The 458,222-nt window shown below is 60.3% G+C and carries 407 protein-coding genes, 14 tRNA genes, 20 pseudogenes and 1 riboswitch (2 of these 442 running past the window's edge); of the genes and pseudogenes, 264 read left to right on the forward strand and 177 right to left on the reverse strand.

Annotated features, from left to right (window positions below):
- The 9 genes from AB4N82_RS18980 to AB4N82_RS19020 all read left to right on the forward strand — a co-directional run.
- A protein-coding gene (locus tag AB4N82_RS18980; protein ID WP_032885957.1) for a fimbrial protein crosses the window boundary here: on the forward strand, positions 1-249 show its 3' portion. 312 nt of this gene lie to the left of the window's left edge; the window shows 249 of its 561 coding nt (coding positions 313-561); its start codon lies off the left edge, out of view; its stop codon occupies positions 247-249.
- A 20-nt stretch (positions 250-269) separates the two neighbouring features.
- A complete protein-coding gene (locus AB4N82_RS18985; protein WP_163034999.1) occupies positions 270-2,873 on the forward strand; it encodes an outer membrane usher protein in 2,604 nt (867 codons plus the stop codon).
- On the forward strand, positions 2,870-3,631 hold the full coding sequence (locus tag AB4N82_RS18990; protein WP_122680445.1) for a fimbria/pilus periplasmic chaperone: 762 nt from the start codon (positions 2,870-2,872) through the stop codon (positions 3,629-3,631). The genes AB4N82_RS18985 and AB4N82_RS18990 overlap by 4 nt, the downstream gene beginning before the upstream one ends.
- A 17-nt stretch (positions 3,632-3,648) precedes the next feature.
- The gene (locus tag AB4N82_RS18995; protein WP_032885954.1) at positions 3,649-4,230 is read left to right on the forward strand and encodes a fimbrial protein; all 582 of its coding nucleotides are present in this window, start codon (positions 3,649-3,651) and stop codon (positions 4,228-4,230) included.
- Between the two features lie 10 nt (positions 4,231-4,240).
- The gene (locus AB4N82_RS19000) at positions 4,241-4,735 is read left to right on the forward strand and encodes a fimbrial protein (protein ID WP_233896878.1); all 495 of its coding nucleotides are present in this window, start codon (positions 4,241-4,243) and stop codon (positions 4,733-4,735) included.
- A 25-nt stretch (positions 4,736-4,760) separates the two neighbouring features.
- A complete protein-coding gene (locus tag AB4N82_RS19005; protein WP_032885951.1) occupies positions 4,761-5,240 on the forward strand; it encodes a fimbrial protein in 480 nt (159 codons plus the stop codon).
- A gap of 11 nt (positions 5,241-5,251) precedes the next feature.
- Positions 5,252-5,788, forward strand: coding sequence for a fimbrial protein (locus tag AB4N82_RS19010; protein ID WP_032885949.1), 537 nt, complete (start codon positions 5,252-5,254; stop codon positions 5,786-5,788).
- A gap of 280 nt (positions 5,789-6,068) precedes the next feature.
- Positions 6,069-7,028, forward strand: coding sequence for a fimbrial protein (locus AB4N82_RS19015; protein ID WP_460102582.1), 960 nt, complete (start codon positions 6,069-6,071; stop codon positions 7,026-7,028).
- Positions 7,029-7,120: 92 nt separating this feature from the next.
- Positions 7,121-8,077, forward strand: a complete 957-nt coding sequence (locus AB4N82_RS19020) for a DMT family transporter (RefSeq protein WP_032885947.1) — start codon at positions 7,121-7,123, stop codon at positions 8,075-8,077.
- On the opposite strand, the gene AB4N82_RS19025 is transcribed toward AB4N82_RS19020, so the two are convergent.
- Complete coding sequence (locus tag AB4N82_RS19025) at positions 8,074-9,462, reverse strand: class II fumarate hydratase (RefSeq protein WP_032885945.1); 1,389 nt, start codon at positions 9,460-9,462, stop codon at positions 8,074-8,076. The two genes, AB4N82_RS19020 and AB4N82_RS19025, sit on opposite strands and share 4 nt — an antisense overlap.
- Before the next feature lie 179 nt (positions 9,463-9,641).
- Between AB4N82_RS19025 and AB4N82_RS19030 the strand changes: the two genes are divergently transcribed.
- The 7 genes from AB4N82_RS19030 (at position 9,642) to AB4N82_RS19060 (ending at position 17,314) form a co-directional block, all read left to right on the forward strand.
- The gene (locus AB4N82_RS19030; protein ID WP_032885944.1) at positions 9,642-10,157 is read left to right on the forward strand and encodes a DUF2059 domain-containing protein; all 516 of its coding nucleotides are present in this window, start codon (positions 9,642-9,644) and stop codon (positions 10,155-10,157) included.
- A 6-nt stretch (positions 10,158-10,163) separates the two neighbouring features.
- A complete protein-coding gene (locus AB4N82_RS19035) occupies positions 10,164-10,457 on the forward strand; it encodes a BolA family protein (RefSeq protein ID WP_032885943.1) in 294 nt (97 codons plus the stop codon).
- A gap of 101 nt (positions 10,458-10,558) precedes the next feature.
- Positions 10,559-11,500 carry an oxygen-dependent tRNA uridine(34) hydroxylase TrhO gene (gene trhO, locus AB4N82_RS19040; protein ID WP_122764614.1) on the forward strand — a complete coding sequence of 314 codons (942 nt, stop codon included), beginning with the start codon at positions 10,559-10,561 and terminating at the stop codon, positions 11,498-11,500.
- A 36-nt stretch (positions 11,501-11,536) separates the two neighbouring features.
- Positions 11,537-12,142 (forward strand): DsbA family protein, encoded by a 606-nt coding sequence (locus AB4N82_RS19045; RefSeq protein ID WP_179180049.1) that lies wholly within the window; start codon positions 11,537-11,539, stop codon positions 12,140-12,142.
- A complete protein-coding gene (locus AB4N82_RS19050; protein WP_122756963.1) occupies positions 12,132-13,934 on the forward strand; it encodes an ABC transporter ATP-binding protein in 1,803 nt (600 codons plus the stop codon). Before AB4N82_RS19045 ends, AB4N82_RS19050 begins: the two co-directional genes overlap by 11 nt.
- A 71-nt stretch (positions 13,935-14,005) precedes the next feature.
- Complete coding sequence (locus AB4N82_RS19055) at positions 14,006-16,468, forward strand: EAL domain-containing protein (protein ID WP_032885937.1); 2,463 nt, start codon at positions 14,006-14,008, stop codon at positions 16,466-16,468.
- 78 nt (positions 16,469-16,546) lie between these two features.
- On the forward strand, positions 16,547-17,314 hold the full coding sequence (locus AB4N82_RS19060; protein ID WP_185160056.1) for a TenA family transcriptional regulator: 768 nt from the start codon (positions 16,547-16,549) through the stop codon (positions 17,312-17,314).
- 20 nt (positions 17,315-17,334) lie between these two features.
- On the opposite strand, the gene AB4N82_RS19065 is transcribed toward AB4N82_RS19060, so the two are convergent.
- Positions 17,335-18,261: a GGDEF domain-containing protein gene (locus AB4N82_RS19065; protein ID WP_032885934.1), complete on the reverse strand. Its 927-nt coding sequence runs from the start codon at positions 18,259-18,261 to the stop codon at positions 17,335-17,337.
- Positions 18,262-18,542: 281 nt separating this feature from the next.
- The gene (gene lldD / locus AB4N82_RS19070; protein ID WP_122764616.1) at positions 18,543-19,685 is read right to left on the reverse strand and encodes an FMN-dependent L-lactate dehydrogenase LldD; all 1,143 of its coding nucleotides are present in this window, start codon (positions 19,683-19,685) and stop codon (positions 18,543-18,545) included.
- 101 nt (positions 19,686-19,786) lie between these two features.
- Here lldD and AB4N82_RS19075 point away from each other — a divergent pair, with 101 nt between their 5' ends.
- The 3 genes from AB4N82_RS19075 (at position 19,787) to AB4N82_RS19085 (ending at position 21,537) form a co-directional block, all read left to right on the forward strand.
- Entirely contained in the window at positions 19,787-20,683 is an 897-nt protein-coding gene (locus AB4N82_RS19075; protein WP_122764617.1) for a LysR family transcriptional regulator, read from the forward strand.
- A 60-nt stretch (positions 20,684-20,743) separates the two neighbouring features.
- Positions 20,744-20,819, forward strand: a tRNA-Asn gene (locus AB4N82_RS19080).
- 259 nt (positions 20,820-21,078) lie between these two features.
- Entirely contained in the window at positions 21,079-21,537 is a 459-nt protein-coding gene (locus AB4N82_RS19085; protein WP_032885931.1) for an Hsp20 family protein, read from the forward strand.
- A gap of 92 nt (positions 21,538-21,629) precedes the next feature.
- Here AB4N82_RS19085 and AB4N82_RS19090 read toward each other — a convergent pair whose 3' ends face one another.
- A complete protein-coding gene (locus AB4N82_RS19090) occupies positions 21,630-22,274 on the reverse strand; it encodes a TetR/AcrR family transcriptional regulator (protein WP_179178660.1) in 645 nt (214 codons plus the stop codon).
- 122 nt (positions 22,275-22,396) lie between these two features.
- Here AB4N82_RS19090 and AB4N82_RS19095 point away from each other — a divergent pair, with 122 nt between their 5' ends.
- From AB4N82_RS19095 to AB4N82_RS19110, 4 genes are all read left to right on the forward strand, one after another.
- Complete coding sequence (locus AB4N82_RS19095; protein ID WP_460102594.1) at positions 22,397-23,608, forward strand: MFS transporter; 1,212 nt, start codon at positions 22,397-22,399, stop codon at positions 23,606-23,608.
- 61 nt (positions 23,609-23,669) lie between these two features.
- Positions 23,670-24,104 (forward strand): hypothetical protein, encoded by a 435-nt coding sequence (locus AB4N82_RS19100; RefSeq protein ID WP_122764620.1) that lies wholly within the window; start codon positions 23,670-23,672, stop codon positions 24,102-24,104.
- Entirely contained in the window at positions 24,101-25,555 is a 1,455-nt protein-coding gene (locus tag AB4N82_RS19105; protein ID WP_032885925.1) for an ATPase domain-containing protein, read from the forward strand. Before AB4N82_RS19100 ends, AB4N82_RS19105 begins: the two co-directional genes overlap by 4 nt.
- A gap of 15 nt (positions 25,556-25,570) precedes the next feature.
- On the forward strand, positions 25,571-26,587 hold the full coding sequence (locus tag AB4N82_RS19110) for a sensor histidine kinase (RefSeq protein WP_460102598.1): 1,017 nt from the start codon (positions 25,571-25,573) through the stop codon (positions 26,585-26,587).
- Here the strand turns inward: AB4N82_RS19110 and AB4N82_RS19115 are convergent.
- Positions 26,584-27,645 carry an SDR family oxidoreductase gene (locus AB4N82_RS19115; RefSeq protein ID WP_122764623.1) on the reverse strand — a complete coding sequence of 354 codons (1,062 nt, stop codon included), beginning with the start codon at positions 27,643-27,645 and terminating at the stop codon, positions 26,584-26,586. The genes AB4N82_RS19110 and AB4N82_RS19115 overlap by 4 nt on opposite strands.
- 156 nt (positions 27,646-27,801) lie before the next feature.
- Between AB4N82_RS19115 and AB4N82_RS19120 the strand changes: the two genes are divergently transcribed.
- A complete protein-coding gene (locus AB4N82_RS19120) occupies positions 27,802-28,599 on the forward strand; it encodes a DNA/RNA non-specific endonuclease (RefSeq protein ID WP_032885922.1) in 798 nt (265 codons plus the stop codon).
- 9 nt (positions 28,600-28,608) lie between these two features.
- Here the strand turns inward: AB4N82_RS19120 and AB4N82_RS19125 are convergent, their stop codons facing one another.
- The 4 genes from AB4N82_RS19125 to AB4N82_RS19140 all read right to left on the reverse strand — a co-directional run bounded on the left by AB4N82_RS19125 (position 28,609) and on the right by AB4N82_RS19140 (position 31,293).
- A complete protein-coding gene (locus tag AB4N82_RS19125; protein ID WP_032885921.1) occupies positions 28,609-28,788 on the reverse strand; it encodes a DUF1289 domain-containing protein in 180 nt (59 codons plus the stop codon).
- A 34-nt stretch (positions 28,789-28,822) separates the two neighbouring features.
- Positions 28,823-29,728, reverse strand: coding sequence for a CDF family Co(II)/Ni(II) efflux transporter DmeF (gene dmeF, locus AB4N82_RS19130; protein WP_032885920.1), 906 nt, complete (start codon positions 29,726-29,728; stop codon positions 28,823-28,825).
- Positions 29,725-30,000 (reverse strand): metal/formaldehyde-sensitive transcriptional repressor, encoded by a 276-nt coding sequence (locus AB4N82_RS19135; protein WP_032885919.1) that lies wholly within the window; start codon positions 29,998-30,000, stop codon positions 29,725-29,727. Before AB4N82_RS19135 ends, dmeF begins: the two co-directional genes overlap by 4 nt.
- A 75-nt stretch (positions 30,001-30,075) precedes the next feature.
- Positions 30,076-31,293: an MFS transporter gene (locus AB4N82_RS19140; protein WP_032885918.1), complete on the reverse strand. Its 1,218-nt coding sequence runs from the start codon at positions 31,291-31,293 to the stop codon at positions 30,076-30,078.
- Positions 31,294-31,537: 244 nt separating this feature from the next.
- On the opposite strand from AB4N82_RS19140, the gene AB4N82_RS19145 reads away from it, so the two are divergent.
- Positions 31,538-32,749 carry a YeeE/YedE family protein gene (locus AB4N82_RS19145; protein WP_122764624.1) on the forward strand — a complete coding sequence of 404 codons (1,212 nt, stop codon included), beginning with the start codon at positions 31,538-31,540 and terminating at the stop codon, positions 32,747-32,749.
- A 1-nt stretch (position 32,750) separates the two neighbouring features.
- On the opposite strand, the gene AB4N82_RS19150 is transcribed toward AB4N82_RS19145, so the two are convergent.
- The 3 genes from AB4N82_RS19150 to AB4N82_RS19160 all read right to left on the reverse strand — a co-directional run bounded on the left by AB4N82_RS19150 (position 32,751) and on the right by AB4N82_RS19160 (position 35,426).
- The gene (locus AB4N82_RS19150) at positions 32,751-32,912 is read right to left on the reverse strand and encodes a DUF2986 domain-containing protein (RefSeq protein ID WP_081797666.1); all 162 of its coding nucleotides are present in this window, start codon (positions 32,910-32,912) and stop codon (positions 32,751-32,753) included.
- Positions 32,913-32,972: 60 nt separating this feature from the next.
- On the reverse strand, positions 32,973-34,199 hold the full coding sequence (locus AB4N82_RS19155; protein WP_032885915.1) for an MFS transporter: 1,227 nt from the start codon (positions 34,197-34,199) through the stop codon (positions 32,973-32,975).
- 186 nt (positions 34,200-34,385) lie between these two features.
- The gene (locus AB4N82_RS19160; RefSeq protein WP_122764625.1) at positions 34,386-35,426 is read right to left on the reverse strand and encodes an alpha/beta hydrolase family protein; all 1,041 of its coding nucleotides are present in this window, start codon (positions 35,424-35,426) and stop codon (positions 34,386-34,388) included.
- Between the two features lie 216 nt (positions 35,427-35,642).
- On the opposite strand from AB4N82_RS19160, the gene AB4N82_RS19165 reads away from it, so the two are divergent.
- The 4 genes from AB4N82_RS19165 (at position 35,643) to AB4N82_RS19180 (ending at position 39,775) form a co-directional block, all read left to right on the forward strand.
- Entirely contained in the window at positions 35,643-36,146 is a 504-nt protein-coding gene (locus tag AB4N82_RS19165; RefSeq protein WP_163034998.1) for a hypothetical protein, read from the forward strand.
- 287 nt (positions 36,147-36,433) lie between these two features.
- Positions 36,434-37,600 (forward strand): hypothetical protein, encoded by a 1,167-nt coding sequence (locus AB4N82_RS19170; protein WP_163034997.1) that lies wholly within the window; start codon positions 36,434-36,436, stop codon positions 37,598-37,600.
- An 826-nt stretch (positions 37,601-38,426) separates the two neighbouring features.
- Positions 38,427-39,065: a hypothetical protein gene (locus AB4N82_RS19175; RefSeq protein ID WP_460102610.1), complete on the forward strand. Its 639-nt coding sequence runs from the start codon at positions 38,427-38,429 to the stop codon at positions 39,063-39,065.
- A complete protein-coding gene (locus tag AB4N82_RS19180) occupies positions 39,062-39,775 on the forward strand; it encodes a hypothetical protein (RefSeq protein ID WP_460102613.1) in 714 nt (237 codons plus the stop codon). Before AB4N82_RS19175 ends, AB4N82_RS19180 begins: the two co-directional genes overlap by 4 nt.
- An 87-nt stretch (positions 39,776-39,862) precedes the next feature.
- On the opposite strand, the gene AB4N82_RS19185 is transcribed toward AB4N82_RS19180, so the two are convergent.
- The gene (locus AB4N82_RS19185) at positions 39,863-41,884 is read right to left on the reverse strand and encodes an FIST N-terminal domain-containing protein (protein ID WP_460102616.1); all 2,022 of its coding nucleotides are present in this window, start codon (positions 41,882-41,884) and stop codon (positions 39,863-39,865) included.
- 498 nt (positions 41,885-42,382) lie between these two features.
- Positions 42,383-43,288, reverse strand: a complete 906-nt coding sequence (locus AB4N82_RS19190) for a LysR substrate-binding domain-containing protein (RefSeq protein ID WP_099603087.1) — start codon at positions 43,286-43,288, stop codon at positions 42,383-42,385.
- Between the two features lie 89 nt (positions 43,289-43,377).
- Here AB4N82_RS19190 and AB4N82_RS19195 point away from each other — a divergent pair, with 89 nt between their 5' ends.
- The 3 genes from AB4N82_RS19195 (at position 43,378) to choX (ending at position 46,321) form a co-directional block, all read left to right on the forward strand.
- Positions 43,378-44,493: a TauD/TfdA family dioxygenase gene (locus tag AB4N82_RS19195; protein ID WP_241089590.1), complete on the forward strand. Its 1,116-nt coding sequence runs from the start codon at positions 43,378-43,380 to the stop codon at positions 44,491-44,493.
- Positions 44,494-44,517: 24 nt separating this feature from the next.
- Entirely contained in the window at positions 44,518-45,126 is a 609-nt protein-coding gene (locus tag AB4N82_RS19200; protein WP_241089453.1) for an HD domain-containing protein, read from the forward strand.
- A 259-nt stretch (positions 45,127-45,385) separates the two neighbouring features.
- On the forward strand, positions 45,386-46,321 hold the full coding sequence (gene choX / locus AB4N82_RS19205; protein WP_122764630.1) for a choline ABC transporter substrate-binding protein: 936 nt from the start codon (positions 45,386-45,388) through the stop codon (positions 46,319-46,321).
- A 349-nt stretch (positions 46,322-46,670) separates the two neighbouring features.
- Here the strand turns inward: choX and AB4N82_RS19210 are convergent, their stop codons facing one another.
- The 4 genes from AB4N82_RS19210 to AB4N82_RS19225 all read right to left on the reverse strand — a co-directional run bounded on the left by AB4N82_RS19210 (position 46,671) and on the right by AB4N82_RS19225 (position 49,572).
- Positions 46,671-46,880, reverse strand: a complete 210-nt coding sequence (locus AB4N82_RS19210; protein WP_460102622.1) for a hypothetical protein — start codon at positions 46,878-46,880, stop codon at positions 46,671-46,673.
- Positions 46,881-47,434: 554 nt separating this feature from the next.
- Entirely contained in the window at positions 47,435-48,412 is a 978-nt protein-coding gene (locus AB4N82_RS19215) for a saccharopine dehydrogenase family protein (protein WP_122764632.1), read from the reverse strand.
- On the reverse strand, positions 48,409-48,810 hold the full coding sequence (locus AB4N82_RS19220; protein ID WP_122764633.1) for a VOC family protein: 402 nt from the start codon (positions 48,808-48,810) through the stop codon (positions 48,409-48,411). Before AB4N82_RS19220 ends, AB4N82_RS19215 begins: the two co-directional genes overlap by 4 nt.
- Before the next feature lie 18 nt (positions 48,811-48,828).
- A complete protein-coding gene (locus AB4N82_RS19225) occupies positions 48,829-49,572 on the reverse strand; it encodes an SDR family NAD(P)-dependent oxidoreductase (protein ID WP_122764634.1) in 744 nt (247 codons plus the stop codon).
- A gap of 138 nt (positions 49,573-49,710) precedes the next feature.
- Here AB4N82_RS19225 and AB4N82_RS19230 point away from each other — a divergent pair, with 138 nt between their 5' ends.
- Complete coding sequence (locus AB4N82_RS19230; protein WP_122764696.1) at positions 49,711-50,607, forward strand: AraC family transcriptional regulator; 897 nt, start codon at positions 49,711-49,713, stop codon at positions 50,605-50,607.
- 235 nt (positions 50,608-50,842) lie between these two features.
- On the opposite strand, the gene AB4N82_RS19235 is transcribed toward AB4N82_RS19230, so the two are convergent.
- The 3 genes from AB4N82_RS19235 to AB4N82_RS19245 are packed head-to-tail and all read right to left on the reverse strand — an operon-like array spanning position 50,843 to position 53,618.
- Entirely contained in the window at positions 50,843-51,526 is a 684-nt protein-coding gene (locus AB4N82_RS19235; protein WP_122764635.1) for an HAD hydrolase-like protein, read from the reverse strand.
- A gap of 31 nt (positions 51,527-51,557) precedes the next feature.
- Positions 51,558-53,072, reverse strand: coding sequence for an MFS transporter (locus tag AB4N82_RS19240; protein ID WP_122764636.1), 1,515 nt, complete (start codon positions 53,070-53,072; stop codon positions 51,558-51,560).
- Between the two features lie 57 nt (positions 53,073-53,129).
- Positions 53,130-53,618, reverse strand: coding sequence for a GlcG/HbpS family heme-binding protein (locus tag AB4N82_RS19245; RefSeq protein WP_122764637.1), 489 nt, complete (start codon positions 53,616-53,618; stop codon positions 53,130-53,132).
- A gap of 111 nt (positions 53,619-53,729) precedes the next feature.
- Here AB4N82_RS19245 and AB4N82_RS19250 point away from each other — a divergent pair, with 111 nt between their 5' ends.
- The 3 genes from AB4N82_RS19250 to AB4N82_RS19260 all read left to right on the forward strand — a co-directional run bounded on the left by AB4N82_RS19250 (position 53,730) and on the right by AB4N82_RS19260 (position 56,684).
- Positions 53,730-54,653 carry a LysR family transcriptional regulator gene (locus AB4N82_RS19250; RefSeq protein WP_122764638.1) on the forward strand — a complete coding sequence of 308 codons (924 nt, stop codon included), beginning with the start codon at positions 53,730-53,732 and terminating at the stop codon, positions 54,651-54,653.
- Between the two features lie 974 nt (positions 54,654-55,627).
- Positions 55,628-56,029, forward strand: coding sequence for a GFA family protein (locus tag AB4N82_RS19255; RefSeq protein ID WP_122764640.1), 402 nt, complete (start codon positions 55,628-55,630; stop codon positions 56,027-56,029).
- Between the two features lie 115 nt (positions 56,030-56,144).
- A complete protein-coding gene (locus AB4N82_RS19260; protein WP_122764641.1) occupies positions 56,145-56,684 on the forward strand; it encodes an AAA family ATPase in 540 nt (179 codons plus the stop codon).
- 169 nt (positions 56,685-56,853) lie between these two features.
- Here AB4N82_RS19260 and AB4N82_RS19265 read toward each other — a convergent pair whose 3' ends face one another.
- Complete coding sequence (locus tag AB4N82_RS19265) at positions 56,854-57,141, reverse strand: DUF6124 family protein (RefSeq protein WP_241089594.1); 288 nt, start codon at positions 57,139-57,141, stop codon at positions 56,854-56,856.
- Positions 57,142-57,155: 14 nt separating this feature from the next.
- Positions 57,156-57,701, reverse strand: a complete 546-nt coding sequence (locus AB4N82_RS19270) for a hypothetical protein (RefSeq protein ID WP_122764643.1) — start codon at positions 57,699-57,701, stop codon at positions 57,156-57,158.
- A gap of 154 nt (positions 57,702-57,855) precedes the next feature.
- On the opposite strand from AB4N82_RS19270, the gene msrA reads away from it, so the two are divergent.
- Entirely contained in the window at positions 57,856-58,380 is a 525-nt protein-coding gene (gene msrA / locus AB4N82_RS19275; protein WP_122754079.1) for a peptide-methionine (S)-S-oxide reductase MsrA, read from the forward strand.
- 226 nt (positions 58,381-58,606) lie between these two features.
- On the opposite strand, the gene AB4N82_RS19280 is transcribed toward msrA, so the two are convergent.
- The 5 genes from AB4N82_RS19280 to AB4N82_RS19300 all read right to left on the reverse strand — a co-directional run bounded on the left by AB4N82_RS19280 (position 58,607) and on the right by AB4N82_RS19300 (position 62,392).
- The gene (locus AB4N82_RS19280) at positions 58,607-59,071 is read right to left on the reverse strand and encodes a hypothetical protein (RefSeq protein ID WP_122764644.1); all 465 of its coding nucleotides are present in this window, start codon (positions 59,069-59,071) and stop codon (positions 58,607-58,609) included.
- 128 nt (positions 59,072-59,199) lie between these two features.
- Positions 59,200-60,453, reverse strand: a complete 1,254-nt coding sequence (locus AB4N82_RS19285) for a flavin-containing monooxygenase (protein ID WP_122764645.1) — start codon at positions 60,451-60,453, stop codon at positions 59,200-59,202.
- 79 nt (positions 60,454-60,532) lie between these two features.
- Positions 60,533-60,973, reverse strand: a complete 441-nt coding sequence (locus AB4N82_RS19290) for a type II 3-dehydroquinate dehydratase (protein ID WP_122764646.1) — start codon at positions 60,971-60,973, stop codon at positions 60,533-60,535.
- 13 nt (positions 60,974-60,986) lie between these two features.
- On the reverse strand, positions 60,987-61,967 hold the full coding sequence (locus AB4N82_RS19295) for an NAD(P)H-quinone oxidoreductase (RefSeq protein WP_081797656.1): 981 nt from the start codon (positions 61,965-61,967) through the stop codon (positions 60,987-60,989).
- Positions 61,964-62,392 carry a RidA family protein gene (locus AB4N82_RS19300; RefSeq protein WP_032885897.1) on the reverse strand — a complete coding sequence of 143 codons (429 nt, stop codon included), beginning with the start codon at positions 62,390-62,392 and terminating at the stop codon, positions 61,964-61,966. The genes AB4N82_RS19295 and AB4N82_RS19300 overlap by 4 nt, the downstream gene beginning before the upstream one ends.
- 183 nt (positions 62,393-62,575) lie before the next feature.
- Between AB4N82_RS19300 and AB4N82_RS19305 the strand changes: the two genes are divergently transcribed.
- The 8 genes and pseudogenes from AB4N82_RS19305 to AB4N82_RS19340 all read left to right on the forward strand — a co-directional run.
- Positions 62,576-63,550: a LysR family transcriptional regulator gene (locus AB4N82_RS19305; protein ID WP_032885896.1), complete on the forward strand. Its 975-nt coding sequence runs from the start codon at positions 62,576-62,578 to the stop codon at positions 63,548-63,550.
- Positions 63,551-63,813: 263 nt separating this feature from the next.
- Positions 63,814-65,331, forward strand: coding sequence for an amino acid ABC transporter permease/ATP-binding protein (locus tag AB4N82_RS19310; protein ID WP_099603097.1), 1,518 nt, complete (start codon positions 63,814-63,816; stop codon positions 65,329-65,331).
- 27 nt (positions 65,332-65,358) lie between these two features.
- A complete protein-coding gene (locus AB4N82_RS19315) occupies positions 65,359-66,231 on the forward strand; it encodes a phytanoyl-CoA dioxygenase family protein (protein WP_032885895.1) in 873 nt (290 codons plus the stop codon).
- 27 nt (positions 66,232-66,258) lie between these two features.
- A complete protein-coding gene (locus AB4N82_RS19320) occupies positions 66,259-67,089 on the forward strand; it encodes an ABC transporter substrate-binding protein (protein WP_095185651.1) in 831 nt (276 codons plus the stop codon).
- Between the two features lie 50 nt (positions 67,090-67,139).
- Positions 67,140-67,871 (forward strand): class II aldolase and adducin N-terminal domain-containing protein, encoded by a 732-nt coding sequence (locus AB4N82_RS19325; protein ID WP_122764647.1) that lies wholly within the window; start codon positions 67,140-67,142, stop codon positions 67,869-67,871.
- A 10-nt stretch (positions 67,872-67,881) separates the two neighbouring features.
- On the forward strand, positions 67,882-68,559 hold the full coding sequence (locus AB4N82_RS19330; protein ID WP_032885893.1) for a DUF1028 domain-containing protein: 678 nt from the start codon (positions 67,882-67,884) through the stop codon (positions 68,557-68,559).
- On the forward strand, positions 68,556-69,707 hold the full coding sequence (gene argE / locus AB4N82_RS19335; protein WP_032885892.1) for an acetylornithine deacetylase: 1,152 nt from the start codon (positions 68,556-68,558) through the stop codon (positions 69,705-69,707). Before AB4N82_RS19330 ends, argE begins: the two co-directional genes overlap by 4 nt.
- A 5-nt stretch (positions 69,708-69,712) precedes the next feature.
- Positions 69,713-69,898, forward strand: a pseudogene (locus tag AB4N82_RS19340) (addiction module antidote protein); the annotation flags it as partial.
- Positions 69,899-70,071: 173 nt separating this feature from the next.
- Here AB4N82_RS19340 and gudD read toward each other — a convergent pair.
- Positions 70,072-71,397: a glucarate dehydratase gene (gene gudD / locus AB4N82_RS19345; protein ID WP_095185531.1), complete on the reverse strand. Its 1,326-nt coding sequence runs from the start codon at positions 71,395-71,397 to the stop codon at positions 70,072-70,074.
- Positions 71,398-71,416: 19 nt separating this feature from the next.
- Positions 71,417-72,778: an MFS transporter gene (locus AB4N82_RS19350; RefSeq protein WP_122764648.1), complete on the reverse strand. Its 1,362-nt coding sequence runs from the start codon at positions 72,776-72,778 to the stop codon at positions 71,417-71,419.
- 338 nt (positions 72,779-73,116) lie between these two features.
- Between AB4N82_RS19350 and AB4N82_RS19355 the strand changes: the two genes are divergently transcribed.
- From AB4N82_RS19355 to AB4N82_RS19370, 4 genes are all read left to right on the forward strand, one after another.
- Positions 73,117-73,827: a FadR/GntR family transcriptional regulator gene (locus AB4N82_RS19355; RefSeq protein ID WP_095185533.1), complete on the forward strand. Its 711-nt coding sequence runs from the start codon at positions 73,117-73,119 to the stop codon at positions 73,825-73,827.
- 13 nt (positions 73,828-73,840) lie between these two features.
- Entirely contained in the window at positions 73,841-74,533 is a 693-nt protein-coding gene (locus tag AB4N82_RS19360) for a tRNA (adenine(22)-N(1))-methyltransferase (protein ID WP_032885887.1), read from the forward strand.
- Positions 74,534-74,572: 39 nt separating this feature from the next.
- A complete protein-coding gene (locus AB4N82_RS19365; protein ID WP_032885886.1) occupies positions 74,573-74,863 on the forward strand; it encodes a DUF3144 domain-containing protein in 291 nt (96 codons plus the stop codon).
- 335 nt (positions 74,864-75,198) lie between these two features.
- Positions 75,199-77,256, forward strand: a complete 2,058-nt coding sequence (locus AB4N82_RS19370) for a methyl-accepting chemotaxis protein (protein WP_032885884.1) — start codon at positions 75,199-75,201, stop codon at positions 77,254-77,256.
- 3 nt (positions 77,257-77,259) lie between these two features.
- Here the strand turns inward: AB4N82_RS19370 and AB4N82_RS19375 are convergent, their stop codons facing one another.
- Positions 77,260-78,381 carry a lactonase family protein gene (locus AB4N82_RS19375; protein WP_095185534.1) on the reverse strand — a complete coding sequence of 374 codons (1,122 nt, stop codon included), beginning with the start codon at positions 78,379-78,381 and terminating at the stop codon, positions 77,260-77,262.
- Positions 78,382-78,595: 214 nt separating this feature from the next.
- Between AB4N82_RS19375 and AB4N82_RS19380 the strand changes: the two genes are divergently transcribed.
- Both AB4N82_RS19380 and AB4N82_RS19385 read left to right on the forward strand, forming a co-directional pair.
- Positions 78,596-79,054, forward strand: coding sequence for an REP-associated tyrosine transposase (locus tag AB4N82_RS19380; RefSeq protein ID WP_032885881.1), 459 nt, complete (start codon positions 78,596-78,598; stop codon positions 79,052-79,054).
- A gap of 750 nt (positions 79,055-79,804) precedes the next feature.
- A complete protein-coding gene (locus AB4N82_RS19385) occupies positions 79,805-81,541 on the forward strand; it encodes an OPT family oligopeptide transporter (protein WP_095185536.1) in 1,737 nt (578 codons plus the stop codon).
- A gap of 27 nt (positions 81,542-81,568) precedes the next feature.
- On the opposite strand, the gene AB4N82_RS19390 is transcribed toward AB4N82_RS19385, so the two are convergent.
- The 3 genes from AB4N82_RS19390 to AB4N82_RS19400 all read right to left on the reverse strand — a co-directional run bounded on the left by AB4N82_RS19390 (position 81,569) and on the right by AB4N82_RS19400 (position 83,944).
- On the reverse strand, positions 81,569-82,195 hold the full coding sequence (locus tag AB4N82_RS19390; RefSeq protein ID WP_032885879.1) for a glutathione S-transferase family protein: 627 nt from the start codon (positions 82,193-82,195) through the stop codon (positions 81,569-81,571).
- Positions 82,196-82,284: 89 nt separating this feature from the next.
- A complete protein-coding gene (locus AB4N82_RS19395) occupies positions 82,285-83,529 on the reverse strand; it encodes a hypothetical protein (RefSeq protein ID WP_095185537.1) in 1,245 nt (414 codons plus the stop codon).
- Positions 83,530-83,590: 61 nt separating this feature from the next.
- On the reverse strand, positions 83,591-83,944 hold the full coding sequence (locus AB4N82_RS19400) for a hypothetical protein (protein WP_032885876.1): 354 nt from the start codon (positions 83,942-83,944) through the stop codon (positions 83,591-83,593).
- Positions 83,945-84,054: 110 nt separating this feature from the next.
- Here AB4N82_RS19400 and AB4N82_RS19405 point away from each other — a divergent pair, with 110 nt between their 5' ends.
- Together AB4N82_RS19405 and AB4N82_RS19410 are read left to right on the forward strand one after the other, a co-directional pair.
- Positions 84,055-84,414, forward strand: coding sequence for a hypothetical protein (locus tag AB4N82_RS19405; RefSeq protein WP_143521261.1), 360 nt, complete (start codon positions 84,055-84,057; stop codon positions 84,412-84,414).
- A gap of 6 nt (positions 84,415-84,420) precedes the next feature.
- Positions 84,421-84,729 carry a hypothetical protein gene (locus AB4N82_RS19410; protein WP_122764649.1) on the forward strand — a complete coding sequence of 103 codons (309 nt, stop codon included), beginning with the start codon at positions 84,421-84,423 and terminating at the stop codon, positions 84,727-84,729.
- Here the strand turns inward: AB4N82_RS19410 and AB4N82_RS19415 are convergent.
- Complete coding sequence (locus AB4N82_RS19415) at positions 84,717-85,082, reverse strand: cupin domain-containing protein (RefSeq protein ID WP_032885870.1); 366 nt, start codon at positions 85,080-85,082, stop codon at positions 84,717-84,719. The two genes, AB4N82_RS19410 and AB4N82_RS19415, sit on opposite strands and share 13 nt — an antisense overlap.
- 91 nt (positions 85,083-85,173) lie before the next feature.
- Positions 85,174-85,782 (reverse strand): LysE family translocator, encoded by a 609-nt coding sequence (locus tag AB4N82_RS19420; protein WP_122764650.1) that lies wholly within the window; start codon positions 85,780-85,782, stop codon positions 85,174-85,176.
- 112 nt (positions 85,783-85,894) lie between these two features.
- Here AB4N82_RS19420 and AB4N82_RS19425 point away from each other — a divergent pair, with 112 nt between their 5' ends.
- From AB4N82_RS19425 to AB4N82_RS19435, 3 genes are all read left to right on the forward strand, one after another.
- Positions 85,895-86,752, forward strand: coding sequence for a LysR family transcriptional regulator (locus tag AB4N82_RS19425; RefSeq protein WP_122764651.1), 858 nt, complete (start codon positions 85,895-85,897; stop codon positions 86,750-86,752).
- A 74-nt stretch (positions 86,753-86,826) separates the two neighbouring features.
- Complete coding sequence (locus tag AB4N82_RS19430) at positions 86,827-87,555, forward strand: hypothetical protein (protein WP_032885867.1); 729 nt, start codon at positions 86,827-86,829, stop codon at positions 87,553-87,555.
- Between the two features lie 899 nt (positions 87,556-88,454).
- Entirely contained in the window at positions 88,455-89,015 is a 561-nt protein-coding gene (locus AB4N82_RS19435) for a hypothetical protein (protein ID WP_122764653.1), read from the forward strand.
- Positions 89,016-89,023: 8 nt separating this feature from the next.
- Here the strand turns inward: AB4N82_RS19435 and AB4N82_RS19440 are convergent, their stop codons facing one another.
- The 4 genes from AB4N82_RS19440 to AB4N82_RS19455 all read right to left on the reverse strand — a co-directional run bounded on the left by AB4N82_RS19440 (position 89,024) and on the right by AB4N82_RS19455 (position 91,578).
- Complete coding sequence (locus tag AB4N82_RS19440; protein WP_122764654.1) at positions 89,024-89,647, reverse strand: SMI1/KNR4 family protein; 624 nt, start codon at positions 89,645-89,647, stop codon at positions 89,024-89,026.
- A gap of 17 nt (positions 89,648-89,664) precedes the next feature.
- Complete coding sequence (locus tag AB4N82_RS19445; protein ID WP_095185544.1) at positions 89,665-90,360, reverse strand: DUF1963 domain-containing protein; 696 nt, start codon at positions 90,358-90,360, stop codon at positions 89,665-89,667.
- Between the two features lie 81 nt (positions 90,361-90,441).
- Positions 90,442-91,380 (reverse strand): hypothetical protein, encoded by a 939-nt coding sequence (locus AB4N82_RS19450; protein WP_122764655.1) that lies wholly within the window; start codon positions 91,378-91,380, stop codon positions 90,442-90,444.
- A 72-nt stretch (positions 91,381-91,452) separates the two neighbouring features.
- A complete protein-coding gene (locus AB4N82_RS19455; protein WP_277419724.1) occupies positions 91,453-91,578 on the reverse strand; it encodes a hypothetical protein in 126 nt (41 codons plus the stop codon).
- Positions 91,579-91,801: 223 nt separating this feature from the next.
- Between AB4N82_RS19455 and AB4N82_RS19460 the strand changes: the two genes are divergently transcribed.
- From AB4N82_RS19460 to AB4N82_RS19475, 4 genes are all read left to right on the forward strand, one after another.
- Positions 91,802-92,035, forward strand: a complete 234-nt coding sequence (locus tag AB4N82_RS19460) for a hypothetical protein (protein WP_032885861.1) — start codon at positions 91,802-91,804, stop codon at positions 92,033-92,035.
- 67 nt (positions 92,036-92,102) lie between these two features.
- Positions 92,103-92,666 carry a nucleotidyltransferase family protein gene (locus AB4N82_RS19465; RefSeq protein WP_032885860.1) on the forward strand — a complete coding sequence of 188 codons (564 nt, stop codon included), beginning with the start codon at positions 92,103-92,105 and terminating at the stop codon, positions 92,664-92,666.
- Between the two features lie 104 nt (positions 92,667-92,770).
- Positions 92,771-93,211 carry a tryptophan-rich sensory protein TspO gene (gene tspO, locus AB4N82_RS19470; protein ID WP_032885858.1) on the forward strand — a complete coding sequence of 147 codons (441 nt, stop codon included), beginning with the start codon at positions 92,771-92,773 and terminating at the stop codon, positions 93,209-93,211.
- Positions 93,211-94,131 (forward strand): alpha/beta hydrolase fold domain-containing protein, encoded by a 921-nt coding sequence (locus AB4N82_RS19475; protein ID WP_122764656.1) that lies wholly within the window; start codon positions 93,211-93,213, stop codon positions 94,129-94,131. The genes tspO and AB4N82_RS19475 overlap by 1 nt, the downstream gene beginning before the upstream one ends.
- Before the next feature lie 89 nt (positions 94,132-94,220).
- Here the strand turns inward: AB4N82_RS19475 and AB4N82_RS19480 are convergent, their stop codons facing one another.
- Positions 94,221-95,273, reverse strand: a complete 1,053-nt coding sequence (locus AB4N82_RS19480; protein WP_122764657.1) for an alkene reductase — start codon at positions 95,271-95,273, stop codon at positions 94,221-94,223.
- Between the two features lie 100 nt (positions 95,274-95,373).
- Between AB4N82_RS19480 and AB4N82_RS19485 the strand changes: the two genes are divergently transcribed.
- From AB4N82_RS19485 to AB4N82_RS19500, 4 genes are all read left to right on the forward strand, one after another.
- Positions 95,374-96,255, forward strand: coding sequence for a LysR family transcriptional regulator (locus AB4N82_RS19485; RefSeq protein WP_122764658.1), 882 nt, complete (start codon positions 95,374-95,376; stop codon positions 96,253-96,255).
- 137 nt (positions 96,256-96,392) lie between these two features.
- Positions 96,393-96,842, forward strand: a complete 450-nt coding sequence (locus tag AB4N82_RS19490; RefSeq protein ID WP_338105069.1) for a GNAT family N-acetyltransferase — start codon at positions 96,393-96,395, stop codon at positions 96,840-96,842.
- On the forward strand, positions 96,839-97,327 hold the full coding sequence (locus tag AB4N82_RS19495; RefSeq protein WP_122764659.1) for a GNAT family N-acetyltransferase: 489 nt from the start codon (positions 96,839-96,841) through the stop codon (positions 97,325-97,327). The genes AB4N82_RS19490 and AB4N82_RS19495 overlap by 4 nt, the downstream gene beginning before the upstream one ends.
- Before the next feature lie 511 nt (positions 97,328-97,838).
- Positions 97,839-98,006 (forward strand): hypothetical protein, encoded by a 168-nt coding sequence (locus tag AB4N82_RS19500; protein ID WP_163034995.1) that lies wholly within the window; start codon positions 97,839-97,841, stop codon positions 98,004-98,006.
- 137 nt (positions 98,007-98,143) lie between these two features.
- Here AB4N82_RS19500 and AB4N82_RS19505 read toward each other — a convergent pair whose 3' ends face one another.
- The 4 genes from AB4N82_RS19505 to AB4N82_RS19520 all read right to left on the reverse strand — a co-directional run bounded on the left by AB4N82_RS19505 (position 98,144) and on the right by AB4N82_RS19520 (position 102,872).
- The gene (locus AB4N82_RS19505) at positions 98,144-98,908 is read right to left on the reverse strand and encodes an ABC transporter ATP-binding protein (RefSeq protein WP_122764660.1); all 765 of its coding nucleotides are present in this window, start codon (positions 98,906-98,908) and stop codon (positions 98,144-98,146) included.
- A complete protein-coding gene (locus AB4N82_RS19510) occupies positions 98,905-99,921 on the reverse strand; it encodes a FecCD family ABC transporter permease (protein WP_032885850.1) in 1,017 nt (338 codons plus the stop codon). The genes AB4N82_RS19505 and AB4N82_RS19510 overlap by 4 nt, the downstream gene beginning before the upstream one ends.
- Positions 99,918-100,928 carry an ABC transporter substrate-binding protein gene (locus AB4N82_RS19515; RefSeq protein WP_122680513.1) on the reverse strand — a complete coding sequence of 337 codons (1,011 nt, stop codon included), beginning with the start codon at positions 100,926-100,928 and terminating at the stop codon, positions 99,918-99,920. Before AB4N82_RS19515 ends, AB4N82_RS19510 begins: the two co-directional genes overlap by 4 nt.
- Before the next feature lie 115 nt (positions 100,929-101,043).
- A riboswitch (cobalamin riboswitch) is annotated at positions 101,044-101,237 on the reverse strand.
- A 252-nt stretch (positions 101,238-101,489) separates the two neighbouring features.
- Positions 101,490-102,872, reverse strand: a complete 1,383-nt coding sequence (locus AB4N82_RS19520; protein ID WP_122764661.1) for an aldehyde dehydrogenase family protein — start codon at positions 102,870-102,872, stop codon at positions 101,490-101,492.
- A gap of 105 nt (positions 102,873-102,977) precedes the next feature.
- Here AB4N82_RS19520 and ptrR point away from each other — a divergent pair, with 105 nt between their 5' ends.
- Positions 102,978-103,850, forward strand: a complete 873-nt coding sequence (ptrR, locus tag AB4N82_RS19525) for a putrescine utilization regulator PtrR (protein WP_032885963.1) — start codon at positions 102,978-102,980, stop codon at positions 103,848-103,850.
- Positions 103,851-103,894: 44 nt separating this feature from the next.
- Here the strand turns inward: ptrR and AB4N82_RS19530 are convergent, their stop codons facing one another.
- A complete protein-coding gene (locus AB4N82_RS19530; RefSeq protein ID WP_032885847.1) occupies positions 103,895-104,104 on the reverse strand; it encodes a hypothetical protein in 210 nt (69 codons plus the stop codon).
- A gap of 98 nt (positions 104,105-104,202) precedes the next feature.
- A complete protein-coding gene (locus AB4N82_RS19535; RefSeq protein WP_122764662.1) occupies positions 104,203-105,399 on the reverse strand; it encodes an amino acid aminotransferase in 1,197 nt (398 codons plus the stop codon).
- Between the two features lie 343 nt (positions 105,400-105,742).
- Here AB4N82_RS19535 and uvrB point away from each other — a divergent pair, with 343 nt between their 5' ends.
- The 10 genes from uvrB to AB4N82_RS19585 all read left to right on the forward strand — a co-directional run bounded on the left by uvrB (position 105,743) and on the right by AB4N82_RS19585 (position 113,162).
- Complete coding sequence (gene uvrB / locus AB4N82_RS19540; protein WP_032885845.1) at positions 105,743-107,758, forward strand: excinuclease ABC subunit UvrB; 2,016 nt, start codon at positions 105,743-105,745, stop codon at positions 107,756-107,758.
- Between the two features lie 201 nt (positions 107,759-107,959).
- On the forward strand, positions 107,960-109,441 hold the full coding sequence (gene gltX / locus AB4N82_RS19545) for a glutamate--tRNA ligase (protein ID WP_122764663.1): 1,482 nt from the start codon (positions 107,960-107,962) through the stop codon (positions 109,439-109,441).
- A gap of 147 nt (positions 109,442-109,588) precedes the next feature.
- Positions 109,589-109,664 (forward strand) — tRNA-Ala (locus AB4N82_RS19550).
- A 78-nt stretch (positions 109,665-109,742) separates the two neighbouring features.
- Positions 109,743-109,818: transfer RNA gene (locus AB4N82_RS19555), tRNA-Glu, on the forward strand.
- Positions 109,819-109,868: 50 nt separating this feature from the next.
- Positions 109,869-109,944: transfer RNA gene (locus AB4N82_RS19560), tRNA-Ala, on the forward strand.
- A gap of 78 nt (positions 109,945-110,022) precedes the next feature.
- Positions 110,023-110,098 (forward strand) — tRNA-Glu (locus tag AB4N82_RS19565).
- Positions 110,099-110,281: 183 nt separating this feature from the next.
- Positions 110,282-110,821 carry a TetR/AcrR family transcriptional regulator gene (locus AB4N82_RS19570; RefSeq protein WP_032888304.1) on the forward strand — a complete coding sequence of 180 codons (540 nt, stop codon included), beginning with the start codon at positions 110,282-110,284 and terminating at the stop codon, positions 110,819-110,821.
- Positions 110,822-110,837: 16 nt separating this feature from the next.
- The gene (locus AB4N82_RS19575; RefSeq protein WP_032888301.1) at positions 110,838-111,671 is read left to right on the forward strand and encodes an alpha/beta hydrolase; all 834 of its coding nucleotides are present in this window, start codon (positions 110,838-110,840) and stop codon (positions 111,669-111,671) included.
- A gap of 41 nt (positions 111,672-111,712) precedes the next feature.
- Positions 111,713-112,147: an acyl-CoA thioesterase gene (locus AB4N82_RS19580; RefSeq protein WP_032888298.1), complete on the forward strand. Its 435-nt coding sequence runs from the start codon at positions 111,713-111,715 to the stop codon at positions 112,145-112,147.
- Between the two features lie 55 nt (positions 112,148-112,202).
- Entirely contained in the window at positions 112,203-113,162 is a 960-nt protein-coding gene (locus tag AB4N82_RS19585) for a tRNA dihydrouridine synthase (protein WP_122764664.1), read from the forward strand.
- A 748-nt stretch (positions 113,163-113,910) separates the two neighbouring features.
- Here the strand turns inward: AB4N82_RS19585 and AB4N82_RS19590 are convergent.
- A complete protein-coding gene (locus AB4N82_RS19590; protein ID WP_032888294.1) occupies positions 113,911-117,189 on the reverse strand; it encodes an EAL domain-containing protein in 3,279 nt (1,092 codons plus the stop codon).
- A gap of 66 nt (positions 117,190-117,255) precedes the next feature.
- Positions 117,256-118,146, reverse strand: a complete 891-nt coding sequence (locus AB4N82_RS19595; protein ID WP_032888291.1) for a LysR family transcriptional regulator — start codon at positions 118,144-118,146, stop codon at positions 117,256-117,258.
- Positions 118,147-118,285: 139 nt separating this feature from the next.
- Here AB4N82_RS19595 and leuC point away from each other — a divergent pair, with 139 nt between their 5' ends.
- The 19 genes and pseudogenes from leuC (at position 118,286) to AB4N82_RS19690 (ending at position 137,318) form a co-directional block, all read left to right on the forward strand.
- Positions 118,286-119,704, forward strand: a complete 1,419-nt coding sequence (gene leuC / locus AB4N82_RS19600; RefSeq protein WP_053128838.1) for a 3-isopropylmalate dehydratase large subunit — start codon at positions 118,286-118,288, stop codon at positions 119,702-119,704.
- A gap of 10 nt (positions 119,705-119,714) precedes the next feature.
- Positions 119,715-120,359: a 3-isopropylmalate dehydratase small subunit gene (gene leuD / locus AB4N82_RS19605; protein ID WP_095185553.1), complete on the forward strand. Its 645-nt coding sequence runs from the start codon at positions 119,715-119,717 to the stop codon at positions 120,357-120,359.
- A 129-nt stretch (positions 120,360-120,488) separates the two neighbouring features.
- On the forward strand, positions 120,489-121,253 hold the full coding sequence (locus tag AB4N82_RS19610) for a class I SAM-dependent methyltransferase (protein ID WP_032888283.1): 765 nt from the start codon (positions 120,489-120,491) through the stop codon (positions 121,251-121,253).
- Positions 121,254-121,305: 52 nt separating this feature from the next.
- Positions 121,306-122,388 carry a 3-isopropylmalate dehydrogenase gene (gene leuB, locus AB4N82_RS19615; protein WP_017530190.1) on the forward strand — a complete coding sequence of 361 codons (1,083 nt, stop codon included), beginning with the start codon at positions 121,306-121,308 and terminating at the stop codon, positions 122,386-122,388.
- A 64-nt stretch (positions 122,389-122,452) separates the two neighbouring features.
- On the forward strand, positions 122,453-123,565 hold the full coding sequence (asd, locus tag AB4N82_RS19620) for an aspartate-semialdehyde dehydrogenase (protein WP_032888280.1): 1,113 nt from the start codon (positions 122,453-122,455) through the stop codon (positions 123,563-123,565).
- A gap of 249 nt (positions 123,566-123,814) precedes the next feature.
- Complete coding sequence (locus AB4N82_RS19625; protein ID WP_122680518.1) at positions 123,815-124,825, forward strand: aspartate-semialdehyde dehydrogenase; 1,011 nt, start codon at positions 123,815-123,817, stop codon at positions 124,823-124,825.
- Positions 124,826-124,987: 162 nt separating this feature from the next.
- Complete coding sequence (locus tag AB4N82_RS19630) at positions 124,988-127,573, forward strand: FimV/HubP family polar landmark protein (RefSeq protein ID WP_122764665.1); 2,586 nt, start codon at positions 124,988-124,990, stop codon at positions 127,571-127,573.
- Positions 127,574-127,803: 230 nt separating this feature from the next.
- Positions 127,804-128,628 (forward strand): tRNA pseudouridine(38-40) synthase TruA, encoded by an 825-nt coding sequence (truA, locus tag AB4N82_RS19635; RefSeq protein ID WP_053128844.1) that lies wholly within the window; start codon positions 127,804-127,806, stop codon positions 128,626-128,628.
- Between the two features lie 63 nt (positions 128,629-128,691).
- Positions 128,692-129,312 carry a phosphoribosylanthranilate isomerase gene (locus tag AB4N82_RS19640; RefSeq protein WP_099603136.1) on the forward strand — a complete coding sequence of 207 codons (621 nt, stop codon included), beginning with the start codon at positions 128,692-128,694 and terminating at the stop codon, positions 129,310-129,312.
- 244 nt (positions 129,313-129,556) lie between these two features.
- Positions 129,557-130,476 (forward strand): annotated as a pseudogene (gene accD, locus AB4N82_RS19645) (acetyl-CoA carboxylase, carboxyltransferase subunit beta).
- Complete coding sequence (gene folC, locus AB4N82_RS19650; RefSeq protein ID WP_122764666.1) at positions 130,473-131,780, forward strand: bifunctional tetrahydrofolate synthase/dihydrofolate synthase; 1,308 nt, start codon at positions 130,473-130,475, stop codon at positions 131,778-131,780. Before accD ends, folC begins: the two are co-directional and overlap by 4 nt.
- The gene (locus AB4N82_RS19655; RefSeq protein WP_122752901.1) at positions 131,764-132,414 is read left to right on the forward strand and encodes an SPOR domain-containing protein; all 651 of its coding nucleotides are present in this window, start codon (positions 131,764-131,766) and stop codon (positions 132,412-132,414) included. Before folC ends, AB4N82_RS19655 begins: the two co-directional genes overlap by 17 nt.
- A 257-nt stretch (positions 132,415-132,671) precedes the next feature.
- Positions 132,672-133,229 carry a CvpA family protein gene (locus AB4N82_RS19660; protein ID WP_003192538.1) on the forward strand — a complete coding sequence of 186 codons (558 nt, stop codon included), beginning with the start codon at positions 132,672-132,674 and terminating at the stop codon, positions 133,227-133,229.
- Positions 133,230-133,270: 41 nt separating this feature from the next.
- Entirely contained in the window at positions 133,271-134,776 is a 1,506-nt protein-coding gene (gene purF / locus AB4N82_RS19665; RefSeq protein WP_032888260.1) for an amidophosphoribosyltransferase, read from the forward strand.
- 65 nt (positions 134,777-134,841) lie between these two features.
- Entirely contained in the window at positions 134,842-136,053 is a 1,212-nt protein-coding gene (locus tag AB4N82_RS19670; RefSeq protein WP_032888258.1) for an O-succinylhomoserine sulfhydrylase, read from the forward strand.
- 11 nt (positions 136,054-136,064) lie between these two features.
- Positions 136,065-136,828: pseudogene (locus AB4N82_RS19675) on the forward strand (SDR family oxidoreductase).
- Between the two features lie 100 nt (positions 136,829-136,928).
- Positions 136,929-137,004: transfer RNA gene (locus tag AB4N82_RS19680), tRNA-Val, on the forward strand.
- A 55-nt stretch (positions 137,005-137,059) separates the two neighbouring features.
- A tRNA-Asp gene (locus tag AB4N82_RS19685) sits at positions 137,060-137,136 on the forward strand.
- Between the two features lie 105 nt (positions 137,137-137,241).
- Positions 137,242-137,318, forward strand: a tRNA-Asp gene (locus tag AB4N82_RS19690).
- 157 nt (positions 137,319-137,475) lie between these two features.
- On the opposite strand, the gene AB4N82_RS19695 is transcribed toward AB4N82_RS19690, so the two are convergent.
- Positions 137,476-138,759, reverse strand: coding sequence for an NAD(P)/FAD-dependent oxidoreductase (locus AB4N82_RS19695; protein WP_122764667.1), 1,284 nt, complete (start codon positions 138,757-138,759; stop codon positions 137,476-137,478).
- 184 nt (positions 138,760-138,943) lie between these two features.
- On the opposite strand from AB4N82_RS19695, the gene AB4N82_RS19700 reads away from it, so the two are divergent.
- From AB4N82_RS19700 to AB4N82_RS19710, 3 genes are all read left to right on the forward strand, one after another.
- A tRNA-Val gene (locus AB4N82_RS19700) sits at positions 138,944-139,020 on the forward strand.
- A gap of 290 nt (positions 139,021-139,310) precedes the next feature.
- Positions 139,311-140,027: a DUF4339 domain-containing protein gene (locus tag AB4N82_RS19705; protein ID WP_122764668.1), complete on the forward strand. Its 717-nt coding sequence runs from the start codon at positions 139,311-139,313 to the stop codon at positions 140,025-140,027.
- Positions 140,028-140,165: 138 nt separating this feature from the next.
- Positions 140,166-140,597, forward strand: a complete 432-nt coding sequence (locus AB4N82_RS19710; RefSeq protein WP_032887002.1) for a hypothetical protein — start codon at positions 140,166-140,168, stop codon at positions 140,595-140,597.
- 29 nt (positions 140,598-140,626) lie between these two features.
- Here the strand turns inward: AB4N82_RS19710 and AB4N82_RS19715 are convergent, their stop codons facing one another.
- Positions 140,627-142,051 carry a DHA2 family efflux MFS transporter permease subunit gene (locus AB4N82_RS19715; RefSeq protein WP_122764669.1) on the reverse strand — a complete coding sequence of 475 codons (1,425 nt, stop codon included), beginning with the start codon at positions 142,049-142,051 and terminating at the stop codon, positions 140,627-140,629.
- Positions 142,052-142,408: 357 nt separating this feature from the next.
- Here AB4N82_RS19715 and AB4N82_RS19720 point away from each other — a divergent pair, with 357 nt between their 5' ends.
- Genes AB4N82_RS19720 through pcp form a run of 3 tightly spaced genes read left to right on the forward strand, consistent with a single transcriptional unit; the run spans position 142,409 to position 144,695 of the window.
- Positions 142,409-143,125: a DUF969 domain-containing protein gene (locus AB4N82_RS19720; RefSeq protein WP_032887001.1), complete on the forward strand. Its 717-nt coding sequence runs from the start codon at positions 142,409-142,411 to the stop codon at positions 143,123-143,125.
- Positions 143,122-144,072 (forward strand): DUF979 domain-containing protein, encoded by a 951-nt coding sequence (locus AB4N82_RS19725; protein ID WP_032887000.1) that lies wholly within the window; start codon positions 143,122-143,124, stop codon positions 144,070-144,072. Before AB4N82_RS19720 ends, AB4N82_RS19725 begins: the two co-directional genes overlap by 4 nt.
- An 8-nt stretch (positions 144,073-144,080) precedes the next feature.
- Positions 144,081-144,695 (forward strand): pyroglutamyl-peptidase I, encoded by a 615-nt coding sequence (pcp, locus tag AB4N82_RS19730; RefSeq protein ID WP_032886999.1) that lies wholly within the window; start codon positions 144,081-144,083, stop codon positions 144,693-144,695.
- A gap of 53 nt (positions 144,696-144,748) precedes the next feature.
- Here pcp and AB4N82_RS19735 read toward each other — a convergent pair whose 3' ends face one another.
- Both AB4N82_RS19735 and AB4N82_RS19740 read right to left on the reverse strand, forming a co-directional pair.
- On the reverse strand, positions 144,749-146,149 hold the full coding sequence (locus AB4N82_RS19735) for a heavy metal sensor histidine kinase (protein WP_122756863.1): 1,401 nt from the start codon (positions 146,147-146,149) through the stop codon (positions 144,749-144,751).
- Positions 146,146-146,817 (reverse strand): heavy metal response regulator transcription factor, encoded by a 672-nt coding sequence (locus AB4N82_RS19740; RefSeq protein ID WP_032886997.1) that lies wholly within the window; start codon positions 146,815-146,817, stop codon positions 146,146-146,148. The genes AB4N82_RS19735 and AB4N82_RS19740 overlap by 4 nt, the downstream gene beginning before the upstream one ends.
- 258 nt (positions 146,818-147,075) lie before the next feature.
- Here AB4N82_RS19740 and AB4N82_RS19745 point away from each other — a divergent pair, with 258 nt between their 5' ends.
- Positions 147,076-147,753 (forward strand): HAD family hydrolase, encoded by a 678-nt coding sequence (locus tag AB4N82_RS19745; RefSeq protein WP_122764670.1) that lies wholly within the window; start codon positions 147,076-147,078, stop codon positions 147,751-147,753.
- 46 nt (positions 147,754-147,799) lie between these two features.
- Here AB4N82_RS19745 and AB4N82_RS19750 read toward each other — a convergent pair whose 3' ends face one another.
- Together AB4N82_RS19750 and csrA are read right to left on the reverse strand one after the other, a co-directional pair.
- Complete coding sequence (locus tag AB4N82_RS19750) at positions 147,800-148,051, reverse strand: hypothetical protein (protein ID WP_099602674.1); 252 nt, start codon at positions 148,049-148,051, stop codon at positions 147,800-147,802.
- A 207-nt stretch (positions 148,052-148,258) separates the two neighbouring features.
- Entirely contained in the window at positions 148,259-148,453 is a 195-nt protein-coding gene (gene csrA, locus AB4N82_RS19755) for a carbon storage regulator CsrA (RefSeq protein ID WP_003192511.1), read from the reverse strand.
- Between the two features lie 261 nt (positions 148,454-148,714).
- Here csrA and AB4N82_RS19760 point away from each other — a divergent pair, with 261 nt between their 5' ends.
- A complete protein-coding gene (locus AB4N82_RS19760) occupies positions 148,715-149,080 on the forward strand; it encodes a penicillin-binding protein activator LpoB (RefSeq protein ID WP_081797711.1) in 366 nt (121 codons plus the stop codon).
- Positions 149,081-149,111: 31 nt separating this feature from the next.
- Here AB4N82_RS19760 and AB4N82_RS19765 read toward each other — a convergent pair.
- From AB4N82_RS19765 to AB4N82_RS19775, 3 genes and pseudogenes are all read right to left on the reverse strand, one after another.
- Positions 149,112-149,788, reverse strand: a pseudogene (locus tag AB4N82_RS19765) (endonuclease).
- Between the two features lie 4 nt (positions 149,789-149,792).
- A complete protein-coding gene (locus AB4N82_RS19770) occupies positions 149,793-150,044 on the reverse strand; it encodes a DUF1654 domain-containing protein (RefSeq protein WP_095185575.1) in 252 nt (83 codons plus the stop codon).
- Between the two features lie 256 nt (positions 150,045-150,300).
- A complete protein-coding gene (locus AB4N82_RS19775) occupies positions 150,301-151,389 on the reverse strand; it encodes an asparaginase (RefSeq protein WP_122764671.1) in 1,089 nt (362 codons plus the stop codon).
- Positions 151,390-151,942: 553 nt separating this feature from the next.
- Between AB4N82_RS19775 and AB4N82_RS19780 the strand changes: the two genes are divergently transcribed.
- The 7 genes from AB4N82_RS19780 to AB4N82_RS19810 are packed head-to-tail and all read left to right on the forward strand — an operon-like array spanning position 151,943 to position 158,910.
- Positions 151,943-152,902 (forward strand): sugar ABC transporter substrate-binding protein, encoded by a 960-nt coding sequence (locus AB4N82_RS19780; RefSeq protein ID WP_032886989.1) that lies wholly within the window; start codon positions 151,943-151,945, stop codon positions 152,900-152,902.
- A 57-nt stretch (positions 152,903-152,959) separates the two neighbouring features.
- Positions 152,960-154,513: a sugar ABC transporter ATP-binding protein gene (locus tag AB4N82_RS19785; RefSeq protein WP_122764672.1), complete on the forward strand. Its 1,554-nt coding sequence runs from the start codon at positions 152,960-152,962 to the stop codon at positions 154,511-154,513.
- The gene (locus tag AB4N82_RS19790) at positions 154,510-155,487 is read left to right on the forward strand and encodes an ABC transporter permease (protein ID WP_032886985.1); all 978 of its coding nucleotides are present in this window, start codon (positions 154,510-154,512) and stop codon (positions 155,485-155,487) included. The genes AB4N82_RS19785 and AB4N82_RS19790 overlap by 4 nt, the downstream gene beginning before the upstream one ends.
- Positions 155,488-155,490: 3 nt before the next feature.
- A complete protein-coding gene (locus AB4N82_RS19795) occupies positions 155,491-156,513 on the forward strand; it encodes a LacI family DNA-binding transcriptional regulator (RefSeq protein ID WP_032886984.1) in 1,023 nt (340 codons plus the stop codon).
- A 23-nt stretch (positions 156,514-156,536) separates the two neighbouring features.
- The gene (gene rbsK / locus AB4N82_RS19800; RefSeq protein ID WP_122764673.1) at positions 156,537-157,454 is read left to right on the forward strand and encodes a ribokinase; all 918 of its coding nucleotides are present in this window, start codon (positions 156,537-156,539) and stop codon (positions 157,452-157,454) included.
- Positions 157,451-157,855 carry a D-ribose pyranase gene (gene rbsD / locus AB4N82_RS19805; RefSeq protein WP_032886981.1) on the forward strand — a complete coding sequence of 135 codons (405 nt, stop codon included), beginning with the start codon at positions 157,451-157,453 and terminating at the stop codon, positions 157,853-157,855. The genes rbsK and rbsD overlap by 4 nt, the downstream gene beginning before the upstream one ends.
- Before the next feature lie 26 nt (positions 157,856-157,881).
- Positions 157,882-158,910 carry a nucleoside hydrolase gene (locus tag AB4N82_RS19810; protein WP_095185579.1) on the forward strand — a complete coding sequence of 343 codons (1,029 nt, stop codon included), beginning with the start codon at positions 157,882-157,884 and terminating at the stop codon, positions 158,908-158,910.
- 33 nt (positions 158,911-158,943) lie between these two features.
- Here AB4N82_RS19810 and AB4N82_RS19815 read toward each other — a convergent pair whose 3' ends face one another.
- Positions 158,944-159,156 (reverse strand): hypothetical protein, encoded by a 213-nt coding sequence (locus tag AB4N82_RS19815; RefSeq protein WP_032886978.1) that lies wholly within the window; start codon positions 159,154-159,156, stop codon positions 158,944-158,946.
- A 154-nt stretch (positions 159,157-159,310) separates the two neighbouring features.
- Here AB4N82_RS19815 and AB4N82_RS19820 point away from each other — a divergent pair, with 154 nt between their 5' ends.
- Both AB4N82_RS19820 and AB4N82_RS19825 read left to right on the forward strand, forming a co-directional pair.
- Positions 159,311-159,616 (forward strand): hypothetical protein, encoded by a 306-nt coding sequence (locus AB4N82_RS19820; RefSeq protein WP_032886977.1) that lies wholly within the window; start codon positions 159,311-159,313, stop codon positions 159,614-159,616.
- A 143-nt stretch (positions 159,617-159,759) separates the two neighbouring features.
- On the forward strand, positions 159,760-160,080 hold the full coding sequence (locus AB4N82_RS19825; RefSeq protein ID WP_032886976.1) for an I78 family peptidase inhibitor: 321 nt from the start codon (positions 159,760-159,762) through the stop codon (positions 160,078-160,080).
- Between the two features lie 68 nt (positions 160,081-160,148).
- Here the strand turns inward: AB4N82_RS19825 and AB4N82_RS19830 are convergent, their stop codons facing one another.
- Together AB4N82_RS19830 and AB4N82_RS19835 are read right to left on the reverse strand one after the other, a co-directional pair.
- Positions 160,149-160,361 (reverse strand): cold-shock protein, encoded by a 213-nt coding sequence (locus AB4N82_RS19830; RefSeq protein ID WP_003234260.1) that lies wholly within the window; start codon positions 160,359-160,361, stop codon positions 160,149-160,151.
- Positions 160,362-160,649: 288 nt separating this feature from the next.
- Positions 160,650-160,964 carry a hypothetical protein gene (locus AB4N82_RS19835; RefSeq protein ID WP_081797709.1) on the reverse strand — a complete coding sequence of 105 codons (315 nt, stop codon included), beginning with the start codon at positions 160,962-160,964 and terminating at the stop codon, positions 160,650-160,652.
- A gap of 365 nt (positions 160,965-161,329) precedes the next feature.
- Here AB4N82_RS19835 and thrS point away from each other — a divergent pair, with 365 nt between their 5' ends.
- The 9 genes from thrS (at position 161,330) to AB4N82_RS19880 (ending at position 168,785) form a co-directional block, all read left to right on the forward strand.
- Positions 161,330-163,252: a threonine--tRNA ligase gene (gene thrS / locus AB4N82_RS19840; RefSeq protein ID WP_032886975.1), complete on the forward strand. Its 1,923-nt coding sequence runs from the start codon at positions 161,330-161,332 to the stop codon at positions 163,250-163,252.
- Positions 163,252-163,803 (forward strand): translation initiation factor IF-3, encoded by a 552-nt coding sequence (gene infC / locus AB4N82_RS19845; protein ID WP_015884933.1) that lies wholly within the window; start codon positions 163,252-163,254, stop codon positions 163,801-163,803. Before thrS ends, infC begins: the two co-directional genes overlap by 1 nt.
- Before the next feature lie 60 nt (positions 163,804-163,863).
- Positions 163,864-164,058: a 50S ribosomal protein L35 gene (gene rpmI / locus AB4N82_RS19850; protein WP_002553160.1), complete on the forward strand. Its 195-nt coding sequence runs from the start codon at positions 163,864-163,866 to the stop codon at positions 164,056-164,058.
- Between the two features lie 29 nt (positions 164,059-164,087).
- Complete coding sequence (rplT, locus tag AB4N82_RS19855; RefSeq protein WP_003192488.1) at positions 164,088-164,444, forward strand: 50S ribosomal protein L20; 357 nt, start codon at positions 164,088-164,090, stop codon at positions 164,442-164,444.
- Between the two features lie 109 nt (positions 164,445-164,553).
- Positions 164,554-165,570 (forward strand): phenylalanine--tRNA ligase subunit alpha, encoded by a 1,017-nt coding sequence (pheS, locus tag AB4N82_RS19860; protein WP_032886973.1) that lies wholly within the window; start codon positions 164,554-164,556, stop codon positions 165,568-165,570.
- A 26-nt stretch (positions 165,571-165,596) separates the two neighbouring features.
- On the forward strand, positions 165,597-167,975 hold the full coding sequence (gene pheT / locus AB4N82_RS19865) for a phenylalanine--tRNA ligase subunit beta (protein WP_122764674.1): 2,379 nt from the start codon (positions 165,597-165,599) through the stop codon (positions 167,973-167,975).
- Between the two features lie 3 nt (positions 167,976-167,978).
- Positions 167,979-168,281, forward strand: coding sequence for an integration host factor subunit alpha (gene ihfA, locus AB4N82_RS19870; protein WP_002553164.1), 303 nt, complete (start codon positions 167,979-167,981; stop codon positions 168,279-168,281).
- Entirely contained in the window at positions 168,262-168,618 is a 357-nt protein-coding gene (locus AB4N82_RS19875) for a MerR family transcriptional regulator (RefSeq protein ID WP_003219935.1), read from the forward strand. The genes ihfA and AB4N82_RS19875 overlap by 20 nt, the downstream gene beginning before the upstream one ends.
- Before the next feature lie 90 nt (positions 168,619-168,708).
- Positions 168,709-168,785, forward strand: a tRNA-Pro gene (locus AB4N82_RS19880).
- A 78-nt stretch (positions 168,786-168,863) separates the two neighbouring features.
- Here AB4N82_RS19880 and AB4N82_RS19885 read toward each other — a convergent pair.
- The 4 genes and pseudogenes from AB4N82_RS19885 to AB4N82_RS19900 all read right to left on the reverse strand — a co-directional run.
- Positions 168,864-168,977 (reverse strand): annotated as a pseudogene (locus AB4N82_RS19885) (integrase); the annotation flags it as partial.
- Between the two features lie 663 nt (positions 168,978-169,640).
- Positions 169,641-169,967 (reverse strand): annotated as a pseudogene (locus tag AB4N82_RS19890) (site-specific integrase); the annotation flags it as partial.
- Positions 169,942-170,118 (reverse strand): hypothetical protein, encoded by a 177-nt coding sequence (locus tag AB4N82_RS19895; RefSeq protein ID WP_095185582.1) that lies wholly within the window; start codon positions 170,116-170,118, stop codon positions 169,942-169,944. The gene AB4N82_RS19895 and the pseudogene AB4N82_RS19890, both read right to left, overlap by 26 nt.
- Positions 170,115-170,552, reverse strand: coding sequence for a hypothetical protein (locus AB4N82_RS19900; protein ID WP_122764675.1), 438 nt, complete (start codon positions 170,550-170,552; stop codon positions 170,115-170,117). The genes AB4N82_RS19895 and AB4N82_RS19900 overlap by 4 nt, the downstream gene beginning before the upstream one ends.
- A 218-nt stretch (positions 170,553-170,770) precedes the next feature.
- Here AB4N82_RS19900 and AB4N82_RS19905 point away from each other — a divergent pair, with 218 nt between their 5' ends.
- Positions 170,771-171,286, forward strand: coding sequence for a hypothetical protein (locus AB4N82_RS19905; RefSeq protein WP_122764676.1), 516 nt, complete (start codon positions 170,771-170,773; stop codon positions 171,284-171,286).
- Between the two features lie 110 nt (positions 171,287-171,396).
- On the opposite strand, the gene AB4N82_RS19910 is transcribed toward AB4N82_RS19905, so the two are convergent.
- From AB4N82_RS19910 to AB4N82_RS19965, 12 genes and pseudogenes are all read right to left on the reverse strand, one after another.
- On the reverse strand, positions 171,397-172,311 hold the full coding sequence (locus tag AB4N82_RS19910; protein WP_032886969.1) for a transporter substrate-binding domain-containing protein: 915 nt from the start codon (positions 172,309-172,311) through the stop codon (positions 171,397-171,399).
- Positions 172,312-172,371: 60 nt separating this feature from the next.
- Positions 172,372-172,656: pseudogene (locus tag AB4N82_RS19915) on the reverse strand (aldehyde dehydrogenase family protein); the annotation flags it as partial.
- A gap of 85 nt (positions 172,657-172,741) precedes the next feature.
- Complete coding sequence (locus AB4N82_RS19920; protein ID WP_122752889.1) at positions 172,742-173,557, reverse strand: HpcH/HpaI aldolase/citrate lyase family protein; 816 nt, start codon at positions 173,555-173,557, stop codon at positions 172,742-172,744.
- Positions 173,554-174,398, reverse strand: a pseudogene (locus tag AB4N82_RS19925) (HTD2 family dehydratase). Before AB4N82_RS19925 ends, AB4N82_RS19920 begins: the two are co-directional and overlap by 4 nt.
- A 25-nt stretch (positions 174,399-174,423) precedes the next feature.
- Entirely contained in the window at positions 174,424-175,353 is a 930-nt protein-coding gene (locus AB4N82_RS19930; protein WP_099602684.1) for an electron transfer flavoprotein subunit alpha/FixB family protein, read from the reverse strand.
- A gap of 14 nt (positions 175,354-175,367) precedes the next feature.
- The gene (locus AB4N82_RS19935) at positions 175,368-176,117 is read right to left on the reverse strand and encodes an electron transfer flavoprotein subunit beta/FixA family protein (protein WP_122764677.1); all 750 of its coding nucleotides are present in this window, start codon (positions 176,115-176,117) and stop codon (positions 175,368-175,370) included.
- A gap of 63 nt (positions 176,118-176,180) precedes the next feature.
- Positions 176,181-177,382, reverse strand: a pseudogene (locus AB4N82_RS19940) (CaiB/BaiF CoA transferase family protein).
- Positions 177,383-177,456: 74 nt separating this feature from the next.
- The gene (locus AB4N82_RS19945) at positions 177,457-178,620 is read right to left on the reverse strand and encodes an acyl-CoA dehydrogenase family protein (RefSeq protein ID WP_095185589.1); all 1,164 of its coding nucleotides are present in this window, start codon (positions 178,618-178,620) and stop codon (positions 177,457-177,459) included.
- 66 nt (positions 178,621-178,686) lie between these two features.
- Positions 178,687-179,283, reverse strand: coding sequence for a thiamine pyrophosphate-dependent enzyme (locus AB4N82_RS19950; RefSeq protein ID WP_032886955.1), 597 nt, complete (start codon positions 179,281-179,283; stop codon positions 178,687-178,689).
- Complete coding sequence (locus AB4N82_RS19955; protein WP_003442221.1) at positions 179,271-179,810, reverse strand: thiamine pyrophosphate-binding protein; 540 nt, start codon at positions 179,808-179,810, stop codon at positions 179,271-179,273. Before AB4N82_RS19955 ends, AB4N82_RS19950 begins: the two co-directional genes overlap by 13 nt.
- Before the next feature lie 153 nt (positions 179,811-179,963).
- A pseudogene (locus tag AB4N82_RS19960) lies at positions 179,964-180,165 on the reverse strand (aminotransferase class I/II-fold pyridoxal phosphate-dependent enzyme); the annotation flags it as partial.
- A 191-nt stretch (positions 180,166-180,356) separates the two neighbouring features.
- Positions 180,357-181,733 carry an MFS family transporter gene (locus AB4N82_RS19965; RefSeq protein ID WP_095185591.1) on the reverse strand — a complete coding sequence of 459 codons (1,377 nt, stop codon included), beginning with the start codon at positions 181,731-181,733 and terminating at the stop codon, positions 180,357-180,359.
- A 506-nt stretch (positions 181,734-182,239) separates the two neighbouring features.
- Between AB4N82_RS19965 and AB4N82_RS19970 the strand changes: the two genes are divergently transcribed.
- A complete protein-coding gene (locus AB4N82_RS19970; RefSeq protein ID WP_095185592.1) occupies positions 182,240-183,163 on the forward strand; it encodes a LysR family transcriptional regulator in 924 nt (307 codons plus the stop codon).
- A gap of 725 nt (positions 183,164-183,888) precedes the next feature.
- Here the strand turns inward: AB4N82_RS19970 and AB4N82_RS19975 are convergent.
- A complete protein-coding gene (locus AB4N82_RS19975; RefSeq protein ID WP_099602685.1) occupies positions 183,889-184,215 on the reverse strand; it encodes a DUF2388 domain-containing protein in 327 nt (108 codons plus the stop codon).
- A gap of 139 nt (positions 184,216-184,354) precedes the next feature.
- Complete coding sequence (gene bamA, locus AB4N82_RS19980; RefSeq protein WP_460102712.1) at positions 184,355-186,721, reverse strand: outer membrane protein assembly factor BamA; 2,367 nt, start codon at positions 186,719-186,721, stop codon at positions 184,355-184,357.
- Between the two features lie 166 nt (positions 186,722-186,887).
- Here bamA and AB4N82_RS19985 point away from each other — a divergent pair, with 166 nt between their 5' ends.
- The 14 genes from AB4N82_RS19985 (at position 186,888) to fecE (ending at position 201,302) form a co-directional block, all read left to right on the forward strand.
- Positions 186,888-187,571 (forward strand): response regulator transcription factor, encoded by a 684-nt coding sequence (locus AB4N82_RS19985; protein WP_095185595.1) that lies wholly within the window; start codon positions 186,888-186,890, stop codon positions 187,569-187,571.
- Positions 187,568-188,848 carry a HAMP domain-containing sensor histidine kinase gene (locus AB4N82_RS19990; RefSeq protein WP_122764680.1) on the forward strand — a complete coding sequence of 427 codons (1,281 nt, stop codon included), beginning with the start codon at positions 187,568-187,570 and terminating at the stop codon, positions 188,846-188,848. Before AB4N82_RS19985 ends, AB4N82_RS19990 begins: the two co-directional genes overlap by 4 nt.
- A gap of 57 nt (positions 188,849-188,905) precedes the next feature.
- Positions 188,906-189,346, forward strand: a complete 441-nt coding sequence (locus AB4N82_RS19995) for a hypothetical protein (RefSeq protein ID WP_122764681.1) — start codon at positions 188,906-188,908, stop codon at positions 189,344-189,346.
- A gap of 226 nt (positions 189,347-189,572) precedes the next feature.
- Positions 189,573-190,241: a GntR family transcriptional regulator gene (locus AB4N82_RS20000; protein ID WP_032886938.1), complete on the forward strand. Its 669-nt coding sequence runs from the start codon at positions 189,573-189,575 to the stop codon at positions 190,239-190,241.
- Between the two features lie 64 nt (positions 190,242-190,305).
- A complete protein-coding gene (locus AB4N82_RS20005) occupies positions 190,306-191,112 on the forward strand; it encodes an ABC transporter substrate-binding protein (RefSeq protein WP_032886935.1) in 807 nt (268 codons plus the stop codon).
- 12 nt (positions 191,113-191,124) lie between these two features.
- Positions 191,125-191,901 (forward strand): amino acid ABC transporter permease, encoded by a 777-nt coding sequence (locus AB4N82_RS20010; protein WP_032886933.1) that lies wholly within the window; start codon positions 191,125-191,127, stop codon positions 191,899-191,901.
- Between the two features lie 2 nt (positions 191,902-191,903).
- A complete protein-coding gene (locus tag AB4N82_RS20015) occupies positions 191,904-192,683 on the forward strand; it encodes an amino acid ABC transporter ATP-binding protein (protein WP_095185598.1) in 780 nt (259 codons plus the stop codon).
- 22 nt (positions 192,684-192,705) lie between these two features.
- Complete coding sequence (locus tag AB4N82_RS20020; RefSeq protein ID WP_122764682.1) at positions 192,706-194,316, forward strand: gamma-glutamyltransferase family protein; 1,611 nt, start codon at positions 192,706-192,708, stop codon at positions 194,314-194,316.
- A gap of 204 nt (positions 194,317-194,520) precedes the next feature.
- Positions 194,521-195,003, forward strand: coding sequence for an Lrp/AsnC family transcriptional regulator (locus tag AB4N82_RS20025; protein ID WP_032886925.1), 483 nt, complete (start codon positions 194,521-194,523; stop codon positions 195,001-195,003).
- Positions 195,004-195,084: 81 nt separating this feature from the next.
- The gene (locus AB4N82_RS20030) at positions 195,085-197,490 is read left to right on the forward strand and encodes a TonB-dependent siderophore receptor (protein ID WP_122764683.1); all 2,406 of its coding nucleotides are present in this window, start codon (positions 195,085-195,087) and stop codon (positions 197,488-197,490) included.
- A 138-nt stretch (positions 197,491-197,628) separates the two neighbouring features.
- On the forward strand, positions 197,629-198,549 hold the full coding sequence (locus tag AB4N82_RS20035; protein ID WP_122756845.1) for a Fe(3+) dicitrate ABC transporter substrate-binding protein: 921 nt from the start codon (positions 197,629-197,631) through the stop codon (positions 198,547-198,549).
- A 2-nt stretch (positions 198,550-198,551) separates the two neighbouring features.
- On the forward strand, positions 198,552-199,541 hold the full coding sequence (gene fecC / locus AB4N82_RS20040; RefSeq protein WP_460102723.1) for an iron-dicitrate ABC transporter permease FecC: 990 nt from the start codon (positions 198,552-198,554) through the stop codon (positions 199,539-199,541).
- A complete protein-coding gene (locus tag AB4N82_RS20045; RefSeq protein ID WP_122764684.1) occupies positions 199,538-200,506 on the forward strand; it encodes an iron chelate uptake ABC transporter family permease subunit in 969 nt (322 codons plus the stop codon). The genes fecC and AB4N82_RS20045 overlap by 4 nt, the downstream gene beginning before the upstream one ends.
- A gap of 4 nt (positions 200,507-200,510) precedes the next feature.
- A complete protein-coding gene (gene fecE / locus AB4N82_RS20050) occupies positions 200,511-201,302 on the forward strand; it encodes a Fe(3+) dicitrate ABC transporter ATP-binding protein FecE (RefSeq protein ID WP_122764685.1) in 792 nt (263 codons plus the stop codon).
- A gap of 799 nt (positions 201,303-202,101) precedes the next feature.
- Here fecE and AB4N82_RS20055 read toward each other — a convergent pair.
- The 3 genes from AB4N82_RS20055 to AB4N82_RS20065 are packed head-to-tail and all read right to left on the reverse strand — an operon-like array spanning position 202,102 to position 206,544.
- Positions 202,102-203,031, reverse strand: coding sequence for a sulfonate ABC transporter substrate-binding protein (locus tag AB4N82_RS20055; protein ID WP_032887227.1), 930 nt, complete (start codon positions 203,029-203,031; stop codon positions 202,102-202,104).
- Positions 203,028-204,359 carry an LLM class flavin-dependent oxidoreductase gene (locus AB4N82_RS20060; RefSeq protein ID WP_122764686.1) on the reverse strand — a complete coding sequence of 444 codons (1,332 nt, stop codon included), beginning with the start codon at positions 204,357-204,359 and terminating at the stop codon, positions 203,028-203,030. The genes AB4N82_RS20055 and AB4N82_RS20060 overlap by 4 nt, the downstream gene beginning before the upstream one ends.
- Position 204,360: 1 nt before the next feature.
- Entirely contained in the window at positions 204,361-206,544 is a 2,184-nt protein-coding gene (locus tag AB4N82_RS20065) for a TonB-dependent receptor (RefSeq protein WP_122752874.1), read from the reverse strand.
- A gap of 207 nt (positions 206,545-206,751) precedes the next feature.
- Between AB4N82_RS20065 and AB4N82_RS20070 the strand changes: the two genes are divergently transcribed.
- The gene (locus AB4N82_RS20070; protein WP_122764687.1) at positions 206,752-207,780 is read left to right on the forward strand and encodes a LacI family DNA-binding transcriptional regulator; all 1,029 of its coding nucleotides are present in this window, start codon (positions 206,752-206,754) and stop codon (positions 207,778-207,780) included.
- A 34-nt stretch (positions 207,781-207,814) separates the two neighbouring features.
- Here the strand turns inward: AB4N82_RS20070 and AB4N82_RS20075 are convergent, their stop codons facing one another.
- On the reverse strand, positions 207,815-208,540 hold the full coding sequence (locus AB4N82_RS20075) for a M12 family metallopeptidase (protein WP_122764688.1): 726 nt from the start codon (positions 208,538-208,540) through the stop codon (positions 207,815-207,817).
- Between the two features lie 154 nt (positions 208,541-208,694).
- On the opposite strand from AB4N82_RS20075, the gene AB4N82_RS20080 reads away from it, so the two are divergent.
- Positions 208,695-209,309, forward strand: a complete 615-nt coding sequence (locus AB4N82_RS20080; RefSeq protein WP_032887231.1) for a TetR/AcrR family transcriptional regulator — start codon at positions 208,695-208,697, stop codon at positions 209,307-209,309.
- A 61-nt stretch (positions 209,310-209,370) separates the two neighbouring features.
- Here AB4N82_RS20080 and AB4N82_RS20085 read toward each other — a convergent pair whose 3' ends face one another.
- Complete coding sequence (locus AB4N82_RS20085) at positions 209,371-212,124, reverse strand: beta-glucosidase (RefSeq protein WP_122764689.1); 2,754 nt, start codon at positions 212,122-212,124, stop codon at positions 209,371-209,373.
- Positions 212,125-212,612: 488 nt separating this feature from the next.
- Between AB4N82_RS20085 and AB4N82_RS20090 the strand changes: the two genes are divergently transcribed.
- From AB4N82_RS20090 to AB4N82_RS20180, 19 genes are all read left to right on the forward strand, one after another.
- Positions 212,613-212,837, forward strand: a complete 225-nt coding sequence (locus tag AB4N82_RS20090) for a hypothetical protein (RefSeq protein ID WP_032887233.1) — start codon at positions 212,613-212,615, stop codon at positions 212,835-212,837.
- 92 nt (positions 212,838-212,929) lie between these two features.
- Positions 212,930-214,660 carry a type II secretion system ATPase GspE gene (gene gspE / locus AB4N82_RS20095; protein ID WP_095185609.1) on the forward strand — a complete coding sequence of 577 codons (1,731 nt, stop codon included), beginning with the start codon at positions 212,930-212,932 and terminating at the stop codon, positions 214,658-214,660.
- Positions 214,657-215,859, forward strand: a complete 1,203-nt coding sequence (gene gspF / locus AB4N82_RS20100; protein WP_122680549.1) for a type II secretion system inner membrane protein GspF — start codon at positions 214,657-214,659, stop codon at positions 215,857-215,859. Before gspE ends, gspF begins: the two co-directional genes overlap by 4 nt.
- A gap of 20 nt (positions 215,860-215,879) precedes the next feature.
- Positions 215,880-216,296, forward strand: coding sequence for a type II secretion system major pseudopilin GspG (gene gspG, locus AB4N82_RS20105; RefSeq protein WP_095185610.1), 417 nt, complete (start codon positions 215,880-215,882; stop codon positions 216,294-216,296).
- Between the two features lie 9 nt (positions 216,297-216,305).
- Positions 216,306-216,737: a prepilin-type N-terminal cleavage/methylation domain-containing protein gene (locus AB4N82_RS20110; protein ID WP_032887238.1), complete on the forward strand. Its 432-nt coding sequence runs from the start codon at positions 216,306-216,308 to the stop codon at positions 216,735-216,737.
- On the forward strand, positions 216,734-217,096 hold the full coding sequence (locus tag AB4N82_RS20115; protein ID WP_032887240.1) for a prepilin-type N-terminal cleavage/methylation domain-containing protein: 363 nt from the start codon (positions 216,734-216,736) through the stop codon (positions 217,094-217,096). Before AB4N82_RS20110 ends, AB4N82_RS20115 begins: the two co-directional genes overlap by 4 nt.
- Positions 217,093-217,722, forward strand: coding sequence for a prepilin-type N-terminal cleavage/methylation domain-containing protein (locus AB4N82_RS20120; protein WP_032887241.1), 630 nt, complete (start codon positions 217,093-217,095; stop codon positions 217,720-217,722). Before AB4N82_RS20115 ends, AB4N82_RS20120 begins: the two co-directional genes overlap by 4 nt.
- Positions 217,719-218,444, forward strand: a complete 726-nt coding sequence (locus AB4N82_RS20125; RefSeq protein WP_032887242.1) for a hypothetical protein — start codon at positions 217,719-217,721, stop codon at positions 218,442-218,444. Before AB4N82_RS20120 ends, AB4N82_RS20125 begins: the two co-directional genes overlap by 4 nt.
- On the forward strand, positions 218,441-219,484 hold the full coding sequence (locus AB4N82_RS20130) for a PilN domain-containing protein (protein WP_122764691.1): 1,044 nt from the start codon (positions 218,441-218,443) through the stop codon (positions 219,482-219,484). The genes AB4N82_RS20125 and AB4N82_RS20130 overlap by 4 nt, the downstream gene beginning before the upstream one ends.
- Positions 219,459-220,070 carry a type II secretion system protein GspM gene (gspM, locus tag AB4N82_RS20135; RefSeq protein WP_032887244.1) on the forward strand — a complete coding sequence of 204 codons (612 nt, stop codon included), beginning with the start codon at positions 219,459-219,461 and terminating at the stop codon, positions 220,068-220,070. The genes AB4N82_RS20130 and gspM overlap by 26 nt, the downstream gene beginning before the upstream one ends.
- Positions 220,067-220,591: a hypothetical protein gene (locus AB4N82_RS20140; protein ID WP_460102739.1), complete on the forward strand. Its 525-nt coding sequence runs from the start codon at positions 220,067-220,069 to the stop codon at positions 220,589-220,591. The genes gspM and AB4N82_RS20140 overlap by 4 nt, the downstream gene beginning before the upstream one ends.
- Complete coding sequence (gene gspD, locus AB4N82_RS20145; protein WP_032887247.1) at positions 220,588-222,807, forward strand: type II secretion system secretin GspD; 2,220 nt, start codon at positions 220,588-220,590, stop codon at positions 222,805-222,807. Before AB4N82_RS20140 ends, gspD begins: the two co-directional genes overlap by 4 nt.
- A 1,582-nt stretch (positions 222,808-224,389) precedes the next feature.
- Positions 224,390-226,783 (forward strand): TonB-dependent receptor plug domain-containing protein, encoded by a 2,394-nt coding sequence (locus AB4N82_RS20150; RefSeq protein WP_032887248.1) that lies wholly within the window; start codon positions 224,390-224,392, stop codon positions 226,781-226,783.
- A 16-nt stretch (positions 226,784-226,799) separates the two neighbouring features.
- Positions 226,800-227,765 carry an amino acid ABC transporter permease gene (locus AB4N82_RS20155; RefSeq protein WP_032887249.1) on the forward strand — a complete coding sequence of 322 codons (966 nt, stop codon included), beginning with the start codon at positions 226,800-226,802 and terminating at the stop codon, positions 227,763-227,765.
- Entirely contained in the window at positions 227,758-228,531 is a 774-nt protein-coding gene (locus AB4N82_RS20160) for an amino acid ABC transporter ATP-binding protein (RefSeq protein ID WP_032887251.1), read from the forward strand. Before AB4N82_RS20155 ends, AB4N82_RS20160 begins: the two co-directional genes overlap by 8 nt.
- A gap of 18 nt (positions 228,532-228,549) precedes the next feature.
- Entirely contained in the window at positions 228,550-229,473 is a 924-nt protein-coding gene (locus AB4N82_RS20165; protein WP_032887252.1) for an ABC transporter substrate-binding protein, read from the forward strand.
- A gap of 12 nt (positions 229,474-229,485) precedes the next feature.
- Positions 229,486-231,069 carry a flavin monoamine oxidase family protein gene (locus AB4N82_RS20170; protein ID WP_122765564.1) on the forward strand — a complete coding sequence of 528 codons (1,584 nt, stop codon included), beginning with the start codon at positions 229,486-229,488 and terminating at the stop codon, positions 231,067-231,069.
- Positions 231,070-231,080: 11 nt separating this feature from the next.
- A complete protein-coding gene (locus AB4N82_RS20175) occupies positions 231,081-231,503 on the forward strand; it encodes a RidA family protein (protein WP_032887256.1) in 423 nt (140 codons plus the stop codon).
- Positions 231,504-231,663: 160 nt separating this feature from the next.
- A complete protein-coding gene (locus AB4N82_RS20180) occupies positions 231,664-232,998 on the forward strand; it encodes an LLM class flavin-dependent oxidoreductase (RefSeq protein ID WP_032887257.1) in 1,335 nt (444 codons plus the stop codon).
- Between the two features lie 3 nt (positions 232,999-233,001).
- On the opposite strand, the gene AB4N82_RS20185 is transcribed toward AB4N82_RS20180, so the two are convergent.
- Both AB4N82_RS20185 and AB4N82_RS20190 read right to left on the reverse strand, forming a co-directional pair.
- Positions 233,002-233,559 (reverse strand): hypothetical protein, encoded by a 558-nt coding sequence (locus AB4N82_RS20185; protein ID WP_241089541.1) that lies wholly within the window; start codon positions 233,557-233,559, stop codon positions 233,002-233,004.
- Positions 233,556-234,470 carry a hypothetical protein gene (locus AB4N82_RS20190; protein ID WP_032887258.1) on the reverse strand — a complete coding sequence of 305 codons (915 nt, stop codon included), beginning with the start codon at positions 234,468-234,470 and terminating at the stop codon, positions 233,556-233,558. The genes AB4N82_RS20185 and AB4N82_RS20190 overlap by 4 nt, the downstream gene beginning before the upstream one ends.
- A gap of 184 nt (positions 234,471-234,654) precedes the next feature.
- Here AB4N82_RS20190 and AB4N82_RS20195 point away from each other — a divergent pair, with 184 nt between their 5' ends.
- Positions 234,655-235,143: an Hcp family type VI secretion system effector gene (locus AB4N82_RS20195; protein WP_122765563.1), complete on the forward strand. Its 489-nt coding sequence runs from the start codon at positions 234,655-234,657 to the stop codon at positions 235,141-235,143.
- A gap of 205 nt (positions 235,144-235,348) precedes the next feature.
- Here the strand turns inward: AB4N82_RS20195 and AB4N82_RS20200 are convergent, their stop codons facing one another.
- The 3 genes from AB4N82_RS20200 to AB4N82_RS20210 all read right to left on the reverse strand — a co-directional run bounded on the left by AB4N82_RS20200 (position 235,349) and on the right by AB4N82_RS20210 (position 239,502).
- Positions 235,349-236,680: an OprD family porin gene (locus AB4N82_RS20200; RefSeq protein WP_032887260.1), complete on the reverse strand. Its 1,332-nt coding sequence runs from the start codon at positions 236,678-236,680 to the stop codon at positions 235,349-235,351.
- A gap of 62 nt (positions 236,681-236,742) precedes the next feature.
- Entirely contained in the window at positions 236,743-238,284 is a 1,542-nt protein-coding gene (locus AB4N82_RS20205; RefSeq protein WP_122765562.1) for an MFS transporter, read from the reverse strand.
- A gap of 9 nt (positions 238,285-238,293) precedes the next feature.
- Positions 238,294-239,502, reverse strand: coding sequence for an aspartate transaminase (locus AB4N82_RS20210; protein ID WP_122765561.1), 1,209 nt, complete (start codon positions 239,500-239,502; stop codon positions 238,294-238,296).
- Between the two features lie 376 nt (positions 239,503-239,878).
- Between AB4N82_RS20210 and nac the strand changes: the two genes are divergently transcribed.
- From nac to AB4N82_RS20270, 12 genes are all read left to right on the forward strand, one after another.
- On the forward strand, positions 239,879-240,784 hold the full coding sequence (gene nac / locus AB4N82_RS20215) for a nitrogen assimilation transcriptional regulator NAC (protein WP_032887298.1): 906 nt from the start codon (positions 239,879-239,881) through the stop codon (positions 240,782-240,784).
- A gap of 114 nt (positions 240,785-240,898) precedes the next feature.
- Positions 240,899-241,306, forward strand: coding sequence for an acetyl-CoA carboxylase biotin carboxyl carrier protein (locus AB4N82_RS20220; protein ID WP_032887263.1), 408 nt, complete (start codon positions 240,899-240,901; stop codon positions 241,304-241,306).
- 33 nt (positions 241,307-241,339) lie between these two features.
- Positions 241,340-242,692, forward strand: coding sequence for an acetyl-CoA carboxylase biotin carboxylase subunit (gene accC / locus AB4N82_RS20225; RefSeq protein WP_099600911.1), 1,353 nt, complete (start codon positions 241,340-241,342; stop codon positions 242,690-242,692).
- Positions 242,689-243,345: a 5-oxoprolinase subunit PxpB gene (gene pxpB, locus AB4N82_RS20230; RefSeq protein WP_032887265.1), complete on the forward strand. Its 657-nt coding sequence runs from the start codon at positions 242,689-242,691 to the stop codon at positions 243,343-243,345. Before accC ends, pxpB begins: the two co-directional genes overlap by 4 nt.
- Positions 243,342-244,316, forward strand: a complete 975-nt coding sequence (locus AB4N82_RS20235) for a 5-oxoprolinase subunit C family protein (RefSeq protein ID WP_122765560.1) — start codon at positions 243,342-243,344, stop codon at positions 244,314-244,316. Before pxpB ends, AB4N82_RS20235 begins: the two co-directional genes overlap by 4 nt.
- On the forward strand, positions 244,313-244,708 hold the full coding sequence (locus AB4N82_RS20240; RefSeq protein WP_122765559.1) for a biotin/lipoyl-containing protein: 396 nt from the start codon (positions 244,313-244,315) through the stop codon (positions 244,706-244,708). Before AB4N82_RS20235 ends, AB4N82_RS20240 begins: the two co-directional genes overlap by 4 nt.
- Complete coding sequence (locus AB4N82_RS20245) at positions 244,705-245,478, forward strand: LamB/YcsF family protein (RefSeq protein ID WP_122765558.1); 774 nt, start codon at positions 244,705-244,707, stop codon at positions 245,476-245,478. The genes AB4N82_RS20240 and AB4N82_RS20245 overlap by 4 nt, the downstream gene beginning before the upstream one ends.
- A gap of 93 nt (positions 245,479-245,571) precedes the next feature.
- Positions 245,572-246,324, forward strand: a complete 753-nt coding sequence (locus tag AB4N82_RS20250) for an SDR family oxidoreductase (RefSeq protein ID WP_032887269.1) — start codon at positions 245,572-245,574, stop codon at positions 246,322-246,324.
- A 109-nt stretch (positions 246,325-246,433) separates the two neighbouring features.
- The gene (locus AB4N82_RS20255; protein ID WP_095185631.1) at positions 246,434-247,135 is read left to right on the forward strand and encodes an amino acid ABC transporter permease; all 702 of its coding nucleotides are present in this window, start codon (positions 246,434-246,436) and stop codon (positions 247,133-247,135) included.
- Between the two features lie 6 nt (positions 247,136-247,141).
- Complete coding sequence (locus AB4N82_RS20260; RefSeq protein WP_032887299.1) at positions 247,142-247,885, forward strand: amino acid ABC transporter permease; 744 nt, start codon at positions 247,142-247,144, stop codon at positions 247,883-247,885.
- 23 nt (positions 247,886-247,908) lie between these two features.
- Positions 247,909-248,637 carry an amino acid ABC transporter ATP-binding protein gene (locus tag AB4N82_RS20265; protein WP_177434288.1) on the forward strand — a complete coding sequence of 243 codons (729 nt, stop codon included), beginning with the start codon at positions 247,909-247,911 and terminating at the stop codon, positions 248,635-248,637.
- Between the two features lie 58 nt (positions 248,638-248,695).
- On the forward strand, positions 248,696-249,529 hold the full coding sequence (locus tag AB4N82_RS20270) for an ABC transporter substrate-binding protein (RefSeq protein WP_032887272.1): 834 nt from the start codon (positions 248,696-248,698) through the stop codon (positions 249,527-249,529).
- 52 nt (positions 249,530-249,581) lie between these two features.
- Here AB4N82_RS20270 and AB4N82_RS20275 read toward each other — a convergent pair whose 3' ends face one another.
- Entirely contained in the window at positions 249,582-250,790 is a 1,209-nt protein-coding gene (locus tag AB4N82_RS20275; protein ID WP_122765557.1) for a DUF1835 domain-containing protein, read from the reverse strand.
- Positions 250,791-251,059: 269 nt separating this feature from the next.
- Here AB4N82_RS20275 and AB4N82_RS20280 point away from each other — a divergent pair, with 269 nt between their 5' ends.
- Complete coding sequence (locus tag AB4N82_RS20280) at positions 251,060-251,563, forward strand: ANTAR domain-containing protein (RefSeq protein ID WP_032887274.1); 504 nt, start codon at positions 251,060-251,062, stop codon at positions 251,561-251,563.
- 12 nt (positions 251,564-251,575) lie between these two features.
- Here the strand turns inward: AB4N82_RS20280 and AB4N82_RS20285 are convergent, their stop codons facing one another.
- Entirely contained in the window at positions 251,576-252,652 is a 1,077-nt protein-coding gene (locus tag AB4N82_RS20285; RefSeq protein WP_032887275.1) for an aldo/keto reductase, read from the reverse strand.
- Positions 252,653-252,784: 132 nt separating this feature from the next.
- On the opposite strand from AB4N82_RS20285, the gene AB4N82_RS20290 reads away from it, so the two are divergent.
- On the forward strand, positions 252,785-253,462 hold the full coding sequence (locus tag AB4N82_RS20290; RefSeq protein WP_122765556.1) for an ABC transporter ATP-binding protein: 678 nt from the start codon (positions 252,785-252,787) through the stop codon (positions 253,460-253,462).
- Positions 253,459-254,250, forward strand: a complete 792-nt coding sequence (locus AB4N82_RS20295) for an ABC transporter permease (protein WP_460102763.1) — start codon at positions 253,459-253,461, stop codon at positions 254,248-254,250. The genes AB4N82_RS20290 and AB4N82_RS20295 overlap by 4 nt, the downstream gene beginning before the upstream one ends.
- Before the next feature lie 77 nt (positions 254,251-254,327).
- Here the strand turns inward: AB4N82_RS20295 and AB4N82_RS20300 are convergent, their stop codons facing one another.
- The gene (locus tag AB4N82_RS20300) at positions 254,328-255,380 is read right to left on the reverse strand and encodes an L-idonate 5-dehydrogenase (RefSeq protein WP_095185636.1); all 1,053 of its coding nucleotides are present in this window, start codon (positions 255,378-255,380) and stop codon (positions 254,328-254,330) included.
- Between the two features lie 14 nt (positions 255,381-255,394).
- Complete coding sequence (locus AB4N82_RS20305; RefSeq protein ID WP_032887279.1) at positions 255,395-256,168, reverse strand: glucose 1-dehydrogenase; 774 nt, start codon at positions 256,166-256,168, stop codon at positions 255,395-255,397.
- Between the two features lie 135 nt (positions 256,169-256,303).
- Between AB4N82_RS20305 and AB4N82_RS20310 the strand changes: the two genes are divergently transcribed.
- The 6 genes and pseudogenes from AB4N82_RS20310 to AB4N82_RS20335 all read left to right on the forward strand — a co-directional run bounded on the left by AB4N82_RS20310 (position 256,304) and on the right by AB4N82_RS20335 (position 261,361).
- The gene (locus tag AB4N82_RS20310) at positions 256,304-257,176 is read left to right on the forward strand and encodes a LysR family transcriptional regulator (RefSeq protein ID WP_122765568.1); all 873 of its coding nucleotides are present in this window, start codon (positions 256,304-256,306) and stop codon (positions 257,174-257,176) included.
- A gap of 106 nt (positions 257,177-257,282) precedes the next feature.
- A complete protein-coding gene (locus AB4N82_RS20315; RefSeq protein ID WP_122765554.1) occupies positions 257,283-257,915 on the forward strand; it encodes a glutathione S-transferase family protein in 633 nt (210 codons plus the stop codon).
- 18 nt (positions 257,916-257,933) lie between these two features.
- Entirely contained in the window at positions 257,934-258,842 is a 909-nt protein-coding gene (locus AB4N82_RS20320; protein WP_122765553.1) for a LysR family transcriptional regulator, read from the forward strand.
- Positions 258,842-259,726 carry a LysR substrate-binding domain-containing protein gene (locus AB4N82_RS20325; RefSeq protein WP_122765552.1) on the forward strand — a complete coding sequence of 295 codons (885 nt, stop codon included), beginning with the start codon at positions 258,842-258,844 and terminating at the stop codon, positions 259,724-259,726. The genes AB4N82_RS20320 and AB4N82_RS20325 overlap by 1 nt, the downstream gene beginning before the upstream one ends.
- Before the next feature lie 80 nt (positions 259,727-259,806).
- A pseudogene (locus AB4N82_RS20330) lies at positions 259,807-260,730 on the forward strand (flavin-nucleotide-binding protein); the annotation flags it as partial.
- A gap of 175 nt (positions 260,731-260,905) precedes the next feature.
- Positions 260,906-261,361: a hypothetical protein gene (locus tag AB4N82_RS20335; RefSeq protein ID WP_122765551.1), complete on the forward strand. Its 456-nt coding sequence runs from the start codon at positions 260,906-260,908 to the stop codon at positions 261,359-261,361.
- A gap of 32 nt (positions 261,362-261,393) precedes the next feature.
- Here the strand turns inward: AB4N82_RS20335 and AB4N82_RS20340 are convergent, their stop codons facing one another.
- The gene (locus tag AB4N82_RS20340) at positions 261,394-261,861 is read right to left on the reverse strand and encodes an Sbal_3080 family lipoprotein (RefSeq protein ID WP_460102769.1); all 468 of its coding nucleotides are present in this window, start codon (positions 261,859-261,861) and stop codon (positions 261,394-261,396) included.
- 607 nt (positions 261,862-262,468) lie between these two features.
- Here AB4N82_RS20340 and AB4N82_RS20345 point away from each other — a divergent pair.
- A complete protein-coding gene (locus AB4N82_RS20345) occupies positions 262,469-262,921 on the forward strand; it encodes a hypothetical protein (RefSeq protein WP_460102772.1) in 453 nt (150 codons plus the stop codon).
- A gap of 37 nt (positions 262,922-262,958) precedes the next feature.
- Entirely contained in the window at positions 262,959-263,363 is a 405-nt protein-coding gene (locus tag AB4N82_RS20350; protein ID WP_122765550.1) for a RidA family protein, read from the forward strand.
- Between the two features lie 328 nt (positions 263,364-263,691).
- Here the strand turns inward: AB4N82_RS20350 and adeC are convergent, their stop codons facing one another.
- Both adeC and AB4N82_RS20360 read right to left on the reverse strand, forming a co-directional pair.
- Positions 263,692-265,110 (reverse strand): AdeC/AdeK/OprM family multidrug efflux complex outer membrane factor, encoded by a 1,419-nt coding sequence (gene adeC, locus AB4N82_RS20355; protein WP_122765549.1) that lies wholly within the window; start codon positions 265,108-265,110, stop codon positions 263,692-263,694.
- Positions 265,110-265,904: a helix-turn-helix transcriptional regulator gene (locus AB4N82_RS20360; protein WP_122765548.1), complete on the reverse strand. Its 795-nt coding sequence runs from the start codon at positions 265,902-265,904 to the stop codon at positions 265,110-265,112. The genes adeC and AB4N82_RS20360 overlap by 1 nt, the downstream gene beginning before the upstream one ends.
- 488 nt (positions 265,905-266,392) lie before the next feature.
- On the opposite strand from AB4N82_RS20360, the gene AB4N82_RS20365 reads away from it, so the two are divergent.
- Positions 266,393-272,656 carry a non-ribosomal peptide synthetase gene (locus AB4N82_RS20365; RefSeq protein ID WP_122765547.1) on the forward strand — a complete coding sequence of 2,088 codons (6,264 nt, stop codon included), beginning with the start codon at positions 266,393-266,395 and terminating at the stop codon, positions 272,654-272,656.
- 12 nt (positions 272,657-272,668) lie between these two features.
- On the opposite strand, the gene arnT is transcribed toward AB4N82_RS20365, so the two are convergent.
- Positions 272,669-274,333, reverse strand: a complete 1,665-nt coding sequence (gene arnT / locus AB4N82_RS20370) for a lipid IV(A) 4-amino-4-deoxy-L-arabinosyltransferase (protein WP_460102779.1) — start codon at positions 274,331-274,333, stop codon at positions 272,669-272,671.
- 171 nt (positions 274,334-274,504) lie between these two features.
- Positions 274,505-275,185: a lipopolysaccharide core heptose(II)-phosphate phosphatase PmrG gene (pmrG, locus tag AB4N82_RS20375; RefSeq protein WP_032887292.1), complete on the reverse strand. Its 681-nt coding sequence runs from the start codon at positions 275,183-275,185 to the stop codon at positions 274,505-274,507.
- Between the two features lie 269 nt (positions 275,186-275,454).
- On the opposite strand from pmrG, the gene AB4N82_RS20380 reads away from it, so the two are divergent.
- The 6 genes and pseudogenes from AB4N82_RS20380 to AB4N82_RS20405 all read left to right on the forward strand — a co-directional run bounded on the left by AB4N82_RS20380 (position 275,455) and on the right by AB4N82_RS20405 (position 281,728).
- A complete protein-coding gene (locus AB4N82_RS20380) occupies positions 275,455-276,123 on the forward strand; it encodes an ATP-binding cassette domain-containing protein (RefSeq protein ID WP_122756820.1) in 669 nt (222 codons plus the stop codon).
- A gap of 1 nt (position 276,124) precedes the next feature.
- On the forward strand, positions 276,125-278,587 hold the full coding sequence (locus AB4N82_RS20385) for an ABC transporter permease (RefSeq protein WP_122765567.1): 2,463 nt from the start codon (positions 276,125-276,127) through the stop codon (positions 278,585-278,587).
- Positions 278,577-279,638 carry a lipocalin-like domain-containing protein gene (locus AB4N82_RS20390; protein ID WP_122765545.1) on the forward strand — a complete coding sequence of 354 codons (1,062 nt, stop codon included), beginning with the start codon at positions 278,577-278,579 and terminating at the stop codon, positions 279,636-279,638. The genes AB4N82_RS20385 and AB4N82_RS20390 overlap by 11 nt, the downstream gene beginning before the upstream one ends.
- Before the next feature lie 137 nt (positions 279,639-279,775).
- A pseudogene (locus tag AB4N82_RS20395) lies at positions 279,776-280,758 on the forward strand (hypothetical protein).
- Between the two features lie 2 nt (positions 280,759-280,760).
- Positions 280,761-281,141: a hypothetical protein gene (locus AB4N82_RS20400; RefSeq protein WP_095184343.1), complete on the forward strand. Its 381-nt coding sequence runs from the start codon at positions 280,761-280,763 to the stop codon at positions 281,139-281,141.
- A gap of 206 nt (positions 281,142-281,347) precedes the next feature.
- Entirely contained in the window at positions 281,348-281,728 is a 381-nt protein-coding gene (locus AB4N82_RS20405; RefSeq protein WP_032888179.1) for a hypothetical protein, read from the forward strand.
- Between the two features lie 317 nt (positions 281,729-282,045).
- Here the strand turns inward: AB4N82_RS20405 and AB4N82_RS20410 are convergent, their stop codons facing one another.
- From AB4N82_RS20410 to AB4N82_RS20440, 7 genes are all read right to left on the reverse strand, one after another.
- Positions 282,046-283,146 carry an SMP-30/gluconolactonase/LRE family protein gene (locus tag AB4N82_RS20410; RefSeq protein WP_122765544.1) on the reverse strand — a complete coding sequence of 367 codons (1,101 nt, stop codon included), beginning with the start codon at positions 283,144-283,146 and terminating at the stop codon, positions 282,046-282,048.
- Positions 283,143-283,820: a sterol desaturase family protein gene (locus AB4N82_RS20415; RefSeq protein WP_122765543.1), complete on the reverse strand. Its 678-nt coding sequence runs from the start codon at positions 283,818-283,820 to the stop codon at positions 283,143-283,145. Before AB4N82_RS20415 ends, AB4N82_RS20410 begins: the two co-directional genes overlap by 4 nt.
- Positions 283,821-283,896: 76 nt before the next feature.
- The gene (locus AB4N82_RS20420) at positions 283,897-284,760 is read right to left on the reverse strand and encodes a LysR family transcriptional regulator (protein ID WP_032888174.1); all 864 of its coding nucleotides are present in this window, start codon (positions 284,758-284,760) and stop codon (positions 283,897-283,899) included.
- Between the two features lie 69 nt (positions 284,761-284,829).
- Positions 284,830-285,591, reverse strand: a complete 762-nt coding sequence (locus AB4N82_RS20425) for an alpha/beta fold hydrolase (protein ID WP_122765542.1) — start codon at positions 285,589-285,591, stop codon at positions 284,830-284,832.
- Positions 285,592-285,697: 106 nt separating this feature from the next.
- Positions 285,698-287,110, reverse strand: coding sequence for an efflux transporter outer membrane subunit (locus AB4N82_RS20430; protein WP_122765541.1), 1,413 nt, complete (start codon positions 287,108-287,110; stop codon positions 285,698-285,700).
- Positions 287,103-289,073, reverse strand: coding sequence for a MacB family efflux pump subunit (locus AB4N82_RS20435; protein ID WP_460102789.1), 1,971 nt, complete (start codon positions 289,071-289,073; stop codon positions 287,103-287,105). The genes AB4N82_RS20430 and AB4N82_RS20435 overlap by 8 nt, the downstream gene beginning before the upstream one ends.
- Position 289,074: 1 nt before the next feature.
- On the reverse strand, positions 289,075-290,244 hold the full coding sequence (locus tag AB4N82_RS20440) for an efflux RND transporter periplasmic adaptor subunit (protein WP_032888167.1): 1,170 nt from the start codon (positions 290,242-290,244) through the stop codon (positions 289,075-289,077).
- Between the two features lie 260 nt (positions 290,245-290,504).
- Between AB4N82_RS20440 and AB4N82_RS20445 the strand changes: the two genes are divergently transcribed.
- The 4 genes from AB4N82_RS20445 (at position 290,505) to AB4N82_RS20460 (ending at position 294,552) form a co-directional block, all read left to right on the forward strand.
- Entirely contained in the window at positions 290,505-290,978 is a 474-nt protein-coding gene (locus tag AB4N82_RS20445) for a sigma-70 family RNA polymerase sigma factor (RefSeq protein WP_122765539.1), read from the forward strand.
- 119 nt (positions 290,979-291,097) lie between these two features.
- The gene (locus AB4N82_RS20450; protein WP_032888163.1) at positions 291,098-292,435 is read left to right on the forward strand and encodes a lysine N(6)-hydroxylase/L-ornithine N(5)-oxygenase family protein; all 1,338 of its coding nucleotides are present in this window, start codon (positions 291,098-291,100) and stop codon (positions 292,433-292,435) included.
- 66 nt (positions 292,436-292,501) lie between these two features.
- Positions 292,502-293,722, forward strand: coding sequence for a putative DNA modification/repair radical SAM protein (locus tag AB4N82_RS20455; protein WP_032888160.1), 1,221 nt, complete (start codon positions 292,502-292,504; stop codon positions 293,720-293,722).
- The gene (locus AB4N82_RS20460) at positions 293,719-294,552 is read left to right on the forward strand and encodes a TIGR03915 family putative DNA repair protein (protein ID WP_122765538.1); all 834 of its coding nucleotides are present in this window, start codon (positions 293,719-293,721) and stop codon (positions 294,550-294,552) included. The genes AB4N82_RS20455 and AB4N82_RS20460 overlap by 4 nt, the downstream gene beginning before the upstream one ends.
- A gap of 136 nt (positions 294,553-294,688) precedes the next feature.
- Here the strand turns inward: AB4N82_RS20460 and AB4N82_RS20465 are convergent, their stop codons facing one another.
- The 7 genes from AB4N82_RS20465 to ctlX all read right to left on the reverse strand — a co-directional run bounded on the left by AB4N82_RS20465 (position 294,689) and on the right by ctlX (position 300,626).
- The gene (locus AB4N82_RS20465) at positions 294,689-295,186 is read right to left on the reverse strand and encodes an Lrp/AsnC family transcriptional regulator (RefSeq protein WP_032888155.1); all 498 of its coding nucleotides are present in this window, start codon (positions 295,184-295,186) and stop codon (positions 294,689-294,691) included.
- Positions 295,187-295,191: 5 nt separating this feature from the next.
- Positions 295,192-296,022: an ABC transporter ATP-binding protein gene (locus AB4N82_RS20470; RefSeq protein ID WP_233896853.1), complete on the reverse strand. Its 831-nt coding sequence runs from the start codon at positions 296,020-296,022 to the stop codon at positions 295,192-295,194.
- 3 nt (positions 296,023-296,025) lie between these two features.
- A complete protein-coding gene (locus tag AB4N82_RS20475) occupies positions 296,026-296,739 on the reverse strand; it encodes an ABC transporter permease (protein WP_032888153.1) in 714 nt (237 codons plus the stop codon).
- Entirely contained in the window at positions 296,736-297,437 is a 702-nt protein-coding gene (locus AB4N82_RS20480; protein WP_032888150.1) for an ABC transporter permease, read from the reverse strand. Before AB4N82_RS20480 ends, AB4N82_RS20475 begins: the two co-directional genes overlap by 4 nt.
- Positions 297,438-297,604: 167 nt before the next feature.
- Positions 297,605-298,384, reverse strand: coding sequence for an ABC transporter substrate-binding protein (locus AB4N82_RS20485; RefSeq protein WP_032888149.1), 780 nt, complete (start codon positions 298,382-298,384; stop codon positions 297,605-297,607).
- A gap of 257 nt (positions 298,385-298,641) precedes the next feature.
- Positions 298,642-299,688 (reverse strand): ornithine cyclodeaminase, encoded by a 1,047-nt coding sequence (locus tag AB4N82_RS20490; RefSeq protein ID WP_122752836.1) that lies wholly within the window; start codon positions 299,686-299,688, stop codon positions 298,642-298,644.
- Positions 299,689-299,699: 11 nt separating this feature from the next.
- Positions 299,700-300,626, reverse strand: coding sequence for a citrulline utilization hydrolase CtlX (gene ctlX, locus AB4N82_RS20495; RefSeq protein ID WP_099600937.1), 927 nt, complete (start codon positions 300,624-300,626; stop codon positions 299,700-299,702).
- Positions 300,627-300,863: 237 nt separating this feature from the next.
- Here ctlX and AB4N82_RS20500 point away from each other — a divergent pair, with 237 nt between their 5' ends.
- Entirely contained in the window at positions 300,864-301,757 is an 894-nt protein-coding gene (locus tag AB4N82_RS20500; RefSeq protein WP_122765537.1) for a GNAT family acetyltransferase, read from the forward strand.
- A gap of 127 nt (positions 301,758-301,884) precedes the next feature.
- Here AB4N82_RS20500 and AB4N82_RS20505 read toward each other — a convergent pair whose 3' ends face one another.
- From AB4N82_RS20505 to AB4N82_RS20525, 5 genes are all read right to left on the reverse strand, one after another.
- Positions 301,885-302,904: a branched-chain amino acid aminotransferase gene (locus AB4N82_RS20505; protein WP_032888142.1), complete on the reverse strand. Its 1,020-nt coding sequence runs from the start codon at positions 302,902-302,904 to the stop codon at positions 301,885-301,887.
- A 220-nt stretch (positions 302,905-303,124) separates the two neighbouring features.
- Entirely contained in the window at positions 303,125-304,504 is a 1,380-nt protein-coding gene (gene lpdA, locus AB4N82_RS20510; protein ID WP_032888140.1) for a dihydrolipoyl dehydrogenase, read from the reverse strand.
- A gap of 4 nt (positions 304,505-304,508) precedes the next feature.
- Positions 304,509-305,765, reverse strand: a complete 1,257-nt coding sequence (locus AB4N82_RS20515) for a dihydrolipoamide acetyltransferase family protein (RefSeq protein ID WP_122765536.1) — start codon at positions 305,763-305,765, stop codon at positions 304,509-304,511.
- Entirely contained in the window at positions 305,766-306,824 is a 1,059-nt protein-coding gene (locus AB4N82_RS20520) for an alpha-ketoacid dehydrogenase subunit beta (protein WP_065884833.1), read from the reverse strand.
- 1 nt (position 306,825) lies between these two features.
- Positions 306,826-308,061, reverse strand: a complete 1,236-nt coding sequence (locus AB4N82_RS20525) for a 3-methyl-2-oxobutanoate dehydrogenase (2-methylpropanoyl-transferring) subunit alpha (protein WP_122765535.1) — start codon at positions 308,059-308,061, stop codon at positions 306,826-306,828.
- Positions 308,062-308,255: 194 nt separating this feature from the next.
- Between AB4N82_RS20525 and AB4N82_RS20530 the strand changes: the two genes are divergently transcribed.
- The gene (locus tag AB4N82_RS20530; RefSeq protein WP_015884756.1) at positions 308,256-308,738 is read left to right on the forward strand and encodes an Lrp/AsnC family transcriptional regulator; all 483 of its coding nucleotides are present in this window, start codon (positions 308,256-308,258) and stop codon (positions 308,736-308,738) included.
- A gap of 187 nt (positions 308,739-308,925) precedes the next feature.
- A complete protein-coding gene (locus AB4N82_RS20535) occupies positions 308,926-310,545 on the forward strand; it encodes a methyl-accepting chemotaxis protein (RefSeq protein WP_460105151.1) in 1,620 nt (539 codons plus the stop codon).
- A gap of 58 nt (positions 310,546-310,603) precedes the next feature.
- On the opposite strand, the gene AB4N82_RS20540 is transcribed toward AB4N82_RS20535, so the two are convergent.
- Complete coding sequence (locus AB4N82_RS20540; protein ID WP_032888127.1) at positions 310,604-311,467, reverse strand: MBL fold metallo-hydrolase; 864 nt, start codon at positions 311,465-311,467, stop codon at positions 310,604-310,606.
- Between the two features lie 94 nt (positions 311,468-311,561).
- Between AB4N82_RS20540 and AB4N82_RS20545 the strand changes: the two genes are divergently transcribed.
- From AB4N82_RS20545 to AB4N82_RS20570, 6 genes are all read left to right on the forward strand, one after another.
- Positions 311,562-311,897, forward strand: coding sequence for an ArsR/SmtB family transcription factor (locus AB4N82_RS20545; RefSeq protein ID WP_017527038.1), 336 nt, complete (start codon positions 311,562-311,564; stop codon positions 311,895-311,897).
- A 51-nt stretch (positions 311,898-311,948) separates the two neighbouring features.
- The gene (locus tag AB4N82_RS20550) at positions 311,949-313,193 is read left to right on the forward strand and encodes an NAD(P)/FAD-dependent oxidoreductase (RefSeq protein ID WP_122765533.1); all 1,245 of its coding nucleotides are present in this window, start codon (positions 311,949-311,951) and stop codon (positions 313,191-313,193) included.
- Positions 313,194-314,006, forward strand: a complete 813-nt coding sequence (locus AB4N82_RS20555) for a sulfite exporter TauE/SafE family protein (protein ID WP_032888123.1) — start codon at positions 313,194-313,196, stop codon at positions 314,004-314,006.
- Between the two features lie 157 nt (positions 314,007-314,163).
- Positions 314,164-315,339, forward strand: a complete 1,176-nt coding sequence (locus tag AB4N82_RS20560) for a porin (protein ID WP_032888121.1) — start codon at positions 314,164-314,166, stop codon at positions 315,337-315,339.
- A gap of 404 nt (positions 315,340-315,743) precedes the next feature.
- Positions 315,744-316,889, forward strand: a complete 1,146-nt coding sequence (nosP, locus tag AB4N82_RS20565; RefSeq protein WP_032888119.1) for a nitric oxide-sensing protein NosP — start codon at positions 315,744-315,746, stop codon at positions 316,887-316,889.
- A complete protein-coding gene (locus tag AB4N82_RS20570; protein ID WP_050442845.1) occupies positions 316,831-318,774 on the forward strand; it encodes a PAS domain-containing hybrid sensor histidine kinase/response regulator in 1,944 nt (647 codons plus the stop codon). The genes nosP and AB4N82_RS20570 overlap by 59 nt, the downstream gene beginning before the upstream one ends.
- A 1,871-nt stretch (positions 318,775-320,645) precedes the next feature.
- Here AB4N82_RS20570 and AB4N82_RS20575 read toward each other — a convergent pair.
- From AB4N82_RS20575 to AB4N82_RS20600, 6 genes are all read right to left on the reverse strand, one after another.
- Positions 320,646-321,311: a response regulator transcription factor gene (locus AB4N82_RS20575; protein ID WP_032889994.1), complete on the reverse strand. Its 666-nt coding sequence runs from the start codon at positions 321,309-321,311 to the stop codon at positions 320,646-320,648.
- Positions 321,312-321,326: 15 nt separating this feature from the next.
- Positions 321,327-321,875 (reverse strand): rhodanese-like domain-containing protein, encoded by a 549-nt coding sequence (locus tag AB4N82_RS20580; protein WP_122765532.1) that lies wholly within the window; start codon positions 321,873-321,875, stop codon positions 321,327-321,329.
- A 107-nt stretch (positions 321,876-321,982) separates the two neighbouring features.
- Positions 321,983-322,774 carry an ABC transporter permease gene (locus AB4N82_RS20585; protein ID WP_099600947.1) on the reverse strand — a complete coding sequence of 264 codons (792 nt, stop codon included), beginning with the start codon at positions 322,772-322,774 and terminating at the stop codon, positions 321,983-321,985.
- Positions 322,771-323,511 carry an ABC transporter ATP-binding protein gene (locus AB4N82_RS20590; RefSeq protein WP_122765531.1) on the reverse strand — a complete coding sequence of 247 codons (741 nt, stop codon included), beginning with the start codon at positions 323,509-323,511 and terminating at the stop codon, positions 322,771-322,773. The genes AB4N82_RS20585 and AB4N82_RS20590 overlap by 4 nt, the downstream gene beginning before the upstream one ends.
- A complete protein-coding gene (locus tag AB4N82_RS20595) occupies positions 323,508-324,467 on the reverse strand; it encodes a YVTN family beta-propeller repeat protein (protein ID WP_032889983.1) in 960 nt (319 codons plus the stop codon). Before AB4N82_RS20595 ends, AB4N82_RS20590 begins: the two co-directional genes overlap by 4 nt.
- A 30-nt stretch (positions 324,468-324,497) precedes the next feature.
- Entirely contained in the window at positions 324,498-325,679 is a 1,182-nt protein-coding gene (locus AB4N82_RS20600) for an ABC transporter substrate-binding protein (RefSeq protein WP_122765530.1), read from the reverse strand.
- Positions 325,680-325,831: 152 nt separating this feature from the next.
- On the opposite strand from AB4N82_RS20600, the gene AB4N82_RS20605 reads away from it, so the two are divergent.
- The gene (locus AB4N82_RS20605; RefSeq protein ID WP_122765529.1) at positions 325,832-327,094 is read left to right on the forward strand and encodes a sensor histidine kinase; all 1,263 of its coding nucleotides are present in this window, start codon (positions 325,832-325,834) and stop codon (positions 327,092-327,094) included.
- The gene (locus AB4N82_RS20610) at positions 327,091-327,717 is read left to right on the forward strand and encodes a response regulator (RefSeq protein WP_122765528.1); all 627 of its coding nucleotides are present in this window, start codon (positions 327,091-327,093) and stop codon (positions 327,715-327,717) included. Before AB4N82_RS20605 ends, AB4N82_RS20610 begins: the two co-directional genes overlap by 4 nt.
- 37 nt (positions 327,718-327,754) lie before the next feature.
- On the opposite strand, the gene AB4N82_RS20615 is transcribed toward AB4N82_RS20610, so the two are convergent.
- Positions 327,755-328,402 carry a pentapeptide repeat-containing protein gene (locus tag AB4N82_RS20615; protein ID WP_122752826.1) on the reverse strand — a complete coding sequence of 216 codons (648 nt, stop codon included), beginning with the start codon at positions 328,400-328,402 and terminating at the stop codon, positions 327,755-327,757.
- A 1,001-nt stretch (positions 328,403-329,403) separates the two neighbouring features.
- Positions 329,404-331,297 (reverse strand): annotated as a pseudogene (exaA, locus tag AB4N82_RS20620) (quinoprotein ethanol dehydrogenase).
- Between the two features lie 255 nt (positions 331,298-331,552).
- Here exaA and pedF point away from each other — a divergent pair.
- From pedF to AB4N82_RS20680, 12 genes and pseudogenes are all read left to right on the forward strand, one after another.
- Complete coding sequence (gene pedF, locus AB4N82_RS20625) at positions 331,553-332,014, forward strand: cytochrome c-550 PedF (protein ID WP_032889971.1); 462 nt, start codon at positions 331,553-331,555, stop codon at positions 332,012-332,014.
- A 3-nt stretch (positions 332,015-332,017) separates the two neighbouring features.
- Positions 332,018-332,893: a substrate-binding periplasmic protein gene (locus AB4N82_RS20630; RefSeq protein ID WP_032889969.1), complete on the forward strand. Its 876-nt coding sequence runs from the start codon at positions 332,018-332,020 to the stop codon at positions 332,891-332,893.
- Between the two features lie 9 nt (positions 332,894-332,902).
- Positions 332,903-333,652, forward strand: a complete 750-nt coding sequence (locus AB4N82_RS20635) for a quinoprotein dehydrogenase-associated SoxYZ-like carrier (protein ID WP_092490238.1) — start codon at positions 332,903-332,905, stop codon at positions 333,650-333,652.
- 16 nt (positions 333,653-333,668) lie between these two features.
- A complete protein-coding gene (locus tag AB4N82_RS20640) occupies positions 333,669-334,598 on the forward strand; it encodes a quinoprotein relay system zinc metallohydrolase 1 (protein WP_122765526.1) in 930 nt (309 codons plus the stop codon).
- 107 nt (positions 334,599-334,705) lie between these two features.
- Positions 334,706-336,481, forward strand: coding sequence for a PQQ-dependent methanol/ethanol family dehydrogenase (locus tag AB4N82_RS20645; RefSeq protein ID WP_032889964.1), 1,776 nt, complete (start codon positions 334,706-334,708; stop codon positions 336,479-336,481).
- A 122-nt stretch (positions 336,482-336,603) separates the two neighbouring features.
- A complete protein-coding gene (gene exaC, locus AB4N82_RS20650; protein WP_032889961.1) occupies positions 336,604-338,124 on the forward strand; it encodes an acetaldehyde dehydrogenase ExaC in 1,521 nt (506 codons plus the stop codon).
- 240 nt (positions 338,125-338,364) lie between these two features.
- The gene (gene pqqA / locus AB4N82_RS20655; RefSeq protein ID WP_010209364.1) at positions 338,365-338,436 is read left to right on the forward strand and encodes a pyrroloquinoline quinone precursor peptide PqqA; all 72 of its coding nucleotides are present in this window, start codon (positions 338,365-338,367) and stop codon (positions 338,434-338,436) included.
- A 127-nt stretch (positions 338,437-338,563) separates the two neighbouring features.
- Complete coding sequence (gene ercA, locus AB4N82_RS20660) at positions 338,564-339,727, forward strand: alcohol dehydrogenase-like regulatory protein ErcA (RefSeq protein ID WP_032889958.1); 1,164 nt, start codon at positions 338,564-338,566, stop codon at positions 339,725-339,727.
- Positions 339,711-341,081 (forward strand): ATP-binding response regulator, encoded by a 1,371-nt coding sequence (locus AB4N82_RS20665; RefSeq protein ID WP_032889957.1) that lies wholly within the window; start codon positions 339,711-339,713, stop codon positions 341,079-341,081. The genes ercA and AB4N82_RS20665 overlap by 17 nt, the downstream gene beginning before the upstream one ends.
- Before the next feature lie 79 nt (positions 341,082-341,160).
- Positions 341,161-342,639, forward strand: coding sequence for a DASS family sodium-coupled anion symporter (locus AB4N82_RS20670; protein WP_032889954.1), 1,479 nt, complete (start codon positions 341,161-341,163; stop codon positions 342,637-342,639).
- Between the two features lie 186 nt (positions 342,640-342,825).
- Positions 342,826-344,472: an MFS transporter gene (locus AB4N82_RS20675; protein ID WP_032889953.1), complete on the forward strand. Its 1,647-nt coding sequence runs from the start codon at positions 342,826-342,828 to the stop codon at positions 344,470-344,472.
- Positions 344,469-345,615: pseudogene (locus tag AB4N82_RS20680) on the forward strand (HlyD family secretion protein). Before AB4N82_RS20675 ends, AB4N82_RS20680 begins: the two are co-directional and overlap by 4 nt.
- Before the next feature lie 190 nt (positions 345,616-345,805).
- Here the strand turns inward: AB4N82_RS20680 and AB4N82_RS20685 are convergent.
- The 9 genes from AB4N82_RS20685 to copC form a co-directional block, all read right to left on the reverse strand.
- Positions 345,806-346,696: an aldose 1-epimerase gene (locus tag AB4N82_RS20685; protein WP_095184369.1), complete on the reverse strand. Its 891-nt coding sequence runs from the start codon at positions 346,694-346,696 to the stop codon at positions 345,806-345,808.
- Complete coding sequence (locus AB4N82_RS20690) at positions 346,696-347,976, reverse strand: TRAP transporter large permease (RefSeq protein WP_032889946.1); 1,281 nt, start codon at positions 347,974-347,976, stop codon at positions 346,696-346,698. The genes AB4N82_RS20685 and AB4N82_RS20690 overlap by 1 nt, the downstream gene beginning before the upstream one ends.
- Position 347,977: 1 nt before the next feature.
- Positions 347,978-348,505 carry a TRAP transporter small permease gene (locus AB4N82_RS20695; protein WP_032889944.1) on the reverse strand — a complete coding sequence of 176 codons (528 nt, stop codon included), beginning with the start codon at positions 348,503-348,505 and terminating at the stop codon, positions 347,978-347,980.
- Positions 348,506-348,568: 63 nt separating this feature from the next.
- On the reverse strand, positions 348,569-349,531 hold the full coding sequence (locus AB4N82_RS20700) for a TRAP transporter substrate-binding protein (protein ID WP_032889942.1): 963 nt from the start codon (positions 349,529-349,531) through the stop codon (positions 348,569-348,571).
- A gap of 56 nt (positions 349,532-349,587) precedes the next feature.
- Complete coding sequence (locus AB4N82_RS20705; protein WP_032889941.1) at positions 349,588-350,463, reverse strand: SMP-30/gluconolactonase/LRE family protein; 876 nt, start codon at positions 350,461-350,463, stop codon at positions 349,588-349,590.
- A 30-nt stretch (positions 350,464-350,493) separates the two neighbouring features.
- Positions 350,494-351,312 (reverse strand): NAD-dependent epimerase/dehydratase family protein, encoded by an 819-nt coding sequence (locus AB4N82_RS20710; RefSeq protein ID WP_095184371.1) that lies wholly within the window; start codon positions 351,310-351,312, stop codon positions 350,494-350,496.
- A gap of 224 nt (positions 351,313-351,536) precedes the next feature.
- Entirely contained in the window at positions 351,537-352,799 is a 1,263-nt protein-coding gene (locus AB4N82_RS20715) for an OprD family porin (protein ID WP_032889938.1), read from the reverse strand.
- 257 nt (positions 352,800-353,056) lie between these two features.
- Positions 353,057-353,914, reverse strand: coding sequence for a copper homeostasis membrane protein CopD (copD, locus tag AB4N82_RS20720; RefSeq protein ID WP_122765525.1), 858 nt, complete (start codon positions 353,912-353,914; stop codon positions 353,057-353,059).
- 3 nt (positions 353,915-353,917) lie between these two features.
- Positions 353,918-354,283, reverse strand: coding sequence for a copper homeostasis periplasmic binding protein CopC (gene copC / locus AB4N82_RS20725; RefSeq protein WP_460102828.1), 366 nt, complete (start codon positions 354,281-354,283; stop codon positions 353,918-353,920).
- Between the two features lie 116 nt (positions 354,284-354,399).
- On the opposite strand from copC, the gene AB4N82_RS20730 reads away from it, so the two are divergent.
- Positions 354,400-355,020, forward strand: coding sequence for a TetR/AcrR family transcriptional regulator (locus tag AB4N82_RS20730; RefSeq protein WP_032889933.1), 621 nt, complete (start codon positions 354,400-354,402; stop codon positions 355,018-355,020).
- A 184-nt stretch (positions 355,021-355,204) separates the two neighbouring features.
- Here the strand turns inward: AB4N82_RS20730 and preA are convergent, their stop codons facing one another.
- From preA to hydA, 3 genes are all read right to left on the reverse strand, one after another.
- Complete coding sequence (gene preA / locus AB4N82_RS20735) at positions 355,205-356,479, reverse strand: NAD-dependent dihydropyrimidine dehydrogenase subunit PreA (protein ID WP_460102832.1); 1,275 nt, start codon at positions 356,477-356,479, stop codon at positions 355,205-355,207.
- On the reverse strand, positions 356,479-357,846 hold the full coding sequence (locus tag AB4N82_RS20740; protein WP_122765524.1) for an NAD(P)-dependent oxidoreductase: 1,368 nt from the start codon (positions 357,844-357,846) through the stop codon (positions 356,479-356,481). Before AB4N82_RS20740 ends, preA begins: the two co-directional genes overlap by 1 nt.
- 155 nt (positions 357,847-358,001) lie before the next feature.
- Positions 358,002-359,441, reverse strand: coding sequence for a dihydropyrimidinase (gene hydA, locus AB4N82_RS20745; protein ID WP_122765523.1), 1,440 nt, complete (start codon positions 359,439-359,441; stop codon positions 358,002-358,004).
- A 590-nt stretch (positions 359,442-360,031) separates the two neighbouring features.
- On the opposite strand from hydA, the gene AB4N82_RS20750 reads away from it, so the two are divergent.
- Together AB4N82_RS20750 and AB4N82_RS20755 are read left to right on the forward strand one after the other, a co-directional pair.
- Complete coding sequence (locus AB4N82_RS20750; RefSeq protein WP_032889926.1) at positions 360,032-361,513, forward strand: NCS1 family nucleobase:cation symporter-1; 1,482 nt, start codon at positions 360,032-360,034, stop codon at positions 361,511-361,513.
- 25 nt (positions 361,514-361,538) lie between these two features.
- The gene (locus AB4N82_RS20755) at positions 361,539-362,822 is read left to right on the forward strand and encodes a Zn-dependent hydrolase (protein WP_122765522.1); all 1,284 of its coding nucleotides are present in this window, start codon (positions 361,539-361,541) and stop codon (positions 362,820-362,822) included.
- Positions 362,823-362,962: 140 nt separating this feature from the next.
- Here the strand turns inward: AB4N82_RS20755 and AB4N82_RS20760 are convergent.
- From AB4N82_RS20760 to AB4N82_RS20795, 8 genes and pseudogenes are all read right to left on the reverse strand, one after another.
- Positions 362,963-363,058: pseudogene (locus AB4N82_RS20760) on the reverse strand (REP-associated tyrosine transposase); the annotation flags it as partial.
- A gap of 205 nt (positions 363,059-363,263) precedes the next feature.
- Positions 363,264-363,341: pseudogene (locus tag AB4N82_RS20765) on the reverse strand (REP-associated tyrosine transposase); the annotation flags it as partial.
- A 222-nt stretch (positions 363,342-363,563) separates the two neighbouring features.
- Positions 363,564-363,659 (reverse strand): annotated as a pseudogene (locus tag AB4N82_RS20770) (REP-associated tyrosine transposase); the annotation flags it as partial.
- A 204-nt stretch (positions 363,660-363,863) separates the two neighbouring features.
- Positions 363,864-363,959 (reverse strand): annotated as a pseudogene (locus AB4N82_RS20775) (REP-associated tyrosine transposase); the annotation flags it as partial.
- Positions 363,960-364,163: 204 nt separating this feature from the next.
- On the reverse strand, positions 364,164-364,622 hold the full coding sequence (locus tag AB4N82_RS20780) for an REP-associated tyrosine transposase (protein WP_095184376.1): 459 nt from the start codon (positions 364,620-364,622) through the stop codon (positions 364,164-364,166).
- Positions 364,623-364,964: 342 nt separating this feature from the next.
- A complete protein-coding gene (locus AB4N82_RS20785; protein WP_122765521.1) occupies positions 364,965-366,383 on the reverse strand; it encodes an efflux transporter outer membrane subunit in 1,419 nt (472 codons plus the stop codon).
- Between the two features lie 7 nt (positions 366,384-366,390).
- A complete protein-coding gene (locus tag AB4N82_RS20790) occupies positions 366,391-367,557 on the reverse strand; it encodes an efflux RND transporter periplasmic adaptor subunit (protein ID WP_122765520.1) in 1,167 nt (388 codons plus the stop codon).
- The gene (locus tag AB4N82_RS20795; protein WP_122680600.1) at positions 367,547-370,768 is read right to left on the reverse strand and encodes an efflux RND transporter permease subunit; all 3,222 of its coding nucleotides are present in this window, start codon (positions 370,766-370,768) and stop codon (positions 367,547-367,549) included. Before AB4N82_RS20795 ends, AB4N82_RS20790 begins: the two co-directional genes overlap by 11 nt.
- Before the next feature lie 195 nt (positions 370,769-370,963).
- Between AB4N82_RS20795 and AB4N82_RS20800 the strand changes: the two genes are divergently transcribed.
- Together AB4N82_RS20800 and AB4N82_RS20805 are read left to right on the forward strand one after the other, a co-directional pair.
- Complete coding sequence (locus AB4N82_RS20800) at positions 370,964-371,374, forward strand: PA0061/PA0062 family lipoprotein (protein WP_095184380.1); 411 nt, start codon at positions 370,964-370,966, stop codon at positions 371,372-371,374.
- Between the two features lie 361 nt (positions 371,375-371,735).
- Positions 371,736-372,398: a C39 family peptidase gene (locus tag AB4N82_RS20805; RefSeq protein ID WP_081797819.1), complete on the forward strand. Its 663-nt coding sequence runs from the start codon at positions 371,736-371,738 to the stop codon at positions 372,396-372,398.
- A gap of 19 nt (positions 372,399-372,417) precedes the next feature.
- Here AB4N82_RS20805 and pbpG read toward each other — a convergent pair whose 3' ends face one another.
- Together pbpG and folD are read right to left on the reverse strand one after the other, a co-directional pair.
- On the reverse strand, positions 372,418-373,341 hold the full coding sequence (pbpG, locus tag AB4N82_RS20810) for a D-alanyl-D-alanine endopeptidase (RefSeq protein ID WP_460102842.1): 924 nt from the start codon (positions 373,339-373,341) through the stop codon (positions 372,418-372,420).
- A gap of 207 nt (positions 373,342-373,548) precedes the next feature.
- Positions 373,549-374,403, reverse strand: a complete 855-nt coding sequence (gene folD / locus AB4N82_RS20815) for a bifunctional methylenetetrahydrofolate dehydrogenase/methenyltetrahydrofolate cyclohydrolase FolD (RefSeq protein WP_460102844.1) — start codon at positions 374,401-374,403, stop codon at positions 373,549-373,551.
- A gap of 275 nt (positions 374,404-374,678) precedes the next feature.
- On the opposite strand from folD, the gene AB4N82_RS20820 reads away from it, so the two are divergent.
- From AB4N82_RS20820 to AB4N82_RS20870, 11 genes are all read left to right on the forward strand, one after another.
- Positions 374,679-374,755: transfer RNA gene (locus tag AB4N82_RS20820), tRNA-Arg, on the forward strand.
- 32 nt (positions 374,756-374,787) lie between these two features.
- Positions 374,788-374,863, forward strand: a tRNA-His gene (locus AB4N82_RS20825).
- Positions 374,864-374,920: 57 nt separating this feature from the next.
- Positions 374,921-375,005, forward strand: a tRNA-Leu gene (locus AB4N82_RS20830).
- Positions 375,006-375,081: 76 nt separating this feature from the next.
- Positions 375,082-375,157 (forward strand) — tRNA-His (locus tag AB4N82_RS20835).
- A 600-nt stretch (positions 375,158-375,757) separates the two neighbouring features.
- A complete protein-coding gene (tig, locus tag AB4N82_RS20840; protein ID WP_032889911.1) occupies positions 375,758-377,068 on the forward strand; it encodes a trigger factor in 1,311 nt (436 codons plus the stop codon).
- 91 nt (positions 377,069-377,159) lie between these two features.
- A complete protein-coding gene (clpP, locus tag AB4N82_RS20845; protein ID WP_003174822.1) occupies positions 377,160-377,795 on the forward strand; it encodes an ATP-dependent Clp endopeptidase proteolytic subunit ClpP in 636 nt (211 codons plus the stop codon).
- 112 nt (positions 377,796-377,907) lie between these two features.
- The gene (gene clpX / locus AB4N82_RS20850) at positions 377,908-379,191 is read left to right on the forward strand and encodes an ATP-dependent Clp protease ATP-binding subunit ClpX (RefSeq protein ID WP_003238279.1); all 1,284 of its coding nucleotides are present in this window, start codon (positions 377,908-377,910) and stop codon (positions 379,189-379,191) included.
- A gap of 173 nt (positions 379,192-379,364) precedes the next feature.
- Positions 379,365-381,761, forward strand: a complete 2,397-nt coding sequence (gene lon / locus AB4N82_RS20855) for an endopeptidase La (protein WP_032889909.1) — start codon at positions 379,365-379,367, stop codon at positions 381,759-381,761.
- A gap of 149 nt (positions 381,762-381,910) precedes the next feature.
- The gene (locus AB4N82_RS20860; protein ID WP_003174819.1) at positions 381,911-382,183 is read left to right on the forward strand and encodes an HU family DNA-binding protein; all 273 of its coding nucleotides are present in this window, start codon (positions 381,911-381,913) and stop codon (positions 382,181-382,183) included.
- Positions 382,184-382,413: 230 nt separating this feature from the next.
- Positions 382,414-384,288, forward strand: a complete 1,875-nt coding sequence (locus AB4N82_RS20865) for a SurA N-terminal domain-containing protein (protein ID WP_122680601.1) — start codon at positions 382,414-382,416, stop codon at positions 384,286-384,288.
- A 99-nt stretch (positions 384,289-384,387) separates the two neighbouring features.
- A complete protein-coding gene (locus tag AB4N82_RS20870) occupies positions 384,388-384,912 on the forward strand; it encodes a GNAT family N-acetyltransferase (protein WP_122765519.1) in 525 nt (174 codons plus the stop codon).
- Here the strand turns inward: AB4N82_RS20870 and AB4N82_RS20875 are convergent.
- Entirely contained in the window at positions 384,859-386,064 is a 1,206-nt protein-coding gene (locus tag AB4N82_RS20875; RefSeq protein ID WP_122765518.1) for an MFS transporter, read from the reverse strand. The genes AB4N82_RS20870 and AB4N82_RS20875 overlap by 54 nt on opposite strands.
- Before the next feature lie 118 nt (positions 386,065-386,182).
- Between AB4N82_RS20875 and AB4N82_RS20880 the strand changes: the two genes are divergently transcribed.
- Both AB4N82_RS20880 and AB4N82_RS20885 read left to right on the forward strand, forming a co-directional pair.
- A complete protein-coding gene (locus AB4N82_RS20880; RefSeq protein WP_122765517.1) occupies positions 386,183-387,079 on the forward strand; it encodes a LysR family transcriptional regulator in 897 nt (298 codons plus the stop codon).
- Between the two features lie 89 nt (positions 387,080-387,168).
- Complete coding sequence (locus AB4N82_RS20885) at positions 387,169-387,951, forward strand: DUF2242 domain-containing protein (RefSeq protein WP_032889899.1); 783 nt, start codon at positions 387,169-387,171, stop codon at positions 387,949-387,951.
- 1 nt (position 387,952) lies between these two features.
- On the opposite strand, the gene aceE is transcribed toward AB4N82_RS20885, so the two are convergent.
- Positions 387,953-390,613 carry a pyruvate dehydrogenase (acetyl-transferring), homodimeric type gene (aceE, locus tag AB4N82_RS20890; protein ID WP_122765516.1) on the reverse strand — a complete coding sequence of 887 codons (2,661 nt, stop codon included), beginning with the start codon at positions 390,611-390,613 and terminating at the stop codon, positions 387,953-387,955.
- Positions 390,614-390,758: 145 nt separating this feature from the next.
- Here aceE and AB4N82_RS20895 point away from each other — a divergent pair, with 145 nt between their 5' ends.
- The gene (locus AB4N82_RS20895) at positions 390,759-391,235 is read left to right on the forward strand and encodes a MarR family winged helix-turn-helix transcriptional regulator (protein WP_095184389.1); all 477 of its coding nucleotides are present in this window, start codon (positions 390,759-390,761) and stop codon (positions 391,233-391,235) included.
- 345 nt (positions 391,236-391,580) lie between these two features.
- Here AB4N82_RS20895 and AB4N82_RS20900 read toward each other — a convergent pair.
- Both AB4N82_RS20900 and AB4N82_RS20905 read right to left on the reverse strand, forming a co-directional pair.
- A pseudogene (locus tag AB4N82_RS20900) lies at positions 391,581-392,616 on the reverse strand (AraC family transcriptional regulator).
- 4 nt (positions 392,617-392,620) lie between these two features.
- Positions 392,621-393,751, reverse strand: coding sequence for a carbon-nitrogen hydrolase family protein (locus AB4N82_RS20905; RefSeq protein WP_032889892.1), 1,131 nt, complete (start codon positions 393,749-393,751; stop codon positions 392,621-392,623).
- A 212-nt stretch (positions 393,752-393,963) separates the two neighbouring features.
- Between AB4N82_RS20905 and AB4N82_RS20910 the strand changes: the two genes are divergently transcribed.
- Entirely contained in the window at positions 393,964-396,003 is a 2,040-nt protein-coding gene (locus AB4N82_RS20910) for an oxidoreductase (RefSeq protein WP_122765515.1), read from the forward strand.
- Between the two features lie 57 nt (positions 396,004-396,060).
- The gene (locus AB4N82_RS20915; protein WP_122765514.1) at positions 396,061-396,951 is read left to right on the forward strand and encodes a 1-aminocyclopropane-1-carboxylate deaminase/D-cysteine desulfhydrase; all 891 of its coding nucleotides are present in this window, start codon (positions 396,061-396,063) and stop codon (positions 396,949-396,951) included.
- Here AB4N82_RS20915 and AB4N82_RS20920 read toward each other — a convergent pair.
- The 3 genes from AB4N82_RS20920 to AB4N82_RS20930 all read right to left on the reverse strand — a co-directional run bounded on the left by AB4N82_RS20920 (position 396,941) and on the right by AB4N82_RS20930 (position 399,579).
- Complete coding sequence (locus AB4N82_RS20920; RefSeq protein WP_122765513.1) at positions 396,941-397,498, reverse strand: cytochrome b; 558 nt, start codon at positions 397,496-397,498, stop codon at positions 396,941-396,943. The genes AB4N82_RS20915 and AB4N82_RS20920 overlap by 11 nt on opposite strands.
- Before the next feature lie 114 nt (positions 397,499-397,612).
- A complete protein-coding gene (phnX, locus tag AB4N82_RS20925; protein ID WP_122765512.1) occupies positions 397,613-398,440 on the reverse strand; it encodes a phosphonoacetaldehyde hydrolase in 828 nt (275 codons plus the stop codon).
- Between the two features lie 29 nt (positions 398,441-398,469).
- Positions 398,470-399,579 (reverse strand): 2-aminoethylphosphonate--pyruvate transaminase, encoded by a 1,110-nt coding sequence (locus AB4N82_RS20930; protein WP_122753628.1) that lies wholly within the window; start codon positions 399,577-399,579, stop codon positions 398,470-398,472.
- 113 nt (positions 399,580-399,692) lie between these two features.
- Between AB4N82_RS20930 and AB4N82_RS20935 the strand changes: the two genes are divergently transcribed.
- Entirely contained in the window at positions 399,693-400,553 is an 861-nt protein-coding gene (locus AB4N82_RS20935; protein ID WP_122753629.1) for a LysR substrate-binding domain-containing protein, read from the forward strand.
- On the opposite strand, the gene AB4N82_RS20940 is transcribed toward AB4N82_RS20935, so the two are convergent.
- Complete coding sequence (locus AB4N82_RS20940; RefSeq protein WP_032889874.1) at positions 400,523-401,419, reverse strand: LysR substrate-binding domain-containing protein; 897 nt, start codon at positions 401,417-401,419, stop codon at positions 400,523-400,525. The genes AB4N82_RS20935 and AB4N82_RS20940 overlap by 31 nt on opposite strands.
- Before the next feature lie 258 nt (positions 401,420-401,677).
- Here AB4N82_RS20940 and AB4N82_RS20945 point away from each other — a divergent pair, with 258 nt between their 5' ends.
- A complete protein-coding gene (locus AB4N82_RS20945) occupies positions 401,678-403,003 on the forward strand; it encodes an MFS transporter (protein ID WP_032889872.1) in 1,326 nt (441 codons plus the stop codon).
- A gap of 108 nt (positions 403,004-403,111) precedes the next feature.
- Entirely contained in the window at positions 403,112-403,819 is a 708-nt protein-coding gene (locus AB4N82_RS20950) for a YebC/PmpR family DNA-binding transcriptional regulator (protein ID WP_032889871.1), read from the forward strand.
- A gap of 96 nt (positions 403,820-403,915) precedes the next feature.
- Here AB4N82_RS20950 and AB4N82_RS20955 read toward each other — a convergent pair whose 3' ends face one another.
- Both AB4N82_RS20955 and zapE read right to left on the reverse strand, forming a co-directional pair.
- Positions 403,916-405,217 (reverse strand): protein kinase, encoded by a 1,302-nt coding sequence (locus AB4N82_RS20955; protein ID WP_099601071.1) that lies wholly within the window; start codon positions 405,215-405,217, stop codon positions 403,916-403,918.
- 39 nt (positions 405,218-405,256) lie between these two features.
- Complete coding sequence (gene zapE, locus AB4N82_RS20960; RefSeq protein ID WP_460102862.1) at positions 405,257-406,351, reverse strand: cell division protein ZapE; 1,095 nt, start codon at positions 406,349-406,351, stop codon at positions 405,257-405,259.
- A gap of 214 nt (positions 406,352-406,565) precedes the next feature.
- Between zapE and AB4N82_RS20965 the strand changes: the two genes are divergently transcribed.
- The 7 genes from AB4N82_RS20965 to AB4N82_RS20995 all read left to right on the forward strand — a co-directional run bounded on the left by AB4N82_RS20965 (position 406,566) and on the right by AB4N82_RS20995 (position 412,854).
- The gene (locus tag AB4N82_RS20965; RefSeq protein WP_163034901.1) at positions 406,566-407,066 is read left to right on the forward strand and encodes a Csu type fimbrial protein; all 501 of its coding nucleotides are present in this window, start codon (positions 406,566-406,568) and stop codon (positions 407,064-407,066) included.
- The gene (locus tag AB4N82_RS20970; RefSeq protein WP_122680612.1) at positions 407,060-407,602 is read left to right on the forward strand and encodes a Csu type fimbrial protein; all 543 of its coding nucleotides are present in this window, start codon (positions 407,060-407,062) and stop codon (positions 407,600-407,602) included. The genes AB4N82_RS20965 and AB4N82_RS20970 overlap by 7 nt, the downstream gene beginning before the upstream one ends.
- A gap of 18 nt (positions 407,603-407,620) precedes the next feature.
- Complete coding sequence (locus AB4N82_RS20975; protein WP_122765509.1) at positions 407,621-408,163, forward strand: Csu type fimbrial protein; 543 nt, start codon at positions 407,621-407,623, stop codon at positions 408,161-408,163.
- Positions 408,163-408,654, forward strand: coding sequence for a Csu type fimbrial protein (locus AB4N82_RS20980; protein WP_122765508.1), 492 nt, complete (start codon positions 408,163-408,165; stop codon positions 408,652-408,654). Before AB4N82_RS20975 ends, AB4N82_RS20980 begins: the two co-directional genes overlap by 1 nt.
- A gap of 26 nt (positions 408,655-408,680) precedes the next feature.
- Positions 408,681-409,469, forward strand: coding sequence for a fimbrial biogenesis chaperone (locus AB4N82_RS20985; RefSeq protein ID WP_032889858.1), 789 nt, complete (start codon positions 408,681-408,683; stop codon positions 409,467-409,469).
- 71 nt (positions 409,470-409,540) lie between these two features.
- Positions 409,541-411,886: a fimbria/pilus outer membrane usher protein gene (locus AB4N82_RS20990; protein ID WP_122765507.1), complete on the forward strand. Its 2,346-nt coding sequence runs from the start codon at positions 409,541-409,543 to the stop codon at positions 411,884-411,886.
- A 47-nt stretch (positions 411,887-411,933) separates the two neighbouring features.
- Complete coding sequence (locus AB4N82_RS20995) at positions 411,934-412,854, forward strand: Csu type fimbrial protein (protein WP_050442866.1); 921 nt, start codon at positions 411,934-411,936, stop codon at positions 412,852-412,854.
- Here AB4N82_RS20995 and AB4N82_RS21000 read toward each other — a convergent pair.
- Both AB4N82_RS21000 and AB4N82_RS21005 read right to left on the reverse strand, forming a co-directional pair.
- On the reverse strand, positions 412,851-413,588 hold the full coding sequence (locus AB4N82_RS21000) for an anti-sigma factor family protein (RefSeq protein ID WP_122765506.1): 738 nt from the start codon (positions 413,586-413,588) through the stop codon (positions 412,851-412,853). The two genes, AB4N82_RS20995 and AB4N82_RS21000, sit on opposite strands and share 4 nt — an antisense overlap.
- Positions 413,585-414,091 (reverse strand): sigma-70 family RNA polymerase sigma factor, encoded by a 507-nt coding sequence (locus AB4N82_RS21005; protein WP_122765505.1) that lies wholly within the window; start codon positions 414,089-414,091, stop codon positions 413,585-413,587. Before AB4N82_RS21005 ends, AB4N82_RS21000 begins: the two co-directional genes overlap by 4 nt.
- A 169-nt stretch (positions 414,092-414,260) precedes the next feature.
- Between AB4N82_RS21005 and AB4N82_RS21010 the strand changes: the two genes are divergently transcribed.
- Both AB4N82_RS21010 and AB4N82_RS21015 read left to right on the forward strand, forming a co-directional pair.
- The gene (locus tag AB4N82_RS21010) at positions 414,261-415,343 is read left to right on the forward strand and encodes a catalase family peroxidase (protein ID WP_122765504.1); all 1,083 of its coding nucleotides are present in this window, start codon (positions 414,261-414,263) and stop codon (positions 415,341-415,343) included.
- Entirely contained in the window at positions 415,340-415,879 is a 540-nt protein-coding gene (locus AB4N82_RS21015; RefSeq protein WP_099600977.1) for a cytochrome b, read from the forward strand. Before AB4N82_RS21010 ends, AB4N82_RS21015 begins: the two co-directional genes overlap by 4 nt.
- A 21-nt stretch (positions 415,880-415,900) precedes the next feature.
- On the opposite strand, the gene AB4N82_RS21020 is transcribed toward AB4N82_RS21015, so the two are convergent.
- A complete protein-coding gene (locus AB4N82_RS21020; RefSeq protein WP_032889844.1) occupies positions 415,901-417,052 on the reverse strand; it encodes a M14 family metallopeptidase in 1,152 nt (383 codons plus the stop codon).
- Between AB4N82_RS21020 and AB4N82_RS21025 the strand changes: the two genes are divergently transcribed.
- The gene (locus AB4N82_RS21025; protein ID WP_460102868.1) at positions 417,030-417,362 is read left to right on the forward strand and encodes a hypothetical protein; all 333 of its coding nucleotides are present in this window, start codon (positions 417,030-417,032) and stop codon (positions 417,360-417,362) included. The two genes, AB4N82_RS21020 and AB4N82_RS21025, sit on opposite strands and share 23 nt — an antisense overlap.
- Positions 417,363-417,513: 151 nt before the next feature.
- Here the strand turns inward: AB4N82_RS21025 and AB4N82_RS21030 are convergent, their stop codons facing one another.
- Entirely contained in the window at positions 417,514-417,864 is a 351-nt protein-coding gene (locus AB4N82_RS21030) for a DUF6124 family protein (RefSeq protein WP_122765503.1), read from the reverse strand.
- 131 nt (positions 417,865-417,995) lie between these two features.
- On the opposite strand from AB4N82_RS21030, the gene AB4N82_RS21035 reads away from it, so the two are divergent.
- The gene (locus AB4N82_RS21035) at positions 417,996-418,631 is read left to right on the forward strand and encodes a LexA family protein (protein WP_095184402.1); all 636 of its coding nucleotides are present in this window, start codon (positions 417,996-417,998) and stop codon (positions 418,629-418,631) included.
- Here AB4N82_RS21035 and AB4N82_RS21040 read toward each other — a convergent pair.
- From AB4N82_RS21040 to AB4N82_RS21055, 4 genes are read right to left on the reverse strand one after another with little or no spacing between them, the layout of a single operon-like run.
- Positions 418,628-420,553: an acetyl/propionyl/methylcrotonyl-CoA carboxylase subunit alpha gene (locus tag AB4N82_RS21040; RefSeq protein ID WP_122765502.1), complete on the reverse strand. Its 1,926-nt coding sequence runs from the start codon at positions 420,551-420,553 to the stop codon at positions 418,628-418,630. The genes AB4N82_RS21035 and AB4N82_RS21040 overlap by 4 nt on opposite strands.
- Complete coding sequence (locus AB4N82_RS21045) at positions 420,550-421,356, reverse strand: gamma-carboxygeranoyl-CoA hydratase (protein ID WP_099600981.1); 807 nt, start codon at positions 421,354-421,356, stop codon at positions 420,550-420,552. Before AB4N82_RS21045 ends, AB4N82_RS21040 begins: the two co-directional genes overlap by 4 nt.
- Before the next feature lie 14 nt (positions 421,357-421,370).
- Complete coding sequence (locus tag AB4N82_RS21050) at positions 421,371-422,978, reverse strand: carboxyl transferase domain-containing protein (RefSeq protein WP_122765501.1); 1,608 nt, start codon at positions 422,976-422,978, stop codon at positions 421,371-421,373.
- An 11-nt stretch (positions 422,979-422,989) separates the two neighbouring features.
- A complete protein-coding gene (locus tag AB4N82_RS21055; protein ID WP_032889830.1) occupies positions 422,990-424,153 on the reverse strand; it encodes an isovaleryl-CoA dehydrogenase in 1,164 nt (387 codons plus the stop codon).
- A gap of 151 nt (positions 424,154-424,304) precedes the next feature.
- Here AB4N82_RS21055 and AB4N82_RS21060 point away from each other — a divergent pair, with 151 nt between their 5' ends.
- Positions 424,305-425,939 carry an AMP-binding protein gene (locus AB4N82_RS21060; RefSeq protein WP_460102871.1) on the forward strand — a complete coding sequence of 545 codons (1,635 nt, stop codon included), beginning with the start codon at positions 424,305-424,307 and terminating at the stop codon, positions 425,937-425,939.
- A gap of 81 nt (positions 425,940-426,020) precedes the next feature.
- Complete coding sequence (locus AB4N82_RS21065; protein ID WP_163034899.1) at positions 426,021-431,183, forward strand: NEL-type E3 ubiquitin ligase domain-containing protein; 5,163 nt, start codon at positions 426,021-426,023, stop codon at positions 431,181-431,183.
- Between the two features lie 549 nt (positions 431,184-431,732).
- On the opposite strand, the gene AB4N82_RS21070 is transcribed toward AB4N82_RS21065, so the two are convergent.
- The 3 genes from AB4N82_RS21070 to AB4N82_RS21080 form a co-directional block, all read right to left on the reverse strand.
- Positions 431,733-432,647, reverse strand: coding sequence for a hydroxymethylglutaryl-CoA lyase (locus tag AB4N82_RS21070; protein ID WP_122765498.1), 915 nt, complete (start codon positions 432,645-432,647; stop codon positions 431,733-431,735).
- Positions 432,648-432,663: 16 nt separating this feature from the next.
- On the reverse strand, positions 432,664-433,056 hold the full coding sequence (locus AB4N82_RS21075) for a MerR family transcriptional regulator (RefSeq protein WP_032889825.1): 393 nt from the start codon (positions 433,054-433,056) through the stop codon (positions 432,664-432,666).
- 115 nt (positions 433,057-433,171) lie between these two features.
- Positions 433,172-434,107: a LysR family transcriptional regulator gene (locus AB4N82_RS21080; RefSeq protein ID WP_095184407.1), complete on the reverse strand. Its 936-nt coding sequence runs from the start codon at positions 434,105-434,107 to the stop codon at positions 433,172-433,174.
- 166 nt (positions 434,108-434,273) lie between these two features.
- On the opposite strand from AB4N82_RS21080, the gene AB4N82_RS21085 reads away from it, so the two are divergent.
- The gene (locus tag AB4N82_RS21085; RefSeq protein ID WP_032889822.1) at positions 434,274-435,503 is read left to right on the forward strand and encodes an acyl-CoA dehydrogenase; all 1,230 of its coding nucleotides are present in this window, start codon (positions 434,274-434,276) and stop codon (positions 435,501-435,503) included.
- A gap of 133 nt (positions 435,504-435,636) precedes the next feature.
- On the opposite strand, the gene AB4N82_RS21090 is transcribed toward AB4N82_RS21085, so the two are convergent.
- Together AB4N82_RS21090 and xthA are read right to left on the reverse strand one after the other, a co-directional pair.
- The gene (locus AB4N82_RS21090) at positions 435,637-436,971 is read right to left on the reverse strand and encodes a substrate-binding domain-containing protein (protein ID WP_122765497.1); all 1,335 of its coding nucleotides are present in this window, start codon (positions 436,969-436,971) and stop codon (positions 435,637-435,639) included.
- A 142-nt stretch (positions 436,972-437,113) separates the two neighbouring features.
- Entirely contained in the window at positions 437,114-437,926 is an 813-nt protein-coding gene (gene xthA, locus AB4N82_RS21095) for an exodeoxyribonuclease III (RefSeq protein WP_099600987.1), read from the reverse strand.
- 168 nt (positions 437,927-438,094) lie between these two features.
- Between xthA and AB4N82_RS21100 the strand changes: the two genes are divergently transcribed.
- The 7 genes from AB4N82_RS21100 (at position 438,095) to AB4N82_RS21130 (ending at position 449,108) form a co-directional block, all read left to right on the forward strand.
- Positions 438,095-438,739: a GNAT family N-acetyltransferase gene (locus AB4N82_RS21100; protein ID WP_032889813.1), complete on the forward strand. Its 645-nt coding sequence runs from the start codon at positions 438,095-438,097 to the stop codon at positions 438,737-438,739.
- Between the two features lie 64 nt (positions 438,740-438,803).
- Complete coding sequence (locus AB4N82_RS21105) at positions 438,804-440,531, forward strand: autotransporter assembly complex protein TamA (RefSeq protein WP_122794280.1); 1,728 nt, start codon at positions 438,804-438,806, stop codon at positions 440,529-440,531.
- Positions 440,531-444,214, forward strand: a complete 3,684-nt coding sequence (locus AB4N82_RS21110) for a translocation/assembly module TamB domain-containing protein (protein WP_081797813.1) — start codon at positions 440,531-440,533, stop codon at positions 444,212-444,214. Before AB4N82_RS21105 ends, AB4N82_RS21110 begins: the two co-directional genes overlap by 1 nt.
- Before the next feature lie 228 nt (positions 444,215-444,442).
- Complete coding sequence (locus AB4N82_RS21115) at positions 444,443-444,913, forward strand: MarR family winged helix-turn-helix transcriptional regulator (protein ID WP_095184411.1); 471 nt, start codon at positions 444,443-444,445, stop codon at positions 444,911-444,913.
- Positions 444,913-446,364 carry an efflux transporter outer membrane subunit gene (locus tag AB4N82_RS21120; protein ID WP_122680625.1) on the forward strand — a complete coding sequence of 484 codons (1,452 nt, stop codon included), beginning with the start codon at positions 444,913-444,915 and terminating at the stop codon, positions 446,362-446,364. The genes AB4N82_RS21115 and AB4N82_RS21120 overlap by 1 nt, the downstream gene beginning before the upstream one ends.
- A gap of 15 nt (positions 446,365-446,379) precedes the next feature.
- Complete coding sequence (locus AB4N82_RS21125; protein WP_122765495.1) at positions 446,380-447,579, forward strand: HlyD family secretion protein; 1,200 nt, start codon at positions 446,380-446,382, stop codon at positions 447,577-447,579.
- Positions 447,579-449,108, forward strand: a complete 1,530-nt coding sequence (locus AB4N82_RS21130; protein ID WP_032889801.1) for a DHA2 family efflux MFS transporter permease subunit — start codon at positions 447,579-447,581, stop codon at positions 449,106-449,108. Before AB4N82_RS21125 ends, AB4N82_RS21130 begins: the two co-directional genes overlap by 1 nt.
- Positions 449,109-449,263: 155 nt before the next feature.
- Here AB4N82_RS21130 and lpxH read toward each other — a convergent pair whose 3' ends face one another.
- Complete coding sequence (gene lpxH, locus AB4N82_RS21135) at positions 449,264-450,013, reverse strand: UDP-2,3-diacylglucosamine diphosphatase (RefSeq protein ID WP_032889799.1); 750 nt, start codon at positions 450,011-450,013, stop codon at positions 449,264-449,266.
- Entirely contained in the window at positions 450,010-450,513 is a 504-nt protein-coding gene (locus AB4N82_RS21140; RefSeq protein ID WP_032889796.1) for a peptidylprolyl isomerase, read from the reverse strand. Before AB4N82_RS21140 ends, lpxH begins: the two co-directional genes overlap by 4 nt.
- Positions 450,514-450,773: 260 nt before the next feature.
- Here AB4N82_RS21140 and AB4N82_RS21145 point away from each other — a divergent pair, with 260 nt between their 5' ends.
- Entirely contained in the window at positions 450,774-452,474 is a 1,701-nt protein-coding gene (locus AB4N82_RS21145; protein ID WP_032889794.1) for a glutamine--tRNA ligase/YqeY domain fusion protein, read from the forward strand.
- 20 nt (positions 452,475-452,494) lie between these two features.
- Positions 452,495-453,883, forward strand: coding sequence for a cysteine--tRNA ligase (cysS, locus tag AB4N82_RS21150; RefSeq protein WP_122765494.1), 1,389 nt, complete (start codon positions 452,495-452,497; stop codon positions 453,881-453,883).
- 270 nt (positions 453,884-454,153) lie between these two features.
- Here cysS and AB4N82_RS21155 read toward each other — a convergent pair whose 3' ends face one another.
- Entirely contained in the window at positions 454,154-454,852 is a 699-nt protein-coding gene (locus tag AB4N82_RS21155) for a Type 1 glutamine amidotransferase-like domain-containing protein (protein WP_122765493.1), read from the reverse strand.
- A gap of 18 nt (positions 454,853-454,870) precedes the next feature.
- Entirely contained in the window at positions 454,871-455,431 is a 561-nt protein-coding gene (locus tag AB4N82_RS21160; RefSeq protein WP_122765492.1) for a dihydrofolate reductase family protein, read from the reverse strand.
- A gap of 312 nt (positions 455,432-455,743) precedes the next feature.
- Here AB4N82_RS21160 and AB4N82_RS21165 point away from each other — a divergent pair, with 312 nt between their 5' ends.
- Positions 455,744-456,526 carry an SDR family oxidoreductase gene (locus AB4N82_RS21165; RefSeq protein WP_122765491.1) on the forward strand — a complete coding sequence of 261 codons (783 nt, stop codon included), beginning with the start codon at positions 455,744-455,746 and terminating at the stop codon, positions 456,524-456,526.
- Here AB4N82_RS21165 and AB4N82_RS21170 read toward each other — a convergent pair.
- Together AB4N82_RS21170 and AB4N82_RS21175 are read right to left on the reverse strand one after the other, a co-directional pair.
- On the reverse strand, positions 456,523-456,852 hold the full coding sequence (locus AB4N82_RS21170) for a winged helix-turn-helix transcriptional regulator (protein WP_122765490.1): 330 nt from the start codon (positions 456,850-456,852) through the stop codon (positions 456,523-456,525). The genes AB4N82_RS21165 and AB4N82_RS21170 overlap by 4 nt on opposite strands.
- Positions 456,853-457,032: 180 nt before the next feature.
- Positions 457,033-457,211: pseudogene (locus AB4N82_RS21175) on the reverse strand (monovalent cation/H(+) antiporter subunit G).
- Between the two features lie 229 nt (positions 457,212-457,440).
- On the opposite strand from AB4N82_RS21175, the gene AB4N82_RS21180 reads away from it, so the two are divergent.
- Positions 457,441-458,222: the start of a M64 family metallopeptidase gene (locus tag AB4N82_RS21180; RefSeq protein ID WP_122765489.1), read on the forward strand. 2,152 nt of this gene lie beyond the right edge of the window; 782 of the gene's 2,934 nt are visible here — the first part of the coding sequence; it begins with the start codon at positions 457,441-457,443; the stop codon falls past the right edge of the window.

A 458,222-nucleotide genomic window follows, 5' to 3' on the forward strand; every position in this document is an offset into this window, starting at 1 on the left:
GTGACGTTTGACGGCCCCACCGACAGGCTAGGGCTCTCCTTTGCGGTGTTTGGCGACTCGCAGGGGGTCGCCCTGCACATTGTGGACGCCGCCGGCGAAGAGAGTATTCCGGGTCAGCGGATGGCACCGACACCGTTGGCGGAGGGCGATATGACACTCAACTACAGATTCTATCTGGTCGGCAATGGACTGCCGCTGGTGGCGGGACCCCACAGCGCCGCAGTGCGGTTCAAGTTGGAATATTTTTGAACATTGATGGGCAGGCATGCATGTTGAATACGGCGAAGATCAAAAATACGCTGCGCCCGGGCCTGTTTGGTGGGCTTATATCACTGGCGGGAAGTGCATTGGGCGCCGCAGATATCGAGTTTAATACGGACGTTCTTGACCTGATTGATCGCACTAATATTGACTTGTCTCAGTTTGCGCGCAGCGGGTTTATTTTACCCGGCACTTATTCGATGGTTGTGCAGATAAACGGTCAGCCTATTGCTGAACAACCGGTGGCGTTCTATCCGCCCGATAATGATCCCAAGGGTAGCCAGGCCTGTTTGTCCCACAGTCTTGTGGAACAGTTGGGCCTTAAAGTGTCCGAAGCCGACAAACTGGCATGGTGGAAAGGCGGCGAGTGCCTGGACATTCAAAGTTTGCCTGGCATGGACGTCCAGGGTGATCTGGCCAGCTCCACGCTGAGCATCAACTTGCCCCAGGCATACCTTGAGTACAGCGCCATCAACTGGGATCCGCCTTCACGCTGGGATGAAGGCGTGCCGGGGCTGTTGATCGATTACAGCCTGACGGCGCAGTCCAACTATCAACGAAACGACGGTAACCGCAAAAACCTCAGTGGCAATGGCACCGTGGGGGCTAACGCCGGTGCCTGGCGCCTCAGGGCGGACTGGCAAGGGCGCGTCGAGAGCGGCCGACAAGAAGCCGCAGGGCCTCAAAAGCTGGAGTGGAGCCGCTACTACGCGTATCGCGCTATTCCGGCGTTGAGAGCGCGCCTGTTAGTGGGTGAGAACTACCTGTATTCGGATCTGTTTGACAGCTTCCGCTTTACCGGTGCCGCGCTGAACTCTGATGAAAGCCAGTTACCACCCAACCTGCGTGGTTACGCGCCGGAAGTTGTCGGGGTGGCCAAAACCAATGCGAAAGTCATCATCAGCCAGCAGGGGCGCGTGCTCTACGAAACCCTGGTGGCGGCAGGCCCCTTTCGCATTCAGGACTTGCAGGACGCGGTGACGGGCAAGTTGGACGTGCGGATCGAAGAACAGGATGGCGTGGTAAACAGCTTCCAGATCGACACGGCGGGTGTTCCCTACCTGACGCGTCCGGGCCAAGTGCGTTACAAGCTGGCCGCGGGTCGACCGTCCAATCTGCAATACGGTGCGGATGGCGACTTTTTCGGTACCGGGGAGTTTTCCTGGGGGATTAGCAATGGCTGGTCGTTGTTCGGCGGCGGCATGACCGACAACAACTACCGAGCCGTGTCCGTGGGCGCAGGGCGCGACTTGCTGGCGTTCGGCGCCGTTTCGCTGGACGTGACGCAGTCGCGCGCCCATGTGTGGAACGAGACGCTCTCGGGTAAATCCTACCGCCTTCAATACTCCAAGAACTTTGAAGAGTATGACAGCCAAGTAACCTTCGCCGGTTACCGGTTTTCCGAGAAGAATTTCTTGAGTATGAGTGAGTACCTGGACGCCCGGCATTACGGGTTGAACGGCGAACTCGGCGGGCGCGGCGATTATCGCGATTCAAGCGAGGGCTGGAAGCCTATTGGCGGCAGCAAGGCGCTTTATACGGTGACGGTCAACAAACAGTTTCGTGACCTGGGCGCTACCGTCTACGCCAGTTACCACAAGCAAACCTATTGGGACCGGCCGGACACTCAGCGTTGGAACCTGTCGTTGTCGCGTTACTTCAATGTGGGCACGGTCAAGAATATGAACCTGTCCCTGAATATGTATCGCACCCAGGAATACAACTACAACGACAACGGCATGGCGCTGACGGTCAGCCTACCGTTTGGACGCACCGGCACCCTGTCGGCGGATGCCAATAGGGCCGCCGGCAAGAACACCTTTGCAACCCGCTACAGCGATCGGATCGATGAGCGCAACAGCTACCAGCTCAGTGCCAGCAATGCCTACGGCAGTGGGTATCTGAGTCATATGGGGGATCAGGCCGACATCGATATCAGCGCCAGTACGCAAGAGGGTGGCTACAGCAGTCTGGGTGTGTCTGCCCGTGGTGGTGGCACGCTCACGGCCCACGGTGCGGCTCTGCACCGTACCACCAGCACCGGCGGCACGCGCCTGATGATCGATACCGGTGGGGTGCCCGATGTCCCTGTTCGCGGTTACGGCTCACCGACTCGCAGTAACGTCTTTGGCAAGGCTGTCATCTCCGACATCAGCAGCTACCAGCGTACGGTGGCCAGCGTTGATCTGGAGCGCTTGCCGAGCAATGTCGAAGCGACTGAGTCGGTCACCCAGTTAACGCTCACCGAAGGAGCGATTGGTTACCGCACGCTGGATGTGATTGCCGGCGAAAAAGCCATGGCCATTCTGCGCCTGCCGGATGGCAGTTCACCGCCCTTCGGCGCGACGGTGAAGAACATGAAGCAACAGGACACCGGGATTGTGAATGACAGCGGCAGTGTCTACCTGAGTGGCTTGCGGGCTGGCGAGCAGATGGTCGTCAGTTGGGGCGGCGACGAACAATGCGTCCTTACGCTTCCCGCCATCCTGCCCGTTGATGGTTTGACGGACACCTTGCAACTGGGCTGCCACAGGATCGCCGCAACCCCATCCTTGCCCGGGCCAGCCACGCTGACCGGGGAACTTATCGATACGGAGAACACAGCCTCATGATGCTTGATATGCGCCTCACCCCTCCGGCTTTCGTGCTCCTGGCTCTGGGTTTGAGCCAGAGTGCCGGCGCCGCCGTCGGCCTGGACCGTACCCGCGTTATTTTTGATGGCGGCAAAGATGCCACCAGCGTGAGCATTACCAACAACAATACCCAGCTGCCGTATCTGGCCCAAGGCTGGATTGAGGATGAGGCGGGTAAAAAAATCACCTCGCCCTTGATCGTGCTCCCGCCGGTTCAACGCTTGGAGCCTGGTAAACAAAGCCAGGTGAAAGTTCAGGCTTTACCGGCAGCCAAGTCGTTACCGCAGGATCGGGAGACGGTCTACTACTTCAACTTGAGGGAAATCCCGCCGCGCAGCGATAAATCCAACACCCTGCAAATTGCATTGCAGACCCGCATCAAGTTGTTCTATCGACCACAAGCTATTACGCCAAGCCAGCAAGACCTGTCCAACCCCTGGCAGCAGAAACTGACCCTGACCCGCGAAGGCGATCAATACCGGGTTAACAACCCGACGCCTTATTACGTGACCCTGGTGGATGCGCGCAGCAGCAAGGACGGCAAAACCGCGCCGGGCTTCGCGCCGCTGATGATCCCGCCCAAAGACGCATTGACCTTGGGCCCCACGGCCAGCGCACTGGGTACGGCCCCTTACCTGGCCTATGTGAATGATTACGGCGGCCGTCCGCTTCTGGCCTTCACCTGCAATGGCAACACGTGCCAGGTGAACACGCAGGCCGCATTGCCGAAAGAGTAATGCGGCTGGAGAACGTCATGAAATCGAACAATGTGAAGGTCTTGGGCAGCTTGTTGTGGATCCTGGCGATGGGCGTACACGCCGAGGATGACGAGGATATTGAAGGTATGAGCGGGATGCTGAATGTGCTCGGGTCCATGCATGAATCGCCTTGCAGCCTGGAGATGGCGTCACTGCATCAAACGGTTGATCTGGACGCCGTGTCGAGCAGCCAGCTGCAGCGGCCCGGTGACCAGGCGACTGCTAAGGCTTTTCAACTGCGCTTTACCGATTGCCAGCGCACCGCCGGCCGTGTGCGCAGTGAACGCACCGGCAACCTGGTATGGAGTGCCTACCAACCCGTGCTGTCGGTGGCGTTTTCTGCGCCTGCCGATCCCGATGATCCACGGCTGGTCAAAGTGCAAGGCATCACCGGGATGGGCCTGCAATTGACCGACGCCCTGGGCCGGGACGTCCAGTTGGGTTCAAGGGGCGAAGCTTTGTTTCTGCCCGTGGGACGCAACATTCAGACCTGGCACGTACGGCCCACACGCACCGCTGCGCCACTGACCAGTGGCGCATTCAGGGCCGTGGTGGATTTCAGGCTCAACTATGAGTAAGGGCAGAGCGATGGATAGACCAATCAGCCCACGGGCCATTCTGATCGCTGTTTGCCTGATAGGGGCCGTCAGCCAGAGTGTGCAGGCACAGACCAATTTGACGATTCGCGCGGTCATCATTGCCCCTCCACCGTGTGTCATTAACAGTGGCAATACGCTGGACGTGCCGTTTGGCAATGACTTGCAGACGTCACGGGTGGACGGGGTGAATTATCGTCGCGATGTGCCGTACACCGTCACCTGCAGCGCTCCCCACAGCAATGCGTTGACCCTGGCGCTCAACGGCACAGGCGCCTCGTTTGACAGCCGCGTGCTCTCTACGCGCAAGGCGGACCTTGGGGTCAAGCTGTTCGTGAACGGCGCTGACTGGCCGCTCAACACCCGGGTGAACTTTACCTATCCCAATTTCCCGGTGGTGCAGGCGGTGCCCGTCAAACGCGCGGGCAGCCAACTGAGCGGCGGGGCGTTCGATGCCGCTGCGACCCTTGTGGTCGATTACCAATGACGGCGACCTATATGAGGAACGACCAATGAAGGTTTGGCCACAGCGAGCATTGCTCGCGCTGTGCTCCATCGGCCTGTGCAATGTTGCATCGGCCAACCTGACGTTCAGCGGTACGTTGAACGAGCCGCCACCCTGCACGATTGAAGGTGGCAAGACCATTGAAGTCGACTTTGGCGACGTCGGGGTCAAGCGCATTGATGGTGTGAAATACCGAAAAGGTATCGGTTACGCGATTAATTGCGGCACCGACACGTTGCCGTGGGCGTTGAAGTTGAGTGTCAACGGCACCCCCACCGCGTTTGATGGCTCTGCCGTGCAGACCAGCGTGCCGGCGTTGGGTATTCGGGTTTTTCAGAACAGCCTGCCATTGCCCCTCAATACGCCAATGGACATCACCCTGTCGTCACCGCCGACATTGGAAGTCGTTCCGGTGCAACAGCCCGGGGCAGTCCTGACGCCGGCCCGGTTTACGGCGGTGGCCACGTTGTTGGCCGAATACCAGTAGGAGCTGAGTCGATGCGATATGAAATTGTGCATAAGGGTGCGTTGGCAGTGCTGCTCGTCCTCGGCCTGACCCCCTTGGGGTATGCGGCGGACAACCTGAGCTTCAAGGGCAACCTGGTTGAAGAGGCCTGCACACTGCGCCCCGGTGATGAGGCCGTAACTCTGGAATTGTGGGACCTGACCAGCAAATACCTCTATCTCAACACGCGATCCGTGGGCAAGCGTTTCAGGCTGCACCTGGAGGATTGTGACACCACGATCGGCGACTCGGTGACCATCATGTTCGGCGGCACGGAAAACACCGCGCTGCCCGGTTTGCTCGCGCTCGATGGCGGCAGTGGTGCCTCGGGGATCGGGGTGGGCATGGAAACGCTGAGTGACAAGCCCTTGCCCTTGAATGCCGTCAGCGACAGGCAACTGCTGAGCGATGGCAGCAATGTCATTGAACTCAAGGCCTACGTACAGGGCGAGCCGAATGCGATCAGGGATCAAACCATCGGGCACGGCGCGTACACGGTGACCTCCACTTTTACATTGGACTATCCGTAATCGTTCACAGCTGAAAGTGGCCTTGGCTAACCTCCAGCGCCTCCGGGGGGGCTGCAAGGCACGGCGTGACGTGCGATGGGTATTCGGATTTTTCACGACAGCTTGCCAGTGCCCCTCATTACGTCAGTGGACATCACCTTTTCGTCACTGCCGACATTGAAGGTGGTGGCAGTGCACATAAAAAGCCTCAGGCGAACCTCAACGCTCTCTCGGGCGGCTTTGACGCACACGGTGAAAGCGCGTTGGGTCACGCGGGGAGACAGGCAAAGAGAGATTAGAAATGAAACGATTATTTGGAACCACGGTGCTTCTCGTCTTGATTGGCGTGACTACAAACTTGCGCGCTGCTGAGTGCCGGGTAGACGGTGGGGCGTGGATAGGCGGAAACCCTAACCTGCAGGTTCCCGTCATGGTTCAGGCGGATGCTGATAAGACACGTATCATGCTTGAGGGCGCGAATCTGGAGTGCAGGTTTAAACCCTTCCCGGGCTTTCCTCCCTCGAGAGAGGACTACTGGCGAACCTCGACCAGTGTCGGTTCGGCCTGGACTCCAGGCCCAAAGTTTGCCGCCCAAATCACCGGCCTTCGTATAAATGGAGCGTTTTACAACAATCCCGTTCCCAACGGCATTTATATCGCCACGATGCCCAATAACCTCATCGGTTATCCCATCAATGTGACCCCTTACATCATGCTGCGTAACAATCCCAGCAACCCCATCGACATTCGCGTAGGGGACGCCCTCGGCGTGCTGCGTCTGCAGCAGACAAACAATTACGACACATCCTCGGCGAGTCTGACGGTCACTTATTACGCCGCCAACAATTTCACCATCTCGCCCTCAACCTGCACGATCAACAATAACAACCCGATCGAAATCAACTTCGGCGACGTCCACCAACGGGCAATCGGCACCGATCCGCTGTCAACGTCCGTGGTCAGTAACCGCAGACTCACTTACTCCTGCCCGGACGGCGGAATCAACACACCGATCACCATTACTTATAAAGGCACGCGCTCCTCGTTCGACTCGCGGCTGTTGCTCATGAGCAATGCCGACGTGGGCACGGCGCTCGTGCGCGGCGGGGCTGCGGTAGCCGTTAACGGTTCATTCCTCACCCGAATCACCAACAGTGTGGGCGGAGACGATGTGACGTTTTCGCTGGTGCGGCGAACCGGCTCACTGCCGACTCCGGGGGCTATCAGCGGCAGCGGTGTACTGGTGATGGGGGTGCCATGAATCGGTCTGCGGCAGATGAATGATCGATACCCAAAACACACCGCATCGCCCTAGAATGCCAGCTCCTCCACCTCTGGTTTTTTGGGGCACTCATGCACATCTCTTCCGGCCGCTGGGTCTATGGCTTTGGCTTGACCCTGCTGACCGCGTTCCTCTGGGGCATTCTGCCGATCAAACTCAAGCAAGTGCTGCAGGTGATGGACCCGATCACCGTCACCTGGTTTCGCCTGACCGTGGCCGGCGGTTGTCTGTTCGTCTACCTTGCGGCCACCAAGCGTCTGCCCAGCCGCAAAGTGCTCGGCCCCAAGGGCGGTTGGCTGGTGGCGATGGCGGTATGCGGCCTGGTGGGCAACTACGTGTTGTACCTGGTGGGCCTGAAATCGCTCAGCCCCGGCACCGCACAGTTGGTCGTGCAGATGGGGCCGATCTTTTTGATGATCGCCAGCGTGTTTGTGTTCAAGGAGCGTTTCAGCCGCGGGCAAGTGGTGGGATTGGTCGTCTTGATCGCAGGCTTCGGCCTGTTCTTCAACCAGCGCCTGGAGGAATTACTGACGTCCCTCGGCACTTACACCGCCGGGGTGCTGACGATCCTGCTCGCCACCTCGATCTGGGTGTTCTATGCCTTGGGTCAGAAGCAATTGTTGACCGTGTGGAATTCGCTGCAAGTCATGATGGTGATCTACCTCACCTGCGCTTTGTTGCTCACGCCCTGGGCCCATCCGTTGGAAGCGCTGCAACTGAGCCCGCTGCAAGGCTGGCTGCTGTTGGCGTGCTGCATGAATACGCTGGTGGCCTACGGCGCGTTTGCCGAAGCCCTGGCCCATTGGGAAGCCTCGCGGGTGAGTGCGACCCTGGCGCTCACGCCGCTGGTGACCTTTGTAGCGGTCGCCTTGGCGGCCTGGCTATGGCCAGACTACGTGCAGGCCGAAGAGATCAACGCCCTGGGCTATGCCGGGGCGCTGGTGGTGGTGCTGGGGTCGGCGACTGTCGCGCTGGCGCCGTCGTTGCTCGCCGGGCTCAAGGCCCGGCGGCTGCGTTTGGCGTCTTAATGCCCGGCTTCGAGCATATTTTCCGGGCGTACCCACTGGTCGAACTCTTCGTCAGTGAGGTAGCCCAACTCCAGCGCGGCTTCCCGTAGCGTCAGCCCCTCGGCGTAGGCTTTCTTGGCGATCTCTGCTGATTTGTCGTAGCCGATATGCGGGTTGAGCGCCGTCACCAGCATCAGTCCGCGCTCCAGGTGTTCGGCCATTTTCTCAGCGTCGGGCTCCAGGCCGGCAATGCAATGCTCCTGAAAGTTATTGCAGCCATCGGCGAGCAGGCGGATCGACTCCAGCAGGTTGTGGATGATCACCGGCTTGTACACGTTCAACTGCAAGTGTCCCTGGCTCGCGGCGATACCGATGGTCACGTCGTTGCCCAGTACTTGGCAGGCGAGCATCGACAGCGCTTCGCACTGCGTCGGGTTGACCTTGCCCGGCATGATCGAACTGCCCGGCTCGTTGGCCGGCAGCTTCACTTCCGCAAGCCCAGCACGCGGTCCGGAACCGAGCAGGCGCAGGTCGTTGGCGATTTTCATCAGGGCCACGGCCAGGGTTTTCAGGGCGCCGTGCAACGTCACTAGCGGCTCATGGCCGGAGAGGGCGGCGAATTTGTTCGGTGCGGTGACGAATGGCAGCCCCGAGAGCGCTGCCAACTCGGCTGCAATGGCTTCGCCAAAACCATGGGGCGAATTGAGCCCGGTGCCCACGGCCGTACCGCCCTGGGCCAGTTCACACACTTGGGGCAGGGCACTGCGGATTGCGCGTTCGGCGTAGTCGAGTTGGGCGATAAACGCCGAGAGTTCCTGGCCGAACGTGATCGGCGTGGCGTCCATCATGTGCGTGCGGCCGGTCTTGACCAGCTTCATATGCCGCGCGGCTTGCTCGGCCAGACCGCCGGAAAGCGTAGCGATCGCCGGTAACAAACGTTGATGGACGGCCTGCACCGCCGCAATGCTCATGGCCGTCGGGAAGCAATCATTGGAACTCTGGGAACGGTTCACATGGTCGTTTGGGTGTACCGGGCTCTTGCCGCCGCGTTGATTGCCTGCCAGTTCGTTGGCACGGCCGGCGATCACTTCATTGGCGTTCATGTTGCTCTGGGTGCCGCTGCCGGTCTGCCACACCACTAATGGGAATTGGTCGTCATGGTTGCCGGCGAGGACTTCATCGGCGGCCTGTTCGATCAGGCGGGCGATGTCGGCGGGCAGGTCGCCGTTGCGGTCGTTGACCCGCGCGGCAGCCTTTTTGATCAGGGTCAGGGCGTGCAATACCGGCAAGGGCATGCGCTGGTCGCCGATGGCGAAATTCACCAGCGAGCGTTGGGTCTGGGCGCCCCAGTAAGCGTCATCCGGGACATGCACTTCTCCCAGGCTGTCGGTTTCGATACGGCTCATCGGGCACACTCCTTAGGTTCGTTTGCGCAGTTTAGGCCGTGATTGACCTAGTGGGTTCCCTAAAAGACTTTTCATCGGGCAATCCGCGCCCGGCAAGGCCTGGGGTTGAGCCGCGAGGTTTTTTAGGCGCAGAATGGGCGCCCTTGGGGTCTTACCTCGCCAGCTAGAAAGGAAACTCGATGACTCGTCTTCGTGCCATCTGTACCGCGGTTGCTCTGGTTTGCGCCAGCGGCCAGGTTTTTGCCGATACCGCCAGCCACAACGCCAGTGCCGAAGCCTTCCTTACCCTGGCCCATGCCGACAAGCTGGGTACCCCGGTGTACATGCAAGTGCAGCAAATGTTCGCCCAGCGTTTCGAGCAGACCAAGGCGCCTGCCGCCAAGCAGTCCGTACTGGACAGCTACCAGGCCAAGGCCAACGCCGCCCTGGACCAAGCTATCGGCTGGCCGAAGCTGAAGCCGGACATGGTCAAGCTCTACACCACCAATTTCAGCGAATCCGAGCTCAAGGACCTGGTAGCGTTCTACCAGTCGCCACTGGGCAAGAAAGTCCTGGAAAAAATGCCACAACTGACCCAGCAATCGGCCCAGATGACTCAGGCCAAGCTGGAAAGCGCCGTTCCGGTGGTCAACAAGCTGTTGGAAGACATGACCAACGAGCTGACGCCTAAAGCCGCTCCGGCCAAGAAGAAGTAAGCAGGAATGATCATGCAACAGCGTATCGAAACGGCGCTCGCCGCCCTGGACCCGCAACACTTGAGCGTGCTGGATGAAAGCCATATGCACAGCCGTGGGTTGCAGACCCACTTCAAGGCCGTGCTGGTCAGTCAGCAGTTCGAAGGGCTCAATCGCGTCAAGCGCCACCAGAAGGTCTACGCCACCCTGGGTGACCTGATGAGCGAGTTTCATGCGCTGGCGCTGCATACCTACACGCCTGAAGAATGGGCGACAATCGACGCAGCCCCGGCCTCGCCGACCTGCGCCGGCGGACATTGACGGGTTATCCCTGATAGAATCCGCAACGCGCCGCTTAGCCGGCGCGTTTTTTTTGCATCCGGTTCACCCTTTACGAGGGTAGCCACCTGGAGAGAACACCCATGACTCAACCGATTGTCGTGGCGGCACTGTATAAGTTCGTCACCCTCGAAGATTACGTCGCTCTGCGCGAGCCCTTGCTGCAGGCGATGGTCGACAACGGCATCAAAGGCACCTTGCTGATCGCCGAAGAAGGCATCAACGGCACCGTTTCCGGTAGCCGCGAAGGCATTGATGGCCTGATGGCCTGGCTGAAGAACGACCCACGCATGGACGACATCGATCACAAAGAGTCGTACTGCGAGGACCAACCGTTCTACCGCACCAAGGTCAAGCTCAAGAAAGAGATCGTGACCCTGGGCGTAGAAGGCGTCGACCCGAACAAAAAGGTCGGCACCTACGTCGACCCGAAAGACTGGAATGCCCTGATCAGCGACCCGGAAGTGCTGCTGATCGACACTCGTAACGATTACGAAGTGTCCATTGGCACCTTTGAAGGCGCAATCGACCCGAAAACCACCAGTTTTCGCGAATTTCCCGACTATATCAAAGCCAACTTCGACCCGGCCAAGCACAAGAAAGTCGCCATGTTCTGCACCGGCGGCATTCGGTGCGAGAAAGCGTCGAGCTACATGCTCAGCGAAGGTTATGGCGAGGTTTACCACCTCAAGGGCGGCATCCTGAAGTACCTCGAAGAGGTGCCTCAGGCAGAAACCAAGTGGCAGGGCGACTGCTTTGTTTTCGATAATCGCGTGACCGTTCGCCACGACTTGAGCGAAGGCGACTACGATCAATGTCATGCCTGCCGCACACCTGTGAGCGTCGAAGACCGCGCCTCCGAGCACTACGTGGCCGGCATCAGCTGCCCTCATTGCTGGGATAAGCTGCCGGAGAAAACCCGCCGCAGCGCGATCGACCGGCAAAAGCAGATTGAACTGGCCAAGGCCCGCAATATGCCGCACCCGATTGGCTTCAACTACAAGAAAACCCCTTCCGAGGCCTGACCTATGTCCGCGCGCCTGCTCTATGTAATGGATCCGATGTGTTCCTGGTGCTGGGGCTTTGCCCCGGTGGCGCAGGCGCTGGTTGAGCAGGCCCAAGCGGCCGGTGTGGACGTGCACCTGGTGGTGGGCGGCTTGCGCACCGGCAGTGGCGCGGCGCTGGAGCCGACGACCCGACGCTACATCCTCGAACACTGGCAGGCCGTCACTGAAGCCACGGGCCAGCCGTTCAAGCGCGAAGGCGCGCTGCCCGACGGTTTTGTGTATGACACCGAGCCGGCCTGCCGCGCCATCGTCACCGCCCGTAGCCTGGCGCCGGATTGTGCCTGGAAACTGCTGGGCCTGATCCAACGTGCGTTTTATGTGGAGGGGCGCGACGTGACCCTTGCCAGCGTGCTGGTTGAGCTGGCCGAGCAGGCGGGCATCCCGCGTATCGAGTTTGCCGGTGCGTTTGACCGCGCCGAGCAGCACGCGGCCACGGCGGCGGACTTTACGTGGGTGCAGGACCTGGGTATCGCCGGTTTCCCGACATTGTTGGCCGAGCGCAATGGTCAGTTGGCATTGCTCACCAACGGCTATCAGCCGCTGACGGAACTGTCGCCATTGCTCGCCCGATGGCTGGAGCGAGCAACCTGTGCAGGATGAGCCTAAACGCATTGACCGTCTGACCTGGGCGGAAATTCGCCGCCTGGCCTTGCGTCACAAGAAATCCCTGTGGATCGCCAATGGTGTTGCCGTGCTGGCGACCTTGTGCAGTGTGCCCATCCCCTTGCTGTTGCCGTTGCTGGTGGACGAAGTGCTGCTGGGCCATGGTGATGCCGCGCTCAAGGTGATGAATCACGCATTGCCCCTGGGTTGGCAGAAGGCCGCCGGTTATATCGGCCTGATGCTGGTGGTCACCCTGGCCCTGCGTTGCGGCGCACTGGTGTTCAACGTGGTACAGGCGCGGCTGTTTGCGCGGTTGGCCAAAGACATTGTGTACCGCATTCGCGTGCGTCTGATCGAGCGGCTCAAGCGCATCTCCCTGGGCGAATACGAAAGCCTGGGCAGCGGCACGGTCACCACTCACCTGGTCACCGACCTGGATACCCTGGATAAATTCGTCGGCGAAACCCTCAGCCGCTTTCTGGTGGCGATGCTGACGCTGATCGGCACGTCGGCGATCCTGGTATGGATGCACTGGCAACTGGCATTGCTGATCCTGCTGTTCAACCCGTTGGTGATCTACGCCACGGTACAGTTGGGCAAGCGCGTCAAACACCTCAAGAAGTTGGAAAACGACAGCACCTCACGCTTCACCCAAGCCCTGACTGAAACCCTCGACGCTATCCAGGAAGTCCGCGCCGGCAACCGCCAGGGCTTTTTCCTCGGGCGCCTGGGCCAGCGCGCCCAGGAAGTGCGTGACTACGCGATCCATTCCCAGTGGAAAACCGACGCGTCCAGCCGCGCCAGCGGGTTGCTGTTCCAGTTCGGCATCGACATCTTCCGCGCAGCGGCAATGCTCACCGTGCTGTTTTCCGACCTGTCCATCGGCCAGATGCTCGCGGTGTTCAGCTACCTGTGGTTCATGATCGGCCCGGTTGAACAATTATTGAATCTGCAATACGCCTACTACGCGGCGGGCGGGGCGCTGACGCGCATCAATGAACTGCTGGCGCGTGCCGACGAGCCGCAATACGCCGGGGGTGAAGACCCGTTTACCGGGCGTGAAACCGTCGGCATCGAAGTGCGCGGCCTGGATTTCGGTTATGGCGATGATCTGGTGCTCGATCAACTGAACCTGCAAATTGCTCCCGGCGAAAAAGTCGCGATTGTCGGCGCCAGCGGTGGCGGTAAAAGCACCCTGGTGCAACTGCTGCTCGGGCTGTACACGCCGCAGGCGGGCACTATCCGATTTGGCGGTGCAACCCAGCAGGAGATCGGCCTCGAGACTATCCGCGAGCACGTCGCGGTGGTGCTGCAACACCCGGCGCTGTTCAACGATACCGTGCGTGCCAACCTGACCATGGGCCGCGAGCGCAGTGACCAGGCCTGCTGGCAGGCCCTTGAAATTGCCCAGTTGGAGGCTACGGTTAAAGCGTTGCCTCAGGGTCTGGACAGCGTAGTGGGGCGTTCCGGGGTGCGTTTTTCCGGTGGCCAGCGTCAGCGCCTGGCGATTGCGCGCATGGTGTTGGCCGAACCCAAAGTGGTGATACTCGACGAAGCGACCTCCGCCCTGGATGCCGCCACTGAATACAACCTGCATCAGGCGCTGGCGCGGTTCCTCAGCGGGCGTACTACACTGATCATCGCGCACCGTCTGTCGGCGGTAAAACAAGCCGATCGAGTCTTAGTGTTTGACGGTGGTCATATCGCTGAGGATGGCGACCATCAGCAGTTGATTGCCGATGGTGGTTTGTACGCAAAACTGTATGGGCATTTGCAACAAGTACGTTGATTTAGCCTAGGCTGTGCTATCCGAATGAGTGTTTTGCGTGCGTATCCAGCAGTGCATATGCAAGGGAATTCATGAAGCAAAAGCGGACTCTAGGAACGCCTAGGCTGTTGGGCATTGTCTGGCCCTTTATCGCCGTCGTGCTGTTCCAGGCATTATTGGGCTGCGTCAGTCTCTACATGCTCTCAGCGGTACGAGGCTATGTGGGCGGCGAGAGCTTATGGTCCAAGGGCCAGAAGGACGCCATCTATTATCTGACGCTCTATGCCGACAACCGCGACCAAGCCACCTACCTCAAATACCAGCAAGCCATCGCCGTGCCTCAGGGCGGGCACGAACTGCGCATTGCCCTGGACCGCCCCAAGCCTGACTTGGAGGCCGCACGTCTGGGCATTCTCAAGGGCGGCAACCATCCGGATGACGTCAACAGCCTGATCTGGCTGTACCTCAACTTCCGACATTTCAGCTACCTGGAAAAAGCCATCGAACTGTGGACAGTAGGGGATGGCTACCTGGTTCAACTGGATGAGCTGGCCCGCGAGATGCACAGCGCAATCAGGGCCGATCAAGTCAACCCTAACGATGTGCGGCAGTGGAAGGCCCATATCACGGCCATCAACGAAGGCGTGACGCCGGCTGCCAAGGCCTTCAGCGATGCTCTGGGCGAAGGCTCGCGCATGATTCTGCGGTTGCTGCTGATCACCAACCTGGCAACCGCCCTGGGCCTGATCGTGCTGGCGCTGTTGCGTACCCATAAGCTGCTGACGCAGCGTCATGCCTTCGCCGATGCCTTGCAGGCCGAGAAGGAGCGGGCGCAGATCACCCTGGAGTCAATTGGCGACGGGGTGATTACCACCGATGTAGACGGTGCAATCACCTATATGAACCCCGCCGCCGAGGCCATGACCCACTGGAACTCTGGCCAGGCTCAGGGCCTGCCCCTGGCGGCGCTGTTCAACCTGCTGGATGACGACGCCCAACCCGATGGATTTACCCTGATCGAGCACATCGTCAAGGGGCAGTTTAAGGGGGGCAGCGAGCATTCAAAAACCATCCAGCGCCTGGACGGCAGTACGGTATCCGTCACCCTGGTGGGCGCACCGATCAGAAGCGCCGGCAAAATCAGCGGTGCGGTGCTGGTGCTGCACGATATGACCCAGGAGCGCCAATACATTGCCAACCTGTCGTGGCAGGCCACGCATGACGCCTTGACCGGCCTGGCCAACCGCCGCGAATTTGAATACCGGCTGGAACAGGTCCTGCACATGGCGCAGCAACCTGAGGGCGGGCGGCATGCGTTGATGTTCCTCGACCTCGACCAGTTCAAGCTGGTCAACGACACCTGCGGCCATGCGGCGGGAGATGAGTTGCTGCGGCATATCTGCGCGCTGCTGCAATCGGACCTGCGTGAGGGCGACACCCTGGCGCGCCTAGGCGGCGACGAATTCGGCATCCTGCTGGAGAATTGCCCGGCGGCTGCGGCGGAAAAAATCGCCGAGAGCCTGCGCCACACGGTGCAGAGCCTGCATTTTGTGTGGAAGGGCCGGCCGTTCATGACCTCCGTGAGCATTGGCCTGGTGCATATCTCGCAAACCCCGACCACCTTGGAGACTTCGCTGCGCGCCGCCGATATGGCCTGCTACATGGCTAAGGAAAAAGGCCGCAACCGCGTGCAGGTTTACCACGCTGACGACTCGGAGCTGTCCGTGCGTTTTGGCGAGATGGCCTGGGTGCAGCGCCTGCACATGGCACTGGAGGAGAACCGGTTTTGCCTGTACGCCCAGGAAATCTCACCGCTGGGAAACACCGATGCTGGCAACGGGCATATCGAAATCCTGCTTCGCCTGCATGATGAGGCGGGTCGAACCATCCTCCCCGACAGCTTTATCCCTGCCGCCGAGCGTTACGGTTTGATGACGTCCCTCGACCGTTGGGTGGTCGAGAACGTGTTCAAGATCATCGCCCGTTGCATGCACGAGCGTCCGGGCCGGCCTATGGCCATGTGTGCGATAAATCTGTCAGGAATCACCATTGGCGATGATGATTTTCTCGGGTTTTTACATGAGAAATTCGGCACTTACGGCATCCCGCCAGAAATGATTTGTTTTGAAATAACTGAAACCAGCGCAATAGCAAATTTAGGCAGTGCCATTCGCTTTATTAATGAACTCAAGGCCTTAGGTTGCCATTTCTCCCTGGATGATTTTTGCGCCGGGATGTCCTCGTTCGCGTATCTGAAACATTTACCTGTAGACTTCCTGAAGATCGATGGAAGTTTCGTAAAGGATATGCTGGACGACCCGATTAACCGCGCAATGGTCGAAGTGATCAATCACATCGGCCACGTCATGGGTAAGCGCACAATTGCCGAGTTTGTTGAAACACCGCACATCGAACAGGCGTTACTCGATATTGGTGTGGATTACGCTCAGGGCTACCTGATTGAACGACCGCAATTGTTTACCTTTGATAGTTTGCAGTGTCGACCTGTGCGGCCGCAGCCTCTGTTATTGAAGGCGCCCGGCACATTCCGCTGAAACATTTGCTGGTCTGTAAATCACACTTAAAAAGGAGCCTTAACAGTGATCGACACCTTCAACAGAACCGGCCCGCTTATGGAAGCCTCAAGCTACCCCGTCTGGGCTCAGCAATTGATCCAGGACTGTAGTGAGAGCAAGCGCCGAGTTGTCGAGCACGAACTGTACCAACGCATGCGTGACAACACGCTCAGCGCCAAGACCATGCGTCACTACCTCATTGGTGGCTGGCCTGTGGTGGAACAGTTTGCCTTGTACATGGCACAGAACCTCACCAAGACCAAATTTGCGCGCCATCCAGGAGAGGACATGGCGCGACGTTGGCTGATGCGCAATATCCGCGTGGAGCTGAACCACGCCGACTATTGGGTGCATTGGGCCCGCGCCCACGGAGTCAGCCTCGAAGAGCTGCAGGCCCAGAATGTACCGCCGGAGCTGCATGCGCTGAGTCATTGGTGCTGGCACACCAGCTCATCCGATTCGTTGATCGTGGCCGTGGCTGCGACTAACTATGCCATCGAGGGGGCGACTGGGGAGTGGTCGGCCGTGGTCTGTTCCACCGGTGTTTACGCGGCAGCTTTCCCCGAGGAAGACCGCAAGCGTGCGATGAAGTGGCTGAAGATGCACGCCCAGTACGACGACGCTCACCCTTGGGAAGCCCTGGAAATCATCTGCACCCTGGCCGGCATGAACCCGACCAAGGCGTTGCAGGCAGAGCTGCGCCAGGCCGTGTGCAAGAGCTATGACTACATGTACCTGTTCCTGGAAAGCTGCATGCGCTTGGAAAAAGACAAGCCAGCCACCGCCGTGCGTGAACGCCCGCTGCGCGTCGCCAGCGAAGCTTGATGTAACGCGATGGCGGGGTTCTACCCCGCCATTGCCAAGCGGTTACGGCCTTCGCGCTTGGCCACGTACAACGCGTTGTCGGCCCGGCGCAACAGGCTTTCGACCGACTCGGCGGCCAGCAAGGTCGAACAACCGAGGCTTACCGTCAATTCGATCCGCTTTCCATCCGCCCAGTAATCCTGAGCCTGTGCTGCCTGCCGCAGCCGCTCGCCCACCATCGCCGCCGCATCCCGGCCGGTGTTGGAGAGCAGGATCAGAAACTCCTCCCCGCCAAACCGAAACACCATGTCCACGTTACGCAACTGGGCCTTGATGGCCGCTGCGACGGTGCGCAGTACGGTATCGCCGGCCGCGTGACCGTGGGTGTCGTTGATTACCTTGAAGTGGTCGATGTCCAGCATCAGCAAGGACAATGGGTGCAGGTGCCGGCGCGCCATGTCTATTTCCCGTTGCAGAGTCTGGTCCATGGCAATGCGATTGCCCGTCTCGGTCAGCGGGTCACGCAGCGCGCTACGGGTCGCGGCGCGATAGAGCAGGGCATTGCGCATCGGGTAGAGCAGGGTGGCCAGCAGTGACTCAAGCTGACCGAGTTCGTCTTCGGCGAGGCGTTGGTTGCGACGGAAGATCAGCTCACCCAAGTGTTCGCCTTCATGGCTGAGGCTGTAATTCACCGAGTGGTGGCCGCGCTGGCCGAACTCCAGCCGCAGATCACTGGCCTGATGGCGATAGTGCAGGGCATCAAGGGGCACCAAGCGCTGGATCTCACGGAAGAACAACCCGAGGATGCGATCCGGCTCCAGGCTGGTCTGCAATTGCATTCCCAGTTGCTGGCGAAGTTGCGCGACGGTCGTCGGGCGGCGAGGCAGGAGCGATGGCTGGCCAAATCCCAGGCGTTGCAATTTGGCACTGTCGAAGTCAATTGCGTTGGTCTGGGTAGGTGTTTTCATAAGCGATCGGCCTCTAAGCTCTTAGCTGTCTTACAGGCTCGATGAGAGTGGCGAGTGCCAAGCGTCTAACTGTTCCTTCAGTTCCGTAAAACATTGGGAACAGTTTAGACCGCTTTGCAAAGCGTTATAACCCTTGGGTGCCCCCGCACGTCATGTCATCGCTTAGCCTGCTTGAACGTGGTTAGAGCGAGATTCATGCCATTTCGTTTACTTTAAAAATAATCCTTATGAATCAACGGCCTTTTTTCACGCAGCAAAAGGCCATCGGCGCATGACGTCAGTTATTTGGCTGATTGAACCAAAGTGGTGTGGTCAATTTGGTCAATTGATGTGACGCCAGTGAGTGTCATCGCCACGCGCATTTCCTTGGCAAAGATGTCCAGCAGGTTCTCCACGCCATGCTGCCCGTCGGCGGCCAACGCGTAGGCGGTGGCACGCCCCAGCAGGCAGGCCTTGGCACCCAGGGCCAGCATGCGCACCACGTCGAGCCCGGAGCGGATGCCGGAGTCCACCAGCACCGTCAGCTCATCGCCCACGGCTTCGGCAATCGGTGGCAACGCTTTGGCAGTGGACAACACGCCGTCCAACTGGCGGCCGCCATGGTTGGAGACCACGATGGCATCGGCGCCAAAACTCACGGCGTCCTTGGCGTCCTGGGGGTCGAGGATGCCCTTGATGATCATCGGGCCTTTCCAGAACTCGCGGATCCACTCCAGGTCTTTCCAACTGATGGACGGGTCGAAATTGTTCGCCAGCCAGCCGATGTAGTCTTCCAGGTGGGTAGGCTTGCCGAGGTATTTGGAGATATTGCCCAGGTCGTGTGGACGGCCCATCAAGCCCACGTCGAAGGTCCATTGCGGTTTTGTGACCGCCTGCAGCATGCGCCGTTGCGCCGCAAACGGCCCGGACATGCCCGAGTGGGCATCACGGTAGCGTGCGCCCGGCGTGGGCATGTCGACGGTGAACACCAGCGTGGTGACGCCGGCCGCCTGGGCGCGCTCCAGCGCATTACGCATAAATCCGCGGTCCTTGAGCACGTAGAGCTGGAACCAGATCGACTGCGAGCTCTGGGAGGCCACTTCTTCGATCGGGCACACCGACACCGTCGACAAACAGAACGGAATACCCTTGTTGGCCGCCGCCTTCGCCGCCTGCACTTCGCCGCGCCGCGCGTACATGCCGGTCAGGCCCACGGGGCTGAGGATCACCGGCATGTCCAGTTCCTGGCCGAATAGCGTGGTCTTGAGGCTCAGGTTGTCGACATTGCGCAGGATGCGCTGGCGCAGGCTGATCTCGGCCAGGTCCGAACTGTTCGCGCGCATCGTGTGCTCGGCGTAGGCGCCGCCGTCGATGTAGTCGAACAGGAAGCGCGGGAGCTTGCGCTTGGCGGCAGCGCGGTAGTCAGAGGCGGACGAAATGATCATGCACGGAATCTCGGCAAGGCAAGGTGCCTCCAAGATAGGCAAACTTCTGTCATGATAAAAACAACTTTTATCGCTAGTAGTCAGTCGAAAAAGGAATACTGATGAACCTGAGAACACTGCGTGCCTTTGTCGAAGTGGTTCGCCAAGGCGGTTTCTCTCAAGCCGCTGAAGTGGTGTCCCTGACCCAGTCGAGTGTGAGCAAGGCGATCAAAACCCTGGAGGACGAACTGGGCATGCCACTGCTCAACCGCCTTGGCCATCGCAATCAACTCACCGCCGCTGGCGAAATCGCCTACAGCCGCGCCCTGGTTTTGCTGGCCGAACACAACGATCTGGTCGCCGAGATCAATGACTTGCGTGGTCTCAGACGCGGTGTATTGCGCATCGGCCTGCCGCCGGTGGGCTGTGGCGTGTTGTTTGCGACGATGTTTGCCACCTATCGCACACGCTACCCCGACATCGACATCGAACTGACCGAGTACGGCAGTAAACGACTGCGTGAATGCCTGGAAGCAGGTGAGGTCGACCTGGCGGCCCTCTTGCTGCCCATAGACGAAGGTTTCGACTACCAACCCGTGCGTAACGAACCGCTGATGGCCGTCCTGCCGATCAGCCACCCCCTGGCCCAGCGCAAACGAATCGACTTCACCGACCTGGCAGATTCGCCATTTATCCTGTTCGAAGCCGGCTTCGCCCTCAACGCCAAAATCCTCGCCGCGTGCGAGCGCAAAGGCGTGCAACCGCGTGTGGCAGCGCGCAGCGGCCAGATCGACTTTATCGTCGACTTAGTATCCGCCGGCCTCGGCGCGGCCTTCCTGCCGCGCATGCTCGCGCACAAGCACCAACACCCCGGCATCGCCCTGATCCCCCTGGACGAACCTCATACCGACTGGCACATCGCCCTGGCTTGGCGAGCCAGCGCCCACTTGCCACCCGCCGCTCGGGCCTGGTTGGAATTGGCCAAGGAGTCACAGCTTTCAACCGGCCATCCGGATTAATCGCCCGGAATGTTATTGAAAGCTTGACTTCTCCTTTTCAATCAGTAACATACGGCGCATTCCGCGATAGCTCAGTTGGTAGAGCAAATGACTGTTAATCATTGGGTCCCTGGTTCGAGTCCAGGTCGTGGAGCCAGATAGAGAAAGCCTGCAGAGATGCAGGCTTTTTTTTGCCTTGGATTTCTCCGGGGCGATAGAAGCGCACAGCATGAGTGCATCTCGCGATGGCCTTGGCGCGCCGGTGCGTCAGCCGGTCTTCACGCAATCTTCGGTGCGAGTAAAATTTTTTTGTGGGCGCCGCTTGAAATTTTTCCCCTGATCCTACTTAGGTTTTACGCGATGCCGAATGCGGGTCGCGTATCAAATCACTTGGAGAAAACTCAGGAGATTTTGCAATGGCTACTACTCTCTCGTTGGCCCCTCTGTTCCGTCATTCCGTTGGTTTTGACCGGTTCAACGACCTTTTTGAATCGGCGCTTCGCAGCGAGGCCGGTACCACCTATCCACCTCACAACGTCGAAAAGCATGGGGATGATCATTACCGGATCGTCATCGCGGCCGCAGGACTTGTGGAGGATGACCTGGAGATCCAGGTGGAAAAAGGCGTGTTGACCGTCGCCGGTGGCAAGCGTGAACACGATGAGGGCATCACTTACCTGCACCAAGGCATTGCCCAGCGCGCGTTCCGTCTGTCGTTCCGCCTGGTCGACCACATCGAAGTGCAGGGCGCGCAACTCGCCAATGGGTTGCTGAGCATTGATCTGCTCAGGGTGGTCCCGGAGGAAGCGAAGCCTAAGCGCATTGCGATTGGCGGTGCGGCCAAGGCTGACGTGAAATCCATCAGCGAGCAGTAAGGCTGGAATGAATAAAGGCGCTCTTCGGAGCGCCTTTATTCGTATGGGCTAAAGATGGGGCAGGTGGGCTGCGACTTTTACCGGTGGTTGTTTTAGTGCCCGCCCCGGTGCCGAATGGGCGGCGCGATGGACGCGGCAATATCCCATGTCAGCATGAGCTGGCTGATCGCCCCATCGATCGTTGCATGCGGCACGCCATCGCGCGCCAATAGCGACACGCCCTGCAAAAAGCTGTCAAACACACTCGCCATCACCGCCGCCTCCGTCGTTTCGGGTAGCTGGCCTTCACGCTTTGCCCGCTCAACACACGCCACAATCCCCGCCCGTGTGCGCAGGCGCGACTGGGTCAACCCATCCGCCACCCGTGCATTCTCCGGGCTCGGTGCGCTCATCACACCCAGTGCCACCATGCAGCCCTTGGGGTGGCCGTCTTCACACTGCATGCGCGCCGATTGGCGCAGCGCCGTCTCGACGGCCTGACGCGGTGGCAGGGCTTGGTCCCACAGGCATTCGGTGACCTGGGCGTAGGTCGCGAGGTAACGCTGCACGCACTCATCGAACAGCGCCTCCTTGGAGCCGAATGCAGCATAGAAACTCGGCGCGGAGATCCCACCGCCCAGGCCAGCCTTGAGCTGGGCCAGGGAGGTGGCGTCGTAGCCGTGCTGCCAGAACAGGTGCAGGGCCTGTTCCACGGCCTGTTCGCGGTCGAAATTACGGGGGCGGCCCATTTGTGCCATTTCAGGTCTCCGGTGGGGAAAACGAGATAAATACTAGTCGATACATAAGTCGTTGACAACGCGCGCCGATCGCCCGCAACATCTGTATCGATCAGTATCTAAATCTTGCCTAGGAGTTTCTTGTGACCCCCTCACTCACTTTATCGGCCGCATCCGAGCGTTTGCCCATCGGGGCCTTGCTCGCCCTGGCGATGACCAGTTTTATCTGCATCGTCACCGAAACCTTGCCCGCCGGCCTGTTGCCGTTGATCAGCGACGATCTGGGCATTTCGCCGTCCATGGCCGGGCAAATGGTCACGGCGTACGCGCTGGGTTCGGTACTGGCGGTGATCCCCATGACCATCGCCACCCGTGGCTGGCGCCGACGCAACGTGCTGCTGCTGACCATCGTCGGCTTTCTGCTGTTCAATTCGATCACCGCGTTGTCGTCCCACTACGGCGTGACGCTGGTGGCGCGCTTCTTCGCCGGGGTGGCGGCGGGGTTGGCTTGGAGCCTGCTGGCCGGTTACGCCCGGCGCATGGTCGCGCCGCATCAACAAGGTCGAGCGTTGGCGCTGGCGATGGTCGGCACGCCGATTGCGCTGTCGCTGGGGGTGCCGCTGGGTACCTGGCTGGGTGGGCTGGTGGGGTGGCGTACCACGTTCGGCCTGATGTCGGCCGTGAGCCTCGTGCTGATTGCCTGGGTGCTGGTGAAAGTACCGGATTATGCGCCCCAGCCCGCGCATCAACGTCTGTCGCTGGGCAAGGTGCTGACCACTCCGGGCGTGCGCCCGGTGCTGGCGGTGGTCATCAGTTGGATGCTCGCGCATAACATCCTCTACACCTACATAGCCCCGTTTGTGGCCCAAGCCGGGTTGGCTGAGCGCGTGGAACTGGTACTGCTGGTATTTGGCATCGCCGCGTTGGCGGGGATCTGGATCACCGCCAAATTGGTTGAGCCGTTACTGCGCAATACCGTTTTAGTGAGCCTGGTGATGTTTGCGGCAGTGAGCCTGGTATTCGGTGTTCTTGGCGCAGTGCCCGCGGTGATCTACCTCGGCGTGGCGGTATGGGGCTTGAGCTTCGGCGGTGCGGCAACGCTGCTGCAAACCGCCCTGGCCGACGCGGCGGGCGAGGGGGCGGATGTGGCGTTATCGCTGAACGTGGTGGCGTGGAACAGCGCAATCGCCGGCAGTGGTGTGGTGGGCGGTGTGCTGCTGGATACCTGGGGCGTGGCCTCGTTTGCGTGGGCGATGCTCGTGTTGATCGGCGTGGCGCTGGCAATTGTCTGGGCGGCGCGTGCCCATGGTTTCAGGCCGGGGCGAAGGGCTGGTGTTGAGACAGCGACTCAATAAACCTTCGGTCGAGCGCCATAGGGTGTACGCTGGGTCTCAATTCATCGGATATAAGCCCGTCATGTCCACGCTAAGCGAAGAGAGCCGCCGGATCGTAGCTTCTCTGGCGCACCGTGTTGGTCCCAGCGCTGATACCGCGCGTATCGCCGAAGTGATCGTGTCGATACTGCAAGGCATGGATGCCGCACTGACGCCGATCATCGGCCAGCAGGGCGTTGTTGCGTTGACACGCCGCAGCATCCACCTGAGCGCCTCCATTCATCCCCACCTGACCAGCACGTTTGAACGTGCGCAGGCGGCGCCGGATCTGCTCGGCCTCAAATCCGTGCTGGTTGAGCAAAGTGAAGCGGATGCACTGCTTTTCGGTGAAGGGCTGCTGATCACCTTTTACACGCTGCTGACCACGCTGATCGGGCCTTCGCTGACCGCCCGTTTGCTGCGCGACGTGTGGGAACCTTCTTTGAGCGACACCCCTTCGCAGGAAAATTCGCCATGAGCACCAAAGTAACTATCAACCGCCTGGCTACCGGCGTGCCAGGGCTGGACGAGGTGCTGGGCGGAGGTTTGCCGGAGTTTTCGTTCAACCTGATCGCCGGCCCTCCCGGCTGCGGCAAGACCACGCTGGCGCATCAGATGATGTTCGCCCTAGCGACACCTGAGCGGCCCGCGCTGTTTTTCACTGTCTTGGGTGAGCCGCCGTTGAAGATGTTGCGTTATCAGCAGCAGTTCGACTTTTTCGACAACGATGCGATCAACCACTCGATTCGCTACATCAACCTGGCTGACGACACGCTGGCAGGTGACCTGGATGAAGTGCTGCGGCGCATCGTCAGCGAAGTGGAGGCGCATTCACCGTCGCTGGTGTTTGTCGATTCCTTTCGTTCGGTGGTGCTGGCTAGCCAGACTCAGCACAACCCCAACAACAACCTGCCGCAGTTCGTTCAACAACTGGGCATGTTGATGACCACTTGGCAGGCGACCACCTTCCTGATTGGTGAGTACTTCACCGAAACCGACACCAACCCGATATTCACCGTAGCTGACGGGTTGATCTGGCTGCGCCAGAGTGTTGAGCGCAATTCCATGGTGCGCAAGATGGAAGTCATGAAGATGCGCGGCCAACCGACTTTGCCGGGTTTGCATACCTTCCGCATCGCCAGTTCCGGCATCAATGTGTTCGCACCTGCGCCGCTCAACCCGGTCGAGATACCGATGACGCTGCCGATGCAGCGCTTGAAAATGGGCGTGCCACGCCTCGACGAAATGCTTGGTGGCGGTTTGCCTCGCGGCTATTCGCTGCTGGTGGCGGGGCCTTCTGGGTCGGGTAAGAGCATCCTGGCGGCGACCTTTCTGGCCGAGGGTGCGCGCAATGGCGAAACCGGCGTTATCGCGGTGTTCGAGCAACGGCCCAACCGCTCGCAAAACGCTACCCTGGCAGACCTGATCCAAAGCGGAAGGGTCAGCCTGGTGGACAGCCGGGCGCCGGATTTGTCCATCGACGAAATCGTCCAACTGTTGCTGAGCGAGATCAGCCGCTTGAACGCCACGCGGGTGGTCATCGATTCGCTGTCGGGCTTTGAGCTGGCCCTGGCGCCGACCTTTCGTGCGGACTTCCGTGAGTCGCTGTCACGCATGGTTACCGCGTTGACCCGCGCCGGGGTCAGTGTATTGATGACCTCGGAGCTGGAAGACCGCTACACCGATCTGCGCTTCAGCCCTTACGGCACGGCGTTCCTGACCGATGCGATCATCGTGCAGCGCTACATCGAAGTGCGCAGCCGCCTGTTGCGCATCATGGCCGTGGTCAAGGTGCGTGCCAGTGCCCACAGCGATGAGCTGCGCCAATATCACATCAATGACGATGGCCTGCAGATCGGCGAGATGCTCGCTGACCAGGAAGGGCTGCTCGGTGGTCGTCCGACTAGCCAGCCAATTAAGGAACGATAATGTCTGAGTTGACCCATGAGTAAACGCGCTGGAGAGGACGAGCGTGAAGCAGCCAATGCTGCCCACGAACTCTTCCTGCTCGGCCAGAAAACCGTTGAAGCCCGAGCGGTACTGGCCGCATTGCAGCAGCAACTGAGTGACGCCAACAGTCGCCTGGAGGATTCCCAGCACGTCGAGCAGTTGATCGAGGCCAACCAGCAGTTGGTGCTCGCCATACTCCTGGCCCAATCCGTACCGGTCGCCATGCCGGGCATGGAAGAGCAACTGTTTCAGGAAATGCGTGAGGCCAACGCGCAACTGGTCATCGCAGCGCTCGGCGCCCAGGACCTGCAGGCGACAGCGGAGCGAGCGTTGGACCAGCAGAAAGGCATCCTTGCGATGGTCGCCCATGAACTGCGTAATCCGCTGACCCCCATCAAGCTGATTGCCGAGCGAATGGTACGGCTGCCCAGTGATCAACTGCCGCGCATGCGCGAGTTGATCGAGGGCCAAGTCCAGCATATTTCTCAACTGGTCGACGACTTACTGGATGTCTCGCGCGCCAGCACCGGCAAGCTGCGTATCAACTGCAGTGAAGTGGACATGCTGCGTATTCTGAATGCCGCCGTCGATGCCTGTAGCCCGGTGATGATTGCGCGAAAGCAACAGTTTGATGTCGAGCTGCCTGACGCTGCTCTGATCGTCAACGGCGACCCGGGCCGACTCGCGCAGATTTTGCACAACCTGCTGGCCAACGCGGCCAAGTACACGCCCGTAGGCGGCACCATCAGCATGACGGCCACCGTGACCGCCAAAGTGCTGCGGATCAGTATTGCCGACAATGGCATCGGTGTTACCGCCAAGGCACTGCCGTTCATTTTTGACCCGTACGTGCAAGACACACACGCCATCGGCTTCAACGTGACGGGCCTGGGCATTGGCTTGACGGTAGTGCGTGAATTGGTCGAAGCCCACGGCGGTAAGGTGACGGGGATGAGTGATGGGCATGGCAAGGGCAGCGAATTTGTGGTGACGCTGCCCCTGGTGCGTTAAGGGATCAACCGTGCTTCGCGCAACTTATCGAACACCTCGAAAAATGCCTGGTCGCTCGCCTGGTAGGCGGTGAACCCCATCTTCCGGCTCTTGGACATGTCCGTGACCACCTCAATCGGGCGCCCCAAGTCAGCATCGGTGTGCCAGGGCGAGGCGAGGCGGCTGATGTCCGTTTCCTTCAGCCCATGCTCCGCAGCGAGCTGGCTCCAGGCTGCCTGATCGTCGGCCATCTGACTCTCAAGCGGCGAGGGTTTGGCCGGGAAGTCTGCGGGTACAAGGCCAAAATAATCGGCAATCTGCCCCCACATCCATTTCCATCGGAACACGTCGCCGTTAGTGATGTTGAACGCCTGGTTGGCCGCCGCCGGCGTGGTGGCGGCCCACAGCTGTTGTTGTGCCAATTGCCGCGCATCGGTCATGTCGGTGAGGCTGTCCCATTGCACGCGGGAACCTGGGAATACAAATGGGCGCCCAGTGTGTTTGCAGACGCTGGCGTAGACGGCAAGGGTGGTCGCCATGTTCATCGCATTGCCCACGGCCACGCCGGTGACTGTGTGCGGGCGATGCACGCTCCAGGTGAAGCCGTCCTTTTTGGCGGCGGCGAACACTTCGTCTTCCTGGGCGTAATAGAAGTTCTCCACATCCAGGCGGCCTTGCTCTTCGCGGAACGGGGTTTGCGGCAGGCTGCCCTTGCCATAGTTTTCGAACGGCCCGAGGTAGTGCTTCAAGCCGGTGACCAAGGCCACATGCTGCACGCTGCCGGCGGGGCGCACGGCATCCAGCACGTTGCGCACCATGGCGGCGTTGACGCGGATGTTCTCGGCTTCGGTGGCCTGGCGCGACCAAGTGGTGATGAATACGTGGGTGGGTTTCAGATCGGCCAAGGCCAGTTGCAGCGATGTCGGGTCCTGCAAGTCGGCGGCGACTGGAATCACGCCCGGCACCTGTGATGGCTGGCGGGACAGCGCGGCGACCTGCCATTGTTGTTCAAGCAGTAGCTGGGTGATGGCGCTGCCAACGATGCCGCTGGCGCCTACGACGAGTGCTGTCTGGGTCATAAAATTCTCCCGAGGATGTAGGCTTCTGAGCCCCTGCGTGTAGGAGAGGTTCAACCTTATCCGTGAGTCTCGCGGCACCAAACAGACGAATCAGGGTCCATAAGCCCCGCACGAACATTCGCGCTTCTCCGTTACCCTCACCATAAGATTTAAAGCATGTACCTACGCACTATCGCTGTCGGGCTGTCGGCCCTTGTTTTGTTTTCTACCGCTGTAGATGCCCGCAGTCTGGTAAACCCCTACACCCCCACCGAACAACGCGCCTCATTCGATGGCTGTGCCGATCTCTTCCCTGCCGCCGCCCCAATTAAGACAGCCACCGTTCCGGCGTCGATGAAACCCCTGGCGCTGTGTTCCGAGACGTTTGCGGTGCTCTACTCACAGACCAGCAAGACCCCGTTGGTGGTGGTCGAACGCCTGAACGCTGCGCAGTTGAAAGATGCCAAAGGCGAGGAGCGCACCAACCAGTTCTATGCCGACCCGCGAATTCCAAAAGGCGGCCGCGCGGAGCTGAGCGACTACCGCAGCCAGCACCCGGCCGTTGACCGCGGCCACCAGGCTCCGGCCGCCGATGCTCCCAACGCCCGCGCCATGGCGCAGTCGTTTGCGCTGTCGAACATGGTGCCCCAAGACCCCACCAACAACCGCAAGATCTGGAGCAAGGTCGAGGCGGACGTGCGCAAGTTTGCCAAGCGCGCCGGCGGCGATGTGTATGTGTTTACCGGGCCGCTGTTTGACCAGGGTTACAGCACCATCGGCGACAACAAGGTCTGGGTGCCGACGCGCCTGTTCAAGCTGGTGTACGACGCCTCCAGCCAGCGCGCCTGGGCCTACGTGCTGCCCAACGCTGAAACGCGCATCCAGAAGCCGATGGACTACGACACCTTCGTGAAAAGCACCGGGCTCAAACTGCTGGGTAATCTTCCGGTGTCGGGGTCGATTGGGCGCTCCTGAATACGCGGCTTACTTAGCCTTTTTCAACGCCTTCAAGCGTTGGGTTGCACGTTGCACCGCGGCCATTTTCTCGGGGCGTTTCATGCGTTTCCACTTGCGGATGTCGTCCTTGCTGCGTCCACAGCTGACGCACAGGTCGCCGCTGAGCTGACAGGTGGAGACGCAGGGGTTTTCGATGTCTTTAGCCAAGAGGTCACCTGGAGATGGGGTAAAGGGGGCGCACTCACGCCAAACGAAACTCAACGGTGAGGTGGCTCACTTCATGCACCGGCTTGAGTCGCTCGCGAATGCTGTCGGCATCCGTGCTCGCCTGGCCGACCACGCTCACAATCGCCGCGTGGGCGTCGGGGCCGACGCGCCACACGTGCAGGTCGGTAATCCTGGCGTCGCCGGGTTGCTCGACCAGCTCGCGGATTTCGGCGGCGACGTGCTCATCGGTTTGATCCAGCAGCACGCCGGCGGTTACGCCCATCAGGCTCCAGGCCCAACGCGCAATCACGATGGCGCCGACGATACCCATCACCGGGTCCAGCCACACCCAGCCCAGGTAGCGCCCGGCCAATAGCGCCGCAATGGCGAGGACGGAGGTCAGCGCATCGGCGAGCACATGCACATAGGCGGATTTCAGGTTGTTGTCGTTGCTGTGGTGATGATGCTCGTGGTCATGCTCGTGGCTGTGGCCGTGCCCCAGCAACAGCGCACTGACGATGTTCACCACCAGGCCCACGATGGCAATCAGAGTCGCGGTACCGAACTGCACCGCGGTGGGTTCAAGCAGGCGGATCACTGACTCGACGCCAATGCCCAGGGCCACTAGCGCCAGGATCAGCGCCGAGGCGAAGCCACCCAGGTCGCCCACTTTGCCGGTGCCGAAGCTGTAGTGCGGGCTGCGCGCGTGGCGCTTGGCATAGGCATAGGCTGCGGCGGCAATGCCCAAGGCACCGGCATGGGTCGCCATATGAAAACCATCAGCCAGCAAGGCCATGGAGCCGGTGACGTAGCCGGCGGCAATTTCCGCCACCATCATTACCACTGTCAGCATCACCACCCACAGGGTGCGCCTGGCGTTCTCTTCGTGGGCAGCGCCGAGGAACACATGCTCGTGGGCGTGATTTGTCATGAGCGTCATTTGGCGTAACGCCGGATGGCTTCGAGCAGTTCTTCGACACCCTTGTTGCGTTCTTCCTCGCTGAGGGAAGGATCCGCCACGTGCGCCCTGGCGTGCTCTTCGATGATCTCTTCCATCAAGCCGTTGATGGCGCCGCGCGTAGCGGCCACCAAGTGCAGGGTCTTGGCGCAGTCAGCGTCCGACTCCAGGGCTTTCTCCACCGCCTGAATCTGCCCGGCGATGCGTTTAACCCGTTTTATCAGGCTGTCTTTGTTGGCTGCGATATGGCTCACGATATACCCCCCTACCTATAGTGGGGCGGATGGTGCCATACCCCACCCCCCTATACAAGGACGCCGAAGCGAGGGTTACTTGGGCCGATCCAACCGATGCCGCAGGGTGTAGACCGCCACACCCACTGCCAGGATGCCCGACAACGCGCCAACACCCAGTGCCCAGCGCGGGCCCAGGTGGTCCGCGACCCAGCCGACGATAGGCGCACCGATCGGTGTGCCGCCCAAGGCCACGCCGACGCGCAGGGCAATCACTCGGCCGCGCATGGCGGGTTCGGTGGTGAGTTGCATCAGGCTGTTGGTGGTGTTGCTGAAGGTCATGGCACCGACGCCGATGATCACCAGCGCCACGGCGAACAACCAATAGTTCGGCGCCAGGGCCGCCAGCGTGCAGCCAATGCCGAAGATCGCCGCACCGTTGAGCAACGACTTGAACTGTGGCCGCTCGCGTCCGGCGGCCAGCAGGGCGCCGGCAATGGTGCCGATGGCCAGCGTCGAGGAAAGCAGGCCAAAGGCGCGCGCATCGGTATGGAACGCAGTTACCGCCATGGTCGAGATAAAAATCGGGAAGTTCATGCCGAAGGTGCCGATCAGAAACAACATCAGCAGGATCGCCTTCAAGTCCGGCCGTGCCCACACATAGCGCAGGCCCTCGGTCAGGCTGCCCTTGGTACGCAGCGCCCGCACCTTGGCGTGCTGTCCCGACACCCGTAGGAAAAAAAGCGAAACCAGCACCGCAAAGAAACTGCTGCCATTGAGCAGGAATGCCCAGCCGGTGCCCACCGAGGCGATGGTCAGGCCCGCCACGGCGGGTCCGATCATGCGCGCCATATTGAACGACGTGGAATTGAGTGCGATGGCGTTGGACAAATCCTTCTCGGCCACCAGTTCCGCGACGAAAACCTGCCGCACCGGCGCATCGAACGCCGACGCGCAGCCGGACAAAAACGCGAACACATACACGTGCCACAGTTCGACAAACCCGGTGACGGTGAACACCCCCAGCGTCAGTGCCAGCAGACCCATGAGCGCCTGAGTGACCATCAGCAATTTGCGCTGGTCGTAGTGGTCGGCGGCAAAGCCGGTCCATGGCAGCAACAGCAACTGCGGCCCGAACTGCAACGACATCACGATGCCAACCGCCGCAGCGTTGTGCGGGGTCAACTGGGTCAGCACCAGCCAGTCCTGCGCGGTGCGCTGCATCCAGGTGCCGACATTAGAGACCAACGCCCCGGCGGCCCAGATGCGGTAGTTGGGGCTGCGCAGGGAGCGGAAGGTACCGAGGAAACTCATAGCGGTATTCGTGACTCCTCAAACAGGGCGAGGTGATTTGAACAGGCGCTGCCGGCGCAGTACTCAGCCACAGTGACGGTCAATGTGGGAGTTGTCGAGCCCTGGCGAGGCTGCGATGGCGGCGGCATTGCCAACCTCCATGTTGCCTGACACACCGCTATCGCAGCCTCACTGAAGTCCGACAACTCCCACAGGCTATACTCGCCCGTTCGAAATCCCCCCTTCAAACAAACCGAGATACCCCATGAGCACCTCTCTCCCTATCACTCCCGCGCGCAAGCCTGTCGCGCCGTTGGTGGCCTTTGTCATCCTGGTGCTGGGCGCCTTGTTCCTGCAAAACAGCGTCGGTTCGCGCCAGGTGCTGTTGCTGGTGGTCGGCGCCGCACTGGGCTTGACCCTTTACCACGCTGCCTTCGGCTTCACCTCCGCTTGGCGCGTGTTCATCAATGAGCGCCGTGGCGCTGGCTTGCGGGCGCAGATGGTGATGCTCGCGCTGGCAGTGCTGCTGTTTTTCCCGGCGCTGGGGGCGGGCACGTTGTTCGGGCAGCCAGTGGTCGGGCTGGTGGCGCCGGCCGGGGTGTCGGTGGTGTTTGGCGCGTTTATTTTCGGCATCGGCATGCAGTTGGGTGGCGGGTGTGCCTCGGGCACGCTATTCACCGTGGGCGGCGGTAATGCGCGGATGCTGGTGACGTTGTTGTTCTTTATCTGCGGCTCGCTGATCGCCACACACCATGTGGACTGGTGGTTTGCGTTGCCGGCGTTCCCGGCGGTGTCCATCGTCAAGAGCTTCGGCGTAGTGCCCGCGTTGCTCGCCAGCCTGGCGATGTTTGCGCTTATCGCGGCCGTCACCGTGCGCCTGGAAAAGCGCCGCCACGGCCAGCTTGAAGAGGGCGTGACCAGCGAACATCAGGGCTTGCGCCGCTTCCTGCGTGGGCCATGGCCATTGGTGTGGGGCGCGATTGGTTTGGCGTTGCTCAACTACGCCACCCTCGCACTGGCCGGGCGGCCGTGGGGCATCACTTCGGCGTTCGCCCTGTGGGGCGCCAAGGTGGCGAGTGGTTTGGGTGTGGACGTAAGCGCTTGGGCGTTCTGGCAGATGCCGGGCAATGCCAAGGCCCTGGCGGCGCCGGTGTGGGAGGACATCACCAGCGTCATGGACATCGGCATCGTCCTCGGTGCGCTGTTGGCCGCCGGCCTGGCTAGGCGTTTCGCCCCCAGCCTGAAGATCCCGGCCCGCTCGCTGATCGCTGCGGTGATCGGCGGCCTGCTGCTCGGTTACGGTTCGCGCCTGGCGTACGGCTGCAACATCGGCGCGTACTTCAGCGGCATCGCCTCGGGCAGCCTGCATGGCTGGGTGTGGCTGGTGGCGGCGTTTATCGGTAACAGCGTAGGCGTGCGCCTGCGGCCGTTTTTCTTTGTGGGCGAGCGCCGTCAGGTGGCGCTGAGCGGCTGCTGAGTCAGTCTTGCGGGGAAACGCTTGGCGCCTGATCCGCTTCAGCCGCCAGCTTTTCCCGCTCTGCTTTGCTGATGTACCTGTCCTTGGATTTAGGCGCCAATTTGGCGCTGGCCTTTTTGGCCTTGGCCTTGAACAGCTGCTGCAGTTTTTTCTGGCGATTCATGGGTGTCTACCTGGGTTAAACGTGCCCGGATGATACCAGCTTAAAAATCGCAGCCAATGGCTAGCAAGGCTGCGCCGCCAAGCTGTTGCTGACCCTGCGTCCCAACACCAGCACCGTCACAAACCCGCAACCTACCAGCGCCGTGGCCAGGCTCAACAGCACCGCGCTGCCCATCTGGTCGACGATCTGCCCGCCAAAGAACGAGCCCAGGGCAATGATCACTTGGAACAACGCCACGAACAGCGGCATGCCGCGCTCGACATCCTTGGGCGCCACCACAAACATCCAGATACTCGCGCACGCCGGGAAGGCGCCAAAGGCAAAGCCCCACAGCGCGATCAGCATCGCCGCGCCGGTCATGCCGGTGGCGAAGTACGGGAACAGCGCGGTGCTGGTGCCGATCATCAACGCCACCAGCAGCAAGGTATTGCGCACGCTGCGGTTAGCCGCGAACCCGGCAAAAATATTGCCCATCACGCCTGCGACGCCGTACAGCAGCAACAGCGAACCAATGGTCGGCCCGTCGAAGCCAGAGCTGTGTTTGAAGAACGGCGCGACATAGGTGTAGGCCGCAAAGTGCGCCAGCCCGATCAGCAACACTGCGATCAAGCCGACCCGCGCTTGTGGGTTGATAAATAAAGCCGGCAGATCACTGATGCGAATGGCCTTCTCCGGCGTGAGTCTTGGCAGCAGGAACATCTGCGCCAACAGCACTGGAATGCCCACCAGCGCGGTCACCAGGAACGTCATGCGCCAGCCCATCAGGCCACTGAGCCAGGTGCCGACGGGCACGCCGAGTACGGTGGCCAGGGTCACGCCCATCATGATGATCGAAGTCGCCTTCGCTACGCCCACACCCTTGGGCGCCAGGCGACCGCTCAGGGCAATGGCCGTGGCCCAGAAACCGCCGATGCTGATGCCCAGCAACACACGGCCGAACAGCAGCAGGTTGAAGTCGCTGGCAAAGGCCACGACCGAGTTGGCGATGATCATGATCAGCGTCAGGCCGATCAGCAGATAACGACGGTCCATCGCGCCAATGCTCACCGACAGAAACGGTGCAGCGAGGGCGGCCATGATGCCGGGCAGCGTCACCATCAAACCCGCGTGGCCGGCACTGATACCTAGGTCGGTGGCGACATCGTTGAGCACGCCCACCGGCAGGAATTCACTGGTCACCAGGGCAAAAGCACCTACCGCGACCGAGAGAATCGCCAGCCACTGCTGTTTGACGCTTTGTTGATTATGTTCGGGACGGCCGCTGGAGGCCTGGCTCGCGCTTGGCATAGTGATGGGTTCCAAGAGGGGATGTCGCCTGAGGCCAGGCGCATGGGAAGAAGTGGGAAGCGATTATAGGAAGGGCCGTTGGTCGGCCTATAGGCGAGCGGTTCGATAGTAATCATCAGTGGTATCGATGTGAGGACCTTGGGCCGCTCCCATCCATACCACTTTGAGTTGAGTGTTCCGCCTTAATCAGTTCCGAAACGACCGACTCAAAAACCCAGTAATCAGCCCCACAACCTGCTGCTGAATCACTCCCCGCGCCCGAGCGCCTTCGCCATCCCGGCAAATCATGCCATCCCCCGGCGAGCTCTCTTCAATCAACGCAATCGCCCCCGGCTTGCAGATCGACATAAAGCTGAAGTGGGTAGCGTCGGCGATCTCCACATACTGCGTCGAAGCTTTTGCCATCCGCCGGACCATATCGGCGGACTCCAATTCAGGCGCCATATCTTCCGTTGGCACACCCCCCGCAATCACCAGCGCCGGCACCGGCAATGCGGCGAGGCTGGCGTCGGTAAAGCCGCGCGACAGGCCCAAGTCCAACGACACAATGGCGGTGACGCGTTTGTCGCTCAAGTCAGCGGCCAGCTTGGCCTTGCCCTCTGGCGTGGCAGCGGGATTCATCTCGTAGTAGCCAATGCAACCGCCCAGCTTGGGATAGGTGCTGCACTCCTTGACGAACAGGTCAGGATCGAAGCGTGCACCGGCGATTTCCAGCACGGTCCAGCCGCCGAGGGAATGGCCTACAGCGGCGATCTGTTTGTTCGCCACCGCGCCGAATTGCGTGGGCTGATCCAACACTGCATCGATAGCACGGCTCAAGTCCGCCGGGCGCTGCCATAACTGCGCGGCGGCTTGCGGGCTGCGGTCCTTGGTGGTGGTGCCGGGGTGGTTGACCGCCGCGACGATATAGCCCTGATGGGCCAACGCACTGGCCAGCCACGTCTGTTTACCCCAATTACCGCCGTAGCCGTGGGAGAGCACGACCAGTGGATGTTCGCCGCTGGCGGGTGGTGCATCGGGTACGGCGAGGGCGCCGATGAAGACTGCGTTGTCGGCGATCAGCTTGGGTTGGGTGGTGGTGGTAGCGGGGTACCAGACGACCAGTTCGAGTGGTCGGTTGTTTTGCGCATCGGGCAGGGTGGTGGTCTTGAAGCCGACGAGGTTTTCGGCGGCGAAGGCGGGAGCGGTGAGGCAAATCAGGAACAGGGCGCGTAGAGCGGTTTTCATTGTTGTTATCGTCCTTGAAATGAGCGGCGAAGCATGACCTGAAACAAGCGGTTTTGGTAGAGGGGAGGCGGGACTAGGACGTTACCGACGTATTCCTACTTATTAGTATTACAGATTGCTCTTTCGTGAATTTAGGACGTTGCTATCTTACTTCGGTTAAAAAAGCGTGCGACGGTAGTGCCGTACTTCCTACCGTTGATTAATAAGGTGAGGGTTATGAAAATTCCAATCGAGATGTTGACTTTAATGCTTGGTTTGAATGTTCGTAAGTTCATACTCGTTTTGTTTGCGCTCTTGCTGTTTGTGTCTGCTAGTTTGGCGTTGGCTGAAGAGCGATCTTTCACTAAAGATGATACGCCAAGTCCTGTGCTGGTTTTGTCCAATGAGGGTGTTGGATTAGCCAATTTCTACGCGAACTCGTTGGACTTTCCCAGTGGTACTTTGCCTGATCCGAAAGAGTTACTAGAGATCGCGTGGCGTACAACGTACTACCCTGAAAGTGCCAATTCAAAGGTCGAACTCTGTTACTTTCGCCCCTATAGTTCTCAACCTAATTGCGTGGATATCGCTCCTAACTCATCTGGCGTTATCTATGAGTTTAATGCCCAGAGTTTCAATCACGGATCACGTGTTGTCATCAAGCATTATGTCTTAGGGGGCACACCACCCTACAGTCGTCCTGCTGGCGTTGATACAGTGACTTTTCGATATAGGTACTAACTCGTAATACCGTGCAAGGGTCACTTATTACGGTGACCTCTGCTCTGATAAATAAAAAACGTGCAGTTGGTAAAATTTTAGCCGCCTCTACAGGGTGAATTCTCATGGCAACTATCCACGCTTATTCCTCAGTGCCTAACAATCGTTTGGCTAGCAGTCCGGTTAATGCCGCAACCTCACCAGCAATGCAGACAACGGCAGACACGGCTGGTGCATCTACCGCTACACACACTGATAGTGCGCCCCACACCGTATCGGTTTTGGCTCGTCAGCTGAGCGAAGCCTCAGTGCGCGCCGACACCCGCACCGCAGAGCCACTCGCCGATCCGCCGGACTCGATCATCGGCGACAGCTACCTTACGGATAAAGCGCAGCATGACGCCGAGGTGCCAGACACCGATCTTCCAGAGCTCCTGGCCCGCGCCCGACAGGCAACCGCCTTCATCAACGGTTCCGACAGCAACCCCTTCAAGGGCTTGGGACGTGATCAGTTGATCCTGATCGCCCATGACGACAGCGGCGCATTCACCACCAACGAACGCCGTGCCGCATGGCAAGAGATGGAATCTACGGCACCCGCCCAGGCGAGCAGCGCGAGTCAGGCATCGATTGACGGCTATGCTCTGATGGTCGCTCGCGTGTTCGGCAACTACGAGCCGCCGGTGGCCCAACCACCATTGACCTCCTACAACCTAACTCAGAGCTCTTATCATTTCCTCAACCGCGATGATCGTGCCGTGATCTCGCAGATGTACGCTTACGCGCAGGCTGAAGGTGCTGATCTGGCCTTCGTCGATGACTTGGCCTGGCAGCTCGGCCATTATCGACATCTCAGCGACGGCGGTCAGCAGCTGAGCCACAACAATGGCTATACCTCGGAGGGTTATCGCATCACCTTCCACTTCAAGGAGCAGGACGCGGCTATTGCCTCGCGCATTCTTAATGGTTCGGCCATCAACAGCACCCGTATCGACCCAGGCTTCTTAAGGCATATTCTGAACCCGGACTACGGATCTCTCTCCAACATCGGCGGAATACCGTTCCTTGAACAGATGGTGCTCAAGTTCTCTGCTGAAGGTGCTTCACAAGCCGCGCTCGGCAGCGAATTCGCCACCTTCAACCGGATCGAAAACAAGGACAATGTCCTGGTCACGACGAACACGGACACCAAACTGCCGCCCTCAAAGGTAGTTGCCACCAACGTTAATGGCGTGTGGAGTTTGACCGAACTGGGTAAGTCCGCTGGCTACACGCTGGACACCGCTACCGGCAAGCTGCATCGACCAACAATGCCTCCAGAGGATGAAGCTCAGCAGGGCTTCATCCTGGAAACCTCTGTTGGTTCCGCGCAGAGTCGCTCCCTTATGGATGCCCTTGCCGACAGCGACGATCCGCCCCCCAAGCGAGCGATCTGGATGAACAATCTGTTCAGCCTGCTTGACTCGCCTGAGTAGCCTTACAAAGCCCAAATTAAATAGCGGGCATGCGGGATTAGGAAAATACCTGCGTATTCCTACTTATTAGTATTACAGAGCTGTCCTTGAATGTTTTAGGAAGTGCGTGGGTTTCTACGGTTAATGAATCGTGCAATGGTAGAAGTGTGATTCTTACAGCTGGATCCATTGGGCTCTTACGTATTAACTTCTCAAGCGATGGTGGTGATTATGAGTGGCTCGATAGTGATTCGTTGCTCCGTAAATGCAAACAAGCCTATGCGTGCTCTTGTTACTGCTCTGCTGGTATTGGCCGGTGGGGTGGTCGTTGCGGAAGAAAGTTCTATTTCAAAGTCTGGGGACCCCAGTCCCGTATTGGTGTTATCCAATTCCGATACTCATCCGGGTGTAGGGTTTGCGAGTTTCAGTGTTGTTAGCTCGGACTTTCCCCCAGGAACGCTCATTGATCCCAAACAGTTAGTGGGAATTCAATGGAGTACAACGTTTTACCCTGACAGCATCAGGGAGGATGTGAGGCTTTGCTATTCAAGGCCCTTCAGCTCTCAAGAGGATTGCAGGAGAATCACTCCGCATTCGTCTGGCACAGTGCAGGATTTTAACACTCAGTCGTTTGGTAATGGCTCGCGAGTTAGAATCTATCATGATGTATACGGGGGCACACCTCGCTATACGCGTCCTGCTGGCGTCGATTCAGGCGTATTAAAATATAGCTATTAATCAACTGAAAAGTATTTTGTCAGTTTGGTTTTTGGGCTCTTTTACATGGAAAACAATGATATTGATGATGTGGCAGCGGCGCTGTCCTCCTATTTAGGAAGAGTGATCCATGATATCTATTAATCTTCATGCGTCGTCAGCCACTAATCGTATGGCAACAAGTAGTACTTCCAACGCCGAGCCCGTGTTTGCGGTTTCGTCAGATAAAGAAGAGCCCATTGCCGCGTCAACTTCGAACGGTGAAGTTACCAACAGCACCGTCTCAATCCTGGCTCACCAGTTGAGCGAAGCGGCAGCGCGTGCTGAAAAACGCGCGGGCTCGGAGAGCGAAAACCCGTTCCACTCGATTACCGGCGATAACTACATTGCCAACAAAAAACAACACGGTGCAGCGCTTCCCAATACCGATAACCCGGAGCTCCTGGCTCGGGCCCGGCAGGCCAACGGCTTCGTCGATGGCATTGACAGCAACCCTTTCAAAGGGCTTGCGCGCGATCAGCTCAGCCTAATTGCGAAGGACGTTGGCGGTGCCTTAACGCTCAATGAGCGACGTTCAGCGTGGGAAGAGTTGCAAGCAACCGCAACCCCAATGGCTGCCAACCCGAAATTGCTACCTGCAAGTGGGCGTGATCACCTGATTTCGCGTTTGTACGGGGGGGTGAACCGCCGGTCGCCAAGCCACCTGCCACCGTCTATAACGGCACTCAAAACCACGCCGATTTCCTCAACCCTGAGGATCGTGCCTTGATCTCGGATATGTACGCTTACGCCGCAGCGGAGGGTGCTGACCTGCGTTTTGTAGATCACGTGGCCATAGCACTCGGTACCTATCGTCATTACAGCGACGGCCTTCAATTCGGGGGGAGTAACGTTCGCTATGACGGGGAAGGGTATCAGGTGACGTTCGATTTCAAGCCAGAGGACGCCGCAATCGCGTCAAGCGTCCTGGAGGGTTCGGCGATCAACAGCACCCGTATCGACCAGGGTTTCTTGCGACACATTCTGGACCCGGCCCAAGGTGCGTTTACAAACATTGGTGGCATACCGTTCCTGGAGAAGATGGTAAAAAAATTCTCTAATGAAGGGGCTGATCAGCCCCCACTCGCCAGCCAGTTCGCCACCTACCACAAAGTCAGGTACGAGGACCATATTGTCCAAACCACCAACAAGGACGTCAGGCTACCGCCCTTCAAGGCACTCACGGATAACGTCAACGGCGTTTGGACCCTCACCGAACACGGCAAGGCAGAAGGCTACACACTGGACAAAACCACTGGCCGGATAAGCAAGCCGGTCGCCTCTTTCGACAGTCAGACGTCACAACGCTCAATCTTGGACGACATTGTTCGCCAATCGCCCAAACGCTACTTCCCGGACTTTGTTGCCGGTGACCGTGAGGCATTCGCCATGCGAAGAATCTGGCCCGGCCATTTTTTCATGCTGATGAAAAACCAATAATTATGAGGACTTGATAAGCGATGCCCTAAGGCACCGCACAGTCCTCATGCCTCAATGAGATTCCAAAGCTGACGATTTCAATAACGCCTACGCGTGCGTCAACCCCGTCAACGTATCCGCAATCGTCTTCGTCCGCTGCGCCGTGCCCTCGGTCGCACGGCTGGACGCTTCCAACGCGTCCAGCATCTCTCGCAGTGCGCCCACACCGGTGGACTGGTCTTCAATCTGCTGGGCTACCCGCTGGATCTCACTTGACAGCAGGTCAATATCCACGCCAATTTCCGCCGCATTCTTACGCGTGATTTCCGCCAGCTTGCGCACCTCGTCTGCCACCACTGCAAAGCCCCGGCCCAAGTCGCCCGCGCGCGCTGCTTCAATGGCCGCGTTGAGCGCCAGCAAGTTGGTCTGCCCGGCGATCTGCTGGATTACCTGCACAATCGACTGGATCCGCAAACTCGACCCGGCCAGCGTGCGCGCACCTTCCACCGCCACATCCGCCTGGCTCGACAGCCCCTCCACCGTGGCCCCGGCCTGGGCCGATACGCTGTTCTGCTGGTCGATGGTGCTGACCAAGTCATCCATCGACGCGTGCAACTCACCGGAATAATGCTTGAGCTGCGCCGCGATTTCTTCCTGCTGTTGCTCAGCCTGGGCCAGCACCTGGCCCAAGTCCGCCAGGCCTTCGAATACCGGCAGGATATTGTTGTCCAGCCCACGGGTGTTCAGGGTGTTGGAGAAATCATTGTTCTTGAACGCAGCAATCTGCTTGACCACCACATGGTTCAATCCCGCCAGCTTCTTCACCTGACGGCGTAGGAAAAATGCCTTGAACTCGCCGTAATGAGTGATGAAATTGTCCACATACTCGTCACTGAAACTTGCGCCCTTGGCCACCCGAAAGAAGAAAATTGCGGTCAGCGTCTGGTTCAGGTTCAGCCCCAGAATCTCCCCAAAGGTCGAGAATCCCGCCAACGGCACATCGCCAAACGTCCCCGCCATGCTGCCCAACTCGGCGCCGTTGTTCAGCCGACGCAAGATGCAGTCATTCAAAATCCCCGCCACCGGTTGGCCACCCTTGCCACGCAGGAACTGTTCATAGTCCAGGCGCGTCGCCTCACGCAACGGCGTACGCCGCACCATCACCAACTCCTCGCCCGGCGCCACGTCGCAAAACAACTGCACGATTTGCTGCTCGAAGTCGATACGCGCGATGGACCGCACAAACAACTCACTGCCCACCCGAATCGCAAACGAATAATCCGCCAGCTTCGACTCCAATGCCTGCGGCGCACAATTAAACGCATCACACAGCGCCTGCACCATGCTCTTGATATTGCCGGCGCTGTCGATCACCTGGTCAATCGTGCGGTCCTCCACCGAGGCCGTCAGCACACTGAAGGTCAAATCCGCCGGTTTGAAGTTCTGGCTTTTGAACACCCCAAATCGCACCTGCGCCGCCGTCTTCACAAACACAATCTGCGCATGATTCTGATAACTGCGCTGGCCGTCATGAATCAGCGTCTTCTGGAAATCCGACTTACCGCCGGCCGATCCCCCTACAAACAAACACGGAAACCGCCCCGACTCATACAACGCCTCCATAAAAAACGACTCCGACGCCGACAACCCATCGAACACCACATACGCCAACGTATCGCGATGATCGATCGGCGTACGCACCTGCACCCGCTTGATATGCCCCACCAACTTCGCAATGCGCTCCTGCATCCCCAACCGCTTACCGCCGCCACGAATGTCCTCACACTCCAGCGGCACCATCACCACCTCGGCCGAGGCGATCAGACTGTCGTCGAACAGCTGCAACACCACCCGATCCCAGCGCTCGCCGGTGGCGCAATACAGCGAATTGGGCGCATTGCAGAGTTCGCCGGAAGTGGTGCACAGGCTGATGGTGGATTGTGGGAAACGGCGTTTGAGCTTGGCGGCGACCTGATCGATATCCAGATGCGGCGAGATAAAACCGGTGATCAGAGTAGGGGTGATGCGCAGGGCGGTGAGGGCGGCGTCCAGGTCGTTGGCAGTGCTGGTGAGCGTGGCGGTGCCTTGACGATCGGCCCGGGCTTTTTTTAGAAGGGAGAGTGGGTTCATGTGGTGGACTCGATCGAGTGGTGATGCAGGGGTAGGCATGCGGTTAGTAGGGTTATCGGCAGGTTGGGTGGGGACTGGAGGGTGGGGGATGCGACGGATGGACGCGGGTGTGGGGAGTTTTCCTATTACTGATAGGCAGCTTTCGGCCAAAAGCAGACTGTCGTTCACCTCGGGAGCGGACAAGGTATCGTTCATGGATGTGATCTGCTAAAGAGATCATGGACAGGTTTCAATCAAAAAACTCAACAAACCACTCTCGGGAACGGTTGAAACTGTGGAAAAAATCAAGTTGATCAAAGCGATGATGAAAGCCGGCCGGGCTAAAGATCTACTGTATTGGTTTAATGAAACCGGACACCTATTTAGGCGAGAATGCTCGCCAGATAGACGAGTCTGATCCCTGGCGGGATCGGCATCGAGTTAATCTAATACCTCGCCAGCACGATTTTCAGCAGCGGAAACGGATTTGGCGGACATTCAACGGCGCAGGCTTCAAGGTCAGCTTGCCGCAATCAGCCACTGAAGGACATCCCTCACCAGAAGTGTCTCGTGATAGTTCGATCTCACAATGTAACCCCGGTGAGGCCGGTCTACTGAAGGCCCGAGAGCGATCAATTTGCCCGCCTTGATCTGCTCTTCGATCAGCCCAGCCCAGCCCAAGGCGATACCTTGACCCTCCTGCGCAGCGGTCAGCAGCAACGGATAGTTATTGAAGCAAAAAACTGGCGCTTCCTCTGGCGGAGTGATCTTCGCGTGCAGGCACCAGTGATGCCAATCCAGCCACCGGGAGTCATCGCTGTCCTTATGAAGCAGCGGTAGATCCTCGATACTGCTTATTTTCGTACCTTCCAGTAGCCCCAGTTTTTCAGCCAGGTCTGGACTGCATACTGGGAATACCGTCTCGGGGATCAGTAGCTTTTCAAATCGGAAGTCACCGTCGAGGGATCCAAACTGAATGGCGATATCGGCATCTTGAAGCATCGGATCATCGTCAAGGTTTACTGGGCGAATCTTGAATTGGATCTGGGGGAACTGGCCCTGGAGCGCAGGCAATTTCGGCATAAGCCAGAAATAGCAGAATCCAAAATTCGCAGCGATCGAGATGGTAGGTTTCTGCTTGTTGAAATGGCGACGCATGCGCTTGACCGCTGCCTTAATTTCACTCACCGGGGATGCTAGGCCTGAATAAATCTGCTGACCCTCATAGGTGGGTCGCAACAGCTTACCGTTACGTTCGAAGAGTACACACCCAAGCGACTCCTCCAAGGTGCGAATCCGCTGAGAAATCGCCGGTTGAGTAGTGCCCAATTCAACAGCTGCGGCCGTCATCGAACCCAAGCGGATTGTGGCCTCAAAGGCGACCAAAGATTTAAGTGGCGGGAGGTCCTGTTCGCTCGGCTCCATAACGTTTATGCATACCTCTAATAAGGGGATTGCGGGTGTTTATCCCCTGAGCACGTAAGGATACTGAGACCACCTATTTGGAGGTTCTCATGGTACAGGTCACTTTTGAAATCAAGCAACAACCGGCATCCGTGATCGCACAGTTGCCAGGGGAAACCATTGTGCTAGCGCCGCTGTGGTTGCGGGAGCGCTGCCAGGACGCTGTCAGTCTTGATGTCACTACTCAGCAAAGACTGTTTAACCCGCATAACCTTCCTGACGGCATCACTCTGGTTGAAGCAGAGGCCAAAGGCGTAGATCAGGCATGGCTGTCATTCAGTGATGGTTATGCGGGGCTGTATGACCTCACGGAGTTTCGTGCCGACTTCGATCCGTTGGATGGCCTGCCAACGCCCATCAGTTGGAAGAGCAACATTGACACCCAACTCATCTACATCGACTTCAACCGACTGACTGACTTCGATTATCGATTGGAGGCATTCAGCAAGTTTTTGACCTATGGGGTTGTCGTTATCCAGAACGTGCCTACCGAAGCCGAGTCAGTTCTGGATGTAGGCAGAATCTTTGGCCAGGTGCGCGAAACCAATTTCGGCAAGTACTTCGAGGTGTACTCCCGGCCGAACTCCAATGACCTGGCCTATCGCTCAATTCACCTCGATCCTCATACCGATAACCCTTATCGCGATCCGATGCCTGGCATCCAGCTTTTGCACTGCCTGATCAACGAAACATCGGGGGGGCTCTCTACACTCGTTGACAGTCTCGCGGTCGCAGAGCAGCTCAAGCTGGAAGATCCTGAAGGCTTCGAACTGCTGGCCAACGTGCCGGTACGTTACCGCCACGTCGACAGCGACGTGGAGTTGATTGAACGCCGGCCGATCATCATGACTGACGCGCTAGGCCGAATGACAGGTGTCAGCTATAGCCCGCGCCTCGACTATCTACCGCTGCTGAATGAACACGACATGGCCGTATTCCACCGTGCACGTCGTCGCATGGGTGAGCTCTTTGTGGATCCGGCATTTGAGCGACGTTTCAAGCTGGAGAAGGGCGAGCTGCAAATGTTCAACAACACCCGTGTCCTCCATGGCCGGACGAGCTTTGATACCAATGAAGGTCGCCGTCATCTGCAAGGTTGCTACATGGATATGGATGGCCCCAAAGGCATCTACAAAGCCATGAAAAGAAGCTTGAAAGCTCAATAAGATTCGAAAGCCTGAGGACTGATGATGGAAACCGTAGCTTTTACCCAGATGAAAGACGGCACCAAAGCCGAATATGAAATGCTGACCCAGCTGGAAACTGATTTCGCAAAAGAGCTTCCTGACCGGCTCCTCAAATGCCTGCGGGATCTGGAACACTCTCTAAGCGGTTACAAGGTGAGCAGGCTCGCTCATTCGCTTCAGACCGCATGTAGAGCTGAGGACGCTGGTGCAGATGAGGAGATGGTGGTTGCAGCGCTGATCCATGACCTGGGCGACGAGCTCGCCCCCTACAACCACTCCCAGTATGCAGCATCCATCCTTCGCCCTTATGTTCGTCCAGAGGTGACCTGGGTCATCAATTATCACGGCCTCTTCCAGAACTACTACTACGTGCACTTCTTCGGCGGTGATCGTAATGAGCGGGATCTATACAAGGATCACCCTTACTACGAGAGTTGTGTGCGCTTCTGTGAGGAGTGGGACCAATCATCCTTTGACCCTGATTACCCGACTCGCCCTTTGGAGCACTTCGAGCCTATGGTTCGGAGGATTTTCACTCGGCCAGCATTCGATCAAAAGTACGTTGGTGACCAGACTATGGGCCGCAGCGCGCTCGACCAACCTGTGGCCTAGGCACTTTACTTACGGTTCAAATTTGCGTCATAGCGGCAGCGTGCTGCCGCTATGACGTGCATATCCAGGTGGATCCCTCCCTACTGATCCATAAGAAAACCGCATGCTCCTCATAATAGAAACGCGGTTATGCCGTACTGGCGATTGGCCGATAATCGAAGCGGGAAAGGCGCAATTCATAAGCGTCAGCCACGTGCAAATTTGAGTCTGCCATCCAGATACGTCAAACAGAGTTAGTGCAACTCTAGAGGGGAGTCGGATGAACAAGTTTTACAAAACCGTGATCGCGGTAACCTTGGCATCTCAAAGCGTGTTGGTTATGGCTCAAGAACCCAGCAGTTGCCAAGTCATCAAGACGGCGAACGTGGGATGGCTCGATGGTATATCGACAAACGCATTGACTCAGGTGGTTGCCGAAGGCCTGGGCTATAAATTTGACGACAGCATGCTTTCACTGCCAATCGTTCTGAAGTCTCTTAGCGATGGCAAGCTGGATACGTTCATTAACTACTGGTCGCCATCTCAGGATCCTCTGATTACCCCCCTAAAGGACTCTTTGTCCGTTCTCCCAACCCCTAACCTCACAGGTGCAAAATACACACTCGCAGTTCCAAAATTTCTGGCCGATGAGGGGTTGAAGGATTTCAAGGACATAGAGAAATTTAAAGACCAGCTCGGAGGCCGCATTTACGGCATCCAGCCTGGTAGCGGCGGAAACACGTTGGTGCAGAAGATCATCAAGGACAACTCGTATGGTTTGAGGGATTTCAAACTGGTCGAGTCTGGTGAAGCAGGCATGATCCAAGAGGTAGGTCGCTCGATTCAACGCAAGAAGCCCATTGTGTTCCTGGCGTGGGCGCCTCACCCAATGAACGTGAACATGGACATCGTGTATCTAACGGGTGGTGATGATTCCTTCGGTCCCGATTTCGGCGCAGCAACGGTCAAAACCATCACATCCAAAGGCTATGCCGAGCGCTGCGGTAACGTTGGCAAGTTGTACAGCAATCTGAAATTCACGGTCGACATGGAGAGCAGCATCATGAACTCCCTTGACAAAAAGGAGCCCGCTTTGAGTGCAGCGAAAAAATGGCTGGCCGCTCATCCTGAGACTCTGGATAGCTGGCTGACTGGTGTAACTACCGTCGACGGTAGAGACGCGAAAGCAGCAGTATTAGCAAACATCTCCAAGTAAAGAAAAGCCGCTTCAGTGAAGCGGCTTTTGTTATCGAAAATCCGCAGTTGGAGGCTCGCTGATGGAGCCATATGTAGCCAGTTGCTAGGCGTTTACTCATCGCAACGTGCCTTAACCTGACGCTTACCCCGCATTTGACATATCTTGAGTTCGTGGGTTTCTGCGGGGCCATGTAGTTCCGAGTCCGAGCCCGTCGAGCCAGCACTCACGCGTGATGCGTTTATGGACCTCGGCAGTTGTTTGGATATTCAAGGTCCGCTTCTGGCCGATGACTGCCAATCGCCACCGGCAGCTATCGACCCAAAGCGGACGTCGAGGGCGAGCTTCTGAGAATGCTCGCTAAGACGATTTACGCGGCAAAAGTAAGCACTCTTGCCTCTTGAGTATCCGCTATGAACGCATTGACTTGCTCTTGCGGATGCGGGGAAAGTTCTGGGTATTCATCTGCAAGGTATTCGATGACCGTATCTTCTTCCCAAGGGCCGAGCGAAGTCATGTAGTCAGGGTACTGACTTTGAATTTCTCTCCATGATTGGTAAGGATGCTTGGAGAGCAACATGACTGTTCGGGTGTAGATAATATGAATCTGCACTAATCTATTTCCGTATGTTGACGTCTGGGACACCGCCAGGCGAGTTTAAATCCTTTTCAAGATTGCCTTCCTGTTTGCAGCTTCTGCCTGAAGAAAAGTGGTGGGCTGGACGTCCGCTTCTGGCCCAGAGTGTGTAAAAACGCTTCGCCAAAATTGAAGTGTCCGCGTCTACGTTAAATCTGAAATTTATCGGCACGTCTGCAGATGTGGATTTCGCCTAGAAACGCGATTTCCAGTCCGGTTTTGAGCACCTGACGTGCTCAAAAACGTTTTTACACAGCCTCGGCCGATTGCTGCCTTTGGCGGAGGGCAGATAACAACCCATAGCTGACGTTGGCGAAAGGCGAATATCGGCCAGAAGCGGCCGGTCACCAATACGGTGGGGTATAAAAGCGCCTCGTAATTCAACCGAGCGTACTCACGGCTATTTGGCCTGCCGTCTGCGTGCGATGCTGCGATATTTGGTCCAGCCGGCCTCCGCTACAGAGCGTACAGCGGCCATTTAAATCGCCAACACCACGTTAGAAGTCGGTAATTACCGTCCCGGCAATGCTCTCGGCAAATCCATCTCCGAAGACCGTGGCCGGTGTCGCAAATCCCGGGCGCCGTTCACCGTTCAATACCCGGCGCGCAGCTTCCACCGCTGCCAATGGCGTATAGGAATAGCCGTTCACGGTTTCGATCACAGACGTTGCGGTTACTCCATTAGCGTCTATGACCTCAACCACTGCGCGGGCGCGATGCGCATCCCGTTGCTCTGCCGTGGGTCCGTCAGGCAGTTGCGACAGATCACCTTCTGGAAACGCATCGCCCGCGATATGCACATACATCGCGATATTAGGAATGCCCGTCGAATGCCAGCCTGTGATCAGGTCACCGAAAGAAAGCGGCACGCAAAGGACCGGCCCCTGACCAAAGTCAAAGTCCCGTGGCGTCGCATCGGGCGCCATAACCAATTCGCCGTCCACCCTTGCGAGTAGGCCTGCACCGATGATCTCACTAACGCTCATGGCCGACCCACGGGACATTGATCCTGGGACCTGAAGTGCGATGCTCATTGCAAGCGGATTTTCAACGCGCCTAGCAACCTGCACCGCCAGCGAATCAGTGGGGACGACGTCCCAACCAACGCCTGGCAAAAGCATGACCTTATTGGCAGCGGCTTGAACGCCCAGTCTCTCAGCTAGCCGGTAAACGTTGATCTCGGCGGTGATGTCCAGATAGTCGACCCCAGACTTGATGCACGCGTTCATCAATGACTCTGCTGTTTGCGCGAATGGCCCCGCGAAGTTTAGTAATACCGAGATGCCAGACAGATCAGTTTTGAGAACTGCGCCAGCATCGAACACTCGATATGGCACGTCCAACTGCGCTGCAAGGATCGCAAGCTGCTGCTTGCTGCGCCCTGCGATTTCAAAATTCAGATCAAGCGCTTTTGCCCGCTTGACCGCCATACGACCGGTGTAGCCCGTGGCTCCGTAGATCAGAAGTGCGCTCATTGGACGTGTTGCCATTTTTTATAGACGAATTCCAGGCTGTACCCATCCGGGTCCAGGACATTGGCTGCGTAGTAATCGGGGTCGTAGTGTAAGCGGGCGCCCGGCGCGCCATTATCGATGGCGCCCTGCGCTATGGCCGCGGCGTAGGCAGCATCAACTTCTACCTTGTTGTTCGCGACGAAACCAACGTGCACAGCCCGCCCTCCAGATACACCTTCACGCAACCAGAAAAACATTCGGCCATTGCTGCCAAAACCGTTCAGATCTGGATGCCCCGGTGGGCCGTCCTTGCCGTCGTAGTCCAAACGCGCGGTGATACCCAGCGGCTTCAGTACAGCCTCATAGAAACTGATAGAGCGTGCGATGTCGCTTACCGACAAAAAAATATGATCAAGCATGGTGTACCCCCCGTATTTTCAGATGTTGTAGCCGCCGGCGACTTCAATAGTCTGGGCATTGATCCAAATGCCCTCTTCGGACAGCAGCATGGCAATAACCCGCGCAACATCTTCGGGCTCACCCACCCTTCCAAGCGCTGTTTGCGCCGCCAGCATCGCTTCGAACTCGTCGTTCAGCCCGCCGCCCAGCTCAGTACGGATAGCACCCGGTGATACAGCATTGGCCCGTATGTACCGCTCACCAAACTCTTTGGCCATATAGCGGGTGAGCACTTCGAGCCCGCCCTTGAACGCGGCGTACGGTGCAACTCCGGCGGTGGCTACACGAGTAGTGGCGCTGGTCAGGTTGACGATACTGGCGCCTTCCGCCAGCAGCGGCAGCAATACCTGAGTGAGAAAAAACGGGCCTTTAAGATGCACTTTGAACAAGTCGTCGAACTGCGCCTCGCTGACGGAGGCCAACGGGTTGAACAAGCCATAGCCGGCGTTGTTGACCAGGCCACTCAGCGTTGTGGCATTCCACGTCTCCCGCAGAGCTACCACTACAGATTCGCGAAATGCCTCGAAACTGCCAACATCCGAGACATCGAGCTTGAGCGCTATGGCTTTCCCACCTGCGTCTTTGATGTGCTCCACAACCGAAGCCGCCGCCTGGGGGTTGGCGTTATAGGTCAGGATGACGCCCATACCTTTTTTGGCAATATGCTCGGCGGCACTGGCACCGATTCCGCGGCTGCCGCCTGTGATCACGATGACGCCCATATCTGTTTCCTCTGTGGTTGGAATGTGCGTCCAGAGTAATAATCAGCGCCTAGGGGGGCATATCCGTTCCTACTCTAAACATGCCTGTTTCTGCTTTTTGCTTGCACGAGGAGTCGTTATACCTTCAGCATGCTAATCATGGACAACCAACTGAAAGAACTTAGATCACTGGCGGCCGGCGCTGAAAACCGCCGAACCGAAACAGGCATCCCGCGCGTAGCCATGGTTCAGGGCAAGATCCCAGAGCACCTGCTGGCGGCGGTCTATGACCCCATGATCAATCTGATTCTGCAAGGCAGCAAAAGCATGACGGTGGGTAACCGCACGCTTAGATATGATCCTGCGACCTACTTTGTCATGTCCATCGACCTACCAGCCGTGGGTTCAGTACATCCCGCCGCATCAGGCGAGCCGTATCTGGCAGTCAGTCTGACGCTTGATCCGGCAGTCCTGTCGACATTATTCGGCGACTTGCCCAAACCTGCCGTCCGCATGGAAAATAATCCCGGCTTTTCGGTGGCCTCAGTTACGACCGAGCTGATGGACGCTTGGATACGAATGCTCCGACTGATGGGCGATCCAGATGCCATCGCAGCTTTGGCACCGGTTTACGAGCGGGAGATCATCTTCCGCGTCCTACAGGGACCGCATGGGTGGATGCTCAGAGAGATCGCAGCGCCTGATACCGCAATGGCCCGCGTTAACATGGCTATTCAATGGATTCGCCGCGACTTTGCCAAGCCCATCGGCGTAGAACGCTTGGCAGAACGAGCATCGATGAGCGTCTCGGCATTTCATCGCCATTTCAAGGCTGTTACCAATTTAAGCCCTTTGCAGTATCAGAAGCGCGTGCGCTTGCTCCAGGCGCGAACACTGATGTTGGCAAATGCCAAGAGCGTCATGGCTGCGGCCTTCGAGGTTGGCTACGAAAGTGCCACGCAATTCAGTCGCGATTATGCTCGGGTGTTCGGGCTACCCCCTGCAAAAGATGCGGGGCGGATCCTCGGGGATACGAGAGACGTCAGGGTGACGTGAGCACTCAACTGAACCCTCCCGCGCAGTGCCGCACGGAGTCAATTGAAGCCAAATCAGTGAGCGGCAATTCTGGGACGAATATCGATGACGGAGTACTGTACCTGATCCACCCTTGTCCTCTCCTGAGGAGGACGAATCCACCATGAACACCATTGGAAACCTCTGACCTTGCTACCTGCTAAGAATCCGGAATTTAGTAGACCGAAGAGGATGGGAGTCGATCCTTAGCTGCCGCTCAGTGGCCAGGTAAGCCAACGATGTCGAGAATATCTCCGAATTCTGTGAGATTAAGGGCTTTGCAATCGTCAGGCAGAGATCCATAGCCCCAACTGGCAAAAGCAAACGGTATTCCGTATCCGCGTGCGACTTCAAAATCGTTCCTATTGTCTCCGATCATTATCTTGGGGAGCTTTCCGTAATCGGCACGCGCTACCAATGCCCCCAGGTGTCTGGGGTCAGGCTTCTTAAAGGACACGGTATCCCCGCCACAGACCACATCTATGAATTTCAACAGGTTGGTTTGCTTGAGAATATCGATGGCAATCGATTCGTCCTTATTCGTACAGACAGATATTTGCCACCCCGCTTCTCGCAACGCGCTAAGGGTTTCAATTACCCCGTCATAAGGTTTTGTCATCGGATGCTCAGTGTGTTCGTAACGCGAGATGAAGGTATCAATCGCTTCTTCCATGTTATTTATTCCACGCAAGTAGAACGCTCGCCTGGCAAATGACCGCATTCCGTCACCGAGGAATAATGAAGTTGTTGCGACCAAAATTGGCTCAAGATTCCGCTCGATCAGAATTGCGTTCAGTTGCGCTGTCATGTCGTCCACAGAGTCAACGAGAGTACCGTCAAGGTCAAAAATAATTGCGTCGGCCTGAATCGGGTGTGCAATTTTCAGTTCATTTATCGACATATATCTTTACTCCCGTTTTGCAGGGGTGTGGCTAGATGGCAGGGCTCGATCTATGGCTTTTTTTGCTACGCATCAGCACATACACCGCACCGGCTGCGAGTAGCGAGAACACAGCTGCAATCACAAATGCGCCCGCGAATCCCTGGCTGTAACTCTGCTGAGCGAGCCCATTCAGCGTTTTGGTTAAGTCGTGGGGATACATTGCAACAGCACGTTCGAAGTCGCCTGCCATCACGTATTCGGAAAATCCGGGTTTAGCAGACACTCCCGCGTCTATCAGCCTGCTTTCGATCGCCAATTTCACTCCGCTGGCGAGTACAGCTCCCAGCCCGGCGAAACCCAGCAATATGCCGGTAAATCTGGATGTGGTGCTGATGCCGGATGCCATTCCGGCGCGACTCCGAGGAACTGTGCCCATGATCGCCTTCTGGGTTTCGCCATTCAGCAATCCTCCACCAGTTCCCAAAATAGCCATGCCGGAAATCAGTAATAGTTCTCCCTGCTGAATGGCGGCGAACATCAGAATAAGGTTACCCAGTGCAACGATTAAGAGGCCCAGTGCCAGGATGCCCGCGCTGTCAAGGTAAGGCGAAAGTCGCCTACCTACTTGGGGGAAAATCAGCATCGCAATGGCAAATGGAAGCATGGCGATACCCGCTTGGAGTACTCCGTTGCCACGGCCATTTTGTAGAAAGAGCGGTAACAGCGATGCCATGACTTGCGCAGATGAGGCATAGGCTAGCATCGCGAGTACTGCGCCAACGAAGGGCCTGGCTGTGAACAATTCGAGATCAAGCATTGGGTGGGTGCGGCGTTTTTCGACCCAGACAAAGACTGCGAAAAACAGCAGGCCCCCGATCATGCTCACGAGGACAGGGATACTGGACCATCCATGACTGGGGCCGGCTATGAGTGCCCATGTGGCACTGAACATCCCTAGCGCGAAAAGCGCAATTCCCGGGATGTCCAATGTTCTCGGAATGGGGTCACGAGATTCATCCACCAGCGTCACGACCGCTGCCGCCAGCAATAAGCAGACTGGGATGTTGATATAGAAAGCCCAGCGCCACCCAAGTGAACTACTGATCACTCCACCAATGAGCGGCGACACAACCATTGTGAGTCCCATGATGCCGCCCCAGATCGCCCATGCGTGGCTGCGGGCTTTTTCATCGTGAAAAGTGTGTCCGATGATGGCTAGGGCAGGAGCAAGCAGGAAAGCGGCTCCGACTCCCTGTACCGCTCGCGCCAGATAAAGGCCTGACGCTGAAGGCGCCAAACCACAGGCCAGAGAAGAGACTGCAAAGAGCGCTATTCCGAACAGAAAGACGCGTCGTCGGCCATACCGGTCAGCGATGGAGCCAGCCGGAAGCAGGAGGGCAGCGAAGCAGAGCACGTAGGTGCTTATGACCCACTCGACCTCTGCAAACGATGCCTGAAGATCCCTGGCAATGGTTGGCAAAACAATGCCTACGACGTTCGTATCTAGAACTGTCATGGCACAGCCCGCCGACGCGACAACCAGTATGGCCGCTTCTTTTCTCATGGAATGACAGTCTCTTCTGATAACGGGAGCGGTAACTGCACTTTTTGAAACGGGCGTTTATTTGAATGCAGCTAGCCCGGCTTGAGCGATCTCTTCATCGTGCTGTGGTGTATCCGCAGATACCCCTACAGCCCCAACGGTGTGTCCGTTGATGATGATCGGAAAACCACCACGCATCAGCACAAAGCCTTGGGCGGTGATGACGGCAGGTCGGGTGCCGTTGACGGCATCTTCTAGCGCGCCGCTAGGACGTCGGAACAGAGCGGCTGTACGAGCTTTTCCGGGAGCCAGTTCTACACCCGCTGGGACAGCGGCGTTGTCCATTCGAGCGAGGAGAATAGGCAAACCAGCACTATCGACAACTGCGATCACGCACGGCCAACCAGCCTTTTGCGCTTGTGTTTGCGCTGCTGTGAGGATCTGTTGAGCGGCGGCAAGCGTCAGAACTGGCTGGCTAGGCAAATCCGATGCTGCTGCTGGCAGAGAGAGCAGAGCAAGCGTTCCAGAAAGAGCCAAGGCAGTCGCGATGTGAGGAAGGCGGAACATGGTGAACTCCTAATGTAGTGAGTCCAATGATTGGAACAGGAGGAATAATTCAGTACAACAAAGCTTGATGGCTTTATAATTCAGAAAAACTGAATATTAGGTTCCGCTGCCATGGACATTCGCCATCTCCGCTCTTTCGTAACAGTGGCGGAAAATCTACATTTTTCACGTTCGGCCGAGCAGCTGGGCGTTTCTGCCCCAACACTCACTGCGCAGATTCAGGAAGTGGAGAGCTTGTTAGAAGCTCGGCTTTTTAATAGAACAAAGCGATCTGTCGCTTTGACGCCAGCTGGGGAAGCGTTTCTGACAGAAGCCCGCGCTACTCTCGAACAATTCGAGAGAGCTGTTAACGTGGGCCAACGTGCAGGCCGAGGCCAGGTTGGCCGAGTGGAAATCGGATACGTGGGTTCAGCCGCCTTTTTCGGGGTACTTCAGGACCAGATCAAGCGCTTTCGCAATCAGTGGCCAGACGTCATGGTGAACACCAAGGAACTCCCTACCGAGCAGCTCACGGCACTTCTCGAGGACGGTCGGATTGACGTGGCCTTTGTACGGATGCCGGTGCATTTGCCTGACGCAATCTCCAGCCGTATTTTGGCCCGAGACCGATTCTGCGTTGCTTTGCCAGCGGACCATATCCTGGCAAAGACAGTTGATGACATTCGCCCGAGTGCGCTTGCTGGCGAGTTATTTGTGCTACCTGAACAAGGGTTAGGGTTGCGTGAAGTGGCCAAGCGCGGGAGATTCGATCCATACATTGGTTCGGCTCCCGGAAGTCTGGTCGCAGTGCTGACACAGGTGGCACTGGGTGTTGGTATAGCAGTCATTCCCAGCGTTCTGATTCAAACTGTTCAACTGCCAAATGTGGTCTTTAGGGAGATAGCTGGGCCTCCCATTTTTTCAGAGGTGGGAGCTTTGTTTCGCCGCCATGAGAGGCTACCAATTGTGTGCAACCTGATTAGCCAGATCCTTGAGACCGATGAGCGCGTGTGGAACGGTGATCCTCTGCGGAGGGCACAGAAAGAAATGCTCTGAAGGTTAAATTTCCCGTGGGCCATATGGCGAGATGGTTACTCCTCCACTGGATCAGTACAGGAGACACCAATCAGCGTGTCCTCATTCTCACCCAGCCCCTCAACCAAGGCTTTGCCCAAATCTCTGCTTGCACCGGCCAAGAGCGTTTAAGCGCGGGTTATGCGCTTACCAGTACAAGGTGCACTGGTAAGCCAGTGTAGGGGGCATTGGTTACCGCAGCCATTAAAAAAGGCCCCCACACCGGGCTAACGTGTAGGAGCCTTTTGAACATAAGCGGCGTTATGTCGACCTAGGCAATACGAAATTTTTTACTCGCTCAAAATTTCACGGAGGCGCTTCTCAAGCGCCCCTCTGAACAAGATTCGTAGATTGTCTGCATCAAGATTGGAAATAGTCTCCTCAAGTTGAAGCTTAAAAATAAGGTCATGCGTGCGAATCTCACGCCTCCGTGCTTCAAGTGTGGTGGGCGCGCACGCAATCCCGGCGAGTAAATGAGCCGACACGCTATTCGCGTGATGAACATCGCCCCTGGCAACAGACATCAATTCTTACCCTCGGTCTCAAAACGTTGAAGACACGCTTACGAATCTGCGCTCATCTCTAGGGAGTAGTGGGCCTAACACTAAGTTCATAAAGGAACGAAGTGCACCCGTCTTGCGAGTAAAAAACGCACCCAAAATATGCACCAGTTCCATGGTGGTCCCATGGGGCTATTTTTTTGGACGCCAAAAAACCACAAACCATCTATTTTCTATATAAAAATCATGGGATTGCGTTTTAAGAATGTGGCAATGAAGAAGAAATTCGAACCCTCAACAAGTCAAGAATCTACCGTATGCCACTCAGCGTCCACGCAATGACGGCTTTTGGCCGATAGCTGCCCTTCATGATAGCCAGTTACTAGCCACTACCTGTCAGTCGACTGATTAGACCGGGACGGTTACGCTGGCGTTTTAGCATGCACGGAAGAGCGTATGACAGAGGTGTACCAAGGAAGCTGTTTATGTGCCGCTGTCCGTTATGAGCTATCCACCACACCGCAAGCAGTGAGTCATTGTCATTGCAGCCAGTGTCGCAAAGGTCATGGGGCGGCATTTGCTTCTTACGGCAGCGTTCCGCGTAGCGCGCTGCAAATACTTAGCGGCTCCATCCATATCAAAACCTATGCTTCTTCAACGACGGTATCACGCGAGTTCTGCGTGCAGTGTGGCTCGGCCTTGTTCTGGTCACGGTCTCAAGGCGAGTTTGACAGTTGGGTTTCAATAGCATTGGGTACGCTCGATTCGCCGTTCTTCCCTCGAAAGCAGAAACACGTTCATCTCGACTCCGCAGCTCACTGGTACATACCAACCACCCCATGCCCTCCAGTTGATTGAAGTCTTCTGGGCGAAAGCTGCCTGTCGCTCTGACCCCTTGTTGTTGACCGATATAGGCATTGACGTAAAATCCCCACCCCCAAAAAATCAGCGTGCATAGCGAGAAGGAGCTTCGATGCAACGGGTGATGATTGTTGGTCAACCTGGGTCTGGCAAAAGCACTTTGGCGCGCGAGCTTGGTCAGCGCACGGGCTTGCCGGTCGTTCATATCGACACTATTCACTGGCAGCCAGGTTGGATAGAACGAAGCCGGGACGAGAAGACGCAGCTTTGTCTCGAGGTCGAGGCTCGTGATTGCTGGATATTCGAAGGAGGTCATTCAGCCACTTGGGACAACCGGATGGCCCGTGCAGATCTTTTGATATGGATTGATCGTTCGGCGACGCTTCGATTCTTGCGCGTACTGCGCAGAACGCTGCTCCAACGGGGTCAATCTCGGCCTGACTTGCCCGAGAACTGCCCCGAACTGCTGGCGAACCTGCCGGAGTTTTTTAGATTCATGTGGCGGACGAAAAAAACAGCGCGAGCAAAGATGCAGCAACTCGTGGCAACTGCACCATCAACCTGCCGCGTGGTTTATCTGCGGTCTAATCGAGAGGCCAGGATGTTTCTCGCGAGCATTGGAAATTCGGCTGGCCAAGGTTCGCGAGATTAATCGACGGCTGACTGCTTATCTACGGAAGCTGCCGATCACGAACTCGCGTTGAGACGGGTTAGGGAAGGGGTCTATTTATTCCTAAAGAAAATCGTCGAGTCTTCGTAAAGTGAGTCACAAAGACTCAGCGATCAATCGAGTGGGTAGAAGGTTAGCTGCCCGCTCCAGCTCACTCTCGTTCCATCAACTTACCCACCAACAAAACTCCCAATTCACTCAACGGGTGAATCGCCAACGCCACATCTCGTTGCTTCCCGGTCAGCTCATCCGATAGGTCCAGCAACAACGCAGTAATCGAAGAAAAAGTCTCATAGCTATTAGCAATCAACACTTCACTGCGAACATCGTCAGCAACGCTGAATAGCGTCGTCGTGTGCGGGGGAGGCGTCTCCAGCGGTTCTGCCCCCGCGTTGAGGTAGTGATCAATCGTACGATGCGCCGCTTGATTCAGTTTCAGGTCGGGACCGTTCCTCAGCCTTGCACCCGTGGTGGTGTGGAGTCGGATACTGGCGTTTCTGGTTCGTCAGTGAGTTGCATGGCCGACAGCGCTTTCAGCTTGTGATGGGGGCCGATGAAGCGTGTGTCGCCATCCAGTACCGTGAGCGTGATCCGTTCTGAAACGCACCGATGGAATGGGGTGAACATGCGTTTTTTTGGGTAGTAAACGCCTTCCGACGTCTCGGAATATTTTAAGGCGAGCATCGCTTTTTGCAGTGCAGCGGGGCTGATACGACTGGCAACGCGCCACTCGGCAAGTGCGGCGTCGCGGTACATGCTGTAAGTCCGCCCTATGCATGCGCCCAGGGTGCCGCCGTAAAGGACGTTGCTCTTGAATGTGTCGGTTATGCCCATGATGTGTGCAGCAAACAGCAGAATGGCCGTCGCAACAAAACAGAGGAGGATGCTTTCCAGTAGTGCCAATGCCTTGTAAGGGTCAGCGGCCAGTTGGTCTTTGAGCTTAAGTCGGGTGATGGCAGTGTCGGCGTGTTTTGGCGCGTGGGTGTTAAGCGGTTTCAAGCGTTACCCCTCCTGGGTTGAGTTTTCCTGATCGAGAACAACTCGCATTCTACGTAAAGTGAAGCGGCCACCCCCGTTTTTGCTCGATTCAACTTGGTATTTCCCAACATCCCCCCATAACTACCTCTGTCTCCATTAACCGCAAGGACAAACCATGACCAACCCAACCGAAACCGCCATCCTCGCCGGCGGCTGCTTCTGGGGCATGCAAGACCTGTTGCGCCGCTACCCCGGTGTTCTGCAAACGCGGGTCGGCTACACCGGTGGCGATGTGCCGAATGCCACCTATCGCAACCATGGCAACCATGCTGAGGCGATTGAAATCGTGTTTGACCCGGCGGTGATTTCCTACCGGCAGATTCTTGAGTTCTTTTTCCAGATCCATGACCCCAGCACGCCGAATCGGCAGGGCAATGATCTTGGGCCGAGCTATCGTTCGGCGATTTACTACCTGAGCGAACAGCAAAGGGATATTGCCGAAGATACCGCGGCTGATGTGGATGCCTCCAAGCTGTGGCCAGGACGTGTGGTCACGGAAATTGAGCCCGCTAGCGAGTTTTGGGAGGCGGAGCCGGAGCATCAGGATTATCTGGAGCGGATACCGAACGGGTATACCTGCCATTTCATCCGGCCGAATTGGAAGTTGCCCAAGCGGGCTTCATCGGGGTCAGCTCCCTGAGCGCCTGCGCCCAGCCAAGGACGAAGATGTCCAAGCCTCAAATGGCGCAAAAAACGCACACAGGGCATGCAGGATGGCCGGCGTTGTCATCACTGCCTACGTCCTTGTCGTCAGAAAAGTCGCCATTTCAGTGCTTTGGCCAAGTGCCATCGCTCGTTAGGTAGGAATGGCCAAGTCCGGTTGATTCAAATCCCTTCCTGCTCCATCAGCCTGGCCGACAGCGCTTTCAGCTTGAAATAGGGGCCTGCGAAGCGCGTGCCCCCATCCAGTGTGGTGAGCGTGATCCGCTCTGAATCGCACCGATGGAATGGGGTGAATATGCGTTTTTCGGGTAGTAAACGCCTTCCTGCGTCTCGGAATACTTCAAGGCGAGCATCGCGTTTTGCAGTGCAGTGGGGCTGATATGCCGGGCAATGCTCCACTCGGAAAGTGCCGCGTCGTGGTACATCCAGTACGTCGCGCCTATACATGCGCCCAGTGTGCCGCTATAGAGGGCGTTGCTCTTGAATGTGTCGGTTATGCCGACGCTTTGTGCAACGAACAGCATAAGGGCCGTCGTTACCAAACAGAGGAGGGTGCTTTCCAGCAATGCCAATCCCTTGTAAGGGTCTACGGCCAGTTGGTCTTTGAGCTTAAGTCGTGTGATGGCCGTGTCGGCGTGTTTTGGCGCATGGGTATCAAGCGGTTTCAAGCGTTACCCATCCTGGGTTGAGTTTTCCTGATCGAGAACGGCTCGCATTTTACGCAAAGTGAAGCGGCTGTGTAGGACGTTTTCCTTGGGCCCCATCTCTATCGTTTGCCGCCTCACCGGCTCCCCCTTCACTCCGGCTTCTTGTAGGCCTTGTACTCGTTCTGCAGCACGATATGGTCCGCCACGTATTTCGCGTCGTGCCACACCCCATAGATAAACGACGACGCACGGTTCACCAGATTCGGCAGGCCCAAAAAGTAAACGCCGCTTTGCGCCGAGATTCCGCGTTTGTGGAACGGCTCGCCTTTCTCATCAAACGCATCCACCTTCAACCAGCTGAAATCGAACTTGAAGCCGGTTGCCCAGAGAATGGTGGTTACACCGGCTTCAGCCAGGTTGAGGCTGAGGATCGGATCAAGCAGGCACTCCGGGTCGGGCAGCAGTTCCCAGGCTTGCGGTTCCAGCGGGAATGGCAGGCCGTTGGCTTCGATATACGCATCCGCATCACGCAGTACATCAAAATACGCACGATCCCCTTCGGCCACGTTTTCGGCCAGGCCCGGTTGGAAGGTCATGACGCCGTCCTCCCAATTCTGGGTAACGCCTACCAAGTGAATGCCTTGGTGCGCCAGTCGGCGGAAGTCGACGGTCTTGCCGCCTTCATAGCCACTCACTGCAAACGCCACGTGCTTTTTCTTCGGCTGGATTTTGACTTCGTCCCATAAACCCAATGCGCCCAGCCACCAGCAGTAGTCGCGGCTGCGGTAGGCGCGGGGTGGGCGATAGTGTTCGCCGACGGAGAGGTACACGGTTTTGCCGGCCTTTTGCAGTTCTTCGGCGATTTGTGAGCCTGAGGCGCCGGCGCCCACTACGAGTACGGCGCCTTCGGGGAGTTGGCCGGGGTTTTTGTAGGTGGACGAGTGCAGTTGGTGAATCGGTGCGGTGGTGGGGACGATGTTGGGGATTGAGGGGCGTTGGAACGGGCCGGTGGCGGCGACGATGTTGGTGGCTTCGATCACGCCGGCCGAGGTCGTGACTTTGAAGCCGGGGCGGCCGAGGTGGCGCTCTACTTGTTGCACTTCTACGCCAGTGCGCACCGGAGCCTGGAGTTTGTCGACGTAGGCTTCGAAGTAGTCGGCCATGCGTTCTTTGGGCGGGAAGGCTTCGGGGGAGAGGCCTTCGAAGGTCAGGCCGGGGAAGCGGTCGTGCCAGGCGGGGCCGTTGGCGACCAGGGAGTCCCAGCGTTCGGAGCGCCAGCGTTCGGCGATGCGGTGGCGTTCGAGCACGATGTGGGGCACGCCCATCAGGGACAGGTGTTCGCTCATGGCGACGCCGGCCTGGCCTGCGCCGACTACTAGGGTGTTGATGGTTTCGACGGTCATTGGCGTTTCCTGGAAAGTAAGAGGTTTATTAGCAACACCGAGGGTCCACATTGGGTCTGCTGTGTTTTCGAGTTCGCATTTAAGGCTTGAGCAACTCGGCCACCGCCGTCAGCGCCAATTCATATCCCAACGCCCCCAGCCCGGCGATCACACCGGTGGCGGCCCTGGACACGTAGGAGTGATGCCGAAAGCGCTCGCGCTTCCAGATATTGCTCATGTGCGCTTCGATGATCGGGCCGCCGAAGGCCAGCAGCGCGTCAAGGATCGGCACTGAGCTGTAGCTGAGGCCGGCGGCATTGATCACCAGGGCGTCGCTGTTCAGGCGCGCCTCTTGAATCCAGTCCACCATCACGCCTTCGTGGTTGCTTTGGCGAAAGTCCAGGGTCAGGCCCAACTCGCCGGCGTGGCGTTGGCAGCGGGCTTCGATGCTGGCGAAGCTTTCGTTGCCGTAGGTGCCGTGCTTGTCCAGCCCGTAGAGGTTGGCATTAGGGCCATTGAGGAAGTACACGCGGTGGGGCATGACGGGCTCCAGGTTATTCGGCGACGGTCAGCACGACTTTGCCGACGTTGGCGTTGGCTTCCAGCAGGCGATGGGCATCGGCCGCTTGAGACAGGGGCAACTGCGCGTGGATCTGTGGGCGCACCACACCGGCCGCCAGCCAGGGCAACACGCGCGAGCGGATACACGCCGCCAGGCGGGCTTTTTCAGCGTGGCTTTTGGGGCGCAGGGTGGAGGAGGTGAGGCTGAGGTTTTTGCGCATCAGCACCTGCAAGTCCAACTCGATGTTCGCGCCTTGCAGGAATGACAGGCTCACATGCCGCCCGCCCATGGCCATGGCCGCCAGATTGCGCGCGACATAGGGGCCGCCGACGTTATCCAGCACCACGTCGACGCCGCGTCCTTGGGTGCAGTCGTGCACCACCGCGACGAAGTCTTCCAAATGGCGATCAATCGCACGCCATACACCCAGCGCTTGCAGCATCGCGACCTTTTGCGGGCCGCCTGCGGTGGCGATCACCCGCGCCCCCGCAGCCTGCGCACACTGCACGGCAAAGCTGCCGACGCCACTGGCGGCGCCGTGGATCAGCACGCTGTCGCCGCTGCGCAGGCGCCCGAGCTCAAACAGGGTGTGCCACACCGTGAACGCCGCTTCCGGAACCGCAGTGGCAGCGTGCAGCGATAATCCCGCCGGCACCGGCAGGCAGTGCGCCGCCTGGGCCACGCAGTACTCGGCGTAGCCGCCGCCGTTGAGCAAGGCCATCACGCGATCGCCCACCGCACATTCATCCACGCGGCTGCCCACCGCGACCACAATGCCCGCCGCTTCCAGGCCCAGCACATCGGTAACGCCGGGTGGGATTGCTGAGCCGCTGCGTTGCATCAGGTCGGGGCGATTGACCCCGGCCGCCACGACGCGAATCAGCACCTCACCGGGTTGCAAAGCCGGCACAGGGCGTTCCACCACCTGCAGCACTTCAGGGCCACCGGGCTCACGGGCAATCACCGCTTTCATACGGATACGGTCCAGTCGTCCGGCACCACGGCGATCACATCGATCTCCATCAGCCACTCCGGCTGGCCAAGGCCGGAAATCACCAGGCCGGTGGAAATCGGGAACACACCTTTGAGCCATTTACCGACCTCCTGGTACACCGGCTCGCGGTAGCGCGGGTCGATCAAATAAGTGGTGGTCTTGACGATGTGCGACAGGTCCGAGCCCGCCTCTTCGAGCAGTTGCTTGACGTTCTTCATCGCCTGTTCGGCCTGGGCGCGCGGGTCGCCGAGGCCGATCAGGTTGCCGTCGAAATCGGTACCGATCTGGCCGCGCACATAGATGGTGTTGCCGGCGCGCACGGCCTGGCACAGGTCGTTGTCCAGCGCCTGGTTGGGATAAGTCTGTTTGGTGTTGAACATGCGGATGCGGGTGTGGGTAGGCATATCGAAGGGCTCGTCGTAAGCGGGATGAAACCAGCTTCACATCGCCCCCTCTCGGGCGAAACCAGCATTTGCGCGGGGTAGTGCTTAGGAAAAACCGAAGCCCCTGTAACTCATCGGCTCGCCCATGACCCGGCACGAACCCTGCAACGCTCGCCGTACAGTCATTGTTGAGGGGCAGGCGTCATGCTCAGTCGTATTACTCAGCGTCAACTGGAGTATTTCGTCGCGTCGGGAGAGGCGGGCAGCATCAGTGCTGCGGCCGAACGCATTCATGTGTCGTCGCCGTCGATCTCGGCGGCGATCACCCATATGGAAGCTGAGTTGGGCATCCAGTTGTTTATCCGCCACCACGCCCAGGGCATTTCCCTCACGGCGGTGGGGCGTCTGGTGATGCTGGAGGCTAAGCAGATCCTGGAGCAGATGAGCAACCTCTACACCATCGCTTCGGAGTCACTGAACACCGTGCGCGGGCCATTGCGGGTCGGATGCCTGGAGTCGCTGGCGCCGATGATCACGCCGGAATTGGTATTCGGTTTCGGCCGTGCGTTCCCCGGTGTGCGCTTGACCCAGGCCGAAGGCAATCATGAGGAACTGCTGGAAAAACTGCGCAGTGGCGAACTGGATATCGCCCTGACCTACGACCTGGTGACCAGTCCGGATATCGACTTCCAACCCCTCGCGCACCTGCCGCCGTATGTGATGGTGGGCGAGTATCACCCGCTGGCGAGCTTGCCCGCGGTCAGCATGCAAGACCTCGAGGCCTACCCGGTGGTGCTGCTGGATACGCCCTGGAGCCGCGACTATTTCCTCAGCCTGTTCATCCAGGCGGGCACCACGCCGAACATCATCATGCGTTCCACCAACCTCGAAACGGTGCGCGCCATGGTCGGCAATGGCATTGGCTATTCGTTTGCGAACGCGCGGCCCAAATCGAATATGTCCCAGGACGGCAAACGCGTGATCCGCCTGCGCCTGGCCGGTACACATCGGCCGATGAAGCTGGGTTACGCCACGGCGAGCAACACCCAGTTGTCCCGTGTGGTGTCGGCGTTTGCCGAACGCTGCCGCATGTTTGTCTCCGACCAGTACATCCCCGGCATGGCGCCGCCGAGCTTTTTTGACCCGCATGCGGTGCGGGTGTTGAGTGATGTGAGCTGAGATTGCACCAATAGATGGCGTGGGCGGGGAGGCGAATTCAGACGCGCACCATTTCGGCCAGTGCATGCTCTCTCCAGAACACAGCAGGGCAAATGTGGGAGCGGGCTTGCCCTCTCCCACAGTGGATTTTTGCTTCGTTCAGGACTGCATAGGTTCTGCCTACCCAGTGCCCCGGCTTTTACGAATTGACCCCAAGACCCCGCCGCCACGACTCTCATCCCATCGAGGCAGACCCACTTCATTTTTTGCAAGGCGCAGCGACGATGACATTCGACTGGAATTACATGTTTGGTTTGCTGGCTGATGCCGAGTTCTGGCGTGCGACGTGGACGGTGATCAAGCTCAGTACCCTGACCTGGGTGTTGAGCATCGGCCTGGGCTTTCTGCTGGCGCTGGCCAAGCAGTCCAAGCATGGCCTGCTGAGCGTGCCGGCGCGGGGGTATATCTGGTTGTTCCGCAGCCTGCCGCTGTTGGTGCTGCTGATCTTTATCTACAACTTGCCCCAGGCATTGCCGGGCACCTCGGCGGTGCTGGCCGACCCGTTCTGGTCCGGCTTGTTGGCGCTGGTGATCTGCGAAACGGCGTATGTGGCCGAGATCCATCGCGGTGGCTTGCTCTCGATTCCCAAGGGCCAAGGCGAAGCGGCGCGGGCGTTGGGGCTGAGGTTTTTCGGTACCCAATGGCGCGTGGTGATCCCCCAGGCGCTGCGTGTGGCGTTGCCGTCGCTGGCCAACGAATACATTTCCATCGTCAAGCTCACCTCGTTGGTGTCGGTGATCTCTCTGACCGAGATCCTGATGGTCGGCCAGCGCCTGTACTCGCAGAACTTCCTGGTGATCGAAACCATGGCGGCGGTGGCGTTCTTCTATGTGTTTATCGTCACGGTGTTCGACTTTTTGCTCAAACGCCTGGAGCGCTTTCTCGACGTCAACCAGCGCAATGTCTCCCGCGTGCCGGATGCACACGTGCTGGCCTTGGCTACCCAACAGCGCACCGCCCTGCAACGCCCGGAAAGTAACGGCGCTGCGGCGCTGCAAGCCTCGCGGTTGCACAAGGCCTACAACGACATCGAGGTGCTGGGTTCGGTCAACCTGCTGATTCAGCCGGGTGAAGTGGTGTCGGTAATCGGCCCGTCGGGCTCCGGCAAGACCACGCTGATCCGCCTGCTCAACGGCCTCGAGCAACTGGACAATGGTGAGGTTCATATCAATGGCCTGCCTTTCATCCACCTGAACAAGGTGGGCGCGCAAAAGCCCCAGTACATCGAGCACGCCGAGCATCGCCTGAACATCGGCATGGTGTTCCAGAGCTTCAACCTGTTCCCGCATTTGAGCGTGCTCGACAACCTGCTGATGGCGCCGAAGTACCACCGCCTGGGTCGCACCGACGCGCTCAAGCAACAGGCATACGCGCTGCTGCACAAGGTCGGCATGCTCGACCATGCCTGGAAGTACCCGCACCAGTTGTCCGGCGGCCAGCAGCAACGCGTGGCCATCGCCCGCGCCTTGATGATGCGCCCGCAAATCATGCTGTTCGACGAGCCCACCTCGGCCCTTGACCCGGAGAAAGTCAATGAAGTGCTGCAGGTGATCGAAGCCCTGGCCGGGGAGGGCATCACCATGGTGATCGTCACGCACGAGATGAATTTTGCGTTCAAGGTCTCTGATCGAATCGTGTTTATGGAGAAGGGGCGTGTGGTCTGCGATGACACGCCCGAGGTGTTGCGCCGCGGCCAGAACCCACGCGTGGAGGCGTTCCTCAAGGACGTCTCGCTGGCGTGATCTCTTTAACGTTCAGGAAAAAACAACATGATTGAGCAAGCACACATCGAACAATTCCAGCGCGACGGCTTCCTGGTGGTAGAAGGCGTGTTGTCGCTGGACGAAGTGGCCGCGCTGCAGCATGACTTCGACCAGTGGGTAGAAGAGAGCCGCAGCCATGACCAAGGCTGGGGCGCCACCGTGGATGGCCGCGCGCGCTTTGACCTGGAGGGTGACCACCGCGCCGATCACCCGTCGTTGCGCCGGGTGAGTTCGCCCACCGAGATTTCCCCGGCGTATCAGCGCGTGGCGTTGCACTCGCGCATGGCGGCGATTTCCGCGCAATTGGTCGGCGCCAGCGGCGCGCGTTTTCACCATAGCAAGATCAACTCGAAACTGCCCCACACCGCCACCCAGGTGAAGTGGCACCAGGACTTCCTGTTCACGCCCCACAGCAACGACGACATCGTCACCGCGTTGCTGATGGTCAGTGAAGTGACCCCGCAGAACGGCCCGCTGAATGTGATCCCCGGTAGCCACAAAGGCCCGCTGTGGTCGCACTGGCAGGATCAGCGTTTCACCGGTTCGGTGGACGATGCCGTGGTCGCGCAACACTGCCAGCATCCGGTCGCCTGCTACGGCCCGGCCGGTTCCGTGTGCTTTATGCACACGCGTCTTTTGCATGCTTCCAGCCCTAATGAGACCGAACTGCCGCGCACCCTGTTCATCAGCGTCTATGCCGCTGAAGACGCGCTGCCATTCGGCGAAAACCCGTTGCCCAGTACACACGCCGGCCTGCTGGTGGCCGGTGAAGAAAGTGGCTTGGTGCGTTCCACCAACAACCATATGCGCCTGCCACAGAAACCCCGTGGTGCGTCGTTCTTCGTGCAACAGGCCGGACAAGATTCTGCCACTGCCTAACCTCCTAAAACCTTGCGGGTAATGACCATGACAGCGTTTCGTAACAGTGTTCGTCCCCTTGCCGTGTGCCTGCTGGGCGCTGCGGTTGCAATGACCTCGTTGGCGGCTTCGGCGTTCCAGCAGGAAGGCAAGATCATCGCCGGTTCCGACGTGACCTTCTTCCCCTATGAGTACATGGATAACAACAAGCCTGCGGGCTTTGATATCGAGTTCATGGACGGCCTGGGCAAGGTCATGGGCCGCAAGGTCGAGACCCTCGACACGCGCTTCCCCAACTTGATCACCGGCCTGCAAGCCGGGCGTTTCGATGTGACCAACTCGTCGATGTACATCACCGCCGAGCGGGTCAAGGTCATCGACATGATCCCTTACCTCAAGAGCGGCGAATCGATCCTGGCCCTCAAGGACAGCGCCTTCCAGCCCAAGACTCCGGAAGAGTTCTGCGGCCACAAGATCGGCTCCATGGGCGCTACCTCGTGGCTGGCGCAGATGAACAAGCTGTCGGCCGAGTACTGCGTGGCCAAGGGCTTGAAGCCGATCCTGATCAGCGAATACAGCACTGACCCACAAACCACCCAGGCCCTGTTGGCCCACGCGGTGGAAGCGCAAATCACCGACGCCGCCGTGGCCCGCGGTGTGATCGACAAGCTCGGTAGCCGCGTGGTGATTTCCTCCGACACCCTGATCTATCCGGTGCTGAACGGCTTCGGTGTGAAGAAGGGCAATGACACGGTGAAGCAAGCCTTGCTCGACGGTCTGGAGAAATACCGCGCCACGCCTGAATACGCGGCCTTGCTGAAGAAGTACAACTTCGAGGCGCCGACTGAGGCCGACCTCGCGGCGCTGATGCCGAAGTAACCCTACCGCGCGGCCGCAGCCTTGCGGTCGCGCTCTGAGGAGTCCGATCCATGGCGTTATCCCTCGAAGAACAGACACGCATCGACCTGGCGGCGACCTTTCGCATCATCGCCCACCTAGGCATGCATGAAGCGGTGGCCAACCACTTCAGCGCCGCGGTGTCGGCCGATGGCAAACAGTTTTTGCTCAACCCGAAGTGGAAGCACTTCTCGCGTATTCGCGCCAGCGACCTGGTGCTGTTGAACGCGGACGATCCCGCCTGTGCCGACAACCAAAATGTGGATTCGACGGCCTGGTCGATCCATGGGCAGATCCATCGGCTGCTGCCGCACACCCGCGCCGTGCTGCATTTGCACCCGGTGTACACCACCGCGGTGGCGTGCCTGGCCACGCCGCATATCCCGCCGATCGACCAGAACACCGCACGCTATTTCAACCGCGTGGCGGTGGATGAACTCTACGGCGGCATGGCCGATACGGAGGCGGAAGGCGCGCGCCTGGCCGGCCTGCTTGATGGCAAAGCCCGGCTGTTGATGGGTAACCACGGCGTGATGGTGACCGCTGCGTCCATCGGTGAAGCCTTTGACGATATCTGGACCCTGGAACGCTCTTGCCAGATCCTCGTGACGGCCTGGTCCACCGGGCAGCCGCTGCGGTTGTTGTCCGATGAAGTGGCGGAGAAAACTGCGCGGAGCTGGGAAGGCATCGCGGATTTCTCACGTCGGCATTTTGAAGAAATGAAGCAAATGATGATCGACGCCGACCCCTCGGTACTCGATTGAGGAACGCCCCATGACCTTTTCCGTTGTCGCCCGCTGCGCCGAGACCGGCCAGTTGGGCATTGCGATCAGCTCGTCGAGCATTGCCGTGGGGGCGCGTTGCCCCTGGCTGCGTGCGGGTGTGGGCGCGGTAGCGTCGCAGAACATCACCTTGCCGAGCCTGGGGCCGCAAGTGCTGGATTTACTGGAGCAGGGCATGGCGCCGAGTGAGGCGCTGGCGGCAGTGTTCGCAGGGCAGGAGCACAGTGATTATCGCCAGGTGACGGTGATTGACCGCCAAGGCCGTACCGCGCACTTCAGCGGTGCGCAGACCTTGGGGATTCACGCGGCGGTCAGTGGTGAACAGTGTGTGGCGGCGGGGAATATGCTGGCCAACCCAGGCGTGATTGGCGCCATGGTGCGGGCTTTCGAACAGGCCTCGGGGCACCTTGCCGACCGACTGCTGGCGGCGATGCACACGGCGGTGGCTGAAGGCGGCGAGGCGGGGCCAGTGCATTCGGCGGCGCTGCTGGTGGTCGACGACGTGCTCTGGCCCATCGTCAACCTGCGCGTCGATTGGGCGGATAAAGACCCTATCGGCACGCTCGACAAACTCTGGCAGGCCTATCGCCCGCAATTGCAGGACTACATCGACCGCGCCCTCAACCCGCACATTGCTCCCGGCTATGCGGTACCAGGGGATGACCGATGACCAGCAGTCGCGACCTGCTGGCGCAACTGGTGCGCTTCGACACCACCAGTCGCGAATCCAACCTGGCCTTGATCGACTGTGTGCGCACCTATTTGCAGGACCACGGTGTGACCTGCGAGCTGGTCTACAACGAACACAAGAGCAAGGCCAACCTGCTGGCGACCATCGGCCCGGCTGATGTGCCCGGCATCGTGTTGTCCGGGCATACCGATGTGGTGCCGGTGGACGGCCAGCGCTGGAGCGTGGCGCCGTTCGAGCTGACGGAGAAAGGCGGCAAGTTGTACGGGCGTGGTACCGCCGATATGAAGGGCTATATCGCCTGCGTGTTGGCGTTGGTGCCGGCGTTGGTACAGGCGCCGCTGCGTATGCCGGTGCATATCGCGCTGTCCTATGACGAAGAGGTGGGTTGCCTCGGCGTGCGTTCGTTGCTTGAGCGTTTTCATGGGCAGGCGGTCAAGCCGTTGCTGTGTGTGATCGGCGAACCCACCGAACTCAAGCCGGTGCTCGGCCACAAGGGCAAGTTGGCGATGCGTTGTGACGTGCATGGCGCGGCCTGCCATTCGGCGTATGCGCCGTCCGGGGTGAATGCCATCGAATATGCCGCGCGGTTGATCGGTGAGCTGGTGCGGCTCGGCGAGTCACTCAAGGCACCGCGGCATCTGGATGAACGTTTTGATCCGCCGTTTTCCACGGTTCAGACCGGACTGGTCAACGGCGGCAAGGCGTTGAATATCGTCCCGCAGAATTGCACGTTTGATTTTGAAGTGCGCGCGCTGCCGGCCCAGGATCCCTGGCAGGTGGCGCAGCAGTTACGCGCCTATGCCGAACAGACTCTGCTGCCCGCGATGCAGGCGGTGAACGGGCAGTGCGCGATCAGTATCAGCGAGCTGTCCAGCTACCCGGGGCTGGCGACTTCTCTGGACAGCCAGGCCGCCGGATGGATCGCGCAGTTTTGTGGCTCGCGAGACTTCGGCACGGTTGCGTTTGGCACCGAGGGCGGGTTGTTTGATCAAGCTGGCATTCCCACCGTGGTGTGCGGGCCGGGGAGCATGGAGCAGGGGCATAAGCCGGATGAATTTATCAGCGTGGAACAACTGGAGGCCTGTGACCGAATGCTGGAGCGGGTGCTTGCGTTCGTGCGCCCGTAGGCGGCGGGGGAAATCGCGAGAGCCTGTATAAAACGCTGAAAGGCGGTTCTAAAACGCGCTATGAGACGATTCAGAAACTGATGCTGTCGTTAGGCGTGGAACTGACGGTGCAGCCGATTGCGGCGGTGGCAAGCAAGAAAACCGCCAGAGCAAAGCGGGCTGCGGCCGGTAAACCCTGCCACGTGGTTTAGCGAGCGACCACAACCCTGAAAACACCGAGGCCCCCTGTGGGAGGGGGCTTGCTCCCGATAGCGGAGTTTAAGTCGATACATTTCTGGCTGACACACCGCAATCGGGAGCAAGCCCCCTCCCACATTGGATTGATTGTGTTTTGGAGGTCGGGCCTCCCTTAGAACCCAGCTCTTCAGCGCACCAGGCAAGGCTGCTTGTTGTTAAAACTCCACCCCGGAATCAAAAACTGCATCGCCACGCTGTCATCCCGTGCGCCAAGGCCCATGCCTTTGTACACCTCGTGGGCCTTGGCCACGGCGTCCATGTCGATGTCCACGCCCAGGCCAGGCTTGGCCGGCACCTTCACATAACCGCCTTCGATTTTCAGCGGCTCCTTGGTCAGGCGTTGGCCGTCCTGCCAGATCCAGTGGGTGTCGATGGCGGTGATATCGCCCGGTGCGGCGGCGGCCACTTGGGTGAACATCGCCAGGGAAATGTCGAAGTGGTTGTTGGAGTGCGATCCCCAAGTCAGGCCCCAGTCGTTGCACATCTGCGCCACGCGCACGGAGCCCTGCATGGTCCAGAAGTGTGGATCGGCCAGGGGGATGTCCACCGATTGCAACTGGATCGCGTGGCCCATTTCGCGCCAGTCGGTGGCGATCATGTTGGTGGCGGTTTTCAGGCCCGTGGCGCGACGGAATTCAGCCATGACTTCGCGGCCCGAGTAACCATTTTCGGCGCCGCAGGGGTCTTCGGCGTAGGCGAGCACGTGGTGTTGATCGCGGCATAGGCGGATGGCTTCTTTGAGCGACCAGGCGCCGTTTGGGTCCAGCGTGATGCGTGCATCGGGGAAGCGTTCGGCGAGGGCGGTGACGGCTTCGATTTCTTCGTCGCCGCTTAAAACGCCGCCCTTGAGTTTGAAGTCGTTAAAGCCGTATTTGGCTTTGGCGGCTTCGGCCAGGCGCACCACGGCTTCGGCCGTCAGGGCTTTTTCATGGCGCAGGCGGAACCACTCGTCGTCACTGTCCGCCTCGTTGCGGTAGGCCAGGTCGGTGGCGTTGCGGTCGCCCACATAGAACAGATAGCCGAGCATCTTCACCGCGTCACGCTGCTGGCCCTCGCCGAGCAATGCGGCCACCGGCACTTCGAGGAACTGCCCCAGCAGGTCGAGCAGGGCGGCCTCCATCGCGGTGACGGCATGGATGGTGATGCGCAGGTCAAAGGTCTGCAGGCCACGGCCAGCCGAATCCCGCGAGGCAAACGTGCTGCGCATTTGGTTGAGGATGCGTTGGTATTGGCCGATGGGTTGGCCGATCACCAGGCTGCGGGCGTCTTCCAGGGTTTCGCGGATGCGTTCGCCACCGGGCACTTCACCAACGCCGGTGTTGCCCGAGCTGTCCTTGAGAATCACGATGTTGCGGGTAAAAAACGGCCCATGGGCGCCGCTGAGGTTGAGCAGCATGCTGTCGTGGCCGGCGACGGGGATGACCTGGAAGTGGGTGACGACTGGAGTATTCATGGCAAATTCCTAAATAGGCTCAAAGAGGTTTGCTGAGGGCCGCGCCGGTTGGCGCTACGTCTGGCGACGTCAATGGGGCAGAGGGCGTGGTCTTGGCGAAAAACACCAGGATCGCCGCCAGCACTGAGGTACCGGCCAGGCCGTAGAGGCCGCCTTGGATCGAGCCGGTGGTCTGCTCCAGAAAGCCGAAAGTGGTCGGCGCAACGAAGCCGCCCAGGTTGCCGATGGAGTTGATTAGCGCGATCACGGCAGCGGCAATGCGTACGTCCAGATAACCCTGAGGGATCGGCCAGAACAGCGAAGACGCCGACTTGAACCCGATGGCCGCAAAGCAGATCGCCACAAAGGCAAACACTGGCCCGCCGGTGGTGGACATGAACATGCCGGCCGCTGCAATCAACAGCGCCGCCGCGACCCAGGCCTGTTGGAACTTGAACTTGCCCGACAGCGATGCGAAGGCATACATGGCGATGATCGAGATCAGCCACGGAATCGAGTTGAAGAAGCCCACCTGCACATCACTCAAGTCACCCATCTTTTTGATGATGCTCGGCAGCCAGAATGTCGCCGCGTAAATGGTCAGTTGGATGCAGAAGTACAGGGCGCAGAACAGCAGGATCTGGCGGTCCTTGAGCAGCTTGCCAAGGGTCGGTTTGACGCTGGTCAGCGCCTCACGCTGGCGTTGCTCCTCGTCGATGGCGCCGACCAGTGCGTCCTGTTCTTCGCGAGTCATCCATTTGGCGTCGTGGGGCTTGGAGTCCAGCCAGAACCACACGAAGAAACCGATCACCACCGAGGCCAGGCCTTCGATGGCGAACATCCATTGCCAGCCGTGGAAGCCAAAGCCTTCGATCTGCAATAGCACACCCGACAGCGGGCCAGAGATCAACGAGGCCACCGCCGAGCCGCTGAGGAAAATCGCAATGGCTTTACCGCGCTCCGCGCCCGGCAACCAGCGTGTGAAGTAGTAGATCACTCCTGGGAAGAAGCCGGCTTCGGCCACGCCCAGCAGAAAGCGCAGGATGTAGAAGTGGGTTTCGTTTTGGATGAAGGCCATCATCGTCGCGACGATGCCCCAGGTGAACATGATGCGGGTCAGCCAGATACGCGCTCCGACCTTTTGCAGCAGCATGTTGGAGGGCACTTCGAACAGGGCATAACCGATGAAGAACAGCCCGGCACCGAACCCATAGGCCGCTGCGCCGATGCCCAAGTCGTGCTCCATGTGCGTGCGCACAAAGCCGATATTGACCCGGTCGATGTAGTTGAGGATGAACATGATCACGAACAGTGGGAGCACATGGCTCTTCACTTTGCGCACGGCGCGCGCGAGGACCGGATCACTGTGTGGTGCGGCAGATGCATGGCTTGAATTGTTCACAATTCAAAACTCCCCCTGATTATTTTTATGCGGGTTTGCGTGTTTTGTTGATAGACATCATACAAGTTGATTTCTGGAATTCGCAATCCAGTGATTGATGTTTTTGTGTTTATAAGGTCGTTGCTGGAATGATTTTTTTGTTATTAGCCAATTTTTATTGGGGTTTTTACCGGTTGGAGGGGTTGAAATGACTCCGTATCTAAGGTGCCGGTCACCGTGGCGCGATCCTGTCATCAGATTGGTTGTCATACAAGTTGGATGGTTTTTAAATCAACCTCGGCGGCGTCCTTTGTCTGGGTGTTAAGCTCGCTCCAGCCCAAACCCGTGGACTTGCAGTAATGCCCAATGAAACCCCAACCCCCGTGCGTAAACGCTCCACCAACCTGGCCCAGGGCGTGGTCGACGCCCTGACCCAGCGCATCCTGCTCGGCCAGTTGAAACCCGGCGAAAAGCTGCCGTCGGAATCCACCATCGTGCTGGAGCATGGCGTCAGCCGGACGGTGGTGCGCGAGGCGCTCTCCAAGTTGCAGGCTTCGGGGCTGGTAGAGACGCGTCACGGCATCGGCACCTTTGTGCTGGAGCAGAGCGCCCAACAAGGCTTGCGCCTGCATGTGGACACGGTCGCCAGCGTGCGCAACATGTTGGAACTGCGCCTGGGCCTGGAGGTGCAAGCGGTGGCGCTGGCTGCACTGCGTCGCACCGATGCTCAACTGGCACGCATGCGCGAAGCACTGGACGACTACCAGGCCTCTCTCGCCAACAACGACAGCTGCGTGGAAGAGGACAAACGCTTCCACCAACAGATCGCCGAAGCCACCGGCAATACCTTCTTCACCGAAATCATGTTGCACCTGGGTAATGCGATGATTCCGCGCACTCAGGTGAAGGTGGACGAACGTGGCGGGGCGGACTTTGCCAAACTCGGGCAATTGGCGAACCTGGAGCATGAGGCCATTTTCAATGCGATCAAACGCCAGGATCCGGACGCCGCACGCGCCGCCATGGTGTTGCATCTGACTAACAGCCGGGATCGATTTTCCGGGGAATGATAAGGAACACAGGTTGAACGAACACACCTTGTCCATGCGCCTGGAGCGCGTGGCAGCGCATGTGCCGAATGGCGCGCGTCTGGCCGATATCGGCTCGGACCATGCCTATCTGCCGGTGGCGTTAGTGCGCCGTGGCGTGATCGACGCGGCGCTGGCGGGAGAGGTCGCGACCACACCGTTCCAGGCGGCCGAACGGACCGTGCGTGACAATGGCCTGGAGCAGCAGATTACTGTGCGCCTGGCCGATGGCTTGGCGGCCATCGAGGCGCGTGACGGCATCACGGCCATCAGCCTCTGCGGCATGGGCGGTGAGACGATCCGCGACATCCTTGAGGCCGGCAAAGCTCATCTGAGCGGCGCTGAGCGGCTGATCCTGCAACCCAATGGCGGTGAGCAACCGCTGCGCCTTTGGTTAATGCGCAATGGCTATCGCATCGTCAGCGAAGAGCTGTTGCATGAAAACCGCTTTTACTACGAAATCATCGTCGCTGAGCGCGCAGACCCTGTGGTGTATACCGCCGAACAACTGTTCTTCGGCCCGTTACTGATGCAGGCCCGTAGCCCGGTGTTTTTGGCCAAGTGGCAGCGCGCGTTACGCCTGAGGCAGAAGACCTTGGCTGCCTTTGAGCGTGCGCAGGCGGTGCCCGAGGCGAAGCTCCAAGAGATTAGCCAGCAGATCCGGTGGATGCTCACACTGCTGGCTTGATACACACCCATTCAACCGTGATAAATCAGGAACCCCGCAATGGCAGACGCTACCGACCACGCCTTCTACGATCGCGCCGACGCGCACATCGAACTGTCGAACGAACAGCTGAAAACCTTCGAAGACCTCGGCCAAGTCAGCGCTTCAATGATGTTCGGCACGACGCGGTTCAACGCCTGGGCGTGCGCACGCAACTTCAAGTCCGGTGAGCACATGGCCGAGGAGCGCGAGGCGATGCTCAAGTATTTCTGTGATCAGTATCGGTTGATGCTTGAGGACAATCTGGACGATCACATCAAGAACTTCAGTCGCTACATGCAGGCCAAATAGTCATTGCTCACTGCCTCTCACATAAAGCGCGGCGCCCTTCAAGTTTGGCTGGTTTGCTGCCGATAGGATGCCTGTGAATAAAGGTGTTCTGGACTGCACCTGGGCCAGTCGTCTCCGGCGGTTACAGCAGTCTTGCCAACACTGAGTGCTTTTGCCCCATTTTCGAGCACTCCATCGGCTCCAAAACCGTGCCGCCCGCCCTGTTTCAGGGCTGTTGTTCAGCGGCCCGTATCTTGCTAGAGCCAAGCTAATCAATGACATGGCACTTTGCCGTTAGTCATTTCACGGCTTGGCCCACCGTGCACCACGTGGGTTGTTTGAGGGAGTAGTCGGACATGCACAGCTTGTTATCACCCGGTATCCGCCTGCTCGGACGTATGGGGTTTGCGCGCAAATTCCAAGTGTTGTTTTTCCTGTTCATGCTGCCCCTGGCTGGGAGCCTCTGGATGATCGGCCAGGACTATCGCGATAAATTAGGCGTGATTTCCACCGAGCAGTCCGGCGTGCGCCAACTGTTGGCCCTGGATGCACTGGACGGTCAATTGACGGCTCAGCGCAACCTGGCTGCGCGTTGGAAAGCGGCGGACATCCTGCACGCGCCGACGCCGGCGGCGAAGGCGGCGATGGACAAGGTCGATACGAATTTCCCGCTGATCCAGCAAAGCCTGCAAGCCTTGGGCGATGAGCTCAAAGCGCAGAACGCCAGCGCCGACATCCTCGCGCGCTACGAGGCGTTGCAGGCCACCGTCAAAGGCATGGACTCCGCTTCGCTGCGCACCGTGGGTTGGTGGCCGGATGGCTACGACCGTTTCACCTCGGCGCTGAGCGCGATGCAAACCCTGCGCGAACAGATCACCCTGGACGCCGGGCTGATCCTCGATCCCTGGCTGGAAACCTACATGCTCATGCAGATGGGCACACAGCAGACGCCAGACTTGATCGAGCGTATCGGTCGTATGGCGGGCGTCGGGCAGTCGTCCATTGCTTCGGGGCAGTTCACCTTGCAAAGCCGTTTGCAGATGCGCGACCTGCGCAGCCGCATTGGCGACGCGCGCGACCAGTTGGCCAAGGCGGCGGCTGCGCTCAAGGCCAAGCAATTCGACGGCATGGAGCCCTGGACGGCGCAGTACGACAACAGCCTGCAACTGTTGGATAACGAGCTTAAAGTGCTCGACGACGGCGTGTTCGGCGGCACCATCAAGCTCGATACCGCCGGTTTCGAGCGCAGTGTCGACGCCATGCTCGGTTCGCTCAGCGCTCTGCGCGTGCAGTCGCTGACCTCCCTGGACGAGCGCTTGAGCTACTACCACCGCAACGCGAACGAACGCTTCATTCCTCTGGCGATGACCTTCGGCGTGCTGGCCCTGGCCGCGCTGTACCTGTTCATGTGCCTGCAAGCCTCCATACAGCGCAGCGCAAGAGGCATCACCACCCTGGCCGAATCCTTGCGCGACGGTAACCTGTGCGTCGAAGTGGCGGTGGAAGGGCGGGACGAGCTGGCACTGATCAGCACCGCGCTGAACGTGGCGGTGGTGCAATTGCGCACCAGCCTGCTGGGGGTCAACCACGAAACCCAGCAGCTCGGCTCAGCGGTCCTCACCCTCAATTCGCAATCGGGCAGTACCCTCAGCGAAGTCGAAGACCAGCAGCATCAAATCAGCCAGATCGCCGCCGCCGCTACGCAGTTGGCCGCGACGTCCATGGGCGTCGCCAGAAGCTGTGAACAAGCGTCGGGCAGTGCCCAGCAAACACGACGCATCGCCGAAGACAGCAGCCGCGACAGCCAACGCACCACGGCCAGCATCCAGCAACTCAACCAACGCCTTACCGATACGGCTGATGCTTTGCAGCAAGTCAGTCAGCAGGGGCAGCAGATTCAGTCGGTGGTCGACACGATTCGCGGCATCGCCGAGCAGACCAACCTGCTCGCACTCAACGCGGCCATCGAAGCGGCCCGCGCCGGCGAGCAGGGCAGGGGCTTTGCGGTGGTGGCCGATGAAGTGCGCAGTCTGTCCCAACGCACCCAGGCCTCCACGGCGCAGATCGCCGGCACCGTCGACAGCCTGCGCGCGACCGTGAGCCAGGCCGTTACGCTGATGGGCGCCGCGTGCGAGCAAGCATTGACCGATGCCGAGTCCGTCACCGGCCTGGGCACGCGCTTGGGCGAGATTGCCGGCGCGGTGCAGAACGTCACCGACACCCTGGCGCAGATCGCCACAGCGGTGGAGGAGCAAGCGGCGACGGCGGACGAAGTGAGCGGCAACATCCAGCAAGTCGATCAGGCGGCAGGACGTTTGCTGGATGGCGCGCGAGCGGTCAACCGGGCGGCGGACACCTTGAGCAAGGGCAGCCAGGCGTTGAGTGACAACACCGCGCGGTTTCGTTTGAGCTGAGTGCTATTTGGCTGCGGTGCGCAGGACTTCAATCCACAGCGCACCTTTGCCTGAAGCCGCCTCACCCACGCGCTTCAACGCACCTGCGCCGCTGACCGCGTAGGTACCGACCTTGTCGCTTTTCTCGCCGGTCACCAGCAACCATTGGCCATTGGGAGAGAAGGCGATATTGCGCGGTTGTTTCTCTTCGACCGGGTAGTTGTCGAGAAACGTCAGGCCACCCGTAGCCGCATCCACCGCAAACGCCGACACCGAGCTGCTGGTGCGCTCGCTCATCAGCAGTAGGGTGCCATCTGGGGACAAACGCAGGTCGGCGGCCCAGATGCGTGGCGTCGGGTCGTCCTTCAAATCATTGTTGCGCGCGTCCCGCACTTCGCCGTGGGCCAGTTTCAAACGCGCGGGAATGCCGTTGGCTACGCCGATCTGCGTCAGCGCGCCGGTGCTGTCGTCAATGGAAAATGCAGTGACGGTGCCGCTCATTTCGCCGACCACATACAGGTATTTACCGTTGGCTGAAAACGCCAAGTGCCGAGGCCCGGTGTTAGCCGGCACGCTCACGTAGCCGGTGCCGATCGGCGTGAGTGCGCCGGTGTTTGCCTCGAAGCGATATTGCAGCACGTGGTCGTTGCCCAAGTTGCCGGCGTAGGCAAAGCGATTGCTGGGGTCGGTGCGCAGGGAGTGCGCGTGGGGGCCGGTCTTGTAGGTGAGGATCGGCTCGGGCTTATCGACGGGCTGCACACTGAGGGTGTCGGCCCCGTAAGAGGCCGCGAGCAGATAACGTCCGGCGCGGTCGGTGGCCAGGTAGGCCATGCTTTCTGCCAGCGGGGCCTTGGAGCGTGGCGTCAACCGCCCGCTGGCTGGATCAATACTGAAGCTCTGCACTTGAAACGGCTTGACCCGCAGCGCGGCATACAAGGTTTTACCGTCGGGGCTCAGGGCCATGGGGTTGACCTGATCACCGGCTGTTACCTGGTCAACCAGGCTCAACGCGCCGTTGCTCTCGTCCAGCCGGTACTGGGAAATCAGGCCATCGCCGGGGCTGGAAATGTACGCGAAGGTCGCAGCGTTGGCGTGTGCGCTGAGTCCGCAGGCAATGGCGGCGGCCATGAGGAGGGGTTTATTCACGAGTGAGCCTTTATTGTTATGTTTGTGATCAGTCATCGTATGACTGTATTTCTGTCTCCGCAATAGTTGGTTTTTGGGCTCACTTGGTTGTGTCTCTTGCGACGCACCGGTATGCCTGACCCACAGGGTTACATGTGGTCAACAAGTGACAGTGGCTCGTCCCCTGCGGCGCGCTAGCGTTAAGGCTCTTCAGGCATTTCACGTAGAGCAGCGGATGCGCCCCACACCTCAATCACACCGTCTGCGTCACGGCCGTTACTCGGAACACGGTCGCAGCTACCTCATCACTGCCGTGGTTCATCAGCGCCAGCGCTTATTCACTGACCTTTACCTGGGGCGCCTGCTGGTTGCCGAATTCCGGCAGGCTCATGAACTGGGACTGGTCGATTCACTGGCCTGGGTCGTCATGCCTGACCACATTCACTGGTTGTTTGAGTTGAAGCAAAAGGCGTTGGCAGACGTGGTGCGACGTATTAAGTCGCGCAGTACGCTGGTCATTAACCAGCGTCGTCAAAGTAAAGAGCGTGTTTGGCAACCCGGCTATCACGATAGGGCGGTGCGTGCGGACGATGATCTTCGCAAGATGGCGCGTTACATCATTGCCAACCCTTTACGAGCTGGCCTGGTGGAGCGGGTGGGGGATTATTCGTTGTGGGATGCGGCGTGGCTATGAATAAGAGGGGCGAACTCCTGTGTTTGGCAGACTTCCCTGGGGAGCAGGTTTTTGTGGTGGGCAGGCTTCTCTGGTGAGCAGGTTTCTGTAGTGAGCAGGCTTCTTATTGAGTGGTTTTTGTAGTGAGCAGGCTTCTTACGGTGAGCAGTGGCTTTTGTGGTGAGCGGGCTTGCCCCGCGCTGGGCTGCGAAGCAGCCCCAAAACCTGCCGGCGCGATCTACCTGACGAAACGCGGTGTTCTTGATGGGGCCGCTTCGCAGCCCAGCGCGGGGCAAGCCCGCTCACCACAAAAAGCTTTCTTGCCACCCACAAGCAGGCTGATCACAAAAAGCTCACTTGCCACCTAAGAACAGGCGAACTCCTGTGTTTGGCAGGCTTCTCTGATGAGCAGGCTTCTTACGGTGAGCAGTGGCTTTTGTGGTGAGCGGGCTTGCCCCGCGCTGGGCTGCGAAGCAGCCCTAAAACCTGCCAGCGCGATCTACCTGACGAAACGCGGTGTTCTTGATGGGGCCGCTTCGCAGCCCAGCGCGGGGCAAGCCCGCTCACTACAAAAAGCTTAGTTGCCACCTACAGCAGGCTGACCACAAAAAGCTTATGTGCCACCTACACGCAGGCTGACCAAAAAAAGCCCGCACATCACAAGAGCGGACGTGCTTTGCGCTGCTGTTCCTTCTTGCCGATTCAGGAACCTTCAGGGCCCACAGGGCTCACTTGTTAGGTCGCCCTGTTTCATTGCCGAAAGGAATCCGCATGCTGTCAGCCTCGCCAGCCATTCCCCAGTACGCCCCCGTCGAACGCGAACTCAGCCTGCGTGCCGTCGTCACCGGCACCGTGCTCGGTATTTTGCTCACACCATCCAATGTGTACGCCGGCTTGAAGATCGGCTGGTCGTTCAACATGTCGATCATCGCCCTGCTGGTGGGTTATGCGATCTGGCAAGGCTTGGCTAAGCGTTCCACCGAGCAACTGCCGTGGACCTTGCATGAGAGCAATATCAACCAGACCGTCGCCTCGGCCGCCGCTTCGATCATCTCTGGCGGTTTGGTGGCGCCGATTCCGGCCTACACCTTGTTGACCGGCAACCAGTTAGACGCGTTGCCGATGATCGCCTGGGTGTTCTCGGTGAGTTTCCTGGGCATTTGGATCGCCTGGTACCTGCGCCCCTCGTTGCTCAATGACAAGGCGCTGAAGTTCCCCGAAGGCATGGCCACCCTGGAAACCCTGCTGCACATCTACAACCACGGACGCGAAGCCGCGACACGTTTGAAGGTGCTGCTCAGCGCCGCGTTGCTGTCCGGATTGGTGAAGTGGGTGGACACCTTCATGTGGGCCTTTCCGCGCTGGTCGCCGACAGCCCCGTTGGAGCGTCTGACCTTTACCGCCGATCCTTCGCTGTTGCTGCTGGGGTTCGGCGGCATTATCGGTATTCGCGTCGGCCTGACTCTGCTGCTCGGCGCCTTGATTGCGTGGGGTGGCCTGGGCCCGTGGCTGCTGGCACAAAACCTGGTGACGTTGCCGGCAGACAGCAGCGGCCCGCAATTCGCTGCATTGGTGGAATGGTTGCTGTGGCCCGGTGTGAGCCTGATGGTGTGTTCCACCTTGGCCTCGCTGACGATTCGTTTGTGGGCGTTGCGCTCCTCCACTAAAGCTGACGGCGGCAAGATGTGGAGTGTGCCCAAGCCCGGGCCGGCCGCTGGTTTTATCCTGTCGATAGGCTTAGTAGTCAGTCTGCAAGCGCTGTTGTTCGGCATCAATCTGTGGATGGCATTGCTGACCATTCCCCTGGCGATCTGCCTCGCGGCCGTCGCCGCCCGCGTGGTGGGTGCCACCGGTATTCCGCCGATTGGCGCCATCGGGCAATTGTCCCAACTGAGCTTCGGCATCGTTGCTCCCGGCCAGGTGCCGATCAACCTGATGAGCGCCAACACCGCTGGCGGCTCGGCGGGGCAATGTACGGACTTGATGAACGATTTCAAGGTGGGCAAAGCGATTGGTGCTACGCCGCACAAACAAGTGATCGCGCAGATCCTGGGGATTTTCATCGGCAGCATCGTTGGCGTGTTTGCGTACCTGGCGCTGATTCCGGATCCGCAGTCCATGCTGCTTACCGAAGAGTGGCCGGCGCCCGCGGTGGCGACGTGGAAAGCCGTGGCGCAAACCCTGACCCATGGGCTGGATTCATTGTCGACGAGCATCCGCTGGGCGATTGCCATTGGCGGCGGTGCAGGCGTGTTGTTGGGCGTGCTCGACAGCCTGTTGCCGGCCCATCGTTCCCGCTACTTGCCGAGTGCCGCCGCGCTGGGGTTGGCTTTTGTCCTGCCGGCTTCGGTGTCGTTGATGATGGCGATGGGCGCGGTGCTGACCTGGTTGGTGAGCTGCCGTTGGCCAAGTATCACTGAGCGCTTTGCGATTACCGCAGCGGCGGGGTTGATTGCCGGGGAGAGCATTACCGGGGTGGGCGCATCGTTGTGGCAGATGGTGGGCTAGTCGCACACCCACCGTGCCCGGGTTTACTTAGTTGGCAAATGCATACTCGCCGCCCTGTTCCAGCGCCTGGCGATACGCCGGCCGCGCCTGAAACCGCTGCACCCACGCTGACAAGTGCGGGTACGCCTGCAACTTGCCCTGGGCCTTGGCGATTTCGCCGATGAAACTCATCTGGATGTCTGCACCGCTCAGCTCATCACCCAGCAGATACGGCGCGTGCCCCAGCGCATCGTTCAGATAGCCCAAATAGTTGGCGACCTCGGATTCGATGCGTGGATGCAACGGTGCACCGGCATCCCCCAGGCGTCCCACGTAGAGGTTAAGCATCAGCGGCAACATGGCCGAACCTTCGGCGAAATGCAGCCATTGCACGTATTTATCGTAGTCGGCCGAGGCGGGATCGGGTTGCAGGCGGCCGTCGCCATGGCGGCGGATCAGGTAGTCGACGATGGCGCCGGATTCGATCACCACATTGGCACCGTCTTCAATCACCGGGGACTTGCCCAGGGCGTTGATTGCCTTGAGTTCAGGCGGTGCGAGGTTGGTCTTTGGGTCGCGCTGGTAACGCTTGATTTCGTAGGGCAGGCCGAGCTCTTCCAGCAGCCACAGGATGCGCTGCGAGCGTGAGTTGTTGAGGTGGTGAACAATGATCATGGGAACTCCACGGGGCAGGGGGTGTGCATCAACAGACCGCTGGGCTGGCGCAGAGTGCCCCAGATCCCAGCGTCCTGGCGTTGGGCTGATCAGCGCACGACATCCAGCGCGGTGTATTGATTCACGTAGTGGAACTGGCTCGACGTCGACTCCAGCGTCAGCGCCACGCCCAAGTCCTCGATAAACGCACGCGAGGTCTTGTAGTCGCCCTGGTCGCACTCAAGCTTGATGGCGTCGCCGGTCAAGGAGGCAAACACCTGGCGCGCCGGGAAGCGCTCACCCACCTTGCAGATCAATGAGGTGTCGGTGGGGGTGTCGGTGGGCTTGGCGGGGACGTTCAGCATCTGCATGTCTGCGCGCAAGATCTGGCCAGGGGCCCAACTGCTCGGCACTTTCAACTCGACTGCGAGGGTTTGCAGCACTCGCCCATCGCCGACGCCGTTCATCTTCGACTTCAACTGGATCAAGTCGGCGAGCACCAGGCGATCGACGTTGAAGGCGTTGCCGTACACCTCATTCTTCTTCAGCAAGCCGCCGTCGGCGGTGAAGGTGACCGAAGTCGGGCTGTCCTGGCTGCCGTCGCCTTTCTTGGACAGGTAGGAGTAGCTCAACCTCTTGAACTTCGGCTGCAACAGCGGCGAATCAAGGCGTTGGAGCACGCTGGCAGGTACGTCGACATCGTTGATGCTGGTTTCTACCACGGTACGCGGGTAGTCAACCGGTGCAATGTCCGGCCGCAGCCAGGCCAGCAGCGCAGCATCGACGCCGCCCTGTACCGAGCAACTGACGCGTGTTTGCTCGCCATCGGGTTCGACGATCAGCACGCGCTCAACGTTGCGTGTGCCCGGTGCCTTGCCCGGTTGCGGTTTGATCGCCTGCCAGCGGTCGCCGACCTTGAGTTCACTGCGAATATAAGACCCGTCGATTTTTTGCAGCCGCGCGGGCACGTCCAGCAGTGGTGCCAGGTGCTGGGCTACCTCGTCCACACCGCCTTGCACGACAAAACCCCAGTAATAGTAGCGTCCCAACTGATCGAGGTCGGCGGCCTCGTCGGCGTACGACAACAGCTTCAGGCCTGCGATGGGCGGCGCGCTGACGGGCACCTGATTGGCTTGGCGGTCGGCACGGTTTTTAACGGCGATCCAAGTGAAGTCCTTGTCCTGCTTGAGCGGCGCATAGGCCTGCCACGCGGCGCGGTGCGTGTTCAGGCTGCTGAAGAAGGTTGCGTCGCAGCGCGTGAAGGCCTTGAGCGTCTCGGTCAATGCGGCGTCGTCGGCGTGGGCGATGGCGGGCAGCAACAGGGCAGAAGCGAGAAGCAGGGCGGGCGACTTCATTGAGCGGGATTTCCGTATCGGGGCGGGAGGAGGGCATTATCCAGAGATTACGAGGCAGCCACTAGCGTTGCAGGCGCACACGCCAATCGCCACCGTGCTGGCGCTGGCATTCCTCTTCAGAGTCAAAACGCACACAGCGGTCAACCTGTACGGGCGCTACCTCGGCGTCATCCAGCGCCGCAGCGGTCAATTCACGCATGCGCTGGTCGACACCGGTCGCAAGGGCGTGGTCCTTGTTTGCGCGCGTATCGAACACCCAGATCACCCGCAGGCTTTGGGGAAAGGCTGTGTAATCGACAGTGTGGGTCAACCATTCGAAGCCGGGGATTTCGGCTTTGGCGGTTTCGCAGGCGTCGGTCAGGGTGGCGACGAGTCGGCGCTCAATGCGGGCGCTGTCGCGTTTGGTCGGTGGCATAAGGGCTCCGGGGGCGCAGGAAAAACAAACAACGGCGCGACAATGGCAGAACCCCGGGCCCTTTTCCACGTCCAACCTCGCGACATTCACGCCTGAAGGATATGGAATCCGTGACCAAAGCTTTTGCCGCACTTGCCTTTCTCCTCCTCGGCGCTTGCACGCAGTACCGCTACATCCACCCTGAAACCCCACAGGGCCAGCAGTGCGTGGCCGAACTGGATGCCAACGTCAACGCCTGCGAACAGCGCGCAAAAGACAGCGCCGAGGGCCAGCGCGTGTTGGATGAGGCGCAAAGAAACAGCTACCAAACGTGCACTCATCAATTTTCGTCGAGCGCCTCGAACCCCGATCCGTGCTCCGGTTTGAAGCCGAGCGGCGTGGTGTCAGTGCAGAGCAACACCTGTCGTGAAGGCTATACCGACAAGTTCATCGCCTGCGGCGGACGGCTGGAAGAGATCAAGGACAAATAACCCGCAATGGACCAAAAAACCCAACTGATCCTACTCGCAGAGCAGGCCACCGAGGACCTGTTCCGCTTGAGTCGTTTTGTCGCCCATACCGAGTTTCTGTGGCAGGACATCACCCTGGTCACCGACGCTGACGCTTGGCAACGCCAGTGGTTTGAGCTGGAAATCGTCAACGGCCTGGCGCTATCTGAGTGGGAAGAAGACGGCCGACCGAATGATTGGTCGGCGCGCTGGCGTGAAGGCTATCAGCAGGAGGCGGTTGAGTTGGTGAATGAGCTACTGGGGTTGCTGGGGGCGGCGACGTTTCAGATCCACTGATCATTCTCGGCAGTGCGCTCACCCCCTTCATGCCCGGTGTTCAGGATGCCGCGTGGTTCGATCATCATCAGCTTGGCTTCGCCGTCGGCGGCCGTCCTGTGTTCGACGCCACGCGGCACCACGTACAGCTCGCCCGGAGCCACATACACCGGGCCATCCGGGAGGTCGATACGCAAAGTGCCTTCAAGCACCAGAAAGGCCTCATCGGTTTCCGGATGCGAGTGCCAGATGAATTCGCCTTCGATCCGCACGACCTTGAACTGGTAGTCGTTCATTTGCGCGACCACTCGCGGGCTCCACAGTTGATCGATGAGCGAGGCTTTTTGGGTGAGATTTACCGGGTGCTGGGCCATGGTGGATCCTCGGGTGGGGTGAGAGATCCAAGGCTACTCACGTTGCGGGTCAGTGGGCTTGTACGATCCTGCAAGGGCAACCATGAAGCTGTCAGGCACGAATGGGGAGCGCCAAGCCAAACAGCACAAAAAAACCACCACAGACTTTATTGAACCGGCGCCCGGTCCTCGCCAACCAAGGCCTGACCCGGTGCGCCGCGCTGGCGACCAGATACTCAACCACAAACTCCACCCCGGCGTAGGTCAGTGCGATGGCAGCCGTCTGGGCGATCAGGCTCTTGTGCGGATCCAGGAACGGTGGGATAAACGCGGTAAACAGCAGCAACGCCTTGGGATTTGAAAGGGCCGATACCAGGCCTTGGCGCAACAGTGACCAACCGCTGAAGCCAGCCGTATCGGCAGTCTCAAGCGTCATCGGCGCAGCCCGCCACAGTCCGAAGCCCAGCCAGATCAGGTACAGCCCCCCGGCCACCTTCAGCACGTTGAACCACGCGGACGACGCCTGAATCAGTGCGCCCAGGCCCAGCGCGCAAAACGAAAGCACCACCGCAAAACCGAGCACTCCGCCGGTGATGGTGAACAGCGTTTTGCGGCGCCCGTGAATGGCACCATGGGTCAGCACCAATAACGCATTGGGCCCCGGCACGACTGCGATACCGCAGCAGGTAAACACATAGAGCAACCAGGTCTCGAATGGCATGTTCAAATCCCGCAGTGGTGATTCAGGCGAATCATCATTAGGGCTGGGCGACTATCCTGAAAAGCGCATAATTCACATCGTAGTCATTCGATTAACGCATAGAGGTAGCCCCATGCTCGCCAGCGATCTGCAGATTGATTGGCTCAAGTGCTTCGTGGCGGTGGTGGATGCTGGTTCGCTGTCGGGCGCAGCGCACGAGGTGAACCGATCCCAGTCCGCCGTCAGTATGCAGATGAAAAAGCTTGAAGCCGCGCTTGGACGGCAACTGCTGAACCGTGGTCCGCGCCACCTGCAACTGACCGCTGATGGCCAGACGCTGCTGGGCTATGCCCGCCGCCTGCTCGCCCTGCATGCTGAAACCCAGGCGGCTTTTCATGGGGAAGCATTGACCGGTCGCATCCGCCTGGGCGTCGCCGAGGACTACGCGGCCAAGTACCTCACGCCGCTGCTCAAGCGCTTTGCACCGCGCTACGCAGGCGTGGACATAGAGCTGACCTGTGAACAGTCGACCACCTTGATCCCGCGTGTGCGAAGCGGCGATCTTGACCTTGCACTGGTGTCCAGGGACTCGCCGCAAAGCGGCACGTTTCTGTTCAAGGAACCCATGGTGTGGGTGGGCTCACCGCAGTTCGAACTGTGGCGTCGAGAGCCGGTGCCCATCGCTGTTTACGAAAGTGAAAGCCTGGCTCGGCGTTATGCGGTGGACTCACTGACCCGACAGGGCCGCCAATTCAAAGTGGTCTACAACAGCTCAAGCCTCGCTGGCCAAGTGGCCGCCGTCGAAGGTGGACTGGCAATTGCCGCGATCACTCAGTGCAGCGTGCCGGCATCGCTGCAGGTCTTGGGCAGTGAGCAGGGGTTGGGGAACATTGCGCCGATGGAGGTTTCGATCTTGCGCAGCCGAGCTTCTCGCGGGTCCAACGCCGTCAATGGTCTTCACGCGTTCATCATCAGTGCGCTGAGAGGCTAGGCGGGTCATTGAGCTAAAGGTTGCTCCAGCACCGTCGATAACCTTGAGGAACCCGCCAATCATGGACCGATTAAATGGCTCTCTCCGTCAGCTCCGCCTATCCCTCGCCGGCCAACGTCACCCTTGCGCCTTCCAACCAGACGCTTACGCCCCAGCCGCTGACGGATGTCGCCAAGGAAGCCCTGGCAAACGCCGCGCCAGCCGCCATCTACCATCCCAGTGAAGACACCAGCACCACGTCGAAACCACTGGAGGTCGTCGACGTCTGGGTGGGTCGCTCTGAATCGCCGGAGTACCCTCGGTTCGCCGAAATCTTCAAAGGTGCGCACAACACGTTGAAAGCCTCTTTCCAGGCCTTCCAGTCAACTCTGTCGACTACCGCGCCCGACCTTGCCAGCAAAAAATACGGCTTCACCGTCGACGCTGACGGCAGTCTGAAAGTGCTCAATACCGCCGGCCAGCTCAACAGCTCGGACACCCAGCGGCTCACGGATCTGCTCAACAAATCCCTGGGTCTCAAAACCGCAGCCGTCGCCTACCGAGATGCTGCCATCGACATGACGGACGCCAGCTCGCCCTGGTCCGGCAGCGTCATGGGTTACTACAGCCTGACCCAGGAAAACTTCGCCAGCTCCCTTGATCTGGCGCCGCTGTTCAAAGACACGCATAGCATGGTCCCAGCAGAGTTCAGGGATGCGAAGTTTTTGACGCAGTTGGCCTATAAGGGTGAGCGGGCGACTCAGGAGACGGAAGCGGCGATGTATGAGCGGCGTGCGGCGCAGCGGTTCAGTGCGCAGGCGTGAGTCGCTTGGGGTTTTTTTGGTGAGGGGCTTTCTGTGGTGAGCGAACTTTGTGTGTTGAGTAGGCTTTCTGTGGTGAGCGGGCTTGCCCCGCGCTGGGCTGCGAAGCAGCCCTAAAACCAGGCACTGCGGTTTTTCTGAGAAGTTGGGGTGGCCTTATTGGGGCCGCTTCGCAGCCCAGCGCGGGGCAAGCCCGCTCACCACAAGAAGCCCGCTCATCACAGAAGCCTGTTCATCACAGGAAAATCTGCTCACCACAGAGAGTCTGCTTACCGTGAGTCGCTTGGGTTTTTTTGTGCTGAGTAGGCTTTTTGTGGTGAGCGAACTTTGTGTGCTGAGTGGGCTTTTTGTGGTGAGCGAACTTTGTGTGTTGAGTAGGCTCTCTGTGGTGAGCGGGCTTGCCCCGCGCTGGGCTGCGAAGCAGCCCTAAAACCAGGCACTGCGGTTTTTCTGAGAAATTGGGGTGGCCTTATTGGGGCCGCTTCGCAGCCCAGCGCGGGGCAAGCCCGCTCACCACAAGAAGCCCGCTTACCACAGGAAAGTCTGCTCTCCACAGAGAGTCTGCTTACTGTGAGTCGCTTGGGTTTTTTTGTGCTGAGTAGGCTTTTTGTGGTGAGCGAACTTTGTGTGTTGAGTAGGCTTTCTGTGGTGAGCGAACTTCGTGTGTTGAGTAGGCTCTCTGTGGTGAGCGGGCTTGCCCCGCGCTGGGCTGCGAAGCAGCCCTAAAACCAGGCACTGCGGTTTTTCTGAGAAATTGAGGTGGCCTTATTGGGGCCGCTTCGCAGCCCAGCGCGGGGCAAGCCCGCTCACTACAAGAAACCTGCACACCACAGGAAAGCCCGCTCACCCTCCTGACCGACTTGGATGAAGTCGGCCCAATTCATAGCCAGGGAAAACCCAAGATGCGTGGCGCACTCGTTAACAGTCTGATGCTTCTCACCATGGCGATATCCGGCGCCGGATGCACCACCTACGCGTCCAAGCCAATCATCAACGACCGCGTTGAAGCCGCCAAAACCGAAAGCATCCCAAGCTTCACTTATGAAGTTGACGCGCCCTGGAAGGACAGCCGCTTCGGCAAGCGCGCCTACCAGGCCACACAAGAAATAATCCCAGCGGCGCAAGACATCAGCTCAGCACCGCTCGCGTCGTCGCGCCCTGTATTAGCCATAAAAATCTCGGAGTTTTCATCGGGCGGCGCGTGTCCGCAGGAGTACCTGACGGGCTTGAGTCTTGGCTTGATTCCCAGCTGGTGTACCCGGCCTACACTGTTCACGTTTCAGTTCATGCTCAATGGCAATCACGGCGTGTGCAGGCAGAAAACCTATTCAGTCAGTGCCCAGACGTTTTCACATATCACCGCGATTCCATTTGCCATGCTCGATACCCGGGACCAGCCACTCACGCTGTATCAGGCAGCGCTGAAAGACTTCCTCCAGCCAGCACAATGCGCGACGCCCTGACACCTGCTTCAAATAGGCCTGTCCACCACCCGCGCATTCCATAAGTCCCGATAGCGCTCCCGCCAACCGGTACTGCTTTGATCCAGCCACGCCAGCGTCGCGTCAATGGTGTCGTCGCTGATGACGAAGTGATTGATGTGCTCCGCGATCCGTTCCTGCGACACGTGCAGCAAGTCCAGGTAGGCATTGAACGAGTCCGCCAGCACCACATACTCATCGCCTTGCTGGCGACGCCCCGTCCAGGCGGGTAAACCTGCGACCATCGCCCCCACATCCTGGCGCCCCTCGCGCAGGTCAAGTAGCAACACGCTGGCGCCGCCATCGCGGCCGATCGGCAATAACCCTGTCGCGGGGAAGCCAGGTTGCTTGCGCAGTTGCTCCAGTTCAAAAGGGTTGGATTCATACTGCTCGCTTGGGTCCAGGCCATACAGCAAGAAACTCAGCAGCTCTTTATCGCCATTGCTCATGGTCGCCAGCACGTCGTATTCCACGGTGGCGCCGTTGCAGGTCTTGAGAAACTGCCGGTAATCGTCCGGCAGGCGGGCGCCGAGGGTGGCTTCCAATTGCGCGAGGGCGTGGTCGGATGCGCTTTCTCGGGTGTCGTCGAAGATCAATCCACGGTAGTCAGTCATTCAGGGCTCCCAGCACCTTAGTAAAAATCATAATAGAGTGCCCATTCTCCGGTTTGGTTGTGCTTCCAGAACATCAGGCTGCCACTGTCGATCACGTTGAGGTTGATCTTCGGGTCCGACGAAATCTGGAACACAAACTCGAAACCTTCACCCGGATCCACCCCCGACTGGCAGAACGAGGGGTAACCGCCGATCTTGTGTTCGTAAGTATGGGTGATCAAGTCGTAATAGCTCTGTATCTCGCCCGCGCGCTCCAGCGTGAGAATGGCTTGCTCAAGGTCCGCGGGGACACCACCGCCATCCCACAGTGGGAAGTCCTCCGGCACCGCTTCTGCCTTCAACGGGAAAGGTTTGAGAAATGTGCCCGGTACCGGCAGCGCCTTGCGCACCAATACGTCATCGGCGCCATATTCGCGGATCACCCAGTTATTTCCCATCGGCTCAAAGTCTTCAGGAAACGGGTCCGAGATAAACACCGTCAGCACACGAACCCCCGCCAGCAGCGGGCTGTTGAAGGGCAGGGCGGGCAGGTAAAACTGCGCGTAGGGCAGCAAAGGTTGTCCGGCCTGATTGGTGGGTACGCCTTCATCCGGGCGGAACAGGAAGACATTCCCCAGCCAGCTTTCTTCATCGGTGCCGAGAGGGCGAAAGCCGCCGGCCATGAACTTCACGGCTGGGCGGGCCAGGCGTTGCTTGATTTGTTGAATGTCCATGTCGCTGTAAACCTTCCTTTTGCTACAGGCACAAAGGCCGCAGATTAGCAGTGCGCGGGCGCGGTGCCCAATTGGCCTCCTTCACGAGTTGGATTTCAGCCGCCCCAGAATCGCCGTACGCAAACACCCCCAGGCGATCACGCCGATAATCAGCACCTCGGCGACACCCACCAGCACATTGAATGAAAACACCAGAGGTTGCTCGGCCCAATAGAAGCTCGTCGAACCCGATCGAATGCCACTGACCCGCAGCCGCCCGGTAAACAGCGCGCGCACCAACGCGATCACATGCGTCAGCTCCAGCACCGCCAGGAAAACACCCAGCAGGGAGAGCAGGGCGCGTGCGGGCCTGCCGAGTTTGTCGGTGGACTCAGCCACGGGTGCCGGCCCCTCGGATTTGCGCCGCCGGGCCACCTTCGCCGGTGATGGCGCAGGCCTGTAGGGCGCCGCGGCCGCCGACCCAACGTGCACCTCAGTGGGCACGGCCACGTTCAGATAGTCAGCCAGTTCTCGCAGCCACATATCGGTGCGTGTGCTCCCCGGTATCACGGGCACGTTGTCGGTGGTCAAGCGCTGCTCGGTGCCGTCGCGCATCACTAGCCACAACTGGGTGTTGGCCGGCTCTGCCTGTGGACGGCGGCGCAGTTCGAGGTGGTGGGCTTTATCGATGCTGAAGGTTGACTGCACACGCTCGCGGCCACCGAAAAAGTTTCGAGTGCGGCGCTTGCCTTCGCCGTTAGCCCGCGACAACAACAAGCTCTCGCGGATGCCGGTGTACACCATCAGCAGCAGGCCAAGGGCAGGAATGAGCAGCAGGCCGAGCACGATCAGCAGCGAGGTCAGCGGGTCCATGTCAGCCAACTGCGAGCTGCTATCGGTGAGCCAAAACACGACGAAGGCCAGTGGCAGGGTGAACGCCATTGCGCCTGTCAGCAGTACCAATGCGCTTTGCACCCCGTTGCGCGAGTGGATGTGCAAGTCACCCTGCGCGGTGCGCTCGAAGCGATGCCCAATCAATATGCAAATCTCCTGATGCGCCTTGAGGGGCAGCGATTGGCGGCCGAGGTCGGCATTAACGCCATGGAGAATACCTTAAGCCGAGAACGCCACGCGTTTCCCGGCCCGGAATGCCAGGTAGCGGTCATATTCAAGGGTGAACGCTGGGCTCGGTGTGTCGTTGGCGTGGGTGTAACGCACCACACTTATCGTGTCGCGCATTTGCCGTGCGTCTTCGCCCTTGAGTCCTCACACGATGCCTGCTCAGGCGCGCGGTGATGCGGTGCCGAGCGCTGCATGACAATGAAATGCCATGATGAAGGCATCTTGAGTTTTAAACCGGATGACTCGCAAACACCCCTTTGCAGGGCATATCGGTCTACCATGCCATCCCCCGGCAGTGGTTCCACGCGCTACCGATCTCTCTCTCGCAAGGTATCGCCTCATGTCCATCGACCAAATCAGCCTCCCCAAGGGCGTCGGCCCGCATGCCACCAAGCTGCTCGACGCCATCACCGGCGCGTCCACCCATGAAGAACTCAACCGCGCGGGCGGTAAGGCGGAAGGGTTTGTGTTGGGTCTGGAGGCTTCCAAGGCCATCAAGAGCCAGATCGCTGAGTCGCTGTATGTGGCTTATGACGATGCGGCGAGTCATCGGGCCAGTGAGTTGAAGGGGTAAACCTCAACGCCCTCCCTGATGTTGTACAGTCGACTTCCACCAAAGGGCTGATTAACTCAGGGATCCCATGACATTGACCGTCGACACCTTGCTCAACCTGGCCATGGCCAACCCCATCAACGCCGAAATCACCGCGCGTCTGCCCGACCTCGGTGTGGAGCAATGCATGCTCACGGCGGGATGTCTGTTCCAGGCGGTGTGGAATCATCAGTCCAATCTCCCTGCCGCGCAGGGCGTAAAGGACTACGACGTTTTCTACTTCGACACCGACTTGTCCTACGAGGCCGAGGACGCTGTGATTCGCAGGGCCGAGCAGTTGTTCCAGGATTTGGGCGTGAATGTTGAGGTCAAGAACCAGGCGCGGGTTCACCTCTGGTATGGGCAGCGGTTTGGCCGACCATATCCGCAGTTGCACTCGGCTAAACAGGGGGTGGACCGTTACCTGGTGGCGGGGACGTGCATCGGGTTGGAGATCGCCACCGGTGAGGTGTATGCGCCCTATGGGCTGGCGGATGTGGAGCAGGGGATTCTTCGGATTAACCCACTGCACCCGGAGCCGGAATTGTTTGCGCGCAAAGCCAGGAGTTATCAGGTGCGGTGGCCGTGGCTGAGGATTGTGGAGCCGGTTTGAGCACCGTGCAGTCCATTTTTGTGTGGTTGATTGAATTTATCTGCGGCGGTTTGAGTCACTGATGCTATGCGTGGTTTTCTTTCAACCGACCTCAAGGACCGACCATGACCTTCTTCATCTTCCTGCTCGCCTGCGCCGCCGCGGCCAGCACCGGCATCCTTTTCAAACCTGGCGCCTGGTATGAATCCCTCGTCAAACCCAGCTTCACCCCGCCCAATTGGCTGTTCCCGGTCGCGTGGACGATTATCTACCTGCTGCTGGCCTGGGCCGGTTATCGCCTCACACTGATCCCTGGCAGCGAAATGGTATTGGCGCTGTGGGCTGCGCAGATCGCATTGAATACGTTGTGGACCCCGGTGTTCTTCGGCGCCCATCGCATCTTTGCGGGGATGGTGATTATTGCGGTGCTGTGGGTAACGGTGGCGACGATGGTGGTGATGGCGGTGCGTCTGGACTTGATCACCGGCTTGATCCTGTTCCCGTATTTGGCGTGGCTGTGCGTAGCGGCGGCGTTGAATTTCTCGATCCTGCGGAATAACCGTTGATGGCCCACCAACCTTGGCCGGCCAGCGAGTCGGATTTGGCCCAGATGCGCCGCTTCAATCAAAAGCTCGCCTGGATGCCGCGCTTCAAGATCCGTAACCGCGTGACGCCTCGTTTGATCCAGGGGTTGTTGCGCGTCAGCCAAACGCTCAAGAAGGCGCCAGCGGCGCAGTGCAAGATCGTCGACAACGTCCCCGTACGCATCCTGCGGCCAGTCGGCAAGCCTAAAGGCGTGGTGCTGGATATTCACGGCGGCGGCTGGGTGATTGGCAATGCGCAGATGGACGACGATCTTAACCTCGGCATGGTTAACGCATGCGACGTGGCGGTTGTGTCGGTGGATTACCGGCTGGCGGTGGATACGCCGGTGGAAGGGCTGATGGAGGATTGCCTGGCGGCGGCGCGCTGGTTGCTCTGTGAGGATGAGTTCAAACAGCTGCCGGTCATCGTCGTCGGCGAATCGGCCGGCGGGCACCTTGCGGCGGCGACGTTGTTGGCGCTCAAGCAATGGCCGGAGTTGCTCCAGCGTGTGAGCGGCGCGGTGCTGTATTACGGTGTTTACGATTTGACCGGTACGCCGAGTGTGCGCAACGCCGGGCCTGAGACCTTGTTGCTGGACGGACCAGGAATGGTCGATGCGCTGCGCATGCTGACGCCTGATATCAGCGATGACGAGCGCAGACAGGCGCCGTTGTCGCCGCTGTATGGCGACTTCGACGGCCTGCCACCGGCGTTGATGTTTGTGGGTGAGTTGGACCCGCTCAAAGACGACACACTGTTAATCGCTGAACGGTGGCCACAGGCAGAGGCCCATCTGCTGCCGGAGTCGGCCCATGGATTTATCCATTTTCCAGTGACGATGGGCGAGGCGGTGTTGGCGTATAGCCGAGGGTGGATCTCGACGAGGATCAGTGGTGAATAGGTGTTTTGGTGGGGCAGCCCTGCTCACCACAACTGGACCCCCATTCACCAACCGTCCCGTATCAGACAAGTGGCTGAAGGTTCTACGCTTCAGAGTGCTGGGTAGTCGATGTAACCCTCGGCACCTGGCGTGTAGAAGGTGTCTTTGTCGGGCACATTCAAAGCGGCACCACTGAGAAAGCGCGCGGGCAGGTCCGGATTGGCCAGGAACGCGCCGCCGAACACCGCCGCATCGGCTTTGCCCTCGGCGATCAAGGTGTCGGCGCTGTCCCGTGTAAGGCCGCCGCCGATCAGGTAGCGGCCCTCGAACAATTCTCGCAATGCAGCGTGATAGTCGAAGCTCGCCCCGAACAGTGCCACATGCAAGTAGGCCAGTTTCAGCTCGCGCAGTTGCTTGACCAGGTAGGTGAAGGTTTCCTGCGGGTTGGCATCGCTGATGTCGTTGAAGTTCATCTCCGGGGAAATTTTGATGCCCACGCGATCGCTGCCTACTTCATCGACCATTGCGGCGAGCACTTGCAGTACGAAGCGGCTACGGTTTTCCACCGAACCACCGTACTGATCTTCGCGTTGGTTGCTGCTGCTGGAGAGGAATTGCTCGGGCAGGTAACCGGAGGCGGCGTGCAACTCCACCCCGTCAAAGCCTGCCTCGATTGCCCGGCGTGCGGCATGACGGTAGCTGTCGACCACGCCACCGATCTGCGTGACGCTCAAAGCATGGGGCGTGACGAAATCCTGCAGGCCGTTCGCGGTCCAGGTCTGGCCCGCCGGTTTGATCGCAGAAGGGGCCAGCGGCAGCGCGCCGTCGGGCAGCAGTGAAGGGTGAGAGACTCGCCCGCAATGCATCAGTTGCATGAAGATGTGCCCGCCCAGGGCGTGCACGGCTTGGGTGACAGATTTCCAGGCGGCCACGTGCTCGGCGGTTTCGATACCTGGAGTGCGGACGTAGCCTTTGCCCGACGCGTCGGGAAATACGCCTTCCGAGATGATCAAACCGGCGGTGGCGCGTTGGGCGTAGTAAGTGGTCACAAGGTCGGAAGGCACACCGGCGTCGTTGGCGCGCGAGCGTGTCATCGGCGCCATGATCAGGCGGTTGGCGAGGGTGTAGCGACCAAGGGAAAGGGGAGAGAAAAGAGCATTCATGGCGGTGTTCCTCATCAGTGATGGGGTTATGATTGATCAATCCGATTTCGGGATAAATGCCTGAAATACGAAATGACTAATCCACTGATGGGATAATGCTGTGGAATTTCTCAACGATATGGCGCTGTTTGTCGAGGTGGTGAAGGCACGCAGTTTCAGTCGCGCGGCCGAAAGCCTGGGCATGCCGAACTCGACGCTGTCCCGGCGCATCAGCGAATTGGAAAAAGGTATCGGCCTGCGACTGTTGCACCGCACTACGCGCAAGATTGAGCCCACTGAGGCGGGTCAGTTGTACTTTGAGCGGTGCAAGCGCATCGTCGACGAGGCCCGCCTGGCCCATGAACAACTCGGCGAAATGCTCGCCCAACCCAACGGCGTGCTGCGCGCTTCGTTGCCGGTGGATTTCGCGATGGTCTACCTGGCGCCGTTGATTGCCGAGTTTTCACGGTTGTATCCGGACATCACGTTCGAACTCGACTTAACGCCGCGCCAGGTCGACTTGATCAGCGATCCAGTGGACGTGGTCATTCGCATGGGCGAGCCCGCCAATTCCCACCTGATCGCGCGCAAACTCGCGAATATGCGGCGAGCGTTTTACGCCTCGCCCCAGTACCTGGAACGCGCCGGACTGCCAGCTCAGCCAGCAGATCTGGCGCATCACGAATGTTTGCGCATGCGCGGGTCAAGGGCGCATCGATGGGTCTTGGAGTCGGGGTCGGAGAAGGTGGACGTCGACGTGAGTGGGCGGTTTGAGCTCAACAGCGTGGGCATGCTCAGACGCCTGGCCGCGTTGAACCTGGGGATTGCGCTGCTGCCCGAAGGCATTGCCGAGCAGGATGTGGTCAGCGGGACACTGTGCAGAGTACTGCCCGACTGGCATGGCTCGTCGGTTTCAGTTTATGCCCTGACCGAAACGCGGCTGCTGCCCGCGAAGACCCAGCGGTTTATCGAGTTTTTGCGCGACAAGCTGGAGGATGCATGACTGGCCGGGTAACCTTTCGCCTCCCACTCAAACGAAGGGATGTACATGAGATTCTTCAACCCGGCCTCAAGCGCTCAGCCCCATCCTGCCTGTCCGCCTGCAGCCCTGAAGGGCACTTCATTCTGCGAGTTGCTTGAGTGAACGAGCTGACGCTACGGCCGGCCAGGATCACCGACCTGCCCGCGGTTTACCGGGGCGAGCGGGGATATATCCAGCGTTGGGAGCCTGCACACGAAGTGGCCTGGCAAGAGCAATTGGAACGGCACCTCACACGTTGGGTCAACAACGTTGAGCGATTGACGGTGGCCATGCTCGACGGACAGTTCGCCGGTTATTCGATGTGGATGCCCGAGGACGGTCTTGCCGAGTTGTGCACGATCAACGTCGGCGAGGCATATCGGCGCAAGGGTATTGGGCGTGCATTGCTGGAGGCCTACCGGGCGGCGGCGGGGCAGGACGGTTATGCGCGGTTGAGCTTGTGCGTGCGGGCGGACAACCCGGCCCGGTTAATGTATGAGGCGGCTGGGTTCGTGTGTGTGGGAACAGCCGCCAACGGGTATTTGCGGTACGAGCGAGTGAGTGAATGATCAATATCCAGACGGTCACGGTTGCCGACATTCCAGAGGTTCTGGCCTTCGTCCTGGCAGCCCGTGCCGAGCTGTTCCCCAAGCTCAGCGTCACTGGCATGCCCGCCGACCTGGCGCAATTCGAGGCCACTTACCTTCACGGCGATGGGCACTTCCTCATCGCTCGCCAGGACCACCAGATCATCGCCGCCATCGGTTATTTGCCCTACGACGATCGTTTCCCCCAATTGAATTACCAAGGCCGCAAGACTGTGGAAGTGGTGCGCCTGTTCGTCCTTCCGGCCTTTCGCCGCTTCGGTCTGGCGGGGGAGTTATACCGCGCGTTGGAGGGCAGGGCGCGGGCGGATGGCGTGGACGTGGTGTATCTGCATACCCACCCATTCCTGCCTGGGGCGATTGATTTTTGGGGGCGGCAGGGGTTTGAGATTGTGGATGTCGAGGCCGACCCGGTGTGGCAGACGACGCATATGCAGCGGAGTTTATAGGTTTGCGGTGAGCGCGCTCGTCGTGGTCAGAGGGCTTCTTGTGGTGGAAGTACTTCCTGTGGTGAAAGTACGTCCTGTGCTGAAAGTGCTTTCTGTAGTGAAAGTACTTCCTGTGGTGAAAGTGCTTTCTGTGGTGAGCGGGCTTGCCCCGCGCTGGGCTGCGCAGCAGCCCCCAAACCAGGCACTGCGGTTTTTCTGAGAAATTGCGGTGGCCTTATCGGGGCCGCTGCGCAGCCCAGCGCGGGGCAAGCCCGCTCACCACAAAAGGCTCATCGGTCACATAACGCCCATCTGCGTGGAAGTGCTGTCTGTGGTTAAAGTACTTGCTGTAGTGAAAGTACTTCCTGTGGTGAGCGGGCTTGCCCTGCGCTGGGCTGCGCAGCGGCCCTAAAACCAGGCACTGCGGTTTTTCTGAGAGATTGGGGTGGCTTTATTGGGGCCGCTGCGCAGCCCAGCGCGGGGCAAGCCCGCTCACCACAAAAGGCTCATCGGTCACATAACGTCCAGCCGCGTGGAAGTGCTGTCTGTGGTGAAAGTACTTGCTGTGGAGGAAGTGTTTTATGTGCTGAAAGTGCTTCCTGTTGTGGAAGTTCCTTCTGTGGTGAAAGTACTTCCTGTGCTGAAATTGTTTTCTGTAGTGAGCGGGCTTGCCCCGCGCTGGGCTGCGCAGCGGCCCTAAAACCAGGCACTGCGGTTTTTCTGCGAAATTGCGGTGGCCTTATTGGGGCCGCTTCGCAGCCCAGCGCGGGGCAAGCCCGCTCACCACAAAAGGCTCATCGGTCACTTAACGTCCATCTGCGGTGCTCACCGAGCGCCTCAGTTGGAACGCAACCGCAGTATCTGCGCTCCATCAAACGGGTCCGTCAGGTAATGCCCCTGCACACCGAACGTCTCCTGCAACCGCTGCGGTGTCAGCACGTCCAGCGGTGTGCCCAGCGCCACCAATTGTCCGTGATCGAGCACCGCCAATCGATCACAGGTCAGGGCCTGATTAAGGTCATGCAGCGCGATCAGCGTCGTCACCGGTAACCCTTGCACACCCTTCAAGATTGCCAGTTGATGTTGAATATCCAGGTGATTGGTCGGCTCATCCAACAGCAGAATCTGTGGCCGTTGCGCCAAGGCTCGGGCGATGTGCACACGTTGGCGTTCGCCGCCGGAGAGGCTGCGCCAGGCGCGTTGGCTCAGGTGGGTGGCGTCCACATCGTGCAGGGCCTGGCACACGATGGCGTCGTCCTCGCGTGACCACGGGCTCAGCGCCGACAACCATGGCGTGCGCCCCAACGCCACGGCGTCGAATACGCGGATGGCGTCGTCGGTGTCGGCCTGTTGCTCCACCACTGCCAGCTGTTGCGCGATGGCGCGGCGGGACAGGTCGCCCAAACGGGTGCCCCCAAGCCGTACCTCACCAGAGGCGGGTGTTCGCAACCCCGCCAGCAGTTTGAGCAAGGTGGATTTACCGGAGCCGTTCGGGCCGACAATCCCCAAGGTTTCCCCCAACTGCACCTCAAGATTAATATCGCGCAGCAACTCGGCATCGCGCACCTTGAAACCCAGCCCCGTACAACTGAGCACTTTCATCGCGCATTCCTCCGCCCGATCAGGATCAACGCGAACACCGGCGCGCCGACCAGGGCAGTGACCACGCCCACAGGAATCACTTGGCCTTTGATCAAGGTGCGCGACAGCACATCCGCCGCGATCAAAAACAGCGCGCCGCCCAAGGCGCTGGCTGGCAGCAACCGCGAGTGCCCGGTGCCCAGCAATAGGCGCACCGCATGGGGGATCACCAGGCCGACAAAGCCAATGGAGCCGACAATCGACACCATCACCGCCGTCACCAACGCCGCGCAGCCCACCAGCACAAATTGCACGCGGCGCACCGGAATGCCGAGGGACGCCGCCGAGTCACTGCCGAAGGTAAACGCATCCAGCGCACGCCGATGCCACAAGCACACCGCCAAGCCGGCAACCGCTACCGGCACCGCCAGCCACACCGAAGGCCAGCGCACACCGCTGAGGTTGCCCAGCAGCCAGAACATGATGCCGCGGGCCTGCTCGGAACTGGCCGACTTGGTAATGAGAAACGCGGTCAGGGCATTGAACATCTGCGAACCGGCAATGCCCGCGAGGATGATCTGGCCGGTACCGCTCATAGAGCCGCTGGCCCGCGCGAGCAAGATCACCAGGGCAAACGCCGCCATGGCCCCGACAAACGCGCCGGCCGACAGTGAAATCAACCCGCCGCCCACGCCCATCAGCGCCACCAACACCGCGCCGGTGGAGGCGCCGGCGCTGATACCCAGCAGATAGGGATCGGCCAGCGGGTTGCGCAGCAACGACTGCAAGATCACCCCACAGGTGGCCAGCCCCGCACCGCACGCGGCAGCGACCAGGGCGCGCGTCAGGCGGTAGTTCCACACCACGCCTTCGTCGATTGGATCGAGCAGATAGCCGGCGTTCCACAGCTTATTGGCGAGCACTTGAAGCACCACCTGCGGCTCGATGGACGTTTCGCCGATGGCCACGCCCGCGAGTAGGGCGGCTGAAAGCAGGGTCAGGGCGAGCAGGGTGCGGATCACGCTTTTACTCATTTGCGCAGGTCGTAGCCGTCGATGGCGCCGGCCAGCTGTTCAAGGCCATCGAACGTGCGGAGGCTGGCCTGCAGCGCCAAGGCGTCGAGGATGATGATGCGGTTGTGTTTGACGGCGTCCATGTTGCGCGTGACCGGGTCGCTGCGCAGGAAGGCGAGTTTCTTTTCATGGTCGTCGGCAGGGTAGCGGCGACGGTCCATGCGGGCGATCACCAGGAACGTCGGATTGGCCTTGGCGATGGTTTCCCAGCCAACAGCGGGCCACTCTTCATCGGACTGCACCACGTTGTGCAGGCCGAGGGTTTCGAGCATGAATTCGGGGATGCCCTTGTGGCCCGCCACGTACGGGTCGCTGGCTATCTCGGAACTGGAGAACCACACCAGCGCGCTGGCTTGCTTGAGGCCTTTACTCTGCGCCGTGGCAACGGACTTGGCCAGGCGCGCCTTGAGGTCGTCGTTCAGCTGTTGGCCGCGCGCCTGCACGTCGAAAATCTCGGCCAGTTGGCTGATGCTCTTGTAGAGGGTCTCGATGCGGAACGGCTCTAGCCGCGTGCCGTCGGCGCCCACCAGATTGTCCTTGCCTTCGCAGTCGGAAGGCAGCAGGTAGGTGGGGATCTTCAATTCGTGGAATTGCTCACGGGTGCCCACCACGCCTTGCGGGCCGACCACCCATTCCAGCTCGGCAGCCACCAGTTGCGGGCGTTTGGCGATCACGGCTTCAAAGCTTGGCTCGTTGTTGGCCAGGCGTTCGATTTTGTCGTTCTGCGCCTGGTACTGGGGCAGCACACTGTTGAACCACAGCGAGGTGCCGACCACTTTGTCGCCGACGCCCAGGGCATACAGCATTTCGGTGGCGGCCTGGCCGATGGTCACGCTGCGTGCGGGGGCTTGCGGGAAGGTCACGGCGCTGCCGCAGTTTTGGATAGTCAGCGGGTAGTGAGTGGGCGCCGCTTGAGCCAGGGCACAGAAACCCAGACCGGTGATCAGGGCAGTAACGCGTGGCAGCATGGGGCGATCTCCGTGTGAACCGTAGGTGAAGCAGGGGCAGTACGGCTCGGAAATACGCCCTTGAACGCTGCCGGTCGGGCAGGCAAGGATGTCCTTCCCGGACACCCCGCCGGTTAGTGATTGTGCTGGGCCGGCAGGTCTCCTGACTGATGCGTCTTCGCCACGCTCCAGCCTTCCCGGACGAGGTCCAGTGGCGTTAAGGAGCAGGCTCGGCACCTACAGTTGCGGGGGCAGTTTCGATTGACGCCGCGGGCGGCGTTTCGAATTCCCTATTAGTCCCATGGGGGAACCGGCGGCGCTATGGTAGTTGATTCAGCCTCGCAGAGGGAGGCTGAGCTTCAGTTCGCGTGCCGGTGGCGCGATCTTCGATGTCGCGCCAAGTCATGGCGCCTATCGTTAAAAAGTCGCTAGGACGTTCGCGCCTCGCAAAAAGGAGGCGGCCAATGTGTGTTCGTCAGTAGCTTCGCAATCCGTTTTTTGCTTGATCCCGCCTAAATGCGCGATCAGATCGCTCACCACAACACGGCCGCCTGCCATGAAAGGCCCGCTGCGCAGCCGGGGTTATTTTCGATCCAGCCACACCGTCTGCGCATTGCAGAACTCGCGAACGCCGAAGTGCGACAGCTCGCGACCGAATCCACTTTTCTTCACGCCGCCAAACGCCACCCGTGGGTCGGAGACGCTGAAGGCGTTGACGAAGATCCCGCCGGTTTCCAGCTGATTGGCGATATCCCGTGCTTTCGCTGCGTCAGTGGTGAAGATGCTCGCGGTGAGGCCGAACTCGCTGTCATTGGCCAGGGCCACCGCGTGGTCGGCGTCGCGGGCGGTGATGATCGAGGCCACGGGGCCGAACAGTTCCTGTTTGAACGAGGTCATCTGGTCGGTGACGTTGGCGAGTACGGTCGGCTCGTAGTAGTTGCCGTCGCCTGTGACTTTATGGCCGCCGAGCAACAGGGTCGCGCCTTCCTCCAGGGTGGCCTGGACCTGACCGTGCAGCTCGTCGCGCAGGTCGAAGCGGGCCATTGGGCCAATGTAGGTGGCAGCTGATGTGGGATCGCCCATCACCAGGGCACGGCTGGCGTCGACGAACTTGGCCGTGAAGGCTTCCACAACACCGGCTTCGATGATCAGGCGCTTGGCGGCGGCGCAGACTTGGCCACTGTTCTGGAAGCGGCCGATGAGCGCGGCTTGCACGGCGGCGTCGAGGTCGGCGTCGTTGAGCACGATGAACGGGTCGGAGCCGCCCAGTTCCAGCACGCATTTTTTCAACGCGGCACCGGCCTGGGAGCCGATAGCGATGCCGGCGCGCACGCTGCCGGTGAGGGTCACGGCGGCAATGCGTGAGTCCGCGATGGCTTTGGACACGCCCTCGGGGGTGACGTTGATCACTTCGAATAAGCCTTCAGCAAAGCCGGCTTTACGGAACGCTTGTTGGATCAGGTAGGCGCTGCCCATCACATTCGGCGCGTGTTTGAGCACGTAAGTGTTGCCGGCGAGCATGGTTGGCACGGCGCCGCGCAGTACCTGCCATACCGGGAAGTTCCACGGCATTACGGCGAGAATCGGGCCCAGCGGGCGGTATTCGATGTGGGCGGTGCCGTTGTCGACCAGGGTCGGTTCCGGGGCGAGCATGGCCGGGCCTTGGGCTGCGTACCATTCACTCAGTTGCGCGCATTTTTCGACTTCGGCACGTGCCTGGGCGATGGGTTTGCCCATTTCCAGAGTGATCATCTGCGCCATGGCTTCGGCTTGCTCGCGCAAGGCGGCGGCCAGGGCTAACAGCAGCTCGGCGCGCTGGCTCACCGGCTGGCGGCGCCAGGTGCGGAAGGCGCTGGTGGCGCGGTCGAGGGCGGCATCCAACTGCGCTGTTGTTTCGTAGGGATAGTTGCCGACGGTTTGGCCGTTGGCGGGATTGATCGATAAGGCGTGGGTGTTCGCGTTCATGGCACCGTCCTGCGTGTACGTTGGGAATGGAGGTCAGCGTACGGGGCTGGATCTTTTCTGGAAACTGAATAATATTAAGCAATACGTTCACGAATGGAGAATGAATTGGATCTCGTGCAACTGGAAATCTTCAAGGCCGTCGCCGAACAAGGCAGCATCAGCGCCGCCGCGCAGTTGATTCATCGGGTGCCGTCAAACTTGACCACGCGGATCAAGCAACTGGAGCAGGATCTGGGCGTGGAGCTGTTTATCCGCGAGAAGAGCCGACTGCGCCTGTCGCCGGCGGGTTGGAATTTCCTCGGTTACGCGCGGCGCATTCTCGATCTGGTGCAAGAGGCCCGCGCGACGGTGGCGGGGGAAGAACCTCAGGGGGCGTTTGCCCTCGGCTCCCTGGAAAGCACGGCGGCGGTGCGTATCCCGGCGTTGCTGGCGGCGTATAACCAGAAGCACACCAAGGTCGAACTGGACCTGAGCACCGGGCCGTCGGGCACCATGATCGAGGGGGTATTGTCGGGGCGCCTGACCGCCGCGTTTGTCGACGGGCCGGTGCTGCATTCGACCCTGGAGGGCGTGGCGGTGTTTGAGGAGGAGATGGTGGTGATCGCGCCACTGCACCATGCGCCGATCAGCCGGGGGCAGGACGTAAATGGCGAGAACATCTATACGTTCCGCTCGAACTGCTCGTACCGGCATCACTTTGAACGCTGGTTCTCACAGGATGGCGCGGTGCCGGGCAAGATCTTCGAGATTGAGTCCTACCACGGCATGCTCGCCTGCGTCAGCGCCGGTGCTGGGCTGGCGCTGATGCCGCGCAGTATGTTGGAAAGCATGCCCGGGTTCGCTGCGGTGAGTGTGTGGCCGCTGATGGACAGCTTTCGCTTGCTGAACACTTGGTTGATCTGGCGGCGGGGGACTGTTTCGCAGAGTTTGAACAGCTTTGTGAAGTTGCTGGAAGAGCGCGGGCTGGTAGCCGCCTGAATCCACTGTGGGAGGGGATAAGTCCCGTCCCACCTGTTTTTTTATCAGCCGCCGAACTGGAAGGTGCCCATGGCGAGTTTCGCCATGATTGCTGTCGCACCCAACTGCACCAGCCACAACGCCAAACCACCAAGGAATACACCGAGGGCCACCTGCAACACCAAACTCTTCTGCCGCTTCACCTGCGGCGCGCGTGGGGTGTAGTCGTGCAGTTCGTCGCGGTCGGCGCGCAGGTCCAAGTCGTCGTTTCTCATAGAGCTCTCACAGCAAAGGGGCGGTCAGGGTTCAGTCTAGGGGCTGGACACAAAAAAGGGGAAACCATGGCTTCCCCTTCTGTGCAACGCTAGCAGGTTTACAGCACCTGAACGATTGCCTGTGTGACCGCAGCAATGTTCGACTGGTTCAACGCCGCCACACAGATACGCCCGGTATCCAGCGCGTAGATACCAAACTCGCTGCGCAGGCGGGTGACTTGCTCAACGGTCAGACCGGAGTAGGAGAACATCCCACGCTGGCGACCGACGAAGCTGAAGTCGTGGCCCGGCGCAGCCTTGGCCAGTTCGGCAACCATCTGCTCACGCATGCCACGGATGCGCAGGCGCATCTCGGCCAGTTCGGCTTCCCACTGGGCGCGCAGTTCAGGGCTGTTCAACACGGCGGCAACGATCGCTGCGCCGTGGGTTGGCGGGTTGGAGTAGTTGGTGCGGATCACACGCTTGACCTGGGACAGGATGCGCGCGCTTTCTTCCTTGGAGTCGCCGACGATGGACAGCGCGCCCACACGTTCGCCGTACAGGGAGAACGACTTGGAGAACGAGCTGGAGACAAAGAAGGTCAAGCCCGATTCCGCGAACAGGCGCACAGCGGCTGCGTCTTCGTGGATGCCATCGCCAAAGCCCTGGTAGGCCATGTCGAGGAACGGCACCAGGTTCTTGGCCTTGACCACGTCCAGCACGTTTTGCCAGTCGGTCGGGCTCAGGTCGACGCCGGTCGGGTTGTGGCAGCAGGCGTGCAGCACCACGATGGACTGCGGCGGCAGGGCGTTGAGGTCTTCGAGCAGGCCGGCGCGGTTCACGTCGTGGGTGGCGGCGTCGTAGTAGCGGTAGTTCTGCACCGGGAAACCAGCGGTTTCGAACAGCGCACGGTGGTTTTCCCAGCTCGGGTCGCTGATGGCGACGACGGCGTCTGGCAGCAGTTGCTTGAGGAAATCAGCGCCGATCTTCAGGGCGCCAGTGCCACCAACGGCCTGGACGGTCACGACACGACCAGCTTCGAGCAGTGGCGAGTCGTTCCCGAACAGCAGGGTTTGAACGGCCTTGTCATAGGCGGCAATACCGTCGATCGGCAAGTAGCCACGGGCGGCGTGTTGCGCCACGCGAATGGCTTCCGCTTCGGCAACGGCACGCAAGAGTGGAATCTTCCCCTCCTCGTTGCAGTAAACGCCTACGCCAAGGTTGACCTTGGTGGTTCGTGTGTCGGCGTTGAATGCTTCGTTGAGGCCCAGGATAGGATCGCGTGGTGCCATTTCGACAGCGGAGAACAGGCTCATTTTTGCGGCAGCTCTATGGGGGAAGGGAGGGACGTGTCGCGCTCCAGCCGAATGCACTAGAGCGGTGCACAAACGGGGAGCTAGTATAGAGGCCATCACGGCTGAGGGCGACAACCGAAACGGCTTTTCGGCCAAGTTTTTCGGTTTATTTGCTGACCGTTAGTCTTATTGCAACGTCGATCCCAGATGGCAGGCAGGACGATTGCCTTGAAACCCGTCACATTCGCCACCACTTCTATGGCTATCATGGTTTTTTCCTACTGCTCGCTCTGAAAGTTCGCGGGTGGTGGTCTATTTCTTCCCCGACGGGTTTACAGTCCGGGGTGACTTCAAGAGGTACGTTATGTCGGATTTCCAACTAGTCACCCGCTTTGAACCCGCTGGCGATCAGCCAGAAGCCATTCGCCAGATGGTCGAAGGCATCGAGGCCGGCCTGGCTCACCAGACGCTGCTCGGGGTGACCGGTTCAGGCAAGACTTTCAGCATTGCCAACGTGATCGCACAGATCAACCGGCCCACCTTGGTGCTGGCGCCAAACAAGACCCTGGCCGCGCAGCTCTACGGCGAGTTCAAGGCGTTCTTCCCGAATAACGCAGTGGAATACTTCGTTTCCTACTACGACTACTACCAGCCTGAAGCTTATGTGCCGTCTTCCGACACCTTTATCGAGAAGGATGCGTCGATCAATGACCATATCGAGCAGATGCGGCTGTCGGCGACCAAGGCGCTGCTGGAGCGCAAGGACGCGATCATTGTCACCACGGTGTCGTGTATCTACGGCCTGGGCAGCCCGGAAGCGTATTTAAAGATGGTGCTGCACGTGGACCGTGGCGACAAACTCGACCAGCGGGAGTTGTTGCGCCGCCTGACGAGTTTGCAGTACACCCGCAACGACATGGACTTTGCCCGCGCCACCTTCCGCGTGCGCGGCGACGTGATCGATATTTACCCGGCCGAATCCGATCTGGAAGCGATCCGCATCGAGCTGTTCGACGATGAAGTGGAGAGCCTCTCAGCCTTCGACCCGTTGACCGGCGAGGTTATCCGCAAGCTGCCGCGCTTCACCTTCTATCCGAAAAGTCACTACGTGACCCCGCGTGAAACCCTGATGGGTGCCATCGAGGGCATCAAGGTGGAGTTGGCCGAGCGCCTGGAATACCTGCGGGCCAATAACAAGCTGGTGGAAGCCCAGCGTCTTGAGCAGCGCACCCGGTTTGACTTGGAGATGATCCTGGAGCTGGGCTACTGCAACGGCATCGAAAACTACTCGCGCTACCTCTCGGGTCGCGAATCCGGCGCGCCGCCGCCGACGCTCTATGACTACTTGCCCGATGACGCGCTGCTGGTGATCGACGAATCCCATGTCAGCGTGCCGCAAGTGGGCGCTATGTATAAGGGCGACCGCTCACGTAAAGAGACGTTGGTGGAGTACGGTTTCCGGCTGCCGTCGGCACTGGATAACCGGCCGATGCGCTTCGACGAGTGGGAGGCTATTAGCCCGCAGACCATTTTTGTGTCGGCCACACCGGGTAACTACGAGGCTGAACATGCCGGCCGTGTGATTGAGCAGTTGGTGCGTCCGACCGGCCTGGTGGACCCGGAAATTGAAATCCGCCCGGCGCTGACCCAGGTCGATGACCTGCTGTCCGAGATCAATAAGCGTGTCGCTCTGGAAGAGCGGGTGCTGGTCACCACGCTCACCAAGCGCATGTCCGAAGACTTGACCGACTATCTGGCCGACCACGGCGTGCGGGTGCGCTATCTGCACTCGGATATCGACACGGTGGAGCGCGTTGAGATCATCCGTGATCTGCGCCTGGGTACCTTTGATGTGTTGGTAGGCATCAACCTGCTGCGCGAAGGTTTGGACATGCCGGAAGTGTCGCTGGTGGCGATCCTCGATGCGGACAAGGAGGGCTTTCTGCGCTCCGAACGCTCGCTGATCCAGACCATCGGGCGGGCGGCGCGAAACCTTAATGGCAGGGCGATTCTCTACGCGGACCGCATCACCGGTTCTATGGAGCGGGCGATTGGCGAGACTCAGCGTCGTCGCGACAAGCAGATCGCGTTCAACCTGGAAAATGGCATCACGCCCAAAGGCGTGTTCAAGGACGTCGCCGACATCATGGAAGGCGCCACCGTGCCCGGTTCGCGCAGCAAGAAGCGCAAGGGCATGGCCAAGGCCGCAGAGGAAAGCGCCAAGTACGAGAACGAACTGCGCTCGCCGAGTGAGATCACCAAGCGGATCCGCCAGTTGGAAGAGAAGATGTACCAGTTGGCGCGGGATCTGGAGTTCGAGGCGGCGGCGCAGACGCGGGATGAGATTGGCAAGTTGCGCGAGCGCTTGCTGGCTGTCTGATCTGCGGTGGCTGAGCGGGCCTCATCGGGGGCAAGCCTCCTCCCACGCTTTGACTTGTGAACACCGTCAAATGTGGGAGGGGCGGTGCGACGATTCGACTTGCCCTCGATGGCTACGCCTCGGTTTTCCAGAAATCACCCAGGCTGTTACCATTCGCCACTTGTTTCAATTTTAAGTTTTATCGCCCATTCGAGACCCGCCATGACCACCGTCCGCACGCGCATTGCGCCATCGCCTACTGGGGATCCCCACGTCGGCACCGCCTACATCGCCTTGTTCAACTACTGTTTTGCCAAGCAGCACGGCGGTGAATTCATCCTGCGGATCGAAGACACCGATCAACTGCGCTCCACTCGCGAGTCTGAACAGCAGATTTTCGATGCCCTGCGCTGGCTGGGCATTACCTGGGCTGAAGGCCCGGACGTCGGCGGGCCGCACGGTCCGTATCGCCAAAGCGAGCGCAGCGACATTTACAAGCAGTACACACAGCAACTGGTCGACATGGGCCATGCGTTCCCGTGCTTCTGCACCGCCGAAGAACTGGACCAGATGCGCGCCGAGCAACAGGCCCGTGGCGAAACCCCGCGCTACGATGGCCGCGCGCTGCTGCTGTCCAAGGAAGAAGTGGCTCGGCGTCTGGCTGCTGGCGAACCGCACGTTATCCGCATGAAAGTGCCGAGCGAAGGCGTGTGCGTGGTGCCGGATATGCTGCGCGGTGACGTCGAGATCCCATGGGATCGCATGGACATGCAAGTGCTGATGAAGACCGACGGCCTGCCGACGTACTTCCTGGCCAATGTGGTCGACGACCACCTGATGGGCATCACCCACGTACTGCGTGGCGAAGAGTGGCTGCCGTCGGCGCCGAAACTGATCCTGCTTTACGAATATTTCGGTTGGGAACAGCCGCAACTGTGCTACATGCCGCTGCTGCGTAACCCGGACAAGAGCAAGCTGTCCAAGCGCAAGAACCCGACTTCGGTGACCTTCTACGAGCGCATGGGCTTCATGCCGGAAGCGATGCTCAACTACCTGGGCCGTATGGGCTGGTCGATGCCGGACGAGCGTGAGAAGTTCTCGTTGCAGGAAATGGTCGACAACTTCGACCTGTCACGCGTGTCCCTGGGCGGCCCGATTTTCGATGTCGAGAAACTGTCCTGGCTCAACGGCCAGTGGTTGCGCGATCTGCCGGTGGAAGAGTTTGCCAGCCGCGTGCAGCAGTGGGCGTTGAACCCCGAGTACATGATGAAGATCGCGCCGCTGGTGCAGGGCAGGGTGGAAACGTTCAGCCAGGTTGCACCATTGGCCAGTTTCTTCTTTGCCGGGGGCGTTAACCCGGATGCCAAGCTGTTCGAGTCCAAGAAGCTCTCTGGCGACCAGGTTCGTCAGTTGATGCAGTTGATCCTGTGGAGGCTGGAAAGCCTGCGTCAGTGGGAGAAGGATGCGATCACTGCGACGATTCAGGCGGTGGTTGAATCCCTGGAACTGAAGTTGCGTGATGCCATGCCGCTGATGTTTGCTGCGATTACCGGGCAGGCCAGTTCGGTGTCGGTGCTCGATGCGATGGAAATTCTCGGTCCGGACCTCACCCGTTTCCGTCTGCGCCAAGCCCTTGATTTGCTTGGTGGTGTCTCGAAGAAAGAAAACAAAGAGTGGGAAAAGCTGCTGGGCGCTATCGCCTAAGCAGGCCGTTGCAGTGACGAAACCCCGGTTTTCCGGGGTTTCGTCGGTAAGTGATTGTTATCCCGGCAAAAAAATTTGGAAAATGTTGAAAATAAATTTGACACACTTCCAAGCCGCCATTAAGATTCGCCCCGTCCTCACCGATGAGGGGCTATAGCTCAGCTGGGAGAGCGCTTGCATGGCATGCAAGAGGTCAACGGTTCGATCCCGTTTAGCTCCACCAATTTACAGGTTCAAGGTCTGGCCACACCGTCCTTGAATAGATCAGGTCTCAGCTCTGATCGGTTGTACAGAAGGTTTTGTCCCCTTCGTCTAGTGGCCTAGGACACCGCCCTTTCACGGCGGTAACAGGGGTTCGAGTCCCCTAGGGGACGCCATTTTCAACAAGCAGCTCGAAAGGTCTGCTGCGCCGCGAGGCGAAAAATCTGGGGCTATAGCTCAGCTGGGAGAGCGCTTGCATGGCATGCAAGAGGTCAACGGTTCGATCCCGTTTAGCTCCACCAATTTACAGGTTCAAGGTTCCGGCCACACCGTCCTTGAATCGACCGATCTCAGCTCGGTCAGTTGTATAGAAGGTTTGTGTCCCCTTCGTCTAGTGGCCTAGGACACCGCCCTTTCACGGCGGTAACAGGGGTTCGAGTCCCCTAGGGGACGCCACGATTACCCGCTCTGCGGGATTTTTAAGGGTCATTCAATTATTGAATGGCCCTTTTGTTTGTCTGGCGTTTGACCACTTCTCTCATCACCTCCTTTCTTCCTGTTCTGACCAGTGGTCATGACTGTCGCTTGCTAAATATTATTATGGTAATAATATTCAACCCATGAGAGTCGGAGGCTTTGATGAACGATAAAAAAGCGCAAACCCGCGAACGCATTCTGCAGGCCGCCAGCGCCGCGTTGATCCAGCGCGGCCCGGCCGAGCCGAGTGTCGGTGAAGTCATGGGCGCGGCGGGGCTGACCGTCGGCGGCTTCTACGCGCACTTTGAAAGCAAGGATGCGTTGATGCTGGAGGCCTTTACGCAGCTGCTGGCAAGGCGTCGCGCCTCCATCGACGATATGGATGCGCAGTTGACCGGAGAAGAACGCAGGGGGTTGGTTGCGGCGTTTTACCTCTCGCGCAAGCATCGCGACTCCACCGCGCAGGCCTGCCCGATTCCAGCGACTGTAGGGGAGATGGCTCGCCTGCCGGACGCCTTTCGCGACGCGCTGAGCGAACATGTCGAGTTGATGGCTGCTCAGCTTGCCGCAAGCCCTGAAGACACCGACAAGGCCTTAGCCGATATGGCATTAATGATCGGTGGCCTGGCCTTGGCCCGCGCCTTGGGGCCGGGTGAGCTGTCGGACCGAGTGTTGCGCGCTGCCAAGTCGGCTGTGCGATAGGAAGAGGGCTCGCAAAATGGGCGCGTTAACCTGGATTCGTCGCTTCAACGGCACGCTGGGGTACCTGGCGCCGCACACGGTGGCCAACAAGATGCGTCGAGCCTTCATGACGCCCCGCGACCTGCCGCCCCGTGACTGGGAGTTACCGCTGCTGGCGCAATCGGAGCGCATCACCTTGCGCTTTGGCTTGTCGGCCCTGCGCTGGGGGCAGGGTCCGGCAGTTTTGTTGATGCACGGCTGGGAAGGCCGGCCAACCCAGTTTGCCAGTCTGATCACCGCCTTAGTCGACAATGGCTACTCCGTGATTGCTCTGGACGGGCCTGCCCATGGCCGCTCACCGGGGCGTGAGGCTCATGTGCTGCTGTTTGCTCGCGCCATGCTGGAGGCTGCGGCCGAGTTGCCGCCCCTGCATGCAGTGGTCGGCCATTCCATGGGGGGCGCCAGTGCAATGTTGGCGGTGCAGTTGGGGTTGCGTACCCAGGCGTTGGTCAGTATCGCTGCACCGTCGCGTTTCCTGGATGTACTGCGTGGTTTTACCCAAATGGTCGGTTTGCCAGCGAAGGCGCGTTCGGTGTTTATTCAGGAGGTGGAGCAAACATTCGGAATGCCACTCAAGCATTTGGATGTGGCCCACTATCAAATGAATATTCCCGGGCTGATCGTGCACGCTGAAGACGATACCTTTGTCCCCGTCAACGCCTCCCAAGCCATTCACGAAGCCTGGTTCGACAGCCGCCTGCTGCGCCTTGAACAAGGCGGCCACCAGAAAGTACTGGCCGATCCGCGGGTGATCGATGGCGTGCTGGCGCTGTTGGCGGGTTGCCGTCTACAGGCGCGGCAAAGCGCCTGATACACTGCCTCCCGCCGCCATTAATCGACTGGGAGCAAGGCATGGGCTGGGATTTGGCAACGCCGTTTATCATTGACCTGCAGGTCGCCCCTGAGGATATCGACGGCCTGGGGCACGCAAATAATGCGGTGTACGTGTCCTGGCTGGAGCGCTGTGCCTGGCGTCATTCCCAGCGTTTGGGGCTGGACCTGACCGAGTATCGCCGTCTGGACCGCGCCATGGCGGTGGTGCGCCATGAGATCGATTACCTGGCGGCAGGCTACGAAGGTGACGAGCTGCAACTGGCCACCTGGATCGTCGATTGGGACCAGCGTCTGAAGATGACCCGCCGCTTTCAACTGGTCCGCCCGCGTGACGGTGCAACCCTTCTGCGCGCGCAAACCACCTTCGTCTGCATCGAATTGTCCACGGGCAAGCCCAAGCGCATGCCGAGCGAGTTTCTCGATGGCTATGGCCCCGCCCTGACAGGGGGTTAACGGTTGCCGTAGGAAACCCAGTAAACTGCGCCACGATTTTTGTTGAGTGTTTTCCATGCAAATTGCTTTGGCGCCCATGGAAGGGTTGGTCGACAACATCCTGCGGGACGTGTTGACCCGTGTGGGCGGTATTGACTGGTGCGTGACCGAGTTTATCCGCGTCAACGACCGCCTGCTGACCCCGGCGTACTTCCACAAACTTGCTCCAGAGCTGCTGCACGGTGCCCACACCGCTGCGGGCGTGCCCTTGCGCGTGCAATTGCTCGGTTCCGACCCCGTGTGCCTTGCTGAGAATGCCGCACTGGCCTGTGAGCTGGGTTCGCAAGTGATCGATCTGAACTTTGGCTGCCCGGCCAAGACCGTCAACAAGTCCCGAGGCGGTGCCGTGCTGCTCAAGGAACCGGAGTTGCTCAACCAGATCGTTGAACACGTGCGGCGTGCGGTGCCTGCCCATATCCCGGTGACTGCCAAGATGCGCCTGGGCTTCGATAGCCCGGATGGCGCGCTGGTGTGCGCCACGGCCCTGGCCGAAGGCGGTGCGGCGCATATCGTGGTGCATGCGCGTACCAAGGCCGATGGTTACAAGCCGCCGGCTCATTGGGAGTGGATCCCGCGGGTCCAGGACGTGGTCAAGGTGCCGGTGTTCGCTAATGGCGATATCTGGAGCGTCGAAGACTGGCGCCGCTGTCGGGAGATCAGCGGCGTAGAGGACATCATGCTTGGCCGTGGCCTGGTGGCGCGCCCTGACCTGGCGCGGCAGATTGCAGCAGCACGCGCAGGCGAGGAAGTGGTCGAAATGACGTGGGCAGAGATGCAGCCCATGCTCCGCGAGTTCTGGAACCAGTCGGTAGCGCAACTGACTGAAAAACAGGCGCCTGGGCGATTGAAACAATGGTTGGCGATGTTAACGCGTAATTACCCGCAGGCGGTGGAACTGTTTACCGCCCTTCGTCGCGAGACGGATGTGCGGCAGGTAAGTTGTCTATTGGGTATGAGTCATCCTGACGTGCTTTAAATGTTGATGTAAGTCATTCGGGCTTTATGACAAATTCAACGTGAGCGGTTGGCATTGATCAAGGAACTTTTTTGGGGGGATGGCCACGTAAGGGTTGGGCGTCAGGTAGTTAGTGCGTAAAAAATACTGGTCTTCTGTATTGCTGCTATCTGCCGTCTTAACTCGGATAAATATAGGACTAAAATTCTTATGCGTGATCCAGTTGTGAGCCGTACCTATGGCGTTAATTCCGTTTACTCCCCTAACTGCGGTTCCAGTGCGACGTTGCCCATCCGTGCCTCAGGCCCTGGTTGCGGCATCCGGTTTGGGTGTTATAACCCGCCCCCGCCAACATACTGTGTACCCTGCAAGCCAGCCCCGCCAAAGCTTTGCAGGCCTTGTAAGCCAGCCCCGAAGAAGCAGAGTTTTTTTCCAAGATTGGCAGCTTTTTCGGAAAAGTCTTTGACAAAGTCGGCAGTGTTTTCAGTGGGATTGGTAAGGTGTTGGGGGGAGTGGTAAAAGCACTTAGTCCGCTGATAAGTCTGGCGGCGCCGTTATTAGGTCCGGTCGGGTTGGCGATTTCCGGTGCGGTTAGTATCGGTGGTTCACTTGCTGCTTCGATGTTTGAAAAGGTGGGTGGGGCCATGAGCGGATTGAAGTCGTTTTTTAAAGCGTAATATTTTAGCAATTGATTAATGTATTGGCGTTGGCCTGAAAAATAATCGACTGTCGCTGTTCGTCATGAAAGTAGCAGTCGACTATTTAATAGTTATATCAGCAATTGCCTGAACTCTTTCAGCGGTAGTGGCCTGCTGTAAATGAACCCTTGATACAGATGACACCCCAATGCTTGCAGGAATGCCAGTTGCTCGGGGGTCTCCACACCCTCGGCAATCACCTCCAGATTCAAACTGCGAGCCATCGCCACGATCGCCCTGATGATTTCCGCGTCGTTTGGATCATGGGTCGCGTCTCGCACAAACGACTGATCGATCTTCAGTGCGTCCACCGGCAGGCGCTTGAGGTATGTCAGTGAAGAGTAACCGGTGCCAAAGTCATCCATCGCAAAGCTCACGCCGAGCTTCTTCAGGCGGCGCATCTTGTTGACGGTGTCATCCAGGTTCTGGATCACGATACCTTCGGTGATTTCCAGTTTCAGAAGGCTGCAGGGCAAGGAATGCTGCTTAAGGCTGTGCTCCACCCGTTCCACGAAATCGTTCTGGCGAAACTGCCGGGGGCTGATATTCACGCATAGGCTGAAATTCAGCGGGTCCACCAAGCCTTCTTTGATCAGTTGCCCAAAGGCGGCGCAGGCCTCATCAAGGATCCAGGTGCCCACTTCAAGGATCAGGCCGCTGTCTTCCAGCACCTTGATAAATTCCGACGGTGACTGCGCACCCAATTGTGGGTGCTGCCAACGCACCAGTGCCTCCGCACCTACGATCTTGTTACCGCGCGCATCCACCTGGGGTTGGTAATGAACGCTGAATTCGCCGCGCGCGAGGGCCAGGCGCAGGTCGGTTTCCATGCGCAGGCGTTCGCTGGCGGCTTTTTGCATGCTGTTGTGAAACATCTGCGTGGTGTTGCGCCCTGAGTCCTTGGCGCGGTAAAGGGCAATGTCGGCGCGCTTGAGCAGGTCGGCCGGTGTGGAGCCGTGATCGGGAATCAACGCCACGCCAATGCTCGGCGTGACCTGCAATCTGTGCCCGTCCAGGAACATCGGCTCCGAAAGCAATTCACGCAGGGTGTCGGCCAGTTCCTGCACCTGGTTGCTGACTTCCTGGCGCGAGCCATCCAGGCCGCTGAGCAGCACCACGAATTCATCGCCACCCAGGCGCGCCACGGTGTCTTCCATGCGCACGCTGGCTTCCAGCCGCGCGGTGACGATTTTCAGCACGGTGTCGCCGACCGGATGGCCCAAGGAGTCATTGATGTGCTTGAAGTGGTCAAGATCGAGGAACAGCAGCGCGCCGCGTAGGTTATGGCGTTTGAGCAGGGCGATCTGCTGGCTCAGGCGGTCCATCAACAGCGCACGGTTGGGCAGGTTGGTCAGCGGGTCGTGGTAGGCCAGATGGCGGATCTGCGCCTGGGCGTTTTTCAGCAGGCTCACGTCCCGCGCGGTCAGCAGCAGGCACGGGGTTTCATTCAGGGTGATGGGCTCGACCGAGACTTCTACTGCCAGCACTTCACCGCGTTTGTTGTGCCAGAGCATTTCCAGATGGTGAATGCGGCCCTTGATCTGCAACTCGGCCAATAGCGCCGAGCGTTGGTTCTCATCGGCCCAGATGCCGATCTGGTAAAAAGTCAGGCCAATAGCTTCTTCAGCTCGCAAGCCGGTCAGGCGGCAGAAGCCATCGTTGACCTCCACATAGCGGCCGGTGTCGCGCTCGGTGATGGAAATCGCGTCAGGGCTGGAATGGAAGGCCTTGGCGAATTTCTCCTCGCTGGCCTTCAGCGCGGCCTCGGAGCGCTGTTGTTGGGTGATATCGCGCAACGTCGTAACGATGCACGCTTGATCTCCGACCTTGATCAGGCGGCTGGAAATCATGCAGGTCAGGCTGTGGCCATTCTTGTGATGCACCACCACGGCCACGTTGCTCAACGACTGCTCGCGAATGACCCGCTCGATACGCTCCAGGCGCTGGCTGGAATCATCCCATAGGCCGATCTGGTCAGCGCTCTTGTCGATTACCTCGGCAGCGCTCCAGCCAAAGGTTTGGGTAAAGGCCGGATTGATCTCGATAAAGGCGCCACTCTCCAGGCCTGTGACGCAGATCGGATCGGGGCTGGCCTGGAACAGGCTGGCGAATTTTTCTTCGGAGGCGCTCAGGCGTTGTTCGCGCTCCACTTGGTCTGTGATATCGAGCAGCGTGCCGGCCATGCGCAGGGGTAAACCTCGCTCGTCGCGGTACAGGCGAGCACGGCTTTCCAGGTAGCGCGAGCTGCCATCTTCCATGGCCACGCGGTAGGTCAGTTGGTAGTTTCCGGCAGGGCCTTCGCGCAGGGTGCGGTAGGCGTTGCGCATGTTGTCCCGTTCCTCGTTGGGCATGCCTTCGAAAAAGGCGTCGAAGGATTCGTGGAACGGTTCGGACGGCAGACCGTGCAATTGGGCTGCGCGCGCCGAGCCATAGAGCATGCCGCTGGGAATGTGCCAGTCCCAAGTGCCCAGTTGTGCCGAGTCCAGCGCCAGGTCGAGGCGCTCCTGACTGTCCTTGAGCGCCTGCTCTGCATTTTTGCGTTCGGTGGTGTCGAGGAAGGTGCTGATCAGATAGGCCTCACCCTCCAACTCGACTTTTTGCGCGCTGAGCGTGCCATTGTGGACTTGGCCGTTGCTGGCGCAAAACTGCACCTCCATGGTAATGGGCTCGCCCTTGCGCTGCGTGGCCTTGACCAATTGTGCGCGTTGCTCCGGGTGGCGCCATAGGCCCAGTTCCAGGGTCGTGCGGCCGATGGCATCGCCCAAGGGCCAGCCGAAGAGCATCTCGAAATACTGGTTGGCTTCGCTGATCAGGCCGTCGGCCCGGCGCGTCAGCAGTACCATGTTCGGGCACAGGTGAAACAGCGTGGCGAAGCGTTTTTCGGAGTGCCCTAGGGCGTTTTCACGTTCACGCTGGTGGGTAACCTCGCGGATCACCCCGATCATGCGGCGCCGACCGGTTTTGTCCGGCTGCAGGCTGCCGTTGATTTCCAGCCAGTGAAAGCTGCCGTCAGGCCATTGGATGCGGTGATGCATGGCCTGCTCAAGCGGCTCGCCGGCCAGTACGGCGTGAAAAGCCCGTACCACTCGGGCGCGATCCGACTGGGCCAGCAAGTCAAGGTAGTCCAGGTCCTGGGGCAGCGGTTGGCGCGGATCAAAACCAAACAACGCCTGGGTGCCCCGTGACCAACTTATGCGGCCGGTGTCTATTTCCCAGCACCATGCGCCCAGCCGCGCAGCGTTAAGGGCTGCCAGCAGTTGTGGCGCGCTCTCCCAGCTTTGTTCCGCCTGTTGAGGGTCCAGCGCGTAAATGCGGGGTAGGGGTGGCACGGGGTCGACGGGGTTGCGCATTATCAAAGGGCCTTGATTCGATGGGCAAACAGCACGGTTTTACTCAGAACCCGAGGCCGCACAGTGTCATGCCGGTATCCCTGGCAAATCCATCTGTGCGTCCAATAGGCTCATGAAAGCCCGCGCAGCATTCGACAGCGTCCTTTCGGTGTGCACGATATAGCCTAGCTGGCGACTGAGTTGTATGCCTGGCAAAGCGATACTTGCCACCTGATCATCGAGCATGGTGCGCGGCAACACGCTCCAGGCCAGGCCGATAGACACCATCATTTTGATAGTTTCCAAGTAGTTAGTACTCATCGCGATGTTCGGGGTAAGGCCTTGGGCCTCGAACAACCGGCTGACAATATGGTGGGTAAACGTGTTGCCGCCAGGGAAAACCGCCGGATGGCCGGCAATATCAGCCAGGCTGATGGAGCCGTTACTGATCAGGCTATGCTCTGGCGCCACCACAAAGTCCAGCGGGTCGTCCCACACTGGCGTGGCGCGCACCAAGTTGTGGGGATCGGGCGCCAGGGTGATCACTGCCACTTCAGCGCGGCCATGGAGGATTTCTTCGTAGGCCACTTCAGAATCGAGAAATTGAATATCCAGCGCCACGTTCGGGTATTCCCGTGTAAAGGTTCGCAGGATAGGCGGCAGGCGATGCAGGCCTATATGGTGGCTGGTGGCTAATGTGAGCCGCCCGCTGACCTCGCCGGTAAGGTTGGTGAGGGCGCGGCGGGTGTCGTCCAGCACATTGAGAATCTGGTAAGCGCGCGGCAGCAAGGCGCGTCCGGCCTCGGTCAGGCCGACTTCACGGCCCAGGCGATCAAACAGTCGCACCTTCAATTGCTGTTCCAGGCCGGCGATACGTTTGCTGATGGCCGGTTGGGTCAAGTGCAGGCGTTCTCCAGCGCCGGAGAAGCTGCCGATCTCGGCGATGGCGATAAAGGCATTGAGGTTGGCCAAGTCCATTGTGGTATTCCAGTTGGTAATCCAAAGCATAAAAAATATGAATTTGAGTTATTTAATGTAGCGCCATACCATCAGCCTCACAAGCCAAAGGGTTATTGAAAAGCCCGGCGAATGAAACACCGCTGATGAGGACCGACTGATGGCCGGCAAAACGCTTTACGACAAGCTTTGGGATTCCCATGAAGTGAAACGGCGCGATGATGGGTCGTCGCTGATCTATATCGACCGTCACATCATCCATGAAGTGACCTCGCCCCAAGCGTTCGAAGGCCTGCGACTGGCCGGGCGCAAGCCTTGGCGCGTCGACTCGATCATCGCCACCCCGGACCACAACGTACCGACCACCCCGGAGCGCAAGGGCGGCATCGACGCCATCGTCGACACTGTGTCGCGGTTGCAGGTGCAGACCCTCGATGATTACTGCGATGAATATGGCATCACCGAATTCAAGATGAATGATGTGCGTCAAGGCATCGTCCATGTGATCGGCCCGGAGCAGGGCGCCACCTTGCCAGGCATGACCGTGGTTTGCGGTGACTCCCACACGTCGACCCACGGTGCCTTCGGCGCCCTGGCTCACGGTATCGGCACCTCGGAGGTCGAGCACGTGTTCGCCACCCAGTGCCTGGTTGCCAAGAAAATGAAGAACATGCTGGTGCGCGTCGAAGGCAAGTTGCCGTTTGGCGTCACCGCCAAGGACATCGTCCTCGCTGTGATCGGCAAGATCGGCACCGCTGGCGGTAACGGCCATGCCATCGAATTTGCCGGCAGCGCCATTCGCGACCTCTCCATCGAAGGCCGCATGACCATCTGCAACATGTCCATCGAAGCCGGTGCCCGCGTGGGCATGGTGGCGGCGGATGAAAAGACCGTCGAATACGTCAAGGGTCGTCCTTTCGCACCGGCTGGTGCCGATTGGGATGCCGCCGTCGAAGCCTGGAAAGACCTGGTCTCCGACGCTGATGCGGTGTTCGATACCGTGGTCGAACTCGACGCTGCCCAGATCAAGCCGCAAGTCAGCTGGGGTACTTCGCCGGAAATGGTCCTGGCCGTCGACCAGAACGTGCCGGACCCGGCTCAGGAAGCCGACCTGGTCAAGCGCGGTTCCATCGAGCGCGCCTTGAAGTACATGGGCTTGAAGGCCAACCAGGCAATCACCGACATCCAGTTGGATCGCGTGTTTATCGGTTCCTGCACCAACTCGCGGATCGAAGACCTGCGCGCTGCGGCGGTGATCGCCAAGGGACGCAAAGTCGCCTCGACCATCAAGCAGGCCATTGTGGTTCCGGGCTCAGGCTTGGTTAAAGCCCAGGCTGAAGCCGAAGGCCTGGACAAGATCTTCCTCGAAGCCGGTTTTGAATGGCGTGAGCCGGGCTGCTCGATGTGCCTGGCGATGAACCCGGACCGCCTGGAGTCGGGCGAGCATTGCGCGTCGACCTCCAACCGTAACTTCGAAGGGCGTCAGGGCGCCGGTGGCCGTACCCACCTGGTGAGCCCGGCCATGGCCGCCGCCGCTGCCGTCAACGGTCGTTTCATCGACGTTCGCGAATTGATCTGAGGAATACCCGATGAGAGCTTTTACCCAACACACAGGTCTTGTCGCGCCGTTGGACCGTGCCAACGTGGACACCGACCAGATCATCCCCAAGCAGTTTTTGAAGTCGATCAAGCGCACCGGTTTCGGCCCTAACCTGTTCGACGAGTGGCGCTACCTGGACGTGGGCTACGCCTACCAGGACAACTCCAAGCGCCCTCTGAACAAGGACTTCGTGCTTAACGCCGAACGCTACCAAGGCGCCAGCGTGTTGCTGGCCCGGGAAAACTTCGGGTGCGGTTCCAGCCGCGAGCACGCGCCGTGGGCCCTCGAAGAATATGGCTTTCGCAGCATCATCGCGCCGAGCTATGCCGACATCTTCTTCAACAACAGCTTCAAGAACGGCCTGTTGCCGATCATCTTGACTGACGAAGAAGTCGACGAGCTGTTCAAGCAAGTGGAAGCCGATGTTGGCTACCAGTTGACCGTCGACCTCGCTGCGCAAACCGTGACCCGTCCGGATGGCAAGATTTACCACTTTGAGGTGGACGCCTTCCGTAAACACTGCCTGATCAACGGCCTGGACGATATCGGCCTGACCTTGCAGGACGGTGATGCGATTGCGGCGTTTGAAGCCAAGCACCGGGCGAGCCAGCCTTGGCTGTTTCGCGACGCCTAAATTGATATAGGCAGGACCGGCCTCATCGGGGGCAGGCCCCATCCCACATTTGGAATGCGTTCCCCTGTGGGAGGGGGTTTGCCCCCGATAGGGCCGGTACTAGCAACGCAACCCTTGAAGGATGCCACCATGACCAACACCGCCCACACCCAAGTCGTGCAAAAACAATTCGGCGAACAGGCGTCTGCCTACCTGAGCAGTGCCGTGCACGCCCAGGGCACAGAATTCGCGCTGCTGCAGGCAGAACTGGCCGGGCAGGGCAGTGCGCGACTGCTGGATCTCGGTTGCGGTGCCGGTCATGTGAGCTTCAATGTGGCGCCGCTGGTCAAGGAAGTGGTGGCCTATGACCTGTCCCAGCAGATGCTTGATGTGGTGGCTGCCGCTGCGCAAGATCGCGGCTTCACCAATATCAGCACCGTAAATGGCGCCGCCGAGCGCCTGCCGTTCGCCGATGGCGAGTTCGACTTCGTGTTCAGCCGCTACTCGGCCCACCACTGGAGCGACCTTGGCCTGGCCCTGCGTGAAGTGCGCCGCGTGCTCAAGCCGGGCGGCGTGGCGGCCTTTGTTGACGTGTTGTCACCGGGTAGTCCGCTGTTGGACACTTACCTGCAGACCGTCGAGGTGCTGCGCGACACCAGTCACGTGCGCGATTACTCCGCCGCCGAGTGGATGCGTCAGCTCAGCGAAGCCGGTTTGCATGTACGCAACAGCAGCCGCCAGCGCCTGCGCCTGGAATACACCTCGTGGGTCGAACGTATGCGTACACCGCAAGTGCTGCGCGCCGCGATCCTGGAGTTGCAGCAGGCGATGGGCCAGGAAGTGCGCGATTACTACGAGATTCAAGCCGACGGCACCTTCAGCACCGACGTGCTCGTGGTATGGGCCGAACGCTGATTAATTTTCCCGACCTGCCCACGGGCAGGTCGCTCGATGAAATGAGGAACCCATGAGCAAGCAGATTCTGATTCTCCCTGGCGACGGTATTGGTCCGGAAATCATGGCCGAAGCGGTCAAAGTCCTGGAACTCGCCAACAGCAAGTACAGCCTGGGGTTCGAGCTGAGCCACGACGTGATCGGCGGCGCCGCCATCGACAAACACGGCGTGCCACTGGCCGATGAAACCCTGGACCGCGCCCGTGCTGCCGATGCTGTGCTGCTCGGCGCCGTGGGTGGTCCGAAGTGGGACAAAATCGAACGTGACATCCGCCCTGAGCGCGGCCTGCTGAAGATCCGCGCGCAACTGGGCCTGTTCGGCAATCTGCGCCCGGCGATCCTCTACCCGCAACTGGCCGACGCGTCGAGCCTGAAGCCGGAAGTGGTGGCTGGTCTCGATATTCTGATCGTGCGTGAGTTGACCGGCGGCATCTACTTCGGCTCGCCACGCGGCGTGCGCGAACTGGAAAATGGCGAGCGCCAGGCCTACGACACCCTGCCGTATAGCGAGAGCGAAATCCGCCGTATCGCCCGTGTCGGTTTCGACATGGCCCGCGTGCGCGGCAAGAAAGTCTGCTCGGTGGATAAGGCCAACGTACTGGCCTCCAGCCAACTGTGGCGCGAAATCGTCGAGGAAGTGGCCAAGGACTACCCGGATGTCGAACTGAGCCACATGTACGTGGATAACGCCGCCATGCAACTGGTGCGCGCGCCGAAGCAATTCGACGTGATCGTCACCGACAACCTGTTCGGCGACATCCTGTCCGACCAGGCGTCGATGCTCACCGGCTCTATCGGCATGCTGCCTTCGGCGTCGCTGGACACCAACAACAAGGGCATGTACGAGCCTTGCCACGGTTCGGCGCCGGACATTGCGGGCCAGGGCATTGCCAACCCGCTGGCGACCATTTTGTCGGTCTCGATGATGCTGCGTTACAGCTTCAACCTGAGCGATGCGGCGGACGCGATCGAGAAGGCCGTGAGTCTGGTGCTGGATCAGGGTTTGCGCACCGGTGACATCTGGTCGCAGGGTTGCACCAAAGTCGGTACGCAAGAAATGGGCGACGCAGTAGTCGCCGCGCTGCGGAATCTGTAATCTCTCGGGCCCGCTTGCAGTTGTTGCTGCAAGACGGCCCACTTTTTAACAAGGTGTAGTTGCGATGAAACGTGTAGGTCTGATCGGTTGGCGCGGTATGGTCGGTTCCGTGCTCATGCAGCGGATGCTGGAAGAGCAGGATTTCGATCTTATTGAGCCGGTGTTTTTCACCACCTCGAACGTGGGTGGCCAAGGGCCGTCCGTGGGCAAGGATATTGCCCCGCTCAAGGATGCCTACAGCATTGACGAGTTGAAGACACTCGACGTGATCGTGACCTGCCAGGGTGGCGACTACACCAGCGAAGTCTTCCCGAAACTGCGCGAAGCGGGCTGGCAGGGTTACTGGATCGACGCCGCGTCGAGCCTGCGTATGCAGGACGATGCCGTGATCATCCTCGACCCGGTCAACCGCAAGGTCATCGACCAGCAACTGGATGCCGGCACCAAGAACTACGTCGGTGGCAACTGCACCGTCAGCCTGATGCTGATGGGCCTGGGTGGCCTGTTCGAAGCGGGTCTGGTCGAGTGGATGAGCGCCATGACCTATCAGGCGGCCTCCGGTGCCGGCGCGCAGAACATGCGTGAGCTGATCAAGCAGATGGGCGCCACCCACGCGGCCGTCGCCGATCAACTGGCCGACCCGGCCAGTGCAATCCTCGACATTGACCGTCGTGTGGCCGAAGCCATGCGCAGCGATGCCTACCCGACCGAGAACTTCGGCGTGCCATTGGCCGGTAGCTTGATCCCATGGATCGACAAAGAGCTGCCGAACGGCCAGAGCCGCGAAGAGTGGAAGGCCCAGGCCGAGACCAACAAGATTCTCGGCCGTTTCAAGAGCCCGATCCCGGTTGACGGCATCTGCGTACGCATCGGCGCCATGCGCTGCCACAGCCAGGCGCTGACCATCAAGCTGAACAAAGACGTGCCGATCGCCGATATCGAAGGGTTGATCAGCCAGCACAACCCGTGGGTCAAGCTGGTGCCGAACAACCGCGACATCAGCATGCAGGAGCTGAGCCCGACCAAGGTCACTGGCACCCTGAATGTACCGGTGGGCCGTCTGCGCAAGCTAAACATGGGCAGCCAGTTCCTCGGCGCGTTTACCGTCGGCGACCAACTGCTGTGGGGCGCGGCTGAGCCGTTGCGCCGCATGCTGCGGATTTTGCTGGAGCGTTGATCGCTTTAAGCAATAATAGAAACCCGCGTTCTGGTGACAGGCGCGGGTTTTTTATTGTTCTTTCGGAGGCTTTCGGGGGCAAGCCGCCTCCCACATTCGACCGAATTCCAGCGTTGAAATGCTGTTCATTGTGGGCAGGGGCTTGCCCCCGATAGCGACGTCAGCCATGGCCCCACCCCCAGGTCAATTGCCTCACCTCCAGCCACCCGGTAAAGTGCCGCTCCCCCCGCAATGCCCGAGGCAGCCCCCATGACCCAGACCTTTGAAATTGCCGTGATCGGCGCCACCGGCACTGTTGGCGAAGCCCTGGTGCAGATTCTCGAAGAGTTGGCATTCCCGGTCGGCACCCTGTACTTGTTGGCCGGCAATAATTCCGCCGGTGCGTCGGTACCGTTTCGCGGCAAGAACGTGCGGGTCAAGGAAGTTGATGAATTCGATTTCAGCAAGGTGCAACTGGCGTTCTTTGCCGCCGGTCCAGCCGTCACCCTGAGCTTCGCCCCACGTGCCACGGCGGCGGGTTGTTCGGTGATCGACCTGTCCGGTGCATTGCCCGCCGAACAGGCGCCACAGGTCGTGCCTGAGGCCAATGCCCACGTCCTGAAGGGCTTGAAAAAGCCGTTCCAGCTCGGCAGTCCGAGCCCGTCCGCGACCAACCTGGCGGTATTGCTGGCGCCGTTGCGTGGGCTGCTGGATATCCAGCGCGTCAGCGTCACGGCTAACCTGGCGGTGTCTGCTCAAGGACGTGAAGCCGTCAGCGAACTGGCCCGTCAGACCGCCGAGCTGCTAAACGTGCGCCCGCTGGAGCCGAAATTCTTCGACCGGCAAATGGCCTTCAACCTGTTGGCACAAGTCGGAACGCCAGATGCCCAAGGTCATACAGCCCTTGAGAAGCGTCTCGTACACGAACTGCGTGCTGTGCTTGAATTACCGTCACTAAAGATTTCTGCGACCTGCGTTCAAGCTCCGGTGTTTTTTGGCGATAGCCTGACGGTGTCGTTGCAATTGGCTGCGCCGGTCGACCTTGCTGCGGTCAACCGTGCGCTCGACGCTGCGCCGGGTATAGAACTCGTGGAGGAGGGGGATTACCCAACAGCCGTTGGTGATGCGGTAGGCCAGGACGTGGTCTATGTCGGCAGGGTTCGCGCCGGTGTGGATGACCCGGCGGAACTAAATCTGTGGCTGACGTCAGATAACGTACGCAAAGGCGCTGCACTTAACGCCGTGCAACTGGCGCAGTTGTTGATAAAAGGCCTTGCGTAAAAGATACTTGGCCGCAATTTGTAGATTGATTCTAGCCAGGCGCTATGCTTGGCCCGAAGTGCAACAGAAGCGTGTCGGTAACCTATCGGCTCGCCATGCCTTATGGCAAGCGGTTACCAACCTTCTCGCAGGCCGGGGAGTGTTCAAACAAAGGATGAGGCTATGGTTCAAGTTCGCAAACTGGTGTTAGCAATAGCGGCCGCCTCGGCGCTGTCCTCCGGTATGGCGCAGGCGCTGCAGCTGGGGGAAATGACCCTCAAGTCGAAGTTGAACCAGCCGCTGTCGGTGGAAATCGAATTGCTCGATGTCGGCGGCCTCACCGCGTCCGAGATCACTCCTAGCCTGGCGTCCTCGCAGGCGTTTGTGGATGCCGGCGTCGATCGCCAGGCATTCCTCAATGACCTGACATTTACCCCAGTGATCAACCCCAACGGTCGCAGCGTGGTGCGTGTCACCTCCAGCAAGCCGCTGCCTGACTCTTACGTTCGCTTTCTGCTGCAAGTGCAATGGCCCAATGGTCGTTTGATGCGCGACTACAGCGTATTGCTTGATCCGTCCAAGTTCGACCGGTCGACACCGGCCGCTGTGGCGCCAGCCCCACGCTTGGGCGCACCTGCCAGCGCCGCGCCTGCCGCAAGCAAACCGGCCCAGCACACCACCACCTCCCGCGACACCCTATGGGAAATCGCCGAGAAACACCGCAATGGCGGTTCGGTGCAGCAGACCATGCTTGCGATTCAGGCGCTTAACCCTGGCGCCTTTATCGACGGCAATATCAACCGCCTGAAAACCGGCCAGGTGCTGCGCCTGCCGGACACTGTCCAAAGCACCGCACTGCCGCAACCCCAGGCGATTGCCGAAGTTCGCGCGCAGAATGATGCCTGGCGCCAGGGGCGTCGCACGGCAGCCAACCAGGCCGCCGGCAAGCAACAACTGGACGCCACCAAGCGTACGCAGGCGGGCAGTGCGCCGTCGACCACCAATGCCCAGGACAACTTGAGCCTGGTTTCGGCCGAGGCGGCCAAGAAGGGCGGCAAGGGCAAGGCGGGCGACAGCCAGGGTCTGAGCGACAAGCTGGCGATGACCCAGGAACAGCTGGATACCACTCGCCGCGATAACGACGAACTCAAGAGCCGTGCAGCTGACCTGCAAAGCCAGCTGGATAAACTGCAAAAACTGATTCAATTGAAGAATGATCAGTTGGCCCGTTTGCAGGCGGAAAAAGGCGACCCGGCGACGCAGGCAACGGCTGCAACGACTGCAGCGGCGATGCCCGCGCAGTTGGCCAGCGAACCGGCAGCCACTCCGGCAACCCCCGCCGAACAGGCGGCAACACCAGCACCAACGCCGGCCGTTCCGGTAGCTGCTCCCGCACCGGAAGCGGCTACACCGGTTGCCGCAGCTGACGCTCCCGAAGGCAAGTTCAATGACCTGCTGACCAACCCGGTTGTCCTCTCTGTGATCGGTGGTGCGGCGGGCCTGGTGGTGTTGTTGCTCCTGCTGCTGTGGCTGCGCCATCGCAACGCCCGTCGCGAAGAGGAAAAACACCTGCGGATGGCGCGTGCATTGGCCGAAGAGCCGCAATTTACCTCTGATATCGAACACGACCTTCCTTCGGATAGTTTCGAGGGGCTTGAAGTCCCGCCGCCGAACGTCAAGCTGTCCGCCGCTCCGGCGCCCGCTCCAGTGGTTGAGCCTGCAGTGGTGGTGCCGACGGTCGCCTCCGTGCTCGCGCCGCTGGCCGTTGCCGTTGCGCCGCAAAACGCCAACGACGCACTGGTGCAAGCCCAGTCCCATATCGATCGTGGTCATCTTAACCAGGCCGCTGATGTGCTCGAACAAGCCATCAAGCACGAGCCCAAGCGCAGTGACCTACGTTTGAAATTAATGGAGGTCTACGGCCTGCAAAGTGACAAAGACGGTTTCGTGACCCAGGAGCGTCAACTGGTGGCCAATGGTGAAAACCACGCCCAGGTCGAGCAACTGAAGTCGCGCTTTCCGGCGATGGCGGTGTTGGCGGCAGGCGTCAGTGCGGCGGTTGCTGCCGCTGCGCTGGATGCTCAGTACGTCAAGGATTTGCTCGAAGACAAACCGGCAGCACCCAAGCCAGAGGCTTTTGACACCGATTTTGATTTGAGCCTGGATGATCTGGAGGCTGCTTCACCGGCCGAGATCAAGGACGATCAGCAGACATTCGAGTCGCTGCTGCGAGAGCAAACCGCCACTAAGCCGGCCTCGGATGACCTGTCTGACTTTGATTTGGACCTGCAGTTGGATGCGCCGACGTCAGCTCAGTCCGATGATGACTTCCTGTCCGGCCTTGAAGATCAGATGAACGACGTGCCTGCCGTTGAGCCGCCTACGCTGACGCCTGCGCCCGTGGATGACTTCGACCTGCCGGAAGATTTTGATCTGTCCCTTGCCGATGAGCCGGACGCAGTCGTCAAGCCTGACGCGTTTGCATCGGAGCTGGACGATGTCAACGCCGAGCTGGATCGCCTGTCCCAGAGCCTTGAGCATCCACCCATCGAGCCATCTTTCACTGCTGAAGACGCAGCCTTGGGTGGTGATGAGCCTGAGTTCGACTTCCTGTCCGGCACTGACGAGGTCGCTACCAAGCTCGACTTGGCCCAGGCCTATATCGACATGGGCGATGCGGACGGCGCTCGGGACATCCTGTCCGAAGTACTGACCGAGGGCGACGAGTCCCAGCGCGGCGAAGCCAAGGAAATGCTCGGCAAAATCTGAAGGTCGATACCGCTCTGATGTGGGAGGGGGCTTGCTCCCGATAGCAGTGGATCAGCCCAGCAGGTGCTGATTGACACGGCGCTATCGGGAGCAAGCCCCCTCTCGCATGTGGTCTGCGTCAATCTCCAATAAAAGCGCCCGTCACACGGCTGCCGCATTTATAATGGCCGCCTTTGCGCAACTCATCAGGCTCTCAGTTCTTGGCAAATATAGATAACGCGGCCGCCGAAATGGCGGCCGCAGGCTTTTACCGCATCGCCCTGGGCGTGGAATACAAAGGTTCGCGCTATCGCGGCTGGCAGCGCCAGGCGTCTGGCGTGCTGACGGTACAGGAAACCCTGGAAAAGGCCCTGTCCAAGGTCGCCGATTCGCCCGTTTCGCTGATGTGCGCCGGACGTACCGACGCCGGTGTGCATGCCTGTGGCCAAGTGGTCCACTTCGATACTCAGGCCGAGCGCACGATGAAGGCTTGGGTGATGGGCGCCAACATCAATTTGCCCCACGACGTCAGCGTCAGCTGGGCCAAGGTCATGCCAGCGCATTTTCATGCGCGCTTCAAGGCGATTGCGCGGCGTTACCGCTACGTGATCTACAACGACCAGATCCGCCCGGCGCACCTTAACGAAGAAATCACCTGGAACCACCGTCCGCTGGATGCCGAGCGCATGGCCGAGGCCGCGCAGCATCTGGTGGGTGTGCATGATTTCAGCGCCTTCCGTGCCGGCCAGTGCCAGGCCAAGTCGCCGATCAAGGAAGTCCACCACCTGCGTGTGACCCGCCACGGCAAGATGATCGTGCTGGATATACGCGCTGGCGCGTTTCTGCACCATATGGTGCGCAATATCGCCGGTGTGCTGATGACCATCGGTACCGGCGAACGCCCGGTCGAATGGGCCAGGGAAGTGCTGGAGAGCAGGGTTCGCCGTACCGGCGGAGTAACTGCGCATCCATTTGGCCTATATCTGGTGGATGTGGAGTACCGCGACGAGTTCGAACTGCCCCAGCGATTTATCGGGCCGCACTTCCTTACCGGATTCAGCGAACTTGGCGGCTGACGCCCGGAAAAGCTTTTGTTACCATCCGGGACTTTCTCGGTCCAACCCTGAGGTTTCTACGATATGCCCGTCGTTCGCAGCAAGATTTGCGGGATTACCCGCATAGAAGATGCGCTGGCGGCAGTCGAGGCGGGGGCAGACGCCATTGGTTTCGTGTTTTATGCCAGGAGCCCGCGGGCGGTGAATGTGTTGCAGGCGCGGGCGATTATTGCCGCATTGCCACCGTTCGTGACTACCGTGGGTTTGTTCGTCAATGCCAGTCGTTGTGAACTCAATGAAACCCTGGATGCCGTGCAACTGGACATGTTGCAGTTTCATGGCGACGAAACCCCGGACGAATGTGAAAGCTATCAGCGTCCGTATATCAAGGCGCTGCGCGTGAAGTCTGGGGACGATATCGCCAGCGCGTGTGCCGCCTACGGTGGCGCCCGCGGGATTTTGCTGGATACGTATGTCGAAGGCGTGCCCGGTGGCACCGGCGAAGCGTTCGATTGGTCGCTGATTCCTGAGGGTTTAAGCAAGCCGATCATCCTGGCAGGTGGGCTCAATCCCGCGAACGTTGCGGCAGCCATTGAGCAGGTTCGCCCTTACGCCGTGGATGTCAGCGGTGGCGTGGAGCAGGGCAAGGGTCTCAAGGATCACGACAAGATTCGCGCATTTATGCAGGCTGTGCGCGGGATGTGACGGCTGGCAGTCTGCCGCCGTCCATAACTACCACTGTGTAAAACAGCCCGGTGCCGTCTGAGGATGGCCCGGAAATGAAGTGGCAACCCTGCGCTGGCAGGTTGTCTGGAAGGCTGAGGATGCAGGCTGGAAATGGCAGGTCGAACGTCTGACCCCGTCCAGCCGGCGTCATCGCCACATATGAATTTAGCTCAAGGGCATACGCGGGGCTGTGTTCAAGCCACCGGTACTGGAGAAAGAAAGCATGAGCAACTGGTTAGTAGACAAACTGATCCCTTCGATCATGCGTTCCGAGGTGAAAAAAGCTCGGTTCCTGAAGGTCTGTGGCACAAGTGCCCTTCCTGCGACGCGGTGCTGTACCGTCCGGAGCTGGAAAAGACCCTGGACGTTTGCCCAAAGTGCAACCACCACATGCGTATCGGCGCCCGCGCCCGCATCGACATCTTCCTGGACGCTGACGGCCGTAACGAGCTGGGTGCTGACCTGGAGCCAGTGGATCGCCTGAAGTTTCGCGACGGCAAGAAATACAAGGACCGCCTGACCGCTGCACAAAAGCAGACCGGTGAGAAGGACGCGCTGATTTCGGTCAGCGGCAAGCTGCTGGGTATGCCGGTGGTGGTCTCGGCGTTCGAGTTCTCCTTCATGGGTGGCTCCATGGGTGCGATCGTCGGCGAGCGCTTCGTGCGCGCCGCCAACTACGCCCTGGAAAACCGTTGCCCGATGATCTGCTTCGCCGCCTCCGGTGGTGCGCGTATGCAGGAAGCCCTGATCTCCCTGATGCAAATGGCCAAGACCTCAGCGGTGCTGGCGCGTCTGCGCGAAGAAGGTATTCCGTTCATCTCCGTGCTGACCGACCCGGTCTACGGTGGTGTTTCTGCCAGCCTGGCGATGCTGGGCGATGTGATCGTCGGCGAGCCAAAAGCCCTGATCGGCTTTGCCGGCCCGCGCGTGATCGAGCAGACCGTTCGCGAGAAATTGCCGGAAGGTTTCCAGCGCAGCGAGTTTTTGCTGGAGCACGGCGCAATCGACTTGATCATCCCGCGTGGTGAACTGCGTCCACGTCTGGGTAACCTGTTGGCGCAAATGATGGGCCTGCCGACACCTGTGTACGTCGCGCCTAAAGTCGAGCCTATCGTCGTACCGCCAGTGCCTGCGAACCTATGACCCAACGTACCCTGGGCGAGTGGCTCGCCTACCTTGAGCAGTTGCATCCGTCCGCCATCGACATGGGCCTGGAGCGCTCGCAACAGGTAGCGGCCCGCCTCGGGTTGGGCCGTCCGGCACCGCGTGTGATCACGGTGACCGGCACCAACGGCAAAGGCTCTACCTGCGCCTTCGTCGCCGCGCTGCTGCAAGCCCAAGGGCTGAAGGTAGGCGTGTACAGCTCACCGCACCTGCTGCGCTACAACGAGCGGGTGCAACTCAATGGCCTTGAGGCCACTGACGAGCAACTCTGCGAAGCCTTCGCCGCACTGGATGCCGGCCGGGGCGAGACTTCCCTGACTTACTTCGAGATGGGCACCCTGGCTGCGTTCTGGTTGTTCGAGCGTGCGCAGTTGGATGTGGTGGTTCTGGAAGTCGGTCTGGGTGGGCGTCTGGACACAGTCAACGTGGTGGATGCCGACCTGGCGCTGGTGACCAGTATTGGTGTTGACCATGCTGACTACCTAGGGGATACCCGCGAGTCGGTGTCTTACGAAAAGGCCGGAATTTTCCGCCAAGGCAAGCCCGCGCTGTGTGGTGATCTGGATCCGCCGCAGCCCTTGCTGGACAAGGTGCGCGAGCTGGATTGCCCGTTCTACCTGCGTGGTCGCGAATTTAATCTTGAAATCGGCGCGCAGCACTGGCAGTGGCAAGGGCGGGATGCCCGTGGCCAAGTTGTAGGGCTGCGCGATCTGCCGCTGCTGAACCTGCCGATGGAAAACGCCGCGCTCGCCTTGCAAGCCTATCTGCTGCTGGATCTGCCTTGGCATGCCGAGCAGATTGCTGCGACTTTGCTGGCAACCCGAATGGTGGGCCGCTTGGATCGTCGCGCATTCGAGTGGCAGGGCAAACGCCTCAACTTGTTGCTGGATGTAGGTCATAACCCTCATGCGGCCGAGTACCTGGCGCAGCGCCTGGCGCTTACGCCGCCGGTGGGGCGTCGTCTGGCCGTCTTTGGGTTGCTTGCCGATAAGGATCTGGACGGCGTGGTTGCACCGTTGCAGAGCAGTGTTCAGGCGTGGGCGGTGGCGCCGCTGGATACACCACGCAGCCGTCCGGCCGCAGAGCTTAAAGTTGCGTTGCAGAACCTTGGTGCGCCCGTGACGTCGTATGCAAGCGTGACCGCTGCCCTTGAGGCGCAGTGCGCGTTAGCGACGGCCGAGGACGAGATTCTGTTGTTCGGATCATTTTATTGTGTTGCCGAGGCGCTTGAATGGTTGGCCCGGCGCTCCACGGAGGAAGCTGCACATGGCATTACTGGATAGCGCATACAAGCAGCGAATGGTCGGCGCCCTGGTATTGGTGGCATTGGCGGTGATTTTCCTGCCGATGCTGTTTTCCCGTCAGGACGAACAGCGCCAAGTGGTCGTCGAGGCCCCGGCTGCGCCCGAGGCACCGTCATTGCCGCAGGTGCAGGTTGAGCCGGTTGTGGTCCCTGAGCCCCAGGCCTTGCCTGAGGAAGAGCCTGTGCCGACCGATGAGGAAATGGCGGCGCCCTCTACGCCGGTGCAGCCGAGCGTGCCGGTGGTCAAGCCCGCTCCGGCTCCAGTCGTAGCCGCCAAGCCTGCCGCACCGGTGCCTGCGCCCAAGCCGGTAGCGCCGCAACCTGCCGCGCCGGGCAAGCCGGACGTGGGTCAGAGCCGTATCGATCCTAACGGTTTGCCGATCAGTTGGTCGATCCAGGTGGCTAGCCTGGGCAATCGCGAAGGTGCCGATGCCTTGCAGAAGAAGCTGCGCAGCCAGGGTTACAACGCCTATATCCGCAGTGCCGATGGCAAGAATCGCGTGTTTATCGGGCCGCTGATCGAGCGTGCCGAGGCCGACCGCCTGCGTGACTTGCTGGATCGCCAGCAAAACCTGAAGGGGTTCGTTACGCGTTTCCAGCCTGAGCGCGGCTGAGTTCGTATCGATTTTGGCTTGGAATGCGATCAAATGTGGGAGGGGGCTTGCTCTCAATGGCGGTGTGACAGTCAACGGATGAATTGACTGATCCACCGCCATCGGGAGCAAGCCCTCTCCCACATTGGTTTTTCAATGGGTTGAAATGGTGCTGGCTCGCCACAAACTATTGATTTGCAAAGCAGCTGCAATCACAGCTTACCGATAGCCCGGCGCTCTGCTAAAATGCGCCGCCTTATCTGTCCGTAGGCTCAAACGTGCCATTTACCTGGGTTGATTGGGCGATTGTTGCAATCGTCGCCATCTCCGCTTTGATCAGTCTAAGCCGCGGCTTCGTAAAAGAAGCACTGTCGTTGCTGACCTGGATCATCGCAGGAGTCGTAGCCTGGATGTTCGGTGGTTCACTGTCGGTCTACCTGGCCGGATACATAGAGACACCCTCGGCTCGCGTCATCGCGGGCTGCGCCATCATGTTCATCGCCACGCTGCTGGTGGGAGCAATGGTCAACTATCTTATTGGCGAATTGATACGTGTCACCGGCCTCTCCGGGACCGATCGATTTCTCGGCATGGCCTTTGGTGCCGCGCGTGGCGCGTTGCTGGTGGTCGTGGCGGTCGGGCTGTTGAGCCTGGGGCCGGTACAGCAGGATTCGTGGTGGCAGGAGTCGGTACTCGTGCCAAAATTTCTATTAGTTGCAGATTGGTCCAAGAACCTCATCTTGGGGTGGAGCAGTCAGTGGCTGGCCAGCGGGATCAGCGTACCCGCTGATCTTCCGTTCAAGGAACACCTCTTACCGGCCAAAACGCCTCAGTAAGCTGTGTTCAGTCAAGATTCATTAAGTAGGGGTTGCGTCGCATGTGTGGCATCGTCGGTATCGTCGGTAAGTCGAACGTCAATCAGGCGCTGTATGACGCGCTAACCGTCCTCCAGCACCGCGGCCAGGATGCTGCCGGTATTGTGACCAGCCACGACGGCCGGTTATTCCTGCGCAAGGATAATGGGCTGGTACGTGACGTGTTTCATCAGCGTCACATGCAGCGCCTGGTCGGACACATGGGCATTGGCCATGTGCGTTACCCGACTGCTGGTAGCTCGACCTCGGCTGAGGCTCAACCGTTTTACGTCAACTCGCCTTATGGCATCACCCTGGCGCACAACGGTAACCTGACCAACGTTGAGCAACTGGCCAAAGAGATTTACGAGTCTGACCTGCGCCACGTCAACACCAGCTCCGATTCGGAAGTGCTGCTCAACGTGTTTGCCCACGAGCTGGCCCAGCGCGGCAAGCTGCAGCCCACCGAAGAAGACGTGTTCGCCGCCGTGATCGACGTGCACAACCGTTGCGTCGGCGGTTATGCCGTCGTGGCGATGATCACCGGATACGGCATCGTTGGTTTCCGTGATCCGCACGGTATTCGCCCAATCGTGTTCGGCCAGCGTCACACCGACGAAGGCGTCGAGTACATGATCGCGTCCGAAAGCGTGTCCCTGGACGTGCTGGGCTTCACCCTGATCCGCGACCTCGCGCCGGGCGAAGCGGTGTACATCACCGAAGACGGCAAGTTGCACACCCGTCAGTGCGCCGTAGCGCCGAAACTCACCCCGTGCATCTTCGAGCACGTCTATCTGGCGCGTCCGGATTCGATCATCGACGGCGTTTCGGTATACAAGGCACGCCTGCGCATGGGTGAGAAGCTGGCCGACAAGATCCTGCGCGAACGTCCTGAACACGACATCGATGTTGTGATCCCGATCCCGGATACCAGTCGTACTGCGGCGCTGGAGCTGGCGAACCATTTGGGCGTCAAGTTCCGCGAAGGCTTCGTGAAGAACCGCTACATCGGCCGTACCTTCATCATGCCGGGCCAGGCAGCGCGCAAGAAGTCGGTACGCCAGAAGCTCAACGCCATCGAGCTGGAATTTCGCGGCAAGAACGTGATGTTGGTGGATGACTCCATCGTGCGCGGCACCACCTGCAAGCAGATCATCCAGATGGCCCGCGAAGCCGGTGCTAAGAACGTGTATTTCTGTTCCGCAGCGCCTGCCGTGCGTTACCCGAACGTGTACGGTATCGACATGCCGAGCGCTCACGAATTGATCGCACACAACCGCACGACCCAGGACGTGGCCGACCTGATCGGCGCCGATTGGCTGATCTACCAGGATCTGCCGGACCTGATCGAGGCTGTCGGCGGTGGCAAGATCAAGATCGACCAGTTCGATTGCGCTGTGTTCGACGGCAAGTACGTGACCGGTGACGTCGACGAGGCTTATCTGAACAAGATCGAACAGGCGCGTAACGACTCGTCGAAGATCAAGACCCAGGCGGTGAGCGCGATCATCGATCTGTACAACAACTGAGTAAACACCGGCCCTGAGGGGCCGGTTTTGTATCTTAAATAAAGAATTGAGTAAGGAGTCGCAGCATGAGTCAGGAATGGGATGCCGGTCGCTTGGACAGCGACCTCGATGGCGTAGCTTTCGATACCCTGGCTGTGCGCGCTGGCCAGCACCGTACGCCAGAGGGCGAACACGGTGATCCGATGTTCTTCACCTCCAGCTACGTGTTCCGCACTGCCGCCGATGCGGCTGCGCGGTTTGCGGGCGAAGTGCCAGGCAATGTGTATTCGCGCTACACCAATCCGACCGTGCGCGCGTTCGAAGAGCGCATTGCGGCCCTGGAAGGCGCTGAGCAAGCGGTGGCCACGGCCACCGGCATGGCGGCCATCCTGTCGGTGGTGATGAGTCTGTGCAGCGCTGGTGACCACGTGTTGGTGTCGCGCAGTGTGTTTGGTTCGACCATCAGCCTGTTCGAGAAGTACTTCAAGCGCTTCGGTATCGAAGTGGACTATGTGCCCCTGGCAGATTTGTCCGGCTGGGACGCTGCAATCAAGGCCAACACCAAGTTGCTGTTCGTCGAATCCCCGTCCAATCCGCTGGCCGAGCTGGTGGATATCGCCGCGCTGTCCGAAGTGGCTCACGCCAAGGGCGCGATGCTGATAGTCGACAACTGCTTCTGCACGCCGGCCTTGCAGCAGCCGCTCAAGCTGGGCGCGGACATCGTCGTGCACTCGGCTACCAAGTTCATCGACGGCCAGGGTCGTTGCATGGGTGGCGTGGTCGCCGGTCGCGGCGAGCAGATGAAGGAAGTGGTGGGTTTCTTGCGTACTGCCGGCCCAACCCTGAGCCCGTTCAACGCATGGATCTTCCTCAAAGGCCTGGAAACCCTCAGCCTGCGCATGAAAGCTCATTGCGCCAACGCTCAGGCTCTGGCCGAGTGGCTGGAGCAGCAGGACGGTATCGAGAAAGTGCACTACGCCGGCCTCAAGAGCCATCCGCAACACGAGTTGGCCCAGCGCCAGCAGCGTGGTTTCGGTGCCGTGGTGAGCTTTGAGGTGAAGGGTGGCAAAGAGGGCGCCTGGCGCTTTATCGACGCGACGCGTCTGATCTCCATCACGGCCAACCTGGGAGATAGCAAAACCACCATTACCCATCCGAGCACCACCTCCCACGGGCGCCTGGCGCCGCAGGAGCGTGAAGCGGCCGGCATTCGGGACAGCCTGATCCGCATCGCGGTAGGCCTGGAAGACGTGGCCGACTTGCAGGCAGACCTGGCCCGCGGGCTGGCTGCCTTGTGATCGAATGGTCCATGGAGGCTGCAACGGCCAGTAATGGGCGCGTCGCACTGGTGACTGGCGCGGCGCGAGGTATTGGCCTCGGGATTGCCGCGTGGCTGATCAGCGAAGGCTGGCAAGTGGTATTGACCGACCTAGATCGCGAGCGCGGCTCCAAGGTGTCTAAGGTGCTGGGCGAGAACGCTTGGTTTATTACCATGGATGTGGCCGACGAGAAGCAGGTTGCCCAAGGGGTTGCTGAAGTGCTCGGGCAATTCGGCCGCCTGGACGCGTTGGTGTGTAACGCGGCGGTGGCCGACCCGCGCAATATCACCCTGGAAAGCCTGGACCTGGCTTACTGGAACCGCGTGCTGGCGGTGAACCTGAGCGGGCCGATGTTGCTGGCCAAGCACTGTGCGCCTTACCTGCGTGCTCACGGCGGGTCCATCGTCAACCTGGCGTCGACTCGGGCCCGTCAGTCGGAACCTGATACCGAGGCTTACGCGGCGAGCAAGGGCGGCCTGCTGGCCCTGACTCATGCCTTGGCGATGAGTCTTGGGCCGGAAGTGCGGGTGAATGCGGTCAGCCCTGGCTGGATCGATGCCCGTGACCCGCTGCGCGGCGTGCCGAGCCGTTGACTGACGCCGATCATGCCCAGCATCCGGCGGGCAGGGTGGGGGTAGTGGAGGATGTGGCGGCAATGGTGGCGTGGCTGCTGTCGCGCCAGGCCGGGTTTGTCACTGGCCAGGAGTTCGTGGTGGACGGTGGTATGAGCAAGAAGATGATCTACAGCGAGTAGTGGGGTCTTGAAGCAATTTTGTCTTTTTCAGAAAAACTTCAAGCAGGCTATTGACTTAGGTCCGCTACCTGCGTAAATTTCGCGGCCTCAACGAAGCAAAGGGTGATTAGCTCAGCTGGGAGAGCATCTGCCTTACAAGCAGAGGGTCGGCGGTTCGATCCCGTCATCACCCACCACTTCTTGAGAGTTTTACCTTCGGGTAAAGCGCAACGTTAAAAGTTGCACCGACGCGCAGCGGTAGTTCAGTCGGTTAGAATACCGGCCTGTCACGCCGGGGGTCGCGGGTTCGAGTCCCGTCCGCTGCGCCATATTTTCCAGGTCTGACTTGTCAGGCTTGAGATTGAACAGCCAAGGCTGATTGATCAGATGTTTAAAGACGGTTGAGGTGTTTTGCTCAACTGATCAAGCGATACGCAGCGGTAGTTCAGTCGGTTAGAATACCGGCCTGTCACGCCGGGGGTCGCGGGTTCGAGTCCCGTCCGCTGCGCCATATCTGCCTCAAGGCCCACTGAACGCCTTGAAGCACAAAGCAAGCCTTTGGCTACTTTGACCCGATAGCAAAGACCCTGGTCGAAAGACCGGGGTTTTTTGTGTCTGCGATTTGGTGGTGTGTTGCTAGAGCCGGCGAGCCGGCTCCTGCGGCATTGTTAGAATCCCAGCTTGTCGCGCAAGCCGTAGTACCAAGCCCCCAGCGCCGCAAACGGCGTGCGCAACAGTTGCCCGCCCGGGAACGGGTAATGCGGCAGGTCGGCGAACGCATCAAAACGCTCTGCCTGGCCTCTCAATGCCTCCGCCAGTACCTTGCCCGCCAAGTGGGTGTACGTCACGCCATGGCCGCTGCAGCCCTGTGAGTAGTAGATGTTGTCGCCAAGGCGCCCTACCTGCGGCAAGCGCGACAGGGTCAGGAGGAAGTTGCCGGTCCAGGCGTAGTCGATCTTCACATCCTTGAGTTGCGGGAAGGCCTTAAGCATCTTCGGGCGGATGATCGCTTCGATATTCGCCGGGTCGCGCGCGCCATATACCACGCCGCCGCCGAAGATCAGGCGTTTGTCACTGGTGAGGCGGTAGTAGTCGAGTAGGTAATTGCAGTCCTCTACGCAGTAATCCTGCGGCAGAAGGGTCTTGGCCAATTCATCCCCAAGCGGTGCAGTGGTGATCACTTGCGTACCGCACGGCATCGACTTGGCTGCAAGCTCCGGTACCAGGTTGCCCAGATAGGCATTACCCGCGACGATGATGAACTTGGCCCTGACCTTGCCCTGGGCTGTGTGCACGACCGGATTGGCGCCACGCTCGATATGCACTGCCGCCGATTGCTCGTAGATCGTGCCGCCCAGGGATTCTACGGCCGCGGCTTCGCCGAGAGCCAGGTTGAGCGGATGGATGTGGCCCCCGCTCATGTCCAACAGGCCGCCTACGTAGTTGTCACAGGCCACCACCTCACGGATGCGACGCTCGTCCAGCAACTCCAGCTGAGTATGGCCGTAGCGCTCCCACAGGCGCTTCTGCGATTCCAAGTGGCCCATGTGCTTGCTGTTGAGTGCGGCGAACACGCCGCCGTCCTTCAAGTCGCACTGGATCTGGTACTTGGCTACCCGCTCGCGAATGATCCTGCCGCCCTCGAACGCCATCTGCCCCAGCAACTGAGCTTGCTGAGGACCTACGCTACGCTCGATCACATCGATGTCGCGGCTGTAGCTGTTGACGATCTGCCCGCCATTGCGGCCCGACGCGCCAAAGCCCACCTTGGCAGCTTCCAGCACGGTCACGCGAAAGCCGTTCTCTAGGAGAAACAGCGCACTTGAGAGTCCGGTATAGCCGGCACCAATCACGCACACATCGGTTTCGACTTCACCCTGCAGCATCGGGCGCGGCGGAACGGCATTCGCGGAAGCGGCGTAATACGACTGTGGGTAGGGGGTGTTCGCCATCCTGGAACCTCTGTTTTATATTTTTTACGAGTGCGCCGATCCTACCTGAGTTGAAAATTGCCTGCCAGCCACCCAAAAAATGCAGGTAGGTTGGTCGCAAATAAAAAATTCGCATATTCATAGGCTTAGCTGCAAAAAAGATGTTGACACCCCTCCGGAATTCCGTAGAATGCCGCCTCACAGCAGGCACGTAGCTCAGTTGGTTAGAGCACCACCTTGACATGGTGGGGGTCGTTGGTTCGAGTCCAATCGCGCCTACCAAACAAAATCCGCTCTGCTGGGCGGTCTAGAAGGGCTCACCGAAAGGTGGGCCCTTTTTTGTTGTCTGCGATTTGAAAAGTATCATTTCGTTGCCTGCCTCTCACTAGATAGTCTTCTTCATTCCCTCATCCGTGCCAATCCAGCCAGTTCGGGCTTGGATTTCTTTTTTGCAATGCCAGCCCTTGCGCGTTCACTTTCTACAGCTGAAATCTCAAGATCTTTGACGGGGTGTTGATACTGTCGTAGTGCCATCTTTTTGGGTGGGTGATGTTAAAACAGGGAGAAGCAAAATGTCGGGTGTAGAGTGGTATTACGCGCTGAGCGGTTCGCGACAGGGACCTTTTACGTTTGAGCAAATGCAAGGTTTCTTGAGTTCGAACACTATCAGCGCGCAAACAAAAGTATGGCCGGGCGAGGGCGATTGGATCGCGTTGAAAGACACTGACTTGGCCCAAAGCATTCCACGCCCCTCGGGCCCACCACCTCTTGCAGCAACAGAAATAGACAACCGATTTGTATGGGCGTTGGCGGGCGTCCAGTTGGCGGGTGGGTTGATCGAATACTTTTCCGGTATGAGTATTTGGTGGGTTTTTGTGATCTTCAACGTAGCCCTGTGTGTTGTCGACGAAAAGCGTTTGAAAGCAGCCGGTCATGCCGCGCCACAAAGCTGGTGGGCGTTGATTGTTCCTGTTTATCTTTGGAAGCGAGCGGCGCTTTTGAAGCAGGAAAAGCACTATTTTTACGGTTGGGTGGCGGCGTTCGTTGTATCGGTCGTGCTGGGAATGTTCGGTGGCCAGTCCGCTATCGAAGAAGCGGCATGCCCAATTGTCACCGACATCATTCATAAGCAGTTTTACCAAACGTCATCGTGCGTTGCCGTGACGATTGACGACGAGATTAAAAGTGGTCTCTATCGTGCGAGCGCCTTGCTCGATAACGGAAATGAGATCGACATCACCATCGAGGAAAAGGGCAAGCAGATCCTTGTTCGGATTCCTCGCCAGTGATCGCATTGGCGTGACCAGTAAAAGCCCAACATTGTGTTGGGCTTTTTTTGCTGCTGCGACTAAACGTGCAACGCTTGTCTAAAGTAATTGCCTGGCAGGCCGATGCATTCTCAAATCTCTGAACGTCGGATATTTGGCATGCTTATCAACATTAGCACTACCGTTTCCGTAGCAAGCACTCCAAGTACTGTCACGTCGACGGATACCGCCACCACCGAAAGTACACGTACCGCCAGCAGTTCCTCCGCTGGCGCGAGCGCTGAGACTAAAGGTGCGGCCGGCGCGGGCGGCGGCCAGGCCTCATCGAGCTCGCAGGAGTCCGATCGGGTCAAAGAGTTGAAAAAACAGATCGAGCAGTTGCAGCAGCAGCTTCAAGAACAGCAGCAGGCCCTTCAGAAGGCTCAGTCCAGTAGCCAGAGCGCAGACGCCAAGGCTGCCGCTATAGCCGCGGCTCAAACGCAAATTGCAGGCACTGCTGCCGCATTGCAGACGGCAACTTCGGCGCTATTGCAGGCCGTCACGGATGAGGGGGGCAGCGCGTCCGGCTCGATGGTCAGCACCACCGCCTGATCGCAGAAAAGTGTGTTGAACCGCCGTTTTTATCCGCGGTTCAGCACACTTTCTCCTGCACCCTTGGGCAATCGATACACATCCACCAGCGCCCACATCCCCAGCAACGCCACCCCGATGAACGCCACGCGGAAATCCCCCGACTGCGCCTGAACCTCATGGCCTTGCACGGTCATGGATGCGCGCAACAACAGCGCAGCCACCGTCACGCCCATGCCCATGGCCAGTTGGAATGACAGGCTGAACAACGCCGACGCTTCGCTCATGCGTGCCTTGGGCACATCTGCGAAGCCAATCGAGTTGTAACAAGTGAACTGCATTGAACGTGACAGCCCGCCCACAAACAACACGGCCGCAATCAGCGAAAACGGCGTCTGTGCCGTGAACAGTGCGCACGCCATTATGGACACCACGCCGATTACCCCATTGACCAGCAACACTCTGCGAAAGCCGTAGCGTTGCATGATGGCGGTGGTGAAGGGTTTCATCGCCAGGTTGCCGGCAAACACCGCAAGTACCAACAGCCCCGCGTCCACTGGCGACAGGCCAAATGCCACCTGAAACAGCAGGGGCAGCAGGAAAGGCAGGGCGCTGATGGCAAGGCGAAACAGTGAGCCGCCGCAGATGCTCACGCGGAAGGTGTTGATGGACAGTGTATCGAGCGGCAACAGGGGAGCGCTGTAGTGCCGACAATGGTGCACGGCCCATACCGTCAGCAGTAAACCTGCCGCAACCAGCGCTGCGCCCGGGATGAGCATTTCGCCTGCCTGGCTGCCCAGCCATTCCAGCCCGCCCAAGAGGGCCACGCAGGCGCCTGCCAGCAGTAAAAAACCCTTCGTATCGAACTTGCGCACATCCGCCTCGCGGCCTTCCGGTACCAGCCACAGTGCCGCGACCAAGGCCAGGGCGCCCAATGGAAGGTTCACGTAGAAGATCCATGGCCACGATGCATGAGTCACGATCAGTCCACCCGCCAGCGGCCCAAGAATCGGCGCCACCAAGCCAGGCCAGGTAATCACTGCGACCATCTTCACCAAGTCTTTTTTATCGGTATTGCGCAGCACTGCTAGACGCCCGACCGGCACCATCAGTGCGCCACCGATGCCTTGCAGGACGCGGGCAAATACGAACATTTCGAGGCTTTGGCTGAGCCCGCAGAGCAGCGAGGCGAGGGTGAAAACAATGATCGCGCCAGCAAATACCCGGCGTGCACCGTAGCGGTCGGCGATCCAGCTGGACAGCGGAATGAAGATCGCCACGGCAAGAATGTAGGCGGTGATGCCAATGTTCATGTCGACCGGCGTCACGCCGAATGCCGCGGCCATGGTTGGCAGCGCGGTGGCGATCACCGTGGCGTCGAGGTTCTCCATAAAAAAAGTCACGGCGACCACCAGGGCGATCAGGCGGGTTTGCGTGCTGAGGCCGGTGTCGGCTGTGGATGAGGTCACCGGTATTTCCCCTTGTTGGATGAGGGATGGCTGCTTGGCGTCGGTCTCAGCCGTTCCATATTTAAAGTTGTAATGAAGGCGCCATAAGCACGCGGCGCCACGATGCGCGAATCTGTCGCGGACTGTCTACAGGTTGTTAACGGTGTGGACTCCAGTCGCCGACAAAATTTATTGGTTCGCAGCAACAATTTTTCTTGTTGGACACCTTCCGCTTTCAGGCAGCACAGTTGCTGCCACTGACGCTCGCCCTGACGGGTCAACAATAAAAAAACCGAGCCGACTGCACGCCACTTCCTGCTGTGAACCCTTTGTTCACATCCTGCTGTAATGGCGCCGCAGCGCGCACTTAAGGACCTCTCCGCCATGCAAACTGTTGTGAACTTATGGCCGTTGATCGGCGTACTTGTGATCGTGGTTGGCTTTGTTTTACGTTTCAATCCGCTGTTGGTGGTCACCGCTGCGGCTATTGCCACCGGGCTTGCTGCCCACTTCCCGTTGGAAAAAATCCTCGCCACCATGGGTGATGGCTTCCTTCAGACCCGCGCCCTGCAATTGATCCTGTTGTTGCCCCTGGCCGTCATCGGCTTGCTGGAGCGCCATGGCTTGCGCTTGCATGCGCAGAACTGGATTGCACGGTTTGAGCGTGCCACTGTCGGGCGTCTGCTGATCATCTATCTGTTCGTGCGTGAATCCACCGCCGCCATGGGCTTGACCAGTCTGGGCGGGCACCCGCAGATGGTGCGCCCGCTGTTGGCACCGATGGCCGAAGGTGCGGCGGAAAAGCGCTACGGCAAGCTGCCGGACAAGTTGCGGCATAAAGTGCTGGCCATGTGCGCGGCGACGGACAACGTCGGGCTGTTTTTTGGCGAAGACATTTTCGTTGCGTTTGGCGCCATTGCATTGATGCACACGTTCCTGCTGGGTTCGGGGATTGATGTCGAGCCGCTGCACATCGCGGTGTGGGGTATCCCGACGGCGATCTGCGCCTTCATCATCCACGCGATCCGCTTGCATCGGTTTGATCGACGATTGACGCGTGAGATGACTCCCGTCGCCACGCCGGCAGGGGCCTCCCAATGATTATTTCCATTCAATACCTCTACTGGCTGGCTGGTGTGTTGTTGCTGATCACCGCAGGCATGATTCTGTTGGACCGAACCCATCCCAAGCGCTGGTCCAGTGCCTTGTTCTGGCTGTTGTTTGCCATACCGTTTCTGGTGGGCGAGCGCCTGCCATCGGTGGTGATCGGGGCGGGTGTGGTGGTGATGGCATTGATAGCAGGGTTCGGCGGCGTGGGGCGTGGCACCCATGTCGAGCTGCACGACAAGGCCTCGCGCGCCAGTGCTGGCCGCCTGGGCCACAAGCTGTTTATACCGGCGCTGGCCATTCCCCTGACCACGGTAATCGGCTCGGTATTGCTCAAGCACACCGAGATCGGCGGTATACCGTTGCTGGATCCGAAAAACACCACCTTCGTGTCTCTCGGTATCGGCTGTCTGATCGCTCTCGGCCTGGCCTGCTGGCTGACCCGCGATACGCCGGTGCAGGCCTTGCGCGAATCACGCCGCCTCACCGAAGCCCTGGGCTGGGCCATGGTGTTGCCGCAGATGCTGGCGATGCTCGGGCTGCTGTTCAATGAAGCGGGCGTCGGCACGGCTGTCGCCCACGTCACCACCACTTACATCAACCTGGATTTCAAGTTGGTCGCGGTGATGGTGTATGTGTTGGGCATGGCACTGTTTACGGTGATCATGGGCAATGGCTTCGCCGCTTTCCCGGTGATGACTGGCGGCGTCGGTGTGCCGGTGTTAGTGGGCATTTACGGCGGCAACCCGGCAGTGATGGCCGCCATCGGCATGTTCTCCGGTTACTGCGGGACCCTGATGACGCCAATGGCCGCCAACTTCAACATCGTGCCGGCGGCGTTGCTGGAATTGCCGGACAAGAACGCAGTGATCAAGGCCCAGTTGCCGACGGCGCTGATGATGCTGGTGGTCAATATTGTGCTGCTCTACCTGTTGATGTGAGGTCTTGTATGCGTACCGTACTGCTGACGGGCTTTGAGCCCTTTGATCAAGATTCGGTTAATCCGTCCTGGGAGGCCGCACGCCAATTGGACGGCGTGCAGCTCGCCGAGGATGTGCAGATTGTTGCGCGTCGGCTGCCCTGTGCGTTCACCACCGCCCCCGAGTGTCTGGTGCAACTCATCAATGAACTGCGTCCGGTCATGGTTATCGCCACTGGTCTGGCGCCGGGGCGCGGCGAGATTTCCATCGAGCGGGTGGCGATCAATATCAACGACGCGCGTATCCCCGACAACCTGGGGTATCAGCCCATCGATACGGCAGTTGTCGTGGATGGCCCGGCGGCCTATTTTTCGACGCTACCGATCAAGGCCATGGTCAAGGCGGTGCGTGGGGCGGGGATAGCCGCGGCGGTGTCCCAGACGGCGGGCACGTTTGTCTGCAATCAGGTGTTCTACCGTTTGCAGCACGTGCTTGCGGGCACGGATGTTCGCAGTGGTTTTATTCACGTTCCCAACCAGCCATTGATGGCGCTGTCGAGCTTGGTCGATGGGTTGCGCGTCGCAGTAGCTACGGCGTGGAACACGCCGGTAGACGTGGTGGAAGTGGGCGGTCAGGTCAGTTGACGCCGCCCCAGGGATGACACTTCGGCTTGCCGGTGGCGGCAAGAGGCGATTGTTTACGCCTCGCGGCCAGGGAAAAACAGTTCGAAACAGGTCACGCCGTCCTTGCTGCTGACGCTGTACCGGCCGTGATGCAACTGCATGATGGTCGCCACAATCGACAGGCCCAGGCCATTGGACTGGGCCGAACGTTCCCTTGATTCATCCACCCGATAGAACCGCTCAAACAGTCGCGATAAATGCACGGCAGGGATGGTTTCCCCCTGGTTGCTGACTCGCAGGTGGATGCCCTCGGCGTCTGCAATCGCCTGGATCAACAACTCGGAACCCGGTGCGCCGTATTTGATGGCGTTGGCGCACAGGTTCGCCAGGGCCCTGCGCAGCAGCATCGGTTCGGCCCAGATCACGCCTTCACCCTCGGCACGAATGCTGATGTCCGCATCGCCTGCCAAACCTTCAAAGTAATCGGCGATGCGGGCCACTTCATCGGCGGCGCTGAGTGCCTGGCGCTGGCGCAGGGCGCTGGCCGGGTCGGTGCGGGCCAAGAACAGCATGTTGTCGAGCATTCGCGCCAGGCGCTCAAGCTCTTCGACATTGGAGGCCAAGAGCTGCTGATAACTTTCGATGCTGCGGTTCTGTTGCAGGGCAACCTGGGTTTCCCCCAGCAGGTTGTTGATCGGCGTGCGCAGTTCGTGGGCCATGTCGGTGGATACTTGGCCTAGTTGCGCAAAACCCTTGGCCAGGCGCTCAAGCATGGTGTTGAACGACTCGATCATCGGCAGCAGTTCTTTTGGTACTCCCTGGCTGTCGATGCGTTCGGCCAGGTTGCCGACGCCGATCCCTTGAGCGTGTCGGGCCAGTCGACGTAACGGTAGCAGGCCGCGATGCACCAACAGGTAGCCCACCAGTGCGAGGAAGATCGCGGCGATGCTCGCCAGGACGTACACGCTCAACCGATAGCTGGCGAGCATGGCGGTACGCTCGGTCATCAGGCGCCCGCTGGTGACTTGCAGGCTCCCCAGGTCGCCGGAGTCTATGGATGCGGCCAAGGTGGAAAAGGGCACGCCATTTACGCCCGGCAGATGCTGCACATCGCTCAGCGTGAGGATGTGGCCTTTGGGGACCGGCTCGACTGCTGGCAGATCGATGTTGGCGGGGTTTACCAGCAGCAGCGGTTTTTGGCCGGGTGCGGCGATGCTCAGCACCGATTCGCGGTTGCCCAACATATTCTGGAACAGTTCCGGCTTGGTCTTGATCAAGTCCAGTGTGTTGCTGTCGTTAAGTAGGTTGCGTAGTTGATCCACGCGGGAAATCAATTGCACATCGTCGCGGCGGATCAGCTCGCGCTCCAACTCGCGGTACAGCGCCACGCCGACGGTAGCGAGCAGTGCAAAGGCGAGCAGGGCGAAGATCAGGGCCAGGCGCAGTGTCAGGGAATAATGGCGACGGTGGGTCATGGTTGGGTATCGAAACGGTAGCCAATGCCCCGCACGCTGTGGATCAACTTGAGCGTGAACGGGTCGTCGATTTTCAGGCGCAGGCGCCGTACGGCCACGTCCACCACGTTGGTGTCGCTGTCGAAGTTCATGTCCCATACCCGCGAGGCGATCAGCGAGCGCGACAGCACTTGGTCCTGATGGGTGGCGAACAGGTGCAACAGTGCGAACTCCTTATTGGTCAGGGTGATGCGTGTACCGGCGCGAGTGACGCGGCGTTTCAGTACGTCGATGTGCAAATCTGCGATTTGCAGGTGTTCTTCTTCCCTGATCGGGCCGCGACGGGTCAGGGTACGTAAGCGTGCTACCAGCTCGGCGAAAGAGAAGGGCTTGATCAGGTAATCATCGGCACCCAGCTCCAGGCCCTTGATGCGATCGGCAATATCGTCGCGAGCTGTCAGAAAAAGCACTGGGGTGTCGGAGTCTTTACGCAGGCGGCGCAGTACTTCCCAGCCGTCCATTTTCGGCATCATTACATCCAGCACGATCACGTCGAACGGCGTTTCCAGTGCTTGGTGCAGGCCGTCCACGCCGTCCCGTGCCAGGCTTACGGAGTAGCCCAGTTCCTGCAGGCCGTTGAGGAGGTAATTACCGGCCTTGGGTTCGTCTTCGACAACGAGGATGTTCATGTGAAATGCCTTGATTCAATACGTGGCGCCAGTGTAGCTCGATCAATTGTCACTGGCGCAGGCCATGGCCTGCACTGGGTAGTTGAGTCGTGCCAGTGCGCTCACGGTAACCCCGTACTTCAAACAGCCAGCCAACAGGATGATGACAAATTCGTAATGATTGGCTGGCTGTTGGGGCGTCAGCGTTTACAACCCAGTGGGTGATCCGTAGATTGCATCGGGCCGATTATTCGTTTCAGCTTACGAGGAAACCCTGCAGTGTCTATCCGAGGTTCAGCTGTATCAGCCCGCCCTTACCGCGCCTTCCTGTTCGATATGGATGGAACCCTGCTCAACTCCATTGCCGCTGCCGAACGAGTGTGGGGCATCTGGGCTGAACGCCATGGGCTGGACGTGGCGGCCTTCCTGACCACCATTCATGGTGCGCGGGCGATTGACACTATCACGCGCCAGGCATTGCCCGGCGTCGACCCGCAAGTTGAAGCGCAGTGGATTACCGAGGCTGAAATCAACGATGTGGAAGGCGTCGTGGCGATTCCCGGTGCCGTCGAGTTTCTCAATAGCGTGCCTGGTGATCAGTGGGCATTGGTCACCTCTGCGCCGAAGGCGTTGGCATTGCGTCGGTTGCAGGCAGCGGGTATTGCGCCACCGGCGGTGTTGGTAACGGCCGAGGATGTGGCCATCGGCAAACCGAACCCCGCCTGTTATGAGCTGGGTGCGCAACGCCTGGGTGTGCCGGTGCAGGATTGTCTGGTGTTTGAGGATGCGACGGTGGGGATTCGTGCGGGGGAGGCGGCGGGTGCGGATGTGCTGGTCGTAACATCGACGCACCTCAAGCCCATGCTCACGGAGCATCCATCGATTGAAGGGTATAAACAGTTGCAGGTGCATCGCAGCGCTGATGGCTTGTTGTACCTGCAGAGCGCAGTGGGCTGACACAAAAAAGCCGAGTCCGCATCCGGTCTCGGCTTGGTTCGCTTGGTCAGCCGCCAGTTCTATTTTCGGCCCGCCGGCACAGCTGACGCTGCAATGCTTTCTGGATAGGCTTGAGGCAGAACATGAACAGGTACGCACACAGCAGCAGTGCCAAATCAAACCAGGACTTAGGATAGGCGGGGTCCGAACCTTCGACTTCCAGCCGCAGGCCATATTCTACGCCCACAAAGGCCAGCCCAATCAGCAGGGCAATCATCCAGGATCTGGAAAAAAATGGCTGCGCGGTAATGGGCCTCATCGACGTGCTCCTGAGTCCACACGGATGGAAGTATGTCAGTCAGGAGATTCGGCTTTGGATAGTGGAACAAGTTCCAGACGCGAGGATAATTTCATCTTTGGGGCGCATGGACTTTGGACGACGCTGATCACTCATTCAGCCCAAGAACAGTCCAATAGGCTTTCGCCAGCCGTTACATGAACGAAAGGGCTGGCTACTGAGTGCGCCTCAAGGCGTCTGGTTTTTATCCGGAGCGGTCAGGCCGGCCTGGATGCGCTGGTAGATCTCCTCGCGATGCACGGCAACATCCTTGGGGGCGTTGATGCCGATTCTTACTTGCTGGCCGCTGACGCCCAGGATGGTGATCGTGATGTCATCACCGATGTTTATGCTTTCACCGACTTTGCGGGTGAGTATAAGCATGGACTTCTCCTTGATTGCTTTTAGGACACATGTTTCAGACAGGGCAGGTGTCGGATGTGTGTAGCTTACTGCTAAGCGCTTCCCTGTGACTGCCTCTTTTAGGACGCATAGAGGCGACATTAATTCCCATGGCGGCATCATACAGGTCTGGGATACATCATTCGCATTGTTTAAGCCAACGTTTATGACGGCCAGAATAGACAGTGAATGATAAAGTTGCCTCTTTATCCTTAGAGGAGCAGGGCAGTGCGTAAAGTAGCGATGGCAATTGCGGTGTTGGCACTGGCCGGTTGCGGTGAAGGCAAACGCGTCGACGCCCCCAAGGCCAAGCCTGCCGTGACCGAAAGCCAGCCACAAACCGGCGCGATTGCCGCCCAAGAGTGGGACCTGCGAGTAGGTCCGCCGGACCACAAACTGCAGGCGATCACCGACCTGACCGCCTGGTTGCTCGAACATGGTTTCAATTTTTATATCGTTAAGGTCGACGGCAAGGACGAAGTGCTGTTGGGGCCGTTCGCAACTAAGGCCGAAGCCGAGGCAAAGCAGACCCTGCTTAACGAAAAGATGGCTCGTGCCAAGAAAACTGACACGGTGTCTGAGATCATCGAACACCAGCCTGCGCAGTAACGGGCCGATTGGGCGGCAGTGCCGCCCATCTTCAACCGCAGGCTTTCAGGTTGACCGGGCCGACAAACTCATTGCCACGCCCCATCACACACGCCACCGTCTGGTTACGCTGGCGCTCCCAGGCTTGGACCGGGTAGGTTTTGTTCCAGGCTTCGTACAACTGACGATCCTGTTTCGACAGGCGCAAGCCGTATTGTTTGCTCATGTAGAAGTAGGTTCGCGCGATCATCCCGCGTACGGAAGGTCGCGGCATCACCTTCTTGGCCTTGAAATCCACTTGGGTCAGGCATGAGCCGTACTGCCCGCGTTGCACCGGCAGCCAGCCAAAGCTGAAGTTGCTTCGGTCTCCATTGACATCATTATCCGATTGGGGTCTGCTTCGGCACGCTTGAACACTTCATCATGGCGCGTGCAGTTCTTGCGCCCGCCATTCTGCCAGCACTGGCGCTGATGTCCGATCTGCCAGGCCGGAACAATGTGTTCCCACTCGATGCGTGCGGCGCGGTTGGCGTTTTTGCGTGGGATATATCCGCAGGCTTTCAAGTCAACGCGGTTGCCGCTGTACTTGCAGCCGCAATAGAACTCGGTGGATTGCGGGGCGTAGAGTGTCCAGGCAACTTTTTTGGCTTCACTGAAGGTTCGGGGCGCCTGAGCGTGAGCGGTAACGGCAAAAAACAGGCAACACACAGCAATAAAACGGGCACTCATTCAATCAATCTTCCTTCGGCACAACCCAGAAAATCTGCACGCCACCGTCATCCCGGTAGGCTAGGGTGACGTTGTCGTTCTCCGCAATCTCCTCCAACAAGCGCTGCCAATCGTCCTCTGGTTCCTCCGGCAAGCGGAAGATCAGGGCTGCCTTGGCTTTTTGGGCATTGGTGGAGTTGATGATTTTTTGCACGCGAATGGCCAGGCGTGTGTAGGCATCGGGCGGGGTAGGTACTGCGGAAGATGACTTTGCCACGGAGCATTCCTTAATAAGCTGTACGTGCATACAGTATTTAAGTGTGGGCAATTTCGCAACTGCTTAAAATTTAAGAGATTCGTCTGGCGGCGAGTTAGGGGGTTGGGTGTAGGGCGGGGGGAGAGGGATAGGTAGGTTGTTGTGGCGAGGGAAGTTGTTCCCGCTGGTCCGCGAAGCGGCCCCAAAAGAAGCTTTCGGGCGCTGCGTACATGAGCGGGAGCAAGCTCCCTCGCCACATACAGGGTTCAGTCAGGAATCAATATTCCCAGAAAATCCGTTGAAGCTCTTTGCTGTCTTGGGTCTTGGTCAGGGCAACCATTGCCAGAATCCGCGCTTTCTGCGGGTTCAGGTCGAGGGCAGCAACCCAGTCGTATTTGTCGTCAGGCTGTTCAGCGTTACGCAACACCATGCCGCCGGCATTCACGTGGGAGGAGCGAATGATCTGCACGCCTTGCTTGCGCAGTTCCACCAGGGCAGGTACCACTTTGGAAGATACCGAGCCATTGCCAGTACCCGCGTGGATGATTGCTTTGGCACCAGCCTGGGCCAGGGCTTTGTAGGCTGTGTCGCTTACGTTGCCGTAGCCGTAGGCGATTTCGACGTCCGGCAGGCTTTTGATGTTCTTGATGTCGAATTCCGAATCCATGGTATGGCGCTTGGCAGGCAGGCGGAACCAGTAGGATTTGCCTTCAACCACCATGCCCATTGGGCCCCATGGGCTCTTGAAGGCTTCGGTCTTGATATTGATCATCTTGCTTACGTCGCGACCCGATTGGATCTCGTCGTTCATGGTCACCAGCACCCCTTTACCGCGCGCGTCCTTGCTGCCGGCTACAGCCACGGCGTTGTAGAGGTTGAGCATGCCGTCGGCCGACATGGCGGTGCCTGGGCGCATGGAACCAACTACCACGATTGGCTTGTCAGTTTTTTCCACCAGGTTCAGGAAGTAGGCGGTCTCTTCCAGGGTGTCGGTACCGTGGGTGATCACGATGCCATCCACGTCTTTGTTGTCAGCCAGTTCCGCGACGCGGCGACCCAGTTGCAGCAGGTTCTCGTTGTTGATGCTTTCGGATGCAATTTGCATCACTTGCTCGCCACGCACATTGGCAATCTGGCTAAGTTCAGGAACACCGGCGATCAATTGCTCGATACCGACTTTGGCCGCCTGGTAGGTAGCGCTGTTGGCCGCACTGGCGCCAGCGCCGGCAATGGTGCCACCGGTGGCGAGAATTACCACGTTGGCCAGTTTGGTCTTGGATTCAACTTCCTTTGCCTGAACGGCAACAGGGAACAGCAGCAGAAGGGCTAACGCGCCCGGAACAAAGTTCTTCAGTGCAGATTTCATTGTTTTTCTCTCTGGTTTTTGATGAGTGCTGTAGCAGGTTCATCTAGAGCGCCCGGGCGGTTCTGAATGCCACGAGGTGCTGGGTAGGAGCAGGATTTGTACCAGGCTGATTAAGTTCTTGGATATAAATTAACTAGCTGATTTATAACAATAATTGTCGTTCTTATGGCGGGTCACGCAATGCGTCTGTCCGGCTTTCCGAACACGCTGCATGATTGCGTTCGGTTGTCCGAAGATGATCATCGGGAAATACTGAGTCGCATGAAGAGGTCTGTCGTTTCAGAGAACGAAGCGTTGGAGGGAATGTTTAATAACGTCCTTTCGCCGGACGGGAGGACAGAGGCTAGAGGCCTTAGATGAAAGGCTGTGTTCTACCGTTGACAAATCTCGACAAGGTTCTCATAGTTTGATTAACGCAAACGTTTGCGAGATGTTTCACGCGGTGCTCCCTGAGTGCTCTGAAAGATCGAATCAGCCACCCGTGTGGGATGGCTGCCGAAGGACTCTTCGGTGCAAGCGTTGCTCACAATAATCATAAGATCGGAGTGAACCCATGAAGCTGCCATTCGCTGGACGTCTTCTTGCTGTCGCTGTGCTTGCTGCCGCATCCGCCGCTTTACCTCTGTCCTCTGCCTTTGCTGACGACGCCGCCGCCAAACCCAAGGTCGGCCTGGTGATGAAATCTCTCGCCAATGAATTCTTCGTCACCATGCAGGACGGTGCCAAGGCTTACCAGAAAGACCATGCCGCCGATTTCGACATGATCACCAACGGCATCAAGAACGAAACTGATACCAGCGCGCAGATCGATATCGTCAACCAAATGATCCTTGCCAAGGTCAACGCCATCGTCATCGCGCCTGCTGACTCCAAAGCACTGGTCACCGTACTGAAGAAAGCCTCCGACGCCGGTATCAAGGTCGTCAACATCGACAACCGCCTGGACCCCGGTGTACTGAAAAGCAAAAATCTCGATATTCCCTTCGTTGGCCCCGACAACCGCAAGGGCTCCAAGCTCGTGGGCGACTACCTGGCCAAGCAACTGGCAGCAGGTGACAAGGTCGGCATCATCGAAGGCGTACCGACTACCACCAACGCCCAGCAGCGCACCGCTGGCTACAAAGATGCGATGGACGCTGCCGGTATGAAGATCGTTTCCACTCAATCCGGCAACTGGGAAATCGACCAGGGCCAGAAAGTCGCCTCGGCCATGCTGAGCGAATACCCGGACCTCAAGGCCTTGCTGGCCGGTAACGATAATATGGCCCTGGGCGCTGTCTCCGCGGTGCGTGCGGCAGGCAAGGCGGGCAAGGTAATGGTCGTGGGTTACGACAATATCGAAGCGATCAAGCCGATGTTGCAGGACGGCCGCGTACTGGCTACCGCCGACCAGGCAGCTGCCCAGCAAGCGGTATTCGGTATCCAGAACGCCCTTAAGCTGGTCAAGGGTGAGAAAGTCGATGCCAAAGACGGCGTGATCGAAACCCCGGTCGAACTCGTCCTCAAGAAGTAATTCTGGCGGCACCCAACAGCGCCCGCTCGTCCTGAGCGGGCGCCTGGAGATTTTCCTATGTCATCTTCCGCCCCGAACGCTGTCCTCTCGGTCAGCGGTATCGGTAAGACCTATGCCCAACCGGTTCTGTCCGACATCACCCTCACGCTCAACCGTGGGGAAGTGCTGGCGCTGACCGGCGAGAATGGTGCAGGCAAAAGCACCCTGTCCAAGATCATCGGCGGGCTGGTCACGCCGACCACCGGGCACATGCAATTCAATGGTCAGGATTACTGTCCTGCCAGCCGTACCCAGGCTGAAGCGTTGGGTGTGCGCATGGTCATGCAGGAACTCAACCTGCTGCCGACGCTGACCGTGGCCGAAAATCTGTTCCTGGATAACCTGCCCAGCCACTGTGGCTGGATCAGCCGCAAGCAACTGCGCAAAGCCGCGATCGAGGCCATGGCCCAAGTCGGCCTGGACGCCATCGACCCTGACACGCTGGTCGGCAGCCTGGGCATCGGTCACCAGCAAATGGTTGAGATCGCCCGTAACCTGATTGGCGACTGCCATGTACTGATCCTCGACGAACCCACGGCCATGCTCACCGCGCGTGAAGTCGAGATGCTGTTTGAGCAAATCACCCGCCTGCAGGCTCGGGGCGTGGCGATTATTTACATTTCGCACCGGCTGGAAGAGTTGGCCCGTGTTGCCCAGCGCATTGCGGTATTGCGCGACGGCAAGCTGGTCTGCGTCGAACCGATGTCCAATTACAACAGTGAGCAATTGGTCACCTTGATGGTGGGGCGCGAGCTGGGTGAACACATCGACCTGGGGCCGCGCAGCATCGGCGGCCCGGCCCTGACTGTGAAAGGCCTGAGCCGCTCGGACAAAGTCCGTGACGTGTCCTTTGAAGTGCGTGCCGGCGAGATCTATGGCATTTCCGGCCTGATCGGCGCTGGCCGTACCGAATTGCTGCGTCTGATCTTTGGTGCCGATCTGGCCGACAGCGGCACCGTGGCCCTGGGCTCACCGGCTAAGGTGGTGAGTATTCGCTCTCCCGTGGATGCAGTGGGGCATGGTATCGCCCTGATCACTGAAGATCGCAAGGGTGAAGGCCTGCTGCTGACTCAGTCCATCAGTGCCAATATTGCCCTGGGCAACATGCCGGAAATCTCTGGCGGCGGCGTGGTAAACAGCCGCGATGAAACCGCGTTGGCCAAGCGCCAGATCGACGCCATGCGCATCCGCAGTTCCAGCCCGGCGCAACTGGTGTCGGAACTGTCCGGCGGCAATCAGCAGAAAGTGGTGATTGGCCGCTGGCTGGAGCGCGACTGCTCGGTGATGTTGTTCGACGAACCCACCCGCGGAATTGATGTGGGTGCCAAGTTCGACATTTATGCCTTGCTCGGCGAATTGACCCGCCAGGGCAAAGCGCTGGTGGTGGTATCGAGCGACCTGCGTGAGCTCATGCTGATCTGCGACCGCATCGGCGTACTGTCTGCCGGGCGTCTGATCGAGACCTTTGAGCGTGACAGCTGGACCCAGGACGAATTGCTCGCCGCCGCCTTTGCCGGCTATCAGAAACGTGATGCGCTGCTCAATGACGCAGTGCTTAGGGATACCCCATGAAAACCACAACTACCTCCGGTAAAGCGGGCGGCAACTTCTACGGACTGGGCACCTACCTGGGGCTAGCGGGCGCCTTGCTCGCGATGATTGCGCTGTTTTCGGTGCTCAGTGACCACTTCCTGTCCTATGACACCTTCAGCACCCTGGCCAACCAGATCCCGGACCTGATGGTGCTGGCGGTGGGCATGACGTTCATCCTGATCATCGGCGGTATCGACTTGTCGGTGGGCTCGGTGCTGGCCCTGGCGGCGTCGGCAGTCAGCGTGGCGATTCTCGGGTGGGGCTGGAGCGTGTTGCCGGCCGCTCTGCTCGGCATGGGCTGCGCCGCGTTGGCCGGCACCATCACCGGCTCGATCACCGTGGCCTGGCGGATCCCGTCGTTTATCGTGTCCCTCGGTGTGTTGGAAATGGCGCGGGGCGTTGCGTACCAAATGACCGGTTCGCGCACCGCCTACATCGGTGATTCGTTTGCCTGGCTGTCCAACCCGATTGCGTTTGGTATCTCGCCGTCGTTCATCATTGCCTTGCTGGTGATCATCGCTGCACAGCTAGTATTGACCCGCACCGTGTTCGGTCGTTACTTGATCGGTATCGGCACCAACGAAGAGGCCGTGCGCCTGGCCGGTATCAATCCCAAGCCTTACAAGATTCTGGTGTTCAGTCTCATGGGCCTGCTGGCCGGTGTCGCGGCGTTATTCCAGATCTCGCGTTTGGAAGCAGCGGACCCGAACGCTGGCTCCGGTCTGGAGCTGCAAGTGATCGCCGCGGTGGTGATCGGCGGCACCAGCCTGATGGGCGGGCGCGGTTCGGTAATCAGTACCTTCTTTGGCGTGTTGATTATCTCGGTATTGGCCGCTGGCCTGGCACAGATCGGCGCCACGGAGCCCACGAAGCGCATCATCACCGGTGCTGTGATCGTGATTGCCGTGGTTCTCGATACGTACCGCAGCCAACGTGCTAGTCGGCGGGGCTGAACCATGGCAACGATCAAGGATGTGGCGGCGCTTGCAGGAATTTCCTACACCACCGTGTCCCATGTGGTGAACAAGACGCGCCCAGTGAGTGAGCCGGTACGGGTCAAGGTCGAAGCGGCCATCAAGCAGCTCGACTATGTGCCCAGCGCCGTCGCGCGCTCGCTCAAGGCCAAGACCACGGCCACCATCGGTTTGCTGGTACCCAACAGCCTCAACCCGTATTTCGCGGAGCTGGCACGAGGCATCGAGGATTACTGCGAGCGTAACGGCTACTGCGTGATCCTCTGCAACTCCGACGACAATGCTGAAAAACAGCGCAGCTATTTGCGGGTGTTGCTGGAAAAGCGCATCGACGGCTTGATCGTGACCTCGGTGGGTGGTGATGACAGCGGCCTCGCCGCAGGGTTGAGCGCGGTGCGCACGCCCATGGTGATTGTCGACCGGGCGCTGGACGGCATTGATGTCGATCTGGTGCGCATCGATCATGAAGAGGGCGCCTACCTGGCGACCCGGCATTTGCTTGAGCTGGGGCATCGGGACATCGCCTGTATCGGCGGCCCGGCCCACACCCGTGTCGCGCAAATGCGCCTGGCGGGATACCAGCGCGCGCTCCGCGAGGCCGGTGTGGACGTTGCGCCCAATCGCACCCGGGAAAGCGACTTCACCAGCACCGGCGGTTATGCTGCTGCCGTGCAATTGCTGGCGCAGAACCCGCCCAGCGCGATTTTTGCCAGTAACGACATGATCGGCTTTGGCGTATTGCGTGCTGCAGCTGAGCGTAATATCCGCGTGCCCGGCGAGCTGTCGGTGATCGGATTTGATGATATTCAAATGGGCCGCTATGTGTACCCGGCCCTGACCACGGTCGGCCAGTCGATCCTGCAACTGGGCGAGACGGCCGCCGAGCTTTTACTGCGACGAATTGCAACACCCCAACTGCCGATCGATCAACGCATCGTGACGCCGAGCATCGTATTGCGCGAGTCGACGGCGCCCGTCGCCGGTGTGTTCGCGCAATACCGCTGAATCGAATTGATGAGTACTGATGTATGCCAGCAAAAGTAGTGGTAGTAGGCAGCTTGAACATGGATCTGGTCACCCGCGCCAGCCGGCTGCCCCGTGCCGGTGAGACCCTGATTGGCCAAACTTTTTCCACGGTGTCGGGCGGCAAGGGTGCCAACCAGGCCGTTGCATCGGCGCGACTGGGTGCGAGTGTGGCGATGATTGGCTGTGTCGGCACCGATGCCTACGGCACTGAGTTGCGTGACGCATTGCTGGTAGAAGGTATCGATTGCCAGGCCGTCAGTACCGTGGACGGTTCCAGTGGCGTGGCGTTGATCGTGGTGGATGACAGCAGCCAGAATGCGATTGTGATTGTTGCCGGCAGCAACGGCGAGCTGACGCCCGCGTCACTGCAGGCGTCTGATGCGGTGCTGCAAGCCGCCGATGTGATCATCTGCCAGCTGGAAGTGCCGATGGCTACCGTGGCCTATGCGCTCAAGCGCGGTCGTGAACTGGGCAAGACCGTGATCCTCAACCCTGCGCCGGCCAGCGCACCGCTGCCCGCCGAGTGGTATGCCTCGGTCGATTATCTGATTCCCAACGAAAGCGAGGCCACCGCATTGAGCGGTGTGACAGTCGACTCTCTGGACAGTGCCAAAGTGGCTGCCACGCAACTGATTAAAGCCGGTGCCGGCAAAGTCATCATCACTCTGGGCGCCCAAGGTGCATTGTTTGCGGATGGCAGTGGCTTTGAGCACTTGGTGGCGCCCAAGGTCAAGGCGTTGGATACCACGGCTGCTGGCGATACCTTTGTCGGTGGTTTTGCGGCGGCCCTTGCCAGCGGTAAAAGCGAAGCCGAGGCCATACGTTTTGGTCAGGTCGCTGCGGCATTGTCAGTCACACGTGCGGGTGCGCAACCTTCCATTCCTACGCTGCATGACGTTCAAGGTTTTGTACCTTTATGAAAAAGACCCCTCTGCTCAATATCGCTCTGTCGCGGCTGATAGCTTCCCTGGGCCATGGCGACATTCTGGTGATCGGCGATGCTGGTTTGCCGGTGCCGCCCGGCGTCGAGTTGATCGACCTGGCGCTTACAAAAGGTATTCCTGATTTCATCAGCACTTTGCGTATCGTGCTCAGTGAGATGCAGGTGGAAAGCCACGTGCTGGCGGAAGAAATCCTGCTCAAGCAGCCACCTGCGCTGGCGCAGTTGAACGTGCTGAGTGAACAGGCCGCCCTCGGCGAGCGACGTCTACTCAGTCATGAAGCGTTCAAGCAACTGAGTCGCCAGGCGCGCGCGGTCGTGCGCACCGGCGAATGCCAGCCTTACTGCAATATCGCGCTGGTGTCCGGCGTAACGTTCTAGAGTTCCCCAACGACAAGGAGTGTTTTATGCAACGTGGTCTTCCAATCCTGAGAAATCTGTTTCGGAGTGTCCTGCTTTTGTCCGCGCTCACTGCTGCAAGCGCCCACGCGGCGGAAAAAATCGACCTCATCATCGACACTGACCCAGGTGCCGACGATGTAGTGGCCTTGCTCTTCGCCATGGCTTCCCCGGACGAATTGAACATCCGTGCGCTGACCACCGTCGCCGGTAACGTGCGCCTGGACAAGACCTCGCGTAACGCGCGCCTGGCCCGCGAGTGGGCGGGGCGTGAGGACATTCCGGTCTACGCCGGTGCACCAGCGCCGATGCTGCGCAAACCGATCTATGCCGAAAACATCCATGGCAAGGAGGGCGTTTCCGGCGTCACCGTGCATGAGCCTAAAAAGGGCCTGGCCGAAGGCAATGCCGTTGATTACCTGATCAAGACCCTTCGTGCTGCCAAGCCTCACAGCATCACTATCGCCATGCTGGGTCCGCAGACCAACCTGGCGCTGGCACTGACTCAGGATCCGGAAATCACCCAGGGCATCAAAGAAGTGGTGGTGATGGGCGGCGCGCACTTCAATGGAGGCAATATCACGCCGGTTGCCGAGTTCAACCTGTTCGCCGATCCGATTGCTGCAGAGATCGTGCTCAAGAGTGGGGTCAAGCTGACTTACCTGCCGCTGGATGTGACCCACAAGGTACTGACCAGTGAGGCGCGTCTGAAAAAGATTGCCGACCTCAAGAACAACGCCAGCAAGGTCGTCGGCGATATTCTCAACGAATACGTCAAAGGCGATATGGAGCACTACGGCATCCCGGGCGGCCCGGTACATGACGCCACCGTTGTTGCGTACCTGCTCAAGCCTTCGCTGTTCAGTGGTCGCGAGGTCAATGTGGTGGTGGACAGCCGTGAAGGCCCGACATTCGGGCAGACCATCGTCGATTGGTACGACGGTCTGAAACAACCAAAGAATGCGTTCTGGGTTGAGAACGGCGACGCTCAGGGCTTCTTCGATCTGCTGACTGAGCGCCTTGCGCGGCTGAAGTAAACCGATTGCCGGTCGACGTTCGTCGGCCGGTTCTTATTCGCGCTCGGGGTTGTGTGCCCCCATGTGATCGGCCGGGTATTTCTCGAATACCTGGCCAATGAAGGCTTGTGCCGCCTGAGTGCCGAGTTCCTTGACCAGCAGGTCTATACCGATGATTGCCAGTTCCTCTGGGCTTCCGGGGCTGTAGGAGCTTTGTCCTTGGGGCCACTTGGCTTTGATGTCGGCTTGGAGCGTTACGGTGGTCATGGAGGTCTCACGAGCTGAAATACTGGGTAATGCGCTGGGGCGCGGCTTTACCGGGCGCAGTTAAGCATTTTGCGCGGCGTTTGGCACTGCTACTTAGGCATGAATCAAGTGCTGTGCGACACTGTGCTCCTGTTTAATTGCCGGGGAATACCGCGTGCAGATCGATTTGAATGACCCCGAGAATCTCACCCTGGCCGCCGTGCGCCAATTGATCGCCAGTGCCAGTGATGACGAACATACTCAACTGCGTGTGACCAAGGCCGGTATCGCCTACCTATCATCTGGGGTAGTCGGGGGCACTGACATAGATGGCCTGTTGTTTCGTCTTGAGACCTGGGCAAAGGGCTCCGGTTACGTCGGAAATGTCGCTGCCAGCGACGAGGTCTGGGTCACACAGGTTTTCAACGCGCTGAAGCAAAACTGGCCCAAGCCACCTTTTGACTACATCGACATCTACTGATTATGTTCATATCTGGTCACGATTGATCGGGCGAATGCCTGCTGATAGTCAGGCAGACTTGCCCGACGGCGATTTACGTCTTGAAACCAATCTGCAAGACGGTTGTCGCACGATCTCTGTTCATTTTTTCAATAGGAGGCTTCATGCCTTGGAAGCTCGCATCATTCGGTACTTTGTTGGCAGCACTCGCGTTGGCGGGTTGCAGCACCCCGGGTACCTCTGAGCCAGCCAAAGACGCCGCAGTGACCGATGCAGGTCATAGCCGCTGTGAGTCAAAGGCTGCCGAGTTCACAATCGGCCAGAAAGCTTCGCCTCAGTTGCTGGAGCAAGCCCGGGCCCGTGCCGGTGCGCAGAATGCTCGCATCCTCAAGCCCAACGATATGATCACTTTGGAATACCGCTCCGACCGCTTGAACCTAAACGCTGACGACAACTTGGTGATCACTCGCGTCAATTGCGGCTGATCGCTGCTTTTGCAGCGCCCATAAAAAACCCCGCCACATGGACGGGGTTTTTTTAGCTCAGCGGAGAATTACTCGCCGCGAACCTGTGCAGCTTGCATACCCTTTTGGCCTTTCTCAGCCACGAAGGAAACGGTTTGGCCTTCTTTCAGGCTTTTGAAACCGTCGCTTTCGATAGCTTTGAAGTGTACGAACAGGTCGTCACCGCCACCTTGAGGAGTGATGAAGCCGAAGCCTTTTTCATCGTTGAACCATTTAACGGTGCCGGTTTGGCGATTAGACATGGTGTATCTCCAAGAAACATATATTTTCAGTAGTGCTGTGCTGCTCAGGCCAACTGGGCACACCGGGCTATCATAGTCGAAATGTTCGGCTTGGGAGCCCCCCAAGGCATTGTTTGCCAATCAATAGCGTTGCATTTAGTGCTTAGGTCGGCTGAAAGCCCCGGTCTACGGGGCTTTGGCGCGAAATATCAGCTGTTAAAAAAAGCCGTAAAAGCTGCGTAATTTGTGAGAAATGGCAGTTTTCGGGCGATTTTTCCAGCAGAGCGGCCGTCTGATCTGGCGCCGATCTTACTTTTTCTTCACGACTTTGCAGGATGAAATTGCAGCCACCGCTTTGTTTTTAAGTGGTGCGCTGGCGTTCGGATTGGTCATCAATTCCTTGATTTCGGAACTGCTCAATTCGGCGTTGATCTTGTCGGCGCCACATTCGCAGTGGGCTTTGGCCGTTTTGACGTCAACGTTCTGGCTGGCGGCCGCGCTGCAGTCGTTGATGAAACTGTCACGGGCACCGGCCGGCCAATTGGAGGGCGCAGCAGCCTGCGCGCCGATGGAAAGGAGGCTCAGGGTAGCGGCGAGAGCGAGGGTAGAAGTAAAACGCATCATGGGATGCTCCTTTGGGTCGAGGACAAACAGCGATTCTCAGTGGGTTTGAGGTAGTGCGTACAGCTCAAGTTCCGTTTTGCAGCTATAAAGGCTGGAATTAGTAGTTACCTGGCCTGGCGCCGGCGCGATGACCGTTCATCTGTGCTAGCATCGCTCCCCTGGCTATTCCCGGGCGCGCCATTTGCCGCCTTGCCATGTTCTTTTTGTTCACTCCAGTCACTCTGGTTCGATTATCGGTTGGCCGAAAGGCTCCTGCCGCTGTAAGGCAGGCGTTCATCACTGAACGGCCTGGTATTGGATCTTGTACTGGCTCATCCCAACCCACGTGACCTTTGGTAGGGGTCACCACTAGGAGAGGAGGCGCCATGCCAACTATTACTCTTCCCGATGGCAGTCAACGTTCATTCGATCATGCTGTATCCGTATCCGAGGTCGCCGCATCCATTGGTGCCGGTCTGGCAAAGGCGACTGTGGCCGGCAAGGTCGACGGCAAACTGGTTGATGCCAGTGACCTGATCACCTCTGACGCCAGTCTGCAAATCATCACGCCCAAGGATCAAGAGGGGCTGGAGATCATTCGCCACTCTTGCGCGCACTTGATTGGCCATGCGGTCAAGCAGTTGTACCCAACCGCGAAGATGGTAATCGGTCCGGTTATCGAAGAAGGCTTCTATTACGACATCGCCTACGAACGTCCTTTCACTCCGGACGACATGGCTGCCATTGAGCAGCGCATGCACGCGCTGATCGAGAAAGATTACGACGTCATCAAGAAAGTCACCCCACGCGCCGAAGTGATCGAAGTGTTCACTGCCCGTGGTGAGGACTACAAGCTGCGTTTGGTGGAAGACATGCCGGACGAGCAGGCCATGGGCCTGTACTACCACGAAGAATACGTCGACATGTGCCGTGGTCCGCACGTGCCGAACACACGCTTCCTCAAGTCATTCAAGCTGACCAAGCTGTCCGGCGCCTACTGGCGCGGCGACGCTAAGAATGAGCAGTTGCAACGTATCTATGGCACTGCCTGGGCTGACAAGAAGCAGCTGGCCGCCTATGTCCAGCGCATCGAAGAAGCTGAAAAGCGCGATCACCGTAAGATCGGCAAGCGCCTGAATCTGTTCCACCTCCAGGAAGAAGCGCCGGGTATGGTGTTCTGGCATCCGAACGGCTGGACCCTGTATCAGGTGCTTGAGCAGTACATGCGTAAGGTGCAGCGTGATAACGGTTACCTGGAGATCAAGACCCCGCAGGTCGTTGATCGCAGCCTGTGGGAGAAATCCGGGCACTGGGCCAACTACGCCGACAATATGTTCACCACCCAGTCGGAAAACCGCGACTACGCCATTAAGCCAATGAACTGCCCATGCCATGTGCAGGTGTTCAACCAGGGCTTGAAGAGCTACCGCGAGTTGCCGATGCGCCTGGCCGAGTTCGGTGCTTGCCACCGTAACGAGCCGTCGGGTGCGCTGCACGGCATCATGCGCGTGCGCGGCTTCACTCAAGACGACGCCCACATCTTCTGCACAGAAGAGCAGATGCAGGCTGAATCCGCTGCGTTTATCAAGCTGACCATGGACGTTTATCGCGATTTCGGTTTCACCGACGTCGAGATGAAACTGTCCACTCGTCCGGAAAAGCGTGTCGGTTCCGACGAGCTGTGGGATCGCGCCGAAGCGGCACTGGCCGCAGCGCTTGATAGTGCGGGGCTTGCGTACGACCTGCAGCCGGGGGAGGGCGCGTTTTACGGTCCGAAGATCGAGTTCTCGCTGAAAGATTGCCTTGGCCGCGTCTGGCAGTGTGGTACCCTGCAGCTCGATTTTAACCTGCCGATCCGTCTGGGAGCCGAATACGTCTCCGAAGACAACAGTCGTAAGCACCCGGTTATGCTGCACCGGGCGATCCTCGGCTCGTTCGAACGGTTCGTTGGGATCCTGATCGAGCACTACGAGGGTGCATTCCCCGCGTGGCTGGCTCCGACCCAGGCAGTGATCATGAATATCACTGATAAACAGGCAGAATTTGCCGCTGAAGTTGAAAAAACTCTCAACGAAAGCGGATTTCGTGCCAAGTCCGACTTGAGAAATGAAAAGATCGGCTTTAAAATCCGCGAGCATACTTTGCTCAAGGTCCCCTATCTTTTGGTTATTGGAGATCGGGAAGTCGAGATGCAGACTGTCGCTGTGCGTACTCGTGAAGGTGCTGACCTGGGCTCTATGCCCGTCGCCCAGTTCGCTGAGTTCCTCGCGCAAGCGGTTTCCCGGCGTGGTCGCCCAGATTCGGAGTAATTATTATTAAGCGTGAAATGAGACAAGATAAACGAGCTGCACCGAAAGCCCCGATCAACGAGAATATCTCGGCACGCGAGGTTCGGTTAATTGGCGCTGACGGCGAGCAGATTGGCATCGTCTCGATTGATGAAGCGCTTCGTATTGCAGAAGAGTCCAAGCTGGACTTGGTGGAAATCTCCGCCGATGCAATCCCACCTGTTTGTCGGGTGATGGACTACGGCAAGTCGATCTTCGAAAAGAAGAAGCAGGTTGCCGCGGCGAAGAAGAACCAAAAGCAGATTCAAGTAAAAGAAATCAAGTTTCGTCCAGGGACGGAGGAAGGGGATTACCAGGTAAAACTGCGCAACCTGGTACGTTTCCTGAGTGATGGGGACAGGGCCAAGGTATCCTTGCGATTCCGCGGCCGTGAGATGGCCCACCAGGAGCTGGGGATGGAACTCCTCAAGCGGGTTGAAGCTGACTTGCTTGAGTACGGTTCGGTCGAACAGCATCCTAAGATGGAAGGACGCCAACTGATCATGGTCATCGCCCCGAAAAAGAAGAAGTAATCAACAGGGCACGGCAGGCCTTCTGATTATGTTTATCAACTGAATGCGGAGTATCCGAACATGCCAAAGATGAAGACTAAAAGTGGTGCTGCTAAGCGGTTTCTGAAAACTGCTAACGGTATCAAGCATAAGCACGCTTTCAAGAGCCACATCCTGACCAAAATGTCGACCAAGCGTAAGCGTCAACTGCGCGGTAGCAGCTTGCTGCATCCGTCTGACGTGGCAAAAGTCGAGCGCATGCTGCGCCTTCGTTAATTTTGGATCAAGAATAGAGGAAGTAACTCATGGCTCGTGTAAAGCGTGGCGTCATGGCCCGTAAGCGTCACAAAAAAATTCTGAAACTTGCTAAAGGCTACTACGGCGCGCGTTCACGCGTATTCCGTGTTGCCAAACAAGCGGTAATCAAGGCAGGCCAATACGCCTACCGTGACCGTCGTCAGAAAAAACGTCAGTTCCGCGCTCTGTGGATCGCTCGTATCAACGCCGGTGCGCGTGTTAACGGTCTGTCCTACAGCCGTTTCATCGCTGGCCTGAAAAAAGCGTCCATCGAAATCGACCGTAAGGTTCTGGCTGAACTGGCCGTGAACGAAAAAGCGGTGTTTGCTGCGATTGTCGAGAAAGCTAAAGCCTCCTTGGCTTAAGTACCCCCGACAGTCACCTTGGGCTGCTCCTGTAGCCCAAGGTGGTAAACGTCATAAATAGGGGAAGAGCCTTCAAGCTCTTCCCCTATTTTGTATCTGGAGTCTGTACATGGAAAACCTGGACGCGCTCGTCGCTCAAGCTCTTGAGGCTGTGCAAAGCGCTGAAGATATCAATGCCCTGGAGCAAATCCGGGTTCACTACCTTGGCAAAAAGGGTGAATTGACTCAGGTGATGAAGACCCTGGGGAATTTGCCAGCCGAAGAGCGCCCGCAAGTCGGCGCGCTGATTAACGTTGCCAAGGAGCGCGTCACAGAGGTTCTCAATGCGCGCAAGGCGTCGATGGAGGAGGCCGATCTCGCGGCCAAACTCGCCGCCGAGTCTATTGATGTAACTTTGCCTGGCCGTGGCCAAGCCTCGGGCGGTCTACATCCGATCACCCGGACTCTGGAACGTATCGAGCAGTTCTTCACCCATATAGGCTATGGCATTGCCGAAGGCCCTGAGGTCGAAGACGACTATCACAACTTTGAGGCGCTCAACATCCCAGGCCATCACCCGGCCAGGTCGATGCACGACACCTTCTATTTCAACGCGAACATGCTGTTGCGCACCCATACCTCACCGGTACAGGTCCGCACCATGGAAGCGAACAAACCGCCGATCCGCATCGTCTGCCCAGGTCGCGTTTATCGTAGCGACTCCGATATCACCCACTCGCCGATGTTCCATCAGGTCGAAGGCCTGCTGGTTGATCGCGATATCAACTTCGCCGACCTCAAAGGCACCATCGAAGAGTTCCTGCGAGTGTTCTTCGAGAAAGAGCTGGCGGTACGTTTCCGTCCATCGTTCTTCCCGTTCACCGAGCCTTCCGCTGAAGTCGACATGGAATGCGTGATGTGCAGCGGTAAAGGCTGCCGAGTCTGCAAGCAGACTGGTTGGCTGGAAGTGATGGGCTGCGGCATGGTTCACCCCAACGTGCTGCGCATGTCCGGGATAGATCCGGAAGAGTTCTCGGGCTTTGCCTTCGGCATGGGCGTTGAGCGTCTGGCCATGCTGCGTTACGGCGTGAACGACTTGCGTCTGTTCTTCGACAACGACTTGCGGTTCCTCGCGCAATTTCGCTAGTCGTAACGAATCTTTAGGAGAGCAGGATGAAATTCAGTGAACAATGGCTGCGCGGCTGGGTAAGCCCGCAGGTAGATCGCGACGCGCTGGTTGCTCGTCTGTCGATGGCCGGTCTTGAGGTCGATAGCGTAACGCCGGCCGCCGGTGTTTTCAGTGGCGTGGTTGTGGGCGAAGTGCTGAGCACCGAGCAGCACCCTGATGCCGACAAACTGCGTGTGTGCCAGGTCAGCAACGGGGCGGAAACTTTCCAGGTGGTGTGCGGAGCGCCAAACGTGCGTCCGGGTCTGAAGATTCCGTTTGCCATGATCGGTGCCGAACTGCCAGGCGACTTCAAGATCAAGAAGGCTAAGCTGCGCGGCGTTGAGTCCAACGGTATGCTGTGCTCCCAGGCGGAGCTGCAGGTAGGCGAAGGTAACGACGGCTTGATGGAGCTGCCGGCGGATGCGCCTGTTGGCCAGGACATTCGTGTCTACCTGGAACTGGAAGACGCCAGCATCGAGGTCGACCTGACCCCAAACCGTGGCGACTGCCTGTCCCTGGCTGGGCTGGCCCGTGAAGTGGGCGCGCTGTACAACGCCCCGGTTACCCGTCCAGTAGTTGCCGCCGTGCCTGCGGTACACGATGAAGTGCGTCCGATTGAGGTGCTGGCGCCAGCTGCCTGCCCACGTTACCTGGGCCGCGTAATTCGCAACGTCGACCTGTCCAAGCCAACTCCACTGTGGATGGTTGAGCGCCTGCGCCGCGCCGACGTGCGCAGCATCGACGCTGCCGTCGACATCACCAACTACGTGATGCTGGAACTGGGCCAACCGCTGCACGCATTCGATCTCTCCGAAATCAACGGTGGCATCCGCGTACGCATGGCTGAAGAAGGCGAGAAGCTGGTTCTTCTCGACGGCCAGGAAGTCAGCCTGCGCGCCGACACCCTGGTGATCGCTGACCATTCCCGCGCTCTTGCGATCGCCGGCGTAATGGGTGGCGAGCACAGCGGTGTTTCCGCGACCACTCGCGATGTCTTCCTTGAAAGCGCGTTTTTTGATCAAATCGCCATCGCTGGCAAGGCCCGCTCCTACGGCCTGCACACCGATGCGTCGCACCGTTACGAGCGTGGCGTAGACTGGAAGCTCGCCCGTGAAGCCATGGAGCGCGCCACTGGCCTGCTGCTGGAAATCACCGGTGGCGAAGCCGGCCCGATCACTGAGATTGTCAGCGAACAGCATCTGCCGTGCGTTGCGCCGATCACCCTGCGCGCCAAGAGCGTTGAGCAAATGCTTGGCCTGGTCATCGCACCGACTGAAATCGAGCAACTGTTGTCGGCCCTCGGGTTGAACATCTCTGCGGGCGGGGAAGGGCAGTGGCATGTTGAAGTGCCAAGCCATCGCTTCGATATCAGCCTGGAAGTCGATCTAATCGAAGAGTTGGCTCGTCTGTACGGTTACAACCGCCTGCCGGTTCGTTATCCGCAAGCGCGCCTGGCACCGCAACCCAAGGCCGAGGCGCGTGCGCACTTGCCAGAGTTGCGTCGTCTGCTGGTTGCCCGTGGTTACCAGGAAGCGGTGACCTACAGCTTCATCGATCCGAGACAGTTCGAACTGTTCAACCCTGGTGTCCAGCCCCTGTTGCTGGCCAACCCGATCTCCAACGACATGGCCGCGATGCGCTCGTCTCTATGGCCTGGTCTGGTGAAGGCCCTTTCCCACAACTTGAACCGCCAGCAAGACCGCGTGCGCATGTTTGAAAGTGGTCTGCGTTTCGTTGGTCAGTTGGACGGTTTGAAGCAAGAGCCGATGCTGGCCGGTGTTGTCTGCGGCAGTCGCTTGCCGGAGGGCTGGGCGCAGGGCCGCGATGCTGTGGACTTCTTCGACGTCAAGGCTGACGTGGAAGCCGTCCTTGGCTTTGCTGGTGCATTGGATGCGTTCACCTTCGTTCCTGGCAGCCACCCGGCGCTGCATCCAGGGCAGACTGCACGTATTGAACGTGAAGGTCGCTTGGTAGGCTTCGTCGGTGCTATCCACCCAGAATTGTCGAAAACCCTCGGTCTCGACCGTCCAGTATTCGTTTTCGAGTTGGTCCTGGCTGAAGTCGCCTCGGGCAAGATGCCTAAATTCAGCGAGCTGTCGCGCTTCCCAGAAGTGCGCCGCGACCTGGCACTGATCGCTGACCGTGAAGTTGCCGCCACTGCCGTTTTGGATGTTATCCGTGAAAATGCAGGGGAATGGCTGACAGACCTCAGGCTATTTGACGTCTATCAAGGTAAAGGCATTGATCCGCATAGAAAAAGCCTTGCAGTTGGCTTGACCTGGCAGCATCCATCGCGCACTCTTAATGACGATGAGGTGAATACCACGACACAAAATATCCTCACCTCGCTCGAACAAAGGTTGAACGCCACGTTAAGGAAGTGACGTATGGGGGCTTTGACGAAAGCTGAGATGGCGGAACGTCTGTACGAAGAGTTGGGTCTGAACAAGCGCGAGGCCAAGGAATTGGTCGAGCTGTTTTTTGAAGAAATCAGACACGCTCTGGAAGACAACGAACAGGTCAAGTTGTCCGGTTTCGGCAACTTTGACCTGCGTGACAAACGCCAGCGGCCTGGCCGCAATCCAAAAACGGGAGAAGAAATCCCGATCACGGCTCGCCGTGTGGTCACCTTTCGTCCAGGGCAGAAGTTGAAGGCCCGAGTTGAGGCTTATGCTGGAACCAAGTCATAACGACGAGCTACCCGTCATCCCAGGCAAACGCTACTTCACCATTGGTGAAGTCAGCGAGCTCTGTGCGGTAAAACCGCATGTGTTGCGCTACTGGGAGCAGGAGTTTCCTCAACTTAACCCCGTCAAACGCACAGGGAACCGTCGGTATTATCAGCGCCAGGATGTGCTGATGATCCGACAGATCCGCGCGTTGCTGTACGACCAGGGGTTCACCATCAGCGGCGCTCGCCAGCGCATGTCCGGTGATGAGGCCAAAGACGATACTACCCAATACAAGCAAATGATTCGCCAGATGATCTCCGAACTAGAAGATGTGCTGGTGGTTTTGAAGAAGTAATACAGGCTTTTAAAATACTTCCACATTTCAAAAGCTTGCGGTATATTCCTGATCGCTTCGTTCAGAAGCGAACCCAGTAAAACGCCTAGTCGGGGCGTAGCGCAGTCCGGTAGCGCACTAGCATGGGGTGCTAGGGGTCGAGTGTTCGAATCACTCCGTCCCGACCATTATTCCTGAGTAATATCAGACACTTGAGCCGATCAGATAGATCGGCTTTTTTGTGCCTGCGCAAAACTGGCGCAAAACTACCCAGTGATTTCGCTGATATTCAGGTCCGGAATCGCCTCTGACCAGATGATTTCCTCATGGTTCCGCTGGTAGTTCTTGGTCATTCTCTCGCTCGCATGGCCTGCGATCTTGTGAGTTCACGCCGCTTTTGGCCCTTTTTCGCGCTGCCTTTGGCACCAATCCTGTCTGATATTTCTCTTCCTTTCTCAGCTTTTTCGCATGTCAGATAGCCTTGCCAAACGCCCTGTTTCCGGGCAATTAGGGCGTTTTTCCTCACCCGCTCCGCGGCGCTAAACCCTGGTAGCTCAGTTCCGATTCTTCGTTCTTAAAGGTCACCATCCCAAATCAGCGAAACCGGCTGTACGTCGCGCGGGCCGTGCCTTTGAAGACAAACGGAAGCACCTTTAGGCCGGACTTCCGATTGTGCGCTAGGGAAACGGAACAGAGCGCGGGGAGGCGGGGAGGGTGGTTGGGCAATCGCCAGGTCTGCGGAAGGTCTCTAGTCGCCGGCCGAGCCCTTTGATCACAAGGCCCAGGGGCCGATTTGGAATCAAACCATCGCGTCCGAGAGCCTGCTTCATACCTCCAAATTCGACGTTTTTGGGCCCAAGCCGCAGTGCCAAACAGACCGCAAATTCACCCGACTTCTTGCGGTTTTGGTGACAAACCATTTTGCAGGTAGTTGGCACCGATTGAGTGCCGCTGAACCCTCGAAAGATCCGTCGGCCGCGGCTTCTAGCGGTCAGCTCGGAATCTCTTGCAAGGTCCTGGTCGGTGCCAAATCCGCTGCTAACTCACATATTCAGGTCCGGAATCGCCTCTGACCAGATGATTTCCTCATGGTCCCGCTGGTAGTTTTTGGTCATGCCCTCGCTCGCATGGCCAGCGATCTTTTGCTCATCCTTTCCGGCTTTCTTGTACAGGTGCAGCGACAGCGCTCGCACTTCGTGAAAGCCCGGCATTTCCTCTTCCTTCCATCCCGCATAGCAGTTCGCAGCCTCCCTGGCCTCCTTGAATGCTCGCGTCAAATACCGCTCCTCAACCTTCGTCCAGTGGTCCTTTGTCTGCGCTTGCTTCTGTTTCAGCCGATCTGGTTTACGGTGCACCAAGTAGGGCGAGGCGTGCGCAGTAGTGGTCGAATTCTTTGAGGGTTAGCGACTGATCAACGAGGAACTGAGTGATCATCCGCTGAACAATTACCGCCTCTTCCTGAGTGCTTGCAGCGTGCTTGAGGATTTCGAGCGCGTCGTCGATAAGGATGTGAGCGCTCATAGGTTGCCATCCACGTCGTCTTCGAGCTCTTCCCGTTCTGCTGCAACCGCGTCAAAGGCGTAGGGCCTGAGCAAATCCATGGCGATTCTTTCCGCGGCTTCGATGGGACGCTGTTCGCCCATCAGTTTTGCAGCGTGCCCGCGTGAATCCGCCTGACTGCCAAGGATCGAGCAAAGGAACAGTCGAGCGAACGAATCACGCTCGTCCAGGCCGTCGATCTGGCGCTGATTCAGGATGCCCTGCAGGTAAGTGCAATACCGATCAAACGTCACCACCTGCGGTTGGCCGTGGCGACGCTTCCACTTGATGTCCATGCCGCACACCAACTGTTCCGCAGAATGTTCAAGCCACTCCTGTTCCGGATTCGCGTCGCTGACCTCTGGAGGCAACTTAGCGTCGAAACGCTCTTGGCAAATCTTCAATGCTGCGTTCATGGTCGCCTCCAAGGTGGCGGGTTGTTCACTTGTATTCGTCAACACTCATGCCTCCCGCTGGTTGCCGATGGGCGCGGGGGAGGAGTGCTGACGTATTAGAGGTGGGGAAGGGGCCGGAATATCGCTTCTTGAGGGGGCTCGTCTTATTTCAAATAAGTGGCAACGTATCTGAGGCTGTGCCAGCATCCGGCAATAAACTTTGGCAAGGAAGCTGAACAATGCTCGATGCTCTGGAAGGCACGCCACTGTGGGTTTACGGCGCATTTCTCTTGGTCTGCTACTACGGTTTGAGTGCCAGGAAAACCAGTCGTGAAAGTCAGCGGTCGCTGATCATCACACCGGTTGTTTTGGTGGTCTGGTCACTCCTTTCTCTCAGCTACGCGGACCGCGTTGAGTTGACCGTGGGCAGTTGGGTCACGGGAATGCTTTTAGGTGGCTTAGTCGCATTTGCACTATTTCCTCGACGCGGACTGACTTTGGACGAGGAGGGCAAGCACCTGATCGTTCCTGGGACATGGAAAGTTCTTGGTATCTCGCTTCTCTTTTTTGCCGTGAAATACTTCATCGGTTATCAAGCTGCCGTACATCCAGAATTCTCGGCCACTGTGGGAATGCTCGCCCTTGCTGGTGCCGCATCAGGGTTTACGGTCGGCTTGTTCTGCGGACGCACGGGTGTCTTCTACTTGGCGTGGCATGCACCTCGAGATGTCCATGAAAGCAAACGCACTATCTGAGCTCGGTCGTTGATAGCTCGATGCGCTCTCATAGAGACGATCGGGCAGCAGCCTTGCAGTCGGCTGCCGTCATTCGATGACCGTCTTCGCACTCAACGACGCGACGGCCGTTAAAGAGCCTTTTCCGGCGCCGGTTGGTCGTTGGGTTGGGCGATGATTGTTTTGAGCTCTGCGCTCATGGGGAATTTGAGATTCAAGCCTTTGGGAGGGATGGGCTGAGTAAACCATTTATCGTAGATGGCGTTGATTTCACCCGAGACAAAAAGTGACTTGATCGAGTCATCCACGACTTTTTTGAGATCCGGATCACCCCGCCGCATTGTGCAACCATAGATTTCGTTGGATTGCGGAGTGCCAGTCACCACCCAATCTTCCGGTTTCTTCGCCTTGGCCATCTCGCCCGCCAGCAATGCGTCGTCCTGCATAAACGCAATGGCGCGGCCGGACTCGAGCATTTGGTAAGACTCGCCAATGTCTTTGGCAGAGATTACGTTCATGTTCATCTTTTTCTCAGCATTCATGACCTTGAGCATCCGCTCGGCAGTGCTGCCAGCAGTAGTCACTACGTTCTTGCCGTTGAGATCTTGAAAGTCCTTGTAAACCGAATCCTTCCTGACCAACAGGCGGGTGCTGGCTTCAAAAATGCCGACCGAGAAGTCGACCTGCCGAGCTCTCTCGGCGGTATTGGTTGTGGAGCCGCACTCCAGGTCCACAGTGCCGTTTTGCACCAGTGGGATACGCGTCTGTGATGTCACCAGGTTGTACCGTACGTTCAGCTTGGGCATACCGAGTTCTTGCTTGATAGCCTCGACAATCTTTAATTGAATGTCATGGGAGTAGCCCACCGGCTGACCGGATCCGTCGGCAATATAAGAGAACGGAATGGACGAGTCTCGGTGACCCAGGGTGATGGTCCCCGAGGTCTTGATTTTCTTAAGCGTGCCGGTGGGTTCGGCAGCCATGAGGGCAGTACTACTTAAGGTCACAGTCAGGGTAACGCCCAGGATTGCAGGGAAGGCACGCATCAAAAGCTCCTCATTGGGGTGAAGCGAGAGGTCTCGCGGGGCTTGGCGACTCACTTGTTGTTAGTGACGGTCCAGCCGGACGGTCTGTGCATTACAGAGTTCGCGCACACCGAAATGCGACAGTTCACGGCCAAAACCGCTTTTCTTTACGCCGCCGAAAGTGACGCGTGGATCGGTTGCGCAATAGCCATTGATGAATACGCCTCCGGTTTTCAGTTCGCCGGCCAGCTTCTGGGCAAGTTCGACATTGCTCGTGTAGATGGTCGAGGCGAGCCCGAATTCACTGTCATTGGCCAGTTCCAGAGCATGTGCGGCGTCCCGCGCAGTGATGATCGATGCCACGGGTCTAAGGCCGGAAACGTTAGTCATGACACCGTCCTTTAGGATGGGAATGGATGCATAGCTTTTAAGCAACAGCGCCGGTTTTGAATCAGATCGCGCGAGCCAAAATGGATTGTGCGCGACCAATGACCGGCGCATCGACCATTTGCCCATCCAGCACGAAAACGCCTTCACCTGAACGAGCGGCTTCGATAATGCGTTGCGCCCAGTGCAATTCTTCCTGGCTTGGTTTCAGCGCCTGATGAATGATCGCGACTTGGGTTGGATGGATACACATCGCGCCACCAAAGCCCATGTCGCGTGCAAAATGAACAGCACGTAGCAGCCCAGCGGTGTCCTGGATCGACGGAAATACCCCATCCAACGCTGGAGCGAGCGCGGCAACCCGGGTTGCAAGCAAAACGGCGTAGCGCGCATGGCTAAGGATTTCTTCAGCGGCAGGGCTGCCAGTAGACAGGTTCAGGTCCAGACCCAGATCCAGACTACCGAACGACAACCGCTCAACGCCTTGAGTGCCGGCAATTTCGTTGAGTGCTGACAAGCCCTTCGCGCTCTCGATGATTGGCCAAATCGGTTTTTCGGTACCGGCAGCTGTGGTGACCTGTTTCGCGCTTTCTGTTTTGGGCAGCAGAATTCCGATAACGCCGGCGTGGCGTCGGCAAAGATCCAGATCCGCAACATGCGCCCAGTGATCCGGGGCATTCACTCGGACCAGAATCCGTGCATCCGGGGCTTCGCTCAGGAACGCGTCGAGATTATCCCTCGCCTGCTCCTTGAGGTTTTCTTGCACGGCATCTTCCAAGTCAACGATGACTCGATCCGCTCCGGTGGCAATAGCTTTTGAGATGCGCTCTGGTCGAGTGGCCGGCACAAACAGGGCGGAGCGAACAATTGATTCGCTCATGGCGTTGCTCCATTGCTGAACTCGATCTCTCCAATCTGTGCTGTGCCGTCCTGATTGCCAGCCCAGACCTGTGCCTTGCCGTTTTCGATTAGACGTCCGCCCACCTCGAAAGGCTTAGGCGAAATCAGAGGTCGTACTCCGCGGAATGCGAAACGCTCCAGGCGCGCAGTTGGATGCGCTTTGGTAAAGGCACGCAAACTCAACGTGGCGATCAATGGACCATGTACCACCAGCCCCGGATAACCTTCGTTCTCTGTCACATACGGCCAGTCATAGTGAATACGATGACCATTGAAGGTCACTGCGGAATAACGAAACAGCAGGGTTGGAGTGGGCTCTATCCGTTCCTGCCATTGGCCTTCAGGTAGCTTTTCTGTACCGTTCAGTTTGGGCGGGGAAGGTTCACGGTAAACAATGTCCTGATCGTCTTGAAGCGCGCGTTTGCCGTCCTGGAAAAACTCATGGCGTACTGTGACGAACAATAAGGAACCCGTGCGACCGTGCTTCTCCTCGACGTTGAGGATGGTCGATACACAGGTCACTTCAGCATCCACTTTTAATGGCTGGAAAAACTCAATTCGGCTTCCCGCCCACATGCGATTGCGGTTATGGGCCGGCGGCAAAATCCCCCAAGCGCTGGATGGCCGTCCGGCCCCAGTTCGCTGGCACCCACCGGCTCCTGAAAAAATGCCCAGTGCCACAGGGGCGGCAGCGGCTCACCAGGTTGTGGTGCCGACTCGCCCAATGTCGCGGCAATGCGTCTGACCAGAGTGAAACTGATCCGGTCCTGGCTTTCCTGACGTCGTCCAATCCAGGCGGAAAAATCGGAACTGATGCTCATATTCTTTGCTCCAATTGGTCAGTGATCAGGCCAGGGTGGCCATTTCTGGAATCGCTTCAAAAAGATCCGCCACCAAGCCGTAATCGGCCACCTGGAAGATCGGCGCTTCCTCGTCCTTGTTGATCGCAACGATCACTTTGGAGTCTTTCATGCCGGCCAGGTGCTGGATCGCGCCGGAGATACCGACGGCGATGTACAGCTGTGGAGCAACGATCTTGCCGGTCTGACCGACCTGCATGTCGTTCGGAACAAAACCGGCGTCGACCGCGGCGCGCGAAGCACCCACGGCAGCGCCCAGCTTGTCGGCCAGGGCGTACAGGTGTTTGAAATTGTCGCCGTTCTGCATGCCGCGGCCGCCGGAAACGACGATCTTGGCAGCGGTCAGTTCCGGACGATCGGACTTGGCCAGTTCTTCGCCAACAAAGCTGGAGATGCCAGCGTCGTGGGCAGCGGAGACGGCTTCAACGGCAGCCGAACCACCTTCAGCAGCAACCGGGTCGAAACCGGTGGCACGCACAGTTATCACCTTGATCGCAGCGGTCGATTGCACGGTAGCGATGGCGTTACCGGCGTAGATCGGACGCTTGAAAGTGTCTGTGCTTTCGACCGAGATGATCTCGGAAATCTGGTCAACGTCCAGCTGGGCGGCAACGCGCGGCAGGATGTTTTTGCCGTTGGAAGTGGCGGCAGCCAGGATGTGGCTGTAACCAGCGCCCAGCTCGGCTACCAGCGAAGCAACGTTTTCCGGCAGCTGATGCGCGTAAGCGGCATTGTCAGCGTTCAGGACTTTGCTCACGCCAGCGATTTTCGCAGCGGCTTCAGCCACGGCGCCAGCGTCCTGGCCTGCAACCAGAACGTGGATGTCACCGCCGATTCTTGCAGCAGCAGCCACGGTGTTCAGCGTGGCCGGAGCCAGCACTTTATTGTCGTGTTCAGCAATAACCAAGATAGTCATTTCAGGCTCCTAACTCAAAGTACCTTCGCTTCGTTTTTCAGTTTCTCGACCAGTTCCGCCACCGACTTGACCTTGATACCCGTGCTGCGTGCAGCAGGCGCTTCGACTTTTACGGTCTTGTTGGTGGAGGCGGTGGAAACGCCCAAAGCGTCCGGAGTCAGCACTTCGAGAGGCTTCTTCTTGGCTTTCATGATGTTTGGCAGGGACGCGTAGCGCGGCTCGTTCAAACGCAGGTCGGTGGTGACGATGGCTGGCAGTTTCAGGGAAACCGTCTGTGCGCCGCCGTCGATTTCGCGGGTGACAGCAACGCTGCCGCCGCTGATTTCGACTTTCGAAGCGAACGTGCCCTGACCGTAGCCGCTCAATGCAGCGAGCATCTGGCCAGTCTGGTTGTTGTCGCTGTCGATGGCTTGTTTGCCAAGGATCACCAGCTGTGGCTGTTCCTTGTCGACAACAGCTTTCAACAGTTTGGCAATAGCCAGGGAAGTCAGATCTTCGGCGGATTCGACGAGGATGGCGCGATCGGCACCCAGAGCCAGCGCGGTGCGCAGTTGCTCTTGAGCGGTGGTCGGGCCGATGGAGACGACGACGATTTCAGTTGCAACACCTTTCTCTTTCAGGCGTACGGCTTCTTCCACTGCGATCTCGCAGAACGGGTTCATCGACATCTTGACGTTGGCGAGGTCTACGCCGGAATTGTCCGCCTTGACGCGGACCTTGACGTTGTAGTCGACCACTCGTTTCACAGCTACCAGTATTTTCATTGGGCAGTGTTCTCTCGAAAAACTTTGATCGTTGCAGGCGGGTTTTTTGTTTTCAGATGAAGGCTAAATCGCCCCGGCTGCGCGCATTAGTTCAATACGGTCTGTATCCAGCCCCAGTTCCCTGAGCACCTGTTCGGTGTGCTGACCGAGACCCGGTACGGCATCCATACGTGGCTCGAACGCGCTGTTGCTGCCGGGAGGTATCAAGCTCGGGACGCTACCGGCGGAGGTTTCGACTTCCCGCCAGCGATCACGCGCCTGAAGTTGCGGATGGTCCCAAACACCTTGCATGTCATTGACCCGAGCATTAGCAATTTGCGCATGCTCCAACCGATCAAACACGGCATCGAAATTGAGTGTGGAGAACGATTCAACGATGAGTGCCCGCAGCGCTTGGCGGTTTTCGACGCGCTTGAAGTTGGCAGAGAAGCGTTCGTCTTTCGCCAGTTCAGGAGTAAGCAGTACCTTGTCGCAAAACAGCCGCCACTCTCGTTCGTTCTGCAACCCCAGCATGACTGTGGTGCCGTCACCGATAGGGAAGGGGCCATAGGGGTAAATCGTGGCGTGCGCGGCGCCGGCGCGAGGGGGAGGGGAGAGCCGTCGTAGGCGTAGTACATCGGGTAGTTCATCCACTCGACCAGGCTTTCCAGCATGGACACATCAAGGTGGCTACCTTCGCCAGTGCGTCCACGCAACAGCAAGGCAGACAGAATTCCGGTGTAGGCGTACATGCCGGCCGCGATGTCAGCAATCGAGCAACCTGCCTTGGCCATTTCTTCCTCACCTGGTCCGCCGGTGACCGACAGGAAACCGCCTTCGCTTTGGATCAACAGGTCATAGGCTTTTTTCTTTTCATACGGGCCGCCTGCGCCGTAGCCTGAAATGTCACAAACGATCAGGCGCGGAAACCGCTGATGCAAAGCCTCAAATGAAAGTCCCATTCGTGCTGCGGCACCCGGCGCCAGGTTCTGCACCAGGACATCGGCAGTGGCCAGCAAGCTGTCCAGCACCTCGGTGGCCGAATCTTGTTTCAGATCGAGGGTCAGGCTTTCTTTCGAACGATTGGTCCAGACAAAGTGCGAGGCGAGACCGTTGACGCGTTGGTCGTACCCTCTGGCGAAGTCACCCGTGCCTGGGCGTTCGACCTTGATCACGCGCGCGCCAAGATCGGCCAATTGTCGGGTGCAGAAGGGAGCTGCAATGGCATGTTCAAGGCTGACGACGGTAATGCCATCGAGCGGACGGACGCCTTTGGATTGGCTCATGATTATTATCTCTTTTGTCATGGCTCCCCAGTCGCGCCTGTTCGAGCCGACGCGCTGGGTTTTACGCTGATCCTTTAAAAGGAGCGCGGCAGTTCAAGCAGGTGTTCGGCAACGTACGACAGGATCAGGTTGGTGGAGATGGGCGCCACCTGATACAGACGGGTTTCACGGAATTTGCGCTCGACGTCGTACTCGCAGGCAAAGCCAAAACCGCCGTGAGTCTGCAAGCACGCATTGGCGGCTTCCCAAGAGGCTTTCGCCGCCAGGTACTTGGCCATATTGGCACTGGCCCCGGCGTTGATACCGCTGTCGTATTCCTCGCAAGCACGCCAGCGCATCAGGTCAGCCGCTTCGATTTCAATGTGTGCTTCAGCGATGGGGAACTGAACGCCCTGGTTCTGCCCGATAGGGCGTCCGAACACGACGCGATCACGCGCATAGGCGCTGGCTTTTTCGATAAACCAGCGGCCGTCACCAATGCATTCGGCTGCGATCAGTGTGCGCTCGGCGTTCAGTCCGTCCAGGATGTAGCGGAAACCTTTGCCTTCCTCGCCGATGAGGCTATCGGCAGGAATTTCCAGGTTGTCGAAGAACAGTTCGTTGGTTTCGTGATTGACCATGTTGGCGATCGGCTGCACGGTCATGCCGTTGCCGATGGCCTCCCGTAGATCGACGAGGAAGATCGACATGCCCTCGGATTTTTTCTTCACGTCGGCCAACGGCGTGGTACGCGCCAGCAAGATCATCAGGTCGGAGTGCTGGACCCGCGAGATCCACACCTTCTGTCCGTTGATCACGTACTTGTCACCGCGTTTGATCGCTGTGGTCTTGATCTTGGTGGTGTCGGTGCCAGTGGTGGGTTCAGTGACGCCCATCGATTGCAGGCGCAATTCGCCGCTGGCCAGTTTCGGCAGGTAGTAGCTTTTCTGCGCCTCGCTGCCGTGTCGTAGCAGGGTGAACATGTTGTACATCTGGCCGTGCACGGTGCCGGAATTACCGCCGCAGCGGTTCACTTCTTCCAGGATTACCGAGGCCTCAGCCAACCCGAGGCCGGAGCCACCATATTCGACAGGGATCATCGCTGCCAGCCAACCTGCGTCGGTCAGTGCCTTGACGAAGGTTTCCGGAAAGCCTTTTTCTTCGTCGATTTTGCGCCAGTAAGCCGCATCGAATTCAGCGCACAGAGCGCGTACGCCCTCGCGGATGGCATTGAGTTCTTCAGAGTTGTGATCAGTCATTATTATTCTCCTCCACGCGTCACGCACAGCACCTGCCCTGCGTGACCGGGACCGGGCAAAAGGCAATCAGATCGGGTTGAAACCCAGGGCGGCACGAAAGCGATTCTTGATGTAGTGACCATCACGTGGTGGCAGCACCCGTGGCGGGTTTTCCGCCTTGATTTTGATCGTCGCAAGCTTGACGCCATCGCGAGTTGCAAAGCGCTCGCGCAAGTTATGTACGCCTTCCATGTCACGGATTTCATCGGTCCAGCTGAAGCCGCAAGTCTTTGCGACCTGATTCAGGGAAATACCAAAACCGGCGTGGCTGACTTGCATGCCGGTTTCACCAAAGTGACCGTTATCCAGCACCGCGATGGTCAGGTTGGCAGGCTTCTGCAGTGCCACCGTGGCCAGTGCGCCGAACCCCATGAGCAACTCGCCGTCACCGGTGACCACCACCACCGATTTGTTTGGCTGCGCATTCGCCAGGCCCAGGCCCACAGTGATTGCGCTGCCCATGGCGGCCCAGAGGTAATAATTCAGATCGTTGTCACCGGCTGCCATCACGTCATAGGACGCAGAGCCCAGCCCCGTCACGACCAGCACGTCTTTGCGGTCGGCCAGTAAGGCCTTGACCACTTCGCGGCGGCACAGAGTGTGGTTTGCGCTTACTTGACCCATTTCTTTTCTCCAATCAGGCGCTGGCCGAGCAGCAGGGCAGTGGACGAATCACCGTTGAAGGCCATGGTCGCGGCACCGTGCAGCAGCGGGGCGACGTCTTCCGGGACGTCCGCGCGCCAGGTCATCACTTTCATCAGGTTCAGGGAGGCTTCTGTGGCCTGGCCCATCGGGTTCTGCCACGCGTTGAATTCGGCCCAGTCGCCGCGCATGGTGACCACCATCAACAGCGGGAAGCCGGCACAGACTTGAAGTGCCAGAGTGTTGATGCAGTTACCGACTCCGCTGGACTGCATCAGGAGGGCACCGCGTTCGCCGCCAAGCCATGCGCCGGCGAGATAGCCGATGCCTTCTTCCTCGGTGGTGAGGACAACAGCCTTGATGTCCGGGTCTGCATACGACATACGGATCGCCGCCGAGTGGCCTGCATCCGGTACGAAGACCACGTGTTTGACGTCGTGGGCCTTGAGCACGCGGAACACGTCCTCTTGCCAATCCTGTCCCACGGTGTGTTCAGCTTCTGTTGACATGCCAATCTCCCAAGCAGTGCTGCTTTTGTGTTTTCACCCATTCTGGGAGGGATGGAGGAGAAGGACGACTACCGTTTTTGTCTTTGAGATATGCCCATTTTGTATAGCAGGGGGGGAATGCGTGGCCTCTTGGGCAACGGCGATAGCCACGCATTATGGGAAGGGAAATGATTGACGCAGAGAGGTGCAGAACGTACGGAATCGCTTCGCGACCCCTACGCAATGAAGCGTCATCCATAGCGTAGACAATGCGAATGTAAGGGCCAAGGCCAAAAGCGCTTCCATGCACCACTGCCACATCCGCGTCGTCGAGCAGCGCATGCGCGACATCTTTGTCGGTGTGCAGTACTCGGCCGGTATCAAGAGGCCCGTCTTTGACTCAAGTCAGTTCAAGGATCTTGATCTGGATTGCAGGCATGGCCAAACCGGGGAAGGTAACCAAGGTTCATCAAGCGCATTCATCACAAGTAGCATAGGTATTCGCTATCCAATGATTTTAAAAGGGCCCATGGGCCCTTTCAAAAAACCACGGTAATCGTCAGTGCCTCAGATCCTTGCAGCCTGCGATTTGATGCAGCCCCTAAGTCCGGTGCGTTCTTCGATCTCACCCGAGCCGCTGATGTAACCATAGCGGGACAGGTTGGGCATTAGCATCGCTGCGATGAACGTGATGGTTACTACGGCCGCGACGTAGAAGAAGAAATACTCCTCAATACCCTGCGACCGAAGCGACAAGGCGACGTATTCGGCGGTGCCACCGAACGCCGCGTTGCCGACGGCATAAGGAAAGCCCACACCCAATGCACGTACCGCTGGCGGGAACAGTTCAGCTTTGACGATACCGGCAATCGGGGTGTAGAGCGACGCGATTGCCAGGCCGCCAAATACCAGCAGGAACGCTGTAAATGGACTGCTGACTGATTGCAGTGAATAGAGCAGGGGGATCACCAGTAGCATGGCCAACCCGGAAAACAACAACATATGGACCTTGATTCCGATTCGGTCAGCGAGCAGACCAAAGAGTGGCTGACAAAACATGAAACCGACCAGGGCGGCCGTCATGATGAAACTCACCGTTTCCGGACTAAACCCCGCAGAGATCACCAGAAATTTCTGCATGTAGGTGGTGAAGGTGTAGAAGTAAAGTGAACCGCCAATGGTAAACGCGACCACCAGTGCCACTGCGCGTTTGTGTTTGAACATGCCACGTAGCGAGCCGGCATCTTTGCGGTTCATTTCTTTTTTTGTGGCGGTTTCATGCATCGCGCGACGCAAATACACGACTACGATAGAACTAAAGGCGCCGATGAAAAAAGGAATTCTCCAGCCCCATTCCCGCAATTCCTCGCCGGTAAGGGTTTGTTGAAGTATGACCACGGTCATCAGGGCGAGGAGTTGGCCTGCGATGATGGTGAAGTACTGGAATGATCCATAGAAACAACGGCGTCCAGGTGTCGCGATTTCACTGATGTAGGTGGCGCCGGTGCCGTACTCCGCGCCCACTGACAGCCCCTGAATCAGCCTGGCAACGACAAGCAAAACTGGCGCCGCCACACCGATGGTTTCATAGGTCGGCGTGACGGCAATCAACAAGGAACCGGCGCACATCATGAACACCGAGATAATCATCGATACCTTGCGGCCGCGGGTATCAGCAATCCAGCCAAAAATCCAACCGCCGAGCGGCCGCATGAAAAAGCCGACGGCGAAGACGCCGGCGGTTGCGAGCAACTGACTGGTGGTGTCGCCTTTGGGGAAAAACGAGCTCGCAAAATAGATGGCGGTATAGGCGTAAATGAAAAAGTCGTACCACTCCACCAGATTGCCCGAGCAGGCACCCATGATCGCTCTGACACGATTCGGACTTTTCATCTGATCGGACTTTTCAGTGTGGCGTGTTGAGTCGCTGGTTGATGCAGACATTCTGTTCACCCTTGTTTCAAGGCGAGACGATACGAGGCCCACGCTGATGCGTGTCCGACGTTGCTAGCTCGATGGGTTGATGTGCTTAACGCAAGTGCTGTGACCCTTCGACGACCAAGGCACATGAAGCGGGGGGGTGTATATGAGAGGTCAGCTGTTCGCTGACTGTATAAGGCGGGTCGGTCAGGTAACGAGAAAGGTAGTAAATCATGGCGGCAAGCCCTCGAATCTTATTCTTGTAGTCAGTCGATCGCTCTTGGCGTCGACGTTGATTGCACGCTACCGCAGAGTGACGAGGGTAATAAGCCGTCAGCCAGGTCTAACTGATATACCGAAATTCTATAGCTTGTCTTGCAGCCCCTACGGGCTGGGGGATACAGCCGGCTAGAAAGCCATTAGGCCCCATGCGACGTGGGCCCTGTGGCATTCCAGGAAACGCTAATGCGTTTACACTCAGACTACTTTCGACGCATTTCGCGCCGAGCCCGACTTTGACTGGCCTGGTAATGGATGTCGTTCAACTCAAAACCTTGATTCACGTGGCCGAGCTAGGCAGTCTCAGCAAGGCCTCAGACCGGCTTCACATCGCACAACCGGCACTCAGCCGACAAATTCGAATGCTGGAAAAAGAACTCGGCACCTACCTGTTTGATCGACATGGACGAGGCATGGAGATTACCGATGCTGGTCGCGAGGTGCTGGCGCATGCCACTCGAATCATGGAGGAAATGGAATCCATTCGAAGTTCGGTGGTGGGCGGAAAGACCTCTTTTCGGGGAACGGTCGTCATCGGTACGACGCCGACGGTAGCGGAAATCGTCACCGTTCCTTTAGTGCGCAAAATCAAAGACGCGCATCCGAATCTTGCCGTCAGATTTTCCTCGGCCTTCAGCGGTTATCTGCTGGATTGGGTTCAGCGTGGCGAATTGGAACTGGCGATTTCTTACGATCCCCAACCCCTGCATACGCTGCGTATCGTGCCGGTAATGATGGAAAACTTGCTGCTGGTCGGACCTGCCAGTGCCAAGCTGCGCCTGGATGTGCCGGTGTCATTCGAGTCTTTGGCCGAGCAGCAGTTGGTGTTGCCAAGCGCCCGCCACAGTCTTCGCGTGATTCTGGATAATTGTGCGCGAGAAGTCGGCATCAAGCTCAAAACCAGCGTTGAAGCTGACTCCTTCGGCGCGATGATTGACCTGGTTCGTAATGGCTTCGGTTTGACAGCTTTGCCACTGGCATCGATTTATACGCAGATTGAATCGGGAGTGCTCAGTGCTGCACCTTTGGTCGACCCTATTCCCATGCGTAAATTGGTCCAGGTATTTCCCGCGGACAGGCGAGTCAGCCCGGCTGCAAAATTTGTTGGGGATGCGTTCATCGAGATTGCTGCCGATCTAGTAGGTCGCGAAATCTGGGCAGGGCACATGCTTTGAACAACATCAATCCTCGACCATGAACCTATGAAGGAAACCCCTGTTGTGTGAGTTCACGCCGCTTTTGGCCCTTTTTCGCGCTGCCTTTGGCACCAATCCTGTCTGATATTTCTCTTCCTTTCTCAGCTTTTTCGCATGTCAGATAGCCTTGCCAAAAGCCCTGTTTCCGGGCGATTAGGGCGTTTTTCCTCACCGGCTCCGCGGCGCTAAACCCTGGAAGCTCAGTTCCGATTCTTCGTTCTTAAAGGTCACCATCCAACATCCGCGAAACCGGCTGTACGTCACGCGGGCCGTGCCTTTGAAGACAAACGGAAGCAGCGAAAGCCGGACTTCCGATTGTGCGCTAGGGAAACGGAACAGAGCGGGGGGAGGGCGCATCTATTCGAATTGATTGCTGACGGGCTTTGGGCCTCCTGAAGACCCTTTGATCACAAGGCCCAGGGGCCGATTTGGAATCAAACAATCGCGTTCGAGAGCCTGCCTCATACCTCCAAATTCGACGTTTTTGGGCCCAAACCGCAGTGCCAAACAGACCGCAAATTCACCCGACTTCTTGCTGTTTTGGTGACAAACCATTTTGCAGGTAGTTGGCACCGATTGAGTGCCGCTGAACCCTCGAAAGATCCGTCGGCCGCGGCTTCTAGCGGTCAGCTCGGAATCTCTTGCAAGGTCCTGGTCGGTGCCAAATCCGCTGCTAACTCACAGCGTTATACCGAGAGCTTCCCTCAGTACGTTGTGGCGATAACCTGTGCTAATTGCATATCAGGCATGAAAGGTGGGCTGTAGGTCGAGTGATAGTACCTGGACGCCTGCTCAAACTGGGCGCCGCGGATCTCGCCCTCTGAACCGATAAACGCCAGTGCATCGGCCTTGGCGGCGCCGAAATATTTGCTGGGATGACTTGTCACATCACTGGCGAAGGAGCTGAAGAAGGTGGGCCCCGATGTCGTCCAGAACATGGCGCGGTCGCCGGGTTTCTTGATCTCTCCTGCCATCGATTGAGTGGAAAATAACGCCAGCCCTGCGATGATTGCTGCCTTCCATGATTCCATTCGTCGTCGCGCCCCTTTTGTTTAATCAGCCCAGGGTAGCAGCGCAGGCGCGGTGATTTTGCTGGGCTGGAAAAATTTCCCATATCCGGCGCATCCATCTCGGCGAAGGAGAAGCTCAATCAGGCCTAACGCGCACGTATCAAAACGTTTGCCCCATGGAGAACTGGAACACCTGCTTATCTGCATTATCCGGCGTTCGAATCGGATACGCCAAGTTCACACTCAGCGGCCCCAAAGGGCTGTACCACGTCACGCCCACGCCTACCGAGCTGGCCATCTGGCTCAAATCCACGCTGCCACAGCCCTGGGTGGTGCTGAGGTAGCACTTGTCCGAATACACCGTGCCTACATCCCAGAACACTGAGGTCCGTACGGATTTGTTGTCTTTGATAAACGGCACCGGGAACAGGTATTCCGCCCCGCCGGTTATCAGGATATTGCCGCCCAAAGCCTCGGTGTCGCGGTCGGTGTAGTACGCCTGGCCGGCGCTGGAGTAGGCGCCGGTGGCCGGGGTGTTGCGTGGGCCGAGGGTGCCACTTTCAAAACCACGCACACTACCTTCGCCGCCTGCCGTGTAGGTTTCGTAGAAGGGCAGGCTATCGGTCGAGCCATAGCCGCCGCCGTAGCCAAGCTTGGTATGGAAGCGCAGCGACGTGCTGTTGGTGATAGGCAGGAAGGTCTGCCCCGAGTAGTCGATCTTGTAGAAGCTCAGGTCGCTGCCGGGCACTGTCACCATCACGTTGAGGTTCTGTGAGTGTCCGCGGGTGGCCAGTACACCCTTATTCAGCGTCGACTCCGACCAGCCCAGGTTGGCCTTGAAGTTGGTGAACTCCTTGCCTTCGCGGTCGACGAAGTCGTAGATCTCGTCTGCGCTGTAGGTGCCCGGTTCAATGCTGTCGTGTTGCGCCGTGAGGCCAAAACTCAGGCGAGAGGTTTCGTTGATCGGGTAGCCCAGGGTTGTACCAAGGCCAAAGCTATTGATTGCGTAATAGGAAACGCCATCATCGTAGTAGTCGTTGTAGTCAGTCTTGCTGTAGAACGCGTTGTAGCCCAGGCTCACGCCGTCGGGAGTGAAATAGGGGTCGGTAAAACCGATGTTGTATTTGCTCTGGTACGACGAGCGGGTCAGCCCCAGGCTGGCGTAATTACCGGTGCCCAGGAAGTTGCTCTGGCTGATCGAGCCGCCGAGGATCAGGCCCGAACTTTGGGCAAAGCCGACACTGGCGGTAATCGATCCAGACGCCTGTTCTTCCACGGCGTAGTTCACGTCCAGTTGGTCATCCACACCGGCCACCGCCGGCGTTTCCACGTTCACTTCCTTGAAGAAGCCCAGACGGTCAAGGCGCACTTTGGATTGGTCGATTAAGTAGGTTGACGCCCAGCCACCTTCCATCTGGCGCATCTCACGGCGCAGCACCTTATCGTCTGTCTTGGTGTTGCCACGGAAGTTGATCCGATTGACGTAAGCCCGCTTGCCGGGGTCGACGCTGAAGGTAACGTCAACCGTATGATCTTCCTCATGCACCTGCGGAACGCCGTTGACGTTGGCGAACGTATAGCCCTCGTTTCCCAGGCGACGGGTGATCAGCTCCGAAGTGGTGGTCATCAACTTGCGCGAAAACACCTGGCCCTTTTTTACCAGCAGCAGCGAATTGACCTGATCCTCAGGCACCTTCAGCTCACCACTCAGCTTCACCGAACGGACCCTGTATTTCTGGCCTTCCTGGGTGTTCACGGTGATATACACGTGTTTTTTGTCCGGGGTCATGGAGACTTGGGTCGAGGCGATATCCATGTTGATATACCCACGGTCCAGGTAGTAGGAGCGCAGCCGTTCGAGGTCGCCGGAGAGTTTTTCCCGAGCGTATTTATCGTCGTTCTTGAAAAATGACAGCCAGTTGCTGGTCTTGAGCGTGAACTGGTCGATCAGTGCTTCATCCGGGAATGCTGTATTGCCCACCACATTGATGTGCTGGATCGACGCCACTTCGCCTTCATCAATCTTGATCTTCACACCCACGCGATTGCGCGGTTGGGGCACGATCTCAGTGTCGACCGAGGCCGAGTAGCGGCCCTGGGCAACATATTGGCGCTGCAATTCGTTGCGCACGCCTTCCAGCGTGGCTCGCTGGAAAATCTCGCCCTCAGCCAGGCCGGACTGCTTCATGCCTTTCATCAGGTCTTCGGTGGAGATTGCCTTGTTACCCTCGAACTCGATACTGGCAACCGAAGGCCGCTCAACTACATTAATAATCAGCACGTCGCCTTCGCGGCTAAGTTGAATGTCCTGGAAGAACCCGGTCTTGAACAGCGCGCGGGTCGAGTCCACCAGGCGCCGGTCATCCGCTTCATCGCCTACGTTCAGCGGCAATGCCCCGAACACACTGCCAGCAGAGACCCTTTGCAGGCCGTTGATTCGGATATCCGAGATTTTGAAACCCTGGGCGAGCACCAGTGAGGCATTGAGCAGCAGCGCAACCGAGCAGAGCAGGCGCGAAAAATTCATCAAGATCTTTTCCAGAATACAGCGCCGGCGCAGCCGGACGGGTGAACAGGCAGCTTAAGAGCGTGCGGCGTTTGGTGCGGTTAACCGAATGTCAAGTTAGGTAAAGGTTGGCCTGCAAAAACGTGCCAGGGCCAATAATGCGCGACCACCCACTGACGAGCTCGCGATGATCTCCGTACTGTTAGTCGACGATGACCAGGAACTCACTGGAATGCTGAGCCAATACCTGGCGCGCGAAGGATTTGCTGCGACCGCCGTGCACACGGGCGAGGAGGGTGAAGCAGAGGCGTTGTCGGGGCGCTACAGCATTGTGGTGCTGGACGTCATGCTGCCCCAGCGCTCGGGGATCGAGGTGCTCCGGCGCATTCGCGCCGTCAGCCAGGTGCCGGTGGTCTTGCTCACCGCCCGTGGCGACAACATCGACCGCATCACCGGCCTGGAACTAGGTGCCGATGATTATGTACCCAAGCCCAGCTCCCCCGGTGAGCTGGTCGCTCGCCTGCGCGCCATCATGCGCAGGGTGCAGCCAGCCGGCCAGCCGACTTCGGAGATGATCAAGACCGGCTCACTGGTGTTGTGGCCGGGCAAGCGCCAGGCAATATGGAAAGGGGTTGAGCTGGGCGTGACCAGCACCGAGTTCAGCCTGCTCGAAGAGCTCGCCCGCAGTGCCGGGCAGGTGGTGAGTAAAAAGGACCTGTCGTTGAACGCCTTGGGTTGCCCGTTGACCCGCTACGACCGGCGTATCGACGTGCACATCAGCAGCATTCGGCAAAAACTCGGGCCACGCGCGGATGCCAAGGCGTGGATTCAAAGCGTGCGCGGCCTCGGCTACCTGTTGATTGCCGAATGACCAAGCCCAGCCTGCTGTTCTGGAAGCTGTTCCTGGCCTTCTGGTTGGCCACCAGCCTGACGTTCCTGGCGGGGGTCGGCGTGATTGAATTGGGCAGTTTTCGCGCGGGTGATCCGCACGTGGAAGCCATTCTTACCAGCGAAGAAAGACTGCTGGAGCAATTTGGTGTCGAAGCGGCCACCCAACTGCTTAACGTGTGGGAGCATCCCTCGGACGAGGCCATTGGGGTGTATGACAGCGCGGGCCACCTGGTGGCCGGTTCAACGGTGCTGAACCCGGTCTATGAGCGATCAATCATCAGTAAGGAAGGGCTGTCGCTGTCGGTCAAGTCCACCCATGCCCCCGACGATCACGGCAGGCCCTGGCGCCAGATCCCGCTGATTATCGGTACGCTGATGAGTGCGTTGTTCAGCGGTTATATGGCGTATTACCTGGCCTGGCCCCTGGCTCATCTTAAGCGGGCCATGAGCGACGCGGCCCAAGGGCGTTTTGAAACCCGGGTCAAGCCCGCCATGGGCAAGCGCCGAGATGAAATCGTCGACCTGGCCGAAGACTGCGACCGCATGGCCAACCAACTGAAAGTGCTGGTGGAGGCCCAGCAGCACTTATTGCACGATATCTCCCATGAGCTGCGTTCACCCCTCACGCGCATACAGGCCGCCATCGGGTTGTTGCGCCAGGATGTGGCGCGCGTGGAAATGCTCGAACGCATCGAGCGCGAATCCGAGCGCATGGACACGCTGATCGAGGCGCTGCTCACCCTGGCTCGTCTGCAGGGGCGCCCCGAAAGCATTGAGCGTGACGCCGTGGACATCGTCGAGTTGCTGGGGATGATTGTCGAGAATGCGCAATTCGAAGCCGGCATCAAAGGCTGCCGCGTGCACCTTGGGGCATGCCCGCCATTTATTGCCTGTGTCAGCGGCGAATTACTGTACCGCTGCTTCGAAAACGTGATCCGCAACGCTGTGCGCTACACACGGCCTGGCACCACGGTGCAGGTGTCGGCCCGGATCAGCAGCGATGGGAACCGCCTCTGCGTGCACATCACCGACCAGGGGCCGGGTGTCGAAAACCGCCGGCTGCGTAGCATTTTTAACCCGTTCGAGCGCGGTGCAGGGGACGCCAGCGTGGGCTTTGGCCTGGGCTTGGCCATTGCGGCCAGGGCAGTGCAAATGCATGGCGGCAACATTGTGGCGCGCAACGAGCCGGCCGGGGGACTGACGGTGGAGGTCAACCTGCACAGCGCGCGATCTTTACACGACATTACATTGGCTTGACCGCCCTGTACGTCGCGCCTCTTTAGACTGGTCACCATTGATTGAGTGGAGGTGGCGATGTTTCAGGTGCATAAAAAAGGCTTTGTGCCCGGCAGGAAAATGGTCGATGGCCTGGTCCCTTATGACTTCTTTTGTGAAGACAGTCCGGCGATCAATCTGTTTGTGTTTACCGGCGCGGCCACGCCGGATGCGACCGTGCAGGAGCAGACTTTATGGGGTTTCACCCGGCTCGAACGTTTTGAAGCAATGACCGGCGCCCTGTTGAGCAACAAGCAGCACGCCGGATGGTTTCAAAGTGTCAGCGTCCTCACCGGACCCAGCCAGAACGGAACGCAGAGCGTGAAATTCCAGCGCGTGCTGAAGATCATCAAGCACGCCAGCGCCACCCGAAAAGTCGACTACGAGATCCTGACTGACGAAGGCGACACCTACTTCACCCGTCAGACCGTTGCGCAAGACACCGCACAAACCATCATCTATTCGGCCGAATCCGTCTGATTCTGCACGTGCATGTGGCTGTTACCGGCGACCGCACTGCCCCGGCACGGGGCATTTTCTGAGCCATTTGGTAGCACATTCCTACACCGTCTTTGCGCGTGCCGTCAGGCACTTGCGACCTATTTCATCCAAATCAATCACTTGGCTTACCCCTGAACGATTGGCACGCATTCTGCATTTATGTATCCGTGGATAATTGGATACAAAAATTCAAAAGGTGTAGCCGATGCAGTTCGCCCCCGCTTACGTTGACCGCCAGCCTCTCACCGCCGAGGAGGAGGCCTACAAGTTCCTCCTCGACGCCATCTGCGGTGGCCGCTACCACAAAGGCGACCGGCTGATTGCTGAGGATATCGCCAGCGAGATCGGCATGAGCCGCATGCCGGTGCGCGAGGCGTTCCGTCGCCTGGACGCCCAGGGCCTGGTGACCTTGCGTCCCAACCGTGGCGCCATCGTCAGCGGCCTGGATATCGATGAACTGCACGAAGTGTTCGAGATGCGCAGCGCCCTCGAAGGTCTGGCGGTGCGCGTCGCGGTGGGCCGTATCGGTGAGCGGCAACTCGCCGCGCTGGAGCGCCTGCTCGACGAGATGGACGACTACCGCGATGAAAGCGCCGTGTGGGTCAGCCGTCATCGTGCCTTCCACGAATACCTGTGCAGCCTCAGCGGTCGCCCGCGCCTGATGAAGCAAATCTCGGCGCTGTACTCGCTGGTGGAGGCGCCCATGCGCTTGTGGTTGCAACACGGCGAAAAACCCCTCAGCGCACGTCAGGAACACGCGGTGATCCTTGAGGCGATCCGCGCCGGTGATGGGGCACGCGCTGAAGCGGTGGTGCGCGAACACATCGAAGGCACCGTGCCCGCCCTGATCCAATTCCTGCAATCCGAACAATAAGAAAGCTGTCGTGTGTTGACGTTGAGTCCTGCCCCCGTTACTTAACGAACTGGAGTGTCTGGTCATGCATAAACGCCGTGCCTTGCTGATGGCTGTCTCCCTCGGCCTCTGTACCCAATGGGCTTTTGCTGCGCCCCAGGTGCCGGAGCGCCTGCAGAAAGTCGACAAACTCACCTACTGCTCGGGGATGGATTCACCGCCCCTGGTGTCCTTCGACGAAACCCAGCAACCGCGCGGGCTCACTGTCGATCTGGGGCTGGAAATAGCCAAACGCCTGGGCGATAAGCACGTGCAATGGCGGGTGATTCCGTTCTCCGGGCTGGTGCCGGCGTTGCTCGCCCAGCAGTGCGACATGATCGTTGACCAACTGTTCGACAAACCCGAGCGGCGCCAGGTGATCGACATCGTCAACTATATGTATTCCAGCCAGTCGGTGGTGGTGCCCAAGGGCAACCCCAAGGGCATCAAGACCCTGGATGACTTGTCCGGGCACAAGGTCGCGGTGCTCAACGGTTCGACCATCAAGACCCTGCTCGATACCCAGAATGAAAGCCTGACCAAGGCCGGCAAGCCGCCGATGAAACTGGTGGTCTACAACACCGACACCGATGCCTTTCAGGCCCTGCGCATCAGCCAGGTCGACGCATACGGCACCACCGTGGAAACCGCCGGCTACTACGCCGCAATGGCCCCGGATCTGTTCCAGGAAGGTGTGCCCGCGTTCAGCCGCATCCTCACCGGCCTGGGCATGCGCAAGGACGACCCGCAGCTCACCGCCGCCGTACAGCAGGTGATCAGCGACATGCGCAGCGACGGCAGCTACGTGCAATTGCTTAACAAATGGCATGTCAGCAGCGACACACTCGACTGAGGCGCACCGACGATGAATTTCAATTGGGATGTGTTCTGGCAGTACTTGCTCCAGCCCAGTGGGGTGTACCTCACCGGGCTGTGGCTGACCTGCCTGATCAGCATATTGGCGATGCTGCTGGGCTGTGCATTGGGTTTGGCGGCGGCGCTGTTGCGCCTGTCGAAGAACCCACTGCTGCACCTGCCGGTGCGCTTTTACGTGTGGTTGATGCGCGGCACACCGTTGCTGGTGCAGATCGTGTTTTTGTACACCGCACTGGCGGCCGGCGGGATTTTCCGCTTCGAAGACATCGAGCTGTTCGGCCTGATCGTTCCCGGCAATATCCAGGCGGCCATTATTGCCCTGGGCCTCAACGAAGGTGCGTACATGGCCGAGATCATCCGCGCCGGTATCGGCGCGGTGGACAAAGGCCAATACGAAGCGGGGCGTTCCCTGGGTATGGGCTTTGCCAAACTGATGCGGCGCATCGTGCTGCCCCAGGCGTTCCGCGTGATCGTGCCGCCGTTGGGCAATGAGTTCAACGTCATGCTCAAGAACACCACCCTAGTCAGCGTGATCGGCGTGCAGGAACTCTTGCTTAGCACGCAGATGATCACCTCGGCGACCTTCCGCGTGTTCGAGCTGTACCTGGTGGTCGCCCTGTATTTCCTGACGCTGACCACTCTGTGGGGCTTCTTCCAGCGCTGGCTCGAAAATCGCTTCGGCCAGTCCGATCGACCTTCCTCGCCACCGCCGGCCGCCAGCCGTATGTTCGGTCGCAGCACCCTGAAATTGCTGAGGGGACGTTAACCATGGCGCACCAAAGTGAAGAGCTGATCATTGAGGCTTTGGATGTTCAGAAGTCGTTCGGCGAGTTGCAGATTCTCAAGGGCATCTCTCTGCAAGTGCGGCGGGGCGAAGTGGTGGTGCTGATCGGAGCCTCCGGCTCTGGCAAGACCACCTTTATCCGCTGCATCAACCTGCTCGAAGACATCCAGGGCGGACGCATTCGTGTCAACGGCCGCGCCATGGGCTATCGCGAACGCAGCGACGGCAGCCTGGTACGCGATTCGGAGCGCAACATCGCCCGTCAGCGCCGGGACATCGGCATGGTGTTCCAACGCTTCAACCTGTTCCCCCATATGACTGCGCTGGAAAATATCATCGAGGCGCCGATCCAGGTGCTCGGCACCCCGCGTGCCCAGGCGCTGGAACAGGCGCGCGGCTTGCTGGCGCGGGTCGGCCTGGCCGACAAAGCCAACCATTACCCGTCAATGCTCTCCGGCGGCCAGCAGCAAAGGGTAGCGATTGCCCGCGCGCTGGCGATGAAGCCCCAGGCCATGTTGTTCGACGAACCCACCAGTGCCCTCGACCCGGAAACCGTCGGCGAAGTCTTGCAGGTGATGAAGGAACTGGCGGAGGAGGGCATGACCATGGTGGTGGTCACCCATGAAATGGGGTTTGCCCGTGAAGTGGCCGACCGCGTGGTGGTGCTCGATCAGGGCGAGCTCATCGAGCAGGGGCCGCCGGAACAGATCTTCAGCCACCCCAGCCATCCGCGTACCCGGGCCTTTCTCAGTCGCGTGTTATGACCCTTTTTGAAGAGCGTTTGCCATGTTGAAATTTTCTCCTCACGAGTACCCCTATCCGTCGCAACGCCAGAGCGTGTTTGCCCGTCGCGGCATGGTCGCCGCGTCGCAACCCCTGGCCGCTCAGGCCGGTATCGAAATCATGCAAAAAGGCGGCAACGCCATCGATGCCGCCATCGCTACGGCCGCCGCCCTGACGGTGGTAGAACCCACCGGTTGCGGCCTGGGCGGCGATGCGTTTGCCCTGGTCTGGTGCAAGGGCCAGTTGCACGGCCTGAACGGCAACGGCCACGCGCCGGCGGCCTTGAGTATTGAGGCGGTCAAGGCCGCCGGGCATGAACAGATGCCCCTGTATGGCTGGACCCCAGTCACGGTACCGGGTTGCCCGTCGGCGTGGGCTGAGTTGTCGCAACGCTTCGGCAAGTTGCCGTTCGCCGAGTTGCTGCAACCGGCGATCACCTTGGCGCGGGAAGGCTTTGCGCTGTCGCCGGTGGTCGCCCATCAATGGCAGATATCCATGAACGAATTCAGCCCGCACCGTGACGAAGTGCTGGACGCGTGGTTCGATACCTTCCTGATCGACGGTCGCGCGCCACGCGCCGGTGAGATCTTCCGTAACACGGCCCAGGCCCGCACCTTGGAAGAACTGGCCGCTACCTGCTGCGAAAGCCTCTATCGCGGCGCGCTGGCCGAGCGTCTTGACGCCCACTCGCGCGCCAGTGGGGGCTACCTGCGCGCCAGCGACCTCAAGGATTACCGCGCGCAGTGGGTGGAGCCGATCCATATCAACTACCGCGGCGTGGATGTCTGGGAAATTCCGCCCAGCGGCCAGGGCCTGGTGGCGTTGATGGCGCTGAAAATTCTTGAAGGCTTCACCTTCGATCACCGCGACAGCCAGCAGACCTGGCATCGCCAACTGGAGGCGATGAAACTTGCCTACAGCGATGGGCTGCACTACATCACCGACCCCGCGCACATGCGCGTGGCGGTGGCCGACCTGCTCAGCGACGACTACAGCCGCCGCCGCCGTGACCAGATCAGCGAACAGGCGCAGCCGCCCAAACCCGGCGACCCCCACGCCAGCGGCACGGTGTACCTGGCCACGGCGGACGCCGAAGGCAATATGGTCTCGTTTATCCAGAGCAACTACCACGGCTTCGGCTCCGGCGTTGTGTTGCCCGACAGCGGCATTGCGCTGCAGAACCGTGGGCAGGAATTCAGCCTCGACCCGGCCCATGCCAACCACCTGGCACCGGGCAAGAAGACCTTTCACACCATCATCCCCGGCTTCCTCACCCAGGACGGCCAGGCACTCGGCCCGTTCGGCGTGATGGGGGGGTATATGCAGCCCCAGGGTCATGTGCAGATGGTGATGAACCTGGTGGACTTCGGCCTCAACCCCCAGGCCGCGCTGGATGCGCCGCGCTGGCAATGGCTGGGTGACATGAAGGTTGGCATCGAACACGGCGCCTCGCGGGGCCTGGTCAATGCACTGGCGCGGCGTGGTCATACCGTGCAGACCGACAGCGACCTGACCGATTACGGGCGCGGGCAGATTATCCTGCGTGACCCGGTCAGCGGCGTGTTGTGTGGCGGCACCGAACCACGTGCGGATTCCCATATCGCGGTGTGGTAAGGCGCAGCATGCCCGGCCGCTGCGTGGCGACGGAACCCTTCGACATCACCGGAAACACCGGCGACAGGTGAATCAAAAACCCCATGAGACGCTCCATTTCTGCATGCTGAAGGAGTTGGGATAGTATTGAGGCCCTGGTCGTCATTGGTCTCTGAATCGAGGCTGTTTTCGATAAAATTTCTCACCCCGTCGAGCACGCACCGAATGGCCAAACCCGCTTCTTACACGCTGGACCTGGACGGCTTCGACTGGTCCATCCTGGCCCTGGTGCAGCGCGACAACGCCTTGCCCCTGCGTACTCTCGCCGAGAAGGTCAACCTCTCCACCGCCGCCGTGCAACGCCGCATCAAGCGCTTGGAAGAGGGTGGAGTGATCATCGCGAATGTGGCCCTGGTGGACCCGGTGAAGGCCGGCAAGCCGATCACCATCATTGCCGAGGTTTCCGTCGAACGTACCAGCATCGACGCGCTGTCGACGACCAAGGCCAGCTTCTCCGTGCCCCAGGTGCAGCAGTGTTATTACGTCACCGGCGAAGCGGATTTCGTGCTGGTGCTGAACGTTGCCAGCATGCAGGAATACCAGGATCTCGCCGCCCGGCTGTTCGCCGAGAACCCCAACGTGAAGTGGTTCAAGACATTGGTGGCGCTGGATCGCGTCAAGGTAGGGCTGGAAGTGCCCATTGGCTAAAAAATAACTCTCGAAGCCTGTCCCCTTTTTTCACCTCGCCTGTCATTCCAGGCAAGTGAACAAAATCGAGAGTTTCCTCCAATGTCCGCAGTCCTACCCTTGCGTTTGCGCCCGTTGCTCAAACTGAGCCTGATGCTGAGCCTCAGCGCCAGCCCATTGTTTGTTCCTACAAGCTTTGCCGAGGACGCCGCCGCGCGTCGCAGCTATCAGGTGCCGGCCGGCAGCCTGAGCGCAGCGTTGACCCGTTTTGCCGGGTTGTCGGGCGTCAACCTGTCAGTGGACCCCGCGCTGGTCAGCGGGCGCAGCAGCAGTGGTTTATCCGGCGAATACGGCGTGGAGGAGGGCTTCGCGCGCTTGCTGCAAGGCTCCGGCCTGCAACTGCAACCCATGGGCGAGCAGGCCTACATGTTGGTGCCAGCGCCGGACGGCAGTACCCTGGAACTGGCGCCGACCTCTATCCTCGGCACCACCGGCCTGTACGACGGCGATACTTACGCCGGTGGCCAAGTGGTGCGCCGTGGTTCCCAAGGTTTGCTAGGCACGCGGGACTTCATGGAAACACCGTTCAGCATGACCACCTACACCGCCGATGCGGTGAAGAATCAGCAGGCGCGCACCCTCGGCGACCTGATCAACAGCGACCCCTCGGTACGCGCCACCAACCCGGCCGGTGGGCGTTATGAGCAGTTCACCATTCGTGGCTTCAGCCTGTTCAACAGTGATGTGTCGTACAACGGCCTCTATGGCGTATTGCCGACCTACACCATCGACATGGAAATGGCCGACCGCGTCGACATCTTCAAAGGCCCGACCCAACTGATCAACGGCATCTCGCCGCGCGGCAGTGTGGGCGGCGGCATCAACGTGGTGCCTAAGCGTGCCACCGACAAGGACATCACCTCGTTTACCGGCACCTGGGCCTCGGATAGCCAAGCCGGTGGCGCGGTGGACGTGGGCCGGCGCTTTGGCGAGGACAACAAGTTCGGCCTGCGTTTCAACGGCGTGAAGCAGTCCGGCGACACCGAATGGGATCACCAGAGTGTCGACCGCGAGATGGCCGTGCTGGGCCTGGATTTCCGGGGCGAGCGCCTGCGGTTGTCCACCGATATTGGCCGCACCGAACGGGATACCGATGCGCCCCAGGAACGTGTGCAGGTAGCGGCCGCCGCGCCGGTGCCGAGCGCCAACGATGTGCGCCGCAATTACGCGCAATCCTGGAGCAAGGCCCGCACCAAGGACACCTTCGGTACGGTGAATGCCGAATATGACCTGAGCGATTCGGTGATGCTCTACGGCGGCGTAGGCGCGCGTAAAAGTAATCACGAGTTCCTGCGCCATGCGGTGTCGGTGAGCAATGCGGCCGGTGACTTCCGCGTGCAGCCCCGGGATTTCACCCGTGATGAAAACGTGCGAACGGCCACGGCGGGTGTACGCAACTGGTTCCATACCGGGCCGGTGAGTCATGAGGTCAACCTGGCACTCAGCGACTTCTATATGGACTTCACCAACGGTGGCGCGCGTTATCCAGAAGGCACGAGCAATCTCTACAACCCTGTGCAAACCCCGACGCCGTCTACGGCCACGCGCCAGGATGCGAAGGTCTACACCGAAAACCGTTTCAGCGGCGTGGCCCTGTCTGACACCCTGGGCTTCTTCGAAGACCGTTTGTTGCTGACCCTTGGCGCGCGCTGGCAGCGGGTGAAAGTCGACGACTGGAGCGATGGGGTCAAAGGCAAAACCAACTACGACGAAGAAAAACTCTCGCCATCCGGTGGCTTGCTGTTCAAGGCCACCGACAAACTGTCGCTGTACGCCAACTACATGGAAGGCTTGAGCCAAGGCAAGATCGCGCCGTCCACGTCGCGCAACGAAAACGAGATCTTCCCGCCGTTTGTCAGTCGCCAGGTGGAAGTGGGCGCCAAGTACGACGCCGGTGCCTTCGGCGTGACGGCCGCCGTGTTCCGCATCAAGCAACCGGCCTACGAGACCAACGCCACGTCGAGACTGTTCGGGCCTAACGGCAAGCGCGAAAACTCCGGTGCGGAACTGAGTGTGTTCGGCGAGCCGCTCAAGGGCGTGCGCCTGCTCGGCGGCGTGATGTACATCGACAGCAAACTCAAGGACACCACCAACGGCACCTACGACGGCAACCGCGCGCCGGCCACGCCCAAGTACAACGTCAACGTTGGTGCCGAATGGGACGTGCCGATGCTCGAAGGCCTGACCCTGACCAGCCGTGGCATCCACTCCAGCTCGCAGTACCTGGACCAGTCCAACGTCAAGGAAATCGACGCCTGGAACCGTATCGACGTGGGTGCCCGGTATGGGTTCAAGGTCGACGACAAGCACATCACCCTGCGGGCGAATGTGGAGAACGTCGCCGATAAACGCTATTGGAGCTCGGCGGGTGCGTCGGATGACAGCGAGCCGGGGCTGACCCTGTCGACACCGCGCACCTATCTGCTCTCTGCCACCGTCGACTTCTAGACGCCGATCAGATGGGGGAGGGGCAAGTCCCCTCCCACAAATGAGAATGTTTTTTGATCACGCCGCGCTGATATGGAATAGTACCCGCCGTTTTCCCCAGCCGGTCCAGCCGGGGTGTTTTAACGCCGAGGTCCCTTCATGCAACTGTTGCGCTCCATCCCCATCCTTGCTGCCTGCCTGCTGGCGTTCTCTTCAAGCCTGTTAAGTGCTGCACCCATCGATCTCAACGACGGCCAGCACGCTGTGCATCTGCCCGATGCGCCCAAGCGTGTGGTGGTGCTGGAGTTCTCCTTTCTCGATAGCCTCGCCGCCGTTGACGTAACCCCCGTCGGTGCAGCGGATGATGGCGACGCCAACCGCGTTTTGCCCCGTGTGCGCCAGGCCATCGGCCAATGGACGTCAGTGGGCCTGCGTTCGCAGCCGAGTATCGAGGAAATCGCCCGGCTCAAGCCGGACTTGATCGTCGCCGACCTCAATCGCCATCAAGCGCTGTACAGCGACTTGGCCAGCATCGCGCCAACCTTGTTGCTGCCTTCGCGCGGTGAGGACTATGAGGGCAGCCTCAAGTCCGCCGAGCTGATCGGTAAGGCCTTGGGCAAAAGCCCGCAGATGGAAGCGCGCATCGCCCAGAACCGCGCGAACCTGACAAAAATTGCCCAACAGATTCCCGCCGGTGCCAGCGTGCTCTTCGGTGTCGCCCGCGAAGACAGCTTTTCGGTGCACGGCCCGGATTCGTACGCTGGCAGCGTGCTCCAAGCCATCGGCCTGAAAGTGCCTTCGGTGCGCGCCAATGCCGCCCCCACCGAATTCGTCAGCCTGGAACAACTCTTGGCCCTGGACCCCGGTTGGTTGCTGGTCGGCCATTACCGTCGCCCGAGCATCGTCGACGCGTGGAGCAAGCAGCCACTCTGGCAAGTGCTCGGTGCCGTGCGTAACAAGCACGTGGCCGAAGTGGATGGCGACAGCTGGGCGCGCAACCGTGGCGTGCTCGCTTCGGAGCAGATCGCCGAAGACGCCTTGGCGATTCTCAAGGGCGGCAACGCCGTACTGAGCCAATAAGCATGGCGCGTAGTCTCGCGGCGGCGGGCATTGTGCTGCTCGGCGCCGTGCTGTTCTGGTTGTCGTTGTACAGTTGGTCACCGTTCACCCTGACTGCGACAGATGCCTGGAATGGCTTGGTTCATCAAGGCGCTGTCGGCGGCAATATGGCCTATATCGTTGCCCAATTGCGGGTGCCGCGTGCGGTGTGTGCGGCGCTGGTGGGTGCTTGCCTGGGCCTGGCCGGGGCACTGATGCAAGGCATCACCCGTAACCGCCTGGCCTCGCCGTCGTTATTTGGCGTGACGGCGGGAGCGGCGTTGGGGCTGGCGTTGTTTTCGACAGGATTGGTTGCACCGCCGTTTGCCGGTGGCGCCTTGCTGATGACCTGCATCGGTGGCGCGTTGGCCTGGGTCACGGTGTTCAGCCTCGGTGGCGCCTGGTCGCCGACCACGGCCCAAGGTCGCTTGGTATTGGCCGGCGTGGCGGTGGCGGCGTTGTGCGCTGCCTTGACCCGGCTCACGGTGATTCTGGTGGAGGCTCAGGCGCAAAGCGTATTGAACTGGCTGGCCGGCTCCCTCGCCAATGTGGGCGCTGCCCAAGTGCAACTGCTGTGGCCGTCCACATTGATCGGTGGCCTGTGGGCGCTGTGGTGTGCGCCACGCCTGAACCTGATCAACCTTGGCGAAGACGCCGCCCGCTCGTTGGGCGTGGGCATCGCCAGCCTGCGCTTGCAGGTGTTCATTGCCAGCCTGTTGCTGGTGGGCGCCAGTGTCTGCGCGGTGGGGCCGATTGGTTTTGTCGGCTTGATTGCGCCGAATATCCTGCGCCAGTTTCTCGGCAATGATTACCGCTGGCTGATCCCGCTGAGTGCGGCGTTGGGCGCGGTGATCGTGCTCGGCGCCGACCTGCTCAGCCGCGCCGTGGCCTTTCCGGTGGAAACCCCGGCCGGTGTAGTCACTGCGCTGATCGGCGCACCGTTCTTTCTGTTTCTTGCCAGGCGCGCCCTATGATCCGCCCACGTTTTCGCCTGTGGTTGCTGCTCGGCCTGTTGCTGCTGGCGACCTTCGTCAGCCTCAGCGCCGGCACGTTGTGGCTCAAGCCCGCGACCGTCTTCGATCGCCTGCTGGCCCATGACGCCCTCGACTTCGAAGTGTGGAACCACCGCCTGCCGCGCAGCCTGATCGCCATCCTCGCAGGCGCAGCCTTCGGCCTGGCCGGTGCGATCGTGCAAGGCGTGATCCGCAACCCGCTGGCCTCGCCGGAAATCCTCGGCGTGACCCAAGGCGCGGGGTTGGCGCTGACCGTGGCGATCATCAGTTGGCCGCACCTGCCGATTGCCTGGCTGCCGTTGGTGGCCTGCCTGGGCGGTGCCGGCGGCGCTTTGCTGCTGGCGTTGTACAACACCGGCGTGAGTTTTTCCGGTGTGCGCTTCGCGCTGTCCGGGGTGGCGATTGCGGTGACCTTGTCCAGCGTCACCGAGTTTCTGATCCTGTCCCATCCGCTGGATATCAACACCGCGCTGCTCGCGCTCACCGGCAGCCTGTGGAGCCGCAACTGGCACCATGTGGCGCTGGTGTTGCCGTTCCTGCTGCTGATCCCGTTTGGGCTATGCCTGGCCAAACCGCTGAACCTGATCGCCCTCGGTGATGAAGCGGCCCACAGCCTGGGGGCCGCATTGAGTCGCACGCGCTGGCTGGCGATGGCGTGCGCGGTGCTGCTCACCAGCCTGGGCGTAGGCGTGATCGGGCCGATTGGGTTTATCGGTCTGGTGGCGCCGCACATGGCGCGGCGGCTGGTGGGCGGGCATCACCAGTACCTGCTGCCGGCGGCGATGCTGGTCGGCGCGCTGTTGCTGGTGCTGGCCGACACCCTCGGGCGCACGTTGATCGCGCCCAGCGAAATCCCCGCCGGGGTGCTGACGGCGGTGATTGGCGCACCGTATTTTCTTTGGTTGCTGGCACGGTTCAAGGGTTGATGATATGAGTATTCTCCAGGCCCGCGAGCTTGATATCGGCTACGGCGGCACACGCATTGTGCAGGGGCTTTCGTTTGCGCCACCGGTGGGAAAAGTCACCGCGCTGATCGGGCCCAACGGCTGCGGCAAGTCCACGTTGCTCAAGGCCTTTGCGCGCATTCTCAAACCTACGCAGGGTGAACTGACGCTCGACGGCCAGCCTTACAGCGCCTTGTCCGCCCGCCAGCTGGCACGGCAGATCGCGTTTCTGCCCCAGGTATTGCCGGTGCCGGAAGGCGTCAGCGTGCGCCAGTTGGTTGCCTACGGCCGCAGTCCTCACAACTCATTGTGGGGACGCCTCAGCGGCAGCGATCAATCCCAGGTAAACCAGGCCATGCAGCGCCTGGAACTGGACAACCTGGCCGACCGCGCCCTGGCGGATCTGTCCGGTGGCCAGCGCCAACGCGCGTGGCTGGCGATGGTGCTGGCGCAGAACGCGCCGGTGGTATTGCTGGATGAACCGACGACCTATCTCGACATCAGTCATCAGGTCGAACTCATGGACTTGATGTGCGAACTGGCCGCCGAAGGCAAGACCGTGATCACCGTGCTCCACGACATCAACCAGGCGTGCCGCTATGCCGATCATTTGGCGGTGATGCACGGCGGTCATCTGGTCGCCGATGGCGCGCCGGGCCAGGTGATCAGTGCGCAGTTGATGCGGGAGGTCTTTGAGGTGCAGGTGCAGATCATCAATGAGCCGGTTTCCGGTACCCCGATGTGCGTCGTCGAAAAAAGCACCCGCACTCAAGCCTGACGCGTTAAAAATGTGGGAGGGGGCTTGCTCCCGATAGCGCTGAGTCAGTACAAGCTGTTCCAACTGAACCACCGCCATCGGGAGCAAGCCCCCTCCCACATTTTGATCTTCAGGGGGTCAGTTACTTAGCTTTATCTTTACGCATTCACGATCAACACATTGCCGGACTGGAATCCACTCAACTGTGGGAGGGGGCTTGCTCCCGATGGCGGTGCAACAGTCAAAACATCAAGTGACTGACACACCGCCATCGGGAGCAAGCCCCTCCCACATTTTGATCTTCAGGGGGGCAGTTACTGAGCTTTATCTTTACGCATTCACGATCAACACATTGCCGGACTGGAATCCACTCAACTGTGGGAGGGGGCTTGCTCCCGATGGCGGTGCTTCAGTTGGAATATCAAGTGACTGACACCCCGCCATCGGGAGCAAGCCCCCTCCCACATTTTGATCTTTAGGGGGGGCAGTTACTTAGCTTTATCTTTACGCATTTACGATCAACACATTGCCGGACTGGAATCCACTCAACTGTGGGAGGGGGCTTGCTCCCGATGGCGGTGCTTCAGTTGGAATATCAAGTGACTGACACCCCGCCATCGGGAGCAAGCCCCCTCCCACATTTTGATCTTCAGGGGGGCAGTTACTTAGTTTTATCTTTACGCATTCACGATCAACACATTGCCGGACTGGAATCCACTCAACTGTGGGAGGGGGCTTGCTCCCGATTGCAGTGCAACAGTCAAAACATCAAGTGACTGACTCAGCGCTATCGGGTGCAACCCCCTCTCACATTTTGATTTCAGTGGACTTCGGATTTCCACACGGCCTGCTTCACCTCAATCGCCTTGGGCAACAACCGGTTCTGGAAAAACAAATCCGCCGTCGCTTGCTGCGCCTGAATAATCCCCTCATCAATCGGCAAAATCGGCGATGGCGGGCGGTTATCCATATAGCGGGCGATCACGTCACCGGGCAGGCCCATGAAGGCTGTCAGTACCTTCAAACTGTCCTCACGCTGGCTGCGGGTCAGTGCTTCGGCGTTGGTCAACTCACCCAGCAGATCATGGATAAATCCACCGTTGGCCTGGGCATATTCACGCCGCGCGGTGTACACCGGTCCCGACAACCCCAAGCCTTCACCATTGGCCAGCACATGGCTGGGGCTCTGGCTCAAGGCGAGGGACGAGTAGGGCTCCCAGATCGCCCAGGCATCCACGCTGCCTTGTTCGAACGCCGCGCGGGCATCGGCGGGTGGCAGGTACACCGGCTGGATGTCCTTGTAGCTCAGGCCAGCTTTGTTCAGCGCGCGCAGGATCAGGTTGTGGGAGCTGGAGCCTTTCTGGAAGGCGACTTTCTTGCCTTTCAAATCCGCCACCGAATGCAGTGGGCTGTCATTGCGCACCAGAATGGTTTCGGCACTGGGCTTGGGCGGCTCGGCGCCGATATACACCAAGTCGGCGCCCGCCGCCTGGGCGAACAGCGGCGGGATGTCGCCGGTGGAGCCCACATCCAGTGCGCCCACGTTGAGCGCTTCAAGCATCTGCGGGCCGGCGGGGAATTCGATCCACTTCACATCCGTCTGCGGGAAGCGTTTTTCCAACAGGCCATGTTCCTTGGCCAGAACCAAAGCGATGGAGCCTTTCTGGTAGCCGATGCGCAGGGTGTCCGGCTCGGCCGCCCACGCGGTTTGGGTCATCAGTAAGGCCAACAACAGTGCCGGGATCTTCATGCCGGAGTCTCCTTGAAGCGATTTTTCGGGCGCGCCAAACCGAGGTTTTCCCGCAAGGTTGTGCCGGTGTATTCGGTGCGCAACAGGCCGCGCCGTTGCAGTTCAGGCACCACCCACTGGGCGAAATCCTCCAGCCCACCGGGCAGATGAGGCACCAGGATATTGAAACCATCCGCCGCGCCGTTTTCGAACCAGTTTTGCAGCTCATCGGCAATCTGCGCGGGCGTGCCGATCAGACTGTAATGCCCGCGACCACCAGCGATGCGCCGCCCCAGCTGTCCCAGGGTCAACTGTTCGCGATGAGCCAAATCACTGAGCAATTGCTGACGGCTCCGTTGCCCGCTATCGGTCAATGGCAGCTCCGGCAACGGCCCATCCAGTGGGTACCCGGACAGGTCGAAATTGCCCAGCATGCGCCCCAGCAAGGCAACGCCGACTTCGGGCTCCACGAGATCCTGGAATGCCTCGAATTTTGCCTGGGCCTCGGCCTCGGTGTGCCCGACCACCACAAACACGCCGGGCATGATTTTCAGCGAATCCGGCTGACGTCCATACCCGTCCAGGCGCCCTTTGAGATCAGCATAAAATGCCTGGGCATTGGCCAGCGAAGTCTGTGCGGTAAACACCACCTCGGCGGTCTGTGCCGCCAAATCGCGGCCCGTTTCCGAAGAACCCGCCTGCACGATCACCGGCTGGCCTTGAGGCGAGCGCGCCACGTTCAGCGGGCCTTTGACCCGGAAGTGTTCGCCCACATGATCGAGCACATGCCGCTTCGTCGGCTCGTAGTAGGTGCCGCTGGCTTTGTCGCGCACGAAGGCGTCGTCTTCCCAGCTGTCCCAAAGGCCCGTCACCACCTTATGAAACTCGCGGGCGCGGCTGTAGCGCTCGGCATGGCCCACGTGTTCATCGCGGCCGAAATTTTGCGCCTCTGCAGCAGCGTCCGACGTCACCAGGTTCCAACCCGCCCGCCCCCCCGACAGGTGATCCAGCGAGGCGAATTTGCGCGCCACATGGTAGGGCTCGTTGTAGGTGGTGGTCGCCGTGGCAATCAGGCCGATATGCTCCGTCACCGCACTCAACGCCGAGAGCAGGGTCAGCGGCTCGAAATGATCCGATCGCGCCATATGGCTGGCGATCTCGCCCGTGGGCGCGGCAATGCTGTCGGCTACGAACAGTGCATCGAACCTGGCCGCTTCGGCCACCCGCGCCAAGTGTTTGTACTGGGCGAAATCCAGCCCGGCATTTGCCGGTACGTCCGGATGGCGCCACGCGGCCACATGGTGCCCGGTGGCCATGAGAAAGGCGCCGAGTTTCAGCTGACGGCTCATGTTAGAAATCCTTGCGCAGTTGCACGCCGAAGTAACGTTCATCGTCACGAGGTACGGCGCGGTAGATGTAGTTGCCGCCACTGGCCAGCAACGGCGAGTAGGACTTGTCGGCGAGGTTTTTGGCCAGCAGCGCCACGCGCCAGCCATTGCTGTAGTCCGCCAGGGCCACGCTGGCGTTCCAGATGCCGTAGGCGCCTTGTTTGGTGTCGAGGTTTTGGCTGATGTCGTACTGCACTTCGCTCTGCCAGCTGTAGTCGGTGCCCAGTTCGATATCCAGGCCGTTATCCAGTGGGATGGTGTAGTCGGCGCGTACGTAACTCTTCCAGTCCGGGCTGTAGGGCAGCGGCTTGCCGTTGACGTTGCAGGTGGCCGCCGCGCCCGCCGGGCAGGCGAATTCGTCGATGCGTGCACGGGTGTAGGCCAGGGCGCCGGAGAGCTTGAGTTGCTGGGTGGCCTGCAAGGCGTAATCGAGTTCGACGCCTTCGGTGCTGACGCTGCCGGCGTTGATCAGGCGGGTCACCACTTGGCCGGCGACCGAGTCGAAAAAGTTGGCCTGGTAGTTGTCGTAGTCGCTGTGGAAAACCGCCAGGTTGGTGGTCAGTCGGTTGTTCCAGGCCGTGGCCTTGATCCCGGCTTCCCAGGTGTTGGAGGTTTCCGGCTTGAGCGCATCGGTATCGCGCGGCTGCATGTTGAAGAACACGTTGTAGGCCGGGCCTTTGTAGCCGCGCGAGTAGGTCAGGTAGCTGGTGATGTTATCGGTCAGGTCGTACTGCACGCCGAGGCGCCCGGACCAGCCATCTTCGTCCACTGAACCCGAGCTGGACGTGGCCGGTTGAATCCCACTGACGGTGGTGGCCGAGGTGGATACGCGGCGGTGATCGTATTTCAAGTCGTCATGGGTGTAGCGCAGGCCGGCGATCCCGCGAAAGCGCGAGGTGAAGTTGAGCGTGGTCTCGCCAAACACCGCGTAGCTGTCGCTGGTGGTGCTGTAGTCGGCGACGCCACGGTCGGTGCGCGTGGTGGTGGTGAGCGTGCGCTGGTAAGTCTCTTCGTCCTTGCCATGCATGTAGAACAGGCCGCCGACGTACTCCAGGAATTCACCCTTGGGCGAGGCCAGGCGCAACTCTTGAGAGTACTGGTCGAAGGCCAGCTCACCCTTGTCGGCAGTGCCGGGAAACGCGGCGGTCACGCTGCCGAGGCGGTCGCCATCCTGGTATTGGGTGTTGTCCCAGCCGCGCCAGGCGGTGATTGAGGTCAGGGTGTAGTCGCCCAGATTCCAGTCCAACTGGGCGGACAAACCTTTGTTGGTGTCCTCGACATGGCTGCGCGTATCGGTGTTGATGTCGCGGTTGTCGCTGGAGGCCCGCACCGGGCTCAAGGCGTTGCTGAATGCTGGGGTCAATGACTTACTGACCACACCATTCGGCGCATCGTCGTGAGATTGCATGTAGTCGGCGATCAGCGTCAGCGTCACGTCGTCGTTGGGGGTGAATTCCAACTTGCCGCGAATGCCTTTGTGGTTGTAACCGTTGACCTCCTGACCGTTGTGCTGGTTGTCGACGTTGCCGTCATAGCTGCCAAACAGCGTGCTGACCGAGCCTTTGAGCACGTCCGGCACCAGGCTGCCGCCGATGCCGAAACGGGTGCGGCTTTCATTGCCGCTGTAGTACGACTGGTCGATGTAGCCGTGGGTCTCGGCGGTGGGGGCCTTGCTGGTGATGTTGAGCACACCGGCCGAGGCGTTCTTGCCGAACAGCGTACCTTGGGGGCCGCGCAGCACTTCGATGCGTTCCAGGTCCAGCAGGTCGAGGGTGGCCTGGCCGGGGCGCGCATAGACCACGCCGTCGATCACCGTGGCCACCGTCGGCTCCACGCCGGGGGAGGTGGAGATGGTGCCCACGCCGCGTACGAATAATGAGGTGTCCTTGTTCGATGCGCCGGTACGGAAGTTCAGCGACGGCACCTGTTGCGCGATGCTCGCCACGCCGTTGCGGTTGTCGCGCTCCAGTTGCTCGCCATCGAGTACCGAGACCGCCACCGGGACTTTCTGCAGGGATTCTTCGCGGCGGGTGGCTGTGACGGTCACCGCTTCGAGGGTGGCTTGCGGCTCGTCGGCGGCAACGGCGACGCCTGCCGGAAGTGCGGTCAATCCGGCGAGGAATAATAAGTGAGTGTGTTTGTGCATGCTGTGCCCGCTCAAAAAAATGCCCTGGTCCGCTGCGGTTCTACGACCGTCAGCGCCTGTGAAACTGTCTTGGGCATTCGCTTGAGCGAGTAGCAGACAGCGCGCTTTGTTAGCGCTAACATCGGCATTATTGTTAGCTCTGCTTTAGAGCGTCAAATACTTAAAAATTAGTCTCATATTCTTTTTGGTTATTAACAGGATCCTCCCGTGAGCGAAGAAAAACCGCGCAAGCGCCGTGGCGCCGGGCGTGTCACCTTGAATACCGTGGCGCGCCAGGCTGGCGTGTCGGCTATTACCGTGTCGCGTTATTTCAACCAGCCGGAACAGGTGTCCCCAGAACGCCGCGAACGCATTGCCCAAGTAGTCGCCGAGCTGGGTTACGTGCCCAACCTGGTGGCCGGCGGATTGGCGTCGGCGCGTGGGCGGATCGTGGCGATGGTGATCCCGAACATTTCCGGACCGATTTTTGCCAATACCATTCAGGGGTTCAGCGATACCCTCAGTCGCCATGGCTACCAACTGTTGCTGGCGTCGAGTTACTTCAGCGCCGAGCAGGAAGAAAGCGCGGTGCGGGCGTTTCTGGGTTGGTCGCCAGCGGCGCTGGTGCTGACCAGTCGCTTCCACAGTGCGGCGACTGAAAAGATGATTGCCGACGCGGACATTCCGGTGGTGGAAACCTGGGACTACGTGCCCGAGCGCGCACCGGTGCAGATCGGCTTTTCCCACTACCAGGTCGGCGTCAGCGCCGCGCGTTACCTGCATGGCAAGGGCTATCGGCGCATGGCCTTCGTGCAGAACAGCGTGGCGGGTGACTTCAGCGCCCATGAGCGTGGGGAAGGATTTGCGGCAACCCTGGTCGAACTGGGCGTGCAGCCCCAGGTGTTCGTCCCGGACGCCGGCCGCGCACCGTTCGAGGCGGGCAAGCAGGCCATGGAGGCGCTGATGAGCCACGCCACCCCACCGGAGGCGATCTTCTTCGCCAATGACAACCTGGCCGCCGGTGGCCTGCTGGCCGGGCAGCGTTCCGGATTGAAGTGCGCGGTGCTCGGGTTCGGTGATTACCCGTTTGCAGAAATGCTGCTGCCGAGCCTGAGCACCATCAAACCGCCGGCGCTTGAGATTGGTGTGCTGGCGGCGACGCGGGTCCTGGAAAGCCTGGGGGTCTTACCGGTTGCGGAGGACGTCCAGCGGCTGAATTTCTTGCAATGTCAGTTGATCGCGCGTGAGAGTGCCTGACACAACCGGGCGCTACTCACGCGGGCTCGTATGCTTATGTGCCGGTCCGACGAGCTGCCTTCGGGTAGGCCTTGTTTGCCCAGGCGATATCGCCTGGGCTGAGCATCGAGTTTCTTGAGTGGAAGGTATTACTCGTCGTCAACGCGGGGTTGATCGCGTAGTGCATGGCTGAGTCTTCGTCATACGGCAGAAAATCATAGACAGCGCTGCGCGGCAGGGGCAGCAAGTTGGCTTGCTGGTAGTGATGGGGTATATGCCGGTCAAGTTTGGCCAAGTCCCACGGGATATTCGCGTCAGGATGCTGATGGGCATGCCGGGCGCCGAGCATGTGGCCGAATTCGTGCAACACGGTGTGGGCGAATGAAGTCGACGAGTAGTCTATCGGCAGGTTCATGGTCGGCATTCCGGGGGATACTTTTTGTGCATCGGTACCGACCATTGAGACCCCGGAACCTTGATGAATCGGCACCCCCGAGATGCGAACATCGCCTTCTTCCCCGCTGACGAATTCGAACTTAAGGTTGATATGGGGCAGCCACTCGCTGGCGGCCTGCTTGACCGCCTGCACATAAGGGTCGTCCATCTCGTAGTCATACATGGCGATTTTGAGGGTGCTGTGCTGCGGCCAGTATTTATCGGGCTCACCCACATCGCGGCGACTTCGGGAGAGGCGTTCGGTCGGTTGAATGCTGTCGCCGTCCTCGGCGGGCGAGGGGGGTGACGCGGGCAGCGGAGGCGTGAATAGTCTTGAAGCGATCATGGCGGCTTACTCGGGTTATCTGGGACAAGTCCGAGCATTGATTGGCATGGATTGCCCAGAGCGTTCCATTGAAGCCCCGACACTCGCCCGAGGTTTATTTGCGGCGCGGTGGCATTTTGGATACGGTGCAAGCCTCTTCCTCCAGGACTTTTCCATGACCGAGTCGCCGCCGAAAACCCGCCGCGCACCCAAAGGTGAAAAACGCCGCGAAGAGCTGCTGGATGCGGCCTTGCAAGTGTTTTCCCTGGAAGGCTACAGCGGTGCCTCGATGGCGCAGGTGGCGGGGATCGTAGGGATTTCCGTGGCCGGGTTGCTGCACCATTTTCCGAGCAAGATCTCACTGTTGATGGGCGTGTTGCAGCGGCGTGATGAGGTCAATCAGCGGATTGCCGATGAAGTGCGTGCGGAGAAAACCCTCAATGGTTTGCTCGGCAGCCTGCGCGCAATCAATCGTTCAAATGCCACGGCGCCTGGCGTGGTGCGCGCGTTTACCATCTTGAATGCCGAAAGTCTGTTGGATACCCAGCCGGCCTGGGCGTGGTTCCAGGCGCGCTACGCGGCGATTCACCAACGCATGCAAGGACAGTTTGCCGACCTGGTGGCGGCGGGGGAGGTGCGCGGCGACGTGGACATCGCCGGGCTGGTGGAGGAGATCCTGGCCATGATGGATGGCCTGCAGATCCAGTGGTTGCGGTTTCCCGAGCAGGTGGATCTGGTGGCGCGCTTCGACGCCTACATTGCGCGGGTTGAAGCGGCCATTCGAACCTGAGTCAAACACAGTCAAAAATGTGGGAGGGGGCTTGCCCATCCCACATTAGACCGAGTCGGGATCAGTTACCGGCAGCACTGCCCTGGCTGCTGTCATCGCTCATGTCATAGCCATCACCTTCACTGGTGCCGCTGTCGCCTTCATTCTGATGCAGCACACCGCCAGTCTTCACCTGTGGCAGCTCACGCAACGTCGAATTGAGCGCTGAACGCGGCAACGGGTTGCTGGTGGTCGTCGACAGTTCCTGGCGGAACGGGTTGACCAGCTTGGCGTTCAGGCGAATGTCCTGAGACGACGCGCCCACCGACAAGTTGAAGCTGTCGGCGTCCACCACCCATTGCTTGCTCTTGACGTCGTAGTAGGCCAGCGAGCGATCGTTAAGCTCGATGGTCACGCGCTTGCTCTCGCCCGGCTTCAAGAACACTTTCTTGTAGCCCTTGAGTTCCTTGAGCGCCCGCTCGACTTTCGGATTGTTCTGGCCCACGTACAGCTCGGCGACTTCGGCGCCCGCCACCTTGCCGGTGTTGGCCAGGTCGAACGACACCTTGATCGGCGCCCCTGCAACTGCAACCCCTGGCGTCACGCTGATGTTGCTGTAGCCGAAGGTGGTGTACGACAAGCCATAGCCGAACGGGTAGAGCGGCTTGATGCCTTTTTTCTCGTAACCGCGATAGCCCAGGAACAGGTCGTCCTTGTAGCTCATCTCAGCCAGGGTTTCCTGGTTGTCGAACTTGGGGAAGGTCGCGTAGATCGGGTTGTCTTCGATGTTGCGCTCGATGCTGATTGGCAACTTGGCCGACGGGTTGACCTTGCCCAGCAGGATCTCCGCCAATGCCTGGCCGCCGTTCTGCCCAGGGTAGAACGCATGCAATGCGGCCGGTACCTGGTCGATCCAGTCGCTCATTTTCAACCCGGTACCGCCGTGCAGGGTGACGACAGTATTGGGGTTGACCTTGGCAATGCTCTGGATCAGTTGGCCCTGGAACTCCGGCAGGTCGAAGCTGTGGTCAAAGCCTTCACCTTCGTATTCATTGCTGTTGCCCGCAGCCACCAGCACTGCGTCGTACTTGGCCAGGTCCTGTGGCGCCACCAGCGAGGCCCAGCTCATCTGCACGCCCACCAAACCGCCCATGGTCGAGAGGTAGCCGTTGCGGCGCGAGTATTCCAGCTTGATGTCGACGGCTTTGCCAGCCTCCAGATTGACCTTGGCGAATACCGGAATGGTCGGTGGGATGCTGTTGTTGGGCAGCGGCTTGCCGTCGCCGTTATCCAGCACTTTCTTGCCGTTGACGTAGAGACGCACGGCACCGTCGGCGCGAATCTTGAACACCTGCTCGCCGCTGACGGTCGGGGTGATCTGGCCGCTGTAGCGAATCGAAGTGGCCGCGGTATCGCCGTTCACCGGCAGGCTGTCGGTGGACCAGTCCAGGTCGACATGGCGATCGGTGCGGCTGGCCGCCGGGTCGCCGGACCAGTTGGTGTTGTTGAAGAACTCGGTCTTCACGCCTTTGACGCTGTTGCCGTCGCTGTCCGTGTGAGTCCAGTTGGAGGCCGTCGGGTCCAGGGACAGGCCGTCGATAAACTCGACCTTGGCACCCGGAGCCAATTGCTGCAGGCCGCTCAGCTCGCTGATGTAGTTGGCCGCCATCACATTCGCGCTGCCGAAACCGGTGGGCGGGGCGTATTTGGCCAGGTTGCCGACCACCGCGATGGTCTTGACCTTCTTGGCATCCAGAGGCAGCAGGTTGTTCTTGTTTTTCAGCAACACGATGCCTTCGCGCGCCGCGTTCAGGGCCACGCGGTTGCTGGTGGCGCTGTTCATGTTGTGGCTGGTCAACGGCGCTTTGCTGTCGAACTTGTACAGGTAGATCTGCTTGAGGATGCGCCGCACCTTGTCATCGATGGTCGCGCTGCTCAGCTCGCCGCTGTCCAGGAACGGCTTGAGCACCGTGCTGTTCATCTGGTAGCCCATCATGTCCAGGTCGGTGCCGGCCTGCGCCGCCGGCAAGCCGTTGACCACCGCGTTGTAGTCACTCTGCACGAAGCCTGGATAGCCCCATTCGGTCTTCAGGATGTCGCGCATCAGGTGTTTGTTCTGGCAGGCGAACTCGCCGTTCACTTTCTGGAACGCACACATCATCATCGCCACCTTGCTGTTCTTCGAGGCGGACTCGAAGGGCGGCAGGGTCATCTCGCGCAGCACACGCTCGCTGATGATTTCGTCGAGGTGGAAGCGATTGCTTTCCTGGTCGTTGGCCGCGAAATGCTTGGCGTTGGCCCACACGCCACGGGACTGGATACCGTTGATCACTGCCGGACCCAGGCTGGCGCCGAGGAACGGGTCTTCACCGGACAGATACTCGAACGCACGGCCACTGTAGGGCATGCGGTACAGGTTCACGCCGGGGCCGGTGACGAACTGATAACCGCCACTGGCGGTGTCGTAGCCCAGTGCACGACCCAGGTCGATGGCGCGGCGCGGGTTCCAGCTGGCGGCCAGGTTCGGTCCGGAAGGGTAGACCACGCCCTGGGCGTTGCCTTCACTGGTGTAGCGCACACCGACGCCGCCGTCGGCACCGTGGATCTGTGGGATGCCGTATTGGGTCAGCGGCTTGACGTCCCAGCCACCGGTGCCGCCGATGTAGGCGAGTTTTTCTTCCATGGTCATCTTCGCCAGGGTTTTGTCCGCGGCCTTTTCTGCACGGTTCACCCGGCCTTCGTCCAAGGCAGGGCTGGTGGCCGCGTGCACCTGGGACACGGCCAGCGCCAGCAGGGCAAACGCCGACTGCGCACCGATCATCTTGCGTTTATTCATGGGGTTTCTCCGACAACTGTTTAGTAAAAATAGGGTGACGCTCGTCACTTTTTCGTGGGCAATAGTTCGCCTTGATCGCAATGTTTAACCGATGGCTAATTGCAATTACTTGGCGGGTTTTGCAGATTCTGTAAGTTTAATAATTGTGTTAATTATTGTTGTGGATGATGTCTTGGCGATATCACTAGATGGCATTTTGAACCGCGAAAACGTGATAATTAAGGCAATTCTTGCGGTTATAAGTCAAACGAAAGCTAATTTTTGCGTGAAATAAGAAATATTTCATTACGATTTTGAACTAAGGCTAAACCTACCAGTCGATTGGTTTAAGAAAATGGATGGTGGCATGGCGAACTAGTGGCGTTGCTCGGTAGTTCTAAAAGGCCATGTTTTATACACGCTGTCATACACAACGCTTTGCTGTAGGGTCTTGAACCGATTCAAGGCGCCACGTGAGCGTTTCGCAGTTTTTTATCTGGAGAATGTTTATGAAAAAGTCCCTGCTGGGTGCCGGTTTTGTGCTGGGCGTTGCATTGAGCGGCGCGGCCATTGCGGCTGAAGCCACCGACGCGGATGCCAAGTCCGGCGCCGCCGATTCCACCGTGTTGACCCAGTCCCACGATGCCAAGGCTGCCAAGAAGCAGAAGGCTGAAACCACCAAGGGTGGCCGACCGTTGAATGGCAGCCAGGCCGCGCCGAAGACCTCGAACTAACGGCGAAACGCGGCCCCCTGCGGGAGGGGAAAGCCCACTCCCACAGGGGTTCCCAGTAGCCCTTTAGAACATCGCCCCTCAGATAGCTACTCATGCCAAGTCCCTCAACGCCCATCAACGCCTGCCAGATGCACATCCCGCACACCGAACAGGTCTGCGCGTGGCTGATGCAGCACGCCGGCTTGAAAACCGTTGACCTGGAGCGCGCCCGGCGCCTGTCCCAGGAGTCTGACGACACCGAACTACTCGGCCTGCTCACCCGCCTGGGACTGGTCTCCGAAGTGGAGTTGGCCCGCGCCTGGGCAGACCTGCTTGGCGCACCGCTGTTGCTGGCGGACGCAGCGCCGCCGTTGCTCGACCCGTTACCGGCCCTGACCGAGCGTTTTATGCGCCATCACCAAGTGGTGCCCGTGGGCTGGAGCCAGGGCGGGTTGCGGGTGCTGGCGGCCAACCCGGCGTTGGTTTATCCGTTCCAGGCCATGGCTTATGCCTGCGGTGTGCCGGTGTGGCTGGCGGTGGGCCCGCGCAATGAAGTCGATACCCTGATCGAGCGCTATTACGGCCAGGGCCGCTCGGCGATGGGTACCCTGATCGAAAACCTCGACGAACAGGGCGGCGCGCTCGAAGACATCGAACACCTCAAGGACATGGCCTCCGAAGCGCCGGTGATTCGCCTGGTCAACCTGATCCTGCAGCGCGCGGTGGAACATCGCGCCTCGGACATCCATATCGAGCCCTTCGAAAATCAGCTCAAGGTGCGCTACCGCATCGACGGCGTGCTGCATGAGGCGGAGGCGCCGCCGTCCAGTTCATCGGCGGCGGTGATTTCGCGGGTAAAGATCATGGCGCGCCTGGACATCGCCGAACGCCGCCTGCCCCAGGACGGGCGCATCATGCTGCGCATCCAGGGCAAGGAACTGGACTTGCGTGTGTCCACCGTGCCCACCAGTTTTGGCGAGTCGGTGGTCATGCGTTTGCTCGACCGCCAGACCGTGCAGTTCGATTTTCAGAGCCTGGGCTTCGATGGCCAGCGCCTGGAAACCTTCCTCGAAGTGCTCGAACGCCCCCATGGCATCCTGCTGGTCACCGGTCCGACTGGCTCGGGCAAGACCACCACGCTGTACACCGCGCTGTCGCGGCTCAATACCGCCGAGCGCAAGATCATCACCGTGGAAGACCCGGTGGAGTACCAGCTCGAAGGCATCAACCAGATCCAGGTAAAACCGGCCATCGGCCTCGACTTTGCCGGCGCACTGCGCTCCATCGTGCGTCAGGATCCGGACGTGATCATGATCGGCGAGATCCGCGACCTGGAAACCTGCCGCATCGCCATCCAGTCCTCGTTGACCGGCCATTTGGTGCTGTCGACCCTGCACACCAACAGTGCGGCGGCGAGTATCACGCGCTTGCTGGACATGGGCGTCGAAAGCTACCTGATCGCCTCGACCGTCAACGGCATCCTCGCCCAACGCCTGGTGCGCCGTCTTGATCCGGCTACTCGAGAAGCCTTCGAAGCACCGGCCGAATTGATCGCCGAACATGGCCTGGACCGTTTTACCGAGCAACGCCCGATCATGCTCTATCGCCCTCGCGCCGACGCGCCCGGCGGCGGCTACCACGGCCGCAGTGCAATCACCGAATTGTTGGTGATGAACGATGAACTGCGCAGCCTGCTGATGCGTCAGGCCGACGCCGCCACCCTGGAACAGGCTGCCCGTCGCGGCGGCCTGCGCACCTTGCATGAAGAAGGCCTGCGCCAAGCCGTAGCCGGGGTGACGTCCCTGGAAGAAGTGCTGCGCGTTACCCGAGGGGAGGGCACGTGAGCCTGTTCAAATACCGCGCCCTCGACAGCCAGGGCACGCCGCAAAATGGCACCCTGGAAGCCAAGGACCAGGATGCCGCCGTCGCCGCGCTGCACAAGCGCGGTTTGTTGTTATTGCACATTGATGTGGCCGGCGCTCAAGGGCTGCGCAACGCCCTTGGGCGCGGCCAGTTGAACGGTGCGGCGTTGGTCAGTTTTACCCAGCAACTGGCCACGCTTTTGGGCGCCGGACAGCCGTTGGAACGCTCCCTGGGCATCCTGCTCAAACAGCCCGGCCAGCCCCAGACCCGCGCGTTGATCGAGCGCATTCGTGAGCGCGTCAAAGCCGGTCAACCTTTGTCCAAAGCCTTGGAAGAGGAGGGCAGCCAGTTCTCGCCGCTGTACCTGAGCATGGTGCGTGCCGGCGAAGCGGGCGGCGCCCTGGAAAACACCCTGCGCCAGCTCAGCGACTATCTGGAGCGCAGCCAACTGTTGAGGGGCGAGGTGATCAATGCGTTGATCTATCCGGCGTTTCTGGTGGTCGGCGTACTGGGTTCACTGGCGCTGTTGCTGGCCTATGTGGTGCCGCAGTTCGTGCCGATCTTCAAAGACTTGGGCGTGCCGATTCCATTGATCACTGAAGTGATCCTGAATCTCGGCCAATTCCTGGGTGCCTACGGCCTGGCGGTGTTGGCCGGGTTGATTGTGACGATCTGGACCCTGGCCGCTCGCCTGCGCGACCCCCGGCGCCGCGAAAAATACGATCGCCGCGTGTTGGGCATTCGCCTCATCGGCCCACTGTTGCAACGGGTCGAAGCCGCCCGACTGGCGCGCACCCTGGGCACCTTGCTGAGCAATGGCGTGGCCCTGCTGCAAGCCCTGGTCATCGCCCGGCAGGTCTGCACCAACCGCGCCCTGCAAGCGCAAGTCGCCCAGGCCGCCGAGTCGGTCAAGGGCGGCGGCACCCTGGCGAGTGCCTTTGGCTCGCAGCCGCTGCTGCCGGACCTGGCCTTGCAAATGATTGAAGTCGGCGAACAGGCCGGCGAATTGGACAGCATGCTGCTCAAGGTCGCCGACGTGTTCGACGTTGAAGCCAAACGCGGCATCGACCGCCTGCTCGCTGCGCTGGTGCCGTCCCTGACCGTGGTCATGGCGGTGCTGGTGGCGGTGATCATGCTGGCGATCATGCTGCCGCTGATGAGCCTGACCAGCAATATATGAACCCTCAAGGACCCACCTCCATGCGCTCAAAACCTGCACGCCGCCAAAGCGGTTTCACCCTGTTAGAAATGCTCGCCGTGATCGTACTGCTGGGCATCGTCGCGACCATCGTGGTGCGCCAGGTCGGCGGTAACGTCGACAAGGGCAAATACGGCGCGGGCAAGGCGCAACTGGCCAGCCTTTCGATGAAAATCGAAAGCTACGGGCTGGATGTCGGCTCACCGCCCAAGACCTTGCAGCAACTGGTTGAAAAACCGGGCAACAGCGCCGGTTGGGCCGGGCCGTACGCCAAGCCGTCGGACCTCAAAGACCCGTTTGGCCATGCCTTTGGCTATCGCTTTCCTGGCGAGCACGGTGCGTTTGACCTGATCTTCTACGGCCAGGACGGCCAACCCGGCGGCGAAGGCTACAGCGCCGACCTGGGCAACTGGGAATAACCCACGACCATGCCCAACGCCCAACGCGGCTTTACCCTGCTGGAGATGCTGGTGGTGATCGTCTTGATCAGCATCGCGGCCGGGTTGGTCGGTTTTGGCCTGCAACAAGGTCTGCGTGCGGCGAAAGAGCGCCAGGCGGTCGGGCAGATCGTCGAGGCGCTGCGCAGCACGCGGGCCCGGGCGATTGTCGGTGGCACCACTGAAAGCACCGTCTTCGATTTGCGCGACTTGAGTTTCCAGGCGCCCGGTCGCCCGAAAAAACACTGGCCCGCCGAGCTACAGGTAACGCTGCACACCGCCGAGCAAGCGGGCTCGGCGGTGGATTTCTATCCTGATGGCAGCTCCACCGGCGGCAACGTGCTGCTGGTCAACGGCAGCCGACGTTGGCGCATCGACATTGGCTGGCTGACCGGCAGCGTCCAGTCCAAGGCCCTGCCATGAAGGACCAGCGCGGTTTTACCCTGTTGGAAATGCTCGCCGCGCTGACGCTGATGGCGATCTGTAGCACGGTGCTGCTGGTCGCCTTCGGCCAGAGCGCGCGCTCGTTGTTGCAGGTAGCCCATAGCGACCGTCTCACCCATGCCGCCTTGAGCGTAATGGATCAGGAGGGCACCGGGCCTCTGGCGAGCGGCACGCGCCAGGGCGAAATGGACGGCATCGCCTGGCAACTGCGCATCGCCCAACAGCCCAGCCGCATCGGCCAGGCGCATTTGTTTCGCCTGGACCTGAGTGTCAGCGAAGGCCCGCGCCAGGCCAGCTTCAGCACCTTGAAACTGCGCGCCGCCGGGGCTGGATTGTGAAGCGGCGCCAGCAGGGCTTTACCCTGCTCGAAATCATGATCGTGCTCAGCCTGCTGGGGGTGCTGCTGACCCTGGTCGGCGGCGCGTTGCTCGGTGCCAATCGCGCGGTACTCAAGGCCCAGCGCTACACGGTCAGCCTGGATGAAATGCGTGCTGCCCAGCAATTTTTGCGCACCGCCATCAGCGAGGCGTTACCGCTGGATGTGACCGAGGACGACAGCCAGGTCGATGGTTTTTTCGCGGGCGGACCGCAGCGCATGCAGTTTGTGGCGACCTTGCCCGGTGTGCTCGGTGGCGGCATTCAGCGTTTCACCCTGCAACTGACTGGCCCTGAGGCGCAGCGTGATTTGCAGGTGGCGTTTGCGCGGTTTGAGTCTCTGGCGCAGGTCAGCGTGCCGGCGTCACGCAGCGAGCCACAGGTGTTGCTCAAAGGCGTCGAAGACCTGCAATTCAGCTATCGCGGCTTGTCGCCCAAGGGCCAGGCCACCGGCTGGATCAGTGAGTGGCCGTGGACCAAACGCCTGCCCTACGCGGTGCGGATTGCAGCCCGCGTCGACGGCCCGGTGCCGTGGGTGACCCAGGTGGTTGCTTTGCGCCTGAACCTGTCCGGCGGGGCGCCCGAATGATCAAGCACCAACGGGGTGTGGCCCTGCTGCTGGTGCTCTGGGTGCTGGCCTTGCTCAGTTTGTTGCTGGGCGGGCTGGCCGGTTGGGTACAGCTGGAAACGCGCCAGGCCGCGTGGCATCGCCAGCACACCCAGGCCGTGCTGGCGGCGGAGGCGGGCGTGGCGCTGGCGATGCAAGCCGTGGCCGACCCGTTGCAGCGCAAACAGTGGATTGCCGACGGGCGTGAAATCCCGCTGGTGTTCGACGACGCCCAACTGCACGTGAGCCTGCGCAGCGAGCGCGGCAAGTTGTACCTCAACAGCGCCGAAGTGGGGGATTTTGCCCGCTTGGCCCTGGCCTGCGGCGCCACCCAGGCCCAGGCCAAGCAGTTGGCCAGGGACTTGGAAGTGCGCCGCAACCAGGGCCTTGCACCGTTTCGGGTGGTGGAAGAAGTGCGACAACTGCCGGGCATGACCCAGGCCTTGTACAGCGCGCTGGTGCCGGAAATCAGCCTGTGGAGCGGCCTGGATCGGCCCGATCCGGCGTTCGCGAGCCCGTTGATGCGCCGTGCCTTGAACCTGCCGCACCAAAGTGCGGTGGGTGCCGACCCCGGTGATGTGCTGGTGGTCAGCAGCCGCGCCCAACGCCCCGGCGGTTACCACGCCGAGCTGCAAGCCACGGTGTTATTGAGCCCCGCGCAAGGCAGCGCACAACCTTATCGAGTACTACGTTGGCAAGAATGAATGAACACTTAACCGCGCGGCTGCACCTGCTGACGCAGCCGCTCGCCCGGCGCTGGCACGGCAGCCTGCTGCAACAAGGCTGGCGCCTGTGGCTCAAGGAGCTGCGTGGCTGTCTGCCGGGGTGGTTGTTGCCCCATGACATTCCCGAGCACGTCTACCCGTGGCCGATCACTGTGCCTGTGGTAAAGCTCACCGGCGAGGCGCGCCAGGTGTTGTTGCTGGCACCGGACGCCGTGTTGGTGCAGAGCCTGCAATTGCCTGTGGCCGCCGCACGCAACCTGTCCACGGTCGTCGGTTACGAACTGGACCGCTTCACTCCGTTCGACGCCGCCCAGCTGTACTTTGTCGCGCGTCAGGAACGCCGCACGGCCGCCCATCTACAGGTGACGCTGGTGGCGATCCTGCGCGAGCGTCTGGACCAGATCCTCGATGACTGCGCGGCACTCGGCTTGCAACCCCACGCCGTGGACGTATACGACCGCGCGGGCGTGCCCATGGGCATCGACCTGCTGCCGGCGCCGTTGCGTCCGCGTCAGCGCCCGGCGGGCAAGGGCTTGCAGCGCAGTCTGCCGTGGCTGTGCGGCGCCTTGCTGATTGCCGCCATGGTGCTGTGGCTCAACGACCGCCAGCGCGTGCTCGAAGCCATGCAACAGAGCGTGCGTGCGCAAAAGGCCCAGGTCGCCGAGGTCCAGGCCCTGCGCCAGCAACTGCTCAACACCCGGGGCGCCGCGCAGTACTTGATCCGCCGCAAGGCCGCGCAGCCGCCCTTGGCCGCATTGCTCAATGAACTGACCGCCTGCCTGCCGCCCGACACCTGGATCGACCAGTTGGAAGTCAACGACGGTGCCGACGTGTCCTTCTCCGGGCAAAGCGCCAAGGCCAGTGCCCTGATCACCCGCATCAAGAACTGCCGCAGCCTGGAAAACGCTCAGTTCGAAGGGGTCATCCAACCCGATGCGCAAACCGGCAAGGATCAGTTTTCCTTGCGCGCCCACCTGCACCAGGAGGCCGCCGATGCGCCGACCACTGACACCCCGTGAACGCCGTGGCGCGGCCTTGATCGTCCTCGCGTTGGTGCTCGGCGGCGCGTATTGGCTGTTGATCGACAGCTGGTTCGCCGGCCCGTTGCGTACCCTGGGCGAACAGGCCGAGCAGTTGCGTGAACAGCAGCAACGCTACGCCGGCGTGCTGGTCCAGGGCGACAGCTTGCGCCAGCAACTGGAAGAAGCGCGCCAGGACCCGGCCAGCAGCACCAGCCTGTTACCCGGCGATGACCCCAGCGCGGTGGCCGCCGATTTGATGCAGCGCATCGCCGACCTGATCAATAGCCGCGCCGGTCTCGGTGGCGGCTGCAGCCTGACCCAGCGCATGCCCATCACCCCGGAGCAGGACGATGCCGAGCCCTATCGCCAGGTCAAAGTCAGCCTGACCCTCAACTGCGCCATCGAGCCCTTAACCGCGATCCTCCATGAACTGGAGTACCAGCGACCGTTTCTGTTTGTCGATGAAATGAGTATCCGCCGCGCCCCGGACGCACCCGCCAGTGGCGGCGCCGGCAAATTGGTGGTGCACCTGTTGGTGCGTGGCTACCTGCAACCGGCTGCCGCCGCGCAGGTGCGCCGATGATCAGCACCTTGCGTCCCCTGGAGTGGGGCTTGATCGGCGTGGCCGGCCTATTGGGGCTGATGATGGCGGGCATCCTCAGCAGCATCGGCGATGCGCCCCAGTGGTTGCCGCCGCCCGCGCCCGACACACGCGCCAATGCCGCCACCAAGGTGCTGGTGGCCCCGAGCGCAACCCTGGACAGCCTGGCCGGCACCTGGCAGGCACCGTTGTTCAGCCCCGATCGCAGCCCCGACCGCGCGGTGGGCCAAGGCGCTGTCTCCAGCCTGTCGAGCCTCACGCTGACCGGCATCGTCCTCGACGGTGACCTGCGCGTGGCGCTGCTCAAGCGCGCCGACGGCCCACCGTTGAAAGTCCACCAGGACCAGACCCTGCCCAATGGCTGGCGCCTGGAGCACCTGACCCCCCGCGACGCCCGTTTCGTACTCGACGGCCGCAGCCAAACCCTAAGCCTGCGGGCCCTGCGTTTGCCGCCGCCGTCCAGCACACCGCCGATTACCCTTCCTCGCGAGTCCACCCCTTGATCGATACCTTCCCTGGCGCCTTGCGCACCACCGCATTTTGCCTGGCCACCGCCGTCGCCCTCGGTGGCTGCGGGACATTCCCCGACCACCTCGACCCGGACGAGGCCCTGCTGCACGAAGCAATGCAGGGCACCGGCTCGCAACGTCCGCCCGTGGACCCGGCCAGCGAACAGGCGCCGGTCGACAGCGGCCAGCCCCAGGCAAAAACGCCGCCCCAGCGCCAACTGATTCGCGGCAACCAACAGTTTGTGCGGCAACCGGTTGCGGCACCGTCTGCGAAGGAGGAGGGCGGCGGCGACATCGTGTTCAACTTTGCCGACCAGCCGATTGAAGCGGTGATCAACAGCGTGATGGGCGATCTGCTGCACGAGAACTACAGCATCGCTCAGGGCGTGAAGGGCAACGTCAGCTTTTCCACCTCCAAACCGGTGAACAAGCAGCAGGCGTTGTCGATTCTGGAAACCCTGCTGTCCTGGACCGACAACGCGATGATCAAGCAGGGCAGTCGTTATGTGATCCTGCCGGCGAATCAGGCGGTGGCGGGAAAACTGGTCCCCGAAATGCGCGTGTCGCAACCGTCCAGTGGCCTGTCGGCGCGGTTGTTTCCGCTGCGCTATATCTCCGCCACCGAAATGCAGAAACTGCTCAAGCCGTTCGCCCGCGAAAATGCCTTCCTGCTGGTGGACCCGGCGCGCAATGTGCTGAGCCTGGCCGGCACCCCCGAAGAACTGGCCAATTACCAGGACACCATCGACACCTTTGACGTGGACTGGCTCAAGGGTATGTCGGTGGGCGTGTTCGGCCTGCAACGCGCCTCGGTGGCCGAACTGATGCCCGAACTGCAAAAGATGTTCGGCCCCGACAGCGGCATGCCCCTGGCGGGCATGGTGCGCTTTCTGCCTATCGAGCGGACCAACTCGGTGGTGGCGATTTCGTCGCAGCCGCAGTACCTCAGTGAAGTCGGCGACTGGATCCACACCATCGACGAAGGCGGCGGCAACGAGCCGCAGATGTATGTGTATGACGTGCGCAACATGAAGGCCACCGACCTGGCCAAGTACCTGCGGCAGATCTACGGCACAGGCGCGATCAAGGACGATACCCCGGCCAAAGTCGCCCCCGGTTTGCGCACGGCAACATTGTCGTCGCCGGGCACCAACAGTACGTCCGGCAGCACGCCGGGTGGCCTGAGCAACAACCTCAATGGCAACCAACCCGCCGCAGAGGATGAGGAGCAGGAACCCGAAGTCGAGCAGGACACCGCCGAGCAGGGCGCGACCGAAGACGCCCCGGCCAAAAGCCTCGACGCCGGCACCCGGATCACCGCGCAAAAAAGCAGTAACCAACTGCTGGTCCGCACCCGGCCGGTGCAGTGGAAAGAGATCGAATCGGCGATCAAACGTCTCGACAATCCACCGCTGCAAGTGCAGATCGAGACGCGCATTCTCGAAGTCAAACTCACCGGTGAACTTGACCTTGGCGTGCAGTGGTACCTGGGGCGCCTGGCGGGCAATTCCACCAGCACCACTGTGGCCAATGCCTCCGGCAGCCAAGGCGCGTTGGGGGGTGGCGGTGCTGGGCTAGGCGCGGATTCGTTGTTCTACTCCTTCGTCAGCACCAACCTGCAAGTGGCGCTGCATGCATTGGAAACCAACGGTCGCACCCAGGTGCTGTCGGCGCCGTCGCTGGTGGTGATGAATAACCAGCCAGCGCAGATTCAGGTGGGGGACAACATTCCCATCAGCCAGACCACGGTTAACACGGGTACCTCGGATACCACCTTGAGCAGTGTTGAATATGTGCAGACCGGGGTGATCCTCGACGTGGTGCCGCGGATCAATCCGGGTGGATTGGTGTACATGGATATTCAGCAGCAGGTCAGTGATGCGCAGGATCAGGCGTCGACTAACAGCGACACGCCGACTAATCCGCGTATTTCCACGCGGTCGGTGTCCACCCAAGTGGCGGTGCAGAGTGGGCAGACGGTGTTGCTGGGCGGGTTGATCAAGCAGGACAACGCCGAGTCGGTGAGTGCGGTGCCTTACCTTGGAAAGATCCCGGGGTTGCGGTGGTTGTTTGGGAATACGAGCAAGTCCAAGGATCGGACGGAGTTGATTGTGTTGATTACGCCTAGGGTGATTACCAGCAGTAGTCAGGCTCGGCAAGTGACGGATGATTATCGGCAGCAGATGCAGTTGTTGCGGCCGGCTCGGTAGGTCTGGGTATGTGGTTGATGTGGGGCTTGCTTCGGATCTGCGGGTTGTTGGTGTACATATCCGTTATTCAGGCAACGGCGGCTTATGGTTCCGCTCTTACAGCGGGTCACTTTTGTAAAGGCCGGAATTCCGGCCAGCGTGGTTGACGGGGCGATTCCAGATCAAAAGCAAGGCCGCGGCGGCCTTAGAGCCGACCGGGTTCTTAAGCCGAACGCATTCCAAATGTGGGAGGGGCGGTGCGACGATTCGACTTGCTCCCGATTGCAGTGGTTCAGTTACAGCTCTGTTGGCTGACACACCGCCATCGGGAGCAAGCCCCCTCCCACAGTTTGATCTCCGTAGACTAGACAGATACCTAGGCTCGGTGTGCCCGTAATCCGACATTGATTTGGCGGCGGCCCCCCAAATCAACATCGAATTCCGGCCAGCGTGGTTGACGGGGCGATTCCAGATCAAAAGCAAGGCCGCGGCGGCCTTAGAGCCGACCGCATTCCAAATGTGGGAGGGGGCTTGCTCCCGATTGCAGTGGTTCAGTTACAGCTCTGTTGGCTGACACACCGCCATCGGGAGCAAGCCCCCTCCCACAGTTTGATCTCCGTAGACCAGACAGATACTTAGGCTCGGTGTGCCCGTAATCCGACATTGATTTGGCGGCGGCCCCCCAAATCAACATCGAATTCCGGCCAGCGTGGTTGACGGGGCGATTCCAGATCAAAAGCAAGGTCGCGGCGGCCTTAGAGCCGACCGGGTTCTTAAGCCGAACGCATTCCAAATGTGGGAGGGGCGGTGCGACGATTCGACTTGCTCCCGATTGCAGTGGTTCAGTTACAGCTATGTTGGCTGACATACCGCCATCGGGAGCAAGCCCCCTCCCACAGTTTGATCTCCATAGATCAGACAGATAGGTCCTAGCCTGCTTTTGATCTGCTTTTGATCTGCTTTTGATCTGCTTTTGATCTGCTTTTGATCTGCTTTTGATCTGCTTTTGATCTGCTTTTGATCTGCTTTTGATCTGCTTTTGATCTGCTTTTGATCTTTATCTTAGGCGCCCCGTCAAACACACTGGCCGCACACCGAGCCTAGGCGAGGTGCCGAGTGTTGGGGCAAGAGTCCTTGGTTACTTTGGGATGGGCCAGCATTCCGGCTCTTTTCCAAAGTGACCCGCCGTAAGGGCGGAACCAATAACCCGCCGTTACTCCAACAACGGATATCCCCCAATCCACCTAACCCCTCGCACCCAAAAACATCATTATTATGAATAAAGTAATTAACAAATAATGAAATTAGAGAATATTAGCTTATATCAAAACAGCATTATATTTTCAAAACCCATTCCGTTATGTTTGATCGCAACAGCCTACCCCTGACCTCGGATGGTACCCAGCGTAATCAAGATTCTGCGCGCCATAACCGGGTGATCATCCCCCGCAGCAGAATCGTTGGAAGTGAGTTCAACGTATGTTGCCAATTCAATCCCCGCAGTCGCCCTAACCCCAAATCGCCGCAATAGCCCCATAAAACCGAGCACCGCGCATCGCCGCGTGACTGCCCGACTTCGCGATTTGGAAATACAGGCACGCCCATGAAGCAAACGTCAAAACCCACCGCCATCCTGGCCCTGGCAATTCTGGCCAACACCGCCCATGCCCAGGACGACAGCACCTTGTCCACCGTGGTGGTCACCGGCAACCGTGGTGCCGAGCAGCGCACGGTCACCAGCAGTCCGGTGCCGATCGATGTGGTCAGCGCCAAGCAACTGCAAAGCACCGGCAAGCCGGGTTTGATGGAGGCGTTGAGTGCGGTGATCCCATCGCTGACCCTGCCGGAAAAAACCGGTTGGGACGCCAGCGGCATTGCCCGTGCGCCGAACCTGCGGGGCATGAGCGCCGCCGAAGTGCTGGTGCTGGTCAATGGCAAGCGCCGCCACACCGCCGCGACGCTGAACATCAACGGCATCAACACCGGCGCCGCCCCGGCAGACCTGGACTTGATCCCCATCAGCGCCATCGACCATGTGGAAGTGTTGCGTGACGGCGCCGCAGCCCAGTACGGCTCCGATGCCATCGCCGGGGTCATCAACGTGATCCTCAAGGCCGACACCAGCGGCACTTCGGTGACCAATGCCGGCCTTGGCTATGACGGCAAAAAACAGACCGTGCAACAAAGCCTCAACAAAGGCTTTGAGATCGGCAACGGCGGCATCGTGCAACTGGCACTGGATGCCCGCAGCCAAAACGATGACAACAAGGCCAGCGCCAACGGCTACACCTACGCACAGGCCTATGAGCAAGCCGGCCGTTCCACTTATGGCGGCTACGGCACGCCGAAGACCAACTTGCTGACCCTGGGCTACAACGCCGAGTTGCCTATCGACGACGATTTCAGCCTGTATTCCTTCACCACCTATTCACGGCGCAAGGCCGAGCAGGGGCAGAATTTCCGCCTGCCGACCATCACCAACACCATCACCACCGGGCCTAACGGTTACCCCGGTGGCTACACGCCGACCTGGTACATCGATGAGGACGATTTCCAGGCTGCATTCGGCGGCAAGGGCACCGTCGGCGAGTGGGACTGGGATTTGTCCACCACCTACGGGCGCAACGAGGCGGAGCAGGGCACCACCCATAACCAGAACCCGTCTTTGGGCGAGGCCACGCCGAACAGCTTCACCTCCGGCACTTGGATCAGCACCGAGCTGACCACCAACCTCGACTTCAAGCGCGGCTTCGATATCGGCCTGCAAAAGCCGCTCGACCTGAGTTACGGCTTCGAGCATCGGCGCGATACCTATGAGGTGCAGGCCGGTGATTACGAGTCTTATGCCAACGGCGGTTACTGCGTAGCCCCAGGCAATTGCGCATCAAGCGGGGCGCAGGTCACCAACGGCATTTCGCCGGATGAAGAAAGCAGCGCCTCGCGCAACAGCCTGGCCAGTTACGTCGATGTGGGCTTCAACCCGGTGCCGGACTGGTACGTGGGCACCGCGTTTCGCTACGAGCATTACAACCAGGGCGTGGGCGCCACCCGCAGCGGCAAGTTGACCACTCGCTACGATTTCACTCCACAGTTCGCCGTGCGCGCCACGGTGAGCAATGGCTTCCGCGCGCCGTCCCTGGCCAACAGCCTGTTCAGTGCGCGTTCCACCACCTATGGCGTGGTGGACGGGGTGTATCAGTCAATCAACTACGGCGTGCTGCCCACCGGTTCGGCGGCTGCCCAAGCCCTGGGCGCCCAGGATTTGAAACCCGAGCGCTCGACCAACTTCAGTCTCGGCTTCACCCTCACGCCCACCGACCGCCTGAGCTTCACCGCCGACGCCTACGTGATCAACCTGCGCGACCGCATCACCTTGACCGGCACCTTGCTGGGCCCGGAAATCACCCAGGTGCTGCAAGGCAACGGCATCACTTCCACCTCCGGCGGCCAGTATTTTATCAACGGTGCCGACACCCGCACCAAAGGCCTCGACCTGGTCGGCAACTACAGCCAGGACTTGGGCCAGTACGGCGCGCTGAAGTGGACCGCAGCGTTCAACTGGAACCAGACCAAAATCCTCAACTACAAGGAATCCACCACGATCCTCGGCACGTCCTACGACCTGATGGACCGCCAGGCACGCAACCTGATCACCGGCGTACAGCCCAGCACCAAGCTGATCCTGGGCGGTGATTGGAGCATCGATCGCTTCAACCTCAACCTGGCCCTGACCCGCTACGGCTCCTACAAGGAGGTCAATGTGTCCGCCGACCGCAGCCTCGACCGGGTCTACGCGGCCAAATGGATCACCGATCTCGACCTTGGCTACAACCTCACCAAAGACCTCAACGTGGCCATCGGCGCCAAAAACCTGTTCGACGTCTACCCCAAGAAACAAGGCGTGCCCAGCAGCACCATGGTCAGCAGCTACGGCACCTATTCGCCCTACGGATTCACCGGCGGGTACTACTACACCCGCTTGACCTATGCCTTCTAAGGCCGAGGAATAAACCATGCCTATTGTCGCCAAACCCTATGACCTGATTGACCAGCCCCGCGAGGTTCGCCAGGTCCGTGTCTCCCCACCGATCAAAGCCCTGCAAGTGGTGCCTGCCCGGCACCCGTGGCGTTGGGCCGGGTCGATCTTCGCCGCTCTGGTGCTGCTCGCGATCGCCCATTCCCTCGCCACCAACCCGCGGTGGGAGTGGGGTGTGTTCGGCCAGTGGTTCTTCTCGCCGTCGGTGCTGCGCGGGCTTGGGCAGACGTTGTTGCTGACGCTGTTGAGCACGGTGTTCAGCGTGATCCTCGGCACGGCGCTGGCCCTGGCGCGACTGTCCGGCTCGCCGCTTTTGGCGGCCCTGGCCTGGGGCTATATCTGGTTTTTCCGTTCGATGCCGGCGTTGCTGGTGCTGATCATCCTGTACAACTTTGCCTACCTGTATGACCACATTGTGCTCGGCGTGCCGTTCACCAGCGTGGTATTTGCCGAGTGGTCGACGGTGGACGTGCTCAGCCAGTTCACCACGGCGGTTCTCGGTTTGAGCCTGATGCAGGCGGCCTACGCGGCGGAGATCATTCGCGGCGGCCTGATCGGTGTGGACGCCGGTCAGCATGAAGCGGCAGCGGCGCTCGGTTTGCCTGCATCACGCCGCATCTTCCGGATCATCCTGCCCCAGGCATTGCGTTCGATCCTGCCGTCGGGCTTCAACGAGATCATCGGCCTGGTCAAGGGCACCTCCATCGTCTACGTGCTGGCCCTGCCGGAGCTGTTCTACACCGTGCAGGTCATCTACAACCGCACCCAGGCGGTGATCCCGCTGCTGATCGTCGCCACCGTGTGGTACCTGATCATCACCACCGTGCTGACCAGTGCTCAATATTACGTCGAGCGTCATTTCGCACGGGGAACGGCAAGGGTGCTACCGCCCACGCCGTTGCAGCGCATACGCGGTTGGCTCAAGGAGAAATCCCATGAGTGAAGCGCGCGCAGGACGTATCCAGATCCAGGGCGTGGGCAAGCGCTTTGGCAGCCAGCAGGTGCTCAAGGACATCGACCTGACCATCGACCCCGGCAAGGTCACGGTGATTCTTGGGCCGTCCGGCTCGGGCAAGTCCACCTTGCTGCGCACCATCAACCACCTGGAGAAAATCGACAGCGGGCACATCACCATCGACGGTGAATACGTCGGTTATCGGCGCAAAGGTGACCTGCTGTATGAACTCAAGGAGCGCGAGATTCTCAAGCGCCGCATCGACGTGGGCTTCGTGTTCCAGAACTTCAACCTGTTCCCGCACCTCACCGCTTGGGAAAACGTCGCCGAAGCGCCTTTGGCCCACAAGCGCTGGAGTAAGGCTGAGGCGCAGTCCAAGGCCGCAGAGCTGTTGGCCAAGGTCGGCCTGGCGGACAAGGTCGATGCTTATCCGCGCCAGCTTTCCGGCGGTCAGCAACAGCGTGTCGCTATCGCTCGTGCCCTGGCGCTGGACCCGAAGGTGCTGCTGTTCGACGAGCCCACATCGGCCCTCGACCCCGAGTTGGTGGGGGAAGTCCTCGACGTGATCAAGGGCCTGACCCAACTGGGCGTGACCTTGGTCATCGTCACCCATGAGATCGGCTTTGCCCGTGAAGTGGCCGACCACGTGGTGTTTCTCTGCGACGGCCAACTGATCGAAGAAGGCCCGCCTGAACAGATTTTCCGCCAACCCCGACATCCCCGCACCGTGGCCTTTCTCGGCAAAGTGCTTTAGTTAACGGAGTGACTGCCCATGTTTATCTCTACCGCTCGTATCGGCCTATTGGCGCTTGCCGTCAGCACCGCACAAAGCGCATTTGCTGTGCAACAGGTCGACCTCAGCCCCGACCGCGTGCGCGTTCATGTGCCGCGCAACGAGGCGGCCATCGCGCAGATCCCACCGGGTTTCAAGTTCGCCCAGCCGGGCAAGTTCACCGTGGCCGTGTCCGGCGTGGCCGGGCCGCCCCTGGCGCTGCTGGCCAGTGACGACAAAACCACCATCGGCAGCGAAGCCGACACCGCGCAACTGGTGGCCGACAGCCTTGGCCTGCAACTCAACGTGGTGCAGACCAGTTGGGAGGATTGGCCCCTGGGCGTCAGCTCGGGCAAGTACGACGCGGTGATCAGCAACGTCACCGTGACTGAGGCGCGCAAGAAGCGTTTCGACTTCGCCACCTATCGCCAGGACGTGCTCGGCTTCTACGTCAAGACCACCAGCAAGATCTCTGAGATCAAACAGGCTGCGGATATTGCTGGGCTGAAGATCATCGTCGGCTCCGGTACCAACCAGGAAAAAGTCCTGCTGGCTTGGAACGAAGCCAATGAAAAGGCTGGCCTCAAACCCGCGCTGTTGCAGTACTTCGACGACCAGGCCGCCGCGCAATTGGCGGTGCAGTCCGGGCGCAGCGATGCGCTGTTCGGGCCTAACTCGGTGTACGCCTATTCGGCGGCGATCACCGGGGGCATCAAGCGCGTCGGCACGGTGAACGGTGGCTGGCCGTTGCAGGCCGACATCGCTGTGACCACGCGCAAGGACAACGGCCTGGTCAAGCCTATCCACACCGCCCTGGAAGGCGCGATTGCCGGCGGCCAATACGAACAGGTGTTGCAACGTTGGGGCCTGGATGTGGAGCGCGTGGACAAGTCGCTGATCAACCCACCGGGCCTGCCGGATTAAGGAGCAATCGACATGGGACTGACACGACGTGAAGCGTTGTCGAGCATAGCGGCGGTAGGCGGCGAAAAAGCCGTCAAGGATGCACTGGCGGCATTAGGTTTGGGGCCGTCGTCGCACCGCCGTCCGCAACCGTTGAAACTCAAGGAAGGCGTGGGGCAAGGCACCCGCGTGCTGGTGTTGGGCGCCGGGATCGCCGGTCTGGTCACCGCCTTGGAGCTGACCCGCGCCGGGTTTGACGTGCAAGTGCTGGAGGCGCGTGAGCGGGTCGGGGGGCGCACCTGGACCCTGCGCCATGGCGACCGCGTGGACTACAAGGATGGCCGCACGCAAACGGCGGCATTCGATCAAGGGCATTACTTCAACGCCGGCCCGGCCCGGATTCCCAGCCAGCACCGCACGATCCTCGACTATTGCAGTGAGCTTGGCGTGCCGTTGGAAGTGCTGGTCAACAGCAGTCATGGCGCCCAGGTAAGGCCCGATGTGCAAAAGCCGGCGTTCAGCGTTGGCCAGGCGATCAATGATGCGCGGGGGCACTTGTCCGGTCTGCTGGCCAAAGCCGTGCAGCGTGATGCCCTTGATGATGTGCTGAGTACTGAGGAACGCGCGCGGTTGCTGGCGTTTTTGCAGGTGTACGGCGACCTGTCCCAAGAGTTGGCCTTTGAGGGCACGATTCGCTCGGGGCACCTTGAGTCTCCTGCCCATCCGGGCGCGTTGCCGGCCAGTCGCAGCCCGTTGTCGCTGGATCAACTGCTGCACCCGGAACTGTGGGGCGCATTGCTGCACACCGAGTTTCCGGAGTTTTCGGCGACCATGTTCCAACCAGTCGGCGGCATGGACCGCATCACCGACGCGTTCTATCAACGGGTGAGTGATCACGTGCAGTTGGGGGCCGTGGTGCGTCAGATCCGCCAATTGGAGGACGGCGTGGCGGTGACCTATCACGACCAGCACAGTGGCCGCGAACAGGTGGTGCGTGCCGATTACCTGATCTCGACGTTGCCGCTGCCGTTGCTGGCCAAACTCGATACCGACTTCAGTGACCCGATCAAAGCCGCGCTGCTCAGCACCCGCAGCGACCAGGCGACCAAAGTGGCGTGGCAATCCCCGCGCTTCTGGGAAACCGACTACCGCACCTATGGCGGGCTGTCGTGGATCGAACACCCCGCGCGCCTGTTGTGGTACCCGAGCAACGACCTCAATACCCGCGAAGGCCTGCTCGTAGCCGGCTATGTAACCGGCGAGGGCGCCGATGCGTTTGGCGCAAAACCCTTCACCGAGCAATACGCCACGTCCAGAGAAGCGGTTGAGCTGCTGCACCCCGGTTTCTCCAAACACCTGCGTAACCCGCTGGCCGTGACCTGGGAACAGATCCCCTACAGCGAGGGCCCGTGGTTGCAACGCGAACACTTCCCGGCTGACGCAAGCAGCCTGCTCGAAGCCGGCCATGGCCGTGTGTACTTCGCCGGCGACGGCCTGGTGCAAAGCGGCGTGGGTATCTGGCAGGAATCGGCGGCCAACTCGGCGCGGCATGTGATCGCGCAACTGGCCGAACGGGTAACCCAACAACGACAGGTCGCGGCACTCGCCGCCTCTTAAGGAGACACACCATGAGCGACAGCATTCAACGTACCAGCGTCGGCGATTTTCCGATCTCGCAGACCGTCACCGTGCCGGCGTCCGCCAGCCTGATCTTTGTCAGCGGGACCTTGCCGGACGCTGCCGATCCTCAGGTGCCGGGGGTCTATGGAAACACCGAAGTACAGACGGTTTCGGTATTCAACAAACTGCGCAAGGTTCTTCAGCAGCAGGACCTGGATCTGGGCGATATCGTGCAATTGCGGGTGTTTTTGGTGGGGGCTGAAGAGACCGACGGCAAGCTGGATTTTGCCGGGTTGCAGCGTGGGTATACGCAGTTCTTCGGTACGCCGGAGCAGCCGAACAAACCGGCACGGACGGCGTTGCAAGTCGTCGCGCTGCCATTGCCCGGAGCGTTGGTTGAAGTCGAAGCCATCGCTGCCCGCACAGCCTGATTCACGCGGTTAAACGTGTGGAAGGGGGCTTGGCCCTCGATGAGGGCGTGTCAGTTGATGCCTCTTTGACTGACCCGCAGCCATCGGGGGCAAGCCCCCTCCCACAGGGTGATCCGTTTTTTTGCCAGTCAGTCCTCTTGTTCGTTATGGAGAAATCCCTATGTCCACCTCACCCCGGCAACTCAAATTCGGTGCCATCCTCACCGGCGTCGGCACTGCGCAAAACGAATGGCTGCACCCGCAAATCCCCGGCGATGCCAGTGTCGATATCGACTGGTACCGTGCCCAGGCGCAACAGGCAGAAGCGGCCAAATTCGATCTGGTCTTCATCGTCGACAGCCCCTACATCACCCCGGATTCCGCGCCGCATTTCCTCAACCGTCTGGAGCCACTGACCCTGCTTTCGGCCATCGCCGGTGCGACGTCGAAGATCGGCCTGGTGGCCACGCTGACCACGTCCTACACCGAACCCTTCAACGTCGCCCGCCAGTTTGCCTCGCTGGACCTGATCAGCAGCGGCCGCGCCGGTTGGAACGTAGTTACCACCGGCCTGGAAGGCGCGGCCGGCAACTTTGGCCGTGAGCAGCATATTGATCACACCGAGCGCTACCGCCGCGCGGCCGAGCACCTGAGCGTGGTGCAGGGGCTGTGGGATTCCTATGAAGACGACGCCTTCGTGCGCGACAAGGCCAGCGGCGTATTCCTCGACCCGCAACGCCAGCATCGCCTCGACCATCACGGCGAGTTTTTCTCAGTGACCGGCCCGTTGAACATCGCGCGTTCAGCCCAGGGCCAGCCGGTGATTTTCCAGGCGGGTATTTCCGAGTCAGGCCGCAGCCTGGCGGCGAATTACGCCGAAGGCATTTTTGCCGGCGTGGGCAATTTCGAAGACGCCCAGGCGTATTACAGCGACATCAAAAAACGGACTGCTGCCGCCGGACGTAACCCTGATCACGTGACCATCCTGCCGGGCATTTCGCCGATCATTGCCGACACCGACGAACAGGCCCAGGCCATCGACCGCGAGCGCAATGGCGAGCTGGACCTGGACAAAGCGCTGGTGCAACTGGGGCGGCCGTTCAACTACCACGACTTCAGCCAATACCCATTGGATGAACCCTTCCCGGAGCTGGGCGACCTGGGCAGCAACGGCTATCGCGGCCATGCCGAAAACATCAAGCAAGTCGCCCGTGACCAAGGACTGACCCTGCGCCAGGCGGCGCTGCGTTTTGCCAAGCCGTTCTCCAGCTTTGTTGGCTCGCCCAAGACCGTGGCCGACGAGATCGAACGCTGGTTTGTCGAAGGTGCGGTGGATGGTTTCAACATCCACGTGGGCGCACCGGATGACTTCGCGCGGTTTACCGACCAAGTGCTGCCGTTGTTGCGTGAGCGTGGGTTGTTTCGCAGTGAGTACAGCCACAGCACCTTGCGCGGGCATCTAGGGCTGCCGGTGCCGGTGAATCGGCACACGGCTGCGCGGAGCGAGGCGGCCTGAGGGTTACCACCATTTCCAGCGGCCCTGTTGTTTCAGGGTCGCGATGATGGCTTCGCGTTTGTGGCGTAGCTCTACCGACTTTTGCCGCAGTTCGCGGCAGCGGTTGCTGTTGAGGATCAGCAGACCGACAAGTGGGCCGAGTAGGGCCAGTGTGTAGAGATAGGTGTTGGGGCGCCACAGGACGGCGGGTAGGGATATCAGCAGGCAGAGGAGGTAGATCGCGACGTTTATCCATACCCAATGGATTCGGCCGTAGAGCACTTCGTATTTGGCCAGTGCGAAAACTGCGGCGACTACCATGCCGCCAATAAAGGATGCGTTAGTGGATGTATGAATAGGAAGTGCAGAAAAATAGGTCATTGCGACCAGAAGCGTTACCAACCCTATTGAAAAGCATCCTGCAATAAGGTCGGCGCCTATTATTGGCATGAAGCGTCTTAGGAGTTTGCGCGGATCTTCGATAAAGAGCTCTGAGTGATAGGCATCTTCTACTGTCATCCCTTTCCCGTCGTTTATGCTTTTAAGGTTGTTCAGACTGTTGGTTTTTCTTCGCTTATTCACTCGGTCACCTCTTCGTATAGACCGATTGCGAGTGTCTTGACGTTTCCGTTCATTGCACTGCTGGTAAACCCCAATGTTGCTGCCAAGGCATCTCTTATATGGTTGGCGGTGGCTTGTTTCATTTCGGTTGCGCTAATGCGTTTGGACGCCCGACCCGCTGCCTGTTCCAACTTGAGTAGCTGAGTGGTGAGGCGTGGGTCGCGGATTCTGAGCAACTCGTTGTTCAGTTTTGCCCGCTCTTGTCGGGATAGACCGCTAAGGACTTGCCGCAGGTTTTTTCCTGTCACGCGCGTAGCAGTGTTAGCCGCTTTAACCGTTACTAGCGCCGAGCTTGTGACGCCGAGCAACGCCACACCATCCAGGACAGTCATTGCAGCGTCATACCATGCATTGTTGTCCAGTTCATCGTTGAATTGAGGGTTGTAGGCCTCACTGAATGTTCGAACAACACCAGAAAAGCATTGAATTGTGCTCGCAACTGCAGCGGCTTTACCAACGAAGGAGATCACCGCACTTGCTCCGCCAGTGAATGGCATAAACATAATTCCACTGCCGATAACCACCCAACTCAACACTGCTCCGATACACGTCGCTGTTGTACTCAGCGCCTCTACCATCAATTTTGACTCCCGAGGCTCATGCTCCAACATCCGCTTAAACTCCACCGGCCCCACATACCTCGGCGCTTCCCGCAGCACCACTTTGATCGGCCGCACGCTGCAAATCGCCTGGAACTCCCGCAGTACCACCACGTTGAAATCCCCATCGATATACACCACCCCCGCACCGATCAACGCCGGGTCGGCGTCTATGGCGAAGAACAACCGCCGCAGGTCGAGGCTGCTTTCAATGCGTTGGCGTGTGGTGCGGTGGGCTGAGGGGAATCCATCCTTGAACAGAGCGGCCGTCATTCCTTAACTCCTTTTTTTGGGAGCTGAGAGAGTAAAGACGCCGCAACTGGGATGAATGTCGGAAGCTTCGCCATTTACAGTCGGGTACGTCCTGAAGCGACGTTGACGTCTTGTATGCCCGCTCCTGATTGAGGAAAAGTGCGCGCCACGCCACTTCCGGCGGACCACAGGACAAGGAGCCAACATGGCAGTCGACATGTTTTTGAGACTGGGCGACATCAAGGGTGAATCGCAAGACTTGGCCCATCGTGACGAGATCGATATCACCAACTGGGGTTGGGGATTATCGCAAACGGGCTCGATGCATTCCGGTACGGGAGGCGGTTCGGGCAAGGCCGACTTCACCAACCTGAACCTGACCAAACCCCTGGATAAATCCAGCCCCAACCTGATGATGGCGTGCGCCACCGGCAAGCATTACCCCGAAGCCAAATTGGTGGTGCGCAAGGCCGGCGGAACCAGCCCGGTGGAGTATCTGGTGATTACCTTGAAGGAAGTCATGGTGGTGTCGTACAGCACCCGCGCTGACACGGCCGATGATGTTTTGTACGACAGCATCGCCTTGAACTTCGCCACCGTCGACGTCAGCTACCAGCCGCAGAAGGCGGATGGCGCCAAGGACGGTGGGCCGGTGAAGTTTGGCTGGAATATTCGGCAGAACGTCAAAGTCTGATCCCTTGCCGCCAACCCGGTTGTCTACCCGCTCGACGGCAATGCGACGATGGCAGCGCTGGGCACCAAACAGCTCAACCGCCTGTTCCTCAGCCCCATGCCGCTGCGCATCGAACGCAATGTGCCCACCTTCGACTGCATGCCGCAGGTGGGCGAGGGCGCCCAGCATGACCCGCTGACCACGAGTCCAGCGGCGCCGCTTGTGCTTAGAGGATGTTCAACGGGTAGCTGACAATCACCCGATGCTCATCACTGTCCCGTTGGGTCGTCACTTCAGTGCGCAACGACGCGTGGCGCAGGGCAATGCTCAGGTTCTTCAACGGCCCCTGCTGGATCACGTAGCTCACCGTCAGGTTGCGCTCCCACTCGCTTTTATCCCCAGTGGGCGTGCGGATGTTCGAGCCGCTTTCGTACATGCCCATAAAGCTCAGGCCTGGCACGCCGACCGAGGCGAAGTCATAGCCGTAACGCACCTGCCAAGTGGTTTCCCCGGCGCGCTGGAATTTGCCGATCATCGACTCGGTCATGAAGTAGGCCGTGGAACCGTCACCCTGGTTCAACCACACCGCATCGCTGTCGCCGCTGACCTGCTGCAGGCCGGCGGCAATCGTGTGGCCGTTGACCAGGTAGGTGAATTGGGCGCTGCTCAGGCGGCTGTCGACCTTGCCCTTGGTCACGCCGTCGCCGTAGTAGCCGAAGGTGTAGAACGCTGGGTCGTTGCCGTTGGCGCCGTCGGAGCGGTTGTCGAAGTGGCGCAGGTCGGTGCGCAGGGTGCCCGGGCCGATCTGCCAGTCGTACTTGAGGCCCAGGAAGTTCTGTTTGTAGAAGTCCTGCAGGTTGCCGTAGTAGTACTGCAAGGTCAGGTCTTTGGTCGGTTTGTAGTCGACGCCGCCGTAGTAGAACTTGTTGACGAACTCACCGGTACGCGCGTTGTTGGCGCCGGGAATCGACATGCCCATCTGGTCGCTTGAACCACGGCCCTTCACGTGTTCCAACTGGCCGAGGGTGAAGGTGAAATGGTCCAGGTCCTTGGACTGCACCTGCCCGCCATTGAAGGTCTGTTGCAACATGCGGTCGGTGGACATCACCACCGGCAGCATCGGCACCAGAGTGCCGTATTTCAGCTCGGTCTTGGCAAAGCGCGCCTTGGCCGTCAGCCCCAGGCTGCCGAACTCATCCACTGCGCGGCCATCGCTGTCGGTGGGGAACACGTTGCCGTTGAACGCGGTGCTTTGCGGGTTGTAGTGGCGCCCCTTGCCGGAGTCCAGACGCACACCGAACATGCCGATGGCGTCCATGCCGAAGCCCACGGTGCCTTGGGTGTAACCGGACTCGAAGTTGGCGATAAAACCCTGGCCCCATTCCTGGGTGTAGTTGGGGTCGGCGGCGCCGCTGCGGTTGTCGGCGTTGCTGAAGAAATTGCGGGCCAGCACATTTAGCTTGCTGTCTTCCACCAGGCCTGCGGCGTAGCCCTGCTGGGCGATGATCAGGCCACAGAGGCCGGCGAGTACGGTTGGTGCGCGATTGAAAAGCTCCATTGGTGTCATCCCCATGTGTGATTGGTTTTTTGAGGGCAGTCAAAAGCGGCAGTGAAAGTTTTCTATTTTTTTTCAGGAGCGGGAGCAACGGTGGCCGGCACGACGTGCAGTCGCACCGGCGGTAAGCGGTACAGGATGAACAGGGCGAGCACGCCAATCCCCGCGCACAGCAGCAGGCCCACGCCCACCGACTGGGCCAGCGCATCGCGGGCCAGCTCCAGCCATGGCGTGGCTTCGGGATTGGCGTGCAACAGCACTTGTGGGTCGGCATACAGGGCAATGCCCTCGGCGTGGCCCGCCGCAAGAAACACCCGTTGCAGATGGGTGCTGTAGAGCAGGTTGACCAGCACGCCCATGCCGGCAGTGCCGAGCAAACCGCCCACCAGACGCAGGGATTGAGTGAGCGCGGTGGCGATGCCGAGGAACTGCCGTTCGGCCAGGGTCTGGGTGAATACCGTGAGGTTGAGCAGGATGAATCCCAGGCCCAACCCGGCCAGTAGAATCAAGCCAAGCAACTCATTGAACGACGCGCTTCGTCCGACCACTGCCAACCCCAGGCACGCCAGCAGCAACGCGACAAAACCGGCCAGCGGCAACCAGTTTGGGTTGCGCAAACGGGTCACGATGCGGCTGTTGACGATGGCGCCGAGGGTGATGCTCAACGCCAGCGGTGTGATCAACACACCGGCGTCCTGAGGCGAATACCCGTAGGCGCCTTGCAGTAAGAGCGGTAGGTAAAACAGCAGCGAAAACATGATCGCCCCGGCGGCCACCGACAGCGTGAACAGCAGTTGCAGGCTCGGCAGGATGAACAGCGCGGCCGGCAACAACGCATGCGGGCAACGCCGCTCCCAGTACCACAACGCAATGATCGCGGCGATGCACCCCAGACCTAACGCCGCGCTGAGTGCGAGGCTCGAATGCCCCAGCCATTCCACAAACAATTGCAGACTGCCCAACGCCAGGGCGATCAACAGTGCGCCGGGCCAATCCAGACAAATGCTGCTGTGTTGTTGCGGGCGATACCACGGCAGGAAACGCCAGGCAATCAACAGCGCCAGGCAGCCCAACGGTAGGTTGATATAGAACACCGAGCGCCAGCCGAAGGCGCCGGTGAGATAGCCCCCCAGCCCCGGGCCGATGGCATTGACCACGCTGAACAGAGCACTCAACAGCATCTGCCAGCGCAGGCGCTGGCGGGTGTCGGGAAACAGTTCGGGGATACAGGCGAACGCGGTGCCGATCAACATGCCGCCGCCAATGCCCTGCAACGCACGGCCGATCACCAGCACCAGCATGTCGTTGGCCAGGGCGCAGGCCAGGGACGCCAGAGTGAAGATCAACGTGGCGGCCAGTACGAACGGCTTACGCCCGTAGTAATCCCCCAGCCGCCCGAAAATCGGGATGGTGACGATGGACGCCAACAGATAACCAGTGGCGACCCATGCATAGAGTTCAAAGCCGTTGAGCTCGGCCACGATGCTCGGCAAGGCGTTGCCGATCACGGTCTGGTCGAGCGCCGAGAGCATCAGCACCAACGAGATGCCAATCATCGCCAGCAAGGCTTGCTTGAAACTCAGGGGAGGGTGGGCCGCCGCGGTCATCGTCGATCCTCAGCGCAACGCGGCAACGGCAGCGGCAATGCGCGCGCAGCCTTGGTCGAGGGTGCTGATGTCGGTAGCAATCGACATGCGAAAGAACGGCGCCAGGCCATAGGCCGTGCCCGCCACTACCGCCACGCCCTGGCTTTCGAGCAGGTACATCACCACTTCGCTGTCGCTGTTGAGGGTTTTACCCTCGGCGGTTTTTTTTCCTAGCAGGCCGCCGCAGTTCACATACAGATAGAACGCGCCGTCCGGCTTGCGGCAGCTCAGGCCGGGGATTGCATTGAGCAGTTCAAGGCAACGGTCGCGTCGTTGCTGGTACACCTCGACGCTGTGTTTGACGAAGTGTTGGTCGCCGTTGAGCGCTTCCAATGCCGCCGCCTGACTGACTGAGCAGGCGTTACTGGTGGACTGGGATTGCAGGGTCGCCATGGCGCCGATCAGGTCGGCGGGGCCGGCGGCATAACCGATGCGCCAGCCGGTCATGGCGTAAGTCTTGGACACGCCGTTGACCACCAGGGTGCGGTCCTTCAAGACCGGTTCAATGGCCAGGATGTGTGGGTTGTCCAGACCGTCGAAGCGGATGTGCTCGTAGATGTCATCGGTCATCAGCAGCACCTGCGGATAGTCCAGCAGCACGTCGGCCAGGGCGCGCAGTTCGGCGTGGCTGTAGCTGGCGCCGGTGGGGTTGCTCGGTGAGTTGAGCAGCAGCCAGCGGGTGCGCTCGGTGATCGCCTCACGCAACTGTGCGGGGGTCAGCTTGAACCCGTTGTGTTCCGGGCAGGCCAGGGTCACCGGCTCGCCTTCGCAGGCCAGGACCATGTCCGGGTACGACACCCAGTAGGGCGCAGGGATCAGCACTTCATCACCGGCGCCTAGGGTGGCGGCGAAGGCGTTGAAGATCGCGCTCTTGGCGCCGCTGGTCACCAGTACATGAGCGGCGGTGTAGCTCAGGCCGTTCTCGCGGGCCAGTTTATCGACGATGGCCTGGCGCAGTTCCGGGGTGCCGGCGTTTTGGGTGTAGCGGGTTTCACCGCGCTCGATGGCCGCGCTGGCGGCTTGGCGGATGTGGGGGGGGGTATCGAAATCCGGTTCGCCCACTACCAGGTTGATGATGGACTGGCCTTGGCGACGCAGCTCGTTGGCGCGGTCGGACGCGGCGCTGCTGGGCGATGGTTTGATGCGTTGCACACGGGCGGCGATGCGGGAGGCGGTCACGGGCGTTCCTCGATGATGGCGTTGATGGCGTCACAGTACGAGGGCCGGGCGAGGGGGCCATAAGACGAGTTTGTTCTGGGTTGATAGGCAGTGCTTATGGCTGGGCTTGCACCAAGCAGGTGCGTCCAGGCCTGGCTGCTCCGAGCGGGTGCTTTGGGTGGGGGATCAGGAGCAACCATAGCAAAGCCTTATGGCTGGTTATGCGGGTGGCCTGTCTTTTGCAAACCTGCCAGGTGTACACAAATCCAAATGTGGGAGGGGGCTTGCTCCAGAAAGCAGTGTGTCAGCCACAGATGCATCCACTGACACTGCTATCGGGAGCAAGCCCCCTCCCACATTTAAGGCATCACTTGTCCCTTACATGAGCACCGCCATTTTGAACCTGCGCCGTTTGAAGTATTTCGTAAAACTGGTCGACATCGGCAGCATGACCCAGGCCGCTGATGTGTTGCATGTGGCGCAACCGGCGTTGAGTCAGCAACTGGCAACCCTGGAAGCCGAGTTGCAACAACAATTGCTGATCCGCACCAAGCGCGGCGTGACGCCGACTGAGGCGGGCAAGGTGTTGTATGGCCATGCGCAAATTATCCTGCGCCAGTGCGAACAGGCTCAGAGCGATATCAATGCCACCGGCCATGCCTTGTCCGGGCAGGTGTCGGTGGGGCTGGCGCCGGGTACGGCGGCGTCGACGTTGTCGCTGCCGTTGCTGCGCACCGTGCGCGAACGTCACCCCGGCATTCTGCTGTACCTCAATGAAAACTTCGGCACCACGTTGAGCGAACTGATCATGAACGGCCGCATGGACATGGCCGTGCTTTACGGCGGGCGGGAGGTGCATGGTTTGAGTTTTGTCTCGCTGCTGCGCGAGCCGCTGTACCTGGTGAGTGCCGACCCGGCCATTGCCAGTCGCGAAGACATCCCGCTGGCCGAGTTGGCCGACATGGACATGCTGTTGCCGCGCCCCTACAACGTCATGCGTCGGATGGTGGACGAAGCCTTCCTGCGTATCGGCCTGGGTGTGCGGGTAGTGGCCGAGATTGAATCGTCCACCACGCTCACCGCCGCCGTGGCCGACCACTTCGGTTCGACCATCCTGCCTGAGTCGTCGGCGCGGGTCATGGCCGCGGACCCTTCGGTGCATATGTGCCGCATCGTCGAGCCCGAGGTGGAGGCGCCGTTGGCGTTGTGCCTGTCCGGGCATTTGCCGTTGTCCGTGCCGGCCCAGGCGGTCAAGGCGATTCTGCTGGAGCTGGTGGCGCAGATGCGTGGCAGCGCCGTGTGAGGCGTCATAAGGTCGGCTTATCACCCCAAAGCCAAAGCGTCTTGGCCGCGTTTCGAGGGGCTCGGTAGATTGGGCTCATCCACTCAAGACACGCTCGACAGGCAGGGGCCATACATGGATTCAGCACGTATCAAGGGGTTGATGGATTTGCTGGCCGAATCCGATCTGCTGGAACTGAGCCTCACCGAAGGCGACAGCACGCTGCGGCTGTTCAAGCAGGCGGGGCAGGGGACTACCAGCGTTGCACCCACCGTGGTCGCAGCCCCCAAAGCTGCACCGGCTGCCAGCGCCGTTGAAGTCAAAGCCAGCCTTTATGGCGTGCTGCACCTGACGCCCGCCGTCGGTGAGCCGCCCTTTGTGACCGTGGGGCAAAGCATCGAGGCCGGCCAGACCGTGGCGGTGATCGAGGCGATGAAGATGTTCCACCCGGTAAAGGCCAAGGTGGCGGGCCAGGTGGTTGAGATCCTGGTCGAGGCCGGGGTTGAAGTCGACGCCGGCCAGTCGCTGTTCCGGCTCGGTTGACCCTTACGCGTATTCGTTATTCAGGTGAATCCAATGTTCGACAAAGTGCTGATCGCCAACCGTGGCGAAATCGCCCTGCGTATTCAGCGTGCCTGCCATGGCCTGGGCATCAAGACCGTGGCGGTGTTTTCCGAAGCGGACCGTCACGCCCACTACGTGCAAAACGCTGACGAATCGCTGTGCATCGGTCCGGCCGCGCCAGGCCTGAGCTACCTCAACCAGACCGCGTTGCTGTTCGCCGCCAAGGTCACTGGCGCCCAGGCGATCCACCCTGGCTACGGGTTCCTTTCGGAAAACGCCGGGTTTGCCGAGCGCATCGAAACCGCCGGCCTGACCTTTATCGGCCCGAGCGCAGCCTGCATCCGCACCATGGGCGACAAGGTGGCCGCCAAGCGTGCCATGCGTGAAGCCGGTGTGCCGTGCGTGCCGGGGCCTGATTCGACAATGCCTACCGACGACGCCAGCATTCTCGCCATCGCTGCCGAGATCGGTTACCCAGTGATCGTCAAAGCCGCTGGTGGTGGCGGTGGTCGCGGCATGCGCGTGGTGCAGGCCGAAGCCGAGTTGCTCGCTGCCATCGCGCTCACCCGTGAAGAGGCGCGGTTGGCGTTCGGCAACCCGGAGCTGTATATCGAGAAATTCCTCGGCCACCCGCGGCATGTGGAAATCCAGGTGCTGTGTGATGCCCACGGCCATGCGATCTGGCTTGGCTGCCGCGACTGTTCCCTGCAACGCCGCCACCAGAAAGTGTTGGAAGAAGCGCCAGCACCGGGCATCGATCCCGCATTGATCGCCAAGGTCGGCGAACGCTGCGCCGAGGCCTGCCGCCAGATTGGCTATCGCGGTGTGGGCACGTTTGAGTTCTTGTACGAAGACGGCGAGTTCTTTTTCATCGAGATGAACACGCGTCTGCAAGTCGAACACCCGGTCACTGAAATGACCACCGGCATCGACATCGTGCAGCAGCAACTGCGCATGGCCCGCGGCGAAGTGTTGGGCTTGCGCCAGGAGGATGTGCAGTTGAACGGCCACTCCCTGGAGTGCCGGATCAACGCCGAAGACCCGATCACCTTTATGCCCACACCCGGCTTGATTCAGCGTTGGGAAGTGCCCGGCGGATTTGGCGTGCGGGTTGATTCCCATGTCACCACCGGCTACCGCGTCCCGCCGTACTACGACTCGATGGTGGCCAAGGTAATCACCCACGGCGCCACGCGGGAAGAGGCGTTAGCGCGGATGCGTCTGGCCCTGAGCGAAATGATCGTGGACGGCATCAGCACCAATATCCCGTTGCACCGAGACATTCTCGACGATCCGGCATTCTGCGCCGGCGGTGTCGACATTCATCACCTGGAGCGCTGGTTGCAGCAAAGGAGCCCGACATGAACACCGCACCTTCCATCAGCCTGCTGGGCTCCAGCGCGTTGCTGTTCGAGGCGCCGGGCGAGCTCGACCTGGCCCCGCAGCAGCGTATCTGGCGCCTGGCCCTGCAAGCGGGCGAATGGCCGGAAATTCACGAAGCCGTACCGGGCATGAACAACCTGATGCTGACGTTCCTCACGCCGCCCCGTGAACTCAACGGCGTGTGCCAGCGCCTGCTGGATGCCTGGGAACAGAGCCAACCGCTGCCCCTGGAAGGGCGAATTGTCGAGTTGCCGGTGGTGTACGGCGGCGAATTCGGCCCGCACATGGCAGACGTGATCGCCCACACCGGGCTGGATATCGAGACCATTGCCAACCTGCATTGCGAGCCGCTGTACCCGGTGTACGCCCTGGGCAGCCACCCCGGTTACTGCTACCTCGGCGGCATGGACCCACGCCTGGCCACGCCCCGTCGCCAGGTGCCGGTGCTGAATATCGGTGCGGGCTCGGTGTCCATCGGCGGCGTGCAGACGGGCGTCTCCGCCTCGGCCGGCCCCAGCGGCTGGAACACCATCGGCCGCACCGAGATGGCATTTTTCGACCCCGCCCAAACCCCGCCTGCCATCTTGCGGCCGGGTGATTTCCTGCGCTTGCGCATCGAGAGGATCATTCGATGATCGAGATTCTATCGGCCACCGCCCTGGCCACCGTGCAGGACCTCGGTCGTTTCGGCAGCCTGGGTTACGGCGTAGGTACCTCGGGCGCCATGGACCATCTGGCCCTGGCCTTGGGCAACTTGCTGCTGGGCAATCCCGAAGACGCCGCTGCGATTGAAATCCCGCTGTTTACGTTTGAAGTTCGCCTGCTGCAGGACTGCGCCTTTGCCCTGACCGGCGCCGCCTGCGACGCCACGCTGGACGGCCAGCCGTTGCCGCCGAACTGGGTTTGCCAAGGGCGAGAAGGTCAAGTGTTGAACCTGGGTTATCCGACGTCTGGCAGCCGCGCTTATCTGTGTTTGGCGGGGGGCGTGGACGTGCCGTCGGTGCTGGGTTCACGCAGCACGCAATTGCGTGGCGAGTTCGGTGGTTTGGACGGCCGAGCGTTGCAGCAGGGCGATCGACTCGCTGCCTTGCGACCAGGCCTCAGCACCTTGGCGCTGGACTTCGGCGTTTTGGCGCCCAGTCTCTCGCTGCCGTTACAGGTAGACGGCGTGCCCGCGATGCGCGTGTTGCCCGCCGCTGAATACGAGCGCTTCCAGGAAACCTCCCGCGCCGCGTTCTGGGCTGGCGAGTGGAAGATCACCACCCAGAGCAATCGCTATGGCTACCGCATGGAAGGTGAACCGCTGCTGCCCATCGCACCGATGGAAATTCGCTCCCACGGCATCGTGCCCGGCGTGATCCAGGTGCCCCATGGCGGTCAGCCGATCATCCAGATGCGCGACGCGCAGCCCAGCGGCGGCTACCCCAAGTTCGGCAGCGTGATCGAGGCTGACCTATGGCGTTTGGGGCAGGCGCCGATCGGCAGCAAAGTGCGCTTTATCGAGTGCAGTTATGAAGAGGCCGTTGACGCCTTGGAAACCAATCGACGTTACCTGCGTGAAGTCAGCCGTCTGGTGGAGCTGCACCGTCAAGGAGTGAAAGCATGACGCTTGAAGAGATTCGCCAACTGGCGCTGTGGCTCAAGGAACACCACTTGGTTGGCGCAGAGGTGAGCAGGCCTGGCGTGCACCTGACCCTCAAGCGCGGTGCGCCTGCCGTCAGTGTGGTCACGCCAGTCGCGGCTGCGGCAGTGGATGACAAGGTGCTGCGCACCACCGGCCTGGGTCGTCTGCTGCTGACTCATCCGCAACAAAACCAGCCGTTCGTGGCTGTGGGCGATCAGCTTAGCGCCGGTCAACTGGTGGCCGTGCTGCAAGTGGGTGAGCTGTTGCTGCCTCAGCGCAGCCCGAAAGCCGCCAAGGTCGTGGATATACGCGTGCCGTGCGGCACCACCGTCGGCTACGGCGAAGCCTTTCTGGGCCTGGAGTATCCGGTATGAAGATCGATTTGAATGCCGACCTCGGCGAAGGCTTCGGCCCGTGGCGCATGGGCGAGGACGAAGCACTGATGAGCCTGATTTCCTCGGCCAACGTCGCCTGCGGTTATCACGCCGGCGACCCGTTGATCATGGACACCACCGTACGCCTGGCGAAAGCCGGTGGCATCGACCTGGGCGCGCATGTGGGCTTCCCGGATTTGATGGGCTTCGGTCGTCGCCAAATGAACATCGAGATCAAGGAACTGGCCACCTATGTGATCTACCAGCTCGGTGCGCTGGCCGGGATGGCGGCCGTGAATGGCCATCGCATGACCCATATGAGCTTCCACGGCGCCCTGGGCAATATGGCCGCCGCCGATGCGGCGCTGGCCGAGCCGTTGGTGCGGGCGGTGGCGGCGTTCGACCCCACGCTGATCATCAGCTCTTCCAGCAGCCGCGCCATCGAAGGCGCGGCCGAAAAATGTGGTCTGCGCGTTGCCACGACGTTCCTCGCCGACCGCGCCTATGACGATGACTGCCTGCTGGTGCCACGCAAGGTCGAGGGCTCGGTGATCAAGGAGCCTGCGTCAGTCTTGCAACGGGTGCGGCAGTTGCTGGAGGAGGGCACCGTGACCGCCCTGAGCGGCAAGGTGCTGCGGGTGCCGGCCCACTCGATCCTGCTGCACGGCGACACCCCCGGCGCGGTCAACCTGGCGCGCACCATTCGCCAGGAAATCGAGCAATTGGGCGGTCGGATTACCCCGATTTCCCAGCTGCTGGCGGCGTCATAAGCAGGCCTTATCGCCACACAATCATCGCGTCTTGGTCCAGCGCCTGAAGGCTGGATAGAGTCGAACCATAACCCGCGACACAAGGATCACCCCATGCCATTTTCCGACTACAAAACCGCACTGGTCACCGGCGCCTCATCGGGCATCGGTGCCGCCGTTGTGGAGCGTCTGTGCCAGGAAGGCGTGCAGGTGCATGCCCTGGCCCGCAGTGCCGACAAGTTGCAGGCACTGGCGGCAAAGACCGGCTGCATTCCCCACGCCATCGACGTGACCGATATTGCCGGCCTGACTCGGTTGTTCGCCGAAAACACCTTCGACATCCTGGTCAATAACGCCGGTGTCGATAAACCCGGCTCCTTGCTCAAGGCCGATGCCGACGGTATCGACCTGCTGATCGACGTCAACCTTCGCGCGGTGTTGCACCTGGCGCGCCTGGCGTTGCCGGGGATGGTCGAGCGCGACTGCGGGCACATCATCAATATCAGCTCGATTGCAGCGGCCTACAACTTTGGCGGCAACTCTACCTACCACGCGACCAAGGCCGCGGTGAGCATGCTCTCGCGTCAATTGCGCATTGATGCCTTCGGCAAGCGCGTGCGGGTTACCGAGATCTGCCCAGGCCGAGTGGCCACGGACATCTTTGCCCATGTGCATGGCGACTCCGAGGAGACCTACAAACGCTTCGTCGAAGGTTTTGAATTGCCCCAGGCCGAAGACATCGCCAACGCCATTGCCTTCGCGATTGCAGCGCCGATTGCCGTCAACGTCGGGCATATGGAAATCACCCCCACCCTGCAAGTGCCGGGCGGGCTTTCTACCGCGCGACCTCAGGATTATCAGGGCTGAAACCAGCCCTCTAAAACAGAACGGATCGATCCGTCATTGCTGCACCGCGCCACGGCCACGCCGGGTGACTTTGATTTCTGCCCTAGCCCAATGCCGATAGGGATTGACCATGAAGCAAGACTTCGATTTGGCCGCGATTCTGCAAGGCGAGTATGCCGAGCTGATCGTCAAGGGCATCGAAATGACCTTGCAGCTGGCGTTGTTCGCCTGGCTGCTGGCGATGGTGCTGGCGCTGACGCTGGTTACGGTGCGCCTGACCGGCAACAAGCTGGCCGACCGTCTGGTGGCGGGGTACGTGTCCTACCACCGCAATGTGCCGACCCTGGTGCAACTGATGCTGTGGTACTTCGGCGTGCCCACGTTGCTCAGCGAATCCGCGCAACTGTGGCTGGCCAACCACAACACCGAATACCTGTTTTCGGTGATCGCCCTGGGCTTGTGCCAGGCCGCGTATTTCTGTGAAGACATGCGCAGCGGCCTGCGCGCCATTCCGGCCGGGCAGACCGAAGCGTCCAGAGCCCTGGGACTGGGCTACGTGCGCTCAATGCGCTACGTGATCCTGCCCCAGGGGGTGCGCAACTGCCTTCCGTCCTTGATCAACCACACCGTGTTGTTGTTCAAGAACACCAGCCTGGCCATGGCGATTGGCGTGATGGAGCTGACCTACGCCAGCCGCGAAGTGGAGAACTACACGTTCCGCACCTTCGAGTCGTACCTGGTGGCCACGGTGTTCTACCTGGTGTTTTCACTGCTGCTGATGGGCGCCGGGGCGTTGCTCGCTCGGCACTTCAGCAAAGCCCTGGCGAGGTAGATGGCGATGTTCGATATCGTTGAAATTCTGCAGAACAACTGGACGTTGTTCCTCATCGGTCAATACCCCCACGGCCCATTGGGTGGCCTGGCGAGCACCCTGATCCTGGCCGCGCTGGCATTGCTGTTGGCGTTCCCGTTCGGCTTGCTGCTGGCGCTGGCGCGGGTGTCGCCGTGGAAAGGTTTGTACTGGGTCGCCACGGTGTGGGTCTACGTGCTGCGCGGTATTCCGTTGCTGATGGTGATCTTTTGGACGTACTTCCTGGTGCCGTTGCTGATCGGCCATAACATCACCGGCTTCATGACCATGCTCTGCACCCTGGTGATCTACCAGAGCGCCTACCTGTGCGAAATCATTCGCGGCGGCATCCAGGCCTTGCCGAGTGGGCAATACGAAGCGTCCCGCGCCCTCGGCCTGGGCTACGTGCGCACCACGCTCTGGGTGATCCTGCCCCAGGCACTGTACAACGCGTTGCCGAGCCTGATCAGCCAGTTCATTTCGATCATCAAGGAGACCTCACTGGGCTACGTGATCAACGTGCAGGAGGTGACGTTTGCCGCCAACCAAGTCAACAACCAACTGCTGACCAAGCCGTTCCAGGTGTTTTTCATCCTGGCGATCATCTACTACCTGCTGTGTTTCGGCCTGACCCGCCTGGCCGGTTATGTGGAACAGCGCATTGCGCGCAAGCGCCTGGGCGACGGAGGGCAAACCCTGCCTGGCCAACCGTTGCTGGCCACCGATAATTGAAGAGGGCTGCGCTCATGCATCCAATGATCATGTTTTCGAAAATCAATAAATGGTACGGCGAGTACCAGGCGCTCACTGACATCACGGCCGAAGTGCAACCCGGCGAAGTGGTGGTGCTGTGCGGCCCTTCGGGGTCGGGCAAATCCACCTTGATTCGCACGGTCAATCGCTTGGAAGACATCCAGGCCGGCCAGATCCTGTTCGACGGCCAGGACGTTCACGGCACCGACGCGCAGATCAACCGCCTGCGTAGCCGCGTGGGGTTTGTGTTCCAGAGCTTCAACCTGTTCCCGCATCTGTCGGTGCTGGAAAACATCACCCTGGCCCCCAACAAACTGCGCAACCTCAAGGGCGCGGCGGCCAAGCAAAAGGCCATGGAGCTGCTCGACCGTGTCGGCCTGGCCCACAAGGCCGGTGCTTACCCGGCGCAGTTGTCCGGCGGGCAACAGCAGCGCGTGGCAATCGCCCGCGCACTGGCGATGGAGCCGCCAGTGATGCTATTCGACGAGCCCACCAGTGCCCTCGACCCGGAAATGGTCGGCGAAGTGCTGAGCGTGATGAAGGGCTTGGCCAAGGACGGCATGACCATGATGTGCGTGACCCACGAGATGAATTTCGCCCGCGAAGTGGCCGACACCATCTGGTTTATGGATGCGGGGCAGATTCTGGAAAAGAGCAGCCCCGAGGCCTTCTTCACCCAGCCCTCGCACCCGCGAGCGCAACGTTTCATCGCCGACCTGCGGGCCCATTGAGCTGCGGCGGTTTTGCTCCCTCTGCCATTTTGCTGGTCCAACTTTCTGGAGATTTCCCATGGGTATGAAGCATCTGTTTACTGCGCTGGCGTTGGGGCCACTGGCAATCGCGGTCGCACAGGCCGACCAACTGAGCGACATCATGGCCAAGCAATCCTTGAGCTGTGGGGTGTACGCCGACGTCCCGCCATTTTCCGCACCGGACCCGAAAACCCGCGAGCTGGTCGGCATGGACGTCGACCTCTGCAAAGCCCTGGCCAAGACGCTTGGCGTAGCCCTGGAACTCAAGCCACTGTCGGTTGAAGCGCGTATTCCTGAAGTGAAAATGGGCCGTGTCGATGTGATCTTCGCCAACCTGGCCTACACCAAGACCCGCGCCGACCAGATCCAGTTCAGCGACCCTTACTACATCGCCAAGGAAACCCTGGTGGTGCGCGCGGCGAATGCCGACCAGCCGAAAAGCTTCTTCAAGGACAAGCGCATCAGCTCCACCAAGGGCTCGACCTCCGAACAGTCGATCCGCCTTGCCGGCGCCACCCCGGTGACCTTCCAGGACACTGGCTCGGCCTACATGGCCCTGCAACAGAACAAGGTCGTGGGCCTGGTGACCAACACCATGACCGCCCTCAAGCTGGTCAATCAGGCCAAGGCCGGTGGTGTGGAACTGGCGATTGCCAAAGAACCGATGGCCTTGGAGCCGATTGGTGCCGGTATGCGCCGCGACGAGCCCGCGTTTTTGGCCAAGGTCAATGAGTCGCTGATGGCGATGGAAAAGGCCGGGGAGATCGACGCGATCTGGGAGCGCTGGATCGGCCCGAACACCGAGTACAAGATGGTGCGCGAGGACAAGGTGCAGCCTTTGAGCGCGTTGAAGTTCGAGCCGTTGCCGTAAGGGTAATCGGTCACAAAAAAGCCCGCCGTGTGTGATGCACGGCGGGCTTTTTTTACTGCGTGCTCCAGACAGGGTTCAGATCCTCATCAATCATCCAGTGCGGCTGGCCAGGTGTGATACGCACGCCGCCGACCCAGCGCTCATGCGTTGCATGGTCGGGCCAATAGGCTCGGCCATGGAGCACGTCCTTCCCCAAGGATGTCAGCGCCAACATGCGTTGCGGCCATGGTTTTTGTGGGTCTGTCTCGGTCAGCAACGGCTTGTCGCCATCGATCAATGGCCGCAACAGCACCTGAAACATCATGTCCCCCATGGAGGGCAGCGGGTCGCGCTTGGCCATCAATTCGGCGAACACGCGACCGAACGGCAACGGCCCAGCTTCGGCGAGGTAGGTGAGGGACAGGCGCTCGGTCAGCGACAGACCATCGTGTGTTCCCGGCAATTCCTGCACCTGGCGCAACAGCGCCGGGGCAAGCAAGGGCAGGGCGGGGTGTTTGCCGTGGGCCAACGCTGCCCATGCCATGGGAGAACTGTCGCAATAGGCTGCCCAGGCCCGTTTGGCCAGTTGCACGGCCTCGTCCCCGATCAGTCTGCGTTGCGGCCAGAGCCAGGCGAGCACGTCCGGCGCCAGTTGGCCGATGCCGATAAAGCGCTCGACGCCGGGAATGCGGTCCACCTCGATCAGCTCCAGTTTGCCCGGTGCTTGTTCAAGACCGGCCAAGGCGCGGATCAGGAACAACTGGTCATAGGCATCTGCCTCGCACCACAACACGCTGTGTTCGGCGCTGGCCAGGGTTTCGAGGTGGTTGTATTCATCGTCGACGCGGCGCGCTGCATCCGTCTCATTGATGGCAAAGGCTTGGCTGATAAAGGCACTGCGCATCGCACGAAATGCCGGGCTGGGCAGATCACGCACCGGACCCATGCACAGCGGGTCGCTGAGCATGTGGAACCGGCCCTTGAACCCCGCCACCTGCAGGCTATGGGCGATGTCATTGCCGCAGCGCCAGTGGGTGGTGCGCGCTTCATCGCTGGCTGCAAAGTCGGGATGGCGGGCGGCGAAGTCGATGGCGTCGATATGAGCCTTGAGCTTGGGCCAACTGCTGAAACCCAGTTGTTTGGCCACCTGCCATTGGGCCTGGGACAGTGTGGCAGCCGGGTCTTGGCTTTTCAGGTGCCGCAACAGTTCCTTGGCGCGCTTGCGCTGCTGCTCAAGGTTGAGACGGCCATCGGTGTTGGAAGATAGGGGGCGTTGGGACATACGATCTCCTTGCACAGACCTTTTCCGCTTTAAGGTTGGGAGTCGTAGAAATGAGGTGAAGCTTGAGTGTCTTGGGCGCAGCCCTTTCCGCGGAAGGTGGCGTAGAGAGCGCCAGGCGGGAAATATAGGCAGTGTGGCGCGCGATTGCAAATCAGGCATGCGCCCCCGATAGGGTTTAAGAATCGTCTTAAAGTCATGCGCTCCTGCTGACGGTTACCGTGTGCACCGTTGAATGATCGACGTTGCTGCCCAACTGTCAGGGTTACCCTATGTCCACTAAAACGCTCCGCCTCTTGATTGCCGATGCTGACCTTCAGCAGCGGATCAGGATTGAGAAGATGCTCAACCTGATGGGCTATCACCGCATCGCGCCCTTGAGCTCGTTCGATGAGTTGCGGGTGCTGACGCGTTCGGGAGGCGTGGCATTCGACCTGTTGATCATCAACAGTGCATTGGTGAGTTCGCCGCAGGAGAACCTGCTGGAGTACTGCCACGCCAACCCGTTGATTCGCCACACGCTGATTTACGATGGGCAATGCACACCGCATGTGCTGGTAGCGGGCAATCAGCCGACCTTGCACCTCTCAGTGCCGCACTTGCCGGACTTTATCGCGCTGCAGCATTGCATGGGGATCGTCGATCCTGCCCCTCGCATACGCGTGGGTAAGCGGCCGACCTTGCGCGTTGCTGACAGCCCCAATCCAGCATCGGCGCGCTTCCAGGGTGACCCGGCCTTGGTGGCGTGCGCAGTGGGGCTGTCGCCCAGGCGTTGAGGGGGTCAGCGGTTACTTGTCTTTGCGTGCATCCATGGTTTTCTGATGCTCGGCCAGGAACGGCTGCTCCGCCGGATCAAAGCGATCAATGCCGGCCGTAAAACGATGCCAGTACGGATACAACGGTTGGCGCCGTGTCACCGCTTCGATACGCGAGGACTGTTCGTCGGTGAGTTTCAGTTCGGTGGCCGCGAGGTTGTCGCGCAGATGCGCTTCAGTGCGGGCACCGACAATCAGCGAGGTAATCCCCGGACGATCCTTGAGCCACGCCAGGCAAGTGCGCGCCACCGACACGCCGTGTTCATCACCCACGGCGGCGAGGGTTTCGATGATGTCCAGCGCACGCTCCTGGTCATGCACGTAGGGTTCCGGCCAGTCGCTGCCCTGGCGGGTATTGGCCGGCGGCTTTTGCCCACGGCGCGTGGAGCCGGTGAGCAGGCCTTCGCCCATTGGCCCCCACACCAGAGTGCCGACGTTCTGATCCAGGGCCAACGGCAGCAACTCGTACTCGGCCTCGCGGGATTCCGGGGTGTAGTAGATCTGTTGGGTGATCGGCTTGAGCATGCCGTGCAGTTCGGCCTTGCCCAGGGTTTTCATCATCTGCCAGGCGGTGAAGTTGCTGGTGCCGAAGTAACGGATTTTCCCCGAGCCCACCAACAGCCGCAGGGCTTCGAGGGTTTCCTCGATGGGCGTCATACCGTCCCAGTTGTGCAATTGGTAGAGATCGATGTGGTCGGTACCGAGGCGCTTCAAGCTGGCTTCGCAGGCGCGAATCAGGTGGTAGCGCGAGGAGCCGGAGTTGTTCGGGTTGCTGTCTACCGGGCTGCGGCCCTTGGTGGCCAGCAGGATATCGTTGCGTTTGTCACCCAGGGCCTTGCCGACCACTTCTTCGGCCAGACCGTGGGAATAGAGGTCGGCGGTGTCGACCATATTGACCCCAGCATCGAATGCGATATCGAACATACGCTTGGCCTGGGGCACGTCCACCGATCCGCATTTTTCAAACTCGGCGCGACCGCCAAAGGGCACGGTGCCGAGGATGATTTCGGATACCAGCAGGCCCGAATGGCCCAGTTGTCGGTATTGCATGTCGTCTCCTACTTAACGTTGAACCTGAGTTTCTGAACAACGTGGGTGGCGATAGTTTGAATTTTTTCATGAAAACTTCCTGCGCCTGCTTCACCATTGCGCCCAACAGGTTTTAAGAGGAATACCGCGTCCATGAGCGCCCTGATAGAAACCCGCGCCCTCACGCGTATCGACGAGCGTCGCCAGGTGGCTTTGCTGCAACCCACGGATTTCACCTTGAAGCGCGCCGACCGCGTCTCCATCACCGGCTCATCGGGCTCTGGAAAAAGCGTCTTCCTGCGTGCGCTGGCTTTGCTCGATACGCCGAGTTCCGGGCAAGTGCTGTGGAATAACCAGCCGATCGTCAACGCGCAGATCCCCCATTACCGCAGCCATATCAGCTACCTGTCTCAACGCCCGGCGTTGCTCGAAGGCACGGTGGAGGACAACCTCAGGTTCCCGTTCAGCCTCAAGACGCTGCACCAACGTCGCTTTGACCAGGACGTGGTGACGACCTTGTTGGGGCATGCCGGCAAGGCGGCGGATTTTTTGACCAAGAACGCGTTGGACCTGTCGGGCGGTGAGTCCCAGGTGGTCTCGCTGATCCGCACACTGCAACTGAACCCCGAAGTGCTGTTGCTCGACGAGCCCACCGCCGCCCTCGACCCCGCGTCATCCCGTGACGTGGAAGCGCTGATCGACGCCTGGTTCGCCGGTAACAAGTCCCGCGCCTATATCTGGGTATCCCACGATCTGGATCAGGCACAGCGCATGAGTGACATCCACTTGCACATGAGTGCCGGTGTCCTCAGCGGAGCGACCCAACCATGAATTATCAAAACCTCACCGCCCTGGACATGGGCATTGCCGCGTCGCTGATCCTGGTCAACGGCGCGCTGTCGTTGCTGCTGCGCCTGGGCCTTGGACGCCAGTTGTTATGGGCGGCGGTGCGCACCGTGGTGCAACTGCTGGCCATCGGTTACCTGCTGAGCTGGGTGTTTGAATTCGCCTATTGGTACGTGGTGCTGCCGCTGATGTGCGCCATGACCCTGATCGCCGGGCTTTCGGCGGCGGGACGTGGGCGGCGTACGTATCGGGGGCAGCGGGTCGACAGCATTCTGTCGGTGTGGGGCAGTTCGTGGCTGGTGACGGCGGTGGGCTTGTTTGCGGTGATCCGCATTCACCCATGGTACGAGCCGCAATACGCGATCCCGATCCTTGGCATGATCCTCGGCAACACCTTAACCGGCGTGTCCTTAGGGATTGAGCGCATGACCCAGGAACTTACCTCGGGCCGCAACACCATCGAAATGATCCTGGCCCTCGGCGGCTCACGCTGGGAAGCCGCCCAGGAAGCCATTCGCCAAGCCGTGCGCGCCGGGATGATCCCCACGCTGAACCAGATGACCGTGGTCGGCATCGTCAGTCTGCCCGGCATGATGACCGGCCAAGTGCTGGCCGGAGAGAGCCCTGTGGACGCGGTGCGGTATCAAATCGTGATCATGTTCTTGATCGCCGCGTCATCGGCGTTGGGCACGGTAGGGGCGGTGTTGCTTACCTATCGGCGGTTGTTTTCGGTGAGCCACCGCTTTTTGCGCGAGCGACTGGAAGAGCGCTGACAAACCAGCCCCTGTGGGAGCCAGCTTGCCGGCGATGGCGGTCGATCAGGCAACCTCAGGTTATCTGGCCTACCGCTTCAATCCACCTCCGCCACACCAAAATCGAGCACCACCTTCATCGCCTGGGTCTTGTCCGCAGCCAGTTCAAACGCCTGCACGGCTTGCTCGAACGGCACCGTATGGGAGATCACCGGCCGTACATCAATGACCTGGCGATTGAGCAAGTCCACCGCCTGGGCAAACTCACTGTGGAAGCGGAAGGTGCCGCGCAGGTCGATCTCGCGGCTGACCAGCAGGTTCAGCGGCAGCGACACTTCACCGCCCAACCCGACAGTGACCAGCACGCCGCGTGGGGCGATGCAGTCCAGGCCGTTGCGCAGGGCTTGGGCACTGCCGGAGACTTCGAACATCACCTCGAAGTAACCCTTCTCGGCGGTGTAGCGTTTGAGTGCATCGATGCCGTCGGCGATGTTATGGGTGCGCGTGGCGCCCATTTTTTCCGCGCAGGCCAGTGCGCTGGCGGACAGGTCCACAGCGACGATTTCAGCGGCGCCGGCGGCGCGCAGGCTGCCGATCAGCAGGTTGCCGATGGGGCCGCAACCGGTCACCAGTACGCGCTTGCCGAACACCGCGCCAGCCCGTTGGATCGCATGCAACCCGACCGACAACGGCTCGGCCAGCGCACCTTCGGCGAGGCTGACGTGATCGGCCAGCACATGTGCCTGATGCGTCTCGATCACCAGGCTCTGGCGAAACGCGCCCTGGATATGCGGAAAGGGCATCGCGCTGCCGTAGAAGCGCATGTTCAGGCAATGGTTGGGCAGGCCTTGATGGCAATAGCGGCAAGCGCCGCACGGGCGTGACGGCGATACGGCAATGCGCTGGCCGACCTTGAACTGGCCGGCGTCCGAGCCCACGGCGTCGATCACTGCCGATACTTCATGGCCGAGCACCATCGGCTCGCGCAGGCGCACAGTGCCGAAGCCGCCGTGCTGGTAATAGTGCAAGTCCGAGCCGCAGATACCGCCGCGGGCGATGCGTACACGCAGTTGCTCGGGCCCCAGAGCAGGGGGTTCGTCCTGGGGGCTCACCCGCAGGTCTTTTGAGGCGTGGCAGACAATGGCGTGCATAAGGTTCTCCAGGGTTACAGCGACGCGGTGATGCCACCGTCGACATACAGGATATGACCGTTGACGAAACTTGCGGCATCGCTGGCCAGAAACACCGCTGCACCGGCCAACTCGGCGACGTCGCCCCAGCGGCGGCTCGGTGTGCGCTGCACCAGCCAGTCGCTGAATTCGGGGTTGGCCACCAGGTTGGCGTTCAACTCGGTCTTGAAGTAACCGGGGCCGATACCGTTGACCGTCAGCCCGTGCGGGCCCCAGTCGATGGCCATGCCCTTGGTCAACATCTTCAACGCGCCTTTACTCGCCGCATACGGCGCGATGCCCGGGCGGCCCAATTCACTTTGCACCGAACAGATATTGATGATGCGCCCCCGTTTGCGCGGAATCATCGCCCGCGCCACGGCCTGACCCACCAGGAAGGCGCTGTCGAGGTTGGTGCTGATCAGTTCGCGCCAGTGCTGCTCGCTGTAGTCTTCCAGCGGCCCACGGCGTTGCATACCGGCGTTGTTCACCAGGATGTCCAAGGGGCCGAAGCGTTCCTCGATCGTTGCCACCCCGTCCTGGATTGCTGCGCTGTCGGTCACGTCGAAGGCCTGGGTGTGCACCTCCAGGCCTTCGAGGGTCAGCAGGGCGGCGGCGTCACGCAATGTGCTGCGGTTACGCCCGTTGAGCACCACCCGTGCGCCCGCTTGGGCCAGGCCACGGGCGATGGCCAGGCCGATACCGGCACTGGAACCGGTGACCAGCGCCAGCCGGCCGTCGAGGCGAAAGGTGTCTAGAACGCTTTGCATGGGCATATTTCTCCGCGCGCGCTTGTAATAATCAAAACGCTGTCTGATGGGCTTAACTTCACCTCGGTGTAGGGCGCAGGTCCAATGTTCATTTATGATCGGCTGATCAATATCCGTGATAACCAGGAGGGCTGGATGGAACTCAAGCACTTGCGCGCCTTTGTGGTACTGGCCCAGGAGCTGCATTTCGGCCGGGCGGCGGGGCAGTTGTCGATTGTGCAACCGGCGCTGAGCATGCAGATCAAGCAACTCGAAAGTGGCTTGGGCGTACGCCTGCTGGACCGCAATCGGCACTCGGTGACGTTGACCGATGCCGGCCGGGTGTTCCTGCCGGAAGCCCAGGCGACCCTGCACCAGGCCGCGCGGGCGGCGGAGGCGGCGCGGGCCTCCAACCGTGGGGAAATCGGCCGAGTGCGGCTGGGCTTTGTGTCGTCGGTATTGCCGCAACTGTTGCCCGAGTTGATCCGCGCGGTGCATCAGCGCTACCCGCGTATCGAGCTGGAACTCAAGGACATGCCCGGCCCCGATCAAGCCGCCGCGTTGAAGCATGGCCGCCTCGATTTCGGCTTGATGCGCCTGCCCGCCGCCTACCCCGGTGTGCAGACCCGTGTGGTGTTGCGCGAGCCGTTCTGTGTGGCCTTGCCGATGGATCATCCGTTGGCCGCACAGGATTCGATCCAGCCCGGCGATCTGCTCGACGTGCCGGTGTACATCCTCGCGCGGCGCTATGCGCCGGGGTTCTACGACGAATTTATCCAGGCCGTGGGCATCCCGCTGCAGATCGCGTCCGAGCTGGGCGAGTTCACCACCATGCTCGCGCTGGTCTGTGCCGGGTTGGGCGTCGGCGTTTTGCCGCAGCAGGCTGCGCGGGCGTTGCCAGCCAACTGCGTGTCGCGGCCGCTGGTATTGGGAGCGTTTCAGGCCAGCACGGGGTTGGCTTGGACCGAGTTGGACAGCGCAGTGAAGACCACGCTGTTTACGCTGATCATTGAACTGTTTGGCGAGTGATTGTTTCACCGGGTGAAATGCTGGATTGTAAAACCTGGTGATTCCATTGATCGGCGCAGCGGTGGAACATCTCAGGTGTCGGAACCCCCACCTTTTGGAGCCTTACATGTCCCAGCCTGCGATCAAACTCTATGGTTTTCCACTGTCCGGCCATTCCCATCGGGCCGAGCTGATGCTGTCCCTGCTGGGGCTGCCCACCGAATTCATCCTGGTGGACCTCAAGCAAGGCGCCCATAAATCCGCTGATTTCACAGCGACGATCAATCGCTTCGGCCAGGTGCCGGCGATTGACGATAACGGCACGGTGCTGGCGGACTCCAACGCGATCCTGGTCTACCTCGCCACGAAATACGGCAACGACCACTGGCTGCCAAGCGACCCGGTGGGGCAGGCGCGTGTACAGCGTTGGTTGTCGGCGGCTGCCGGGCAGCTGCATGCCGGGCCCGCGACTGCACGCTTGGCCACGGTATTTGGCGCCGACGTGGACGCGGCGGCCGCCATCAGTCGCGCCCATGCCTTGTTGGAACTGGTGGAACGGCAACTGAGCGAAACCCGCTTCCTGGCTGGCGAGCAGCCGAGCATTGCAGATATCGCGTTCTACACCTACGTGGCCCATGCGCCGGAAGGTAATGTGTCGCTGGTCGACTACCCTAAGGTGCGCGCCTGGCTTGCCAGTATTGAGGCCCTGCCAGGTTTTGTGGGCATGCCGCGTACGGCGGTAGGTTTGCAATCACAGTAACCTTCCTGAGGCGCATCGATGGACCGATTTCACGAAATGCAGGTGTTCCTGGCGGTGGCCGAGGAGGAAGGTTTCGCTGCCGCGGCGCGCCGCCTGAACACCTCGCCGCCCAGCGTGACCCGCGCCATCGCGGCCATGGAACAACGCATCGGCACCCAGCTGCTGGCGCGCACTACGCGCAGCTTGCACCTGACCGAAGCCGGCCAGCGTTACCTCGCAGATTGCCGGCGCATCCTCGCCGAGTTGGACGAAGCCGAAGAAGCGGCGGCGGGCAGTTATTCGATCCCCTGTGGCCACCTTACGGTGACCGCACCGGTGCTGTTTGGCGAGCTGTATGTGGCGCCGTTGCTGGGTGACTATCTCGACCGCTTTCCCCAGGTGAACATCAATGCCTTGCTGGTGGATCGGGTGGTCAACATGGTCGACGAAGGGGTTGATGTGGCTGTGCGTATCGGCCATCTGCATGAACCGGGGCAACAGGCGATCAAGGTGGGCGAGGTGCGTCGTGTGGTGTGCGCGTCGCCTGGTTATCTCGACCAGTACGGTCGCCCGCTGCACCCCGAGCAATTGCGTGCAGCGCAAATCATCGGCCTATCCTCCAGCCATTTGGTCAGTGAGTGGGCTTTTGTCGACGCCGGCCAGCCGCTGACGGTACCCATCGAACCACGCCTGGTGGTCTCGGCGAACAACGCGGCGATCAACCTGGCGCGCCTGGGTTGGGGCATGACCCGTGTGCTGTCGTATCAAGTCGCGGCAGCGGTGGCGGCCGATGAACTGGAGATTGTGCTGGAGGCTTTTGAACCGGCGCCGCTGCCGATCCAGGTGGTGTTCCAGAGCAGCGGGCGCGTGCCGGCCAAGGTCAGTACGTTTGTGGATTTTCTCAGCCAGCGCCTGGGCCAGGACGCCGCGCTCCAACGGCACGGCTGATGGAGCGCTTTCGCGATATGCAACTGTTCGCGGCCATGGCCGGGCAACCGAGCCTGGCCTCGGCGGCGCGCTGTGCGTGCGTCTCCGGCCCGACCTTGGTACGTGCCATTGCGCGGTTGGAAGCACGCCTGCACGTGACGTTGCTGCAACGCAGCACCCAAGGCGTGAGCCTTACGGACGCCGGCAGCGCCTACCTGGCCGACTGCCTGCAACTGCTGGCCAGCGTGGACGCCGCCGAAGCCTCGGCCAAGGGCGCGCATGTGCAGGCTCAGGGCAATCTGCGGGTGTTCTTGCCGCTGTTGTTCAGCCGTTACCTGATGGCGCCGGTGTTGGCCGACTATCTGGAGCGGTACCCCGACATGCGCGTAGTGGCGCGTTATCACGACTATGACCCCAACCTGCATGAGGAGGGCCTGGACGTGGCGATCCTGGTGGGCGAGCTGCCCAGCTCGTCACTGATCGCGCGGCCGCTCGGGCAGGTGCGGCAACTCCTTTGCGCCAGCCCCGATTATCTCGCCACCCACGGCGAGCCCCGGCACCCGAGCGAGCTCAAGCAGCATCGGCTGATCGCCAGTGCCGAGCACGTGCATTGGGATTTCCCAGGCTATTTGCTCAAGGCGCGTGCGCGGCTGAGTTGCTCCACGGTACAAGGCGCAATCAATGCCGCCGTGCAGGGGGCGGGCGTGGTGCGTTGCCTGAGCTACCCGCTGCACGGGCCGTTGGGCAGCGGGCAATTGCGCCGGATCTTGCCGGCCTATGAAGGGCCGCCGCTGCCAGTCAATGTGGTGTATCGCGAGGGCCGCAACGCGCCGATGCGTGTGCGCAGTTTTGTCGACCATTGCGTGGCGGCGTTGCGGGAACACCCAGCATTTCAGTTGGCGTAACAGTGGATTGTCTGGGGTGGTTATTCCCTCTGTTGGCGGGCAGGGCGCAGCATCGCAGCATCTAACGGGAGGTCATCGCCATGAATCCAATCGAACTATCCCCCTGGCATGCCGGCGAACGGCAGATGCAGGAAAGCGCCGGCGTCGCTGAGCGCATGGCTGTGGTCGGGCCCAAAGTAATTCGTGATCACTTGCCTGAGCAGCACCGGGATTTCTACCCTTTGCTGCCATACCTGTTGCTGGGTGTGGTGGACGAACAGGGCATTCCGTGGGCGACGATGGTTGAGGGCGCACCGGGTTTCGCCCATTCGCCCGAGCCGCAGACCCTGCAGATCGACAGTCTGCCCAATACCAGCGACCCCGCTCGCAATGCCGTGCGGCAAGGAGCGTCCGTGGGGCTGCTGGGCATCGACCTCAACACCCGCCGCCGCAACCGCATGAACGGCCGCATCGGCGCCCTCGATCACGAAGGTTTTTCGGTGGACGTGGTGCATACCTTCGGCAACTGCCCTAAATACATCCAACTGCGGCCGGTGGACGGTATCGCACGCAAACCCGGCACCGTGGCCGAGCGCTCCAGCAGCCTCGACGCTGGCGCCCAAGCGATGATCCGCAACGCCGACACCTTCTTCGTCGCCAGCTATGTGGACGCTGAAGGCGAACGTTCGGTGGACGTGTCCCATCGCGGCGGCAACACCGGCTTTGTGCGCGTCGACGGCAACGTGCTGACCATCCCGGACTTCGCCGGCAACCTGTTCTTCAACACCCTGGGCAACCTGGCAGCCAACCCGGTGGCGGGTCTGCTGTTCATCGACTTTGACTCGGGCGACGTATTGCAGATTGCCGGAAGCACCTCGCTGATCCTCAGCGGTCCCGAAGTGGCAGCGTTTGAAGGCGCGCAGCGGTTGTGGACGGTGACCGTGGAACACGTGGTAAGGCGCCCGGCGGCGTTGGCGTTGCGTTGGGAGTTTGAGCAGTTTTCGCCGTTCAGTCTGGCGATGGGGGGTGGTAGCGCGCGTGCCGTTCTGGTCGAAGTGAACCCTGCACTAATGACCACAGGTAATAAGAAACGCGTGTTTAAACCTGTCATAAGTCACAGGTTACAACTCACGTTTATTCCACTTTAATACCGGTTGAACGCGCGGCGACCTCACATTGATAGTGGAGCGGGAGATCAACATGTTTGAAGACATCGAACTGTATAAGTCTAATAAAGGGACGGCCACCGGTACCATGAACGGCAAGGTCGTCAGCCTGAGCGATGATCAAACGTATCCCTTTAAGGCGACATGGATCTACCGTGACAACCAAAATGGGACGTTGAGTTTACGTGGCACAGTGGATGATCTGGAAAGCCCTGGTCGGACATCGCTCATTGGACTGGCACTCACTCCTGAGAGCGCTCCCAGCGGCACCTATAGTATCGGCGTAAACCCTGTGACGCTGACGTTGCTTTACATGACTTTTATCCGAGACACCGGTGTCACCACAGATTACGAAGGGATTGAGGGTTGGGTTGAGCTGATAAGCGCCTACCCTGCAAAACCGATCAGCGGAAAGCTGTGGTTTAAAACAAGACCGCGCGTGGGACGTGCGTACGAGGTCGAGCTGGACTTCAATATCCCAGACTTTTAAGACGTAGAGCTTCAGGTGCTTGTCGGTTTAATTCAGTCTGGCACTGAGGGAAGGTCAGGCCGGGTCGTACCGTAGACCACTTCCGGGAACAGCTGGTTGGTCATCTCGATGATCTTGTTCTGTGCGTCGATAAACTTGCCCATCCGTGCGCCACCTGAAGTCGAGTCGTACAGCGCCTGGCCGACCTGGCGGCCGTTCTCGAACTCCTGGATCTGGGCAAAGCTCATGTACAGCGCCATGTCCCAGCTCCATTTGCCAATGTAGGTGGTCGACAACGCACAGCTGGCAGGCGGGCTCCCGGGCGGCAATTCGCGGGTGTGAAAACCCTTGCTGCGCAGTTGCGCGGTGTAGGTGGTGTTGAATCCTTCGCGCAGGCCTTCTGCGGGGATCGTGCAGATCTCCGGGGACTGGGTGGTGGACAGGGAAACTGGGGTGACGGTTTGCGTGATGCTGCAGCCGGTAAGGGCCAGGGCAAGTGCGGGAGCAGCGATCAGGCGCATAGAGACGTCCATGTGGGGAGTAATGGCTGGATGATAGCAGTGAAGTCCTGATGGCGATTACGATCTCCAGTCCTTAGCGTCGCGAGTGCACACATTGTGTTGTGGCAAGCGGGCTCTTTGGGATGAGCAGGCTTGCCCTGCGCTGGGTTGCGCAGCAGCCCCAAAACCCATCACTGCGGAGTGTCTGGCAAACGGCATTCCTCAGTACTGGGGCCGCTTCGCAGCCCAGCGCAGGGCAAGCCTGCTCACCACAATAAACCTGCTCACGTTCATGTGGGGAGTAATGGCTGGATGATCGCAGTGAAGTCCTCAGGGCGATTACGATCTGCAGTACTCAGCGTTGCGAGTGCACACATTGTGTTGTGGCGAGCAGGCTCTGTGTAGTGAGCAGGCTTGCCCTGCGCTGGGCTGCGCAGCAGCCCCAAAACCCATCACTGCGGAGTGTCTGGCAAACGGCATTCCTCAGTACTGGGGCCGCTTCGCAGCCCAGCGCAGGGCAAGCCTGCTCACCACAATAAACCTGCTCACGTCCATGTGGGGGGTAATGGCTGGATGATGGCAGTGAAGTCCTGAGGGCGATTACGATCTGCAGTGCTCAGCGTCGCGAGTGCACACATTGTGTTGTGGCAAGCGGGCTCTTTGTAGTGAGCAGGCTTGCCCTGCGCTGGGTTGCGCAGCAGCCCCAAAACCCATCACTGCGGAGTGTCTGGCAAACGGCATTCCTCAGTACTGGGGCCGCTTCGCAGCCCAGCGCAGGGCAAGCCTGCTCACCACAAAGAGCCTGCTCACCAGCACAAGTCCACTCACCATCGCGGCCAGTTCTTCTTGTGTGATTGCCAGCCGTGCGCAACTGGATGGCATTGGGTGGTATTTTCATTTGCCGGGCTTTCTTTTGGGATCATTTCCAGCGCAGCTGCTGTACGCGCTGGGTGGTGCGACGATCAGAAGAATGCGTGTCGAAAACCCGGACTTTATTCTGCTTAACCGAACGAGCGGTGTTTGTCTCATTGGCTTTGCTGCCTGGCAGATGTATCGCTTATTGAGACATGAAACTGTTTGAGTCAGCCTTACGCTCCAACTAACAACAAGGACCCGTTATGCAACGCAATGTCATCAATCCCGCAAGCGTATTCAACTCTCTGCAATATGGCTTCAGCCAGGCAATTGAGGTTCCCGTTGGCCGGCGCATTCTGCTTTCAGGCCAAGTCGGGGTGGATGCCCAGGAGCGTACGGTCGGCCCAGGCATGGCGGAGCAAATTGCTACCTCGCTGGACAATATCGAAAAGATCTTGGCCGAGGTCGGTGGTGATCTGTCCCATGTGGTGATGCTGCGGCTATATATCGTCGACTCCGCACGTGATCAGCAGGAGCCGATAGCTGAGGCCTTGCGTGAGCGCTTTCCCCATAACCCGCCGCCTTCTTCGTGGATTATCGTCAGCGGCTTGTCGTTGCCGCAATGGTTGATCGAGGTCGAGGCGGAGGCGGTGATTACGCTGAAGTAGGGCTTCTCCATCATCGTTGTGAGCGGGCTTTCGTAGTGAGCAGGCTTGCCCTGCGCTGGGCTGCGCAGCAGCCCCAAAACCCATCACCGCGGAGTGTCTGGCAAGCGGCATTCCTCAGTATTGGGGCCGCTTCGCAGCCCAGCGCAGGGCAAGCCTGCTCACCACAATAAGCCTGCTCACCGCAGTAGGCCTGCCCACCACAATAAGTCTGCTCACCACAGTAGGCCTTCTCACCACAATAAGTCTGCTCACCACAGCAAGCCTGCTCACCACAATAAGCCTGCTCACCACAGTAGGCCCGCTCGACAGCACTCACCCGACAGTTCCGCTAGCGCTGGCTCGTCAGCACCGCCCCATCCCCCCATGCACCGCCCAGCGCGGTATACAGGTTCACCTCCGCCACCAGCTGCGCCAGCCGGTCCACGATCAATGCCTGTTGCGCGCTGAACAGCGAGCGCTGGGCATCGAGGAAGGTCAGGTTGCTGTCCACGCCGCTGCGATAGCGGTGTTGGGCCAAGTCGTAATACGCCTGGTTGGCGGCGACGAAGTCCCGTTGCGCGTTGAGTTGGTCGGTAAAGGTCTGCCGGGCCGCCAGGCCGTCGGCGACTTCCTGGAAGGCGGTCTGGATGGACTTTTCATACTGCGCCACGCCGATGTCTTTTTGCAGCTTGGCGTAGTCGAGGCTGGCGCGCAGGCTGCCGGCGTTGAAAATCGGCAGGTTGATTTGCGGCTGGAAGGTCCAACTGCCGGAGCCGCCCTTGAACAGCCCCGACAGTTCGGTGCTGGTGCTGCCGGCGTTGGCCGTAAGGCTTACCGACGGGAAGAATGCCGCACGGGCGGCGCCGATATTGGCGTTGGCCGCGCGCAACTGGTATTCGGCCTGAAGGATATCCGGGCGGCGTTGCAGCAGGTCCGACGGCAGCCCGGCGGGCACACGGGCTATCAGGTCATCCGCCAGAGGACGGGACGGCAGGGTTTGGTCCACCGGGCCGCCCACCAGCAGGGCCAGGTTGTTGAGGTCTTGCGCAACCTGGCGCTCATACCGTGCCACGCTGGCGCGGGTGCTTTCGACGCTGGTGCGCGCCTGCACCACGTCCAGGGCCGAGGCTTTGCCCGCCGATTTGCTGCGGCTGGTGAGGTGCAGGCTGTGGTCGTTGGCCGCCAGGGTTTGCTGGGCCAGGGCCAGCAGTTCCTGGTCGGCGCGCCAGGTGAGGTAGGCATTGGCGACGTTGGCCACCAGGCTCAATTGCGCACTGCGCCGTGCCTCTTCGGTGCCCAGGTAAGTGAGCATCGCCTGTTCGCTGAGGCTGCGCACGCGGCCGAAAAAATCCAGCTCATAAGCGCTGATGCCGAGGGTGGCGGAATAGGTGGACGTAATCGCCGGTTTACCAGTGCCGTTCACAGCCCCAGGCACACGCTGACGGGTGCCGGCACCTGTGGCGGACACCGCCGGGAACAGATCGGCCCGTTGGATGCGGTACTGCGCCTGGAAGGCCTCGACGTTCAGCGCCGCCACCCGCAGGTCACGGTTATTGACCAGCGCCTCGCGGATCAGCTGTTGCAGTGCGGGGTCATGGAACAACTGCTGCCAGTCCGAGGAGGGCGTCAGCGTGCCGGCCTGTGCCAGCGCATACACACCGCTCTGGGGGTACTGGCCAGGCGTCGGTGCTTCGGGCCGCTGGTACTCGGGGATCAGCGAGCAGCCACCCAGCACGAAGACCATGCCGGTGAGGGTGAGTTTTTTCATCAAGCGCCTACCATCCATTTGGCCAAACCATGCCGGCCACTCACACCCAGCTTGGCGGCGGCGCGCTTGAGGTAGGTCTCGATTGAGCTGTTTTTAACACTGAGTTTTTCCGCCAACTGCGGCACGGTGCCGCCGGTCAACAGCCCGAGGCACACCTCCTGCTCGCGGGCCGACAGGGTAATGTCTCCGAGAGAAAGGCGCTTATAGAACTCACGCTGCAATTGCGATTGCTCAAGCAGTGTATGGCCCGGCTCGGACTGGTCGTGCGGCGCCTGGCGCAGGATCTGGGCGTGGCGTTCGATCAGCGGCAGCAGCGTGTCCGACAGGCACTTGAGAAACGACAACTCGGCCAGGGAAAACCCGCGCTGGGTCGGCGGCCGGTAGAACGAAATCACGCAGCGCCGATTACCCTGGCGTGACACGAGGTTGCACTGGTGCGAGGTGCCGCGCGGGTGTGCGCTGTGGGGTCTGGCGTTCATCTGGATCAGCAGTGGGTCCTGCATGGTGAGCATTTGCAGCAGCAGCGGGTGGTCATCCAACTGGCAAACCGCCAGGGGCGGCGGCAAGTCCTGCTTCTGGCCGGCGCTGCCGAGCAGCTTGATATCGAGCACGCGATCGCGCAGCTCGTCGAGGGTCCACTCACTGAGGTCCACTAAGTGGATCGGCACCCATTTGCTGACCAGATGCAGCATATGGTCGGCAAACGCCTCATGGCCGCTGTGTGCAATCAATTCACCCATTTCAGCGAAGAAATTCGGGCTCTGTGTGTTACCCATGCTGCGCTTCAAACTCATAGCCATCTCATCCTTGATGTCGAAAACCGTCAACGAACTCCCTGGGCCTCTGGGGGGCGATCCGTTCCTCATGAACGAGAGTCGGCACTCGAGATTTTATTTAGCCAGGGGATTCTTCCTACGTATGTAGCGGAAACGAGGGACACAAACTGCCATAAAAATCACGTCATTAATTCGACGTTTCTGAGAGCTGTTTCCGACTAAGTGAACGGCTGAGTCTTTTTGAATTCAACTTAAGCTACTGATTTAAAAAGAAAATATATTTATCGAGATGAGGTTGTAAAAAATCAGTAGCGACCGCGTATAGCCAATTTCCTACAGCTCTTTAATCGTTTCAGCTGTGAACCTTCAGTCAACCGGGATCCATCCATTTGAATGTCCGGGTTTAGGGTGACAGACAGCCCCAACCCCCCATGCTCAAATCCGGCAATTTCGCCGTAATGGGGCTCCCTGCGCGGCCAGTGCCTGACACCCATGAGAAGGATCTTATGCAGCAATTTTCCAGCCTGCCGACCAGTTTTCCCCTCACCGCGGCCCAACAGGACATCTGGCTCGACCAACTGCGGATGGGCGATTCGCCGCTGTACAACATCGGCGGTTATGTCGACTTCGAAGGTGCAGTGGTGCCTGAATTGATTCAACGAGCTGTCGAGCAGTTGGTGGCCCGGCACGATGCGCTGCGCACTCAACTGCACAGTGACGACCACGGCTTGCCTCGACAAACCTTTGCCCTCGCGTTGTTGACCGAAGTGGCGCAGTACGATTTATCCGCATTGCCCGACCCGCAGGCCGCCAGCCAGGCCTTGATGCAGGCGCACATGGCGCGGCCTTATCAGAGGGAGGGCGCGCCGCTGTTCCACTTCTTCCTGGTCAAACTCGCCGACAACCACTACCGCCTCGGCACCCAGGCCCATCACGTGATCCTTGATGGCTGGGGTTTTGGCCAGATGCTGCAATCCCTGGCGCAGCTCTACACCGCCCTTGAACAAGGTCGTTCATCGGAGCCGGCGGCACCGTCCTATATCGACTTTATCGACGCCGACCAGCGCTACCGCAACTCGTCCCGCTTCGTCCGCGACCGCGCCTACTGGCTGGACAAATACCAGGTGCTGCCGGAACCGTTGCTCACGCCCAAGCAGCTCGCCAACGCGACCAGCAACACCCTGGCGCAACCCTTTTCGGTTGCTTTGCTTGACCGCATGGAACAGGTGGCCAGCCGTTATCAGGCCTCGGCGTTTCATGTGCTGTTGGCGGCGATGTATGTGTATTTCACCCGCACCGCCCAGCGTCCGGATTGGGTGGTCGGGCTGCCGATTCTCAACCGCTCCAACGCGCGTTTTCGCGCCACCGTAGGGCTGTTTGCCCAAGTCAGTGCGGTGCGTTTTCAGTTCGATGAACAACTGCCGTTCGGCGCCTTGGTACGCGGCGTGCGCGACCAGCTCAAGCAGGATTTGCGTCACCAACGGTTTCCGTTGAGCGAGATGAACCGCGAACTGGGCCTGCGCCGTGCGGATCGCGCCCAACTGTTCGACCTGTCGGTGTCCTTCGAGCAGGACGACCATGAACTGCGCTACGGCGCCACCCAGGCCCGCGCGATCAAGGTGTCCAACCACCATGAACCGCTGCCGATTGCCATCCACCTGCGCAGCAACCGCTGCCAGGGCACCGCGACGCTGCATTGCGTGTACAACGAGGCGTACTTCCAGCACGACGAGGTGCTCGCCTTGACCCAGCGCTTTACCGGGTTGCTGGAGCAAGGGCTGGATAACACCGAGTTGCCTGTCGGTGCGTTCTCCATGGTCACGCCCGCCGAACAGGCCCGACTGCACGAGTGGAACGCCACCGCACAGCCGATTGCGCAGCCGCACACCCTGCACGCACGCATCGAAGCCCAGGCCGTGCGCACGCCGGACGCAGTGGCCGCGATCTACCAGGGCCGTCAGTTGACCTATGCCCAACTCAATCAAAAAGCCAATGGATTGGCCCATCAACTGATTGAGCTGGGCGTGCAGCCCGATGATCGCGTGGCGGTTCTGGCCCGGCGCAGTTTGGACACGCTGGTGGGCCTGCTGGGGATCCTCAAAGCCGGCGCCTGCTACGTGCCGGTCGACCCGGCCCATCCCGCTGAGCGCTTGAGCTATCTGCTGCAAGACAGCGCGCCGGTGGCGGTGCTCACCCAGCACGATTTGCGGCATCGCCTGTCTGCCCTGGCGCTGCCGGTGGTTGAGTTGGACCGACCGACGTTGCAGGTGGGCGCCAACCCGCACGTTGCGGTCAAACCGTCGAACCTCGCCTACGTGATCTACACCTCCGGCTCCACCGGCTTGCCCAAGGGCGTGATGGTCGAACACCACAGCGTCTGTAACCTGGTGGACTGGCACTGCCAGGCCTTTAATCTGCAGGCGGGCAGCCACACCGCCAGCGTCGCCGGCTTCGGTTTTGACGCGATGGCGTGGGAAGTCTGGCCGGCGTTGTGCGTGGGGGCCACGTTGCACCTGCCGCCGGCCCATGACGGTGCGGAAGACATCGACGCGCTGCTCGGTTGGTGGCGCGCGCAGCCGTTGGACGTGTGCTTCCTGCCGACCCCCGTGGCCGAATACGCCTTCAGCCAGCGTTCGGAGCATCCGACCCTGCGCACCTTGCTGATCGGCGGCGATCGCCTACGCAGCTTCACACGCGCACAAACCTTTGACGTGATCAACAACTACGGCCCCACCGAGGCCACCGTGGTTGCCACCTCCGGTCGCGTCGATGCGGGCCAGCCGTTGCACATCGGTGCGCCCGTCGCCAACGCGACCGTTTACTTGTTGGACGACCAGCAGCGCCCGGTGCCCATCGGCGTGGCGGGGGAGTTGTACGTTGGCGGTAAAGGCGTGGCGCGCGGTTACCTGAACCGCCCGGAACTGAGTGCCGAACGCTTTCTCGACAACCCCTTTTCGCCGGGCCGGATGTACCGCACCGGCGATCTTGCGCGCTGGCTGGCCGACGGTCAGCTTGAATACCTGGGCCGCAATGACGACCAGGTGAAAATCCGTGGCATGCGCATCGAGCTGGGGGAGATCGAATCGGCCCTGGCCACCCACGCGGACGTCCAGGAAGCCGTGGTGCAGTCTCGCGACGGGCAATTGCTCGCCTGGTTTATCCCATGCCAGGCCGTCGACATCGAAACCCTGCGCACCCATCTGCAAAACTCATTGCCGGACTACATGCTGCCAGCGGCCTACATGCCCCTGGACGCGTGGCCCTTGACCGCCAACGGCAAACTCGACCGCAAGGCACTGCCGGCGCCGACCCAGGCGGCATTCGTCACTCGACGGTTCGAAGCGCCGCGCGCCGGTGTGGAGACCGTCCTGGCGCAGCTTTGGGCCGAGCTGTTGCAGGTGCAGCACGTGGGCCGTCACGACCATTTCTTCGAACTGGGCGGGCACTCGTTGCTCGCGGTGCAATTGGTGCAACGCATGCGCCAGGCCGGTTTGCGCGCCGATGTGCAAGTGCTGTTCGGCCAGCCGACGCTGGCGGCGTTGGCGGCGGTGAGTGAAGGCAGCGAGGTGCAAGTGCCGGCCAATCGCATCCCTGCTGACTGCCGCCACATCACCTCGGATTTACTGGCGCTGGCCGAGCTGGATCAAACCAGCCTGGACGGCATCGTCGCGGCTATTCCCGGGGGCGCGGCCAACGTGCAGGAAATCTACCCCCTGGCGCCGCTGCAGGAAGGTTTGCTCTACCACCACCTCACCGATGAGCACGACCCGTACCAGCAACAGGCACTGTTCAGCTTTGAACGGCGCGAGCAACTGGACGCCTTTGCCCAAGCCTTGCAACAGGTGATCGACCGCCACGATATTTTGCGCACCAGCCTGGCCTGGGAAGCCTTGGAGCAGCCGATGCAGGTGGTGTGGCGCGCGGCGCGCTTGCGTGTTGAACCGTGGCGTGAGGGTGATAGGCCTTTGGACTTGCGCCAGGCACCGTTGATGGCGCTGGACTATGCCGAAGCGCCCGCGGGTTGGGTCGCCCGATTGCGCTTTCATCATTTGGTGAACGACGCCACGTCCACCACGATTCTGATGCAGGAACTTCGCGCCCATCTGCTCGGCCAACAAGCGCAATTGCCGACGCCGGTGCCATATCGCACGGTGGTGGCGCAGTCTCGTTCACCGGCGCGCCAGGCCGCCCATGAGGCGTTCTTTCGTGAGCTGTTGGGGGATGTGGACGAGCCTACGTTGGCCTTCGGCCTGCAGGAGCGCCAGGCCAATCGTAGCGACACCGAAGAAGCCCAGCGTGCCCTGAGTGATGACCTCAATCTGCGCTTGCGTGCTCAGGCCCGTAGTTTGGGCGTCAGTGCTGCCAGCCTGTTCCACCTGGCCTGGGCCCAGGTGCTCAGCCGCGTAGCGGGCCGTGATGATGGCGTGTTCGGCACCGTGTTGCTCGGCCGTTTGCAGGCAGGCGAGGGCGCCGACCGGGCCTTGGGCATGTTCATCAATACCCTACCATTGCGTCTGCATCTGGCCGGGCAAAACGTGGCGGACGCATTGCGCGACACCCATCGCCAACTCAGCGCCTTGCTCGCCCATGAGCAAGCTTCGCTGGCCTTGGCCCAGCGTTGCAGCAGCGCGACGCCGCTGTTCAACAGCCTGCTCAATTACCGTCATACCGATGCCGAGCGCGACCTCGTCCTGGTGCCGGGCATCGCTTTGGTCAGCGCCGAAGACATCCTCAGCTACCCGCTGATGCTCAGCGTGGACGATACCGCCAGCGGTTTTCATCTCAAGGCCAAGGCACCGCGCAAGGTCGGCGCCGAGCGAATCCTGGACTATCTGGAAACGACGCTGATCAACCTGGCGGATGCATTGGAAAATACACCGCAAGCACCGATGCGGGACGTGCAGGTGCTGCCCGCCCGTGAAGTGCAGACACTGCTGTTGGACTTCAACGCCACCGCAACCGACTACCCCGAAACCCTTACCGTCCAGGCGCTGTTCGAGGCCCACGCTCGCCACATTCCGCACGCGGTGGCGGTGCAGGCCGGCGAGCAGAAACTGACGTATCGCGAACTCAACGAGCGCGCCAACCGGCTGGCTTTTTACCTGCGTGAGCGTGGCGTGCAGCCGGATTCCCGCGTGGCGCTGTGCGTCGAGCGCGGCCTGGACCTGGTGGTGGGGTTGCTCGCCATCCTCAAGGCCGGTGGCGCCTATGTGCCGCTGGACCCCGGTTACCCCCGCGAACGCCTGGCCTATATGCTCCAGGACAGCCAGCCGGTGGCGCTGCTGGTGCACGCGGCCACCCGCGACTTGCCGGGTGAAGTCGCCATCCCGGTGATCGACTTTGACCACTGTGCCTGGAGCCACGCGCCGGAGGGCAACCCATCGGTGCCGGGGCTGAGCGTCGCCAACCTGGCCTACGTGATGTACACCTCCGGCTCCACCGGCACGCCCAAAGGCGTGATGATCGAACATCGCGGCCTGGGCAACCTGATGCACTGGGGCTCGCAACTGTGCCCTAACGCCGAGGGCGGAGCGCTGTTGCAGCGGGCGCCGTTCAGCTTCGACGGATCGGTCTGGGAGCTGTTCTGGCCGCTGGCCAATGGCATGCGATTGGTCCTGGCGCGGCCCGATGGTCATCGTGAGCCGGCCTACCTGGCGCAAGTGATTCGCGAGCAACAGATCACCGTGATCAAATTCGTACCGGCAATGTTGCAGCAGTTCCTTGAGTTGGAAGAATCCGCCCTGTGCACCAGCCTCACCGATGTGCTGTGTGGCGGCGGCGAGCTCACCGAAGCCCTGGCCCGTGGCGTGCAGGCGCGCTTGCCCAAGGTGCGCCTGCACAACGTCTATGGCCCCACCGAAGCCACCGTAGACAGCAGCGCCTGGACCCTGGAGCCCGGCGCGCCAGTACCCGCGCTGCAGTTGCCCATCGGCCGTGCGATCAACAACACGCGCCTGTACGTGCTGGATGCGCACGACGCGCCGGTGCCCATGGGCGTCAGCGGCCAGTTGCATATCGGCGGTGTCGGCGTGGCCCGTGGGTATCTGGGGTTGGAGCAGATGACGGCCGAGCGCTTTATCGACAGCCCTTTTGTACAAGGGGATCGGCTGTACCGCACCGGCGACCTGGTGCGCTACCTGCCGGACGGCAACTTGGAATTCCTCGGGCGTAACGACTTCCAGGTCAAGCTGCGCGGCGTCCGTTTGGAACTGGGGGAAATCGAATCGTGCCTGCTGGCACATCCGGCGCTGCGTGAGGTGGCGGTATTGATTCGTGATGAGCGTCTGCTTGCCTACTTCACCGTGCGCGGCCCGGCGCCGAGCCTGGAAGACTTACGCACCCATGTGCTGGCGCAGTTGCCGGAATACATGGTGCCGTCGGCCTTCGTACAGCTTGATGAACTACCGCTCAACCCCGCCGGCAAACTCGACCGCAAGGCCCTGCCAGAACCAGGGCTGGAGGCGGTGCTCAGCCGCGCCTATGAAGCGCCCCAGGGCGAAGTGGAAACCTTGATGGCCGGGATCTGGGCGCAGGTGCTCAAGCTGGAGCGGGTAGGGCGCCACGACCACTTCTTCGAACTGGGCGGGCATTCGTTATTGGCCGTGAACCTGGTGGCGCGCCTGCGCAAAGCGGGGTTGGAGGTGGATGCGCGGACGTTGTTCAGCCAGCCGACGCTGGCGCAGTTGGCTGCGTGCACGGTGGCGCAGGTGGTGAAGGTGGAGGTGCCGCAGACGGCGATTCCGCAGCTCAATCGTCGGCGGCGGATCTGAATATGAAAGCAGTCAATGTGGAGCAGGCAACTGCGGATACAGGATCAGTTCCAGGTACCCCTTGGAATAACGCTTGCCTCCAAGCGGCAGTTGCCCGGCCTCGCGCATTTCACTGGTGCTGTTGACGCGCATCAGCACGCCCACCGAGCCGTGTTGGCGCGCGTCGTTCAGCCAGGCCTGTACCTGATCCAACTCGATTTTTCGCGTGCCTGAATCTGCGAACTGCAAGCCGTAGCGCAACTCGCCCTCGGTGTCATACAGCGCCACATCGGCGCGTTGCAAGCGCCAGGCCAAGGCGCTGGCACTGCCAAGTTCGTTGCTCAACAGGGCATGGGTATGTTGCAACTCGTCCAGGTGTTCCAGCACGAACTGGTCGGGCATTTCGTTATCGGCGATCTGCGCCGGCATGCTCGCCGGCAGGAGGATCACCAGCACGCCGATGCCCAAGGCCGGCATGGCCCACAGCGTGAGCGGACGAAAGGCTTGCAGCAGGTTAGTGAGGATCCACACCAGCAACACGATAAAGGCCAGGGACAGGCTGAACATTTCGGCATGGCTGTTGCTGTACAAGGGCTTGGCGATTTGCAGGTAGATCAGGCCAATCATGGCCGCCATGCCGATCACGAAGTTGAGCAGGCCATTGCGGCTGATCTGGCGGGCACGGCCGTTGCGCAGCAGGTCGCTCAAGGTGTGGCCCATCAGCAATGCCAGGGGCAGCAGGCAGGGCATGATGTAGGTCGGCAGCTTGCCGTTGCTCAAGCTGAAAAAGCCCAGGGGCAACAGCAGCCATAGGGTCAGGAAACCGATGGCTGGCTCGCGTTTTTGTTGCCAGGCCTGGCGCAGGGTGCTGGGGAGTAGGCCGGCCCAGGGCAGGCAGGACACGGCGATGATTGGCAGGAAGAACCACCAGGGCCGTACGTGTTGCGCGTCGTCGGCGCTGAATCGGCGGATGTGTTCATTCCAGAAAAAGAAGCGCCAGAAATCCGGTTCCTGGTTGTGGATCGCCAGGACCCAGGGCAAGCACACCAGCACTGCGACGCCAATCGCCAGCGGGCCATACCGCAGCAGCTGACCCAGGCGCCGCTGCCAGAGCACGTACGGCACGGCAATCAAGACCGGCAGCGCCCACGCCAGGAAGCCCTTGGTCATAAAACCCATGGCACAGGCAAACCCCAATAGCGTCCAGGCTCCCAGTCGGCCGCGCGACGTGCGGCTGCCGAGGGCGAACCATAGCGCCACCATGCTTAGGTTGACCCACAACGTAAACTGCGGATCGAGGTTGGAATACCCCGCTTGCCCCGCCACGAGGCCAAAACTCAGGTACAGCAGCGCGCAGGCGAAGCTTTTGCGCGGATCGCTCCACAGGCTACGCGCGATGAGGTAGGCGAGCAGCACGCTCAAGCCGCTGGTGAGGGCCGAGGCGATGCGTACACCGAACAGGTTCTGGCCAAACACCGCTTGGCCCAGGGCAATCAGCCAATAACCGGCGGCGGGTTTTTCGAAATAGCGGATGCCCATGAAGTGCGGCGCCACCCAATTACCGGTCTGCAGCATTTCCTGGCTGATCTGGGCGTAGCGGGTTTCATCCGGGATCCACAGGCCGTGCAGGCCCAAGGGCAATAAATAGAACGCGGCGAAGGCGAGTAACAATAGGTACAGCGGATTTAAACGCGTCATGAAAACGTCGCTCCTTGACGTTTAAGGCCAGGGTTTTTAAGTAATAAGCTCATCGTGCAAACAGTCACTGCGGTCACTAAGTAACAGGAGAGAGTCAGGGGGTGCTTAATTAAAAGGCGCAACTAAACATGCCAGAACAGGGCTGTCTTGTTGCTGAACACAGGCAATGAGTTAGAGGTGTTTGAGCGCAGCCGGCCAGTCCGGATTGTTCATGATGCCCAGGGTCTTGAATTTACCGTTGGGCAACACTTGCACGAACAGGGCGCTGCCGTACTCGGGGAATGCCGCATGGGGGAAGCCCTGGGTTTTTTCGAAGTCGGCGATGCAGCCACTGTGCGTCACAAATACCAGGTTACGTCCCGGCTGTTTGTGGCTGAGCAGTTCTTCACCCATGGCGGCGCCGCAGACGGCCTGCTGGCCGGAGGTCAGCTCGTTTTTACCGAACATAAAGCGCAAGGTCTGGGCGGTACGGATGGCCGGGCTGGCGAGTACGTCGCTGCCTTCCATGCCCAATGATTTAAAGGCGTTGCCGAGGTTTTCGGCGTGTTCGCTGCCGTTGATCGTCAGGCCTTCAACTGGCCCCAGGCACGGATTGGTAGAACGGTCGCAGCGCTCTTCATGACGCACCAGCACGATCACGTCGCCGTCACGCCACAGCGGCATAACCTGTGAGGTCAACAGACTGTTGCCCACGCCAAGGTCCCGTGGCGAGGCCGGCCAGAACAGGCTGCAAGCGAGCAGCACGGTGATCACGGCAATGCCTGGATACAGCCGTTGCAGGCGCTTGAAAAAAGTCCGGGGCGAGCGCGGTTTGGTCAGGGTAATGTCTACCACTTCATTCACCTTGGACATTGTTGGCAATGTTGTATTAGTTAGGCGCAACGTGTTGGCGAATAGCCGCAGTGAAACAGGAGGCTGTCACAGGGCTGCTGTCTTTTCGCTGAACATGGGGCGGTTAAAAGTTATCAGGCGTGGCAACTTAATAAGTGGTCGACGCGTGACGCATAACCGGCAATTTAGAGGTGGGCGAGTGGGCATCCGGTGAAATCCATGTGAAAAATTTGCGTGGCCCCAAGGCGCAGCCGTTATTCTCGATGGCCGCCCATCAATCGAGTGCTCCCATGCTGCAGGTGCAAGGTGTCTTCAAAAGCTATGCCACCCCTCAAGGCCCGTTGGCGGTGTTGGCAGGTGTGGATTTGCACCTGGCCGCACGTAGCAGCCTGGCGTTGATGGGCGAGTCGGGCAGTGGCAAAAGCACCTTGTTGCACTTGGTGGCCGGGCTTGATCGGTTGGATCGCGGCAGTATCCAAGTGGGTGAGCAGCGCCTCGACCAGATGAGCGAGGCGCAACTGGCTCACTGGCGGCGCACTGAAATTGGCCTGGTGTTCCAGCAGTTCAACCTCATTGGCAGTTTGCGCGTCGACGACAACCTGGCGTTCCAGGCCCGGCTGGCGGGGCGCTTTGATCCGCTCTGGCAGGCGCAGTTGGTGGAACGCCTGGGCCTGGGCGACTTGCTCAAGCGCTATCCGGAACAGCTCTCGGGCGGCCAACAACAGCGGGTCGCGGTAGGGCGTGCCTTGGCGTCGCGGCCAGGCTTGCTGTTGGCTGACGAACCCACCGGCAACCTCGACGAAGCCACCAGCGACGAGGTGTTGCAACTGATGCTGGACCTGTTGCGCGACAGCCCCACCAGCTTGTTGATGGTCACCCACAGCCCCCGTATCGCCGCACGGCTGGATCAGCAGGTGGTGTTGCATCACGGCCGCGTCCTGCCTGCGGATGCTCGCTGAAATGGCGGTGTTTTATTGGACACTGCGCGCGTTGCTCAGCCATTGGCGGCGCCACCCGGTGCAGTTTTTCAGTGTGCTCACCGGCTTGTGGCTGGCCACCGCACTCTTGACCGGCGTGCAGGCCCTCAACAGTCAGGCGCGCGACAGCTATGCCCGCGCCAGCCAGTTGATCGGCGGCGAACTCCAAGCCAGTCTCAGTGCTCCGGACGCTGCCAGTTTCCCGCAAACGCTGTTTGCCGAACTGCGCCGCGCGGGTTGGCCGGTGTCGCCGGTGGTGCAGGGGCGGTTGCAGCTCAAGGGGCATGAGGACGTGCGCCTGCAATTGATGGGCCTCGACCCGCTGTCGTTGCCCGGCAGCGGCTCGGTAGCGGGGCAGCGCTTGAGCCAGGCGCAGATGCTCGCCTTCTTTGACCCTCCGGGGCGTACCTGGATCGCGCCGCAAACCTTGCAGGCCCTGGGGCTGCACGAAGGGCAGCAACCCCTGGCGCTGAACGGGCAACGCCTGCCGCCGCTGCAAGCCCAGCCGGACATGGCGCCCGGGCTGTTACTGACCGATATCGGCTTTGCTCAACCTTTGCTTGAGATGCCTGGGCAGCTGTCGCGGCTGCTGCTAGACAAGGCCTTCGCCGCCAGCCATCCCACGCCTCCCGCCGGGCTGCAACTCCGGCAGGGCGAGGACAGCAACTTGGCGCGCCTCACCGAAAGCTTCCACCTGAACCTTGATGCGCTGGGCTTCCTGTCCTTTGTGGTGGGGCTGTTTATTGTGCACGCCGCCATCGGCCTGGCCCTGGAGCAACGCCGCGGACTGCTGCGCACCTTGCGTGCCTGTGGGGTCAGTGCGCGTTTGTTGATCCTCGGGCTTGGGGTGGAATTGGGCGCGCTGTCGCTGCTGGGCGGCGTGCTCGGCGTCGCCAGCGGATACCTTCTGGCCAGCCTGCTGCTGCCGGATGTGGCTGCCAGCCTGCGCGGGTTATATGGCGCCGAAGTGCCGGGACAGTTGAGCCTGAGTCCATGGTGGTGGCTGGCGGGGTTGGGCTTGAGCCTGTTGGGTGCTTTACTGGCCGGTGCCAGCAGCGTGTGGCGGGCGGCGCGCTTGCCGTTGCTGGCGCTGGCCAACGCCCAGGCCTGGCACGAGGCCCATGGTCGCTGGTTACGGCGTCAGGGCTGGGTCGCCGGAACGGCATTGCTGATCGCGCTGTTGGCGCTTTGGCTGGGCGACAGCTTGGCGGCGGGGTTTGTATTGATGGCGGCCTTACTGCTTGGCGCGGCCTTGGGCTTGCCGGTATTGCTCAACGGGCTGCTCAAGGCCGTGTTGGGGCGCAGCCGTTCAGTGCTTGGCCAGTGGTTTCTTGCCGATTGCCGCCAACAACTGCCGGCTTTGAGCCTGGCACTGATGGCGCTGCTACTGGCCCTGGCCGCGAATATCGGCGCGGGCTCCATGACCTCGGGCTTTCGCCACACCTTCAATCATTGGCTGGAACAACGCCTCACTGCCGAGCTGTACCTCAACCCGCAAACCCCGGCCCAGGCGGATCAGCTCAGCACTTGGCTGGCGCACCAACCGTTGGTGCAGCGGGTGTTGCCTACCTGGCAGATCGCCGTGCAAGTGCAGGGCTGGCCAGCGGATCTGTTCGGGGTGGTCGACGATCCGACCTATCGCGAGCACTGGCCTTTGTTGGACGCTGCCGATGCACCTTGGGACCGGTTGCAGCGTGACGACACCTTGATGCTCAGCGAGCAGTTGGCGCGCAGGCTTTCAGTCAGGCTCGGGGATTCGATTGATATCCCCACGCCTCAAGGCCTCTGGTCACCCAAGGTGGTGGGGATTTACGCGGATTACGGCAATCCCAAGGGGCATATCCTGGTCAATTCCGAACACCTGCTGGCGCACTGGCCGACGCTCTCACCCGCGCGCTTCAACCTGCGCGTCGCGCCGTCTGATTTAGCGCCACTGGTGCGAGAAGTGCAGCGCGCATTTGCCCTGGACGACAGCCGCATCGTCGATCAACAGCAACTCAAGGGCTGGTCGAGCCAGGTGTTCGAACGCACCTTCGCCGCGACTGCGGCCCTCAACAGCCTGACCTTGGGCGTGGCCGGCGTAGCGCTGTTCATTAGCCTGCTGACCCAGAGCCAGAGCCGCCTCGGCCAACTCGCACCGCTGTGGGCGCTGGGCGTGACACGTCGACAATTGATGTTGCTGAACCTGGGCCAGACCTGGCTGCTGGCGGTGCTCACCCTGATGTTGGCGTTGCCGCTGGGGGTGTTATTGGCATGGTGCCTGGACGCGGTGATCAACGTGCAGGCCTTTGGTTGGCGGCTGCCGCTGCAGGTGTTCCCGTGGCAGCTCGCACAATTGCTCGGGCTGGCCATGCTCGCCACATTGTTGGCATCGGCCTGGCCGCTGTGGCAGCTGTACCGCAGCCGTCCGGCGGATTTGCTGAGGACCTTTGCCCATGAAGATTAAGGCGTTGATGTGCGCGTTATTGCTGCTGGCGGCTTGTGACAAAGCCCCCGCGCCCCAGGAGAGCTTTGCAGGCCTGGGCAGCGATGCGGCGGACTTTGCCCAAGTGCTGCCCGGCAAGGTGTTCAGCTTTCCCGAGGACCATGGCCCCCATGACGGCTTTCGCATCGAGTGGTGGTACGTCACCGCCAATCTGAAGGACGCCCAAGGCAATGTGTTCGGTGTGCAATGGACGCTGTTTCGCAACGCCTTGAAAGCCGGGCCGACCCAGGCCGGCTGGCGGGATTCGACGGTGTGGCTCGGCCATGTCGCCGTCACCTCCGCCAACCGCCACTACGCCGCCGAACGGCTTGCCCGTGGCGGCGTTGGCCAGGCCGGTGCCCAGGCAGCGCCGTTCAATGCGTGGATTGACGATTGGAACTTTGCCAGCCGTCCTGGCGCGGTCAGTGCATTGGCGGATATGCAACTCAAGGCCAGCGCAGAGCACTTCGCCTACGACTTGCGGCTGACCTCCAGCCGTCCATTGGTGCTGCAAGGTGACAACGGCTACAGCCGTAAATCCGACCAGGGCCAGGCTTCGTATTACTACAGCCAGCCGTTCTTCACCGCCAATGGCAGCGTCAGCATCGATGGCACAACCTATCAAGTAACTGGCCCGGCGTGGCTCGACCGCGAATGGAGCAGCCAACCACTGAGCGCCAGCCAGACTGGTTGGGACTGGTTCTCCCTGCACCTCGACCGGGGCGCGCAACTGATGCTGTTTCGCGTACGCCAGAAGGACGGCGGCGGTTATCTCACCGGCACCTGGATCGACGCACAGGGATGTACAGAGACCTTGCGTAACGCTGACATCCAGCTGACACCGCTGGAAACCACGGCCATCGATGGGCGCAACCTGCCGACGCGCTGGTCGCTGAAAATACCTGGCAAACAGCTGGATATCACCACTGAAGCCGTCAACCCGAACGCCTGGATGAACCTGAGCATTCCGTATTGGGAAGGGCCGGTGAGGTTTGACGGGGGCGTGGGCTACCTGGAAATGACCGGGTATTGAGGGTACTTCCGTAAGCGCTTGTCCGCGTTGACGTAGGTAACTTCCCAAATGTTATTCAGCCTTCCTCGGGTTGTGTCCGGGGTGTATCTGCTTGCTTATATTTCGACGCCATCTTCATTGCATCCCGGATGTAAGGCATGGCGCAGAGCTATCTCAACGACCGCACGATGGACTATCCGAGTGTGAAATCCCGCTTGATGGGTAGTGCTCCGAGCCGGCAGCGTTCTGATCATTTTGATGTGTTGAATCGGCACCTGCGCCATGGGCTGGTGACGCCGGGTCAGATGGTGATTATTCCCGATGCCTACAGCGTGACGTGTTCGTTGGAGGAGGCCTGGTTGATGCGCCGGGCGGAAGAAATTCACCGGCAGTTGGCGCAAGACGCGTCAGTCGGAACGGCGGTGATCAATAACTATGACTTGCTGCAGAGCTTTCTCGCGTACAGCTCGATCGGGGTGGGCAGCGTGACGTCGGCGTGGTCGCGGCATCTGGACGAGGTGGCGCATACGCTGGAGGACATTGAGCGGTTGCATCAGCGCTTTCGGGACGGTGGGTTTGACCGGCAGGCATTTTTTCGCCAGCGCCAGGTGTTGTTGTCGCTGTTGGACACCCAATTGCAAGGCGCGGCGCGCTATGGCACGGGTTTGCGGGGTAATCAGGGGTTGAAGAAGCTGCTGGGGATTTCCACGAAAAGCTATCTGAAGAATGGTGAGATCGCCGGGTACGCGCAGCGGATTCGGGAGATCGCGCAGATGTCAAAGTGGTTGGGCAAAGGCACGTATGTGGGGTTGGCGCTGGACGTAGGCGTGGCGGGATTGGAGATCAAGGAGGCGTGTGTGACGGGGCGGGAGGCGCAGTGTCGGAGGGCGAAGTATGTGGAGACGGGGCGGTTTCGGGGGCGGCTGTCGGGGGAAAGTATGGCGCTGCCATCGCTCATCGTGCGTGTCACATATTTTTGGGCATCTCCTTGAAGTCACAAGGTGCGCTTGCGTGCGCAGTTATCGGAGGCGCTGCGGGGGGGCACGCGGGAGGCTCTGTTCTAGGTGATGAAGGTGCGTTACTGGGTGGAAAGATTCTAGAGGTTAATGGTGAGTTGATCTTCGAGCCACAGGGAGCTTAATCGTGTCGTTTTTTCTTGCCTTTACCCTTGTGCATTTTGTTGGGATGTTTGTCGTTTTGGGGCTGATGCTGTTTGCCGAATACACAAAACTGGACAAGGTGGAGAGTTATTTCAGTCAGAACGAAAGAGTCCGCGACAATAAGCGATTCTGGAGACGAAACCAGTGGATCGACAGGCAATACCGCATGTTGTTGATGTTTGAGTACCTGTCAGACTCAGCGCGTCATGTGAAAGCAGGTGTGGTGACCGAGGCCGAACTGGCGTCTGTTCCGTTAACACTCAGGCGTTGGGTGTTGTGGCCCTATTATCTCGGCTTAATTTGGACTATTGCCACAGTCGTCTGGGTCGTTTGGCGAAGATGGTGCGACATCCCGATTGACTGAAACTTAAAGGGTGCGACCAAACTGCTCCTGCATTCACTCCCTTGGCACTTAAGCGTTGGGCCGTATGGCCATACCGTCTCGCGATGATTTGGGCTATCAGTTGAGGTTATTGGTGCACTTGGCTATAGGGGACGCGTCCTCTTCTTTTTTTAAAACACTCTAGAGGTCGATGGTGACTTGATATTCCAGCCAGAGGGGGCTTAGCCGTGGATTTTTTTCTGGTCTATACCGTTGTCTGGTTTGTGGGGACGTTTGTTTTCTTAGGACTGGTACTGTTTGCCGAATATACGAAGCTCGACGAGCTGGAAAGTTACTTCAGTGAAAATGAAAAGGTTCGTAGACATAAGCGTTTTTGGAAAAGAAATCAGCGAATCGACCGGTATCATCGCATGGGGTTGATGGTCGACATTCTGTCGATGCCCAAGGCCTTCCTGAAAGCAGGCCTTGTGACTGAGGCCGAACTGGCATCTGTTCCTTTAGCGCTTAAGCGTTGGGCGTTGTGGCCGTATCGTCTTGGTTATGTTTGGACTATTGCCGCAGTCGTCTGGGCCGTTTGGCGAAGCTGGTGCGACATCCCGATTGACTGAATCTCAACGGGCAGCTTGACCGCATAAATAGCTGTCGGCCTACGTGGTTGACCGGGCGACTTCAGATTAAAGGCAGAAGCGCGGCAGCCTTAGAGTCGATCGATTTTTTAGTGAACTCAGTCCAGATGTGCGATGGGGCCTGACCCCAGTGGCAGTGGGTCAGTCATAGATGTATCAACTGACACTCCCTCATCGCGGGCAAGCCCACTCCCACATTTGATCTTCATGCATCAGATAGACCTCCGGCTGGCTTAGGCTTGTTCTCTGCTTTTGATTTTGATCTCAGGCGCCCCGTCCGGACCAAACTGACCCTCTCTTCACTCCGGCTTTAACGCCAGTTGCAACGGCACGCGCGCCATGCTCGTGTTCGTCAGCGAGCCCAGATACAACCAGTCGCCATACTCCCGCGCCGTGGTAATCGGTGAGTAGTTGCCCGCGCTGCCATCCTGCAAGTTGGCGATGACCTTGCCGTTGGTATCCAACCCCAACACAAAGGCTTTGCGCTCGATGGGCTTGGGCACCACCATCAGTGCGCGCACCATCACTTTGCGCAGCAGCGGGTAGCCGGCGAAGCTGTCCAGCAACGGGTTGCGCGGTGAGTAGAGCGCTACCCAGAAACGGTCCCGGCCATTGAAACTCAGGTTGTCCGGCAAGCCGGGCAGGTTGTCGATAAACAGGTCGTGGCTGCCAGCACGTTCGCCTTTGAGCCAGTAACGGCTGATGCGGTAGGCGCCAGTTTCATTCACCAGTACGTAGCTTTCGTCCGGGCCCAGGGCTACGCCGTTGGCGAATTGCAGCTGGTCGAGCAACACCTCGGTGTTGCCGTTGCTGAAGTCGTAACGCAGCAGCCGCCCATCGCCGCCATGTTCGATCACCGCTTCGCCGTCCTGCCCATAACCCCAGCGGCTCGACGCATCGCTGAAATACCCATAACGGCCGCTGGCGTCCACGATGACGTCATTGGTAAAACCGAAGGGCGCGCCATTGGCGCTGGTGCTCAGGGAAGTGAGTTGGTGGTTCGAGTCCAGCGCGAGCAGACCTTTCAACCCATCGGCAATGATCAAGCGCCCATCCGGGTGCATCGCCAGGCCCAGTGGGCGACCGCCCGTATTGGCCAGTACTTCTAGGCTTTGACTGTCGGGCGATGTGCGGATGATGCGCCCGTCATGCAGGCCGCTGATGAGCAAACCCTGTGCATCCAACAGCAACGCCTCCGGCCCGGCGATGTCCTGGGCGCCGATTTTCTGTACAGCCTTGAGTCGCTGGTTTTCGGCGAAAGGGCCATCCTTCATCGATGGCGCTTTGGGCGGTGACCAGTTCACCGGTTGTACCTTGGTGGGCATCAGCAGCAGAAAGGCGACCACCGCCAACAGCAACACAAACAGCAGATGGCGCAGTTTTTTTGGACGGGTACTCATGACGATTCCTGGTTGTCGTTGGGGTTCGGCTCCCAGTGCAGGGTGCCGAACAGGTAATCCATCAGGGGAAGGACGATATTGAAATTGCGCCCCTGCATCAGCTCGCGACGATGGTGCAGGGCATGCAGCCGGTGCATCTGGCGAATCCACGGCAGGCGCGCCACCGGATGCTCCGCAGGCAGGTGCTCGCAGGCGTGGAACACTTCGTAGAACAGGTAGCCCAAAAGCATGCACCCGGCAAACAGCCCAGCAACGTTTGGGCTCAGTTGCTTGAGCAGCCACCAGGCGGGGAGCGTGATGGCCAGGCTGTGCAGCACGATCAACCAGGCCGGGAACAGGATCACCCGCCAGTCCCGTGGGCTGTCGTAAGTCATGTGTCCATGGGTGAAGAAACTGTGGTGGTCGCCGGTATGGCGTGCGTAAAACAAGCGCGCAAAGGCGTGTTTGTGATGGCCGAGATGGCGGTGCACGAGGTAGATGCAGAGGTTGAAGAACAGCAGGGTCAACGGCACGGTCAGCCATTGCAGCGCTGTGATCTGCTCAGTGCTGGACCAGGCCAGGGTGATGCAGGCGATGCCGTAACCCAGTACAAAAAAACCATGAAGCCAGGGGTTGTAGCGAGCGGAAACCGCGGCGCGGTAGCGGGCACGGAAAGCCTCGGTAGCGTCGGGCATGGTCGGGACTCATATTATTTTTGGGTGGTGACTGAGCTTAGTCCGCCTTCGCGATTGTGCGAGTCCATAGCCCGTTTCACATCAGCGGATCCCAGCGTTGCGACCAGTCACCTTCGGCCTTGACCACGTCGCGCAGTAACTCCAGGGCCTGCTGCAACACCGCCGAATCCCGTGCCCGCGAATACACCAGGTAGGTTGGGAAACTGAACTCCGGCGCCTTGGCCACACGCTGCATCACACCGCTGTCCAGGTAGCTTTGCACCACCCGCGTGCGGAAATACCCGGCGCCGCCGTTTTCGAGAATGTACTGCAAGGCCAAAGGCCCGAGGTTGAAGCTCACCGCAGCGCGGGCCTTGTCGGGCAGGGCCGCGTCATGTTGCTGGCGAAAGCCCGGGCCCCAGTCGATGTAGACGTACGGCGCCGGCTTGCTGACCAATTGCACCAGGATCAGTTTTTCTTCCAGCACCTGCTCCACCTGCAACCCCGGCCAGTACTGCGGCTGGAACACCAACGCAGCGTCGAGCACGCCCAGTTCCAGTTGGCGCAACAGGTATTCGCCTTCACGCACTTCGGTGCGCAATGCGTGGCCGGGAATATGCTCGCGCAGCGCCTGGGCCCAGCCGAGCATCAGCGGGTTGCACAGGCTGACCTCTCCGCCGATATGCAGCACATTGCGATAGCCATCGGGCAACGGCAGGTCGCGGCGCGCGGCTTCCCAGGTTTGCAGCAACTGGTTGGCGTACACCACGAAGGCCTCGCCGTCAGCGGTCAGGCGTGCACCCGCACGGTTGCGGATGAACAGCGTACTGCCCAGTTGGCTTTCCAGGCTTTTGACCCGTGCGGTGATGGCGGTCTGGGTGACGTGCAGTTTCTCGGCCGCCGCCGCGAGGCTGCCGCAGCGGGTGATTTCGAGGAAGGTGCGTGCCAGTTCGATGTCCATGAAAACCCCTGGGGATGAATGGGGGGCATTGTAGAACTGATCACTGAAGAGGGGGGCGTGGAATGCAATTCAACGGTGGACCTGCTCCCTGGCATGCCCGTCAAGACAGCGAGTGGAGGGCGGCGGCTGTTTGCCAAGGGCCAGGAAATCGCCCACCCATCGGCTGATACACCCTCCGCCGTCCGGTTTGGCGGGCTCCCTGAGGCGCAGGTGTGTGACTTGAAAAGCGTCTGCCGTGCCCTGTTCAGCGTTGACCAGCACCATGCGTGCGACGCGTTCGGGAAACTGCACCGCGTAACGGCTGCCCAGGCGGGTTGCGTGGCCGTTACCCAAAAAATGCAATCGTGGGTCGCCCAGTTGTGCGCGTACATACTCCATGTCCTGAACTGCCTGTTCGACGTCATGGGCCTGAGTGAGTTCGCGAGGGCTGAGTTCAATCACATCGTAGCGGTTGAGCAGAGTGCGGTAGGCCTGTGTGTAGTAGGTCTCCCAACGGCTGGCGAGGTGAATGCTGAACGTACTTGCGCTGTTTTCCTGCAGTGTGTCACCGGGTTGGACGAATACCACACCTTCACGACTCAGTGGCTCACGGGCGCCGACACGGGTCAGGTACAGGCGTTGAGTGCCTTCCCCGGGGGCCGCGTGGTTACGCGGTACTGTCACGACGCCGCACTGGGTGCGCGCCAGCACCTCAGGTGCCATCTGTTCGTCTGTGGGGAGGGTGCAATCGAGCAGCCAATCGATGGCGGTGGGTTTGATCAGTGACTCCGCCTGGACAAGATGAGTGATCAGCCAGAGACAGCCGCATGCGAGGTGTTTTGCAACATTCATCAGGAGGTCCCGGGCAGCCGTGTGGAAGCGGCTTTTTACCAAGGATCCTGAGGTGACGAATGTAGGGGCGTGAGACGACTGGTGTACGAAACAAGAGTTTCGTTTATCAGATATTAGTCTTCCAACCGCCACCCAATGCCTTGTACAGCGCAATGCTGGCCTGCAGGCGTGACAGTCGCAATTGCACGTTCAAGTCCTGGGCAGCATAAAGCGTGCGCTGGGTTTCCAGTACCGTAAGCAGGTCCTCGGCGCCCGCTTGGTAGCGGCTTTCAGCAATCTGGAAGGCGGTCTGGGCCTGCTGCAATTCTTCCGTTTGCCATTGGCGCTGCTGGTCCAGGCGCGTGATGCTGCTGAGGGCTTTTTCCACATCGGCAAAACCGTTGATGATCGCACCGCGATAGGCGTACAGCAGCTCATCCTGGCGCGCTCGGGCCTTGTCGCGTTCGGCGCTTAAACGGCCGTTGTTGAAGATCGGCCCTGCCAGTCCGGCAGTCAGCGTGTAATAAGGGCTGCGCAGGATGTCCACGGCCTTGTAGGCGTCGGAGCCCAGTGTGGCGCCGAGGGTCAAGGCTGGCAGCATCGCGGCGCGCGCCACGGTGACGTCCGCTTGCGCGGCGGCCAGTTGGGCCTCTGCCTTGGCAATATCGGGGCGGCGGCTGAGCAACTGGCTGGGCATGCCGGTGCCGATGGTTGGCCATGTCAGGGCCTGGAAGGGCTCGGCGCCCAAGTCCAGGGTTTGAACCGGCTGGCCAAGGAGGGCCGCGAGGGTGATCTGGGATTCTTCGGCCAGTTGCTGAATCAATGGCAGTTGGCGTCGCTGGCTGGCGACCAGGCTTTTCTGTTGGGCCAGTTCCAGCGCCGTGGCGGAGCCCGCGTCGTAGCGGGTTTGCACCAGGTCGAGCACGTTGCGTGCATTGGCCAGGTTCAGCTCGGCGATCTGCTGGCGCTGACGTGCGGCCAGGGTTTGCGCGTAGCGGTCGGCCACGTTGCTGAGCAAGGTCAGTTCCACGGTGGCCTGATCGAACTCACTGGCCCGCAGGCCCTGCAGGGCGCTGTCTCGGGCGGCGGCGCGGCCGCCCCAGAAATCCACTTCATAACTGGCCGTCAAGCTGGCGCCGAAATTGTCGACCGCGTCGTCGCTCTGCGAGACGTCCAGGTCTGGTCCGCCCTGGCCGTGCAGCAACTTCTGGTGGCTGGTGGCGAGGTCGAACTTCACTTCGGGTAACAGCGGCGCCCCGGCGATCACGGCACTGGCCTGGGCCTGCCGCACACGGGCCATGGCGGCGGCCACGTCGACACTGTCACGCCGGGCCTGTTCGACCAGCCGGTTCAGCTGCGGGCTGCCGAATTGCGTCCACCAGTGCTGGTTGGTGCTCTGGGCCGCGTCGCGCTCGGCGAACTGCCAGGCGGCCGGCGGCGCAATACCGCTGTCGACCGTGGGTGGATCGCCGGCGCAGGCATTGAGCAGCAGGCACAGGCTGATCAGGGACAGCTGCGAGGGGATGGATCGTTTATTCACTGGTCAACGCCTTAACCGGATCGAGCCGGGCAGCTTTACGGGCCGGCATAAAGCCGAATACGACGCCGGTGACCAGCGCACAACCAAATGCGCCAAGCACCGCCACCAGGGAAAACTGCACCGCCACCTTGGCCAGCACCAATACGCCGCCCACCAGCAGGGCCAGGGCAATGCCGCACAAGCCGCCGACCACCGAGAGCATGACCGCCTCGGTAAGGAACTGGCGCAGGATGTCGCGTTGGCGCGCACCGGTAGCCATGCGGATGCCGATTTCGCGGGTCCGCTCGCGCACAGTCATCAGCATGATGTTCATCACGCCAATACCGCCCACCAGCAAGGAAATCGCGGCAATCGAGCCCAGCATCAGCGACAGGGTGTTCTGGGTACGGGCCTCGGCCTGGATCATTGCGGCGTTGTTGGTCAACTCGTAGTCGGGTTTGCCGTTGTGCAGCTTCTGCATAAGTTGGTCGATGGCCACTTCGGCTTCGTGGACCCTGCCTGCATCGGCGGCGGCAATCACCACGTATTCGGGGTCGTAGCTGCCAAACAAACGCACGCTGGCGGCGGTGTAGGGGATGGCGATACGGTCGTCGCTGTCCTTGTCGCCGGAGGCGGCGCCTTTTTCCGCCAGCACGCCGATCACTTGGAACGGCACGTTCTCGATCAGGATGTATTGTCCGATCGGATTGACCTGGCCCTTGAACAGCTTTTCGCGGATACGGTGGCCGATCACCGCGACCGTAGCCCCGCTGCGCTCGTCGGCGGTGGTGAAGTAGCTGCCCTCGACCACCGGCCAATTGAAGATATCCGGGAAGTTGGTGTCGTTGCCGCCCACGTACGCCATGTAGTCGACGTTGCCATAGCGCACGCCTGCTTTGCTGCCGTTGACCGGCATGATGCGCTTGACCTGGGGCAACGCACCCAGTGCCTCGACGTCATTGAGGGTGATGACGCCCAGTGGCGTGCGTGGGTTGGGCGATGCACCGCTCAGATAAAGAATGTTGGAGCCGAACGCGCCCATCTGCGCCATGACCTGGCGCTTGCTGCCTTCGCCGACCGCCAGCATCACCACCACCGACGCCACGCCGATGATGATCCCCAGCAGGGTCAATGCGGTGCGAAAACGGTTGATCCACATCACCCGCCAGGCGGCTTGTACCGCGTCCACCAATTCGGCTTTCCACGCGCCGTTATGCTCCGCACCGTCGACCAGTCGTTGACGCAGGTCCACGGCTTGCAACGCGCCGCTGGCGGCGGGCGGGGCGGCTTCACTGTCATCGGCCGAGTCGCTGATGATCAGGCCATCGCGAATCTCGATGATGCGGTTGGCCCGCGCGGCGACTTCGCGGTCGTGGGTGATCAGGATCACCACGTGGCCCTGGCTGGCCAGTTCGTCGAGCAGGGTCATCACCTCGGCGCCGCTATGGCTGTCGAGGGCACCGGTGGGTTCGTCGGCGAGAATGATATGGCCGCCGTTCATCAGTGCGCGGGCAATGGACACCCGCTGCTGCTGACCGCCGGACAGTTGATGTGGACGGTTACCGGTACGCTCGGCCAGGCCCAGACGCGTCAGCAGGGCGTTGGCTCGGGCATGGCGTTCGGACGCGCTGATACCGGCGTAGATCGCCGGCATCTCGACGTTCTCCTGGGCCGTGCCTGAAGGAATCAGGTGGTAGCCCTGGAACACAAAACCAAAGGCCTCGCGGCGTAGCCAGGCCAATTCATCACTGTCCAGGTGGGCGACGTTTTCCCCGGCAAACAGGTAGTCCCCGACCGAGGGCCGATCGAGGCAGCCGAGGATGTTCATCAGCGTGGACTTGCCGGAGCCGGACGCGCCGACGATGGCGACGAATTCCCCGGCATGGATCGACAGGTCGATGCCGCGCAACACGTCCACCTGTGGGCTGTCGCCACCGCCGTAGGACTTGCGGATGTTCTTGAGTTCGATCAGAGGCGTGGTCAACTCAACCCCCGCTGCCAGCAGCCGGGCCGATCAACAGGTGGTCGCCTTCATTCAGTCCACCGAGTACCTGCACCCGCAGGCGATCACTGATGCCCAGTTGCACCTCGCGCTCCTCGATGCGGCCGTTCTCCGTGACAACACGGGCGATCTGTTTGTCGGCGCTGTGGCTGCCCAGCAGGGCGGCGACCGGCGCGGTCAGGGCGTCCTTGACCTGGCTGGCGACAAAAAACACTTGGGTGGTCATTTCGGCCATCAACGCGTTATCGCCGTTGTCGACATCCAGCAGCACGGTGTACAGCACCACGCGGCCGGTGCCGCTTTTTCCGGAGCTATTAGGGCTGCCGCTGCCCTGGGTTTCGTTCAAGGGCTGGGGTGGAATTGGCAAGATCTGGCGTACGGTGCTGGTCCAGCGCCGGTTGCCGCCGCTCAGGGTGGTGAAGTACGCCGTCATGCCGGGTTTTACATGGCCGATGTCGGCCTCCGAGACTTCGGCCCACACGGTCATCGGCGACAACTTTGCGATGCGCAGGATCAACGGCGTCTGCTGCTGGGCATTGAGGGTCTGGCCGACCCGCGCGTCCACGGCAACCACCGTGCCGGTCATTGGCGCGTAGATGCGCGTATAGCCCAGCTCCGCTTCATCGCTGCGCAGGCTGGCCTGAGCCTGCAGGATCTGCGCCTGGAACATGTTGACCCGGGCCTGGGTGGCGCTCAGTTCCGCCTTGGCGGTCTGCACATCCTCTTCGCGGGTGGCGTTGCCGGCGACCAGACGCTGCTGGCGCTGGTACTTCTGCCGCGCCAGTTCGTGCTGGGCCTTCTGCTCCTGCAACTGTGCCTTGAGGTTTTCGATGGCGTAGCGGCTGGCATCGAGCTTGGCTTTTTGCGTCGAGGGGTCGATCTCTACCAGCAATTGGCCTTCCTGCACCTGGTCGCCGGCTTCAACGTGGATCTTGCGAATCTGCCCGGAAGCCTGGGCGCCCACGTCCACGTAACGACGTGGTTGCAGGGTGCCCAAAGCGGTCACGCTGTTTTCGATATCGCCGCGGGTCACGGTGACGGTGGTCAGCGTGTCGCGGCCGGTCGGCAGTACTTGCCAGGCGGCGACCGCGATGACGGGAATCAGGCACGCCACAACTAGCAGGGCGCGTCGGGCAGGTCGAGGGCGTTTCATGCTTAGGTTCCAGCCAGGAAAGTTCGGAGCGCAGTTGCGCAGAGCTGACAGTTAAACGAGAGAAACGCGTGAGGATTTAGGCTGTTACACACTGTGTAACGGGTCGTTTGCGTAAAAAAAACGACCGGTGGCGCAAGACTTGTTTAAAAGTAGATGAGAATTACTATAAATTGCACGCACCCAAACTGCCATTACGCTATGGGTTGTCATTTTCAGGTACTCAAGGAACGGATATCGCCTTTCTGTGGCGGTCGGGAGTCATGTTGGAAAACTACTATCGCGAGCTGGTGTGTTTCCTCAACGCCAAGCTGGGCAACCGTCAGGTGGCCGAAGATGTGGTGCATGACGCCTACGTTCGGGTACTTGAGCGTTCCAGCGCTGTCCCCATCGACCAGCCCCGCGCGTTTTTATACCGCACGGCGCTGAACCTGGTGATCGACGGGCATCGGCGCAACGTACTGCGCCAGCACGAGCCGCTGGAAATACTCGACAGCGAAGAACGCTTCTCCCCCCACGCCAGCCACGACCAAGGCCAACGCCTGGAGCTGCTTGATCGTGCCCTGGCCGAGTTGCCGAAAGCCTGCCGCGACAGCTTCCTGCTGCGCAAACTCGACGGGCTGACCCACCTGCAAATTGCCGAGCGCCTGGGTATTTCCCGCGCCCTGGTGGAAAAACATATTGTCAACGCCATGAAGCACTGTCGGGTGCGGATGCGCGAGTGGGAAGGGCACTGATCGCTGATCAGGTAAATTTTATTTCACTGTCCTCGTTTCCTATCAACACATGACCTGTTGTGCAGGTCTTGAAGGTATTCCTGCCCCATCGCCAAGGGGCTTATCCAGAGGACACTGGAATGACACAGGCAATTGCTTCGCCCGCGGTTCACGACCTTATCGGTATCGGTTTCGGCCCATCGAACCTGGCGCTGGCCATCGCTCTGCAGGAACGAGAGAAAACCCAGGGCAAGCTGGACGCGCTGTTTCTCGACAAGCAGGCCGACTACCGCTGGCATGGCAATACCCTGGTGACCCAGAGCGAACTGCAGATTTCGTTCCTCAAGGACCTGGTGACCCTGCGCAACCCCACCAGCCCGTACTCCTTCGTCAATTACCTGAAAGCCCACGACCGCCTGGTGGACTTCATCAACCTGGGCACCTTTTACCCGTGCCGCATGGAGTACAACGACTACCTGCGCTGGGTCGCGGCGCAATTCCAGAACCAGGGCCGTTATGGCGAGGAAGTACTGGCCATCGAGCCGATCCTGCATCAGCAGCAGGTCGAGGCCCTGCGCGTGATTTCCCGCGATGCCCACGGTGAGCAGCACGTGCGCACGACGCGCTCGGTGGTGGTCAGCGCCGGTGGTACGCCACGAGTGCCTGCGGCGTTCAAAGGGCTCAAGGATGACAACCGCGTATTTCATCACTCCCAGTACCTGGCCCGCGTGGCGCAGCAACCCTGTGTGGACGGCAAGGCGATGCGCATCGCGATCATTGGCGGTGGCCAGAGCGCGGCTGAAGCCTTCATCGACCTCAATGACAGCTATCCGTCGGTGCAGGTCGACATGATCCTGCGCGGTTCGGCGCTAAAACCGGCCGATGACAGCCCGTTCGTCAATGAGGTGTTCTCGCCGGCCTTCACCGACCTGGTGTTCCAACAAGTGGGGGCCGAGCGCGAGCGTTTGGTCGCGGAGTACCAGAACACCAACTATTCGGTGGTCGATCTGGACCTGATCGAGCGTATCTACGGGATTCTCTACCGCCAGAAAGTCTCCGGCATCGCCCGTCACGCGTTCCGCACCATGACCGTGGTGGAAAAAGCGGTGGCCGGCCCGATGGGTATTGAGTTGACCCTGCGCAACAATGCCAACGGTGACATCACCGTCAATCATTACGATGCGGTGGTGCTGGCCACAGGCTACGAGCGTCAGATGCACCGCGAACTGCTGGCGCCTCTGGAAGCGTATATGGGTGATTTCGAAGTGGCTCGTGACTACCGCATCGTGACCGACGATCGCTGTAAGGCGGGTATCTATATCCAGGGCTTCAGCCAGGCCAGCCATGGTTTGAGCGACACATTGCTGTCGATTCTGCCGATTCGCGCGGATGAAATTGCCGCGTCGTTGTATGAATACGACCGCAGCCGAGGCAAAGCGCGTTCGGTGCAGGACCTGCTGTTGGCCACCGCCAGCTGACAGACTGCACTTGTGACCCGGAGGGCTGCCTGATACTGTACAAAAAACCAGTATCGGTAGCCCTCCATGCAGTTGATCGAAAAACTCAGCATCCTCGCCGACGCCGCCAAGTACGACGCTTCGTGTGCCAGCAGTGGCGCACCCAAGCGCAGTTCGGAGGGCAAGGCGGGGCTGGGTTCAACCGATGGCATGGGCATCTGCCACAGCTATACGCCCGACGGCCGTTGCGTGTCGTTGCTCAAGGTGCTGCTTACCAACTTCTGTCTCTACGACTGCCAATACTGCGTTAACCGCCGCTCCAGCGACGTGCCCCGCGCGCGTTTCAGCCCGGAGGAGGTGGTCACCCTGACCCTCGATTTCTACAAGCGCAACTGCGTCAGCGGGCTGTTTCTCAGCTCCGGCATCATTCGTTCGGCCGACTACACCATGGAGCAGCTGGTACGGGTGGCGAAGCTATTGCGTGAAGAGCATGACTTCCGCGGCTATATCCACCTCAAGACCATTCCCGACGCCGACCCTGCGCTTATCGCCGAAGCCGGGCGCTACGCCGACCGGCTGAGCGTAAACATCGAACTGCCCACCGAGGCCAGCCTGAACACCCTGGCGCCGGAAAAACAAATCGTCACCATCAAGCAGGCCATGCAGACCATCTACACCGGCGAACAGACCGTGTTCAACGAACCTCGCGCCCCGCGTTTCGCCCCGGCTGGGCAGAGCACGCAGATGATCGTCGGCGCCGACGATACCGATGACAGCACCATCCTTCATGGCGCCGAGGCGCTGTATGGCAACTTCAAGCTGCGCCGCGTGTATTACTCGGCGTTCAGCCCCATCCCCAACAGCCCGAAAAGCGTGCCCCTGGCTGCGCCGCCTTTGATGCGTGAGCACCGTCTGTACCAGGCGGATTTCCTGCTGCGCAGCTATGGCTTCAGCGCCAATGAATTGTTCGAAGGCCCCGGCCATCTGGCGTTGGATATCGACCCCAAGCTGGCTTGGGCCCTGGAGCATCGTGAGGTGTTTCCCCTTGATCTGAACCGCGCCGAACCCACGCTTATTGCGCGTATCCCAGGTATCGGCCTGCGCACCACCCAACGCCTGGTGGACCTGCGCCGTGAACGCAAGATTCGCTTCGAAGACCTTGCCCGCATGCGCTGCGTGCTGGCCAAGGCCAAGCCGTTTTTCATCACCAGCGACTACCACCCGCAACAGGCTGACAGCACCAGCGTGCTGCTGCGCGAACAACTGCGCGATCGTCCGCAACCGCAACAGATGGGGTTGTGGGGATGATCAGCCTGGAATGCGACAACCTGTTCAGCACCTGGCGCGAACAGGCGCGCTGGTTGCTCAGCCATCAGGTCGACCCCAGCCAAGTGAGCTGGGGTGAGGCCGAAGTGGCGGATTTGTTCGCCACTGACGAGGCGATTCCTGAAGGGCTCGGTCCGTTTCAGGCGCGTATTCCCAAGGCGCTGATCGAGCTGCTGGAGTCTGCGGCCTGCTATCACGGCGACCAGCGTTGGAGCCTGCTGTATGAGGTGCTGTGGCGGGTCAGCCATGGCGACCGCACGGCGATGCTGGCGGGCGACAAGCTGGGCAGCGAATTGCAGCGGCGCATCAAACAGGTCAGCCGTGAAGCCCATCACCTGCATGCGTTTGTGCGGTTCATCGCGTTACCGGCAGAGGCGGGGCCTGAACTGCCGGAGTATGTGGCCTGGCATGAGCCGGCCCATGACATCTTGAAATCGGCCAGCCAGCACTTTGTCGGGCGTATGGGGCGTCATCGTTGGATGATCGCTACGCCGTTGGATGGGGTGTATTACGACGGTGAACAGCTGATTCATCAGCGCGAGTGCCCCGAGGCGTGGCAGCAATTGGCGCAGAATGTCGAAGACCCGCACAGCGCTATGTGGCTGACTTATTACAGCCATATTTTCAATCCGGCGCGGTTGAATCCCAAGGTAATGGAAGGGCACTTGCCCAGCCGGTTCTGGAAGAATCTGCCGGAGGGCAAGTTGATACCGGGGTTGATCAGCGAGGCGCGCACGGGCAAGCAGAAGGATGGGCAGGCGAGGCTGGTGGGGGCGCGCCAAGGTAAGAAAATCTTAAGCGGGCATGGTTAAAAATGTGGGAGGGGCGGTGCGACGATTCGACTTGCTCCCGATAGCAGTGTGTCAGTCAGCTCATCTTTCACTGACCCACCGCTATCGGGAGCAAGCCCCTCCCACATTCGATCCTCACTGGCTTGGCGAGTGGGGCTCAGGCCAGTTCGATGGCGGTATTTTTCACTACCGCCAACTCCGGATGCGCCACCAACTTATCAATGTGCAACTCATCATTGTTCAGCCAGATCTCCGATACCACCCGGTAGTGCTCCATGTCCCGACAGCGCATGCGCAGACTGTAGTCAAACGGCCCGCTGATCAACTGGCATTCGAACACCTGGGGGCAGGCTTTGATGCAAGCTTCGAAGGCCTTTTGCGCCGAGCGCCCGCTTTGGTTGGACAAGGCCACCAGCACCAGCAACGACAGCCCTGGCGAGACCATCTGCACGTCGATGATCGCCCCATACCCACGGATCACTCCACGGCGCTCCAGCTTGCGCACCCGCTCCAGGCAAGGCCTGGGGGTAAGGTGCACCAGTGACGAGAGCTTTTCATAGGTGATCCGCCCCTGATGGCGCAGTACTTCGATGATTGCCTCATCGATGCGATCCAGTGCGGGGGAGGTATGGGGTCCGTTGGCCTTGGTATCCATGGGTTTCACTTCAAACGGTTGGAAAGAAATTGCTGCAAGCGCTCGCTTTTGGGGTGGTCGAGGATCTCGGCGCTGCCTTGTTCCTCGACCCGTCCCTGGTGCAAGAACAGCACTTGGCTGGACACCTGGCGGGCAAAGCCCATCTCGTGGGTGACCATCAGCATGGTACGACCTTCCTCGGCCAACGTCTGTATGACTTTGAGGACTTCTCCTACAAGTTCTGGGTCCAGTGCGGACGTCGGCTCATCGAACAGAATGATTTCCGGCTCCATCGCTAAGGCCCGTGCAATCGCCACGCGCTGTTGCTGGCCGCCGGACAGGAACGCCGGGTATTGATCTGCCACGCGGCCTGGCAGGCCGACCTTGTCCAGGTACATCCGTGCGCGTTTTTCCGCCTCGGCCGCACTTACGCCCAGCACCCGGCGCGGCGCCATGGTGATGTTTTCCAGCACGGTCATGTGGCTCCACAGGTTGAAGTGCTGGAACACCATGGCCAGACGCGTGCGCAGGTTTTGCAATTGCGCCTGATCCGGGGCACGGGTGCCGGCACGCCCTTGCTGCATTTCTATGCTGATGCCGTCCAGGGTGATGACTCCAGCGTCGGGCTGCTCCAGAAAGTTGATGCAACGCAGCATGGTGCTTTTGCCGGAGCCGCTGGCGCCGATCAGGCTGATCACATCGCCTTGGCGCGCGTTAAGGGAAACACCCTTGAGCACTTCGTGCTCGCCGTAGCGTTTATGAATGCCTTCGACTTGCAGCTTGATGGCAGCAGTTGCAGCCTTGGTAGCGGGTACATCGACAGGATAAGTGGCCAGGGCCTGCGCGGACTGATTCATGGGTTAGCCTCGGGTAGGAACAAGAAAACGCATCCAGCGACGTTCGGCCAGTCGAAACAGGCCCACCAGTGCAAAGGACAGCAACATGTACAGCAGGGCAGCGATGCCGAAGGCCTGGAACGTCAGGAACGTCTCGGCATTGGCGTCGCGGGCCACTTTGAGGATATCGGCGACGGTGGCGGTGAACGCCAGCGAGGTGGCGTGCAACATCAGGATCATTTCATTGCTGTAGGCCGGCAACGCGCGGCGCAGCGCGGCGGGCACCACCACAAACAGATTCAAGCGCCAGCCGTGCAGACCGTACGCGCGGGCGGCTTCGATCTCGCCATGAGGGATATTGCGAATCGCCCCGGCGAAGATCTCCACGGTGTAGGCGCAGGTGTTCAAAACAAACGCCAGCAGGGTGCAGTTCAGCGCATTGCGGAAAAACTGGTTGAGCAGGGCGTTGTCCTGCACCACTTCAAGGCTGTAGAGCCCGGTGTAGCAAATCAGCAGTTGGATATACAGCGGCGTGCCGCGAAACAAGTAGGTGTAGACCTCCACCGGCCAGCGCAGCCAGAAGTGCTCCGAGACCCGCGCCAGTGCCAGGGGAATCGACAGAATGAAGCCCAGCACCACCGAGATGATGAACAGCCACAGGGTCATGGCCACGCCGGAAAGGCCCGAGCCATCACTGAACAGGTAGGCCAGGCCGTATTGCTGGAACAATTCGATCATCGCGCCATCCCCTTGATGCCGAGGTTATAGCGCCGCTCGAGGCGCTTGAAGATGCGGTTGGAGAGGGTGGTGATCACCAGGTAGACCAGGCCGGCAAGGATCAGGAAGTACAGCGGCTCGTTGGTGGTCTTGCCGGCGTTTTGCGCGGCTTTGACCAGGTCCGACAGGCCGATGATCGACACCAGCGCCGTGGACTTGAGCAGTACCAGCCAGTTATTGCCCAGGCCTGGCAGAGCGAAGCGCATCAACTGCGGAAACAGCACCAGATGAAACCGCTGCCAGCGACTCAGGCCATAGGCGGTGGCAGCTTCCAGTTGGCCGACCGGCACACTGAGGATTGCGCCACGGAAGTTCTCGGTGAAATACGCGCCGTAGATAAACCCCAGTGTGATCACGCCGGCGGTAAACGGGTCGATTTCAAAATAGTCCCAGCCGACGCGTTCGGTCAGGTCGTTGAGCCACAGTTGCAGGCTGTAGAAAATCAGCAGGATCAGCACCAGGTCCGGCACGCTACGGATCAACGTGGTGTACAGCGTGGCCGGCACCCGCAGCCATTTGGCGCTGGACAGCTTGGCGCCCGCGGCGAGCAGGCCGAGGGTGAGGCTCAAGGCCAGCGCCAGGAACGCCAGCTTGAGCGTCATCCAGGCACCCTGGGCCAGCATGGGGCCGTAGCCTTGCAGGTTGAGGAGTTCGTTCATGGGGGGAATCTCTAAAGGGCGCAGACATACCCCTGTGGGGGGGCTTTTGTGGGGAGGGGGCTTGCTCCCGATGAGGGTGTGTCAGTTGATGCAGTTGTGACTGACCCACCGCTATCGGGAGCAAGCCCCCTCCCACGCAAATCTTTTCCCACAGGGATTGTGTTGGCTTATTCGTTGTAGATGTCCTGATCGCCGAAGTACTTCTTCTGGATCTGCGCGTAGGTGCCATCGGCCTGGACGGCGGCGATGCCCTTGTTGATCAGCGCACGCAATTCCTGGTCGTTCTTGCGCAACCCCATGGCGATATCCAGCGGCAGGGTCGGGTCCTTGAAGGCCGGGCCGGTCTTGAAGTCGGCGCCTTCAGGTTTGGACAGGAAGTTGAGCTGGGCTTCGAGTTTGTCGGTGAGGGTGGCGTCGAGGCGGCCGTTTTGCAGGTCGGCGTAGTTCTGTTCCTGGGACTGGTAGGCCTTGACCTGAGCCCCGAGCTTAGCCAGGTGCGCACGGGCATAGGCTTCCTGCAAAGAGCCTTGCAGTACGCCGACCTGCTTGCCTTTCAACGATTCAGGCGTGTCGCCGAAGTCGGCGCTTTTGCGGGTGATCACCGAGGTTGGGCTGAGGAACAGCCGGTCGCTGAAGTCGATGACTTTTTCACGGGCCGGCGTCACGGCCATGGACGACATGATGGCGTCGAATTTGCGCGCGCGCAGCGCCGGGATCATGCCGTCGAATTCGTTGTGCACCCAGGTGCATTTGACTTCGAGCTTGGCGCAGATGGCATTGCCCAATTCGATATCGAAGCCTTGCAGGCTGCCGTCAGCGGCCACGGATTCAAAGGGTGGGTATTCGGGGAATACGCCGAAGCGGATTTCTTTCCAGTCCTGGGCGTGGGCGGCGCTGGCGCACAGTGGCAACAGCAACGCAGCGAAAAGTGATCGCAGTGGAATCATGTGTCAGTCCCTATATTTTGTAATTGATGTCAGGGCAGTAAAAAGGGTGCGGCTTGCATTCATTCGGTGACTCTTCGGTCGGGCTCAGAATGCTTGATGGTGGTGCTTTTTTTGTGTCGTTTACCCGGTGCTCAAAGCGCAAATTGCGCTGTTAAAACGAGCATTGCAGCGGAATCGGCTGTTGCACCCGCTGAATCGGCTTTTCAGCTCTGTAAGTCGGGCCTGCCCTCGGCGCAAAGGGGCAGGCCAGAGCGGTCTCAGGCGCGCTTTTTGTGCTGTGCGCGTGGCTGCTGGGCCAGGCGTGCGAACAGGTCTTTCGGGTCGGCCAGGTCCGGCACCAACTCCAACTCGCTGCCCACATCCAGAGCCTTGGCCACGTCGAGCACGTAGCGCAGGGCCGAGTAGTCTTCGATGGCAAAACCTACCGAGTCGAACAGGGTGATCTGGCGCTCATTCTCGCGGCCGGCTACCTGGCCGTTGATCACCTGCCACAGCTCGGTCACTGGCGAGTCTTTCGGCATGTGCTGGATCTCACCTTCGATACGGCTTTGCGGCTCGTACTCGACGATGACCCGGGCGCGCTCGACGATGCGTTGGTCCAGTTCGGTCTTGCCTGGGCAGTCGCCGCCCACGGCATTGAGGTGCATGCCTGGTTCGATCATCTCGTCAGTAAGGATGGTGGCGTAGGCCTTGTCTGCGGTCACGGTGGTGACGATATCCGCGCCCTTGACCGCTTCCGCCACGCTGCCGGCCAGGATCACCCTGATCGCCGGGAAGGCCTTGAGGTTGGCTGCCAATTTGGCAGTGGCCTTGGCGTCGATATCGAACAGGCGGATTTCGTTGATGCCGAGCATGGCGTGGAAGGCCAGGGCCTGAAACTCGCTCTGCGAGCCGTTGCCGATCAACGCCATGCTGCGGCTGTTGTCTCGGGCCAGATAACGCGCGACCAGCGCCGAGGTGGCGGCGGTGCGAATGGCGGTAGTCAGGGTCATTTCTGCCAGCAGCACTGGTTTGCCGGTGTCCACGTCGCCCAACGCACCGAACGCCATGACGGTGAGCATTCCGGCGAGGGTGTTTTTTGGGTGGCCGTTGACGTACTTGAAGGCGTACAGCGACGCGTCCGACACCGGCATCAACTCGATCACGCCATCCGGCGAGTGGTTGGCCAGGCGCGCGCACTTTTCAAAATCCTGCCAGCGCAGGTAGTCAGCGCGAATGTACTCGGCCATCTCGGTGATGCAGGTTTGCAGGCCTTTTTGCGAGACCAGGTAGCTGAGGTCGTTGACGTCGATATAGCGGGTCATGGCAAGACTCCTTATTGAAATGAGGGGCGGGCGGGCAGGTGCACTTCCGCGAGCATGCAGCGGGCACTGCCGCCGCCGATGCGTTCGATGTTGTCGATATTCACCACCACAGGCCGCGTATGGCGTTCCACATGCTGGCGCTGGGCCGGTTGCAGTGCGCCCCAGGCGCTGGCAGACATCACCAGCAGCGGCTGGCCGTCGCGGTCGTGGACTTCAAGCATGTTGCCGGCGAAGGCTTCCAATTGGTCGAAGTCGAGGGCGAGGATGTCCTTGCCGGTGTCGCGCAGGGAGCGTTCCAGGGCCAGGCGTTCGTTTTGGTCGGGCAGGGCTTGCAGGCACACCACCGAAAGGTCGCGGCCGACGCTCATCATCACGTTGCTGTGGTAGATCGGCGCGTGGTGGCGGTCAACCGCATGGAATACGCAGAGCCGGTAGTCGAGGCGTTCGGCGAATTCGCGCAGCGCATCCTGATGGGTGCGCCCGGAGTGGCAGGCGTAGCTGATGCGGTGTTGGCGGTCGAGCACCATGCTGCCGGTGCCTTCGAGGAATATGTTCTGTTGTTCGAGGTGGCTGAGGTCGATGGTGCTGTTGATCGCAAAACGTTGCTCCAGCACTTGCAACACACCCTTGTTGCGCTCCAGTCGTCGGTTCTGGCCTTCCATCGGGTACAGCACCAGGCTGCCGTCGGCGTGGCTGCTCCACCAGTTGTTGGGGAAGATTGAGTCGGGAGTGTGGGGCGCCGGAGTGTCCTGCACCACCAGCACTTCCACGCCGTGCTGGCGCAGGGTGTCGACATAACCGTCGAACTCTTCCAGCGCTTTCTGCTGTGCGCTGAGCGGGTCAAGGGGCGGGCGTTGAAAGCGGTTGTTGATCGCAGTGTCCGGGTTGAAGGCAAAGCGCGCCGGGCGAATCATCAAGACGGTGTTGGTGGTTTGCATGGGTGCACGGATCCATGAGTAAGGCGGTGAACAAAGATGCAGTGGGGCTATTTTGTGGCTTGTGCGGGATGAATCCCGGCTGAAACCCAGGGGCGGCTCAGCCGGGAAAGCTGAAAAGGGGGTAGGCCAGCCGAATCGGCTGCGAGAGGTGGAATGCGGTCAAAATGCGGGAGGGGCAAGCCCCCTCCCACATTGGTACAGTGGCGCCTGTTATAGCGCCGTCAGCCAGGAGGAATCATGTCTACCGCCGTTCGTCTCGCCCAACCCACCGATGCCGAAGGGATCAGCCAGGTCATCCTGGCGGCCCTGCACAGCAGCAATGCGCGGGATTACCCGGCGGACGTGATTGCCCGTGTGGCGAGCAACTTCACGCCGGACGCGGTGTTGGCCTTGCTCAAGCGCCGTGTCGTGCTGGTGGCGATTCAGGATCAGAGGGTGGTCGCCACGGCGGCACTTGATGCCAATGTGGTGCGCTCGGTGTTCGTCAACCCGACCTTGCAAGGGCAGGGCATTGGCCGGTTGCTGATGATGGAAATCGAACTACGCGCCCGCGAAGCAGGAGTCACCGTATTAAGTGTGCCGTCTTCGCTGACCGCCGAGCCGTTCTACACCAAGCTGGGGTTTCACACGGTGCGCGATGTTTACCATGGCAACGAGCGCACGCTGGTGATGGAAAAGACGTTGTCATCGCGCTACCCCATCGGGCCATATCGCGATCGTCTGCATCGCGCGCAGGTGATTGAACTATGGCAGGCGGCGTTTGGTTATGACATGGCCCATAACCTGCCGAGCCTGGCGATCGATAAGAAGCTGGCGGTCAATGACGGGTTGTTCTTCGTGGCGACGGATAAAAAAACCGTGATCGGCACCATTCTCGCCGGGTACGACGGGCATCGTGGTTGGCTGTATTCGGTGGCGGTGCACACGGACTACCGGCGTCATGGCCTGGGCTCTTCGCTGGTGCGGCATGCGGAACAGGCGTTGACGGCGCTGGGCTGCATGAAGATCAACCTGCAGATCACCAGTGGCAATGAGGCGGTGGCGGGGTTTTACGAGGCGCTGGGGTATGGGGTGGAGGCGAGGGTCAGCATGGGTAAGAAGATTGCCGAGAATATCCCGAAAGAGTCTTGAATACGCCGGAGAGCAAATGTGGGAGGGGGCTTGCTCCCGATGGCGGTGTATCAGTCAACAGATTCATTGACTGACCCACTGCCATCGGGGGCAAGCCCCCTCCCACATGGGATATGCGTTGAGGCTGTTAGACCTTCACGATCCAACCCGCTGGTGCTTCGACGTCGCCGGTCTGCACACCGGTCAGCTCTTTGTAGAGCTTCTGGGTGATCGGGCCGACTTCGGTTTCGCTGTGGAACACATGCAGGTTGCCGTTGTACTGGATGCCGCCGATCGGCGAGATCACCGCAGCAGTACCGCAGGCGCCGGCTTCCTTGAAGTCAGCCAGCTTGTCGATGAACACTTCGCCTTCAACCACTTCCAGGCCCAGGCGGGTCTTGGCCAGTTCGATCAGCGACAGGCGGGTGATGCCTGGCAGCACCGAAGGCGACTTCGGCGTGATGAACGTGTTGTCGTGGGTGATCCCGAAGAAGTTGGCCGAGCCGACTTCTTCGATCTTCGAGTGGGTCATCGGGTCCAGGTAGATCGCATCGGCGAAACCGGATTTTTTCGCTTCAGAGCCCGGCATCAAGCTGGCCGCGTAGTTGCCGCCCACTTTCGCAGCACCGGTGCCTTGTGGCGCGGCGCGGTCGAAGGTGGAGATCTGGAAGTTGTGTGGCACCAGGCCGCCCTTGAAGTAGGCACCGACCGGAATGCAGAACACCGAGAAGATGAACTCCGGCGCGGTACGCACGCCGATGTTGTCACCGGTACCGATCACGAACGGGCGCAGGTACAGCGCGCCGCCACTGCCGTACGGCGGGATGAAACGCTCGTTGGCCTTGACCACCTGTTTGCAGGCGTCGATGAACACGTCGGTCGGCACATGGGGCATCAGCAGGCGGGCGCAGCTGCGTTGCATGCGCGCGGCATTCTGGTCCGGACGGAACAGGTTGATCGAGCCGTCCTTGCAGCGGTAGGCCTTGAGGCCTTCAAAGCACTGCTGGCCATAGTGCAGAGCGGTGGAGCCCTCACTGATGTGCAGCACGTTGTCGTCAGTCAGGGAGCCTGCTTGCCACTCGCCGTCTTTAAAGGTCTGGATATACCGTTTGTCGGTCTTGATGTAGTCAAAACCCAGCTTGTCCCAATTGATGCTTTCGTTACCCATGACACCCTCTATCTTTGGTCAAGTCGGTTTTTTTCTGAATGGGCGCAACAATACTTCATTCTTGGCTTGTGTGGGAGCCACTGGGTGGACGCCTTCAGCCTCTGTATTGACCGATCCACCGCTATCGGGGGGCAAGCCCCGTCCCACATGTGGAATGCATTCCCCTGTGGGAGGGGCGGTGCGACGATTCGACTTGCCCCCCGATGGCCTCACCACGGTTTTACAGATGCAACGCGTGGCCCAATGCGCGCAGCGCAGCTTCCTGCACCGCCTCGCCGAGCGTCGGGTGAGCGTGGATGGTGCCGGCTACATCCTCCAGACGCGAACCCATTTCCAGGCTCAGGCCGAACGCAGTGGACAGCTCAGATACACCCACACCCACGGCCTGCCAGCCGACAATCAGATGATTGTCACGCCGCGCCACCACTCGCACGAAGCCGGTTTTCGACTCCAGGGTCATCGCCCGGCCGTTGGCTGCAAAGGGGAAACTCGACACGATGCAGTCCAGGCCCGCCGCCTTGGCGTCGTCCGGGGTCTTGCCGACCACCACCAGTTCCGGGTCGGTAAAGCACACCGCCGGGATCGCCGCCGGGTTGAATTCGCGGTGTTGACCGCTGATCAGTTCGGCAACCATTTCGCCCTGGGCCATGGCGCGGTGGGCGAGCATCGGCTCGCCGCTCAAGTCGCCGATGGCGTACACATTGCGCATGCTGGTCTGGCAACGGCTGTCGATCTTGATTGCCGCGCCATTCATCGCCAGGTTCAGCGCTTCAAGGTTCCAGCCTTGGGTGTTGGGTTTGCGACCCACGGCCACCAGGACCTGATCGGTCTTCAGCGACACCGTGTCGCCGTTCGGATCACGCACTTGCAGGCAGTTGTCGGCAAACCCGGTGACGCTGTGTTTGAGGTACAGCTTCACCCCCAGTTGCTTGAGAGATTCGTTCACCGGCTGGGTCAGCTCGGCGTCGTAAGCTGGCAGGATGCGATCCTGGGCCTCGACCACACTCACCTCAGCACCCAGCTTGCGGTAGGCAATCCCCAACTCAAGGCCAATGTAGCCGCCGCCCACCACAATCAGGCGTTTGGGCACCCGGGTCGGCGCCAGGGCTTCGGTGGAGGAGATGATCGGCCCGCCAATTGGCAGCATCGGCAGGTTGACGCTTTTCGAACCGGTGGCCAGCAGCAGGTGTTCGCACTGGATGCGCTGGTCGCCAACATCGACGGTCTTGCCGTCCACCACCTTGGCCCAGCCGTGGATCACCTGCACTTTGTGCTTTTTAAGCAGTGCGGCGACGCCAGTGGTCAGGCGGTCGACGATGCCGTTTTTCCATTCAACGCTTTTGCGGATGTCCAGGGTCGGCACATCCACTTCGATACCCAGTTGCGAACCCTGGCTATGGTGGATGGTTTGCTGAAACTGCTCGGCCACATGGATCAAGGCCTTGGACGGAATGCAGCCGATGTTCAGGCAGGTGCCGCCCAACGCCTGGCCTTCCACCAGGATGGTCGGGATGCCCAGTTGGCCGGCGCGAATCGCCGCCACATAACCGCCAGGGCCGCCGCCGATAATCAGCAGCGTGGTATGCAATGTCTGAGTCATGCCCTTACTCCAGGAACAGGCTGGCGGGTTGTTCGAGCAGGCCGCGAATGGCCTGGATGAATTGCGCCGCGTCCATGCCATCGACCACGCGGTGATCGAAGGAGCTGGAGAGGTTCATCATTTTGCGAATCACGATCTGGCCCTTGATCACCATTGGCCGCTCAACGATACGGTTGACGCCAACGATGGCCACCTCCGGCAAGTTCAGCACCGGGGTGCTGACGATGCCGCCCAAGGCGCCCAGGCTGGTCAAGGTAATGGTCGAACCCGACAACTCGTCACGACTGGCCTTGCCATTGCGCGCGGCCGTGGCCAAACGTGCGATTTCCTCGGCATTGCCCCACAGGCTGCGGGCTTCGGCGTGACGCACCACCGGCACCATCAAGCCCACGTCGCTCTGGGTGGCGACGCCCACATGCACCGCGCCGAGGCGGGTGATGACCTGGGCTTCGTCGTCATATCGCGCGTTGATCTGCGGGAAATCCCGCAGCGCCACGACCATGGCGCGCACGATAAACGGCAGTAACGTCAGCTTGCCGCGCGTGGCGCCATGCTTCTCGTTGAGGTGCACGCGCAGCTCGTCGAGGGCGGTGACGTCGATCTCTTCCACATAGCTGAAATGCGCGGCACGGCGGGTGGCGTCCTGCATGCGCTGGGCAATCTTGCGGCGCATGCCGATCACCGGGATCTGTTCTTCGGTGTTGCGTTCGGCGTAAGGGTTGGCTGCCGTCGAAGCGTTTGACGCCCCTTGTTGCAGGTAGGCATCGAGGTCTTCGTGCAGGATCCGTCCGGCGGGGCCGGAGCCCTGGACCAGCCGCAGTTGAATCCCGGCATCCAGCGCATGCTTGCGCACGGCGGGGGAGGCCAGGGGGCGTTCATCGGCATCGCGGGCCACAGGGGCCTGTGCGGTCACGACGGGCGCGGGCTTGCTTTCAACCACTGGTGCAGGTTTGGCCTCGACAACGGGAGCAGCTTTCACCGGCTCCGCCACCACGGGCGCCTCCTTGGTGTTGCCCGCACCTTCCACTTCAATGCTGATCAGAATACTGCCCACGGCCATCACTTCACCCGGCTCGCCGCCAAGGGAAATCACTTTGCCGTGCACCGGCGAGGGAATATCCACCATCGCCTTGTCGGTCATCACATCCGCCAGCACCTGGTCTTCGACGACCATGTCGCCGACCTTCACATGCCAGACCGACAGTTCAACTTCCGCGATGCCTTCGCCAATGTCCGGCATCTTGATAACGTGCGTGCCCATTCAGACCTCCATGACCCGTTTCAACGCCGCGCCCACTCGGGACGGGCCTGGGAAATACGCCCACTCCTGCGCGTGCGGGTAAGGGGTGTCCCAACCGGTGACGCGTTCGATCGGCGCTTCCAGGTGGTGGAAGCAATGCTCTTGCACCAGCGCCACCAACTCGGCACCAAAACCGCAGGTGCGGGTGGCTTCGTGCACCACCACGCAACGGCCGGTTTTCTTCACGGATTTGACGATGGTGTCCAGGTCCAGCGGCCACAGGCTGCGCAGGTCGATGACTTCGGCGTCGATGCCGGTTTCTTCGGCAGCGACTTGGGACACATAAACCGTGGTGCCGTAGGTCAGCACGGTGACTGCCGACCCCGGACGCACAATGGCGGCCACGTCCAGCGGCACGGTGTAGTAACCGTCCGGCACCTGCGCTTGCGGGTGTTTCGACCACGGGGTTACCGGGCGGTCGTGGTGGCCATCGAACGGGCCGTTGTACAGGCGTTTAGGCTCAAGGAAGATCACCGGGTCATCGTTTTCGATGGACGCAATCAGCAGGCCTTTAGCGTCGTAGGGGTTGGACGGCATCACCGTGCGCAAGCCGCAGACCTGGGTGAACACCGCTTCGATGCTCTGGCTGTGGGTCTGGCCGCCGTAGATGCCGCCGCCACAGGGCATGCGCATGGTCAGCGGTGCAGTGAACTGGCCGGCCGAGCGATAACGCAGGCGCGCCGCTTCGGAGATGATCTGGTCGGTGGCGGGGTACACATAGTCGGCAAACTGAATCTCAGCCACCGGGCGCAGGCCATAGGCACCCATGCCCACGGCCACGCCGATAATGCCGCTTTCCGAGATCGGTGCGTCGAACACCCGCGAGCTGCCGTACTTGGTCTGCAAGCCTTCGGTGCAACGGAACACACCGCCGAAGTAACCCACGTCCTGGCCGAACACCACCACGTTGTCATCACGTTCAAGCATCACATCCATGGCCGAGCGCAGGGCCTGGATCATGGTCATGGTGGTGGTGGTCATGGCGGTTTCCAATTCGATGCTGTTGTTGTGATCGTTCATGTCAGACCCCCAACTCTTGACGCTGGCGCTTCAAGTGCTCCGGCATCTCTTTATAGACGTCTTCGAACATGGTCGCGGCGCTTGGGATCTGGCCACCGGCCAGGGTGCCGTACTGTTCGGCCTGTTTCTGCGCGGCGATCACCTCGGCTTCAAGTTCAGCACTGACCGCCGCGTGTTCCTCTTCGGACCACTGGCCAATCTTGATCAGGTGCTGTTTGAGACGAGCAATTGGATCGCCCAACGGGAAGTGGCTCCAGTCATCGGCGGGGCGGTATTTGGACGGATCATCGGACGTGGAGTGCGGGCCGGCACGGTAGGTGACCCACTCGATCAGGCTCGGGCCGAGGTTGCGCCGCGCACGTTCAGCGGCCCAGGCGGAGGCAGCGTACACGGCGATAAAGTCGTTGCCGTCCACGCGCAGGGAAGCGATGCCACAGCCGACGCCGCGTCCGGCGAAAGTGGTGGCTTCACCGCCGGCGATGGCCTGGAAGGTGGAGATAGCCCATTGGTTGTTGACCACGTTGAGAATCACCGGCGCGCGGTACACGTGGGCAAAGGTGAGGGCGGTGTGGAAGTCGGATTCGGCGGTGGCGCCGTCGCCGATCCAGGCCGAGGCGATCTTGGTATCGCCCTTGATCGCCGAGGCCATGCCCCAGCCCACGCCCTGAACGAATTGGGTGGCGAGGTTGCCGGAAATGGTGAAGAAGCCGGAGTCTTTCACCGAATACATGATCGGCAACTGGCGACCCTTGAGCGGGTCGCGCTCGTTGGACAGCAACTGGCAGATCAGGTCCACCAGTGGCACTTCGCGGGCCATCAGGATGCTTTGCTGGCGGTAGGTGGGGAAGCACATGTCGTCGATGTTCAAGGCCAGGGCCTGGGCGCTGCCGATGGCTTCTTCGCCGAGGCTTTGCATGTAGAACGACATTTTTTTCTGACGCTGTGCGACCACCATGCGGTTGTCGAAGATGCGCGTCTTGAGCATCGCACGCATGCCTTTGCGCATGATGTCAGTGGAGACGCCTTCGGCCCACGGTCCCAAGGCTTGGCCCTGGTCGTCGAGTACGCGGATCAGGCCCTTGGCCAGGTCGGCGGTGTCGGCGGGTTCTACGTCGATGGCGGGTTTGCGCACCAGGCCGGCGTCGGTCAGGCGCAGGTAGGTGAAGTCGGTCTTGCAGCCTGGTCGGCCCGAGGGTTCAGGGACGTGCAGGCGCAGTGGTTCGTACTGCTGGGTCATGGCTTCTACGCTCGATCTTGTGAATTTCTTGTAGTGGGCGCGCTAGCTGACAGTCAGTCTTCGGGTAGAAGAAATCTTGTCCTACAACAATCATAGGCGTGGCGTAGAAGAATATTTATCTCTGTTTCGTTGCGCCTGGGATCAATTGCGGATAAAAAACCTGCATAAACATAATAAACAGGTGATTTTGTCTCATGCGCAAACTGGACCGTACCGATATCGGCATTCTCAACGCTCTGCAGGAGAATGCCCGCATCACCAACGCCGACCTGGCCCGCTCGGTCAACCTGTCGCCCACGCCGTGTTTCAATCGGGTCAAGGCGATGGAGGAATTGGGCCTGATTCGCGAGCAGGTCACGCTGCTCGACGCCGATTTACTGGGGCTGCACGTCAACGTGTTTATCCATGTGAGCCTTGAAAAGCAGAACGAACTGGCGTTGCAGCAGTTCGAAGGCGCGATTTCCGACCGGCCCGAGGTGATGGAGTGCTATTTGATGGCCGGTGATCCGGACTATTTGATTCGGGTGTTGGTGCCGACGATCCAGTCGCTGGAGCGGTTCATGATGGACTTTCTGACCAAGGTACCGGGGGTGGCGAATATCCGCTCCAGTTTTGCCCTCAAACAAGTGCGTTACAAAACAGCATTGCCGCTGCCAAGAGATGGACTGATGGTCTAATAAAGTGGCGCGGTTTCCCTTGGCACGTTAATAGTTAGCTAGACAACTAAACTCGCTATTTAAATATTTAGGGTTGCCAATAAAAAAATACCTAATTAGTCACGTATTTTTCACGTCTGGTTTAACACATTAATCCCCATCAGGCCGTGAAGTTCGCGGCCCAGGAAAGGGGTGCGCCGCGATGTCCATGAGAGCCTTGAAGCTGAACTTCCGTACCACACTTTGTTTTGGTGTGGTGTGTCTTCTGCTGTTGATCCAAGGAGCAATGACGCTGATAAAAGTCGATAAAGTCTATTCATCGACGGTGGAAATCGAATCTAACTGGCTTCCCAGTATTCGTTCGGCAGGTGAAATAGATTCGGCTTTTTACAAACTTCGTCTTGATCTACGCCGTTATGCCATGGATATCGGGCGCCAGGATCCGGCCTCCCTTGAGAAGCTCAAAGCGACGCGCAAGGAAGCCCTTGATATTGCAGAGCGTTATGCGCCGTTAGTCTCAAGCCCCGAAGAACAAGCCAAGTACAACGACGCATTGACCGGCATAAAGAACTACAGCCAGAAGATGGATGAGTTCCTCGCGCAAGCCTCGACGTTGTCTGCTGAACAGATGTCGACTTATTTGCGTGACGTCAATGGACCGATTGCCCTTGATGTACAGCGTTCCATCAGCGAGTTGATCGCGTTGAATTCCGGTGGCTCCAATACGGCGGTTCAGGTGGCTTCCAGCGAATATGACGCGGCGCGTCTGTTCACTTGGATATTGATGGGCACCTCCTTGATAGTCACCGTCGTGGTTGCAAGCCTGTTTACCCGCAGCATCATTACTCCGGTCCGTGAACTGTTGGTATCAACCGGCAAGATTGCTGACGGCGATCTGCGCGTGGCGATTGCCATCAATGGCAACGACGAGTTGACCGAGTTGCAACGATCTACCGCGTCTATGCAAATGAACCTGAAAAGCACCTTGCAGCATATCTCGGAGGCGTCCGGGCAATTGGCTGCGGCGGCGGAGGAGATGAGCGCCATTACCCGCGAGTCCAGCGCCGGTATTGAACGCCAAAGCATGGAAACCGATCAGGCCGCGACGGCGGTTAACGAAATGACGGCGGCCGTGGAAGAAGTGGCGCGCAATGCGGTGTCGGCTTCCCAGTCCACGCAGGATTCCCAGCGCTCGGCCAAAGTCGGCCAGGAGCGTGTGAAGCAAACCATCGCCTCCATCGAGAAGCTCAGCGCCACGGTGCAGCAGACCGGCGTCGAAGTCGAAGGGCTGGCCAAGCAGGCCCAGGATATTGCCCGAGTGGTTGAAGTGATCCGTTCAATTGCCGAGCAAACCAACCTGCTGGCGTTGAACGCCGCCATTGAGGCGGCCAGGGCAGGGGAGCAGGGCCGAGGCTTTGCGGTCGTCGCCGACGAAGTACGGGCATTGGCCCATAGAACCCAGACCTCGACCCAGGAAATCGAGCAGATGATCGCGAAAATCCAAACATGCTCCAGCGAAGCGGTGTCTTCCATGGCCCTTAACCGCAACGAAGCAGTGGATTCATTGAAGATCGCCCATGAAGCGGGCGCCGCGATTACTCAGATCACCGACGCCATTACCGACATCAATGACCGCAACCTGTTGATCGCCACGGCCTCTGAAGAACAGGCCCATGTGGCCCGCTCGGTGGACCAGAACCTGATCAGCATCCGTGATCTTTCCATCCAGAGCTCTTCGGCGGCTGGTCAGACGTCGATTGCCAGCCAAGAGCTGTCGCGGCTGGCGGTGGACCTCAAGCAGATCGTGTCGAAATTTGCCGTAGCCTGATCACACCTGCGTAACACCCTCGGAACATTCAATGGCATGGACGCCACGCGGGGCGGCTTTAGAGCTGGTTCAACGGAATCTTCAAGTAAACCACCCCGTTTGCCTCCGCTGGCGGCATATGACCGGCCCGCACATTCACTTGGATCGCCGGCAACAACAGCGTGGGCATCCCCAGCCCAGCATCGCGTTGGGTGCGCATCGCCACAAACGTCGCTTCATCCACTCCGTCATGCACATGAATATTGCCCGCTCGCTGCTGCGCCACGGTCGTCAGGCATTTTGCCTCGCGACCCTCGGGCGGGTAGTCATGGCACACGTACAGCTGCGTGTCGGGAGCGAAGGCCAACAGCTTGCGCATCGACGCATACAGCTGCCGCGCATCGCCGCCAGGGAAGTCGCAGCGGGCCGTGCCGACATCGGGCATGAACAGGGTGTCGCCGACCAGGATCAATCGATCCTCGATCAGATAAGCCATGTCCGCCGGGGTGTGGCCGGGCACGTGCAGCGCCTGGGCCTTGAGGTTGCCGATGTGAAAGATTTCATCCGGCGCAAACAGGTGGTCGAACTGCGAGCCGTCGACGCGAAATTCCGGCTCCAAGTTGAACAGGTTCTTGAACACGCCCTGCACCTTGCTGATCGACTGACCAATGGCGATCTTGCCGCCCACTGTCCGGCGCAGGTACGGCGCGGCGGACAGGTGGTCGGCATGGGCGTGTGTCTCCAACAGCCACTGCACTTGCAAGCTGTGCTCACGCACAAAGGCAATAACCTTGTCGGCCTGGGCGGTGTCAGTACGCCCGGAGGCCGGGTCGTAGTTGAGGACCGAATCGACGATGGCACAGGGGCCGCCGTCCGTTTCATAGACGACGTAGGTGTAGGTCGACGACGTCTCGTCCAGAAAGGAATGAATCAACGCTGACATGACGGCTGCCCCTGATGCTGAAAAAAGTGATTACAATCACTTTACATTTACACATAATGTTTTGAGCTTAAGTGAGGCAAAGGACCCGAGGCAAATGGAATCTACTCTGAGTGAAGGCGAAGTCGCCCAGTTGCGCGCGTCGGCGTCCAAGGCCTGTGCCTTGCTCAAGGCCCTGGCCAATGAGGATCGCCTGTTGATCCTGTGCCAGTTGACCCAGGGCGAGCGCAACGTCGGCGAGCTGGAAACCATGACCGGCGTGCGCCAGCCCACCCTGTCACAACAGTTGGGCATCTTGCGCGACGAAGGGTTGGTCGCCACCCGTCGGGAAGGCAAGTACATCTTCTACGGGCTGGCCAGCCACGAAGTGATCCAAGTGATGAAAACCCTGTCCGGGCTGTACTGCGGCGCGGTCATAAAAAGCTGGGCGTGACGCCATACGGCAACGACCCTTGTGTGCATTGACGATAAAAGGCATCAGACCATGACCGAACAACACTGGGGCCCATCCATCAGTGGCGATATCGTTGTCATCGGCGGCGGTTCGGCAGGCATCGGCCTGCTGGCCAGCCTGCTCAAGCGCGACCCCGACCTGAACATCACCCTCATCGAACCCAACGACCACCATTGCTACCAGCCGGCCTGGACCCTCGTGGGCGGCGGCGCCTATGACCTGAAAAAGACCCGCCGCCCGTTGGCCGACGTGCTGCCTAATGGCGTCACCTGGATACAGGCAGCGGTCAGCGAGGTGCTGCCGGACGAGCAAACCCTCTTACTCGACAGCGGCCAGCGCGTGAGTTGGCAACATCTGATTGTGTGTCCCGGCCTGCGCCTGGCCTGGGAGGCTATCGAGGGCTTGCAAGACACCCTCGGTCAGCACGGTGTCACGTCCAACTACAGCTACGAATACGCCGCCTACACCTGGCAGTTGGTGCAGCAGTTGAAGGGCGGCAAGGCGATCTTCACCCAGCCGGCCATGCCGATCAAATGCGCCGGCGCGCCGCAGAAAGCCATGTACCTGTCCTGCGATCACTGGCTCAAGCAGGGCCGTCTCAAGCACATTGATGTGGAATTCAACCTGGCCGGCGCGGCGCTGTTCGGGGTGGCGACCTTTGTGCCTCCGTTGATGAAGTACGTTGAAAAATACAACGCGCGCCTGGCGTTCAATTCCAATCTGGTGAAAGTTGACGGTCCGGCACGCAAGGCCTGGTTTGCAGTGAAAGACGCCGAGGGCAATACGACGGTTGAAGAGAAATCCTTCGACCTGCTGCACGTCGTCCCGCCGCAAGTCGCCCCGGACTTTATCGGCCAAAGCCCGCTGGCCGACGCCGCCGGTTGGTGTGAAGTGCACCCCCATACCCTGCAACACCTGCACTACCCGCACATCTTCGGCCTGGGCGATGTGTGCGGCACCACCAACGCCAAGACCGCCGCCGCTGTGCGCAAGCAGATCGTGGTGGTTGCCGAAAACCTGCTGGCCCTGCGTAAGCAAGCAACCTTGCCGCTCAAGTACGACGGCTACGGGTCCTGCCCGCTGACGGTGGAGAAGGGCAAGGTGGTGCTTGCCGAGTTCGGCTACGGCGGCAAGTTGCTGCCGACCTTCGCCCTCGATCCGACCAAGGCGCGCCGTTCGATGTGGTTCCTCAAGGCTACGCTGCTGCCGTGGTTCTACTGGAACGGCATGCTCAAGGGCCGCGAGTGGCTGACCCGTCTGAGCAAGGTGGACTGAATGCTGCTGGCCAGTGTGTTGGGTGTGTTGATGGGCCTGGTCATGGGCCTGACCGGTGCGGGCGGCGGCATCCTTGGGGTGCCGGCGTTGGTGCTGGGATTGGGCTTGAGCATGACCCAGGCCGCGCCGGTGTCTTTGCTGGCGGTGGGCGCGGCGGCGGCCGTCGGTGCGATTGATGGCTTGCGCCACGGCCTGGTGCGTTACCGCGCCGCGCTGCTGATCGCCTTGCTCGGCGCGCTGTTTTCGCCGCTGGGGGTGTTTCTTGCTCACCAAATGACGGAACCGGTGCTGATGGGCTTGTTCAGTGCGCTGATGGTGCTGGTGGCCTGGCGCATGTTGCAGCGTGAAAAGGTCGAGGCCGGGCCGAGTGATCACGGCGCCGCCTCCTGGGGCCAGAAGAACTGCATGCTCAATCAACAGACCGGACGCCTGGCCTGGACCGCCAAATGCAGCGCCACCCTGGCCGCGCTCGGCGCCGTGACCGGTGCGGTCTCCGGTTTGCTCGGCGTGGGCGGAGGCTTCCTGATCGTGCCGGCGTTCAAACAACTCACCGACGTGCAGATGCGCGGCATCGTCGCCACCTCGTTGATGGTGATCAGCCTGATCTCGCTGATCGGCGTGGCCGGTGCGTTGCATGCCGGGGTGAGCATCGAACCGGTGGGCTGGGTGTTTATCGGCGCCAGTATCGTCGGCATGCTGGTCGGCCGGCGCCTGTGTTCCGTGATCCCCGCGCGCACCTTGCAGGTGGGGTTTGCCAGTCTGTGTGTACTGGTGGCTGTGGGCATGTTGGCCAAGGCCGGTCTTACGCACTAAGTGCCGGGCCTGTGACTGGGCCCGTCTTACACCAGAGTTGCAGGGCACCCGCTGCCCGTCCAAAGCACCCTGAAACCACGGCCAAGGCAGCGTAGGCCGTGGCCTGGCGCTTTTCGATAATCGCCTCCGACATCAAGTCCCCGTTGCGGAGCGCGCCATGCATAACAATAAAAATCTCCCCCTGCGTCTGTTACCTGCTTTTATCGTCGGCCTTAGCCTCAGCCCGTTCGCTGACGCCGAAATCATGCTGTACGACAAGGACGAAACCACCTTTTCCACCGACGGCTACATCAACGCTTTCTACGTCAACAGTGACGTGGACCGCGCCGGCGACCAATACGACCGCCGCCAATCCCGGGTGAAGATGGGTTTTCTGCCCAACTACTTGGGCTTCAACATGGGCAAGCAGGTCGACGACCTCAAGCTCGGCGCCCGCGCCTCGTTTTGGGTGACGATCAACGACAGCGAAACCAACGGCACCGACACCGCCATCGATGTGCGCCAGTTTTACGGCACCGTGGCGAACCCAGAGTGGGGCGAAGTGCTGATCGGCAAGGACTTCGGCCTGTTCGCCCGCTCCAATATCCTGCTCGATGAACTGCTCGCCGGTTACGGCCAGGTCAGCGATAGCCTTGGCTTGGTGGACGGCGGCGGTGTGTCGTTCGGCAATATCGGCAGCGGCTACCCGTACCCGTTCCCCACCTCGCAGATTACCTATCGCACCCCAATGATGGACGGCCTGCGCGTGGCTGTAGGCATCATGGACCCGGTGGACACCAACGACAGCAGCGCACTGGGCAAGGCCTACCAGAAGAACCCGCGCACCGAGAGCGAGATCACCTACCAGTTCGACCTGGGCGGGGCGAAGATCTACAGCTGGCTCAATGGCAGCTACCAGACTTCGGACAACACCGACTCCACCGTCGAATCGGTGACGTCCAAAGGCCTGGGCTATGGCGTACAGGCGAAAATCGGCGGCTTGTCGCTGACCGGTTCGGGCTTCCAGGCCAAGGGCATCAACCCGTTCTTCACCAACAATGCCGGGGAAGCCACCCTGCGCAATGTGGACAGCAACGGTTACCTGGTGCAAGGCTCGTACAAAGTGGGCAAGAACCGTCTGGCGCTGTCCTACGGCAAGACAGAGGACGACGGCAACGGCGTGGTGGGCAGCGGGGCGGATTATGAGACGCGCGGGATTGCGTTGTTTCATGACGTGAACGACAACCTGAAGCTGGTGGCGGAGTACAACCAATTCCAGATCAAGGGGCATGACACCCGTGCGCAGAATGAAGACACCGATACCTTTGCGGTAGGTGCAGTCCTGACGTGGTAAGCCATTCAAAAATGGGGGAGGGGCGGTGCGACGATTCGACTTGCCCCCCACAGGCAGAGGTATCTACACCTCTTTGGTGAAAACACATTCTGGGAAAATAGTGCTTTCGTGGTGAGCGGGCTTGCCCCGCGCTGGGCTGCGAAGCAGCCCCAAACCAGACGCTGAGTTCTACCAGAAATATCCCCGCGTTTTTATTGGGGCTGCTGCGCAGCCCAGCGCGGGGCAAGCCCGCTCACCACCGCGTTATGTGTCGGCTTTTAGGCAAGGTGTAGATACCTATGCCCCGATGGGGTGGATCGGTCAGTGGAGAGACTCATCCCATCGCATCCCCCCACCCAGTACCCAAGTAGCATAGGTCCCACCCCCGCCCTTCGTACACTCATGCCTCAGAGGGGGAACCAACGATGCATAACAGTGAAGGCGTAATCAGCGCCATGTCCCAGGCCACCGACGCCGGGCAGGCGGCTGAGGAGTTGGCCCGTCAACTGCTGCACCCCTACCTGGGGTTTGTGCTGTTTTTCTGTTCGGCCTCCTACGATTTGCAGGCGCTGGGCCAGGCCCTGCAACAGTGCTTCGGTAACGTGCGCGTGGTGGGTTGCACCAGCGCCGGCGAGATCACGCCCCAGGGCTACGGCCGCAATTGCGTGACGGCAATGGGCTTTAACCACGCGCACTTTTCCATCGCCACCGAGCTGATCGATCAGGTGGAACACTTCAGCCTGATCGACGCTCAGCAGATGGTCGAACGTCTGGTCGGCGGTTGCCGCAGCAATACCCTGGCGCCGATCAAGGGCAACACGTTCGCCCTGACCCTGCTCGATGGCCTGTCCAGCCGTGAAGAGGTGGTGCTCGCGGCCCTCAGCGCGGCGCTTGGCGACATTCCGCATTTTGGCGGTTCGGCCGGCGACGACAACTTCCTCACCCACACCCACGTGTACTTTAACGGCGCCTTCCACAGCGGCGCGGCGGTGGTGGTGTTGGTCAATACCTGGCTGGACTTCGAGGTGTTTACCACCCACCACATTCTGCCGCGCAGTGAAAAGCTGGTGGTGACCGGCGCCGACAGCCCGTCGCGCCGGGTCTTCGAGCTCAACGCCGAACCTGCCGCCGAAGAGTACGCGCGGCATATCGGCGTGGCCGTGGCCGATCTCGATCACCGCGTGTTCGCGGCGCACCCGCTGGCGGTGCGCATCCACGATCAGTATTACGTGCGCGCGATCCAGCAAGTGCACGACGACTTGAGCCTGAGTTTCTACTGCGCCGTGGAAAACGGCATCGTCCTCACCGTGATGAAGCCCGGGCCGATCCTGCCGAACCTGCAAACGCTGTTCGACGGCCTGCAAGCGCGCCTTGGCGACCTGCTGTTGACCATCGGCTGCGACTGCTTCCTGCGCCGCCTTGAGCTGGAAGACAGTGACAATCTGGAACAGATCGGCGGCTTCCTGCGTGACCAGCGGGTGATGGGGTTCAACACCTACGGAGAACAGTTCAATGGCATGCATATCAACCAGACCTTCACCGGGGTCGCCATTGCCCGAGGCCGGCGCTGAACTGCTCGCCCAGGTTGCCCAATTGCAACAGGACAACCACAAGCTGGCGCGGATCAACGCCGCGCTGATCGAGCGCATTGAGTCCGGCGTGACCCAGGGCAACAACCCCTACACCACCTTCCAGCATTCGGTGGTACTGGCCGAGCAAGTGCGCGAACGCACCGACGCGCTGAACCAGGCGATGGCCGAACTCAAGGCCAGCAACCACTTGCTGATCAACGCCCGGCTGCGTGCCGAAACCCTGCGCGGCGAACAGGTGGCGGCGCAGAAAGCCCAGGAAAGCGAGCGCTGGATTCGCTTGATCACCGACCACGTTCCGGCCCTGATCGGCTACCTGAATGCTGACCTGGTCTACGAGTTCACCAACAAAGTCTACGAAGAATGGTACTGCTGGCCGCGCGGCATGATGCTCGGCCAGAGCCTGCGCGAAGTCCACAGCGAACAGCACTGCCAGCGCCTGGACGCCTACGTCGCCCGGGCCTTGGCGGGGGAGAGCGTGACCTTTGAATTCGCCGAGACCAATATCAATAACCAGGAGCGCTACATGCTGCGCTCCTATGTCCCCAATCTGCTGGCCAGTGGCGAAGTGGTGGGGATCTTTGTGCTGATCCGCGACATCACCGAACGCCGCCGCACCGCCGAGGCCCTGCATCAGGCCTATCAACACCTGGAGCAGCGTGTCGCCCAGCGCACCTCGGAACTGACTGCGCTTAACGACCAGTTGCTCAAGGAAATCGACGAGCGCCGCCGCATGGAAACCCGCCTGCGCGAAGCCAAGCTCGAAGCCGAACAGGCCAACCTGTCGAAAACCAAATTCCTCGCCGCCGTCAGCCACGACCTGCTGCAACCGCTGAACGCCGCGCGATTGTTCACCAGCGCTTTGCTCGAACGCCCCAGCGAACAGTTGGTGCGCAACGTGAGCAATTCCCTGGAAGACGTGGAAAACCTGCTGGGTACTCTGGTGGATATTTCCAAGCTGGATGCCGGGGTGATCAAGGCCGACATCGCGCCGTTTGCCCTGAGTGAATTACTCGACAACCTGGCAGCCGAATACACCGAATTGGCCCGCAGCGAGGGCCTGGAGCTGCATTTTGTCGGCTGCTCGGCGCTGGTGCGCAGTGATATTCAGTTGCTGGCGCGGATTCTGCGCAACCTGCTGAGCAATGCGATTCGCTATACCTACAAAGGGCGTGTGGTGCTGGGATGTCGCCGCCAGCACCAGCGCCTGTCGATCCAGGTGTGGGACAGCGGCATGGGTATCGCCGAGGAACGGCTGGAGGAGATTTTTCAGGAGTTCAAACGCGGCGATGTGCAGCGTCCGGACCAGGACCGCGGGTTGGGCCTGGGGCTGGCGATCGTGGAAAAAATCGCGGGGATACTGGGTCATCGCATCAGCGTCAAATCCTGGCCGGGCCAGGGCTCGATGTTCTCGGTGGAGGTGCCGTTGAGCGCCACGGCGCCCAAGTCACTGCCGATGCTGGCCATGAGCGAACCGATGCTCGAACGCCTGCAAGGCGCACGGGTGTGGGTGCTGGACAACGACGCGGCGATCTGCGCGGGCATGCGCACCTTGCTGGAAGGCTGGGGCTGCCGGGTGATTACCGCCTTGTCGGAACAGGATTTGGCACGGCAGGTGGACAACTACCATGCCGAAGCCGACTTGCTGATCGCCGACTATCACCTCGACGACGACCAGAACGGTGTAGATGCCGTGGCACGCATCAACGCACGCCGGGCCAGTGCAATCCCGGCGCTGATGATCACCGCCAACTACAGCAATGAGTTGAAGCAACAGATCCGCGAATTGGGGCACACCTTGATGCACAAGCCAGTACGCCCGATGAAACTCAAGACCGCCATGAGCCACCTGCTCGGTCGGCCCTGACAAACGGAGATCAAGTGTGGGAGGGGGCTTGCCCCCGATGGCGGTGTTTCAGTCAAATAGATGTCGACTGACCCACCGCTATCGGGAGCAAGCCCCCTCCCACATTTGACCGGTGTTGTGTCTGGAGGATTGGCGCCGCAGTTACGGCCGATGAAGCTCAATACTGCCACGAGCCACCCCTCGGTCGTCCCTGACAAACGGAGAACCAATGTGGGAGGGGCTTGCCCCCGATGGCGTTGTTTCAGCCAAGTAGATGTCGACTGACCCACCGCTATCGGGAGCAAGCCCCCTCCCACATTTGACCACTGTTGTGTTTGGAAGATTGGGGCGCAGTTACGGCCAATGAAGCCCAAGACTGCCACGAGCCACCCCTCGGTCGTCCCTGACAAACGTAGATCAAGTGTGGGAGGGGCTTGCCCCCGATGGCGGTGTTTCAGCCAAGTAGATGCCGACTGACCCACCGCCATCGGGAGCAAGCCCCCTCCCACATTTGACCGGTGTTGTGTTTGGAAGATTGGCGGCGCAGTTACGGCCGATGAAGCTCAAGACTGCCACGAGCCACCTGCTCGGTCGTCCCTGACAAACGGAGATCAAGTGTGGGAGGGGGCTTGCCCCCGATGGCGGTGTTTCAGCCAAGTAGATGCCGGCTGACCCACCGCTATCGGGAGCAAGCCCCCTCCCACATTTGACCGGTGTTGTGTTTGGAGGATTGGCGGTGCAGGTACGGTCGATGAAGCTCAAGACTGCCACGAGCCCCCCTCGGTCGGCCCTGACAAATGGAGATCAAGTGTGGGAGGGGGCTTGCCCCCGATGGCGGTGTTTCAGTCAAGTAGATGCCGACTGACCCACCGCTATCGGGAGCAAGCCCCCTCCCACATTTGACCGGTGTTGTGTCTGGAGGATTGGCGGCTCTGGTACGGCCAATGAAGCTCAAGACCGCCACGAGCCACCCCTCGGTCGGCCCTGACAAATGTAGATCAAGTGTGGGAGGGGCTTGCCCCCGATGGCGGTGTTTCAGTCAAGTAGATGTCGACTGACCCACCGCTATCGGGAGCAAGCCCCCTCCCACATTTGACCGGTGTTGTGTCTGGAGGATTGGCGGTGCAGGTACGGTCGATGAAGCTCAAGACTGCCACGAGTCACCTGCTCGGTCGGCCCTGACAAACGTAGATCAAGTGTGGGAGGGGCTTGCCCCCGATGGCGGTGTTTCAGCCAAGTAGATGTCGACTGACCCACCGCTATCGGGAGCAAGCCCCCTCCCACATTTGACCGGTGTTGTGTTTGGAAGATTGGCGGCGCAGTTACGGCCAATAAAGCTCAAGACCGCCACGAGCCACCCCTCGGTCGGCCCTGACAAACGGAGATCAAGTGTGGGAGGGGGCTTGCCCCCGATGGCGGTGTTTCAGTCAAGTAGATGCCGACTGACCCACCGCTATCGGGAGCAAGCCCCCTCCCACATTTGACCGGTGTTGTGTTTGGAAGATTGGCGGCGCAGTTACGGCCGATGAAGCTCAATACTGCCACGAGCCACCTGCTCGGTCGTCCCTGACAAACGGAGATCAAGTGTGGGAGGGGGCTTGCCCCCGATTGCGGTGTTTCAGTCAAGTAGATGCCGACTGACCCACTGCTATCGGGAGCAAGCCCCCTCCCACATTTTATTTGTGTTGTGTCTGGAGGATTTGCGGCGCAGGCACGGCCAATGAAGCTCAAGACCGCCATGAGCCACCCCTCGGTCGGCCCTGACAAACGTAGATCAAGTGTGGGAGGGGCTTGCCCCCGATGGCGGTGTTTCAGTCAAGTAGATGTCGACTGACCCACCGCTATCGGGAGCAAGCCCCCTCCCACATTTGACCTCTGTTGTGTCAGGCGGGTCAGCGGCGCAGGTATGAGCCGAAATCGATATCCCCGGCACTGAGGATTGCCTGCACCCGGTTGTGCACGTTCAACTTGCGCAGGATCGCCGACACGTGGGCCTTCACGGTGGTCTCGGCAATCTCCAGGGTGTAGGCGATCTGCTTGTTCGACTCGCCCTTGGTCATCCGCTCCAGCACCAACAATTGCTTGCGTGTCAGGGCTTGCAGCAGTTCGGGGGCGAAGCCGGGGTTTTCGTTGAGGCGCCGGTGGGTGCCGGGCTTCTGGGTGCGGATGATGTCCGGCGGCAGGTACACGTTGCCGTTGAGAATCTGCTGGATCGCCTCGGTCATTTGCAGGCGTGGCGAGGACTTGGTGATAAAACCCACGGCGCCATAGGTGATGGCTTGCAGCACGATCTGCTTGTCCTGCTCGGCCGAGACGATCACCACCGGAATGGTCGGCGCCTCGTTGCGCAGGTTGATCAGGCCATTGAGGCCGTGCATGCCGGGCATGTTCAGGTCCAGCAGGATCAGGTCGAGGTCGTCGTGTTCCTGGGTCAGCGCCAGGGCGCTGTCGAGGTCGGCGGTTTCCATCACTTCGCTGCCGGGAAAGCCGTCGCTAATGACGTTATGGATCGCTTCGCGAAACAGTGGGTGATCGTCGGCAATCAGGATTTTGTACATGGCCGTTCACCTTTCTTATTGTGATGTTTGAAATGGCTCGGGTTGGGCGACCGTCACCGGCAGCTTCGCCGCCTCCCAGGCATCCAGACCGTCGCGATACCAGTACACAGAGGTATAGCCGAGGTTGGCGGCACGTTTTACCGCGTTCCAACTCAGCCAGCAATCGGAGCGGCAATAGAAGACCAACGGTCGCGTGAGGTCGCCGCCGCTGTAGGCATACAGGTGGCGCACGAAATAGCTTTGCCACTCCGGCGTCAGGTCGCCGTCGCCGGTATTGGCCAGCCAGTGGCTGCCGGGCAGGTTGGCGTGGGGCTGGTCTTCGATGAAGCGGCCTTGCAGCCATTGGCGGCGGTACACATCGATCAGCACCGGCGCCGGGCTTTGGCCGAGCAGGGTTTGCAGGGCCGCGGTGTCGACAATCGTGGCGCCAGGCAGGTGCTCGGGTGTGGGGCTGCGGTACAGGCTGATGCGGTAGCCGTCGGCGGAAAACAGTGGAGTGTCGGCCTGGACGTGGGCGACGAACAGGCACAGCAGTGCCAACAGAGGCAGTCGGGCGTGCAGCATGGCAGGGCAATCCTTATCGTTATGCGCGCATTACACGTGAGTCCCGAGCCCTTGGGAATGCGACGATAGACAGGAAAACCAGTACCAAAGTAGTAGTTTTATCGGCTTCAGCCTTTTTTGCGCAGTGCGGCATGCTGGGGATTGAAGGTCAGCACCGCCAGCAGCGTGAACAACAGGGTCAACCCCAGGCACACCGCCAGGGCCAGGCCGGCGAAGCGTTCATACAGGGCAAAGCGCACCAGTTCCACGGCGTGGGTAAACGGGTTGACCGCGCACAGCCAGTACAGCCATTCGCTGGAGTCGCGCATTTTCCACAGCGGGTACAACGCCGACGACAGGAAAAACAGCGGGAAAATCACGAAATTCATCACCCCGGCAAAGTTCTCCAATTGGCGAATCGCGTTCGACAGCAGAAGGCCCAGGGCACTGAGCATCAACGCCACCAGCAGCAACGCCGGCAGGGCAGTCAACAGGCCCATGGCTGGCGGTTGCACGCCGTAGACCCAGGCAATCGCCAGGAATCCGTATACCTGTAACAGCGAGATCAGTGCCGTGGCCAACAGTTTGCTGCACAGCAAAAACGTGCGCGGCAACGGGCTGGTCAGTAACACGCGCATGCTGCCCATCTCGCGGTCGTAGACCATCGACAACGAGCCCTGCATGCCGTTGAACAGCAGGATCATGCAGGCCAGTCCCGGAATGATGTAGACCTCGTAGGGGATGTAGGTGTCGTAGGGCTCGATCACCGAGATGCCCAACGCGGCACGGAACCCGGCGGCGAACACCACCAGCCACAGCAACGGGCGCACGAGGGCGCTGAGAAAGCGCGTGCGCTGCAACACAAAACGCAGCCACTCACGCAGCACGATGCCGCGCAGGCATTGCCAGTAAGCGTTCATGCGGCGGCTCCCGTCACAGTGGGTCGGGTCAATCGGGCGAACACACTGCCCAGGTCGCCGCCTTGTTGCTGGATCAACTCATCAACTTGCCCGCTGGCCACCAGGCGGCCTTGGTGCAGAATCATCAGTGCATCGTTGGCCTGCACTTCGTCGAGCAAGTGTGTGGTCCACAGCACGCTGATGCCGTGCTCGGCGCACAGGCTGCGCACATGCTGGTTCAGCGCCAGGCGGCTGGCCGGGTCGAGGCCGACGCTGGCTTCGTCGAGCAACAGCACGCGCGGTTCGTGCAGCAGGGCGCGGGCGATTTCTACGCGGCGCCGGTGCCCGCCGTTGAGTTCGCGGACTTTTTCGCGGCGGCGCTCGGTGAGGGCCTGGCGCGTCAGTTCGGCGTCGACCCGTGTGTCGGTCTGGCGCCGCGACAAACCGTGCAGCGCGGCGTGGTAGCGCAGGTTCTGCTCAACGCTCAAGTCCAGGTCCAGGGTGCTTTGTTGGAATACCACGCCCAATTGCTTAAGGGCGGCGCGCGGCGCATCGCGCAGGGAATGACCGCCCACGCGAATGTCGCCGCTTTGCAGGTCATACAGCCGCGTGAGCAGGGCGATCAAGGTGGATTTGCCGGCGCCATTGGGCCCCAGCAATGCCGCAAAACGCCCTGGCGCCAGGCTGAAACTCACCTCGCACAAGGCCTGCCGTGCGCCATAGGCGAAGCTCACGTCGCGCACCTCCAGGGCGTTCATGGCGTCACCACCACACCCCACGGGTAACGCCCGACTTTCACCGACTTGACCACCTTCAGGCTGTCCACGTCGATCACCGACACATCACCGCTCACGCCGTTGGTGGCGAGCAACTGTTTCTCGTCCGGGGTAAATGCCATCTGCCACACGCGGCGGCCCACCAACAGATAGTCGAGAATCTCAAAGGTCTTGGCATCAATCACCGCCACATGGTTCGCCGGGCCGAGGGCGACAAAACCGTATTTGCCGTCGGCGCTGAGCTTGATGCCGACCGGCTGGACTTTGTCCGGGTGCACGCCCTTGATCTTGAAGGTCAGGGTCTTGAGGATCGCGCGGCTGGCCACGTCGAGGATGGTCACGGTGCCGCCGATTTCCGCCGAGGCCCACAGCTGCGAGCCATCGTGGTTGAACTCGACGAAGCGCGGGCGCTGGTCCACCAGGGTGCTGTCGGCCAGGGTCTGGGTGCTGGTGTCGATCCAGTGCAGCATGTTGGTGGTTTCGCTGGTGTTCACCGCCCACTTGCCGTCCGGGCTGACGGCCATGCCTTCGGGTTCGACGCCGACGTTGATCTGGCCGAGCACCTTGGAGGTCTCGGTGTCGATCACGGTGACCAGCGCATCGTCTTCGTTGGACACGTACAGCCAGCGGTTATTGGGGTGCAGGGCGAACTGCTCGGGGTCTTTGCCGGAGGGCAGTTCCTTGATGATCTTGCGCGTGGCCACGTCCATCACCTGCACGCGGTCCGAGTCGCTGGCGCAGATGTACAGCAGCTTATTGTCATGGGACAGCAGCAAGCCTCGCGGACGCTGGCCGACTTTGAGGGTGTCGGTGACTTGCAGGGTCTGCATGTCGATCAGGCTCAGGCTGTTGTCTTTCTCGTTGGAGACCCAGGCGGTACTGGCCACGGCGTGCCCGGCGGCAAGCAGCAGGGCGCATGAGAGCAGGGTGCGGCGCATGGCGGATTCCTTATTATTGTGGGTAGGTGATCAAGGGAAGCGGCAGGTCACCTCGGGTTTGTCATAGCCCAGGCTGTCCATTTCGTTAGTGGGGTGCAGGAAGCCTTCCTGGGGCGATGTGCTGACCAACGCGCGGGGTTGCACGATGGGAATCGGTTGGCGCAATTGGCCGTTCCAGGCGCGGTAACTGAGCTTGCGGCCCTTGAAGCCATCCAGGGGCAGTTGCTCGCTGATTTCCAGATCGCGGATCGCCATGGGCTCGACCTGGCGCAACTTGCTCACTGCACTGGCGACGCTGCGCACGGCCATCCAGGCGGCGAAGTCGCGGTCGTTCATCCAGCGCCCGGCCAGCGCCTCGAAGCGTTTCTGCAATTGGGCGGCGCCGTAGGTCTCGACGGTCTTGTGCCAACCGGTGGGCGTCAGGCCCTGGGTGCCGGCGACGGGGCGCGGGTACCAGGTCTGGTAGGGCACGTACTCGCCGAAGTCGCCGCGCTCGTCGGCCACCAGCACCACGTCGTATTCGGCGGTTTGGGTGAACAGCGGCATATCCGCCTGGGCGCTGCGGCGTTGGTCGTTATCGAAGCGCCAGGCTTTCTCCGCCACCAGACGCACGCCGAAGCGTTTGGCGGCGCGGCGCAGGGCGGCGGCGTAGGCTTGGTCATCCTCGGTGGGGCCGACGATCAACAACGCTTTCTGCCATTTACGGACGACCAGGAACTGCGCCAGCGCATCGGCGAGCATCGCCCGGCTGGGCAGCGTATGCAGCACGTTGCCCAGACAGTCGGTGCTGCGCAGGCTGTCATCCGGGCTGCCGGCATTGAACAGCAGGCTGTCAGGCAACGCGGCGCTGAGTTGGCGAAGGCTTGCGGCGGGGGCGTTGACCACGAACAAACGCAGGCCCTGGGCATGCTGGGCTTGGGCGGCGGCGAGCAGGGCGTCCGGCGTATCAACCGTGGCGGTCCTCAGGCTGTAGCGCTGGTTGAGAAAGGCGCCGGTGCTGTTGCTGTCGATGATCGCCAGTTCGGCGCCGCGCTGCCCGGCATCGATGGGCTCGGGAATTACATTCGACAGCAGCGGGCCTGGATCGGGCCGATAACCCAAGTAGCCGATCTGCACCTGCAAGGGCTCGGCGGCCTGGCTGGCGGTGGCCACCCCGGCTGCGCAAGCAATCGCCAGCAGATAGATCACGGCGTAAGGGGCGAGCTGGCGCATAAGGCACTCCATGACAGGAAGCGCCAGCATAGAAAGCCTTAAGGTCGCTGCAAATATGCAGAAAGTAGCGCTGGGGCAGTACCAAGGTAGTAGCTCGCAGCGCGTGAAGCGGTCTTAGCATGACGCTTCAGTGTGTTGTTCGGGAGTTGGCTATGTCGGCGTTGTGGCGCATCAATCTATGGGTCTGCGGCTTCTTCGCCCTGGTGACCTGCGCCTGCACCGCGCTGTTGCTGCACCAGGCCCTGGCCGATGTGGAGCGCGAGTTGCAATCGGCCGAAGCGGTGGTGCACTACCTGAGTGAAACCGCCGAGCGCGACCCGGCCAGCCTGCAACCCCACCTCACCGCGAGTTTGCGTCATGTACGCGTGCACTGGCTGGCGAGCGGCGACACCGCCCAAGCGCCGGCCTCGGACGGGCTGGACGCCTGGCTTGGGCGCCTGCTGTTCGTCGAGGCGCGACGCAGTGCCCAGGTGCTGGACTTGCCGGACGGTCGGCGCGTGTCCATCGCCGTCGACCCACGGGATGAAATCGACGAAGTCTGGGATTCCTTGCAACAACTGTTGGGCCTGTGCGCCCTGGCGTTGGCCCTGAGTCTGTTGACTATCCGCTGGGCCGTGCGGCGGGGCATGGGCGTACTCGATGAATTGCTGCGCGCCCTGCAACAGGTGTGCGCCGGCCAGCTCAACGTGCGCCTGCGCGGTGAAGGCGCGCCGGAAGCACGGCAACTGGCGCTGCACTTCAACCGCATGACCGACGCCCTGGAGCAGGCGCGCACCGATAACACCCGGCTCACCCAGACCCTGCTGGCGGTGCAGGAGCAGGAGCGCACCCACTTGGCCCAGACCCTGCACGATGACCTCGGCCAATACCTGGCCGGCATTCGCGCCCAGGCCTGCCTGTTGCGGCTGGTCGCCGATCAGCCGCACGTGCTGACCCGTACGGTGGGGCTGCTGGAAGATCATTGCGAGCACTTGCAGCAAGGTTTCCGCGCCCTGGTCCACGACCTCTACCCGGTGGCGTTGCAACACTTGCCGATGGGCGAGGCGTTCTCGATGCTGGTAACGCAGTGGCAGGCCAGCCATGGAATTCCCTGCCAATTGCAGGTCAGTGCCGACCTGCCGGCGTTGTCCGGCGTCAACAAAACTCACCTGTACCGCCTGCTCCAGGAAGCGCTGACCAACATCCTGCGGCATGCCGATGCCAGCCAGGTGCGCGTGCGCCTGCAACACCGCGGTTCACGTCTGCGCCTGTGGGTGCGTGATAACGGTCGCGGTGCAGTCACGCCCCAGCGGCCCGGCGTGGGCCTGTATTCGATGGCCGAACGCGCCCGCTGCCTGGGCGGCGAATTAAAGATCATCAGCCACCCCGGCGGCGGTTGGGCGCTGGCGTTGAACATGCCGTTGGAGGCCTCATGAATATTCTGTTGGTGGATGACCACGCCGTGGTGCGCCAAGGCTATGCCAGCCTGCTGCGCGCGCTGCTGCCAGCGGTCGAAGTACGCGAAGCGGCCAGTGGCGAAGAGGCCCTGAGCCGGGTGCAGGAGGCGGTGCCGCATCTGGTGATCATGGACTTCGGCCTGCCAGGCATCAGCGGCCTGGAAACCACGCGCCGCCTGCGCCAGCGCTTGCCACAATTGCGCGTGCTGTTTTTCAGCATGCACGACGAGCTGCCGCTGGTGCGCCAGGCGTTGGACGCCGGAGCCTCCGGTTACCTGACCAAAAGCTCGGCGCCCGAGGTGTTGATTGAAGCCGTGCGGCGCATCCTCGACGGCCACGCCTATATCGAACAGGCCCTGGCCACCGAACTGGCCTACCCCCCCAGTGATCAACGCTTGCAGGGCATGACCCCGCGCGAACTGGAAATCTTCCTGATGCTGGCCAAAGGCACGCCCACCCGAGCGATTGCCGACCAGCTGAATATCAGCAGCAAGACCGTGTCCAATCACCTGACCTTGCTCAAGAGCAAACTGCAGGTGAGCTCCCATGCCGAGCTGGTGCACCTGGGAATCGACATGGGGGTGGTGCGGGTGGTTGGATAACTGGGTGTGCACAAACCCACATTTTAAGGGCGTCGTTTCAGCGGTCCCAGGTCGTTGGGCAATCCTGGCAGCCCTCCATATTGGCATCCTGAAAATTCCCATAATGTTGCCGCGCACCGGTCAGCGTGGCGTTTTCAAGGTTGCTCTCGCCGAACTTCGCTTCCTGCAGATTGGCGTCGCTGAGGTCAGCACCTTGCAAGTCGGCCTTGCTCAGCCAGGTCATCTCCAGGTCGGCCGCACGCAGGTTGGCCTTGTGCATTTTGGCCCCTGACAGCCGTGCAAATTGCAGGTAGGCCGCACTGAGGTTGGCGTTTTCGAACTGCGCGCCTTGGGCGAACAGGCCCCAACCCTGGATCGCCATCAGCGTGGCACCGCTAAAGTCCGCCAAGCGCAGGTTGCTTTGTTGCAGGCTGGCGCGGGTCAGGTTGGCGCCTTGCAGCTGGGCCTTTTCCAGGTTGGCCAGGTCGAGGTTGGCATGGCGCAGATCTGCATCGCGCAGGTCGGCACCGGCCAGGTTCATTTTGCTCAGGTTCTGATTTCGAAGGTTGGCGCCCTTGAGGTTGGCGCCGGGGCATTGGCTGTGTTCGGCGATGGTGCAGCCGTTGACGATCAACGGGGCGTCGTCGCCATCGTCGGCGTGGGCCAGGGGTAGGGATAACAGGAGTAGCAAGGGCAGGTAGTTCATTGCGAGACCTCTGGAGATCCTGTGGTGAGCGGGATTGTTGTGGTGAGCGGGCTTGTCCCGCGCTGGGCTGCGAAGCGGCCCTGGCATTCCTCCAGCACCTGCGTGCGCTCAGGTTCTACGACTGCTGCGCAGCCGAGCGCGGGGCAAGCCCGCTCACCACAAAAAAGCGCGGCCCGGCATTTTCTGACGGGTTACTTCTGGGCGTCGTCGCCATCGTCGGCGTGTGCCAGGGGTAAGGGATAACAGGAGTAACAAGGGCAGGTAGTTCATTGCGAGACCTCTGGAGATACTGTGGTGAGCGGGATTGTTGTGGTGAGCGGGCTTGCCCCGCGCTGGGCTGCGAAGCGGCCCTGGCATTCCTCCAGCACCTGCGTGCGCTCAGGTTCTACGACTGCTGCGCAGCCGAGCGCGGGGCAAGCCCGCTCACCACAGAAAAACGCGGCCCCGGCATTTTCTGATGGGTTACTTCTGGGCGTCGTCGCCATCGTCGGCGTGGGCCGGGGTAAGGGATAACAGGAGTAACAAGGGCAGGTAGTTCATTGCGAGACCTCTGGAGATCCTGTGGTGAGCGGAATTGTTGTGGTGAGCGGGCTTGCCCCGCGCTGGGCTGCGAAGCGGCCCTGGCATTCCTCCAGCACCTGCGTGCGCTCAGGTTCTACGACTGCTGCGCAGCCGAGCGCGGGGCAAGCCCGCTCACCACAAAAAAGCGCGGCCCGGCATTTTCTGATGGGTTACTTCTGGGCGTCGTCGCCATCGTTGGCGTGGGCCAGGGGTAAGGGATAACAGCAGTAACAAGGGCAGGTAGTTCATTGCGAGACCTCTGGAGATCCTGTGGTGAGTGGGCTTGTTGTGGTGAGCGGGCTTGCCCCGCGCTGGGCTGCGAAGCGGCCCTGGCATTCCTCCAGCACCTGCGTGCGCTCAGGTTCTACGACTGCTGCGCAGCCGAGCGCGGGGCAAGCCCGCTCACCACAGAAAAACGCGGCCCGGCATTTTCTGATGGGTTACTTCTGGGCCGTTTTGTTATCCCAGCTCGGAATCTTGAACACCCAGAAAGACCCGCCTTGCGCCACCGGTTTGGTCAGCTCGGCCATGTCGCCGCCCCACAACGGCACCGCGCCGCCGTAGCCGACCGTCACGCCGATGTACTGTTCGCCATCCTGTTCCCAGGTGATCGGCGGCGAGACGATGCCGCTGCCGGTCTGGAACTTCCACAGCTCCTTGCCGGTTTTGGCGTCGAAGGCCTTGAAGAAACCGTCGCCGGTGCCGGTAAACACCAGGTTGCCCTTGGTTGCCAACACGCCGGCCCACAGTGGCAAGGCTTCCTTGTGCTCCCACACCACCTTGCCGGTAGTCGGGTTCATCGCGCGCAGGGTGCCGACGTGGTCGTCATACATGCGCTTGATGCGGAAACCCATGCCCAGGTAGGCCGAGCCCTTCTTGTAGTTGACCTCTTCGGTCCAGTATTCCTCTTTCCACTGGTTGCCCGGAATGTAGAACAGGCCGGTGTCCTGGCTGTAGGCCATGGGGTTCCAGTTCTTGCCCCCCAGGAACGGCGGCGAGACTTCCACCGGCTTGCCTTTGGTTTCACCCGGCAATGGCTTGGCCGGACGCTGGCCTTCGTTCTCCACCGGGCGCCCGGTCTTCAGGTCGATATGGCTGGCCCAAGTGATGTTGTCGACAAACGGGAAGGCGTTCTGCAGCTTGCCGTTGTTGCGGTCCACCACGTAGAAGAAGCCGTTGCGGTCGGCGTGGCCGGTGGCCTTGACCACTTTGCCGTCCTTGTCCTTGTAGTCGAACAGCACCAGCTCGTTGTTGCCGGAGAAGTCCCAGGCATCGTTCGGGGTGTGCTGGTAGAACCATTTCACTTCGCCGGTGCTCGGGTCGACGCCAACCTGGCCCGAGGTGTAGAGGCTGTCGAAGTCGTGGGGGTTGCCGTCCTTGGCGGTGCGCGCCCAGGTGTTCCAAGGAGCCAGGGTTGCCGGCGCCGACGATGATCGTGTTGGTCTCGGCATCGAAGCTTGCGCTCTGCCAAGGCGCGCCGCCACCGTGGCTCCAGGCCTCGACCTTGCCGGTTTCGGTGGTGGGGTCATCCGGCCACGAAGGGGCCTTGACGTCGCCGGTGGTGGTGCTGTCCTTGCCGTTGAGGCGGCCCATATGGCCTTCCACGAACGGGCGCATCCACACTTCTTCACCGGTGTCGGGGTCGCGGGCAAACAGCTGGCCGACCACGCCGAATTCATCGCCGGAGCTGCCGTGGATCAGCAGCACCTTGCCGCTGACCTTGTCTTTGATCAGCACCGGGGCGCCGGTCATGGTGTAGCCGGCGGCGTGGTCGCCGAATTTCTTGTTCCACACCACTTTGCCGGTGTTTTTGTCGAGGGCGATCAGGCGCGCGTCGAGGGTGCCGAAGTAGATCTTGTCGCCGAAGATCGCCGCGCCGCGGTTGACCACGTCACAGCACGGGCGAATGTTGTCGGGCAGGCGGTGGTTGTAGGTCCACAGGCGCTTGCCGGTCTTTGCATCCAGGGCGAACACGCGGGAGTAGGAACCGGTGACGTACACCACGCCGTCGCTGACGATGGCCTGGGACTCCTGGCCGCGCTGTTTCTCGTCGCCAAAGGAATAGGACCAGGCCGGGGTGAGTTTGAACACGTTCTTGTCGTTGACCTGGGCCAGTGGGCTCCAGCGCTGGGCGTTGGTGCCCATGCCGTATTGCAGCACGTCCTTGGTGGTCAGGTGGTCGTTGGCAATGTCTTCCCAGGTGACGTTGCGTGTCGATTTGGCAGGCTCGGCGGCTGCGAAGGTTGCAGCACTGAGGGACAGGCTGCCCACCAGCATAAAGGCTTGCACGGCAAGGCTTAAAGGTGAGCGGGCGGGTAGCGATCTTATTGTCATGGTTGCAGTTCCCAGTGGAGGTTTTGGCCTGCACAGGGTGGAACGCCGGGGCGCCGGGCGGATACGGAAAAAGTCCCGCTGTGGCCGGGAAGACTTCCCGGACCGCCGCTGTTTTAGGTGTGCCCCACAAGCCCTACTACCAAGGGAGGAGAGGGCGGCCACCAAAGCAGCATACGGCCCATGCCCCGGGGTTTCTAAGATGGTTGCCATAGCCTCTGCAATGAGGTTTTGCGTGCAATCCTGAGGGCAAAAATAATGACAACAAAACACAATGCCTGGCTCGTGGCTGGCCTGTTGGTGGGTGTATTCGGCGCCGGCTCTGTTTGGGCCCATGGCAACGTGGTCCCACAAGCAGTGGAAACCAAGGGCCTGACCTCGATCAAGGACGCCGGCGTGCCGGTCAACGAAGACGGCTGGGCGGCGGTCAATCCGTACCGCACCTCGCCTGAACACGATCGGGCCGTGGAAATCGGCTCGTCCGCCTACAACCAGAACTGCGCCGCCTGCCACGGCCTGGAAGCCAAGTCCGGTGGTATCGCCCCCGACCTGCGCATGCTCGATGTGGGCGAAGCCGGTGATGAGTGGTTCGTCGAGCGTGTGCGCCATGGCGCGGTGCGTGACGGCCGTGTGTACATGCCCAAAATGGCCGACTACCTGAGCCAGGAAGCCTTGTGGGCGGTGCGCACCTACCTGGACAGCGTGCACGTCGAGGAGTAAGCCATGCGCCTGTTCGCTTATGTGCTTGGCCTGGCCCTGCTGTGTTGCCAGCCGGCACAGGCGCAGGTGCGCAGCTATGACCAGATGATCGCTGACGGCGAAATCAAGGTGGCGGTGTACAAGGACTTCGCCCCCTACAGTTTCGAAGACGGCGCCAACGCGCGGGGGGTCGATGTGGAACTGGCCCAGGCCCTGGCCACGGCGCTTGGGGTAAAGCTCAAGTTGATCTGGGCGCCGGCCGGCGAGAAGCTCGATGACGACCTGCGCGACTACATCTGGCGCGGCAGCCAGTTGCATAACCAGCAACTGGCCGACCTGATGATGCGCGCGCCCTACGATCGCGATTACGCACAAAAGCGCAACGACCAGGGCGAACTGGAAAACGGCCATGTGGTGATGTTCGGGCCGTACCAGAACGAACAATGGCAGGTGGCCTATGACCGTCGGCGCCTGGACACGGTCGCCAGCGTGGCGGTGTTCGAGCAGCACCCGATTGGCGTCGAAGTCGACAGCGTGCCGTCGTTCTACCTCACCTCGGTGTTCAACGGCATGCTTGCCGCCAAGACCCATCACTACCCCGACGTCCCCCAGGCCTTTGCGGCGATGAAAGCCGGTGAGGTCGATGCGGTGATGGCGATGCGCGGCGAAGTCGATTGGCAGGTGCATGAAGCCCACGACCCGCAACTGGCCCTCGCCGAAAACGCCTACCCGAACATGGGCAAGCAACGCTGGGAGATCGGCATGGCGGTGCACGAGAGCAATCGCCAGCTGGCCTACGCGGTGGAAGAGGCGCTGGAAGGCCTGATCCGCGACGGCGCGGTGCAAGCCATCTATGCCCGTTACGGCCTGCAGTACGAAGTCCCCGAGATGTATCAATAGGAGCAGGCGATGAACTGGCGACTGAGCTGCATCTTGGCGTGTTGGCTGCCGCTGGCGGCTCACGCCGTGGAGGTCGACCCGGTGCCGTCGGTGATGTGGGCGTTCTATCACAAGCAGTTCCTGGCCGAGGCGCCGTTCGTGTTCGACGACCGGGTCAAGCTGCTGGCGCCGCCGTTCGCCGAAGATGCGCGCCAGGTGCCGCTGGAAATCGACGCCCGCGCCTTCAACGGCCATGTGGTGAAAATCCTCGCCTGGGCCGAGCTCAACCCATTGCCGAAAATCGTCGACTTCCAGCCCAAGGCCGGCGTGCTGCCGTGGCTGTCGCTGCGGATTCGTATCGAACAGGCCACGCCGTTGCGTGCAGCGGTGCTCACCGATGACGGGCTGTGGCATGTGGGCTCGACCCTGATCGACGCGGCCGGCGGCGGCTGCACCGCGCCCAGCGTGGTACGCACCCAGCCGGGTTGGGAAGAGCACATCGGCGAAGTGCTCGGCGGCCGTTACCCGCGTGGTGAGTTCAGCCGCGTGCGTGTGCAGGTTGCGCACCCGATGGACAACGGCATGGTCAGCGGCATCCCCGAGTTTTTTATCAACCATGCGCAACTGCGCGGCCAGGACGGCCAAGTGCTGGCTGATCTTGAGCTGTTCCCGGCGGTTAGCGAGAACCCCAACCTGGCCTTCGACATCGACGCGCCGGGGCCCACCCGACTGGTGCTGCGTGACAACAGCGGCAATGAGTTCGACGCGGCCATCCCCTGACCAGAAGGAGCGCGGCATGCGCTGGATTCTATTGTTGTGCCTGGGCCTGAGCTTGCCCGCCCTGGCAGATCTCGACTACGCCCTCAAGCCCCGGCTGATCGCCGACGACACCTGGCTACTCGAAGGCAGCACTGACAATTTTGCCAAGGCCAATGGCGGCAATATCGTCAACACCGCCTTCATCGTCACCGAGGCCGGCGTGGTGGTGATCGACACCGGGCCCTCGCGGCGCTACGGCGAAGCGATGCGCGAGGCCATCGCCCGCGTCACCCCCAAGCCGGTGATCCAGGTGCTGATTACCCACCATCACCCTGACCATGCGCTGGGCAACCAGGCCTTCAAGGACGTGCCCATCGGCGCCCTGGCCGAGACCACGCGGCTGCTGCATGAGCAGGGCGACGGCATGGCGGAAAACCTCTACCGCATGGTCGGCGACTGGATGCGCGGCACCGAGGTGGTGTTGCCCACCCAGGTGCTGGAACCCGGTGTGCTGAGCGTCGGCGGCCACGACTTGCGCCTGCTCGCGCTCACCGGCCACACCGGCGCCGACCTGGCGATCTTCGACCAGAGCACCGGCGTGCTGTTCGCCGGCGACCTGGTGTTTTACCAACGCGCGCTCACCACCCCCAACAGCCCGGGGCTGGCGGTGTGGCTGGCCGACCTCGGCACCCTGCAAGCCTTGCCCTGGACCCTGATCGTGCCCGGCCATGGCCCGGTGGCCAGCGACGCGCAACCCTTCACGCAAATGCGCGACTACCTGACCTGGCTCGATCAACTGCTGCGTGACGGCGCTGCCAAGGGCAACGACATGGCCGAGATGATCCGCAGCCCCATCCCCGAACGCTTCGCCGCGATCAGCTTGAGCCGCTATGAACTGATCCGCAGCGTCAGCCACCTGTACCCGCGTTACGAGCGCGAGCAGATGCAACCGCTACTAAGGAACTAGCAAACTCGATACTGCGGTCAATTGTGACAATGGCCCCTGCGCCCAAGAATCTGCACCAGACCGGGAAAATTTCCCGGGTATAACAAAAAACCGCAGAGGTAGCCGTCATGACCCAACCCGCACGTCGCCAACCCTTCGCCTTGAGTGTGTTGCTCGGTGCCATCCTGTTATCCGGCCAGGCCATGGCCTCGGTCACCGATGAGGACATCCTCCAGGACCCGAAAAACCCCGGGCAGATCGTCACCAACGGCCTGGGCGTGCAGGGCCAGCGCTACAGCCCCCTCGACACCCTGAACGTCGACAACGTCAAGGAACTACGCCCGGTCTGGGCGTTTTCCTTTGGCGGCGAAAAGCAGCGTGGGCAACAGGCGCAGCCGATGATCAAGGACGGGGTGATGTACCTCACCGGTTCCTACTCGCGGGTGTTCGCGGTGGATGCGCGCACCGGCAAGAAGCTCTGGCAGTACGATGCGCGTCTGCCCGATGACATCCGCCCGTGCTGTGACGTGATCAACCGTGGCGTGGCGCTGTACGGCGACCTGGTATTCTTCGGCACCCTCGACGCCAAGCTGGTGGCGCTGAACAAAGACACCGGCAAAGTGGTGTGGAGCAAGCAGGTCGCCGATCACAAGGAAGGCTACTCGATCAGCGCCGCGCCCCTGGTGGTCAACGGCAAGCTGATCACCGGCGTGGCCGGTGGCGAATTCGGCGTGGTGGGCAAGATCCAGGCCTATGACCCGAAAAACGGCGAGCTGCTGTGGAGCCGCCCGACGGTCGAAGGCCATATGGGTTATGTCTACAAAGACGGCAAGGCTGTGGAAAACGGCATCTCCGGCGGCGAGGCGGGCAAGACCTGGCCGGGGGATTTGTGGAAAACCGGCGGCGCGGCACCGTGGCTGGGCGGCTACTACGACCCGGAAACCAACTTGCTGCTGTTCGGCACCGGCAACCCGGCGCCGTGGAACTCGCACCTGCGCCCTGGCGACAACCTTTACTCGTCCTCGCGCCTGGCGCTGAACCCGGACGACGGCACCATCAAGTGGCACTTCCAGAGCACGCCCCACGACGGTTGGGACTATGACGGCGTCAACGAGCTGGTCTCCTTCAACTACACCGAAGGTGGCAAGGAAATCAAAGCGGCGGCCACCGCCGACCGCAACGGCTTCTTCTACGTGCTCGATCGCACCAACGGCAAGTTCATCCGTGGCTTCCCGTTTGTCGACAAGATCACCTGGGCCACGGGTCTGGATAAGGACGGTCGTCCGATCTACAACGAAGCCAGCCGCCCAGGTGCGCCGGGCAGCGAAACCAAGGGCACTTCGGTGTTTGTCGCACCGGCGTTCCTCGGTGCGAAGAACTGGATGCCGATGGCCTACAACCGTGACACCGGGCTGTTCTACGTGCCGTCCAACGAGTGGGGCATGGACATCTGGAACGAAGGTATCGCCTACAAGAAAGGCGCGGCGTTCCTCGGCGCGGGCTTCACTATCAAGCCGTTGAACGAAGACTACATCGGCGTACTGCGCGCCATCGATCCTAAGACGGGTAAGGAAGTCTGGCGCCACAAGAACTTCGCGCCGCTGTGGGGCGGGGTGCTGACCACCAAGGGCAACCTGGTGTTCACCGGTACGCCGGAAGGTTTCCTGCAAGCATTCAACGCCAAGACTGGCGAGAAGGTCTGGGAATTCCAGACCGGCTCCGGCGTGCTCGGTTCGCCTGTGACCTGGGAAATGGACGGCGAACAGTACGTCTCGGTGCTCTCCGGCTGGGGCGGCGCGGTGCCGTTGTGGGGCGGTGAGGTGGCCAAGCGCATCAAGGACTTCAACCAGGGCGGCATGCTCTGGACCTTCAAGCTGCCCAAAGAGCTGGTCGCCAAACACTGAATCTACGACCAAATGACAAGTGCCCCCCTGCCAACGGCGCATTCGCCCGGCAACGGGGGGCTCTTTACTATCGGGTCATCGCCTGTTGACCGACAGGCCCGGACCCAGACAGAGGCTTTAACATGATCTACGCACAACCTGGCACCCCTGGCGCTATCGTCAGCTTCAAGCAGCGCTACGGTAATTACATCGGCGGAGAGTTCGTCGCCCCGCTGAGCGGTGAGTATTTCACCAACACCTCGCCGGTGACCGGTGAAGCGATCGCCGAATTCCCGCGCTCCAACGCTGCCGATATCGACAAAGCCCTCGACGCCGCCCATGCCGCCGCTGACGCCTGGGGCAAGACGTCGCCCCAGGATCGCTCCCTGGTGCTGCTGAAAATCGCCGACCGTATCGAGCAGAATCTCGAAGTACTGGCCGTGACCGAAAGCTGGGACAACGGCAAGGCCGTGCGCGAAACCCTCAACGCTGACGTGCCCCTGGCCGCCGACCACTTCCGCTACTTCGCCGGCTGCATCCGCGCCCAGGAAGGCGGCGCCGCCGAGATCAACGAACACACCGCGGCCTACCACTTCCATGAGCCATTGGGCGTGGTCGGGCAGATCATTCCGTGGAACTTCCCGCTGCTGATGGCCGCCTGGAAACTCGCCCCGGCCCTCGCTGCCGGTAACTGCATCGTGCTCAAGCCGGCCGAGCAGACGCCGCTGTCGATCATGGTGTTTGCCGAGCTGATCAATGACCTGCTGCCACCGGGCGTGCTGAATATCGTGCAGGGCTTTGGCCGCGAAGCCGGGGAGGCACTGGCCACCAGCAAGCGCATCGCCAAGATTGCCTTTACCGGCTCGACCCCAATCGGTGCGCACATCATGCACGCGGCCGCCGAGAACCTCATTCCGTCTACCGTGGAACTGGGCGGCAAGTCGCCGAACATCTTCTTCGAAGACATCATGCAGGCCGAGCCGCAATTCATCGAAAAAGCCGCCGAAGGCCTGGTGCTGGCGTTCTTCAACCAGGGCGAAGTGTGCACCTGCCCGTCGCGGGCGCTGGTGCAGGAGTCGATCTACGACGACTTCATGAAAGTGGTGATGAAGAAGATCGTCAAGATCAAGCGCGGCAACCCGTTGGATACCGAGACCATGGTCGGCGCCCAGGCGTCCGAGCAGCAATACGACAAGATCCTCTCCTACCTCAAGATCGCCCAGGAGGAGGGCGCCGAGCTGCTCACCGGCGGCGCCGCCGAGCGCCTGGAAGGCGACCTGTCCAGCGGTTATTACATCCAGCCGACCCTGCTCAAGGGCCACAACAAGATGCGCGTGTTCCAGGAAGAAATCTTCGGCCCGGTGGTGGGTATCACCACCTTCAAGGACGAAGCCGAAGCCCTGGCCATTGCCAACGACAGCGAATTCGGCCTCGGCGCCGGGCTGTGGACCCGCGACATCAACCGCGCCTACCGCATGGGCCGGGCGATCAAAGCTGGCCGCGTGTGGACCAACTGTTATCACCTGTACCCGGCGCATGCGGCGTTTGGCGGCTACAAAAAGTCGGGCGTGGGGCGTGAGAACCACAAGATGATGCTCGATCACTACCAGCAGACCAAGAATTTGCTGGTGAGCTACGACATCAATCCATTGGGTTTCTTCTAACCCTCGGATTGCAACGCGGTCCCCTGTGGGAGGGGGCTTGCTCCCGATGGCGGTGGGTCAGTCAACAGTGATGTGGCTGACACATTGCTATCGGGAGCAAGCCCCCTCCCACATTTTGATCGGCGTACACCCGCTACCAATGCGGGTGCCAGCTTGTTCGAAAGTAGCATTCGCACCCCCATCCCCCCATGCATTAATGCTTCTACCGGAATCTTCCGGCACAACAAGAGGACTCTCCCCATGTGGACCAAACCCGCCTTCACCGACCTGCGTATCGGCTTCGAAGTGACCATGTACTTCGCCAGCCGTTGATCCATCTCCGGCCAGCCTCGCGCTGGCCGGTGCCGTATTGGGAATGACCCTTTGGTCTGATTGCATTCGCCTGCGAATGGGTTAGTGTGAAGCGCATCTCCCAAAAATAATAAGAACAGGCTTTCCAATGAGCCCCAATCTGAGCCTCCTGCGTAAATTCGTCTCGCCTGAAATCATCTTCGGTGCCGGCTGCCGGCACAACGTCGGTAACTATGCCAAGACCTTTGGTGCGCGCAAGGTGCTGGTCGTCAGCGACCCCGGTGTGATCGCTGCCGGTTGGGTGGCGGATGTGGAAGCCAGCCTGCAAGCCATCGGTATCGACTACTGCCTGTACAGCGCTGTGTCGCCCAACCCGCGCGTCGAAGAAGTAATGCTCGGCGCCGAGGTGTATCGGGAAAACCATTGCGACGTGATCGTGGCCATCGGCGGCGGCAGTCCGATGGATTGCGGCAAGGCCATCGGCATTGTGGTCGCCCATGGGCGTAGCATTCTTGAGTTCGAGGGCGTGGACACCATTCGTGTGCCCAGCCCGCCGTTGATACTGATCCCCACCACCGCCGGTACGTCGGCGGATGTCTCGCAGTTCGTGATCATTTCCAATCAGCAGGAGCGCATGAAGTTCTCCATCGTCAGCAAGGCGGTGGTGCCGGATGTGTCGCTGATCGACCCGGAAACCACGGCGAGCATGGACCCGTTCCTGTCCGCCTGTACCGGCATCGACGCGCTGGTGCATGCCATCGAGGCGTTCGTGTCCACCGGCCACGGCCCACTGACCGACCCCCATGCGCTGGAAGCCATGCGCCTGATCAACGGCAACCTGGTGCAGATGATCGCCAACCCCACGGACATTGCCCTGCGCGAGAAAATCATGCTCGGCAGCATGCAGGCGGGCCTGGCGTTTTCCAACGCGATCCTCGGCGCCGTGCATGCCATGTCCCACAGCCTCGGCGGCTTTCTCGATTTGCCCCACGGTTTGTGCAACGCGGTGCTGGTGGAGCATGTGGTGGCGTTCAACTACAACTCGGCGCCGGAGCGCTTCAAGGTGATTGCCGAGACCTTTGGCATTGACTGCCGTGGCCTCAACCATCGACAGATCTGCGGACGATTGGTCGACCACCTGATCGCGCTCAAGCATGCCATTGGCTTCCACGAAACCCTGGGTCTGCATGGGGTGCGCGTGGCGGATATTCCGTTTCTGTCCGAGCATGCGATGGACGACCCCTGCATCCTCACCAACCCTCGTGAGTCCAGCCAGCGTGACGTCGAGGTTGTTTATGGCGAAGCGCTCTGACGACCAGCAACAAGCACTGGCCGGGCTGCTGGGCCTGGGCAATCACTCGGCACGCAAGAGTCACTACCCGGAACTCACCGCGCGCCTCGACGAGCTGGAGGCGGAGCGCAACCGCTATATCCGTCTCAACGATGAGCTGGAGCAGCGCGTGGCCGCGCGCACCGACGAACTGTTAGAAGCCAACCGCAACCTGCAACAGCAGATCGCCCAGCGTGAGCAGGTCGAGCAGGAATTGCGCGATGCGCGCGACGCCGCGGAGGCTGCCAACCGCAGCAAGGACAAATACCTCGCCGCCGCGAGCCATGACCTGCTGCAACCGCTGAACGCGGCGCGGCTGCTGATCTCCACCCTGCGTGAACGCAACTTGCCCAGCGTCGAGCAGGTACTGGTGGAACGTACTCACCAGGCGCTGGAAGGCGCGGAAGATTTACTCACCGATTTGCTGGATATTTCGCGGCTCGACCAGGCGGCGGTCAAACCCGACGTGGCGCTGTATCGTCTGGATGAGCTGTTTGCGCCGCTGGTCTCGGAGTTCCAGTCGGTGGCGCTGGCGGCCGGGCTGAACCTGCGTGCGCGTACCGGTCATTATGCGATTCGCACCGACTTGCGCCTGGTGACGCGGATTCTGCGCAACTTCCTCAGCAACGCCTGCCGCTACACCGACGAGGGCTGCATCCTGCTCGGCGCGCGCCGCCGTGGCGACCGCCTGCGCCTGGAGGTGTGGGACACCGGGCGCGGCATCGCGGCCGACCGGCTCGACGCGATCTTCCTCGAATTCAACCAGCTCGACGTCGGCCGCGCCTCGGACCGCAAAGGCGTGGGGCTGGGCCTGGCGATTGTCGAGCGTATCGCCGAGATCCTCGGCTACCCAGTGGCGGTCCGTTCGTGGCCGGGGCGTGGCTCGATGTTCAGCATCGAGGTGCCCATCAGCGAAGAGATGCCCCTGGCGATCAGCCAACTGCCGGTGCTGCCGACCACGGGCAACCCGCTGCCGGGGCGGCGTTTGCTGGTGATCGATAACGAGGTGAGCATCCTCGAAAGCATGCGCGCGCTGCTGGTGCAGTGGGGCTGTGAGGTGGTCACCGCCACCGACCAGGCCGGCGCGTTACTGGCGTTGCAGGGCAGGGCGCCGGAGTTGATCCTCGCCGATTACCATCTCGACCACGGCGTGGTGGGCGCTGCGGTGGTCAAGCATCTGCGCGAGCATTTCGCGCAAAAGATCCCGGCCGTGATCATCACCGCCGACCGCACCGACCAGTGCCGTCGCGTGCTGCGCCGCCTGGACGCGCCGTTGTTGAACAAACCGCTCAAGCCCGGCAAGTTGCGGGCGGTATTGAGCCAGTTATTGACCTAGGGTCTTGATACCCGTCAACACCCGTTGCGGCGCTTTGCCCCATGCTGCCTGCCTGATTTAGAGCACGACGGAGCCCGCCATGAACGCCCCCGCAACAACCGCAGCATCCTTCAAGTTGCCCCTGGGCCTGGTGATCGGCGTACTGGCGATGGTCGGCGTGCTGCTGTTGCCGCTGCCCGCCGATCTGCCGGTGGCCGGGCAGCGCATGCTGGCGATCCTCGCGTTTGCCGTGGTGGTGTGGATCACCGAGGCGGTGTCTTATGAGGCCAGCGCGATCATGATCACCTCGCTCATGGCATTTTTGCTCGGCACGGCGCCGTCGCTGCAAGACCCCGCCCACCTGATCGGCTCCAGCCCGGCCATCAGCATGGCGCTCACCGGCTTTTCCAACCCGGCACTGGCATTGGTGGCGGGCGCGTTGTTCATTGCGGCGGCCATGACCCACACCGGCCTCGACCGGCGCATCGCCCTCGTGACCCTGACCCGCGTCGGCACCAGCACCCGCGGCATTCTGCTGGGGGCGATTGCGGTGACCATCCTGCTCAGCCTTGTGGTGCCCAGTGCCACCGCGCGCAGCGCCTGTGTGGTGCCGATCATGATGGGCGTGGTTGCCGCGTTTGGCGTGGACAAGCGCTCCAATATTGCCGCCGGCCTGATGATCGTGGTGGCCCAGGGCACCAGCATCTGGAACGTCGGCATCCAGACCGCCGCCGCGCAAAACCTGCTGACTGTGGGCTTTATGGACAAGATGCTCGGCCAGCGCGTGTCGTGGATCGACTGGCTGATCGCCGGCGCGCCGTGGGCGGTGATCATGTCGGCGGTGTTGCTGTTCCTGGTGATCAAGCTGCTGCCGCCGGAAACCGACAGCATTCCCGGTGGTAAAGAGGCCGTGGCCCAGTCCCTGGTGGACATCGGCCCGATGACCGGCCCGCAGAAGCGCTTGCTCACCGTGTCGGTGCTGTTGCTGTTGGCGTGGGCGACGGAAGGGCGCCTGCACCCTTTCGACACCACCTCGACCACCTACGCCGGGTTGGTCTTCCTGCTGTTGCCGGGGATCGGTGTGATGACCTGGAAGGATGTGCAGTCGCGTATTCCGTGGGGCACGGTGATTGTATTCGGCGTGGGCATCAGCCTCGGCACCGCGTTGCTGACCACCCAGGCCGGGCAGTGGCTGGGCTCCCAGGTGGTGGCGCATACCGGGTTGGATCAGGTCGGGCCGTTGGGGGTGTTTGCGATTTTGGGAGCGTTTTTGATTGTGATCCACCTGGGCTTTGCCAGCGCCACGGCGCTGACCTCGGCGCTGTTGCCGATCCTGATTGCGGTGTTGCAGACCTTGCCCGGGGAGTTCAACCGGTTGGGGATGACCATGCTGCTGGGGTTTGTGATGAGCTACGGGTTTATCCTGCCGATTAATGCGCCGCAGAATATGGTGTGCCTGGGGACTGGGACGTTTACGGCGCGGCAGTTCGCCAAGGTGGGGATCCTGGTGACGGTGATCGGGTATGGGCTGATGTTGGTGTTTGCGGCGACTTACTGGAGTTGGTTGGGTTGGATCTGATCGGGAAGGCGGTTCTGGATGGGCATGCTATCCAATGTGGGAGAGAGCAAGCCCCCTCCGACTTTTGACCGTACCCGCTCCAGGCATCAATTCCATGCCCAAGATGGCAAGATGAACCCCGCTCAGGTTTACTACTCTGAGTAATGGTTTTACCGACCTCACCCGTCGGGTCATCTAGGTCATCGAATGGATAAATACACCCCCCACACCTGGGAACCCCACGAGCGCCCGAGCCTGCCCGGTTCGCCGTCGACGCCGTGGCACCCTACGCACAAGCGTTGGCTGTATGCGCTGGTCGGTGTGCTGGTCGCGATCACTGGCGGCCTGGGAAATGCCCTGGTCATCGCCAACCTGCAATACCTGCAAGGCGCCCTCGGCGCGACCACAGCGGAAATGGCCTGGCTGCCCGCCGCCTATGTGATGACCAACGTGTGCATGAACCTGCTGCTGGTGAAGTTCCGCCAGCAGTTCGGCCTGCGCGTGTTCACCGAGGTGTTCCTGGTGCTGTACGCGCTGGTGACCTTCGGCCACTTGTTCGTTAACGATCTCAGTTCGGCCATCGCGGTACGGGCGGCCCACGGGATGGTGGGCGCGGCCCTGAGTTCGTTGGGCTTGTACTACATGATCCAGGCGTTCCCCGCCAAGTGGCGACTCAAAGCCCTGGTGCTGGGGTTGGGCACGGCGCAGTTGGCGTTGCCGCTGGCGCGGTTGTTCTCCGAAGATTTGCTGCAAATCGCCGAGTGGCGCGGTTTGTACCTGTTTGAATTGGGGATGGCGCTGATCTGCCTGGGGTGTGTGTTCTTGCTCAAGTTGCCGCCGGGTGACCGCTTCAAGACCTTTGAGAAACTCGACTTCCTGACCTTCGGCATCCTCGCCACCGGCGTGGCGTTGCTCTGTGCGGTGCTGTCCCTGGGGCGCATCGACTGGTGGCTGGAGGCCCCGTGGATCGGTATCGCGTCAGCCTGTTCCCTGGTGTTGATCATGGCCGGCCTGGCCATTGAGCATAACCGCGCCAACCCGATGTTGATGACCCGTTGGCTGGGCAGCGGCACCATGATTCGCCTGGCACTGGCGGTGATCCTGATTCGCATGGTGCTGTCGGAGCAGTCCACCGGTGCGGTCGGGTTCATGCAGATGTTGAACATGAGCTACCAGCAGATGCATACGCTGTACGTGGTGATGCTGGCCGGTGCGATCAGCGGGCTGGCGGTCAGTGCGCTGACGATTAACCCGGCTCACCTGCTGATGCCGCTGGTGATCTCCCTGGCGCTGATGGCCACGGGCTCGGTGATGGACAGTTTCTCCAGCAACCTGACCCGGCCCGAAAACCTGTATATCAGCCAGTTCCTGTTGGGCTTTGGCGGCACTTTTTTCCTGGGACCGACCATGGTGTTGGGCACCAAGAACGTGCTGACGAACCCGCGCAATCTGGTGAGTTTTTCGGTGATGTTCGGCATTTGCCAGAACCTCGGCGGCCTGATTGGAGCCGCGTTGCTGGGAACGTTCCAGGTCGTGCGGGAGAAGTTTCATTCCAGCATGATCGTCGAACACTTGACCTTGCTCGACCCGCGTGTGGCCGCGCGGGTGAGCAGCGGTGGCTCGGCCTATGGCGGTGTCATTGCCGACCCCGAGCTGCGCAACCTGATGGGTATCCGCAGCTTGGCCACGGCGGCCACCCGTGAAGCGAATGTCATGGCTTACAACGATGTGTTCATGCTGATTGCGATCATTGCGATCCTGACCATGCTCTGGATATTTATTCGCAGTCTGTGGCTGATGAGCACCACCCAAGCAGCAGCCCCTCCCGTTCAACCCAGCGGCGCACCTTCATGACCGAACCCTCGACAACCACCACCACCGCCATTGCATCCACCCCGGAAGGCACCATGCCGCCCGGCGCCACGGTCACCGAGCCGCGCTCATTGCGCGTACGCATTCTTTCGTCCATGGGCTTCGCCGCGATTGCCATCGTCGGGGTACTGATCGTGCTGTATGCCTGGCAACTGCCGCCGTTCAGCAGCGCGGTGGAAACCACTGAAAACGCCCTGGTACGTGGCCAAGTGACGATTATTGGCCCGCAGCTCAGCGGCTATGTGTTCGAGGTGCCAGTGCAGGACTTCCAGTACGTCAAGGCCGGTGACTTGTTGGTGCGCCTTGATGACCGCATCTACAAGCAGCGCCTGGACCAAGCCTTGGCGCAACTGGCGGTGCAGAAGGCCTCGCTGGCCAATGTGGTGCAGCAGCGCAACAGCGCCGAAGCGACCATCAAGTTACGCCAGGCTGCGCTGGTAGACAGCCAGGCACAGGCGCGTAAAAGCACTGCGGATTTGCGTCGTAACGAGGAGCTGATCAGCGACGGTTCGGTGTCCAAGCGCGAGCTGGACGTGACCCGTGCTGCCAATGCGCAGACGGTCGCCGCCGTCGCCCAAGCCCAGGCCAGCCTGGAAATCGCGCGGCAGGATTTGCAGACGGTGATCGTCAATCGCGGCTCCCTGGAAGCGGCGGTGGCGAGTGCCGATGCGGCGGTGGAATTGGCGCGGATCGATCTGTCCAACACCCGCATCACCGCACCCCGCGACGGTCAACTGGGGCAGATTGGCGTGCGCCTCGGTGCCTACGTCAACTTCTGGCGCGCAGCTGATGGCACTGGTGCCGAAGCAGCTGTGGGTGATTGCCAATATGAAAGAAACCCAAATGGACAATGTGCAGGTCGGCCAGCCGGTGACCTTTACCGTGGATGCGCTGAACCACCGCAAGTTTCATGGCACGGTGCAGCATATTTCGCCGGCCACCGGCTCGGAGTTCAGCCTGTTGCAGGCGGACAACGCGACGGGCAACTTTGTGAAGATTGCCCAGCGCGTGCCGGTAAGGATTACGGTGGACCCGGATCAGGCTGAGAGCGAACGGTTGCGGCCGGGGTTGTCGGTTGTCGTGAGTATCGATACGGCTGGGCGTCTGAAAAACTCTCCACCCTGACATCACTGACAAAACCTAAATCAAAACTGTGGGAGGGGCTTGCCCCTGATAGCTATAGGTATTTTCACAACTTTATAGCAGTCAACGGTAATCACGATGCGAAGCGAGCCGCCGTAAGGGCGGAACCCATAGCGGCCGTTGGCTGAATAATGGATATGTACTCGGTCTGTTCCAGCATCCTGTTCGGCTGTCAGGCCGCCATCGGAGGCAATCCCCCTCCCACATTTTGAATGTATTTCAGGGTGAAGTTGAGTTGGACCGACTGATTGTGTTCCAGCAGTTTCAGGCCCGGCCGTCCCGCCAGGTGATGAGCATTCACCGGATGACTCACCGGCTCGATGCAAAAGAACCCCAGCCCCGGCGGGCAGTACAGCAGGAAGTAATCGGCCCCGCTGGCCTGGCATTCCAGCGCATAGCCCAGGTCCGGCTGTTCGATCCGGCAATACCCGTCCCACTGGCAAAAACCGTTGTCCACCAAGCCTTGGGGCAGGGCATTCATTTCCTGGAAATCCCACTCGTCCGGCACCGGTGCCAAGCCGGTCGGCAGCTTGGACGCGTCACTCATCCACACCTGCGCGGCCTTGGCCTGCAACCGAGTACCCGGCCGACGCGGAAAGTACGGATGCAAGCCCACGCCATGCCACGCCGCTGTTTCGGCCAGATGGGTCACGCGCAGTTCGATACGCAAGGCCCCATCGCTCAAGTGAATCCGCTGCTCGGCGCGATAGGCAAAAGGCGTCTCGCAGACCACCTCCAGCACCACTTCATCTGCCGACTGGCTGACCACCTGCCACGCTTGTTGCCAGGCCGAACCGTGAATCGGCAGCGGATCGGTCAGGCTGTTAGGCGTGAGCACCAGCCAACCGTCGGGGTTATCGAAACCGCCGTGGGCAATGCGGTTGGACCAGGGCACCAACGGATAGCACCCCAGCTTGCCCGGCAAACCGGTATGGATCGCCTGCTCATCGTTATGGCGCAGCAACGGCTGCCCGGTGGCGCGCACCGTCCAGTTGACGATGCTGCCGCCCACGGCCGGATTCAAGGTGAGGTGGGTCAGGTTGTCTTCAAGTTCAATCAGCATTACAGCACCACGCTCGGCAGCCACAGCGACAATGCTGGAATGTACGTCACTGCTATCAGCACCAGGAACAGCACGGCATAAAACGGCACCAGCGCCTTTACAGTTTTCTCTATGGTGGTTTTGCCCACCGCTGCGCCGACAAACAGCACTGCGCCCACCGGCGGGGTGATCAGGCCGATGCCGAGGTTCACCAGCATGATCATGCCGAAGTGCACCGGGTCGACGCCGATACCCAACACCACCGGCAACAGGATCGGCGTGAGGATCAGGATCAGCGGCGCCATGTCCATCACCGTGCCGAGCAACAGCAGCATGGCGTTGATGCACATCAGGATCACGTAGCGGTTGTCCGACAGCGTCAGGAACAGCGTGGTGATCTTCGCCGGGATCTGCATCAGGGTCATGATGTAGCCGAAGCTGGCGGCGAAGGCGATCAGGATCATCACGATGGAAATCGTGCGCACCGTGCGGTGCATCAGCTTGGGCAGCTCGCGCCACTTGTAGTCGCGGTAGATGAACATGGTCACGAAGAACGCCCACAGCACCGCAATCGCGGCAGACTCGGTGGCAGTGAAGATGCCCGAGAGGATGCCGCCGAGGATGATCACCATAGCCATCAGGCCCCAGAGCGCATCGGCGGCAATCTTCAGCGCTTGCTTAAGGGGGATGACTTCGCCTTTGGGGTAGTTGCGTTTCTTCGCGAAGATCAGGCACAGCACCATCAGGCACGCGCTCATCAGCAGGCCCGGCACCACGCCGGCCATGAACAGCGAAGCGATGGACACTGTGCCGCCAGCCGCCAGGGAGTAGAGCACCGAGTTGTGGCTGGGTGGCGTGAGCAAGGCCTGCACCGAGCCGCTGACGGTCACCGCCGTGGCAAATTCCCGTGGATAGCCACGGCGCTCCATTTCTGGAATCAGCACCGAGCCCACCGAAGCGGTGTCCGCCACCGACGAGCCGGAGATCGCGCCGAAAAACGTCGAGGCCATGATGTTCACCAGGGACAGCCCGCCGCGCACAAAGCCCACCAGCACCCCGGCAAACGCCACCAGCCGCCGCGACATGCCGCCCTCGGCCATGATCGCCCCAGCCAGCACAAAGAACGGTATCGCCATCAGCGAAAACTTGTTCACCCCGCCAGCCACCTGAATCATCAGGGCCTGGAACGGGATGTCGATCCACCACGCGCCGATCAGCGCCGACAGCCCCAGGGCATAGGCCACTGGCATGCCGATCAGGATCAGGGCGATAAAGCTGCCCAGCAGAATCAATGCGTCCATATCAGGCAGCCCCTTCGTTTTCTTCTACCAGGTCGAAGCGCACCACGCGCCGGTTGCTCTGGTCGCCCAGCAGCAGTTTTTCCAGCACGAAAATCAGCGTCAGCACGCCCCCGATGGGGATCGGCATATAGGTGATACCCACGCGCAGGGTGGGGATGGCGCTCATGAACTGGTTCCAGGTGGACAGGCACAACTTGGTGCCCCAGATCGCCATGAACAGGCAGATTGTCGCCATCAGCAGTTGCGAGAAAATGCCGACGATTCGGCGTTGGGCAGGTGGCAGGCGGTCCGTGACCATGGCCACCGACATGTGCGCCCCGGCACGATAACTGGCGGCTGCGCCGATAAAGGTGAACACGAGCATCAGCAGGATAGCGGTGGGCTCCGGCCAGCTGGAACCGGTGCCGAGGATGTAGCGGGCAAAGATGCCCCAGGGAATGATCAGTGCGACCCCGAGGACCGAGAGACCGGCGACCCAGATGCAGGTCATGTAGATACGGTCGTTGATGCGCAGCAGTAGATTCTTCATGGCGTTCACCGTCACCGGGCGCGTCGATGCCGACCGCGCCAGGCCTTGTCAGGGAATGGGGCGTTACTGAACGGCGTCGATACGCTTGATGATGTCGGCGTAAGGCGCGCCGTACTTGGCTCGCACCGCGGCGGTGGCGTCGTAGAAGGGTTTTTTGTCGACGGTGATGAACTCGACCCCGGCCTTCTTGAGTTTTTCCTCACTGCTGGCGGACTTGGCGTCCCACAGCACGCGCTCATCGGCCTGGGCGACCTTAGCGGCTTTTTTCACCATGTCCTGCTGGGCGGGAGTGAGTTTGTTCCAGGTGATTTTCGACATCACGATGGGCTCAGGCAGGATCAGGTGTTCGGTGAGGGTGTAGTACTTGGCGTTCTGGAAGTGGTTGTGTTCCAGCAGGGTGGGCGGGTTGTTCTCCGCGCCGTCGATGACACCGGTCTGCAAGGCACTGAAGATCTCGCCGGTGTCCATGGCGATGCCGTTGGCGCCCATGGCGTTGAAGGCGTCGATGAACAGCGGGTTGCCCTGCACGCGGATCTTCATGCCCTTGAGGTCTTCGATCTTGCGCACCGGTTTCTTGGTGTAAAGGTTGCGCGTGCCGCCGTCCATCCAGGCCAGGGCCACGAGGCCGAACTCGGAGTCGGTGATCTTGGCGAGGATTTCATCGCCGATCTCGCCGTCGATGACCTTGCGCATATGCGCCTGGTCGCGGAACACGAACGGCAGGTTGAAGACGTTCACGTCCGGCACCACCGGCCCGACGATGCCGAGGCTGACGCGGGTCATCTGCACGGCGCCCACTTGGGCCTGTTCGACCACTTCTTTCTCGGAACCCAGCACGCCGCCCGGGAAGTACTTGAACGTGAGTTCGCCGTTGCTTTCCTTGGTCAGCGCTTTGCCCATGTTTTCTTCGGCGACCACGGTGGGGTAGCCAGCGGGGTGGATGTCGGCGAATTTGATTTCCAGCGCGTGAGCGGCGCTGCTGAGGGTGAACACTGCGGCGGCGAGCAAGGTGCGTTTGAAGTCCATTGGGGGTCACTCCTGTCTTGTTATTTTATTGTTGTATTCAAGGCACAGCGATGCAGCTAGAGGGTGAAGGTGGGCTCCGGCAATCCGGTGACGCCGGGGTTGAGCGCAAACACGCCGCCGGCGATGGACTGGTCGCTCTGGTCATCACGGATCGAGGTGACGAAGAGGGTGTCCAGCCGACTGCCGCCGAAGGCGCACATGGTGGGTTTTTTCACCGGCACGCTCAGGGAGCGATCCAGGCGACCGTCGGGGGTGAAGCGGTGGACCAAACCGGCGTCGTTGGCGCAGATCCAGTAGCAGCCTTCGGCGTCGACCGCGGCGCCGTCGGGTCGACCCAGGAAATGGTTCATGTCGACAAACACGCGGCGATTGGACGGCGTGCCGGTCTCGATGTCGTAGTCGAAGGCCCAGATCTGCTGCACCAGCGGGTGGGAATCGGAGGCGTACATCGTGCGGCCATCTGGGCTGAAGGCCAGGCCATTCAGGGTGATGAACCCGTCAAGTTGGGCGTGGGGCGCTGAACCGGACGCATAACGGTAGAGGATGCCTTGCGCCGCATTGGCGCTCATGTTGAGCACCATGCTGCCGGCCCAGAAACGGCCCTGACGATCACAGCGGCCATCGTTCAGGCGCATGTCCGGGCGTGGGTGTTTGACACTGGCCAGGGGGGTGGTGTCGAGGCTGCCGTCGTTGTGTGCAGTGAGTTGGAAAAAGCCGGTTTCCATGCCTGCGACCCAATTGCCCGCATTGGTGCGGGCGATGCAGGCAAGCATCTGCGGGGCTTTCCAGGCGGCGACATGGCCGTTGCCGGCGCTCCAGCGCTGCAGGCCGCTGTTGGGAATGTCCACCCAGTACAGCGCGTTTTCCTCAGGCACCCATACCGGGCATTCGCCCACGGCATTGCGGGCGTCGACGATCAATTCAGCAGTCATGGCAACTCATTCCCTTGGGTTGATGTGAACTCAGTCACCGAACGGTCCGGCTGCGCAGAATGCGCCACCCTGATAGATTTTTGCCGGGTCATCGGCTGCCACTGGCGGCTGGGCTTCGACCTGGGCGCGGAACACTTCGGAAGTGTCCTTGGGCACAAAACCCAGGTGTGCGGCGTGGCGGTTGTCCCACCAGGTGTCGAGGTTATCCGACATGCCGTAGACCACGGTGTGGCCGACGTTCGGCGTGTACAACGCGCGTTCGAGCAGTTGAGTGAGGTCGTCGAAACTCAGCCAGGTATGCATCATCCGGCGGTTCTGCGGTTCCGGGAACGAGGAGCCGATACGGATGCTCACGGTCTCGATGCCGTAGCGGTCGAAGTAGAAGCTGGCCATGTCTTCGCCATAGGACTTGGACAGACCGTAGTAGCTGTCGGGGCGGCGTGGGGAATGGGCGTCGATGGTTTCGGTCTGCTTGTAGAAGCCGATCACATGGTTGGAGCTGGCGAAGATCACGCGCTTCACGCCATGGCGGCGGGCGGCTTCGTAGATATGGAATGTGCCGCTGATATTGGCACCGAGGATTTCTTCAAACGGACGCTCCACCGAGACACCGCCAAAGTGCAGGATGGCGTCGACGCCTTCCACCAAGTGGTGCACGGCTTGTTTGTCGGCGAGGTCGCACGGTTGGACTTCCTCCGAGGCATCGGCAGCCGGGGCCATGGCGGCGATGTCGGACAGGCGCAGTACTTGGGCGTAAGGGCGCAGGCGCTCGCGCAGGACTTTACCGAGGCCACCGGCGGCACCGGTGAGCAGCAGGCGGTTGAAGGGAGCGGGGGTGGTCGTGGTCATGGGGATTCCAAATTTTTGTTGTAGGTTGTCGTATGACTATGCCGAAGTATTGTTAGGGAGCCCCCAGGTTGTCAACGTTCTTGCGGACAGAGTGCGGAGCAAAATGCGGGAGAGGGCTTGCCCTCAATGAGGGCGTGCCAGTGAATGCATCTGCTACTGACCCACCGCCATCGGGAGCAAGCCCCCCTCCCACAGGGGATTTTCTTGGGCTGGGAGACTGAGCTCTACAGCAGGGAGATTGGATAGCTGATAAAGATCCGGTTTTCGTCGAATTCGTTGGTGCTGAAATCCCGACGCATGGTCGAGTTCCGCCACTTAACGTTCAGGTTCTTCAACGCACCGCTTTGCACGGTGTAGGCCAGCTCCGACTCACGCCCCCACTCCTTGCCATCAGTGATCGCCCCGGTGTGCACGTTGCTGCCGCTGATGTAGCGGTTCATCAGGGTCAGCCCCGGCACGCCGAGCACCACGAAGTTGAAGTCATGTCGCACCTGCCAGGATTTTTCCTTGGCGTTGTCATAGCTGGCGTTGTAACTGTCGTTGGCCAGGGTGCCGCCGCTGGTGCCGTTGACGCGCATCCACACGCTGTCGCCGGTGAGTTTTTGCAGGCCCACATAGAAGGTGTTGCCGCCGTATTTGGCCGAGAGCAGGGCGAAGGTGGTCTTGTTGTCCAGGTCGCCGGCCAGGGCGCTGCCGTCTTCCTTGCCGCTGAAGAAACCGAGGTTGGCGCCCAACGTCCAGTCGCCTACCGGCTGGCTGTGGGTGAGGTTGACGTAGCGCTGCTGGTAAATGTCGCTCAGTTCGGCGTACCACAGGCCGACCTGGGTGCGCTTGTCATTGAAGCTGTATTCGCCGCCGCCGAAGTTGAACCGGTCGGAGGTGAATGCCGCTTTGCCGTTCATGAACATGTCTTCCATGCTCGCGTCGTTGCGCGGGCTGTTGCCACGGAACTGGCCGCCGTAAAGGGTCAGGCCGGCGATCTCGTTGGACGTCACCTGGCCGCCGCGAAAGGTCTGGGGCAGGGAGCGACCATCGTCGGAACGCAGGATCGGCAGCACCGGCATCCATTCGCCGACCTTCAGTTCGGTCTTCGACAGTCGGGTTTTCAGCGCCACACCCAGGCGTCCGAAGTTGTCGGCGGGGCGGCCGTCATCGTGGATTGGCAGCAATTGGGTACCGCCAGTGCCTTTGCCGCCATCCAGTTTCTGGGAATACAGGCCCAACACATCAAGGCCGAAACCCACCGTGCCCTGGGTGAAGCCCGACTTGGCATCGAGAATGAAACTCTGCGTCCACTCTTCGGCCTTGCCCTGGGCGTTTGCCGGGTTGGTGAAGTTGCGGTTGAAGTAGGCGTTGCGCAGGTTGAGCGTGGCTTTGGCGTCGTCGACAAAACCTTCGGCGTGGGTGATGAGGGGCAGGGTGAAGGCCAGGCCGCCGAGACCGATAAGGCCGATACACGACGAGGAATTACGGGCGAATTGACTCACAGTGACGCTCCCTTTGATTTGTTGTTTTTATTATTTGTTATACGTCGTCGTACAACATCAGGGCGGATATTTGCGGGGTTTTCGTGGAGTGTCAAGCAGAAGTTATACGATGACTAAGTGGAGGGGGGAACAGTCAATGTGGGAGGGGCGGTGCGACGATTCGACGTGCCCCCGATAGCAGTGGGTCAGTCACAGATGATGTCGCTGATACACCGCCATCAGAAGCCAGGCGAATCGTCGCACCGCCCCTTGTATATTCAGTCAGCCAGGACCATCGGCGGCAAAGTGCCGAGGAGCGAAACAGCGGCTACTGCGCAAACACCCAGCAGCCACTCCACCATCACGCTGGCCTTCAAACTGCCCAGCTGCTGTTCGCAACGATCAAGGCGCAGACGGTTCAGCAGTGCCAAGGCCAACATGCCCAACACCAGCATCACCTTGATCAACAGAATCAGGGCAAAACCACTGAACAACGGCGTGGGCCACAGTTGCCCGGTCAGTACGCGCACATTGATCAAGCCAGTCACCAGCAGGCCCGCGACCAGGCCATAGCCCACGCCACTGAAACGACGCAGGACAGGTGCCAGCTCATAACGGTTCGATTGCCTGAGGATCATAACCAGCAGCAATAACCCACCCAACCATGCACCGACGCACATCAGGTGCACCACCTGGTTGAGGATCAACAGCTGCCCGCTCAGCCCGTCGAGCATGGCGCCATGGCCGACCGGCGCGAGGGTCATCAGCAAGAGTGTGATCAGCGGCAGGCGCGGGGCCTTCCACGCGGTCATCAGGGCGATGGCCAGCAACCCATTCAACATCAGATGCCAGGTCCATACCTGGCCAAAAAAGGTCTTGCCCAGCACTAACTGCACGGTTGACGGTTCCAGCGCCGCCGCCCATGAGCCCGCCATGCTGACGGTGATCAACATTAACCAGATCACACCCGACGCGAGGGCCGTCCATGCCAGGCCACGGGTCATGCGCAACAATTGTCGGTCCAGCACGGGCTGCGGTTTGGCGCCCAGGAGCCAGGGCCTGAACACACAGGCCCCGAACATCAGCAACACGACGATGAAATGCACAAAGCGGCACAGCACCAGCAGCGTCGCCATGGATTATTGGCCGACCTTGAAGCTGTATTCGCCGTTGCTCTTGTGGGTGTCGACCGAGACGGCATTCCACACCACCTTGTAGTTACCGGCCGCCAATGGCGCGGCCGGGGTGACTACGAGGGTTTTCTTGTCGTCGCCTTCGGTATCCAGGCCCTTGATGGCGATTTCGGTGCCGTCCTTGCTCAGGGATACCTTGGTGAAGGTGGCTTCGATGCCTTCGCTGAAGGTCAGGCGCAGATCCTGGGGGGCCGTTACAGTGCTGTCTGCCGCAGGCGTGGCGCTTTTGAGATGAGCATGGGCAAATGCTGCGGAGGCACCCAGCAGGGAGGCGAGCAGGGCGACAGTGGTCAGGGTTTTCTTGATCAACATTGTGCAATACCCATCAATGGTTAGGAGCGGGCAGTGTACGAAGTTTCGACTGCGCCTGTCGCCCCGATCTAGAGCGGGTGGTAGTCTTTGGCGTATGTCTTTGTCAGGGAGCCCTTATGGGCAATCACAAGATCGGAATTCGTCGGATCAACGTCGAAAAAATCCTGCTGGCGGCGGAGAAAATCTTCGCCGAGAAAGGCTACGGCAGCACCGCCATGGCCGACATTGCTGAAGAAGCGCAATTGCCGCGCTCTAACCTGCATTACTACTTCACCACCAAAAGCGAACTGTACAGCGCCGTGCTGTTCGACCTGCTGGAGGTGTGGAAACAGGACGCCCTGAGCTTCGAAACCTTCGATGACCCGCGGGTGGTTCTCAGCAGTTACATCCGCGCCAAGATGCAGCGCTCACGCACGCGGCCCTATGGTTCGAAGGTCTGGGCCAACGAAATCATCCACGGCGCGCCAACACTCGGTGAGGCGCTGGACGAGAGCCTGTACGACTGGGCCAAGATGAAGGAAGCGAAAATTCGCCAGTGGGTGGAAGACAAACGCATCCTGCCGGTGGAGCCATCGAGCCTGCTGTATATGATCTGGGCATCGACCCAGCACTATGCCGACTTTGACCACCAAGTGAAGATTTTGAATGATCACCAGCCGTTGTCGGATATGCAGTTCGAGAAGGCGATCCAGACGGTGACAGGTGTGATTTTGCGCGGGATTGGGTTGGAGCCTTGAGTGGTGTGGTGGGGCTGAGGGCCTCATCGGGAGCAAGTCGAATTGTCGCACCGCCCCTCCCACCTTTACTGCATTTTGTCTGAAAGAATGCAGACAACTGTGGGAGGGGGGCTTTACTGCATTTTGGCTGAAAGAATGCAGACCATTGTGGGAGGGGGCTTGCCCCCGATAGCGGCCTACAGGCCTACACCGCCTCCCGGTAGGGATTCCTCGGATCCTGCGTCCAATTCAAAAACGGCTTGCCCGTGTCGATAGGCACCATCTCGATACAATCCGCCACTGGGCAGGTGATCTGGCACAGGTTGCAGCCCACGCATTCATCATCGATCACCTCGTACTTATGCGTGCCGTCCGCCTGCTTCAAGCTGGCGATGGCCTGGTGCGAGGTATCCTCACAGGCAATATGGCAACGGCCACAGCCAATGCACGCCTCTTGGTCGATCTTGGCGATCACCTGGTAGTTGATGTCCAGGTACTTCCAGTCCGTTGTATTGCCCACCGCCCGCCCGGAAAACTCTTGCAAGCTCGCGTAACCCTGGCTGTCCATCCACCGCGACAGCCCGTCCTTCATCTCCTCCACGATGCGAAACCCATGCAGCATCGCCGCCGTGCACACTTGCACCGCGCCGCAACCGAGGGCGACAAATTCAGCGGCGTCGCGCCAGTTGCCGATGCCGCCAATGCCGCAGATCTGCAGGCCTTTTGTCTGCGGGTCGCGGGCGATTTCCGCGACCATGTTCAAGGCAATCGGCTTGACCGCCGAGCCGCAATAGCCGCCGTGGGTGCTTTGCGTACCGACGATGGGCAGGGCGACCATGCGATCCAGGTCCACGCTGGTGATGGAATTGATGGTGTTGATCAGCGACACCGCGTCCGCACCGCCGCGATAGGCCGCCCGCGCCGCTACACGGATGTCGGTGATGTTCGGCGTGAGCTTGACGATCACCGGCAGCGAGCAATAGGTCTTGCACCAGCGCGTCACCTGTTCCACATACTCCGGCACCTGGCCCACCGCCGCGCCCATACCGCGCTCGGGCATGCCGTGGGGGCAGCCGAAGTTCAGCTCGATACCGTCGCAACCGGTGGCTTCCACCAGGGGCAGAATGTTTTTCCAGGACTCTTCAACACACGGCACCATCAGCGACACGATCAGCGCGCGGTCGGGCCAATCCTTTTTCACCTGGGTGATTTCCCGCAGGTTGATCTCCAGTGAACGGTCGGTGATCAGCTCGATGTTGTTGATGCCCAACACTTCACGGTTGGCGCCGAAGTGCGCCGAGTAACGTGACGACACGTTGACCGCTGCGGGGTCCTCACCCAGGGTCTTCCACACCACGCCGCCCCAGCCTGCTTCAAACGCACGCACCACGTTGTAGGCCTTATCGGTGGGCGGCGCGGAGGCCAGCCAGAACGGGTTGGGGGCTTTGATACCGGCGAAGACAATCGAGAGATCGGCCATTACGCAGCCTCCACATTGAGCATGAGTTGGGCGTGCATGGCTTCGGCGGCCAGCTTGCCGTGTTGCACTGCCTGTACGGTGAGGTCCTGGCCGAGGCTGACGCAGTCGCCGCCGGCGTAGACCCCAGGGATGCTGGTGCGTAGCTGTTCGTCGACGAAGATGCGCTCGCCCACGCGGTGCAGCTGTTGCGCCAGGGGATCGTGCAATGCGTCGTTGTCGAAGCCTTGACCAATGGCCTTGAAGATTGCATCGGCAGCCAGTTCGAAGGTTTCCCCGGTGGGGAGCAGGCGGCCGTTTTCCACGCGGGTGCGGGCGAAGCGCATGCCGCGTACGTGGCCCTTGTCATCCAGCAGCACTTCTTCGGGCTGTGCCCAGGTTAACAGGCGCACCTGATTAGCCTTGGCGATGTCTTGTTCATGGTGAGTGGCGCCCATATCGGCAAGGCCACGGCGGTAGACGAGGTTCACATCGCGGGCGCCGAGGCGGGCCATTTGCACGGCCATGTCGATGGCGGTGTTGCCGGCGCCGAGCACGATGCAGCGGTCGGCCAGGGGCAGTTGAGTCAGGTCATCGGCCTGGCGCAGCTCGCGGATGTAATCGGTGGCGGCGAGCAGGCCGGGGGCGTCTTCGTGGAGCAGCCCCAGTTGTTTGCTGGCGGCGAGACCCAGGCCGAGGAATACCGAATCGAATTGTTGATGCAGTTCGCTCAAGGTCAGGTTGTCACCCAGGCACTGACCGTGGCGGATCTCGATGCCGCCGATTTGCAGGAGAAAATCCAACTCCTTCTGGGCAAAGTCGTCCACCAGTTTGTATTTGGCGATCCCGTATTCATTCAGGCCGCCGGCTTTTTCCTTGGCTTCGAAAATCACCACGTCGTGGCCATGCAGGGCTGCGCGATGGGCACAGGCCAGACCGGCTGGCCCGGCGCCCACCACGGCGATGCGCTTGCCGGTGGAAGCGGCGCGCTGGAAGGGGTGTTCGCTGAAGTGCGCATTGTCAATGGCGTAGCGTTGCAACAGGCCGATCAGTACGGGCGCGCATTCTTCGCTGTTGTTACGCACGCAGGCTTGTTGGCAGAGAATTTCGGTGGGGCAGACCCGGGCGCAGCTGCCGCCGAGGATATTGGCCGAGAGGATTTTCTGCGCGGCGCCTTGGACGTTGTCAGTGTGGATATTGCGGATGAACGACGGGATGTCGATTTCGCTGGGGCACGCGTTCACGCACGGGGCGTCGTAGCAATACAGGCAGCGCGAGGCTTCCAGTTGGGCCTGGCGGGCGTTGAGGGGCGGCGCCAGGTCGGTGAAATGGCTGGCGAGGGTGGCCCCGTCTTCATGGGGATGGGGGAGGTGGGTCAGGGTCTGGATCACGGTGTTGGCCTCACGGTTTTTTTGGATTGCCTCTAAGTGGGCATTTTTGTTGCCTGTACTGGCCTCATCGGGGGCAAGCCCCCTCCCACATTCGACCGAGTTGTATCTGAATGAATGCGGTCAAGCGTGGGAGGGGCTTGCCCCCGATGGCGGTCTCAGCGCTTCACAGCTACGGGTTTGGAATGCTCGGCCCGCTTGCTCAACTGCTCAAACACCGACGGATACGCCGGCCGTTCCACATACCGCCCGGCCCCACGTTCGGCGCGCAGGTCGCCATCGGCCCAGACCAGTTTGCCCTGGCTGACGGTGTGGCTCGGCACGCCGCGCACGGTCTTGCCTTCGAAGATGTTGAAGTCGACCTTTTGATGGTGCGTCTTGGCGGAAATGGTCCGCGTGCCTTCGGGGTCCCACAGCACCAGGTCGGCATCCGCACCCACGCGGATCGCGCCTTTGCGTGGGTACAGGTTGAAGATCTTCGCGGTGTTGGTGGAGGTCAGCGCGACAAACTCCTGCATCGACAGGCGCCCGGTATTGACGCCTTCGTGCCACAGCAGCGCCATGCGGTCTTCGATACCGGCGGTGCCGTTGGGGATTTTGCTGAAATCGTCACGCCCGGCAGCTTTTTGCTCGGCGCAGAAGCAGCAGTGGTCGGTGGCGGTGGTGTGCAGGTTGCCCGATTGCAGGCCATGCCACAGCGCTTCCTGGTGCCCGCGCGGGCGGAACGGCGGGCTCATCACATAGCCGGCGGCGGTTTGCCAGTCGGGGTGTTGGTAGACGCTGTCGTCCAGCAGCAAGTGGCCGGCGAGCACTTCGCCGTACACCGCCTGGCCTTTGCCACGGGCATAGGTGATTTCATCCAGCGCTTCTTTGGTGGACACGTGCACCAGGTACAGCGGCGTGCCGATCGTCTCGGCGATACGGATCGCACGGCTGGCCGCTTCACCTTCTACCTGGGACGGGCGCGACAGCGGGTGCGCCTCCGGCCCGGTGATGCCCTGGGCCATCAACTTGCGTTGCAGGTGATACACCAACTCGCCATTTTCGGCATGCACGGTGGGCACGGCGCCGAGTTCCAGGCAGCGCTCGAAGCTGGCGACCAGGGTGTCGTCGGCCGCCATGATTGCGTTCTTGTAGGCCATGAAGTGCTTGAAGCTGTTGATGCCGTGATGGCTGACCAGCTCGGCCATTTCCTCGCGCACCTGTTCGCTCCACCAGGTGATTGCCACGTGGAAGCCGTAGTCGGATGCCGATTTTTCGGCCCAGCCGCGCCATTGGTGAAACGCTTCCATCAAGGACTGCTGCGGGTTGGGGATCACAAAATCGATGATGGAGGTGGTGCCTCCGGCCAAGCCCGCTGCTGTGCCACTGAAAAAGTCTTCACTGGCCACGGTGCCCATGAAAGGCAGTTGCATGTGGGTATGGGGGTCGATGCCGCCGGGCATCAAGTACTGGCCGCTGCCATCGAGTATTTCAGTGCCAGCGGGAATATCCAGATCCGTGCCAATGGCGCGAATTAGACCGCCTGCGCATAACACATCGGCGCGGTAACTTTCATCATGGGTAATAACGGTAGCGCCACGGATCAACAGCGACATGTCGAGTTCCTCACAGGCTTGACCGGCTTGTGCCAGTTCTAAGTGTTGTAATACTGCTGCCGATGGTCGGTTAATTCCTGTCATCGGTGACAGGAATAGAAACTAGCCCGAGTTTTTCGATTGAGCAAGAAGATTTTTAATAAGCTTGTATCTATATTAAGTATCTGATTTATAAGGATTAAAAATTAAAATCACCAAAATGTAGCGGCCTCTCACCATTTTGACGCACTTGACAGGATCTCAATATGAGCAACATTTCTTATTGCAAATCAGACGGTTGAGATATGCCTCTTGACGGGGCTGGGAAATAAAAATAATTGTGTTGCACCAGATTGAGTCCCGACAGTTCGGGCAACTTCTACGTTATTCGGCCTGAGTCACGTAGCAAGTACCGCAGGTTCAATCGGAAAGCTGATTAACATCAGTCAGTTATATGAGCGGTAAGGGTGTGGTAGCGGTTTTCGGCACGGTTATTGAGTGCAGAAACGGCTGGCCGGGCCCGTGATGTCATGTTGTTTACGAGGTACTCCGGCCACCTGCACTCACCACGCAGGTGAGCAAAAATAATTCGAAAAAACCGTGGAGCGGCCATGCAACAGAACAGATCGCAAGTCATAGAACGCAACGGCCTGTACGAACTCGACGCCGGCCCCGACGTCCTCGACAGCCCTCGCTATAACCACGACATGGCACCGACCAAGGTGCATGAACGAACCTGGAACAAATGGCACATCACCGCGCTGTGGGTCGGCATGTCGATCTGCGTGCCCACCTACACGCTGGGTGGGGTGCTGACCGCTTACTTCGGGTTGTCGGTGGGCGAGGCGCTGATGGCGATTTTGCTCGCCAATATCGTGGTGCTGATTCCGCTGACCCTCAACGCCTTCCCCGGCACCAAGTACGGCATTCCGTTCCCGGTGTTGCTGCGTTCGTCCTTCGGGATCCTCGGTTCCAACGTGCCGTGCCTCATCCGCGCGCTGGTGGCGTGCGGCTGGTTTGGTATCCAGACGATGTTTGGCGGACTGGCGATTCACCTGTTCCTGGGGTCGATTTTCGAGGGGTGGAAGTCCCTAGGCGGCACCGGTGAAGTGATCGGCTTCATGATTTTCTGGTGCCTGAATTTGTGGGTCGTATTGCGTGGCGCTGAGTCGATCAAGCGCCTGGAAACCCTGTCGGCGCCGTTGCTGGTAGCTGTGGGCATTGGCCTGCTGGTGTGGGCGATGCCGAATGTATCTATCAGCGAGTTGATGGCTATTCCTCCCAAGCGCCCTGAAGGGGCGAGCCTCACCGGTTATTTCATGGCCGGCCTTACCGCGATGGTGGGCTTCTGGGCCACCTTGTCGCTGAATATTCCCGATTTCAGCCGCTACGCCAAAAGCCAGAAGGACCAGATCCTCGGGCAGATTTTCGGCCTGCCGCTGACCATGTTTCTGTTCGCCGCCCTCGGCGTGATCATGACCGCGGCGTCAGTGAAGCTGGTAGGGGTCAGCGTGTCCGATCCGGTGACCCTGATCGGTCATATCCAGAGCCCGGTGTGGGTGGCCGTGGCCATGGCGCTGATCATCGTCGCGACCTTGTCCACCAACACTGCCGCGAACATCGTCTCGCCCACCAACGACTTCCAGAACATCGCGCCCAAGCTGATCAACCGCACCACGGCGGTGATCCTCACCGGCCTGGTCGGGCTGGTATTGATGGGCCATGAACTGCTGAAAAAACTCGGCCTGATCGTCTCGGATGTGAGCCTGGAAACCGTGTATTCCAACTGGTTGCTGGGTTACTCAAGTTTGCTGGGCCCGATTGCCGGGATCATGGTGGTGGACTACTTCATCACTCGCAAACAGCAACTGGACCTGGCCGGTTTGTACCGCGACGACGTATACCCGGCGTGGAACTGGAGCGGCTTTATCGCCTTTGGCGTGCCGGTGGTGTTGACGTTGCTGTCGTTGGGCAGTGATGCGTTCAGCTGGTTCTACAGCTACGGCTGGTTTACCGGTTCGGCGTTGGGCGGGTTGTTGTATTACGGCCTGAATGCCAGGCGCGGAATCAGCCCGGTCGTTGTCAATTCATAAGAAATACAAGCCTGAGGAGATCCCCATGAACGCTGCCCGTGACGTTCTGCAATCGACCCACCAGCACATCAACCGCGACCGCTTGTGGCAGTCGCTGATGGACCTGGCCAAACTCGGTGCCACCCCCAAGGGCGGCGTGTGCCGCCTGGCCCTCACCGACCTCGACCGCAAGGCCCGCGACCTGTTTGTGCAGTGGTGCGAAGACGCCGGTTGCACCGTGACCGTTGACGGCATTGGCAACATTTTCGCGCGCCGTCCCGGTCGTAATCCCAACCTGCCGCCCGTGATGACCGGCAGCCATATCGACACTCAGCCCACGGGCGGCAAGTTTGATGGCTGCTTTGGTGTATTAGCCGGGGTGGAAGTGCTGCGCACCCTGAACGATCTGAATATCGAAACGGAAGCGCCGCTGGAAGTGGTGGTGTGGACCAACGAGGAAGGCTCGCGCTTCCCGCCTTGCATGATGGGCTCCGGAGTGTTTGCCGAAAAATTCACCCTGGCGGAGACGCTGGCCAAAGTCGATGCGGATGGCGTGAGCGTGGGTGATGCGTTGAATGCGATTGGCTACGCGGGAACCCGTCCTGAGAGTGGGCACAAGGTCGGTGCGTATTTCGAAGCGCATATCGAACAAGGGCCGATTCTGGAGGATGAGAAGAAGACCATCGGCGTGGTACTCGGCGCCCTCGGACAAAAGTGGTTCGACCTGAAGCTGCGCGGCGTTGAAGCGCATGCGGGGCCGACACCGATGCACCTGCGCAAGGACGCCCTGGTAGGCGCGGCGGCAGTGGTGGCGGCGGTGAATGCGGCGGCGTTGGGGCATCAGCCCCATGCTTGCGGGACCGTGGGTTGCCTGCAGGCGTATCCCGGCTCACGCAACGTCATTCCTGGCGAAGTGCGCATGACCCTGGACTTCCGTCACTTGGAACCGGCGCGCTTGGATTCGATGATTGCCGAGGTGCGCAAGGTCATTGATGACACCTGCGCCAAGCATGGCTTGAGTTTTGAAATGGAACCCACGGCCGACTTCCCGCCGCTGTACTTCGACAAAGGCTGCGTTGACGCCGTGCGCGATGCGGCGAATGGGCTGGGCTTGTCGAACATAGACATCGTCAGCGGGGCAGGTCACGACGCGATCTTCGTCGCCGAGTTGGGGCCGGCGGGGATGATCTTTGTACCGTGTGAGGGGGGGATCAGCCATAACGAGATCGAGAACGCCGCCCCGGATGATCTGGCGGCAGGGTGTGCGGTATTGCTGCGCGCCATGGTGGCTGCATCGGCAGCCATCGCCAGCGGCAAACTCGCCGCCTGAAATGCCGGTAAAAAATGTGGGAGGGGGCTTGCTCCCGATAGCGGTGTATCAGTTACAGATAAGCTGACTGACCTACCGCAATCGGGAGCAAGCCCCCTCCCACATTTGAACGGTGTTGTTTCAGCTAGTGTTGCCAGACGTTAGACCCAGATGGCATCCCACAGCGGGTAGTCGCCAATCCGCTCCACCAGGCCCGCTCGCAATGGATTGGCCACCACCTATCGGGCCATTTTTACGGTGTTGCTGCGTGCGATGGTGGCTGCATCGGCAGCCATCGCCAGCGGCAAACTCGCCGCCTGAAATGCCGGTAAAAAATGTAGGAGGGGGCTTGCTCCCGATAGCTGTGTATCAGTTACAGATAAGCTGACTGACTTACCGCAATCGGGAGCAAGCCCCCCTCCCACATTTGAACGGTGTTGTTTCAACTAGTGTTGCCAGACGTTAGACCCAGATGGCATCCCACAGCGGGTAGTCGCCAATCCGCTCCACCAGGCCCGCTCGCAATGGATTGGCCACCACCTATCGGGCCATTTTCTCGGTATTGCTGCGCGCCATGGTGGCTGCATCGGCAGCCATCGCCAGCGGCAAACTCGCCGCCTGAAATGCCGGTAAAAAATGTGGGAGGGGGCTTGCTCCCGATAGCGGTGTATCAGTTACAGATGAACTGACTGACTTACCGCAATCGGGAGCAAGCCCCCTCCCACATTTGAACGGTGTTGTTTCAGCTAGTGTTGCCAGACGTTAAACCCAGATGGCATCCCACAGTGGGTAGTCGCCAATCCGCTCCACCAGGCCCGCTCGCAATGGATTGGCCACCACCTATCGGGCCATTTTTACGGTATTGCTGCGCGCGATGGTGGCTGCATCGGCAGCCATCGCCAGCGGCAAACGCGCCGCCTGAAATGCGGGTAAAAAATGTGGGAGGGGGCTTGCTCCCGATAGCGGTGTATCAGTTGCAGATGAACTGACTGACTTACCGCAATCGGGAGCAAGCCCCCTCCCACATTTGAACGGTGTTGTTTCAGCTAATGTTGCCGGACGTTAGACCCAGATGGCATCCCACAGTGGGTAGTCGCCAATCCGCTCCACCAAGCCCGCTCGCAATGGATTAGCCAGCACCTATCGGGCCATTTTCACGGTGTTGTTGCGTGCCATGGTGGCTGCATCAGCAGCCATCGCCAGCGGCAAACTCGCGGCCTGAAATGCCGGTAAAAAATGTGGGAGGGGGCTTGCTCCCGATAGCGGTGCATCAGTTGCAGATAATCTGACTGACCTACCGCAATCGGGAGCAAGCCCCCTCCCACATTTGAACGGTGTTGTTTCAACTAGTGTTGCCAGACGTTAGACCCAGATGGCATCCCACAGTGGGTAGTCGCCAATCCGCTCCACCAGGCCCGCTCGCAATGGATTAGCCACCACATACCGGGCCATTTTCACCAAGTCATCTTCCTTGCGTAGCGCCCGGTCATGGAAGCTCTCTTGCCAAAGCCGCCCCTTGCGTCCGCTTGCACCATTGACGGTCCTGGTGCTTTTTGACTTCACCTGGCACATCAAGTCCGCCAGCGAGCCTTTTTTCAGTTCAAGCAGCCAGTGGAAATGGTCCGGCATGATCACCCATGCCAGGGAATTGGCCAGCCCTTGGTACTGAGCCAGCCGAAATTGCCAGACCACTAAGCGAGCGAGATGGAAGTTGTTGAATATCGGTATGCGTTCGTGGGTGTTGGTGGTGATGAGGTAGATGCGGTTGGGTTCGCTGAAGCGGCCGATGCGCAGGCGGTGTGAAGCGGGTAAATCTGCCATTCCCTGGCCCTCTCTAGATGTGCTTAGAGAGGCTAGATTGGAGAGCACGAGGTTGATGGGCAGGCTTTTGGCAGGATGTGTCGGGAAGGTCGCCATCGGGGGCAAGCCCCCTCCCACATTGGCTCAGCGGCGCTCATACATTATGTGTCTGACGCAGGACAAGTGTGGGAGGGGGCTCTGCGGTGCTTATATATTATGTGTCTGACGCAGAATCAGTGTGGGAGGGGGCTTGCCCCCGATGGCGGTATTTCATTCAAGGCATCATTAACTGACCCACCGTTATAGAGAGCAAGTCGCACCGCCCCTCCCAGATCTAGAGCTGTGCCAGGTCCGAGAATGATGTCAGGCGCCAGGTTGCCAGCCGCCACCGAGTGCCGTCAGGAGTCCTACACTGGCCTGCAGCTGCCGCGTCTGCACCGCCTGCAATGTCCGTTGCGCTTGCAACGCCGCCGTCTGCGCCGTCACCACATCCAGGTAACTCACCGCACCCGCTTGATAGCTGTTCATCGCCAGCGATTGCGTATGTTGCGCCGCGTCCGCCGCCGCTTGCTCATCCTGCGCTTCCTGCTGCAAATCCCGCAGTTGCGCGAGGTTATCTTCCACCTCACGCACGGCCTTCAGTACCTGGCTGCGGTACTGCGCGGACGCTTCTTCAAACTCGGCCTTGGCCTGGCGTTCATTGGCGCTCAGGCGCCCGCCATCAAAGATCGGCAAATTCATTAACGGCCCCAGCGCCCAATACCGATTACCCGCCGAGAGCAAATTCCCCACGCCCTGCGTTTGCCCGCCGATCAGCCCGGTCAAACTGAAATCCGGATACCACGCCGCCTTGGCTACGCCGATATTCGCGTTGGCCGCAAACACCCGGCGCTCTGCCGCCGCAATGTCCGGGCGACGTTGCAGCAGGTGGCTTGGCAGCTGCGACGGAACCCCTGGCAGGGCGATCAGTTGCTGGCCGGGCGGCAGCGTAAAGTCGCTGGCTGCCACACCCACCAATTCACCGATGGCGTGCTCGGTGAGGTTGCGTTGCCCGCGTACCTCATCCAATTGCGCCCTGGCCTGCGCCAGTTGATTTTGCGCACGGGTCAGGTCCAGCTCCGAGGCTATCTGGCCCTCGTAACGGCTGCGGGTCAGTTGCAGTGCCTGGCTGAAATCCTCCAGCGAGCCAGTAAGAATCCGGCTCTGCGCATCCAGCCCATTGAGCTGCACGTACAAGGTCGCCAACTGACGCTGCAAACTCAGGCGCGCCACCGCCAGATCATCCCCGGACGCTTGCGCCTGGGCGTCACCGGCCGCGACCTGATTGCGAATTTTGCCCCACAGGTCCAGGTCGTAACTCAATGAAAAACCGGCGGTGTTGCTGTTGTACACCGACGGCTGCGTCTCCCCCCGTAGCGGCCGCGAGTCAGATTGGCGCTGGCGCAACGGTTGTGCGCTGGCGGTAATCTGCGGGAACAGCCCGGCATGTAACTGACTGGCATAGGCTTGGGACGCATCGAAGTGCGCCAGCGCTGCAGCCAAGTCCGGGTTGGCCTTGAGCAATTGCTGTTGCAGGTCATTCAGGCGCGAATCGTTGTAGAGCTTCCACCATTCGGGGGCCAATTGGTCGGACGGCTGCGCGCTGTGCCAGTGGCCGTCGCTGGTCTGTTCGCGGTAGTTGGCTGGCAGGTCAATCGACGGCACCTTGTAGCTCGGCGCCATCGAGCAACCTTGCAATACCAGCAGCGTCAACGCAGCGAGTGGTTTAAGCCCTGTGCGCATGCGCACCTTAAGCCTTACGCGCATGCGCACCTCCGGCGTCGGCCAGTTGCACAGCGTCGCCTTCGCGCAGAGCGTCGGGCGGGTTGTCGACCACGCGGTCGGCAGGTTTCAGGCCCTGGTCGATTACCAGACGTTCGCCCAGGTCGAGGCCGATATGGATGGCTTGCAGGTGCACATGGTTCTGCCCATCCAGTATCGCGACCTGGGTGCCTTGGGCGCGAAAGATCAACGCGCTGGCCGGGATGCTCACACCATGGGTGTCGGCCGGAATCGGCAGCGTGGCTTCGGCGTAATCACCTGGCAGTAGCGCGTCGTCGGGATTGTCGACCGCGAACTGCGCGAGCAGGGTGCCGGAGCGGCGGTCGATGGCAGTGGAGTCGCCGATCAGCCGTGCCTTGAAGTGCTCGCCAGGGTGTTCGGGCACGGTGAGCCGGGCTTCCAGGCCGGGGTGAATCACTGCCGCGTAGTTCTGTGGCACGGGTACATAAAGGCGCAGCTGGTGCGTATCCGCGATGCTGAACAACTCCGGGTCGCTGTCGGTGTCGGCCTTGATCAATTGGCCGATATCGGTGTTGCGCGCCGTGATGGTGCCGGCGAACGGCGCGCGAATTGTCTTGTAGCCTTCCAGTGCGGACAGCCGCGCATAGTCGGCAGCAGCAGCCTGGGCATTGGCTTTGGCGGCCGCGGCGTTGGAGGTTTTTTCATCGGCTTCCTGGCGCGATACGGAGTGGCTCGCCAGCAGGTTTTGCCATCGGGTTGCGGTGGTTGCAGCGAGGCGCGCATTGGCCTGTTCCTGCACCAAGCGTGCATGGGCTTGCGCCAGTTGCTGGTCGAGGTCGGGGCTGTCGATTTCGGCGAGGACTTGCCCGGCCTTGACCTGGCGGCCGATGTCGACTGTCCAGTCCTTCAAATAACCGCTGACCCGGGCGTGGATCGGCGCTTTGCTCCACGCCTCAAGGTGCGCCGGCAGGCGCAAGGTATCGCCGGCCACATTCTGCTTGGGCTGAAACACCATCACTTGCGGGATGGCGGCGGTCTCTGTCCAGGCGGTGACCGATTGCTCGTGCAGCGTGCGGGCATGCAAGCCGTTGGCGACCAACAGGGCAGCCACGGTCAGGCCGCCGACACCCATGAGCATCAGGCGCTTGCGCGAGGGTTTGTGATCAGACGACATGTGGGGTTTCTCCTGCAACTGCGCGACTAGGGTGACGCCCGTGGACCAGGCTGAAGACCACGGGAACAAACAACAGGGTGGCGATGGTGGCGAAGATCAAACCACCGATCACCGCACGGCCCAGCGGCGCGTTTTGCTCCTCGGACAGCGCCAGGGGCAACATGCCGATGATCATCGCCAGGGCGGTCATGCACACCGGGCGGAAGCGCGTGTAACCGGCCTCCAGCGCGGCCTTGAGCGCATCACCATGTTCGGCCAGGCGCTCACGGCAGAAGCTAACCACCAGGATTGAGTTGGCAGTGGCTACGCCCATGCACAAGATGGCTCCGGTGAGCGCCGGCACCGACAATGAGGTGCTGCTGAGGAAGAGCATCCACACGATCCCCGCTAACGCCGCTGGCAACGCAGTGATGATCACAAACGGGTCGGCCCACGATTGGAAGTTGACCACGATCAGCAGGTAGATCAGCACCACCGCGCCAAGCAGGCCGAAGCTCAAGCCGCTGAAGGCTTCATGCAGCGCGTCGATCTGCCCGTGCAGGCTGATCGTCGCGCCTTTGGGGCGCATGGACGCGGTGTCATCCAGCACCTTTTGCACGTCGCGGGCTACGCCGCCGAGGTCGCGGCCTTGCACGTTGGCGTACAGGTCCAGGGTCGGTTCGATGTTGTAGTGGGTCACCACCGCCGGGCTTTGCACACGGGAGATGGTTGCCACACCGCCGAGGATCTGCGACTGCCCATTGGCGCCGGTGACGGGCAGCGCTTCCAGTGATGGAAGGCTGTCGAGGCGGTATTGCGGGGTGGCGGCGACGATGGAATAGGACACGCCGTTGGCCGGGTTGAGCCAGAAGGTCGGCGCGGTTTGCGAGCTGCCGGCGAGAGAGGCGACCATGCTGTTGGTCACGTCGCGCTCGGTAATGCCCAGGCCGTTGGCGCGCAGGCGGTCGACATTCACCTGCAGCGACGGATAGCCGGTTGACTGCTGTATGCGCAGGTCGGCGATGCCGGGCACGTGTTGCAGGCGACGTTCCAGCTCGACGGCATAGGCGCGGTTTTCTTCATCGCTGCGCCCGGAGATTTTCACGTCCAGCGGCGCCGGCGCGCCGAAGTTGAGGATCTGGCTGCTGATGTCCGCCGGCAGGAACGCGAAGTGGCTGCCGGGGAAACTTTGCGGCAGCGCTTCACGCAGTTTTTTCACGTAGTCGGCGGTGGGCGCGTGGTGTTTTTTCAGGCTGACTTGAATGTCGCCATCCTGCGGGCCGATGGTGCCGCTGCTGCTGTAGGCCATGTCGATGCCGCTGAGCGGGATGCCAATGTTATCGACAATGGTGTCCAGTTCTTCGGCAGGGATGACCTCACGGATCCGCGCTTCAATGCGGTCGAAGGCGGCGGCGCTTTCTTCGATGCGCGTGCCCAGCGGCAGGCGCACATGCAGGGCCAGCGCACCGGCATCCGTGGCCGGGAAGAAGTCCTGGCCAAGGCTGGGCAATAGCAGGAATGAGGCGAGCACACAGGCCAGAAAACCCACGATAAAGCGCTTGCGATGACCCAGGGCCAATGTCAGCAAGCCATGGTAGGTGTCGCGGATATTCGAGAAGTGGCGCTCGAACCCTTGCTGGAAATTCAGCACGGCTTGCAGTGCGGCAGTGCGCGGTTTCGTGTGCTGCTCACCCTCATGGTGGTTGATAAATTCATCCTCCGGATGATGCCCCGCGCCTTGCTCCGGCGTATGCGGCTTGAGCAGGAACATCGCCAGCGTCGGCACCAGGGTGCGCGAAAGAATGAACGAGCTGGCCATGGCAAAGATCACCGCCAGCGCCATGGGCCGGAACAGATAACCGGCAATGCCTTGCAGCAGGAACATCGGCACGAATACGATGCAGATGCACAGCAGCGAGACGAACGCCGGGCCGACAATTTGCGCGGCGCCGTCGAGGATCGCGGTCTTCACCGCCTTGCCTTGTTCCAGGTGCCAGTTGATGTTTTCGATGGTCACCGTGGCGTCGTCCACCAGAATCCCCACCGCCAACGCCAGCCCGCCGAGGGTCATGACGTTGAGGGTTTGCCCGCTGACGGCCAGCAGCGCAATCGCTGAGAGCACTGCCAGAGGAATCGACGCCGCAATAATGATCGTGGAGCGCCAGCTGCCGAGGAACAGCAGGATCATCGCGCTGGTCAGCAGCGCGGCGATGATGCCTTCCTGGGCCACGCTGCCCACCGATTGCTTGACGAACACCGAGGCGTCGCCCAGCAACGAGGTCTTCAGTGACGGTGGTAGGGTCTCGTTGATGCGCGGCAGCATTCCACGGATACCGTCGATGATCGATAGGGTGGAAATGCTGCCGTTTTTCAAGGCCGGCATCAGCACTGCGCGATGACCGTCGACGCGCACGATGTTGGTCTGCGGCGGCGAGCCGTCACGCACGTGGGCAACCTGGCCGATGGTGATCAACGCGCCGTCGACGGTCTTGATCGGCAGGTCGTTAAGCTCATCGATGGCCTTGGGGCTGTTGTTGAGCAGGATGGTGTATTCGTTGGGGCCGAGCTTGGCAGTGCCCACCGGAATGATCTGATTCTGCAGCGCCAGGGCATTGCCCACATCCTGGGCCGACAGGCCTTTGGCAGCCAGCGCTTGCGGGTCGAGGTCGAGGGTGATCTGACGCTGCTTGCCACCCATCGGTGTGGGCATGGCCAGGCCGGGCAGGGCGCTCAACGGCAGGCGGATGTTGTTCTGCACCAGGTCGCGGATCTTGGCTTCCGAGAGGCTTGGGCTGGAAAACGCCATTTGCAGGATCGGCACCGTGGACGCGCTGTAGTTGAGGATCAACGGCGGCGTGATGCCCGGCGGCATTTGCTTGAGCACGGTTTGTGACACGGCGGTCACTTGGGCATTGGCGGTGCGGATATCGACGCCGGGTTGGAAGAAGATTTTCACGATGCCCATCCCAGGCAGGGATTGGGATTCGATATGTTCGATGTCGTTGACGGTGGTGCTCAGGGAGCGTTCGTAGGTGTAGATCACGCGGCCCGCCATGGCGTCCGGCGACAGGCCGTTGTACTGCCAGACCACGGCGACCACAGGGATGCCGATATCGGGGAACACGTCGGTGGGAGTACGCAGGGCCGCCATCGGCCCGATGATGCAGATGAATATGGCCAACACGATAAATGTGTAGGGCTTTTGCAGTGCGGTCTTTACCAGCCCGAGCATGCGTGAACCTCCGAGGGAGCAGGATTGCAAACCCCGGCAGTCTTGCCCGACCCACCTAACACGCGCCTTTCAGCCAGGTGAAGGAACATTTAGGTAAGGGCTGAAGATCGTTTCATATGGATTCATTTGTTCCAAGCAGCGCTGCTGAGTCACGCTTGTCACCCATCGGACATATCGTCTTTTTGGAGCACTGCCATGTCACTTAAACCTCTGTTGTTGATCCCTGCATTGGGTGTCGTATTGCTGCTGTCGGCGTGCGCCGGCCCGATCCCTAAAGCGGATCCGAGTGAGGCCTGGATTGGTCTGACAGAGGATGCGCCGAATGACTTGCTGGCTGAGCGCGTGGACGGCAAGCGTGTGGATGACGGGCGCTATTTCGAGGTGAAACCGGGGGCTCATAGCCTGGATGTTACGTTGTACGAAGAGGAGCCCGGCGACGACAATCAGCGGGATTGCCAAGGCCGGGTCGAATACGAAGCCTTTAAGGCGGGTGAGCACTACACGCTGGTGGAATCCAGCCTGGGCACCACCGTGCGTGCATCCTTAAAGGATGGCCACGGCAAGGAAGTTGCGGCGACGCGGGACTTCAATTGCATGCCTGGCTAGGCGTGGTGTGCCGCTGCCTTTAGGGGCTTGGCAGGTTTTACGTGGGGGTGATGATGCCGACGGGTAATGCGCAACACCCCCCCACAACATGGCGCCGGCAACCGCCAGCCAACCGCAGATCAACATCACAATCGTCGTTGCAAGGCTCATTCAGGCCTCCTTTCGCCCAGTACGGGGCACACACAGTCTTCTCAATGGACAGTCTAGCTACCTGACGGTTGCCTGCTATTGACCAATGGTCGTGTTCATCCAACTTGTTTGCTCTATCTCAGGCGGTAAACCCTGGCTTTGGGCTATACCCGCGTGGCCGAGCGCCCTATGATCAGGGCCCTTACCGGCAGTTGATCAAGAGAGTAAAAAATTGCGGTTACGGTCGAACGTTAAATCATCCCTGTTGCTGGCCTGCGCCATGGGCCTCGCGGCCTGTTCCGGGCATCCGTCGAAACTGCCGGGCTTGCCGGAGCGCGTCGAACTCAATGGTGTGCCGACCTTTCGCAGCGAGGCTTATCAGAGCGGTCCTACGGCGTTAGCCAGCATGCTGTCGCAACAAGGCATTGTCATGACACCGGGTTTGCTGGATAAGCCGCTGCGTTTGCCGGGCGGCGAAGCGGACCTGGAGCGCAACATGCAAGTGTTGGCGCGTGAGTACGGGCTGATGGTGTATCCACTGGATGCCAAACTGACGGCCGTGCTGGCGCAAGTGGCGGCGGGTTATCCGGTGATGGCGCGGGTGGGCGGCGGGCTGTGGTCGGATGCGCACTATGTTGTCGTGGTGGGCTTCAATCAGCAGAAAAGCACGGTTCTGCTGCGCTCGGGCATGGACCGGCGTTTATTGATGAGCTTCAGCGACTTTGAATCGAAGTGGGCAAGCGCGGGGCACTGGGCGATCCTCACCCAGCGTCCGAGCCAGTTGCCAGCGAATGTGGATGCCCAGCGTTGGCGCGAGGCGGCAAATGCGACGGCCCAAGCCGGGCAGGAGCAGGCGGCGGCCCAGGCGCTTAAAGTATTGTCAGAACACCGATAAAAATGTGGTGCGGCGCCCTTTAACGGTGGGCTTGCGCCGCATTCGAGCGGTTCTTCAGATTTTTGTCGGCCTTGTAGCGCAATGCCACGTCCGGCACCGAACCGCCCTTGCCGGTCTCGACCCAGCTGCGAATACGGCTGGCATCGGCAAAGTGCGTGAACTTGCCGAACGCATCCAGGATCACCAGCGACACCGGGCGATTACCCATGCTGGTCACCAGCACCAGGCAATGGCCGGCCTGGTTAGTGAAGCCGGTCTTGGTCAACTTGATATCCCAGTTGGCGCGGTTGATCAGGTGGTCAGTGTTGGAGAAACCCAGGGTGTAGTTGGGCTTGCGGAACGCGACGGTCTTTTCCTTCGTGGTGCTCAACTGGCTGAGCAGCGGGTAGCGCCGTGCGGCAGCCAACAGCTTGCTCAGGTCGCGGGCGGTGGACACGTTGTGGATCGACAGGCCGGTGGGTTCAACATAGTGGGTGTTGGTCATGCCCAGCGCCTTGGCCTTGGCGTTCATCGCCGCGATAAATGCCGGGTAGCCCCCCGGATAGTGGTGGGCCAGGCTGGCGGCGGCGCGGTTTTCCGATGACATCAGGGCGATCAGCAGCATTTCCTTGCGAGGCATTTCGCTGCCGATTTTTACGCGGGAGAACACGCCTTTCATTTCCGGCGTGTCTTTGATGTTGATGTCGATGTACTCATCCATGTTTTGCTTGGCTTCAAGCACGATCAGGCCGGTCATCAACTTGCTCACCGACGCAATCGGCACCACCACGTCGGGGTTGCTGGCGTAGATGACCTTGTTGGTCTGCAGGTCCACCAGCATGGCGCTGCCGGATGCGATCTGCAGTTTGGATGGGTCGCGCGGCGCCTGGGTGGATTCGGCGGCGTGCGCAAAGGTGCCTGTGAACGCAAAAAATAGGCTGGCAATAGAAAGACGAATTTTCACGCGGATGAACTCGCTAAAAAAGTAGGAAATACCGTTGAGCAACGGTTTCTTTGATAAATGCCGTTACATTTTAGGAGTATGGACGATGGAGTGTCGAATGTTCTTCTAAAACCAGACGAAAGTGCTTAAAAACTAAGAAAAAACAGGTTTTTTTCGGGCAATAAAAAGCCCTGCGATAAGGCAGGGCTTTTTCATTACGACTGGTTATTAACCGTGCAAGGTCTCTGCGGCGTACAGGGTGTTCTCCAGCAGGCAAGCGCGGGTCATCGGGCCGACGCCGCCTGGCACCGGGGTGATCCAGCCAGCGCGGGGCAGGGCAGTGTCGTACACCACATCGCCTACCAGCTTGCCGTCTTCCTGACGGTTGATGCCCACGTCGATAACGATGGCGCCTTCCTTGATCCACTCACCCTTGACCAGGCCCGGCTTGCCGGCGGCTACGACAACGAGGTCGGCACGACCAACGTGGCCTGCCAGGTCCTTGGTGAAGCGGTGGGTAACGGTCACGGTGCAGCCGGCCAGCAGCAGCTCCATGGCCATCGGGCGACCGACAATGTTGGACGCGCCGACCACAACTGCATCAAGGCCGTACAGATCGACACCGGTACTTTCCAGCAGGGTCATGATGCCTTTTGGCGTGCACGGACGCAGCAGGGGGATGCGCTGGGCCAGGCGGCCGACATTGTAAGGATGGAAGCCGTCGACGTCTTTGTCCGGGCGGATCTGCTCCAGCAGCTTGGACGCGTCCAAGTGCTCGGGCAGTGGCAGTTGCAGGAGGATGCCGTCGATCGCAGGGTTGTCGTTGAGGCCGTCGATCAGATCGGTGAGTGCCTCTTGGGTGGTGGCGGCAGGCAGGTCATAGGCCTTGGATATAAAGCCGACCTCTTCACAATCTTTACGCTTGTGCGAGACATAAACCTGAGAGGCAGGATCGCTGCCGACCAGGATCACCGCGAGGCCAGGCGTGCGCAGGCCTTGCTGGCTGCGCTCGGTGACTCGTTTGGCGATCTGCTGGCGCAGGCTGGCGGCGATTGATTTGCCGTCGATAAGTTGTGCAGTCATTACGCGTGATTAACCATCGAGAGGGGGAGGAAAAGTGCGCGCATTCTCGCACGCCACGGCGTGAGGGCAAAGGCGCTTGGTCTGCAAATTGGCCTAACCCCTTAAATAAAATGAATTTTTTTCAAAAAAGATTTGACGGGTTTCCGGGCCCTCTATACTATTCGTCGCACTTGTCGGGCACAGCCTAGCACTGGTTAAGAAGGTCGAGCAGAATAGTTGTACTGCAAGGCTGGAAGCACTTAGTTTGTAATCCTCCAAGAGTACAGATTAATAAGGCGCCCGTAGCTCAGCTGGATAGAGCATCCGCCTTCTAAGCGGATGGTCGCAGGTTCGAGTCCTGCCGGGTGCGCCATTAGGCAGCTTTGGCACAAGTAGCGCTATATGGTGGGCGTAGCTCAGTTGGTAGAGCACGGGATTGTGACTCCCGTTGTCGAGGGTTCGATCCCCTTCGTCCACCCCATATTTTGAAAAGGCGCCAGATTAATCGTCTGGCGCCTTTGCTTTAAGAGCTTCAAACGCGGATGTGGTGGAATTGGTAGACACACTGGATTTAGGTTCCAGCGCCGCGAGGCGTAAGAGTTCGAGTCTCTTCATCCGCACCAATTAAAGCTTCGCCAAGCCGTCAGGCTGGGTGGGGTCAACAAAGAAGATGTTCGAGTTCTTTGTTAATGCAATATGGTGGGCGTAGCTCAGTTGGTAGAGCACGGGATTGTGACTCCCGTTGTCGAGGGTTCGATCCCCTTCGTCCACCCCATATTTTGAAAAAGCGCCAGATCAATGATCTGGCGCTTTTTTTTGCATCTGGAAAAAGCCGGGTCTTGTTTGTGTGGGCGGTTGCGGTCGAGTAGTGCAAGGCGCCTAGAGATTATGGTTGTCAAAAAAGCAAGCATTCTCAATGCCTTGGCGTTAGAATCGTTGCCGGTTTTGAACGTGTAGGACTGATGCTCGTCTATAGAGAGGTCAGTACCGCTATTAAATAGCGATAACGGCGCAGTACCTGAAAAGGGCTGTGCCGTTTTCGTTTAAGCGTTTCGAGTTTCAAGGGCGGGGCGCTTCATCGTATTTGTGTTTCTCGATGCTGCTTCCCTGTCGCCGGTCTTGCTCGCAAGGCTGGCTGCCGGGGGCTGCGTTCCTGGTCCTTCTATATATAGAAGGGTTGGCGCAGAGCCCTGGCGTGATGAGCTGTATTTGCTAACGGGCTGAGGTGCACGCGTGCACTTGAACCTACAAATGGCCTGCTGTTTTTTTACCCGTTTCCAGTAGGGTGACTTCTTGAGTTTGACCCTCTAGAATGCATGCCCTTGATTCTGGGGTCGGAAACGGCCGGCTAACGTCTGTGCAACGAGGAATATTCATGCAAGTTTCTGTTGAAAATACTACTGCTCTTGAGCGCCGCCTGAGCATCACCGTGCCGGCAGAGCGTATCGAGACTGCGGTCAACAAGCGTCTGCAGCAGACTGCCCAAAAGGCCAAGATCGCTGGTTTCCGTCCAGGCAAAGTGCCGATGAGCGAAATCAAGCGCCGTTTTGGTGCTGATGCGCGTCAAGAAGCTGTAGGTGACGTGATCCAGGCTTCCTTCTACGAAGCCGTTGTTGAGCAAAAGCTGAACCCAGCTGGCTCGCCTTCGATCGAGCCTAAGTCCCTGGAAGCTGGCAAGGACCTGGAATATGTTGCCGTATTCGAAGTGTTCCCAGAGTTCGAAGTCGCTGGTTTCGACGGTATCGAAATCGAGCGCCTGAGCGCTGACGTCGCTGATTCCGACCTGGACAACATGCTGGAAATCCTGCGCAAGCAGAACACTCGTTTCGAAGTGGCCGATCGTGCCGCCCAGAACGAAGATCAGCTGAACATCGATTTCGTTGGCAAGGTTGACGGCGAAGTGTTCGCTGGTGGCTCTGCCAAGGGTACCCAATTGGTACTGGGCTCCAACCGCATGATTCCTGGTTTCGAAGACGGCCTGGTTGGCGCCAAAGCCGGCGAAGAGCGTGTTCTGAACCTGACTTTCCCTGCTGACTACCAAAATCTGGACTTGGCTGGCAAAGCTGCCGAGTTCACCGTGACCGTCAACAGCGTTTCCGAGCCTAAGCTGCCAGAGCTGAACGAAGAGTTCTTCAATCAGTTTGGTATCAAGGAAACCGGCATCGAAGGCTTCCGCACCGAAGTTCGCAAGAACATGGAGCGCGAGCTGCGCCAGGCCATTAAGTCCAAGGTTAAGAATCAGGTCATGGACGGTCTGCTGGCTGCCAACCCGATCGAAGTGCCTAAGGCTTTGCTGTCCAATGAAGTGGATCGCCTGCGCGTTCAAGCGGTTCAGCAGTTTGGTGGCAATATCAAGCCTGACCAACTGCCTGCCGAGCTGTTCGAAGAGCAAGCCAAGCGTCGCGTTGTGCTGGGTTTGGTCGTGGCTGAAGTGGTCAAGCAGTTCGACCTCAAGCCTGATGAAGATCGCGTTCGCGAAATGATCCAGGAAATGGCTTCGGCCTACCAGGAGCCTGAGCAGGTTGTGGCTTGGTACTACAAGAACGACCAGCAACTGAACGAAGTGCGTTCGGTTGTGCTGGAAGAACAAGTTGTGGATACTGTTCTGCAGAAGGCTAAGGTGACCGATAAAGCGGTCTCTTACGAAGAAGCAGTCAAGCCGGCGGAAGCAGCACAAGCCGACTGATTGTCCAACTCGTTGGAAATTCAACCATAAGCCAGCCTCGCGCTGGCTTATGCGTTTTCAAGACATGACTATTTGGGAGTAACTGCAGAGCATGTTCCGTAATTCCTATATTCAGCAGAACTCTGATATCCAGGCCGCAGGCGGCTTGGTCCCGATGGTTGTCGAGCAGTCTGCTCGTGGCGAGCGCGCCTACGACATCTACTCGCGCCTGCTCAAGGAGCGAGTGATCTTTCTGGTGGGCCCGGTAGAGGACTACATGGCCAACCTGATCTGTGCGCAGCTGCTGTTCCTTGAAGCGGAAAACCCGGACAAGGACATCCATCTCTACATTAACTCGCCGGGCGGTTCGGTGACGGCAGGTATGTCGATCTACGACACCATGCAGTTCATCAAGCCTAACGTCTCGACGACCTGCATTGGCCAGGCCTGCAGCATGGGCGCGTTCCTGCTGACGGCGGGTGCCGAGGGCAAGCGTTACTGCCTGCCGAACTCGCGCGTGATGATTCACCAGCCACTGGGCGGTTTCCAGGGCCAAGCGTCGGACATCGAAATCCACGCTAAGGAAATCCTCTTCATCCGCGAACGTCTTAACACGCTGATGGCCAAGCACAGCGGGCACACGCTGGAAGAAATCGAGCGCGACACCAACCGCGACAACTTCATGAGCGCCGAAGCCGCACGTGAATACGGGTTGATCGATGCAGTGATCGAAAAGCGCCCCGCTTAATATAAGCCGCTCAAAATAGGGCTGGTCGGCGTGTCCGATCATCGGCGGGCTTGAAAAAGCCCGCATAAGCCTTCATCTTGTGTTGCAAGCCTATCGGATTTGGATCGAACGAATGACTGACACCCGCAACGGCGAGGACAACGGCAAGCTGCTCTATTGCTCCTTCTGTGGCAAAAGCCAGCATGAAGTACGCAAGTTGATTGCCGGCCCCTCGGTGTTTATCTGCGACGAGTGCGTCGACCTGTGCAATGACATCATCCGCGAGGAGGTGCAGGAAGCACAGGCCGAGAGCAGCGCGCATAAACTGCCTTCGCCTAAAGAAATCAGCGGCATCCTTGATCAATATGTGATTGGTCAAGAGCGTGCAAAGAAGGTTCTGGCCGTAGCGGTGTACAACCACTACAAGCGTCTGAACCAGCGTGACAAGAAAGGCGACGAAGTCGAACTCGGCAAGAGCAACATCTTGCTGATCGGTCCTACAGGCTCGGGTAAAACCCTGCTTGCAGAAACCCTCGCTCGTCTGCTGAATGTTCCGTTCACCATCGCCGACGCTACCACCCTCACTGAGGCTGGCTACGTGGGTGAGGACGTCGAGAACATCATTCAGAAACTGCTGCAGAAGTGCGATTACGACGTAGAGAAGGCCCAGATGGGTATTGTCTATATCGACGAAATCGACAAGATCTCGCGCAAGTCTGACAACCCGTCGATCACCCGGGACGTTTCTGGTGAGGGCGTGCAGCAGGCTCTGTTGAAGCTGATTGAAGGCACGGTTGCTTCCGTACCGCCACAAGGCGGCCGCAAGCACCCGCAGCAGGAATTCCTTCAGGTTGATACGCGTAACATCCTGTTCATCTGTGGCGGTGCGTTCTCTGGGCTGGAAAAAGTTATTCAGCAACGTTCCACCCGGGGCGGTATCGGTTTCAGTGCAGAAGTGCGCAGCAAGGAAGAAGGCAAGAAGGTGGGCGAGTCCCTGCGTGAGGTTGAGCCTGACGATCTGGTCAAGTTCGGTCTGATCCCGGAATTCGTTGGCCGTTTGCCGGTCCTGGCCACATTGGACGAGTTGGATGAGGCTGCTCTGATTCAGATCCTCACCGAGCCGAAAAATGCCCTGACCAAGCAGTACGCCAAGCTGTTTGAGATGGAAGGTGTGGACCTTGAGTTCCGTACTGATGCCCTCAAGTCGGTAGCCAAGCGGGCGCTGGAGCGCAAGACCGGTGCACGTGGTCTGCGTTCTATCCTTGAAGGCGTGTTGCTCGACACCATGTACGAAATTCCCTCGCAGTCTGAGGTGAGTAAAGTGGTGATCGACGAAAGCGTTATAGAAGGTAAGTCCAAGCCGCTGTATATCTACGAGAACAGTGAGCCGACTGCCAAAGCTGCGCCAGACGCGTAAGCGTTTCGCAGTTTCGGTACAAACAAGGGGCCCCTAGGGCCCCTTTGTTTTTTGTGCGACTTTTATCTTGAAGCGTTTACTGCGTTTAACTGCTGGCAATAAGCTTGTTTTTTTTGCATGCAGCCCCCATCTTGGTTTCAAGCTTATTTTTCAACTGTCATAGAGGCGAAATCATGAAGACAACCATTGAATTGCCTCTCCTGCCGTTGCGTGATGTCGTCGTTTATCCGCACATGGTTATCCCGCTGTTCGTGGGGCGCGAGAAGTCTATCGAAGCCCTTGAGGCAGCGATGACGGGCGACAAGCAGATCCTGCTGTTGGCCCAGAGAAATCCTGCCGATGATGATCCAGGCGAAGACGCCCTGTATCGCGTCGGTACAATTGCTACTGTCCTGCAACTGCTCAAACTGCCTGATGGCACCGTCAAGGTGCTGGTAGAAGGCGAGCAACGAGGTGCTGTAGAGCGTTTCATGGAGGTGGATGGTCACCTGCGCGCCGAAGTGGCGCTGATCGACGAAGTCGAAGCCCCTGAGCGCGAATCCGAAGTTTTTGTACGCAGCCTGCTCTCGCAGTTCGAGCAGTATGTGCAGTTGGGCAAAAAAGTCCCGGCTGAGGTCCTGTCTTCCCTCAATAGCATTGATGAGCCAAGCCGTCTGGTCGACACCATGGCCGCACACATGGCGCTGAAGATCGAGCAGAAGCAAGACATCCTCGAAATCATCGACCTGTCGGCCCGTGTTGAACATGTCCTGGCGTTGCTGGATGCCGAAATCGACCTGTTGCAGGTTGAGAAGCGCATTCGTGGTCGCGTGAAGAAACAAATGGAGCGTAGCCAGCGCGAGTACTACCTGAATGAGCAGATGAAGGCCATTCAGAAAGAACTTGGCGACAGCGAGGAGGGCCACAACGAAATCGAAGAGCTGAAAAAGCGCATTGATGCCGCAGGCCTGCCGAAAGACGCTCTTACCAAAGCTAATGCCGAGCTGAACAAGCTCAAGCAGATGTCGCCGATGTCCGCTGAAGCGACCGTGGTGCGCTCGTACATCGACTGGCTGGTGCAGGTTCCGTGGAAGGCCCAGACCAAAGTGCGTTTGGACCTGACACGTGCCGAGGAAATTCTCGACGCCGATCACTATGGCCTCGAAGAAGTCAAAGAGCGGATTCTCGAATACCTCGCCGTGCAAAAGCGCGTGAAGAAAATTCGTGGTCCGGTGTTGTGCCTGGTCGGCCCTCCAGGGGTTGGTAAAACCTCTCTCGCCGAATCGATTGCCAGTGCGACTAACCGCAAATTCGTGCGCATGGCGCTCGGCGGTGTGCGTGATGAGGCGGAAATTCGTGGTCATCGCCGAACTTACATCGGTTCGATGCCAGGAAGATTGATTCAAAAGATGACAAAGGTGGGTGTGCGCAACCCGCTGTTCCTGCTTGATGAAATCGACAAAATGGGCAGCGACATGCGTGGCGACCCGGCATCGGCGTTGCTGGAAGTGCTCGACCCTGAGCAAAACCATAATTTCAACGACCATTACCTAGAAGTCGACTACGACTTGTCTGACGTAATGTTCCTCTGCACTTCCAACTCCATGAACATCCCGCCGGCCTTGCTGGATCGGATGGAGGTGATTCGTCTACCGGGTTACACCGAGGACGAGAAGATCAACATTGCGGTCAAGTACCTCGCGCCCAAGCAAATTTCGGCGAATGGCCTGAAGAAGGGCGAGATCGAATTTGACATCGAAGCGATCCGCGACATCGTGCGTTACTACACCCGCGAGGCCGGTGTGCGGGGCCTTGAGCGCCAGATCGCGAAGATTTGCCGCAAGGCAGTCAAAGAGCATGCGCTGGAAAAACGCTTCTCCGTGAAGGTGGTGGCCGACTCCTTGGAGCACTTCCTGGGTGTGAAGAAATTCCGCTACGGCCTGGCCGAGCAGCAGGATCAAGTCGGTCAGGTGACTGGCTTGGCGTGGACCCAGGTGGGCGGGGAATTGCTGACCATCGAGGCTGCTGTGATTCCAGGCAAAGGCCAGCTGATCAAGACCGGTTCCCTGGGTGACGTGATGGTTGAATCCATCACTGCCGCGCAGACCGTGGTGCGCAGTCGCGCCAGAAGCCTGGGGATCCCCCTGGACTTCCACGAGAAGCATGACACTCACATCCATATGCCGGAAGGTGCTACGCCTAAAGATGGCCCTAGCGCTGGCGTAGGCATGTGCACGGCCTTGGTGTCTGCATTGACCGGCATCCCGGTGCGTGCCGACGTTGCCATGACTGGGGAAATCACCCTGCGTGGTCAGGTATTGGCCATCGGTGGTCTGAAAGAGAAATTGCTTGCAGCACACCGGGGTGGTATCAAAACAGTGATCATCCCTGAAGAGAATGTTCGCGACTTGAAGGAAATTCCTGACAACATCAAGCAGGATCTTCAGATTAAACCGGTTAAATGGATTGACGAGGTCCTGCAAATTGCGCTGCAATACGCGCCAGAGCCCTTGCCGGATGTGGCTCCGGAGATAGTTGCCAAGGATGAAAAACGAGAGTCTGATTCCAAGGAAAGAATTAGCACGCATTAATGTGAATAAGCCTGGAGGCTTCCTTGACAGCTTTTTAGAGCCCTTGTTATAAAGCGGCTCTTAAGTGTCTGTAGGCCATTCAGCACTGGTTTTTGCTGTTTACCAAAAAACTTAGAATCATACTCAATAGATATATAAGGGGACTTAGAGTGAACAAGTCGGAACTGATTGATGCTATTGCTGCATCCGCTGATATCCCGAAAGCTGCTGCTGGCCGTGCGCTGGATGCAGTAATCGAATCCGTCACTGGCGCTCTGAAGGCCGGCGACTCCGTGGTACTGGTAGGCTTCGGTACGTTCTCTGTGACTGACCGCCCAGCTCGCACTGGCCGCAACCCACAGACTGGCAAAGCACTGCAAATCGCTGCTGCCAAAAAACCAGGTTTCAAAGCCGGTAAAGCCCTGAAAGAAGCCGTTAACTAAGCTTCGTTCAAGCCTTTGCTACCCGGGTCGGACGCAGGTCTGGCCTGGCAGCGGAGCGGTAGCTGACCCACGTATCCATTGGGTCGCCACGCCGGGGGTGCAAGTTCAACCCCCCGTCCGCTCCGCCAGTTACGAGAAGGCGCATCCTCGGATGCGCCTTTCTTCTATCCGGATTCTACCCACGCTCCACGGTTGCCAATTTTTGAAGTTCAACCGTTTCTGGGGGACGCATGCTGCAAAATATCAGGGACAATTCACAAGGCTGGATTGCCAAGACCATTATCGGGATCATCGTCGCATTGATGGCGTTCACCGGTATCGAAGCCATTTTCCAGGCTTCGGGTACTAACAAGCAGGACGTGGCCAAGGTCAACGGTGAAGAAATCACCCAGACCGAGCTGAGCCAGGCCGTCGACATGCAACGTCGACAGCTGATGCAACAGTTGGGCAAGGATTTCGACGCTTCGCTCCTCGACGAAAAACTGCTGCGCGAGGCGGCTCTCAAAGGCCTGATCGACCGCAAGCTGCTGCTGCAGGGTGCTGCCGATTCCAAGTTCGGGTTCTCTGAAGCTGCATTGGACCAGGTGATCCTGCAAACGCCGGAATTCCAGGTTGACGGCAAGTTCAACGCCGAACGCTTTGACCAGGTGATCCGTCAGTTGGGCTATAGCCGTCTGCAGTTCCGTCAGATGATGACCCAGGAAATGCTGATCGGTCAGGTTCGCGCAGGCATTGCCGGTAGCGGCTTTGTCACCGATGCCGAAGTGCTCGCATTTGCCCGTCTGGAAAAACAGACTCGCGATTTCGCCACCGTCAACATCAAGGCCAACCCTGCGGCGGTGAAGCTCACCGACGAAGAGGTCAAGGCTTACTACGACCAGCACGCCAAAGAGTTCATGACCCCGGACCAGGTGGTCATCGACTATCTGGAATTGAAGAAGTCTTCTTTCTTCGACCAGGTCAACGTCAAGGACGATGAACTGCAGGCGGCCTATCAGAAAGAAACCGCCAACCTCGCTGAACAGCGTCGCGCGGCGCACATCCTGATTGAAGTCAACGACAAGGTTTCCGACGCGCAAGCCAAGGCTAAGATCGAAGAAATCCAGGCACGCCTGGCCAAAGGTGAGAAGTTCGAAGCCCTGGCCAAGGAGTTTTCCCAGGATCCTGGCTCTGCCAACAACGGCGGTGACCTCGGCTTCGCTGGCCCTGGCGTCTACGATCCGGACTTCGAAACGGCCCTGTATGCGTTGAAACAGGACCAGGTCTCGACGCCGGTGCGCAGCACCTTCGGTTGGCACTTGATCAAGTTGTTGGGCGTTGAAGCACCCCAAGTGCCGACGTTCGCCAGCCTGAAAGACAAACTGACCCGTGAGCTCAAGGCTCAGCAGGTAGAGCAGCGTTTTGTCGAAGCGACCAAGCAATTGGAAGATGCGGCATTCGAAGCTTCTGATTTGGCTCAGCCTGCCTCTGACCTGAAGCTGACCGTGCACACCTCCGCACCGTTTGGCCGTGAAGGTGGTGACGGTGTCGCGGCCAACCGTGCCGTGGTCACCGCTGCGTTCAGCCCGGAAGTGCTGGATGAAGGTGCCAACAGCACCGCCATTGAGCTGGACCCGGAAACCATCATCGTGCTGCGTGCCAAAGAGCACCGCAAACCTGCGCAACTGCCGCTGGAAAGCGTTGCTGCGGCAATCCGCACGCAGATGGCCAAGGAGCGCGCCAGCGCGGCTGCCAAGACTCACGCTGACGAGCTGATCGCCAGCCTGCGTGATGGCAAGACACCGCTGAACCAGCCGGTCGATGGTCAGGCGTGGAAAGTCACTGAAGCGGCTACCCGTAGCCAGGAAGCGATCGACCCAGCCGTATTGCAAGCCCTGTTCCGCATGCCTAAGCCTGCGGTCAAGGACAAGCCGACCTTCACCACCGTGACCCTGGCTGACGGTAGCCTGGCGATCGTGCGCTTGAACGGCGTGAATGAAGCTGCAGCCCCATCGGAAGAAGAAAAGGCCCAATACCGCCGCTTCCTCGCTTCCCGTGTCGGCCAGCAGGACTTCGCAGCGTACCGCAAGCAGTTGGAAACCAAGGCTGATATCAAGAAGTACTGATGTTGGTTTGAACAAGAAGCCCCCGGCCTGAAAAGACCGGGGGCTTTTTTATGTGCGCTAGACTGGGTGCTCGGTATCGTCGACCCAGGAGTTCCATGCATGTTGATTCAAGGAATGGACGGCTTGCTGATCCGCCGCGCCCGTGTGGCGGATGTTTCTGCCGTGCTCCAGGTGTTCGACGAGGTGATTGCATGGTTCGTTGGCATAGGCAATACCCATCAGTGGGGCACCGAGCCCTGGTCGGCGTTGCCCCGGCGGGTCGCGCAAGTGGCTGAAGCCTGCGCGTTGCCCGGGGCGTGGGTGGTAGAGGATCCCGCAGGGCGTATCCGTGGAGCGCTGGTTTTGGGCGATCCCATGCCTTATGTACCGTTGGCGACTGAGCCCGAGGTGTATGTGCGCCTGTTGATTGCCGCGCGTGACCCGCGTGTTCGCGGCCTTGGGCGGCGCATGATGGCCTTTGCCGATGACCAGGCCCGGGCAGTAGGCGTCACGCGTTTGCGTGTGGACTGCTACGGCGGCGGGACAGGGGATCTGGTGCGTTTTTATGTGTCCTGTGGCTACGAGCGCATTTCAACATTCGACTTGGCGGGCTGGCCGGGCCAACTGTTGGGGCGCCGTCTGTGATGCGCCAGCCCAGGCCAGTAGCATCAGTAGCATAACGGCCCATGGAAAGCCCGCGACGCCCCAGCCCTGAAGCAACACGCCACCCGCCAGCCCGCCACCGGCTATCCCCAGGTTCCACACGGTCACCAGCATTGATTGTGCGGCATCCGCCGACTCGCCCGCCGATTGGGCCAGTGCGGTTTGCAACAGAGCCGGCAGGCCGCCGAACGCCAGGCCCCATAACGCCACGGCGGTATAGATGACTGCCGGCACATTGATCCAGAACGCCAGCGCCAGGGCGATCAGGCCAAACAGCGCACAACTGATTAATAGTAAGGCGCGCAGCCACCGGTCAATCAACACACCTGCCAGCCAGATGCTCAGCACCGCCGAGAGGCCAAACACCAGCAGCACTCGGTCAACATCCGCATCGATCCCGGCGGGCACCAGCAACGGGGCGATGTAGGTGTAGAGAATGTTGTGGGCCAGCACGTAGGTAAACGTTACCCACAGCACCGGACGAATTCCTGGCAGGTTCAGCACCTGGCGCAGCCCCAAGCGTTTATCCGCCCGTTCGCCAGCAAAATCCGGCAGTTGCCAGCGTGCCCAAGCCAGTAACACCAAGGTCAGCCCGGTCATGATTGCAAAACTCAGGCGCCAGCCAACGGTGGTGCCGAGGAAGGTGCCCGCAGGCACACCCAGTGACAGCGCCAGCGGTGCACCCAGCATGGCCACGGCAATGGCGCGACCTTGCAGGTGTGGCGACACCATTCGGCTCGCATAACCCGCTAGCAACGCCCAAAGCAGCCCGGCGAAGACCCCGGCGAAAAAGCGTGCTACGAGGGTCAGCCCGTAGTGGCTGGACAGCGCTGTTACGCTGTTGACCAAGGCAAAGCCGCCGATGGCCATCAGCAGTAACGGTCGTCTGCGCAAGCCGCGGGTCAGCAGCGTCAGGGGGATGGCTGCCAGCAACGAGCCAAGGGCATAGACCGTGACCAGTTGACCGACCAGGGCGGGCGACACGCCTAGGCCTTCGCCTATCTGGGGTAGTAATCCGGCGGGCATGGCTTCGGTGAGGATGGTGATAAAGCCAGCGCTGGCTAGGGCCAGTAGACCGCCCAGCGGTAATGAATCCCGCTGGGCTGATGCGGTGAGTGAAGGGCTGCTGCTCATGACGTTTTATCCAGGTAAAAGGGCAAGCGGGCAGAGTAGGGGGCTGTGGTTGACGGAAAAACAGGCTAAGGTTCCGAACTTATCGGACGCAAGTGTCCGCAATCGCTGAAGGGGGATCATGGACAGCTTGGGCAGCCTTTCGGTGTTCGTGCAGGTGGCGCAGACGCTCAGCTTCACCGCCGCCGGCCGTGTGCTGGGGGTGTCGTCGTCGGCTGTAGGCAAAAGCATTGCGCGGATGGAAGAGCGCCTGGGCGTGCGGCTGTTTCACCGCAGCACGCGCAGTATCACCTTGACCAGTGAAGGCTCGCTGTTCCTTGAACGGTCGCGGCGGATTCTCGCTGAGGTGGAAGCAGCCGAGCAGGAACTGACAGACGCCGGTGCAACCCCACGGGGCAAGCTGCGCATCAGTGTGCCGCAGGTGCGGGGCTTGTTGATGCCAGTACTCAGTGACTTTATGCGCGTCTATCCGGATATCGAGTTGGATGTGGATTTCTCTGACCGTATGGTGGACGTGATCGAGGAAGGTTTCGATGCGGTGATTCGCACGGGCAAGCCGGAAGATTCGCGGTTGATAGCGCGCCACCTGGGTCACTACCAGTTGGTGCTCGTCGCCACACCGGGATACTTCGCCCAACACGGCACCCCGCAGCAACCACAGGACCTGAATGGCCACGCCTGCCTGCGCCACAAGTTCTGCGCCACGGGCAAGCTCGAGCCCTGGCCGTTGCGTCTTGCCCCGGGTGCTGCGGAACCGCTGTTACGTACGCCGTTGGTCAGTACCACCATTGAGTCTCTGAACCACGTGGTGCTCGAGGGTTTGGGCATTGCCTGCCTGCCGGACTACATGGTCAACCAGGCCGTGGGCGAGGGGCGCTTGCAACGGGTGTTGGATGATTACTTGGAACACCGGGGCAGTTTCTGGATGTTGTGGCCCGGTCGCCATACTTCGACCAAGGTACGCGTGTTTATTGACCATATGTGCGCCGGGCTTTTCCCTGCAGGCCCCGGTGCGTAACCCTGTGACGTTTTACCGACAGGAATGCGCGCGCCAAGGCCTCGTTCTGTTGCACAATACCGCCCAGACCGTTTTCCTCAGGATCTTCAATGTCGACATCATTCCACTTGCGTAGCCTCGGGCTGGCGCTGGTGCTGGCGGGCGCCGCGGGCTGCTCGTCACCCAAGACCGCTATTTATGAACATGAGAACTTCGACGACTCCGGTACGTTTTCCCGGGATTACCCCGTTAGCGATGTAGCAGCGTGCGAGGCCGCGCGGCGTGCCTTGCTGAGCCAAGGCTACATCATCACCAGCAGCGACCCGAAACTGGTCGTAGGTAACAAGAGCTTCCAGCAGACCGGCGAAACTCACCTGCAGATCAGCTTCAACGTGGTGTGTGCCGATGACGGCAAAGGTAAAAAGCACTCGACGATGTTTGCCAACGCCCTTCAGGATCGCTATGCGCTGAAGAAGGTCAACAACTCCGCGAGCCTCGGTGTAGGCGTGCTGGGGTCGGTGTCGATGCCGATTGGCTCCACCGATGACTCGATGGTGAAGGTGGCGAGTGAAACGGTGTCCGCGCCGAAGTTCTACGATCGCTACTTTGCGTTGGTGGACGTCTTCCTGCCCCAGGAAGTGAAGAAGGCTGAGCATATCCCCGAGCAGCCAAAGGCGGACCTCGGTGTGCCGGAGCCGAAGGCCGCACCCGCTGCGGAGAAAGTCGAGTCGCCGAAGGAAGAGCCTGCCGTACCAGCTGCTTCGGAGCCGGTTGTGCCTGCGCCTGAAGCCGCACCGATTGCCCCGCAGGCCGAGCCCGCACCCGCCACGACCACGCCGGACCTGCCTGCGCCGACAGAAGCGATTCCGCCCCTGCCAACGCCTGCGCAGTAGTTCAGACCGCTACGGGATTCACCTTGTCGACGTTGATCCCGTAGCGTTTGATCGCTTCACTGACCTTGTCGCGACCGATCATGCCGTCATCCGCCAGCGCCTTCAGGGCGGCCAGGGCGATGAAGTGGCGATCCACCTCAAAGAACTCACGCAAGGCTTCCCGGGTGTCTGATTGCCCGAAGCCATCAGTGCCCAGCGCGACAAAGCGACGGCCCGGCACGAACGGACGAAGCTGATCGGCGAACAGTTTCACGTAGTCCGTCGCCACCACCACTGGCCCCGTGTGCCCGGCCAGGCATTGCTCTGCATAACTCGCGCGAGGCTCGCTTTCCGGGTGCAGCAGGTTCCAGCGTTCGACCGCATGCCCGTCACGGCGCAACTCGGTGAGGCTGGTCACGCTCCACACGTTGCCGTGCACACCGAAGTCGGTGGCCAGCAGTTCAGCGGCGGCGATCACTTCTCGCAGGATCGAACCACTGCCCATCAGTTGCACTTGCGCCTCAGGGTTGGCGCTGAGCCTGTACATACCTTTGAGAATGCCGCCTTCCACGCCTTCGGGCATCGCCGGGTGCGGGTAGTTTTCGTTGAGCAGGGTGATGTAGTAGTAAATGTCCTCTTGCTCAACGTACATGCGCCGCATGCCCTCGCGAATAATCACCGCCAGTTCGTAGGCAAAGGTCGGGTCATAAGAGATGCAGCACGGAATCACCGACGAGAGGATATGGCTATGACCGTCGTCATGCTGCAAGCCTTCGCCCATCAGCGTGGTACGCCCGGCCGTGGCGCCCAGCAAGAAACCACGCGCGCGCGCATCGCCCGCCGCCCAAGCCAGGTCGCCGACGCGCTGGAAACCAAACATCGAATAGAAGATATAGAACGGCACGGTCATCAGGCCGTGGTTGCTGTAGGACGTACTCGCCGCGATCCATGAGGAAATGGCGCCTGACTCATTCAGGCCTTCCTGCATGATCTGTCCGTCCTTGCTCTCCTTGTAGTAGCTCAGTTGTCCGGAGTCCTGTGGGGTGTAGAGTTGGCCGACGGCGGAGTGGATGCCGATCTGACGGAACAGGCTCTCCATGCCGAAGGTGCGTGATTCGTCCGGCACGATGGGCACGATCAGCTTGCCCAGGTGCGGGTCTTTCAGCAGGGTGCCGAGGATGCGCACGAAGGCCATGGTGGTGGAAATCGCGCGCTCGCCAGTGTCCTTGAACTGAGTGGCGAAGGCGCTCAGTTCGGGGATCTGCAGCGATTCGACCGCAGTGTGGCGCGCGGGCACATAGCCGCCCATGGCCTGGCGACGTGCGGCGAAGTAACGGGCTTCTTCGCTATCGGCTATGGGCTTGAGGTAAGGAATTTCAGCAAGTTGCTCATCGGGCACCTCCAGGCCGAAGCGGTCGCGGAAGGCCTTGACGGCGTCGGCACCCATCTTTTTCAGTTGGTGGTTAATGTTCTGGCCTTCGCCGGCTTCGCCCATACCAAAGCCCTTGACGGTTTTTGCCAGGATCACCGTCGGTTGGCCACTGTGACGCACGGCGGCGGCATAGGCGTTGTAGACCTTGTCCGGGTCATGGCCTCCCCGTGAGAGTTTCCAGATGTCGTCGTCGGACAGGTCCGCAACCAGTGCCAGCAACTCCGGGTATTTGCCGAAGAAGTGTTCGCGCACGTAGGCGCCGTTCTGGGATTTGTAGTTCTGATAGTCACCGTCCACGCATTCCATCATGCGTTGGCGCAGCAGGCCGCTTGTGTCTTTTTCCAGCAGTGCATCCCAACCACCGCCCCAGATCACTTTGATCACATTCCAGCCGGCGGCGCGGTACAGGCTTTCGAATTCCTGGATCACCTTGGCGTTCCCGCGTACCGGGCCGTCCAGGCGTTGCAGGTTGCAGTTGACCACGAAGATCAGGTTGTCGAGTTTCTCGCGTCCGGCCAGGGAAATGGCGGCCAGGGATTCCGGCTGGTCCATTTCGCCATCACCCAGGAATGCCCAGACCTTACGGCCCTGGTGTTGCTTGAGGTCACGAAACTCCAGATAGCGCATAAAACGCGCCTGATAGGCCGCCGTGATCGGCCCCAGTCCCATGGACACCGTAGGAAATTGCCAGAAGTCCGGCATCAGTCGTGGGTGGGGGTAGGACGAAATGCCCTCACCACCGGCTTCACGGCGGAAGTTATCCAGTTGTGCTTCGCTGATGCGGCCTTCGAGGTAGGCGCGGCCGTAAATGCCAGGCGAGGAATGCCCCTGGATATACACCAGGTCGCCGTCGAAGCGGTCGGTGCGGCCACGGAAGAAGTGGTCGAAGCCGACGTCGTACAGCACAGCGGCTGACGCATAAGTGGCGATATGCCCACCCACACCGGAGTGTTTGCCTGCACGCAATACCATGGCCATGGCGTTCCAGCGGATAAACGCATTGGTGCGGCGTTCGATGGCCAGGTTGCCGGGGTAGGGCAACTGGCGATCCACCGGGATCGTGTTGACGTAAGGCGTGGTCACCCGCCCATAGAAGTCGCCATGCCGCGCCACGTCGAAATCCAGCAACTGATCGATCAGGTAATGGGCGCGCGGGCGGCCTTCGGTGGACAGCACTGATTCGATGGACTCCAGCCACTCGCGGGTTTCCTGTGGATCGACGTCGCGTCTGACTGCGTTATTCGGGGTCATGTGAGGCTCCAGGGTCGGCGGATTTCAAGTGGCGGGCTCCTTGTGGGAACGTCGTCAATGTTGTTGCAATTGCAACTACATGGCCGAATCTAGCGCGGGATGAGCTACTATTGCAACCTTCTTGAAATCCACCGGATGGTGTTGCATGTCGTCGAAAGAGCCCGATGTATGGTTCCGTTTTGTCAGGGCCCACAGGACGGTCATCCGTGAAATCGAGCGCCGCCTGGCGGCCGCCGACTTGCCCCCTTACGCCTGGTACGACGCACTGTGGGGTCTAGAAAGCGGCCCCGAAGGCACCCGCCGCATGCACGAGTTGGCCGATGTATTGGCCATTGAGCGCTATAACCTCACGCGCCTGGTAGACCGCCTGGAAAAGGAGGGCCTGGTGCTGCGTTCACGCTCCGACGGCGATGGCCGCGCGGCATTTGCGTCGATCACCGATACCGGCCGGGCGTTGCGTAAAAAAATGTGGAAGATCTACGAAAGTACGGTGGACGAGTTGTTCCTGTCGCAGATCGAACCGGAGCAGCGCCGGGCGTTTGCCGAGGCGTTGGAGCGTACCGCCGGGATGGCGGTGGAGGCGGGTGTTCAAACCCGTGGCCGACGCAAAGCTGAAACCTGATGCAGATCTCATGTGGGAGGGTGCAAGCCCCCTCCCACAATGGAATGCATTGCCGTCCATTTGTTTGAGTGCGTAGCTGATTGCAATCGCGATTCAAAGCCCTGGCGCTAAATCCGCATAACGCTGCTACGTTTAATCTTGAAGTGCAGGAACGTCATGGCGCAGACATTTTTTCGTCATGACGGCACTTTAGGCTGGTGATGCAGGTCATTTATCTGCAGCCACTTTTAACGTCAAGAAGGAGTCCATGATGGACGATTACCAGGAAGAACTGCTGGAGTACCAGGCCTTTGAATTCGATCCGCTGGATCCGGCCGACGACGCCACCGAGCTGTAAGACCGACTTCAGGCGGAATGCCGCTGACTGCGGCGAAATTCCCCCTGGGGTCTGGTTGTTCCAACGCTTGAATGCCCGTTGAAAGGCTTGGGCTGAGGCAAAGCCGAGCAAGTAGGCGATCTCGCCGAACGCCAGTTCCGTATCGCGAATGTAGGTCATGGCCAGGTCGCGGCGGGTATCGTTGAGAATCGCGCGGAATTGAGTGCCCTCTTCGGCCAGTTTACGGCGCAATGTCCAGGTCGGCAGCTTCAAGCGTGCCGCCACTTCTTCCAGGTCGGGTTCCCGGCCGCCATTGAGCATCGGCCCGAGCAACCGGGTAATGCGCTCGCGCAAGCTGCGGGTGCGGGTCAACTGCTCCAACTCCCTTTCACACAATTGCAGCAAGAGCTGCCAGGTACTTGGGCAATGCTGCGGGTTACGCATTGCCAGGGTGGATTGGCTCAGGCGCAACTGGTTGGCCTCGGCACCGAAGTGGACCTGGTTGGCGCCCAATAGGCTGTACTGCTCGCTGTACTCGGGGGCATCGAACTCGATGTCGATTCGTTGCGCCAGCAACGGTTGTTGAGCCAGGTTGGCGAGCTGATGCAACCAGCTGGAAATGATCGAGTCCACCACAAAACGGTTGTAGGCGTTGTAGGGGCTGATGGAATAGAAACGCAGCCAGGCGCCTTCGGCATCCTCATGAAAACTCGATTGCCCGCGATAGTTGGCACCATACAGCGGCTCAAAGCGCGTCAGGGTGCGAGCGGCTTCGCGTACGTTAGGCGCCTGTGCGGCGGTGACACCAGCCAGTCCCGCTTGGCTCAAGCGGCTGAGTTGCCCCATGCGCAAGCCCAGGCCGGGGTCGCCGGTCAGTTGAATGGCCGCATGGCCCAGGCGCATATAGCGCGGGATCGACAAGCGCGCGCCAGCTTCGGCGAGGCGCGCCGGGTCCAGGCCGTATTGCAGCAAGAGCGGTTGCGGGTCCAGGCCGTGGCTGTGGATCGCGTCGGCTAGGGTGTGCACGAAGCCCACCGACAAATCCCCGAGGCGCACCGGCTTCACCGCGTTACAGCCAGATATTCAGCAGGCGCGCGCCACGGGCGTCGCTGTCGGCGTTGATCTGCCCGTTGTGACTCAGGAAACTCTGCCCGGCAGTGCCCAAATCCCAGAACTGCCCGCGCAGAAATACGCTCATGCCGGCGCTGGCCTGGCTGATCGGTTGTTGGCTGATCAAGGTCAGGCGGCGCCACGCTTCGCCCTCACTGAGCTCTTCGGGCTTGAGGCTGATTTCCTGTGGAGTGGAGACACTTTTAAAACCGCGCCATGGTCGATCCCAGGTCTCGCGGCCAAGCACAAAGGCCGGCACTGCAATCAGCTGCGCGCCTTGTTCGTTGAGCTTGCGGTAGTTGTCCGGGTACCAGCTGTCACTGCCCACCAGCACGCCAAGGCGGCCGGCCGGGGTGTCGACCACGCTGACGATATTTTCGTCTCCAGGCTCGATAAAACCGCGCTCATCGTAGATCGGGTAGAGCTGGCGTTGCAGATTGCCGACGGGCAAGCCGTCTGCCGCAAATACCACGCTGGCGTTAAACAGCGCGCCATGGCCGACCTGGAGTTGCCCTTGGCTCACACTTGGGTTGGGCAGGGCAATGGAGCCAGCGACCACCGTGACCCCGAATTCCTTGGCCAGGCCGCCGAACAGCACTTGATAGTCACGCGCCATGGCCGGGGCTTTCATGCGCAGGTAGGCGTCGTTGGTGCGGTCATCGCCCGTGGCGCTGATCCAGGCACGCAGGAATTGCAAGGGATTGCTCAGCGACAGCCAGTGCATCGCGTCCTTCACATGCAGCGCTTGGTACACCTCGTTTTTTTCGCCGGTGAGCATCAGCCAAGTGCCGATGTGTTCAGGCAGTACCACAATGGTCTTTTCGTTGATCAGGCCCTGGTCCCGTGCGTTTTGCAGGTACGCCGCAAGCTTCAGGTGCAGGCGTTCCAGGCTCTGGTAGTCGGCGGGGAATAACTCCGGCTGGATGCCCAGCAGGTTACCTCGATCGGCGGGTTGGCCTTCGTTGACGGCGAGGGTGCTGCGCAGGTCCGACAGGTAATGCGCCACGGGGCGCTCCTGGGTCCAGACCAGATACGCGGCGACGGCGGCAACCAGGGCCAGGGTGACGGTAAAAGCTAGAAGTTTACGCATGGGGGAACAGACAACAGACCAAGTGCAGGGTTCGCTGACTAGGGTAGGGCCCATGCGGCGGCTTGCCAAGGGGCGCTGTGCGTTTGGATCAATAAGTTGTGAGTTTCGGTCATTGAGCGGTAGGGGATCGCCTCTTAGTCTGTGGGACATAAACCGATGGCAGGCCATTCGAGCCTTCCACGTCCCGTGATGATCCGTTGTGGAGCTGTACCATGACCGCTGCTGCCTACCCGCACCTGCTGGCCCCGTTGGACCTGGGTTTTACGACCTTGCGCAACCGTACTCTGATGGGTTCGATGCACACCGGCCTCGAAGAAAAACCCGGTGGCTTCGAACGCATGGCGGCTTATTTTGCCGAGCGCGCCCGTGGCGGCGTGGCCCTGATGGTCACCGGTGGCATTGGCCCCAACGATGAAGGCGGGGTGTACGCCGGTGCGGCCAAGCTGACTACCGACGAGGAAGCGCAAAAGCACAAGATCGTGACCAAGGCCGTGCATGAAGCGGGCGGCAAGATCTGCATGCAGATCCTCCACGCCGGCCGTTATGCCTACAGCCCCAAGCAGGTCGCGCCAAGCGCTATCCAGGCGCCGATCAACCCGTTCAAGCCCAAGGAATTGGACGAAGAGGGCATCGAAAAGCAGATCCAGGATTTCGTCACCTGTTCGCTGCTGGCCCAGGTCGCCGAGTACGACGGCGTGGAAATCATGGGCTCCGAAGGTTATTTCATTAACCAGTTCCTTGCCGCCCACACCAACCACCGCACCGACCGTTGGGGCGGCAGCTACGAAAATCGCATGCGCCTTGCCGTGGAAATCGTGCGGCGGGTGCGCGAAGCGGTGGGGCCGAACTTCATCATCATCTTCCGCCTGTCGATGCTCGATCTCGTGGAAGGCGGCAGCACTTGGGAAGAAATCGTGCAGTTGGCCAAGGCCATCGAGCAGGCCGGTGCGACCATCATCAACACCGGCATCGGCTGGCACGAAGCGCGTATTCCGACCATCGCCACCAAGGTGCCACGCGGCGCGTTCAGCAAAGTCACTGCCAAGTTGCGCGGTGCGGTGCAGATCCCGCTGATCACCACCAACCGCATCAATACACCGGAAATTGCCGAGCAGATTCTCGCCGAAGGCGATGCGGACATGGTTTCGATGGCGCGACCGTTCCTCGCCGACCCGGAGTTCGTCAACAAGGCCGCCGCCGGGCGTGCCGATGAAATCAACACCTGCATCGGCTGCAACCAAGCCTGCCTGGACCACACCTTTGGCGGCAAGCTGACCACCTGTTTGGTCAATCCCCGTGCATGCTACGAGACCGAACTGAATTACCTGCCGGTCAAGCAGATCAAAAAAATCGCTGTGGTCGGCGCCGGCCCTGCGGGTCTGGCAGCTGCCACCGTAGCCGCTGAACGCGGTCACCACGTGACGCTGTTCGACTCGGCCAGCGAGATCGGCGGCCAGTTCAACATCGCCAAGCGTGTGCCCGGCAAGGAAGAGTTCTTTGAAACCCTGCGCTACTTCAAGCGCAAGTTGCAAACCACTCACGTCGAGCTGTGCCTCAACACCCGAGTGGATGTCGCGCAGCTGGCGGCTGGCGGCTACGACGAGATCATCCTGGCCACCGGCATCGCGCCGCGCACGCCGGCGATTGCGGGCGTGGAAAATGCCAAGGTGCTGAGCTACCTGGACGTAATCCTTGAACGCAAGCCGGTGGGCAAGCGCGTCGCTGTGATTGGCGCTGGCGGTATTGGTTTCGACGTGTCGGAATTCCTCGTGCACCAGGGCGTGTCTACCAGCTTGGACCGTGAAGCATTCTGGAAAGAATGGGGCATCGACACCCAGTTGCAAGCCCGTGGCGGTGTGGCCGGCATCAAGCCTCAACCCCATCCACCGGCCCGTGAAGTGTTTCTGTTGCAGCGCAAGGCTTCAAAGGTCGGCGACGGTCTGGGCAAAACCACCGGCTGGATTCACCGTACCGGCTTGAAGAACAAGCAGGTGCAGATGCTCAACAGCGTTGAGTACCTGAAAATCGACGATGACGGCCTGCATATCCGCATCGGCGCCGAGGGCGAGCCGCAGCTGTTGGCAGTGGACAATATCGTCATCTGTGCCGGCCAGGATCCGTTGCGTGAATTGCACGACGGCCTTGTCGCAGCGGGCCAGAACGTGCACCTGATCGGCGGCGCCGATGTGGCGGCCGAGTTGGATGCCAAGCGCGCCATCAACCAAGGCTCGCGCCTCGCCGCGCAGCTGTAAGACGACGCAAGGGGCGGTGTTACACTACCGCCCCTTTTTTTATTCAGATGCCGCCCGATGGGTCCTTTCGATTGGCTTCCCCATGCTCCGCTTGAACCGTTAGCACTGGATTGGCTCAACGGCGTCGAGTTGGCCGTGCTGCGCCTGGACCGCATCGACCCGCTGATCAGTGGCAACAAGTGGTTCAAGCTCACCGAGCACTTGGCCCAGGCGCGACAGGCAGGCGCCAGCGGCGTTATCAGCCTCGGCGGCGCCTATTCCAACCATCTGCACGCACTGGCGGCGGCGGGCAAGCGTTTTGGCTTTCCCACTGTCGGCCTGTTGCGCGGTCATGCGCAAGACACGGCTACCGTCCAGGATTTGAAAGCATTCGGAATGCAGCTGCATTGGCTCGGTTATGGCGGCTATCGTGCGCGCCATGAGCCGGGTTTCTGGGAACCTTGGCGCGCGCTTTATCCGCATCTGTATTCCGTGCCTGAAGGCGGCGGCGGATTGGCCGGCGCAGTGGGGTGTGGGGTGTTGGTCGAACAGGCCGGTGAACAACTGAGAAATCTGGGTTGGGCCGATTACGACGGCTGGTGGCTGGCAGCAGGCACCGGCACCACGCTGGCAGGTTTGGTCCTGGCAGAGGCGGGCGCCCATCCGGTGTTCGGCGCAATGGCCGTGCCGGACGATCATGGTGTGGCGCAAAACGTGAGTGCCTTGGTGCAAGGTGGCTATACATTGCTGGATGCCAGCCGTGGTGGCTTCGCCAAGGTCGACCCGCTGTTGCTCGACTTTATTGAAACCACGGAGCAGGCCTGTGGCGTGCCGCTGGAACCGCTGTACACCGGCAAAGCCCTGCTGGCGTTGAAGCAGCAGATCGAGGCCGGGCACATCGCGTCCGGTACTCGCCTGATCTTTGTGCACACCGGCGGCCTGCAAGGCCGCCGAGGGCTTACAGCCTAGCGCGCTTACCCGGCATCATCCGCAACGCTGTGTTATCGCGCATCACATAATGATGAAAGATCCCCGCCAGGGCATGCAGGCCGATCAGCCAATACCCGATCTGGCCGAACAACACGTGCCAGCTTTCAATCTCTTTGGCCAGTGGCTTGTTCTCGCCAATTAACGGCGGCAACTCCATGCCATAGAACATCACCGAATGCCCCTCGGCACTGACGATCAGCCAACCAGCAATCGGCATACCGATCATCAAGGCGTACAGCGCGGCGTGCATCAGGGTGGCGAGCAGGCTTTGCCATTGCGGCGGGGCGGGGACGATCTTCGGCGCCACCCCCAGGCTGCGCGCGAACAGACGCAGCCATACCAATACAAACACGGTGAGGCCGAACATGAAGTGCATCTCGACGATCAAGGCGCGGGCGCCGCTGCCTTTGGGGAACTGGCCGCGTAACTCTATGCAGGCGTAGACCACCGCCAGCAGCACCACCATCAACCAATGCAGCGCAATCGACATGGTGCTGTAGCGCGTATCGGAATTTTTCCACGGCATCGCTCGGTTCCTTATTCATCAGGGTAAACCTCCGCTCTTTGGCGACGGAGTCTTTTTACTTTATGCCTGTTTTGAACGATTTGCCCGGCGCGAATGCCTTTGTATTGACGCTTGTCAGTGGCTTTGCGGCATTTCACCGCGCGCCAGACGCTGGTTTACATCGGCGATCACCGCCGGCAGGACAGTGATGGTATCGATCAGGTAATGCGGGCGTGAGCCTTCGAACATCGCCTCGATGCGCGTGCGTTCGCTGGCCAGGGTGGCGGCATCGAGGGCTTGAAACTGTTCATAGGTAAGCCCCAGGGCATTGCCGGAGCAGGTCAGGGCCACGGTCCACATTCCGGCGCGACGACCTTCGAGTATGCCGGGCACGGTGTCGTCGACCTTGAGGCACGCCGCCACATCATCAATTCCGAGGGCAATTACATTGGCCAGGGCCTGGGCCGGCCATGGGCGGCCGTTGGGCACTTCATCGGTGGCGACCACATGGTCGGCGACGTAACCATTGGTGGCGGCCAGGGCGACAACCTTGTCCATCACCTGCTTAGGGTAGCCGGAGCAGGAGCCAATCTTGATGCCTTGCTCACGCAGTTGAGCGATGGTGTCGAGTGCGCCGGGGATCAGCGCCGAGTGTTCGGCGATCTTCTCGATCTGCAACGGCATGAAGCGCTGGTAGATGGCGGTCACGTCGTCGTCGGTGGGCGTGCGGCCGAACGCCTTGCGATAACGCTCGGCGACTTGCGGTTGGTCGCAAAGGGTGCGGATATGGTCCCACTTGCCCATGCCCATCGGGCCACGGGCTTCTTCGATGGAGACTTGCACGTCGAACTCGGCAAAGGCCTCGACAAAAATCTGAGTCGGCGCGAAGGAGCCGAAGTCGACGACGGTGCCGGCCCAATCGAGGATGACGGCCTGGAGGGTGTTGGGGTTTTGATAGTTCATGGTTCAGATCCTGTGGGTTATGGGGAGAATCAGATGTCCAACACTTCCATTTCTTGCAGCACCTCGGCGATTGCCTTGACCGCCGCCTGCATGCCGGTTGCGTCGACATGGCCGATGCAGCCGACGCGGAACGTTTCCACTTGGGTCAATTTGCCGGGGTACAAGATGAAACCCTTGGCCTTGACCCGCTCGTAGAAGTCCTTGAACTGGTAGCGCGGGTCTTTGGGGGCGTGGAAGGTGACGATGATCGGTGCCTGGATTGCGGCCGGCAGAAAACTGCGCAAACCAATGCTGGCCATGCCGTCCAGAAGCGCCTGGCAGTTCTCGGCATAGCGTCGATGGCGTGCAGGCAGGCCACCTTCCTCCTGGTATTGCAGCAGCGCTTCGTGCAGGGCGGCGACCACATGGGTCGGTGGGGTGAAGCGCCACTGGCCGGTCTTCGCCATGTAGGTGTGCTGGTCGAACAGGTCCATCGCCAGGGAATGGCAGTTGCCTTGGGCGGCGGCCAGTGCCTGCTTCTCGGCAAAGACGAAGCCCATGCCGGGCACGCCTTCGAGGCACTTGCCCGAGGCGGCGATCAGTGCGTCGAACGGTACGTTGCGGGCATCAATTGGCAGGGCGCCGAAGGAACTCATGGCGTCGATGATCAGGCGCTTGCCGTGGTTCTTAACGACCTGGGCGATCTCCGGCAACGGATTGAGAATGCCGGTGCTGGTTTCGCAGTGGATCAACGCGACGTGGGTGATGCCCGTGTCGGCCTGGAGCAAACGGTCCACATCGGCGGCGGTGGTGGGTTCGTCTTCAGCGGTTTCAAAGGTGCTGAAGTCGCGGCCCAGCACTTCACAGATCTTCGCCAGGCGCTTGCCATACGCACCGTTGATCAGGACCAGCACCTTGCCATTACGTGGGACCAGGGTGCCGATGGCCGCTTCGACGGCAAAGGTGCCGCTGCCTTGCAAGGGCACACAGTGGTGGCTGTCAGCACCATTGAGGATTGCCAGCAATTGCTCGCAGACGCTGGCAGTGAGTTGGTTGAAACGGTCATCCCATGAACCCCAGTCCACCATCATGGCCTGACGGGTGCGGTTGGATGTGGTCAGGGGGCCAGGGGTCAGCAGGATCGGCGCGGCAGTGGTCATCTCAAGTCCTCGCAAGGCATCGGGGGTTGAAGCTACGGCGCCTAAATTGCAGTTTGGCTTGTCATCAATCAAATTGTTTGTTGTTATGCGAGCTATCAGTGAGGCCGATGACTATGAACCTGTTCCAACTGCGCGCATTCGATGCCGTGGCCCGCGAGGGCAGTTTTACCCGTGCTGCCGCGCGGCTGTTCATCAGCCAACCGGCGGTGACCGGGCATATCAAGGCCCTGGAGGAGTACTACCAGATCCCGTTGCTACGGCGCACCGCCCGACGGGTTGAGTTGACTGAAGAGGGCGCACGGCTGGCGGCGATCACCCGGGCGATCTTCGGCCTGGTGGACGAGGCCCAGACGATGCTGGAGGCCAACCGCCAACTGCTGACCGGGCGTCTGGAAGTCGCGGCGGACGGCCCGCACTTGGTGATGCCGATGATTGCCAGCCTGCGCGCGCGCTACCCCGGGATTACCGTCAACCTGCGCCTGGGCAATGCCCAGGAAACCCTCGCCGCGCTGTTATCCGAACATGCGGATGTGGCGGTGCTCACCGAAGTGGAGCCGCGCAATGGCCTGCACCTGCAACCCTTGAACGAGTCGAGGATTTGCGCATTGGTGCCGGCCAGCCATCCGTGGGCGCAGCAACCCGAGGGTATTCGCCTCGAGCAACTCAACGACGTGATCATGGTGCTGCGCGAGCCCAGCTCCATCACCCGGCGTACCTTCGATGACGCCTGCATGGCCGCGAATGTGCAGCCCAAGGTGCTGCTGGAACTGGACAGCCGCGAGGCGGTGACCGAAGCCGTCGCTGCTGAGTTGGGGGTGGGCGTGGTCTCGTCCATGGAAGTCAGCCCCGACCCGCGCGTGCAGGCCGTGGCGATTGAGGGCGATGGGCTGGTCAACCGGCATACGCTCGGTTGCATGGAGCGGCGCCGTTCGTTGCGCCTGATTCAGGCGTTTTTCGAGTTGGCGCCGAGCTGAAGGCTGTCGCGCACGATCTCCAGGAACGTCGCCACCACCCGGCGGGAACTCTGTTCCTTGAGGCATACCAGGGTTTCTTTCATGCGCTGGCTGCAATCGCGGATCGGCATGGCGCACACCCGTGAGTCGGCGCCGAACTCCGCCGCCGAGACCACGCCCACGCCGATGCCCACCACCACCGCTTCACGCGCGGCCTCACGGCCTTCCACCTGGATCGCCGGGCGAATGCGCAAGCCTGCCTGGCTCATTTCCTGTTCAAGGGTCTGACGGGTGACCGAGCCGATTTCACGCAATACCAGCGGCGTGTCGTCCAGGTCAGCCAAGCAGATGGACTCGCGTCCGGCCCACGGGTGGTTGCGCGCGACAAAGGCGAGCAATTGGTCGTCAGGCAACGGCAGCGACAGCAGGCGCTCATCGTCGACGTCGCGGCCCAGCAAGGCCAGGTCGGCCTGGTAGTTGTATAGGCGAAACAGCGATTCGTCGGTGTTGCCGGTTTCGATCTTCACGCTGATTCCCGGGTACAGCTGGCAAAAACGCGCGATCTGCGGCAGCACATGCACGGGGGCATCCACGGCGAGGGTGAGGGTGCCGGTGAGCAACGCGCGGGAGTCCTGCAACAGTTCCTCGGCTTCGGCCTCGATCACAAACAGGCGCTGGGTGATGCTCAGCAGGCGTTCGCCCAGGTCTGTCAGGCGCACTGAGCGCTTGTTGCGATGAAATAACAGCACGCCGAAGCGCTCTTCGAGTTTGCGCACCTGGTCGGAAATCGCCGGTTGCGTCAGGAACAACCGTTCGGCGGCCTGGGTGAAACTGCCGTGTACGGCCACGGCATGAAAGGCTTTGAGTTGGGCATGGGACACCGACATCGCAAATCCTCTTACAAGCTGAGCTTATATTTGAAATACGATAAATCGATTTTACCTATTAGTCAGCCATTGCTTTGATATGTCTCAACCACTGTAGGTTGAGTCCTACAACCTCCGGTGGTCATGGGCTCTGGGACACCGGACTCATCTGACCAATACCGCGCCATCCACGGCTCGGCATTGCAGTGCTTAACCATAAAAACAACAGGCATTTGCTTCTCGATTCTGCCGGCACACTCACCTGAGGTCAGAAACACCATGAATATCCCTATGGGTAGCATCAAGCGTTGGCGTGTGCAGATTTTCGCCATCACATGGCTGGCGTACGCCGCGTTCTATTTCACTCGCAAGGCGTTTTCCGTGGCAAAGCTGGGGATCGTCGACGACCCGAGTTTCCCCCTCGACAAAATGATGATGGCCAACCTGGATGGCATTTACCTGGCGGCCTATGCCGTCGGACAGTTCACCTGGGGCATGCTGGCTGACCGCTTCGGGCCGCGTGTCGTTGTGCTCGGCGGGTTACTGATTTCTGCCGCTGCGGCGCTGGTGATGGGCACGTTTGCCACCTTGCCGATCTTTATAAGTTGCATGCTGATCCAGGGCTTGGCGCAGTCCACCGGCTGGTCTGGACTGTGCAAGAACCTCGGCAGTTTCTTCCCGGCGCAGCAGCGCGGGCGGGTGCTGGGGTTATGGAGTTCGTGCTACGCCTTCGGTGGCCTGGTGGCGTCGCCCTTTGCCGGGTGGTGGGCCTACACCCTGATCGGCAGCTGGCATGCGGCGTTTATCTCCAGTGCGGCGGTGGTAGCGTTTGTGGCGGTGCTGTTCTTTCTCTTCCAGCGCAACACGCCGCAGGACGTTGACTTGCCGGCCGTGGAACCGGAGCCGCTGCTGAGCGCCGAGGAGGCCGCCGCCGAGAAGCGCATCAGCGTGCTGGAACCGCTGCGGGCCATCTTGCGTAACCGCACCGTCTTGACCCTGGGGCTGGCGTATTTCCTGTTGAAACCGGCGCGCTACGCGATCCTGTTGTGGGGCCCGGTGATCGTGTATGAGCAAATGCCCTCGGTCGGCAAGGTCGGCGCGGCCATCGTGCCGACGGCGTTCGAACTGGCCGGTTTGCTGGGGCCAGTGCTGATCGGGCTGGCGTCCGACAAACTCTTCGGCGCCCGACGCATGCCGGCCTGCGTGCTCAGCCTGCTGGCCCTGACCGTGGCCTTGGCGCTATTCATGGGCGCGCTGCACACCGGCAGCGTGCTGCTGGTGATGGCGTTGTTGTTTGTGATGGGCCTGACCCTCTACGGGCCGGACTCAATGATCAGCAGCACCGCTGCCATCGACTTCGGCACCGCCAAGGCGGGGGCGACAGCCGCAGGCTTTGTGAACGGTTGCGGTTCGGTGGGGGCGATCCTCGGCGGGTTGCTGCCGGGCTACTTCGATACGGTGACGGTGTTTATCGTGTTTGCCGGTGCCGCGCTCTTTTCCTCGCTGGTGCTGATGCCCTACTGGAACGCCAGGCCGGCCGTGCTGGCCCAGGTCGGGGATTTCGTGCCGGACCGCGGTCTTGCGATCAAACCCTTGCGAACCTGAGGGGGATGGCCGGTTTTTGGTGGATCAGAGCGTTTTTGCCCTATAAACTCTGCCCCCAAAGCGCCGGCCAGTAGACGTTTCGGCGCGATGTATAGAAGAGAGTGAGTCATGGGCGCACAGTGGAAAGTCAAACATAAAGAAGCGGCATCCAATGCCAAGGGCAAGATCTTTGGCAAGCTGGTGAAAGAAATCACCATCGCCGCCCGCAATGGCGCCGACACCGCGACCAACGCTCACCTGCGTCTGGTGGTGGAGCAGGCCAAGAAGGCCTCGATGCCCAAGGAAACCCTGGAACGCGCGATCAAGAAGGGCGCCGGTCTGCTCGGTGAAACTGTGCAATACCACCGCGTGACCTACGAAGGTTTCGCCCCGCACCAGGTGCCGCTGATCGTTGAGTGCGTAACCGACAACATCAACCGCACCGTGGCGGAAATCCGCGTGGCGTTCCGCAAGGGTCAGTTGGGTGCTTCGGGCTCGGTAGCCTGGGACTTCAACCATGTCGGCCTGATCGAAGCGTCGCCGGATACCCCGGACGCGGATCCGGAAATGGCTGCGATTGAAGCCGGTGCACAGGACTTTGAAGACGGCGAAGAAGAGGGCGCGACCCTGTTCATCACCGAAACCACCGACTTGGACGCAGTGCAGAAAGCGTTGCCCGAGCAGGGTTTCACCGTGCTATCGGCCAAGCTGGGCTACATCTCGAAAAATCCGGTCAGCGGTTTGACGGATGAGCAGATGGCTGAAGTCGAAGCCTTCCTCGAAGGTTTGGACAACCATGATGACGTGCAGGATATGTTCGTGGGCCTGGCGGGCTGATTGAATTTATAGCTGTACAACTGTGGGAGGGGGCTTGCTCCCGATAGCGGTGGGTCTGACCCACTGCAATCGGGAGCAAGCCCCCTCCCACATGGTTTAAGAGTGTTGGATAGATGCCAGCAAGGCGTTGATTTCTTCGAAGCTCGGTCGTGCCAACACATCCGGCTGACAGCACATTTTTTGGAGTTCCAAGAGTTCACCGCTCAACCCCGTTTCAACCCGCTCCAACAATTCCCCCAGCAACACCCCGAACGCCCGCACTTCAAGTCGCTGTAACGCCCGTGTCTCCAAGGTATCCGTCGTGGCATGGAACGACGCTGCGCCAAAATCCCCTAGCAGGCAATCGCCCACTTCATTCCACAGAATATTGTGGCCGTACAGGTCGCCATGGGTGATGCCGTGCCTGTGCAAATGAGCGGCCACGGAGGCGATACCCTGGGCCATGCGCAAGGCCACATTGGCACTGAAACGGGCAGTCGGTTCGTAGATGTCGCGGGTGCACGAAGCCAGGCTCGGCAGCGCGGCGAGGTTGCGGTAACTGGGGTCAATCAGGTCCATCACCAGTGCGGCCTGGTGGTCGGGATGGCCGACTACACGGCCCTCGACCTTGATCAGATTGGGATGCAGCCCGGCGGCGATGCAGGCCTGCATTTCGTGCAGCGGCGAGCCATCGCTGGTGATGGTGCCTTTATAGAGTTTGACTGCCACCGGCTTGGCCTGCGGTTTCCATAGGGCCTTGCGGATCACCCCCGAGGCGCCTTCGCCCAGCACTTCGGCCAATTCCAGCTCTGTCCACGGGATGTCCGGCGTTGCGTCTTCTGCCGCCACATCCACTGCCATTTCCACCGGGTTTCCGGCATAGGCCAACCAGGTCAGGCTTGGCAGGGCTAACAGCCATTGTGGCAGGTGGGTAAAGCGGTTGGACGCGATGCGAAGCAATTCGAGGTTGTGACAGTTGGCCAGGCTTTCCGGCAGGGCCGCGAGCTGGTTCCCGGCGAGCATCAGTTTTTGCAGCAGCGGCCGCTCGCCCAACGCGTCGGGCAACTGGCTGATGCGATTGTCGGTGAGGATCAGCCAGCGCAACAGCGGCGGTAAAGCGGCGGCGGGAACGTGGCTGATCTGGTTGGCCTTGAAGCCGATCATGCTCAACTTGGCGCACTGCCCCAGGCATTCCGGCAGCTCAGTGAAAGCGTTGTCCGAGCAGAAGAGCACGCGAAGGTGCGGCAGGCGGTGCAGGTCGTCGGGCAGGCGGCTCAGGGCGTTACCGCTGAGGTTGAGGATCTCCAGGGAGTCGGACAGCCCGAAGATTTCTTCTGGGAATTCGGTGAGCCCGCAGGACAGGTCCAGGCGCGTAACGCCGGCCAATTGGCCAGCCTTGAGTTGGGCGAGGGTATTCATGAACGGCGCGGTCACTCGGCAAGGGGGCGTAAATGGCGCTCATGATACCGGGTCGGGCACCGGTTGCGGGCTGGCGTGTTGCAGTTGATTCAGGCGGCTGGCGGTGCGCGCCAAGTCGATGGCCTGACCGCTCATCGCCTGTGCCAGCGGTTGTTCGCCGATCAGGATCAGGTGCTTGTCTTTGTCGTAGAGCACGTCCACCAGGTTGATAAAGCGCTGCTGCACAGCGATCGGGCACTCGGCCAAGTGGGGCAGGCCGTCGATGATCCAGTGATCGAAATCCTCGCACAGCAGCAGGTAGTCCATCACGGCTGTCAGCTGTTCGCAGAGGTCGCTGAAGGTGAGCGCGATGGTGCGAGCGTGATGCTGGCGGCAGATCAATTGTCGGTTGCCCACCGTCAGGTGCTGCGCCGGGCCATCGGTGACCGGCAGGCCGAGCGCCGCACGCTGGGTCGGTGTGCCCGGCCACACGTATTGCCCGGTGGTAAAGCGCTGCACGGAATGAGCCTGGGGCAGGCTGCGAAAATCCTTGGGCGAGCTGACTTCCAGCACCTCCATACGCGTGGCGATCAAGTCGATCACCGGTTTGAACCGCTCGTGGTACAGCGGGTTGGGTAACAGGCCTTCGGGCGCATAGTTGGAGGTGACCAGTACCAGTACGCCGCGCTGGAACAACGCCTTGAACAGCCGGGTAATCAGCATGGCATCGCCGATATCGTGCACGTGGAACTCGTCGAAACACAGCACACGGCAGCCGTCGAGCAGTTCGTCCAGGGTGACGGCCAGGGCATCCTCGGCCTTCTGGTGGGCGAACATGCCCCGGTGCAACTGGGCGAAAAAATCATGGAAGTGCACGCGCTGCTTTTCGGCGATGGGCAGCGCCTGGAAGAAACCGTCCAGCAGCCAGCTTTTGCCGCGACCTACCGGGCCGTGCAGGTACAGGCTGCGGGTGGGTTGGCCAGCGAGCAGGCGCTGGATCGCGCGCGCCATGGCGGCGATTGCCTGGGCCTGGCCGGCGCTGAGGGTATAGCCCTGTTGCCGGGCCTTGTTCTCAAAGAACGTCTGGATGGGCGAGTCGTCGTGGCCGTCGGCATGTTTACCGAGCAAGCGACGGATTAAAGGAAGCACGGCCAATGGGATTCACTCTGTGTGTCGAGGTCGCTTACTTTAGGTCGCTTGCAGCGATTTGACCAATACAGAAGGCCGCGGCCAGCTATCTCTAAACGGCATGGAGCACAGGTAATCCTGTCCACACTGGCAGATTTTTTCTCAGTGACTACCCTTCTACATGGAAGTCACCCCTGTATAAGGATTTGGGGCAGTGAAGGGACGAGCAGTATTGACAGTCATGGGCGCGATGCTCTGCAGCACGGTTTACGCGGCGCAACTGCAAGTTGTGGTGCGCATCGATGTGCAACGGGGCTGTCAGTTGGTGGGCACCACCCGCAGCGCTGGCATCGAGCAACTTGGCATATTGGATTTTGGCAGCGGCCCGCGTCTGGATGACCCGGCCGGGCCGTTGAGTGCGGCGCTGATCAGCCAGCGCCAGCCGCGCCTGGAATGTAACCCCGACACCCCGTACCAGATGCGCGTCGATGGCGGCCTGAACGGTGGTACCGGCGAAGTGCGTTACCTGAGCACGGGCATCCCCTCCGGCAAACCCATTCCTTATCGCATTTATGCCGACGCCGCGCGGCGTGTTCCGTTGCCAGTGAATGTCCCGCTCAGCGGCCGTGTGCCGGACTCTGGCTCCGTCGATCTGCCGCTGTATGGTCGTATCGAACCGCTCAAGGACATCCCGGCCGTCGGCCGTTACACCGACCTGCTCAAGGTAACGGTCACATGGTGAACCGTGGCTGGACCCTGCTGGCCATGGGTGGCCTGTTGCTGCTGGCTGAAGACGCCCGCGCGGCGGTGGCCAGCGGGTTTATCCAGGCGCGCATGGTGATCACCGCCAGTTGCGAAGTGAGCAAGGGCAACGACACAGCGCCGGTCAGCCCGACGGGCGGCACCGCCATGCTGGACTTCGGCAGCCAGGGACCTACGTGGAGCAACCCCTTGGGGGCGAACATCTCAGACGGCAGTAACGCGCCGCTGACAGTCTCGTGCAACCCGACGGTCGCCAGCTTCACCGTGACCATCGACGGCGGCACCAATGCCGTCGGCACCACCCGGCGCCTGAGCAACGGCCGCCAGACTATCCCTTATCAACTGATGGCCGACCCGCGGGGGCGTATCCCTTACACCATCGGCCAGCAACGCAGTTTTGTAGCCGCTAATGGCACGCAAATGACCATCCCGGTGTGGGGCGCCGTGGTGGCCAATACCACGGCCCTCCCTGCAGGAACCTATACCGACACATTGACGGTGACACTGGATTGGTAAATCAAAAGGATGACGATCATGCATGCACTTGTATCTCGATTCGGCGTTTGTGCACTGGGTCTGGCGATGGCCTCCAGCCTGAATGCGGCGACCACGGTGACCGGCCAGATCACCTCCAGCCTGACACTGATTGCCAGTTGCCAGGTCAACGGTTCCGGAGCGGCTACTGGTCTCAACTTCGGTAGCTTGAACTTCGGCACCACCAACAGCCTGTTTACCAATGCTGACGCCCAACTGCTGGGCGGTACCGGCACTGGTGGCGCGCTCTCGATCCTGTGCTCCAGTGGCACCACGCCAGCAGTGAAAGTGCGTGCCGGTGCCCATGATGGTGCTTCTCCGGGTGGTACCCGTGCACTGGCCGACGGCGCGGGTAACTTCGTGCCTTACGACTTCTACACCGACAGCGGCCATTCGGCGCTGCTGGCGATTGACGGCGTGATCACCCTCGCGACCAGCACCGGTGTGGCGCAAACCGTGAACCTTTATGGTCGGGCAGTGGGCAAGGCCGGGCTGCCGGCGGGCACGTACTCGGACACCGTGGCCGTTGAACTGACGTTCTAATGCGCTGGCTTCGCGCATTGCTGGCCTGTGGGCTGGTGGTGCCGCTGCCGTTGTCGGCGGTGACCAGCCAGAGTTTTCAGGTGAGCGCGACGATTACGCCGGGCTGCCTGATCGTCGGCGGCGGCGCCAACTACGGCGCGCTGAACTACGGCGGTTACTCGGCCCTGGCCACCAGCACCGTGACCGCGGCGCTGACCGGCGGCGTGACCCTGCAATGCACGCCGGGGGTGGCGTTAAGCATGAGTGTCGACGGCGGCCTGCATAACAGCAGCGGGCGCAACCTGCAACTCAACAGCGGCAGTGCGCGAGTGGCTTATCAGCTGTTTCGGGACGCGGCGTTCAGCCAGAGCCTTGGGATCAGCCAGAGCGTCAGCGTGGCGTACAGCGACGCAAACAACATCAGTCTGCCGATCTATGGGCGGGTGGTTTTACCGGGCAATCAGCCTGGGGGGACGTACAGCGACACGCTGCAGGTGCAGCTGACGTGGTAGGGCTTATCGGTAAAAGGAGTGGTTTTATGCGTTCACCTTCCCGGCGGCTGTGGGCCGCAGGTATTGCCTTGGGGGCGTTGTGCACGACGGGGCTGGTGCAGGCCGCCAGTTCGGTGCTGATCTGGCCTATCGACCCGGTGCTGGAAGCTGATCAACAGGCCAGCGCGCTGTGGCTGGAGAACCGCGGAACGGAAACCGCGAGCCTGCAGATTCGCGTATTTGCCTGGAGCCAGAGTGGCTTTGACGAGCAGTACCAGAACCAGCGCGATGTGATCGGCAGCCCACCGGTGGCCAGGATCGAACCGGGTCAAAAGCAACTGGTACGCCTGACCCGCACCCGTGAAGTGCCGCCGGGCCAGGAGTTGGCCTACCGCATCATCATTGATGAAATTCCCTCGCCATTGCAGGTGCCCACGCCGCCGGAAGGCAAGAATACGGCGGCGGCGATTCGTTTCCAGATGCGCTACTCGGTGCCGTTATTCGCCTACGGCGCGGGGCTGTGGAGCAAGGAGGACGCCACGCGTCAGCGTGACCCGGCGGGCGCGGGCAAACCGGACCTGAGTTGGCACAAGGTCACAGTCGCGGGGCGCAATTACATCGAGGTGCGTAACCAGGGCGCTGTGCATGCACGATTGACGGACGCGTCGTTCAAGCAGAGCGGACAGACGCGGCCGCTGGTGGAGGGCTTGTTGGGTTATGTGCTGCCCGGCGCGACGATGCGCTGGCCGGTGCCGGAGGCTGTGTCGGCCGATCAGCCGTTGCAGGTTCGCGTCAATGGTGCGGCGCAGTTGGAGAGCCTGGCGCCGAAGCGTTGAAGGCAGTGTAACGGGGCGGGGAAGCTCCGGGTTTTAAGCAGATGGAGATGTCCATTGAAGGACACAACGCCATGGTGAGTCGTGGTCGGGCTCGTCATCTATGGCTGTCGGTGGTGGTCAGCGGGCTGTGGGGCGTGGCAGTGGCTGGCGACCTGCCGCCGCCGCCGAGCAGCATGGAGGCTGTCGCCGATGCACAGTTATTTCTGGAGTTGGTGGTCAACCAGATGGACACCGGCCGCGTCGTTGCAGTCGATCAACGTGCCGGGCAACTCTATGTGCCGGCCGGTGCGCTGCAGGACGTGGGCATGAAATTGCCCGGTGAACTCAGCGGCAGCGTGGCCCTGGACGCAATCCCCGGCCTGCACAGCGATTACGACAGCAACGGCCAGCGCCTGCTGATCGACGTGCCGCCGTCGTGGTTGCAGGAGCAGTTCATCGGCAACCGCGACACCTACCCGCGTACCCAGGCCATGAGCAGCTTTGGCGCTTTGCTCAACTACGACCTGTATTTCAACGACACCGATGAAGGCGGCAGCTACCTCGCGGCCTGGAATGAAGTGCGGCTGTTCGACAACTGGGGCACCTTGTCCAACACGGGGCAGTATCGCCAGACCCTGGCCGGCGGTATCAACGACAGCACCCTCAATAATGGTTACCGGCGCTACGACACCACCTGGCGTTTCTCGGATGATGAGCGCTTGCTCACCTACGAGGCCGGCGACGTGATCAGCGGTTCGCTGCCCTGGAGCAGCTCGGTACGCTTGGGCGGGGTGCAGTTGTCGCGCGATTTTGCGGTGCGCCCCGATCTGGTTACTTATCCCTTGCCGCAATTTGCGGGCGAGGCGGCAGTGCCGTCGTCGGTGGATCTGTTCATCAACGGCTACAAATCCGAAAGCGCGCTGCTGCAACCGGGCCCCTACACCCTGACCAATATCCCGTTTATCAACGGCGCGGGTGAAGCGGTGGTCGTCACCACCGACGCCCTGGGTCGCCAAGTGTCGACCACGGTGCCGTTCTACGTCACCAGTACGCTGTTGCAACAAGGCCTGACGGATTTTTCGGTGGCGGCCGGCACGTTGCGCCGCGACTACACCGTGCGCGACTTCTCCTATGGATCAGGGGTGACCAGTGCCACGTTGCGTTATGGCTACTCCGACAACCTCACTCTGGAAAGCCACGCCGAAGCCACCGGCGATCTGACTCTCGGCGGGCTGGGCGCCAATGTGCGCCTGGGCAATTTTGGCGTGCTCAACACTGCCCTCAGTCAAAGCCAGTTCGAAGGCCGCAACGGCCAGCAACTGAGCCTGGGTTATCAGTACAACAGCACCCGTTACAGCCTGTCCTACCAACGGGTGGAACGGCGCGCCGATTACGCCGATTTGACCCTGGTCGACACGCCCTACGCCAGCCTCAGCAAGCGCAGCGAACAGGTGACCCTGAGCCTCAATCTGCAGCGTTTTGGCAGCCTGGGCCTTGGGTATTTCGACGTGCAGGCAGCGGACGATTCCCGCACGCGCCTGCTCAACCTGAGCTGGAGCAAACCGTTGTGGCGCAACACCAGTTTCTACCTGTCGGCCAACCGCGAGATCGGCGATAGCAATTGGGCCATGCAGGCACAACTGGTAATCCCGTTCGACCTCAACGGCAGCCTGGCGTTGAGCACCGAGCGCGGAAAGGACGGCACCCGTCGCCAGCGCGTCAACTACAGCAGTGCGGTGCCCAGCCAAGGTGGGTTCGGCTACAACCTGGGGTATGCCCAAGGCGATGCACCCAGCTATCGACAGGCTGACTTGACCTGGCGTTTGCAGTCGGTGCAATTGCAGGCCGGCGTGTACGGCAGCAGCGATGCCGAGACGCGCTGGGCGGATGCCAGTGGCTCTCTGGTGTGGATGGGCGGCGACACCTTTGCTGCCAACCGCATCAACGATGCATTTGTGGTGGTGAGTACCCAGGGGTTTGCCGGGATTCCGGTACGCTACGAAAACCAGTTGGTGGGAGAGACCGATCGCAATGGGCATTTGCTGGTGCCATGGAGCAGTGCGTATTACCGGGGCAAGTATGAAATCGATCCGCTGAACCTGCCGCTCAATGTGCAGAGCCCTAACGTGGAACAACGAGTTTCGGTGCGCCGTGGCGCGGGTTATCTGCTTGAGTTCCCGCTGCGGCGAGTGCTCGCTGCGAGCGTTACCCTGGTGGACAGTCAGCATCAGGAATTACCCCTGGGCAGCCTGGTGGTCCATGAGCAAAGCGGCCAGCAGGCGGTGGTGGGCTGGGATGGTCTGGTGTACCTGGAGAACCTGTCGGCCCACAACACCTTGCAGGTGACGTTGGGACAAGGGCAAACCTGCCAGGCGACCTTTGATATCGATGAGCAGCAACAAGGCGTGCCGCTGATCGGGCCGTTGGTGTGCCAGTGAGAGGCAGGGCATGGTTGCTGCTCGGGCTGCTGCAGGCGGGCCCGGCGATGGCGGCGTGCTCGGTGGTCACCACCGCGCCGGCCAGCTTCGGCTCGATCAGTTCAATGACGGTGCGCACTGCCGCGCAGACCAGTTCCACGGCCAACGCCGGTTTGAGTTGCACGTCGGCGCTGATTTCGCTGTTGGTGTCGTCGGACCACTTCTACGCCACCGTTACGTCGGCCCAGAGTGGCATGGTCGGGCCGACCGGTGACGTGATCGGTTACACCCTTTACGGCAACAACAGCAGCAGCTATCCGATTACCCGAGGCACGCAATTCGATTTTGGTGGATCCGGGGGGATTGCCCAGGCGTTGGGGCTGATCGCAGGGCCAGGGACGAAAACCGTGCCGCTGTACCTGAGCAGTATCACGGGCAGCAATGTGGCAGCGGGGCTATATACCGAGACGTTGAACATTGCCTGGAACTGGAACTATTGCTCGGGGATCGGCATCGGCGGCGTCTGCCTGGGACGGGACATTGGTAATGCCGTCGCGACCCTGACGGTCAGCATGATCGTCACCAACGACTGTCAGATCACCGCGCCCAATATCAGCTTTGGCAGTGCTCCGGTGATCAGTGGGTTCACTGCCGTGACCGGGCAAACCATCAACATTGCCTGCACCAAGGGCAGTGCCTACACCGTGGGCCTGAGTGACGGCCAGAATCCGCTGAGTGCGGGGGGGCGGCGGCGCATGATTTCAGGCAGCAATTACCTGGCCTACGATATTTTCAAAAGCGCCGGCACCACGCGGTGGGGCAGTGTTGGCGCAGCGCGGCGGGCCAGTTCCACGGCTGAGGTCAACCCCGGCAATGGCTTAGGCACCGGCAGCCAGGTGTTCAACTACAACGCAAAAATCTACAGCGACCAGACCACCCCACCCGCCGGCACCTATCTCGACAATGTGGTGCTGGACGTGGGGTTCTAGAACGGCTGAAGGGAAGGTGGCGGCTGATCCGTCGGGCTGACCACCGCATAGTTGTAGCCGCCGCCGGACCAGTATTGCGCTTGTAATCCATCCGCCGTGCGCTGGCCGTGGGGCAGGAAACCGTTGTCCGGGCCCGGTGGGCGAATGTAGAAACTGATGCGCCGACCCTGGGGATCTTCGTACAGCACCATGGCGGCGGCGCCTTGGTCGGTGGTGAGCAATCGACCGCTGACCGGCTTGAAGCCCGACTGACTCAAGTCCGGCAGGCGGTGGGCCTGGTTGAAGTAGCGGTCGAGCCACGCCTGCATGGTGCCGCTGTCCTGGCCGTTGTAGTCGGCGGGCATGATGCCTTCTTGGGCAAACAGGCGGAACGCTTGCATCGCGTCGGCCATCGGCAACATCGGTGCTTGTGTGGCTTCACGGGCGTGCCAGCCGCCGAGGCCGCCCAGGCTGACGGCAATCAGCAACACCGCCGCCGTGGCGAAGTGGCGGCGCGATTGATGCTTGATGCGTTGGCGAATCAGCGCCGGGTCCAGTGCCGGGTTGGCCGGCTGTTGCAGGGCGCCGCTCAAGGACGCGCGCAGCAGTTGCGCGTCCTGTTGCCAAGCCTGGACCCGGGCCGCGACGTCGGGATGGGCCGCCAAATAGGTGTCGAGCACACGGCGATCACTCTCCAGGAGTTGGTGGTCGACGTAGGCATGCAGGTCGCGTTCGCTGGGGGGCAGGCTGATCATTTGAGTATCCGCAGGGAAGGGCTGGCAATTTCGCCATCGCTGAGTTGACGCAAGGCTTGGCGTGCCCGGGACAGGCGCGACATCACGGTGCCCACTGGCACGTCGAGGATGTCGGCGACGTCCTTGTAGCTCAGACCTTCGACCGACACCCATAACAGCAGGGCGCGCTGTTCGGTGTTGAGTTGATCGAAGGCTTGCAGGATCGACTGGGCGATCACGGTGCGCTCCACCGACGGCTGCGCGTCATCGCGGCCGGTAAAAAACTCCAGCATGCGTGCATAGCGCCGGGTGCGGCGGTGGGCGTCGAGGAACTGCCGATAGAGGATCGAAAACAGCCACGCGCGCAGATCGCCCTCAACGCGTTTGTCGGCCCAGCGGGTAATCGCCCGTTCCAGGGTGGACTGCACCAGGTCATCGGCGCTGCTGGCGTTACGGGTCAAGGACACGGCAAAACGCCGCAGCCTGGGGATGAGTTCACGTAACTGTTCGTCGAGTTCATGCATGGGTGTCTGGCTGGTCACTACGCTGGGATTAGAGAGACGTCCGGCGTTAAGGGTTATTCCAGGCTAGGAAAAATAAATCCACGGCCAGGGAATAGAGCAGATCGGCATTCGTCTCAATGCTCCGACCTTAAGTTTCACCCCCTAAGGCCTCTGGCCCTGGAGTTTGTTCATGGTAGATCACTCATCACCGCCCCGTCCTGCGTTGAGCACTGCGAGCCTGATTGCGCGACTCGCCGGTATTGGGGCCGTAGTTGCTGTCGTTGCCGGGGCATTTGCCTACGTCAACGGCACGCTCGACCCACAGCGGCTGCGGCCGAAAACCTTGGTCAATGCCCTGGAAACGAATAACGGCGTGCACCCTGGTTTTCGCCGGAACCATGCCAAGGGCGTGTGCGTGGCCGGGTATTTCGAGAGCAGCCCCGAAGCCCGTGCGTACTCCAGTGCCCAGGTGTTCAGCGAGGCCAAGACGCCCCTGGTCGGCCGGTTTGCGTTGCCCAGTGGTAACCCATATGCACCGGACAGCAGTGTGCCGATCCGCAGCTTCGCCGTGCAGTTCAACCAATCCAACGGCCAGCAATGGCGCACGGGTATGAACAGCATGCCGGTGTTCCCGGTAGGCACGCCCGAGGCGTTCTACCAGATGCTCAAAGCGGGTGCGCCCGATCCGGCCACCGGCAAGCCGAACCCGGCGAATATGCCGGCGTTTTTCGCCGCGCATCCCGAGACGGCGCCGTTTTTGGCGTGGGTCAAGACCGCCAAGCCATCGGCCAGTTACGCCACCGAAACCTATAACGGCATCAACGCGTTTTACCTGGTGAGCGCCGATGGCAAGCGCCAGGCGGTGCGCTGGGGTGTGGTGCCGCAGAGCCAGGACGCGGCGGGAGATACTGCGCCGGCCGGTGCTGACTTCCTTGAGAAAGACTTGGCGCAGCGCCTGGCGTCAGGCCCATTGCGTTGGCAGTTGAACATCACCCTGGCCAACCCCGGCGATCCACTCGACGATGCGAGCAAGAGCTGGACCGGCGAGCACAAAGTGTTGAACGCCGGCACCCTGGTGCTGCAAAGCAGCCAACCCCAGGCCGACGGTGATTGCCGCGACATCAACTTTGACCCGCTGATTCTGCCCAGCGGCATCGAAGCCTCAAATGATCCGCTGCTGGCCGCCCGCTCGGCGGCGTATGCCAGTTCGTACCTGCGCCGTGCCGGTGAAGTCGGCCCGTTGCACAGTGCCCCTCAGGAGTCGAAACCATGAATGCCCACCCTCGGTTTTTTGCGCCCCTGGCACGTCTGCTGCACTGGTTGATGGCGCTGATGGTCATCGCCATGTTGTTTATCGGCGCGGGGCTGGCGGCGTCGGTGTCGGAGCGGCATGAGTGGTTGATCCACCTGCACAAGCCGCTGGGGATTGCGATCCTCGCTTTGGTGATCGTTCGATTGGTGGTGCGTTTTTCCACCCGTCAGCCGCCGTTACCGTCTGACTTACCGCAGTGGCAAGTGCTGGCGGCCAAGGCATCCCATCTGGTGCTGTATGGGTTGATGCTGGTATTGCCGCTGCTGGGTTGGGCGATGATCTCGGCGGCAGGTGATCCGGTAATGCTCAGCAGTTCGGTGCAGTTGCCGGCGCTGGTGGCGGCTAACGCGCCGCTGTTTGCGCTGCTGCGCAAGGCCCATGGGTATCTGGCTTACCTGCTGTTTTTCACGGTGCTGTTGCACTTGGCGGCGGCGTTGTTCCATGGACTGATTCGGCGTGATGGGGTGTTGCAGAGTATGACCGGCACCAGGGACTGATGCCGGCTGAGGGCAGGGGCGTTAGCGCAGGACCGTGACGATATCGGCCACGGTACTCAACACATCCTTGCCCAATTGCTTGGACCGCTCACCCGACCAACCGGTTTTCGGGTTGGGGGCGTCGTCGTTGTCCTTGAATGGCATTTCCAGGGTCAGGGACAGGCAGTCGTATTTTTCGCCGACTGCATTGCACGCCAGGGTCATATTGGCTTCTCCCGGCAAGTCGCGGGTGTAGCCATGTGTGGTCTGGAAGTCTCGGGTCAGCGCACTCAAGTGGCGGCGGAAGTGTTTTTCCAGCGCTTCGATACGCGGGGTATAGCCCGGGTTGCCTTCGCAGGCGGCGGTGAACACGTAGGGGATTTCTTCGTCACCGTGGATATCGAGGAACAGGTCCACACCGTACTCTTCCATCTGTTGCTGCACGAACAGCACTTCTGGACTGATCTCCTGGCTGGCGCTTTGCCAGGCACGATTGAGGTCCTGACCCATGGCGTTGGTGCGCAAGTGACCGTGGAAGGCACCGTCGGGGTTCATGTTCGGCACCAGGTACAGGTCGGCAACGGCCAGGAGTTTTTTCATCTCGGCATCGCCGTCCTGTTGCAGGCGCTCGATGATGCCTTCCATGAACCATTCGGCCATGTGTTCGCCGGGGTGCTGCTGGGCGATGATCCAGATGTTGCGACGGCCTTCGCCGCCTTTGCCACGGCGCAGCAGTTGGATATCGCGGCCTTCGACGCTTTTACCGGTCGCCAGCAGTTGAGTGCCGGCGTATTTCAGCGCCAGCTCTATCAGCCGATCATGGCGTTCACGGCTGTAGGGCTCGAAGTAGGCGAACCAGGCATGTTTCTCGCGGGTTTCGAGGCTGATGTGCAGGATCTCTCCGTCGAAGCGAGTCGGTACTCGGAACCAGTTGACGTGATCATAAGACGCGACAGCGTGGTAGCCGCTCCAGGCATGCTTATACGAGGAGCCACCCGCGTTGCTCAGGCGAAAGGTGTGGGTGTGGCCCACGTGCATGCCTTCGGCCTTGAAGTGGAACCATTGGAAATGGTGGCTGCGGGTATCGGGTCGAATTGCCAGCAACAAATGGTATGCATCGCTGGCGTCGAGTACTTGGATATTGCCACTGTCGAAGTCGGTGCTGATCTTGATGGAAGTCAAGGCCACGGTCATAGTCTGGTTGCCTGAATATGAGTGTTGTGACGACTATATTACACAGGAGTCTGGTAAAGACTGGACGCAAAATTGTTGCGAGAAGGGGGCGTCGTCCGTGACGCCGCCGCAGCTTAAAATCTATGAGATTGATTCTCAAGCGCTATTTCGCAGAGATCTGAGCCAGAGCGCCCGACTGACTTTCTTTTGGCGATGGTCTTTTGCTACCATGCGCGCCATCGAGCAACACACAGTCTTCATTAGCCTGAAGCCACGCCAGGGAAACTGGCAAAAAAAAGACCCGGCCAAAGAGCCGGGTCAAAAACCGTGATTAGCCTGATGAGGAGATATTCCAAGAGTCCGACCTAAGGTCCCTTGGTTTATCGACTGATCTCGCGATCAGCTGAGCCCAATAATAATCATTATCATTTGCAAGTCAAATGTTTTTATCCCTGTGATAGAAATATTTTCCTTCGCGCCTCTTACGCGTTCGTCTGAGCCCCCGATGCCTGCAGCGACCGCTCTATCATCGCCTTCGCCATATCAATCAAATACACCACTGAAAACGCCAGGTCGCGCTGATTGCCTTGATGGCTGCTCGCCGATTCATAGGCCGTAGCGGCGGCGCTGCGCAACAGCTCTGAGGCGTGCACCAGCGCTTCTTCCTGACTGATGCCCGGTTTGAGTGTGAAAAAACCTTCGTCCGGGACGGGTGCTGACATATTTTCTTTCAAGTAAAAGTCCAGCGCCCTCTGGGCAGCACCGCTGCTGCGCAGGTTGTAAACGTCGTCACTCTTGGTGGCTTCAGGCAGGAGATACGGGCTCGTTGTCATAAGGGGCGGTACTCTGTGTGGGTGTCGAAAACCTTGAGCCTGATAATAGTACGTATCGTATTTATGTCGTTTTATGGATTACTACAAACTGTTTATTGCCCTGAAAAATACCTGCCGTATTGTCTGGCGCTATGGATAACTGGATAGCGTTGGTCAAGGCCAACATGAAAGACCGCAAGGTCACACAGGGTGAGCTGGCTGAACGCTTGGGCATGTCCCAGGGCGGTGTGGGCCATTGGCTCAACAAGCGGCGCGTGCCGAGCCTGGCAGACATGAACCGGGTCCTGGAAGAGTTGGGGCTGGGCTACCTGGAAGTGGTGCAGGAGGTGCGTGAGAAAACCGACGAAGTCCCCATTCAGGCTAAACAGTACACACCGTATTTTCGCTACCCGGTCAGCGAGTGGAGGGGCCTGTGCGAAGTGCGCGAAGAGCGCCCCGCTTATGGCGCCGCGGGCTTCGAGCTGTCGGACTACCATGCCCACGGAGATGCCTTTTGGCTGCCCGTGACGGGGGACGCCATGACTGCGCTTAGTGGCCTGAGCATCGCTGCGGGAATGATGATTCTGGTGGATCCCGCAATCGCCGCACAACCCGGCAGGCTGGTGGTCGCCCAATGGGCAGACAGCCCCCAGGCGACCTTCCGCCAGTTGATGGAAGAGAGCGGCGAGCTCTACCTGGTGCCGCTCAACCCTACCTACCCGAAACGGCTGTTCACCAAGGATTGCCGCATCCTTGGCGTCGTCGTGCAGGCCACGGCGAAGTTCTAATCAGCGGTTTCGAGTTCCACCAGCGCGCAACCTTCGGCAACCATTTCGCCTTCCTGGCAGAACAGCGCCTTGACCACTCCGGCCTTGGGCGCGCGGATGCTGTGCTCCATCTTCATCGCTTCGAGCACCACCAATTGCGTGCCGGCTTCAACCGCTTGGCCGACTTCCACCACCACTCGCACAATGCTGCCGTTCATCGGCGCTGTAAGGCCACCTTGATGAGACTGGTTGGCCTCGACGGCGGCAATTGGGTCGAACAGGCTCACGCCATGCATCTCGCCATCCCAACGCAAGAACAGGGTGCCCTCGCGACGTACTGCCAGATGTGAATGACGCACGCCGTGATGGTCGATCAGCAGGTGCTCCCCGCACAGTCGCGGAACATCTTCGCCCACTGTCACTCGGCGATCCTGCCCATTACAGCCCAAATGCAGGGAAACCTCGGCAGGTAGCCCGGCACGAAACCCACGGGTGTCCGCCCAAGGCCCTTCACCCGCCGGCAAGCTCTGCATAAACGCCGAACCTGCCGCCTGCCAGAACTCATCGCTCAACTCACCGGGCACGGGCAGCAACTCATCCTGATAACGCGGAATAAATCCGGTATCCAGTTCGGCCGCCGCAAATGCGGGATGGCCAATGATGCGCCGCAGGAAGCCCAGGTTGGTCTTGATCCCGCCGACGGCAAACTCATCGAGCATACCCAGCAATCGCAGGCGTGCCTGCTCACGGTCCTCGCCCCAGGCAATCAACTTGCCGAGCATCGGGTCGTAGAACGGCGAAACGCTGTCCCCTTGGCCAACGCCGCTGTCCACCCGACGCCCCGGGCCCGACGCGGATTCGCGGTACAGCGCCAAGTGCCCGGTGGCGGGCAAGAAGTCATTGGCCGGGTCCTCGGCATACAAGCGCACTTCAATCGCATGGCCGATCAGTGGCACCTGTTCCTGGCTGATCGGCAGCGCTTCGCCCTGGGCGACACGAATCTGCCAAGCCACCAGATCCAGGCCGGTGATGGCCTCGGTCACCGGGTGTTCTACTTGCAGCCGCGTGTTCATTTCCATAAAGAAGAACTCGCCGCGCGCATCCAGCAAAAACTCCACGGTACCGGCGCCAACGTAGCCGATGGCCTGGGCGGCTCGCACGGCGGCTTCGCCCATGGCTTTGCGCTGTTCAACACTCAGCCCCGGCGCTGGCGCTTCCTCGACGACCTTCTGGTGCCGACGCTGGATCGAGCAATCGCGTTCATTGAGGTACAGGCAATGCCCCTGTTGATCGGCAAATACCTGGATCTCCACATGGCGCGGCTTGAGCAGGTATTTCTCCACCAGCATCTGGCCGTTGCCAAACGACGACAGTGCTTCACGCTGGGCGGAGGCCAATGCTTCGGCGAGTTGGTCGACGTGCTCAACCACCTTCATGCCCTTGCCACCGCCCCCCGCTGTGGCTTTTAGCAGCACCGGATAACCAATGCGTTCGCAGGCGGCGCGGAAGGTTTCCAGGTCTTGGGCCTCGCCGTGATAACCCGGCACCAACGGCACACCAGCGGTTTCCATCAGCGCCTTGGCGGCGGATTTGCTACCCATGGCGTCGATGGCCGAGGCGGGCGGGCCGAGGAAGATCAGGCCGGCGGCTTCAATCGCCCGGGCAAAACCGGCGTTTTCCGACAAAAAGCCGTAGCCCGGATGAATCCCTTGGGCACCGCTGGCGTGGGCGGCCGCGATGATCTTATCGATTTGCAGGTAACTTTCCGTGGCCTTGCTGCCGCCCAGGTCCACGCGAATATCCGCCTCGCGACTGTGCCGCGCATCGCGGTCGATGGCGCTGTGCACGGCCACGGTGGTCAGGCCCATTGCTTTGGCGGTGCGCATCACCCGGCAGGCAATCTCACCCCGGTTGGCTACCAGCAGGGTCGTCAGTGTACTCATGGGCGCGGCTCCTGGGATTGCCAGCTCGGTGACCTTTTTTGCAGGAACGCCCTCAATCCTTCCTGCCCCTCGGCACTGACGCGAATCCGCGCAATTGCGTTTTCGCAGTAGCGGCGCAGTGCTGGGGTGAGGGCGCCGTTGCCCACTTCACGCAGCAAATCTTTACTCGCGCGCATCGCTGCCGGGCTGTTTTGCAACAGGTTGGCAATCCACTGCTCGACCTGGGTATCCAGCTCACCGGCCGGGTAGCTTTCGGCAAGCAAACCGATGTCTCGCGCACGTTGGCCACCAAAGCGTTCGGCCGTCAGAGCATACCGGCGCGCCGCGCGTTCGCCGATGGCCTGCACCACGAACGGACTGATCACCGCCGGCGCCAGGCCAATGCGCACTTCCGACAGGCAGAACTGCGCGTCATCGGCGCCGATCGCCATGTCGCAGCAACTGATCAACCCGAGGGCGCCACCGTAGGCTGCGCCTTGCACCACGGCCAGGGTCGGGATTTTCAGCTTGGCCAGGTTGTACATCAGCTCTGCCAGTTCGCGGGCGTCGTCGAGGTTGGTGTGGTAATCCAACTCGGCTGACTGCTGCATCCAGGCCAGGTCCGCGCCGGCACTGAAGTGCTTGCCGCGTCCGCGCAGCACCAAAAAACGCAGGCTTGGGTCGCCTTGCACCTGGTCGAGAGCAATGATCAATTCGCGGATCATTTCGGCATTGAACGCGTTGTTCTTGGCTTCACGACTGAGCCACAGGGTGGCGAAGCCACGGCTGTCGGTGATCAGTTCGAGGGTGTTGAAATCGCTCATGGGTACAGCTCCGATTACATGCGGAACACGCCGAAGCGGCTCGGCTCGATAGGGGCGTTCAGGGAGGCGGACAGCGCAAGGGCGAGCACCTCGCGGGTCTGCTGCGGATCGATGACACCGTCGTCCCACAGGCGCGCGCTGGAGTAGTAGGGGTGGCCCTGGGTTTCGTACTGATCGAGGATCGGCTGCTTGATCGCGGCCTCTTCTTCAGCACTGAATGCATTGCCCGCACGCTCGGCCTGCTCACGCTTGACCTGCACCAACACGCCGGCGGCCTGCTCGGCGCCCATGACCCCGATTCGTGCGTTGGGCCACATCCACAAAAAACGCGGGTCGTAGGCGCGGCCGCACATGCCGTAGTTACCGGCGCCGAAACTGCCGCCGATGATCACCGTGAACTTCGGCACCTTGGCGCATGCCACGGCGGTGACCAGCTTGGCGCCATGCTTTGCGATGCCGCCGGCTTCGTATTTCTGGCCGACCATAAAGCCGGTGATGTTCTGCAAAAACAGCAGTGGAATCCCGCGCTGGCAGGCCAATTCGATAAAGTGCGCGCCTTTTTGCGCCGCCTCGGCAAACAGAATCCCGTTGTTGGCCAGGATCGCAATCGGGTAGCCGTGCAAGTGCGCAAAACCGCACACCAGTGTTGTGCCGAACAGCGCCTTGAATTCATCGAACACCGAACCGTCCACCAACCGTGTGATCACTTCGCGGACATCGAATGGCTGCTTGGCATCCGCCGGGATCACGCCGTACAGCTCATCGCTGCTGTACAACGGCGCCACTGGCGCGCGTTGCACCAACTGGCCCTGCTTGCGCCAATTGAGGTTGGCCACACTGCGTCGGGCCAGGGCCAGGGCGTGTTCGTCGCTGTCGGCATAGTGGTCGGCCACGCCGGATATCTTGCAGTGCACATCGGCCCCACCGAGGTCTTCAGCGCTGACCACTTCACCCGTGGCGGCTTTTACCAGCGGTGGGCCGGCAAGGAAGATGGTGGCCTGCTGGCGCACCATGATCGCTTCGTCCGCCATGGCGGGTACATAGGCGCCACCGGCTGTGCACGAGCCCATCACTACCGCAATCTGTGGGATGCCTTGGGCGCTCATATTGGCCTGGTTGAAGAAGATCCGCCCGAAGTGCTCGCGGTCGGGGAATACTTCATCCTGGCGCGGCAGATTGGCGCCGCCGGAGTCCACCAGGTAGATGCACGGCAGGCGGTTCTGCTCGGCGATGGTCTGGGCGCGCAGGTGCTTTTTCACGGTCAGTGGGTAATACGAACCGCCTTTCACCGTTGCGTCGTTGGCGACGATCATGCATTCGACGCCTTCCACGCGACCGATCCCGGCGATTACCCCGGCTGCAGGCACGTCTTCGCCGTACACCTGATGGGCGGCCAATTGGCTGAGTTCAAGGAACGGCGAGCCCGGATCGAGCAGGCGATTGATGCGCTCACGGGGCAGCAATTTGCCACGTGAGGTGTGCCGCTCCTGCGCCTTGGCGCCGCCGCCTTGTTGCACATGGGTGAGCAAGGTGTGCAGGGCGTCGACCTGTTGGCGCATCGCCGCGCTGTTGACGGCAAACTCCGCCGAGCGCGGGTTGAGTTGAGTGTGCAAGGTGGCCATGGGGCGCTCCTTCAGCGAGTTTCGTTGAAGAGTTCACGACCGATCAGCATCCGCCGAATCTCACTGGTGCCGGCGCCGATTTCATACAGTTTGGCGTCGCGCAGCAGGCGGCCGGCGGGGAATTCATTGATGTAGCCGTTGCCGCCGAGAATCTGGATCGCGTCCAGGGCCATTTGCGTGGCGCGTTCGGCGCTGTAGAGGATCACCCCGGCCGCGTCCTTGCGCGTGGTTTCGCCGCGCTCGCAGGCCTGGGCCACGGCGTAGAGGTAGGCGCGGCTGGCGTTGAGTTGGGTGTACATGTCGGCGACCTTGCCCTGGATCAGCTGGAATTCGCCGATGCTCTGGCCGAACTGCTTGCGGTCGTGGATGTAGGGAACGATCAGGTCCATGCAGGCCTGCATGATCCCGGTAGGGCCGCCGGACAGCACCACACGCTCGTAATCGAGGCCGCTCATCAGTACTTTTACGCCGCCGTTGAGCACCCCGAGGATGTTTTCCTCGGGCACTTCGACGTCATCGAAAAACAGTTCGCAGGTGTTGGAGCCGCGCATACCCAGCTTGTCGAATTTGCTGCTGCGGCTGAAGCCCTTCCAGTCGCGCTCGACGATAAACGCAGTGATGCCGTGAGGGCCTTTTTCCAGGTCGGTCTTGGCATAGATCACGTAGGTGTTGGCGTCGGGACCATTGGTGATCCAAGTCTTGCTGCCGTTGAGCACGTAGCGGTCGCCGCGCTTGTCGGCGCGCAGTTTCATAGAGACCACATCGGACCCAGCGTTCGGCTCGCTCATGGCCAGAGCGCCGACGTGTTCGCCACTGATCAGTTGGGGCAGGTATTTGAGTTTCTGTTCGTGATTACCGTTGCGGTTGATCTGATTCACGCACAGGTTCGAGTGTGCGCCGTAGGACAGCGCTACAGACGCAGAACCACGGCTGATCTCCTCCATGGCCACCACATGGGCCAGGTAACCCAGGCCGGCGCCGCCGTATTCTTCGGCCACGGTAATGCCCAGCAGGCCCATGTCACCGAACTTGCGCCACAGGTCGGCGGGGAACAGGTTGTCACTGTCGATCTGAGCCGCGCGAGGCGCAATCTCCTTGGCCACGAAGGACTGCACCTGGTCGCGCAGCATGTCGATGGTTTCACCGAGGGCGAAGTTCAGGGACGGGTAACTCATGGACAGGCACCTTAAATATCAGCGTTGTTGTTGTATGGAGGGCTCATCAGAGGAGGGCGCTCACCTTTACGTTAACGTAAGCTTGCGTTGTGGTGCTGTCAATCGTAGTTTACGTTTACGTCAACCTACAAAAAAGACAACAGGGGTCGTTATGGATCAACCGCAGCCGAGCTATAGCCGTGGCGCTCAGGACAAGGCCTTGTTGGCCATGACCATTGGCCAGGCCTTCGATCGCACCGTCGCGCAATACCCGCAGGGCGAAGCGCTGGTAGTGCTTCATCAGCAACGTCGTTACACCTGGCAGCAATTGGCCGAGACGGTTGAACTGCATGCCCGCGCGTTCCTCGCATTGGGCATGCAGACCGGCGATCGCCTGGGCATCTGGGCGCCCAATTGCGCGGAGTGGTGCATCAGCCAGATCGCCAGCGCCAAGCTCGGCGTGATCCTGGTCAACATCAACCCGGCGTATCGCAGCAGCGAGCTTGCCTACGTGCTCAAGCAATCCGGCTGCCAATGGCTGGTGTGTGCCGGTTTGTTCAAGACCTCCGATTACCACGCTATGTTGCAGGAACTGAACCCCGACCTGCGCGGCCTGATCAGCCTTCACCCCGAGCCGCCCGCGGGGTTTATGCCTTGGTCGCAACTGGCGAACCTCGGCGCCGGCGTTGCGCCCGAGCAACTTCACGCGCGCCAGGCCAGCCTGCACTTCGATCAACCGGTCAACATTCAATACACCTCCGGCACCACCGGTTTCCCCAAAGGCGCCACCCTCAGCCATCACAACATACTCAATAATGGTTACATGGTCGGCGAAAGCCTGGGCCTCACCGCGCAGGATCGTCTGGTGATCCCGGTGCCGCTGTACCACTGTTTCGGCATGGTGATGGGCAACCTGGGCTGCATCACTCACGGCACCACCATGATCTATCCCAATGACGGCTTTGACCCGTTGCTGACCCTCACCGCCGTCGCCGAAGAGCGCGCCACCGGCTTGTATGGCGTGCCCACCATGTTCATCGCCATGCTCGATCATCCGGGCCGCGCCGACTTTGACCTGTCCACCCTGCGCACCGGCATCATGGCCGGCGCCACGTGCCCCATCGAAGTGATGCGCCGGGTCATCAGCGAACTGCACATGGGCGAAGTACAGATTGCCTACGGCATGACCGAAACCAGCCCGGTGTCGCTGCAGACCGGCGCCAATGACGACCTGGAACGCCGCGTGACCACTGTCGGTCGCACCCAGCCGCAACTGGAAAACAAGATCATCGACGAGGCGGGCAACACCGTTGCACGCGGCCAGATCGGCGAACTGTGCACCCGTGGCTACAGCGTGATGCTCGGCTACTGGAACAACCCCGAAGGCACCCGAGAGGCCATTGACGACGCCGGTTGGATGCACACCGGCGACCTGGCCAGCATGGATGAACACGGTTACGTGTGCATTGCCGGGCGCAACAAGGACATGATCATTCGTGGCGGCGAAAACGTGTACCCACGGGAGCTGGAAGAGTTCTTCTTCACCCATCCGGCAGTGGCTGACGTGCAGATCATCGGCATTCCCGATGCGCGCTACGGCGAAGAAATTGTCGCCTGGATCAAGTTCCACCCTGGCCATGTGGCCAATGCGCTGGAGTTGCAGGCGTGGTGCAAGGACCGCATAGCGCACTTCAAGACGCCTCGGCATTTCAAGTTTGTGGAGGAGTTCCCGATGACGGTGACGGGTAAGATCCAGAAATTCAGGATGCGCGAAATCAGTCTCCAGGAGCTGCAGGGCGACGCCTGAAACGCGGTGCATGGCTACCGCTTCGGTATGGGGCCCATTGCCTAGAGTGGCGGGATATTCCGCTATCTGAAGGCGATGCACATGACAGACCCAGCCACACCTGACATTGAGGAGGATCAGGGCCCTCACGTCACGGTAATCCGCGACAACACGCCCGGGTGGTACACCGATGCAGTAGACGCGCGTAAAACCGAACTGACCGCCGTGGGCCTGCGTATTCCGGATTGGTACAAACAGGCTCAAGCGCCAGCCAAGGAGCGGCTCAAGAAGGTTCACGAGCGCAGTCGGCGCTCGCTGAACCAGCTCGATCAGTTGCTTGGTTCGCTGCAAAATCCGGCGGACTACGCCGAGCCATTACTGGTTGCCGCCATCGAGAAAACGTTCGGTAAACGCCTGGACGTTCGCCAGGTGTTCTATGCGCGCAAGATGGCGAACACCACATGCAACCCCGGACCCGCTGAGTTGGAACCCGACAGCGAGCATGCACTGGCGCCCGAGTTTTATTTCTATAAAGGCCAGAGCCTGCTTGAAGCGGCGCTGAATAACTTCACTGCGAATGAAGCCACCGCACCGGTGTGCGGTGATTGCCACCTGATCACCTGTTACAACTTTCACAGCTACCGCGTACGCGTCATTCATTCTGTGTGGAGTGTCCAGGCGCAAAAACTGGACATTGACGCCTATCGTTTTGCCCAGTTGTGTCGGGAGCTTGACCTGGGCAAGTCATACTTCGAACACGTGCGTACCACGATCAATGCGCACATAAACGCGGTGCCAGACGCGCCGCCCGGAAAGCTCTACAGCACGCTGATCACCAGCCATCGAAACCAACTGGAACTGGCCGCTGAGATCGCCTTGATGAAGGCGGATATCGACCCGTCTCAGCATGCGCTGATCAAACAGATCCTGATCGACCCGGTTGGACGCAAATGGGCGGGTGATGATGTCGCGTTCTGTCGATTTCGGCTGCTGGGGCTGGAGCTGGACAGCATCCTGATCATCGGCCCGCGGGTGATGGAGCAGTACCTGGTCAACTCCGAGATCGTGCCTCGGCCGTGCATGGTTTACATCCCCGGCGATCCGCTTTATCCGCTAAAGGCCTATGACAACGTGGGCGCTTTCACCGAAGCACTGACCCTGCGCCTGTGCCGCGCGAAGTACCGCACGTTCTTCAGCCAATTTGTGCCACTGGCCGAGCAGAATGATTTTTTTGCCAAGCTTAAAATGTTGCTTGACCCTGAGGAGGGGTACAGCTTCAGCGATAATTTTGATGTAAACAAAAGAACGCCGGTCCAGCGCCAGGGGAACTACGGCAAGGTCTGGAAAGACGTGTGGTACGACAGCGCGCTGCAGCGCGTGCGTTCGATCATGAACAACGCCAGTGCCGGCGCGGTCTCGACCGACGACATCACTACGCGAACCTACAATGCCTGGCTCTGGTCGTGGGGCAGCAAGGCCCTGGATATTCTTAATCTGGCGGCGTTCGTGGTGCCGGTGCTCGGTGAAGTGATGCTGGTAGTGGGGGCGATACAGATGGCTCGCGAGGTGTGTGAGGGCCTTGAGTCATGGTCCGACGGCGACACGCACCAGGCCTGGGCGCATCTCTCGGCGGTGGCGCTGAATGTGGCGGGGCTTGCGGTCCCCAAGGCGCTGACGGTGTTGAAGGACACCGCGTTGGTCAGACGGCTGGTGCATGTCCAGATGGGCGGGCGACCGCGTCTGTATGACTTCAGCCCGGGTGCCTACAAGCATCAGGTTACATTGCCGGCCGGTCTTGTACCGCAGTCCGATGGACTCTATCCCCACGAGGGGCGCCTGTACTTGCCGGCTGCAGGTGGCGGCCACTATGAAGTCCAGGCCGCACGGGGCCGCAATGCCTTCACATTGATCCATCCCGAAGGTGACACGCGTTATGCACCGCGTATCCGGCATAACGGCGAAGGCGCGTGGGTGCACGAGTTTGAACAGCCTTTGAGTTGGGATCGCACAACCTTGTTGCGCCGTATGGGCCCCCGTGTCGAGCGCCTGAGCGATGACCAGTTGGAGCAGCTTCGGTTGATCAGCGGGGTGTCCGATGATGAACTGCGCCGTATCTATGTCGAGCAGCAACTGCCGCCACCGATATTCAGTGAAACCCTGCGGCGCTTTGAGTTGGCGGGCAAGCACCAGGCGTTTATCGACCAGTTGAGCAGCGATGATCCGCAGGTGTTCGGCCGGGTCGACGCGACCTTGCAATTGAAATTGCTGGTGGACAATGGCCTGTGGCCAAAATCCAGGGTGCTGGTGATCTTTGATGCCGAAGGCAATCTGACCTGGCGTTCTGACCGGGTCAGGACGCGCAGCCAGGTGGTGAAGCTTGATGCCGAGCAGACCGACAGTGGCATGTTGCTGCCGGCTTTTCTCAAACAATTGAGTGAGCCTGAAATCCGTCAACTGCTCGACGAAGAGGCCGTGCTGCACGATCTCCGTACTCGCCTGGATTTTGGTGGGCTGACGGACGAGGAAGGCGATCCCATTCCCCGGCCGGCAAGCCGAGAAGACTTGGAGGCAAAGGCGCAGCTTATGATGCCCGCGCAGCGTACGCCCGAGGCGAGAGCACTCAGGTACCGTGACCGGTTGCTGGAGGTGGCGAAGAACACCCAGGGCAAGCTGTACCGCGAGGAGGTTTTGGCCGGTGATAGGCCCAGCAATACTCATGCACAGCTGATCCAGGACAGCTTCCCCGGACTGCCCCGGCTCGCCGCCGAGGAGCTGGCCAACCATGCCAGCCCCGAGGAGTTGGTGCACCTGGACAGCACATCCCGGTTGCCCCTGCGTCTAGCCGAAGAGGCTCGTTGTTACCTGCAAAAAGCACGGGTCATGCGTGCGCATACCGACATGCTGTTTGACAGTGAATTGACCATGGATGGCGTACACCTGGCGCTGCACAAGCTGGCGGCGCTGCCCGGCCGCCTCGACGGTGTCGGCATCGAGTTGCGTGCAGGCACCTATGACGGGCCGGTGCTGGACCGCATAGGCCGTGCGGACGCCCCGCGACAGCGGCGCCTTGTGCGCGTCAGCATGAAGGAATGGGCGGTGTACCGCGAACCGCAGGTGGCTTCGTACCATCGTGCCGATAAAGACGCGTTCTACAGCGCGCTACTGGTGGCCACTGAGGATCAGGGCCTCGACATGCCGCGAATACGCGAATCGACGCCGACCTTGAAGGCACAGATCACCACTCAGCCGTTGAGCGAACAGGCGAGCCGCCAAGCCCTGCGCCTGCAAGCGATCAAGCCGGGGTTCAAGTCGCCCATGCGCCTGGCCGACGGGCGCATCGGCTACCCGCTCAGCCCGGTGGGCGGTGCGCAGCAATGGCCCTCGGTGTGCGTGATGAAAGCAATGATGCTGTACCCGTCGAAATCCATCGAGGCGGTGGTCGAGATGCTGGGGTTGCAAGGCCGTGGCAGTGCGGCGCTGGTGGCCAGGCTCAATCAGCTTGAACAAGAGTTCGCACAGCTAGACCGGGAATTGGTCGCCTGGCAGCAACAAGGTGAGCCCGGTTACCGCAGCGCCAGGCGTCGGGTCAGCGCGACCGTGCGATACGCCTGGCAGCGCGAGTCGGCTACGGCGTTCGCGGCGGATGGCACGTCTATCGGGCATGTCCTGGATCTGTCTGGTGAAGTCATCGACGAGCTTCCGCAGCTCAGCGCCAATATGGACCACGTGGGCCGCCTGACTTTACGGCGCATGGGGCTGTCGGACAGCTCCCTGCCGTTTCTGCAGTCCTTCGGCGGTTTGCGCTGGCTGGACATGCGTGAGAACAACCTCACTCAACTGCCGGAGTTCGCCAACGCGGGCGTTGGGCTGACCAAGCTCAACCTGAGCCGCAACGATATCCGCCTGACCGAGCAAAGCCGAGCGCGCCTGGAAGGCATGCATGGCCTCAAGATTCTAAACCTCTCCGGCAATCGCAACCTGGGATGGACCGCCGACGTGCGCAATATGCGCAGTCTGAACCAGCTGTATCTGAGCGATACCGGGACCACTCGTTTCCCGGCGGGCGTCGAGCAACTGACTCAACTGGCGCGGATCGACCTGCATACCAATCGGCTCACGACACTGCCGGAATACGCGTTCCAGCATCTGGAACGGATCTCTGTGCATGACAACCCCTTTTCGGAGGCTACCCGGGTGCGCCTTTCCGGTGAGTTTCCGGTGAATCAGGCGCAATGGGCAGACCATGTCACCGCCGACGAAGCGCGGGTACTCTGGCTGGCCGATACACCGACGGCGCTGCAGGCCGAGCGCGGGATTCTGTGGGATGACCTGAGTGCCAGTGCCGACTCGGCGCCGTTCTTCACGGTACTGGCCGACACCACACGCAGCGCCGAATATGCCTCACCCAACACTCGTGCAGCCCTGGCGGCGCGGGTGTGGGACATGCTGGAAGCAGCACAGCAAAGCCAAGACATCCGCGAAACGCTCTTCAGCACCGCAGATGATCGAGTCACCTGTGGCGATGGCACCACGGTGGAGTTCATGAACCTTGAAAGGGAACTGATCGGCGCAAGGGCCCTGGTACAAGCGGGGGATGCGCACGCGGAGGGCGCACTGATCAGCACCGCGAAAAAACTGTTTCGCCTGCATCTGGTGGACACCATTGCGCAACGGGACGTCGAGGCGCGAGGGCCTGGGTTCACCGAGCAGGTCGAAGTCATCCTGGCCTATCGGGTCGGTCTGGCGGACCGGCTGGACCTGCCCGTCAAATCCCGCGGCATGTTGTTTCCCCAGCAAGCCAATGTAAGCCCGGCAGCACTCGACCAGGCCTATACGCAGGTGCTCGCGAATGAGCGGATTGTTGCGGATGAGTCAGCGTTTTTTGCCGAGCGGCGTTTCTGGCAACAGCACTTGCGCACTCGCTACCCTCAGGAGCTTGAGGCCTTGACGGCGCCCGGTACCGCGCTGAACCGGGCCAAGGGCGAGGCGCTCGAAGCGGTCTCGGACTGGCAGGCGCTGGAGGATAGCGCGCCGGACAGGGCGCAGTGGCAGGCAACACACACCGAATTGGTCGATAACCTGATGACTGTGCTGGGTAAGCACAGGGAAGAGATTCTGGTGGATGGCGCGATGCAAAGTGCGTTTTATATCGAGCAGTTCAACCTGCTGCGCGTGGCGCAGTGGGAGCAAGAAGAACAGGCCATGCGCACACTGACGCGGTCGGTGCTCAACAACGCCGCCGCGGAGCAGGGGACAGAGGTCTGAAAAGGCCATGTGCAGAAAGCACAAAGGGGACCCGAGGGTCCCCTTTAATTTGTCGTTGCGTGCTCTTTTTTATTATTGAAGGGCGGCCTGTTGTTGTTTTTGGTAGCCGTGACCCTTTTACCGCTGTTTTTAGCGACCCCCATGCGGGGTCAAGAGCAAACGTATTTTTTTGAGCGCTGACCTGCTTCTTCGTGACCGATCCAACCAGTGGGTAGCTACCTGAGGTAGTTTTATTTTTCTCTAACCGGTTGCGGGTTTCGGCGAGCCGTACCCTGCGAAGCACATCTTCTCCAAAAAAATCTGTTAGCTGCGTCTCTGCCGTGTTGTTTTTGTTATGTCAGAGTCGTTTCGTCTTATTTTTATTAGGTTTGGCGCTTTTTATTCTTGTTATGCCATAGAGATAGCAGAAGCCGTGCCAACTTTTAAAAACCCTTTAAAATCAGCTGGTTAGTTTTTTTTCGGATTTGGCTTACGCAAAGTTCGACAAAATATGTTCCCGTGTTACTCGATGTGTAGTCGTGCGGTAACACATTGTCACGGCTGCTCTACTCAAACGGCGTTACGGACCTTGGCCACCCGCGAACCCGTAGGGCGGCCCAGGACCTGGCTGATTTGCAGGCCTGCGGCAATCAACGCTTGCAGGTCGATGCCGGTGTCGATCCCCAGGCCGTTGAGCAGGTAGACCACGTCTTCAGTGGCAACGTTACCGCTGGCGCCCTTGGCGTAAGGGCAGCCGCCGAGGCCCGCGATAGAGCTGTCGAACACACTGATCCCCTCCAGCAGACTGGCGTAGATGTTGGCGACCGCCTGGCCGTAGGTGTCATGGAAGTGGCCCGCCAGTTTGTCCCGTGGCACCTGCGCACCGACGACATCGAACAGTCGCCGGGTAGAGCCTGCCGTGCCGGTGCCGATGGTGTCGCCCAGGGAAACCTCGTAGCAGCCCATGGCATACAACTCCCGCGCGACTGCGGCAACTTGCTCTGGCGCAATCTCGCCTTCGTAAGGACAACCCAACACGCAGGACACATAGCCGCGCACGCTGATGCCATGTTGCCGGGCTGCAGCCATGATCGGCGCAAAGCGTTCCAGGCTTTCACTGATGGAACAGTTGATATTGCGTTGGGAAAACGCCTCGGACGCTGCCGCAAACACCGCGACTTCTTTCACCCCGGCCGCCAGGGCATCCTCAAAACCCCGCAGGTTCGGTGCCAGTGCGCCATAGGTCACGCCGGGCTTACGCTGGATCTGCGCAAATACCTCGGCCGAACCGGCCATCTGCGGTACCCATTTGGGCGAGACGAAACTGCCAACTTCGATGTAGCTCAAACCCGCCGCGCTGAGGGCGTCCACCAGTTGCACCTTGTCGGTCACGCTGATGGGTTGGGCTTCGTTCTGCAGCCCATCGCGCGGACCGACTTCGACCAGGCGCACATGGGAGGGGAGTGGATTTGATGGGTGGGACATGGCAGTTACCTTCTGATCAATGGCCAGCCTGGCTCATGGTGTGCGCGAGGGCCTGGGTGCAGCGCTCTTCGGCGGTGTCCAGTTCCAGTTTCATCTGTTCGATATCCAGCAACTGTTGCTCAAGCTGCTCGCGGCGCTCTGCGATCTTGGCCAGCATGCTGTTGAGCTGGATGTGGTTGCCGCTGCTGGGGTCGTAGAGTTCGATGAGCTCGCGGCATTCGGCCAGGGAAAAACCGATGCGTTTGCCGCGCAGGATCAGCTTGAGGCTGACCTTGTCCCGTGCCGAATAGATGCGTTCCTGGCCCCGGCGCTCCGGGGTCAGCAGGCCTTGTTCTTCATAGAAGCGAATGGCGCGAGTGGTGATGTCGAGCTCGCGGGCGAGGTCGGAGATGCTGTAGGTGATGCTCATGGCGGCGCTCAAGAAGGTCCTGGCGCTAAGCTAATGGCAGGTTGACGTAAACGTCAAGGCCAGCTTCGCTGACTATAGGGGGCAAGCCCCCTCCCAGAAGGTGCGCGCTTCAACCTCAGGCTTGTTGTTTGTCCAGCTTCTTCTCATGGGCCGTAACCTGCTGGCACAACTCGATCATCTGCTCACGCATCCAGCGGTTGGCCGGATCCTGGTCGGTGCTTTCGTGCCAGTACAGGTGCGTTTCCACCGGAGGCACATCGTTGACCGGCAGGTTGACCCAGTGCAACTCATGGCGCCGTGCGAAGCGTTCGGGCACGGTCATCACCATGTCGGTCTGCTGCAGCACTTGCGAGGCCATCAGGTAATGCTGGGAGCGCAGGGCGATCTTGCGTTGCAGGCCCATCTTGCCCAAGGCCAGGTCGACATGGCCCAGGCCGTTGCGGCGGCTGGAGATGTGGATATGGGTCAGCCCCAGGTAATCGTCGAGGGTCAGCTTGTCCTTGCCCGCCATCGGGTGGCCCTTGCGCATGGCGCACACGTAGCGGTCTTCCATCAGCTTGACGTGGCGCACTTGCGGGTCGGTGTTGAGCGGCGCATCCACAGCAAAATCCAGGCGCCCGGCGGCCAGTTCCTTGGTGGTTTCGCGGCGCTTGGACAGAAAACTTTCGATCACTACCGTCGGCGCCAGACGGCGCAGGCGCTGGAACAGCGCCGGCAGAATCACCGCTTCGGTGAGGTCGGTCATGCTGATGCGGTAGGTCTTGGCCGCCTGTTGCGGATTGAAGATACGGCTTTCCTGTACCGACACTCGCAGCAACGACAGCGCATTGCGCACCGGGCCGATGATGTTCTGCGCCATCGGCGTGGGCACCATGCCCTGAGCGGTGCGTACAAACAGCGGGTCGTTGAAGGTCTCGCGCAGGCGTGCCAGGGCGTTGGACACCGCCGGCTGGGTGATGCCGACGATCTGACCGGCGCGGGTCAGGTTGGCTTCGGTGTAGATCGCGTCGAAGACGATAAAGAGGTTGAGGTCGACCTTGCTCAGATTCATTGGGTTGCGCTCTTATTGTTAGGTGGCGATTTGTTGCGTGCTGAGACGCCGATCATATATCGGTGATGAATGTTAATACACGCCGAGAATAGGCTAGGTAAATTATGAGCGCTGTTCTAGCATCGATTGCATGACCTAAACAACCTCTCAAAGAAGGGAGCTGCTCATGGATTTCGCCTATTCGCCCAAGGTTCAGGAACTGCGTGAACGCGTCACCGCGTTTATGGATGCTTACGTTTACCCGGCCGAGCCGGTGTTCGAACGCCAGGTCAGCGAAGGCGACCGCTGGCAGCCCACCGCCATCATGGAAGAGTTGAAAGCCAAGGCTAAAGCCGAAGGCCTGTGGAACCTGTTCCTGCCCGAGTCCGAACTGGGCGCCGGCCTGACCAACCTCGAATATGCGCCGCTGGCCGAAATCATGGGCCGTTCGCTGCTGGGCCCGGAGCCGTTCAACTGCTCGGCACCGGATACCGGCAACATGGAAGTACTGGTGCGCTACGCCAACGAAGAGCAGAAACAACGCTGGCTCGAACCGCTGTTGCGCGGCGAGATTCGCTCGGCCTTCGCCATGACCGAACCGGACGTCGCCTCGTCGGACGCCACCAACATGGCCGCCCGCGCCGAACGCCAGGGCGACGAGTGGGTGATCAATGGCAAGAAATGGTGGACCTCCGGCGCCTGCGACCCGCGCTGCAAGATCCTGATCTTCATGGGCCTGAGCAACCCCGACGCGCCACGCCATCAGCAGCACTCGATGATCCTGGTGCCGGTGGACACCCCCGGCGTGAAAATCGTGCGCCCGCTGCCGGTGTTCGGCTACGACGACGCGCCTCACGGCCACGCCGAAGTGCTGTTCGACAACGTGCGTGTGCCCTATGAGAACGTACTGCTTGGCGAAGGCCGCGGCTTTGAAATTGCCCAAGGTCGTCTTGGCCCAGGCCGTATCCACCACTGCATGCGCTCCATTGGCATGGCCGAACGTGCGCTGGAGTTGATGTGCAAACGCGCGGTCAGCCGTACCGCGTTCGGTAAACCATTGGCACGCTTGGGCGGCAATATCGACAAGATCGCCGACTCACGGATGGAGATCGACATGGCGCGCCTGCTGACCCTGAAAGCGGCGTACATGATGGACACCGCGGGCAACAAAGTGGCGAAAAGCGAAATTGCGCAAATCAAGGTGGTGGCGCCAAACGTAGCGCTGAAGGTCATCGACCGCGCGATCCAGATCCACGGCGGCGCAGGCGTCTCCAACGACTTCCCGCTGGCCTACATGTACGCGATGCAGCGCACACTGCGCCTGGCCGACGGCCCGGACGAAGTGCACCGCGCTGCAATCGGCAAGTTTGAAATCGGCAAATATGTGCCTAAAGAGTTGATGCGCAGCGGGCAGTAATACGGCGTCGCCTGCAATCGGGGGCGAGCCCCCTCCCACATTCGACAGTATTCCTACTGGAGATACGCGGTCACCTGTGGGAGGGGGCTTGCCCCCGATGAGGCAGGATCAGGCACTGAAGATCCGGCAGTCCTCAGTACACCCAAACCTCCACCCGCCGATTTTTGATCCGCCCCTCATCCGCCGTATTCGCCGCCACCGGCATCTGCGCACCAAACCCGCGAATATCTCGCAGTACTACGCCGCTCTTGACCAACTCCCGTCGCACCGCCATCGCCCGCAATTTAGACAGCAGCGCCGCCCGCTGCGGATCGTTCTTGGTATCGCCGAATCCCACCAGCGTCACCTTTTTGTCCAGCTTGTCGTGACCCTTGAGATACGCCACCACCCGCTGCACATCCTGGCGCGCCTTGTTATCCAGGCTGGCGCTGCCTTCTTCGAAACGAAAATTCACGGTCAAGCGCTGAGCGTCCCGAGCGATGGCTTGATAGTCATCCGGCATTGTCGGGCGCGGTTCCACGGCCATGGCCTGCACCTGCTGCGCAATAAACCCACTGGCCGCCACAATCGCCTGGCCTTTGCTGCTCTGGGCAAAGTCCACCAGCGCCTTGGCCCACGGGTTATGGGCGGTGGGCGGCAGGTAAAAGAACAATCGGCGCGACAGCGGATAATCCTCGGTGGCGATCAGGCTGTTGAGCGGCAACATCGGTTGCGAGTCGCCATCTACAATCGCCACGGCCTTGGCGTGGCGCACGTAGGGCAGCCCAATAAAACCGATGCCCTGAGGGTCCTGGCTCACCGCATCGGACAATGCCTCGCTGGACTCGAAACGCTTGGCCGAAGAAACCAGGGGCTTGCCGCGCAGGCGCAACACCAATTCCTTGAAGGTGTCGTAGGTGCCCGACTGATCATCGCGGGCGTAGATATGAATCGCGCCGCCGATGCCGCCCAGAGCCTCCCAAGTGCTGATCTCACCGTTGAAGATCTGCGCCAGTTGCTCGGTATTCAGGGTATTCAGCGGGTTCTGCGGATTGAGGATGATTGCCAGGCCATCGATGGCGATCACGTGTTCGGCGTCGGGGCTTTTCAAGTCACCAAGCGGTTCAAGGTCTACCAGTTCGCTGTCCTTGATCGGTCGGGACGAGGCCGCAAGGTCGGCGCTGGTTTTCTTCAGGGCGACAAAGCCTGTGCTGGAACCGTGGGCTGCGACGTCGATAGTCACCGTTTTGCCCTGGCGTGTCTTGCCGATCACGCGCTGTTCATTGGCGCCCTCGGCAGGTTCGCTGTGCACGTTCTGCAACCCTTGATGCTCCATCAAACCCTTGGCCAATGCCGGGGCCAGCGCCGCGCCAATGGTGTTGGAGCCCTGGATTCGCAAGGCCGGGCCTTGATCGGGAACGGGTAGGGGGGCAGCCACAACGGAGAGGGAAAATGCGCAACACAACAGGAACAGAACGCGCAGCATCATGCCGGCACCTTCTCAAGCCAAAGGGAGTGCCGCGAGATTAAGTCAGTAGGATTTCAATAATGTGACTGACACTCAAATGATCAAAAGTGTGGGAGGGGGCTTGCCCCTTCTCCCACATTTGACCCGAGTACAGTCAGGGGGATCAGCTCAGTTCAAGCCAGATCGGCGCATGGTCCGAGGGTTTTTCCAAACCACGCAGGTCGTAATCCACGCCGGCATCCTTGACCCGTGGCAGCAAACCGTTGGAGGCCATGATCAGGTCGATTCGCAGCCCACGCTTGGGCTCATCTTCAAAGCCGCGGCTGCGGTAGTCGAACCAACTGAAGCGGTCGGCCACGTCCGGGTTGAGGTGACGGAAGCTGTCCACCAGGCCCCAGTTTTTCAGGCGGGCCATCCATTCGCGCTCTTCGGGCAGGAAGCTGCACTTGCCAGTTTTCAGCCAGCGCTTGGCGTTGTCGGCGCCGATGCCGATGTCGCAGTCTTCCGGGGAAATATTCACATCGCCCATCACCACCAGCGCCTGATCGTTGCTGAACTGGCTTTCCAACAACTGTTGCAGGTCTTCGTAAAAGCGCTGCTTGGCGGGGAATTTGGTTGGATGGTCGCGGCTTTCACCCTGTGGGAAATAGCCGTTCATGATGGTCACCGGGTTGCCGTTTTCATCGGCGAAGGTGCCCCAGATAAAACGACGCTGGGCGTCTTCTTCGTCATTGGCAAAGCCTTTGTGAAGGCTCAACGCAGGCTGACGCGAAAGCAGCGCCACGCCGTAGTGGCCTTTTTGGCCGTGGTAGTAAACGTGATAGCCCAGTGCTTGTACTTCGGCCAGAGGAAACTGGTCGTCGTGGACCTTGGTTTCCTGCAGGCCGATTACATCGGGTTGATGCTTTTCAATCAGCGCCGCCAGCTGATGGGGGCGGGCGCGCAGCCCGTTGATATTGAAGGAGACGATTTTCATGGTCGGCGGTCCAGTCTGGCAAAAGGGCGATGCTAGCGGACAAGTCGGACGGGGGCCAGCGTGGCGGTAGGACAGATGCGCTGCTAATGTCTGGGAACGACTGGTGCTGCGTAGGTTCGTACCCATAAGAACGCCATCTATTGAGTGGCGCCCAGGGAGATTGATTGTATGACTGACACTGCCATTGGCGAAGTTCGCTTGCTCAACAGCGGCTATTCCCGCGAGGCCCGCTCCCTGCTGTACCAGGCCTATCGGCATGAGCCGACGTTTGCCTACATCTTCGAAGCCGAACGCCCAGGTTATGAGCAGCGGGTACGCGCCACCGTGCGGGAGCTGGTCAAGCAGCATTTCTTTCAAAAACTTCCGGCGATCGGTTTGTTTGTGAATGATCGGCTGATCGGCATTGCCTTGATCGCACCCCCGCAACGGCGCCTGGGGATCACTGAGAGCTGGGCGTGGCAACTGCGCATGTGGCTGAGCACTGGCGTGCGCGGTACGCGGCGTTATCTTGATTATCATCACGCCGTGCTGGCGTGCCTGCCGAGCGAATCGGTGCATGTGCTGCCGCTTTTGGGCATTCACCCGCAGTTCCAGGGCAAACACTACGGTGAACAGTTGCTGGAGGCGGTGCACAACTGGTGCGCCGAAGACCCGCACTCTTCGGGTGTGGTGCTGGACACCGGCAATTCCCGCTACCTGGATTTCTACAAGCGCCAGGGCTATGAGGAAATCGGCGAAGTCGCTGTAGGGCCTATCCTGGAGCATGTCTTTTTCCACCCCAATCCCCAGCTGTTACATGCTGCAACGGCTTAATGCAGAATTTTTCAGAATCGTCTGAGTTCTAAGTTTTCCCCCAGCTCGTGTAGCATCCGCGCCTATGAAGTTTCCAGGAAGATTTACCAGCGGCTTGGTTCTGCTGTTCACAAGCTGCGGCGCATTTGCGCTAAGCGAATTGGACGTGCGGATCAAACCCTCAAACGACGCGTTGAAAGCCAACATTGAAGGCTACATCGGCGGGGTTGGCGATCGTGACGAAGAGGCCTTGCTGCGGTTCAGCCGTGGTGCCGAAGAGCAGGCGCGCAAAGCGGCGCAGGCACTAGGCTTCTATCAGCCAAACATCGACAGCGAGGTGAAAGGCGGCAAGAACCCGCGCCTGATCCTCCGCGTCGACCCCGGTGAACCGGTGCATTTACGCAACGTGACTATTCGGGTCGACGGCGAGGCTGCGAACCTTAAGTCTTTTCGCGTGCCTGCCAGCGATGATCTTATCTCCGGCGCCGTGCTCAACCACGGCCACTACGAAGACGCCAAGCGTCTGATTCAGAATCAAGCCTCGCGCTACGGCTTTTTCAGCGGGCGCTTTACCAGCCAGAAACTCGCGGTGGACCCACAAGCAGGCGTCGCCGATATCGAACTCATTTATGACAGCGGCCCGCGCTACAGCCTGGGCAAGGTTAGCTTTGCCGGCGACACGCCGTTTGATGACGAACTGCTGCAACGCATGGTGCCGTTCAAAAACGGTGACCCCTACGATTCCGAACTGATCGCCGAACTCAACCAGAACCTGCAAGCCAGCGGCTTTTTCGAAGGGGTGCGCGTGGATGCCAGCCCCGCCGCCTCGACCCAAGACGTGATCCCGGTGGCCGTCAATCTGGACACGCGCAAGCCCCGCACCATGGGCCTGGGCCTGGGTTACTCCACCGACGTCGGTCCGCGCGGCAAGGCCAACTGGACTCGCCACTGGGTTAACCCCCAGGGCCATAGTTATGGCTGGGAAGCCGAACTCTCGGCTCCGCGCCAGAACGTCGGCCTGTGGTACGACATTCCGCTGGACCCGCCGCTCACCGACAAACTGCGCTTCGCTGGCGGCTACCAGAATGAAGAACTGGCGAACACCGACACCCTGAGTAAATTGCTTACCGTCGGCCCCGAATGGCACAGCAAATTGCCCAGTGGCTGGACACGGGTGATTTCTCTCAAGTACCAGCGCGAAGAATATCGCCTGGGCAACGACTCCGGCCTGAGTAACCTGCTGATGCCTGGCATCAGTTATTCCTACCTGCGCAGCGATAACCGCATCGACCCCCACAACGGCTACCGCCTGCAATTCGACACGAAGGTGGCGAAGGAAGGCCTGGGCTCCGACACCAACTTGCTGTACGGCACGGCCATGGTCAAAGGCCTGACTACCCTGTGGGACAATCATCGTTTCCTGGCGCGGGCGCAGTTCGGCGGCAGTGCCACCAATGGCTACAAGTCGGTGCCTCCGTCGTTGCGCTTCTTTGCCGGTGGCGATCAGAGCGTGCGCGGTTATGAGTACCAGACGCTGTCGCCCGAGAACGACCAAGGTGATCGCATCGGTGGCCGCTACATGGTGGCCTTGAGCGCCGAGTATCAATATTCCATCGCCGAAAAATGGCGGATCGCGACCTTCATCGACCAGGGCAACTCGTTCAACACCCTGGAACTGCCCAGCCTGAAAACCGGCGTGGGTGTCGGTATCCGCTGGGTATCGCCGGTGGGGCCAATCCGCCTCGACCTGGCCCATGCCCTGGAAGACCCGGGCGGCGTTCGTTTGCACTTTTCCATGGGGCCTGAGCTGTGATGCGTGGTTTGAAAATAGCGGGGCTGGCCGTGGTGGCCATCCTCGCCGTGCTGTTGCTGGCACTGTGGACGGTACTGGGCAGCCAGGCGGGCAGCCGCTGGGCATTGGGCCAAGTGCCGGGTTTGAGTGTGGAGAATTTCCAAGGCCGTTTGGGCGGCCAGTGGAGCGCCGATCATCTGCTGTGGCAGCAAGACACCAGTCGCGTGGAACTCAAGGCGCCCGCGTTCGAGTGGTCGCCAGCCTGCCTGCTGCGCATGACCTTGTGCATTGACCGGTTGGATGTGGATCAGGTCATTCTGCAATTTCCACCCAGCACCGAAGAAAGCAGTGGCCCCCTTGTACTGCCAGATCTGAAATTGCCGGTGGCTCTCCAGTTAGGCGACGTTCGCGTCGGTAGCCTGGTGTTCAACGGCAGCGAAGAGCTTAAAGGCCTGCAACTGGCGGCGCATTGGACCGCCGCCGGGATGCAGATCGACTCAGTACACCTGCAGCGAGACGATCTGGTGCTGGACCTGTCTGGCCTGTTGCAACCCACTGGCGACTGGCCTTTGACCGCCAGCGGAAACCTGAGCCTGCCTTATGCGCCCGGCGGCGCGCCCTGGAAAGTTGCCCTTAAGGTCGACGGCGACCTGCTCAAGACCCTCAAACTCGACGCCGACAGCAGCGGCTACCTGCCGGCCAAACTGCAGGGCGAGCTGCAACCCCTGGCTGAAAACCTTCCGGCCCAGTTGCACATCACCGCTGACGGCTTCAAGCCCAGCGCCGATCTGCCCGACACCCTGCAACTCAATCAACTGGACCTCACCGCCAAGGGTGATCTGAAAAACGGCTACCAACTGCTCGGCAAGGCCGTGCTACCGGCAGAGAAAGGTCCGGTGGACCTGCTGCTGCAAGGCAAAGTCGACGCCAACGGCGCGCAAATTGCGGGCCTGGACCTTAATGCCGGTGACAAGCAAAGCCTCAAGCTGAGTGCCAACCTGGATTGGCAACAAGGCTTCACAGCCGATGCCAGGATCGACTGGCTCGACTTCCCCTGGCATCGTCTCTATCCCGTGATCGACGAACCCCAAGTGACGGTGCGTACTTTCAACGGCGAGATTTCCTATAAAGACGGCAACTACCTGGGCAACCTCAAGGCCGACCTCGACGGCCCGGCCGGCAAGTTCAATGTGGTCACGCCGTTCAGTGGCGACCTCAAGCAAGTCTTCCTGCCCGAGCTGAAACTCACCGCCGGTCAAGGTAAGGCCGAAGGCCATCTGAACCTGCAGTTCGCCGATGGCATCGCCTGGGATACCGCGCTGGACCTGTCGGCGCTCAATCCGGCCTACTGGGTCGCTGAACTGCCGGGTACGTTGGCCGGTCCGCTGCGCAGCAAGGGCGAGTTCAAGAACGAGCAACTCAAGCTGAATGCCGACCTCGACCTCAAGGGCCGCCTGCGGGGCCAAACCGCCGTGCTGGCGGCCAAGGCCGAAGGTGCAGGGGAGCAGTGGACCCTGGCCAACCTGGATATTCGCCTGGGTGACAACCGCATCAACGGCAGCGGCAGCCTGCAACAACGCCTGGCCGGGCAGATCGACATCAAGCTGGCGCGTCTCGCCCAGCTCTGGCCGCAGTTACGCGGGCAGATCAATGGCCGCCTCGACGTGGCCGGCAGCCTGAATGCGCCTCAGGGCAAACTCGACATCAAGGGCCAGCAACTGGCGTTTGCCGACAACCGCCTGCAAAGCCTCAGCCTCGGCGCTACCCTCGACAGCGCCCAGCGCGCCAAGATCGACCTCAAAGGCAGCGGTATTCAAAGCGGCGACACCCAGATCGGCACCCTGACCGCCAGCGCTCAAGGCGACATCAAGAACCAGAAGGTCCAGCTCGACTTGGCCGGTCCGCTGGTCAAGCTGGCCCTGGCCCTGGACGGCAACCTCGACAAAGGCAACTGGCGCGGGCGCCTGGCCAGCGGTGATGTCCAGGCCGGCGGGCAGGATTGGAAACTGCAAGCCCCGGCCAAAATCGACTACATGGCCGACGGCAAGCTGACCTTCGCGGCGCATTGCTGGGTCTCCGGCGGCGCCAGCCTGTGCGGCGAAGACCAGCGCCTGATGCCCGAGCCCAAGTTGCGTTACCACCTCAAGCAATTCCCAATCGACAGCCTCGCGGCCTTTTTGCCCAAGGATTTTGCCTGGCGCGGCAGGCTCAATGCCGATGTCCAACTCGACCTGCCCGACAGCGGCCCCAAGGGCTTGATTTCGGTGGATGCCAGCGGCGGCACTTTGCGCGTCAAGGACAAGGACCAGTGGCTGGATTTTCCTTACGACACCCTCAAGCTTGAAACCACCCTCAACCCCAAGCGCATCGACACACAGTTGAACTTCCGGGGTGGCAAGCTCGGTGAATTGCTGTTGCAGGCGCAGATTAATCCGCTGCCGAAGAACAAGCCGATCACTGGCAATTTCAGCCTCACCGGGCTGGACCTGGCGGTGGCACGTCCGTTTGTGCCGATGGTGGAAACCCTCAACGGTAAGCTCAACGGCAACGGCCGGATTTCCGGTGGCCTGCTCGCGCCGCAGATCAACGGCAATGTGAACCTGATCGGCGGCGAAGTCTCTGGTCCGGAGTTGCCCGTCAGCCTCGAAGGCCTGAACGTGCAGGCTCTCATCGCCGGCGAAAGCGTGCAGCTCAATGGTGGTTGGCGCAGTGGCAAAGCCGGGCAGGGCAGCCTCAAGGGCCAGATCGACTGGGGTCAGGCCCTGGCCGTGGACCTCAGTCTGCAAGGCTCGCAATTGCCGGTCACAGTCGAACCCTACGCCACGCTGGAAGTGGCGCCGGACCTGAAGATCACCTTGAAGGACGACAAACTGGCGATTGCCGGCAAAGTGAAGATCCCGCGTGGCGACATCACCGTGCGCGAATTGCCGCCGTCGACGGTCAAGGTCTCGGACGACACTATCATCGTCGGCAGTCAGACCGAGGAGGGCAAGCCAGCGATGGCCATGGCCATGGATATCGACGTGGCAGTGGGCGAAGACCAGCTCAACTTCTCAGGCTTCGGCCTCACCGCCAAGGTGCAGGGTCATGTGCATATCGGCGACAACATGGACACTCGTGGTGAGCTTTGGCTCAACGATGGCCGCTACCGCGCTTACGGTCAGCGGCTCAATGTGCGGCGGGCGCGCTTGCTGTTTGCCGGCCCTCTGGACCAGCCGTTCCTGGACATCGAGGCAGTGCGTGTCACCACAGAGCCGTCCCGGACCGTGACCGCCGGTATTCGCCTGAGCGGCAGCGCCGAGCAACCGACTACGCAGATTTTCTCCGAGCCGGCGATGGCCCAAGAGGATGCGTTGTCGTACTTGGTACTGGGGCGTTCACGCACCACCACTGGCGAAGACAACAACATGCTCGCCGAAGCGGCGCTGGGCCTGGGTTTGATGGGCAGCGCCGGGGTGACCTCGGACATCGCCACCAAGTTGGGCATTCAGGACTTCGACCTCGACACCCAGGGCAGCGGCAATAACACCGCCGTGGTAGCCAGCGGCAAGATCACCGAGAAGCTCAGCCTGCGCTATGGCGTGGGCGTGTTCGAACCGGCCAGCACCATTGCCTTGCGCTACCTGCTGAGCAAGAAGGTATACCTGGAGGTGGCGAGTGGCGTGGCCAGTTCCCTCGACATTTTCTACAAGCGCGATTTCTAAGTCTTAGTCGGTCAAAAAATGTGTGAGGGGGCTTGCCCCCGATTGCGTTGTGACAGTCAGCAGATGTAGTGACTGACACACCGTGATCGGGGGCAGGCCCCCTCACACATTTGCTCCCGCCTGTCGTCGAATTAGCAAGCAAGCTAATTATTCCATTTGACATTCGCTGCCTAAGCAGTAACATCTCGTCATACATTCGCTGCCTAGGCAGCAATAAGGTGACTTTCGATGCCCCATTTCACCCCCGAAAACTTCCACAACTGCCATCTCGGCCTGTTGCTGGGCCGCGCTGCGATCCTCAAGGACCGCATCATCGACACCCATATGGAACCCCACGGCATCACGGCCGCGCAGTTCAAGGTGTTGATCATCATGGCCCAGTTCGGCGTCGACACCCCGGCGGAGCTGTGCCGCAACCTGTCCCTGGACAGCGGTTCGATGACCCGCATGCTCGATCGCCTGGAGCAAAAAAACCTGCTCAGCCGCAAGCGTTCCGAGCTGGACCGACGCCAGGTGCAGTTGGTGTTGACTGCCGACGGCCAGCGCCTGGCGGACATGCTGCCGCACATCGGCGCCCAGGCGCTGAACCAACTGGCGGGCGTATTGGAGCCCGGCGAGTTAGAAACCCTGGAACAGATCCTCAAGAAAATTCTGATAGCTGCGGGTGATCCCATCACCCTTCAGCGGGTAGGTAAATGATGAATCCACGTGCCCTATGCCTAGTGCTGGTCGCCATGAGCATGGCCGGTTGCGCCAATTTCAGCGGCCTCGACACCCAAGGCCAGCGCCTCGACGCCAACACTCTGCAAGCCGGTAAATCCCTGAGCGGCGTGACCCTGTCGAGTGCGGCCTGGCCCAGCGCCGATTGGTGGAAAGGCCTCGGCGACCCACAGCTCGACGGCCTGATCCATGAAGCCCTGCAAAACAGCCCCGACATGCAAGTGGCGAGCGCCCGTGCCCACCAGGCCGAAGCGGCCGCCTACGCCGCCGACGCGTCGCGCATGCCGACCCTGGATGCCAGCGCCGGTGTGACCCGTTCGCGCCTGGCCAAGGATCAGGACCCGCTGGGGCAGGGCGATGCGTACTCCACCGTGCGAAAAATCGGTGCCAGCTTCAACTACACCTTTGACCTCTGGGGTGGCCAGCGCGCCGCCTGGGAAGCTGCATTGGGCCAGGCCCGTGCCGCCGAAGTCGATCAACAGGCCGCGCGCCTGACCCTGGCTGCTGATGTGGCCAAGGCCTACAGCGACCTGGGCCAGGCCCATATCGTGCGTGACCTGGCCACTGACGACCTCAAGCGCACCCGGCAAATGCTCGATCTCAGCAAGCGCCGCCTGGATTCGGGCATCGACAGCCACTATCAGTACCAGCAGACCGAAAGCCTGGAAGCCAGCTCCCAATCGCAATTGATCGACGCGGAAAAACAACTGCAGAGTGCCAAGATCGCCCTCGCGGTGCTGCTCGGTAAAGGCCCGGATCGCGGCAATGAGCTGGCGCGTCCCAGCGTGTTGAAACCCGCTGCCGTTGCCGTACCGTCGGTGTTGCCTGCCGAACTGTTGGGCCGTCGTCCGGACCTGATCGCCGCACGGTGGCGTGTGGAGGCGGCGAGCAAGGACATCGCGGCCAGCAAGACGCGCTTCTACCCCAACCTCAACCTGAGCGCGAGCGCCGGGGCCGAGTCGTTGCTGGGGGATGCGATGTTCGGGTCGGCCAGCCGCTTCTTCAATATCGCGCCAACGATCTCGCTGCCGATCTTTGACGGCGGCCGCCTGCGCGCCGGCCTCGATGCCCGCGACGCCGACTACGACCTCGCCGTGGCCCAATACAACAAAACCCTGGTGCAAGCCTTGGGTGATATTGGCAACACCCTTTCGCAACTGCGCGAAACCGGCCGGCAGATCCAGGCCCAGCAACACGCTACCGATATTGCCCAGCAGTCCTACGACACGGTGCTTCAGCGGTACGGCTCCGGGATCGGTAACTACCTGGACGTGCTCAGCATCGAACAGCAATTGCTGCAGGCCCAGCGTCAGCTGGCGACCCTGAATGCCGGGCAGATCGCTCTATCGATTCAATTGATGCAGGCCCTGGGCGGCGGGTTCAACGCCGACAACGTGGCGTCGACCACCCCAGCCACTCGCACGGAATAATTTGAGGTATTTGTCATGGCCACTGCCGAAAACACTAACGCTACAGAACAATCCAAAGACAACAACCCGCGCAAACGCAAAGTCATGCTGATTGGCCTTGCGCTGATCGTCATCCTCAGCGTCCTCGGCGTATGGGCCTGGCACGAATTCTACGGGCGCTTCAACGAGAGCACCGACGACGCTTATGTGAACGGCAACGTGGTGGAAATCACCCCGCTGGTCACCGGCACCGTGGTGAGCATCGGCGCGGACGATGGCGACTTGGTCCACGAAGGCCAAGTGCTGGTCAACTTCGACCCGAATGACGCCGCCGTCGGCCTGCAAAGTGCCCAGGCCAACCTGGCGCGTACCGTGCGCCAGGTGCGTGGCTTGTACAGCAACGTTGATGGCATGAAAGCCCAGGTCAACGCGCAGAAAGCCGATGTGCAGACCGCTCAGGACAACTACAACCGTCGTAAGACCCTGGCCCAGGGCGGGGCGATTTCCCTGGAGGAACTGTCCCATGCCCGTGACAGCCTGACGGCCGCCAAGAACGCCCTGACCAACCTTGAGCAGCAGCTCAAAACCAGCAACGCCCTGGTGGATGACACGGTGATCTCGTCCCATCCGGACGTGCAAGCCGCTGCCGCGCAATTGCGTCAGGCCTACCTGACCAATGCGCGCAGCACCCTGATCGCGCCGGTCACCGGCTATGTGGCCAAGCGCTCCGTGCAACTGGGCCAGCGCGTGCAGCCGGGTACCGCATTGATGGCCGTGATCCCGCTGAACCAACTGTGGATCGACGCCAACTTCAAGGAAACCCAACTGCGCGACATGCGCATTGGTCAACCGGTGGACATTGAGTCGGATATCTATGGCAGTGATGTGAAATACAGCGGCACCGTCGACAGCCTCGGCGCCGGCACCGGCAGCGCGTTCGCCCTGTTGCCGGCGCAGAACGCCACCGGTAACTGGATCAAGATCGTGCAGCGAGTACCGGTGCGCATCCATATCAATGCCGAAGAGTTGGCCAAGCACCCACTGCGCGTCGGCTTGAGCACCGTGGTGAATGTGGACCTGCACGACCAGAGCGGACCCGTGCTGGCGCAACAGCCGCCACAAAAGGCCTCATTCACCACCAACGTGTATGACCGCCAATTGGCCGAAGCCGATGCCATGATCACCCAGTTGATCCATGACAACAGCGTCGCCGCTCCCAAGGCTGTGCAACGCTGATGAGCAATAACGCCTCGTTCACGCCACCCAGCCTGTTGATGGCCACCATTGGCCTGTCGCTGGCGACTTTTATGCAGGTGCTCGACACCACCATCGCCAACGTGGCGTTGCCGACCATTTCCGGCAACCTGGGCGTGAGTTCGGAGCAGGGCACCTGGGTGATCACCTCGTTTGCGGTGAGCAACGCCATCGCCTTGCCGCTCACCGGTTGGTTGAGCCGACGCTTTGGCGAGGTGAAGCTGTTTCTGTGGGCGACCATTCTGTTTGTGCTGGCATCGTTCCTGTGCGGGATTTCCACTTCGATGCCCGAGCTGATCGGCTTTCGGGTACTGCAAGGCTTGGTGGCGGGGCCGTTGTACCCGATGACCCAAACCTTGTTAATTGCGGTCTACCCGCCGGCGAAGCGCGGCATGGCCCTCGCGTTACTGGCGATGGTCACGGTGGTCGCGCCGATTGCCGGGCCGATCCTCGGCGGCTGGATCACCGACAGCTACAGCTGGCCGTGGATCTTCTTTATCAACGTTCCCATCGGCATCTTTGCGGTGATGGTGGTGCGTGCGCAGCTGAAGAAGCGACCTGTGGTCACCAGTTATCAGCCGATGGATTACGTCGGGTTGTTAAGCCTGATCGTGGGGGTCGGCGCCTTGCAGATCATCCTCGACAAGGGCAATGACCTGGATTGGTTCGAATCCAACTTCATCATCATCGGCGCGGCGATTTCGGCGATTGCCCTGGCAGTGTTCGTCATCTGGGAGCTGACCGATAAGCACCCAGTGGTCAACCTGCGGCTGTTTGCCTACCGCAACTTCCGCATCGGCACCATCGTGTTGATCCTCGGTTACGCGGGCTTCTTTGGTATCAACCTGATCCTGCCACAATGGCTGCAAACCCAGATGGGCTACACCGCCACCTGGGCCGGCCTGGCGGTGGCACCTATCGGGATTCTGCCGGTGCTGATGTCGCCGTTCGTGGGCAAGTACGCGCACAAGTTCGACCTGCGTCTGCTGGCGGGCCTGGCGTTCCTGGCGATTGGCTTGAGCTGCTTCATGCGCGCAGGCTTTACCAATGAAGTGGACTTCACCCACATCGCCCTTGTGCAGTTGTTCATGGGGATTGGTGTTGCACTGTTCTTTATGCCGACCCTGAGCATCTTGATGTCCGACCTGCCACCGCACCAGATTGCCGACGGCGCGGGCCTGGCAACCTTCCTGCGTACGTTAGGCGGCAGTTTTGCGGCGTCGCTGACCACCTGGATCTGGATTCGCCGGGCGGACCAGCACCATGCGTACATGAGCGAGAACATGACCACCTATGACGCGGCCACGCGCAATGCGCTGGATGCGTTGGGTGGGGCAGGGCACAAGGCCTATGCGCAGTTGGACCAGATCCTCACCAGCCAGGCGTACATGATGTCCACCGTGGATTACTTCACGTTGTTGGGGTGGATGTTCATGGGATTGATGCTGCTGGTGTGGCTGGCGAAGCCGCCGTTTGGCGCCAAGGCAGGGCCGGAAGCAAGCGGCCACTGATCCACACGGACTGGAATGCAATCAAATGTGGGAGGGGGCTTGCCCCCGATAGCGGTGGGTCAGCCAAAAAATGCTGACGGATCCACAGCCATCGGGGGCAAGCCCCCTCCCACATTTTGATCTCTGTTCACATTGGATCAGTGGTGTTTGAGGTCTCAGGCGCCAGGCAATGCCAGCTGCGGGTTCACAAAATCAAACGCCGCCAACTGAAACCCTTGCTCATCCACCTGCAACGCCCAACCCTGCTTGTCCCAATCCCCCAGCACAATGCGCTTGGCCGCCTGCTCGCCAATCTGCAGCTTGTGGATCGCCGGGCGGTGGGTATGGCCGTGGACCAGGGTGCGCACGCCGAACTGCTGCATCACCCGCGGCACTTCCTCGGGGGTTACATCGACAATGTCGTTGGCCTTCATGCGCGTCTGCGCCCGGCTCTCACTGCGCAGCTTGCGCGCCAGCTTGTGGCGGGTGCGCAAGGGCAAGTGACGCAGGATAAACAGCACAATCGGGTTACGCAGGATGCGCCGCAGCTTCATATAACCCACGTCGCGGGTGCAGAGGCTGTCGCCGTGCATCAAAAGCACGGGTTCGCCATACAACTGCACGACACTCGGGTCCTTGAGCAAGGTCGCGCCTGCTGCTTTGCAGAACGCCTTGCCGATCAGGAAATCGCGGTTGCCATGCATGATAAAAATCGGGGTACCGCTGTCGCTCAGCTCGCGCAGGGCTGCGCAAATCGAACGTTGAAAGGGGGTCATCCCATCGTCGCCAATCCAGGCTTCGAAGAAGTCCCCCAGAATGTACAACGCCTGGGCGCCACGGGCGCGGCCGTGGAGCAGATCCAGAAACGCCCGGGTGATGTCCGGGCGCTCCTCTTCCAGATGCAAATCTGAAATCAGCAATATCACCCAACGATCTCGGCTTTCTCGACGATTACGTCTTCTGCTGGAACGTCCTGGTGACCGGCTTTGGACGTGGTGGACACGCCTTTGATCTTGTCGACAACGTCCTGGCCTTCGGTGACTTTACCGAACACGGCGTAGCCCCAACCCTGCACGTTCTTGCCGCTGTGGTTCAGGAAGGCGTTATCGGCCACGTTGATGAAGAACTGTGCGGAGGCCGAATGCGGCTCCATGGTACGGGCCATGGCGACGGTGTACTTATCGTTGGAAAGGCCGTTGTCCGCTTCGTTCTGGATGCTTGGGCGCTTGTCTTTCTTCTCTTTCATGCCTGGCTCGAAACCGCCGCCCTGGATCATGAAGTTACCGATGACGCGGTGGAAAACGGTGTTTTCGTAGTGGCCAGCGTTCACGTACTCGATGAAGTTGGCGACGGTGATCGGCGCTTTCTCGGCGTTCAGCTCGATGACGATCTCGCCGTGGTTGGTGGTCAGTTTGACTTGAGTCATGTTCACTACTCTTTCAGGAAATTCGTGGGTTTGAGCGCCTTGGCGCCTTACCGGTTTGGCTAAACTGCGGCCAAGGCGCGCAGTTTAGCGTGCCTTGCAGGAATTTCGAGGTGGTTTTTTACCGCGCCCGTCATAAAAGCAGCAATAAATGCAGCAGTTTTTGACCGCGCTCTGTCAGCAGCTTGACAGCATCAGCTATGATACGGCCTTTGTTTTATCTGGCCCCAACCGGCCACTGAACCTGTCTGTTCAAGGATCCTATGAGCAAGCCCACTGTCGACACTACCTCGAATTCCAAGGCCGGACCTGCCGTCCCGGTCAATTTCCTGCGCCCGATCATCCAGGCGGACCTGGATTCGGGCAAGCACACGCAGATCGTCACCCGCTTCCCGCCAGAGCCCAACGGCTACCTGCACATTGGTCACGCTAAGTCGATCTGTGTGAACTTCGGCCTGGCCCAGGAGTTCGGTGGCGTCACGCACCTGCGTTTCGACGACACCAACCCGGCCAAGGAAGACCAGGAATACATCGACGCCATTGAAAGCGACATCAAGTGGCTGGGCTTCGAATGGTCCGGTGAAGTGCGCTATGCCTCCAAATACTTCGACCAGTTGTTCGACTGGGCCGTCGAGCTGATCAAGGCCGGCAAGGCCTACGTCGACGACCTGACCCCGGAGCAGGCCAAGGAATACCGTGGCACGCTGACCGAACCGGGCAAGAACAGCCCGTTCCGCGACCGTTCCGTGGAAGAGAACCTCGACTGGTTCGCCCGCATGCGCGCCGGTGAGTTCCCGGACGGCGCCCGCGTACTGCGCGCCAAGATCGACATGGCTTCGCCGAACATGAACCTGCGCGACCCGATCATGTACCGCATCCGCCATGCCCACCACCACCAGACCGGTGACAAGTGGTGCATCTACCCGAACTACGACTTCACCCACGGTCAGTCGGACGCCATCGAAGGCATCACCCACTCCATCTGCACCCTGGAGTTCGAAAGCCATCGTCCGCTGTACGAGTGGTTCCTGGACAGCCTGCCGGTTCCGGCGCACCCGCGTCAGTACGAATTCAGCCGCCTGAACCTGAACTACACCATCACCAGCAAGCGCAAACTCAAGCAACTGGTCGATGAGAAGCACGTGTTTGGTTGGGATGACCCGCGCATGTCGACCCTGTCGGGCTTCCGCCGTCGCGGCTACACCCCGGCGTCGATCCGCAATTTCTGCGACATGGTCGGCACCAACCGTTCCGATGGCGTGGTTGACTTCGGCATGCTCGAATTCAGCATCCGTCAGGACCTCGACGCGAATGCTCCGCGCGCTATGTGCGTCTTGCGTCCGTTGAAAGTCGTGATCACCAACTATCCGGAAGACAAGGTCGATCACCTCGAACTGCCGCGTCATCCTCAGAACGAAGCACTCGGCGTGCGCAAGCTGCCATTCGCCCGTGAAATCTACATCGACCGCGATGACTTCATGGAAGAGCCGCCAAAAGGCTACAAGCGCCTGGAGCCGAACGGCGAAGTGCGCCTGCGCGGCAGCTACGTGATACGCGCCGACGAAGCAATCAAGGACGCCGATGGCAACATCGTTGAGCTGCGTTGCTCCTACGACCCGGAAACCCTCGGCAAGAACCCTGAAGGCCGCAAGGTCAAAGGCGTGATCCACTGGGTGCCGGCTGCGGCCAGCATCGAGTGCGAAGTGCGTCTGTACGATCGCCTGTTCCGCTCGCCGAACCCTGAGAAGGCCGAAGACAGCGCCAGTTTCCTCGACAACATCAACCCTGATTCCCTGCAAGTACTCACTGGTTGTCGTGCTGAGCCATCGCTTGGCGACGCACAGCCGGAAGACCGTTTCCAGTTCGAGCGCGAAGGTTACTTCTGCGCGGATATCAAGGACTCGAAACCAGGCGCTCCGGTATTCAACCGTACCGTGACCTTGCGTGATTCGTGGGGCCAGTGATTCTGTTTTAAGGAACTGTCGTGCTAACGATCTACAACACACTCAGCAAGACCAAAGAAGTCTTCAAGCCGCTGGATGGCAACAAGGTGCGCATGTACGTGTGCGGCATGACCGTGTACGACTACTGCCACATCGGCCACGGCCGCAGCATGGTTGCTTTCGACCTGGTGACCCGCTGGTTGCGTTTCAGCGGCTATGACTTGACCTATGTTCGCAACATCACCGACATCGACGACAAGATCATCAACCGCGCCAATGAAAACGGCGAGTCGTTCGACGTGCTGACCGAGCGCATGATCGCCGCGATGCATGAGGACGAGGCTCGCCTCAACATCCTCAAGCCGGACATGGAGCCGCGCGCCACGGACCACATCCCTGGCATGCACGCCATGATCCAGACCCTGATCGACAAGGGTTATGCCTACGCCCCCGGCAATGGCGACGTGTACTACCGCGTCGCCAAGTTCATGGGCTACGGCAAGCTGTCGCGCAAGAAGATCGAAGACCTGCGCATCGGTGCGCGTATCGAAGTCGACGAAGCCAAGCAGGATCCGCTGGACTTCGTGCTGTGGAAAGGCACCAAGCCCGGCGAGCCGAGCTGGGAATCCCCATGGGGCGCCGGGCGTCCGGGCTGGCACATCGAATGCTCGGTGATGTCCACCTGCTGCCTGGGCGAGACCTTCGACATTCATGGCGGCGGCAGCGACCTTGAGTTCCCGCACCACGAAAACGAAATCGCCCAGAGCGAAGCCGCCACCGGCAAGACCTACGCCAACGCCTGGATGCACTGCGGCATGATCCGCATCAATGGCGAGAAGATGTCCAAGTCCTTGAACAACTTCTTCACCATTCGCGACGTGCTGGAAAAGTACCACCCGGAAGTAGTGCGTTACCTGTTGGTGTCCAGCCACTACCGCAGCGCCATCAACTACTCGGAAGACAACCTCAAGGACGCCAAGGGCGCTCTGGAGCGGTTCTACCACGCGTTGAAAGGCTTGCCCGCCGTTGCACCGGCTGGCGGCGAAGCGTTCGTGGCACGGTTCACCGAAGTCATGAACGACGACTTCGGCACACCCGAAGCCTGCGCGGTGCTGTTCGAAATGGTGCGTGAAATCAACCGCCTGCGCGAGAGCGATCTCGACGCAGCGGCTGGCCTGGCTGCTCGCTTGAAAGAGCTGGCCAGCGTGCTGGGTGTATTGCAGATGGAAGCCGATGACTTCCTGCAAGCCGGCGCCGAAGGGCGTGTGGATGCGGCTGAGGTTGATGCGCTGATCCAGGCGCGTCTGGCGGCTCGCGCAGGCAAGGACTGGGCGGAATCCGACCGTATCCGGGACCAACTGACCGCGATGGGCGTGGTGTTGGAAGACGGGAAGGGCGGGACGACGTGGCGGTTGGCTGATCAGGCCTGATTGGCAAACGCTGGATGAAAAACGCCCCGACTGGTTCGGGGCGTTTTTTTTTGCACCGTTTTAGTGAGCGGCTCACCCGATAGCGCTGTCTCAGCCAACATACCTGCCAACAGTGCCGCCGCCTTCGAAGCCTCGCTAAAGCTCGACATCTCCCACATTGGGAGAGTGCCTGCGTCCTCGAAGCCGGGAAACCGGGCTTCCTGCGACTAGTGCGATGGGTGGGCTCACGGTCTGTTCCTTCAGAGGACCGTAGCTGGAAAAAGGACGGATCTAGCCGCCGGAAACCTGCGAAAGTGGTGTTAGATACGCAGGTGCCGTAGTGACGTCATACGCATTATTTGTCGCGTCGTTATGAATCGTCTCGTGGTATCTGCCGTCCTTGAAATGCAGGGCGACGCCATCATCGACCGCGTAGGCGGGTTGTGCGCCTTTGAGCCGGACAAGCTCAACAAACGAAGTCTCTCTTCCCGCCTCTGAACTGAAATGCGGACACAGCGCTCCTGGCAGAAAACCCAGGCCGGCAATCAGGGCGAACGCTCCCCCTGAATCGGAGTGCCCGTATTCAAACCAGCAAATCGCCCCAGCGCTGACACCACACAGGACCTTGCCGTTTTCCCATGCCTTTGTCAGAAGGCCCACTGCGCCAAATTCACGCCAGATAGCCAGCATGGCGCGGGTATTCCCGCCTGCCACGTAGATGATGTCGGCTTGCTCAAACAACGAAGACATATGATCCGGACTGGGAAAGGGTGGAATGAAAAATGTCAGCGTGCGTACGCTGCAACCAGCGCTCTCATATTTGGCCGTGAAGTCAAAAATCTTGACTCGGTCATCCCCACTGGCTGTGGAGATATAGAGCACGGTAGGGCGTGTTTTGCCTGATGAAGCGACGATATGTTCGTCAATGTGCGTCATGCGCTGCATGTCTTCGGCGGACTCGCCGCCAATGACAATAATATGTTTAGTCATCCTGACCTCCAGTCCGTGTTACGCGGCGCGAGTGCCGGCTGTCAGTTGATATCGACTCTGAACAAAACCATTGTCCGACACCTGGGTTCCGACATGGCGAAGCCCATGCTCACTGCCAACCTGGCTAAACAATGGAATGCCTTGCCCCAGCAAAACCGGGATACGCGTAATGATCAGCTCATCAACCAGGCCCGCTTCAAGAAACGCCTGGACCGTTTGGCCACCGTCGATATAAAGATGCTTCATACCGCGTTCGGCTAACGCTACCACGAGTGAGGTCACGTCTCCCGCCATGACCTCGACCTTGCCCTCCAAATACTCAGGTAGCTCCAGTCGTTGGCGAGAGAGCGCAATGACCGGCGTACCCTCATAGGGCCATTCGGGGAAGGACAAGACTTTCTCCAGGGTTTTGCGGCCCATCACGAGCGCATCGACCGTTGCGATGAAGCTTTCATACGTCACGCCGTTCAACTCGGCGGTTTCGTATTCCGGTTTGTGCAACCACTCGATATCACCGTCGGGGCGAGCAATAAAACCGTCGACGCTGGCTGCGATAAAAACCGAACATTTGATATCCATGGCGAAAACTCCTTTTTGCGTGTGGACGTAACGGCAGCCTGCGGGTGATGTTGGGCTGGGCGCCAATGTTACTTTAATCATCAGGTGCAACAACCGAGCGCCAATATAAATAGCCCTTATGCCCCTTTTTGAGTGCTAGGACGTATAGGAAGTTGGTTGATCCAGGACGTTGGACGATGTGCTCCATGGCCTGCGACCCCCTGAATCCGGATCCTAACTTTTTGGTTAGCCCATTACCTTTTCGTGCGTTCTTGTGGCCTCTTCGTCCCGTTCCTATCCTGTGGCCTCCGTTTATCCAGGAGTAGGTTTCCCATGAGTTTTGATCTTCAACTGAAAGGCCTTCGCGCCTTGGTCACCGGCGGCACCAAAGGTATCGGCGCCGCAGTGGTTGCCGTGTTGCAGGAACAAGGCGTCCAGGTGATTTCGGTCGCGCGTTCGGCGGTGGAATCGACACCCGAAGGCGTGCATTTCATCGCCGCCGACCTCGGCACTGCCGCCGGTTGCGCGTGCGCCACCGGCGCGGTGAAAAGCCAGTTCGGCAGCGTCGACATCATCGTTAATGTACTTGGCGGTTCCAGCGCGCCAGGCGGCGGTTTCGCAGTGCTCGATGATGAGCAGTGGGCGAGTGCGTTGGGCCAGAACCTGATGGCGGCGGTGCGAGTGGATCGGGCGCTGTTGCCAGGAATGATCGAGCGTGGGGCCGGCGTGATTATTCATGTCACGTCGATCCAGCGTGAGTTGCCTTTGCCGGAGTCCACCACGGCGTATGCCGCTGCGAAGGCGGCTTTGGCGACCTACAGCAAGAGCCTGTCAAAGGAAGTCACGCCCAAGGGCATTCGGGTGGTGCGTGTTTCGCCGGGTTGGGTGGAGACGGATGCGGCGGTGGCGCTGGCAGAGCGTCTGGCGCAAGAGGCGGGCACAGATTACGAAGGTGGCAAGCAGATCATCATGCAAGCACTGGGTGGTATTCCGCTCGGGCGTCCCGCCAAGCCTGAAGAAGTCGCTGACTTGATTGCCTTCCTGGTATCGCCGCGTGCAGCGTCTATCAGCGGCACTGAGTATGTGATCGACGGCGGCACCGTTCCCACGGTTTAGGCCTCGGGTTTGGCCGCTTGCCACTTGAGCAGGCCATCCAGCACTGGGCACAGGCTCTGACCCCATTCGGTCATTCTGTATTCCACTTTGGGCGGCACCACCGGGTAGACCGTGCGCTGCACCAGGCCATCGGCTTCGAGTTGGCGCAATTGCTGAGCGAGCATCTTCTGCGAGATATCCGGGATCAGTCGCTCAAGGTCTGAATAACGCTGCACCTGACCGCCGAACAGGTGGAACAGGATGATCAGCTTCCAGCGCCCGCCGAGCCAGTGGAGGGTGCTTTCGACATCGGCCGCGGCGGTGGCGGGGGTGTAGGGTTTGCTCATCGCGTACGTCCTGGAACAGTTCGGAAAATTGCTATTTGTTCTGATGCCCGCGCCATCATGGCCTTAGAAGGGCGCCACGACCAAGCCGATGTTCAAGCTGGCGGTTATTTGAATGAGCACAGATCCAAATGTGGAAGGGGCAAGCCCCCTCCCACATTTTTACCGTGTTCGCCTCAGAGCTCAGCGGCGCCTGCTGACTTCAGCGGGCACGTCATCACCGGCCATGCGCTTGCGAAACAGCGCCGTACTTGCCAGCAGCACACCAGGGCCCCCAACGTCGAGGCGAGGGCAGGCGGCTGCATGTGCTGGAAGACGTCCTTCATGCGCAACAACCCGGTCGCACCGATCAGCGCGAACACGCTGCCGTGGAGTGGCTGGCAGGTGTTCACTATGAGCCGAGTGGTGTACCGGACGATGGTTAATTGCAGTTGCCGGGTTTGACTCGCGGCAATGTGCCTGAGTCACCTTTCTTGACAAACATCGATTTATGATCCTGACTTAAATCAGAGAACGTTAGCGTAGTGTGCGGCGAAACAGTTTTATCTCTTAAAGAATTTTGATCTCCTCACCGGTACGAAGGATATTGGAATGAATAAGATATTAACTGTATTGGCGCTACTGGTGTGGATGCCGATCTCCCAAGCTCAAAGTGTGTGGATGCAACTGCAAAGTCAGCACGATGCGCTAGATGTTGCTGAAGTTTCCCTCGGTAATTACAAGGTGCCTCCGGCGATTTTGGCGGAACATGCCGATGTTGAGCGGGGATGGAAAGTTATTACTGTGGACGCCAATGGCAATACGCTTTATAGCAGCACCATTAATGACAGTCGTTATCGTCGCGGCGAAGTTTTTAATGAGATAACAGGTGCAATATCAAGTGTCAGTGCGGAATCTGCTGTAGAAGGCACTGAAGAAGTATTACTTCCTTACGACAGCCAAGTGTCCAGGATCAAGATCTTTCGTATTGACCTCAAGGCGGTTGACTCACTCGATGGCGCAGCGATGCGCAAGCCGTTACTGGAACTCGATCGCCAGGCCATCGAACGCTTGGCGAAGCGAGCACCTTTGCGCGGTGTCCTAGGCGATATCGACAGCGACAAGGTGGTCATGCTTAATCCGGACGGTAGCACCCAGAGAAAGCCGCTGGTGTTTGCAATTGTCGGCGATGGTTATGCCCAAGACGATATGCAGGCCTTTCGTGACGATACCCAGGCCGCCATCGATATTATTATGGGCGATACTGTGTTCGATGCGATTAAAGATAAAGTGGGTTTTTTACGCTTTGACCATGTTTCGCCGGTATCGGGTGAGCCGGATACTAAGAATATTGAAACGATCACGCGGCACAGTAATCAACTGGGGCATGGCAT

The organism is Pseudomonas sp. H1_D04 (genome assembly GCF_054683855.1).

Bases quoted from the DNA above. Each gene is read 5' to 3' on its own strand.
- AB4N82_RS18985 (WP_163034999.1), top strand. From the start codon at position 270: ATGTTGAATACGGCGAAGATCAAAAATACGCTGCGCCCGGGCCTGTTT.
- AB4N82_RS18990 (WP_122680445.1), top strand. From the start codon at position 2,870: ATGATGCTTGATATGCGCCTCACCCCTCCGGCTTTCGTGCTCCTGGCT.
- AB4N82_RS18995 (WP_032885954.1), top strand. From the start codon at position 3,649: ATGAAATCGAACAATGTGAAGGTCTTGGGCAGCTTGTTGTGGATCCTG.
- AB4N82_RS19000 (WP_233896878.1), top strand. From the start codon at position 4,241: ATGGATAGACCAATCAGCCCACGGGCCATTCTGATCGCTGTTTGCCTG.
- AB4N82_RS19005 (WP_032885951.1), top strand. From the start codon at position 4,761: ATGAAGGTTTGGCCACAGCGAGCATTGCTCGCGCTGTGCTCCATCGGC.
- AB4N82_RS19010 (WP_032885949.1), top strand. From the start codon at position 5,252: ATGCGATATGAAATTGTGCATAAGGGTGCGTTGGCAGTGCTGCTCGTC.
- AB4N82_RS19015 (WP_460102582.1), top strand. From the start codon at position 6,069: ATGAAACGATTATTTGGAACCACGGTGCTTCTCGTCTTGATTGGCGTG.
- AB4N82_RS19020 (WP_032885947.1), top strand. From the start codon at position 7,121: ATGCACATCTCTTCCGGCCGCTGGGTCTATGGCTTTGGCTTGACCCTG.
- AB4N82_RS19025 (WP_032885945.1), bottom strand. From the start codon at position 9,462: ATGAGCCGTATCGAAACCGACAGCCTGGGAGAAGTGCATGTCCCGGAT.
- AB4N82_RS19030 (WP_032885944.1), top strand. From the start codon at position 9,642: ATGACTCGTCTTCGTGCCATCTGTACCGCGGTTGCTCTGGTTTGCGCC.
- AB4N82_RS19035 (WP_032885943.1), top strand. From the start codon at position 10,164: ATGATCATGCAACAGCGTATCGAAACGGCGCTCGCCGCCCTGGACCCG.
- trhO (WP_122764614.1), top strand. From the start codon at position 10,559: ATGACTCAACCGATTGTCGTGGCGGCACTGTATAAGTTCGTCACCCTC.
- AB4N82_RS19045 (WP_179180049.1), top strand. From the start codon at position 11,537: ATGTGTTCCTGGTGCTGGGGCTTTGCCCCGGTGGCGCAGGCGCTGGTT.
- AB4N82_RS19055 (WP_032885937.1), top strand. From the start codon at position 14,006: ATGAAGCAAAAGCGGACTCTAGGAACGCCTAGGCTGTTGGGCATTGTC.
- AB4N82_RS19060 (WP_185160056.1), top strand. From the start codon at position 16,547: ATGGAAGCCTCAAGCTACCCCGTCTGGGCTCAGCAATTGATCCAGGAC.
- AB4N82_RS19065 (WP_032885934.1), bottom strand. From the start codon at position 18,261: ATGAAAACACCTACCCAGACCAACGCAATTGACTTCGACAGTGCCAAA.
- lldD (WP_122764616.1), bottom strand. From the start codon at position 19,685: ATGATCATTTCGTCCGCCTCTGACTACCGCGCTGCCGCCAAGCGCAAG.
- AB4N82_RS19075 (WP_122764617.1), top strand. From the start codon at position 19,787: ATGAACCTGAGAACACTGCGTGCCTTTGTCGAAGTGGTTCGCCAAGGC.
- AB4N82_RS19085 (WP_032885931.1), top strand. From the start codon at position 21,079: ATGGCTACTACTCTCTCGTTGGCCCCTCTGTTCCGTCATTCCGTTGGT.
- AB4N82_RS19090 (WP_179178660.1), bottom strand. From the start codon at position 22,274: ATGGCACAAATGGGCCGCCCCCGTAATTTCGACCGCGAACAGGCCGTG.
- AB4N82_RS19100 (WP_122764620.1), top strand. From the start codon at position 23,670: ATGTCCACGCTAAGCGAAGAGAGCCGCCGGATCGTAGCTTCTCTGGCG.
- AB4N82_RS19105 (WP_032885925.1), top strand. From the start codon at position 24,101: ATGAGCACCAAAGTAACTATCAACCGCCTGGCTACCGGCGTGCCAGGG.
- AB4N82_RS19110 (WP_460102598.1), top strand. From the start codon at position 25,571: ATGAGTAAACGCGCTGGAGAGGACGAGCGTGAAGCAGCCAATGCTGCC.
- AB4N82_RS19115 (WP_122764623.1), bottom strand. From the start codon at position 27,645: ATGACCCAGACAGCACTCGTCGTAGGCGCCAGCGGCATCGTTGGCAGC.
- AB4N82_RS19120 (WP_032885922.1), top strand. From the start codon at position 27,802: ATGTACCTACGCACTATCGCTGTCGGGCTGTCGGCCCTTGTTTTGTTT.
- dmeF (WP_032885920.1), bottom strand. From the start codon at position 29,728: ATGACGCTCATGACAAATCACGCCCACGAGCATGTGTTCCTCGGCGCT.
- AB4N82_RS19140 (WP_032885918.1), bottom strand. From the start codon at position 31,293: ATGAGTTTCCTCGGTACCTTCCGCTCCCTGCGCAGCCCCAACTACCGC.
- AB4N82_RS19145 (WP_122764624.1), top strand. From the start codon at position 31,538: ATGAGCACCTCTCTCCCTATCACTCCCGCGCGCAAGCCTGTCGCGCCG.
- AB4N82_RS19150 (WP_081797666.1), bottom strand. From the start codon at position 32,912: ATGAATCGCCAGAAAAAACTGCAGCAGCTGTTCAAGGCCAAGGCCAAA.
- AB4N82_RS19155 (WP_032885915.1), bottom strand. From the start codon at position 34,199: ATGCCAAGCGCGAGCCAGGCCTCCAGCGGCCGTCCCGAACATAATCAA.
- AB4N82_RS19160 (WP_122764625.1), bottom strand. From the start codon at position 35,426: ATGAAAACCGCTCTACGCGCCCTGTTCCTGATTTGCCTCACCGCTCCC.
- AB4N82_RS19165 (WP_163034998.1), top strand. From the start codon at position 35,643: ATGAAAATTCCAATCGAGATGTTGACTTTAATGCTTGGTTTGAATGTT.
- AB4N82_RS19175 (WP_460102610.1), top strand. From the start codon at position 38,427: ATGATATCTATTAATCTTCATGCGTCGTCAGCCACTAATCGTATGGCA.
- AB4N82_RS19185 (WP_460102616.1), bottom strand. From the start codon at position 41,884: ATGAACCCACTCTCCCTTCTAAAAAAAGCCCGGGCCGATCGTCAAGGC.
- AB4N82_RS19190 (WP_099603087.1), bottom strand. From the start codon at position 43,288: ATGGAGCCGAGCGAACAGGACCTCCCGCCACTTAAATCTTTGGTCGCC.
- AB4N82_RS19195 (WP_241089590.1), top strand. From the start codon at position 43,378: ATGGTACAGGTCACTTTTGAAATCAAGCAACAACCGGCATCCGTGATC.
- AB4N82_RS19200 (WP_241089453.1), top strand. From the start codon at position 44,518: ATGGAAACCGTAGCTTTTACCCAGATGAAAGACGGCACCAAAGCCGAA.
- choX (WP_122764630.1), top strand. From the start codon at position 45,386: ATGAACAAGTTTTACAAAACCGTGATCGCGGTAACCTTGGCATCTCAA.
- AB4N82_RS19210 (WP_460102622.1), bottom strand. From the start codon at position 46,880: ATGTTGCTCTCCAAGCATCCTTACCAATCATGGAGAGAAATTCAAAGT.
- AB4N82_RS19215 (WP_122764632.1), bottom strand. From the start codon at position 48,412: ATGAGCGCACTTCTGATCTACGGAGCCACGGGCTACACCGGTCGTATG.
- AB4N82_RS19220 (WP_122764633.1), bottom strand. From the start codon at position 48,810: ATGCTTGATCATATTTTTTTGTCGGTAAGCGACATCGCACGCTCTATC.
- AB4N82_RS19225 (WP_122764634.1), bottom strand. From the start codon at position 49,572: ATGGGCGTCATCGTGATCACAGGCGGCAGCCGCGGAATCGGTGCCAGT.
- AB4N82_RS19230 (WP_122764696.1), top strand. From the start codon at position 49,711: ATGGACAACCAACTGAAAGAACTTAGATCACTGGCGGCCGGCGCTGAA.
- AB4N82_RS19235 (WP_122764635.1), bottom strand. From the start codon at position 51,526: ATGTCGATAAATGAACTGAAAATTGCACACCCGATTCAGGCCGACGCA.
- AB4N82_RS19240 (WP_122764636.1), bottom strand. From the start codon at position 53,072: ATGAGAAAAGAAGCGGCCATACTGGTTGTCGCGTCGGCGGGCTGTGCC.
- AB4N82_RS19245 (WP_122764637.1), bottom strand. From the start codon at position 53,618: ATGTTCCGCCTTCCTCACATCGCGACTGCCTTGGCTCTTTCTGGAACG.
- AB4N82_RS19250 (WP_122764638.1), top strand. From the start codon at position 53,730: ATGGACATTCGCCATCTCCGCTCTTTCGTAACAGTGGCGGAAAATCTA.
- AB4N82_RS19255 (WP_122764640.1), top strand. From the start codon at position 55,628: ATGACAGAGGTGTACCAAGGAAGCTGTTTATGTGCCGCTGTCCGTTAT.
- AB4N82_RS19260 (WP_122764641.1), top strand. From the start codon at position 56,145: ATGCAACGGGTGATGATTGTTGGTCAACCTGGGTCTGGCAAAAGCACT.
- msrA (WP_122754079.1), top strand. From the start codon at position 57,856: ATGACCAACCCAACCGAAACCGCCATCCTCGCCGGCGGCTGCTTCTGG.
- AB4N82_RS19285 (WP_122764645.1), bottom strand. From the start codon at position 60,453: ATGACCGTCGAAACCATCAACACCCTAGTAGTCGGCGCAGGCCAGGCC.
- AB4N82_RS19290 (WP_122764646.1), bottom strand. From the start codon at position 60,973: ATGCCCCACCGCGTGTACTTCCTCAATGGCCCTAATGCCAACCTCTAC.
- AB4N82_RS19295 (WP_081797656.1), bottom strand. From the start codon at position 61,967: ATGAAAGCGGTGATTGCCCGTGAGCCCGGTGGCCCTGAAGTGCTGCAG.
- AB4N82_RS19300 (WP_032885897.1), bottom strand. From the start codon at position 62,392: ATGCCTACCCACACCCGCATCCGCATGTTCAACACCAAACAGACTTAT.
- AB4N82_RS19305 (WP_032885896.1), top strand. From the start codon at position 62,576: ATGCTCAGTCGTATTACTCAGCGTCAACTGGAGTATTTCGTCGCGTCG.
- AB4N82_RS19310 (WP_099603097.1), top strand. From the start codon at position 63,814: ATGACATTCGACTGGAATTACATGTTTGGTTTGCTGGCTGATGCCGAG.
- AB4N82_RS19315 (WP_032885895.1), top strand. From the start codon at position 65,359: ATGATTGAGCAAGCACACATCGAACAATTCCAGCGCGACGGCTTCCTG.
- AB4N82_RS19320 (WP_095185651.1), top strand. From the start codon at position 66,259: ATGACAGCGTTTCGTAACAGTGTTCGTCCCCTTGCCGTGTGCCTGCTG.
- AB4N82_RS19325 (WP_122764647.1), top strand. From the start codon at position 67,140: ATGGCGTTATCCCTCGAAGAACAGACACGCATCGACCTGGCGGCGACC.
- AB4N82_RS19330 (WP_032885893.1), top strand. From the start codon at position 67,882: ATGACCTTTTCCGTTGTCGCCCGCTGCGCCGAGACCGGCCAGTTGGGC.
- argE (WP_032885892.1), top strand. From the start codon at position 68,556: ATGACCAGCAGTCGCGACCTGCTGGCGCAACTGGTGCGCTTCGACACC.
- gudD (WP_095185531.1), bottom strand. From the start codon at position 71,397: ATGAATACTCCAGTCGTCACCCACTTCCAGGTCATCCCCGTCGCCGGC.
- AB4N82_RS19355 (WP_095185533.1), top strand. From the start codon at position 73,117: ATGCCCAATGAAACCCCAACCCCCGTGCGTAAACGCTCCACCAACCTG.
- AB4N82_RS19365 (WP_032885886.1), top strand. From the start codon at position 74,573: ATGGCAGACGCTACCGACCACGCCTTCTACGATCGCGCCGACGCGCAC.
- AB4N82_RS19370 (WP_032885884.1), top strand. From the start codon at position 75,199: ATGCACAGCTTGTTATCACCCGGTATCCGCCTGCTCGGACGTATGGGG.
- AB4N82_RS19380 (WP_032885881.1), top strand. From the start codon at position 78,596: ATGCGCCCCACACCTCAATCACACCGTCTGCGTCACGGCCGTTACTCG.
- AB4N82_RS19385 (WP_095185536.1), top strand. From the start codon at position 79,805: ATGCTGTCAGCCTCGCCAGCCATTCCCCAGTACGCCCCCGTCGAACGC.
- AB4N82_RS19390 (WP_032885879.1), bottom strand. From the start codon at position 82,195: ATGATCATTGTTCACCACCTCAACAACTCACGCTCGCAGCGCATCCTG.
- AB4N82_RS19395 (WP_095185537.1), bottom strand. From the start codon at position 83,529: ATGAAGTCGCCCGCCCTGCTTCTCGCTTCTGCCCTGTTGCTGCCCGCC.
- AB4N82_RS19400 (WP_032885876.1), bottom strand. From the start codon at position 83,944: ATGCCACCGACCAAACGCGACAGCGCCCGCATTGAGCGCCGACTCGTC.
- AB4N82_RS19410 (WP_122764649.1), top strand. From the start codon at position 84,421: ATGGACCAAAAAACCCAACTGATCCTACTCGCAGAGCAGGCCACCGAG.
- AB4N82_RS19415 (WP_032885870.1), bottom strand. From the start codon at position 85,082: ATGGCCCAGCACCCGGTAAATCTCACCCAAAAAGCCTCGCTCATCGAT.
- AB4N82_RS19420 (WP_122764650.1), bottom strand. From the start codon at position 85,782: ATGCCATTCGAGACCTGGTTGCTCTATGTGTTTACCTGCTGCGGTATC.
- AB4N82_RS19425 (WP_122764651.1), top strand. From the start codon at position 85,895: ATGCTCGCCAGCGATCTGCAGATTGATTGGCTCAAGTGCTTCGTGGCG.
- AB4N82_RS19430 (WP_032885867.1), top strand. From the start codon at position 86,827: ATGGCTCTCTCCGTCAGCTCCGCCTATCCCTCGCCGGCCAACGTCACC.
- AB4N82_RS19435 (WP_122764653.1), top strand. From the start codon at position 88,455: ATGCGTGGCGCACTCGTTAACAGTCTGATGCTTCTCACCATGGCGATA.
- AB4N82_RS19440 (WP_122764654.1), bottom strand. From the start codon at position 89,647: ATGACTGACTACCGTGGATTGATCTTCGACGACACCCGAGAAAGCGCA.
- AB4N82_RS19445 (WP_095185544.1), bottom strand. From the start codon at position 90,360: ATGGACATTCAACAAATCAAGCAACGCCTGGCCCGCCCAGCCGTGAAG.
- AB4N82_RS19455 (WP_277419724.1), bottom strand. From the start codon at position 91,578: ATGCGCGACACGATAAGTGTGGTGCGTTACACCCACGCCAACGACACA.
- AB4N82_RS19460 (WP_032885861.1), top strand. From the start codon at position 91,802: ATGTCCATCGACCAAATCAGCCTCCCCAAGGGCGTCGGCCCGCATGCC.
- AB4N82_RS19465 (WP_032885860.1), top strand. From the start codon at position 92,103: ATGACATTGACCGTCGACACCTTGCTCAACCTGGCCATGGCCAACCCC.
- tspO (WP_032885858.1), top strand. From the start codon at position 92,771: ATGACCTTCTTCATCTTCCTGCTCGCCTGCGCCGCCGCGGCCAGCACC.
- AB4N82_RS19475 (WP_122764656.1), top strand. From the start codon at position 93,211: ATGGCCCACCAACCTTGGCCGGCCAGCGAGTCGGATTTGGCCCAGATG.
- AB4N82_RS19480 (WP_122764657.1), bottom strand. From the start codon at position 95,273: ATGAATGCTCTTTTCTCTCCCCTTTCCCTTGGTCGCTACACCCTCGCC.
- AB4N82_RS19495 (WP_122764659.1), top strand. From the start codon at position 96,839: ATGATCAATATCCAGACGGTCACGGTTGCCGACATTCCAGAGGTTCTG.
- AB4N82_RS19505 (WP_122764660.1), bottom strand. From the start codon at position 98,908: ATGAAAGTGCTCAGTTGTACGGGGCTGGGTTTCAAGGTGCGCGATGCC.
- AB4N82_RS19510 (WP_032885850.1), bottom strand. From the start codon at position 99,921: ATGAGTAAAAGCGTGATCCGCACCCTGCTCGCCCTGACCCTGCTTTCA.
- AB4N82_RS19515 (WP_122680513.1), bottom strand. From the start codon at position 100,928: ATGCTGCCACGCGTTACTGCCCTGATCACCGGTCTGGGTTTCTGTGCC.
- AB4N82_RS19520 (WP_122764661.1), bottom strand. From the start codon at position 102,872: ATGAACGCGAACACCCACGCCTTATCGATCAATCCCGCCAACGGCCAA.
- AB4N82_RS19530 (WP_032885847.1), bottom strand. From the start codon at position 104,104: ATGAGAAACGACGACTTGGACCTGCGCGCCGACCGCGACGAACTGCAC.
- AB4N82_RS19535 (WP_122764662.1), bottom strand. From the start codon at position 105,399: ATGAGCCTGTTCTCCGCTGTCGAAATGGCACCACGCGATCCTATCCTG.
- uvrB (WP_032885845.1), top strand. From the start codon at position 105,743: ATGTCGGATTTCCAACTAGTCACCCGCTTTGAACCCGCTGGCGATCAG.
- gltX (WP_122764663.1), top strand. From the start codon at position 107,960: ATGACCACCGTCCGCACGCGCATTGCGCCATCGCCTACTGGGGATCCC.
- AB4N82_RS19570 (WP_032888304.1), top strand. From the start codon at position 110,282: ATGAACGATAAAAAAGCGCAAACCCGCGAACGCATTCTGCAGGCCGCC.
- AB4N82_RS19575 (WP_032888301.1), top strand. From the start codon at position 110,838: ATGGGCGCGTTAACCTGGATTCGTCGCTTCAACGGCACGCTGGGGTAC.
- AB4N82_RS19580 (WP_032888298.1), top strand. From the start codon at position 111,713: ATGGGCTGGGATTTGGCAACGCCGTTTATCATTGACCTGCAGGTCGCC.
- AB4N82_RS19585 (WP_122764664.1), top strand. From the start codon at position 112,203: ATGCAAATTGCTTTGGCGCCCATGGAAGGGTTGGTCGACAACATCCTG.
- AB4N82_RS19590 (WP_032888294.1), bottom strand. From the start codon at position 117,189: ATGCGCAACCCCGTCGACCCCGTGCCACCCCTACCCCGCATTTACGCG.
- AB4N82_RS19595 (WP_032888291.1), bottom strand. From the start codon at position 118,146: ATGGACTTGGCCAACCTCAATGCCTTTATCGCCATCGCCGAGATCGGC.
- leuC (WP_053128838.1), top strand. From the start codon at position 118,286: ATGGCCGGCAAAACGCTTTACGACAAGCTTTGGGATTCCCATGAAGTG.
- leuD (WP_095185553.1), top strand. From the start codon at position 119,715: ATGAGAGCTTTTACCCAACACACAGGTCTTGTCGCGCCGTTGGACCGT.
- AB4N82_RS19610 (WP_032888283.1), top strand. From the start codon at position 120,489: ATGACCAACACCGCCCACACCCAAGTCGTGCAAAAACAATTCGGCGAA.
- leuB (WP_017530190.1), top strand. From the start codon at position 121,306: ATGAGCAAGCAGATTCTGATTCTCCCTGGCGACGGTATTGGTCCGGAA.
- asd (WP_032888280.1), top strand. From the start codon at position 122,453: ATGAAACGTGTAGGTCTGATCGGTTGGCGCGGTATGGTCGGTTCCGTG.
- AB4N82_RS19625 (WP_122680518.1), top strand. From the start codon at position 123,815: ATGACCCAGACCTTTGAAATTGCCGTGATCGGCGCCACCGGCACTGTT.
- AB4N82_RS19630 (WP_122764665.1), top strand. From the start codon at position 124,988: ATGGTTCAAGTTCGCAAACTGGTGTTAGCAATAGCGGCCGCCTCGGCG.
- truA (WP_053128844.1), top strand. From the start codon at position 127,804: ATGGCGGCCGCAGGCTTTTACCGCATCGCCCTGGGCGTGGAATACAAA.
- AB4N82_RS19640 (WP_099603136.1), top strand. From the start codon at position 128,692: ATGCCCGTCGTTCGCAGCAAGATTTGCGGGATTACCCGCATAGAAGAT.
- folC (WP_122764666.1), top strand. From the start codon at position 130,473: ATGACCCAACGTACCCTGGGCGAGTGGCTCGCCTACCTTGAGCAGTTG.
- AB4N82_RS19655 (WP_122752901.1), top strand. From the start codon at position 131,764: ATGGCATTACTGGATAGCGCATACAAGCAGCGAATGGTCGGCGCCCTG.
- purF (WP_032888260.1), top strand. From the start codon at position 133,271: ATGTGTGGCATCGTCGGTATCGTCGGTAAGTCGAACGTCAATCAGGCG.
- AB4N82_RS19670 (WP_032888258.1), top strand. From the start codon at position 134,842: ATGAGTCAGGAATGGGATGCCGGTCGCTTGGACAGCGACCTCGATGGC.
- AB4N82_RS19695 (WP_122764667.1), bottom strand. From the start codon at position 138,759: ATGGCGAACACCCCCTACCCACAGTCGTATTACGCCGCTTCCGCGAAT.
- AB4N82_RS19705 (WP_122764668.1), top strand. From the start codon at position 139,311: ATGTCGGGTGTAGAGTGGTATTACGCGCTGAGCGGTTCGCGACAGGGA.
- AB4N82_RS19710 (WP_032887002.1), top strand. From the start codon at position 140,166: ATGCTTATCAACATTAGCACTACCGTTTCCGTAGCAAGCACTCCAAGT.
- AB4N82_RS19720 (WP_032887001.1), top strand. From the start codon at position 142,409: ATGCAAACTGTTGTGAACTTATGGCCGTTGATCGGCGTACTTGTGATC.
- AB4N82_RS19725 (WP_032887000.1), top strand. From the start codon at position 143,122: ATGATTATTTCCATTCAATACCTCTACTGGCTGGCTGGTGTGTTGTTG.
- pcp (WP_032886999.1), top strand. From the start codon at position 144,081: ATGCGTACCGTACTGCTGACGGGCTTTGAGCCCTTTGATCAAGATTCG.
- AB4N82_RS19735 (WP_122756863.1), bottom strand. From the start codon at position 146,149: ATGACCCACCGTCGCCATTATTCCCTGACACTGCGCCTGGCCCTGATC.
- AB4N82_RS19740 (WP_032886997.1), bottom strand. From the start codon at position 146,817: ATGAACATCCTCGTTGTCGAAGACGAACCCAAGGCCGGTAATTACCTC.
- AB4N82_RS19750 (WP_099602674.1), bottom strand. From the start codon at position 148,051: ATGAGGCCCATTACCGCGCAGCCATTTTTTTCCAGATCCTGGATGATT.
- csrA (WP_003192511.1), bottom strand. From the start codon at position 148,453: ATGCTTATACTCACCCGCAAAGTCGGTGAAAGCATAAACATCGGTGAT.
- AB4N82_RS19760 (WP_081797711.1), top strand. From the start codon at position 148,715: ATGGCAATTGCGGTGTTGGCACTGGCCGGTTGCGGTGAAGGCAAACGC.
- AB4N82_RS19775 (WP_122764671.1), bottom strand. From the start codon at position 151,389: ATGAAATCTGCACTGAAGAACTTTGTTCCGGGCGCGTTAGCCCTTCTG.
- AB4N82_RS19780 (WP_032886989.1), top strand. From the start codon at position 151,943: ATGAAGCTGCCATTCGCTGGACGTCTTCTTGCTGTCGCTGTGCTTGCT.
- AB4N82_RS19785 (WP_122764672.1), top strand. From the start codon at position 152,960: ATGTCATCTTCCGCCCCGAACGCTGTCCTCTCGGTCAGCGGTATCGGT.
- AB4N82_RS19790 (WP_032886985.1), top strand. From the start codon at position 154,510: ATGAAAACCACAACTACCTCCGGTAAAGCGGGCGGCAACTTCTACGGA.
- AB4N82_RS19795 (WP_032886984.1), top strand. From the start codon at position 155,491: ATGGCAACGATCAAGGATGTGGCGGCGCTTGCAGGAATTTCCTACACC.
- rbsK (WP_122764673.1), top strand. From the start codon at position 156,537: ATGCCAGCAAAAGTAGTGGTAGTAGGCAGCTTGAACATGGATCTGGTC.
- rbsD (WP_032886981.1), top strand. From the start codon at position 157,451: ATGAAAAAGACCCCTCTGCTCAATATCGCTCTGTCGCGGCTGATAGCT.
- AB4N82_RS19810 (WP_095185579.1), top strand. From the start codon at position 157,882: ATGCAACGTGGTCTTCCAATCCTGAGAAATCTGTTTCGGAGTGTCCTG.
- AB4N82_RS19815 (WP_032886978.1), bottom strand. From the start codon at position 159,156: ATGACCACCGTAACGCTCCAAGCCGACATCAAAGCCAAGTGGCCCCAA.
- AB4N82_RS19825 (WP_032886976.1), top strand. From the start codon at position 159,760: ATGCCTTGGAAGCTCGCATCATTCGGTACTTTGTTGGCAGCACTCGCG.
- AB4N82_RS19830 (WP_003234260.1), bottom strand. From the start codon at position 160,361: ATGTCTAATCGCCAAACCGGCACCGTTAAATGGTTCAACGATGAAAAA.
- AB4N82_RS19835 (WP_081797709.1), bottom strand. From the start codon at position 160,964: ATGATGCGTTTTACTTCTACCCTCGCTCTCGCCGCTACCCTGAGCCTC.
- thrS (WP_032886975.1), top strand. From the start codon at position 161,330: ATGCCAACTATTACTCTTCCCGATGGCAGTCAACGTTCATTCGATCAT.
- rpmI (WP_002553160.1), top strand. From the start codon at position 163,864: ATGCCAAAGATGAAGACTAAAAGTGGTGCTGCTAAGCGGTTTCTGAAA.
- rplT (WP_003192488.1), top strand. From the start codon at position 164,088: ATGGCTCGTGTAAAGCGTGGCGTCATGGCCCGTAAGCGTCACAAAAAA.
- pheS (WP_032886973.1), top strand. From the start codon at position 164,554: ATGGAAAACCTGGACGCGCTCGTCGCTCAAGCTCTTGAGGCTGTGCAA.
- pheT (WP_122764674.1), top strand. From the start codon at position 165,597: ATGAAATTCAGTGAACAATGGCTGCGCGGCTGGGTAAGCCCGCAGGTA.
- ihfA (WP_002553164.1), top strand. From the start codon at position 167,979: ATGGGGGCTTTGACGAAAGCTGAGATGGCGGAACGTCTGTACGAAGAG.
- AB4N82_RS19875 (WP_003219935.1), top strand. From the start codon at position 168,262: ATGCTGGAACCAAGTCATAACGACGAGCTACCCGTCATCCCAGGCAAA.
- AB4N82_RS19895 (WP_095185582.1), bottom strand. From the start codon at position 170,118: ATGAGCGCTCACATCCTTATCGACGACGCGCTCGAAATCCTCAAGCAC.
- AB4N82_RS19900 (WP_122764675.1), bottom strand. From the start codon at position 170,552: ATGAACGCAGCATTGAAGATTTGCCAAGAGCGTTTCGACGCTAAGTTG.
- AB4N82_RS19905 (WP_122764676.1), top strand. From the start codon at position 170,771: ATGCTCGATGCTCTGGAAGGCACGCCACTGTGGGTTTACGGCGCATTT.
- AB4N82_RS19910 (WP_032886969.1), bottom strand. From the start codon at position 172,311: ATGCGTGCCTTCCCTGCAATCCTGGGCGTTACCCTGACTGTGACCTTA.
- AB4N82_RS19920 (WP_122752889.1), bottom strand. From the start codon at position 173,557: ATGAGCGAATCAATTGTTCGCTCCGCCCTGTTTGTGCCGGCCACTCGA.
- AB4N82_RS19930 (WP_099602684.1), bottom strand. From the start codon at position 175,353: ATGACTATCTTGGTTATTGCTGAACACGACAATAAAGTGCTGGCTCCG.
- AB4N82_RS19935 (WP_122764677.1), bottom strand. From the start codon at position 176,117: ATGAAAATACTGGTAGCTGTGAAACGAGTGGTCGACTACAACGTCAAG.
- AB4N82_RS19945 (WP_095185589.1), bottom strand. From the start codon at position 178,620: ATGACTGATCACAACTCTGAAGAACTCAATGCCATCCGCGAGGGCGTA.
- AB4N82_RS19950 (WP_032886955.1), bottom strand. From the start codon at position 179,283: ATGGGTCAAGTAAGCGCAAACCACACTCTGTGCCGCCGCGAAGTGGTC.
- AB4N82_RS19955 (WP_003442221.1), bottom strand. From the start codon at position 179,810: ATGTCAACAGAAGCTGAACACACCGTGGGACAGGATTGGCAAGAGGAC.
- AB4N82_RS19965 (WP_095185591.1), bottom strand. From the start codon at position 181,733: ATGTCTGCATCAACCAGCGACTCAACACGCCACACTGAAAAGTCCGAT.
- AB4N82_RS19970 (WP_095185592.1), top strand. From the start codon at position 182,240: ATGGATGTCGTTCAACTCAAAACCTTGATTCACGTGGCCGAGCTAGGC.
- AB4N82_RS19975 (WP_099602685.1), bottom strand. From the start codon at position 184,215: ATGGAATCATGGAAGGCAGCAATCATCGCAGGGCTGGCGTTATTTTCC.
- bamA (WP_460102712.1), bottom strand. From the start codon at position 186,721: ATGAATTTTTCGCGCCTGCTCTGCTCGGTTGCGCTGCTGCTCAATGCC.
- AB4N82_RS19985 (WP_095185595.1), top strand. From the start codon at position 186,888: ATGATCTCCGTACTGTTAGTCGACGATGACCAGGAACTCACTGGAATG.
- AB4N82_RS19990 (WP_122764680.1), top strand. From the start codon at position 187,568: ATGACCAAGCCCAGCCTGCTGTTCTGGAAGCTGTTCCTGGCCTTCTGG.
- AB4N82_RS19995 (WP_122764681.1), top strand. From the start codon at position 188,906: ATGTTTCAGGTGCATAAAAAAGGCTTTGTGCCCGGCAGGAAAATGGTC.
- AB4N82_RS20000 (WP_032886938.1), top strand. From the start codon at position 189,573: ATGCAGTTCGCCCCCGCTTACGTTGACCGCCAGCCTCTCACCGCCGAG.
- AB4N82_RS20005 (WP_032886935.1), top strand. From the start codon at position 190,306: ATGCATAAACGCCGTGCCTTGCTGATGGCTGTCTCCCTCGGCCTCTGT.
- AB4N82_RS20010 (WP_032886933.1), top strand. From the start codon at position 191,125: ATGAATTTCAATTGGGATGTGTTCTGGCAGTACTTGCTCCAGCCCAGT.
- AB4N82_RS20015 (WP_095185598.1), top strand. From the start codon at position 191,904: ATGGCGCACCAAAGTGAAGAGCTGATCATTGAGGCTTTGGATGTTCAG.
- AB4N82_RS20020 (WP_122764682.1), top strand. From the start codon at position 192,706: ATGTTGAAATTTTCTCCTCACGAGTACCCCTATCCGTCGCAACGCCAG.
- AB4N82_RS20025 (WP_032886925.1), top strand. From the start codon at position 194,521: ATGGCCAAACCCGCTTCTTACACGCTGGACCTGGACGGCTTCGACTGG.
- AB4N82_RS20030 (WP_122764683.1), top strand. From the start codon at position 195,085: ATGTCCGCAGTCCTACCCTTGCGTTTGCGCCCGTTGCTCAAACTGAGC.
- AB4N82_RS20035 (WP_122756845.1), top strand. From the start codon at position 197,629: ATGCAACTGTTGCGCTCCATCCCCATCCTTGCTGCCTGCCTGCTGGCG.
- fecC (WP_460102723.1), top strand. From the start codon at position 198,552: ATGGCGCGTAGTCTCGCGGCGGCGGGCATTGTGCTGCTCGGCGCCGTG.
- AB4N82_RS20045 (WP_122764684.1), top strand. From the start codon at position 199,538: ATGATCCGCCCACGTTTTCGCCTGTGGTTGCTGCTCGGCCTGTTGCTG.
- fecE (WP_122764685.1), top strand. From the start codon at position 200,511: ATGAGTATTCTCCAGGCCCGCGAGCTTGATATCGGCTACGGCGGCACA.
- AB4N82_RS20055 (WP_032887227.1), bottom strand. From the start codon at position 203,031: ATGAAGATCCCGGCACTGTTGTTGGCCTTACTGATGACCCAAACCGCG.
- AB4N82_RS20060 (WP_122764686.1), bottom strand. From the start codon at position 204,359: ATGAGCCGTCAGCTGAAACTCGGCGCCTTTCTCATGGCCACCGGGCAC.
- AB4N82_RS20065 (WP_122752874.1), bottom strand. From the start codon at position 206,544: ATGCACAAACACACTCACTTATTATTCCTCGCCGGATTGACCGCACTT.
- AB4N82_RS20075 (WP_122764688.1), bottom strand. From the start codon at position 208,540: ATGATCGCTTCAAGACTATTCACGCCTCCGCTGCCCGCGTCACCCCCC.
- AB4N82_RS20080 (WP_032887231.1), top strand. From the start codon at position 208,695: ATGACCGAGTCGCCGCCGAAAACCCGCCGCGCACCCAAAGGTGAAAAA.
- AB4N82_RS20085 (WP_122764689.1), bottom strand. From the start codon at position 212,124: ATGAATAAACGCAAGATGATCGGTGCGCAGTCGGCGTTTGCCCTGCTG.
- AB4N82_RS20090 (WP_032887233.1), top strand. From the start codon at position 212,613: ATGAAAAAGTCCCTGCTGGGTGCCGGTTTTGTGCTGGGCGTTGCATTG.
- gspE (WP_095185609.1), top strand. From the start codon at position 212,930: ATGCCAAGTCCCTCAACGCCCATCAACGCCTGCCAGATGCACATCCCG.
- gspG (WP_095185610.1), top strand. From the start codon at position 215,880: ATGCGCTCAAAACCTGCACGCCGCCAAAGCGGTTTCACCCTGTTAGAA.
- AB4N82_RS20110 (WP_032887238.1), top strand. From the start codon at position 216,306: ATGCCCAACGCCCAACGCGGCTTTACCCTGCTGGAGATGCTGGTGGTG.
- AB4N82_RS20115 (WP_032887240.1), top strand. From the start codon at position 216,734: ATGAAGGACCAGCGCGGTTTTACCCTGTTGGAAATGCTCGCCGCGCTG.
- AB4N82_RS20125 (WP_032887242.1), top strand. From the start codon at position 217,719: ATGATCAAGCACCAACGGGGTGTGGCCCTGCTGCTGGTGCTCTGGGTG.
- AB4N82_RS20130 (WP_122764691.1), top strand. From the start codon at position 218,441: ATGAATGAACACTTAACCGCGCGGCTGCACCTGCTGACGCAGCCGCTC.
- gspM (WP_032887244.1), top strand. From the start codon at position 219,459: ATGCGCCGACCACTGACACCCCGTGAACGCCGTGGCGCGGCCTTGATC.
- AB4N82_RS20140 (WP_460102739.1), top strand. From the start codon at position 220,067: ATGATCAGCACCTTGCGTCCCCTGGAGTGGGGCTTGATCGGCGTGGCC.
- AB4N82_RS20150 (WP_032887248.1), top strand. From the start codon at position 224,390: ATGAAGCAAACGTCAAAACCCACCGCCATCCTGGCCCTGGCAATTCTG.
- AB4N82_RS20155 (WP_032887249.1), top strand. From the start codon at position 226,800: ATGCCTATTGTCGCCAAACCCTATGACCTGATTGACCAGCCCCGCGAG.
- AB4N82_RS20160 (WP_032887251.1), top strand. From the start codon at position 227,758: ATGAGTGAAGCGCGCGCAGGACGTATCCAGATCCAGGGCGTGGGCAAG.
- AB4N82_RS20165 (WP_032887252.1), top strand. From the start codon at position 228,550: ATGTTTATCTCTACCGCTCGTATCGGCCTATTGGCGCTTGCCGTCAGC.
- AB4N82_RS20170 (WP_122765564.1), top strand. From the start codon at position 229,486: ATGGGACTGACACGACGTGAAGCGTTGTCGAGCATAGCGGCGGTAGGC.
- AB4N82_RS20175 (WP_032887256.1), top strand. From the start codon at position 231,081: ATGAGCGACAGCATTCAACGTACCAGCGTCGGCGATTTTCCGATCTCG.
- AB4N82_RS20180 (WP_032887257.1), top strand. From the start codon at position 231,664: ATGTCCACCTCACCCCGGCAACTCAAATTCGGTGCCATCCTCACCGGC.
- AB4N82_RS20190 (WP_032887258.1), bottom strand. From the start codon at position 234,470: ATGACGGCCGCTCTGTTCAAGGATGGATTCCCCTCAGCCCACCGCACC.
- AB4N82_RS20195 (WP_122765563.1), top strand. From the start codon at position 234,655: ATGGCAGTCGACATGTTTTTGAGACTGGGCGACATCAAGGGTGAATCG.
- AB4N82_RS20200 (WP_032887260.1), bottom strand. From the start codon at position 236,680: ATGGAGCTTTTCAATCGCGCACCAACCGTACTCGCCGGCCTCTGTGGC.
- AB4N82_RS20205 (WP_122765562.1), bottom strand. From the start codon at position 238,284: ATGACCGCGGCGGCCCACCCTCCCCTGAGTTTCAAGCAAGCCTTGCTG.
- AB4N82_RS20220 (WP_032887263.1), top strand. From the start codon at position 240,899: ATGGATTCAGCACGTATCAAGGGGTTGATGGATTTGCTGGCCGAATCC.
- accC (WP_099600911.1), top strand. From the start codon at position 241,340: ATGTTCGACAAAGTGCTGATCGCCAACCGTGGCGAAATCGCCCTGCGT.
- pxpB (WP_032887265.1), top strand. From the start codon at position 242,689: ATGAACACCGCACCTTCCATCAGCCTGCTGGGCTCCAGCGCGTTGCTG.
- AB4N82_RS20235 (WP_122765560.1), top strand. From the start codon at position 243,342: ATGATCGAGATTCTATCGGCCACCGCCCTGGCCACCGTGCAGGACCTC.
- AB4N82_RS20240 (WP_122765559.1), top strand. From the start codon at position 244,313: ATGACGCTTGAAGAGATTCGCCAACTGGCGCTGTGGCTCAAGGAACAC.
- AB4N82_RS20245 (WP_122765558.1), top strand. From the start codon at position 244,705: ATGAAGATCGATTTGAATGCCGACCTCGGCGAAGGCTTCGGCCCGTGG.
- AB4N82_RS20250 (WP_032887269.1), top strand. From the start codon at position 245,572: ATGCCATTTTCCGACTACAAAACCGCACTGGTCACCGGCGCCTCATCG.
- AB4N82_RS20255 (WP_095185631.1), top strand. From the start codon at position 246,434: ATGAAGCAAGACTTCGATTTGGCCGCGATTCTGCAAGGCGAGTATGCC.
- AB4N82_RS20260 (WP_032887299.1), top strand. From the start codon at position 247,142: ATGTTCGATATCGTTGAAATTCTGCAGAACAACTGGACGTTGTTCCTC.
- AB4N82_RS20265 (WP_177434288.1), top strand. From the start codon at position 247,909: ATGATCATGTTTTCGAAAATCAATAAATGGTACGGCGAGTACCAGGCG.
- AB4N82_RS20270 (WP_032887272.1), top strand. From the start codon at position 248,696: ATGGGTATGAAGCATCTGTTTACTGCGCTGGCGTTGGGGCCACTGGCA.
- AB4N82_RS20275 (WP_122765557.1), bottom strand. From the start codon at position 250,790: ATGTCCCAACGCCCCCTATCTTCCAACACCGATGGCCGTCTCAACCTT.
- AB4N82_RS20280 (WP_032887274.1), top strand. From the start codon at position 251,060: ATGTCCACTAAAACGCTCCGCCTCTTGATTGCCGATGCTGACCTTCAG.
- AB4N82_RS20285 (WP_032887275.1), bottom strand. From the start codon at position 252,652: ATGCAATACCGACAACTGGGCCATTCGGGCCTGCTGGTATCCGAAATC.
- AB4N82_RS20290 (WP_122765556.1), top strand. From the start codon at position 252,785: ATGAGCGCCCTGATAGAAACCCGCGCCCTCACGCGTATCGACGAGCGT.
- AB4N82_RS20295 (WP_460102763.1), top strand. From the start codon at position 253,459: ATGAATTATCAAAACCTCACCGCCCTGGACATGGGCATTGCCGCGTCG.
- AB4N82_RS20300 (WP_095185636.1), bottom strand. From the start codon at position 255,380: ATGCACGCCATTGTCTGCCACGCCTCAAAAGACCTGCGGGTGAGCCCC.
- AB4N82_RS20305 (WP_032887279.1), bottom strand. From the start codon at position 256,168: ATGCAAAGCGTTCTAGACACCTTTCGCCTCGACGGCCGGCTGGCGCTG.
- AB4N82_RS20310 (WP_122765568.1), top strand. From the start codon at position 256,304: ATGGAACTCAAGCACTTGCGCGCCTTTGTGGTACTGGCCCAGGAGCTG.
- AB4N82_RS20315 (WP_122765554.1), top strand. From the start codon at position 257,283: ATGTCCCAGCCTGCGATCAAACTCTATGGTTTTCCACTGTCCGGCCAT.
- AB4N82_RS20320 (WP_122765553.1), top strand. From the start codon at position 257,934: ATGGACCGATTTCACGAAATGCAGGTGTTCCTGGCGGTGGCCGAGGAG.
- AB4N82_RS20325 (WP_122765552.1), top strand. From the start codon at position 258,842: ATGGAGCGCTTTCGCGATATGCAACTGTTCGCGGCCATGGCCGGGCAA.
- AB4N82_RS20335 (WP_122765551.1), top strand. From the start codon at position 260,906: ATGTTTGAAGACATCGAACTGTATAAGTCTAATAAAGGGACGGCCACC.
- AB4N82_RS20340 (WP_460102769.1), bottom strand. From the start codon at position 261,861: ATGCGCCTGATCGCTGCTCCCGCACTTGCCCTGGCCCTTACCGGCTGC.
- AB4N82_RS20350 (WP_122765550.1), top strand. From the start codon at position 262,959: ATGCAACGCAATGTCATCAATCCCGCAAGCGTATTCAACTCTCTGCAA.
- adeC (WP_122765549.1), bottom strand. From the start codon at position 265,110: ATGAAAAAACTCACCCTCACCGGCATGGTCTTCGTGCTGGGTGGCTGC.
- AB4N82_RS20360 (WP_122765548.1), bottom strand. From the start codon at position 265,904: ATGAGTTTGAAGCGCAGCATGGGTAACACACAGAGCCCGAATTTCTTC.
- AB4N82_RS20365 (WP_122765547.1), top strand. From the start codon at position 266,393: ATGCAGCAATTTTCCAGCCTGCCGACCAGTTTTCCCCTCACCGCGGCC.
- arnT (WP_460102779.1), bottom strand. From the start codon at position 274,333: ATGACGCGTTTAAATCCGCTGTACCTATTGTTACTCGCCTTCGCCGCG.
- pmrG (WP_032887292.1), bottom strand. From the start codon at position 275,185: ATGTCCAAGGTGAATGAAGTGGTAGACATTACCCTGACCAAACCGCGC.
- AB4N82_RS20380 (WP_122756820.1), top strand. From the start codon at position 275,455: ATGCTGCAGGTGCAAGGTGTCTTCAAAAGCTATGCCACCCCTCAAGGC.
- AB4N82_RS20385 (WP_122765567.1), top strand. From the start codon at position 276,125: ATGGCGGTGTTTTATTGGACACTGCGCGCGTTGCTCAGCCATTGGCGG.
- AB4N82_RS20390 (WP_122765545.1), top strand. From the start codon at position 278,577: ATGAAGATTAAGGCGTTGATGTGCGCGTTATTGCTGCTGGCGGCTTGT.
- AB4N82_RS20410 (WP_122765544.1), bottom strand. From the start codon at position 283,146: ATGAGTACCCGTCCAAAAAAACTGCGCCATCTGCTGTTTGTGTTGCTG.
- AB4N82_RS20415 (WP_122765543.1), bottom strand. From the start codon at position 283,820: ATGCCCGACGCTACCGAGGCTTTCCGTGCCCGCTACCGCGCCGCGGTT.
- AB4N82_RS20420 (WP_032888174.1), bottom strand. From the start codon at position 284,760: ATGGACATCGAACTGGCACGCACCTTCCTCGAAATCACCCGCTGCGGC.
- AB4N82_RS20425 (WP_122765542.1), bottom strand. From the start codon at position 285,591: ATGAATGTTGCAAAACACCTCGCATGCGGCTGTCTCTGGCTGATCACT.
- AB4N82_RS20440 (WP_032888167.1), bottom strand. From the start codon at position 290,244: ATGAAACGCCCTCGACCTGCCCGACGCGCCCTGCTAGTTGTGGCGTGC.
- AB4N82_RS20445 (WP_122765539.1), top strand. From the start codon at position 290,505: ATGTTGGAAAACTACTATCGCGAGCTGGTGTGTTTCCTCAACGCCAAG.
- AB4N82_RS20450 (WP_032888163.1), top strand. From the start codon at position 291,098: ATGACACAGGCAATTGCTTCGCCCGCGGTTCACGACCTTATCGGTATC.
- AB4N82_RS20455 (WP_032888160.1), top strand. From the start codon at position 292,502: ATGCAGTTGATCGAAAAACTCAGCATCCTCGCCGACGCCGCCAAGTAC.
- AB4N82_RS20460 (WP_122765538.1), top strand. From the start codon at position 293,719: ATGATCAGCCTGGAATGCGACAACCTGTTCAGCACCTGGCGCGAACAG.
- AB4N82_RS20465 (WP_032888155.1), bottom strand. From the start codon at position 295,186: ATGGATACCAAGGCCAACGGACCCCATACCTCCCCCGCACTGGATCGC.
- AB4N82_RS20470 (WP_233896853.1), bottom strand. From the start codon at position 296,022: ATGAATCAGTCCGCGCAGGCCCTGGCCACTTATCCTGTCGATGTACCC.
- AB4N82_RS20475 (WP_032888153.1), bottom strand. From the start codon at position 296,739: ATGATCGAATTGTTCCAGCAATACGGCCTGGCCTACCTGTTCAGTGAT.
- AB4N82_RS20480 (WP_032888150.1), bottom strand. From the start codon at position 297,437: ATGAACGAACTCCTCAACCTGCAAGGCTACGGCCCCATGCTGGCCCAG.
- AB4N82_RS20485 (WP_032888149.1), bottom strand. From the start codon at position 298,384: ATGATTCCACTGCGATCACTTTTCGCTGCGTTGCTGTTGCCACTGTGC.
- AB4N82_RS20490 (WP_122752836.1), bottom strand. From the start codon at position 299,688: ATGACCCGCTATATCGACGTCAACGACCTCAGCTACCTGGTCTCGCAA.
- ctlX (WP_099600937.1), bottom strand. From the start codon at position 300,626: ATGCAAACCACCAACACCGTCTTGATGATTCGCCCGGCGCGCTTTGCC.
- AB4N82_RS20500 (WP_122765537.1), top strand. From the start codon at position 300,864: ATGTCTACCGCCGTTCGTCTCGCCCAACCCACCGATGCCGAAGGGATC.
- AB4N82_RS20505 (WP_032888142.1), bottom strand. From the start codon at position 302,904: ATGGGTAACGAAAGCATCAATTGGGACAAGCTGGGTTTTGACTACATC.
- lpdA (WP_032888140.1), bottom strand. From the start codon at position 304,504: ATGACTCAGACATTGCATACCACGCTGCTGATTATCGGCGGCGGCCCT.
- AB4N82_RS20515 (WP_122765536.1), bottom strand. From the start codon at position 305,765: ATGGGCACGCACGTTATCAAGATGCCGGACATTGGCGAAGGCATCGCG.
- AB4N82_RS20520 (WP_065884833.1), bottom strand. From the start codon at position 306,824: ATGAACGATCACAACAACAGCATCGAATTGGAAACCGCCATGACCACC.
- AB4N82_RS20525 (WP_122765535.1), bottom strand. From the start codon at position 308,061: ATGACCCAGCAGTACGAACCACTGCGCCTGCACGTCCCTGAACCCTCG.
- AB4N82_RS20530 (WP_015884756.1), top strand. From the start codon at position 308,256: ATGCGCAAACTGGACCGTACCGATATCGGCATTCTCAACGCTCTGCAG.
- AB4N82_RS20535 (WP_460105151.1), top strand. From the start codon at position 308,926: ATGAGAGCCTTGAAGCTGAACTTCCGTACCACACTTTGTTTTGGTGTG.
- AB4N82_RS20540 (WP_032888127.1), bottom strand. From the start codon at position 311,467: ATGTCAGCGTTGATTCATTCCTTTCTGGACGAGACGTCGTCGACCTAC.
- AB4N82_RS20545 (WP_017527038.1), top strand. From the start codon at position 311,562: ATGGAATCTACTCTGAGTGAAGGCGAAGTCGCCCAGTTGCGCGCGTCG.
- AB4N82_RS20550 (WP_122765533.1), top strand. From the start codon at position 311,949: ATGACCGAACAACACTGGGGCCCATCCATCAGTGGCGATATCGTTGTC.
- AB4N82_RS20555 (WP_032888123.1), top strand. From the start codon at position 313,194: ATGCTGCTGGCCAGTGTGTTGGGTGTGTTGATGGGCCTGGTCATGGGC.
- AB4N82_RS20560 (WP_032888121.1), top strand. From the start codon at position 314,164: ATGCATAACAATAAAAATCTCCCCCTGCGTCTGTTACCTGCTTTTATC.
- nosP (WP_032888119.1), top strand. From the start codon at position 315,744: ATGCATAACAGTGAAGGCGTAATCAGCGCCATGTCCCAGGCCACCGAC.
- AB4N82_RS20570 (WP_050442845.1), top strand. From the start codon at position 316,831: ATGGCATGCATATCAACCAGACCTTCACCGGGGTCGCCATTGCCCGAG.
- AB4N82_RS20575 (WP_032889994.1), bottom strand. From the start codon at position 321,311: ATGTACAAAATCCTGATTGCCGACGATCACCCACTGTTTCGCGAAGCG.
- AB4N82_RS20580 (WP_122765532.1), bottom strand. From the start codon at position 321,875: ATGCTGCACGCCCGACTGCCTCTGTTGGCACTGCTGTGCCTGTTCGTC.
- AB4N82_RS20585 (WP_099600947.1), bottom strand. From the start codon at position 322,774: ATGAACGCTTACTGGCAATGCCTGCGCGGCATCGTGCTGCGTGAGTGG.
- AB4N82_RS20590 (WP_122765531.1), bottom strand. From the start codon at position 323,511: ATGAACGCCCTGGAGGTGCGCGACGTGAGCTTCGCCTATGGCGCACGG.
- AB4N82_RS20595 (WP_032889983.1), bottom strand. From the start codon at position 324,467: ATGCGCCGCACCCTGCTCTCATGCGCCCTGCTGCTTGCCGCCGGGCAC.
- AB4N82_RS20600 (WP_122765530.1), bottom strand. From the start codon at position 325,679: ATGCGCCAGCTCGCCCCTTACGCCGTGATCTATCTGCTGGCGATTGCT.
- AB4N82_RS20605 (WP_122765529.1), top strand. From the start codon at position 325,832: ATGTCGGCGTTGTGGCGCATCAATCTATGGGTCTGCGGCTTCTTCGCC.
- AB4N82_RS20610 (WP_122765528.1), top strand. From the start codon at position 327,091: ATGAATATTCTGTTGGTGGATGACCACGCCGTGGTGCGCCAAGGCTAT.
- AB4N82_RS20615 (WP_122752826.1), bottom strand. From the start codon at position 328,402: ATGAACTACCTGCCCTTGCTACTCCTGTTATCCCTACCCCTGGCCCAC.
- pedF (WP_032889971.1), top strand. From the start codon at position 331,553: ATGACAACAAAACACAATGCCTGGCTCGTGGCTGGCCTGTTGGTGGGT.
- AB4N82_RS20630 (WP_032889969.1), top strand. From the start codon at position 332,018: ATGCGCCTGTTCGCTTATGTGCTTGGCCTGGCCCTGCTGTGTTGCCAG.
- AB4N82_RS20635 (WP_092490238.1), top strand. From the start codon at position 332,903: ATGAACTGGCGACTGAGCTGCATCTTGGCGTGTTGGCTGCCGCTGGCG.
- AB4N82_RS20640 (WP_122765526.1), top strand. From the start codon at position 333,669: ATGCGCTGGATTCTATTGTTGTGCCTGGGCCTGAGCTTGCCCGCCCTG.
- AB4N82_RS20645 (WP_032889964.1), top strand. From the start codon at position 334,706: ATGACCCAACCCGCACGTCGCCAACCCTTCGCCTTGAGTGTGTTGCTC.
- exaC (WP_032889961.1), top strand. From the start codon at position 336,604: ATGATCTACGCACAACCTGGCACCCCTGGCGCTATCGTCAGCTTCAAG.
- ercA (WP_032889958.1), top strand. From the start codon at position 338,564: ATGAGCCCCAATCTGAGCCTCCTGCGTAAATTCGTCTCGCCTGAAATC.
- AB4N82_RS20665 (WP_032889957.1), top strand. From the start codon at position 339,711: ATGGCGAAGCGCTCTGACGACCAGCAACAAGCACTGGCCGGGCTGCTG.
- AB4N82_RS20670 (WP_032889954.1), top strand. From the start codon at position 341,161: ATGAACGCCCCCGCAACAACCGCAGCATCCTTCAAGTTGCCCCTGGGC.
- AB4N82_RS20675 (WP_032889953.1), top strand. From the start codon at position 342,826: ATGGATAAATACACCCCCCACACCTGGGAACCCCACGAGCGCCCGAGC.
- AB4N82_RS20685 (WP_095184369.1), bottom strand. From the start codon at position 346,696: ATGCTGATTGAACTTGAAGACAACCTGACCCACCTCACCTTGAATCCG.
- AB4N82_RS20690 (WP_032889946.1), bottom strand. From the start codon at position 347,976: ATGGACGCATTGATTCTGCTGGGCAGCTTTATCGCCCTGATCCTGATC.
- AB4N82_RS20695 (WP_032889944.1), bottom strand. From the start codon at position 348,505: ATGAAGAATCTACTGCTGCGCATCAACGACCGTATCTACATGACCTGC.
- AB4N82_RS20700 (WP_032889942.1), bottom strand. From the start codon at position 349,531: ATGGACTTCAAACGCACCTTGCTCGCCGCCGCAGTGTTCACCCTCAGC.
- AB4N82_RS20705 (WP_032889941.1), bottom strand. From the start codon at position 350,463: ATGACTGCTGAATTGATCGTCGACGCCCGCAATGCCGTGGGCGAATGC.
- AB4N82_RS20710 (WP_095184371.1), bottom strand. From the start codon at position 351,312: ATGACCACGACCACCCCCGCTCCCTTCAACCGCCTGCTGCTCACCGGT.
- copD (WP_122765525.1), bottom strand. From the start codon at position 353,914: ATGGCGACGCTGCTGGTGCTGTGCCGCTTTGTGCATTTCATCGTCGTG.
- copC (WP_460102828.1), bottom strand. From the start codon at position 354,283: ATGTTGATCAAGAAAACCCTGACCACTGTCGCCCTGCTCGCCTCCCTG.
- AB4N82_RS20730 (WP_032889933.1), top strand. From the start codon at position 354,400: ATGGGCAATCACAAGATCGGAATTCGTCGGATCAACGTCGAAAAAATC.
- preA (WP_460102832.1), bottom strand. From the start codon at position 356,479: ATGGCCGATCTCTCGATTGTCTTCGCCGGTATCAAAGCCCCCAACCCG.
- hydA (WP_122765523.1), bottom strand. From the start codon at position 359,441: ATGTCGCTGTTGATCCGTGGCGCTACCGTTATTACCCATGATGAAAGT.
- AB4N82_RS20750 (WP_032889926.1), top strand. From the start codon at position 360,032: ATGCAACAGAACAGATCGCAAGTCATAGAACGCAACGGCCTGTACGAA.
- AB4N82_RS20755 (WP_122765522.1), top strand. From the start codon at position 361,539: ATGAACGCTGCCCGTGACGTTCTGCAATCGACCCACCAGCACATCAAC.
- AB4N82_RS20780 (WP_095184376.1), bottom strand. From the start codon at position 364,622: ATGGCAGATTTACCCGCTTCACACCGCCTGCGCATCGGCCGCTTCAGC.
- AB4N82_RS20785 (WP_122765521.1), bottom strand. From the start codon at position 366,383: ATGCGCACAGGGCTTAAACCACTCGCTGCGTTGACGCTGCTGGTATTG.
- AB4N82_RS20790 (WP_122765520.1), bottom strand. From the start codon at position 367,557: ATGTCGTCTGATCACAAACCCTCGCGCAAGCGCCTGATGCTCATGGGT.
- AB4N82_RS20795 (WP_122680600.1), bottom strand. From the start codon at position 370,768: ATGCTCGGGCTGGTAAAGACCGCACTGCAAAAGCCCTACACATTTATC.
- AB4N82_RS20800 (WP_095184380.1), top strand. From the start codon at position 370,964: ATGTCACTTAAACCTCTGTTGTTGATCCCTGCATTGGGTGTCGTATTG.
- folD (WP_460102844.1), bottom strand. From the start codon at position 374,403: ATGACTGCACAACTTATCGACGGCAAATCAATCGCCGCCAGCCTGCGC.
- tig (WP_032889911.1), top strand. From the start codon at position 375,758: ATGCAAGTTTCTGTTGAAAATACTACTGCTCTTGAGCGCCGCCTGAGC.
- clpP (WP_003174822.1), top strand. From the start codon at position 377,160: ATGTTCCGTAATTCCTATATTCAGCAGAACTCTGATATCCAGGCCGCA.
- clpX (WP_003238279.1), top strand. From the start codon at position 377,908: ATGACTGACACCCGCAACGGCGAGGACAACGGCAAGCTGCTCTATTGC.
- lon (WP_032889909.1), top strand. From the start codon at position 379,365: ATGAAGACAACCATTGAATTGCCTCTCCTGCCGTTGCGTGATGTCGTC.
- AB4N82_RS20865 (WP_122680601.1), top strand. From the start codon at position 382,414: ATGCTGCAAAATATCAGGGACAATTCACAAGGCTGGATTGCCAAGACC.
- AB4N82_RS20870 (WP_122765519.1), top strand. From the start codon at position 384,388: ATGTTGATTCAAGGAATGGACGGCTTGCTGATCCGCCGCGCCCGTGTG.
- AB4N82_RS20875 (WP_122765518.1), bottom strand. From the start codon at position 386,064: ATGAGCAGCAGCCCTTCACTCACCGCATCAGCCCAGCGGGATTCATTA.
- AB4N82_RS20880 (WP_122765517.1), top strand. From the start codon at position 386,183: ATGGACAGCTTGGGCAGCCTTTCGGTGTTCGTGCAGGTGGCGCAGACG.
- AB4N82_RS20885 (WP_032889899.1), top strand. From the start codon at position 387,169: ATGTCGACATCATTCCACTTGCGTAGCCTCGGGCTGGCGCTGGTGCTG.
- aceE (WP_122765516.1), bottom strand. From the start codon at position 390,613: ATGACCCCGAATAACGCAGTCAGACGCGACGTCGATCCACAGGAAACC.
- AB4N82_RS20895 (WP_095184389.1), top strand. From the start codon at position 390,759: ATGTCGTCGAAAGAGCCCGATGTATGGTTCCGTTTTGTCAGGGCCCAC.
- AB4N82_RS20905 (WP_032889892.1), bottom strand. From the start codon at position 393,751: ATGCGTAAACTTCTAGCTTTTACCGTCACCCTGGCCCTGGTTGCCGCC.
- AB4N82_RS20910 (WP_122765515.1), top strand. From the start codon at position 393,964: ATGACCGCTGCTGCCTACCCGCACCTGCTGGCCCCGTTGGACCTGGGT.
- AB4N82_RS20915 (WP_122765514.1), top strand. From the start codon at position 396,061: ATGGGTCCTTTCGATTGGCTTCCCCATGCTCCGCTTGAACCGTTAGCA.
- AB4N82_RS20920 (WP_122765513.1), bottom strand. From the start codon at position 397,498: ATGCCGTGGAAAAATTCCGATACGCGCTACAGCACCATGTCGATTGCG.
- phnX (WP_122765512.1), bottom strand. From the start codon at position 398,440: ATGAACTATCAAAACCCCAACACCCTCCAGGCCGTCATCCTCGATTGG.
- AB4N82_RS20930 (WP_122753628.1), bottom strand. From the start codon at position 399,579: ATGACCACTGCCGCGCCGATCCTGCTGACCCCTGGCCCCCTGACCACA.
- AB4N82_RS20935 (WP_122753629.1), top strand. From the start codon at position 399,693: ATGAACCTGTTCCAACTGCGCGCATTCGATGCCGTGGCCCGCGAGGGC.
- AB4N82_RS20940 (WP_032889874.1), bottom strand. From the start codon at position 401,419: ATGTCGGTGTCCCATGCCCAACTCAAAGCCTTTCATGCCGTGGCCGTA.
- AB4N82_RS20945 (WP_032889872.1), top strand. From the start codon at position 401,678: ATGAATATCCCTATGGGTAGCATCAAGCGTTGGCGTGTGCAGATTTTC.
- AB4N82_RS20950 (WP_032889871.1), top strand. From the start codon at position 403,112: ATGGGCGCACAGTGGAAAGTCAAACATAAAGAAGCGGCATCCAATGCC.
- AB4N82_RS20955 (WP_099601071.1), bottom strand. From the start codon at position 405,217: ATGAATACCCTCGCCCAACTCAAGGCTGGCCAATTGGCCGGCGTTACG.
- AB4N82_RS20965 (WP_163034901.1), top strand. From the start codon at position 406,566: ATGGGCGCGATGCTCTGCAGCACGGTTTACGCGGCGCAACTGCAAGTT.
- AB4N82_RS20970 (WP_122680612.1), top strand. From the start codon at position 407,060: ATGGTGAACCGTGGCTGGACCCTGCTGGCCATGGGTGGCCTGTTGCTG.
- AB4N82_RS20975 (WP_122765509.1), top strand. From the start codon at position 407,621: ATGCATGCACTTGTATCTCGATTCGGCGTTTGTGCACTGGGTCTGGCG.
- AB4N82_RS20980 (WP_122765508.1), top strand. From the start codon at position 408,163: ATGCGCTGGCTTCGCGCATTGCTGGCCTGTGGGCTGGTGGTGCCGCTG.
- AB4N82_RS20985 (WP_032889858.1), top strand. From the start codon at position 408,681: ATGCGTTCACCTTCCCGGCGGCTGTGGGCCGCAGGTATTGCCTTGGGG.
- AB4N82_RS20990 (WP_122765507.1), top strand. From the start codon at position 409,541: ATGGTGAGTCGTGGTCGGGCTCGTCATCTATGGCTGTCGGTGGTGGTC.
- AB4N82_RS20995 (WP_050442866.1), top strand. From the start codon at position 411,934: ATGGCGGCGTGCTCGGTGGTCACCACCGCGCCGGCCAGCTTCGGCTCG.
- AB4N82_RS21000 (WP_122765506.1), bottom strand. From the start codon at position 413,588: ATGATCAGCCTGCCCCCCAGCGAACGCGACCTGCATGCCTACGTCGAC.
- AB4N82_RS21005 (WP_122765505.1), bottom strand. From the start codon at position 414,091: ATGCATGAACTCGACGAACAGTTACGTGAACTCATCCCCAGGCTGCGG.
- AB4N82_RS21010 (WP_122765504.1), top strand. From the start codon at position 414,261: ATGGTAGATCACTCATCACCGCCCCGTCCTGCGTTGAGCACTGCGAGC.
- AB4N82_RS21015 (WP_099600977.1), top strand. From the start codon at position 415,340: ATGAATGCCCACCCTCGGTTTTTTGCGCCCCTGGCACGTCTGCTGCAC.
- AB4N82_RS21025 (WP_460102868.1), top strand. From the start codon at position 417,030: ATGGAAGTCAAGGCCACGGTCATAGTCTGGTTGCCTGAATATGAGTGT.
- AB4N82_RS21020 (WP_032889844.1), bottom strand. From the start codon at position 417,052: ATGACCGTGGCCTTGACTTCCATCAAGATCAGCACCGACTTCGACAGT.
- AB4N82_RS21030 (WP_122765503.1), bottom strand. From the start codon at position 417,864: ATGACAACGAGCCCGTATCTCCTGCCTGAAGCCACCAAGAGTGACGAC.
- AB4N82_RS21035 (WP_095184402.1), top strand. From the start codon at position 417,996: ATGGATAACTGGATAGCGTTGGTCAAGGCCAACATGAAAGACCGCAAG.
- AB4N82_RS21040 (WP_122765502.1), bottom strand. From the start codon at position 420,553: ATGAGTACACTGACGACCCTGCTGGTAGCCAACCGGGGTGAGATTGCC.
- AB4N82_RS21045 (WP_099600981.1), bottom strand. From the start codon at position 421,356: ATGAGCGATTTCAACACCCTCGAACTGATCACCGACAGCCGTGGCTTC.
- AB4N82_RS21050 (WP_122765501.1), bottom strand. From the start codon at position 422,978: ATGGCCACCTTGCACACTCAACTCAACCCGCGCTCGGCGGAGTTTGCC.
- AB4N82_RS21055 (WP_032889830.1), bottom strand. From the start codon at position 424,153: ATGAGTTACCCGTCCCTGAACTTCGCCCTCGGTGAAACCATCGACATG.
- AB4N82_RS21060 (WP_460102871.1), top strand. From the start codon at position 424,305: ATGGATCAACCGCAGCCGAGCTATAGCCGTGGCGCTCAGGACAAGGCC.
- AB4N82_RS21065 (WP_163034899.1), top strand. From the start codon at position 426,021: ATGACAGACCCAGCCACACCTGACATTGAGGAGGATCAGGGCCCTCAC.
- AB4N82_RS21070 (WP_122765498.1), bottom strand. From the start codon at position 432,647: ATGTCCCACCCATCAAATCCACTCCCCTCCCATGTGCGCCTGGTCGAA.
- AB4N82_RS21075 (WP_032889825.1), bottom strand. From the start codon at position 433,056: ATGAGCATCACCTACAGCATCTCCGACCTCGCCCGCGAGCTCGACATC.
- AB4N82_RS21080 (WP_095184407.1), bottom strand. From the start codon at position 434,107: ATGAATCTGAGCAAGGTCGACCTCAACCTCTTTATCGTCTTCGACGCG.
- AB4N82_RS21085 (WP_032889822.1), top strand. From the start codon at position 434,274: ATGGATTTCGCCTATTCGCCCAAGGTTCAGGAACTGCGTGAACGCGTC.
- AB4N82_RS21090 (WP_122765497.1), bottom strand. From the start codon at position 436,971: ATGATGCTGCGCGTTCTGTTCCTGTTGTGTTGCGCATTTTCCCTCTCC.
- xthA (WP_099600987.1), bottom strand. From the start codon at position 437,926: ATGAAAATCGTCTCCTTCAATATCAACGGGCTGCGCGCCCGCCCCCAT.
- AB4N82_RS21100 (WP_032889813.1), top strand. From the start codon at position 438,095: ATGACTGACACTGCCATTGGCGAAGTTCGCTTGCTCAACAGCGGCTAT.
- AB4N82_RS21105 (WP_122794280.1), top strand. From the start codon at position 438,804: ATGAAGTTTCCAGGAAGATTTACCAGCGGCTTGGTTCTGCTGTTCACA.
- AB4N82_RS21110 (WP_081797813.1), top strand. From the start codon at position 440,531: ATGCGTGGTTTGAAAATAGCGGGGCTGGCCGTGGTGGCCATCCTCGCC.
- AB4N82_RS21115 (WP_095184411.1), top strand. From the start codon at position 444,443: ATGCCCCATTTCACCCCCGAAAACTTCCACAACTGCCATCTCGGCCTG.
- AB4N82_RS21120 (WP_122680625.1), top strand. From the start codon at position 444,913: ATGAATCCACGTGCCCTATGCCTAGTGCTGGTCGCCATGAGCATGGCC.
- AB4N82_RS21125 (WP_122765495.1), top strand. From the start codon at position 446,380: ATGGCCACTGCCGAAAACACTAACGCTACAGAACAATCCAAAGACAAC.
- AB4N82_RS21130 (WP_032889801.1), top strand. From the start codon at position 447,579: ATGAGCAATAACGCCTCGTTCACGCCACCCAGCCTGTTGATGGCCACC.
- AB4N82_RS21140 (WP_032889796.1), bottom strand. From the start codon at position 450,513: ATGACTCAAGTCAAACTGACCACCAACCACGGCGAGATCGTCATCGAG.
- AB4N82_RS21145 (WP_032889794.1), top strand. From the start codon at position 450,774: ATGAGCAAGCCCACTGTCGACACTACCTCGAATTCCAAGGCCGGACCT.
- AB4N82_RS21155 (WP_122765493.1), bottom strand. From the start codon at position 454,852: ATGACTAAACATATTATTGTCATTGGCGGCGAGTCCGCCGAAGACATG.
- AB4N82_RS21160 (WP_122765492.1), bottom strand. From the start codon at position 455,431: ATGGATATCAAATGTTCGGTTTTTATCGCAGCCAGCGTCGACGGTTTT.
- AB4N82_RS21165 (WP_122765491.1), top strand. From the start codon at position 455,744: ATGAGTTTTGATCTTCAACTGAAAGGCCTTCGCGCCTTGGTCACCGGC.
- AB4N82_RS21170 (WP_122765490.1), bottom strand. From the start codon at position 456,852: ATGAGCAAACCCTACACCCCCGCCACCGCCGCGGCCGATGTCGAAAGC.